Genomic DNA, 456,042 nt, shown 5'->3' on the forward strand with positions numbered 1-456,042 from the left:
AGCCGGAAGCTCCGGCTGAAAGCACCAAGGGCTTCACCCTGGCGCAGAAAATGGTCGGCAAGGCTTGCGGTCTGGCAGAAGGCCAGGGCGTGCGTCCTGGCACCTACTGCGAACCGAAGATGACCACCGTGGGTTCTCAGGACACCACCGGTCCAATGACCCGTGACGAACTGAAAGACCTGGCGTGCCTGGGCTTCTCCGCTGATCTGGTGATGCAGTCGTTCTGCCACACCGCGGCTTATCCAAAGCCGATCGACGTGACCACCCACCACACCCTGCCTGACTTCATCATGACCCGCGGCGGCGTTTCCCTGCGTCCGGGCGACGGCATCATCCACTCGTGGCTGAACCGCATGCTGCTGCCGGACACCGTCGGTACCGGTGGTGACTCGCACACCCGTTTCCCGATGGGCATCTCGTTCCCGGCCGGTTCCGGTCTGGTCGCGTTCGCCGCTGCTACTGGCGTCATGCCGCTGGACATGCCGGAATCGATCCTGGTGCGCTTCAAAGGCAAGATGAAACCTGGCATCACCCTGCGTGACCTGGTTCATGCCATTCCGTACTTCGCCATCCAGAACGGTCTGCTGACCGTGGAGAAGAAAGGCAAGAAAAACGCCTTCTCCGGCCGCATCCTGGAAATCGAAGGTCTGGAAGGTCTGACCCTGGAGCAGGCGTTCGAACTGTCCGACGCCTCGGCCGAACGTTCGGCTGCCGGTTGCACCATCAAGCTGTCGAAAGAGTCGATCACCGAGTACCTGCAGTCCAACATCACCCTGCTGCGCTGGATGATCGGCGAAGGCTACGGCGATGCGCGTACCCTGGAACGTCGTGCTCAAGCGATGGAAGCCTGGATCGCCAATCCTGAGCTGATGGAAGCCGATGCCGACGCCGAATATGCCGAAGTCATCGAAATCGATCTGGCCGAGATCAACGAGCCTGTGCTCTGCGCGCCGAACGATCCGGACGACGCCCGTCTGCTGTCCAGCGTTGCTGGCGAGAAGATCGACGAAGTGTTCATCGGTTCGTGCATGACCAACATCGGTCACTTCCGCGCTGCCGGTAAACTGCTGGATCAGGTCAAGGGTCAGCTGCCAACCCGTCTGTGGCTGTCGCCGCCGACCAAGATGGACGCTCACCAACTGACCGAAGAAGGCTACTACGGCATCTACGGCAAGGCCGGCGCACGCATGGAAATGCCAGGCTGCTCGCTGTGCATGGGTAACCAGGCACGCGTTGAGCCGAACAGCACCGTGGTCTCGACGTCGACCCGTAACTTCCCGAACCGTCTGGGCGACGGCGCGAACGTCTACCTGGCCTCGGCCGAGCTGGCGTCCGTTGCTTCGATCCTGGGTCGCCTGCCGACTGTCGAGGAGTACATGGAATACGCTGGCAAGATCGACAGCATGGCGGCCGATGTCTACCGCTACCTGTCCTTCGACCAGATCGCCGAGTTCCGTGAAGCTGCTGCGAACGCCAAGATCCCGGTCGTTCAAGCCTAACGCTGCAAGGCCATAAAAAACGCCGCCCATCGTGAGATGAGCGGCGTTTTTTTATGCTGATCGCCTATCGCCTGATCGTTCCCACGCTCTGCGTGGGAATGCCTCTTGTGACGCTCTGCGTCACGTTTGGGGACATAGAGCATCCGGGGCTGCATTCCCACGCAGAGCGTGGGAACGATCAGTCATCAATGACAGGTCAGACAGCCAGCTTGTAAACCAGCGCCGAAATCGCTACTAGCCCCACCGCCGTAACAAACACGTTCGACGCCTGACCGCGATAGCGCGCCATCGCTGGCACCTTGCGAATCGCGTACATCGGCATCAGGAACAGAATCGCCGCAATCACCGGCCCACCGACGGTTTCGATCATGCCCAGGATGCTCGGATCAAGCGTCGCGACGATCCAGCAGATCACCAGCATGAACGCCGCCACGATGCGATCCAGCGCTTTGGCGCCCGGACGTTTGCCGCTCTTGACGATCAGGCCCTTGAGGCCTTCGCTGGCCCCGATGTAATGACCGAGGAACGACTTGGAGATCGCCACAAACGCAATCAACGGCGCCGCAAACTCGATTGTCGGGTTGCTGAAGTGGTTGGCCAGGTACGACAGGATCGACAGATTCTGCTCTTTTGCCTCAGCCAGTTGCTCTGGCGACAGGGTCAGCACGCAACTGAATACGAAGAACAGCACCAAAATGACCATCAATGCATGAGCGCGCGCGAGGATCTGTGAGCTGCGCTCATCGGCGTGCACACCGTAACGACGCTTCTGGTCCATCGCGAACGCCGAGATGATCGGCGAATGGTTGAACGAGAACACCATCACCGTAATCGCCAGCCACAGCGTGTGCAGCAGCGCTGACGGCGCCGGCACTTGCGAGGCGGTGGCGAGGATGCCGCCGTTCCAGTGCGGAATCAGGTACACGGCGAGGAACAGCAGCGCAACGATGAACGGATAGACCATCAGGCTCATGGCCTTGACGATCGCCTGCTCACCGCAACGAACCACGGCCAGCAGGCCGAGAATCAGCACGAACGACAGCAATGCGCGCGGTGGCGGCGTGATGTGCAGTTGGTGTTCGAGGAAACTGGCGACCGTGTTGGTCAGGCCGACGCTGTAGATCAGCAGGATCGGGAAGATGGCAAAGAAGTACAGCAGCGTGATCAAGGCACCGGCCTTGATACCGAAATGCTGCTCGACCACTTCGGTGATATCGGCGCCTTCGCGACCGGACAGGACAAAACGGGTCAGGCCACGGTGCGCGTAAAACGTCATCGGAAATGCCAGCAGCGCGAGGATCACCAGCGGCCAGAAGCCACCCAATCCTGCGTTGATCGGCAAAAACAGGGTGCCGGCGCCAATGGCCGTCCCAAACAGTCCCAGCATCCAGGTGGTGTCCTGGCGATTCCAGCTCGAAAGTTCAGCGGGTGCTGCTGCGTCGAAGCGCTTTTCGAGGCTATTGGCCTGATCATTCATCCGGTCGGATCTCCGCATTCCGGTCACTTGCCACTCGGTCAGGACGCGTCGGAAAAAACCGACAGACATGCTCCGGCCGAAACAGGGGCGCGATTCTCCGTGATAAATCAATGCAAGCAAAGACTTAGCTGAGGAATGGTTGTGCGGAGCAGATCCAAGGATGGTCGTTTATAGAAAAAACAAGGTCGTTTATGGATACGTCGGATGCCGCAAACGGATACGTTTTGCACCCACCCATGCGTCATCGAATGCGCCTAGAGCGATATGCCGAGCATGAAACCCAATAAAACGCAGTACAGCCCGAAGCCGAAAAGCAACCAGAGCTTGCCATTTTCGCGCTTGTCTCTATTGCGCACCGCTTCGTCATATTCTGCGAACTCTCGCTCAATTTGCTCCAGTCGTGCCTTACGGTCATATGTGCTCATACTGATTAACCTTTGAATAATGCGCCTGACGGTCGTGAAGCATGAAGACTCACAACTTGAAGAAAAACCCTGCCACTGCGGTGATTGCAGTCAAGACTCCACCAAACACTGCAATTGGATAGAGCTTCGTCTCCCCTGATAACTTTTTCTCTTCAGCCTGAAGCTTTTTCCATTCAGCCACGAGTTCCCTTGATTCGTTTTCCAGCCTGTCTAGCTCCAGATTTTCGCGATCGTTATGGAACATTTGCCCTCCTTGGCTGCTGGCGGATCGGTGTCAGCATTTGCATGCACATCGACGGCTATCGTCATGCCCTTATCATCAAACTGTTCCATTCACGCTGACCAGCAGACGCATCTGCCATCCCCGTAGGCAAAATCCGCGATTCACGTAAGCCTCCTCATACGAGTGGTCCGCAATATTCCAGACCAACTACCTGCCAGAACTCCGCCATTGATCTAGCGTGAGAGAAGCCATAACCCAAGGAGCCTCCCATGCCACTGGTCCGCGTCGACATCCAGCAAAATCCCGATCCCACTTTCGCCAGGCGCATCGGCGAACAGATCTACGCCGCCCTGCGCACCTGTATCGATGTGCCCGAGCACGACAACTTCCAGATTCTCAACGAGCACGACGGCCAGCACTTCGTGTACGACCCGCAATACCTCGGCATCCAGCGCAGCGACGGCGTGGTGTTCATCCAGATCACCATCAGCGAAGGGCGCAGCGTGGAAAAGAAACAATTTCTGTTCAAAACCATTGCCGAGAGCCTGCATGCGCAACTGGGTATTCGCCTGGAGGATGTGTTCATCAATCTGCTGGAGGTAAAGAAAGAGAACTGGTCGTTTGGCAACGGCATTGCGCAATACGTCAGCTGATTCGCAGCGCCCATGCCTGCGTACTTGCTTGTTCCACGAACCCGTCCAGAATCAAAGCACCACTGCGTGAATGCAACGATTGCCAAGCCGCTGCGGATTCAGCACTCTGAGTCGACTTTCGCGACCCACCCGCCGCCAATCACAGGAGCCGCGCAATGCCCGCAACCGTTCTGGTACTGGTTGAAACGATCAATGACTATCTGCCGATTCTTGAGCATCAGGGATTCCACCTGATCCTCGCACCAACGCCAGCCGAACGTGCGCAAGCCATCGCCACCCATGGCAGTCGCATTGATGCCGTGCTCACTCGCGGCCCACTGGGCCTGACTGCGCAAGAGATCAGCGCCCTGCCCGCCCTGAAAATCATCACGGTGATCGGCGCCGGTTATGAACAGGTCGATCTGCAAGCGGCCAGTGACCGTGGGATCACCGTCACCAATGGCGCCGGAGTCAACGCCTCGTCAGTGGCCGATCATGCGATGGCGTTGCTGCTGGCATTGGTCCGCGATATCCCGCGCTGCGATGCAGCCGTGCGCCGCGGTGAATGGCCGAAAATCATGCGCCCGTCGCTGGCCGGCAAGCGTCTGGGCATCCTCGGGCTGGGCGCAGTGGGCATGGCGATTGCCAAACGTGCGGAGCTCGGGTTCGACATGCAGGTCAGCTACCACAGCCGCCAGGTGCGCAGCGATGTCGCTTATACATTCTGCTCGACACCCACCGATCTGGCGCGAGCCTCGGACTTCCTGGTCGTTGCCACGCCCGGCGGCATTGGTACGCAACATCTGGTGACGCGAGCAGTGCTCGATGCGCTCGGCCCCAAGGGTTTTATCGTCAACATCGCCCGCGCCAGCGTTATCGCAACGGCAGACCTGATCACCGCACTTGAGCAACGTCGTATCGCCGGCGCAGCGCTGGACGTGTTCGATCACGAACCGGAAGTGCCCGACGCCCTGAAACACCTCAGCAACGTTGTGCTAACCCCACACGTCGCCGGGTTGTCCCCTGAAGCCACGCAAGGCACCGTTGAACTGGTGGGGAAAAACCTGATGGCGTTTTTCTCCGGGCAACCGGTGCTGACTCCCGTCGCCTTGCCGCCCAAGTTGAACAACCAGCGCGTGCATTAACGCGCGTGGCATCGTCGAACCGCGCCGATCTTTGCCCCATTCTCAAAGTTGATTATCCAGCAACACGCTAACCTATAAGACCGACCCGCGCTTGTGAGCACCCGAGCGCGCTATTAGATTAGCCAATGATGTCTGGCCTCCAAAATAAGCAGAAGGGATAAGCATGGCGCTTACTGACCAGTCCACCCGGATCCGCGCGGGCGAAGAACTCGATGCCAGCCTGATCGATCCGTACCTCAAGGCGCACATTCCCGGCCTGACCGGCACGCCGCAGATCAGCCAGTTTCCCGGCGGCGCGTCGAACCTGACCTACCTGCTGGAATACCCCGAGCAAGAATTCGTTCTGCGCCGTCCGCCGTTTGGCCACAAAGCCAAATCCGCCCACGACATGGGCCGTGAGTTCCGCATTCTCAACCAATTGCGCGACGGCTTTCCGTATTGCCCGAAGGCCTACGTGCATTGCACCGACGAAGCCGTTATCGGCGCCGAGTTCTATGTGATGGAACGGGTCAAGGGCATCATCCTGCGCGCTGAGTTGCCGCCGGAGTTGGGCCTCGATTCGGCGAAAACCGAAGCGCTGTGCAAAAGCTTCATCGACCGTTTCGTCGAACTGCATCGGGTCGATTACAACGCCTGCGGCCTCGGCGATCTGGGCAAGCCTGAAGGCTACGTCGCCCGGCAGATCAAGGGCTGGAGCGAGCGTTACGAAAAAGCCCTGACCCCGGACGCGCCGCACTGGGAAGCGGTCAAAGCCTGGCTCAACGACAAGATGCCGGCCGACCACCCGATGTCGAGCATCGTCCACAACGACTACCGCTTCGACAACGTCATTCTCGACCCGGCCAATCCGATGCAAATTATCGGCGTGCTCGACTGGGAACTGACCACCCTCGGCGACCCGCTGATGGACCTGGGCAACACCCTCGCCTACTGGATCGAAGCCGGCGACCCGGCACCGGTGCAACTGATGCGCCGCCAGCCAAGCCACGCGCCGGGCATGCTGACCCGCCGCGAATTCGTCGACTACTACGCCGAGCGCTCGGGCATCCGCATCGACAATTTCGATTTCTACTACACCTACGGCCTGTTCCGCCTGGCCGGCATCGTGCAGCAGATCTACTACCGCTTCTACCATGGCCAGACACAGGACAAACGCTTCGCGCAGTTCATTCACATGAACAAACTGCTGGAGCAGATGAGCCTGCAGGTCATTCAGAAATCCAGCCTCTGATCCGGGCCAATAACAAGACTTTCAACAAGGGAAACCCATGTCCAAGACTCAGTTGTTCGACCTCGACGGCAAAATCGCTTTCGTCTCCGGCGCCAGCCGTGGCATCGGAGAAGCCATCGCCAAACTGCTGGCCCAGCAAGGCGCCCACGTGATCGTCTCGAGCCGCAAGCTCGAAGGCTGCCAACACGTCGCCGACGCCATCATCGCCGCCGGCGGCAAGGCAACAGCCGTGGCCTGCCACATCGGTGAGATGGAGCAGATCAGCCAGGTCTTCGCCGGGATCAAGGAACAATTCGGCCGCCTCGACATCCTGGTCAACAACGCCGCGACCAACCCGCAATTCTGCAACGTGCTCGACACCGATCTCGGTGCGTTCCAGAAGACCGTCGATGTGAACATTCGCGGCTACTTCTTCATGTCGGTCGAAGCCGGCAAGCTCATGCGCGAAAACGGTGGCGGCAGCATCATCAACGTCGCGTCGATCAACGGCATCTCGCCGGGCATCTTCCAGGGCATCTATTCGGTAACCAAAGCGGCGGTCATCAACATGACCAAAGTCTTCGCCAAGGAATGCGCGCAATTCGGCATCCGCTGCAACGCCCTGCTCCCCGGCCTGACCGACACCAAATTCGCCTCGGCGCTGGTCAAGAACGACGCGATTCTGAAACAGGCACTGACGCAGATCCCGCTCAAACGCGTAGCCGATCCAAGCGAAATGGCCGGCGCGGTGTTGTACCTGGCCAGCGATGCGTCGAGCTACACCACTGGTGTGGCGCTGAATGTGGATGGCGGATTCCTGTCCTGATTCCCAGGACAAATTGCTAACCCGTGTGGGAGCGAGCCTGCTCGCGAAAGCGTTGTCTCAGTCAGCTATGTTTTGACTGATACCACGCATTCGCGAGCAGGCTCGCTCCCACAGGGTTACTGCAGGGTTCCAGGCCTCATGCAATCGAGGAATCGCGAGTCTTATTGGGTTATGCAACGCGTAGTGGTGATGTGACGCGTCACCTGCCCATCCACATACACATCCCCGGCAACCTCAGTATTTTCCAGCACCTCACAACGACGTTCCGGCGGTGGCGCCGGCGCGACAGGCGCAGGGGGTGGAGGACTGGCACAACCGGCCAACAAAACTGCAAGAAAAGCCAACGGCAATACGCGTTTCCCAGGATTATTCATAGGACGACCCGCGGTAAAGAGAGACAAACTCCCGCAACCCAACCGGCCGCGGAAGACCTGACCACTCATTCTTTATAGCTGAGCGCCTTGTTAGCGCCAGTGGATTGGGGAGATTGGCTAGTTTGGGCTGTCGGTTTTGCGCAGATTTTCCAACAGAAGCCTGGATTGGGATTATGGTTGTCGGCGAGGGCCTCATCGCGAGCAGGCTCGCTCCCACAGAAAATCAAAATCAAAATCAAAAGATCGCAGCCTTCGGCAGCTCCTACAAACGATGAGCGTTAGCTCGAGTACCGCTTTTGATCTTGATCTTGGAGCCCGTCGGCAGGCTGAGTGGAGGGATTGATCCGGGCGTGGGAGCGCAGCGACCGTACGACGCAGTCGTACACAGCGAGTGTAGGTGCAGCGAAGCAAACCGGAGCCGCTGCGCCAGGATCGATCCCGGAGCGAAGGAACCCCGAGCCTCAGCGAGCGGGCCGAACGTCAGGGCGAAGACCTTTTGGTTACTTTTGGGGCGTTTGCCAAAAGTGACCCGCCGTAAGGGCGGAACCGTAACCAGCAGCACCCGCAGAAACGGATATACACCCACCCACCCCAAAGCATGGCCGGCCCAAAGGCCGCCAAGACCAAAGCGCGCTTAAGCCAAATCCGGATCCCGCGAAGAACGCAAGGAATTGCTCTCAAGCTCATACCGCAACTCATCCACCAACGCCTCGACCGCCCCAGGCGTACGCAGCGAAGCCAGATCCAGCCCGCTGATCACCAGATCCACCTGCCCCGAATCCCGGTGATACAACTTGACCGTCAGCGAATGATCACCATCCACCGAACACTCACAAGCCAGCGGCGCAAAACTGTGCTCGAGCCGAGCGCGCAACTGCGCAAGATTCATCATTGACGTTGTTCCTATGACTGTTTCAAAAGGGGCACGATCGCAGGCCCGAAATGGCCCACACCGCACCCCATCAGCCTAAGAACACAACGCCTTGGCCAATACATGAATTTGCACCCTTGTAACTAGTGCATTTGCACCCCTCAGCGCTGGCCCTTGGTGCCCCACTCTCCCGAAAACAAACCGCGCTCCCGAGCCCAGACGATCGCCTCGCTGCGGCTATGCACATCGATTTTCGAGTACACGGTGGCCACATGATTGCGCACGGTATTGGGCGCCAGCTTCAACCGCGCAGCGATCTCCTTGTCTGCCAGACCTTCACAGATCAAGCCCAGGACATCGCGCTCACGGGCCGTCAGGTCAGTGAATGAGGCACTGGGCAGCTGCGGCGAGTTGATCTTCTTCACGTTGGCCAGCTTCTCGATCAGCGTTCGGCTGAACCACGACGCATCCTTCATCACCTCTTCAATCGCCGCGACCAGCTCAAGCTCAGTGCGCTTGCGCTCGGTCATGTCCATCAACACCAGCAGATAGCAGGACGTGTCGTGAATGTTCACGGTGTCGGCCGAGACCGCACATTCCAACAACTCCTCGTCCTTCTTGCGCACCGGCACATCGACCCGATCCACCCGACCGTTCTTCGCCAGCGCCGACAGCAGGCGCGCGCGCGCGCTGTCATCGTGGATGAAGCTCAGCTGCGTCACGGTTTTACCGAGTACATCATCGCTGTCATAGGCCAGGGTATCGAGGAACGCCTGATTGACGTCGATGACCTCCTGCTTGTCAGCGGTGCAGATCAAAATTGGTACCGGCGTCAGACGAAAAGCCTTGGCAAAGCGCTCCTCGCTCTGACGCAAGGCCACTTCGACCCGGCGCCGAGGCTCCATGTCGACGAAGGAGAACAGCATGCAATTCTCGTCATTGAGCAGCAGCGGCTGACCGGCAACGATCACCTGTTTACTGCCACCGTCGGGGAGGCGCAACTCCGCCTGCATCTGCGGAATGGTCGCGACATCGCGCAAGCGCTGGACAGCCAGATCGCGCTGATCCGCCTGCTCGAAGATATCGATTTCGTAAGCCGAAGTGCCGATCACCTGATCGCGGGTATAGCCGGTCATTTCCAGAAAGCCCGGGTTGACCTTGATGTAGCGCAAATCGCTGAGTCGGCAGATCACTGCCGGTGCAGGGTTGGCATTGAAGGTTTTTTCGAAACGCAGCTCAGCGTTGGCCCAATCGGTGACGTCGCTCATGATCAGCACCAGCGACTCGGGCTGGCCGACGCGGTCGGTCAGGACCATGCTGCGCACACTGTGCACCCAGACCCGCTCCGGGTCGTCCACGGACGAAACTTCGATCAGCACATCATTGAACGCCTCGCAGCGGGCGACGCGGCTGATCGGGTAGTTGTCCGGCGGCAAGACATGATTATTGCGATAGCGCAGCGTGAAGCGTCTGGCGTACTCGTCGGCGTTACTGCCCAGATCACCGATGGTGCTGACACCGTGCATGGTCAGCGCCGCTTCGTTGGCCCAGAGAATACTTTTGTCGAGTTCCAGCAGAATCACCCCGTCCGACAGCCCGGCAATGATCTGCTGCAACTGGCGACGGTTGGTTTCGGTGGTCAGGACTTCCTGGCTCATTGGATCTCCACACTGTGATGCGGCTAGGTGAAGAGTACGACCGCGGCGGCTCGGGATCGTGCCACAACCCCAAAATCGCCAAAAAACCCCTGTGGGAGCGAGCCTGCTCGCGAAAGCGTTGGGTCAGACAGACCATTCGGTGACTGACCCGGCGCATTCGCGAGCACGCACGCTCCCACAGGTTTACTGGGTGTGTTTACCTTAGGCGGCACGCTCGCTGGCCGCCACCATCGCCGACGCCGCGAGCATCGCCCGCAACAACACCGCGCACCCCGCTGCCAGATCATCCGGCGCGGCATTCTCGATTTCGTTGTGGCTGATCCCGCCCTCGCATGGCACGAAAATCATTCCCGCCGGGCCGAGCTCGGCGAGGAAAATCGCGTCATGCCCGGCGCCACTGACGATGTCCATGTGCGACAGACCCAGCCCTTTCGCTGCGCCGCGCACCGCTTCCACGCAGCCCTTTTCGAAGTACAGCGGCGGGAAGTCGGCGGTCGGGGTCAATTCGTAAGAAAGGCCGTGCTCTTCGCAGGTCGCCTCGATCACTTGTTTCACTTCGGCAATCATCGAATCCAGCCGCGCCGGCTCCAGGTGGCGAAAATCCAGAGTCATGCGCACTTCGCCGGGAATCACGTTGCGCGAGCCGGGATAGGCTTGCAGGCAGCCGACCGTGCCACAGGCGTGGGGCTGATGGCCGAGGGCGGCGCGGTTGACGGCGCCGACGATCACCGAGGCACCGACTAAGGCGTCCTTGCGCAGGTGCATCGGCGTCGGGCCGGCGTGGGCTTCGACGCCGCGCAATTTCAGGTCGAACCACTTCTGCCCGAGCGCGCCGAGTACCACGCCGATGGTTTTCTCTTCGTCCTCGAGAATCGGGCCTTGTTCGATGTGCGCTTCGAAATACGCGCCAACCGCGTGCCCGCTGACCTTGCGCGGGCCGGCGTAGCCGATCGCATTCAGTGCTTCGCCGACGGTGACGCCGTCGGCATCGACCTTGGCGAGGGTTTCTTCGAGGGTGAATTTTTCGGCGAATACCCCGGAACCCATCATGCACGGGGCGAAGCGTGAGCCTTCTTCGTTGGTCCAGACCACCACTTCCAGCGGCGCTTCGGTTTCCACTCCGAGGTCGTTGAGGGTGCGCAGCACTTCGACGCCGGCGAGCACGCCGAAGCAGCCGTCGAACTTGCCGCCGGTGGGCTGGGTGTCGATGTGGCTGCCGGTCATGACTGGCGGCAGGCTCGGGTTGCGCCCGGCGCGGCGGGCGAAAATGTTGCCGACGGCATCGACCGTGACGCTGCAACCGGCGTCCTTGCACCACTGCACGAACAGGTCGCGGGCCTGGCGGTCGAGGTCGGTCAGGGCCAGGCGACAGACGCCGCCCTTGACCGTGGCGCCGAGTTTCGCCAGTTCCATGAGCGAGGCCCAGAGGCGATCGCGGTTGATGTGCTGATGGGTGGATTGCAGAACGTCTACGGCTGCGTTCATGGGGATCTCCTCAATGCTGATGCCGATAGTGCCCATGCTCTGCGTGGGCATTCATCCATGGACGCTCTGCGTCCGCTTTTGGGACGCGGAGCGTCCCGGGCTGCGTTCCCACGCAGAGCGTGGGAACGATCAGTTTCGGCGGTGTATGGAGCATCGCCTTCGCGAGCAGGCTCGCTCCCACAGTGAGAATGCATTTCCAATGTGGGAGCGAGCCTGCTCGCGAAAAGGCCCTTGCTCACACCGCTGTTTTCACGGCAGAAGGCTGCGCCCGCATCACGCACAACCCGTAATAAATCACCCCGCCCAACGCCGAGCCGGTGAACCAGCCATAGCTGTAGAACCAGCTGAACGCGTCGCTGCCCAGCGACAGCAGAGTCAGCGCCACCGGCACGCCAAAGGCGAGAAAACCGGCCCAGTTCCACGCCGGATACACGTCATCGCGGTACAGCCCGGCGAGGTCCAGTCGCTGTTTCTTGATCAGGAAATAATCCACCACCATGATCCCGGCGATCGGCCCGAGCAGGCTCGAGTAGCCCAGCAGCCAGTTTGAGTACACGGTTTCCAGGCTGATGTCGGAAACGATCAGGCCAAGCTTTTTCAGCAGTTCATGGCCCATCAGCACCAGCCCGACCAGACCGGTGAGCAACACCGCTTTGGTGCGGTTGATCACCTTCGGCGCGATGTTCTGAAAGTCATTGGTCGGCGAGACGATATTGGCGGCGGTGTTGGTCGACAGTGTGGCAACGATGATCAGCGCCATGGCCACAGCGACCCACACCGGGCTCTGGATATGCCCGATCAGCGTGACCGGGTCGGACACGGTGACGCCGACCAGTTTCACCGATGCGGCGGTCATCACCACGCCCAGCGCAGCGAAGAGGAACATGGTCAGCGGCAGGCCGAAAATCTGCCCGAGGATCTGATCCTTCTGGCTCTTGGCGTAGCGACTGAAGTCGGGAATGTTCAGCGACAGCGTGGCCCAGAAGCCGACCATCGCGGTCAGCCCTGCCGCGAAATAACTGACCACGCTGGCGCCTTCCGGGCGCTTGGGCGGGATCGCCAGCAACTCAGTCATCGACACATTGGGCATCGCCCACACCAGCAGGCCGATACCCACTGCAACCAGCAGCGGCGCGGACAGGGTCTCCAGCCATTTGATCGACTCGGCGCCGCGAATCACCACCCACAGATTCAGCGCCCAGAACACCATGAAACCGATCACCTCGCCGGTGCCGCCGAGGGATTTCCAGCCCTCGAACACCGAGCCGAGAAACAGGTGAATCGCCAGTCCGCCGAACATGGTCTGGATGCCGAACCAGCCACACGCCACCAATGCGCGAATCAGGCACGGCACGTTGGAGCCGAGAATGCCGAACGACGAGCGCAGCAGCACCGGAAACGGAATGCCGTATTTGGTGCCCGGGAAGGCGTTGAGGGTCAGCGGAATCAACACAATGACGTTGGCAAACAGAATCGCCAATAGCGCTTCGCCGACGCTCAAGCCGAAATAAGCGGTGAGCACGCCGCCGAGGGTGTAGGTCGGCACACAGATCGACATGCCGACCCACAGCGCGGTGATGTGCCATTTGTTCCAGGTGCGTTCGCGCACCTTGGTCGGTGCCATGTCGTGGTTGTAACGGGGGCTGTCGAGGACGTCGTTGCCGGCTTCGAGCTCGTACAAGCCGTCGCGCTCGGTCACTTGTGATCTGGTCTGTTGCATGGCCGCTCCACTGTTCTTCTGATTATTTTTTGCTCATCAGGCGGTTGGCGCGCACGACGCCAGCCGGACGATGGCCGGAGGAACTGACAACTTTCATGCACCGGCCATGGTGTCAGCGGCGGCATCAATAAACGTGCCGGGTCTGGCGCTGAACGCTAGGACGGTGCACTGCACGCTTTGCAACTTTCTGATATTCATCAGTTTTAATTGAATATTCGATGAGTCCTGGAAAACTTGTCTGAACGCTCAGGCTAAACGTCGGGCAAGTTGTCCGAAGTGTCAGGACTCAAACTGGTGCACTGCATTTATTTTTGTCGGGGAACTCGCAACCGCAGCACAACTTCAAGCGGCTGATTTCACATAGGAAATCTTGCTCATATTTCCATCCTGTCAAGTGCGTCAAAATGGTGAGCGCCCTACCCATTTTGGTGATTTCTCGTTTTTGTCTTTATTTATCAATAGCTTGAAACAGCTATAAGCTTATAAAAAATATTCTTGATCATTCTTGAAATCGCGACTAGTTTCTATTCCTGACAGCGATGACAGGAATACGAACTGCGCCGCTGTACTTCAATAAAACATTTAGAACCGGCACAAGTCGGTCATGCCTGCGAGGAATCCGGAATGTCTCTGTTGATCCGTGGCGCCACCGTTGTTACCCATGATGAAAGTTACCGCGCCGACGTCTATTGCGCTGACGGCGTGATCAAAGCCATTGGTGAAAACCTCGACATTCCCGCCGGCGCCGAAGTGCTCGACGGCAGTGGCCAATACCTGATGCCCGGCGGCATCGATCCGCATACGCATATGCAACTGCCGTTCATGGGCACCGTTGCCAGCGAAGATTTCTACAGCGGCACCGCTGCCGGCCTGGCCGGCGGCACTACCTCGATCATCGACTTCGTTATTCCCAATCCGCAGCAATCGCTGATGGAAGCGTTTCATCAGTGGCGCGGCTGGGCGCAAAAGTCTGCGTCGGACTATGGCTTCCACGTCGCGATCACTTGGTGGAGCGAGCAGGTGCGCGAGGAAATGGCCGAGTTGGTCAGCCACCACGGCATCAACAGCTTCAAGCATTTCATGGCCTACAAGAACGCGATCATGGCCGCCGACGATACCTTGGTGGCGAGTTTCGAGCGCTGTCTGGAACTCGGTGCGGTGCCGACTGTGCACGCAGAAAATGGCGAGCTGGTCTATCACCTGCAACGCAAGCTGATGGCCCAGGGCATTACCGGGCCGGAAGCGCATCCGCTGTCGCGACCTTCGCAGGTCGAAGGTGAAGCCGCGAGCCGGGCGATCCGCATTGCCGAAACCATCGGCACGCCGTTGTACCTGGTGCACGTTTCCACCAAGGAAGCTCTGGACGAAATCACCTACGCACGCAGCAAGGGCCAGCCGGTTTACGGCGAGGTCCTGGCCGGGCATCTGCTGCTCGACGACAGCGTCTATCAACACCCGGACTGGCAGACCGCTGCCGGCTACGTGATGAGCCCGCCGTTCCGTCCGCGCGGCCATCAGGAGGCGCTCTGGCACGGGCTGCAGAACGGCAATCTGCATACCACCGCCACCGACCACTGCTGTTTCTGCGCTGAGCAGAAAGCTGCCGGGCGCGACGACTTCAGCAAGATTCCCAACGGCACCGCCGGTATCGAAGACCGCATGGCAGTGTTGTGGGATGAAGGCGTCAACTCCGGACGATTGTCGATGCAGGATTTCGTCGCGCTGACCTCCACCAACACCGCGAAGATATTCAATCTCTATCCACGCAAAGGCGCGATCCGCGTGGGCGCCGATGCCGATCTGGTGCTGTGGGATCCGCAAGGCACACGGACCATTTCCGCCAAGACCCACCATCAGCAGGTGGACTTCAACATCTTCGAAGGCAAGACCGTGCGCGGTGTGCCGAGCCACACCGTCAGCCAGGGCCGCGTGGTCTGGGCCGACGGCGACCTGCGCGCCGAACGCGGCGCCGGACGCTACATCGAACGGCCGGCCTACCCGGCGGTGTTTGATTTGTTGAGCAAGCGGGCTGAGCAACATCGCCCGACTGCAGTGAAGCGCTAAAGCGAGGCCTTTGCGAGCAGGCTCGCTCGCACAGTTGAAATGCGTTCCCTGTAGGAGCTGCCGAAGGCTGCGATCTTTTGATCTTGATCGTCAAAAACCAAAATCAAAAGATCGCAGCCTTCGGCAGCTCCTACACAGGGAATTTGGCCAATGCCCGATAGAGGCAGTTACCGTGAGGCACAAAACCGTGATCGAGACCCTGAACCACCTCCCCCACCCGCACGAAAGCGCGGCCGCCCTCGCCGGTCATTTCACTGATCTGGCGCCGCCGCTCAATGCCCGGCAAGCGCATCTGGAAGCCTCGCGCTGCCTGTATTGCTACGACGCGCCTTGCGTCAATGCATGCCCCAGCGAAATCGACATCCCCTCATTCATCCGCAACATCCATCAAGACAACGTCCAAGGCGCGGCGCAGAAAATCCTGTCGGCAAACATCCTCGGCGGCAGTTGCGCGCGGGTCTGTCCAACGGAAATCCTCTGCCAGCAGGCCTGCGTGCGCAACAACGCGCAGGAATGCGCGCCGGTGCTGATTGGTCTGCTGCAACGTTACGCCGTGGACAATGCGCATTTCGCTGAACACCCGTTCCAGCGCGCCCCGGCCACGGGCAAACGGATCGCCGTGGTCGGCGCCGGGCCGGCCGGGTTGTCTTGCGCTCATCGCAGCGCAATGCACGGGCATGATGTGGTGATTTTCGAAGCACGGGAAAAGGCCGGCGGGCTTAACGAGTACGGCATTGCCAAGTACAAACTGGTCGACGATTACGCGCAGAAGGAGCTGGACTTCCTTCTGCAGATTGGCGGGATAGAAATCCGCCACGGCCAGAAACTCGGTGCAAATCTTACTCTCAGCGAACTGCATCAACAGTTTGACGCGGTATTCCTCGGCCTCGGCCTGAATGCCAGCAAGCAACTCGGTCTGGCCCACGAAGACGCGCCGGGCCTGCTCGCCGCCACCGACTACATCCGCGAACTGCGCCAGGCCGATGACCTCACGCAACTGCCCTTGGCTGAACGCTGCATCGTTCTCGGCGCTGGCAACACGGCGATCGACATGGCCGTGCAGATGGCCCGCCTCGGCGCGCGCGACGTCAATCTGGTGTATCGCCGTGGTGCGGCAGACATGGGCGCCACCCACCATGAGCAGGACATCGCCAAAGCCAATCAGGTGCGGTTGCTGACCTGGGCGCAGCCGGAGCAAGTGTTGCTCGATGATCAGGGCCGCGTGCGCGGCATGCGTTTCGCCCGCACCGATCTGGTTGAAGGGCGTCTGCAAACCACCGGAGAAACCTTTGAGCTGGCTGCCGATGCGATCTTCAAAGCGATCGGCCAGAGCTTCGATGACAACGCCCTCAGCGATCCGCTGGCGCGCGAACTCAAGCGTCAGGGCGAACGCATCGCGGTCGATGAACACCTGCGCACCAGCGTCCCCGGCGTGTATGCCGGCGGCGACTGCACCAGCCTCGATCAGGACCTCACCGTGCAAGCAGTGCAGCACGGCAAACGCGCCGCCGAGGCGATCAACGCTCAACTGATGCTCAACGTGGAGGCTGCGTAAATGGCCGATCTCTCGATAGTCTTCGCCGGTATCAAAGCGCCCAACCCGTTCTGGCTGGCTTCCGCGCCACCCACCGACAAGGCCTACAACGTGGTCCGCGCCTTCGAAGCGGGCTGGGGTGGCGTGGTCTGGAAAACCCTGGGTGAGGATCCGGCGGCGGTCAACGTTTCCTCGCGTTATTCGGCGCATTTCGGTGCCAATCGCGAAGTGCTGGGCATCAACAACATTGAACTGATCACCGACCGCTCGCTGGAAATCAACCTGCACGAAATCACTCAGGTGAAAAAGGATTGGCCGGATCGCGCGCTGATCGTGTCGCTGATGGTGCCGTGTGTCGAGGAGTCGTGGAAACACATTCTGCCGCTGGTCGAAGCCACCGGCGCCGACGGCATCGAACTCAACTTCGGTTGCCCCCACGGCATGCCCGAACGCGGCATGGGCGCGGCGGTCGGCCAGGTGCCGGAGTACGTCGAGCAGGTGACGCGCTGGTGCAAGACGTACTGCTCGCTGCCGGTGATCGTCAAACTCACCCCGAACATCACCGACATCCGCGTCGCTGCCCGGGCGGCGCATCGTGGAGGCGCGGATGCGGTGTCGCTGATCAACACGATCAACTCGATCACCAGCGTCGACCTGGACCATATGGTCGCCCTGCCCACCGTCGGCAGCAAAAGCACTCACGGCGGTTATTGCGGTTCGGCGGTCAAGCCGATTGCGCTGAACATGGTCGCGGAAATCGCCCGTGATCCGCAGACCCAGGGCTTGCCGATCTGCGGCATTGGCGGCATCGGCAGCTGGCGCGACGCGGCGGAGTTCATGGCGCTGGGCAGCGGCGCGGTGCAGGTGTGCACGGCGGCGATGCTGCATGGTTTCCGTATTGTCGAAGAGATGAAGGACGGCTTGTCGCGGTGGATGGACAGCCAGGGTTACGCCAATATCGCCGAGTTTTCCGGGCGCGCCGTGGGTAACACCACGGATTGGAAGTACCTCGATATCAACTACCAGGTGATCGCGAAGATCGACCAGGAGGCGTGCATCGGTTGCGGGCGTTGCCACATCGCTTGTGAAGACACGTCACACCAGGCGATCGGCAGTTTGAAACAGGCCGACGGGACGCATAAATATGAAGTGATCGATGAGGAATGTGTGGGCTGCAATCTGTGCCAGATCACCTGCCCCGTGGCCGACTGCATCGAGATGGTGCCGATGGAAACGGGCAAGCCGTTTCTGGACTGGAATCATGATCCGCGCAACCCCTACCACGTCAGTGTCTGAGGTCAGCAGCGTCTGATCCGGCGCCTTCGCGAGCAGGCTCGCTCCCACAGTTGGAATGCGTTTTCCTGTGGGAGCGAGCCTGCTCGCGAAGAGGCCAATCCGGCCAATCCGGCCACTACAGGGTTCAAGGCTCCAGCCCGATCCCGCGCAAAATCACACCTGTCACTGTCTGCACCGCCCGCTCGAACTGCATATCCGACAACGGCTGATGATCATTCAGAATATTCACCTGATGATCAAAGTCGGCGTAGTGCTGCGTTGACGCCCAGATCATGTACAGCAAACCCGACGGTTCCACCGGCAGGATCCGCTTGTCGTCGACCCACTGGCGAATCTTCGCTTCCTTCATCTTCGCCCAGTCATACAGGCTCGCATCCAGCGCTTCGCCCAGGGTCGGCGCGCCGTGGATGATCTCGTTGGCCCAGACTTTCGAGCCATAGGGCCGGCTGCGTGAATGATTCATCTTGGCGCGGATGTAACTGCTCAGCACCACGCGCGGGTCGTCGAACATCTCGAAGCACAGTGCGTCCTGCTTCCACACTTCCAGCAGATCAAACAGCACTGCGCTGTACAGCTCGCTCTTGGTGCTGAAGTAGTAATGCAGATTGGAACGCGGCAATTGCACTTCGGCAGCGATGTCCGCCATGGCGGTGCTGCCAAAGCCTTTTTCGGCGAAAACCTTTTCCGCCGCCAGCAGGATTTTCTCGACGTTACTGCGGCGAATTTCGATCTTGTGATTGCCCATGTGGGCTCCCTGACAACAGCGTTGCGCAAGACTAGCATCCGCTCTGATCCGGGCGCGACCGCCACCAACAAAACTTCACAGGTGCAGGCGCTATTGCACAGCGCTCACACCGATAGGCGTTGGTTCACTAACGCCCAAATTGCCTTCAACCTGCCCGGCCATGTGCAGTGTGCCGGCCATCACGCCCGTGGTCGGATTTTGCAGCAGCTTCTGCCAGGCCTTGTCGAAGGTGTTGCCCAGGCTGCTGCGAATCAGCGCTTCACTGTCAGGGCGGTCGTTGGCCTGGATGATTGCGCGTATGCCGGCCACGCCGACCGAAATCATCGCCCCGGCCAGTTTCCCGGCTGCTGCCGCCACCGCACTGGCGGCGCCGCGCGGGGCCATTTCGGCTTCGATGCGCTGGCTGGCGCGCTTGGCCACCGGGGCCATGGCTGCTTCGGTGGAGGAAATGCCCTTGGCGCCGCCGTCGGTGTGGATCTTGTCGATCAGTGCGGCGTACGCCGGGAGGGTGTTCAGCGGCTCGGTGCTGATGACTTTGAACAGCGAAGCATCCCGCGCCGGCGGCGGGCCGAGGGCGATGGCCGGGATCTTCCGCAAGCGGCCGTTGAGCTGCGCAATCGGCACACCGTGACGCTGGGCGATGAGCGGCATCTGCTGCGCCATCAACTGCGCGTAGAACGCCGTGGCCTGCGCCAGGATCGCATCCGGATCGATCTCCACTGCGACCGGCGCGAGGACTTTTTCCTGATATTGCTCAAGCAGATACGCCGCCAGCCGTTTCGCCGAAGCATCCTGCTCACCGCCGGCGCTGATCGTGTACCAACTGACCTTCATCGACAGCCATTCCTGGGTCCAGTAGCTGCTGAACCAGGGAATGAAATTTTCTTCAGTTTGCTGATAGACCCGAGTGCGCCAATGTTCCATCGAGCCACGGGCGAACAGCTTGACCTGCTCGGTGGCCTGTTGCGATGCGCTGAGGATCTCGCGGTCGATCTGCTGCCAGGTTTGCGCCGACACCACCACCGCCTGCGGCGCACTCACTGGCGCCCGGGCCGAAGTGGCGCAGCCGGCCAGCAGAAACAGTGCGGCAACGACCAGCGCGCGCGTGTTCACGGTGGCGGTGTCCTTTGGCTTGGGGAGGTGCTGGTTTGAGTATAGGCAGGTCAGTCGATTTCGATGCTGAAGGTTCCGGCCTCTTCGCGAGCAGGCTCGCTCCCACATTTGAAATGTGTTGCACCTGTGGGAGCGAGCCTGCTCGCGAAGGCGCCAACAGCAGCACCACAAACCTCAACCATCACCACCATCGATATCCACCATCGCCACGATTGCCTTCCGCCCTCCCATGATGAAAGGCACGATTGACTCATCCGAAACACAACGAGGCGTTCACATCATGATCCACACCCAAGTCACCCTCTCCGTGAGTTTCCCGGTGTTCGGCAGCAACTACTACCAACAGCACGTCGTGCCGCGCAAGGCGCAGACACTGGTGTTCAACGAAGATTTCGACGATCTGCTGATGCCCGCCGCCAGCAATCATTTCAGCAATGAAGTGGTCGGCCTCAACGATCAGTTCCGTTTTCTGAGCGACATACTCGCCACCCATCTGCTCGATCACGAGGCCTCGGTGCCTGCGCGATCCCGCGTCCAGGCGAACGCTCGTTTTTTCAACTGAAGGCTGATGCACAGAGGGCGTTCCTTTAACGGGAACGCCCTCTTCATTCAATCAGTCATCATCGCGATCACGGTGATAACGATGGCCATCGCGGCGGTCGTCATCGCGGTCGTCCCAACGCCGGTCATGGTCGTAATAGCGGCCGTGGTCGCGGTCGTAGTGCCGGCCATGGCGGTGGTCATCATCAAAATCCGCAATACAGCCGCTGAGCAATACGGCGGCGGTCACAGTGAGCAGCATCGTTGTCGCTTGCTTCATTCAACACTTCCCTAAAACCCAAGGTCTTGACGACGGAAATCGCCACGCTGCCCGCGTCTTCGGGACGCAGTGCGCGCAGCCGCAGATACGACCGGGCAAAAGCACGTTGATTCAGTGGCCACTATCGACCGTTGGTCGGCCCGTTCGCCATGCCCGAACGGCGGCGGAATGCCACCTATACTGCTTGCAACCAACCCCCATGCAATGGATCTGCGCCCTCAATAACAATAAGCAGAGGTGGACCATGGTCTGGCAGCAAATCTACGACCCGTTCGGCAACCCGGTGCTCTCCACGCTGATGGCCGCAGTGCCGGTGGTGGTGATGCTCGCGGCGCTGGCGTTCTTTCACGTCAAGGCACATCTGGCAGCCTTGCTGGCGCTCGCGTCCGCCCTGCTGATCTCGATCTTCGCCTTCGACATGCCAGCGGGCATGGCCGGCTCGGCCGCGCTGTTCGGCGCGGCGAATGGCTTGCTGCCGATCGGCTGGATCGTCCTCAACATCATCTTTCTGCATCGCCTGACCACCGAAAACGGTTCGTTCAAAGTGCTGCAGGATTCCCTCGCGCGCATCACCGATGACCGACGTTTGCAGTTGCTGCTGATCGCCTTCTGTTTCGGTGCGTTCTTCGAAGGCGCGGCAGGCTTTGGCACGCCGGTGGCGGTGACCGGTGCGATTCTGATCGGCCTGGGTTTTTCGCCATTGGCCGCATCGGGTCTGGCGCTCATCGCCAATACCGCGCCCGTCGCTTTCGGTGCACTGGGCACACCGATCATCACCTTGGCCAAAGTCACCGGGCTGGACGAGATGGAGCTGTCGATGATGGTCGGGCGGCAGTTGCCGTTCTTCTCGGTGCTGGTGCCGTTCTGGTTGATCTGGGCGTTTGCCGGGTGGCGCAAGATGCTCGAGGTGTGGCCGGCGATTCTGGTGGCCGGGGTGAGTTTCGCCATCCCGCAATTTCTCGTGTCCAACTACCACGGGCCGATGCTGGTGGACGTCATCGCTGCGCTGATTTCCATGGCCTGTCTGACGCTGTTCCTCAAGGTGTGGAAACCGGCGACCATCCACACCTCGGCAGCGTTGTCCGGTCGCGTCGACAACTCCAAGGTCGACGAAGAAACAGTCACCGCCAGCGCCGCGTTCAGCGATCAGGCGCGTCCGGCAGTGATGCGTGCGTGGATGCCGTGGATCATCCTCACGGTGTTCGTGTTTGCCTGGGGCACGCAGGGTTTCAAGAACATGTTCGATACGCGCCCGGTGATCGACCCGGTCACGCAGTCGGTCAAGCTCGACCCGCAAGGCAAACCGGTACGCGAGGCCAATCCGATCTTCGCCCCGGCGGTGACCTTCACCGGTCTGCATCTGCAAATAGAAAAAGTACCGCCGGTTGTCGCAGCGCCGAAAGCCGAGGAAGCGATTTACAAGTTCACCTGGCTGACCGCGACCGGCAGCGGGATCTTGCTGGCGGCGATCGTTGGCGGCTTGCTGATGGGTTATTCGATCCCGCAATTGATCAAGCAGTACCTGCGCACATTGTGGGTGGTGCGGTTTTCGCTGATCACGATTGCGGCGATGCTCGCGCTGGGCTTCCTCACCCGCTATTCGGGACTGGATGCGACCATGGGCCTGGCGTTTGCGGCGACGGGGATTTTCTACCCGATGTTCGGCACGCTGCTCGGCTGGCTGGGGGTGGCGCTGACTGGTTCCGATACCGCGTCAAACGTGCTGTTTGGCGGATTGCAACGGGTGACCTCGGAACAGCTGGGTATCAGTCCGGTGCTGATGGCGGCAGCGAACAGTTCCGGTGGGGTGATGGGCAAAATGGTCGACGCGCAGTCGATCGTCGTCGCCTCCACCGCGACCCGTTGGTACGGGCATGAGGGCGAGATCCTGCGTTACGTGTTTTTTCACTCGATCGTGCTGGCGATCCTGGTCGGCGGACTGGTGACGTTGCAGGCTTATGTCGCACCGTTTACCTCGATGGTGGTGGGTGGGCCATAACTGCAAAACACAACTCCACTGTGGGAGCGAGCCTGCTCGCGAAGAGGTCGGCACATCCAGCAGCGGCTGGGTCTGACCCGACGCTTTCGCGAGCAGGCTCGCTCCCACAGGCCAATTGATGAGTTCAGCACATAACTCTTTAGCGCAAATCCGACAAAACCTTTTCCCTCCCGCTGCGGTCACTCCTTTTACGAGACTGGCATGCATGCCGGCGCGCCCGTTTGGGCCTTTTGCAATCCTGCCGCCCGATGAGAGACAAGGAATCGAACCATGCCGATTTCCCGACGCAACTTCATGATCCTCGGCGCCGTAACCGCGACGGCGTTCGCTATGCCCCCCTTTATCAGCCTCAAGGCCTACGCGGCCAGTCTGGAGCAACCGGCCATGAGTCAAGTTACCCTGCAAGTCAACGGCAAACCGCAAACCCTCGAAGTCGACACCCGCACCACCCTGCTCGACGCCCTGCGCGAACACCTGCACCTGACCGGCACCAAGAAAGGCTGCGACCACGGCCAGTGCGGCGCCTGCACGGTGATCGCCGACGGTCGGCGGATCAATTCCTGCCTGACCCTGGCAGTGATGCACGACGGCAGTGAGGTGACCACCATCGAAGGCCTCGGCATGCCGGACAAGCTGCACCCGATGCAGGCCGCGTTCATCAAGCACGACGGTTATCAGTGCGGCTATTGCACGCCGGGGCAGATCTGCTCGGCGGTCGCTGTGCTCAAAGAGATCCGCGATGGCATTCCCAGCCACGTCAGCCCGAGCCTGACCGAGCCGCCGAAACTGATCGCCGCCGAACTGCAGGAGCGCATGAGCGGCAATATCTGCCGTTGCGGCGCTTACTCGAACATCATCGAAGCCATCACTGAAGTTGCGGAGGTGCCGGCATGAGAGCCTTCAATTACAGCCGCGCCGACTCACCTGCGGCAGCCGCTTCCCAGGCTGCGCAAGTCGAGGGCGCCAAGTTCATCGCCGGCGGCACCAACCTGCTCGACCTGATGAAACTCGACATCGAAACTCCAGTCCACCTGATCGACATCAACCACCTCGGCCTGGACCAGATCGAAGCCACACCCGAAGGCGGACTGCGCATCGGCGCGCTGGTGCGCAACACCGATCTGGCCGCCGACGCGCGCGTGCGCAAGGACTACGCCCTGCTCTCCCGCGCCTTGCTCGCCGGGGCTTCCGGACAGTTGCGCAACATGGCGACCACCGCCGGCAACCTGCTGCAACGCACCCGCTGCCCGTACTTCTACGACACCCACCAGGCCTGCAACAAACGCAATCCGGGCAGCGGCTGCGCGGCGATCGGCGGGGTCACCCGGCAGCTGGGGATCATCGGCGTCAGCGACGCTTGCATCGCCACCCACCCGAGCGACATGGCCATCGCCATGCGCGCGCTGGATGCGCAGATCGAAACGGTCAAGCCTGACGGCAGCACGCGCAGCATTCCCATGGCCGATTTCCATCAGTTGCCGGGCGGCACGCCGCACATCGAAACCAGTCTCACGCCCGGCGAATTCATTACCGCCGTGACCCTGCCGGCGCCGGTTGGCGGCACGCACATTTATCACAAGGTGCGGGATCGCTCGTCTTACGCGTTTGCCCTGGTCTCGGTCGGTCTGATCCTGCAAAAGGACGGCACCGGCCGCGTCGCCGTCGGCGGCATTGCGCCGAAACCGTGGCGGGTCGAAGCCGCTGAAGCGTTGCTGCCCAAGGGTGCCAAAGCAGTCAGTGAACGCCTGCTTGAAGGCGCGACGCCCACCGATGACAACCAATTCAAACTGACACTGGTCGAGCGCACGCTGGCCTCGGTGTTGGCGCAAGCGAGGGAAACCGCATGAAATTCGACACGCCCGCCACCACCAATCCCATCGACCGCCTGAAGGTCGTCGGCCAGCCCACCGAGCGCGTCGAAGGCCCGCTGAAAACCAGCGGCCAGGCCACTTACGCCTACGAACAACATGAAGCGGCGGCCAATCAGGCCTACGGCTTCATGGTCGATTCGGCGATCGCCAAAGGGCGGATCAAAGCCATTCATCTGGGCGAGGCCAAAGCGGCGCCCGGCGTGCTCGCGATCGTTACTGCCGAGAATGCCGGCAAGCTCGACAAGGGTGATTACAACGCTGCGCATCTGCTCGCTGGTCCCGAAGTGCAGCATTACCAGCAAGCCGTTGCATTGGTGGTTGCCGAGACCTTCGAACAGGCGCGCGCCGCCGCGCAATTGGTCAAGGTCGATTACGAAACCACCGAGGGCAAGTTCGATCTGGCCAGCGTCAAAGACCTCGGCGTCGAGCCGAAAGACGAGCTGCCCGACGTCAATCACGGCGACTTCGACAAGGCCTTCACCGCCGCACCGGTGCAGTTCGATCAGACCTACACCACGCCAGACCAGTCCCACGCGATGATGGAACCGCACGCCACACTGGCCGCGTGGAAAGGCGATCAACTGACCGTGTGGACATCGAACCAGATGGTCGCCTGGAGTGTCGGTGACATTGCGAAAACCCTCGGCCTGCCGAAGGAAAAAGTCCGCTTGATCTCGCCGTACATCGGCGGTGGTTTCGGCGGCAAACTGTTTATTCGCGCCGACGTGATCCTCGCCGCTCTCGGCGCGCGCATGGCGGGGCGGCCGGTGAAAGTCGCCCTCGCCCGCCCACAGATGGCCAACAACACCACCCATCGCCCGGCTACGATTCAGCGCATCCGCATGGCCGCCACGGCGGACGGCAAGCTGACCGCCATTGCCCATGAAGGCTGGTCGGGCAACCTCGCCGACGGCAAGGTCGAACTGGCCGCGCAACCGAGCCAGTTGCTCTACGCCGCAGAAAACCGCCGCGTCAGCATGCGCCTCGCGCCGCTCGACCTGCCTGAAGGCAACGCCATGCGCGCGCCGGGTGAAGCGCCGGGGCTGATGGTGCTGGAAATTGCCATGGACGAAATGGCCGAACAGCTGAAGATGGACCCGGTGCTGTTCCGCATCGCTAACGACACTCAAGTCGACCCGGTGAAAACCGAGCGGCCGTTCTCCCAGCGTCAACTGGTCAAATGCCTGCAGATCGGCGCGGAGAAATTCGGCTGGGATCAGCGCAAGGCGCAACCGGGCAGCCGTCGTGAAGGCCGTTGGCTGATCGGCATGGGTGTGGCGGCGGCGTTTCGCAACAACCTGCTGGTCAAGTCCGGCGCCCGTGTGCGCTTGGAGCGTGACGGCAAAGTCGTCGTCGAAACCGACATGACCGATATCGGCACCGGCAGCTACACGATCATCGCGCAGACCGCTGCCGAGATGATGGGCGTTGGTCTCGATGATGTGGTGGTGCGTCTGGGTGATTCGAACTTCCCGGTGTCGGCTGGTTCTGGCGGTCAGTTCGGCGGCAACTGCTCGACCTCCGGCGTCTATGCCGCCTGTGTGAAACTGCGTGAAGCGGTGGCGCAGAAGCTGGGACTCGCGGCGGATCAGGCGGAGTTTGCCGATGGTCAGGTGCGCGTCGGCAGCAAAAGCCTGCCGCTGCGCAACGCGGCTGAAGGCGGCGCACTGGTCGGCGAGGACAGCATCGAGTTCGGTGATCTGGCCGAGAAGTATCAGCAATCGACCTTCGGCGCGCACTTCGTCGAAGTCGCCGTCGATGCTGCCACTGGCGAAGTTCGCGTACGGCGCATGTTGGCGGTGTGCGCTGCGGGGCGGATCCTCAACCCGACGTCGGCGCGCAGTCAGGTCATCGGCGCGATGACCATGGGCGTCGGCGCCGCATTGATGGAAGAGCTGGCGGTGGACAAGCGCCTGGGCTTTTTCGTCAACCATGACCTCGCCGGGTATGAGGTGCCGGTGCACGCCGACATTCCGCATCAGGAAGTGATCTTCCTCGAAGAGACCGACCCGATTTCATCGCCGATGAAAGCCAAGGGCGTGGGTGAATTGGGGATTTGCGGCGTGAGTGCAGCGGTGGCGAATGCGATCTACAACGCCACCGGCGCGAGGGTGCGGGAGTATCCGATTACGCTGGACAAGATTCTTGATTCGTTGCCGGAGATGATCTGAAGAAACGTCGACGTAAAAACACCCCTGTAGGAGCTGCCGCAGGCTGCGATCTTTGATCTCCAAAGCAAGATCAAAAGATCGCAGCCTCGTTGCACTCGACAGCTCCTGCAGGGTGACTCGCTTAGCGCGGATATTGCTCATCACCGACCTGCTCCATCCAGTCCACCACCTTGCCATCCAGCAATTCGGCAATCGCGATATGACTCATCGCCGTCGTCGGCGCTGCCCCGTGCCAATGTTTGGCGCCCGGGGCAATCCACACGGTATCGCCCGGTCGGATTTCCCGCACTGGCTGCCCCCACTCCTGCACGAACCCTGCCCCCGAGGTGACGATCAATGTCTGCCCCAGCGGATGGGTATGCCACGCCGTTCGCGCGCCCGGCTCAAACGTTACGGTCGCACCACTGACCCGCGCCTCGTCGGTACCTTTGAACGGTGCATCCACCCGCACCGTGCCGGTAAACCAGTCAGCCGGGCCTTTGGCCGACGGTTGCGAGCCATTCGGTGTGACTGTGACACGCGGATTTTCAGTGGCATACACCTCGCCAGCCAGCAGCGAGAGCGTCAGCGCAGAAGCAGCAATCGGGTTCATGGCTTTTCCTCCAATAAATGATGCAACCACTGTAGCGATCCGCACTCTTTGGATAATCGACTAGAATCCGAAAAAACTTATGCAGGACGATCATCAATGCTCCGGGAAAACGCCACCGACCTGCTCGCCTTTCTCGCCGTCGCCCGTGAACGCAGTTTCACCAAGGCCGCAGCCAAACTCGGCGTGTCGCAATCGGCGCTCAGCCACACCATTCGCAGTCTCGAGGCGCGACTCGGCCTGCGCCTGCTGACCCGCACCACGCGCAGCGTTTCGCCGACCGAGGCCGGCGAACACTTGCTGCAAACCATCGGCCCGCGCTTCGACGAAATCGAAGTGGAACTGGCCGCCCTGAGCAACCTGCGCGAAACCCCGGCGGGAAAGATCCGCATCAGCGCCACCGACCATTCGCTGAACTGGATCCTGCGTCCGGTGTTGCAGGATTTCCTGCCGCAGTACCCGGATGTGTCCGTCGAGGTTTGCTGTGACTATGGCTTCGTCGACATCGCCGGCCAAGGCTTCGATGCCGGTGTGCGCCTGGGCGAAGACGTCGCCCAAGGCATGATCGCCACCCGTATCGGTCCGGACATGCGCATGGCGGTGGCCGGCTCACCCGCCTACTTCGCCCGGCGCCCTGCGCCGCAAACCCCGCGCGACCTGACCGACCACGCCTGTAACAACCTGCGCCTGCCAACCAATGGCGGACTGTATTCGTGGGAGTTCGAAAAGGACGGCGAAAGCCTGAAAGTGCGCGTCTCCGGCCAGGTCACCCTGAATGGCGTGTACCCATTGCTCGACGCCGCGCTGGACGGTTTCGGGCTGAGCTACATCCCGGAAAACGTCGTTGCGCCGTTTCTGGCGGACGGTCGCCTGGTCCAGGTGCTGGGAGACTGGTGCCCGGCATTTTCCGGTTATCACCTGTACTACCCGAGCCGACGCCAGGCAGCGCCGGCGTTTGCGTTGTTGCTGGAGGCGTTGCGCTATCGCGGTTGACCCGGCTCAGCCCAGCAACGCAATCAACTGATGCCGTTGCGCATCGGTCAACATCGGCCCAAAACCGGCTCCGGCATTGTCCGCCATGTAACGGGGATTGCTGGTCCCGGGAATCACACAGGTCACCGCCGGGTGCGCCAGGAGAAATTTCAGTGCCAGTTGCGGCCAGCTGTTGACCTGTACATCCGAGACCCAGGCCGGCAGCGACTTGCCCTTGAGCCGGGCGAGCAGATCGCCGCCGCCAAACGGCCGATTACAAATCACCGCCACCCCACGCTCACGGCACAGCGGCAGGATGCGTTTCTCGACCGCGCGATCATCCAGGGCGTAGTTGATCTGCAGAAAATCCAGCTTTTCGGCTTTCAGCACGGCCTCGACCTCGTCATAGGCCGACGAGGTGTAATGGGTGATGCCGATGTAGCGAATCCGCCCCTGCTCCTGCCATTCGCGCAGGGTCGGCAAGTGGGTTTGCCAGTCGAGCAGATTGTGAATCTGCATCAGGTCGATGCGTTCGGTTTGCAGCAGACTGAAGGACTGCTCCATCTGCGCGATACCCTCCTTGCGCCCGCGCGTCCACACCTTGGTGGCGAGAAAAGCCGGCGAACGTGGTTCGTGGATCGACAGCAGTTCACCGGTGGTCTGCTCGGCGCGGCCGTACATGGGCGAGCTGTCGATCAGCGTGCCGCCCTTTCTGAACAGCGCTTCGAGGACGGCGGGCAACTGCCGGTAAACCGGATCGCCCGGGGCGACGTCGAAACCGCGATAGGTGCCCAACCCGACCATGGGCAGTGCCTCGGAGCTGGAAGGGATGGCGCGGGTCTGCATGGTCTGGTCTCCTGCCGTGGGCGGCGCAGTGGCGGTCGGCGCTACGCTGCCGGCCAACGCCCGATCAATGGTGAGCAGCGCCGCAGCTTGGGCAGCCAGCGTGAGCAAGCGGCGACGTGAGTAACCCTCAGTGTGGCGCATGCGTGTCCTCCTGCTGCGCGGATCTGTTGCATGGTGTGTGCGCAGGCTGTCAGGCGCAGGCGCTGAACTACACTGCCACAGCCAACCTCTCTCCCCGTTAAAAGTAGCCGAATGTCCCGAACCCTGATGTCACTCGTCGTTTTCATCGTTGCCGTTTACCTGGTGCTGTGCGCCGCGCTGTTCGTGTTTCAGCGCTCGCTGATCTGGTTTCCCCAGCCTGCCGCCGTGGTTGCAGCGGATTCGCGCTTGAAACTGTCGATGCCGGATGCCGAGGTCTGGGTGACTGACCGAGAGCGCAGCGGAACGCGGGCGCTGATCTATTTCGGGGGCAATGCCGAGGACGTCTCGCGAAATCTGCCGGAATTCGCCGAGGCGTTTCCCGACTACGCGCTCTATTTCCTGCACTATCGGGGCTTTGGTGGCAGCACCGGCTCACCATCGGAAGCCGCGATTGCCGAAGATGCGCTGGCGCTGTTCGATCAGGTGTATGCCAGCCACCCGCAGATTGCAGTCATCGGACGCAGCCTCGGTTCGGGGGTGGCGGTGCGCCTGGCCAGTCAGCGGCCGGTGCAGAATCTGATCCTGGTGACGCCGTTCAACAGCCTCGAGGAAATCGCCGAACGGCAATACCCGTGGGTGCCGGTGAAGTGGTTGCTCAAGGATCGTTTCGAATCGGGCAAATACGCGACGCATATTCGCGCACCGACGTTGCTCTTGGCGGCCAGTGATGACGAAGTGATTGGACGCAGCAGCACGCAGCGCTTGTTCGAGAGTTTTCCCGCGGGCGTGGCGACGCTAAAGGTGGTGCCGGATTCGGGGCACAACTCGATATCCGAGCGGGGGGAGTATTTGCGGTGGATGGGGGATGTGTTGAATCGCTGAAGGATTTAGCGATCAGACGGACGCCATCGCGAGCAGGCTCACTCCTACAGGGGGAACGCATTTCAAATGTAGGAGTGAGCCTGCTCGCGATGACGCCGGTACAGACAACACCATTTCCAGCTACTGTCCAAAGCTAAGGCTGACTGCCGCTCCGGGCATTTTCATCGCCAGAGGTGGCCGAGCGCGGCGTGACGTGCTGATGCCCGGTCGGGTCGTTGAGCTGCACGGCGTTGCCCTTCTGCCACGCGTCAGCCCCCGTTGCGACAGGCGCCGGTTTGATCCCGGCGCGAGCGTTCTTCTTCTCGGCACTGTCGATGCCCAGGCGCTGATCGCGCTGGCGGACCATTTGTGCATCGGCCTGACCGTCAGCGGTAAAGCCCATCATCAACTGCGGCACGCCCAGCGGCAGTTGCTTGTCCTGATCGGTGTGCCAGGTGTGCCAAGTCTTGCCATAAGTATTGGCGAGTTTTTCCATCAGTCGCGTTTCCGCCACTTGCGGGATGCCCGGCGCGACCAACTGGCCGGAAGTCACTTCGTGGGCATGGCTGTGCCACAAGGCTTTTTCTTTTGCCGGCAATTGCGTAAACAGGCGCTGACTGATGATGTATTCCACGCCCATCAACTTCGCTTCAGCCGTGTTGCCGTCGTAGATCACGCACTGGAACACCTCCTCATTGAGCGCCGAGCAGTAATGGTGCGCTTCCATCTGCGCGCCGGGATGACCGTTGTAAAAATGAAAGCCATCAAGGTACATGTTCAACGCCCGGATCGGCGGTTTGTCCTGCAACCACTGCGCGCCGACTTCGAGCATTTCAGTATCGGAGGCCTTGGCCTGACCCGGTGTCTGCACCGGTGACTCGGTGTTGCTCATCGCGCAACCAGTCAGCGCGGCGACCATCAAACCAATGGGAACCCAACGTCCCTGCGAGGTTGTCGTACGCATGTTTCACTCCTCGAACTTCAGTAACGGGCGCATGCTGGCCCTGTTCTGCAACTGAAAGCAGGAGAAAGGCGGAGTTCGAAAAAATGTGCGCGGATCAGACTGGGGAGATCGTCGCCAGCACGCCGATCAGAATGGTCAAGGTCAGAAAACCGCCGAGAAAAATTGCCATCTTGTACATGTCGCGCTCCTTGATGCGGGTGTGCGGTGCACCGGACGCTTCGGAATGAGGTCGGAGGGTGATTGGCCGCACTGCCGGGGCATTCTGAGCCTGTGGCTGTACTGAATACAGAGGCAGATGAAACAGAAAAATACGGATCAGATGCGCATCTGATCCGCTTCGGGCATGAACAGATATTCAGCCTGAGCCTTGAGGATTCACTTTCGGCGCGGTTGATCTACAGTCATTGCCGACCGACAACAATAAAAAACCGGAGTGACCATGCCCGACCTCGCCTTGCAGCCCAACGTCGCCGCGTCCCTTGAGCGCTGGCACGAGATGATCCGCAGCGGCAATCTCAAAGCCCTGCCTGAACTGCTCGATCCGCAAGCTGTGTTCCGCTCGCCCATGGCGCACACGCCCTACCCCGGCGCGCCGGTGGTGGCGATGATCCTCAACACCGTGTTTGAAGTCTTCGAAGATTTCGCCTATCACCGCGAATTGGCGACGGCGGATGGCCTGAATGTGATTCTCGAATTCAGCGCCAGGGTCGGCAGCAAGGAACTCAAAGGCATCGACATGATTCGCTTCGATGAACACGGCAAGATTGTCGAGTTTGAAGTGATGGTGCGGCCGCTGAGCGGGTTGCAGGCACTGGGCGAAGAAATGGGTCGGCGCCTCGGTGCCTATCTCGCGTCCGCAAAAGCCTGAATTCACCCCGGACCGTAGGAGCGTAGGAGCTGACGAGTGCAACGAGGCTGCGATCTTTTGATCCTGATCTTGATCTTCAAACGTCAAAGTCAAAGTCAAAAGATCGCAGCCTCGTTGCACTCGTCAGCTCCTACAGGTCCGGCGTATAAAAAAACCCACTGACCGTCGCCGGTTCAGTGGGTTTTGTGTGTCAGGGTTCTGGTTACAGAGCCATGTCACGTGCAGCGTTTTCCTTCGGCGCTACGGCTTTGTCAGCCGCAGGTGCCGCCGGAGCAGCTACCTGACCGATCGCTGGAGGCGTCGGCAGTTCGAGGATTTTCGCGGTGTAAGCCCACTCAGCAGCCACTTTGGCCGGATCGCTGTTCAGCTGGGTGCCGTAGCTTGGCACGATCTGGTGCAGCTTGGTCTGCCACTCAGGGGTTGCGACTTTGTCTTTGAAGACTTTCTGCAGCACGCTCAGCATGATCGGTGCAGCAGTCGACGCGCCTGGCGATGCGCCCAGCAGGCCAGCGATCGAGCCGTCCTGCGAAGCAACGATCTCGGTGCCCAGCTTCAGCACGCCGCCAGCGGCTTCATCACGCTTGATGATTTGCACGCGCTGGCCGGCTTGCCACAGGCGCCAGTCTTCGGCCTTGGCGTTCGGGAAGTATTCCTTCAGCGCGTTCAGGCGGTCTTCATCCGACAGCATCAACTGCCCGGCAAGGTACTCGACCAGCGGGTATTCCTTGATGCCGACCTTGGTCATTGGCCAGATGTTGTGGGTGGTGGTGCTGGTCAGCAGGTCGAAGTACGAACCTTCCTTGAGGAACTTGGTGCTGAAGGTCGCGAACGGGCCAAACAGAATGACGCGCTTGCCGTCCAGGACACGGGTGTCCAGGTGCGGAACGGACATCGGTGGCGCGCCAACCGAAGCTTTACCGTAGGCCTTGGCCAGGTGCTGCTCGGCAATCGTCGGGTTCTCGGTCACCAGGAACGAGCCACCAACCGGGAAGCCTGCGTATTCCTTGGCTTCAGGAATGCCCGACTTCTGCAGCAGGTGCAGAGCACCGCCGCCAGCGCCAATGAACACGAACTTGGCGTCGGTTTCGGTCTTGGTACCGTCCTTGAGGTTTTTGTAGCTCACACGCCAGGTGCCATCGGCGTTCTTGGTGATGTCCTCAACTTCGCTCGACAGTTTCAGATCGAAGTTGGGTTTGGTTTGCAGGTGAGCGGCGAACTGGCGGGTGATTTCGCCGAAGTTCATGTCCGTACCCAGCGGGCTCCAGGTGGCCGCGATTTTCTGGTTCGGGTCACGCCCTTCCATCATCAGCGGTACCCACTTCTTGATCACAGCCGGATCTTCGGAATACTGCATGCCAGCGAACAGCGGGCTCGCCTGCAGCGCTTCGTAGCGCTTTTTCAGGAACTTGATGTTGTCATCGCCCCACACGAAGCTCATGTGCGGTGTGGTGTTGATGAACGAACGAGGGTTCTTCAGCACGCCCTGCTGAACCTGCCACGCCCAGAACTGACGCGACACCTGGAACGCTTCGTTGATCTCGACGGCTTTCGGGATCGTCACGTTGCCTTTATCGTCTTCCGGGGTGTAGTTCAGCTCGGCGAGGGCGGAGTGACCGGTACCGGCGTTGTTCCAGCCGTTGGAGCTTTCCAGGGCGACGCCATCGAGGCGCTCGACCATTTCCATCGACCAGGTCGGTTCCAGCTCATTGATCCACACACCCAGGGTGGTGCTCATGATGCCGCCGCCGATCAGCAGGACATCAACTTTCTTGGCTTCGGCAGCATTGGCAGACGACATCCCCATCGCCAAAGCCAGACCGAGCAAGGCTGTGTTCACTTTCTTAAACATCTGTTGCACCTATGATAAAACGCCTTCCGCCCGTCGTTGTTATCAGTCTGCGTTGCGCTTTGTTGACGCTCAGGCTGGCGTCGCGCAATCCGGCACACTTCAATATTGACGGGTGGGCACACAAGGCCGACATGTGGCATCGACCTCAGTTAATGTCCCTTCTGAACTGACTTCTTATCGTTATTGGCTTCAGCTGCTTGAGCGACAGGGATCCCGTCGGCCCGCCGAAAAGGCCAGCCAACCGAATTAAGTCAAAGCAAATTTGGCGCGGAGAATATCACGTCAGGGCGAACCCGCGCGTCTGTTCCCGACTTGAAAGTCTTTTTCCGCTCTGGGGCTTATCGGCCATGGGCCACCAAACATGACCGTGATCAGGCATTGGCCTGCAAAGTTTTTTGCGCGATACGCATCGCAACTTGATAAATCATTGCGAACGGCTCGTTGTTCAAGCAGAAAATAACCTGCTACGTTGTACGATGACTGACAAACTAAGCCAGTCATTCCGACCCAATAACAACAAGGAAACAACATGACCAAATCCCGCCTCCTCATCGGTTTGTTCTGCGCCTTCAGCGCCTGCGCCATGGCCGCCCCTGCCCCGGCGGAAAAGGAAGTGGCCCAAGCGGTGGATCACCTGACCCAGGCGATGCTGCACAAAGACATCGCCGAACTGAACGCTCTGACCGCGCCGAACCTGACCTACGGCCACTCCAGCGGCAAGATTCAGGACAAGCAGGAATTCATCGCCGACATCGAGACCGGCCGCAGCGCATTCAGGACCCTGGAGATGCAGAAGCAGACCATCACGATGTCCGGCGATACCGCATTGGTGCGCCACCACTTCTCCGCGCAGGCGTTGAAAGGGACGGAGGTGATTCCGACCGAGATCGAGAATTTCCAGATCTGGCAGAAACAGGGCGGGAAATGGTTGTTGGTGGGGCGGCAGGCGTTCAGGTTCTGATAAACGCAAAGGACTCTGCCGGAAAACGAGCAGAGTCCTTACCTCATAAAATGAAGGCTTGTCTGTACTCCTGGCATTTCCCCGCTCCCGTTTCCTCCCCGCCCTGATATGCTGCACCGCTATACCGCCTCAGTTCGTCTTTATGGAGTGATCAATGACCCGACTACGCGTCAAGCATTTTGGCCCTATCCGCAATGGTGTGAAGAACAATGGCTGGATAGAGTTCAAACGCGTGACCGTTTTTGTGGGCAATCAGGGCTCGGGGAAAAGCACACTCGCCAAGCTTTATTCGACTTTTTCATGGATTGAAAAGGCGTTGGTGCGAGGCGACTATGACTTCAAATGGTTCGAGCGAAAAAACAAATTTATCAAACCCTACCTGACATACCATCGGCTCGAAAATTATCTTTCCGCGGAAACTGAAATCGAATACGAAGGTGAAGCGTATGCCATCAAGTATCTGCGCGGGCAGCTTCATATCAGCGAATTGACGGGTAAAAAGTACCACCTGCCTCAAATCATGTACGTGCCTGCCGAGCGCAACTTTATTGCTTATGTCAGGCACCCTCGGGAATTGAAACTTTCTTCGGACTCTCTCAAAGAGTTCTTGACTGAATTCGACGCGGCGAAGGCCAATATAAAAGGCTCATTGCTGCTTCCGATCAATCAGGCAGAACTCGAATACGACAAACTGAATGACATACTCAACATTCGGGAATCGGATTACAAACTGAGATTGGCCGATGCTTCCAGCGGTTTTCAATCGGCAGTGCCTCTGCATCTCGTGAGCCACTACCTGGCCAATACTGTTGAAGAACGAAGCGAAGAACGCCCGGAAACCATGAGTACTGACGAGCTGGATCGTTTCAGGAAAGAAGTCATGGAAATTTTCTCCGTCGAGACGCTGACGGAGGAGCAGCGTCGCATTGCTCTGTCCGCATTATCATCGAGATTCAATAAAACTGCGTTCATAAACATCGTGGAAGAACCCGAACAGAATCTATACCCGCGTTCGCAATGGGGCGTATTGCAAAGTCTTCTGCAATTCAATAATCAGGGTAAGGAAAATCGGTTGGTATTGACGACTCACAGCCCTTATGTGGTGAGTTATCTCACAATCGCTGTCCAAGGTAAGCATCTGCATGACGCCATAATTGAGAGAAATGCGGAGGAACTGTTAGCCCGGCTCGCAAAGGTAGTTCCGCTTCACTCACTGGTCGACGCTGACGAGCTCGTGATTTATCAGGCTGATGAAATGACTGGAAGCATCGAGAAGCTGCCTATGTCGGGAGGAATTCCTTCGGACCATAATTACCTCAACGAATCGCTTCGCGAAGGCAACGATTTATTCGATCAACTTCTCGATATCGAGGAGGCATTGGAGGCGTGAATTTCCTCGATGCTCAATGTCAAAGCGGCCCGTTCGTACAAGAGCGGTTTGGACTTTGTGATAACACATCTCGTCCGATCGCTTACGCCGATTCAGAGTCAGAAGAAAACTGGATCGCTACGGTCAGCAATCCGGAGCGCAAAGCAGTTATTTTTACAGCCATCGACAAGTGCGTGATAAGCGACATGGAACAACCTGGTCGAGGGCGTTGTGACTGCATGCTCACCACCGAGAAGCAGCTTTATCTAGTAGAGCTGAAGGAAAGAAACGGTAGCGCATGGAAAAACCATGCGATAGAGCAACTCGAATCAACTATTCAGTTTCTCCGGGCAACACACGGCGAGGACTACCTCAATAGTTTCAGCCCCAAAAAAGCATTTGTCTGTAATCGGAAGAAAAAGCCATTCGTCACTATTGAAACGGATAGAAAACAATATTTCTTCAGAACTTATAAATTCAAACTGGACATACAAACAACGGTACTCATCGTATGAAAGCTCTTCCTTAGAGCTTTAACAATCGAGTGCCGCGCTCGGCCCCTCCTCAAGTTCACAACCGAAACCGATCCACCGACCGCGCCAGCTGCCCCGCCAGATTCGACAATTCATCGGTGGTCGTCGCGGTCTGCCCGATCACCCGACTGTTGCCTTCGCTCATCCCGGCAATCATCTCCACCTGATGGGCGATCTCGTTACTGGCCTGGCTCTGTTCGCCAATCGTGCGGGTGATGTCGTTGACCAGTTGCGTGGTGTTCAGCGTGGCGTCGAGGATTTCCCGAATCGCCCGCTCGACTTCCGCCGTCACCGCCATGCCCTTGTCGACCTGCGCCACGCCGGCCTCCATGCTGGTGACCGCCTCGCGCGTGCTGCTCTGGATGCGCGCGACCATTGCGGCAATTTCCTGGGTCGAGGCGCTGGTGCGTGCGGCCAGACTGCGCACTTCATCCGCGACCACGGCAAAACCACGGCCCTGCTCACCTGCCCGCGCCGCCTCGATCGCGGCGTTGAGGGCCAGCAGGTTGGTCTGGTCGGCGATGCTCTTGATCACCTGAATGATGTTGAAGATCGCCTCGGATTCCTGATCCAGCGTGCGGATCACCTGCGCCGACTGCTGTGCCGAGCGGGCGATGTCGTCCATGTCGCTGACCACTTGATGTATCACCCCGCCGCCCTCCTTCGCTAGAGTTTCCGCCTGATTGGCCATGCTCAGCGCACGTTCGGCGTGGCGGGTGATTTCCTCGATGCTGGCGGTCATCTGACTGGCGGCGGCCGCCATGGTCCCGGCGGCAACGCTTTGCTGCTGGCTGCTGTCGGCGACCTGATGGCAGCCCTGACTGAGCTGCTCGCTCATGCCGCTGACACCGTGGGCGTTGCGCCGGACCACGTCGATCATGTTGCGCAAGTCACGTTGCATGGTCGCCAATGTGCGGATCAGCACACTGGCTTCGTCCTTGCCGGCGGGTTCGACAATCGGTTCGCTGAGATTGCCATGGGCAATGCTTTCAGCGATGCGGCTGGCAGATTTCAGCGGCCCCATGATACTCAGGATCACCCAGCGCCCCTGAATCAGCAGCAGCAAAAGACTGGCGATCAGCACCACACCAAGGGCCAGATTGGCATTGCTAATGGCCGCTTCGGTGCCTTCGCTGGTTTGCCGAGTGTTGCTTTCAATCAATTCGCTGAGCGTCGCCATTTGCTCTTCGAGCTGGCTGAACGCGGCATTGAACGTGCCGAGCTGCTGCTGGGCGGCATCCGGATTGTCCAGCGCCACGCCGACGATCTGCTCGGCGGATTTGATATAGGTGTCGAGGCTCGGCTTGATCTGCTCCAGCGCCGTGCGCAACTGCGGGTTGATCGGCAGCTTCAGGTTGTCATCCAGCACTTCACGAAAATGCCCGGCGTGCTCGGTGAGCGAATCGCGCACTTCTGTGGCGGTGGCGGTGCTCTTGCCCAGGCCGACCAGCATCGCCGAATAGACATCGGCGCGCAGGGCGTCGTGCATCATGTCCGCTTCCATGTGATTGCGCAGCGCGCTCATGCTCACCGTGTTATCGCCGACCGCCGTGGCCATCCGCAGATTGCCGACGTAACTGACCAGACTCACGATCAGCGCCGTCAGCAGGCTGGTCGCAATCAGCAACACCAAACGCAGTTTGATCGACACCGTGGAATCTCCCGTGGGCACGCTGGATTGCGCTTGTCGGATTTCAGTTAAGCCTATGTGCAGGGAACTGCCGACACAGAGCGTATCGGCTGATGTCAGGTGCGACTTGAATCCGGCAAAACTTTTCAAGCGTGAACCCGGTCACACCTTGCAGCGCCGATGGATAACGCCTTCATCGCTGGTTAACCCCGGCAGGCTATCAATCCATGGCTACGAACATTCATGCAGCTGAAGGAAACGCTTATGAAACGCGCACTGTGGTTTGGTCTGCTCGGCACGTTGGCAATCGGCACCGCACAGGCAGCAACGGAGAAAGTCGCAATCAATCTGGTCAGCGCCGACGGTGCGCCGCAGGCGATCGGTTCGGTCACGGTCAGCGAGACGCCGTACGGCCTGCTGTTCACACCCGAGCTGAAATCATTGCCGGCCGGCATCCACGGTTTTCATGTCCATGAAAACGGCAGCTGCGAAGCGGGCACGAAGGATGGCGTGAAAGGCGCGGCACTGGCCGCTGGCGGACACTTCGATCCGGCGAAAACCGGCAAGCATCTCGGCCCTTACGCCGATGGGCATCTGGGTGATCTGCCAGCGGTGTATGTGACGGCTGACGGGGTCGCCAACTATCCGGTGCTGGCACCGCGCCTGAAGAAGATGTCCGAGATCAAGGGCCACGCCCTGATGATTCACGCCGGCGGCGATAACCATTCCGACATGCCCAAGCCACTGGGCGGTGGCGGCGATCGCATGGCCTGTGGGGTGATCTGAACCGACTGAGCGGTGAAAACTCTGACTCACGGCTTTTCACCGCTCACGGAACTCCCGCGCGCCGTTCACCTCTGACGTTATGTAGTCCCTTCCCTTTTTGCTTAGCGCTTGTGGAGGAACACGTCATGCGCAAGTTAGTCCTGATTTCTTCTTTAATGCTTTGCCTGCCGGTCGGTTCGGCGCTGGCCCGCGTTGACGCGGGTGACGTCGCCACCTCGGCAGGTGTCTCCGCGTCGCTGTACTCGACCTTCAAGGACGACAAAATGGTGATTCCGGCCCGTGACGACGTGTCTGCGTTCGTTGCAAGCGGCGGGGCCATTCGTGGGGTTTATCTTGAGTCGGTACTGCAACAGGTGCGCCAGGCCAACCCTGGCTTGAACGCCAGTGATGAAGACCTGGCCAACGCCATTCTGGTGCAATACGAAGGCGTGCAGCAGTAGTCACGAGGGAAGCAGCGGCCGATGGACGGCCGCTGAGTGCACATAGGCAAACATGTCCGACGGCCTCTATGATGGAGGCCATGACGACGACCGTGCCCTTGCGCTCACCCTGCCCTCCCGGCGCCTGCATCTGCGGGCGCGATCCGTTGCTGGAAACGCCAGGCGCCGATCTGCGCATCCTGCGCTTGACTCGCGCTGAAGAAAAAATTCTTCTGGCGCGCCTGGAACAACTCAAAGACCTCGCCGACCTCAAACGCCTGCAACAGCGTATGCACGAGCAACTCGGCATCCGTGTCGACGTCGCCCCCGGTTTCAATGAAGTGCGCACCATGCGCGGCATCGCCATTCAGATCGACGAGCTGCCAGGCTTGTGTCGCAAGACTCGCGCGGCAATCCCGGCGGCGATTCGCAAGGGCCTGGAAAACCACCCGCAAATCGCCTTCGAACTGCTCAACGCCCACGACTTGCTGCGCGACACCTGATCACTTTTTCATGCCGACGCGTTTGCGCATCTCGGCGGTTATGGTCTGACGGGTTTTCTTCATTTCCGCCCAAGGCTCATCGCCGACTTCGGTCAGACGCTCGTGAACGTTGTAGATGTTCCAGTGATTACCGCCCTTGATTTCAGCAACTTCCTCTCGATACAGCGGCACAGACACCGGCATGCCTTCCCGCGCGCGTGCGGCGTAGGCGCAAATGGTGGTGGCACCGAGGCCGTTGCGCAGGTAATCGATGAAGATCCGCCCGACGCGGTTTTTCGGCCCGGACACCGCTGAAATCCGGTCCGGCAGCAACTTGGCCATGTGGCTGACGATGGCGTGGCTGAAGTCTTTCACTTCGTCCCAGCCGTGCTTGCGCGTCAATGGCACCACCAGGTGAATGCCTTTGCCGCCGCTGGTTTTCAGGAAGGCTTTGAGGCCCAGCTCATCGAGCACAGTCAGGGTCAGCGCGGTGGCTTCAACCATGCTTTTCCATGGCAGCGCAGGATCCGGGTCGAGGTCGAGGACGAAGCGATCGGGCTTGTCCAGATCCACCTTCGTCGCGTTCCAAGTGTGCAGTTCGACGGTGCTCATCTGCACCGCGCCGACCAGCGCTTCGGGATTGTTGATCATCATCACTGGCTGGCCGGTGACGTCCTTGTCCAGAGCAGTGATACCGGGAATGGCCAGGCGTTCGGCGTTCTTCTGGAAAAACAGTTCGCCGGCGATGCCGTCCGGTGCACGCACTAAGGCCACGGGACGATCCTTGAGTTGCGGCAGGATGTGTTCGGCAACGCTGGCGTAATACTGCGCCAGTTGCATCTTGGTTGTGCCGCTGACCGCATCGATCACTCGATCGGGGTGAGTGATGCGTACCTTGCCGCCGGCCAGACCTGCTTGCGAAGGCGCGGTTTCGGCTTTTTTGCTGGCGGCGGTTTTCTTTGCCGGCTGCTTTTCGGCGGTTTTGGTCTTTTCGGTTTTTTCGGTTTTTTCGGTTTTTTCGGACTTGGCAGCTTTCACAGGCTTCGCTCGCTCCTCGGTAATGTCCTTGGCCGGTTTGTCATCGCGCAAACCATGGAACACGGCATGCCGCACCGAGCCGTCCTTGGTCATCTCGGCGAACGCCACTTCGGCCAGCAGTTTGGGTTTGAGCCAGTGCACGCCTTTGGCCTCAAAACCGCTGGGCGGATTGACCACTGCCGCGCTTTTGGTCTGCAACGGCTTGAGTTGGGCGAGGATGCTTTTCAACGTGGTTTCGTTGAACCCGGTGCCGACCTTGCCGGCGTAGCGCAACTCGCCACTGTCAGCGTCGTGCAGGCCGAGCAGCAAGGCACCGAAGGCACTGCGCGCGCCTTTCGGATCGGTGTAGCCGACGATGACGAATTCCTGGCGATGTTTGCACTTGAGCTTGATCCAGTCGCCGCTGCGCCGCGACACATAAGGCGAGCCGAGCCGCTTGCCGATCAGGCCCTCCATCTGCATTTGGCAGGCGCTGTTGAGCAGCGCATCGGGGGTTTCTTCGAAGGCTTCGGAGAAGCGCAGCGTTGACGATTCTTTCTGCGCGCCGAGGATGGTGCTCAGCGCGGCGCGGCGTTCTTCGACCGGCACGTCGCGCAGGTCGACGCCATTGAGATACGGCACGTCGAACAGGTAATAAACAATATTGCCGCTGCGCCCGGCATCGAAGGCATTCTGCAGCGCCTGAAAATCCGGCACGCCTTGCTCGTTGGCCACGACCATTTCGCCATCGAGCCAGGCCGATTCCAGACCCAGCGCCGCCAGCGCTTTGGCCTGCTGCGGCAGTTTGTGCGTCCAGTCATGGCCGTTGCGGGTGAACAGCTGCACCTCATCGTGATCGATCCGCGCCATGATCCGGTAGCCGTCAAACTTGATCTCGTAGCTCCACTGCCCTTCGGGCGCGCTGTCGACCAGCGTCGCCAGTTCCGGCTTGATCAGCGCTGGGAGCTTGGCCTTGCGTGCGCCGGTAAGCTGCCCGGACGCCTGCTTGCGCGGTTTGGCCGGGGCCTTCTTTACCGGTTTGGCCTTATCGGCGGCAGCCGCCGGTTTACCGACAATCGTGCGCTCGCTGAGCACGCTGTCGGGCTCGGCGACCAGCACGTCGAAATCATCCTGCGGTCGCGCGGCGTTGTCCTGATGCTTGATCAGGAACCATTGTTCCTTCTTGCCCGGCATGTGCGTGCGCACCAGATTCCACACGCCGCCGAGCTTCTCGCCTTGCAACTCAAACTTGAGCCGGCCCTTGGCATAGGCCTTGTGCGGATCTTCCAGCGGAATCCACACACCGCGATCCCAGACGATCACATCACCGGCACCGTAATGCCCCTCGGGAATGCTGCCTTCGAACGTCGCGTAATCGAGCGGATGATCCTCGACATGAATCGCCAGACGCTTGACCGACGGGTCCAGCGACGGCCCCTTCGGCACCGCCCAACTCTTCAGGGCGCCGTCGAGTTCCAGGCGAAAGTCGTAATGCAGGTGCGAAGCGTCGTGCTTCTGGATGCAGAACTGCAACGCATGATCCTTGGCCGACTTACGGCCCGAGCGCTTGATTGCGGCCGGTTCCGACGTCGCGGAAAAATCACGCATGCGGTTGTAATCGTCGAGGTTCCTGTTCATGAGCACACCGATGGCAGACGGGTTCTGTTATGCAGAAGAGCGACACGGCGGCGGAAAAATTCAATCGAGGTAAAAAAGCCCCGGACGGATGGAGCGGCCGGGGCTTGTAACGACACATCCAGTAATTGGCTGGGCTGGCTAAACAGAGTGCAGACGCTAAGGTTTTTTCAAGTTCTTGAAAGGGAGGCAATGGAATGCCTGCTGCTGCAAAAGCCTGTCGTCTGAGAACGGGCCGATACTCTGAAACCGGAAGAATTTATCTGCTGACCGCTGTGGTTAACCGACATGAGCGTGTTTTTAACGATTGGCACGATGGGAGATTGGTGGTCAACGAGTTGCGACGTTGCAGTGATGCCGGGTTAGTCACCTCTCTGGCTTGGGTCGTCATGCCAGACCACCTGCATTGGCTAGTTGAGCTCAACGAGGGCTCGCTTGCAGATTTGATGTGTCGCGTTAAATCCCGAAGTTGCCAGGCATACAATCGAAGACATGGTCGCCAGGGACAATTATGGCAGCGAGGCTATTACGACCGCGCCTTGAGGCGAGATGAGGATCTTAGAGCCGCTGCGCTCTATGTAGTCAAGAATCCTGTAAGAGCCGGTCTGGTGGCGCGCCTTGGGGACTACCCTTTGTGGGATGCTATCTGGCTCTGAAGATCAAAAGATCGCAGCCTTCGGCAGCTCCTACAGGTGCACCGTATTTCAAAGGTAGGAGATGCCGAAGGCTGCGATCTTTATGGTTCTCAAAGACTCTGCCTCCGAGCCGGCCTGGTGGCGCGCTTGGGAGATTATTCTTTGTGGGACGCTATCTGGCTCTGAAGATCAAAAGATCGCAGCCTTCGGCAGCTCCTACAGTTGCACCGTATTTCAAAGGTAGGAGCTGCCGAAGGCTGCGATCTTTATGGTTCTCAAAGACTCTGCCTCCGAGCCGGCCTGGTGGCGCGCTTGGGTGATTATTCTTTGCGGGACGCTATCTGGCTCTGAAGATCAAAAGATCGCAGCCTTCGGCAGCTCCTACAGGTGCACCGTATTTCAAAGGTAGGAGATGCCGAAGGCTGCGATCTTTATGGTTCTCAAAGACTCTGCCTCCGAGCCGGCCTGGTGGCGCGCTTGGGAGATTATTCTTTGCGGGACGCTATCTGGCTCTGAAGATCAAAAGATCGCAGCCTTCGGCAGCTCCTACAGGTGCACCGTATTTCAAAGGTAGGAGATGCCGAAGGCTGCGATCTTTATGGTTCTCAAAGACTCTGCCTCCGAGCCGGCCTGGTGGCGCGCTTGGGAGATTATTCTTTGTGGGACGCTATCTGGCTCTGAAGATCAAAAGATCGCAGCCTTCGGCAGCTCCTACGGGTGCACCGTATTTCAAAGGTAGGAGCTGCCGAAGGCTGCGATCTTTATGGTTCTCAAAAGCTATGCCTTGCGAGCCGGCCTGGTGGCGCTTGGGTGATTATTCTTTGCGGGACGCTATCTGGCTCTGAAAATCAAAAGATCGCAGCCTTCGGCAGCTCCTACAGGTGCACCGTATTTCAAAGGTAGGAGCTGCCGAAGGCTGCGATCTTTATGGTTCTCAAAGGCTATGCCTTGCGAGCCGGCCTGGTGGCGCGCTTGGGTGATTATTCTTTGCGGGACGCTATCTGGCTCTGAAGATCAAAAGATCGCAGCCTTCGGCAGCTCCTACAGGTGCACCGTATTTCAAAGGTAGGAGCTGCCGAAGGCTGCGATCTTTTGACGTTGCTTCAGGCTTGCCCTTTTGCCTGCTGTTCCAGATGCACCTGCAGATCCGGATCGATCTGTAAGGCTGCGGCCAGCTCATCGAGATAGCTGCGTTCGGCGTGCTGTTGATCGTCTACCAGCATGACGCTGGCCAGGTACATTTCGGCGGCTACGGCCGGGTCGCCGTCAGCGGATTGCGCCACTTCCCGGGGATCCAGCGGTTTGGCGACTTCGGCGTCGAGCCATTGCTGCAACTGCGGGTCGGCGGTGTGTTTGCCGATTTCGCTGCTGATGAGATGCTTTTCTGCGTCGTCGATGCGTCCGTCAGCCTTGGCGGCGGCGATCAGGGCGCGCAGTACCGCGTGGCTGTGGGTTTCGATTTGCGGGCCGGCGAGCAGGTCGGCGGTTTGTGGCAGCTCCTGCGGCGCGGTGCTGGCCTGGCTGCGTTGCCAGGCTTGATACGCTTGGTAAGCCATCATGCCCAGCGATGCGAGCGCCGCGTAACTGGTCCCGCCGGTACGGCTTCTGCTACCGCCACCGAGGGCGCTTCCCAAGCCACCGCCGCCGAGCAAGCCACCGAGCAAACCTCCCAGGCCGCCGAGGCCACCCGAAGCAGCCGCGCCACCCGCTCCGGACTGACTGCCGCCGCCCAACAGTCCACCAAGTAAACCGCCCAGGCCGTCACCGGCCGAAGCTCCGCGTTGTTGTCCCGCCGAGGCCTGGCCTCGCAGCAGTTGTTCAAGCAAATCGCTGGTGTTCATGACGTTATCCTCCGAGGCCACGGCCCGATTGCGTCAGGCAACGATAGACCGACGCAGCCATAGCGCCAGCACCGTTGAGCTGACGCCCGATCACCGTTGAATCGCCATGCGAGAAAATTTTCGCCAGCCAGCTAAGATTCAGGGGGTGGTGAACCTTATCCCGGCCAAACCGGTCGATAGCTGCAACCCGACCCGGTTTGCCGACGCCCTTTCTGATGATGGGCGATAACCGGCTTGCTTCACTTTCTGGAGAACGCCCTCGTGATATCAACCGTACACATCGCCAGGCTGAAAGCATGGGGCGCCCATGGTTTTACCGCGACCGGCGTGGTGACCGCCTTCCTTGCCACCCTCGCGCTGCTGGAAAACCAGCCGATTCATTGCCTGATGTGGCTGGGCGTAGCGCTGATCGTCGACGGCCTCGATGGCGCACTGGCGCGCAAGGTCAATGTGCAATCGGTGCTGCCGAGTTTCGACGGTTCGATCCTCGATCTGGTGATCGATTACCTGACTTATGTATTCATCCCGGCACTGTTTATCTACCGCTACATTCCCCTGCCCGATTACACCCTATTGCTGACGGTGTCGGTGATTCTGGTGTCGTCGCTGTTCTGTTTCTGCAACGTCAACATGAAGAGCAAGGACAACTATTTTGTCGGCTTCCCGGCGGCCTGGAACGTGGTCGCGCTGTGCCTGTACATCATTGGCCCGGGCCCGTGGATTACCTTTCTCATCGTGATCGGGCTGGCGCTGCTGACGGTGACGCGGATGAAGTTCCTGCACCCGTTTCGCGTGCGGCGTTTCATGCCGATCAATATCGCGGTGACGGCGATCTGGCTGTTGTGCAGCCTGTCACTGGTGCTCAATCACCCGGTGATCAACCCGCTGGTGATGGGCTTGTGGCTGCTGATGTCGGCTTATTTCCTGGGGATCTGCATCTGGCGCACGGCGCTGGAGTGGTTTGATCGCGGCCATTTGAAATAAGCACATTCCCTGTGGGAGCGAGCCTGCTCGCGAATGCGGTCGTTCCATCAACATCAAGGTTGGCTGGCACACCGCTTTCGCGAGCAGGCTCGCTCCCACAGAGATCTTCATCGATCAGGAGATCCGATGGGGACTAGCGCTTGGTAATCACCACCTCCAGATACTCACTCGGCACCACCAGCGATGCCTCCCCGGCGCGATTCGAGCGATTGAGCAGCTCCGTCAGATCATCCTCCAACGCCTGCCCCGCCTCCGCCGATAACACTGCAAAAGCCTTGTGCACCGGCCCATACCAGTGCCGAAAGATATCAATGAAATGCGCCGCCGAGCGGTAGCGGAAGTTGAAGTGGCTGCGGGTCACGCGCACGACAAAATCGCGGTCATCGAAATGCTTGTGCAGCCACGCATCCGAGCCCCAGTTCGATGGCGGCTGAGCAACCGCGGGCGGTGGCAGATGCTGGCCGAGAATCTTGAACATCTGGCCGACGAAGCCCTCCGGCGTCCAGTTCGCCATACCGATCCGCCCGCCCCGCCGACAGACCCGCCCCAGTTCAGCAGCGGCGGTGACCTGGTCAGGCGCGAACATCACGCCGAACGTCGACAACACGGCGTCGTAGCTTTCATCGGGAAAAGGCAAAGCCTCGGCATCGGCCACCTGAAAAATCACCTCCAGATGCTCGGCCCGGGCGCGATCCTGACCACGCTCCAGCAATGCCGCCACATAATCGGTCGAAGTCACTACACACCCGCGCCGCGCCGCTGCCAGGGTTGCATTGCCGTTGCCGGCAGCGACATCCAACACCTGTTCATCACAACGCAGATCGCAAGCCTCGGCGAGGTTTTCCCCAACAATTTGCAATGTGGTGCCGATCACGGCGTAGTCGCCACTGGCCCAAGCGACTTTCTGACGTTCCTTCAGGGCATTGAGATCAATCGGGGTACTCATGACAGCGAGCTCCGTGGCAGAGAGAATGCACAGGCTACGACGCGGACCGTGCTTGGTCACTATCGCGCCGAGGCTGCCCGGCGTCCCTGTCAATCGTCCGCCAGCCCCATAAACCCGGCACTTTGCCGATGAGTGGCGCAAATCTGTCAAGCACCTGATACACCTTGCGCATTGTCAGCGTTGCGGGATTGGTTTCTGATGCGGGCTCGCCCACGCAAAGGACTCGACCGATGTCACTGCACCTCGACTGGCTCGCCGCGCACATGCAACACAGCGATCGCTACGCGGCGTGGATTCACCAACAATTCCACTACGAATACGCCGACCAGCCCCTGGCTCAATGGCAGCGTGAATTTGCCGAGGGCCAAAGCAATGGTGAATGGTCGTGCCTGATTGCCATGGACGGTGAACGCCTGCTCGGTGGTGCCGCACTGGCCCGCAACGATTTGACTGAACGCGACGATCTCGGCCCATGGCTCGCCTGCGTATTCGTTGACCCCGAGGCGCGCGGGCGAGGCTTGGCGGAGCAGCTGATTGAAGGGATTTGCGAGGCAGCAAAGCAGCGTGGGGTGTCGCGGTTGTACTTGCACACGCAAGACAAACACGACTACTACAGTAAACGCGGCTGGCAGCTTTTGGAGCGTTTCCAGGCGTGGGAGAAAACACAATGGCTCATGGTCCGCGACCTGTGAGCCATTGGTTTTTTTGATCAGGCTGCCGGAGCTTTCGCCTCCTCCAGCAACTGCTTGATCATCTGCTCCTGCTCGGCATAACGACCTTCACCGAAGTGGCTGTAACGCATCTGGCCCTTGGCGTCGATCAGGTAATGCGCCGGCCAGTATTGATTGTCGAAGTTGCGCCAGATTGCGTAGTTGTTGTCGATCGCTACCGGGTAGGTGATGCCGAGTTTTTTCACCTGGTCCTTGACGTTGTTGATGATGCGCTCGTAGCCATACTCGGGTGTGTGCACGCCGATCACCACCAGGCCGTCCTTCTCGTATTTCTTCGCCCAGTCTTTGACGTACGGCAGGGTGTGCTGGCAGTTGATGCAGTCGTAGGTCCAGAAGTCCACCAGCACCACTTTGCCGCGCAGGGATTCGGCACTGAGCTCTGGTGAATTGAGCCATTGCACAGCGCCCGACAGCGACGGCATCGCGCCCCGCGCCTCGTCCGTCATCGAATCGGCGCGGACCTTGCTGACGAAGTAGTCGACCACTTTCGGCACGTTTTCCAGGACGTTTTTCTCGACGCTGGCCACGCCCTCCGAAGACGTATTGGCGAGCAGGGTTTTGTCGGCGCCCGTCGAGATCACCGCGACCGTCGCAAGTACCGCAACCCCGGCACCACGGCGCAACCAGCCGCTGAACGGGATCGACGGTTTCAGCCGATTGACCAGACCGCGCCCGGCGAAGATCAACGTTCCCAGCGACAAGGCACTGCCGACGCCGTAAGCCAGCAGCAACAGGCTGGTCTGGGCATTGGCGCCTTGCAACATTGCGCCGGTCAGAATCACCCCAAGGATCGGCCCGGCACAGGGCGCCCACAACAGGCCGGTGGCGACGCCGAGCATGATCGAGCCCATCGGTCCGGCTCTTTTACGGGTGTCCTGATCGAGACGATTGCCCAGGGCGACGAAGGGCCTGGTCAGCCAGTCACCGACGCGGGCCGAGATCAGCGACAGGGCGAACAGCGCCATGACCAACAAGGCGACGTGGCGGCCGGTATTGCTGGCCTGAATCACCCACTCGCTGCTGACCACCGCGAGGCTTGAGATCAGCGCAAAGGTCAGCGCCATGCCAGCGAGAGTCAGGAGGATCGAGGAGCGGGTACGGTTGGCGCCAGCGAACAGAAACGGCACCACCGGCAGGATGCACGGACTGAGGACGGTCAGCAGACCGCCGAGAAATGCAATGAGGTACATAAGGGGTCACCTTGGAATGGGGGCTGGGCACGCAACCGGGCAGCGAGGGAAACGCCCCTCGCTAGCCTGCTTTATTCACGCCGTGGCTCATGCAGTCTGGCCGTCGAGCAACTGCCCTTGAGGCGTGCGACTGGTACCGTTTTCCGCGACCAGTTGGCCTTGTGGTGTACGGCTGGAACCATCAGCGGCAACCATCTGGCCTTGCGGCGTGCGGCTGGAACCATCAGCGGCAACCATCTGGCCTTGCGGCGTGCGGCTGGAACCATCTGCGGCAACCATCTGCCCCTGCGGTGTGCGGCTGGAACCATCAGCGGCGACCATCTGCCCCTGCGGCGTGCGGCTGGAGCCGTCAGCGGCGATCAGTGCATCGCTGCCCTCCTTCGCGACCGTGGTCAGCTGGAAGCAGGTGCTGCTGGCGCAGCTGCTCTGCTCCAAGGCACTGTTGGCGTGGGCGGCGGCACCGGTGAAGGCGAAGGCTGCTGCGGTCAGAAAGCGCGAGACGTTGTTCATGGCAAAACTCCTTGCAGAAAAAGTAGGGATGACTCAGTTCTGGTTGTTGCAGCCGTCAGCGAATTTGCTGTAATCCAGCTCGCGGGTTTTGCCGGCGGAATCGAGGTAGGTCATGCGCGCCTCGGTGATGCCGCAGGTCACCGAGGTGTCTTCGGTCATCGACAGCACTTTCTGGATATCCAGATGGGTGCCGTAGGTGTAGGTTTGCCGGCTGACGTCAGCTTCGGCGTGGGCCGACAGGGTGCAGATGTTCAGAGCGGCGAACAGGCAGGCGGCGAATACGGATTTGTTGTTCATGGTGTAGTCCTCAAGGCTTCAGGGGGTTTGAGCCGAGGCGGTCTGTGTGTGCCTCGATGGAGCCTATTTGAGGCGCTTGAGGTATCGCGTCTGTGTCAGGAAAGGACGAGAATCACTCGTTGTGTATCCATGCAGTGTGTAGATACAGAGCGATACAAAACCCCGAAAAAATCGTGATTTTGCGTCGGTGTGTATCCGCCGTCGCGACAGATACACTGCAATACAAAGGCAGGCAGGCGTGCGGTCAGCGGCGCTATAGACTGCACGGCATTCCCCCTTTTGACAGAGGCTTGAACCGATGGAACATGTCGATCACATTCTCATCGTCGACGACGACCGCGAGATCCGTGAACTGGTAGGCAACTACCTGAAGAAGAACGGCCTGCGCACGACAGTGGTCGCTGATGGCCGGCAGATGCGCAGCTTCCTTGATGCCAACACCGTCGACCTGATCGTGCTCGACATCATGATGCCCGGTGACGATGGCCTGCAGTTGTGCCGCGAATTGCGCGTGGGCAAACACAAGGCGACGCCGGTGCTGATGCTCACCGCGCGCAACGATGAAACCGACCGCATCATCGGTCTGGAAATGGGCGCGGACGATTACCTGACCAAGCCCTTCGCCGCCCGCGAGCTGCTGGCGCGGATCAACGCCGTGTTGCGCCGCACACGCATGTTGCCGCCGAACCTGGTGGTCACCGAAGCCGGACGCCTGCTGGCCTTCGGTCGTTGGCAGCTGGACACCTCGGCCCGCCACCTGCTCGACAGCGACGGCACCATGGTTGCCCTCAGCGGCGCCGAATACCGCCTGCTGCGGGTGTTCCTCGACCATCCGCAACGGGTGCTCAGCCGTGATCAGTTACTCAATTTGACCCAAGGGCGCGAGGCCGATCTGTTCGACCGCTCCATCGATCTGCTGGTCAGTCGCCTGCGTCAACGCCTGCTGGACGATGCTCGCGAGCCGGCCTATATCAAGACCGTGCGCAGTGAAGGTTATGTGTTCTCGCTGCCGGTCGAACTGCTTGGGGCTTCGGCATGAAACTCAAGCTGCAATGGCCGCGCACTCTCGCCTCGCGCCTGTCGCTGATTTTCCTGATCGGACTGATTCTGGCGCAGGGCCTGTCGTTTGGCGCGCAGTATTACGAGCGTTACCAGAGCGCGAAAAGCACCATGCTCGGCAACCTCGAAACCGACGTCTCGACTTCGATGGCGATCCTCGATCGCCTGCCCGCCGCCGAACGCGAGGCCTGGCTGCCGCGACTGGCCCGGCGCAATTACGGCTACCTGCTCAACGAGGGCGAACCGGGCATGCCGGTGACCTCGGCTGAAAAGTCCGTCGCGATCGCCTCGATTACGGCGGCCATCGGCGACACTTATCCAATCGTGTTTACCGAAGTTCCGGGCGGTCCGAGACAACACTTCCAGGGCCACCTGCGCCTGAGCGACGGCAGCCCGGTGACCATCGATATCCGTCCGGCGATGGTGCCGCTGTCACCGTGGTTGCCGGTGGTGCTGCTGGGCCAACTGGCATTGCTGATCCTCTGCACCTGGCTCGCCGTGCGCATCGCCATTCGCCCCCTCACCCGCCTCGCCAATGCGGTGGAAACCCTCGACCCCAACGCCCATCCGATCAAACTCGACGAGCAAGGGCCGACCGAAGTGGTCCACGCCGCGCGGGCGTTCAACGCCATGCAAACGCGCATCGCCGCTTACCTGAAAGAACGCATGCAACTGCTCGCGGCGATTTCCCACGACCTGCAAACGCCGATCACCCGGATGAAATTGCGCGCAGAGTTCATGGACGACTCGGTCGAAAAAGACAAACTGAGCAGCGATCTCGGCGAAATCGAGCATCTGGTGCGCGAAGGCGTGGCCTACGCCCGCAGCGTTCACGGCGCCACCGAGGAAAGCCGGCGTACCGATCTCGACTCGTTCCTCGACAGCCTGGTCTTCGACTATCAGGACATGGGCAAGGACGTGCAACTCGGCGGCAAGAGCAAGGCGGTAATCGAAACCCGCCCGCAGGCCCTGCGCCGGGTCCTGGTGAACCTGACCGACAACGCCCTGAAATTCGCCGGCTCCGCGCAATTGCAGGTCGAAGCGCAGGGCAACAGCCTGTCGGTGAAAGTCCTCGATCGCGGCCCGGGCATCGCCGAGGCCGAACTGGCGCAAGTAATGGAACCGTTCTACCGCGTGGAAAACTCGCGCAATCGTGATACCGGCGGCACCGGGCTCGGACTGGCGATCGCCCAGCAATTGGCGATGGCGCTGGGTGGCTCGCTGCTGTTGAGCAATCGTGAAGGTGGCGGGTTGTGCGCTGAACTGAAGTTGCCGCTGCCACGTTGAGAAAAACACCGGCTAGACTCATTCATTACCCAGTCGAGGGGGCCGCAGGACGTCTGCTGTGCCCTGCCCCAATCCGTGACCACCGCCCGGTGGCGCCTGCCTCGACATTCAACGCCGCCGGACGGTGATCCTGTTTCAGGAGCACACGTGATGAATGAGGCGAAGCTCAACGAATTCATGGGCAAACTGGTCAACGACATGGGCGGCGCGGCGATGCTGGCCAATGTCATTGTCGGCGAAGAACTCGGTCTGTACCGGGCAATGGCCGACAGCCAACCGATCAGCCCCGAAGCCCTCGCAGCAAAAACCACCTGCAATCCGCGCCTGGTGCGCGAATGGCTCAGCGCCCATGCCGCGTCCGGTTACATGGAACACTCTGACGGTCAGTTTCGTTTGCCCGAAGAGCAAGCCTTGGCGCTGGCCGTGGAGGAATCCCCCGTGTACGTCGCCGGCGGTCTCGGCGTGGTGGCGTCGTTTTTCCATGACAAGGACAAACTGGTCAAGGCCATGCGCGGCAATGGCGCGCTGTCCTGGGGCGATCACCACCCGTGCATGTTCAGCGGCACCGAACGTTTCTTCCGCCCCGGCTACAAAGGTCACCTGATTGCCGAATGGCTTCCGGCCCTGGACGGTGTGGTGGCCAAACTCGAACGCGGCGCCAAGGTTGCCGACATCGGCTACGGTCACGGCGCCTCGACGGTGATCATGGCCCAGGCGTTTCCCAAATCGCAATTTGTCGGCTTCGACTTCCACGCGCCGTCAGTCACCGTGGCCACGCAACGGGCCGAAGAAGGCGGCGTGGGCAATCGCGCCAGATTCTTCGAGGGCACGGCGAAAAACTATCCCGGCGGCGACTACGATCTGATCTGCTTTTTCGACTGCCTGCACGACATGGGCGACCCGGTCGGCGCCGCTCGCCACGCTTATGAGTCGCTGAAAGACGACGGCACGGTGTTGCTGGTCGAACCGTTCGCCAACGACAAACTGGACGATAATCTCAACGCGGTCGGGCGCCTGTTCTACGCCGCCTCGACGTTTATCTGCACGCCCAATTCGCTGTCCCAGGAAGTCGGCCTCGGGCTCGGTGCGCAGGCTGGGGAAATGCGCCTGCGCAAAGTTTTTGTCGAGGCCGGGTTCAAGCAGTTCCGTCGCGCCACGCAGACACCGTTCAACCTGATACTGGAGGCGCGCAAGTAACCCGAGCGGATCGCATGCTAACCTGCGGGCACTGCCCATTCTGGAGTGCTGAGCATGCTCGATAGCCCGATCCGCGAACATCTCGATACGCTGTTGCAGGCCATGGCCGACGATAAATTCCTGATATTGACCGGCGCCGGCATCAGCACGCCATCGGGCATTCCGGACTATCGCGACAGTGACGGCGTGCGTCGTGGGCGGCAGCCGATGATGTATCAGGAATTTCTCGCCGCCCCGGAATCACGCCGGCGGTATTGGGCGCGGGCCATGCTCGGTTGGCCGAGCGTCCGTCAGGCCCGACCGAATGCCGCGCATGAGGCGCTGGCGACGTTGCAGCAGCGTGGCCGGATCAGCGCTTTGATCACGCAGAACGTCGATACCTTGCACGATCAGGCCGGCAGCCAGGATGTGATCGAGCTGCATGGCAGTCTGCATCGAGTGCTGTGCCTGGATTGCGGGCAACGCAGCAAGCGCGATGCGATCCAGCAGCAGATGGAGGCACAGAATCCCTACCTGAGTGGTGTTGATGCGGTGCAGGCGCCGGATGGCGATACCTTGCTGGATCCGGCGTTTGAAGCGCGGTTTCAAGTGCCCCGGTGCCCGCATTGCGCGGATGAGCGGATGAAACCGGATGTGGTGTTCTTCGGCGAGAACGTGGCGCAGCCGACGGCAGCGCGGGCGCTGGCCGCTGCCGAGAATGCGGCGGGTTTGCTGGTGGTGGGGTCGTCGTTGATGGCGTATTCGGCGTTTCGCTTGTGTCGGGTGATCGCCGAGCGTGGCAAGCCGTTGATGGCGATCAATCTGGGCAAGACCCGGGCGGATGATCTGCTCGATTTGAAGATTGAAGGCTCGTGTGAGGAGCTTTTGCCGTGGTTGTTGGAGGAGCTGGGTCGGTGAATTTTCGAGTATTGCGCTCGACTTGAGATTTGCCCCTCACCCTGGCCCTTTACCGAGGGAGAGGGCCAGGGTGAGGTGTTCTGGCTTAGTGCGCCCGATCCAGCCCCGCCAGCAATGCGCTGTCGTGGCTGTAGATATCCGGCGCATAACGCACCTGGCCGCTGCTGTCGACTTGCGCCGTCCAGTAAGTCATCAGGATCGGCACTGGCGCCGACAGGCGAAATTCATGGGTGGTACCGGTCGCCAGCAAAGTATCGGTACGGGCTTTTTCTGCCGGGGACAGCAGCAGATCGCGCAGTTGCAGCGGGTGCTCGACCCGCACGCAACCGGAGCTGAACGCCCGTGGGCCTTTGTCGAACAGCGCCTTGCTCGGCGTGTCGTGCAGGTACACCGAGAACGGGTTGGGGAAACGGATGACCATTTGCCCCAGCGGATTGCGCGGGCCGGCGTCCTGGCGCAGGAGGATGTTGCCGGGGTTGTCCCAGTCGATATCCGCCGCCGCCAGAGGCTGACCGTTGGCGTCGAGCACTTGCAGATTCTGGCGGCTGAGGAAGGTCTGGTCCTTGCGGATTTCCGGCAGTTTGTCTTCCTTCCAGATGGTCGGCGGTACGGTCCAGGTCGGATTCAGCGTCAGGCGGGTGACGCGGGATTTGAGCAGCGGCGTCTGGCGTTCGGCGCGGCCGACCTGGGTGCGGGTCTGCCACACCGGTTGACCGCCCTGATACAGCGTCAGCTCAGCGGCGGCGACATTGACCACCAGACCACTGGGCTCCATGTCCTGGGCCATCCAGCGGAAACGTTCGAGATTGACCCGCAACTGATCGCGGCGGGTCAGCGGGCTGATGTTCAGCTCGGCAATGGTGCCCGGCCCGACCACGCCGTCAGCCTGCAACGAATGGCTGGCCTGAAAGTGTTTCACTGCCTCCACCAGCACGTCATCGTAGGCGTTGTCCGGCGTCACCAGTGCATGTGCGAGATAGCCTTCGCTGTACAAGCGTCGGGCCAGTTCCGGCACGCGCGGGTCTTCCATCGCCGGGCGCAGCAACGGGCCGCTGCCGACCGGCTGCCATTGCGGCAAGGCTTGCAAGCGTTGCGCGGCATACAACTGCCGCAGGCTCTGATATTGCGGCAGATGCGGGCGCGCCAGGTTGAACGCCGCAGCAATATCGTTCATGCCCGGCACGGCAATGCTGAGCAATTGCGCCTGACGATCGGTTGGCGGGCCGTCGACACGCCACAGCGGTTCGAAATGCGATTGCAACAGACGGCCGTAATGCAGATCCTGCAAGGCCTGCAGATAGTTGCGGCTGATGTCGATATCGGCACACAACTCGCCATCCTGCGGCGGCGTTGTGGCCACGGCGTAGCGATTCGGATTCAACCCATCATCGGCCAACAGCTGCAATTGCGCGCGCAATGCCGGCAAGCGTGCCGACTCACTCGCCCACACCGGCATCCAGTCCTGCTGTTCATAAAACGCCTGCAATTGGCTCAACGCCGGGCCATTGAGGCGCGGAGCGATCGCCGGGCACGACTGCGCCAGGCTGATCAAAACTGCCTGCAACGGGCTGCGCGGCTCGACCGGCAATTGCGTTTCAGGCGTCGGCAGGGTTTCGAGCGGGGGCAGCGGCTCATCGGCGCAAGCGACAAACGGCGCAGCGAGCAAACAAATGCTCAAGTAGCATGCGTACTTTTTGAACAACTGCTTTACTCCAATCCATGGCCGTCCAGATGACGGTCAACCTTACATCAGGTGCGCTGAACAGTCAGGCTCGAACCGCGAGCCTGCGGGTATTGACTGGGAGTCAGGAGCCAAAGTGCCGTTTATGTAGCAAGTTGAGGACACTTTATAAAATGTTGACGTTTTTGCGCCGACTTCTGTTGAGCACCGCGACCCTTGTCGCCGTGACCAGCCCAGTATTTGCCGCCGGCAAGCCATCGCCGGTTCTCTACAACAGCCTCGCCCACGCCGCGCCGGAACTCAATCCCCAAGCGCTCAAAGGTGCATTGAGTGCCATGCAATGCGCGGTCAACAACGGCGCCAAACCCTCGCGACATCTGGCGATCATCGATTATTCGCAACCGTCCACCGAACGGCGTTTGTGGATCTTCGACCTGAGCAAACAGAAGCTGGTGCTGCGCGACCTGGTTGCCCACGGTTCCAATTCAGGGGAAAACTTCGCCACGCAATTTTCCAACCGCGAAGGCAGTTACCAGTCCAGTCTCGGCCTGTTCCGCACGCAGGAAAGCTACGAAGGCACCCACGGCTACTCGCTGCGCATGGATGGTCTGGAACCCGGTTTCAATGATCTGGCCCGCGATCGCGCGATCGTGATTCATGCTGCCAGTTACGTGAACCCGCTGTGGAGCAAGCGTCAGGGGCGTATCGGCCGCAGTCAGGGTTGCCCCGCCGTGCGGCCGCAGATCGCCAAACAGGTGATCGATCGCCTGAAGAACGGCCAGTTCATGTTTTCCTGGTATCCGGATCAACGCTGGTTGCAGAAGTCACCGTATCTGAACTGCCAGCCGCAGCAGGTGGCGAGCATTCTCAACACCCACGCCAGTTAACGCGCGTCGCCTCCGGCGGGTTTGTAGAAGAGGAACCTGCCGGTCTGCGCCGTGTTGCGATAGGCCTTGGCCCAACTCGGGTGCACGCCGCGATCATGAAAATACAGGGCACCGCGCGTGCGGTCCTTGAGCTGACGGTTCAACGCCTTGCCGGCGATTTCCTTGGCCAGCGCGTATTCGGCGTCTTCCTTGACCTGATCGGGCCTGCCATCGCACCACCAGGAAAACTGGCAGTTGCCGCTTTCCGAACCTTGCTTGACCACCGCGCATACCGTGTCGGGAAAGCCGTCATGGCCGAGGCGATTCATCACCACGCTGGCGACGGCTTCCATTTCCGGGGTGTCCTTGCCCTTGGCTTCCCAGTAAATACTGCGCGCCAGACAGGTCAGCGGATCGTCCAGCGGCGCGGCGCCGGCCGGGTCTACCGCCTGAGCTTCGGTGGGGGTGATGGCCTCGGATTTCGGCGCCGGAGCAGCGCTGACTTTATCCGCCGCTTTCTCTTCAAGCGCCTCGGCTTTCTGTTCGGCCTTGGCCTCGATCGGCGCCTGCGCCCCGGCCCATGCTGCACCGGTCAAAAAAATCCACAACAAACCGCCCGCCAAGCCTTTCGATCCCATGTCGATTCTTCCGTCAGCGCCCGCCCGGGGCAAGATGTTACGTCGGTGAGACGCCCGGTTTGCGGGGTCTTCGCAGAGTGTAGCGAGCAAATGCGCGGCCACACCAGCGCAGAAAAAATCCGCCGCAAAGAAAAACACATTCACTCACCGGGGGCCTTTCGCGCATCATGGGCGCATTCAGCTCAAGGGAGATTTCCATGCGCTTCATGCCGTCCGTTTTGCGTTGTGCCGCATTGTCGCTGGGCGTGGTGTTCGCCACCTCGGCGCTGGCCGCCGATGAACTGCAATTGATCGAGTCGATCAACAGCTATCGCAGCCAGCCCCAGCGTTGCGGCACGCAGGCGTCAAACGAGTTGCCACCGCTGTCGGCCGATCCACGGCTGCGCCTGCCGGCCAGCGGCGCGGTTGATCTGCAGCAGGCCATGACCAGCGCCCACTACCCGATGGTCAACGTGCAGGCGATCACCCTCAACGGCCCGCGCGATGCGGCGTCAGCAATGAAGGCGATTCAGGAAAGCTTCTGTCAGGTGGTGCTCGATCCGCAGTTCGTCGATATCGGTGTCAACCGCGTTGACCGCGACTGGCGCATCGTCCTCGCGCGGCCGTTGCTGACGGCGAAACTCGGCGATGCACAAAGCGAAGGGCAAAAGCTGCTGGCGCAACTCAATACCGCGCGCAGCCAGGCGCGCCAGTGCGGCGGCCAGTCCTTCGCGGCGGCAGCACCGCTGGCGTGGAACGCCACGCTGGGCACTGTCGCTCAGGATCACAGCCGCGACATGGCCAACAACAATTACCTCGACCACAAGGACCGCGACGGCCGCACGCCGGGCGACCGCGCCGAACTGTCCGGTTACAACGGGCAACTGGTCGGTGAAAACATCGCCGCCGGGCAAGACACCGTCGGCAAGGTCGTCGACGGCTGGCTCGCCAGCCCCGGGCATTGCGCCAATCTGATGAATCCGCAATATCAGGAACTGGGCGCCGCCTACGCGACCGACCCGAAAAGCAACGCCGGCATTTACTGGACGGCAATGTTTGGCGCACCGTAAGGCATCATCGACGCCGTCAATCACTCGGTCAGCCAGAGTGATTGGACGGCGTGGCGAGCGCAGCCTACCCTGCGCGATCTGCGCCCGCTGACGGCGCTCCACATCCACGAGGCGAGCCCATGACACAGCGTGAATTGATCGATGGTCACAACCGCCGCGTGGATTATCTGCGTCTGTCGGTGACCGACCGCTGCGATTTTCGCTGCGTCTATTGCATGGCCGAGGACATGCAGTTCCTGCCGCGCCAGCAGATCCTCACCCTCGAAGAGCTGTTCCAGGTGGCGCAAAGTTTCGTCGCCCTCGGCACGCGCAAGATCCGCCTCACGGGTGGCGAGCCGCTGATCCGCCCCGGCGTCGTGCAACTCTGCGAACAGATCGCCGCCCTGCCCGGCCTGCGCGAGCTGTGCCTGACCACCAACGGCTCGCAATTGGGTCGACTGGCCAGGCCGCTGTTCGACGCCGGGGTCAAGCGCCTGAACATCAGCCTCGACAGCCTCGATCCGCAGCGCTTCAAAGAGCTGACCCGCACCGGCGATCTGGCGCAGGTCATCGACGGCATCGATGCCGCACGTGCCGCCGGGTTCACCCGCACCAAGCTCAACTGCGTGGTGATGCAGGGCCGCAACGATCACGAGATCAACGATCTGGTCAGTTTCGCCATCGAGCGTGATCTGGATATTTCCTTCATCGAAGAGATGCCGCTGGGCGCGATCGCCGAACACAGCCGCGCCGAATCCTTCTACTCCAGCGCGCAAGTGCGCGAACGCATCGCCGAACGCTTCACCCTGATCGACTCGACCGAATCGACGCAAGGGCCGTCGCGCTACTGGCGCGTGGCCGAGGCGCCGAACATTCGTCTGGGCTTCATTTCGCCGCACAGCCACAACTTCTGCGGTACCTGCAACCGCGTGCGCCTGACCGTCGAAGGTCGCTTGCTGCTGTGTCTGGGCAACGAGCATTCGATGGACCTCAAAGCGGTGTTGCGCGCCCATCCCGGCCACCCGGAACGCCTGGAAAACGCGATCATCGAGGCGATGAAACTCAAGCCGTATCGACACAATTTCGAAGTCAACGACGACGTGCAAGTGGTGCGTTTCATGAACATGACCGGCGGTTGATTCGCCGCGCAACCGGGACCGCGAGATGATCGTCAGACCGAGACCCAATCAGTTCGCCGTGCTGTTCACCCTTAGAGGCTCGATCGCCAAACGCATCGCCGTGCGCACCTTGATGCTGACACTGCTGGCGGCAGCGATTGTGCTGATCGAACTACTGGTGCCGAGCTACTTCGCCCAGATCAATTCGACACCGTTCACCCTGCTCGGCCTGTCGCTGTCGATTTTCCTGAGCTTTCGCAACAACGCTTGTTACGACCGTTGGTACGAGGGGCGCAAGGCCTGGGGCGAGGTGCTGTTGCGGGTGCGCGCGGTGATGCGCGAAACCCAAGGCCTCGATGACACCCGCCTGCGTGCACAACTGTTGCGCAACCTGTGCGGTTTCGCCCATGCGTTGAATGCACGGCTGCGAGGAGACAGCGAGGAGCAGGCCAGTGCCGACTGGGTCAGCCCGCCGATCGATGGGGCGGCGCCGGATCACTGCGGACAGATCCTTCATCAGCTCGGGCGCCAGTGTTCCGAGCTGGAAACGGCCGGTGTGCTGTCGCCATGGCGTTATCAATTGCTGGCCAATCACCTGACCTGTCTGAGCCAGGCCCAAGCGGTGTGCGACCGGATCAAGAACACACCACTGCCCTTCCCTTACACCCTGCTGCTGCACCGCACCATCTACCTGTTCTGCCTGCTGCTGCCGTTCGCCATGGCGCAATCGCTGGGTTGGTTGACGCCGCTGTTCACGGCAATTGTCAGCTACACCTTTTTCGGCTTTGACGCGATTGCCGATGAACTCGAAGACCCGTTCGGGCGCGATGAAAACGATCTGCCGACCGATGCACTGGTGCGCACCCTGGAGCGCGATGTGCTGTACGAACTGGGCGTCTCGCCATTGCCCCCCGCGCCGGAGCCGGACGACTACGTGCTGCGCTGAATGGCTCAGCGGCAAACAACGAGATGGCCCGGCGCGTCCGCTCGGGACCGAGGTGCGGCCATTCGCGAGCAGGCTCGCTCCCACAGTTGAAATGCATTCTCCTGTGGGAGCGAGCCTGCTCGCGAAAAAGGCAACTCGGTCAATTAGCCCAAACGGTGGAAAGCGCCACCGACGAATCTTCCGTTTACACGCGCGCGAATTCCCCCTTACTATCCGGGCACACCGGTCGCCGGGCCTGCCCAGCCGCCGACGCTTTCCGCCAACGGAAACACGCGTTATGAGTACGTCACCACAACAACCCCAAAGGTTGCACGTCTCTGCTGTACGCGCCCTCTGCAACAGGGGCCGCGTATGAACCGCATCGTCAATCTGCCCATGGCCCTGCGCCGCTCCAAGCTGCGTCACTCCGCACGCCCGCCGGATATCGCCATTCCTGCCTGATCGCGTGAGCTGAAACCGCGACAGTCAATTTCCCGATTTTCCTGATATCCCTGCCGGGACACTTGCGCCTTCTTGTCGCGTCGTGTCCGGCCGAATCTGCGCGCCTGTGCGGCGCCATCGTGAGTGATTTGCCATGAAATTCGCAGCCATCGAAGACGCACGCCTGTTCCTCGAACAGAACCCCGATATCGACATGATCGAACTGTTCATCCTCGACGCCAACGGCGTGCCGCGCGGCAAGCTGTTGCACCGCGAAGAACTGCTCGCCGTATACGAAAGCGGTCGACCGCTACCGAGCACCATCCTCGGCCTGACCGTACAAGGCGAGGACGTGGAAAATTCCGGGCTGGTGTGGGACGTCGGCGACATCGACTGCCGCGCCTATCCGCTGCAAGGCAGTCTGGTGCGCCTGCCGTGGCGACAGATTCCGACCGCCGCCGTGCAGGTCAGCATGCACCCGAGCGAGGGCCTGCCGGCGAGCATCGCTGACCCTCGGCACCTGCTGATCAAGGTGATCGACGGACTCAAGGCCGAGGGTTTCCACCCGATCATGGCCTGCGAGCTGGAGTTCTATCTGCTCGATGCCAAACGCGACCACAACGGCCGCCCACAACCGGCGCTGGACGCCGACGGCGGGCGACCGCGACACACGCAAGTCTACGGTTTGCGCGAGCTGGAACAGATCGAGCCGTTCCTCGCCGACCTCTACAGCGCGTGCAAACTGCACGGCATTCCGGCGCGCACGGCGATCTCCGAATACGCGCCGGGTCAGGTCGAAATCACCCTCGAACACGGCGATGCGCTGGAGGCGATGGATCAGGCGGTACGCTACAAACGTCTGGTCAAAGGCGTGGCGCACAAGCACGGCATGCAGGCGACGTTCATGGCCAAGCCGTTCGATGATCTGGCCGGCACCGGCATGCACATGCACGTCAGCCTCGACGATGCCGAGGGGCGTAATCTGTTCGCCTCTGAAGACCCGGCCGGCACGCCACTGTTGCGCACGGCGATTGGCGGCATGCTCGCCTCCCTGCTTGATTCGCTGCTGCTGTTCTGCCCCAACGCCAACTCTTACCGGCGTTTCCAGGCCAACAGCTACGCGCCACTGGCGCCGACCTGGGGCGTCGACAACCGCACGGTCAGCCTGCGCGTACCCGGCGGCCCGGCGCCGACACGACACATCGAACACCGCATCTGCGGCGCCGACGCCAACCCGTATCTGGCAGCGGCGGCGATCCTCGCCGGCATTCATCGTGGCATTCGTGAAGAGCTGGATCCGGGGGCGCCGGTCGAGGGCAATGGTTATGCCCAGGCGAAAGAACTGCTGCCGACCGATTGGCTGACGTCGTTGCAGGCGCTGGAAAATTCCACGTGGGCACGAGAGGCATTGGGGCAGGAATTCCTTGGGGTGTATCTGGCGGTAAAGCGTGCCGAGTATCGGCAGTTCATGGCTGAAGTGGGTGAGCAGGATTGGCGGTGGTACCTGACCGAGGCTTAACGATCCGACACCGAACCTGTGGGAGCGAGCCTGCTCGCGAAGGCGTCATCACATTCAACATTTTGGGTGACTGACACACCGCTTTCGCGAGCAGGCTCGCTCCCACAGGGAATGCACTTCGAACCTGAATTTTTTGTGGACCCTGACATGACCATTCGCTGCAATTCCTACTACACCGCCACCCTCAACCAGGACACCGACTACCCGACCCTGCAAGGTCGGCACAAGGTCGATGTGGTGATCATCGGCGGCGGTTTCACTGGCGTCGCCACTGCCGTCGAGCTGGCGGAAAAAGGCCTGAAAGTCGCCATCGTCGAAAGCCACAAGATCGGCTGGGGCGCCACCGGACGCAATGGCGGGCAAGTCACCGGCAGCCTCTCCGGCGACGGCGCGATGCGCAAGCAGATGCGCGCGAAACTGGGCGATGACGTGGACGATTTCATCTGGCATCTGCGCTGGCGCGGGCATGAAATCATCCGCGAGCGCGTCGAGAAATATGGCATCGAGTGCGACCTCAAACACGGCCATCTGCACGCGGCGTACAAGCCGAGCCACATGGTCGATCTGCGCAAGGATTACGACGAAGCCGTGCGTCGCGGATTAGGCGATGAAGTGAGCCTGCTCGACCGCAGCCAGGTTCGCGACCTGCTGCAAAGCGAGCTCTACCACGGCGCAATCAAGAACACCCGCAACATGCACCTGCACCCACTCAACCTGTGCATTGGCGAAGCACGCGCAGCCGAAAGCCTGGGTGCGCTGATCTTCGAGAACAGCGAAGTGCTGGAGATCATTCACGGCGACACACCTGGCGTGCGCACCGCCCACGGCCAGATCGACGCCAGTCAGGTGATGCTCGCCGGCGATGTCTATCACAAGCTCGAACCGGGTCAGCTCAAGGGCAAGATTTTCCCGGCCATGGGCGGCATCGTCACCACCGCGCCGCTCGGTGCTCTGGCAAAACAGATCAACCCCGAAGACCTCGCCGTGTACGACTGCCGCTTCGTCCTCGATTACTACCGGCTGACCGCCGACGGCCGTTTGCTGTTCGGCGGCGGCGCCAACTACAGCGGCAAGGATTCGCGCGACATCGCTGCGGAACTGCGCCCGTGCATCGAGCGCACATTCCCGGCGCTCAAAGGCGTGCCGATCGATTACCAGTGGAGCTGCGCGATGGGCATCGTCATCAATCGCATCCCGCAACTGGGCAAGCTTTCGGACAACGTCTGGTATTGCCAGGGCTACTCGGGACATGGCATCGCCACCACGCACATCATGGGCGAGATCATGAGCCGGGCAATCACCGGGCAAATGGAGCAATTCGACACTTTCGCCGCGTGCCAGCACATTCGCGTGCCAATGGGCGACCTGCTAGGCAATCCGTTGCTGGCGGCGGGGATGTGGTATTACCAGATGCTCGAGCGGTTGCGCTGATCCATTACCTGTAGGAGCTGCCGAAGGCTGCGATCTTTTGATCCTGCTTTTAAAAATCAAAATCAGAAGATCGCAGCCTTCGGCAGCTCCTACACAGTCATTTATTCACTGCAGATCCCCTGTGGGAGCGAGCCTGCTCGCGAAGAGGCCCTCAAACCCCACACAAAATTCAATCCGGCAACTGCTCCACTACAATCCCCAGCCGCCGATAATCCTCGACATTCGCCCCCGGATGCCGCTCGGTAATCAACGTATGCAGGCGCGTACACGGCGCCACCACAAACGGCTCCACCGCGCCCAATTTGTCCGCCGTGGTCACCGCAATCACCCGCGTTGCGCTGTCGAGCATTGCCTGTTTGATCGGCACTTCATCGAAATGCAGCGAGGTGATCCCGACCTCGGGATGAATCGCACACACCCCGGTAATTGCCAGATCCGCCTTGATTCCCGCCAGCAGTCGCAGCGCTTCCTGACCACTGGCCGACATCGAATGCGGATTCAATTCACCGCCCGCCAGAATCACTTTCACGCCCTTGTATTCGGACAAGGCAATCGCCGTCAGTGGGGAAGCGGTCACGGCGGTGATGCGGATATCGGACGGTAACGCGCGCGCCACCTGCAAGGTGGTCGAGCCGGAATCGAACAGCACAATCTGCCCATCCTCGATGTGCTGCGCCGCCAGTTGCGCCAGGCGCACCTTGACCTCGTCGGTCTCATCCAGACGGGTGAAGTAATCCTTGCCTGAGTCCTTCGGTCGCGGCAACGCCCCGCCATGCACGCGCTGCACCAGCCCGGCGCTGTCCAGTTCGGCAAGGTCGCGGCGGATGGTGTCTTCGGAGACTGCGAAATGCTGGCTCAGCTCAGAAGCCATGACCTTGCCGTCACGTTCGAGAAGCAAAAGGATTTTCTGCCGACGCAGGGACGGCAATTCAGCGATGGAGTGATCGTGCATGGTTGTGCCTGTTTGTGCTTGTAGTTGCAGGTTTCAGCGACACTAGCGAAAGTCTCAGGCAAATACAAACGCAGCGGCTATCAATGCTTTCGACCATTGGAATCAACACGGCGAATTTTTTCTTTGCGTTGCGCCTGTTCACAATGGCCCCACTCTTAAAAGCTCAGGATGAACAGCCCATGAATCTCAATTTCGCCTTCGCCTGCATGATTGTCGTGTCGTTCGCGGTTGCCTTGGGCCACGCCTGAAAAAGCGTTAAACCGAGGCCAGCAATTGCTCACGAAGCCATTTATGCGCCGCAGCCCCCCTGGGGGAAAGGGCTGGGGTGAGGGAAATGGATCTGATTGAAACGCCGCAATCGCCAGGCAGCACTGGCTTGCTTCAAGTTTCCTGGCGCACCCGCCTGACCTGCACCAACAACGCCGGCGCAAAATGCAGCAACACCATCCGGCTCAAGTGATGCGTCAGGATAAACACCACATTCAGCCCGCCGCCAAAAGCGACAATCGCAATCGTCTCGATCGCGCCCGGCATGTACGCCAGCCACAGGGTCAGCGGATCAGTGCCCAGCCAGCGCGCAGCCACCTCGGCAAACACCGCTGCAACGACGATCATCAAACCCACCGAGACCAACGCCGTGCGCCCATGCCGCGCCAGCTCTGCGATGCCGAGTCCCTGAAAACGTGAGCCGATGCGCACGCCAAGAATCAGTGCGGCCAGGTTCAGGCTCCACTCCGGCATGTGAAAGCCGTGCAGCCATCCCGACTTCACAAATACAGCGGTGATGATGATCGCAGTGAGCATGAACGGCGCCGGGACGCCGATCAGCAACAACAGGCGGCCGAGCAATACGCTCAAAGCGATGACTGAGCACGCGGTCAGCGCCATGCCTGTGGTCAACGGATCGCTGGCGACTTCAGCCACCGCTGCTTGCCCGGGAATGAGCAAACTCACCAGCACGGTGATCAACAGCAGTCGCATCAGATGCACGATGATGACTTTGCTCGAAGCCTTTTCCGACTCAAGCAAATCGAACACTGCGGCCAATGCGCCGGGATACACCGCCAGCAGTGCATCGGTACGGTTCCAACCGGCGCCGCGTGTCAGCCACCATCCGGCGAGTGCGATTTGTACGCTCAGGCAGATCAGCAATACGCCAAGGCTGGGCAGCATCGTCGTCGCCGTTTCGCTGTCCCATGCTTCGAACATCAGCCCGGTGGCGATGCCCAGCGTGACCTGGATGTAGCCCAGTCCATAAGGAGTTGCCGGGGCGATGCCGGTTTTACTGGCAAACAACGCAGTAACGACAATCGAGCCCAACAGCAAGCCGTGAGGCACGCCTTCAAACTGCAACAACGCGCCGAAACCAGCCGCAAGCAACAAGCACACAATGGATTTCATAGTTCGCCTTCCTGGCTATTTATCTGACACACCACCAGTCCCTGGTAGGAGCTGCCGAAGGCTGCGATCTTTTGGGACGCAGAGCGTCCCCGGCTGCATTCCCACGCAGAGCGTGGGAACGATCAGATCGCAGCCTTCGGCAGCTCCTACAGGGGAATTTCATTCCTAAGCGCGAAGGCGTGCAATCGCCCGCCGATATTTCTCGATCCGCTCCAGATCCTCCCAACTCGGCGAGGCGATCCGCGAGATATCGCTGTTCTCTTCCAGATCCGCCAGCTTCACCACCCGGCCGATCGGGTTTTGCGCGGCACGATCGACAAAGTCCTCGTAGGACTCGCCGGGCACTTTGGTCACTGCCGCAATCGCAGCCAGCACCTCTTCGCTGAAGCCTTCCCCACGCAAATCATCCAGACTCAGCCCGCAATCCTCGACCACATCGTGCAGCACAGCGACGATGCGCTCCTCCAGCGTGTGCATGCGCAACATGACTTTCAGCGGATGCAGAATGTACGGCGCCCCGCCCTTGTCCACCTGCCCAGTGTGGGCCGTGGCGGCAATGGCGATAGCGCGTTCGAGGGTTTGGGCCATGGGAATCGAATCCTGCGCTGAATGTTTCTGATTGTTGCGCAGTGTACGCGAAGATCGCGCAGCGCAAAGCCGATTGAACCTTGCCCGCCCTCGCCGCCTCGAAACCAGACAAGCGCCAAATCACCGATCAGACGCGGCGCCATTGGAGAGGAATTGCCGATGAAAACCCGACTGCTGCTCCTGATCGCCACGTTCGCCATCATCCCCACCTGCGTCATGGCCGAAGGCTGCGACGTGCAGACCCGCTCCTCCAGCGCCTCGGTGCCGGCGGTGGAAACCCATAGCTGCTATGAATACGACGGCATGCCCGTGGACTCCATCAACTGGTCCTGCAGCAACGAAAGCAAGGACACCCTCAACGCCACCAAGAAAAAAGTCGATCGCTGCGACGACCACTACCAGGCCACCTGCACCGCCCGCCTCACCCAGGAATCCCTCGCCAACCCGCACTCGACCAGCAAAGACAAAAGCGCCAAACCGCTGAACATGCCCGACAACGCCAAAGTCACCACGTATTACTACAACGGTGAGCACCTGGCGCAGGCGAAGATTGATTGCGAAAACAGTGGCGGCAACTGGAAGGCTAAATAGCTTCGGTTATCGAGGAATGCCTGATAGCAAGCCCGGCTTGATGCCGGGCTTGCTACATCTGCAAACAGCTTCAACCTTGACCAGCACCGCTGCTGGTGCCGCTGTCGTTCGATTGCTTCGAACCACTGGGCTTGGAACCCGAGGGTGTAGAGCCGTCATTGTTGGTGGTGTTGCCCTGCGTGCCTTTGGGCACGGTGGCACCGTTGGAATGAATATCTTCCGGCGCACTCGGATTGGTTTGGCTATTGCCATCGTTAGCGGTGGGTGCCGGAGTTTCGCTGGCGGCTGTTGCGTAGAGCGAAGTGGCGGATAACAGCGTGGCCAGAGTCAGTGCTGCGAGGTTGGATTTGCGCATGTTTGCGGCTCCTTTGCGGGGGTGAGTTATGCATTGGAAGCGCGTGCGCGGGGAAAATGCGGGAGGGCTGACGAATGGCAGGAACAAGCAACCCGACACCTCGTAAAAGATATCGGGTCAAAAAAACAATGCGTAATCCGATCAGAAATTCGCCGGCGTATTCGCACTAATAATCTCAGCCTCATCCGCGCCGATATTGCGAAACTTATGCGGCAGCGTCGTCGGAAAGTAATACCCATCCCCCGCACTCAGCACACTCACCTGCCCGTCCACGGTCAATTCCACCGTGCCGCGCGTGACCAAGCCGCACTCTTCGCCTTCGGCATGCACGATCGGTTCTTCGCCGGAGCTGGCGCCGGGGGCGTATTGTTCGCGGAGCAGGCGCATCTGGCGGCTGGGCACGGAGGCGCCGATGAGCAGCAGGCGCAGGCCGTGGCGGCCGAGGTCGGGTTGTTCGTTGGCGCGGAATACGTATTGGTGTTCGCGCGGGGGCTGGTCGAAGGTGAAGAAGTCGGCCAGGGACATCGGTATGCCTTCGAGCAGCTTTTTCAGCGAGCTGACGGAGGGACTGACGCGGTTCTGTTCGATCAGCGAGATGGTCGCGTTGGTCACGCCGCTACGCCGGGCGAGCTCGCGCTGGGAGAGTTTGTAGCTTTCGCGTACTAGTTTGAGTCGAGAACCCGTATCCATGACAGCCTTATGTAAGAACGACTTAAGGGCGATGGGGGTGGGTGGCGGGTGACGCGCAGGTCGCGCGGATCACGTTGCTCCCGTGTCCCGGAACCGTGAAAGGCGGCTATTAAATCACGTTTGCCGGCGTTGCTCAGCAGGTTCGATGGATGGTGCGGCAAAAGTCCTGTTGGCCTTGGCAATACAGTCACTGTGGGAGCGAGCCTGCTCGCGAAAGCGTAGTGTCTGGCGAATCGATGTCGCCTGATATGGCCTCTTCGCGAGCAGGCTCGCTCCCACAGTGGACATCAGTGCTTTTGCATAAGTGAAAAACCGGCGAGGTCTTTCGGGCCGCCGCCGGGAGGTCAATCAGACGCCGAACCGGTCGCGCAGGGAGTAGTAGACCGCGCCCAGAGCGGTAAGCGGTGCGGAGAAGGTGCGGCCGCCGAGCATTGGCATGTGCGGCAGCGAGGCGAAGGCGTTGAAGCGTTCGGCGTCACCGCGGATCATTTCCGAGATCAGTTTGCCGGCCAGGTGCGAGCAGGTGACGCCGTGGCCGCTGTAGCCCTGCATGTAGTAGGCGTTCTTTTCGATACGGCCGAATTGCGGCATGCGCGACATGGTCAGCAGGAAATTGCCGGTCCAGCGATAGTCGATCTTTACGTCCTTGAGCTGCGGAAAGGTCTTGAGGATCTTCGGCCGGATCAATTGTTCGATATCGTCCGGTTCCCGCGCGCCGTAGACCACACCACCACCGTAAAGCAGACGGTTGTCAGCGGTGAGGCGGTAGTAATCCAGCAGATAGTTACAGTCCTCGACGCAGTAGTTGTTGGTGATCAGGCTGCGCGCCTGCTGCTCGGTCAACGGTTCGGTGACGACGATCTGCGAGCCGCACGGCATGCTTTTCGCGGTGACGCGATTGTCGAGACCTTGCGGCAGATAAGCGTTGCCGGCGATCAGCAGGTATTTGGCACGGACCAGACCTTTGGCAGTGCGCACGCTGATCGGCTCGCCGTAGGTGATTTCCACCGCCGCCGACTGTTCGTAGATCTTGCCGCCCAAACGCACGATGGCAGCGGCCTCTCCTAGCGCCAGATTCAACGGATGAACGTGGCCACCCTGCATGTCCAGCAAGCCGCCAACGTAGGCGTCGGAGCCGACTTCGCGACGAATATCCGCTGCATCCAGCATCTTCAGATTGCGGTTGCCGTAGCGCTCCCAATTGCGCTTCTGCTCGGCCAGACCGTTGAGCTGTTTCTTGTTCATCGCCGCGAAGATGCCGCCCGGGCGATAGTCGCACTTGATGTCGTAATCCTTGATGCGCGAACGGATGATGTCGGCGCCTTCAAAGATCATGCTGCCGAGAATTTCGGCAGTCTTGTCGCCGTAACGCTCTTCGATGACATCGACGTCGCGGCTATAGGAATTGACCAGTTGCCCGCCGTTGCGCCCGCTGGCGCCGTAGCCGACTTTCGCCGCTTCCAGCACCGTGACTTTGTAGCCGGCCTCGCTGAGGAACAGTGCCGAGGACAGGCCCGTGTAGCCGGCGCCGATGATGCAGACGTCGCAGTCCAGCGCTTCTTCGAGAATCGGGAAGTCGATGACTTCGTTGCGGGTGGCGGCGTAGTAGCTGTTGACGTGTTGCTGTTTCATACATTTCTCCGAGGGTCGCCAACCAGGGGCGACCGCCGCTGTAAAAGAATTAGAGCTTGATCCAGGTCGCTTTCAGTTCGGTGTACTTGTCGAACGCGTGCAGCGATTTGTCGCGGCCGTTGCCCGATTGCTTGAAGCCACCGAATGGCGCGGTCATGTCGCCACCGTCGTACTGGTTGACCCAGACGCTACCGGCGCGCAGGCCGCGGGCGAAGGTGTGTGCCTTGCTCAGGTTGCTGGTCCACACCCCGGCGGCGAGGCCGAAGATGCTGTCGTTGGCGATCTGCAGGGCTTCTTCGGCAGTGTCGAAGGTGATCAGCGACAGCACCGGGCCGAAGATTTCTTCCTGAGCGATGGTCATCGCATTGGTCACGCCGTCGAAAATCGCTGGCTGCACGTAGAGGCCGCCGGTTTCTTCGAGGGTGCGTTGACCGCCGGCAATCAACTCGGCGCCCTGCTCGCGGCCGATGCTGATGTAGCGCAGCACGTTATCGAGCTGACGCTGGTCGACCACGGCGCCGACGGTGGTCGCCGGATCCAGTGCATGCCCCGGTTTCCAGGCTTGCAGCGCCTCGACCAGCAACGGAATGAATTGCTCGCGAATCGAGCGCTCGACCAGCAGACGCGAGCCGGCAGTGCAGACTTCGCCCTGGTTGAAGGCGATGGCACTGGCCGCCGCTTGAGCAGCTGCGCGCAGATCCGGTGCGTCGGCGAACACCACGTTCGGGCTTTTGCCGCCGGCCTCAAGCCAGACGCGTTTCATGTTGCTTTGGCCCGCGTAGATCATCAGTTGTTTGGCGATCGCCGTGGAGCCGGTGAAGGCCAGCACGTCGACGTCCATGTGCAACGCCAGTGCCTTGCCGACGGTGTGGCCGTAGCCCGGCAGCACGTTGAACACGCCCTTTGGAATGCCCGCCTCCAGCGCCAGTTGCGCGATGCGGATGGCGGTCAGCGGTGATTTTTCCGAAGGCTTGAGGATGAACGAGTTACCCGCCGCCAGCGCCGGGGCGAACTTCCAGCTGGCCATGATCAGCGGGAAATTCCACGGCACGATCGCCGCGACCACACCCGAGGGCTCACGGGTGACGAGGCCAAGTTGGTCGTGCGGGGTGGCGGCGACTTCGTCGTAAATCTTGTCGATGGCCTCGGCGCTCCAGCGGATCGCGTTGGCGGTCGCCGGGATGTCGATGCTCATCGAATCGCTGATCGGCTTGCCCATGTCGAGGGTTTCCAGCAGTGCCAGTTCTTCCTGGTGCTGCAGGATCAGATCGGCGAAGCGGATCAGCACGCGCTTGCGCTCGGCCGGGGCTTTTTTCGCCCAGATGCCGGAGTTGAAGGACTGGCGCGCGGCTTCGACGGCCAGGTTGGCGTCGGCTTCATCGGTGCTGGCGACGGCAGCAAGAAAGCGGCCGTCGACCGGGCTCAGACATTCGAAAGTGTCGCCGCTGATCGCCGGGCGGTATTCGCCGTTGATGAAGGCGCGGGATTCGATGGACAGAGACTGGAAGCGTTGTTCCCAGTCGTTGCGGGTTGTGGTCATTGTTTTGAGCTCGACAAGGGGGAATTGGGAATGGTGGGCGATTGCCCACTTATCAAAATCTGGTAACCCGATCCCCTGTAGGAGCTGCCGAAGGCTCGGGCCGCGATCGGACGATCTTTTGACTTTGCTTTTCAAGATCAAGATCAAAAGATCGCAGCCTTCGGCAGCTCCTACAGGGTAAAGGTGGCGAATCAGTCAGCACAGGTGTCGCACAGCAGGTCTTTAAACCGTATGCAGATACCAGTTGTACTCAAGATCAGAAATCGAGTTCTCGAACTCGGCCAGCTCGCTTTCCTTGCACGCAACGAACACGTCGATGTACATCGGGTCGATGTAGCGCGCCATGACTTCGCTGTCGTCGAGTTCGCGCAGGGCGTCGCGCAGGTTGTTCGGCAGGCTCTGCTCGTTCTGCTCGTAGCTGTTGCCTTCGACCGGTGCGCCAGGCTCGATCTGGTTGGTAAGCCCGTGGTGGATACCGGCCAGCACCGACGCCATCAGCAGGTACGGGTTGGCATCAGCACCGGCGACGCGGTGCTCGATGCGCACGGCGTCCGCTGAACCGGTCGGCACGCGCACGGCCACGGTGCGGTTGTCGATGCCCCAGCTCGGCGAGTTCGGCACATAGAACTGCGCGCCGAAGCGGCGATAGGAGTTGACGTTCGGGCAGAGGAACGCCATTTGCGCCGGCAGGGTCTCGAGCACACCGCCGATCGCGTGACGCAGTGCGGCGTTCTGCTCGGGATCCTCGCTGGCGAAGATGTTGTTGCCTTCTTTGTCCAGAATCGAAATGTGCACGTGCAAACCATTGCCGGCCTGGCCCGGATAAGGCTTGGCCATGAAGGTCGTGTCCATCTCGTGGTCGTAGGCGATGTTCTTCACCAGACGCTTGAGCAGCACCGCGTAATCGCACGCCTTGATCGGGTCGGAGACGTGATGCAGGTTGACTTCGAACTGCGCCGGGGCGCTTTCCTTGACGATGGCATCCGCCGGGATGCCCTGCTCTTTCGCGCCTTCAAGGATGTCTTGCAGGCAATCGACGTATTCATCGAGGTCGTCGATCAGGTAGACCTGAGTCGACACCGGACGCTTACCGGATACCGGTGACCGCGGCGATTGCGGACGACCATTCACGTTGTCCTGGTCGATCAGGTAGAACTCGAGTTCGAACGCCGCGCAGATGGTCAGGCCGAGGTCGTCGAATTTGCGCACAACGTTGGCCAGTACCTCACGCGGGTCGGCGAAGAACGGCTGACCTTCGATCTCGTGCATGGTCATCAGCAGTTGAGCGGTCGGGCGTTTTTGCCACGGCTCGATGCTCAGGGTGCCGGGGATCGGGTAACAGATGCGATCGGCATCGCCGATATCCAGGCCCAGGCCGGTGCTTTCCACCGTCGAGCCGTTGATGTCCAGCGCAAACAGCGACGCCGGCAGGTTGATGCCTTTTTCGTACACCTTATGAAGACTGGTGCGTTCGATGCGCTTGCCGCGCACCACACCGTTCATATCCGCAATCAGAAGGTCGACGTACAAAACCTCAGGATATTTCTTAAGGAATGCGTTGGCTTCGTTGAGTTGAACGGTACGCAGAGGGACCGACATGATGCACCTATTTAGCTGTTAATTATTATGTTCACCACCGTGTTGCGCAGCCAGTCAATCCGAAAGGCAAAGTGAAGTCAATAGCGAACAGCTGGCCCCGCAGCCTTTATTTTTCGGGCTTTTATTAACACTCTCGTGCCATATCCGTCGCTAAACCCCGGTAAACCTGAGCAATTTGACGACCGGCGTTTAGAATTTTTTACATGGCAGTTGTTAATTAAAATCAACGAGGCTAAGCTCCGGAAAAGCTCGTTCAAGTGACAGACTTCGAGGTGAATAAAAATGGCATTCAAGCCATTGATCGGCGTTACTGCGTGCGTCAAACAGATTGGCCTGCACCCCTATCACATCAGCGGCGACAAGTACGTACGTGCTGTCAGCGTTGGCGCTGAAGGGTTGCCAGTGGTCATTCCTTCACTCGGCAATCTGACTGAAATCGATGACCTGCTCGGTCAGCTCGACGGTCTGTTGCTCACCGGCTCTCCCTCGAACGTGGAGCCCTTCCACTATCAAGGCCCGGCCAGCGCCCCCGGCACGGATCATGATCCGGCCCGCGACGCCACCACCCTTCCTTTATTACGTGCAGCCATCGCGGCGGGCGTTCCGGTGCTCGGCATCTGCCGTGGTTTCCAGGAGATGAATGTGGCGTTCGGCGGCAGCCTGCATCAGAAGGTGCATGAGCTGCCCGGCATGCTTGATCACCGTGAAGCCGACAGCCCGGATGTGGCCGTGCAATATGCACCGGCCCATGCGGTCAGTGTGATCGCTGGCGGTGTGTTCGAAGCGCTGGAGCTGCCCGACGAATTTCAGGTCAATTCGATTCACAGCCAAGGCATCGACCGCCTCGCTCCCGGCCTGCGTGCTGAAGCCGTGGCGCCGGACGGTTTGATCGAGGCGATCTCGGTCGAGCACAGCCCGACCTTCGCCCTCGGCGTGCAATGGCACCCGGAATGGCAAGTGCTGGACAACCCGAACTACCTGAAGATTTTCCAGGCGTTCGGCGCAGCGTGCCGGCAACGGGCGGCGAAGCGCAGTCAGCGCTGACGCAATCCCAGACTCGATAACAATTTACTGCCCCCACGGCTGGCGGATGTGCATCTGCACATCCGTCATTCGTGAACAGCGACACCCGTAATAACAACAAGTACGACCCAGGCAGCCAGGACGGCGGCGCCGAACAAGCCGGATCGGTACGGACAAAGGCCACTCAGGTCAACGCATATCCCCTGTGGGAGCGAGCCTGCTCGCGAAAGCGGTGTATCAGCAAACGATGATGTCGACTGACACTCCGTATTCGCGAGCAGGCTCGCTCCCACAGGTTCTGCGCCAGCTGACAGGCATTCCGTACCGCTCCGCAATCCACTTAAGCCCGGCCACATTGGCCAGGCACACGACACCTGTTGGGAGTTTCACATGGCAAACGCCTCCAGCACTTACCGCAAGGCACTCGAAGGTCATCAGCAACCGAAAAAGGTGTTGGTGAAAGTCGATCGTGTCACCAAGAAGTTCGACGAAACCGTGGCCGTGGACGATGTGTCCCTGGAGATCCATCAGGGCGAAATTTTCGCGCTGCTGGGCGGTTCCGGTTCTGGCAAATCGACGCTGCTGCGCATGCTCGCCGGTTTCGAGCGGCCGACCGAGGGGCGGATTCTGCTCGATGGCGTGGACATCACCGACATGCCGCCGTACGAGCGGCCGATCAACATGATGTTCCAGTCCTATGCGCTGTTCCCGCACATGACCGTGGCACAGAACATTGCCTTCGGCCTCAAACAGGACCGTTTGCCGGCCAGCGAAATCGATGCCCGCGTCGAAGAAATGCTGCGTCTGGTGCACATGACCCAATACGCCAAACGCCGCCCGCACCAGTTGTCTGGCGGCCAGCGGCAGCGCGTGGCCCTCGCCCGCTCGTTGGCCAAACGGCCAAAACTGTTGCTGCTCGACGAGCCGATGGGCGCGCTGGATAAAAAGCTGCGTTCGCAGATGCAACTGGAGCTGGTGGAAATCATCGAGCGCGTTGGCGTGACCTGCGTCATGGTCACCCACGACCAGGAAGAAGCCATGACCATGGCCCAGCGCATTGCGATCATGCACTTGGGCTGGATCGCGCAGATCGGCAGCCCGGTGGACATTTATGAAGCGCCGGTCAGCCGCATGGTCTGCGAATTCATCGGCAACGTGAACGCCTTCGACGGCACCGTGGTGGAAGATCTGGAAGGCCACGCGATCATTCACAGCCCCGACTTGCAGCAGAAGATCTATGTCGGTCACGGCGTCAGCACGTCGGTGCAGGACAAGTCGATCACTTACGCCATTCGCCCGGAAAAAATGCTCGTCAGCACCACCCAACCGGAGTTCCGCTACAACTGGTCCGAAGGCAAGGTCCACGACATCGCCTACCTCGGCGGCCATTCGGTGTTCTACGTCGAGCTGCCCGGCGGCAAGATCGTCCAGTCGTTCATGGCCAATGCCGAGCGGCGTGGCGCGCGGCCGACCTGGGACGACAAAGTCTACGTCTGGTGGGAAGACGACAGCGGCGTGGTGCTGCGCTCATGAGAACTTTCAATCAGCAATTCTTGCGCCTGGTGCCCAGCGGACGAAAACTGGTGATCGGCATTCCGTTCATCTGGCTGTTCCTGTTCTTCATGCTGCCGTTCTTTCTGGTGATGAAGATCAGCTTCTCGGAAGCCGCGCTGTCGATCCCGCCGTACTCGGAGATCTACACCTTCGCCGAACAGAAATTCCAGCTGCTGCTGAACATCGGCAACTACACCCTGCTCGGCGAAGACGAGCTGTACCTGTCGGCGTACCTCGGCTCGCTGAAGGTCGCGGCATTGAGCACGCTGATGTGCCTGGTGATCGGTTTCCCGATGGCGTACGCGATCACCAAGACCGGCAAGGAAACGCAAAATGTCCTGCTGCTGTTGATCATGATGCCGACCTGGACGGCGATCCTGATCCGCGTGTATGCGTGGATGGGCATCCTCAGCAACAACGGGTTGCTCAACGGGTTCCTGATGTGGACCGGGCTCACCGATCACCCGATCGAGATCCTCAACACCAACACTGCCGTCTATATCGGTGTGGTTTACGCCTATCTGCCGTTCATGGTTCTGCCGCTCTACGCCAACCTCGTCAAGCACGACAACAGCCTGCTGGAAGCCGCGCAGGATCTGGGTTCGAGTAACTTCAACAACTTCTGGAAGATCACCGTGCCGCTGGCCAAGAACGGCATCATTGCGGGCTGCATGCTGGTGTTCATTCCGGTGGTCGGCGAGTTCGTGATTCCGGAACTGCTGGGTGGCCCGGAGACGCTGATGATCGGTCGCGTGCTGTGGCAGGAGTTCTTCAATAACCGCGACTGGCCGGTGGCTTCCGCGCTGGCGGTGGTGATGCTGTTGATCCTGATTGTGCCGATTCTGCTGTTCAACCGCAGCCAGGCCAAAGAGATGGAGGCACGGGGATGAAACGCTTCAATTTTTCCAGGTTCATGCTGATCTTCGGCTTGATGTTCATTTATCTGCCGATGCTGATTCTGGTGATCTACTCGTTCAACGCCTCGAAGCTGGTGACGGTGTGGGGTGGCTGGTCGATCAAGTGGTATGTCGGCCTGCTCGACAACACGCAACTGATGGGCTCGGTGCTGCGCTCGCTGGAAATCGCCTGCTACACCGCGATTGCTGCTGTGGCACTGGGCACGCTGGCGGCGTTCGTGCTGACGCGGGTGACGCGCTTCAAGGGCCGCACGCTGTTTGGTGGTCTGGTGACCGCGCCGTTGGTGATGCCGGAAGTGATCACCGGTCTGTCGCTGTTGCTGCTGTTCGTGGCGATGGCGCAACTGATCGGCTGGCCGCAGGAGCGCGGCATCGTCACCATCTGGATCGCCCACACCACGTTTTGTGCAGCCTATGTCGCGGTGGTAGTCTCCGCGCGCCTTCGCGAGCTGGATCTGTCGATCGAAGAAGCGGCGATGGACCTCGGCGCCAAACCATTCAAAGTGTTTTTCCTGATCACCATTCCCATGATCGCGCCGTCGCTGGCCGCCGGCGGAATGATGTCGTTTGCCTTGTCGCTGGACGATCTGGTGCTGGCGAGTTTTGTCTCCGGGCCGGGCTCGACGACGCTGCCGATGGAAGTGTTCTCGGCGGTGCGCCTGGGTGTGAAACCCGAGATCAACGCCGTGGCCAGCCTGATTCTGCTGGCGGTGTCGCTGGTGACTTTCCTCGTCTGGTATTTCGGCCGCAAGGCCGAAGCCAATCGCAAACGGGCGATCCAGGAAGCGATGGAGCAGACGGCGAGCGAGTCGTGGCAGCAACCGCAACGCGCCGCCACCGCCTGACTGTGTAGGAGCTGCGGCACGCTGCGATCTTTTGATCTTGATGTGAAAGATCAAAAGATCGCAGCCTCGTTTCACTCGACAGCTCCTACATGAACGGGCGCAGTTGATCAGGTTTTGGCTTTGTGTTTTTTGAATAAAAAGAAGGGAGTTGTACCGATGAAAATGTTTGGCAGGACTCTGCTGACACTGTCCTTAATGGGCGCGATGGTCATGGGCGCCCAGGCCAACGACAAGGTGCTGCGTGTTTACAACTGGTCCGATTACATCGCGCCGGACACCGTGAAGAAATTCGAAGACGAGACCGGCATTCGCGTGACCTACGACGTCTTCGACAGCAACGAAACCCTTGAAGCGCGCCTGCTCGCAGGCAAATCCGGCTATGACATCGTCGTGCCGTCGAACAGTTTTCTAGCCAAGCAGATCAAAGCCGGCGTCTACCAGCCGCTGGACAAATCAAAGCTGCCGAACTGGAAGAATCTCAACCCGGTATTGCTGAAAAACGCTTCCGCCAGTGATCCGGACAACGCGCATGCGTTCCCGTACATGTGGGGCTCGATCGGCATCGGTTTCAATCCGGCGAAGGTCAAGGAAGTACTCGGTGCCAACGCTCCGACCAACTCCTGGGACTTGCTGTTCAAACCGGAGAACGCGGAAAAACTCAAAGCCTGTGGCATCAGTTTCCTCGATTCGCCGACCGAAATGCTCCCGGCCGCCCTGCACTATCTGGGCTATCCGGTGAACGACAAGGACAAGGCGCACATCGCCGAAGCCGAAGCGCTGTTCATGAAAATCCGCCCTTACGTGGCGTATTTCCATTCCTCGAAGTACATCTCCGATCTGGCCAACGGCAACATCTGCGTGGCGGTCGGTTACTCCGGCGATGTCCTGCAGGCCAAGGCCCGCGCGGTGGAATCGGGCAACAACGTGGTGATCGACTACAGCATTCCCAAGGAAGGCGCCGGCAGTTTCTACGACATGGTCGCCATCCCCCGTGATGCGGCGAACGTCGACAATGCCTACCTGTTCATGGATTTCCTGATGCGCCCGGACATCATCGCCGAAGTCACCAACAGCATCGGCTACAGCAACGCCAACGCAGCGGCCACGCCATTGGTGGACGAAGCGATCCGCAACGAACCGGGCTCGTATCCTTCGCAAGCGGTGATGGCGACTTTGTATGCAGTGCCGGATCAGCCGATTGCCACACAGCGGATCATGACGCGCGGCTGGACGCGGGTGAAGCTTGGTAAATAAGCACACCAGTCAACACTGATAAACCCTGTGGGAGCTGGCTTGCCAGCGATGGCGGTGGGTCAGACAACGATGACGCTAGATGCGCTGGCCCCATCGCTGGCAAGCCAGCTCCCACAGGTTTTCGATCGAATTCGGACATTGCCAGATTTCCGTTCACGCAGCGCCTTACCACCGCTGCACCCTGCTCTGAACGGCCTCACCCGGCTCCCTCGGCTCGGGTGAATTTGCAGGCGCCTTCGGGCGCCTTTTTTTGTCCGTTCAGATCAGCGGCCAGTCCTGCACAACCCGATAGCGGCCCTTGTGCGATTCGAACAAAGCGAAGCGTTCAGCGCGCAGAAAGAATTCCGGCGGCGTGCGCGCTTCCGGCTCCGGCGCGCGGTACTCGCGGGCCAGCGTCAAGTGCGGACGGAACTCGTGGGTGGGTTGTTCAAAACCGAACGGCAGCATCGCCTGCTCCAGCGCGTAGACCAGGCGCAACAGCGCCGGCGGTGCCTGTTCCGGTGCCAGCGATAGCACACCAGCGCGATGCCAGACCTGCAAGCGATCCAGCTCAATGCGCAACGTTTCGCCCGGAATACGCACACTGCCCGCTGCTTCGCAGACGCCGTGAATCTGCGCCAACGGCACCGCACCGAGGAAAAGCAGAGTCAGATGAAAGTTATCCGCCGGCACCGGTTTGCCGCTGCGCAGGCCCAGTTCCGCGCGCCACTGGGCGATTGCCTTGCGCTGCGCCGGCGGGCAATCCAAAGCGAAAAACAGCCGTTTCGACGGTTCCTGCCTGCGCACTTCATCCATCATCGCCCTGCCCCCATATCGTCATGATCGCGCCGATTCTACACAGCCTGTTCTGACGACTCGCGACAGGAAGCTATAGTTCAAGGATTGCCATCAACCGGAGGCTGCCATGCGCGAGATCCTCAGCAAAGAACCCTGGTGGGCCCGGCCACCGCATCCCGGACAGGACGAAAGCGAACTGGAATGGGGTTGGCTGGTGCATTACAGCGAAGGCGAACCGCGTTTCGAATTCGTTCGCGAGAGGCCCAGCGACGAGCAGATTCGCAACCGCAAAAGTTGCCGGGTCACCCCCTCGCCCGAATGAATAGAGCCCCGTGAGCACTAATCCTGTGGGAGCGAGCAGGCTCGCGAAAGCGGTGTGTCAGATAAAGAAATGTTACTGATACGACGCTTTCGCGAGCAGGCTCGCTCCCACAGGGTTATGCATTGATCAGTGGGGTTGGGTGTCGCCGGCGGCGGTGTCGATGCTGACAACAACTGACATCCCCGGCCGCAAGCGTTCTGCTTCCTGCTGATCGGGATCGATAGTGATGCGCACCGGCACCCGCTGGGCGATCTTGACGAAGTTGCCGGTGGCGTTGTCGGCCTGCAGCAAGGCAAATTCCGAGCCGGTGCCCGGCGAAATATGCTGCACATGGCCGGTGAATCTGCGGTGGTTCAAGGCGTCGACGGTGAAGCGCACCGGTTGCCCGACACGTACGTTGGCCATCTGGGTTTCCTTCATGTTGGCGATCACCCATTTCTGGTCCGGGACCAACGCCATCAATTGCGCGCCGGAGTTGACGTAGGCGCCCAAGCGCACACCGATCTGCCCGAGCTGGCCGTCGCGCGGGGCGACAATTCGCGTGTTCGACAGATCGATGCGCGCCAGTTGCACCGCTGCTTCGGCACTGGCCACGGCGGCTTCCAGCGAGCCGCGATTGACGATCACCGTTTGCAGATCCTGACGGGCGATTTCCAGATTGGCCTTGGCCTGCGCCACAGAAGCCGTGCTCTGCGCGTTGGCAGCAAGGGTCACGTCGAATTCGCGCTTGGACACCGAGCCGTCGCGCACCAGTTCCTGATTACGCCGCAGATCGGCCTCGCTCTTGCGCAACTGCGCCTGGCTGTCGGCCAACACTGCCTGGCGCAATTTGATCGTCGCTTCAGCGCTGTTGCGCTGCTGCACGACGTTGGCCAGCCCGGCCTTCTGCACCGCCAGTTGTGCCAGGGACTGGTCGAGGCGTTGCTGATAAATGCGGTCGTCCAGACGCACCAGCAGATCCCCGGCCTTGACGTACTGGAAGTCCTGCACCGGCACCTCGAACACATAGCCGCTGAGCTGCGGGCCGATGATCGTCACCTGCCCGCGCACCAAGGCGTTTTCGGTGGTTTCGACCGCACTGCTGAACGGCGGCAGTTGCCACGCATACAGCACGATCAGGACACCGACGATGGCGATTGCGGCAAAGCCCAGCGAAGATATGATCCGCACCCGCAGCGAACGCGGCGCAGTGTTCGGCGACGATGGCGGCGCTTCCCCTTCAGGCGTGGCGGCGATGGCATTGGTGGTTGTGGTGGTCGGTTCGGTCATGAAGAAGTGGCACCGCTGGGTGGTACGGAAGGTGTCGGCTCAATGGCTTTGGTGGTGCTCATCAGCCACAACGCGCGAATCGAAAGCCAGATCATGGTCAGGACGGCAATGACCGCGATCAGCATGAAGACATCGTTATAGGCCAGCACGTTCGCTTCGCGTGTCGCCGCATTGGCGAGACTGCGCATGCCGGCCAGATTGCGCAGGCTCGGGTCGGCGAGCAAACCGCCGTAGGCCGAACCGCCGCTCTGCACGCGCGCCGCCACCAACGGATCGGACATCACCAGATGATCGACGATGTGGCTGGAGTGGTACTTCTCCCGCACGATCTGAAAGGTGCCAAGCAACGCCGCGCCGAGCAGCCCGCCGAGGTTGTTGCAGATCCCGAACAGCACGGAAAAACTCACCAGGTTGCGCGGATTGGTCAGCACGTTACGCGTGCCGAAGACCATGGTCGGGCCGAGAAAAAACGTACTGCCGAACGCCAGCAGGAACTGACTGAAATACATGTTTTCGGGGCGGGTCAGGTTGTTCGAGAAGCTGTCCATCACCGAACCGGTGGCCATCAGCGCCAAGGAAATGATCAACGGCATCAGCAAATGTTTGGGGTCGATGGTCAACGCGCTGGTGGCAAGCCCGGCGATGCTGCCAATCAGCATCACCACGTACAGACTGTGCAACTGCTCATAGCCCATGTTGAGGTTCTGCATGAACCCCACGGCGCCGGTGGATTGCTCCGAGGTGACCATGCGAATCAGGGTCACCGCCAGCGCCAGGCGAATCATCGTTCCGCTGCCCAGCCACCGCGTCATCAGCATCGGGTTGCTGCGGTTGTGCTCGATGGCTAGGCCCATGATGATCAGCGCGATCGAACAGGCCAGCGCCACGCCGATCCAGTCCGCCTCCAGCCACCAGTCGATGCGCCCCAGCGACAGCACCGCGCACAACAACGCCACACCGGTGGCGAGGATGGCGAAGGTCAGGAAGTCGAGTTTTTCGAAGGTCTTGAAGCGGTCACCGGGCGGCAGCTTCAGCAGCAACACACAGCCGAGTGACAGCAGGGCCATGCCCAATTCGAACAGGTACAGACCGCGCCATTCGGCGATCTGCAACAGGTCTTCGGAAAACAGCCGCGCCAGCGGTAACGCCAGTTGCGACGTGCCGAGGCCGAGTACCAACGCTTTGAGCCGCCACTTCGCCGGGAACGCCTGCACCATGTAATACAGACCCAGCGAGCTCAGCGCCGCACCGACCATGCCGTGGGCAGCCCGCACCGCCACTGCCGAGTTGAGATCGTTGACGAACAAATGGCCGAAGGTCACCAGCGCATACAGCACCAGAAACACTTCGGTGAACGCGCGCAAGCCGAATTGCTGGCGAAACTTCACCAGCAGCAGGTTCATCGACACGTTGGTCATCACATACGCCGCCGGCAACCAGGCCATTTCCGCCGTGGTCGCGCCGAGCGAGCCTTGCAGGTAAGGCAGGTTGGCAACCACCAGCGAGTTGCCTAATCCACCGGTCACCGCCACCAGCACGCCAACCGCCGCGTACGCCAAACGCTTGGGCGTGGAATGCAACGGGGTCGATGGGGAACCGGGCAGGCTGGGCTTTTCGTGGGGTTGCCAGTTGCGCGGGGCGTATTTATCCATGGATCGGCCTGGTGCTGGGGGTGAGGGAAGTTTGCCGCAATTTCACGGGCAACACACACTCCATGGACAACACAAGTCCCTGTAGGAGCTGTCGAGTGAAACGAGGCTGCGATCTCTTGATTTTCAAAAGCAAGATCAAAAGATCGCAGCGTGCCGCAGCTCCTACCCCATGGACAACACAAGTCCCTGTAGGAGCTGTCGAGTGAAACGAGGCTGCGATCTTTTGATTATCAAAAGCAAGATCAAAAGATCGCAGCGTGCCGCAGCTCCTACCCATGGACAACACAAGTCCCTGTAGGAGCTGTCGAGTGAAACGAGGCTGCGATCTTTTGATTTTCAAAAGCAAGATCAAAAGATCGCAGCGTGCCGCAGCTCCTACCCCATGGACAACAAAAGTCCCTGTAGGAGCTGTCGAGTGAAACGAGGCTGCGATCTTTTGATTATCAAAAGCAAGATCAAAAGATCGCAGCGTGCCGCAGCTCCTACCCATGGACAACACAAGTCCCTGTAGGAGCTGTCGAGTGAAACGAGGCTGCGATCTTTTGATTTTCAAAAGCAGGATCAAAAGATCGCAGCGTGCCGCAGCTCCTACCCATGGACAACACAAGTCCCTGTAGGAGCTGTCGAGTGAAACGAGGCTGCGATCTTTTGATTTTCAAAAGCAAGATCAAAAGATCGCAGCGTGCCGCAGCTCCTACCCCATGGACAACAAAAAACCCTGTAGGAGCTGTCGAGTGAAACGAGGCTGCGATCTTTTGATTTTCAAAAGCAAGATCAAAAGATCGCAGCGTGCCGCAGCTCCTACCCCATGGACAACACAAGTCCCTGTAGGAGCTGTCGAGTGAAACGAGGCTGCGATCTTTTGATTTTCAAAAGCAGGATCAAAAGATCGCAGCGCGCCGCAGCTCCTACCCCATGGACAACAAAAGTCCCTGTAGGAGCTGTCGAGTGAAACGAGGCTGCGATCTTTTGATTTTCAAAAGCAAGATCAAAAGATCGCAGCGTGCCGCAGCTCCTACCCATGGACAACACAAGTCCCTGTAGGAGCTGTCGAGTGAAACGAGGCTGCGATCTTTTGATTTTCAAAAGCAAGATCAAAAGATCGCAGCGTGCCGCAGCTCCTACCCCATGGACAACAAAAAACCCTGTAGGAGCTGTCGAGTGAAACGAGGCTGCGATCTTTTGATTTTCAAAAGCAGGATCAAAAGATCGCAGCGTGCCGCAGCTCCTGCAAGGCGTGCGGCGTAGCACGGGGGGTCATCGTATAACTTCCAGTTGACAATCCCTGAGAATCTGGGAAATATCCGCATCGATGTTGTACGACGACGTATGACAAATAATAAAAACAACAAACGATCCAGGGAGCGTCACAGTGAGCCCACTCGCCCGCAATTCCGTCCGCCCTTCACGTTTTGCCCATTTCAAGCCGCGTTCGACCCTCAGCCTGATCGGTTGCAGCAGCCTAGCCCTGGCCCTGCCCATGAGCGCTGATGCCGAAGGCTTCCTCGACGACAGCAAAGCCACGCTGAACCTGCGCAACGCCTACTTCAACCGCAACTTCGTCAACCCGGCCTATCCGCAGGGCAAGGCTGAAGAGTGGACGCAGAGCTTCATTCTCGACGCCAAATCCGGCTTTACCCAAGGCACCGTCGGCTTCGGCATCGATGTGCTCGGGTTGTATTCGCAAAAGCTCGATGGCGGCAAAGGCACTGGCGGCACGCAACTGTTGCCGATTCATGATGACGGTCGCCCGGCCGACAATTTCGGTCGCCTCGGCGTGGCGCTGAAAGCCAAAGTCTCGAAAACCGAATTGAAGGTCGGTGAATGGATGCCTGTATTGCCGATCCTGCGCTCCGACGACGGCCGCTCCCTGCCGCAGACCTTTCGCGGCGGCCAGATCACGTCCACTGAAATCAACGGCCTGACCGTCTACGGCGGCCAGTTCCGTGGCAACAGCCCGCGCAACGACGCGAGCATGGAAGACATGTCGATGAACGGCCGCGGTGCGTTCACCTCCGATCGTTTCAACTTCGGCGGCGGCGAATACAGCTTCAACGAAAAACGCACGATGGTCGGCGTGTGGTACGCCGAGCTCACCGACATCTATCAGCAGCAGTATTTCAACCTCAGCCACAGCCAGCCGATGGGCGACTGGACGCTGGGCGCCAACCTCGGCTTCTTCACCGGCAAGGAAGACGGCAGCGCTCAGGCCGGCGACCTCGACAACAAGACCGCGTTCGCCCTGCTCTCGGCCAAGTACGGTGGCAACACCTTCTACGTCGGCCTGCAGAAACTCACCGGCGACGATGCCTGGATGCGCGTCAACGGCACCAGCGGCGGCACACTGGCCAACGACAGTTACAACGCCAGTTATGACAACGCCAAAGAGCGCTCCTGGCAGGTGCGTCACGACTACAACTTCGTTGCGCTGGGCGTGCCTGGCCTGACCCTGATGAACCGCTATATCAGCGGCGATAACGTACACACCGCCACCACCAACGACGGCAAGGAATGGGGCCGCGAATCGGAACTGGCCTACACCGTACAGAGCGGCCCGCTGAAGAACCTCAACGTGAAATGGCGCAACGCGACCATTCGCCGGGATTTCAGCACCAACGAATTTGACGAGAACCGGATCTTTATCAGCTATCCGATTTCGTTGTTGTAAGGGTTGGCGGTTTGCCCTCTGGGAGCGAGCCTGCTCGCGAAAGCGCCGGACCAGTCGACTTGTTCTGACTGGCACAACGCCTTCGCGAGCAGGCTCGCTCCCACAAGGGAATTGCATTGCAAGGCAGGTATAGGGTGTTGAGAAAATGAATCGCCCCTTCCGTCATCTACACCAAAAGTCGCGTTGACAAGATCCGGAAACCCTACCGATACTTCAGCGCAGTCATACGACAACCTACAACAAACCTAATAACAATGTGTTCAGGGATTGCCATGACGTCTATTTCTACCCCCCGCGCTCCTTTCAATCGCCTGCTGCTGACCGGTGCCGCCGGAGGCCTGGGCAAAGTCCTGCGCGAACGCCTGCGCCCTTACGCCAATGTGCTGCGCCTGTCCGACATCGCCGCCCTCGCCCCGGCTGTCGATGATCACGAAGAAGTCGTGCTCTGCGACCTCGCCGACAAGCAAGCCGTGCATCAACTGGTCGAAGGGGTCGATGCGATCTTGCATTTCGGCGGCGTCTCGGTCGAGCGGCCATTCGAAGAAATCCTCGGCGCCAACATCTGTGGCGTGTTCCACATTTACGAAGCGGCGCGCAAACACGGTGTGAAGCGGGTGATCTTCGCCAGTTCCAACCACGTCATCGGTTTCTACAAACAGGACCAACAGCTCGACGCCACTTCGGCGCGTCGTCCCGATGGTTACTACGGCTTGTCCAAGTCCTACGGCGAAGACATGGCCAGTTTCTACTTCGATCGCTACGGCATCGAAACCGTCAGCATCCGCATCGGTTCCTCGTTCCCCGAGCCGCAGAACCGCCGGATGATGCACACTTGGCTGAGCTTCGACGACCTCACGCAACTGCTCGAACGCTCGCTGTACACACCAAATGTCGGCCACACCGTGGTCTACGGCATGTCCGCCAACAAAGACGTCTGGTGGGACAACCGCTACGCCAGCCACCTCGGTTTCGAAGCCAAGGACACCTCGGAAGTATTCCGCGACAAGGTCGAAGCGCAACCGATGCCAGCCGACGATGACCCGGCGCGGATCTATCAGGGCGGCGCCTTCGTCGCAGCAGGCCCGTTCGGCGACTGATCGCTCGACTTGATCCCCCTCCAATAAAAACCATGGGAATGAGTATGCAAGCCGAATTGATCGTCGACGCCCGCAACGCGGTCGGTGAAAGCCCGGTCTGGGTGCCGCAGGAAAACGCTCTGTACTGGGTCGATATTCCCAACGGCGGGCTGCAACGCTGGAGCGCTGACAGCGGGCATGTTGCCTCGTGGAAGGCCCCGGAAATGCTCGCCTGCATCAGCCGCCACCGCAGTGGCGGCTGGGTTGCTGGCATGGAAAGCGGCTTCTTTCGCCTGCACCCGCACAGCGACGGCAGCCTCGACAGCGAATTGCTCGCGACTGTCGAGCACAGCCGCGCGGACATGCGCCTCAACGACGGTCGCTGCGATCGCCAAGGGCGTTTCTGGGCCGGCAGCATGGTGCTGAACATGGGCCTGAACGCGCCTGAAGGCCGGCTCTATCGCTACAGCGCCGGGCAGACGGGCGTGATCGAAGCGCAGCTGGATGGCTTCATCGTACCCAACGGCCTCGCTTTCAGCCCTGACGGCAAGACCATGTACCTGTCGGATTCGCACCCCAATGTGCAACTGATCTGGGCCTTCGATTACGACATCGAGACCGGCACGCCATCGAATCGCCGAATCTTCGTCGACATGAATCATTTCCCCGGCCGCCCCGATGGCGCTGCCGTGGATGCCGAAGGCTGTTACTGGATCTGCGCCAACGACGCCGGCCTGATTCACCGCTTCGCCCCGGATGGCCGACTGGATTTCTCGCTGGAAGTACCGGTGAAGAAACCGACCATGTGTGCCTTCGGCGGCAGCAATCTGGATACCTTGTTTGTCGCCTCGATTCGCCCCGGCGATGACCACGACCCGCAATCCCTGGCCGGCGGCGTGTTCGCCCTGAAGCCAGGCGTCAAGGGCCTCGCCGAACCGCAATTCAACGATTTGCTTTAGACCCTCTGCTGCACCGCTGCGCCTTGAACACAAAAATAACAAGACTGGAGACTCACCCCTCATGAACTTCAAACGCACCTTGCTCGCCGCTGCACTCCCGCTGATGTTCACCTTTGCAGGTGGCGCTCAGGCACTGGAATTTAAAGTCGCCGACATCCACCCCAAGGGTTATCCCACCGTGGAAGCCGAAGAAAGCATGGGCAAGACCCTGACCAAGGAAACCAACGGCGAGCTGACCTTCAAGTACTTCCCAGGCGGTGTACTCGGTTCGGAAAAGGAAGTTATCGAGCAGATGCAATTCGGCGCGATACAGATGTCTCGCGTCAGCCTGGGTATCGTCGGCCCTGTGGTGCCGGATGTGAACGTGTTCAACATGCCGTTCATTTTCCGCGACCAGCAGCACATGCGTAACGTCATCGATGGCCCGGTGGGCGATGAGATTCTCGACAAGATCACCAACTCCGAATTCAAATTGGTGGCCCTGGCGTGGATGGACGGCGGTACGCGCAACATCTACACCAAAAAACCGGTGCGCAAGCTCGAAGACCTCAAGGGCATGAAAATTCGCGTGCAAGGCAACCCGATGTTCATCGAAATGATGAACGCCATGGGTGCCAACGGTATTGCCATGGACACCGGCGAAATCTTCAGCTCCCTGCAGACCGGCGTGATCGACGGCGCGGAAAACAACCCGCCGACCCTGCTCGAACACAACCACTTCCAGAACGCCAAGTTCTACAGCCTGACCGGTCACCTGATCCTGCCGGAGCCGATCGTGATGTCGAAAATCACCTGGGAAAAACTCACTCCGGATCAACAGCAACTGGTGAAAAAAGCCGCCAAGGCTGCCCAGGCTGAAGAGCGCGTACTGTGGGACAAGAAGTCCGCTGCCAGTGAAGAAAAACTCAAGGCCGCCGGCGTCGAGTTCATCGAAGTCGACAAGAAACCCTTCTACGAAGCCACCGCCTCGGTTCGCGAGAAATACGGCGCGCCTTATGCCGACCTGATCAAAAAGATCGAAGCCGTTCAGTAACGCCCCCCGCTCCGTACTCATGAACAAGGCCCGGCGCGCCAGCAATTCCGGCGCGCCCGGTTACGGTGGAACCCGATGAAGAATCTGCTGCTGCGTATCAACGACAAGATCTACATGACGTGCATCTGGGTCGCCGGCCTTTCCGTCCTGGCGATTTCCCTGATGATTCCCTGGGGCGTCTTCGCCCGCTACGTGCTCGGCACCGGCTCCAGCTGGCCAGAGCCGACGGCGATCCTGCTGATGATGGTGTTCACCTTCATCGGCGCCGCCGCCAGTTACCGCGCCGGTGCCCACATGGCCGTGGCCATGCTCACCGACCGCATGCCACCGCAGCTGAAATCCGCAGCAGCGATTTTTTCGCAACTGCTGATGGCGGCAATCTGCATCTTCATGACCATCTGGGGCACCAAGCTGTGCATCTCCACCTGGAACCAGTTCATGGCCGCCCTGCCCGATCTGCGCGTTGGCGTGACCTATCTGCCGATCCCCGTGGGCGGTTTGCTGACGCTGATTTTTGTCGTGGAAAAACTCTTGCTCGGTGACCAGAGCAAACGTCGGGTCGTGCAGTTCGACCTGGTTGAAGAAAGTGAAGGTGCCGTTTAATGGACGCTCTGATCCTGCTGGGCAGTTTTATCGTATTGATCCTGATCGGCATGCCGGTCGCCTACGCGTTGGGCGCCGCTGCGCTGATCGGCGCATGGTGGATCGACATCCCGTTCCAGGCGGTGATGATCCAGGTCGCCTCGGGGGTGAACAAATTCTCGCTGCTGGCCATTCCGTTCTTCGTCCTGGCCGGTGCGATCATGGCCGAGGGCGGCATGTCACGGCGGTTGGTGGCGTGTGCCGGGGTGCTGGTGGGATTCGTCCGCGGTGGCCTGTCACTGGTCAACATCGTGGCATCGACCTTCTTCGGTGCGATCTCCGGTTCGTCAGTGGCCGACACGGCATCGGTGGGTTCGGTGCTGATTCCGGAGATGGAGCGCAAGGGTTATCCGCGCGACTTCTCCACCGCTGTGACCGTCAGCGGTTCGGTGCAAGCCCTGCTGACGCCGCCAAGCCATAACTCGGTGCTCTACTCGCTGGCCGCTGGCGGTACGGTGTCGATCGCTTCGCTGTTCATGGCCGGCATCGTCCCGGGCCTGCTGATGAGCGCCTGCCTGATGGTGCTGTGCCTGATCTTCGCGAAAAAGCGCAACTACCCCAAGGGCGAAGTGATCCCGATGCGCCAGGCGCTGAAGATCGTCGGCGAAGCCCTGTGGGGCATGATGGCGATGGTGATCATCCTCGGCGGCATTCTCTCGGGTATTTTCACCGCCACTGAATCGGCGGCCATCGCGGTGCTTTGGTCATTCTTCGTGACCATGTTCATCTACCGCGACTACAAATGGAGCGAGCTGCCCAAGCTGATGCACCGAACGGTGCGCACCATCTCGATTGTGATGATCCTGATCGGTTTCGCCGCCAGCTTCGGCTACATCATGACCCTGATGCAGATCCCGGCGAAGATCACCACGCTGTTCCTGACCCTGTCGGACAACCGTTACGTGATCCTGATGTGCATCAACGTGATGTTGCTGCTGTTGGGCACGGTGATGGACATGGCGCCGCTGATCCTGATCCTCACGCCGATCCTGATGCCAGTTATCATGGGTATTGGCGTCGATCCGGTGCAGTTCGGCATGATCATGCTGGTGAACCTGGGGATCGGATTGATAACACCGCCGGTAGGCGCCGTGCTCTTCGTCGGCTCGGCGGTGGGCAAGGTCAGTATCGAAAGCACCGTAAAAGCGCTGCTGCCTTTCTATGGCGTGCTGTTCCTGGTGCTGCTGCTGGTGACCTACGTGCCGGCGATTTCGCTGTGGCTGCCGCACCTGGTGTTGTAACCCTCTGAAAAGATCGCAGCTCCTGCAGGAATCGCATTCCCCTGTAGGAGCTGTCGAGTGCAACGAGGCTGCGATCTGTTGATCTTCACGCCCGCACCAACATGTACCCCGCGACCACCAGACAGACACTGGCAAACCCCACCTGCAACGCCCGCGCCGGCACCTGCGCGCACAGCCTGCGACCGATGAGCATGCCAACGATGCTGGCGACAATGAACGCCGCACCCTGGCTGTCAATGCGCACCCCCGCATGAAACGCGCCGATCACCCCGATCGCGGAAATCAGACTGATCACCATCAACGACGTCGCAACGATGCCGCGCATCTGCACATCGGTCAGTTGCTTGAACGCCGGCACAATCAGAAAGCCGCCGCCGACGCCAAGTAAACCCGAAACCACGCCAGTAACCGCTCCCAGTGCAGCAAGGGTGGCGGTGCATTTGGCGGTCCAGTCGAAGCGCCCGGTCTGCTCGTTGAGCATGCAGTTTTTCTGGCCCCAACTGGCGTGGCCGTGATCGCTCGGCCCCGCTTGCTGACGGTCCTTTCTGAACATTCGCCACGCGACCAGAACCATCAGCAGGCTGAACAGGATCATCAGAATCTTTTCCGGCAACTGATGCGCGAAGTAGATCCCCAGCGGCGAAAAAACCGCACCCAACGCGGCGATCAACAGCGCCGCGCGGTAACGTACCAGGCCATGGCGCAAACCATCGATCGCCCCGACCGCTGCCGCGCTGCCGACCGCAAACAAGGCCACCGGCGCCGCTTGCGTCATCGTCCAGCCGAGCCCGAGCACCAGCGCCGGCACCGCGAGAATCCCGCCGCCCGCGCCGGTCAGGCCGAGGACCAAACCCATCACCACGCCAAACAGACTTGCCAGCAACATAGGAGTTTTCTCAGTCGACCCTGGACAGACTCGTCAGCCACTCGCGGCCCTTGAGCATGCCGTGCCAGTAGAACCACGGCAGCAGCGTCGCCTTCAGCCACCATGCCGAACGGCGGGCCACGGTCGGGTCCAGCGGGAAGGTCGGCAGCAGTTTGCCGCCATAGCCGAACTCGGCGAGGATCACCTTGCCCTTCTCGACCGTCAGCGGGCAGGAACCGTAGCCGTCGTACTTGAGCGGCAGCGGCTGTTGTTTGCGCGCGGCCAGCAGGTTCTGCGCAACGACGACAACCTGCTTGCGCACCGCTGCGGCAGTTTTCGCATTGCTGGTGCCGCAGATATCGCCCAGTGCGAACACCTCGGGATAACGCGGATGCTGCAGGCTGTGCGGATCGACCTCGCACCAACCGCCGGCATCGGCCAGCGCACTCTGTGCGATGAAATCCGGCGCGACCTGTGGCGGCACGACGTGCAGCAGGTCGAAGGTTTTCGCGACCCGGCTGACAGTGCCGTCGGCGTCCTTGACTTCAAACCACGCGGTTTTCGCCGGGCCGTCGACCTTGACCAGATTCGAGTTGAACGCCAGTTGCGCGTCGTACTGTTCGATGTACTTCATCAACGGCGGCACGAAGGTCGGCACGCCAAACAGCGCAGCGCCAGCGAGATTGAATTCAACCTTGATGTCTTTCAGCACGGCGGATTTGCGCCAGTGATCGCAGGACAGGTACAGGGCTTTTTGCGGCGCGCCGGCGCATTTGATCGGCATCGCCGGCTGGGTGAACAGCGCCCGGCCATCGCGCAGTTTCTGCACTTGATCCCAGGTGTACTGGGCGTGTTGATAGCTGTAGTTGGAGGTGACGCCGTGCTGGCCGAGGCTTTGCTGCAAGCCTTCGATTTTCTCCCAGGCCAGGCGCAGGCCGGGGCAGACGATCAGGTTTCGATAGCTGACGGTGCGCTGGTCGTCGAGGGTGAGTTGGCGGCTTTGCGGGTCGATGGCGCTGACACTGGCCTGAATCCACGTCGCCTGACGCGGCATGACTTTGCTCATCGGCCTGACGGTGTCCTTCACGTCAAACGCACCACCGCCGACCAGCGTCCACGCCGGTTGATAGTAGTGCTGTGAACTCGGTTCGATCACGGTGACTTTGAGCTGCGGGTCACGCTTGAGCAGGCTGGCGACAAAACCGATGCCGGCCGTGCCGCCGCCGATGACCACGATGTCCGCACTGATGGATAGGCCCCAGTGTTGATCGTTCATTGCTTGTTCCTTTTGCTGCACGCAAGGATTTTTTGGCTCACCACAACAACCAATGTGGGAGCGAGCCTGCTCGCGAAAGCGGTGGCTCAGTCAACTATTCGTCGGCTGACACGCCGCCTTCGCGAGCAGGCTCGCTCCCACAGGAGATGTTTGTGAGGGCTGGCATTTATGGCTGTTCCCAGCTCTTGAGTACCGCTCCGCAATAGAGCCCCGAGAGGGTTTTCATCACCTGGATCACTTCGTGACTGGCCAGGCCATAGAAAATGTATTTGCCTTCGCGGCGGGTCGCGACCAGGCCTTCATCGCGCAAGATGCCCAGTTGCTGGGACAGCGTCGGCTGGCGTACGCCGGTCATTTTTTCCAGTTCGCCGACGTTGCGTTCGCCCTGGGTCAGTTGACAGAGGATCAACAGGCGATCCTCATTGGCCAGGGCTTTGAGCAACGCGCAGGCTTTGGACGCCGAGGCGCGCAGTTGGGCGACTTCACATTCGGTCAGACTGGATTGCATTTGCACGAGGCCTTGAACGTCACTTAAGCTGCGAACATTATGTTTTTACATAAACTGTTGCAACCCGAAATTCCTCAGCACAGGTTTCTGCCATGTCCGCCCAGATTGAAGCGTTCCTCGACCCCGCCTCCTCGACCTACAGCTACGTGGTCTACGAAGCCGACGGCGGCCAGTGCGCGATCGTCGACCCGGTGCTCGATTACGACGGCGCTGCCGGGCGCACCGGCACCGCGCAAGCGGACAAGATCATCGCCTTCGTCCGAGCGCACCGGCTGCAAGTGCAATGGCTGCTGGAAACCCACGCCCACGCCGATCACCTCTCCGCCGCGCCGTACCTGCGTCGAGAACTGGGCGGCAAGATCGCCATCGGTGAATCGATCAGCAAAGTGCAGAATGTGTTCAAGGCGCTGTTCAATCTGGAGCCGGAATTTTGCGTCGATGGCTCGCAGTTCGATCACCTGTTCGCGCCGAACGAGTCGTTCATGATCGGCAACCTCAAGGCCACCGCCCTGCACGTCCCCGGCCATACGCCGGCGGACATGGCCTACCTGATCGACGGCGAACAGATCCTCGTCGGCGACACGCTGTTCATGCCCGATGTCGGCACCGCGCGCTGTGATTTCCCCGGTGGCAATGCGCAGCACTTGTTCAAGTCGATCCAGAAGCTGTTGGCGTTTCCAGCCAGCGTGAAGCTTTACGTTTGCCACGATTACCCACCCGAAGGCCGCGCCTCGCAGTGCCAGACCACTGTCGGCGAACAGCGCAAAAGCAATATTCATGTGCATGACGGGATCGATGAAGCGGCGTTCGTGGAGATGCGCACGACACGTGACGCTGGGTTAGGCATGCCGACGTTGCTGCTGCCGGCGATTCAGGTGAACGTGCGGGCGGGGAATCTGCCGGCGCCTGAGGACAATGGCGTGGTTTACCTGAAGATTCCGCTTAACAAACTCTGACCCCTAGTCAGGCGCCCTAAGTCTGATCGTTCCCACGCTCTGCGTGGGAACGCATCCCGTGACGCTCTGCGTCACTTCTTGAGGCGGAACGCGGAGCGTCCCTGGCGGCATTCCCACGCGGAGCGTGGGAACGATCGGCGTCGGCGGGTCGGGTCGGGTCGGGTCGGGTCGGGTCGGGTCGGGTGCATCAGGTCAGGTTATGCGCCCAGGGTCAACCCATTCGCCGGCAATGGCAACGCCGTCTTGTAGCGCACCTGCTTGAGCGCAAAGCTGGAGCGGATGTTCGCCACCCCCGGCACCTTGGTCAGAAAATCCATCATGAAGCGTTCCAGCGACTGAATGCTCGGCACCAGCACACGGATCAGATAATCCGGATCACCCGCCATCAGATAGCACTCCATTACCTCCGGCCGATCGGAGATCGCTTCCTCGAAGTGCTGCAGCGCTTCCTCCACCTGCTTTTCCAGGCTGACGTGAATGAACACATTCACATGCAGCCCCAGCAGATCGGCATCCAGCAGCGTGACCTGCTCGCGAATCAAGCCCAATTCTTCCATGGCCTTGACCCGGTTGAAGCATGGCGTCGGCGACAGGTTCACCGAACGGGCGAGGTCGGCGTTGGTGATGCGCGCATTCTCCTGAAGGCTGTTGAGAATGCCGATGTCGGTACGGTCCAGTTTGCGCATGAGACAAAACCACCTGTTTTTTATGTTTATGCAGAATTTCTATCTGCAAATGGTCGCCAGCGCAACGAAACACAGAGAAATATTCTTCTTGGCCACGCCTATGATTGTTGTAGGACAAGATTTCCCCTACCCGGGAATGACTGCCAGCTCACTACAAGAAATTCACAAGATCGAGCGTAGAAGCCATGACCCAAGCGTATGAACCGCTGCGCCTGCACGTCCCTGAACCCTCGGGCCGTCCCGGCTGCAAAACCGATTTTTCCTACCTGCATCTGACCGATGCCGGTACGGTGCGCAAACCTCCTGTCGATGTAGAACCTGCCGATACCGCCGACCTCGCCCGTGGCCTGATTCGCGTGCTCGACGATCAGGGCAGCGCCCTCGGCCCGTGGGCCGAAAACGTGCCGGTCGAGATCCTGCGCAAAGGCATGCGCGCGATGCTCAAGACGCGGATCTACGACAACCGCATGGTTGTCGCCCAGCGGCAGAAAAAGATGTCGTTCTACATGCAGAGCCTTGGCGAAGAAGCCATCGGCAGCGCCCAGGCGTTGGCGCTGAACATCGACGACATGTGCTTCCCGACCTACCGCCAGCAAAGCATCCTGATGGCCCGTGATGTGCCGCTGGTGGACCTGATCTGCCAGTTGCTGTCCAACGAGCGCGATCCGCTCAAGGGCCGCCAGTTGCCGATCATGTACTCGGTCAAGGACGCTGGCTTCTTCACCATTTCCGGCAACCTCGCCACCCAATTCATTCAGGGCGTTGGCTGGGGCATGGCCTCGGCGATCAAGGGCGATACGAAAATCGCCTCGGCGTGGATCGGTGACGGCGCCACCGCCGAATCGGACTTCCATACCGCCCTCACCTTCGCCCACGTTTATCGCGCGCCGGTGATCCTCAATGTCGTGAATAACCAGTGGGCGATTTCCACCTTCCAGGCCATCGCCGGCGGTGAAGCCACGACTTTCGCCGGACGCGGCGTCGGTTGCGGCATCGCCTCGCTGCGTGTCGACGGCAACGATTTCTATGCGGTCTACGCTGCTTCCGCCTGGGCTGCCGAACGCGCCCGGCGCAACCTCGGCCCGACCATGATCGAATGGGTCACCTACCGCGCCGGCCCGCACTCGACCTCCGACGACCCATCGAAATACCGCCCTGCCGATGACTGGAGCCACTTCCCGCTCGGCGATCCGATCGCGCGTCTGAAACAGCACCTGATCAAGGTCGGCCACTGGTCGGAGGAAGAGCACAGCGCCGTCAGCGCTGAACTCGAAGCCGAAGTGATTGCTGCGCAGAAACAGGCCGAACAGTACGGCACCCTTGCCGGTGGCCAGATTCCAAGCGCCGCGACCATGTTCGAAGACGTCTACAAAGAGATGCCGGAGCACTTGAAGCGCCAGCGTCAGCAGTTGGGGATCTGACATGAACGATCACAACAACAATATTCAGTTGGAAACCGCCATGACCACGACCACCATGACCATGATCCAGGCCCTGCGCTCGGCCATGGATGTGATGCTTGAGCGCGATGACAACGTCGTCGTCTTCGGCCAGGACGTCGGTTACTTCGGCGGTGTGTTCCGCTGCACCGAAGGCCTGCAGACCAAGTACGGCACCTCGCGGGTGTTCGACGCGCCGATTTCGGAAAGCGGCATCGTCGGCGTGGCCGTCGGCATGGGCGCCTACGGACTGCGTCCGGTCGCCGAAATCCAGTTCGCCGACTACGTTTACCCCGCCTCCGACCAGATCATCTCCGAAGCAGCGCGTCTGCGTTATCGCTCGGCCGGCGAATTCACTGCACCGATGACCCTGCGCATGCCTTGCGGCGGCGGTATCTACGGCGGCCAGACCCACAGCCAGAGCATCGAGGCGATGTTCACTCAGGTCTGCGGTCTGCGCACGGTGATGCCGTCCAACCCGTACGACGCCAAAGGCCTGCTGATCGCCTCCATCGAAAACGATGACCCGGTGATCTTCCTCGAGCCGAAACGCCTGTACAACGGCCCGTTCGATGGCCATCACGACCGCCCGGTAACCCCGTGGTCGAAACATCCGCAAGCCCAGGTGCCGGACGGTTACTACACCGTGCCGCTGGACGTTGCCGCGATCACTCGCCCGGGCAAGGACGTGACCGTGCTGACTTACGGCACCACTGTGTATGTATCGCAAGTCGCTGCCGAAGAATCCGGCGTCGATGCCGAAGTCATCGACCTGCGCAGCCTGTGGCCGCTGGACCTGGAAACCATCGTCAAGTCGGTGAAGAAAACCGGCCGCTGCGTGGTGGTACACGAAGCCACCCGCACCTGCGGTTTCGGCGCCGAGCTGGTATCGCTGGTGCAAGAGCACTGCTTCCATCACCTGGAAGCGCCGATCGAACGCGTCACCGGTTGGGACACGCCCTACCCGCACGCGCAGGAGTGGGCGTATTTCCCAGGGCCGTCCCGCGTGGGCGCGGCGTTGAAACGGGTCATGGAGGTCTGAATGGGCACGCACGTTATCAAGATGCCGGACATCGGCGAAGGCATCGCAGAAGTAGAACTGTCGCAGTGGCACGTCAAGGTTGGCGATCTGGTGGTTGAAGACCAGGTACTGGCGGATGTGATGACCGACAAGGCGATGGTCGATATTCCGTCGCCGGTACACGGGAAAGTGATTGCCCTCGGTGGTCAGCCGGGTGAAGTGATGGCGGTCGGCAGTGTGCTGATCAGCATCGAGGTTGAAGGCGCCGGCAACCTTAAAGAGTCCGCCGCACCCGCGCCGGTCAAAGAAACACCGGTTGCGCCGAAAGTTGAAGCCGCTGTCGAAAGCAAACCCGCCGCAGCCGCCGCACCACGTCCGGCTGCCGTTTGCCAGGGTCCGATGGTCGCTCGCGAAGCGGATGAACGCCCGCTAGCCTCGCCAGCCGTGCGCAAACATGCGCTGGATCTGGGCATTCAATTGCGCTTGGTGCGCGGTTCCGGCCCGGCCGGTCGCGTGTTGCACGAAGACCTTGAAGCCTATCTGGCGCAAGGTCAGTCGAACGCTTCGGCGCCGGCCGCTGCCGCTTATGCCCAGCGCCACGACGAAGAACAGATTCAAGTGATCGGCATGCGCCGCAAGATCGCTCAGCGCATGCAGGATGCTACTCAGCGTGCCGCGCACTTCAGTTATGTCGAGGAAATCGACGTCACCGCGATCGAAGAACTGCGCGCGCATCTGAATGAAAAACATGGCGCCAGCCGTGGCAAGTTGACCTTGTTGCCGTTCCTCGTTCGCGCGCTGGTTGTCGCCCTGCGCGACTTCCCGCAGATGAACGCCCGTTACGACGACGAAGCGCAAGTCATCACTCGCCTCGGTGCGGTGCATGTCGGCGTCGCCACGCAAAGCGATGTCGGCCTGATGGTGCCCGTCGTGCGTCACGCCGAAGCGCGCAGCCTGTGGGACAGCGCCGCGGAAATTTCGCGTTTGGCCAACGCCGCGCGCAATGGCAAGGCCAGCCGCGATGAGCTGTCCGGTTCGACCATCACCCTGACCAGCCTCGGCGCATTGGGCGGCATTGTCAGCACGCCGGTGCTGAATCTGCCGGAAGTGGCCATTGTCGGCGTGAACAAAATCGTCGAACGGCCAATGGTGGTCAAAGGCCAAGTGGTGATCCGCAAAATGATGAACCTCTCCAGTTCCTTCGATCACCGCGTGGTCGACGGCATGGACGCGGCGCTTTTCATCCAGGCCATTCGTGGCTTGCTCGAACAACCCGCGACCTTGTTTGTGGAGTAAGCCCGAATGCAATCTCTGAACACCACGCTGCTGATTATCGGCGGCGGCCCCGGCGGTTACGTCACGGCGATCCGCGCCGGGCAACTGGGTATCCCGACCATCCTGGTCGAAGGCCAGTCGTTGGGCGGCACCTGCCTGAATATCGGCTGCATTCCGTCGAAAGCGCTGATTCATGTGGCTGAGCAGTTTCATCAGACGCAACATCACAGCCAGCATTCGGCGTTGGGCATCAGCGTTGCCGCGCCGACTCTGGATATCAGCAAAAGCGTCGAGTGGAAGGATGGCATCGTTGATCGCCTGACCACTGGCGTCGCCGCGCTGCTGAAGAAAAACAAGGTTCAGGTCATCAATGGCTGGGCGAAAGTCATCGACGGCAAAACCGTGGAAGTCGGCGATACCCGCATCCAGTGCGAGCACTTGGTACTGGCCACCGGTTCGACCAGCGTCAACCTGCCGATCCTGCCGATTGGCGGGCCGATCATCTCCTCCACCGAAGCGCTGGCGCCAACGGCTGTGCCGAAGCGTCTGGTGGTGGTCGGCGGTGGTTACATCGGCCTGGAGCTGGGCATCGCTTATCGCAAGCTCGGCGCCGAGGTCAGCGTGGTCGAAGCACAGGACCGCATCCTGCCGGCCTATGACGCGGAGCTGACACAACCGGTCCACGACGCGCTGAAGCAGTTGGGCGTGAAGCTGTACCTCAAGCACAGCGTGCTGGGCTTCGACGGCACGTTGCAGGTGCGCGATCCCGAAGGCGAAACCCTTAATCTGGAAACCGATCAGGTACTGGTTGCCGTCGGCCGCAAACCCAATACGCAGGGATTTAATCTCGAAGCGCTGAATCTGGACATGAACGGTTCGGCGATCAAGATCGACAGCCGTTGCCAGACCAGCATGCGCAACGTCTACGCCATTGGCGATGTGAGCGGCGAACCGATGCTGGCCCACCGCGCCATGGCCCAGGGCGAGATGGTTGCCGAGCTGATCAGTGGCAAGAGCCGTGAGTTCAACCCGACCGCCATCGCCGCCGTGTGCTTTACCGACCCGGAACTGGTGGTGGTCGGCACAACCCCGGACGAGGCCAAGGCTGCGGGGCTGGACTGCATCGTTTCCAGCTTCCCGTTCGCCGCCAACGGCCGGGCGATGACCCTGGAATCGAAAAGCGGCTTCGTTCGCGTGGTCGCACGTCGGGATAATCATGTGATTGTCGGTTGGCAAGCGGTGGGCGTTGGGGTTTCCGAACTGTCGACGGCTTTTGCGCAGAGCCTGGAAATGGGCGCGCGACTCGAAGACATCGGCGGCACCATCCATGCCCACCCGACCTTGGGTGAGGCGGTGCAGGAAGCGGCGTTGCGGGCGCTGGGGCATGCGCTGCATCTGTGACAGTTGCAGCTGAATGCCGCTGTGGCGAGGGGATTTATCCCCGCTGGGTTGCGCAGCAACCGCAAAATCTGCCACCGCCGGGCGTCAGATATTTGAGCCAAAGGGGCCGCTTCGCAGCCCAGCGGGGATAAATCCCCTCGCCACAAGCTGCGAAACCGCTCAAGAATGAAGTATTGTTGTGCCCATCCAAAAAAACGTCAGAAGCCTTGAACCGTTTCGGCGGTTGTTCAGTGATAGAGGGTGTCATGGGTAACGAAAGCATCAATTGGGACAAGCTGGGTTTTGACTACATCAAGACCGACAAGCGCTATCTGTCGTACTTTCGCGATGGCGAGTGGGACAAAGGCACCCTGACCGAAGATAACGTCCTGCACATCAGCGAAGGCTCCACCGCCCTTCACTATGGTCAGCAGTGCTTCGAAGGCATGAAGGCCTATCGCTGCAAGGACGGCTCGATCAACCTGTTCCGCCCGGACCAGAACGCCCTGCGCATGCAACGCAGCTGCGCGCGTCTGCTGATGCCGACGGTCGACACCGAGCAGTTCATCGAAGCCTGCAAAGCCGTGGTTCGCGCCAACGAGCGTTTCATCCCGCCGTACGGCACCGGCGGCGCGCTGTACCTGCGCCCGTTCGTGATCGGCGTTGGTGACAACATCGGCGTACGCACCGCGCCCGAATTCATTTTCTCGATTTTCTGCATCCCGGTCGGCGCCTACTTCAAGGGCGGCCTGACCCCGCACAACTTCCAGATCTCCAGCTACGACCGCGCGGCCCCGCAAGGCACCGGTGCGGCCAAGGTCGGTGGCAACTACGCCGCCAGCCTGATGCCGGGCTCGAAAGCCAAGAAAGCCAACTTCGCCGACGCGATCTACCTCGATCCGATGACCCACACCAAGATCGAGGAAGTCGGTTCGGCCAACTTCTTCGGGATCACCCACGACAACAAGTTCGTCACCCCGAACTCGCCATCGGTTCTGCCAGGCATCACCCGCCTGTCGCTGATCGAACTGGCCAAATCGCGTCTGGGCCTGGAAGTGGTTGAAGGCGACGTGCTGATCGACAAACTGGCGGACTTCAAGGAAGCCGGTGCCTGCGGTACCGCTGCGGTGATCACGCCGATTGGCGGCATCAGCTACAACGACCACCTGCATGTGTTCCACAGCGAAACCGAGGTAGGCCCGGTGACCCAGAAGCTCTACAAAGAGCTGACTGGCGTGCAGACCGGCGACATCGAAGCGCCAGCGGGCTGGATCGTCAAGGTTTGAATTGACCGTTGTTGATGTTTGAAAAGCCCTCCATTGAGTGATTGATGGAGGGCTTTTTTTGTTGGGCTACAAAAAATCAAAAGATCGCAGCCTTCGGCAGATCCCACACGGTCTCTGTAGGAGCTGCCGAAGGCTGCGATCCTTTGATCTTTATTTCAAAGCAATGCGTTTACCCGTCCGATCAGCAATCCCGCTCGCCTGCCCATTCTGTTGCTTGCCCATCCGCGCCTGGGTGATCAATCCCGGTATCAACTCACCCTCCGGCAGATTCTTCCAGAACCGCACCGGCAAATGCCCTTGCATGACCTTCGGGTTCAACCGCGCCGGGTTGAAGATGTGGCTGTAGTAGGTCAACCACAAATCGCCGTGGGGATCGTCGACGTTCTGCGCCAGTTGCTGCCACTCAATCGGGCACTGCCGCTCGTGAATCAATTGCTCACCATCGTAATAAACGCCGTCACGCGGTGTGGCGATCAACCAGCGATGCTGGCCCATGCGCCCGATAAAGTGCTCGCTGGCGCTGTGCAGAATGTCATGCGCCGGCTCATGCCACGCCACGTATTGTGGACCAGGCAGATCCTTGGGCCGCTCGATGAAACGCACAAACGCATGCAGATGATGGGCCTCGCGGCTGACCTGCTTGATGCGCCGCTGCAACTCGCTGCCGAGTTTGTCGCCTGCCATCATCGCCGTGCGGTCGCCGTGACTGACGCGCCATAGCACTTCATACAACAGGCTCCAGCGTTGCTCGCCGCGATAGCGCGCCGCTTGTTCGAGGGTGTCGAGCAGCGCGCGGGGAATACGCGCCTGAAACGGCCCCTGCCCTTCGGGCACGTGCTCATCACTGGCAAACAGATCGCCCACCCCTTCCGCCGCCCAGCTCACCAGACTCGGATCGATTTCATGGCTGAGCAACCAGCGCGCCTGCTGACGCCATGTGTCGAACAGGTCATCGCAATCAAGACTGATCATCCCCACAACCCCATCTGCTGCGGCATCGGTCGGTCGCGCAATTGCTGATAGAGCATGTGGCTGGTGACTTCCGCCTGTTGCGGGTGGTAATCGCTGGTGATGATGAAAGGCTTCGCCTTGGCCAGCACGCAGCGCATCCGCGCCACGTCTTCGTAACGGATTCGCCGCTGACGGCGCAACTCGACCAAGCGCTCGGTGGTGCGCAAGCCAATGCCCGGGATGCGTGCGATCAACGTCGCGTCGGCACGATTGAGGTCCAGCGGGAACACTTCGCGATTTTCCAGCGCCCAAGCCAGCTTCGGGTCGATATCGAGCGCCAGATTTCCCGGGCCTTTGAGCAGTTCGTCAGCGCTGTAGCCGTAGCTGCGCAGGAGGAAATCAGCCTGATACAAACGGTGCTCGCGCATCAGCGGAGGCGCGGCGAGCGGTACGCTTTTCGGGCTGTCGGGGATCGGGCTGAACGCCGAGTAATAGACCCGACGCAAACGGAAGTTGCCGTACAGCGACTGGGCGCTGTGGAGGATGGTGCTGTCATCGGTGTCATCGGCACCGACGATCAACTGCGTGCTTTGACCGGCCGGGGCGAATTTTGCCGAGCGCGGCTCGTTCAACACTGTTTGCACGCCGGTGTAGATGGTGTTCATCGCTTGCTTGATCGAGGTGATGTCCTTCTCCGGCGCCAGCGTCTGCAGGCTGGCGTCGGTGGGCAATTCAATGTTGACGCTGAGACGGTCGGCATAACGCCCGGCTTCTTCGATCAAAGCAGGATCGGCTTCGGGAATGGTCTTCAAATGGATGTAGCCGCGAAACTCATGCTCTTCTCGGAGCAACTTCGCCACCCGCACCAGTTGCTCCATGGTGTAGTCCGCCGAGCGAATGATCCCGGAGCTGAGAAACAGGCCGCTGACGCAGTTGCGCCGGTAGAAATCCATGGTCAGCGTCACGACTTCTTCCGGGGTGAAGCGCGCACGCGGCACATCGCTGGAACGGCGGTTGACGCAGTACTGGCAATCGTAAAGGCAGAAATTGGTCAGCAGGATTTTCAGCAACGACACACAGCGCCCGTCCGGCGTGTAGCTGTGGCAAATGCCCATGCCGTCCGTCGAACCGAGCCCGCTCTTGCCCTCGGAGCTGCGCTTGGGCGCACCACTGCTGGCGCAGGAGGCGTCGTACTTGGCGGCGTCGGCGAGGATGCTGAGCTTGTCGATGATTTGCATGGCACGGACTCTTTACTGTGTGCATATACAGTATAGGCTCGCCCGCCACGAAACAAGTTGATGGATGACCCCTCGTCGGCTGGCCAGCTGAATTGTGGCCGCCCGCGAAAACCTGTGGGAGCGAGCCTGCTAGCGAAGAGCCCCTGCCAGTCACTGCAACTCAGTGATCAAACCGCCCACTGCAATATCAACCAGCTGTTCGCCCCGCTGATCAACACAAACAGCCCCCAGGCCAGCACCCGCGTGGGCCAGCGATTGACGAACGGCCCCATCAACTGCCGGTCGTTGGTCATGCGAATCAGCGGGTACAAGGCGAACGGCAGTTGCAGGCTGAGCACCACCTGGCTCAACACCAGCAACTTGCCGATCGCGTTATCGCCCATGAGCCAGACGCCGATGAACGCCGGAATCAGCGCCAGCCCGCGAGTGATCAAACGCCGCTGCCAGCACGGGATGCGCAGGTTCAGATAGCCCTCCATGATGACCTGCCCGGCGATGGTCCCGGTGAAGGTCGAACTTTGCCCCGACGCGAGCAGCGCCACTCCGAACAGCACACTGGCCAGCGCACCGCCAACCAGCGGGTCGAGCAGGTGATACGCGTCCTGAATGTCGACCACATCGGTGTGTCCGGACTGGTGAAACGCCGCCGCCGCGAGAATCAGGATCGCCGCGTTGACCAGCAGCGCCAGGGCCAGCGAACCGATGGTGTCGATACGTGCCAGTTTCACCGCGTCCTGCTTGCTCGCCAGATCCTTGCCGATCATCCGCGTCTGCACGATCGAGGTGTGCAGGTAAAGGTTATGCGGCATTACTGTGGCGCCGAGGATGCCAATGGCCAGATACAGCGGCGCTGCATCGCTGATGGCGGACAGCGAGGGTTTGAAGCCCAGCGCCACGTCTGGCCAGTACGGTTTGATCAACAACAATTCGACGAAGAAACACACACCGATGGTCGCGACCAGCACCAGCATGATTGCTTCGAGACGGCGGAAGCCCCGGTTTTGCAGGGCCAGCACCAGCAACGTGTCGAACGCCGTCAGGGCGATGCCGAAGGTCAGCGAGCAACCGAGCAGCAAGTGAAACGCGAGAGCGCAGCCAAGCACTTCGGCGAGGTCGGTGGCGATGATCGAGATCTCCGCCAGTATCCATTGCAGGCGCGCTGTCGGGGTGCTGTAGCGCTCGCGGGACAACTGCGCCAGATCGCGCCCGGTGGCGATGCCCAACCGCGAGCACAGACATTGCACGACCATGCCGGCCAGACTCGCCAGCAACACGACGAATAAGAGACTGTAGCCAAAACGCGAACCGGCCTCGATCGCGGTCGCCCAGTTGCCCGGATCCATGTAGCCGATCGACACCAGCAAACCGGGACCGGCGAAACGCAGCACACGTTTGAAGAACGAGGCAGTCGGATCGACCGCAACACTGCCGGCCACTTCCGGCGGGCAAAACGGCGCGGTGGCGATTTTGGGCAGACTGAATTTCACGCACACATCCAGAAACAAAACGGGAGCCCGGCAGCTTAGTCGTTTCGCCTGGTGCCTTGAAGCGCAAAGATCACTGAACCTATGGGTTCACCCCCAACAACTGCTCGCGCAACTCGGGACTGCGTGTTCGCGGATCCAGCCAGATATCGAAAAACGCCTTGGCAAACTGTGGATCCTCAATCTCATGCTGGAGCTTCTGGCCGACAAAAAACCGCGCGCCCTGCCCCGGCAGATACACGCCGGTAATCCGCGTGCCGGCCTGAACGTCGACAAACGATTGCTGCATCTGCTTCTGCCAGCCGGCCAATTGCGCTGAAGTGACCCGGGGACCGGCCAGGCGTTTGATCTCATCGACGCTGGTGCTGACCAGATCGTCTCGCGAGATGTTGCGCCGGTAGATCAGCTCCAGGGCAAACGGCTGGCCGTCCGCCAGAGGCCGCGCGGCACTCCACAAGCGCGCGCTGTAAACATCGAAGCCGAACACGCTGAAATCGCCACTGCCGATGATTTGCGCCCCTGGCACTGCGTCCTGCCAATTGGCCCACGTCGGCGTCAGCAACAGCGCCCATAAACCGATGCCACAACAGCCACGTACGAGCTTGGGTGTTCTGTTCATCGCCGTATCGTCTCCGCTGCATTCTGATGATCAAAGCATAGCCGGATTCGCGCCTGAATTTTTGTATACAAAAATTGCGAACATAGGCAGCAATCTTCAATCGGCAGTGCTAACGTGGCTCATCCTGACCCGATGGAGACACCCGCGTGCTGATCCTCAAACTGCTGCTGATTCCCGGTTTTCTCCTGCTGATTTCCCTGGCGGGCAAACGCTGGGGGCCGAGCGTGGCCGGGTGGCTGTCGGGATTGCCGGTGGTGGTCGGGCCGATTCTGTTCTTTCTGGCGATCGAACAAGGGCCGCAGTTTGCCGCGCAATCAGCGGTCGCGGCGCTGTCGGCAATGTTCGCGATGATCGCTTTCTGCATCACTTATGCGCAGGTGGCGCAGCGGGCGAACTGGCCGTGGGCGTTGACCATTTCACTGGCGGTTTGGGCCGCGCTGGCGGCAGTCTTGTCGGTGATCCCGGCGTCCTTGCCGTTCTCGGTGATTGCGGCAGCGGTGGCACTGCTCGCTTCGCCTTATCTGTTCCCTGAGGTGCATCCAGTATTGAACGGGCCAGCACCGAAGTCGGACAAACTGATCTGGCGGATGATCGCCGGTGCGGCGCTGACGCTGGTGGTGACGATGCTGGCCAGCACCGTCGGCGAACGCTGGAGTGGCCTGCTCGCAGTGTTTCCGGTGCTTGGCAGCGTGATGGCGGTGTTCTCGCAACAAACCCGCGGCCCGGCGTTTACCGCTGCGTTATTGCGCGCAACGGCAACCGGCATGTATTCGTTCTCGGCGTTCTGCCTGGTGTCGGCCTTGACGCTGCCGACCATGGGCCTCAGCGGCTTCGCAGTGGGAGTGGCAGTGTCGGTGGCGATGCTCGGCGTGACCCGGCGTCTGCTGGCGCGGCCAGTGGCCAAGGCGCAAGCACAATAACCGCCTGGACGAATCGCGCTGGAACGCCCGGCACGCTCCGTGGGATGATCGCCCGCCTCGCGCGACCATTTCCCGGAGATTTCAGATGTCATTGTTGAGCAAAAAAGCCGTCGTCCTGATGCTGGCGGCCATCGCTGGTTTCGCCGCGATCAACGCGCACGCCGCCAAGGAAAAAGTCAAAACCGAGAAGGTCTCGCTGCTCGACGGCAAGTTTGCCTTTGTCCTGCCCAAAGGCTTTGTCGCCGACCCGCTGCCCGCCAGCCCGAGCGGGGCCAAGGGCACGATGTACACCAACCAGGCCACCAAGACCGTGGTCATCGCCGCCGAAAACCAGATCCCCGCAGGGCAGAACGTCAAGGACAACGACGGTGAGTTTCTCGACGGCAGCGTATCGAGTTTCATCGACGATCAGCGCAAGGCCCTGCCGGACTTCAACAAGCTCAGCGAAAAAAGCCTGACCCAGAAAGGCACCGGCCTGGGGCTGCGTCAGGTTGACAGCACCGCCACTCAGGGCGGCGGCCAAACCCTGAACACCACGCTGCTGGCCGGCTCGGGGACGAAGATGGCGCTGGTGCAGGTGATTTCCCGCGCCAGCGACAAGAAAGCTCACGATGCCTTGATCAAAGCCATCGTCAAGGATTGAGCCGCTGCAACCAGCCATTCAGATCGCGCAATTCGGCCGCACTGATGCTGTGGCCGACGCCCGGATAAGCGTGAAACTCGGGCTTGTAATCGAGTTTCTGCAATAGCGCGTTGGCCTCGGTGCCGTGACGGTAAGGCACCGGATCATCAGCGGTGCCGTGGCCGATAAAAATGCTCAGCGGCAGCGGCGCTTGCCCAGGCTTGAGTTCGGCTTTGAGCACCGGCAACAAGCGCCCGCTCAACGCGGCAAACCCGCCCACGACCGCTGGCGCGCGCAGGCCCACTTCGTAGCTCATCATCGCGCCCTGGCTGAAGCCGATCAGGTACACCTTGTCCGGCGCGGCGTGATATTTCTTCGCCGCCTGGGCGATAAAGTCGCGCAGCTTCTGGCCGCTGACCTTCAGATCATCGGTCTCGCCGTTGTAGGCGCCTTCGCCCTTCTTGCGAAACCATTGGAAACGTCCGTCACCCAACGTCATCGGCGCGCGCACGGAAAGGTAGTTGTACTGCGCCGGCAGCTGAAATTTCATACCGATCAGATCGGCCTCGTTACTGCCGTAACCGTGCAGGAAAATCACCAGCGGACGTGGTTCAGCGTCGGCGTGGACCTGTTCGAGGTATTTGAGCGGCAAGTCGGATTGCAGGGTGGTTTGCGCGTGAACGGCGGTGGATGCGAGCAGGGTCAGCAGGGCGAACAATTTCAGCATTGCAGCGTTCCTTCACAGAGTGTCGGGTTCGCGGGGGAGCCTAACATTCTCGGCTGAGGATCCAAATTTTGTGGAGTGGCTGATGCCGCTATCGCTGGCAAGCCAGCTCCCACAAGAATTACGGCGTCTACAAAATCTGGGATCAACCGCAACCCTGTGGGAGCTGGCTTGCCAGCGATGGGGTCAGCAAATTCAGCGAAGAGCCATCAGTCGTTGGTCAGCTTGCCCGTACGAAACGGCACCCGCCCCGCCACTTTCGCCTGCCAGATCCCCGGCTCGGTATAGCGCCCGCGATCAATCGCGAACAGCACACCGCTGGTGCCGGCGCGCACGGTGGTCACGCGATCCTGCAACGGGTCAACAACCTCGAACAGCGCATCGCCCTGCTCTACCCACTCGCCGGCATTGCGCAAGAAACTGACCACGCCATGGTGCGGGGCGAACAGGTATTCAGTGCCTTCGAACGGCAGACCTTCACAACATTCGCTCGGCGCCGCCGGCCATTCGCCGCTGATGAAACCCTGCTCAGCGAGAAAGCCCAGAATCGCTTCGCAATTGGCCTGAGCCTGATCGACGCGGGTGTCGCCCATGCTGCCCAGCTCCAGCGTGGTCGCCAGATTCGCCGCCGGAATCGCCGCGTTCGGGAATGCTTTGGCCAGACGCAACCATGGCGTCGAGCAGGACTCATCGAACGAACTGCCACCGGAGTCCTCGCAGAGCAATGCCACGCCCGCCTTCAGCCGCGCCGCCAGCGATTGCCACTGCGGCCAGTGTTGCGGCAGCGCATAGAGGTGAATCGCAGCGTCGAAGTCGCAATGCAGATCGAGGGTGATGTCGGCGTCGCAGGCGTGGCGCAGCAACAAGCGGTGCAAGGCCTCCAGTTGCGAGGCCGGCGCCGGCAATTCTTCGAAGACTTGAGCCATGGCCTGGCGAATCAGCGCGACGTTGGCCTCGGCATCCGCGCCCAGACACTCGCCAACCAGCGCCGCGACCGGGGCGCTGAGTTCGACGAATGCGCGATTGAAGTTCTTGCCGCTGCCCAATTCGAAGCGGCCCATGTGATTGCCTTGCAGATGTTGATCAAGGCCGATCGGATTGGCCACCGGCACCAGCTCGATAACGCCCTGCAAACGGCCCTGCTGTTCCAGTTCATTCAAGCGCAGCTTGAGTTCCCATGCGGTGCGCATGCCCGGCAATTCATCGGCGTGCAGGCTGGCCTGGATATACACCTTGCGGCTGCCAGCGCCGTAGCGAAAAACGCTGAGGGAGCGCTCGCTGCCCAAATGGCTCCAGGGCAGAACGTGGTCGATGCGTTGCATGAAAAACTCCTGAATAGCTGGGTTACATAAAACCCTGTGGGAGCGAGCCTGCTCGCGAATGCGTCAGGTCAGACGATGACGATGTCGAATGTCAGACCGCATTCGCGAGCAGGCTCGCTCCCACAGAGAATTTCCATCAATAAAAGAACATAAAAAAAGTGGCCACCGCGCAAACGGGGCCACTTTTTTTCACGGCGTATTAATGGCCGTACACGTCAAAGTCGAAGTACTTGTCCTGGACTTTCTTGTACTCGCCATTGGCGCGGATTTCGGTGATGGCTTTGTTGAATTGCTCAGCCAGTGCGGTATCGCCCTTGCGCACGGCAATGCCAGCGCCGCCGCCGAAGTACTTGGCGTCTTCGTAGGTCGGGCCGACGAATTCGAAGCCTTTGCCGGCGTCGGTTTTCAGGAAACCGTCGCTGAGGTTGACCGAGTCAGCGAGCATCGCGTCGATACGCCCGGACACCATGTCGAGGTTGGCTTCCTGCTGCGAGCCGTAGCGCACCAGTTCGATCCCGGCCGGAACCAGCACTTCGGTCGCGTAGCGGTCATGGGTACTGGCGCGCAGCACGCCGACTTTCTTGCCCTTGAGTTCGGTCAGCGGGTCTTTGACGCCGGAGCCTTCCTTCATCACGAAGCGTGCCGGGGTGTGGTAGTACTTGATGGTGAAGTCGACGTTTTTCTTGCGATCGTCAGTGATGGTCATCGACGACAGGATCGCGTCGATTTTTTTCACTTTGAGTGCCGGGATCAGGCCATCGAACTCTTGCTCGACCCACGTGCATTTGACTTTCATCTGCGTGCACAGTGCGTCACCGATGTCCACGTCAAAACCAGTGAGTTTGCCGTCAGGGGTTTTCATCGAGAATGGCGGGTACCCGGCTTCGATACCGATGCGGAACGGCTTGTCGTCTTTGGCCACAGCGGTCAGGGACAACATCGACAGTGCCAGGGCACCGAACATCACTAGCTTTTTCATTTATTACTCCCGTGCGGAGGCTTTTATTGGCAGCTTTCGAGTCAGCGTTCGGTCATGGCGTTCTAACGGCAAAAACCGAAGTGGCCGGCAGTCTATGGCGGCGCGCACGGAGGCAATTGTTTTTAAGCGACAAATACTTACAGAACATCGGCGATCACTTTGACGAGAGTAAACGCGTGCGCCGTGTTGGTGCGAAGGATGTAGGACAAGACTGTTTTCAGAGCAAGAAACGCCGATCCCCCGTAGAGCTGCCGGAGGCTGCGATCTTTTGATCTTGTTTTTTTTAGATCAAGATCAAAAGATCGCAGCCTCCGGCAGCTCCTACAGAAACGTCAGCATTCGCAGGCGACAGGAGTATTGGCGACTGACGCCGCGCTCAGTTCGAAACCTTCATCGAGCCATCCGGTGACGCCGCCGATCATCTCCTTGACTGGATAGCCCAATGCCGCCAGCTTCACCGCAGCCTTGTTCGCCCCATTGCAATGCGGCCCGGCGCAATAGACTACGAACAAAGTGTGTTTCGGGTAATCGGCCAAGCGCTCCGCCGTGAGCAAGCGTGTCGGGATATTGATCGCGCCGGGCACATGGCCGCGCTCGAACGCCAATGGGCCGCGCACATCCACCAGAACGAAGTCGACCTCCCCGGCCTCTTGGCTACTGAACACGTCGGAACAATCGGTTTCGAAGGTCAGACGATTGCTGAAATGCATCAGGGCAATCGCCGAAGGTGCGGCGGGGATTTCGCGAACCAGGCTGGTCATGTTGTGTTGCTCCTTTGTCTGTGGGGGATGAACAGACTTTATCGAGACGGCGCTTGCCGCTACAGTGGCGCGCAAGACACCGACCGGGAGTTTTCCGCCAAATGCTCACTCAGCCCAATCTGGTTGCCATTCTGGCCTACGATGGCCTCTGCACGTTCGAGTTCGGCATTGCCGTGGAGATCTTCGGCCTGGCCCGACCAGAGTTCGATTTCCCTTGGTACGAGCATGCGATTGCCGCAGTCGATCCAGGCCCGATGCGCGCCATGGGTGGCATTCAGGTGCTGGCCGATGGTGGCCTGGAATTGCTCGCCGAAGCGCGCACCATCGTCATTCCGGGCTGGCGCGACCGCAACGCCTCGGTACCGCCTGCGCTGATCGACGCGTTGCGTCAGGCCCATGACCGAGGCGCGCGGTTGCTGTCGATCTGCTCCGGGGTGTTCGTCCTCGCCGCCAGCGGCCTGCTCGACGGCCACCGCGCCACCACTCACTGGCGCTATACCAGCGAACTGGCGCAACGCTACCCGGCCATCGAGGTCGATCCGGACGTGCTCTACGTCGACGCCGGTCAACTGATCACCTCCGCCGGAAGCGCCGCCGGCATCGACGCCTGCCTGCATCTGGTGACACGTGACTTCGGCACGCAGGTCGCCAACGCCGTCGCGCGGCGACTGGTCATGTCGCCACAACGCACCGGCGGCCAGGCCCAGTTCATCCCCACCCCGGTCAGCCCGACACCCCGCAGCGACCTGTCGCGCGTCATGCAATGGGCCCGCGAACGCCTGCACGAACCACTGGAAGTCCGCGATCTGGCCAGCGAAGCGGCAATGAGCGAGCGCACGTTTCTGCGGCGCTTCACCGAAGCCAGCGGGCAATCGCCGAAAGCCTGGCTGCAACATGAACGCCTGGCGCGAGCGCGGGAGCTGCTCGAGAGCACCCACCAACACACTGAGCAGATCGCCCAGCGCTGCGGCTATCGATCGGTGGAGAGCTTTCGCGTGGCGTTTCGCAGCGTGGTGGGCGTACCGCCGTCGGTTTATCGGGAGCGGTTTGGGCGAAGCAACAAGCTTTCGCTCCATCCCGCAGCGTTTTAAGCGCTGACGTTGACGGCGAGACCGGCAGAAACGCTCGCGGTGAAAATTGTGAAACGGAAAATGCGGCTTGCTTTATATTGATTCTGATATAACCTGAAAATCAAACGGACACTGGCATTTCTTGCAATAAAACTCACCGTCGCCGCTTACGTTCAGCTATTACGCTTTTCCTTTTGACACAGGACAAGCCGATACCGAAACACAAGGATGTGGTGTTCGTGGGGAGCGCGTTGAAAGATCTCAAAGCGTTCCCGGTTGATGCCCGAAGAGCGGCGGGGTTTCAGCTGGACCTGTTGCAACAGGGTGATGCCCCACTCGATTGGCGCCCTATGAAAACCGTAGGACGCGGTGTCAACGAAATCAGGATCACCGAGGACTCAGGGGCGTTTCGCGTGTTTTATGTAGTCAATCGACCTGAAGCAATCTATGTGCTTCACGCCATGCACAAAACCACACGTAAAACGGAAATTAGAGACATCGAACTGGCCCGGGCCAGATATCAGGAAATAGGTTAAGCCATGAAGGAACATCAAGACTCATCCCAACGATTTTCCAGTGTATGGGATGCATTGGAGGACACGCCTCAGGAAGCTGCCAACATGCGTCTGCGAGCCAAGCTCATGCGTTCGCTTTGCGAGACCATTCGAGCGTGGGAGCTCCCTCAAAAGGACGCGGCACAGAGATTGGGAATCTCGCAGCCACGCCTCAATGATGTACTCAACGGGAAAATCGACAAATTCTCGCTCGATGCATTGGTCAACCTGTCAGCTGCTGCAAGGCTGGAGGTGGACATTTGCTTTCCGTCAGGCCCGTTGCAATGGGCCTGACGCTGGCTTTGCCTGACAATGTCCACCCTGCATCCGAGTGGGGAAATCGAGGGAGTTGAATAGCATTCAACTTCGCAGCTAACCATCGACATCATCCAGCTGCACAGACACTCCGCTGGATGATTCCCCCCTTCAATCCTCCCGCGTCAAAACCTCCAGCAACTCAATCTCAAACACCAGATTCGAATTCGGCGGGATCTTGCCCATGGTCCGCTCGCCGTACCCCAGATGCGCCGGCACTAGCAACTTGCGTTTGCCGCCGACCTGCATGCCCATCAGGCCCTGATCCCAGCCTTTGATCACGCGGCCAGTGCCGATCACGCACTGAAACGGTTTGCCTCGGCTCCAGGACGAGTCGAATTCAGTGCCGTCTTCCAGCCAGCCGGTGTATTGGGTGGTGATCAGCGCGCCTTTCACCGCGGCTTTGCCGTCGCCCGGTTGCAGGTCGATGATTTGCAGTTCGTCTGTCATGTCGTTGACTCTTGAGATGTTCGCAGGCGGCGTTTTTCGCAGAATCCGGCGTCGATGGCAATCCATGGAACCGAAAACACGCCTTGCCGCTCACATGTGTATCGACATCGTATGACGACAAGGATGCTTAGATGACCGACTCTCGATTGCTGCGCAGTTTCATCCCGCCCTACATCCTCAACCGCATCATCGCCCACGGTTCCGAGCCGCAGCGCAACGCCGCGATGCAGACGCTCAACCATGTGCGCAGTCTGCTGCCCAACCCCGGACGCCCTTCGCAGCCGCCGGCGCGGGCGATTCTGCCGGAGGCGACCAAGCCGGGCGTGGCGCGGCGCAGTGTGCATGATGCGCAGAACAAAATGCTCTTGCCGGGCATGCCGGTGCGCCTCGAGGGCCAGCCGGCGTCGGGGGATCCGGCGGTCGACGAGGCCTACGATGCGCTGGGCGCCAGCTATGATTTCTTTTGGAAGGTGCTTGGTCGCGACTCGATCGACAATCAGGGATTCGCGCTGATCGGCAGCGTGCATTATGGCCAAGGCTACGAGAACGCATTCTGGAACGGCGCGCAGATGGTCTTCGGTGACGGCGATGGCGAGATCTTCCAGCGCTTCACCCGCTCGCTAGACGTCATCGGCCATGAACTGGCCCACGGCGTCACCGAAAGTGAAGCCGGGCTGATTTATGCCAACCAGTCCGGCGCGCTGAACGAGTCGCTCTCGGATGTATTCGGCGTGTTGATCAAGCAATACATCCTCGGCCAAACCGCCGAGCAGGCAGACTGGCTGATCGGTGCCGACCTGCTGATGCCACAGATCCAAGGCAAGGGCCTGCGCTCGATGTCGCACCCCGGCACGGCATACGACGACCCGATGCTGGGCAAGGATCCGCAACCGGATCACATGCGCAAGTTCGTCATCACCAGCGAAGACAATGGCGGCGTGCACATCAACTCCGGCATTCCCAACCGCGCGTTTTACCTGGCAGCGCGAGCGTTTGGCGGCTTCGCTTGGGAAAAGGCCGGACACATCTGGTACGACACGCTGTGTGATGACCGTTTGAAACAGGACGCAACGTTCGACGCGTTCGCGAAACTGACGATCGACCATGCTGGCCAGCGCTTCGGCGCCGAAGCAGCCGACACGGTGCAGCAAGCCTGGGCACAGGTCGGTCTCGAATAATCTGAGGAGACCGTATGAAAACGCTACCCGAGCTGGATAAAGATTCCGTTTTGCGCGTATCTCGCCAGGGTGGCGTTGCAGCGATTCACAGCCTGAGCCGCCCACGGGAAATCGAATTCGCGCAATGCGACATCAGTCAGCGTTCGAGAATATGCTCGGTGCTTGAGGGTTGCCTGCCACTGGACAGCAGCGAATCCGGCCGTGGGGATCAGCGCTTCTACCAGATTGAGGTGCGCTACCCGTCAGGGGAAATGGTGTTGAAGGTGCCAGAGGATCGGGCGCCTGGGGAGCTGGTGCAGCTTTGGGACAAGGGGGAGCTGCTCTGATTCACGCTGGCGGCTCTTCTGCGTCGCCAACTGACGATGTGCGCGGGCCAAAGCCCGCGGTCTGGCCGAATACGACACCGTTGAACGTGTGCGTACAGCACTCGCAGCTCGGCGTCATGTCCTGCGCCTTCAGGTTCGGATTGACCATTTGCAGGAAATTTTGCTCGTCGACGTACAGCCCGTTGTAATAACTGGACTCACCCAGTCGCACGACTTCTTCGCGATCCTTCTCATGGATGGCAACCATCCAGAACACCGGCGCTGATTGATCCAGTCGCGCCACAGCTTCGCTGAAAATGGCATCCCAAGAACCGCCAACCCGAGAGAGCAGGAAGCGAAACAATGGCGTGTAATCTCGCCCGTATTGTTTGCCTGCGTGCATCGAACTTCGCATGCCTTCGTCACGGCTTGCAGCTTTGCTGTTGCGCTGATCGCGATAATGCGCAACTGATTCATGGCGACGAACACCCCACGTACGAGTGTTCACTCTGCGGTAGAGCGGTTTCTTGTCCAATCCCTTATTCCTCATCCAGACGTCCGCTGTTTTACCGGAACGGCGTTTGAATGCAATCAGCCATCCGTGGCCAATTGTAAAACCGGGCCTATCGCTCGACCGGCTGCATCTCGACAATCGTGCCGTTGGTGATCATCACCATCACGTACTTGTCATTGATCTGCACCCACTGCGCCTGCTCGATCGGCGCTTTCAGACCTTTGGCTTTCCAGTTTTTCAGCGCCTTGTCTTCGCGCTGGTACATTTCCGGCGCGCGGTCGTTGACCTTCAACTGGCGGTCGCTGGTCGGCGATTGCACGGCGGGTTCGCTGGAGGTTTGCGCCGCTTGAACAATGGGCGTGATCCCGGCAATGCCGGCAACGACGGCCAGGCTGGCGATTAGGGTTTTGCTGTTCATCGGTGAACCTCTTTCAGATGAGTAGTACCTGAACTCCGACTGCGTGGCGCGGGAAACATTCCTTGTTTTTTGCCGGAGGTGGCCGTTAGAAGGCTTTGCCCATCAGACCGCCATCGCTGGCAAGCCAGCTCCCGCAGAGTTTTGTATTACAGCGCAATTATTGACCTGAGCTCCGGTCCACTCCTACAAGACCAAGCAAAGCAAGATCAAAAGATCGCAGCCTTCGGCAGCTCCTACAGTTGAATCGCGTGAATTCGATGGAAACGGGTTCACCTGCAGGCCGTCGTCGCGATCAGGCTCGCCCCCACCAGAAAAGCAAAGCAGCGCAGCTGCCCGCGGCGAAGCCGCCCCTCTCAACAATGAGCGCAAGCTCGAGTGCTTTTGATCCTGCTTTTGATCCACCGGCGACGTCGGAAGGCTGAGTGGAGGGATTGATCCGGGGGTGGGAGCGCAGCGACCGTCTGGCGCAGCCAGACACAGCGGAAGGAGGTGCAGCGAAGCAAACCGTAGCCGCTGCGCCCGGATCGATCCCGCAGCGAAGGAACCCGAGCCTGCGAGGGCCGAACGCAGGAGCAAGCCTTTTCGGTTACCTTTTCGGCGTTTGGAAAAGGTGACTCGCCGTCAGGGCGAAACCCTAAGCGGCCATGACCGCAGCAACGGATATGTACCCGGTCAGCCAGACCAAATCATCGCCCGACACGACGCAGGCTCGCTCCCACAAATGCGCCAAGCACTGAATCCATTGATCCGCCCCACGCATCAATCCATGCCAACAATGCAATTAACAGATTGTTACATCTGCGCCACCATCCACCTCAATAAAAACCGTGCGCCGCTTCTCCGTAGCGCACGTCATAAAAGCGGTGGAGTACTTTTCAATGACAGCCTCAATCCCAACCAACGGCTCGCGGGCCGGTGCCATCTTCCGGGTGACCTCGGGCAACTTCCTCGAACAGTTCGACTTCTTTCTGTTCGGCTTCTACGCCACGCAGATCGCGGCGGTGTTCTTCCCGGCGAGCAGCGAGTTCGCCTCGCTGATGATGACTTTCGCGGTATTCGGCGCCGGTTTCCTGATGCGGCCGCTGGGCGCCATCGTGCTCGGCGCCTACATCGATGACGTCGGCCGGCGCAAAGGTCTGATCGTCACCCTGTCGATCATGGCCAGCGGCACGATATTGATTGTGCTGGTGCCCGGCTACGAAACCATTGGCCTGTTCGCCCCGGCACTGGTACTGATCGGGCGGCTGCTGCAAGGCTTCTCCGCCGGCGCGGAACTCGGTGGTGTCTCGGTGTACCTGTCCGAAATCGCTACGCCGGGCCGCAAAGGCTTTTTCACCGCTTGGCAGTCGGCCAGCCAGCAAGTGGCGATCATCGTCGCGGCTGCGCTGGGCTACGGTCTGAACCAGTGGATGGAGCCGCAAGCCGTGGCCGCCTGGGGCTGGCGCATTCCGTTTTTCGTCGGCTGCATGATCGTCCCGTTCATCTTCTTCCTGCGCCGCAACCTGGCGGAAACCGAAGAGTTCGCCGCGCGTAAACACCGTCCAAGCATGCGCGAAGTGTTCCGCACCCTCGGCCAGAACTGGGGCGTGGTACTCGGCGGAATGTTGATGGTCGCGCTGACCACTACCGCGTTCTACCTGATCACCGTGTACGCGCCGACTTTCGGCAAAACCGTGCTGCACCTGAGCACTTCCGATGCGTTGCTGGTAACGCTGTTGGTGGGCGTGTCGAACTTCTTCTGGCTGCCGATTGGCGGCGCGTTGTCCGACCGTATCGGCCGTCGCCCAGTGCTGATCGGCATGGCCGTGCTGGCACTGGCCACGACTTATCCGGCGCTGTCGTTCCTGGTGCAGGCGCCGAGCTTCACCAACATGCTGCTGTCGCTGCTGTGGTTGTCCTTCATTTACGGCTTGTACAACGGCGCGATGATTCCGGCGCTGACCGAAATCATGCCGGTGGAAGTGCGCGTCGCCGGTTTCTCCCTGGCTTACAGCCTGGCCACGGCGATCTTTGGCGGTTTCACCCCGGCGATGTCGACCTTCCTGATCCAGTACACCGGCGACAAAGCCGCGCCAGGCTACTGGATGAGCATCGGTGCCCTGTGCGCCCTGTGCGCCACTCTTTATCTGTACCGCCGTGCCGGTGGTCGTCTGCAACCTGTCGCGGCCTGAGGAATACTCGCCATGAAAAAACTCTTTACTGTCACCGCCCTGCTCGCCGGTCTCGCGTTCAACTTCGCGGCCCAAGCCGAAGAACTGAGCGTGATGACCTCCGGTGGCTTCACTGCCGCCTACAAGATCCTCGGGCCGAAATTCGCCGCCGCAACGGGCAACACGCTCACCACCAGCCTCGGCCCGTCGATGGGCAAGGCGCCGGAAGCGATCCCCAATCGTCTGGCGCGCGGTGAGCACGCCGACGTGGTGATCATGGTCGGTTACGCCCTCGATGAGCTGATCAAACAAGGCAAAGTCGACCCGGCCTCCCGCGTTGAACTGGCGGATTCGCGGATCGGCATGGTGGTGCGTGAAGGCGCGGCGAAACCGGACATCAGCAGCGTCGATGGCCTGAAGAAAACCCTGCTTGATGCGCGTTCGGTGGCCTACTCCGACAGCGCCAGCGGCGTGTACATCGAGCAGCAGCTGTTCAAGAAACTCGGCATCGAAGATCAGTTGAAACCGAAAGCCAAGATGATCGCCAGGATCCCGGTCGGCTCGGTGGTCGCCACTGGCGACTATCAGTTGGGCTTCCAGCAGGTCAGCGAATTGCTGCCGGTGCCGGGCGTAAGCTTCGTCGCGAAGATTCCGGAATCGGTGCAGTCGGTGACGCGTTTCGCCGCTGGGATTCCGGTAAAGGCCGAGCATCCGCAAGAAGCCAAAGCCCTGCTCGCCTACCTCGCTGCACCGGCCGCTCAGGCTGACGTGCAGGCCACCGGACTGGATTCGGTCAAGCGTTGATCGTTGGCGGCTGGACGCGCATCTCCACGACCAGCCGCTCCAGCTCCAGTGCCGCCGGGGTCAACGTGCGATCCCGGCGCTTGATGATGCCGACACTGCGCATCACCTGCGGCTCAATCAGCGGCACCCGCGTCAGGATCGGATGATCCGGCCCGGGCATCGCCATCAACGGCACCGCTGCCACGCCCAGACCCGCCTCTACCAGACCGATCATCGTCGTCACATGCCGCGTCTCGCAGATGCTCTGACGCTGCGGCACCACCCCGCCCAAGGCCTGATCGAGCAGAAAGCGATTACCCGAGGTCTTGTCCAGCGCGATGTAATCCTGCTGATAGAACTCGTCCCAACTGACGCTGCTGCGCCCGGCCAGCGGATGATCGCGACGACAGGCGACAACGTAGCACTCCTGCACAAGCGGTTCGAACTCGACTTTGGCATCCTGCGTGCCGAGAAAACTCAAACCGAAATCCGCCTCGCCATTGACCACCGCACTCAACACATCGTGAGCGCTGGAATCGAGGACTTTGACCTTGATCCGCGGAAACTGCTGGTGATAGCGCGCGACCACGCGGGGCATGAAGTAGTAGGCCGCCGAGGGCACGCAGGCGACGGTGACATGGCCCAGACGGGTCGAGGCGACTTCGCTGATGCCGAGCAAGGCAATGTCGAGATCATCCAGCAAGCGTTCGACGCTGGGCATGAAGCCGCGCCCGGCCTGGGTCAGGCTGACCTTGCGCGTGGTGCGCTCGAACAGTTTCACGCCGAGGGCATCTTCGAGCTTTTCGATGCGCCGACTCAGCGCCGGTTGCGACAGGCGCACGGTGTCGGCAGCCTTGCGAAAACTGCCCTGCTCGACCACCGCGCGAAAGGCTTGCAGGTCGTTTAGGTCGAAGTTGATGGCCATGGCGTTTCCGGAAATTGATGCGCAGGGGTTATAAATGTAACCAGTTGATGCAAATTATTACAGACCTGATGGAAGCTGCCCTTGTGGGAGCGAGCCTGCTCGCGAACGCGGGGCATCAGTCAATGGATAGGTGGCTGACCCAGCGCATTCGCGAGCAGGCTCGCTCCCACATTGGTTCTCGAATGGTCTGGAGACCGCGTAACCCTTATCCTTGTCACCCTCGCCGTAGCCGTAGTCAGGAGTCGTTCCATGCCCCATGAAGGCAATCTGTTGCAAGCCGCCGTCGTGTTTCTGTTCGCGGCCGTGCTCACCGTGCCTTTGGCCAAACGTCTGCAACTGGGCGCGGTGCTCGGTTATCTGTTTGCCGGGGTGATCATCGGCCCGTCGGTGCTCGGTCTGATCGGCAACCCGCAAAGCGTTGCGCATATTTCCGAGCTGGGCGTGGTGTTGCTGCTGTTCATCATCGGCCTGGAGCTGTCGCCGCGACGCTTGTGGGTGATGCGCAAATCGGTGTTCGGCGTCGGTCTGGCGCAGGTGCTGTTGACCGCTTCGGTGATCGGCGTGCTGGCACTGTCGGTGTTCGGCCAGCCGCTGAACAGCGCGATTGTGCTGGGCCTCGGTCTGGCGCTCTCCTCCACGGCGTTCGGCCTGCAAAGCCTCGCCGAACGCAAGGAACTGACCAGCCCCCACGGGCGTCTCGCGTTTGCGATTCTGCTGTTCCAGGACATCGCCGCGATTCCATTGATCGCCCTGGTGCCGATGCTCGCCGGCGTCGATCATCACACCAGCACCGCCGACGATATTCGTCACAGTCTGCAGGTGCTCGGCGGCATTGCCGTGGTGGTGATCGGCGGACGGTATCTGCTGCGTCCGGTGTTCCGCGTGGTGGCAAAAACCGGTCTGCCGGAAGTGTCCACCGCCACCGCGTTGCTGGTGGTGATCGGCACGGCATGGCTGATGGATCTGGTCGGTGTGTCGATGGCGCTGGGTGCGTTTCTCGCTGGTCTGCTGCTAGCGGATTCGGAATACCGGCATGAGCTGGAAGCGCAGATCGAACCGTTCAAGGGCCTGCTGCTCGGGCTGTTTTTCATCAGCGTCGGCATGGGCGCCAATCTCAGCCTGTTGTTGAGCGCGCCGATCACCGTATTGGGCCTGACCTTGTTGCTGATCGGTCTGAAATTGCCGCTGCTGTTCGTGGTTGGGCGCTTGGCAGGAGGATTGAACAAGATCAGCGCAATCCGCCTCGGCATCGTCCTTGCCGCCGGCGGTGAGTTTGCCTTCGTGGTGTTCAAGATCGGTCGCGATCAGGGCCTGTTCGAGCCGCGTCTGTACGACCTGCTGGTGCTGACCATCACTCTGTCGATGGCGCTGACGCCGTTGTTGCTGTTGATCTGCGCGCGTCTGGTCAGCCCGAAAGTGCAGCCGGTGGAAGTGCCGGAGAAATTCCGCGAAATCGACACCGAAGCGCCGCGCGTGGTGATTGCCGGCATGGGCCGGATGGGCCAGATCGTGGCGCGGATCCTGCGCGCGCAGAACATCAAGTTCGTTGCGCTGGACACTTCGGTGGAAACCATCGAACTGTCACGCAGCTTCGGCGGCGTACCGGTGTTCTACGGCGACCCGATGCGCCCGGAAATCCTTCACGCGGCGAAGGTCGGCGAGGCGGAATATTTCGTCATTGCCACGGACGATCCGGAGACCAACATCAAGACTGCCGAAGTGGTGCACAAGCTGTATCCGCACATGAAAATCATCGCCCGCGCGCGTAACCGTCAGCACGTGCATCGCCTGGTGGATGTCGGCGCGGAAGCGATTCGTAAGACCTATTACTCGAGCCTGGAAATGAGCCGGCGCACGCTGGTCGGCCTCGGTCTGACCCAAGCCCAGGCCGATGCGCGGATCAAGCGTTTCAAGCATCACGACGAACAGGTGCTGGAGGCGCAACACGCCGTCTACGACGATGCCGCCAAAGTCCTGCAGACCGCCCAGGAAGCCCGGGCGGAACTGGCCAAATTGTTTGAATCGGATCAGCTCGAAGAGGAAGCCCGAAAATCCTGATCGTGCCTTGCCCAGAACCAACTGTGGGAGCGAGCCTGCTCGCGAAAGCGTCGTGTCAGTCACCCAATACTTCACTGACAGATTGATTGTTCCCACGCTCCGCGTGGTAACACAGCCCGGGACGCTCCGCGTTCCAAATCTCGAGCTGGAACGCGGAGCGTCCCTTGAGGCATCCCCACGCAGAGCGTGGGAGCGATCATGTGCGAGGGGGTCAGGCCAGTTCCAGCGCGGGCGCAGGCTCGACGGCTGTGACTGCAAACCGATCCGCCAGGAACGGCGTGATATCCAGCGGCAAGGGCTCGTCATTCACCAGTTTATCCAGCAGCACACCGGTAATCGCCGAGGTCAGAATGCCGGTGCGGAAGTGCCCGCAAGCATTCAGATAACCCTCGACCCCACGCATCGGCCCGAGGATCGGCAACTCATCCGGAGAGCCCGGACGCAGTCCCGCCCAGGTGCGCTTGAGGTTGACGTCCGCCAGCTCCGGCAGACAGCGCACCGCGCCCTGCACCAGCCCGGCGATTTCCGGGTAGGTGGTGGTGACGTCGAAGCCTTTGTCTTCGGTGGTGCTGCCGATAAGAATTTCGCCGTTATCCTTTTGCGCCACGTAGCAATCGCTGGTGGTCAGGCAGCCGTTGAGGATTTTCGGCATGCGTTCGGTCAGCAATATCTGCCCTTTCACCGGTTTCACCGGAATGCGAATCCCCGTGGCCCACTCACTCAGATCCGCCGCCCAGGCACCGGCGGCGTTGATCAGCGTCTTGCAGTGGAACACCCCCGCCTCCGCCGTCTGCACGCCGGTCACGCGAGTGCCGTGATGCAGCACGCCGGTGACGTTGGTGTTGACGAAGATATCGACGCCGTTCTGCCGCGCGCCTTCCATGTAGGCATCCGCGAGGCGGAACGGGCTGACCTGATGGTCGCAGAGAAACTCCAGCGCCCCGCGTGCTTCATGGCTGACGCTCGGTTCCGCCGCGCGCAACGCCGCCTGATCGAGCCAGCGCACTTGATCAGCCAGATGCGGAATGCAGCCGACGATGTGCTCGGCGTAGAGCCGGTCTTCATCGTCATAGATCACGAATTTCAGCCCGGTCTTCTCGAACTTGCAATCCATGCCGTGATTGTCTTTCAGCTCGCGGTGCAGCGCCGGGTACAGCGCGTTGGACTGCAAGGCAAAATCGAAAAACGACGCTGGCAAGATATGCGGCGTACTGGCGTCGACCGCCACCGCTGCGCCCTGGGTTTCGCGCTTGCGGTTGGCCGACATCATGCGAAAGAAGATCACCCCGCAGCCGAGGCCGACCGACTCGCCGATCGCCCACAAACCGCCAGCCGAAGCGCGGGTCGCGTTGCCGGGGCGCTTGGCGTCGATCAGCGCAACTTTCAGATTTTTGCGCTTGGACAATTGGTAGGCGCAGGAGGCGCCGATCACTCCGCCACCGGCAATGACCACGTCGTAGAACTTACTCATGGCAAGCGCCCTCCTTGCCGAGGGACTGGAACGCGGAAAACGGCACCGGATCAATCGGGAAGCGCGGGCGCAACCAACCGACATCCTGACGTCCGGTAGCCTGGCGCAAACGATCGCTGCAATAGCCGACGCACATCCGCCCCTGACAATCGCCCATGCTCACACGGGTGCGCATTTTCAGGCTGGCGATGTCTTGCACACCCTGCTCCAGCGCCAGATCGATGTCGGCGCGGGTCGCATGTTCGCAGCGGCAAATCACCGTGTCGGCTGCGGGCAAAGCAGTCTGACCGACGCCGCGCTCGGTGTAGCGATCCACCGCCGCACGAAAGCGCACGATGGCTCTGAGCTTGCTCGCGTAACGATCGCGGCGCACCCGGGCCAGCTCGGCGTCGAGCACACCGCGTTGCAGGAGGATCGAAGTGGCGGCGATCTTGCCGGCCAGCATCGCCGCTTCACCGCCGCGGATCCCGCCCATGTCACCGGCCAGATGCACAGGCGCCACGCTGCTTTGCTGCCAGACATTGGCGTTGGCACGCAGGTAGCCATCGTCACTGAAACCGTGATCAAGGCCCATCTGCTGGCTCAATTGCGTGCGCGGAATAAAACCGTAACCCACCGCCAGGGTCTGCGCTTCGAAGCGCTCGACCCGCGACAGATCTGCCTCCCACGTCGACGAATACGGCGCGACGCTGACACTTTTCAGCTCGCCGTCGCCATGGGCTTCAACCACGCCCCAACCATAGTTCATCGGGATGCCGTGCAGCTTCAGATAAGCGAGCATGCTCAAGCCGTCGAGGAACAGCTGCGGTTTGTTCAGCAGCGCCAGACTCTCGCGGGCGATCTTGCCGAACGCACACGCCTCGTAGACGCCAGCGACACGCACGCCGGAGGCATGCAACTGGGTCGCAACCAGCGGCAGCAACGGCCCGGTGCCGGCGATGATCACCGGCCCCCGCGGCTTGACCACGCCACTCTTGATCTGCAATTGAAGACCACCGAGCAGAATCACTCCCGGCAACGTCCAGCCGGGGAACGGCACACTGCGTTCGTGACATCCAGCGGCTAACAGCAGTTGCGGATAAGCGATCTCGTGCAGTTGCTCATCACCGTCGAGCACCACCACTGCGCGGGTGCCTTCGGCGCCGACCACGCGATGGTTGAGGCGCACGTCAATCAGCCCCGATTGCTGCTGAAATTCGCCGTGCAGTTTGTCCAGTGCTTCGGAATAACGCGGGCCGAGATAATCCAGTTGCACACCATCACGCAGCGGCCCGCGATAGACCACGCCGCCGAGGCGCGAAGCCTCTTCGAGCAAGGTGCAGCGCACGCCGTGGCGCGCCAGTTCGATGGCCGCCGCCATTCCCGCCGGCCCGCCGCCGACAATCAACGGTTGCAGGCTCATACAACCTCCTGCCTGACGACGCGGTTGACTTGGGTTTCAATCAGCATGCCGTCGCGCACCACGGTCTGGCAGGCGCGTCGCTTGTGCCGACCGTTGATTTTCACCAGGCAGCACTGGCAAACGCCCATGCCGCAATAGGCGCCGCTGATCTGATTGTGATCGTTGCGTGCGATCTGGCGCACGCCGAGGGACTGGATGACGCTGAGAACGGTTTCGCCGATGGCGGCGCTGACCGCTTGGCCATTGATGTGCACGGTCATGTCCGCCTGCACCAAGGGCTGGATATCGAAGGTTCTTTCTAGGCAGTTCATTACGGTGTTCGTCCGTGAAGATTCAGTTGAGGTTGTGTCAGCTCCTTGCTGCACTACGCCTCGTCGACGCTTTTTATTGCTGTGTTTTCAACGTCGACGCGGATACTTCGTCAGCGCAACAAGGTGCGCGACAAGCACTGTAGCTCATACCTCAGCAAAGGCCTGGATCATTTACGGTAGGCGATATCGCCAGGCGAAATATTGATCCAGGCCAGTAAAAATGGCACAGCGAGAAGCGGCCGATCCGCCTGCGGCGCGGACGCTTGCCTTGTTGGCTGGCAGGAAGCAAAAAGCGCCTTCACCGAGGTGCAAGCGGCCAAAGCAGACATTCAGCTTTGCGCTCTGTCAAACCAGAAAGCGTATGACCCACCCACCGGTCACCAGCCCCCAACCGTATTCGAGCGCCTGATAACCGCACGCAATGATTCGTCCATCGTCCATCAAGCTCATGCTCTTGTAATAACACTGCTTTCCTTCAACTCCGAAAATGGCAAAGCCTACATTGTTGAATGCCTTGTCCAGAGATCCATCAGCCAGAAAACGCGCAGCCACGTACAAATCGCTGCCGTTGATGTATGCGCCACTGCCATGCCCGCCTACTACAATCGACCCGTCGGTCTGGACTACGCAATTTTTCCAATGAATGCCCGACTTCAGCAAAGGCGAATACAAAGGTTTCCCTTGGTTAAAGACCAGGTTATAGCTGCCATTGGCGTTCAAAACGACCAGTGCACCTTGCAGTGCGCCCTGCGGGGCGGCAGCGCCGGCGACGACGATGAGCCCATCGCTTTCCCTTACCGATACCGCGTTGAATTCCTCATAGCGAGTTTTCAACTTGAAAACCTCACCGCCATTGAACGTGGTATCGATACGCCCGAATGCATCGAAACGCACTAGATAACCGCCTTGAAGGCCCGGCGTCTGGTCATGGTATCGCCCGCAGACAAGGATCTTGCCGTCTGACTGAACGGCAACACCCAACGCATGATTGGAACTGTTGTCGAAGTCGATCAGGGCGAATCCGTGATCGTTGAACGTCTTGTCGCTACTCCCGTCCGCGTTCAGTCGCAGCACGATGCCACGCGACTTTTCGGACTCATCGTTATAGACGTGGAAGATCACGACCAACTTGCCGTCGGATTGCTCAACCATGGACATGCCGGAGCCCGCAGCCGCACCCGAAGAAAAGGCTCTTTGCACATGTCGCAAGGCTGGCTTCGCGTTGCCGGGTTCATATGGCTCAGGTTTGTCCATTTGATCGAAACGAAGGTAACGAACACCTTTCTCACCGAAAGACTGATCTTGCTGCCCGTCAGGGAGACAACGTACCAGCGCTATACCTTCTACATAGCCTTCCTGCTCGTAGGTGCCCTGCAACAACCAGGCACCATCGTTCAGCGCGCTGAGCGTCAGAACATGCGCCATGGTTGCGTTTTCCAAAGCGATCTCTACAACACCCTCCTTCCCGAAGTCAGTGTCCAGCGCTCCGTCCTCATGGAAACGTGCAACCGTTGCCGGTCCATAAATTACCGATGGATAAAATCCGACAAGGGTCTTTTTTCCAGACACTGCCAATACAGCTGCTGCGTCAAATCCAGGCAATCCGTTCACTGGAAAGCTCAAGAGCCCCGCATCAGCAAAAGCCGGATCAAGCGTTCCTGCGTTTTCAAATTTCAATCGCGTATTCACGTCCAGTCCCTCGAGGCAAATCCGAACAAACGTTGTGTTCATTCCTGCCCCGATTCCAGCACTTTAGGCCCGCGACGCCACCTGTCAAAAATACTAGTCGTGATTACCTTGCGAGCCATATTCATGACCCTGTGAGCCATAAATGAAAAAGCCGCTTTCACCCGAAGATGAAAGCGGCAGAGGCATCCTGCCTCAGAGGGATCAGTGTACGAACAGGGCGATCAGGATGATGATCGGGATCGGTACGCCGAGGAAAAACAGCAGTAATGAGCGCATGGTGACTCTCCTTTTTAACGGACCGGAGTGGTAGTGGTGTAGGTGTCGACTTCAACGTACTCGACTGCATCGCGACGACGACCGCCGAAGGTGGCTGCAAGGCTTGCGAAGAACGCACCGGCCAGCAGCGCGACGAACATCCACAGCGAGGTGTAGGCAGCGACTTTGGCGGCGGTGTCGGCAGCTTGCTGAGCTTTCAGTTTCGCGTCAGCGATGGCTTTCTGGGTGTTGGCGTAGATTTCGTCGACACGACGTTCAGCATCGGCCTGGCTCAGGTTGGTACGTTGCGATACCAGTTGTGCGAGGTAGGTGCGATCTTCGGCGCTGAGCTGACCGTTGGCCAGGCTTTGGGCGAAGATGCGGGTCACAGTGCCGCGTGCAGCGTCATCGCTGACGGCAGCAGGACGATCATCGCGGAACAGGCTGTCGACGAAGTAGCCGTACTGATCGCTGTCAGTATTGGCTGCGGCAGAGCCGGCGGCCTGGCTCATCGCACCGGCAGCACCGCCGACGACGTTGGCACCTGCCTGCACACCGCCACTGACGACGCTGCTGACCGAACCGACCACCAGCACAGCGGTCACCAAAGTAGCGACGCACCAAGCGAGGAAACCATGGGCGGTGTCGCGGAAGTAGACTTCGTCACCGTGCATGTTGGCCCACTTAACGCGCAGACGGCCGGCAATGTAGCCGCCCATGCCGGAAGCGATGATCTGCGTCACCGCCAGCCAGACGATCGTTGAAATGCCCAGGCCCTTGGCGCTCACGCCCTCTCCGGCCCACGGTGAAACAGCCGAAAAGCCCAGGCCAAACCCGAGCAGCACCAGAATCATCGACAGCGCGGCGGCAGCCGCAGCACCGGCGAAGATCGCGCCCCAGGACACGCCTGACACGCTGCTCGACTCTTCCAAGGCAGGATAATAGCCATCAGGGGATCTATTCATTGTTGTAGTGCTCCAGGCATGAAAAATGGTGTTACAAGTCGTCGTGTGAGGAATTGCAGTGACCGTGCCAGTCGCACACTTTTAATAACTTCTTTTCTTTCAATGAGTTACAAAACTTGAACTTCCTCGGACCGTGCAACTTGCAATAAAGCGCATCCGATTGCGGGTTTTCTGCATTAACCAAAGCGTGGCAAATCCGATCAGTTCTGATTCACCAGGCGACGAAGATGAAAGTTAATTTAAAGCGCCACGGCAAATTCTTGGCAAAATGCTGCCATTCCGTTTGAACCGATCAGCAGGCCTGCCTATGACTCGTATCTTGACCATCGAAGACGACGCCGTGACCGCGCGGGAAATCGTTGCCGAACTGAGCAGCCACGGGCTGGACGTCGACTGGGTCGACAATGGCCGCGAAGGCCTCGACCGCGCCGTGAGCGGCAACTACGACCTGATTACCCTCGACCGCATGCTGCCCGAGCTGGATGGTCTGGCCATCGTCACCACCCTGCGCACCATGGGCGTGGCGACGCCGGTTCTGATGATCAGCGCCCTCTCCGACGTCGATGAGCGCGTGCGCGGCTTGCGCGCGGGTGGCGATGACTACCTGACCAAGCCGTTCGCCACCGATGAAATGGCCGCGCGGGTTGAAGTGTTGCTGCGCCGACAGAACAGCGTCGCCACCCAGGCCACCACGCTGAAAGTCGCCGACCTCGAACTCGACCTGATCAGCCATGAAGCCCGCCGCGCCGAGCAGGTGCTGACGCTGTTGCCCACCGAATACAAACTGCTGGAGTTTCTGATGCGCAACAGCGGCCAGATTCTCTCGCGGATGATGATTTTCGAAGAGGTCTGGGGTTATCACTTCGACCCGGGCACCAACCTCATCGACGTGCATATCGGCCGGCTGCGCAAGAAAATCGACGCAGTCGGCAACGTTCCGCTGATCCGCACGGTACGGGGCTCCGGCTATGTCATTGCCGAACCCGTCTGACGGCTGGCGCTCCTCCAGCAGCCGCTTGCTGGCGCTGTACAGCTCGCTGTTCGTGGCCTGGAGCGCGATCCTCATGGGGGTCATGTATTACGAGGTGTCCGGCTACCTCGACAAACTGGCCAAACATTCGTTGATGCAACGTCAGCACCTGTTCTCGCATTTTCGCGGCGAGCAACTCGAAGACGCGCTCGCGGCCAGCATGACCTTCGATATTCGCGGTATCGACGCCTATGGTCTATTCAGCGCTGACGGTGTTTACCTGGGCGGCGCACTCCAGCAAATTCCCGAAGGACTGCCGCTCGACGGCAAGATCCATATGCTCGCCGAGTGCGCCGATTCCGATGACCCGACCCTGCCGAGCGACAGCTGCGATGCCGTGGCCACGCAAACCCGTGACGGGCGCTGGCTGGTGCTGCTGCGTGACAATGGCTCGCTGTTCGCGGTGACGCGGATCATTTTGCACGCGTTGTTCTGGGGGGTGTCGCTGACGATTATTCCCGGGGTCGCCGGTTGGCATCTGCTGCGGCGTAGACCGTTGCAGCGCATCCGCGCGATTCAGAACAGCGCCCAGGCCATCGTTGCCGGCGACCTGACGCACCGCTTGCCGCTGTCCAATCGCCGCGATGAACTGGACATGCTCGCCGCCATCGTCAACGCCATGCTCGAGCGCATCGAGCGCTTGATGAACGAGGTCAAGGGCGTCTGCGACAACATCGCCCACGATTTGCGCACGCCGCTGACTCGCCTGCGCGCTCAGTTGTATCGCATGCAGCAACAGGCCGGCGAAGGTTCGCAAGAAGCGGCGCAACTGGACTTGGTACTGGCTGAAGCGGATACGCTGATGGCGCGCTTTCGCGGATTGCTGCGGATTTCCGAACTGGAGGATCGCCAGCGTCGCTCAGGTTTCGTCGAACTTGATCCGGTGCGTTTGCTGGAGGAGTTGCACGAGTTCTATCTGCCGCTGGCCGAGGAAGGCGATCTGCGTTTCCAGTTGAACATGCCGGAGACGCTGCCGCCGCTCAATGGCGACCGCGCACTTCTGTTCGAAGCGTTGGCGAACCTGTTGAGCAACTCGATCAAATTCACCCCGCCCGGCGGCACGGTGATGTTGCGTGGGGTCAATGCCGGTGGGCAGACGCGGATCGAGGTGCACGATTCAGGCCCGGGGATTCCCGAGGCTGAACGTGAGGCGGTGTTCCAGCGGTTTTACCGCACCGAGGGTGGCCAGCCGCAGAGTGGTTTTGGTCTGGGGTTGTCGATCGTTGCGGCGATAGTCAGCCTGCACGGCTTCAGTCTTGAAGTCGGCAGCAGCGATCTGGGCGGGGCGAAACTGGTGCTGGATTGTCGGCAGAGTTTGATCAGTCAGGCCTGACGTCTCGCGCCGATCGTTCCCACGCTCCGCGTGGGAATGCCTCAAGGGACGCTCCGCGTTCCGGCTTTCGAAATGGGACGCAGAGCGTCCCGGGCTGCATTCCCACGCAGAGCGTGGGAACGATCTGCGTCTCAGGTCGGGTAATTGGCCCGCAAGGCTTCGAGCCCGCCCTGGTAGATGCCGTTGAACAGCGCCACCACTTCTTCATCGCTCACGCCGACCGCATTGAAGCGCCCCGACCACGTCACCCGCGCCCCCTGCCCCTGGGCTTCAACCTTGATCGTCGCCAGGTAATCGCTGGCCGGGAACGGTGCCTGTTCGATGGAATAGCTGTACGTTCTCGCAGCGTTATCGAAGGTCTGCAGACGTTCGATGACCACGCCGCCGTCAGCGGTTTGCAGGGTGCGCACTCGCCCGCCTTCGCTCAGTTCACTGTTGGTGATCAACGGCAGCCAGTCCGGCAGCGTGTTGAAGCCGCCGATCAATTGCCAGACCTGATCGGCCGAGGCCGGGATGTCGATGGTTGCGGATGCAGTTGGCATAAAACCTCTCATTTGGGAAATTCAGATAGTCAGGCTGTCGACCACGCCGCCATCGACGCGCAACGCCGCGCCTGTGGTGGCCGAGGACAGCGGCGAAGCGATGTAGGTGACCAGATGCGCCACCTCCGAAACATCCGCCACGCGCTGGATGATCGAGGTCGGACGGGCCTTGCGCACAAAGGCGTCGGCTTCGTCGCGCAGGTCGCGCCCGGACTCGGCGGCCGCGTCTCTGAGCATGTCCTGCAGGCCATCGGTGAAAGTCGGTCCCGGCAGGATCGCATTGACCGTGACACCGGTACCAGCCAGACGTTTGGCCAGGCCGTGGGACACCGCCAGGTTGGCGCTTTTGGTCACGCCGTAATTGAGCATGTCCGCCGGCGTCGCCACGCCGGATTCCGATGACAGAAAGATCACCCGGCCCCAGCCCTGCTCAACCATCGCCGGCACATAATGCCGCGCCAGGCGCACGCCGGAAATCACGTTGACCTCGTAGAAGCGCGTCCACTCGCTGTCGGGAGTCTCGAAGAAATCGACGTCGTTGAAGATGCCGAGGTTGTTCACCAGAATGTCCGCGCGCGGTTCGGCGGCGAACAGCTTTTCCGCGCCCTCGGCCGTGCCCAGATCGGCGGTCAGACCACGCAACTGCGCGCTTGGCACGGCTTGGCGAATGCTCGCCAGTGCCTGCTCGACCTTGGCCGTGTCACGACCGATCACCACCACCGTGGCGCCGGCTTCGGCCAGCGACTGGCTGATACCCAGACCGATGCCGGCAGTGCTGCCGCTAACGATGGCCAGTTTTCCACTCAGATCAATCTTCATGCGTTTACCTCATCGGTAGGCAAGGGATCTCGCCTGACGGTCGATGCCTGTCACGGGCTCGACCCTGGCGATTTCAGAAGCACGAATCAGCGTAGTCGCGATGTTGCATGCACGGTTGAGCGGCCGACCGGTGACGGGGGTGGCGCTTTTCGCAGCGGTTCAGTTTTGCATCAGGTAAAGAAAACCATCGCCATCGACCCTGACGCCGATCGCATCGTAACTGGCCAACGTCGCATGCGCCGTTTCGATCGGGTGCTGGTGCGTGGTGGTGATGATCATCAGTGCAGCGCCCGCCGCTTCCGCAGCCTGAATACCAACCGTGGCGTCTTCAAAAATGAGGCAATCCGCTGGCTCGACACCGAGCTTTTTCGCCGCCAGCAGATACCCCGCAGGATCAGGTTTGCCAGCCTTTACATCTTCCGCCGTGATCATGACCGCCGGCTCGGGGAGACCCGCCGCCGCCATCCGCCGCAACGCCAGATCGCGAGGCGCAGACGTCACCATTGCCCAGCGATCTTTCGGCAGAGCGTTGAGAAATGCCGCCGCCCCAGGAATCTCGACAATGCCTTCAACGTCATTGATTTCCGCTGCGGTGATGAACGCCGCTTGTTCCTCGGCATCCACGCCCGGTAGATTCAGCCGGGTGATGGTGTCGATCGCCCGTGCGCCATGGATGGTCGGCAAAAACGTCTCGACCTCCACGCCATGGCGCACCGCCCACGCTGACCAGATGCGCTCGGCGGCGGCGATGGAATTGAGGACGGTGCCGTCCATGTCGAACAGGAACGCGCCGAACGCGCGATCAAAAACCGATGCTTGTGCAGACAAGAGAGCAAATCCTCTGACAGTTGGCCGGGCAGCCTGGCCCGGCAATGTAGCACTTGTCAGTGCAACTGCGGGGCCTTGGATTTGAACGCACTTTCCACACAGTCGAGCAATTGCCCGATCGCCCACGGCTTCTTGATGAACGCCACCGAATGCTTGACCCCGGAGGTCTCGGGCGTCTCGTAGCCGGACATGACCATCACCGGTTTTTCCGGCCAGCGATCGCCGAACAGATTGGCCAGGTCCGCGCCGTTAAGCGTGCCGGGCATGGTGATATCGGTCAGCAACAACGCGACGTCCGCCGCGTGCTTTTCCAGATACAGCGACGCAGCGTCGGCGCTGGTTTGCGGTTCGACCTTGAACCCTTCCTCCTGAAGAATTTCGCAAAGAAACTCCAGAATCAACGGATCGTCCTCGACAACCAGAATCAACCCGCCAGGAAGGTGCGCGCTCGACGTAGGTGTAGGGCACATGAACAGCACTCCCCCGAATTACATTTTTGATAAGCGGTTTTGAATCCGCTGCTTATCTGGTATGAGCAGCGCGCCCTGTAGAAATTCATTTTTGATACAGAGGATTTCGCCAAGGTGTTGTTTTTCGAAGCGCAGCGCCCATCGAATCCCCTCATTTGTGGTTAAAATGCCGGCCCTTTGCCTGGCCGATCCTGATCCATGAACCCTGAAGCCCTCGCTACCCTCCACGCTCATTTGCTGCCCGCACTGGCGGTGGCGCCCAGCGAAACCCGTCGTTTGTTTCACGGGCGCGGACGCTGCTGGCCGGGGTTGGAGCAATTGACCGTGGACTGGTTGCAGGGCGTGGTGCTGGTGTCGTTGTTCAAGGAACCGGCGCCTGAGCAACTGCAGGATCTGCGGGATTCGCTGCTGCAACTCGCCGCCTCGCCCCAATGGCAGCAGTCCGGTGCACATACCCTGCTGATCCAGCACCGTTACCTGCCGCAAAGCACGGCCGAATGGCTGATCGGTGAGGAAATCGAAGAAATGACCATCGTCGAGGGCGGCTTGCAGTACCGCGTCGACCTGGGACGCAAGCAGAACACCGGACTGTTTCTCGACATGCGTTACGGCCGCAACTGGGTGCGCGAACAGGCAGCGGGCAAGCGGGTGTTGAACCTGTTCGCTTACACCTGCGGCTTTTCCGTAGCGGCAATCGAGGGTGGCGCCAGCCATGTGGTGAATCTCGACATGTCCCGTGCGGCCCTGAGCCGAGGGCGTGACAATCACCGCCTGAACGGCCACGACCTGAGCAAGGTCAGTTTTCTCGGCCACGACCTGTTCAAATCCTGGGGCAAAGTGATCAACAGCGGCCCGTACGATCTGGTGATCATCGACCCGCCGTCGTTTCAGAAAGGCAGCTTTTTGCTGACCAAGGACTATCAACGCGTATTGCGCCGCTTGCCGGAACTGCTCACCGCGCAAGGTACGGTGCTGGCGTGCATGAACGACCCGTCGTTCGGTTCCGACTTTCTCATTGATGGCGTGACCCAGGAAGCGCCGAGCCTGCGCTTCGATCATCGGCTGGACAACCCGCCGGAGTTTCCCGATATCGATCCAGAGAGCGGCCTGAAAGCCCTGGTCTTCCAGCGCAGCCACTAACACAGCGTAAGTTCACCTGTGGGAGCGAGCCTGCTCGCGAAAGCGCAGTGTCAGATAACAATTTTGTTGACTGATACACCGCTTTCGCGAGCAGGCTCGCTCCCACACAAATTCTGCGTTGGTCACAAAGACGTCGGCCGCAGCACCAGCGCAAACAACTCACCATGCCCGGTGACGTTGAGCTTGTGATAGAGATTGCGTCGATGCACTTTCACTGTCTCCGGCGAAATCCCCATCTGCTGGGCCATCGCCTTGCTGGAAAAGCCCTGCAGGATCAGACGCGCCGTGTCGATCTCGCGCGCGGTCAGCCGGGCATCGAAACGGTCCAGCAGCGTCGCCAGATCACCCACCACCGCGTCAGCCACCGGCCCTTGCGGCGGCAGCAACTGCATGTGGCGATGCATCGCCGCCAATACCCAATCACGAATGCACAACAGTCGGCCCTGCTCGGCCATGCCAAACGCGGTCGAGCGGCCCAGGGACAAGCCGAGTACCGCGCCTTCGACGTTGATCAGAAACTGCAACTCATCCTCGCCCACCACGGCACGAAAGTAGCTCTGGTAATACTCGCTGTGCAGAAACTGATCCGGCGCAACGGACGCCAGGCTGTGCAGGCCGTCGCTGATCCCGCTGACGGCGGCTTGATAAAACGGATCGAGCAGGTAAATGCCGGCGGTATAACCGGCCAGCTCTTGCTGATCGTCGACATAGCCCTTGCTGTCGAAGTCGATCAGCAAACGCGGCGGCTGGCCGGGCTGCATCAGGGCGACGAGGGCATTGTCCAGCGGCACCAGCAGGCGCAGGGTGTCGACCAGCGCGCGCCAGAAACCGTCCTGCCCGAGCTGGGTAAATACCCGCGCCAGACTCTGATGCACCGGCAATTCCTGCAACAACGCGTCCACGCACTACCCCTTTCGAGTAACCCATGATGGGAATGGGGCTGGTGTGACCGGCCCGCTAGCCTGACCACTCCAGTTCATCACCGGCCTGCGACAGGCCAGGAGTGCCGCATCATGCGTCGTCACCGTGGATCTATCAACCCGGGCCTGCTGGCCTGTTTTTGTCTCTCCTCGGTCGCCATGGCGGCAGACGTACCGAGCGTGCATGTCTACAACTGGTACGACTACATCGGGCCGAACACGCTGCACGATTTCCAGCGCGACAGCGGCATCCGGCCGGTGTACGACACCTTCGACAGCGCCGAAGTGCTCGAAGGCAAACTGATGACCAGCCGCAGCGGCTACGACGTTGTCGTGGCGAGCAACTTCAGCCTGCCGACCCTGATCAAGGCCGGCGCCCTCGCCCCCTTGCCTCGCGATCAACTGCCAGGCTGGCAAAACCTCGACCCCGATCTGCTGAAAAAACTCGCGGTCAACGATCCGGGTAATCAGTACGCCGTGCCTTACCTGTGGGGTACCAACGGCATCGGCTACAACGTCGAAAAAGTCCGCGCCGCGTTGGGTGACAAAGCGCCGGTGGATTCCTGGGAGTTGCTGTTCAACGAAGCCAATCTGGCCAAACTGGCCGAGTGCGGCGTGGTGATGCTCGATTCGCCGTCGGAAATGCTGCCGGTCGCCCTGCATTACCTGGGCTTGCCGCCGAACAGCACCGATCCCGAAGACTACAAAAAAGCCGAGGCACTGCTGCTCAGGCTGCGCCCGCACATCGCCTACTTCAACTCTTCGAAGTTCATCAGCGATCTGTCCAACGGCAATATCTGCGTGGCGGTTGGCTGGTCCGGGGCGATGCTCGAAGCCAAGACCAACGCCGAGCAGGCCAATAACGGCGTAAAGATCGCCTACAGCCTGCCAAAGGAAGGCGCGCCGGTGTGGTTCGAAACTCTGGTACTGCTCAAGGACGCGCCCAATCGCGCCCAGGGCCTGGCGTTTATCGATTACCTGCTGCGGCCGGAGGTGATCGCGCCGGTCAGTGATCACCTGTCGTACCCGAATGGCAATCGCGCCGCGACAACGCTGGTGGCAGCAGCAACTCGCGACAACCCGGCGGTCTACCCGTCCCCTGCCGCCATGGCCACTCTCTACACCCTCGAACCCTTGCCCAAAGCCGCCGAACGTGTGCGTACGCGGGTGTGGAGCAAGGTCAAGAACGGCCAGTAACCCGCGCAAGAAATCTGCCTGCCTCATCCGAGCGGTAAGCCGCCCGACCTTTTGAATCAAGAGACTGAATCTATGAATCCGCGTGCCCGTGATCTCGACATCCTCATTGGCCAGATGCAACCCGGCCCGCTCAATGCCATCACCGATGTGCCGGGCGTGCGCGTCGGTCACAGCAATGTACGCGGTCGCAGCAGCAGCGGCCGTGACATCTGCACCGGCGTCACGCTGATCGAGCCGCGCCTCGGCTCGACCAGCCAGCAACCGTGCTTTGCCGGCGTGCATGTACTCAATGGCAACGGTGATGCGACCGGCCTGGAATGGATTCGCGAGGCCGGCCTGCTGACCAGTCCGATTGCCTTTACCAACACCCACAGCCTCGGTGTGGTGCGGGATGCGCTGATTGTGCTGGACCGTGAGCAACAGCCGGATGACGGGCGGCTTTACTGGAATATGCCGGTGGTGCTGGAAACCTTCGATGGACTGCTCAATGACATCAACGGCTTTCACGTCAAGCCCGAGCATGTCGCCGAGGCACTGAACGGCGCCGTGGATGGGCCGGTAGTCGAAGGTGCGGTGGGTGGTGGCAGCGGCATGATCTGCCATGAATTCAAGGGTGGCATCGGCACCGCATCGCGCCGTTTGAGTGCTGCCCAGGGAGGCTGGACCGTTGGCGCGATCGTGCAGGCCAACCACGGCATTCGCAGTGAATTACGCGTCGATGGTTACCCGGTCGGACGTTATATGGAACAGAAGGATTCACCGTTCCTGCGGGCAGCGCTGCCGCACCCGGGCATGGGCTCGATCGTCGTTTGCCTGGCGACTGATGCGCCGCTGCTGCCCCATCAATGCACGCGCCTGGCACAGCGTGCCAGCCTGGGCCTGGCGCGTACCGGCGGCGGTAACGAAGACCACAGCGGCGACATCTTCATTGCCTTCGCCACCGGCAATGATCACGTCCCGCCCGCCGCTTATGAGGCTAAACGCGCAGCCACCTGCGACGGCTTGCGCATGGTCAACAACGACCACATCAGCGAGCTGTTTCTGGCCGCGACCGAAGCCGTTGAAGAAGCGATCATCAATGCCCTGCTCGCCAGCGACAGCAGCGAGGGCAACGGTCATTCGGTGCCGGGCCTGGATGCGCAGACGCTTCTGGCGGCGCTGAAAAAATCCGGTTGGCCGGGATCGCGTCCGGCATGAACCGGCATTGTGCAGGGACGACTGGCGGTACTTGAGTCGTCCGCTGCACGCTCCCGGTCAATGCAGAGTCAGGCGCTGACGGACGAATTCTTCTACGTGGCGGCTGGTCTGGTCCAGATGGCGGTCGCGTTGTTTTTCCGCATCGAGCATCGCGCGCTTGCCGTTCTTCTGCAGCAGATAGGTGTGAATCTGCTGCACTTCCAGCGAGCGATAGATCGGCGTGGTGTCGATGAACCCGCGCAGGCCGTTGCTGCGGTTATGCCGCGTGCTCATCAGCACCTGGGTTTCGCGCTGGCCGATCACTTCAAAACCCAGTGCCTCGAAATACGGTACCTTGCCAATGCTGCAGGCCAGTTCCGCATGCGGGTAGCGCCCGACCATGTCCGCGAGCATCGCCCGCGCCACACCCTGACGCCGATGACCTTCACGCACCGCCATGTACGCGACGCTGCACGCCTCCCAATCGCCCTGCACCGGCAGACAGATGAGAAATCCGATGACTTGCTCTGGATCCTCATCGTCAGTGGCCACCAGCAATTCCACCTCGGTGCCCTTCTGGCCGTTCAACGCCTCAAGGTACAGGTGCACCTCATAACCCACCGCGTACTGATAAACGTTGTACAGCAGATTGCTCGGGCCGAGGCCGACCGCACTGATGTCGGTCAGGTAGTCGACGACCATTTGCAGGATCTGGCTGTTGACGTTTTCCGGGCATGGGGAGATGTAGTGGGTGATGCGTGGCATGGGCAAACTCCGGCGATAAAAAACGTTGCCGATGATCAGAGCCGTCGACGAACCGCGACATCATACCGTGCCGCGATAGACCACCGTTTAAAGATCCGCTGTCGAAGGCCGATGTAACGAACACCCTCATTTCACTACCAAGGACCGGGCCATGTATTACCCGCGCGAAGCCGCAAAAGATCATCTTTACAACCGCGTCGTCATGCTCACTGTCGCCTGCTGCGTGGTCTTGCTCCTCGCCGGGATGGCGCGCCATCAAGGCATTCTGTATGCGCTGCTGAATTTCAATGGCGCGCAAACCAACGGCACTGTCACGCAGCTGGAAGAGATCCTGATGAACAAGAATGGCAAAATCATTCACTATCGTTATGCCGACGAGCTGGGCCAGCTCCATGAAAGTGATTTTGTCGACGAACGCTACGCCGAACACACCCAGTACGAAGTCAATGGCCCGATTGCGCTATTGGTCTCGCCCTGGATGCCGGAAAAAAGCGCCATCGCCAGCCAGCTGCAAAGCTATCGCGCAGGTTTTTACATCATGACCGGCGGCGTGACGCTCGCCCTGCTGTTCCTGCTGATTTCCGGCCGGACGTTCTGGCAGATTCAGGCGATGAAGGAACAGGACCGATATTACTGAACGGTCACTGTTGTGGCGCCACCACCCTGAATTTGATGTAGATGTCCTTCGACACCACGCTGTCTGCCCACTCCCCTGCGCCGAGGCCGAACTCCTCACGGTTGAGCACCAGCTCGCCGTCGAAAATGCCAATGGCGTTGCCCGGTTTCAGCTCCACCGGCACCTCGACATCGCGAGTGATGCCCTTGAGCGTAAGCTGACCGGCGACCTGGTACAGGTGCTCGCCCACCTGGGTGAAGCGGCGGGACTCGAATACCGCGAGCGGGAATTTTTCAGTATCGAACCAGGCGGGTTTCACCAGCTCGGTATTGGCGTCTTCGCTGCCGGCGTCAATGCTGCTCAGGTCGATATGCAAGGTGGTGCGGGCGTTGGCAAGGTTTTCGGTATCTAAATCCAGAGCCGCCTCGAACTTGCCGAAGGTGCCATACATTCGCGAGCCCATCTGGTTGTAGGTGAAACTGATCTGGCTGGCGCTGGTGTTGACCAGGTTATATTCAGCGGCCTGCGCACAGGCCATGACAAAGGATGTAAACGCGGCAACCAGCAGCAATCGCGACGTCATGACATTCTCCGGGCGGCGTGTGTCGTCGAGGGCCTTGGTTGACTTAAGCAAACAACCCGTTGTTATGCCAGCGCCTATATCAACCGCTCTATCTTCTGATGCTTCCACACCAATTTGTAATAGAGCGTCTGCAGTATCAGCATTCCCAGATAGGCAACCGGGAACGCCATCCACACACCCTGCAAACCGAACTGCCCGTCGAGCCAGTACGCCGCCGGCAACTGCACGCCGACCACGCAGACAATCGAAATGACCACCGGCACCAGGACGGTGCCGCTGGCGCGCATGATCCCGCCGATGATGGCCTGGAAGCCGAACACCAACAGGCTCCAGAGCATGATGTGCAGCAGATGCTCGGCCATCGCCCGGGTCGAGTCCTCGGTCAGGAACAGGCCCAGCAACCAGTGCGATAGCAGATAACCCAGCACAATCAGGCCACCGGTCAGGCACACATTGATCAACAGCCCGGTGCGCAGGATCGGCCCCATGCGTTGCAGATGCCCGGCGCCGATCGCCTGGGCACCGAGGATCGATGCGGTGATCGCAATCGACAGCGCCGGAAACTGCACGTAGTTGACGATCTGGGTGACTGCGCCATAGGCCGCCGTCGCTTGCGAGCCGTGCTGGTTGACGAGTGCGAGGATCACCAGCTCCGACAACGACAGCACGATCATCTGTACGCCGGTGGGCAGGCCGATGCGCAGGACCTTGCCGAGAATGGCCCGATCCAGTCGCAGCGCGGCAAAGAACTCTCGATCCGGCGCCAGCGGATGGCCCTTGCGGATCAGCCGCCAGGCCAGCCACGCCATTGCTGAGAGATTCCCCGCCAGCCCGGCATACGCCGCGCTCTGAATGCCCAACGGTGGCAAGCCCAGCCAGCCGCGAATCAACGCCGGCGTCAGCGCCAGTCCCACGGTGGTGGAGACAATCAGCGCGAGTAGTGGCGACAGCGTATCGCTGACACCACGCAGCAATTGGGTGAACAGCACGAATACCAGTAGCGATGGCAGAATCCACAACATGACGTGGGCATAGTCCACCGCGTCGTCGAGCACATCCGCCGGCGTGCCCAACCCCGTCAGTGCCTGTCGCGCAAACACCGTGCCCAGCACCGCCGCGACCAAACCGATCAACACACCCAGTAGCAACGTCGCTCCGGCAATCGCCTTGACCATGTGCGTTTCGCGCGCGCCCCACGCCTGACCGATCAACACGCCTGCGCCAGCTCCAAGGCCGATGACCAGGGCGATGAAAAAGAACACGACGGGAAACATGCCGGATACCGCCGCCAGCGCCTGTGTGCCGAGCATCTGGCCTATGTAGATGCTGTTGACCGTCCCGGACATCGATTGCAGGAAGTTCGACAGCACCATCGGCGCGAGAAACAGCAGATAGGTTTGCCAGAGCGGCTTGGCGAAGGTGGCGCTTTGCATTGAATGGAGGTCCATCTCGACGGCGGCAGGCCTGATTGACGATAGCTTCGGTGAGTTGCGTGCAGCGTGCAATCAACATTTCCCATCGGCGTTGATTGCCTGTTTTGCATTTGTGTAAATGCCAGGCATCGCTTTGTGTCAGTGTGCGGCTGTGGTAAATCAGCGCTTCTGTCGACACGTACTATTGAGGCTCGGTTCATGCGTAACGTTGCAAATTTTCTGCTTGGCTCCCTCCTCGCTCTGTCGGCCGCCTACGCTCAAGCGGCCGCACCCGCAGCGGCGCCTGCTTCATTGAAACCGCTACTGGCCACTTTGAATGAACGCCTGAGCATCGGCGATCTGGTTGCGTTGACCAAGTGGGACAGCGGCAAGCCGATCCAGGACAGCCCGAGAGAGGCGCAGGTCATCGCCAATGCCCGAACTCTGGCCGCCGAACATCAACTCGACGCAGACGATGTCGCGCAACTGATCGCCGCACAGATGGAAGCGAACAAACTGGTGCAATACGGTCTGCTCGCGCAATGGCAAGCAGCAGGTGCTGCACCGGACACACCGCGTCCGGATCTGGGCAAGCAGATCCGCCCGCGCCTGGATGAACTGCAAAAGCGCTTGTTGCAGCAGTACGCCGCCTTCGGGCCCTATCGCCAGGATCCGAATTGCCCGGCATGGCTGGCCAATGTTCGCAACGGTCTGGCCGCCGATTCGCTGCATGACATGGCGCTGATTCGTGCCAGCGGCGAGTTGTGCATTCGGGCAAAAGCCCTCTGAATCGCCGCTTATGGCAAACATCATCGGCGTCGATGTTCACCATCACGTCAATGAAGTTCTCATAAAAACTGCGCGGCGTAACATCGGCTCCAGACAAACAAACAACTTCCTGGAGCACACGATCATGAAACGCCAAACCCTTCTCGGCATCGCTTTCTCGGTTTTCGCAGTTAACGCTTTTGCAGTAACGCCTGCTCACACCCTGGTCGCTGAAGGCGGCTCGGACAAGCTGATCGAAAGCCGCGTCGCTGAGGGTGGCTCTGATCGTCTGCTCGAACGCCGTGTTGCCGAGGGTGGTTCGGATCGTCTGATTGAACGCCGTGTTGCCGAGGGTGGCTCCGATCGCTTGATCGATCGCCGCGTTGCTGAAGGTGGTTCTGATCGTCTGCTCGAACGCCGCGTTGCTGAAGGTGGTTCGGATCGCCTGCTCGAACGCCGCGTTGCTGAAGGTGGCTCTGATCGTCTGATCGAACGCCGTGTTGCCGAGGGTGGTTCTGATCGTCTGATCGAACGCCGCGTTGCCGAAGGTGGTTCGGATCGTCTGCTCGAACGCCGTGTTGCCGAAGGTGGTTCTGATCGTCTGATCGAACGCCGTGTCGCCTGAATCATCTGCATGACCGCAACACCCATGAAAAAGCCCGGCCTGATCAGCCGGGCTTTTTTGCATTCAGCCGTCGCTTATTGCGCGGTTTTCAGCTTGACCACGTCACCGGAGATGGTGGTGGTGTAGCCGGTCAGAACCCAGGCCCAGAACCAGTTTTCCTGAACCTGCGTGTTGATCATTGCATCGCCGCCCTTGGCTTGGATGGCCGCGTTTTGCGCGCGCACAAATCGGCTGTTCTGGCGGATAGGGATGATGCCAAACAGCAGCAGGCCGGTGGCCGATGCTTCGCTGTGGCCAACCACGGTGTATTGGTTGCTGTCGTAATGGGCGGTTTTCATCGGGGCGCCGGTGCAACCTGCCAGAACCACACCGAACAGTGCGGCGGCGACTACTTTGCTGAGGTATTTCACGGTAAAACTCCATGGGAAAACGCCCGGGATCCGTCTCTCGGGCGGCGCGCATTCTAACCAAAATGATGGCTCATTAACATCAATCTTCTTTGTATTTACATGAACCCGTTCGCTGGCCGCCCATCGGCGATGTCGCATACCATGGCGCCACTTCAATAAAGACAGACACCCGCCTCCATGTTCAAAGCCAGTCTGCGTAGCCATCTCACCCTGTGGTTCGGCGGTTTGTCCCTGCTGACGTTATTGAGCGTCGGCTTTTATGTCGGTCATATCGCCACCGAACAAATGAAGCAGGCCAGCGGCAACGCCTTGCTGAACACCGCGCGTGCAGCGGCGACGCTGTTGGGCGAACAACTGCGCGAACGGCAACTGGAGGTCTACCTGCTCAGTCGCGCACCGCATCTGGAGCGCGGAGATCTGGACAACCCAGCCATCCTCAAGTCGATGCAGTTGCGCACCCAGGCGCGCGCCGAATATGCGTGGATGGGCGTCACCGACGCCGAGGGCAACGTTCGCCAAGCGGTCAATGATCTGCTGGTCGGTCAATCTGTGCAGAAACGCCCGTGGTTCCAGATCGGCCTGCGCCGGCAATACACCGGCGATCCTCACGAAGCGGTGTTGCTGGCCAAGTTGTTGCCGGGCCTGCCCAATGGCGAGCCGTTGCGCTTCATCGATTTTGCCGCGCCGATCCACAATGCCGAAGGACAGGTGATTGGCGTGCTGGGCGCACATGCACACTGGAGTTGGGTAACGCGCATCGTCGAGTCGGCGGCGTTTTCCCACAAAAACTCGGCGCCGGATGTCCAGGCGCTGATCGTCGACCACGACGGCAAGGTGCTCTACCCCGAAGCGCTGATGGGCCAACAGCTGGCGACCAACGATCCGGTATTGTCGGGCTGGACGGCGGCCAACGGTTACCTGACCAGCATGGTCACTGTGCCGACGCCATCGGGCACGGCGCTGTCGTGGTCGATTGCCATCCGCCAGCCACTGGAAACCGCGCTGCAACCGGCGCGGACGCTGCAATATGAACTGTTGATACTCGGCGTTTTCGCCGCCATCGTTTTCGGTCTGGTGGCTTATTACCTGGCGCTGTACCTGAGCCGCCCGATCGAACAACTGGCACGCTCGGCCAAACAAGTGCAAAACAACCAGTCCGGCGCGCAGTTCCAGCTCCAGCATCCGGTACTGGAAATCGCCCAGCTCGGCCAGTCCATCGACGCAATGACGCAGTCACTGCTCGGCAAGGAACGCGAGCTGCAAGAAGCCAACGCGACCCTGGAAGCCACCGTGGCGCAACGCACCGCCGCACTCACCGAGGCCAACGCCGAACTGCTGAGCCTGGCCACACACGACGGCTTGACCGGCGTTTACAACCGTCGCCGCTTTGACGAAAAAATCACTGAATACTCGCTGCTGTCCCGACGCACCGGACGCCCTTTTGCCCTGCTGCTGATCGATGCCGACCACTTCAAACGCATCAATGACAGCCACGGCCACGCGGTCGGTGACGAGGTCCTGCAACAACTGGCGACCTTGATCCAGAACAGCGTACGCAGCACCGATTTCGTCGCCCGCTACGGCGGCGAAGAGTTCGCCGTACTGCTGCCGGAAGTCGCGCAACCCGACACCCCGGAAGTCGTCGCCGAAAAGATTCGCACGGCAGTCGCCGAAGCACAGTTTCCGGGCGTCGGCAACGTCACGGTGAGTATTGGCCTTGGCCTGGCAGATCCGGCAGACAACAACCACACGGCCCTGATCAAACGCGCCGATCAGCAGCTGTATCAGGCGAAAGCTGCGGGGCGCAATCAGGTTGCGTTTCATGCCCACTGACACGGGCGTATAACAACCAGAGACAGGCTGCCATCGCTGGCAAGCCAGCTCCCACAGGGATGAGGTAAAACCGGAAATATGAGTCGTTTGGAAACCGCTTTCGCGAGCAGGCTCGCTCCCACAGAAAGCAAGAGCAAGATCAAAAGATCGCAGCCTTCGGCAGCTCCTACAGTCTCCGCGTTCGTCTTAGGCCGAGTGTCAGCTCGCCTGCTTTTGATCTTGATCCACCGGCGACGTCGGAAGGCTGAGCGGAGGGATTGATCCGGGGGTGGGAGCGCAGCGACCGTCTGGCGCAGCCAGACACAGCGAGTGTAGGTGCAGCGAAGCAAACCGTAGCCGCTGCGCCCGGATCGATCCCGCAGCGAAGGAACCCGAGCCTGCGAGGGCCGAACGCAGGAGCAAGCCTTTTCGGTTACCTTTTCGGCGTTTGGAAAAGGTGACCCGCCGTAAGGGCGGAACCCTAAGCAGCCGTTACCGCAGCAATGGATATGTACTCCGCTCCTACCTTGATTCAGCACTGAACTTCTGAAGATAAGCCAACAAATTATTCAACTTCTCCTCATCACTCAGCCCCCAGAAAATCATCCGCGTCCCCGGCACCACCCCTTTCGGATCCTTGAGATAAGCCTTCAACGTCGCCCGATCCCAAGTAATCCCCGAGTTTTTCATCGCATCGGAATAAACATAATTGGCCGAAGTCCCCGCAGCCCGGCCAACGATGCCGTTCAACTGCGGACCAAACCCCGAACGAGCCGACTCGCCAACCTGATGGCAACCGCCGCACAGACGCGGAAAGATTTTCGCCCCGGCTTCAGGATCGCCCTCAGCCTGTGCGCTGGTGCTGAAGATCAAGGCGAGAAGCAGTGCTGTGGTGAATTTCATTAAACAGTCCAAACCTGGCTTTTCATGGCGTGAACGCAGTTTACAGATAAGCGCCGACAATCGTTCTGACAGTGATCAACGCCTGACGCAACACGTGCATGTCCACCGACCCGAGAGCCAGACGAATCGCATGGGGCGTATGGCCCGACAGCGAAAACGGCTCTGCACTGGTGACCGAAATCTGCTGCTGCATCAACTCGACCACGATCTGATCGGCACGCACATCTTCGGGCAACGGCAACCACAGAAAATACGAGGCCGGATGAGCAATGTAGCGCAGCCCCTTCAGCACCTCGGCCGCCAACGTCTGCCGGGCCATGGCATCACTACGCTTCTGCTCCTCAAGCACGGTGACGGTGCCGTCGTCGAGCCAGCCGCACGCAATGGCGGTCATCACCCCGGGCGTGTTCCACGTTGTCGCGCGAATGATTCGTTCCAGTGCGGGCACTTGAGGCAGCGGCGCCGCGATGAAGCCGACCCGCAATCCGGTGGCGATGTTTTTCGACAGGCCCGATACGTAAAACGTCCGTTCCGGTGCCAGATCGATCAAGGTTCGCGGCGGATTTTCCACCAGAAACGCGTAGGCCGCATCTTCGATAAGTGTCAGATCATAGCGCCGGGCAATCGCCACCAATTGCTCGCGCTGTTCCAGTGGCATGACCCAGCCCAGCGGATTGTGCAGCGTCGGCATGCTGTACACGGCGCGCACCGCACGCTGGCGGCAGAGCCTGTCCAGTGCCGGCAAATCCGGGCCGTGCTCTGTCATCGGGATCGCCAGCACTTCCAGATGCAACGCGTCGGCCAGCACCTTGAACCCGGAATACGTCAGCGCATCGGCGGCGATCACATCACCGGGTTTGAGCAGGGCCATCAGCGTCACCGCCAAACCTTGCTGAGCGCCATTGACGATCAGCACTTGGTCGGCTTCAACGGTCACGCCGCGTGTCGACAAATGTCGCGCCACCGAGGCGCGTTCGTGGGCACGTCCGGCGTGGGGTTGATAACGCAGCAACGCTTCGAGATCGCCGGACAACGCCAGTTGCCGCAACGCCGTGCGCAACAGCTCAGCCTGACCGGGCAACGACGGATAGTTGAAATTCAGGTCGATCATGCCGACCGCTACGTCTTTCTGATCGATGCCCTGCCCCGGCGCCAGCGACGTTTCCCGCACAAAAGTGCCGCGCCCGGCTTCGCCACTGACCAGGCCCATCGCCTCAAGCTCGGCATAAACCCGTGAAGCGGTAACCAGCGCCAGTCCTTCCTGCGCCGCCAGTTGCCGATGCGTAGGTAATCGCGTGCCCGGTGGCAGTCGTCCGCCACGAATATCCGCTGCATAGCGGTCAACCAAGGTCTTGTAACGGGATCGGGGCATGCCGGCTGTATCCATGACAATTTTTTGATTGTGCTGATTGTCCACCCTAGGATCACGGCGATACAAGCCACTCTTTGAGCGCGACCGACATGCACACAACATCGACTGCGGCCAACCCGGCGCTGGAAAAAACCAGCGGCTGGATCAACGGTTTTATCGGCGTGCTGATTTTCAGCGGTTCGCTGCCGGCCACACGTTTGGCGGTGCTGGAATTCGATCCGGTGTTTCTGACCGTGGTGCGAGCAGCGATTGCCGGCGCACTGGCCGTCGGACTTCTGCTGTTGTTCAAGCAACAGCGACCGTCGCGCCATCAGTGGCTGTCGCTGGTGATTGTTGCGCTGGGCGTGGTGTTGGGTTTTCCGCTGTTGACCGCGCTGGCATTGCAGCACGTAACTTCAGCGCATTCGATCGTGTTTGTAGGATTGCTGCCGCTGGCCACGGCAATGTTTGGTGTCTTGCGTGGCGGTGAGCGGCCACGGCCGGTGTTCTGGATCTTTTCGGTGCTGGGCAGCGCATTGGTGGTGGGCTTCGCTCTGTCCCAAGGCCTGAGCGCGTCGCCGACCGGGGACTTGCTGATGCTCGCGGCGATTCTGGCCTGCGGCCTCGGTTACGCCGAAGGCGCGAAACTGTCACGCAGCCTCGGCGGCTGGCAGGTGATCTGCTGGGCGCTGGTGTTGTCGTTACCGCTGATGGCAGTGCTCAGCCTGTGGCTGGCGCCCGCCTCGTTCGGCAACATCAGCTTGCCTGCGTGGATGTGCCTGGGTTACGTGTCGCTGTTCAGCATGCTGATCGGCTTTGTGTTCTGGTATCGCGGCCTGGCCCAGGGCGGGATTGCGGCGGTCGGGCAGTTGCAGTTGCTGCAGCCGTTTTTCGGTCTGGCGCTGGCGGCGACGTTGCTGCATGAGCAGGTCAGCGTCGGCATGCTCGGCGTAACGCTTGGGGTGATTCTTTGCGTGGCCGGAGCGAAGAAATTCGCCAGGTAATGTTCAGTGTCCGGCTTTCCATTGCCGAGGACTGAGACCGGTCTTGCGCCGAAACGCCCGGGCCAGCGCCGACGGACTTTCGTAACCGACCTCTTCGGCAATCAACGCAATCGGCCGGCCTTCGCGCAGGCGTTTCTGCGCAAGACTGACGCGCCAGCTCAGCAGATAATCGGCCGGCGTCTGCCCGACAACCCGGCGAAACTGCTCGGCAAAACCGGCGCGGGACTGGTTCGCCGCCGCCGCGAGATCGGCCACACTCCAAGGCTTGTGCGGCTGCTCGTGGATCAGGTTCAAGGCGCGAGACACGCGCGGATCAGCCAGTCCGGCCATCATGCCCGGTTGCTGATCTCGACTGCCGATGAGATGGCGCAGCAGCAGAATCACCAGCAATTCAAACAGGCGATCCATCACCGCCACGCGCCCGCAATGTCCTTCAAAGGCTTCGTTGAACAGCCAGTCAAGGGTGCTGCGCAATTCCGGGATGTCGGTGAGTTTCAATACCAGATAGTCCGGTAACGCGGCGGCCAGGGCATTGCCCGAGCCGCCGTCGAAGGTCAGCGAGGCACAGACAATCTGACTGGCCATGGCTTCGTCGGCAAACATCCGATGGGTAAACGGCCGGGGAAAGAAAATCAGTGACGGTTCGTCCAGACGGATCTCCCGCTCGTTGCCCGGTTTGAGCAGCAACGCCCCGGCTTGCAGAACATGCACGTGCCCGACCGGCTCGCCTTCGTGAACACTCACGCCGCAAAACGCGCCGCTATGGAAGGTGCCGGCGTTCACGCCGAAATGACTGAGTAATGTGGAAAGGCGATCCATGGCTGACTCCCGAAGGCATATCTGGACGATCTGCCGCATATCCTCGACGATTTGCCGCCAAAGCGCCATTGGCAGCCCCTAAGATTTCTCCATCGCCGCTGCACTTCGCCGCGCAATTTGGAGAATCACCATGAGCCGCATCCCCACCATCAGCCTCGACACCGCCACCGATGCCACCCGTCCTGCACTGGAAGGCGTGAAGAAAAAAATCGGCTTCCTGCCCAACGTCTTCACTACCCTGGCCCAAGCGCCGGTTGCATTCGACACTTACCTGCAAGCTTCGGCGATCCTCGGCAAGACTTCGCTCAGCGCCCAGGAAAAAGAAGCCGTCTACCTCGCCACTTCGCAAGTCAACGGCTGCGACTACTGCCTGTCCGCACACACAATGTTTGCCGGCAAGGCCGGGCTCTCGCCACAGGACATCGTCGCGGCCCGCCAAGGCGAACTGAATGCCTACGCCGCCCTCGCCCGCCAACTGACCGAAACCCGTGGCCACTTGAGCGATGAACAGTTGGCCGCTGCCCGCGCCGCCGGTATCGATGACCGCAAGATTATCGAAGTGATTGCCCTGGTGGCCGTGCAGACATTGACCAACTACCTGAACAACACGGCGCTGACCGACATTGATTTCCCCGCCGTCGAGGCCTGAGCAGTCGCTCACGAACTGAAGAAAAATCCGCTGGCGAAAAGATGCTCTTTTCGCCAGCGCTGTTTTTTGCTGCCATGATGTAGGTCAGAATAATTCGCAGCGCAAACAGTGTCTGGTGCGCTGAAACCAAACAGCCTGTGCGCAGGTCTTTGTTCTCAGACAAATGCCCCGGAAAGACACGAACCCCATGACAGACTGGTTGCAAGACAACGGCGAGATGGCCGGGCAGATCCGCCGTCACGACTGGGCGAATTCGCCCCTCGGCCCGTTGGAAAACTGGCCCGATGTACTCAAGACCACCGTCTCGCTCAGCCTCGCCTCGCATTTCCCTCAGGCGATCGTCTGGGGCCCGCAACTGATCACTCTCTATAATGACGCCTTCGTGCCGATTCTCGGCGACAAGCCCCATGCGCTGGGACGTCGTTTCAACGACATCTGGAAAGAAGCCTGGCGTGAGATCAGCCCGATAGCCGAGGCGGCCTATGCCGGCCAAGCCACCTACATCGAAAACTTTGCCCTGAAGATCGAACGCGGCAACGGTCCGGAGCAGGCGTTCTTCACTTTCTGCTACAGCCCGATTCGTGACTCGCTGGGCAATGTCGTCGGCATGCTCGACACGGTCACCGAGACCACCCAGACCGTTTATCTCAACCAACGCCTGGCCGTCCTCGATGCCATCGGCGAAGCGGTGACCAATGCCACCGATGCGCAAGCAATCCTGGCGGCGAGCACCCGGCTGATGGTCGAGCAGTTGCAATTGTCCAACTGCGCGTACGCCGACATGGATGCCGACGAGGATGGCTTCACCATTCGCGGCGACTATGCGGCACCGGGTTCGCCAAGCATCGTCGGCCACTACCGCCTGCGCGATTTCGGTGAGAAGGCAGTGACTCTGCTGCGCGCCGGGGAACCGCTGGTCATCCATGACAACCGCAGCGAGCTACCACCGGAAGAGTCGGCGACCTTTCAGGCCATCGGTATTACCGCGACCATTTGTGTACCACTGATCAAGCAGGGCCGTCTGACCGCATTGATGGCCGTCCACGACAAAGTGCCGCGGGTCTGGTCGCAATTTGAGCAGGCATTGATGAGCGAAGTGACCGAACGGTGCTGGGCGCACATCGAACGGGTGCGCGCCGATGCGAACGTGCGCGAGGGCTTGCTTGCATTGGCTGAACTCAATGCCACGCTGGAACAACGGGTCGAGGAACGCAGCCTGCGCCTGGCCCAGGCCGAGTCGGCGTTGCGCCAGTCGCAGAAGCTCGAAGCCATCGGCCAATTGACCGGCGGCGTCGCCCACGACTTCAACAATCTGCTGACGATCATTCGTTCGTCGGTGGATTTTCTGCGCCAGCCCAACCTGCCGGAAGAACGCCGTCAGCGCTACATGCGCGCGGTTTCCGACACCGTCGAGCGCGCCTCCAAGCTGACCAGCCAGTTGCTCGCCTTCGCCCGCCGCCAGCCGCTCAATCCGCAGGTAGTCGACGCTGGCGAACGTTTGGCAAACATCGGCGAGATGCTCGAATCGGTCACCGGCGCGCAGATTCATGTGTGCGTCGAACGCCCGGATCACCCCTGCTACATCCGTGTCGACCTCAGTCAGTTCGAAACCGCGTTGATCAACATTGCGCTTAACGCCCGCGACGCCATGAACGGTCAGGGTGAGCTGAAATTGCGCCTGGAATGCCACAAAGCGCTGCCGCCGATTCGCGGTCACGCCGGGTCCAGCAGCCATTTCGTGTCGATCGCCTTGGCCGATAACGGTGCCGGCATCGACGCACGCACCCTCGAACACATCTTCGAACCGTTCTTTACCACCAAGGCTGTCGGCAAAGGCACTGGGCTCGGGCTGTCGCAGGTGTTCGGCTTTGCCAAGCAGTCGGGCGGCAACGTCGACGTCTCCAGCGTCCTTGGCCAAGGCACCGAGTTCACCTTGTATTTGCCGCAAGTGCCGGCGGACGAGGCTGAACAGGACAGCACCGAGGACGATGGCGAGGTACAGCCGGCCTGCGAAAAACGCCGGGTACTGGTGGTCGAGGACAATCTCGATGTTGGTCGTTTTGCCAACCAGATCCTCCAGGATCTGGGCTATGAAACCGCATGGGCAACCAACGCTGAAGAAGCCCTGCAGTTGGCGGGCAGCGATGCCAGCGCGTTCGATGCGGTGTTTTCCGACGTGGTCATGCCGGGCATCACCGGCGTCGCGCTGGCCAGGGAGCTGCGCCAGCGCCGCCCCGATCTACCGGTGATTCTGACCTCCGGCTACAGCGAAGAACTGGCCCGCAGCGGTTACGAAGGTTTCGAGTTTCTCGCCAAGCCCTACTCCGCCGAACAGGTCTCACGGATTCTCGGCAAGACTTGGCTCAAGGACGCAAAACCAGCGGCGTCAGTCGTGATCGACGCCGGCGCGCTTGAGTAATTTCTTGCAGCGTTCCGACAGATGAAACACCTGTAAATGCTTGCCAGCCTTGGCGTAGCGTTCACGCAGGGTTTTCAACGCGGCAATCGCCGAGTAATCGACAAAGCTCAGGTGTCGGCAGTCGAGAGTGACTTTCGCCGGATCGTTGGCCGGATCGAACTGATTGAGAAACGGCGTGGTCGAGGCAAAGAACAGCGTGCCGTGCAGGCGATAGAGCTTGCTGCCGTCGGCCTCCAGGTGTTCATCGGCGTACAGTTCGCGCGCCTGCTGCCAGGCGAAGTTGAGCGCAGCGATGATGATCCCGCACAGCACGGCCGTGGCCAGATCGGTGAACACGGTGATGGTGGTCACGGCGATGATCACCAGCACATCGTGCAGCGGCACCTTGTTGATCACCCGCAACGACGCCCAGGCGAACGTCTGCTGCGATACCACAAACATCACCCCCACCAGTGCGGCCAGCGGAATACGCTCGATCAGCGGTGACAGAAACAGAATGAACAACAGAATCAGCACACCGGCCACAACGCCGGACAAGCGCCCGCGCCCGCCGGAGCTGAGGTTGATCACGGTCTGGCCGATCATCGCGCAACCGCCCATGCCACCGAAGGCCCCGGACACCATGTTCGCCGCGCCGAGCGCTACGCACTCACGATCCGGATAGCCACGGGTCTCGGTGATTTCGTCGGTCAGGTTCAGTGTCAGCAAGGTTTCCAGCAGGCCGACCATCGCCATCAGGATTGCGTACGGGGCGATGATGCGCAGCGTTTCCAGGCTCCACGGAATGTCTGGCATGGCGAAAGTCGGCAGACCGCCGGCAATGTGCGCCATGTCGCCGAGGGTACGGGTCGGCAGGCCAAACAGGTAGACCAGCAGGCCGACACCAAGGATCGCCACCAGCGCCGGGGGCACTGCTTTGGTCAGGCGCGGGAGGATGTAAACGATGGCCATGGTCAGCAGCACCAGCCCGGTCATCAGATACAGCGGCGTACCGCTGAGCCAGTGCTCGCCGCTTTTGAAGTGCTCCAGTTGCGCCAGGGCAATGATGATCGCCAGGCCGTTGACGAAACCGAGCATCACCGGATGCGGCACCATGCGCACCAGTTTGCCCAAGCGCAACAGCCCGAACGCCATCATGATCAGACCTCCGAGCAGCACCGTTGCCAGCAGATATTGCACGCCGTGTTGCACCACCAGCGCGACGATCACCACCGCCATCGAGCCCGCCGCACCGGAAACCATGCCCGGCCGGCCGCCAAACAACGCTGTCAGCGTGCAAATGATGAACGCGCCGTACAGGCCCATCAGCGGATTGAGATGCGCGACCAGCGCGAAAGCAATGCATTCGGGCAACAGGGCGAACGAGGTGGTGAGTCCGGCGAGGACATCGGCGCGCAGACGAATCGGTTTCATGGCTTACCTGACTGAGCGGCCGCTGGGCACGGCTGCTGTTTTCGCGAAAAAAGAGGGAGGCGAATGTTACGGAATTGTTCGGCCTCGGGCCAGTGAAACGCTGACATGGGGTGGCGCGGGCCTTATCCTTGCAGGCTTGTCCATCGAATCGAGTCGCAGCATGTCAGCGTTTTTGTCCGCCCGGGATGTGTGTCAGCGTCTGCGCGAAGCTGCGCTGGGCGTGCTTGCGTTCGAAGTCTGCGAGGTAATGTCCCAGTCCGGGCTGATTGCCGTTTACATCGAGGGCTGGCATCTGCTGTTGGACTTCGCCGAGGGACACTTGCATCACTGTGAATACGCGCGCAACTGCGCCGGGGATGAAGCGACGCTGGACACTTGGCAACGTTATGGCACGGACCCGGTGAGTCTGCTCAGCACATGGGAACTGGCGCAGATCGAGCGGTTGCTGTGTGAGGCGAATCGCGTCCAAACCTAGTGCATCGTTTCCGACTGCGGTGCTCTCTGATGTTGAGACCGACCAAACGCCTGTCGGAGCGAGCCTGCTCGCGAAGGCGGTATATCAGTCGGTTTGATGTTGACTGTCACAGCGCTTTCGCGAGCAGGCTCGCTCCCACAGAGTTTTATGTGCGTTTCAGAAGATCACTTCGGCTGCCGGTTTGACGTCGATCCGTGCCACGGAACTGGTCAGGGCGGCGAAATCCTTGTTGTGTTCGGCAATGATGTCCTCGGCGCTCATGTTGCCGTTATCGACCGTCGAATGCGCATCCCGCGCAACGACGATGTCGTAGCCCAGTGAATGCGCGCTGCGCACCGTGGCGTTGACGCAGTAATCGGTTTGCAGGCCGCAGATGATCAGGCGTTCGAAGTCCTCGCTGGGCAGCAGCTTGCCGAGATCGGTCTGGTAGAAAGAATCCCCGGTAGTCTTGCCTACACGCAGGTCTTTCGTCGAAGTCAGCAAACCTTCGGCCAGTTGCCAACCGTCCGCGCCATGCACGAACGGACCGTCCTTTTCTTCGTGCTGAATCAACACCACCGGAACGCCAGCTGTGCGGGCGCGTTGGCTGAGATCATTGATCGTGGCGATCACGCGGTCGATTTCAAAACACTGATATTCACCAGCACACAGCGCTTGCTGGACGTCGATGATCAGTAATGCGGTGGTCATGTCGAGCCTTCCTTGATCAGTCCTTGAGATGGGGCGGACCTGAGCCCGCCCCTTTTTACTCCGCTCAGTAACCCAGTGACAAGCCGGTATTACGCCGTGGATCATTGGCGCCGTAGAAGCGATTCTTGCCAACCGGTTTGCCGTCCAGTGACGGCGCGCCGACCAGAATCGCGGCGATGTGGTTGGGATCCTGCGGACCGGCAAACTTGTGGCCCCAGCTCTCGAGGAGCTTTTTCGTATCCGGGCTGGCGGCGAAGTCTTCGAGGTTGGTTTCCTCCGGCATCCACTGCTGATGGAAGCGCGGCGCGTCGACCGCTTCCTGCAGCCCCATGCCGTAATCGATCACATTGAGCATGGTCAGCAAGGTCGCGGTGATGATCCGGCTACCACCCGGCGTGCCGACCACCATCACCACTTTGCCATCCTTGGTGACGATGGTCGGACTCATTGACGACAGCGGCGCCTTGCCGGGCGCGATGGCATTGGCTTCCCCCTGAACCAGACCGTACATGTTCGGGACGCCGACCTTGGAGGTGAAGTCGTCCATTTCGTCGTTGAGGATCACCCCGGTCTTGCTCGCCATCACGCCGGCGCCGAACCAGTCATTAAGGGTGTAGGTGACCGAAACGGCATTGCCCCACTTGTCGACGATCGAATAGTGCGTGGTGTTGCTACCTTCATGCGGCGCTACACCGGGTTTGAGCTCAGCCGACACGCCGGCCTTTTGCGGCTGGATGGCGTTGCGCAGTTTGGTCGCATAGTTCTTGTCCAGCAGGTGCTCGATCGGATTCTTCACGAAGTCCGGATCGCCGAGGTAGCTGTTGCGATCAACGTACGCGTGGCGCATCGCTTCGATCTGGTAGTGCATGCCCTGAGCGGAATGGAAGCCCAGGTCCTTCATCGGATAGCCTTCGAGGATATTCATGATCTGGCAGATCACCACCCCGCCGGAGCTGGGCGGTGGCGCCGAGACCACGTGATAGCCGCGATAATCGCATTCCACCGGAGCCAGTTCGCGAGTCTTGTATTTGTCCAGGTCGGCCTGGCTGATGATGCCTTTGTTGGCTTGGCTGGACGTGACAATGGCATCGGCGACCCAACCTTTGTAGAAGCCGTCGGCGCCCTTCTCGGAAATCGTCCGCAGGGTTTTCGCCAGATCCTTCTGCACCAGTTTCTGCCCGACCTGCATCGGCTCGCCGTTGCTGAGGAAGATCGAGCCGGAATCGCGCATGTCCTTCTTGAACACATCCGTCGCGTATTCGAGCAGCTCGACATCGCCCTGCTGCAACTCGAAACCGTCTTCGGCCAGTTTGATCGCCGGGGCAATCATGTCCTTGCGCTGTTTGGTGCCGTATTTGCTCAGCGCCAGCTCCATGCCGGACACGGTGCCCGGCACGCCGACCGCCAGGTGCCCGCGGGTGCTCAGGTCCGGGATGACGTTACCGTCCTTGTCCAGATACATGTTGGCGGTCGCTGCCAGCGGGGCTTTCTCACGGAAATCGAGAAAGGTCTTGCGCCCGTCCGCCAGTTGTATGGTCATGAACCCGCCACCGCCAAGGTTGCCCGCAGCCGGGTAGACCACCGCCAGCGCATAGCCCACGGCCACTGCCGCATCCACGGCATTGCCGCCGTTTTTCAACACATCGACGCCGACATGGGTCGCCAGATGTTGCGCGGTGACCACCATGCCGTTTTCCGCCGCCACCGGCGCCACCGATGCCGCGTGAGCCATGAGACAGCTGAGCGCCAGGGAGGTTGCAATGAGCGATCTGGCCAAAGGTTCGTACTTCATGAGTCGATCTCTTTTTGTTTTTGGGGACTGCGCAAAACGCAGGGCAGCGCTTCAGGAGCAACAAGCAGTATGGCCGGCTTTGCGTATTGCGCCTCCCCGTTCAGCCAGTATGCTGAGCCATCGCAGCATTTGGCAGCTCCTGAAAAATGCGTCGAAGGCTGCGATCTTTCATCAAGCGAAGAGGTTGTTCATCGCTGCGTATTGCAACAGCATGATGGTCTTGGCGTCACAGATCTCGCCGCGTTGAAATGCTGCCAGTGCCTCATCGAAGCCCCACTCGAGCACTTCCAGTTCTTCGGTTTCCTCTTCCAGCCCACCACCGTCGCTGACTTTGGACGCGGCGTCGTATTCGGCGATAAAAAAGTGCAGCTTCTCCGTCACCGAGCCGGGGCTCATATACGCCTCGAATACTTTCTTCACGTCATGCACGCGATAACCGGTTTCCTCCTCGGCTTCGTCACGAATGCGTTGCTCAGGGGCGGCACCTTCCAGCAACCCCGCCGCCACCTCGATCAACAATCCATCGTGGCCGTTGACGAACACCGGCAAACGAAACTGGCGGGTCAGCACAACCGTGCGCTTTTCGCGGTTGAACAGCAGAATCGCCGCGCCGTTGCCCCGGTCGTAGACCTCGCGGGTCTGGCGCTGCCATTCACCGTTGTTGCGGTGGTAGTCGAAAGTGATTTTCTTCAGCAGATACCAGTCGTGGGACAACACCTGTGTGTCGACGATGTTGACCCGTTCGGCTGTGTTGGACATCGCGTCTGATCCTGTCTTCATGGGGGACTGCCATGGTCGGACAATTGCGCCGACAAAAAAAGCCCGGCAGCGCTACCGGGCTCGTTCAGCCTGGGTTGTTACTGGAAGTCGACGTCGAAGGCCTGGTAGAAGGCGTTGCCGGTGTTGGCGACGATCCACATCAGCACAATGACGTGATGACCCTTCTTGTTCGTCGGCAGTTGCACTTGGTGATCAACCTTGGCCTTCAATTCGCCGGCATGGCTGTAATACGGCACTTGCAGGTAGAAGTCTTCGAAGAACGGCTGGGTTTCGAGCTGCGCACGGCTGATGCGTTGCTGTGGATCCCAGCCGTCTTTGGTGATCAGCCAGCGATAACCACGGGTGGTGTGCGGCGCGGTGTACGCCCAGCTGACCTCGAGAATCTGCCCCGGATCGACATTAAGCAGCGGCCAGTTGAATGAACGGCCGAGCTTCTTGCTCATCTCGTCGTCGGTGTAATTGACGCAATCGCGGGCATCGGTCTTGCCGCCGCTGAGAATGTAGCCATCGGCCGGCGGCGCGACGCTGTCCGAGTCGGTCTCGAAGGGTTGCGGGAACGGCCCGGCATTCACGGCCGGAAAGTTTTTGCCGCCCTCCATTTCATTGACTTGCCAAGCGCCGAGCAAGCCGAGGTCAATGGCCACTGCGCCGCGACTTGCTGGCGAGATGACACGACCGTGTTTGAGTTGGGTTTGTGGGATTGCCTGATTCATCATGTTCACTCCGTTGATTTGAGAACTCTCCTTCCCGAGGAGAGGCCTTCAAGCTAACGGAGGTGAATTTTTTGTCCATCGGCGCTTTTGTCACAGTCCCACCGTGCAAGACGTAAAAAGCCCGGAAATACTGGATGCATAACCAGTGCTCGACGACGCATCGCACTCAACGTGTAGCTGAACACCTACACGCCGAGTCGCCTTTGGTCATTCAGACAGTTGCGCCTGATACTCCTTTTCGTACTGCCCGGCGAGTTGCGTTTTCTGTTTATCGTCGAGCAGTTTGCCGGCCATTTGGAAGAACTTGTGCTCTTCTTCCTCGAGGTGATGATGAACCTTGTCGGAGAGCTTCTTGGCCGTGGCCAGCCACGCCGGACTGGACATTTCGGTCTCGTCGAGTTCTTCCATCATTTCGTCCATTTCGTGGTGCTCGGCGATGGCGTGGCGGCTCAGGTCAACGCCTTCGTCGATTTCCATCAACGGAATGTAGAAGTGTCGCTCTTCAGCGGTTTCATGCGCTTGCAGTTCTGCTTTTAGCTGCTTGTAGGCCTCGACCCGCTCAGGGCTGTCACCGCTGGTCGCGATCAGAGCCTTGGCGTAAGTGCGCTGGCGCTCGTGGCTTTCGCGCAGGGCTTCAAAAATATTCACGGGAATTCCTCATCAATCGCGCTCAGGGAAAGACGCGATAAAAGCCTAGACCGCAACGCTGGTTTGACGGTTCCGCTTGTTCGATCGAAGGGCTTGGAGGCGTTTGCCCGGACGGGTTAGGCTGGGCGTTCAATCACACAAGGAAGTCATGCATGAATTTGCGTATCGAGTTGACGGACAATCCTACCGAGGAACAGCGTCAGGCCATTCTCCAACCGTTGATTGAATACAACGATGCGAAGACCGGCATATCGAAAACCGAACCGTTCGCCTTGATGGTAAAAGATGAGTATGGCGCGATACTGGGCGGGTTGTACGGGCGAGTGACTTTGCGCTGGATGTTCATCGATTTGCTGTCAGTACCGGAACAAAGTCGCGGACAGGGGATTGGTTCCAGGTTAATGGCACAGGCAGAAGCGTTGGCCGAAGACAGGAACTGCTACGGAATCTGGCTCGACACCTTCGATTTTCAGGCGCCGGAGTTCTACAAGAAGCTGGGCTTCAGCCAGTTCGGTGAGATCGTTGACTATCCACCGGGGCACAAGCGGCATTTTTTCCAAAAGCGGCTGATCAACTGACTGTGTCGCTCTTTGCGCAAGCAGGCTCGCTCCCACACTGGAAAGCATTCAATCGGTGGGAGCGAGCCTGCTCGCGAAAGCGCCAGCCGCCTCGACACACAATCAGAGGCAGGTCGCCATCGCCGCCATGCGCCGCATCGCGACAAAATCACTCTGCTGTGCGTAGTAATTCAAAGTCGTACCCGAGGCTTCGGTAATCACATCGACAAACGACTCCGCTGAACGCGTGTAGACCGTCGTGCCGCCAGACTCGCGCGGCTCCAGATAGGCCGCCGCGTCGACGCCGAACACGGCTTCGTCCTGCCAGGCGAATTGCACGCACCGGGCGACGTCTTTCTCCGGCTTGTCCGAGGTCAGGACCTTGTCCGGGCTCTTGCTGCGAGCATCGTTCATCACCGAACCGGCACACCCGGCCAACAGGGCCGCCGCCAGCACTACCATCAGCATTCGCATTGCATTCGCTCATCGAGAAAAAAGCGGACTGTAGCACTGCAACGCGGCAAATCGTTCTGCTTTACTGTTTTATGCGCGACACGCGCGAGCAGCTGCGGCACTCTGAGATCTTCAGCCACACAAGGACATTACATGGCGCCTAGCGACCAACGACATGAACACGCCCTGAAACTGTTTCTCGATGCGCGACCCGAACTGCGCGAGACCCTCGACCATCTCAACCCGCTGCTGGCTCAGGCCAAAGGTGAAACCCAGGCGCAGTACCGCGAAGAACGCTTGCATGAAGCATTCGAGGCTGAGGCAGAAAGCCAGGGGTTGTTTGCCTGGGAGCTGACATTGCAGCTGACCGCTGATTCACCGGAGGACTATCAGGCGCAACGCCTGGAAGTGCATCGGGAAGTGGCGGAAATGGCGGGGATGGACTGGATCGAGTATTGCGATCTTTACGGCATCACCCCGTAATCGATGTAGGAGCTGCCGAAGGCTGCGATCTTTTGATTTTGCTCTTCAAGATCAAAAGATCGCAGCCTTCGGCAGCTCCTACAAAGGTATCTGCGTAAAACTCGGGTTTCGCGGCACGAGCGATAAAGCTTTATCATGGCCGCAGTTTCGCTGATCGAGTCCATCATGAAGTTCGCCATCGCGCTGTTTTCCGCCGCCCATGCGCCCTCCTCGCGCCGTGCCCTGCTGTTTGCCCAGGCTGCGCTGGCCGGCGGCCATGAGATTGTCCGGCTGTTCTTCTATCAGGACGGCGTGTTCAACGCCTCCGATGCAGTGGTGACGCCGCAGGATGAACAGGATTTGCCCAAGCAATGGCGCGCCTTCATCAACGAAAAGCAACTGGATGGGGTGGTCTGCATCGCCGCCGCTCTGCGCCGTGGCGTGTTGAACGAAGAAGAAGCCAAGCGTTACCAGCGTGAAGCGATTTCGCTCAGCGCGCCGTGGGAATTGTCCGGTCTGGGTCAATTGCACGATGCCGTGCAGGACGCTGACCGTCTCATCTGTTTCGGAGGCGCTTGAACATGGCCAAATCGCTGTTGATCATCAGCCGCCAATCGCCATGGTCCGGCCCCGGTGCGCGGGAAGCACTGGATATCGTGCTGGCCGGTGGCGCCTTTGATCTGCCGATCGGTTTGCTGTTTCTCGATGACGGCGTGCTGCAACTGGCCGCCGGGCAGAACGCCAGAGCCTTGCAGCAGAAAGACCTCAGCGCCAATCTGCAGGCGCTGCCGATGTTTGGTGTCGAAGAGCTGTTCTATTGCGCCGAAAGTGCCAATGCTCGCGGTCTTGGCAAACTGTCTCTGGACGAGGCGCAGCCGCTTGCTGCTGAACACATCACCGCCCTTATTGACCGTTACGATCAGGTGATCACCCTCTGATGTCGACTTTGCATGTGTTGTCTCATTCCCCGTTCGCCGACGATCGTCTGAGCAGTTGCCTGCGCCTGCTCGGCAGCGCCGATGCGGTATTGTTGTCCGGCGATGCGGTGTATGCGCTGCAACCGGACACTGTGCCGTTCTCAACCCTTCAAGAGCGAGCAATCAGACTGTTTGTATTGATTGAGGACGCACAGGCGCGTGCGATCGAGATTCCAGACTGGGCCGAGGCCATCGACTACCCGGCGTTTGTCGAACTGTCGATCCATCACGCCAAGGTCAACAGCTGGCTATGAATTCAATGACCGTCGGCGCCCGCGCCATCGAACTGGACAAGGATGGCTTTCTCGTTGACCTCAGCGACTGGTCGCCTGAAGTCGCCAGCGCCCTCGCCGCCGCAGAAGACATCGAGTTGACGCCTGAACACTGGGAAGTCCTCGAGCTGCTGCGCAGCTTCTACGCCGAATTCCAGCTATCGCCGGCCACGCGGCCGCTGATCAAGTACACCGCGTTGAAACTCGGCGCCGACAAAGGCAACAGCCTGCACCTGAACCGACTGTTCAAAGGCACCCCTGCCAAACTCGCCGCGAAACTGGCGGGCCTGCCCAAACCGACGAATTGCCTATGAACGACTTTCCAGCATTGACCCTCGAAACGCCTGCCGAGCACCCGTTCGCGCAATTCGTGCGCATTCTCGGCAAGGGCAAGCGCGGCGCCCGCGACCTGACGCGCGAGGAAGCCCGCGAGGCCATGGGCATGGTGCTCGATGACAAGGTCGAAGATACGCAACTGGGTGCCTTCCTGATGTTGCTGCGCCACAAGGAAGAAAGTGCCGAGGAAATGGCCGGTTTCACCGAAGCCCTGCGCGAACGCTTGCAGGCGCCGTCGCTGAATGTCGACCTGGATTGGCCGACCTACGCCGGCAAAAAACGCCATCTGCCGTGGTATCTGCTGGCAGCCAAATGCCTGGCGCAAAACGGCGTGCGCATCTTCATGCATGGCGGCGGCGCACACACGGCCGGGCGTCTGTACAGCGAACAACTGCTGGGCGAACTGAACATTCCCCTGTGCCGCAATTGGCATCAGGTCGGCACGGCACTGGGCAACGGCGGCCTGGCCTTTATGCCGCTGGTGGACTGGGCGCCGCAACTGCAGAAGATGATCGACCTGCGCAATACCTTGGGCCTGCGGTCGCCGATCCACTCGCTGGCGCGGATTCTCAATCCGTTGGGCGCACGCTGCGGCCTGCAAAGCATTTTTCACCCGGGTTACCAGGCGGTGCATCGCGATGCCAGCGGCTTGCTCGGCGACACGGCAATCGTGGTCAAGGGCGATGGCGGTGAAATCGAGATCAACCCCGACGCCACCAGCCACCTTTATGGCACCAGCGGCGGTCAGAGCTGGGATGAAGAATGGCCGCAGCTGTCAGCGCAGCGCCACGTCAAACCCGCCTCGCTGGACATCGAGCACTTGAGAGCCGTGTGGCGTGGCGATGTGGTCGACAGTTACCCGCAAATGGCCTTGATTGCGACCATGGCCCTCGCCCTGCGCGGTCTCGGTCAGAATCGCGAACAGGCGTTCGCAACCGCCGAGCAGTATTGGGCGGCGCGCAACACATCGATCTAACCGATCATTAGCGCCCGATCTTTGCGCTTTTTGTTCGAACTCATCGGAATAGACTCGACTCCAACGAATATTGGTTTAGGGAGTCTTGATCATGGGTTTACTCGTCGACGGCCACTGGCAGGACAAGTGGTACGAAAGCAGCAAGGACGGCGCGTTCCAGCGCGAACAGGCGCAACGCCGCAACTGGGTGACCGCCGACGGTCAACCAGGCCCCAGCGGTGAAGGCGGTTTCACTGCTGAAGCCGGGCGCTATCACCTCTATGTTTCCCTCGCCTGTCCTTGGGCGCATCGCACGCTGATCCTGCGCAAACTCAAAGGGCTGGAAAGTCTCATCGACGTGTCGGTGGTCAGCTGGCTCATGCTGGAGAACGGCTGGACCTTCGACAAGGCGCTCGGTTCGACAGGCGACAAACTTGATGGCTTCGATTTCATGCACCAGCGGTATACGGCTGATACGCCTGACTACACCGGGCGCGTGACGGTGCCAGTGTTGTGGGACAAGAAACTCAAGCGCATTGTCAGCAATGAATCGGCGGAAATCATCCGCATGTTCAACAGCGCCTTCGACGGGATCACTGGTAACGATCTGGACTTTTATCCGGCGCCGCTACGCAACGAAATCGATGCGCTGAACGAGCGGATCTACCCGGCGGTGAACAACGGAGTCTATCGTGCCGGGTTCGCCACCTCGCAACAGGCATACGAACAGGCGTTCGATGAAGTATTCGCCGAACTGGATCATCTGGAGCAACTGCTGGGTGCCAATCGCTACCTGAGCGGGGAATACCTGACCGAAGCCGATGTGCGCCTGTTCACTACGATGATTCGCTTCGACGCGGTGTATCACGGGCACTTCAAGTGCAACCTGCGGCGGATTGTCGATTATCCGAATCTTTCGAACTGGTTGCGTGAGATGTATCAGTGGCCGGGGATTGCCGAAACGGTGGATTTCCAGCACATCAAGCATCATTACTACGGCAGCCACAAGACGATTAACCCGACGGGAGTTGTACCGAAAGGGCCGGAGCAGGATTTCACTGTGGCCCATGACCGGGCGCGGCTGAGCGGGAAAGGGGTTTGGCGCAGGGGCTAACCACAAAAGCAAAAGATCGCAGCCTTCGGCAGCTCCTACATGAGAATGCGTTCCTCTGTAGGAGCTGCCGAAGGCTGCGATCTTTTGATCTGACTCAGACCTGCGCTTGAGCCCCTTCAAACCACGCCAGTTTCTCGCGCAGTTGCACCACTTCGCCGACGATCACCAGAGTTGGCGCATGCACTTCATGCTCCGCCACCATTCGCGGCAGATCAGCTAGCGTTCCGGTGAAAACCCGCTGATTGACTGTAGTGCCCTGCTGAATCAACGCCGCCGGGGTATCCGCCGCGCGACCATGCTTGATCAACTGCTCGCAGATGATCGGCAGGCCCACCAGGCCCATGTAAAACACCAGCGTCTGCGCCGGGGCGACAAGATCGGCCCATGGCAGATCGGTGGAACCATCCTTCAAGTGGCCAGTGACAAACCGCACGGACTGCGCATGGTCACGGTGGGTCAGCGGGATCCCCGCATAAGCGGCGCAACCGCTGGCCGCCGTGATGCCTGGCACCACCTGGAATGGAATACCGTGGGCCGCCAGTTCTTCGATCTCTTCGCCACCGCGGCCGAAGATAAACGGATCGCCGCCCTTCAACCGCACCACACGCTTGCCAGCCTTGGCCAGATCGACCAGTTGCTGGTTGATCTGATCCTGCGGCACGGCGTGTTCGGAGCGCCGCTTGCCGACATACACCCGCTCGGCATCGCGACGGCACAACTCGAGAATCGCCGGCGCCACCAGGCGGTCATAGAGCACCACATCGGCTTGCTGCATCAGACGCAGTGCGCGGAAGGTCAACAGATCCGGATCACCCGGACCGGCACCGACCAGATAAACCTCGCCAGTGGTGACCATTGGCTCGCCATCGACCTTGGCCTGCAACAGGCGCTCGGCTTCAGCGCCCTGCCCGGCCAGTTGACGATCGGCGATCGGGCCCTGGAAAACGTCTTCCCAGAAGCCGCGACGCTGCTGCACATCCGGAAACAGGTTTTTCACCTGATTGCGAAAACGCGCAGCTAATCCAGCCAACTGGCCGTAAGTCGAAGGAATCCAGGTTTCGATTTTGGCGCGGATCAGGCGCGCCAGTACCGGCGCATCGCCACCGCTGGACACGGCGATGATCAACGGCGAGCGATCGACGATCGCCGGGAAGATCACGCTGCACAAGGCCGGCGCATCGACCACGTTGACCGGCACGCAACGGCGGTGGGCGTCGGTGGAGACTTGCGCGTTGAGCGTTTCGTCGTCGGTAGCGGCAATGATCAGCCCGCAACCGTCCAGATCCGTTTCGGCGTAACCGCGCAACAGGCATTCACCGCCGCTGGCAGCGACCAGTTCGGCCAGTTGCGTTTCGATTTCAGGTGCGACCACCCGCAGCAGCGCACCGGCATCGGCCAGCAGGCGGGATTTGCGCAAGGCAATTTCCCCCCCACCGACAACCAACACACGACTGCCGCGCAGGTTGTGAAACAGCGGCAGATATTTCATTTAGCCGATGACCTCAAGGCCACCCATGTACGGCTTGAGCACGTCCGGCACACGGATCGAACCGTCGGCCTGCTGGTAGTTTTCCAGTACCGCAACCAGAGTACGACCGACCGCCAGACCAGAGCCGTTCAAGGTGTGCACCAGCTCAGGCTTGCCGGTTTCCGGGTTACGGAAACGCGCCTGCATGCGACGCGCCTGGAAGTCACCGCAGTTGGAGCACGAGGAGATTTCGCGGTATTTGTCCTGGCTCGGAATCCACACTTCGAGGTCGTAGGTCTTGACCGCGCTGAAGCCCATGTCGCCAGTGCACAGCGCCAGGGTGCGGTAAGGCAGACCGAGCAGCTGCAGGACTTTTTCGGCGTTGGCAGTCAGGCTTTCCAGCGCTTCCATCGATTGCGACGGTTCGACGATCTGGACCATTTCGACTTTGTCGAACTGGTGCTGGCGGATCATGCCACGCGTGTCGCGACCCGACGCGCCGGCTTCGCTGCGGAAGCATGGGGTGTGGGCGACAAACTTGATCGGCAACAACTTCGAATCGACGATTTCGCCGGCAACGATGTTGGTCAGCGACACTTCGGCGGTTGGAATCAGGTACAGATCGGCTTCGCCTTCGCGGGCAATCTTGAACAGATCTTCTTCGAACTTCGGCAGCTGGCCGGTACCTTGCAGCGCCGGAGCCTGAACCAGATAAGGCGTGTAAGCCTCTTCGTAGCCATGTTCGGTGACATGCAGGTTGATCATGAACTGCGCCAGCGCACGATGCAGACGCGCGATCGGGCCACGCAACAAGGCGAAACGAGCACCGGACAGCTTGGCGGCGGTTTCGAAGTCCAGCCAGCCGAACTTCTCGCCGAGGGCGACGTGGTCTTTCACTTCGAAATCGAACTGGGTCGGGGTGCCCCAGCGGCGCACTTCGACGTTGTCGTCTTCGTCCTTGCCGACCGGAACCGATTCGTGCGGCAGGTTGGGGATACCGAGCAGGATCGAATCGAGTTCGGTCTGGATCGCGTCCAGCTCGACCTTGCCAGCGCTCAGCTCGCCTGCCATGCGCTCGACGTCCGCCATCAGCGGCGCGATGTCTTCGCCGCGCTGCTTGGCCTGCCCGATGGATTTGGAACGCGCGTTACGCTCAGCCTGCAGTGCTTCGGTGCGGGTCTGGACAGTCTTGCGCTGTTCTTCCAGCGCTTCGATGCGCGCGGTGTCCAGGGCAAAGCCACGGGAAGCCAGGCGGTCCGCTACGTCCTGAAGGTTGCTACGTAACAGTTTGGAATCGAGCATGTCGGTTTCTCGTTATCAAAGTTTGGTCAGGGACAGGCCGGCCCACGTTGCGAGCAGCCCGCCGAATACGCTGAGTGCCGCGTAGCCCAGGGCCAGCAACACTTGCCCGCTTTCCAGCAGGCGCACCGTATCCAGTGAAAAGGATGAAAAAGTCGTCAGCCCCCCGAGGAAGCCGACCATCAACCCGGCGCGCACCTCGATCGGCACCTCCGGGCGTATCAGAAACAGGCCGTACAACACGCCAATCACCAGGCAGCCCACGATATTAACGGCCAGCGTCGCGGTATAGAAGTGCCGCGGCCAATTGGCGCTGACCCAATTACCCGTGGCGAAGCGCAACAATGTGCCGGCAACACCGCCGACCGACACTGCAAGGATCAATGGAACCACTATTTTCTCCGCTGCCGAGGGCTCAGACGATCGAGTTGAGCGAGGTGATTGAGTTTTTCGCCGATCTTCAACTCCAAGCCGCGGGGTACGGGCTGATAGAACGGAATCGGCTCGAGTTCTTCCGGAAAATAGTCTTCACCGGCAGCATAAGCGTCCGGCTCGTCGTGGGCGTAACGGTATTCGTCGCCATAACCCAATTGCTTCATCAGCTTGGTCGGTGCATTGCGCAAATGCAGCGGCACTTCCAGCGAGCCGTTTTCGGCAGCCGCGCGCAGTGCAGTTTTGAAGCCCATGTACACCGCGTTGCTTTTCGGTGCACAGGCCAGATAAGTGATGGCCTGGGCGACCGCCAATTCGCCCTCGGGGCTGCCGAGACGCTCCTGCACCTCCCACGCGGCCAGGCACAGGCTCAGTGCACGCGGGTCGGCGTTGCCGATGTCTTCGCTCGCCATGCGCACCACGCGTCGCGCCAGGTACAGCGGATCGCAACCGCCGTCGATCATCCGCGCAAACCAGTAAAGCGCGCCGTCGGGATTGGAACCGCGCACGGATTTGTGCAGCGCCGAGATCTGGTCGTAGAACGCTTCACCGCCCTTGTCGAACCGCCGGCGCGTATCGCCGAGCAGACTTTGCAGCAGCTCGATGCCGATTTCGCTGTCGTCTTCAGCCAGATCGGAAGCGTTCTCCAGCAGATTGAGCAGGCGCCGGCCATCGCCATCAGCGGCGGACAGCAACATCTGGAAGCCTTCATCGCTCAGGGTCAGGTTGCGCTTGCCCAGGCCGCGCTCTTCGGTGAGTGCGCGGTGGACCAGTTTGCGCAAGGCCGCTTCGTCTAGGCTTTTCAGCACGTAGACGCGGGCCCGCGATAACAAAGCGTTGTTCAGTTCGAACGAAGGGTTTTCGGTGGTGGCGCCGATGAAGATCAGCGTGCCGTCTTCAACGTAGGGCAGAAACGCGTCCTGCTGCGACTTGTTGAAGCGGTGCACTTCATCGACAAACAGGATCGTGCGCTTGCCGTACTGGCCGGCCTGCTGCTTGGCAATTTCAACGGCCTGGCGGATTTCCTTGACCCCGGCGAGCACCGCCGAAACCGTTTCGAAGTGCGCATCGGAGACTTCTGCGAGCAAGCGCGCCAGGGTGGTCTTACCCACGCCCGGCGGCCCCCAGAAGATCATCGAATGCAGCGCGCCCTGCTCCAGCGCCTCACGCAGAGGCTTGCCGCGAGCGAGTACGTGTTCCTGACCGACGTACTCATCCAGATTGGCCGCACGCAGACGGGCGGCCAAGGGCTGGGCAATCGGTGCACTGCGAAACAGATCCATCACGTAGCGTTGAAACCTCTGATTTTCTGAAATCTGCTGAAGAACCTGTGGTGAGGGGATTTATCCCCTCACCACAATAGCCCCTCAATAGCAGGCCCTCACCACAAAGGCCCTGACACAAAGGGCCGGTGCTTATTCCTGGATAACGTCGGCACCCTTGGGAATGTCGAATTTGAATTTGGACGCTGGCACCGCTTCGTTGGCCTTGACCCCGGTAAACAGGATATTGGTGCGCTGGCCGACGCTGTCAATCAATTGCATGTCATTGAGCAGGCCGTTGCGGAACGACAGGCGCAGATTGTCGAACAGGGTGTCCTTGGTTTTCGGCTTGAGGGTGAAGTCGATGACACCGCCCGCCTCTTTTGCGCTGATATCGAAGCTCTGGCTGATCTTCGAGACATCGCCGGACAACAGCAAGGCCGGCGTCTGGGTCAGACGCTCATCGAGCTTCTTGATGGTTGCCTGCTCCAGATCCGGGTCCCACAGGGTGACTTTCTTGCCATCGGAGACCATGGTCTGCTCGGCCGGCGCATTGGTGTGCCAGTAGAACAGGCCCGGACGCTGCAGGGTCATGTTGCCGGTGGTTTCCTGCAACTGGGTGCCGGTGCCATCGAGGGTCAACTGCGAAAAGTTCGCCGACAGGGTTTTCGATGTTTCGAGCAATTGGGTCAGACGCGCCACGTCCTTTTCATCGGCGTGGGCCGTGAGTGTGGTCAGCGCCAGTACTGGCAACAGCATGCGGATAAGGCGCATGAGAGTCCTCTTGAATACTCGTGGGAGAGCGAGTGGCGCGTCATTGCGCCACTCGAGTCGTTGCGTTTCAGTCGCGTACCGGGCCTGGGGCCAGGACTTCACGCGAACCGTTGGTGTTCATTGAGGTAACGACGCCAGCCATTTCCATCGCCTCGATCATCCGCGCGGCACGGTTGTAGCCGATCTTCAGCTTGCGCTGCACAGCGGAAATCGACGCACGACGACTTTCGAGGACGAACTGCACCGCTTCGTCATACAGCGCGTCGGCTTCCGGATCATCACCGTCGCCACCACCGCTGCTGCCTTCAAAGCCGCTGCCCGCCTCTTCGACACCGTTGAGAATGTCGTCGTTGTACTCAGGCGCACCGCGCAATTTCCAGGCCTCGACCACGCGGTGAACCTCATCGTCGGAGACGAACGCGCCGTGAACCCGGATCGGCAAACTGGTGCCCGGCGGCATGTAGAGCATGTCACCGTGCCCGAGCAGTTGCTCGGCGCCACCCTGGTCGATGATGGTTCGCGAATCGATCTTGCTCGATACCTGAAACGCCATACGTGTCGGGATGTTGGCTTTGATCAGACCAGTGATCACGTCCACCGACGGGCGCTGGGTGGCAAGAATCAAGTGAATCCCCGCCGCACGCGCCTTTTGCGCAATACGCGCGATCAGTTCTTCAACCTTCTTGCCGACGATCATCATCATGTCGGCAAATTCGTCCACAACTACGACGATGGTCGGCAGTTTCTGCAGCAGCGGCGCTTCGTCGTGAATGCTTTCGCGCTTGTACAGCGGATCGCTCAACGGCTCGCCGGCATCCTGGGCTTCCTTGACCTTGGCGTTGAAGCCGGACAGGTTACGCACGCCCATTTTCGCCATCAGCTTGTAGCGACGCTCCATCTCGGCAACGCTCCAGCGTAAGGCGTTGGCGGCGTCCTTCATGTCGGTCACTACCGGGCAAAGCAGGTGCGGAATGCCTTCGTAGATCGACAGCTCAAGCATCTTCGGGTCGATCATGATCAGCTTGGCATCGTCCGGGCCGGACTTGAACAGGATCGACAGGATCATCGCGTTCACGCCCACGGACTTACCGGAACCGGTGGTACCGGCCACCAGCAAGTGCGGCATCTTCGCCAGGTCGGTGATGACCGGCTTGCCGCCGATATCGTGACCGAGCGCCAGGGTGACCGGGGATTTGAAGTTGTCGTACTCGGGGGTCGACAGCACCTCGGAGAAACGCACGATCTGGCGGTCTTCGTTGGGAATCTCGATACCCACAGTGGTCTTGCCCGGAATCACCTCGACCACCCGCACACTGGTCACCGCCAGCGAACGCGCCAGGTCTTTGGCCAGGTTGGCGATGCGGCTGACTTTTACCCCGGCGGCAGGCTGGATTTCATATCGGGTAATCACTGGACCCGGATGGATCGAATCAACGGTGACTTCGACGCCGAACTCCTTGAGCTTGATTTCCAGCAAGTGGCCGACCGCTGCCAAGGATTCAGGCGAATAGTTGAGCTGTTTCTTTTCCGCAGGATCAAGAATGGAGATCGGCGGCAAGGTGCCTTCGACCGCGCTGTCGACGAACAACGGCGCCTGCTTCTCTTTCTGCACGCGCTTGCTCGGCTCCGGCGCCTTGGCTGGTGCCGGCGCGATCACCGGTGGCACCTGTTTCTCGCGGTCTGACATGTGCTTGCTCAACGCTTGCTCGCGCTCGATCAGGCGTTCCTTGACCTTGGCCTGTTCACGCTTGTCGGTGACAGTCGGTGCGACCACATCGTGGACGCGGTCATCGACCTCACGCAGTTGCGCAACCAGTTGCTTGCGCTCAGTACGCGCCGACCACCAGCGGTTGAGCGCGCCCTGGAACAGCTCGAACAGATCGAGGGTGATCTTGCCGGTGACGTCCATCACCTTGAACCACGACAGGTCGGTGAATACGGTCAGGCCGAACAGGAACAGAGCGATGAACAGCAGCGTGCTGCCCTGAATGTTCAGCGCATTCTTCGCCAGATCGCCAAGGCTTTCGCCCAGGGCACCGCCAGCGCCAGCCGGCAGACCGGTCGCGGCATGGAAATGAATGTGCGCCAGCGCAGCACCGGAGAGCACGAGGAATACCAGACCGATCAGACGCCAGGAAAACAGCCAGCCGCTCCACTGCCATGGTTCGTGGCGTTGACGGAAGATCTGGTACGCCTTGACCGCCAGCAACAACGGAAAGATATAGGCGAAGTAACCGAGCACCATGAACAGGATATCGGCGCTGTATGAGCCGGCCGGGCCACCGAAGTTCTGCACATCGTCGATCTTGCTGTTATGGCTCCACCCCGGATCGTCCTTGCCGTAGGTCAGCAAAGCCATCATCAGGAACAGGCACAAAGCGCCAATGGCGATCAATGCACCTTCCTTGAGCCGGTAGTGCAGTTGCTGGCGCCAGAGCGGAACGACTGTTTTGGGTGCTTCGGTGGTCTTCTTCAAAACGCTTCTTTTCCTGCGCCCGAGGCGCGTCCATCTATTGAATGACGATAAAAAACTGCCCAATCCAGGCAGGTGAAAAAGGTGAAAAGCTCAACTGGGACTACTTTTAACACTGTGCCACTGGTTTTATAAACACAGCCATAAACACTGTGCGCAGCGTATAGCCTGTCACAACCCGGCATTGTACGGGTTTGTGCGTCCGATGCCATGTTTGAGACCCCAGCCTTGAGCATAGCCAAACGTACATGCACTGCGTTGCAATTGGAGCATGCATTGTCTTTTGTGACAAAGGCTTATGAGCTGTATTTGATGAACGTAGCGAACCTGGCCGGATCAGGCTCACAGGAATGCTCGACAGCATCGACACGGCGACGCTTACGACCACGGGCGACACATCAGTTTGCAGCTCAATGCTCACTGCAGCAGACATCTGTGCAGGACAGTGGCGCCGTTTCGCGGCAAACTCTTTCGCGGGGCCTGCACGCCCCTGACCGCCCTCCCCTTCTGCAAGCCTGGATGCCATGCTGACTTGGTTACAACGTAATTCTCTGACCTTTCCGCCACTGGAAAAAGCCATGCGCGAGCCGAACGGATTGCTCGCCGCCGGCGGCGATCTTTCCGCCGATCGACTGATCCAGGCCTATCGCCATGGCTGCTTTCCCTGGTTCTCCGAAGGCCAACCCATTCTCTGGTGGTCGCCAGACCCTCGCACCGTGCTGTTTCCCGACGAACTGCACGTCTCGCGCAGTCTCGGCAAGCTGCTGCGCAAGCAACGCTATCAAGTGACCTTCGATAAGGATTTCGACGCCGTCATCCGCGCCTGCGCTGCCCCGCGTGACTACGCCGACGGCACCTGGATCACCGAGGCCATGCAGGATGCTTACGTAGAATTGCATCGGCGCGGTTTCGCTCATTCGGTTGAGGTCTGGGACGAGGGACAGTTGGTCGGCGGCTTGTACGGCCTGGCGATGGGCCAACTGTTTTTTGGCGAGTCGATGTTCAGCCGCGCTGACAACGCGTCCAAATATGGCTTTGCCACGCTGATCCAGCATTTGAAAGCCGCCGAATTTGTGCTGATCGACTGCCAGATGCCGACCGATCACCTGCACAGCCTCGGTGCGCGGTCGATTCCGCGCGGCGAATTCGCCGACTATCTGCGGCGCCATCTAGATCAACCGAATTCAGCGACCTGGGTTTGCTGAGCGACTTTTGCGCAGGTGGCTTACACTTAATCCACCAGCTTATCCCGAGGGTTGATTCATGACCGAGTTGGCGCGTTTGAAGTTTTATGCCACTCAGCCCCACTCTTGCAGTTATCTGCCCGAGGAGCAGGCCACGACGCTGTTTCTCGACCCGAGTCAGCCCATGGATGTGCATGTCTACGCAGACCTGTCGGAAATGGGCTTTCGTCGCAGCGGCGATCATTTGTACCGGCCGCATTGCCAGAATTGCAATGCGTGCGTGCCTGCGCGCATTCCCTCCGCACAATTCATCACCAATCGCCAGCAAAAGCGCATCTACAAACGCAACGCGGATTTGCAGGTGCAGCCGGTCAAACCGCACTTCAGCGAAGAATATTTCGACCTGTACCAGCGCTACATAGAACAGCGCCATGCCGACGGCGACATGTACCCGCCAAGCCGCGATCAGTTCTCGACGTTCCTGGTGCGTGACCTGCCCTTCTCGCGCTTCTACGAGTTTCGACTCGACGGACGGTTGCTCGCGGTGGCGGTGACCGATCTGCTGCCCAACGGTTTGTCAGCGGTGTACACCTTCTACGAACCGAACGAAGAACGCCGCAGCCTCGGCCGTTACGCAATCCTCTGGCAAATCGCCGAGAGCCAGCGTCTGGGCCTTGAGGCCGTGTACTTGGGTTACTGGATCAAGAACTGCAAAAAGATGAACTACAAGACGCAATATCGGCCCATCGAATTGCTGATCAATCAGCGCTGGGTCATCCTGAACTGAACCTGCGGCCTAAACCCCTTGGCGTAAACACCATTTTTCGGGCACAATGCACGCCGCTTTTGCCTGGCGCAGTTGCACCGGGCCATTCATTGGATACCGAGGGCTTTACTGCATGTCGAAAGAAGACAGCTTCGAAATGGAAGGCACTGTCGTCGACACCCTGCCCAACACCATGTTTCGTGTGGAGTTGGAAAATGGGCACGTCGTAACCGCGCATATTTCCGGCAAGATGCGCAAGAACTACATTCGTATTCTTACCGGTGACAAAGTGCGCGTCGAGCTGACGCCCTATGACTTGAGCAAAGGGCGGATCACTTACCGCGCTCGTTAATCAAGTCAATACAGAACGCCCGGGTTATGCCGGGCGTTTTTGTATCTGCGTTTTGAGCTTTGGGAGCTGGGGACTTATCCGTTGCTACGGGTGTTGGCGCTGGCGGTTTCGCTCTACAGCAAGCAGATCAAAAGATCGCAGCCTTCGGCAGCTCCGGTTGGATCGCGTGAATTCGATAGAAACGGGTTGACCTGCAGGCCGCCTTCGCGAGCAGGCTCGCTCCCACAGAAAAGCAAAGGCAAAGGCAAAGGCAAAGGCAAAGGCAAAGGCAAAGGCAAAAGATCGCAGCCTTCGGCAGCTCCTACACAATGAGCTTTAGCTCGAGTACCGCTTTTGATCTTGATCCACCGGCGACGTCGGAAGGCTGAGCGGAGGGATTGATCCGGGCTTGGGAGCGCAGCGACCGTCTGGCGCAGCCAGACACAGCGGAAGGAGGTGCAGCGAAGCAAACCGGAACCGCTGCGCCCGTATCAGTCCCGGAGCGAAGGAACCCGAGCCTGCGAGGGCCGAACGCAGGAGCAAGCGTTTTTTTGCTTACTTTTTTTAGGCGTTTGTAAAAAAAGTGAGTCGCCGTAAGGGCGAAACCTTAATAAGCCATCACCGCAGCAACGGATATACGCCCAAAGCCCAAAAACACCAGACAACAAAAAGGCGCCCGAAGGCGCCTTTCCAATCCACATCAAGCCGTCAGGCCATTTCTGCAGTGGTCTCGAAGTCGAACGTCAACTCCCCATCCTTGATGTCGATGTGCACCACACCGCCATGCTCGGCCAGTTCGCCAAACAGAATCTCCTCCGCCAGCGGACGCTTGATCTTGTCCTGGATCAGACGCGCCATTGGACGTGCGCCCATCGCCGAGTCATAACCACCCGCCGCCAGCCAACTACGCGCAGCATCAGTAACCTCAAGCAACACACGCTTGTCTTCCAACTGCGCCTGAAGCTCGGTGAGGAACTTGTCCACCACACTTTTGATGACCTCATGGCTGAGGCGACCAAACTGGATAATGGTGTCCAGACGGTTACGGAATTCCGGCGTAAAGCTCTTCTTGATCACTTCCATCGCATCGGACGAGTGGTCCTGATGGGTGAAACCGATCGAAGCCCGCGCTGCCGTCTCGGCACCGGCGTTGGTGGTCATGATCACGATCACATTGCGGAAGTCCGCCTTGCGCCCGTTGTTGTCGGTCAGCGTGCCGTGGTCCATGACCTGCAACAGCAGGTTGAAGACTTCCGGATGCGCCTTCTCGATTTCATCGAGCAGCAATACGCAATGTGGCTGCTTGGTGATCGCTTCGGTCAGCAGACCGCCCTGATCGAAACCGACATAGCCTGGAGGCGCACCGATCAGACGCGATACGGTGTGCCGCTCCATGTACTCGGACATGTCGAAACGCACCAGCTCGATCCCCAGCGCCTTGGCCAGCTGTCGCGCGGCCTCGGTTTTACCGACGCCGGTAGGCCCGGCGAAGAGGAACGAACCGACCGGCTTGTCTGGCGACTTGAGCCCGGCACGCGACAGCTTGATCGCAGTGGACAGCGAATCGATCGCCGCGTCCTGACCAAACACCGTCAGCTTCAGGTCACGCTCCAGGTTACGCAGCAGCTCTTTGTCGGAACTGGTGACATGCTTCGGCGGAATCCGCGCGATTTTCGCGACGATGTCCTCGACCTGCGGCACTTCGATACGCTTGACGCGCATCTCCACCGGTTGCAGACGCTGGTAGGCGCCCGCCTCGTCGATCACGTCGATGGCCTTGTCCGGCATGTGCCGGTCATTGATGTAGCGCGACGCCAGTTCGGCAGCGGCACGCAACGACTCATCGCTGTATTCGATATTGTGATGCTGCTCGAAACGCCCTTTCAGGCCACGCAGGATACCGATGGTGTCTTCCACCGATGGCTCGACGACATCGACCTTCTGGAAGCGACGCGCCAATGCACGGTCCTTCTCGAAGATGCCGCGAAATTCCTGGAACGTGGTCGAACCGATGCAACGAATGTCGCCAGACGACAGCAGCGGCTTGAGCAGATTCGACGCATCCATCACGCCACCGGACGCAGCACCCGCACCGATGATGGTGTGGATCTCGTCGATGAACAGAATCGCCTGCGGACGCTTCTTCAGTTCATTGAGCAGCGCCTTGAAGCGCTTCTCGAAATCACCGCGATACTTGGTACCCGCAAGCAGAGCGCCGAGGTCGAGCGAATAAACAACCGCATTGGCCAGCAGATCCGGCACCTGATTGTCGACGATGCGCTTGGCCAGGCCTTCGGCAATCGCGGTCTTACCCACGCCTGCCTCGCCCACCAGCAGCGGATTGTTCTTGCGCCGGCGCGCAAGAATCTGCGCGACACGCTCGACTTCCGACTCACGACCAACCAACGGATCAATGCGACCCTGGCGCGCGAGTTCGTTGAGGTTGCTGGCATAAGCATCCAGAGGATTGCCTGAAGAAGAAGACTCACCGCCCTCGTCGTCCTGCATATCTTGTTCACCTTCAGAGTGATCGCCGTGCCCCGGTACTTTCGAAATGCCGTGGGCGATGTAGTTGACGACATCGATGCGCGCCACGCTCTGCTGTTTCAGCAGGAACACGGCCTGACTCTCTTGCTCACTGAAGATGGCGACCAGCACGTTGGCGCCGGTCACTTCGCGCTTGCCCGAGCTCTGTACGTGAAAAACAGCACGCTGCAGGACACGCTGGAAGCCCAGGGTTGGCTGGGTTTCACGATCCTCGTCATGGACGGGGATCAATGGCGTGGTGGAGTCGATGAACTCCTGCAGATCATGCTTGAGTTTGTCGAGGTTTGCGCCGCAGGCACGCAAAACGGTGGCGGCAGCCTCATTATCCAATAGGGCCAGCAGGAGATGTTCGACGGTCATGAACTCATGACGCTTCGAACGAGCCTCCTTGAAGGCAAGATTGAGGGTGACTTCGAGCTCGCGGTTTAACATAGCTTCACCTCATACCCAAGTGGTCGGCGATTAACCGTCCTTCTCGATTTCACAGAGTAGCGGATGCTGGCTTTCCCTGGCGTACTGGTTGACCTGCATGGCCTTTGTCTCGGCGATGTCGCGGGTAAACACTCCACATACTGCCCGTCCTTCTGTATGGACGGCCAGCATGACCTTGGTCGCCAGCTCGCGATTCAGGTTAAAAAACACCTCGAGCACTTCGACGACGAAATCCATCGGTGTGTAGTCATCGTTGAACAAAACCACCTTGTACATCGGCGGCGCCTGTAACGCGGGCTTTGCTTCCTGAACAGCAACGCCTGCCGAATCGTCGTCGTGCTCCTGTGGAAGATCCTTTTGGAGAAGCGGGCGATCCTGATTGAATGTTAGTCGAATCTGGCTGATTGCATGCATGGAAAAAAAGGTTCGTCAGTTGTGCGAATACAGTGGTGGGGGCGGTTGCACACGTTTTCAACTACGACTGCCCGGTCACCTTGACTATCGGGAAAACGGTGTTACAACCAATAGAGCCCACAGTGGGTAAAAAAGATCCGCGGAGTCAATTCTTTTATCGAATTCGATTGCGGATGTCGTGGATGATACTCCAGCGATGGAGTCTGTTGCAGAGGGATTTGAGCATGGCTGTCGGCAAGGTGAAATGGTTCAACAATGCCAAGGGATTCGGCTTTATCAATACCGACGCCCGGGAAGGTCGCGATGAGGATGGCAAGGACATTGATTTCTTTGCCCACTACTCGGCCATTGAAATGGATGGGTACAAGACCCTGAAAGCGGGTCAGGCGGTGAACTTCGAGATCGTTCAAGGCCCTAAAGGCTTGCATGCCGTGAAGATAACTTCGGTCGAAGTCGCTTCGGCGTCGAGCTCGATTGCCACGGAAAAACAAACGGCAACCAGTTGAAGCCTCAAAACATTCGGTCATAAAAAAACCGCCTGACTCAACCCATCGAGCCAGGCGGTTTTTGCGTGCCTGCAACTTTTACATATGCGAAATCAGCGCATCTCCGAACCCGGAGGACGAAACCAGCTTCGCGCCATCCATCAAACGCTCGAAATCATAAGTAACAGTCTTCGCGCCGATCGCACCGTTGGTGCCCTTGATGATCAGGTCCGCCGCTTCAGTCCAGCCCATATGACGCAACATCATCTCGGCCGAGAGAATCAGCGAGCCCGGGTTGACCTGGTCCTTGCCGGCATATTTCGGTGCGGTACCGTGGGTCGCCTCGAACATCGCTACGGTGTCGGACAGGTTGGCACCCGGCGCGATACCGATACCGCCCACTTCCGCCGCCAGGGCGTCAGACAGGTAGTCACCGTTGAGGTTAAGCGTAGCGATGACATCGTATTCGGCCGGGCGCAGCAGGATCTGCTGGAGCATGGCGTCGGCGATGGCGTCCTTGACCACAACGTTCTTGCCGGTTTTCGGGTTCTTGAACTGCATCCACGGACCGCCATCGAGCAGCGTCGCACCGAATTCTTCGGCCGCCACTTCGTAGGCCCATTCCTTGAAGGCACCTTCGGTGAACTTCATGATGTTGCCTTTGTGCACGATGGTCAGCGAGTCGCGATCATTGTCGACCACGTATTGCAGAGCCTTGCGCGCCAGACGCTTGGTGCCTTCGCGGGAGACCGGCTTGACGCCGATGCCGCAGTTTTCGTCGAAACGGATCTTGGTGACGCCCATTTCTTCTTTAAGGAATTTGATGACCTTGGTGGCTTCCGGCGAACCGGCCTTCCATTCGATACCGGCGTAAATGTCTTCGGAGTTTTCGCGAAAGATGGTCATGTCGACATCGCCGGGCTTTTTCACCGGGCTTGGCACGCCTTCGAACCAGCGCACCGGGCGCAGGCAGACGTACAGGTCGAGCTGCTGACGCAGGGCCACGTTCAGCGAGCGGATACCGCCACCGACCGGAGTGGTCAGCGGGCCTTTGATCGAGACCACGTAATCCTTGACCGCGTCGAGGGTTTCCTGCGGCAGCCAGGTGTCCTGGTCATAAACCTGAGTGGCCTTTTCGCCGGCGTAGACTTCCATCCAGGAAATCTTGCGCTTGCCGCCGTAGGCCTTTTCAACAGCAGCATCGACAACCTTGATCATCACCGGACTGATGTCGACACCAATACCGTCACCTTCGATGAAGGGGATGATCGGGTTATCAGGAACATTGAGAGAATGGTCTGCATTGACGGTGATTTTGTCGCCGACAGCTGGAACCTGAATCTTCTTGTAACCCATGCTGAACTCCATTGTTTGGATTGAACACCTGGCTTGCTTCGAGCGTAACCCAGTTGAATCAACACGCAAACCCTATGTTCCTGCGCCGCGCACATCTCGTTTCCTACAAGCCTGAAAGCAAAGGGAAAAGCGCCAAACTCCAGCATTCGTAACGAGTCTTTGCCCGGTCGCGCCCTGCGACCTTTAGACCAATGGACGAGAATCGTTGCATATGAACCATCGGCAGATTGCCAGCTACCTATGTATAATGCCGCCCGCTGACCACAGGGTCACGACGGCTGGCCTCTCTAGCACGAGACTTTCCGCCTGATTGGTCGGGTTGTTACCGCAGCCTGACTGCTTGACGCTCTACTGATGCACCCAACATCACCGCGAAGAATCTCGACATTCGGTTCATGGATGACTTTGAACGAACGCGCTTACCCGGCGCCCCTCGAGTTTCTGCGCACGCTTTAGCAAAGAAGAGAGAGTTAATCCGAATATGCCCACCCGCTCGAAGATCATCTATACCTTCACCGACGAAGCTCCTGCCCTCGCCACCTATTCCCTGCTGCCGATCATCGAGGCTTACACCGCCTCGGCCGATATCGCCGTGGAAACCCGCGATATCTCTCTTGCAGCGCGCATCCTGGCAAGCTTCCCCGAGCAACTGGGCGACAAAGCCGTAGCCGACCACCTCGCCGAACTGGGCGACCTGGCCGTTACGCCTGAAGCCAACATCATCAAGCTGCCGAACATCAGTGCTTCGGTGCCACAGCTGCAAGCCGCGATCAAAGAGCTGCAGGCGCAGGGCTACAACCTGCCGGACTACCCGGAAACCGTGACCAGCGACGCCGACAAAGACGCCAAGGCGCGTTACGACAAGGTCAAGGGCAGCGCCGTGAACCCGGTTCTGCGTGAAGGCAACTCCGACCGCCGCGCTCCGCTGTCGGTGAAGAACTATGCGCGCAAGCACCCACACAAAATGGGCGCCTGGGCCAAGGACTCCAAGTCCCACGTCGCTCACATGAGCACCGGCGATTTCTACGGCAGCGAAAAAGCTGTCCTGATCGACGCCGCTGACGCCGTGAAGATCGAACTGATCGCCAAGGACGGTGCCGCTACCGTTCTGAAAGAAAAGACCACCGTTCAGGCTGGCGAGATCCTCGACTGCGCCGTGATGAGCAAAAACGCCCTGCGTGCGTTCATCGCTGCCGAGATCGAAAACGCCAAGGCCCAGGGCGTGCTGCTCTCGGTGCATCTGAAAGCGACCATGATGAAGGTCTCCGACCCGATCATGTTCGGCCAGATCGTTGCCGAGTTCTATAAAGACGCACTGACCAAGCACGCCGAAGTGCTGAACCAGATCGGCTTCAACCTGAACAACGGCATCGGCGATCTGTACGCGCGCATCAAGGCCCTGCCGGCCGAGCAGCAAGCGCAGATCGAAGCCGATATCGCAGCGGTCTACGCCGTTCGTCCTTCGCTGGCGATGGTCAACTCCGACAAAGGCATCACCAACCTGCACGTGCCGAGCGACGTCATCGTTGACGCCTCGATGCCAGCGATGATCCGTGACTCCGGCAAGATGTGGGGCACCGACGGTCAGCTGCACGACACCAAGGCTGTGATCCCGGATCGTTGCTACGCGACCATCTACCAGGCTGTGATCGAAGATTGCAAAGCCAATGGTGCTTTCGACCCGACCACCATGGGCAGCGTGCCGAACGTCGGTCTGATGGCGAAGAAAGCCGAAGAGTACGGCTCCCACGACAAGACTTTCCAGATCAAGGCTGACGGCGTTGTTCGCGTCACCGACAGCAAGGGCAAGCTGCTGATGGAACAGGCTGTCGAAGCCGGCGACATCTTCCGCATGTGCCAGACCAAAGACGCGCCGATCCAGGACTGGGTCAAACTGGCCGTCAACCGTGCTCGCGCGAGCAGCACGCCGGCGATCTTCTGGCTCGACCCGATGCGCGCTCACGATGGCGTGGTGATCGAGAAGGTTCAGGCCTACCTGAAGGACCACGACACCAGCGGTCTGGACATCCAGATCATGGCGCCGGTCGACGCGATGAAGTACACCCTGCAGCGCACCCGCGAAGGCAAGGACACCATTTCGGTGACCGGCAACGTACTGCGCGACTACCTGACCGACCTGTTCCCGATCATGGAACTGGGCACCAGCGCCAAGATGCTGTCGATCGTGCCGCTGATGAACGGCGGTGGTCTGTTCGAAACCGGCGCCGGCGGTTCGGCTCCCAAGCACGTGCAGCAACTGGTTGAAGAAAACTTCCTGCGCTGGGATTCGCTGGGTGAGTTCCTTGCCCTCGCCGCTTCCCTTGAGCACCTGGGTGTGAACTACAACAACCCGAAAGCGCTGGTGCTGTCGAAGACCCTGGACCAGGCCACCGGCCAGTTCCTCGACAACAACAAGTCGCCATCGCGCAAGGTCGGCAACATCGACAACCGCGGCAGCCACTTCTACCTGGCGATGTACTGGGCTCAGGCCCTGGCCGCCCAGACTGAAGACGCTGCACTGCAAGCGCAGTTCGCGACTCTGGCCAAAACCCTGACCGAGAACGAGGCAACCATCGTTGCCGAGCTCAACGCCGTTCAGGGCAAGCCAGTCGACATCGGCGGTTACTACCACGCCGACGCCGAGCTGATCAGCAAGGCCATGCGTCCAAGCGCAACCTTCAACGCGGCGATTGCTGCGCTGGTTTAAGGTTGTAATGCGGTGAACAGACCCCGGCCTTGTGCCGGGGTTTGTGTTTCTACTGACAACATAAATCCCTTGTGGGAGCGAGCCTGCTCGCGAATGCGGTTTATCATTCAGCACCTTCATTGACTGACCCACCGCTTTCGCGAGCAGGCTCGCTCCCACAGGGGGTCGAGTTTTAACCTGGATATTGAGGAAGGTTTTATGGAATGGCTCCCCCACATCACCGTCGCCACCATCGTCGAGGACAACGGCCGCTTCCTGATGGTCGAAGAGCACAAAGGTGGGCGCAATGTGCTCAACCAGCCCGCCGGGCATCTCGATCCGGATGAAACCCTGATCGACGCGGCGATTCGCGAAACCCTCGAAGAGACCGGTTGGGACGTCGAACCCACCGGCGTGATCGGCATTTATCTGTATACAGCGCCGAGCAACGGTGTGACTTACCAGCGCATATGCTTCAGCGCCAAAGCCGTGCAGCATCATCCGGATTACCGGCTTGACGACGGCATCGTCGGCGCCAAGTGGCTGACCCGCGACGAATTAATCGCCCAGCGCGACAACTGGCGCAGTGAACTGATCATCCGTTGCATCGACGATTATCTGGCCGGTCATCACTTCAGCCTCGAACTGATCCGCCCTTCTCTTTAGCCTTGCGGCCGCGAGCCTGATAGAATCGCGCCCTTTTCCAAGACACTCATTGAATCCCTATGCGTGATCCAGCCCCTTCTGACACATCCAAGAAGCGCGTCATTGTCGGCATGTCCGGCGGCGTGGACTCTTCCGTTTCCGCCCTTCTGCTGATCGAGCAGGGTTATGAAGTGGAAGGCCTGTTCATGAAGAACTGGGAAGAAGACGACGGAACGGAATACTGCACCGCCATGGACGACCTGGCGGATGCGCAGGCTGTATGCGACAAGATCGGCATCAAGCTGCACACCGCCAACTTTGCCGCCGAGTACTGGGACAACGTGTTCGAGCACTTCCTCGCCGAATACAAGGCCGGGCGCACGCCGAACCCGGACATCCTGTGCAACCGCGAGATCAAGTTCAAAGCGTTCCTCGACTACGCGATGATGCTCGGCGCCGACCTGATCGCCACCGGCCACTACGTGCGCCGCCGTGATATCGATGGTCGCACCGAACTGCTCAAGGGCCTCGATCCGAACAAGGATCAGAGCTATTTCCTGCACGCCGTCGGCGGCGAACAGATCGCCAAGACCCTGTTCCCGGTCGGCGAACTGGAAAAGCCTGAAGTGCGCGCGATTGCCGAGAAATACGAACTGGCCACCGCCAAAAAGAAGGATTCCACCGGGATCTGCTTCATTGGCGAGCGCCGTTTCAGCGATTTCCTCAAGCAATACCTGCCGGCACAACCGGGCGAGATCAAGACCACCGAAGGCGAAGTCATCGGCCGTCACCACGGCTTGATGTACCACACCATCGGCCAGCGTCAGGGCCTCGGCATCGGCGGCTTGAAGGATGCCGGTGACGAGCCGTGGTACGTGCTGCGCAAGGATCTGCAGAGCAACGAGCTGATCGTCGGCCAGGGCAACAACCATCCGTGGCTGTTCTCCAGCGCCCTGCTCGCTTCGGAAATTTACTGGGTCAACCCGATCGACCTGAGCCAGCCGCTGCGCCTGACGGCGAAAGTGCGCTATCGCCAGAGCGATCAGGCCTGCACCCTGGAAAAAACCGCCAGCGGTTATCGCGCCGTGTTCGACGAACCGCAACGCGCGGTGACGCCGGGCCAATCGGTGGTGTTCTATGACGGTGAAATCTGCTTGGGTGGCGGCGTGATCGAAGTGGCCGAGCCGTGGAGCGGCCAGGCATGAGCCCGACTCAGGAGCAACTGACAGCGCTGGGCGGTGTGTTTCTCGCCGCCGTGCTGGTCGATCGCATCGCCAAGACCGGCCAGACCAACGAGGCCGGCCTGAGTTGCATGCTCGGCAGCCTGCTGGTCCGCGACCCGAAAGATACGCTGGACGTGTACGGCGGCGACGACATCAATCTGCGCGAGGGTTATCGCGCGCTGATTGGCGCCCTTGAGCGCGATCCGAGCACCTTGCAGCGCGAGCCGTTGCGCTACGCGCTGTCGATGCTCGGTCTGGAGCGGCAACTGGCCAAGCGTGACGACATGCTTGAGACGATTGCCAAACGCCTGCCGCAGATTCAGTCCCAGGTGGAGCATTTTGGCCCGGCCCACGAAAACGTCGTCGCCGCTTGCGGTGCGTTGTACCAGGACACGTTGAGCACCCTGCGCCAGCGCATTCAGGTGCATGGCGACATGCGCAACCTGCAGCAGCCGAGCAATGCCTCGAAGATCCGCGCCCTGCTCCTCGCCGGTATCCGCTCGGCGCGCCTGTGGCGTCAGCTCGGTGGTCATCGCTGGCAGTTGGTGATCAGCCGCCGCAAGTTGCTTAAAGAGCTTTATCCGTTGATGCGCAGCGAGTAAACGCCGCGTCACGAAGGCTTTGTAGTCTGTAACGCGTAATACGCCGGTCAGTTGGCGACGGACCGGCGGATTTTTTCATGTATGATACGCGCCCCATTTCGTTGCCCGACTGTCCGAGAACACCCCATGCAGCTCTCTTCGCTCACTGCGGTTTCCCCTGTTGACGGCCGCTACGCCGGCAAAACCCAGGCCCTGCGCCCGATTTTCAGCGAGTACGGCCTGATCCGTGCCCGCGTTCTGATTGAAGTGCGCTGGCTCCAGCGCCTGGCCGCCCATGCTGGCATCCCTGAAGTGCCAGCCTTCTCCGCCGAGGCCAACGCCGTTCTCAATGAACTGGCTGAAAACTTCTCGCTGGAGCACGCCGAGCGCGTCAAAGAGATCGAGCGCACCACCAACCACGACGTCAAAGCGATCGAATACCTGCTCAAAGAGCAGGCGGCCAAGCTGCCGGAGCTGGCCAAGGTCAGCGAATTCATCCACTTTGCCTGCACCAGCGAAGACATCAACAACCTGTCCCACGCCCTGATGCTGCGCGAAGGTCGTGACGACGTGATGCTGCCGCTGATGCGCCAGACCGCCAACGCCATCCGCGAACTGGCCATCCGTTTCGCCGACGTGCCGATGCTGTCGCGCACCCACGGCCAGCCGGCTTCGCCGACTACTCTGGGTAAAGAACTGGCCAACGTGGTTTACCGTCTCGAGCGTCAGATCGCTCAAGTCGCTGCCGTGCCGCTGCTGGGCAAGATCAACGGCGCTGTCGGCAACTACAACGCGCACCTGTCGGCCTATCCGCAGATCGACTGGGAAGCCAACGCCCGCGCCTTCATCGAAGACGAACTGGGCCTGGGCTTCAACCCGTACACCACGCAGATCGAACCGCACGACTACATCGCCGAGCTGTTCGACGCTATCGCACGCTTCAACACCATCCTGATCGACTTCGACCGCGACATCTGGGGCTATATCTCCTTGGGTTATTTCAAGCAGCGCACCATCGCTGGTGAAATCGGTTCGTCGACCATGCCGCACAAGGTCAACCCGATCGACTTCGAAAACTCCGAAGGCAACCTGGGTATCGCCAACGCATTGTTCCAGCACCTGGCGAGCAAGCTGCCGATCTCCCGCTGGCAGCGCGACCTGACCGACTCCACCGTCCTGCGCAACCTCGGTGTCGGCTTCGCCCACAGCGTGATCGCTTACGAAGCCAGCCTCAAAGGCATCAGCAAACTCGAGCTCAACGAGCAGAAGATTGCCGCTGACCTCGATGCTTGCTGGGAAGTATTGGCTGAGCCGATCCAGACCGTGATGCGTCGCTACAACATCGAAAACCCGTACGAAAAGCTGAAAGAACTGACCCGCGGCAAGGGCATCAGCCCTGAAGCGTTGCAGACTTTCATCGATGGTCTGGACATGCCAGCCGAAGCCAAAGCCGAGCTCAAGCAACTGACCCCGGCCAACTACATCGGCAACGCAGTGGCACAAGCCAAACGCATCTGATCGACCGTTTGCCCCGTTTGAGACGCCCGGCCGCGCCGGGCGTTTTTTATTCCCGTCTGAAAAGTGCTTTTTTTCAATAGGTTACATATGAATTCCGATATTCCTCTTCAACTTCTGGGCGGCCTCACAGCACGCGAATTCCTGCGTGACTACTGGCAGAAAAAACCGCTGCTGATCCGTCAGGCGATTCCTGACTTCGAAAGCCCGATCGACGCCGACGAACTGGCCGGCCTGGCCCTGGAAGAAGAAGTCGAATCGCGCCTGGTGATCGAACATGGCGAGCGTCCATGGGAACTGCGTCGCGGCCCGTTTGCCGAAGACGAGTTCAGCAAACTGCCGGAAAAAGAGTGGACACTGCTGGTGCAAGCGGTTGACCAGTTCGTGCCGGAAGTCAGCGAACTGCTGGAAAACTTCCGCTTCCTGCCGAGCTGGCGCGTCGATGACGTGATGATCAGCTTTGCCGCACCGGGTGGCAGCGTCGGCCCGCATTTCGACAACTACGATGTGTTCCTGCTGCAGGGCCATGGCAAGCGCAACTGGAAAATCGGCCAGATGTGCGATTCCGAGAGCCCGCTCCTGCAGCACGCTGACCTGCGCATCCTCGCTGAATTCCACGAGACCGAAGAATGGGTGCTGGAGCCAGGCGACATGCTCTACCTGCCGCCGCGCCTGGCCCATTGCGGCGTCGCAGTCGACAACTGCATGACCTACTCGGTCGGCTTCCGTGCGCCGAGCGCTGCTGAAGTGCTGACCCACTTCACCGACTTCCTCAGCCAGTTCCTGACCGACGAAGAGCGCTACACCGATGCCGACGCCAAACCGGCGGTTGATCCGCACCAGATTCAACATGACGCACTGGATCGCCTGAAAAGCCTGCTCGCCGAGCACATGAGCGATGAGCGCCTGCTGCTGACCTGGTTCGGCCAGTACATGACCGAGCCGCGCTACCCGGAACTGGTGGTCGGCCCGGAAGACGTCGAAGAAGAAGACTTCCTCGCCGCCCTGCAGGACGGCGCCGTGCTGATCCGCAACCCGAGCGCGCGCCTGGCCTGGTCGGAAGTCGATGACGATCTGCTGCTGTTCGCCAGCGGCCAGAGCCGTTACCTGCCGGGCAAGCTGCGCGAACTGTTGAAGCTGATCTGCGCCGCTGACGCCCTGCACGCCGACAACCTCGGCGAATGGCTGAGCGATGAAGACGGCCGCAGCCTGCTCTGCGAACTGGTCAAGCAAGGAAGCCTGGGGTTCGCCGATGAATAAAATTCGCGTTCGTGTCGCAGACTGGCAGAAGGATATCGCCGAGATCCGGCGCATTCGTGAAACGGTATTCATCGCCGAACAATCGGTGCCACCCGAGCTTGAGTGGGACGCCGATGACGCGACCGCCGTGCATTTTCTGGCGTTCGAAGGCGACTTCCCGATCGGCACGGCGCGACTGCTGCCCGATGGGCATATCGGTCGGGTTTCGGTACTCAAAGACTGGCGCGGAATGAAGGTCGGTGACGCGTTGATGCAAGCGGTCATCGCCGAAGCCGAAGCACGCGGCTTGAAGCAACAGAAGCTCAGCGCTCAGGTGCAGGCCACGGCGTTCTATGAGCGCCTGGGCTTCAGCCTGGTCAGCGAGGAGTTTCTTGAGGCCGGCATTCCGCATGTCGACATGGTTCGGCATTCGGCCTGATTCCGAGACCTCTAGATCCCTGTGGCGAGGGGATTTATCCCCGCTGGGCTGCGAAGCAGCCCCAAATCCAGAAAACTCGGTGAGTCAGTTAAATCGAGCGCGATGGGTCGGCGACTGCTGCGCAGCCGAGCGGGGATAAATCCCCTCGCCACAATGGCCGCAAGCACACCACAAAACGCCCCGCCATTTTCGGATGTCGGGGCGTTTTGCTGTCTACGATTCAACTTGCCCCACCCCGGGCCGACAAACTGGCAATATCAAGCCTTTCGAAAGCGGAGATAACGGACATGTCCCTACGCACCCTGCTCACCACCCTGCTGCTCGGCTGCAGTTTTTCGGTGCTGGCAGCTACAGAAATCGTCCCCCTCAAATACCACACCAGCGCTGACATGTTGCCAGTGGCGCAGGATTTCATCGGTCAGGACGGTCAGGTCAGCGCTTACGGCAATCAGCTGATCGTCAAAGCCGAGCCGGGCAAGATACAGGAACTGAAAGATCTGCTGGCGCAACTCGATACCGCACCGAAGCGCTTGCTGATCACCGTCGACACCAACGAAAACAATGGCCGTGGCGACGAAGGTTATTCGGTCAACGGCGCCCAGCCGAACCAGACCCGGATCATCAGCCGCAGCACCACCAGCCGCAATGGCGGCGTTCAGCAAGTGCAGACCAGTGAAGGCACTCCGGCGCTGATCCAGGTTGGCCAGAGCGTGCCAATCACCAACACCCAGAGCGATTCATACGGCGGTTACAGCAGCGAGACCCAATACCGCAACGTCACCCAGGGCTTCTACGTCACCGCCAGCGTCACCGGCGAGACCGTTCATCTGGCGATCAGTACCAACCGTGACCGCATGAGCCAGGAACGTCCCGATGTAGTGAACGTGCAAAGCACCGACACAACCGTCACCGGACGCCTCGGCGAATGGATCACCCTGGCGGGCGTCAACAGCCAGACTCAGGCCGACAAACAGGGGCTGACCCGCAGCTACTCGACTCAAGGCCGGGATGACATGACCTTGCGGGTGAAAGTCGACACACTGGACTAAAGCACCGAAAACTGACTGATTAGTCGTATTAGACGAAAGATGTAGTGCCCTGAAAAAAGCACTACAAAACGTTTGACGAGGCCAAAAAGCGAAGGCATGATGGCCTCGCTCCCGCTAATCAGAGGCCCTGGCAAGGGCCTTCGAAGCGCCGTTCGCACCTATCCCGCGAACCGTTTCGTGTCTGTACCGCCCACAAGGTGTGTTTGACGAGGTTGCCGACTGGAACGAAGTTGTCCCGAGGGACGGAAGCGTATTTAGGTAACCCGGCTTCACGCTGCAGACCGTATAAAGGCCCACGACGCCGGAATGCGCCCGCACCGCGCCACTACCTGCTCACTTCCCCTCGAGCCCATCGTTCATCCCGTCGCCTACCCCGCCGAATTCGACTTGACCACCTAAGCTTCTGGTCAGCGAGCGCAGGAATTTTCCACCGCAGAACAACTTTTCATAAAAGACGCGACGAGGTTTATCTCCATGGCACTGACACGCGAACAGCAAATTGCAGCCCTCGAAAAAGACTGGGCCGAGAACCCGCGCTGGAAAGGCGTGACTCGCACTTACTCCGCTGCTGACGTGGTCCGCCTGCGTGGCTCGGTTCAGCCTGAGCACACCTTCGCGAAGATGGGCGCCGAGAAGCTGTGGAACCTGGTTACCCAGGGTGCCAAGCCGTCCTTCCGTCCAGAGAAAGATTTCGTCAACTGCATGGGCGCCCTGACCGGCGGCCAGGCTGTTCAGCAGGTCAAGGCCGGTATCCAGGCGATCTACCTGTCCGGCTGGCAGGTTGCTGCGGACAACAACTCCGCAGAATCCATGTACCCGGATCAGTCGCTGTACCCGGTTGACTCGGTACCGACCGTGGTCAAGCGCATCAACAACTCGTTCCGTCGCGCTGACCAGATCCAGTGGAAGGCCGGCAAGAATCCGGGCGATGAAGGCTACATCGACTACTTCGCGCCAATCGTGGCCGACGCTGAAGCCGGCTTCGGCGGCGTACTCAACGCCTACGAGCTGATGAAAAGCATGATCGAAGCAGGCGCCGCTGGCGTTCACTTCGAAGACCAACTGGCTTCGGTGAAGAAATGTGGCCACATGGGCGGCAAGGTTCTGGTGCCAACCCAGGAAGCCGTGCAGAAGCTGACCGCGGCCCGTTTGGCCGCTGACGTCGCTGGCACGCCGACCATCATTCTGGCCCGCACCGACGCCAACGCGGCTGACCTGCTGACTTCCGACTGCGACCCGTACGATCAGCCATTCGTGACCGGCGAGCGTACTCAGGAAGGTTTCTACAAGGTACGTGCCGGCCTGGATCAAGCGATCGCCCGTGGCTTGGCTTACGCACCGTACGCCGACCTGATCTGGTGCGAAACCGCCAAGCCGGATCTGGAAGAAGCCCGTCGCTTCGCTGAAGCAATCAAGAAGGAATACCCGGACCAGTTGCTGTCGTACAACTGCTCGCCTTCCTTCAACTGGAAGAAGAACCTGGACGACGCGACCATCGCCAAGTTCCAGCGCGAACTGTCCGCCATGGGCTACAAGCACCAGTTCATCACCCTGGCCGGCATTCACAACATGTGGCACAGCATGTTCAACCTGGCGCACGACTACGCCCGCAACGACATGACCGCCTACGTGAAGCTGCAAGAGCAGGAATTCGCTGACGCCGCCAAGGGTTACACCTTCGTTGCGCACCAGCAGGAAGTGGGCACTGGCTACTTCGACGACATGACCACCGTGATCCAGGGCGGCTCGTCCTCGGTGACCGCGCTGACCGGTTCGACCGAAGAAGAACAGTTCCACTGATTCGGCTTCACCTGAGCAAACGGCCTTTGCGGATCGAATAAAAAGCTAACCGCAAAGCCGCAAGACTGACGCCCCGACTGGATCGGGGCGTTTTTTTGCCTGGGGAAATCGATTCGCGCAGGGTAGGAGCTGCCGAAGGCTGCGATCTTTTGATCTTGCCCCTCAAAAGCAAAATCTAAAGATCGCAGCCTTCGGCAGCTCCTACAGGGGATCTATGGCGTCAGCGCAAAACATTGATCTGAAGCGCTACAAGCGTCAGAAATTTCCGCTAAAAAGGTAGGCTTCGCTACTTGCAGTAACGCGCAAGTAAGACAACTTCCCAGCCACTCACTCGTTAAACAGTTACAAAACCACTCCAAACGATATCAATTATCATTTAGCGACAACTATGTTCGTTACAAAGCCTACAAAACATAATTGACGGAAACCCGGCTAATGCCCGCAACGCATGGGCCGCAGCGCCTTCAGGAGGCGCTATGTCCTTAATCCGGTAAATAATTTCGCCTTTGGAATTTTACTTGCCGGGTGTTTAGCCATAAAATCAGCCCGATTGATTGCTGCGACATATCGTCACTGCCTTATTTCTTTATCAAGCTCAGAGACCTTTGCTCTCTGTTAAGGATTACCAGCATGCCCGAAGCGACAGGACTCATGGCCCACAACTGGGGCTTTGCCATTTTCCTTCTGGGTGTCGTCGGCCTGTGTGCCTTCATGCTTGGCGTCTCCAGCCTCCTCGGGTCAAAAGCCTGGGGTCGCAGCAAAAATGAACCGTTCGAGTCGGGCATGCTACCTACCGGTGGCGCCCGCTTGCGGCTCTCAGCCAAATTCTATCTGGTCGCGATGCTCTTCGTGATCTTCGATATCGAAGCCCTCTTTCTCTTTGCATGGTCTGTGTCCGTCCGCGAAAGCGGCTGGACCGGATTCGTCGAAGCTCTCGTTTTCATAGCAATTCTGTTGGCAGGTCTTGTCTACCTGTTCCGAGTGGGCGCCCTTGACTGGGCTCCGGAAGCTCGTCGCAAGCGGCAAGCGAAGCTGAAACAATGAGGCTTTGGCAATGCAATACAATCTCACCAGGATCGACCCCGATGCTCCTAACGAGCAGTATCCGATTGGCCAGCGGGAAACCGTTGCCGATCCGTTAGAAGATCAAGTTCACAAAAACATTTTCATGGGCAAGCTGGAAGACGTGCTGAGTGGCGCGGTCAACTGGGGACGTAAGAACTCCCTGTGGCCGTACAACTTCGGCCTGTCGTGCTGCTACGTGGAAATGACCACCGCCTTCACGGCGCCCCACGACATCGCGCGCTTTGGCGCCGAAGTCATCCGGGCCTCGCCGCGTCAGGCCGACTTCATGGTTATCGCCGGTACCTGCTTCATCAAGATGGCGCCGATCATTCAGCGTCTCTACGAGCAAATGCTCGAACCGAAATGGGTTATCTCCATGGGTTCGTGTGCCAACTCCGGCGGCATGTACGACATCTACTCCGTGGTTCAAGGGGTGGACAAGTTCTTGCCCGTGGACGTCTACGTACCTGGCTGCCCGCCCCGTCCGGAAGCATTTCTGCAAGGCTTGATGCTGTTGCAGGAATCGATTGGACAGGAGCGTCGCCCGCTTTCCTGGGTCGTTGGTGATCAAGGCGTGTATCGCGCCGACATGCCATCGCAGAAGGAACAGCGCCGCGAACAGCGAATCGCAGTCACCAATCTGCGCAGCCCTGACGAAGTCTGATCCAGTTCTGTTCCAAGTAACGAGAAGCTGGCTTCATTCTTTACGTTGACCGAAAGCGAAAAAATAACCATGACTACAGGCAGTGCTCTGTACATCCCGCCTTACAAGGCAGACGACCAGGATGTGGTCGTCGAACTGAACAACCGTTTTGGCGCCGAAGCGTTCACCGCGCAGGCAACCCGCACCGGCATGCCGGTGCTGTGGGTGGCCCGTGCCAAACTGGTTGAAGTCCTGACTTTCCTGCGCAACCTGCCCAAGCCGTACGTCATGCTCTATGACCTGCACGGCGTGGACGAGCGTCTGCGCACCAAGCGTCAAGGGCTGCCAACCGGCGCCGATTTCACCGTGTTCTATCACCTCATGTCGCTGGAGCGTAATAGTGACGTGATGATCAAGGTGGCCTTGTCCGAAGGCGACCTCAGCATGCCTTCCGTCACCAGCATCTGGCCCAACGCCAACTGGTACGAGCGCGAAGTCTGGGACATGTTCGGCATCGACTTCAAAGGCCACCCGCACCTGTCGCGCATCATGATGCCGCCGACCTGGGAAGGTCACCCGCTGCGCAAGGACTTCCCGGCGCGCGCCACCGAATTCGATCCGTACAGCCTGAACCTCGCCAAGCAGCAGTTGGAAGAGGAAGCCGCGCGCTTCCGTCCGGAAGACTGGGGCATGAAGCGTTCCGGTGCCAACGAGGACTACATGTTCCTCAACCTCGGCCCGAACCACCCTTCGGCGCACGGTGCGTTCCGCATCATCCTGCAGCTGGACGGCGAAGAGATCGTCGATTGCGTCCCGGACATCGGTTACCACCACCGTGGCGCCGAGAAGATGGGCGAGCGCCAGTCCTGGCACAGCTACATTCCGTACACTGACCGCATCGACTACCTCGGCGGCGTGATGAACAACCTGCCGTACGTGCTCTCGGTCGAGAAGCTCGCCGGCATCAAGGTGCCGCAGAAGGTCGACGTCATCCGCATCATGATGGCAGAGTTCTTCCGGATCACCAGTCACCTGCTGTTCCTGGGTACCTACATCCAGGACGTCGGCGCCATGACCCCGGTGTTCTTCACCTTCACCGACCGCCAGAAGGCGTACACGGTGATCGAAGCCATCACCGGTTTCCGTCTGCACCCGGCCTGGTACCGCATCGGCGGCGTTGCCCACGACCTGCCGCGCGGCTGGGAAAAACTGGTCAAGGACTTCGTCGAGTGGATGCCCAAGCGTCTGGACGAATACACCAAAGCCGCCCTGCAGAACAGCATCCTCAAGGGTCGTACCGTCGGCGTCGCGGCCTACAACACCAAAGAGGCCCTGGAATGGGGCGTCACCGGTGCCGGCCTGCGTTCGACCGGTTGCGATTTCGACCTGCGCAAAGCGCGTCCGTACTCGGGCTACGAGAACTTCGAATTCGAAGTGCCACTGGCCGTCAACGGCGATGCCTACGACCGCTGCATGGTCCGCGTCGAAGAGATGCGCCAGAGCATCAAGATCATCGATCAATGCATGCGCAACATGCCGGAAGGCCCGTACAAGGCGGATCACCCGCTGACCACGCCGCCGCCGAAAGAACGCACGCTGCAGCACATCGAAACCCTGATCACGCACTTCCTGCAGGTTTCGTGGGGCCCGGTCATGCCGGCCAACGAATCCTTCCAGATGATCGAAGCGACCAAGGGCATCAACAGTTATTACCTGACGAGCGACGGCGGCACCATGAGCTACCGTACCCGGATCCGTACTCCGAGCTTCCCGCATCTGCAACAGATCCCTTCGGTGATCAAAGGCAGCATGGTCGCGGACTTGATTGCGTACCTGGGTAGTATCGACTTCGTTATGGCCGACGTGGACCGCTAAGCATGAACAGCACGCTTATCCAGACAGACCGTTTCACCTTGAGTGAAACCGAGCGCTCGGCCATCGAGCACGAGCTGCATCACTACGAAGACCCGCGCGCGGCGTCGATCGAAGCCCTGAAGATCGTCCAGAAGGAACGCGGCTGGGTGCCGGATGGCGCCCTCTACGCGATCGGCGAGATCCTCGGCATCCCGGCCAGCGACGTTGAAGGCGTGGCGACGTTCTACAGCCAGATCTTCCGTCAGCCGGTCGGCCGCCACATCATTCGCGTCTGCGACAGCATGGTCTGCTACATCGGCGGCCACGAGTCGGTGGTCAGCGAAATCCAGAACAATCTGGGCATCGGCCTGGGTCAGACCACCGCCGACGGTCGTTTCACCCTGCTGCCTGTTTGCTGCCTCGGCAACTGCGACAAGGCACCGGCGCTGATGATCGACGACGACACCTTCGGCGACGTGCAGCCTGCTGGCGTGGCCAAACTGCTCGAGGGCTACGTATGACCCTGACATCTTTTGGTCCAGCCAACCGCATCCAGCGCTCGGCCGAGACTCACCCGCTGACCTGGCGTCTGCGCGATGACGGCGAAGCCGTGTGGCTTGACGAGTACCAGGCCAAGAACGGTTACGCCGCTGCGCGCAAAGCCTTCGCCGAGATGGATCAGGACGCCATCGTCCAGACCGTCAAAGACGCTGGCCTCAAAGGTCGCGGCGGTGCCGGCTTCCCCACTGGCGTGAAGTGGGGCCTGATGCCCAAGGACGAATCCATCAACATCCGCTACCTGCTGTGCAACGCGGATGAAATGGAGCCGAACACCTGGAAAGACCGCATGCTGATGGAGCAACTGCCCCATCTGCTGATCGAAGGCATGCTGATCAGTGCCCGTGCGCTGAAAACCTACCGTGGCTACATCTTCCTGCGCGGCGAATACACCACCGCCGCCAAGCACCTCAACCGTGCCGTGGAAGAAGCCAAGGCGGCCGGCCTGCTGGGCAAGAACATTCTCGGTTCGGGTTTCGATTTCGAGCTGTTCGTCCACACCGGCGCCGGGCGTTACATCTGCGGTGAAGAAACCGCGCTGATCAACTCCCTCGAAGGCCGCCGCGCCAACCCGCGCTCCAAGCCGCCCTTCCCTGCCGCCGTCGGCGTGTGGGGCAAGCCGACCTGCGTGAACAACGTCGAAACCCTGTGCAACGTGCCGGCGATCATTGCCGACGGCGTTGACTGGTACAAATCGTTGGCCCGCGAAGGCTCCGAAGACATGGGCACCAAACTCATGGGCTTTTCCGGCAAGGTCAAGAACCCGGGCCTGTGGGAACTGCCATTCGGCGTCACCGGTCGTGAACTGTTCGAAGATTACGCCGGCGGCATGCGCGACGGCTTCAAGCTCAAGGCCTGGCAGCCAGGCGGCGCCGGTACCGGTTTCCTCCTGCCCGAGCACCTCGACGCACAAATGTATGCCGGCGGTATCGCCAAGGTCGGCACCCGGATGGGTACCGGTCTGGCGATGGCGGTGGATGACAGCGTCAACATGGTCTCGCTGCTGCGCAACATGGAGCAGTTCTTCGCTCGCGAATCCTGCGGTTTCTGCACCCCGTGCCGCGATGGTCTGCCATGGAGCGTCAAGCTCCTGATGGCCATCGAACAGGGCAAGGGCCAGCCGGGCGACATCGAGACCCTGCTGGGTCTGGTCGGTTTCCTCGGCCCGGGCAAGACCTTCTGTGCTCACGCACCGGGAGCCGTGGAGCCGCTGGGCAGCGCCATCAAATACTTCCGTCCAGAGTTCGAAGCCGGTATCGCGCCTGTCAGCGCCGCCGTCCCGCCTCTGGCAAGGCCGATCGTAGTCGGCGCGTAAACGCTTAAAAAGGCGAAGGGTCCGTGCCCTTCGCCTTTCGTCCGATGACGCCCTCCGGGGCTGTTTGGATTCGGACGCATAACAAGATTCCATTAGCCACGCCCGCTGACACCGGGCCAACGAAGACCTTTGAACCATGGCCACTATCCACGTAGACGGCAAAGCGCTCGAAGTCGACGGGGCAGACAACCTGTTACAGGCATGTCTGTCGCTGGGCCTCGACATTCCATATTTCTGCTGGCACCCCGCGCTTGGTAGCGTCGGGGCCTGCCGCCAGTGCGCGGTCAAGCAGTACACCGACGAGAACGACACCCGTGGTCGTATCGTCATGTCCTGCATGACCCCGGCCACCGACAACACCTGGATCTCCATCGACGATGAAGAATCCAAGGCGTTCCGCGCCAGTGTTGTCGAATGGCTGATGACCAACCACCCGCACGACTGCCCGGTGTGCGAGGAAGGCGGTCACTGCCACCTGCAAGACATGACAGTGATGACCGGCCACAACGAGCGCCGTTATCGCTTCAGCAAACGCACCCACCAGAACCAGCAACTCGGCCCGTTCATTTCCCACGAAATGAACCGCTGCATTGCTTGCTACCGCTGCGTGCGTTTCTACAAGGACTACGCCGGCGGTACCGACCTCGGTGTGTTCGGCGCCCACGACAACGTGTACTTCGGTCGCGTTGAAGACGGCACCCTCGAAAGCGAGTTCTCCGGCAACCTCACCGAGGTCTGCCCGACCGGCGTGTTCACCGACAAGACTCACTCCGAGCGCTACAACCGCAAGTGGGACATGCAGTTCGCCCCCGAGCATCTGCCATGGCTGCTCGAGCGGTTGCAACATTTCCCCGGGCGAGCGTTACGGTGAACTGCGTCGCATCGAAAACCGTTTCAACGGTTCGGTGAACCAATACTTCCTCTGCGACCGTGGCCGTTTCGGTTATGGCTACGTCAACCGCACTGACCGTCCACGTCAGCCGCTGCTGGCCGATGGCACCAAGCTCAGCCTCGACGCTGCGCTGGACAAAGCCGCCGACCTGCTGCGCGGACGCAACATCGTCGGCATCGGTTCGCCACGCGCCAGTCTTGAAAGCAACTACGCGTTGCGCGAACTGGTCGGTGCCGAGCACTTCTATTCGGGTATCGAAGCCTCCGAGCTGGAGCGCATTCGTCTGGTCCTGCAGGTGCTGAACGACAGCCCGCTGCCAGTGCCGAACATGCGCGACATCGAAGACCACGACGCGATCTTCGTCCTCGGTGAAGACCTGACCCAGACCGCTGCACGTATGGCGCTGGCTCTGCGTCAGTCGGTCAAGGGCAAGGCTGAAGACATGGCCGAAGCCATGCGCGTCCAGCCTTGGCTCGACGCGGCGGTGAAGAACATCGGTCAGCACGCGCTGAACCCGCTGTTCATCGCCAGCCTCGCCGAAACCAAGCTCGACGACGTCGCTGAAGAATGCGTACACGCCGCTCCCGACGACCTGGCACGCATCGGGTTCGCCGTGGCTCACGCGCTGGATGCCAGCGCTCCGGCCGTCGCAGGTCTGGACGCCGAAGCCCTGGAACTGGCGCAGCGCATCGCCGATGCCCTGCTCGCCGCCAAGCGCCCGCTGATCATCGCCGGTACTTCGCTGGGCTCGAAAGCCTTGATCGAAGCTGCCGCGAACATCGCCAAAGCCCTGAAGCTGCGCGAGAAGAACGGTTCGATCAGCCTGATCGTGCCGGAGGCCAACAGCCTCGGTCTGGCCATGCTCGGTGGCGAGTCGGTCGACGCCGCGCTGCAAGCGGTCATCGATGGCAAGGCCGACGCGATCGTCGTGCTGGAAAACGATCTGTACACCCGCACTGCCAACGCCAAGGTCGATGCTGCACTGAACGCCGCTAAAGTGGTGATCGTCGCTGACCATCAGAAAACCGCCACCACTGATCGCGCGCACCTGGTTCTGCCAGCGGCGAGCTTCGCCGAGGGCGACGGTACGCTGGTCAGCCAGGAAGGCCGCGCCCAGCGCTTCTTCCAGGTTTTCGATCCGCAATACCTGGACGCGAGCATTCTGGTGCACGAAGGCTGGCGCTGGCTGCACGCCCTGCGCGCGGCCCTGCTGAACCAGCCGATCGACTGGACGCAACTCGACCACGTCACTGCTGCCGTTGCCTCGAGCACCGCGCAACTGGCACGTATCGTCGATGCTGCACCTTCCGCTGCTTTCCGCATCAAGGGTCTGAAACTGGCCCGTGAGCCGCTGCGTTACTCCGGTCGCACCGCGATGCGCGCCGACATCAGCGTTCACGAACCACGCACCCCGCAAGACCAGGACACCGCGTTCGCCTTCTCCATGGAAGGTTACTCGGGCTCTGCCGAACCGCGTCAGCAGGTGCCATTTGCATGGTCGCCGGGCTGGAACTCGCCACAAGCGTGGAACAAGTTCCAGGACGAAGTCGGTGGTCATCTGCGCGCTGGCGACCCGGGCACACGCCTGATCGAAAGCACTGGCGACTCGCTGAACTGGTTCGCTGCTGCTCCGCGCGCATTCAATCCGGCGCCGGGCACCTGGCAGGCCGTGCCGTTCTACCACCTGTTCGGCAGCGAAGAAAACTCTTCGAAAGCCGCACCGGTACAGGAACGCATTCCGGCTCCGTACGTGGCTCTGGCGAAATCCGAAGCGGATCGCCTCGGCGTCAACGACGGTGCTCTGCTGAGCCTGAACGTTGCCGGTCAGACATTGCGTCTGCCGCTGCGCATCAATGAAGAACTGGGCGCCGGTCTGGTGGCATTGCCTGCGGGCATCGCCGGCATTCCACCGGCATTCGCCGGCGTATCCGTCGACGGTCTGCAGGAGGCAGCGCAATGACCTGGTTCACCCCTGAAGTGATCGATGTGATCCTGACGGTCATCAAAGCCATCGTGATCCTGCTGGCCGTGGTGGTCGCGGGCGCCTTGCTCAGCTTTGTCGAACGTCGCCTGCTGGGCTGGTGGCAGGACCGTTACGGTCCGAACCGCGTTGGTCCGTTCGGCATGTTCCAGATCGCCGCCGACATGCTGAAGATGTTCTTCAAGGAAGACTGGACCCCGCCGTTTGCCGACAAGGTGATCTTCACCTTGGCGCCGGTGGTGGCCATGTCCGCCCTGCTGATCGCCTTTGCGATTATCCCGATCACCCCGACCTGGGGCGTGGCGGATCTGAACATCGGCCTGCTGTTCTTCTTCGCCATGGCCGGTCTGTCCGTCTACGCGGTGCTGTTCGCCGGCTGGTCGAGCAACAACAAGTTCGCCCTGCTCGGCAGCTTGCGTGCCTCGGCGCAGACCGTGTCCTACGAAGTGTTCATGGGCCTGGCCCTGATGGGAATCGTGGTGCAGGTCGGCTCGTTCAACATGCGCGACATCGTCGAATACCAGGCGCAGAACCTGTGGTTCATCATTCCGCAGTTCTTCGGCTTCTGTACCTTCTTCATCGCTGGCGTCGCCGTGACTCACCGTCACCCGTTCGACCAGCCGGAAGCGGAACAGGAACTGGCCGACGGTTACCACATTGAATACGCCGGTATGAAATGGGGCATGTTCTTCGTCGGTGAATACATCGGCATCATCCTGATCTCGGCGCTGCTGGTCACCCTGTTCTTCGGTGGCTGGCACGGTCCGTTCGGCATCCTGCCGCAACTGTCCTTCGTCTGGTTCGCACTGAAGACCGCGTTCTTCATCATGCTGTTCATCCTGCTGCGCGCTTCCATCCCGCGTCCGCGTTATGACCAGGTGATGGATTTCAGCTGGAAATTCTGCCTGCCACTGACCCTGATCAATTTGCTGGTGACCGCTGCGGTTGTGTTGATGAACACGCCTGCGGTTGCGGTTCAGTGAGGATTTGACCCATGTTCAAATATATTGGCGACATCGTTAAGGGTACCGGTACCCAGTTGCGCAGCCTGGTCATGGTCTTCGGCCATGGCTTTCGCAAGCGCGACACCCTGCAATACCCCGAAGAGCAGGTCTATCTGCCGCCGCGCTACCGTGGCCGCATCGTCCTGACCCGCGACCCCGATGGCGAAGAACGCTGCGTAGCCTGCAACCTGTGCGCCGTGGCCTGCCCGGTGGGTTGCATCTCGCTGCAGAAAGCTGAAACCGAAGACGGTCGCTGGTACCCGGACTTCTTCCGGATCAACTTCTCGCGCTGCATTTTCTGCGGTCTCTGCGAGGAAGCCTGCCCGACCACCGCAATCCAGCTGACCCCGGATTTCGAGATGGCCGAGTTCAAACGTCAGGACCTGGTGTACGAGAAAGAAGATCTGCTGATCTCCGGCCCCGGCAAAAACCCTGATTACAACTTCTATCGTGTTGCAGGTATGGCAATCGCTGGCAAGCCGAAAGGCGCTGCGCAGAACGAAGCCGAACCGATCAACGTGAAGAGCTTGCTGCCTTAAGGAAGAACGATGGAATTCGCTTTCTATTTCGCATCGGGTATTGCTGTGGTGTCCACGCTGCGTGTGGTCACCAACACCAACCCTGTGCACGCCCTGCTCTACCTGATCATCTCGTTGATCGCCGTGGCCATGACCTTCTTCGCCCTCGGCGCGCCGTTCGCCGGTGTGCTGGAAGTGATCGCCTACGCCGGTGCCATCATGGTGCTGTTCGTGTTCGTGGTGATGATGCTCAACCTCGGTCCCGCCTCGGTGCAGCAGGAACGCACCTGGCTCAAGCCCGGCATCTGGGCAGGACCGGTGATTCTTGCCGCGCTGCTGCTGGCCGAACTGCTGTATGTGCTGTTCGCTCACCAGAGCGGCCAGGCCATCGGCCACACCACCGTAGACGCGAAAGCCGTGGGCATCAGCCTGTTCGGCCCGTACCTGCTGGTGGTCGAACTCGCCTCGATGCTGCTGCTCGCCGCAGCCGTCACGGCGTTCCATTTGGGCCGTAACGAGGCGAAGGAGTAAGACATGCCTGCTATCCCTCTCGAACATGGTTTAGCCGTTGCCGGCATCCTGTTCTGCCTTGGTCTGGTCGGCCTGATGGTCCGCCGCAACATTTTGTTCGTGTTGATGAGTCTGGAAGTGATGATGAACGCCTCTGCCCTGGCCTTCATCGTTGCGGGCGCCCGCTGGGCGCAGCCGGATGGACAGATCATGTTCATCCTGGTGATCAGCCTTGCAGCGGCCGAGGCCAGTATTGGCCTGGCGATCCTGCTGCAGCTGTATCGCCGCTTCCACACGCTCGATATCGACGCTGCCAGTGAGATGCGCGGATGAACCTACTCTTTCTGACTTTCGTATTCCCTCTGATCGGGTTCCTGTTGCTGTCGTTCTCGCGCGGCCGCTTCTCGGAAAACCTCTCGGCGCTGATCGGTGTCGGTTCGATCGGCCTGTCGGCCATCGTCACCGCTTACGTGATCTGGCAATTCAACGTCGCGCCGCCGGAAGGTGGCGTGTACACCCAGGTGCTGTGGCGCTGGATGTCGGTGGAAGGTTTCCAGCCGAACTTCGCGCTGTATCTGGATGGCCTCTCGGTGACCATGCTCGGCGTGGTCGTCGGCGTCGGCTTCCTGATCCACCTGTTCGCGTCCTGGTACATGCGTGGCGAAGACGGTTACTCGCGCTTCTTCTCGTACACCAACCTGTTCATCGCCAGCATGCTGTTCCTGATCCTCGGCGATAACCTGCTGTTCATCTACTTCGGTTGGGAAGGCGTGGGCCTGTGCTCGTACCTGTTGATCGGTTTCTACTACAGCAACCGCAACAACGGTAACGCGGCACTCAAGGCATTCATCGTCACCCGCATCGGCGACGTGTTCATGGCCATCGGCCTGTTCATCCTGTTCCAGCAACTGGGCACGTTGAACGTCCAGGAACTGCTGGTGCGTGCGCCTGAGCACTTCAAGGTCGGCGATTTCTGGATCGTTCTGGCAACCCTGATGCTGCTCGGCGGTGCTGTCGGCAAATCGGCGCAACTGCCGCTGCAAACCTGGCTCGCCGACGCAATGGCCGGCCCTACCCCGGTTTCGGCACTGATCCACGCCGCAACCATGGTGACCGCCGGTGTCTACCTGATTGCCCGTACCCATGGTCTGTTCGCCTTGGCGCCGGACATCCTGCACCTCGTCGGCATCGTCGGTGGCGTGACCCTGGTACTGGCCGGTTTCGCCGCGCTGGTACAGACCGACATCAAACGTATCCTCGCCTACTCGACCATGAGCCAGATCGGCTACATGTTCCTGGCGCTGGGCGTTGGCGCATGGGAAGGCGCGATCTTCCACCTGATGACCCACGCCTTCTTCAAGGCCCTGCTGTTCCTTGCTTCCGGTGCGGTGATCGTTGCCTGCCACCACGAGCAGAACATCTTCAAGATGGGCGGGCTGTGGAAGAAACTGCCACTGGCCTACGCCAGCTTCATCGTCGGTGGTGCTGCGCTGGCCGCTCTGCCACTGGTTACCGCAGGCTTCTACTCCAAGGACGAAATCCTCTGGGAAGCGTTCGCCAGCGGTAACCAGGGTCTGCTTTACGCAGGTCTGGTCGGTGCGTTCATGACGTCGCTGTACACCTTCCGCCTGATCTTCATCGCGTTCCACGGTGAAGCCAAGACCGAAGCCCACGCCGGCCACGGCATTGCCCACTGGCTGCCACTGTCGGTGCTGATCGTGCTGTCAACTTTCGTCGGCGCGATGATCGTGCCGCCGCTGCACGGCGTACTGCCGCAAAGCGTCGGGCATGCCGGTGGCGAAGCCAAGCACAGTCTGGAAATCGCCTCGGGCGCCATCGCCCTGGCCGGTATCCTGCTGGCAGCGCTGCTGTTCCTTGGCAAGCGTCGCTTCGTCACGGCGATCGCCAACAGCGGCATCGGCCGTTTCCTTTCGGCCTGGTGGTTCGCTGCCTGGGGCTTCGACTGGATCTACGACAAACTGTTCGTCAAGCCGTACCTTGCGATCAGCCATGTACTGCGCAAAGACCCGCTCGACCAGACCATCGGTCTGATCCCGCGTATGGCCAAGGGTGGTCATACTGCCCTGAGCCGCACCGAGACCGGTCAACTGCGTTGGTACGCCGCCTCGATGGCTGCTGGTGCCGTGCTGGTGATCGGCGCCATCGTGCTGGTAGCGGTCTGATATGAACCTTGCGAATTTGCGAAAGGAAACGAGCCCGTCATGATTCTGCCTTGGCTAATCCTGATCCCCTTCATCGGCGGCCTGCTGTGCTGGATGGGTGAGCGCTTCGGCGCTACCCTCCCGCGCTGGATTGCGCTGTTGACCATGACCCTGGAACTCGCGCTCGGCCTCTGGCTGTGGGCCCACGGTGACTATTCATTCGCACCGGCGCCGGGCGCCGATCCGACCTGGGCGCTTGAGTTCAAGCATGTCTGGATCCAGCGTTTCGGCATCAACGTGCACCTGGCCCTCGACGGCCTGTCGCTGTTGATGATCCTGCTGACCGGTCTGCTGGGTATCCTCTCGGTACTCTGCTCGTGGAAAGAGATTCAACGTCATGTTGGCTTCTTCCACCTGAACCTGATGTGGATCCTGGGCGGCGTCGTCGGCGTGTTCCTCGCCCTCGACCTGTTCATGTTCTTCTTCTTCTGGGAAATGATGCTGGTGCCGATGTACTTCCTCATCGCGCTCTGGGGTCACAGTTCTTCGGACGGCAAGAAAACCCGGATCTACGCAGCTACCAAGTTCTTCATCTTCACTCAGGCGTCCGGCCTGATCATGCTGGTGGCGATCCTCGGTCTGGTGCTGGTCAACTTCAACAACACCGGCGTGATCACCTTCAACTACGCCGACCTGTTGAAAACCAAGATGTCGATGACCACCGAGTACATTCTGATGCTCGGCTTCTTCATCGCTTTCGCGGTCAAGCTGCCCGTCGTACCGTTCCACTCCTGGCTGCCTGACGCTCACGCCCAGGCACCGACTGCCGGTTCCGTCGACCTCGCCGGTATCCTGCTGAAAACTGCGGCCTACGGTCTGCTGCGTTTCGCCCTGCCGCTGTTCCCGAACGCTTCGGCGGAGTTCGCGCCGATCGCCATGACCCTCGGTCTGATCGGGATCTTCTACGGCGCTTTCCTCGCGTTCGCACAAACCGACATCAAGCGTCTGATTGCCTTCTCTTCCGTTTCCCACATGGGCTTCGTGTTGATCGGCATCTACTCCGGCAGCCAACTGGCGCTGCAAGGTGCAGTGATCCAGATGCTGGCGCACGGTCTGTCGGCAGCGGCGCTGTTTATCCTCAGCGGTCAGTTGTACGAGCGTCTGCATACGCGTGACATGCGTGAGATGGGCGGTCTGTGGTCGCGTATCGCTTACCTGCCGGCGATCAGCCTGTTCTTCGCGGCGGCGTCGCTGGGCTTGCCGGGTACCGGTAACTTTGTCGGCGAGTTCCTGATCCTGATCGGTTCCTTCGCCAGCGCTCCATGGGTCACGGCGATTGCCACTTCCGGTCTGGTGTTCGGTTCGGTCTACTCGCTGATCATGATTCACCGTGCCTACTTCGGCCCGTCGAAATCCGACGCGGTGCTGCACGGCATGGACGCGCGCGAACTGATCATGGTGCTCGGTCTGGCGGTGTTGCTGATTTACCTCGGCGTCTACCCGCAACCGTTCCTCGACACCTCTGCCGCCACTATGCATGGCGTGCAGCAGTGGCTCGGCACCGCCTTCTCTCAACTCGCTTCGGCCCGGTAAGAGCGCTATGGAATTCACGATTCAACACTTTATTGCGCTTGCGCCACTGTTGATCACCAGCCTCACCATTATCGTGGTGATGCTGGCAATCGCCTGGCGCCGCAACCACTCGCAGACCTTCCTGATTTCGGTGGCGGGTCTGAACCTGGCCCTGCTGTCGATCCTGCCTGCGTTGAAAGTCGCGCCTCTGGCCGTGACCCCGTTGCTGCAGATCGACGCGTTTGCCTGTCTGTACATGGCGATGATCTTGGTCGCCACGCTCGCCTGCGTCACCCTCGCCCACGCCTATCTGGGTGATGGCGGTTCGGGTTACCCGGGCAATCGCGAAGAACTGTACCTGCTGATCCTGATGGCCGCCGCCGGTGGTCTGGTGTTGGTCAGCGCGCAGCACCTGGCCGGGTTGTTCATCGGTCTGGAACTGCTCTCGGTACCGGTCTACGGTCTGGTGGCTTACGCCTTCTTCAACAAGCGTTCGCTGGAAGCCGGCATCAAATACATGGTGCTGTCGGCTGCCGGTTCCGCGTTCCTGCTGTTCGGTATGGCGCTGCTCTACGCCGACGCCGGTTCGCTGAGCTTCGTCGGCATCGGTCAGGCCCTGGCTGCGACCGGCCTGCCAAGCCCGTTGGCGCAACTGGGCCTGGGCATGATGCTGATCGGTCTGGCGTTCAAGCTGTCGCTGGTACCGTTCCACCTGTGGACGCCGGACGTCTACGAAGGTGCTCCGGCACCAGTGGCGGCGTTCCTCGCCACCGCTTCGAAGGTCGCGGTGTTTGCGGTGATGGTGCGTCTGTTCCAGCTCTCCCCTGCTGCCAGCAGTGGTGTGCTGAGCGACGTGCTGAGCGTGATCGCGGTCGCCTCGATCCTGTTCGGTAACCTGCTGGCCCTGACCCAGAGCAACCTCAAGCGTCTGCTCGGTTACTCGTCCATCGCGCACTTCGGCTATCTGCTGATCGCACTGGTGGCGAGCAAGGGGCTGGCGGTAGAAGCCATCGGCGTCTATCTGGTGACTTATGTCATCACCAGCCTCGGCGCGTTCGGCGTGATCACCCTGATGTCCTCGCCGTACAACGGCCGCGACGCCGACGCGCTGTATGAGTACCGCGGCCTGTTCTGGCGCCGTCCGTACCTGACCGCCGTGCTCACCGTGATGATGCTGTCCCTGGCCGGCATTCCGCTGACCGCTGGTTTCATCGGCAAGTTCTACATCATCGCCAGCGGCGTCGAAACGCGTCAGTGGTGGCTGGTCGGCGCACTGGTACTGGGCAGCGCCATCGGCGTGTTCTACTACCTGCGCGTGATGGTCACCCTGTACCTGATCGAGCCAAACCTGCGTCGCCACGACGCCCAGCTGCACTGGGAACAGAAAGCAGGCGGCGTGATGCTGCTGGCCATCGCGCTGGTCGCATTCTTCCTGGGCGTGTACCCGCAGCCATTGCTGGTGCTGGTACAACAGGCGGGTCTGGCGGGCTGATTGCTCGGCTGATCTGGCTACACATGAAAACGGCACCTTCGCAGGTGCCGTTTTTTTTGGTCCGGGATTTTTTGCGCAGCAACAACCCGTGACAAGTACCGCGCCGCACTCTAGTTGCCGACGTTTGCCCAGCCATTACTTTCCATAGCGGTTACGAATGGACAAACTCGCAAACTCTCCGTCGTAGTAGCTGATAAATATCCAGCCATCGCGAGCAGTAAAATTCTCCACGGTTGGCTTGCCAGTCACCGCGACGGTCACCGGCACTCCCCCCGCCGGCAGCCCCGTGAAAGTGGAAACCGCGCGAATGCCATATCTCCAGAACGAGGCCGAACCTCCCATTTGCTGAGGGCCGAATCTTTCAGATACCTCAGCACTGTTATGCGCCAGCGACATGGGCAACTCCAGCGAACTGAATTCCAGCGCCGGCACCTTCAACCAGACTGCGAAATCGCCGGCACTGGTACTGTCGACGCAGTTCAGCAACCAGCTCACCCCGTCCTCGCCAAGCGTTTGCGGGATGCTCGGACTCAAGGTCACGCCTAGATCGGCCGCGCGCGCACTCAACTCCAGAACCACGTCCTGGCCGAGCAAAAAACTGCTGTCCTGGGGTCGCAAAGTCAATGTATGCGTGGCCCCAAGGCAGGGGTACGCCGGGGTACCACCGAACACCTGGGGGAACCCATCCAGATCAAACCTCACGGCGTCAGCCAAATCCCCCGCTTCCACTCGCCCGGGCAGCTCCCAGTCGGGCAGTATCGAACTGGCCAGACTCAAACCATAAAAACCACTGTTCGCCTCTTCGGTAGAAATATACCAATGGATTGACGATCCTTTGTTTATAGTCAGCGGCGTGCCCAGATCAGGGTTGAAAGTCAGGCCTCGTTCCTTCGCGCCCCAGAAGTTCTGCAAAGTGACGGTAGAGCCAATCAAAACACTGTCGTCGGCAATCTTCAGCTCCAGCTTATAGGGCAGGTTTTTTCTCAACAGCACGAGTTCGCTTGCAGGGTCGACGCGCTCACCGTCCAGATAAAGCTCTGCTGCCTGCGCCCAGACATCGTCCAGTACGGCATTCACTTCATAGAGTTCGGTCAAAATCACACCGGCGTTATCCTGAGTGACGTCCGCCAGAATTTCATGCTTGCCGACTGTCTCAGGTGTATAGCGATAACTGGTCCAGCCGTTGACGTCGGTCTGCGTTGTCGCCAGCAATTCCTCCTCGCCATTGACGCGCCACTTCACCTCCACGCCAGCCGCTACCTCCCCGCTGACACCGGAGATGACCTGGATTCGCAACAGCACGCTCTGCTCGGTGCCCACCACCGGTGTACCGATGGCGGGTGTAGCGTCGCCAATGGCATACCGCGATTCGCTGACCTTGAAGGAGCGAGCCTCAGTCCAGTCGGACCAGTCGCCGTCGAATGTCTGCCGGGCCTGCACGGCGTAGTCTCCGAGGGCCCACGCTTTTTCTGCGGTCCAATTCCACCGGGTTGAACCGTCGACGATGGCAAACTCTTCCTTGGGATCAAGCGCATGACGCAGGACAATCTCACCTCCCGTTGCTCCTGTGCCTCGAATCCTCGGATAGCGTGATGTTTCGGAGTTCGCCCGTGGCGCTTCGATCGATGGAGTTGACGGGGCAGCCTTGACCGTAAACCGATGCGGCGCGCTCCAATCCGAATCAGTCCCACCGCTGGCCTGTTTAGCCTCAAGGACAATGGTGCCTGGATCAAGCGGTTCCACCACTGTGAATGTCAGGATCCCGTCTGCACCCGCTGTCTCTTCGTGCAACGTCGCGCCGTTCTCAAAACGAACGGTTTGCAGCGCGCCTGGCAGGCCGGCGATCTTGAGGGAGGGATACCGTGAGGTTAAGCCCCCCGCCTGCGGTTGCTGGAATTGAGGGGCGTCGGGCCGGTCCTCCACCTCCACGGTGAACGTGCACAAGTCACTGGGGTCAGAGTCCACGCCGTCTACTGTCTGGATGACGTAGACGGTGTTTTCGCCGGGCGACCAGTCCCCCACCGGAGTGAAGAGGCGGTTGGCTCCGCTGGCAGTGAATTTGCCAGCCAACGGTCTGTTGGCCTCAGTGAACATTTGCAAGCTGACGGCGCCTGACGCTACACCGGTGATTTTCAGAGATTGCTTCAGCGCGACCGGGTGGCTTGGCGGCTCGATAGCAGGCGTCGCCGGCTTGATGGAGAACTCAAGAATCTCGGTAGCTTCAGACGTTTCCCCACCAATGCTCTGCTGTGCTTTGATCTGTTGCGGACCGGCCAGCCAGGCATACTCGAAATACCATGTCGTGCCACTGTAGGTCAGGTTGCCTTGCAGAAAGTTGCCAGCGGCATCTTGCACGGCGATCGTCGCTCCAGCCACGCAGGTTCCTTGCACCCTGAGATCGGCATGATGACTGGTGTGGGGTAAAGGCTGAGTGATTACGGGTGTGGGAGGCTTCTCTATTACCGAAACAGTGACCGGATCGCTTGGATGGGAAAGTACATCATCTACGATCTGTACCACATTGACTTTGGTGGTTCCTGTCCAGTCAATGGCCGGCGTGAAGGTGCGGAATTCGCCATCGCCGTTGAAATAACCCGGCACCGTTTCGCCGTCCTCGTAGAACATGTGCAGGGTCACGTCACCGGCATACACGCTGGAAATGCTCAGTTGGTGCTTCGAAGTGACAGGGTTGTATGGTGGTTGGATGAAGGGCTTTCCGGGAAGGATCTCTAATAAAACAGGATCGCTAAACTCGGAACCCACGCCGTTTATGTCCTGTTTTGTCATGACCTCGTTCCTCCCCGGTGTCCACCCGTATCTTGGCGTGAAGGTGGCGGGAGTACTGTAAGCGCTGAATTCGCCATCCAGCCTGATGCCCGCTGCCGTGTACATTCGCAGGATGACGGGACCGTATGAACGTCCCCTGTTGATGTTCAGCACTTGACCCAATGTTGCCGGGATGGGTGGTTGTTCTATTTCCGGCTTCGGCGGGGGCGCATACACAGTAACAACATTACTAGGCCGCGACGCGCCACCGTCGACGCTCTGCACGACCACGATTTTGCGCGTGCCTGCCCAGTCCGCAGCGGGTGTGAAGATACGAGACGTGTCGACTCCCGTGAAATCACCTTCAATCGCCGCCCCGTCCTCGGTAAGCATTTGCAAGGTAACGGCGCCGGGGTCGACCCCGATAATGTTCAGTCGCTGTCTCGGCAAGGCAGGTTTTGGTGGCGGCTCGATTTCCGGCTTGGCGGGTATGACCAAAAACCTGACAACGTTGCTTGGTGCGGATGGCACTCCGTCGACGAACTGCACGGCCATGACCGCATTTTAGCCCGCTGGCCATCGCGGCGAGGGTTTGAACTTGCGTGGGGTTCCAGTGGTGAATTCGCCCGTCACCGGTGCGCCTGCTTCGGTAAGCATCTGCAACACACTGCCCGACGAAGATGGAGGGGCCGACACAAGCGTCAGTTGTAGGTCCGAGCTCACGGAGCCTGGCGGATTGGCAAGCGACAGTTCAGAGGGTTGTACCGCAAGGGTAACCAGATTGCTCCAATTGACGACGCCACCCACGACCTGCTGAACGCTGACCGTGGTTTTTCCCTGCTTCCACTCCTCCTTCGGGGTGAAGTACCGGACGGAGCCGCTTTCCAGGAAGGTGCCTTCAACCAATCCGCCGCCCTGTATGTACATTCGCAAGTGGTCATCGCTGGCCAGGAAAAAACTGATGGCCAGCTTTTCTTTCGCGGCTGCCGGATCAGATGGCGGAGCAATGAAGAGTTTCACCACTATAGGCACCAGCGCGCTTGGATTGGAGCGGACACCGCCTACGGTCTGTACGATTTTGACCTGGCTGGATACAGACCAGTCCTGCGCCGGGGTGAAGGTACGGGACGTACCACTACCGGTAAATTCACCCGCCACGCTTTCGCCAACTTCGTTGAATATTTCCAGCAAGGTAGCATCGGGTGAAACGAATTTGATACTCAGCGTCTGCCGGGCTGCAATCGGGACGGCGGGAGGCTCGATGACCGGACTCGAGGGTCGAATCTTGACGGATACCGCACTGCTCGGGTCGGATGTCGCTCCGTCCACTGTCTGCACCGCCCTGAGGCTTGTGGTGCCTACCGCCCACTGTCCCGACGGTGTAAAAGTGCATGTGAAGCGATCGAAAGTGCCAACGACAATTTCGTCTTTGTCAGTGAATATTTGCACGGATGCCCTTTCGGGCCAGACATTCATAATCTTCAGCGCCTGTTTTACCGAGCTGGATGCGGGTGGAACTTCAATCCGTGGAGTTGGCGGTTTTACGTTGACGACGTAGGTATCTGACCAGTCAGAGCTCTGTCCGCTGACCGATGCCACCTGTTTTGCAGTGAGCAGATGCTTGCCAGGAAGCCACGCTTCAACACTGAGCGCCAACCAGGTGCCGTCCTGCCAGACAGTCGTGGCTAACTGAATTCCCTTGCTCTTGTCTTCAAGCCAGAGCTCAAGTTTCGCGCCCGCCAAGCCACCGCCGCCGTGGACGCTGAGTTTACGTTCCGGATAAACAGTTGTGCCAAGAATGTGGGGCGCAAAAAGAACCGCAAAAGAGGAATGGACTGCCCAGCGAGAGGGTACATCCTCATAGAGCTGCAAGGCTGTTATCGAAAAGCTCTCGGTCATGGACAAAGGCTTTGTCAGGGGAGTCGTCCATCTGCCATGGTTGTCTACAATTGCAGCTCCGATCACCAACTCAAGTTGATCAACCTCATACAGTTTAACCAAGGCGCCTGGATAACCTGTCCCACTTATTTGCGGCAGCGGCGAATGTACAACATGAGGATGCACGATAATGGGAGGACGAAAGTCAACTTCAAAACTCATGGTTACCGAGGTATCTTTCGACTTGTCAGCACTAAGCTCATGATCAAACACAAACTTGAAATTAATCTCCGCCGAATGCTTGTTACCTGTTACGGAGCCTCCACCACTGATAGCATGCCATCGACCATCCTGAATCGCATCATCGTTCGTTAGTTCCGTCTCAGGCCACCTCCCTGACGAGCTGAAACTCAAGTAGACATTGCCCTTTCGCCTGCCATTATTGGTGGCCGCGTACTGCTTCGCGTGACAAGTAAACAAAGTACCTGAAGGATTCCAAAAACTTTCAACTGTAAGAAATGCCTCCCACGGAAGGAATAAATCCGGATATTTCACATGCATTGTAATTGTTGAAACATGCCTGACATATCTTCCTTCGGCAGCCTCTCTCTGAATAATTGAACTGTCTTCTTTCTTAGTGACGTCATTTTCCATTATGGCTTCTCGGATGAATAGGTTCATATCAGACAAACGCACAACGCCAGACAACAATCAAAACAGAGCGAAGCGTGCCTTTATATGGAAAGGAAACTTCAGTTCACAGTAATTCACTACAGAGCTCATTCACACTGTCATTCCTGACAGGCTTTTATAATAAATCGCGATTGCCAGAACAAAACAAAATGGCTTCTCATTATAAAAACGGAAACATCAAAGACAAAACGGACGAAACCGAAAACCAAGACAACCGAAGCCGCCAACACATAAAGCCCTTAGATTATTCCGTTTTATTCGAATTAGTTCTAATCAATGCGGCAACACCTGTCAGGTCTGACAGGTTACGTCCCTGTTGTTTACCGTTAGTTTGCTCTAACCGCGCATTGCCTCAATGCCACTCTTGAAAGTAGGAGAATCACAATCATGGCTGACAACAACTCGTTGCTGCAGAGACTGGTAAAGCCACACGTTTCGGTACAGAAAGACCGCAGCGACTTCCCCACCGCCATGCAGCAAATGGGCTTCACGTCAGTTTTCGACATCGTCCGTTTATCCAAAGCAGCGTTCGCTCGCCAGCTCGCCCTTCACAGCGACGCCAACGCCGATGTGGCTTATGACAATGCGATGAAGTATGCGGCGCTCATTTCGCGCCTGTATCGGGAATACCAGACCTCTTCCGGCACGTTGCAGCAACTGGCTCAACGCAGTGGTGTGAGCTCGCTGGTTTCGCTGGGCGCTACCTATCAACGCATGTTCAATGAAAACTGGGACGAGTTCACCAAGGTCGGAGCCATTGCCGCCAACGATAGTCCGGTGGCCTACCTGACTGAACTGCGGAGATTTTCCCTGCAACTGGAAGCCACCAGTGAGGATCCCAAGCGACTGTTGATGGACCAACGCCGTCCTGACCTCAAGGACCTGTTGATCAGCCAGGAGAGCACCTTCACACCGAGGCCAATGCTGGAAATTGTCACGCAGGTATTGGAAAGTCATCTGCGCACCTATCTGGATGGCAATCTTCCCGACAAAAGCAAATCCACCTATCAGGTACTGGCCGAACGGAGCTACCCCTTCGAACTGCCCTACAACTTCTATCATCACCAATGCCAACTTGGGCTCGCTGATAATAAGCCGCGTCTGGGCGAGTTGAATTACCGGGCCAGTCTGTTGCTACCGATCAAACAGGTGGCAATCAATGACTATGGGCAATTGCAGCAACCGGCGCTACAGGCACAACGGTTGCTGTGCGGGTTGAGCCCACAACAACAGCAATTGCTGCTCGCCCCCCCGGTGTTCAGCCATTTTTATCTGACCCGCAGCAATCTCATCAAAGGCTGGCAAAACCCTCTCACTGCCTACCTGCGGCCACATACCACACCAAGCAGATGTTACTTGCTCCTGTCCGGGCAGCCCGACGACGTGGTCGCGACTCCGTTGGCGGACGCACCAACCAATCAAGGCGGCTCCAAAACCGTTGTCTCACTGACCTTTCGTAGAGACGACAAGACCGTGCCTGCCAGTATCGATCTGAGCTCTAACGTCCCGGACCTCACAGGGACTGGCTGGCTGGTAAATCGTCTGCACGCTGCGACAGATAAACCCATCGTTGTGCATTTCCAGGCTGCCACCCTTCCCACGCCGACCGAGCAGGAATACACAGCCAGATTCGATCTGATCACCGCCACCGGGACGGTGGAGCAACCGGTTCGTCTGGCCAGACAGCGCTTCGCCTTTACGCTCGATGACCAGTACCGCCTGACGACGACAGAAAAGAACTTTTTCAAAGGCGCCTACGGTGTCGAAGTCACCAGCGATGCGCCTGTGCAGCAATTGACCCTGTTGACCGACTTCATGCAGCACACTGGCCTCACCGCTGAACAGGTCGAGCAACTTGTGGCCCGCCGCAGCTTTGCAGTGCGATTGTCGCCCAATTGTCCATACCTGCAGCCGACCCCGAACAGGATTGACCTGCTGACCGGGTCATTTCCAAATCACTACGGTGCCTGCTACGTCAATGGCATCGGTCCCGGTGCTGAACTGTCCGACAACGCGCCGGAACCGGCCCCGGAAACAGACCTGAGCGATGAGTCAGACCACGCCATAGGACTGGAGCGGATAGCGTCGGGTGACAACACACAATGGCGTCTGACCAAAACCTCACTTGATCGTCTCGATCGTCTTCAGCGGATGATCCGCCTGCAACGCTGGAGCGGCATTCCTTTCGCCAGGCTCGACACGTTGATCTGCAGTGCCATGCGCGCCGAGGGCGAACCAAACCTGGGCATGGAACTCAACGAAAACACCCTGCGTGCGCTGGGCGTCTATCGCTACCTGAACCAGCGCTACAGCATCGAACCTGAAGAGTTCGCGGCGCTGCTGCACGACCTCAGCCCCTTTGCCAGCGGCAAGGACGCGGTGCCGTTGTTCGATCAAGTGTTCAACCATGTGCAACTGTTCGACACACCGCTGATTCTCGATCAAACACCCATCGATTTGACCACCCTCGATGCCGCGACGCAGAAAACCCTGCTGCAACTCTGTGCCGGGCTCGGTGTACAACCCACCGAAGACTCTTTGCTGTTGATTGCCCGTCAGACCGAAAAGCACGTGGGCGCGCTCAAGCGTGACTTGCCTACCGTTTCCTCGTTGTACCGCCAGGCGCGGATAGCCCGGTTGTTCGGTCACTCGGTCGAAGAACTGCTGGCGTTGGCGGGACTTCTCGGAGGCTCGTCTTACACAACCGCACTGGCCAGCGGCCGCTTGAGTGCAACGACTGCGGATGCGAATCCGGACATCCTCGATGTGCTGATGCAACTGGATTGGGCCTTCGCCTGGCTCAAAGACAGTCAGCAGACCGTGACGCAGGTATTGCAACGCCTGGGCATCGATGCCCCGCCAAATCCCGAAGAGCAGGAAAATGATCAGCAGATCAGATTGGCTGAGCAAGCTCCCCTGCCCGATGAGTTGCGGGCGCGTCTGACCACGCTGCAGAGCGATACGCGCCGCAGCCTGGCGACCGAGGCGCAGGTCAATGCGCTGGGTCTGCCACTGCAAGAGGATGGCAAACGCAAGCGAGGAGAAATCAACTGGTTTCAGTTGCTGATCGAACACCATCTGATCACTGCTGACGGCCTGCTGTCTGGCCTTGATCGCACACTGACCCTGACAGATGAACCCGTTGCCTGGTTACAGGCCGATGTCGCGCAAGCGCTCAAAGGTCTAGGGCTGGCCCAACCTGTCAAAGATGCTTGCGCAGACAGACTCGTCAAGTTCCTGCTCGATGTGCATGACCGTCAGGCCCAGTTGCTCGAAGGGCTTTTCCAGGAAACCGCGAAACTCGCGCCGGATTGCTGCCGGGCGGTCATTCACTGGGCGTGGGCCACGCCCTATAGCATTTTGCAGCAAGCACTCAAGACCCCGCTGCCCCAAGCGTTGATCGAGGATTATCAACGGGTGGCTCGCCACGCCGAGATCGTCAGAGAGCTGCGTTTGAGCAATAGCGCTCTGCGCCTGTTTGCAATCAATCCGATGTGGCTGGGTGGCGCGGCATACGAGGAAGGCAGTAACAGCATGCCTTCGCTTTCCGATCTCTATCTGCTTGAACGCTTCAGTCATTGGTTCCACAGCCAGAGCCAGTCCGAAGACCATGTCCTGAGTTATTTCAGCTGCGCCAATCCAGCCAAGGCCCAATTGAAAAACAAGGCCCTGCGCCAGCTCGCCAGCGAAACGGCCGATGCTGCCCTTGCTCGTTTGCTGAACTGGCCGCAGGCGCAAGTTGCCGAGCTGACCAGCTCGCTCCCCGATAAACGCGCCACCTCGATGGCTCAAGTCGACTGGGTCCGTCCTTGTCAGGCCAGCGGCTTGGCCGCCAAAACCCTATTGCAAGCCACCGCGCTGGGCGAACAAAGCGATCTGCTGGCCTGGAAAGCCGTCGGTGAGGGAGTCATGGCCGCCCACTCTAACGCCGCCCCATCACGTGACAATGGTTGAGGACCGATCATGACGACTGCCTTCGATGCGCCGCTTAACGAAGCACTGCGTGACGCGATGCTCGCCCTTTATCTGCACGAAGCCATACCCAGCGATCCCTACCTGATCGAGCAAGGGCTGGCTCAAACGATCAAGACCGCCAACGACCTTTATGAATTCTGGTTGCTGGATGTACTGGTCAGCCAGGATGTCCCGACCAGTCCGGTGGCCTGCGCCATTGCCAGCTACCAACAGCAAATCAACAGCATGATGCTGAACCTGGAGCCCGGTTACAGCGATGACAGCTTCACGTCTTTGCAAACCAGCACTTGGCGCGACGGCCTCAATCGCTACTCGATCTGGCCCGCCCTCCAGCAGTTGCGCACGTTCCCGGACATCTATCTGGACCCGACTTTGCGCCTGACCAAGAGCGCCAGTTTCGAGCAACTGGAGAATGACCTCAACCAGGCGCAGATTCAGCCCGAAACAGTACAAACCGCAGTGCTGGCTTACCTTGCCAGGTTCGAAGAAATTGCCAACCTGAAAATCTGCAATGGCTACATTGACGGGGAAGATTTTGCCAACAGTACTTATTATTTCATCGGCAAATCCCCTGCCGAGAATGCTTATTACTGGCGCTCACTGGACATGTCGCAGCGCGCGGTCAAAGCGCCCGCGAGTGCAGCAGGCGAAACCCCGGTCAAATATGACAAGCCGCTGCCCAATGCCTGGTCGGATTGGCAAAAAGCCAACGTGCCCATTTCGGAAAAGGCGCTGGAACACACCATTCGCCCCTGCTGGTTCAACAATCGTCTGTTCGTGATCTGGGCCGAGCTGGAGCTTCAGGATGCGGACGCCATGCAGGCCCCCGTTGACGGCAAGGCCGACCAGAGCGTCAAGGTCAATCCCAGGTTCCGCCTATATGCCAGCTACAAGAAATATGACGAGACCTGGAGTACGCCGCGGGTCTATATCGAGAGTTATTGCAAGACAGAGACACTGGTCGCGAAACCTCTGGAAGAAATTGCTGAGCAAACCCAGACCATCGCGGTGTATGACCACTCGACGTCGCCCGACTCCATGAAAGTCTTGATGTATTCGGGGTACAAGGGCGGCGATGATCACAACAACGACAGATACGATTTTCTGCGTACGATACAAATCGACAAGAACTTCAATGTGACGCCACTGTTTCCTTCATCCGGCGTAGTAGCAGCCGGCAATATGATCCCAGCGTCGTCCGCCGGGATCTTCGAAAAAAGCGAACAGCACGTACGACTCATAGGCCACATCTTCGCTAAACCGGAAGCTGCTGAACGTTTTCAATATTGGCTGCCCGCCACTAAACCCGTGTTCGGCGCTGTAGAACACGAAATACCGTACGCAGACAAACAAACCTGGAACTTCAATGGCTGGCAATCGCGCATCGCGACCATGCAGGAAGGTATCGACCTTTACTATCGACCAGGCCGGTCCAGTCTCGAGTTGGTTCTCAGACTTGATGAGCGATTTCCAGATGTCACAACGCTGAAATTCTCCATCGCCAGCGCTGACGACAAAGAACTCTTTCACTTGACGCTGGTGTTCAATCACACAGCTGAAAGTCGGTGGCGCACCTTGCTTGAGGGCTCTGAGATCACGTCTGTCGGTGAATTCATGAACATGCAGGACACAGCGTATTGCTTCAGAGGTTTTCCAGACAGCATCAGGAGCCTGATCTCGGATTCCGACAGCAACAACCGAACGGAATTTACCGTCCCGCGCATACCGCCGGGTGGCACTGCGTCACTGGCAGGCAAGGTCGCGGGCTCGGACATACTTGATTTGCTGCGGGATCACCCGAATACCATCCAGGTCGTCGACGTTTGGCGAAGCCCCAAAGGCGGTGAAAGCTCTACAACCCTACTGCTACCGAACATTCGTAACCACATTTTCGAGGCTTACGGATATCAGCTGTTCTTAGGGCACCCTCTGGACGTACAGGCGGCTGAATTTCCTGAATCACTTGAGCAGATACGCCCTTTATATACCTCGGGCGTCGTTGAAAGCTTGAACCAATACGACGGCGGCGGCGGATATGAGATGAGCCTGGACAAGGTCAGACATTTGCCCGACGGCTGGCCGGTCGAGTGGCCTGCGTCCGATGCAGCGCTGAAAATCCCTTTCGTATATGGCGTCTTGATCCATAGAGACAGTCCCATCGGCTATACACCCGTCGGCGGAGCTCTGAAAGCGCTATCGATTACCTGGGGGGAGGCGCTCGAAGTCGAACACCAGATCGCGCCGCGCATCAGCAACGATGACAACCCCTCGCTGGGCACAGCCCAATTCATTGACTTCAGAGGCTCCAGCATTGAGTTCAGCGATGGGGGCCGACCTGAACAGGCATTCCGTGTGCCTGTGCGCATGAACAGCACCTTTGCGCGACAACTGATCAACCTTGCCGAAAGCGGCATGGAACCTCTGCTGAGCTGGGAAACCCAGACCCAGCACACAGAACCACCTATCCCGGACGGTCAGGGGTCGCAAGCCATGGATTTCTCGGGCGCTTACTACCTGTATTTCCTGGAACTGTTCCTGTACCTGCCCTGGCTGGTGGCCTACCGCTTGAACGAAGAGCAGCAGTACGACGAAGCGAAACAGTGGCTTGCGTATCTGTTTGACCCGACACGACAAAGCGCTGACCCGGGACACCCCGGTTACTGGCAGGCCGTACCGTTGGAAGAGCCGGTATGGCCCGGTCCGGTAGACCCCAGCCTGGCCATTCTGTACCCGGACGATCCGCATCAGATTGCCTTGAGTTTTCCGGTGCACTTTCGCAAGGCGCTGTGGAAACTGTTTATCGAGATCGAAAGCCGCCAGGCTGATCTGGCGTATGCAGAGTTGACACCGGACGGCCTGGCTGAAGCCAAGATGCGCTACGTCCACATCATGGATCTGCTGGGACCGCGCCCGGATGTACGCCAGATCGACGAATGGTTGCCGCTCACGCTCGACGAATTGAGTTCGTCGAAGAATGTGCAACTGCGTCAATTCGAACAGCGCCTGATCAGCGCCCACCAGCAGCTGCAACAACAGCCACCTTTGCGTATCGGCAGGGCCCCGGCTTCGCAGCCTGCACCACTATTGTGTCTGCGGCCTGACGGCCATGACCCGCTACTGGCGAGCGCGGACACTGAGTATTTCCGTCGGCCCTTCAACCCCGAACTGATCATGCACTGGGATCGAGCCGAAAGCCGCTTGTTTAACCTGCGACATAACCTCGATATGGCCGGCGCTCCGCTGAACCTGCCGTTATTCGCCACGCCGCTGGATCCGCGCGCACTGCTCGCCGCGTGGGGCCAAGGCTTGTCCGGGGCAGCACTCAGCCGCTTGTTGAACCCGCAGATTCCCCATTGTCGCTTCAGTTTCATGTTCGCACTCGCGCAGAACGCGGTGGACAGCGTGATCGCGTTCGGCGCCACGCTACTGTCGCTGATCGAACGCAAGGAGCAGGCGCAGTACCTGGAACTGCAACAGCAGCAGGCGTGGAACCTCGCGGAGATGGCGGTGCAAATACAGGTTCAGGCCGAGAAGATTGATGAAAAAAACAAGGAGGCGTTGCTGGCGAGTCAGGACACCATTCTGGACCGAGTGAGTTATTACGAGAAATTGCTGAAAGACGGTGTCAGCACCTTGGAAATCGGCGCGGGAGCTTCTTACCTGCTGGGAAGTCTCGGCCAGACCGGAGCGACGATTGCCCACGGAATCGGCCAGGCAATGACTGTAGCACCGAACATATTTGGCATGGCGGCCGGTGGCGCACGCCTGGAAGGTGCTGCCAACGGCTTCGCGGCCCATATGCAAGCTTTTTCACACGTTGCGTATGGCGCAAGCCAAACCATGGATCGCATCGAACAATACCGGCGCCGCGCCCAGGAATGGACCCAGGCCCGCGACCAGGCAAAACTCGAAGCCGAGCAAATCAAGGCCCAGCTTGCCGTCTCCGACGAACAACATAAAGCCACGCAACTGCAACTGCGCCAGGCGCGAGCAGCACTCAACCAGGCCAAGGCCACCCACGATTTCCTACTGAGCAGCAATCGTTTCAGCCGATCGCAGACCTACGACTGGCTCAACAGCAAATTCGCCGGTTTCTACCATACCGCCTTCACCAACGCACAATCGCTATGCCAGGCCGCTGAGGCCTGCTGGCAATACGAAATGGGCGATTTCACCCGAACCTTTGTCCATCCCGGCGCGTGGAATGCCACGTACCGCGGCCTCGGTGCCGGGGAAGAGTTGAAGATGAGCCTGCAACAGATGTACAGCCAGTACGTGCAGCACAACCGCCGCGATCTGGAAATCAGGAAAACCGTGTCACTGAAGGATTTGACCGGCAAGGACCCGAGTTCAACCATCAATAAACCGTGGGCACAGATCAAGCAATCGCTGGTGGACAACGGCACGTGTGAATTGGAACTGACTCAGCAAATGTTCGACGATGATTACGCCGGGCAAAATCATTACCTGCGCCGGATCAAGACTATAAGCGTGACGCTACCGGCCGTGCTCGGGCCTTATCAAGATATTCGGGCGGTGCTGAAACAGACCTACAGCAAAGTTGAAATGGCCCCCACGGTCGGCAGCAGCGTCAAAGAAAACCTGCGATCCAGTCAACAGATCGCCCTGTCGAGTTCGCTGGAAGACAACGGCATGTTTCAGCTCAACTTCCAGGACGAACGCTATCTGCCATTCGAATACACCGGCGCGATTTCACGCTGGATCCTGACGTTTCCCAAGGGTCAGGAGCACATACTCCAGCGCTTGCCCGACATCATCCTGCATGTGTGCTACACCGCGAGATGCGAAGGCGGTTCGCTATGAACGAACAGCCGCCGCCGCAACAGTCGACAATGCAGATCAACACACCGAGCCTGCCCAAGGGCGGCGGCGCCATCCAGAGTATTGGCAAGGGATCGGCCGGCGTGGGTACCAAAGGCACTGCGTCGCTGGAACTGTCGTTGCCGATTTCCACCGGACGCGGTTTTGCCCCGCCATTGGGTCTGGGCTATAGCAGTGGCACGGGCAACAGTTCCTGCGGGATTGGCTGGCAGTTGACGGTTGACGCGGTGACCCTGCGCACGGTCAATGGCGTGCCGACTTATGACGGCACTGACCAGGTCGTGGGGCCTGACGGTGATGTATGGCTGCCCGAGCGCAATGAAAGCACCGGTGAATTGATCTTCCGCACCACTGAGCAATACAACGGCTTGCCCCTGACGACAGCGTATGACGTCGTTCGCCACTGGCCACGGGTCGAGGGTGCATTCGCCTTGATCGAACATTGGTCGAACGAGACCGACAAAGCCGGTTTCTGGCTGATTCACGGTGCCGACGGCAGCCTGCATATCTATGGCACCACCGCCAATTCACGCCGGGCCGACCCTGCCGACCCGCAGCGCGTCGGCGTCTGGATGATCGACGAAAGCCTCAATACCCGCGGCGAACACATCATCTACGAATACAAGGCGGAAACCGAGCTGCCAGTCGCTCCGCAGTATCGCGACTATCGCGCTCAGCGCTATCTCAAACGCGTGTGTTATGGCAACGAAAAAGCCTCAGCGCACCTGTATGCCTGGGAAAGCGGTAGCCGGGAAAAACAGTTGTGGCACTTTCAACTGGTGTTCGACTATGGCGAACGCAGCAGCGATCTGGAACAAGTGCCAACGTTTGAAGAACAACAGCCATGGGCCGAGCGCAGCGACCCTTACTGGATCTACGCCTACGGTTTCGAGCTGGGCAACCGACGCCTGTGTCGACAAGTGCTGATGTTTCATCACTTCCCCGAAGAGTTGGGTGACCATCCGGTTCTGGTGCAGCGCCTGCTCCTGCAATATCGCCTCAGCCCACTGGGTTACAGCCATCTGAGCGCGGCGCATCAGCAGGCCTATGACGGCCTCGGCCAGATCGAAAGCCGACCGCCAATGGAGTTCAGCTACAACACGTTCGACCTCGCCCCGCAGCCACAGGGCTGGAAAGAATTCACGGCCATGCCCGGCCTCGACGATGGTCATCAATATCAGTTGGTTGACCTGTACGGTGAGGGCCTGGCGGGTGTGCTCTGCCGTTATGACCACGGCTGGTATTACCGCGAGCCGTTGCGCGCAGAGACCGGCAGCGACCAGGTCGAGTACAGCGAGTGGAAACTTCTTGAAGGCGTGCCGATGTCCGACGCCGGCAAACCCGTGCATCAGTCGCTTACCGATCTGACCGGCGACGGCAAGCTCGACTGGGTGCTCGCCGCGCCGGGCATGTGCGGATTTTTCACCCTCGACCCAGACCGCAACTGGTCAGGGTTCGTGCCCTTCGATGCATTTCCCGGCGAATTTTCCCACCCGATGGCGCAGATCGCCGACTTGCTGGGTGACGGCCTGAGCGACCTGACGCTGGTCGGCCCGCGCAGCGTGCGTTTGTATGCCAATCGTCGCGCGGCCGGTTTCGCCGAGAGCGTCGACGTGCCGCATGCGGAAAAAACCGCCGCAGGCGATGATGATGAGCTGCCTGTGCTGAGCAATACACCGAGCGAAATCGTTGCATTCGCCGATCTCATCGGCAGCGGTCAGCAACATCTGGTGCGGATCCGTCATAACGAAGTCAAGTGCTGGCCGAATTTGGGACATGGTCGTTTCGGCAAAGGCTTTGTGCTGTGCACCCTGCCCTTCGCCTACGATGAATTCAACGCCTCACGGGTCTTGCTGGCTGATCTCGACGGCTCGGGTGCGGCTGACCTGATCTATATGGAAGCCGAGCGCCTGCGTATTTTCATGAACCACGCCGGCAGCGGTTTCGCCCAGACCTCCATTGATCTTCCCTGGCCTGATGGCCTCGCCCATGACCCGCTCTGGCAGGTCACCAGCGCAGATCTGCAAGGCCTTGGCTGCTCGAGCCTGGTGGTGACATTGCCGCACATGTCGCCCAGGCACTGGCGTTACGATTTCGTCGACGCCAAACCCTATCTGCTCAACAGAAGCTGCAACAACATGGGTTGCAGCGCCAGCGTGAATTACCGCAGTTCGGCGCAGGAATGGCTGGATGAAAAACGTGAGCAACAGGCAGCCGGTGTTGAAAATCCGGTGTCCGGTCTACCAATGGCCATGCACCTGGTACACGAACAAATCCAAAATGATGAGATCACCGGCAACTCACTGACACAGCTCTTCAGCTATCGCGGCGGTTATTACGACCGTTTCGAGCGCGAATTCCGTGGTTTTCGCCTGCTGCTGCAAAGCGACACCGAAGCGTCAGCAACCGAGTTCACCGCGCCGATTCTCAGCAAGACCTGGTTTCACACAGGCGAAACCATCGACCCGTCAAGAACCGGTTATTACAGCCGTGACGATGATGCGGTCGATCTCAAACCCACACTGCTGCAGCTCTATCACTTCAATGATCGCATCGCGCAACCTTTCACCGAAGCCGATGAGGAGACTGCGCGAGAGATCGCCCGCACCCTGAGCGGCCGAGTGATGCGCTCGGAAGTGTTCGCCGCCGGTGACGACGCGGCGACCGCAGTCCCCTATGTGGTCCAGGAACATCGCTATGGCGCACGGGTGCTGCGCCCCAAAGGCAAGTACCAGCCTTATGCAGTGATCTTGCCCCTGGACGCGGAATCCATCAGTTATCAGTACGAACCGGCAATTGCCGACGATCCGATGTGCCAGCACCAGTTGAATCTGGAATGGGACCCCTACGGCCGTGTGGTGCATGCTTTCACGGTGAACTACGCGCGACGCAAAACCAGCAGCGATGCGCCGCCGTTCACTGAAGAGCATCAGCAGAACTGGTGGAAGGATGCTCATGACGATGCGCAACAAAAATGGTACCTGACGCAGCTCCGGTCAGAATCGATTCATTTGCCCAATGACGAGGCCTGGCGCCTTGGATTGCCCTGCCGCTTGCGCAGCAATTCGCTGGTGCTGGAAAAAGCGGCGCTGAGTGCTGCAACGATCCACCATGAACATATTTTGCTAATGGCCCGCGAGGATGGCGAATGGGCGCAGCAAGCAGTGTTGTCTGCATTGACGCTGCAGCGCTACATCGACCCTCGCAGCGGTGCAACGCTGGATCCGGGCGCCGCGACTTTCGAGGGTTTGCCCGCCTACATGGAGACGGCCGAACTGGACGCCGTCGCCCTCAGCGCATATGACAAACTCGAGGTGGATGGCCAATTACCCTTCAACCTGAAAGAAAAACTCGAATCGCAGGAGGTCGGTTACCACATCATGCCGCTGTTCCTGCCCGAGCAAGATCACGGTCCGATTGACGACCCTGACGACGCGAAGAATTATCTGTGGTCAGTGCACAGAGGTTTCTCCACCTACCACGCACTCGACGGCTTTCATAACGTGCAGAAATATCGTGAAACCCGCAGTCACGGCGAAACCCTGATTACCTATGACGCGTATTGGTGTGTGACAACCGCTGTGACCTTACCGGACGGCTGCACTACCCGCAGCCTCGACGTGGACTACCGCACCTTCCTCCCTGCGGCCATTGAAGATGCCAACCGCAACCTGCAGGAAGCGCGCTACAACGCTTTCGGCGAGCCGCTGGTGAGCAGTTTCCACGGCACCGAACTTGGAGAACCGGTGGGTTTTGACCCGCTGCAAACCTACGTCCCGCCGGCAGACCGCGACCCGGCCATTGCCATCGCCGATCCGAAACAAGCCATTGGCAACTTCGCCCGTGCCGCTTTCTGGGATACGTTCAGTTGGATGGGTTGCATCTCCCGCACGTCCTCACGCTCCCAAGAGTGGTGGGACTGGGCGAAAAGCCAAGGCTACATTCTGCCCGAAGGACACATTTGCGATCGCGCCCGACAGTACCTTGCCGCTGTGGAAAATCCCGATCTGAATGAAACCGAACTCCAGCAGCAAATCGATAATGCACAGCGTGAGCCCGTGTATGCCGTCTCTCTGGTGGCCGACCGCTATCCGCTTGATCCCGATCTGCAAGTGCGAGTCAGCATTGCTTGCCTGGACGGTTTCGGCCGCACTCTGCAAACCAAACATGAGGTCCCCCCGGGCGTGGCCTGGCAGGTCGATGACAACGGTGAGTTGGTCCTCGACGACAATGGCAAACCAATAGACGCCCAGGCCCAGCGACGCTGGCGTGTCAGCGAGCCAGTGGAATACAACAACAAAGGCCAGACTGTGCGGATTTACAGGCCCTACTTCGCCGATCAACCGCGCTACATCAATGATCGCTCGATGCGCAAGCATGCTTTTCACGACCAGCAGTTCTACGACGCGGTGGGCCGACCGACCGCAACCGTGCTGGCGAAGCAAATGCTGCAAGGCAATCCGCCGACGCTCAAACCCCTGCGCCGGGAAGTCTGGTACTGGATCTGGTGTAACGTCGCCTTCGACGAAAATGACCTGTTCGACCCGCCGCCGGAACAACGGCGACGCAACTGGTGGACAGGACGGTGAGCAAGCATGCGCAGACACCGCATCTTAGCGTCACTGATGCCCGAGGCTTACCGGTGCGGCAGGTTGCCTACTGGCGCGAAGATGGCAGCGAATCTGAAGCGCGCATCACCGCGGTTCAGCATGACGTTGCTGGGCGACGGGTGGCGCAGCGCGATCCACGATTGTTCGCCGACGCATCAGCCCCCGCCAATCTCAGGACGGTTTACTCACTGACCGGTCAGGTGCTGATCACGCTCAGCGTCGATGCCGGATGGCGCGTCAGTCTGTGGGGCGAGGCGCGTCAACCGCTGCACGGTTGGGATGGCCGGGGTAGCGTGCGCAGCATCGAGTATGACGAACAGCTGCGACCACTGGCTGTGTTCGAACACGCCGATGACGGAGAACCTTTGTGCACGGAGCGATATGGTTATGCCGGCAGCAATCCGACATTTGCCACGCGGAATCAGTGCGGACAGATCATCCGCCTCGATGATCCGGCCGGCACGCAGTCGTTCGAACAGTTCGGATTGACCGGTGGAATCATCGCGCAGTCTCGACGCTTTCTGCGCTCACTCGACCCTCCTGACTGGCCGGTATCGCTCAGCGAGCGTGACAAATTGCTCGAAGACGCACCTGCCGCCACGAGCTACTCGCGTTTCAACCCGCTCTCGGAAACCATCGAACAAATCGACGCCAGAGGACACCGACAGCTTTTCAGCCAGACCCTGGACGGCCAGTTGCGAGACGTTCGACTGCAATTGATGGGCTCCGCGCCGAAAACCCTGGTCGGCGCCATCCAGTACGATGCCCAAGGACATACCCTTCGGGAAACCGCTGACAACGGAGTGATCACCACATTGGACTACGCCGCCGAGGATGGCAGGCTGATCAGTCTGCAAAGCCAGCGCGGCAATGACATCCTGCAAGACCTGCGTTATGTCTACGACCCGGTAGGCAACGTGTTGAGTATTGAAGACGCCGCCCTCCCGATTCGATACTTTGCCAACCAGCGCATCGAACCGGTCAACCGCTACCGTTATGACAGTCTCGATCAGTTGATCGAGGCCACGGGTTGGGAGGCCGGTCAGACATCGAAGTTTTCACTGGCAGATCCTGCAGCGATCGCCAATTACACCCAGACCTATCACTATGACTGCGGTGGCAATTTGCTCGAATTGATCCACGACGGCCCACAAGGCCACGGTCACCGCCTGGTCGCCGCCAAGCACAGTAACCGCTGCTTGCCGGTGCGCGATGGCATGGACCCGGGCGAGGAAGATTTGCGCAACGGCTTCGATGCCAATGGCAATCTGCTTGGCCTGCAACCAGGACAGACTTTCAACTGGGACTTGCGTAACCGATTGCGTGAAGTCCGGCTGGTTTTGCGTGAAGACCGTTCGGCTGATAACGAGCAATACCGATACGCCGCAGACGGCATGCGCGTGCGCAAAGTGCGGCTGATGCAGACCAACGCTAAAACGCTGATGAACGAAGTGCGTTATCTGCCGAATCTGCAAATCCGTACCCACAGTGGTACGGGAGAAATACTGCAGGTGATCAGTGTCCAGGCCGGGCGCAGCAGCGTGCAGGTGTTGCACTGGGAATCCGAACCGCCCCAAGGCATCGACAACGATCAAGCGCGTTACAGCCTCAACGACCATTTGGGTTCCTGCACCCTGGAACTCGACGCCACGGGCAAGCTCATCAGTCAGGAGCGATACCACCCTTTCGGCACCACCGCGTGGTTTGCCGGGCGTAGCGAAATCGAGACAAGCTATAAAACGCTGCGCTATTCGGGCAAAGAGCGGGATGCGACCGGGCTTTATTATTACGGGTTCAGGTATTACGTGGCGGGTTGGCAGCGATGGTTGAATCCGGATCCGTCCGGGGCGATTGATGGTCTGAATCTGTTCAGCATGGTGAAAGGCAATCCGTTGGCCTACTTCGATACTGATGGGCGAATTCGTGAAGGCGTCAATGAGGAGTACCCGACTCAAGCGACCATCGGATCTTCGCCTTCGCCGCAATCATCAACGCCATTTTCAGCAAACTCTGTCATTAACGAAAGCACGAGATTTGGATTTCCTGATACACCACCATTGTCTCCAGAAGTAAAGAGCGCAAGCCACTCCATCGAAATGTTGATGGAGAAAGTGCAATTGACCGATTCTTCGCTGAAGAACAAGCCAACGTCGATTGCCGATGATATTGGTGGTCGCCCTGCTATAGGCGGCGGGGGCGAAGGAGAAATATACGAAAGCGCCGACGGAAAACATGTCTATAAAAAGTTCAGAGGAGCCGACAAGCGAAACAGTATTCCGGGGTATGTAAAAACCGAAGCCGAGGGTTTCAATGCTTACTATGGAGCAGGCTCGGCGACGGCACTTATTGAAGACAATCAGAGTTACCTCAAGATGATAAAACTCGATGGCATCCCCCTCGGCGACATCAAGAAAGGTTCCATTCCGGCAAGCGGCGCCAATGCACTTTTGGAGATGTTTAATGAAATGGAAGCAAAGGACCTATATCACCAGGATGTACAGGACCATAATTTCCTCTGGTCGGAGAGAGATACTAAAGTTTACCCCGTCGACATGCAGCCGTTCCCCTTTGAGCTTGCCCAGTACACGATAGACTCATACGAGCGAAGTAAAAAACAGTTGCTGACTCAATTTGCTCGCAACGTGAAACGCTGACTTCCATCCCCCCTCAAGCCCTTGAAGGGACATCGAGGTGTATGCGAATGCGTGCATTACAGTACATATGGGAGCCAGGCCGCTGTCGATTCAAGTAAAGGGGGAGAAAAGCAAACGGCACCTTCCGGTGCCGTTTGCTTCTTACATTTCCAACATCACTTGCGCGCATCCGCCCAGGATTTCAGCAGTTCGCTATAGCTCACCGTTTCACCCTTCGGCTTCTCGTTGGCCAGTTTCGGCTTCGGTGCGCCCGGCTGATCAAACCAGTATTGCGCATCGCGTTCCGGGTTCATCTTCGGCGCGCAAGTGGCCTGGGCCTTGGAGCGTTCGAGGCGTTCCATGATGCGGTCCTGATCCTTGGCCAGGCCATCAAGCGCCTGTTGTGGGGTCTTCTCGCCGCTGGCGGCTTCGGCGATATGGCTCCACCACAGCTGAGCGAGACGTGGATAGTCGGGCACGTTGGTGCCAGTCGGCGACCATTGCACGCGGGCCGGGCTGCGATAGAACTCGACCAGACCACCGAGTTTCGGCGCCAGATCGGTCATGGCCTGCGAGTTGATGTCCGACTCGCGAATAGGTGTCAGACCGACGATGGTTTTCTTCAGCGAAACAGTTTTCGAGGTGACGAACTGCGCGTACAGCCACGCCGCGAGTTTCTGTTTCTCAGGCGTGGATTTCATGAACGTCCACGACCCCACATCCTGATAGCCGAGCTTCATGCCCTCTTCCCAATACGGGCCTTTAGGCGACGGTGCCATGCGCCATTTCGGCGTGCCGTCGGCGTTGACCACCGGCAGGCCGGGTTTGGTCATGTCGGCGGTGAACGCGGTGTACCAGAAAATCTGCTGGGCGATGTTGCCCTGCGACGGCACCGGGCCGGACTCGGAGAAAGTCATGCCGGCCGCTTCCGGTGGCGCGTATTTCTTCAGCCAGTCGACGTATTTGGTGGTGGCAAACACCGCCGCCGGGCCGTTGGTGTCGCCGCCACGGGTCACGCTGGAGCCGACCGGGTGGCAGTCCTCGACGCGGATTCCCCACTCGTCCACCGGCAAGCCGTTGGGCAGTCCTTTGTCGCCGCCACCGGCCATGGAGAACCAGGCATCGGTGAAACGCCAGCCCAGCGACGGGTCTTTCTTGCCGTAATCCATGTGGCCGTAGACGCGTTTGCCGTCGATTTCCTTGACGTCTTCACTGAAGAATTTGGCGATGTCTTCATAGGCCGACCAGTTCACCGGCACGCCTAATTCGTAGCCGTACTTTTCCTTGAACTTGGCTTTCAGATCGGCGCGCTCGAACCAGTCGGCGCGGAACCAGTACAGGTTGGCGAACTGCTGGTCGGGCAGTTGATAGATCTTGCCGTCCGGCGCAGTGGTGAAGGAGATGCCGATGAAGTCCTTGATGTCGAGGGTCGGCGAGGTGAAGTTCTTGCCTTCGTTGGCCATCAGGTCGGTGATCGATTCGGTCTTGCCGTAGCGAAAGTGCGTGCCGATCAGGTCGGAGTCGTTGACCCAGCCGTCGTAGATGTTCTTGTCCGACTGCATCACCGTCTGCATTTTCTCGACCACGTCGCCTTCCTGCAGCAGGTCGTGGGTGAGTTTGATCCCGGTGATTTCGCTGAAGGCCTTGGCCAGCACCTTGGACTCGTATTCGTGAGTGGTCAGGGTTTCGGAAACGACCTTGATGTCCATGCCGCGAAACGGCTCGGCGGCCTTGATGAACCACTTCAATTCTTCAAGCTGCTGTTCGGCCGTCAGGGTCGAGGGCTTGAACTCGCTGCCGATCCATTTTTTCGCAGCATCTTCGTAGGCGTCGGCCCAGGCAGATGCGCTCAAACCGCTGAGTGCCAGCATGGCTGCCAATGAAATGCTATGTCGCAGCTTATTGTTTTTATCGAACATAGAGACCTCCTGTTTAAGTTGTGGAGCCGCGTTGCCGAACGATTCGACTAGCCCCAACGCATCACAGCCAACAGCCACACCAGGGACAACGCGGACGCCACCCAGATGCTCCAGTCGGTGACGCCGATTACCAGCAAATGCAGGTAGGCGCTGCCGAGAAGACCGATAAACAAGCGATCGCCACGGGTGGTGGCAATCGGCAGAAACCCGCGCCGCAAGATGCTCGGCGAGCGCAATTCCCAGGTGGTCATGCCCACCAGAATCAGACCGATGCCGATGAAGAACGCGGCGGTCGGTGTCGTCCAGCTCATCCATTCCATCATCAGCTCCTCAGACTCGACCGAGGGCAAAGCCCTTGGCCACGTGGTTGCGCACAAACCAGATCACCAGCATGCCCGGCAGGATGGTCAACACCCCCGCTGCTGCCAGCACGCCCCAATCGATCCCCGATGCCGACACCGTGCGCGTCATCACTGCCGCAATCGGCTTGGCGTTGACCGAGGTCAGCGTGCGCGCCAGCAGCAGTTCGACCCAGGAAAACATGAAGCAGAAAAACGCCGTGACGCCGATACCGGAGCCGATCAACGGGATGAAAATCTTCACGAAGAACTTAGGGAAACTGTAGCCGTCGATGTAGGCCGTTTCGTCGATCTCCTTGGGCACGCCAGACATGAAACCTTCGAGAATCCACACCGCCAGCGGCACGTTGAACAGGCAGTGCGCCAAGGCTACGGCGATGTGCGTGTCGAACAGGCCGATCGACGAATACAACTGAAAGAACGGCAGCAAAAACACCGCCGGCGGCGCCATGCGGTTGGTCAGCAGCCAGAAGAACAGGTGTTTGTCGCCGAGGAAACGATAGCGTGAAAACGCGTAAGCCGCCGGTAACGCCACGCTCAGGGAAATCACCGTGTTGAGGCTGACGTAATACAGCGAGTTCAGATAACCGGTGTACCAACTCGGATCAGTGAAGATCACCTTGTAGTTCGCCAGCGTGAATTCCTGAGGGAAAAGCGTCAGGCCGCCGAGGATTTCGGTGTTGCTCTTGAACGACATGTTCAACAGCCAGTAGATCGGCACCAGCAGGAACAGGATGTACACCAGCAATGGAATAAGCTTTCTCTTGCTCATGGCCGGGCCTCAGCGGTTGGCGTCGGAGTGCGTCATGGCGGTATAGAACAGCCAGGACACCAACAGGATGATCAGGAAGTACACCAGCGAAAACGCCGCTGCCGGACCGAGGTCGAATTGCCCTACCGCCATCTGCGTCAACGTCTGACTGAGGAAGGTTGTGGCATTGCCCGGCCCGCCGCCGGTGAGCACGAACGGCTCGGTGTAGATCATGAAACTGTCCATGAAGCGCAGCATCACCGCGATCAGCAGCACGCTCTTCAGCTTGGGCAACTGAATGTGGCGGAACACCGCCCAGGCCGAGGCGCGATCGATCCGCGCCGCCTGGTAATAGACGTCGGGAATCGCCCGCAAACCGGAGAAACACAGCAGCGCGACCAGCGAAGTCCAGTGCCAGACGTCCATCACCAGCACCGTCACCCAGGCGTCCATGGTGTTGGCCGCGTAGTTGTAGCTGATGCCCATCGCGTTGAGGCTGGAACCGAGCAGGCCGATGTCGGCGCGGCCGAAGATCTGCCAGATGGTGCCGACCACGTTCCACGGAATCAGCAGTGGTATCGCCAGAATGATCAGCACCACCGAGGACCAGCGACCCTTGGTCGGCATGGTCAGCGCGACGGCGATGCCCAGCGGGATTTCAATCAGCAGCACGCAGGCTGAATAGATGAACTGGCGCAGCAACGAGTCGTGCAAACGCGGGTCGAGCAGCACTTGCTTGTACCAGTCAGCGCCAACGAAGTAGCGGCTGGACTGGTCAAAGATGTCCTGCACCGAATAGTTGACCACGGTCATCATCGGGATCACCGCACTGAACGCCACCAGCAGGAACACCGGCAACACCAGCCACCAGGCCTTGTTGTTCTGCACCTTGTTCATGGCTGCACCTCCTCGTCGCTGACTTCCAGGAGAAATTCATCGGCATAGACCATCAGCCATTGCGCCGGAAAACTGATGTACGCGGTGCCCTGGGGTACCGGCTTGTCTTCGGCCAGACGCACCTTCAACGGCGCGCCGTCGAGGTTGAGAGTCATGATCTTGTAGGTGCCGAGGTCTTCGACGTGTACGACTTTGGCCTGCATCGCGTCGTCAAACGGCTCGTCCCACACATGAATGAACTCCGGGCGGATGCCGACCTTGAGGTTTTTCCACTGGCCGTGCTCGATATGGCGCTGCAAGGCGTCGGACAACGGCAGGTGCGTCGAAGCGAAACCGACGCCACCGGGCTGCGGCTGCACCTCAATCAGATTCATACCCGGGCTGCCGATGAAATAGCCGACAAAGGTGTGGCTCGGCCGCTCGAACAATTCCCGTGGCGTGCCGAACTGAACGATCTGACCGCCGTACATGACCGCGATCTTGTCGGCGAACGTCGAGGCTTCCAGTTGATCGTGGGTGACGTAGACCATGGTGATGTTGAACTGCTCGTGGATCTGCTTGAGCTTGCGCCGCAGCTTCCACTTCAGGTGCGGGTCGATCACCGTCAGCGGCTCATCGAAGAGGATTGCCGAGACGTCATCGCGCACCAGTCCACGACCCATGGAGACTTTCTGCTTTTCGTCGGCGGTGAGATTGCGCGCCTTCTTGCTCAGCAGATTCTGCAGGTCGAGCACCTCGGCAATTTCCTGCACCTTGCTGTGCACTTTCGCCTCGGCCATGCCCTGATTGCGCAGCGGGAAAGCGAGGTTGTCGAACACCGTCATGGTGTCGTAGACCACCGGAAACTGGAAAACCTGGGCGATGTTGCGCTTCTCCGGCGTGAGGTCGTTGACCGCTTTGCCGTCAAACAACACGTGGCCCTGGGACGGGCTGAGCAGGCCGGAAATGATGTTGAGCAAGGTCGACTTGCCGCACCCGGACGGGCCGAGCAAGGCGTAGGCGCCACCCTGCTCCCAGACGTGATCCATCTCGCGGATCGCATAATCCTCGGCGCCACTGGGGGTTTTGCTGTAGCTGTGGGCGAGGTGCTGCAAACGGATTTCGGCCATCAGGCAACCCTCGCGACACGCCGGCCCGGTGCTTGCACCAGACGGCCCTGCGCATCGAAAACGAACAGTTTGTGGGTCGGGATATAGATGCGGATCGGCGCATCGACGTCGTATTCGTGAACCCCCGGCAAGTGCAGCACCAACAGAAAGTGCTCGTTGCGCACGTGCAGAAAGGTTTCCGAACCGCTGATTTCGGCGACCTCGACGGTCACGGCCAATTCGAGATCGTCATCGTTGCTCGGCACCAGCGAGATATGACTCGGGCGTACGCCGAAGCGGAACTCACCCTCGCCCACCGGGCGCAGATCGACGTTCAACGGAAAGTGGACGAAGTTGGCGAAGCTGACTTCGTTGCCGGCAATGCGTCCCGGCATGAGGTTGATCGGCGGTTCGGAGAACAATTCAGCGGCGAGCACCGACTGCGGCTGGTGATAGACCTCGGTCGACGGGCCGCTCTGAATCACCCGGCCTTCGTGCAGGATGGTCGTGGTGCCGCCGAGGGCCAGCGCTTCGTTAGGCTCGGTGGTGGCGTAGATGGCGATGGTGTGGCGCGCCTTGAACAGCTCGCGCATTTCCTGTCGCAGCTCTTCGCGCAGCTTGTAGTCGAGGTTGACCAACGGCTCGTCGAAGAGGATCAGTTCAGCATCCTTGACCAGCGCGCGGGCCATGGCCGTGCGCTGTTGCTGCCCACCGGAGAGCTCCAGCGGATAGCGCTGCAAGAACTTCTCGATGCGCAGCATGCGTGCGGTTTCCTGCACCTTGCTGTGGATGATCTCTTTCGAGATGCCGGCCTGACGCAGTGGCGAGGCGATGTTCTCGAACACCGTCATGGTCGGGTAATTGATGAACTGCTGATAGACCATCGACACGTTGCGCAGCCGCACCGGGCGCTGGGTGACGTCGACGCCGTTCATCAGCACGCGGCCGCTGTCGGGCTTGTCGAGGCCGGCCATCAGGCGCATGAGGCTGGTCTTGCCGGACAGGGTGCGCCCGAGCAGAACGTTGAAGGATCCGGGTTCGAATTTCAGGCACGCATCGTCGATCCAGATCTGGCCCTCGACGGTACGGCTGACGTGCTCCAGGGTGAGTGACATGGCTCGGCCTTTTTTATTTTTGGAGTCAAGCGACCGGAGCAACAGAGCGACATTCGTGCCAGAAATGGCAAGTGGTTGATTTGCCGTGAAAATCGTTGATTGCACGGGGAAATTGCGTTCACAGCTGAACACTTTTGAACAGTCGGAGTGATTGACAATGAACAATAGTGAACAACACTCTATGCACTGTTCACCCCCATGCAGGAGCTGCCGAAGACTGCGATCTTTTGACTTTGACTTTGCTTTTTCAAGATCAAAATCAAAAGATCGCAGCCTTCGGCAGCTCCTACAGGGGATGGTGGACCTCATAACAATAATAAAATCGCTGCACTCAGAGGCTCGCCCCCATGGCCGCACCTGCTTCGCCGCTGTCCCACGACGCGATCGTCCAGACCTCCTGGCAACGTTGCCGCGCGTTCGGCCTCGACCACCAGAGCGCCCCGGCCTTCGATCAATTGCCCGCCGCCGGCATTGCACGGTTGCTCGACAGCCATCATTCGCTGGTGCAGACCACGCATCAGGAAGTCCTGCCCTACTACGAAAACATCCTCAGCAACTCCAACTGCCTGATCATGCTCGCCGACAATCAGGGCCAGGTGCTGACCTCATGGGGCACGCAGCGCTTTATCGAACCGAATCTGGCCCGGGGCTTTCAGGCCGGGGCGAGCTGGATGGAGCGCAGCAGCGGCACCAATGCAATCGGCACCGCACTGGCCTGTGAGCAGGCGGTGCACATCGAGCACGACGAACACTTCCTCAAGGCCAACCGCTTCATGACCGGCTCTGCCGCGCCGATTTTCGACGCCGAGCGCAAGGTCATCGCCGTGCTCGATGTCTCCAGCGACAGCTATCTGCCGCCCTCGCACACCCTCGGTATGGTCAAGATGATGAGCCAGACCGTGGAGAACCGGCTGATCCTCAACCTGTTCCATGGCCAGCATTTTCAACTGACCTTCAACACCGGGTTGAACAACCTCGACAGTCAATGGGCGGGGCTGCTGATCTTCGATGAGAGCGGACAGGTGCTGTCGGCGAATCGCCGCGCCGACAATTTGCTCGGTGTGCGTTTGTCCCGCGTCAGCGTTGAAAGCCTGTTCAAGGTGTCGCTGCTGGAGTTGATCAATCAGCCCGAGGGCTTGCCGTTTGCTTTGCAGACCTCCGGGCGCAACCGTTTCCAGTGCTTGCTGAAACGGCCGAAGCAGGCACCGGTGCAAGCGCGGGTGTTTGCCGCAGAGGACAAGCCTGCGCCAGCCAGTGCGATCAGCCTCAACACGCTGCATTTCGGCGACAGCCGTGTGGAAAAAGCCGTGCGCCAGGCCGAGCGTTTGCTGGAGAAAGACATTCCGCTACTGATTCACGGTGAAACCGGCGTCGGCAAGGAAGTGTTCGTCAAAGCCTTGCACCAAGCCAGCTCCCGGCAAAAACAGGCATTCATCGCGGTGAACTGTGCAGCGATCCCCGCTGAACTGGTCGAGTCCGAGTTGTTCGGTTACGAGAAAGGCGCGTTCACCGGGGCCAACCAGAAAGGCAGCATCGGCCTGATCCGCAAGGCCGACAAAGGCACGCTGTTTCTCGATGAGATCGGTGACATGCCGCTGCCGACCCAGGCGCGTTTGTTGCGCGTGTTGCAGGAGCGCTGCGTGCAGCCGGTGGGTAGCAGCGAGTTGTTCCCGGTTGATTTGCGGATCATTTCCGCGACCAACCGTTCGTTGCGCGAGCAGGTGCAACTGGGCCGATTCCGCGAAGATTTGTACTACCGCATCGGCGGCCTGACCCTGGAGCTGCCGCCGTTACGTGAGCGCAGTGACAAGCAGGCGCTGTTCAAACGACTGTGGGAGCAGCATCGCGAGCCGACGCAATGGGCCGGGCTGAGCCCGGAGGTGTTGGAGCTGTTTGAAAAGCATCCGTGGCCGGGGAATTTGCGTCAGGTCAGCAGCGTGATGCAGGTGGCGCTGGCAATGGCCGAGGAACAACCAGTGCGGCCGGAGCATTTGCCGGATGATTTTTTTGTCGATCTGGAGATGGAGCCGGTTGAGACGGCTGCGCCGCTGGGGCTGGATTTGAATGATGTTGAGGCGTTGAACAGGGAGTTGAAGGCGGCCGGGGGGAATATTTCGCATCTGGCGCGGCGGCTGGGGGTTAGCCGGAATACGCTGTACAAGCGGTTGCGGCAGATTGGCAATTAAAAGCCAGATCAAAAGATCGCAGCCTTCGGCAGCTCCTACAGGGATCGCGTTTCCATCGATCGTTCCCACGCTTCGCGTGGGAATGCAGCCCGGGACGCTCCGCGTCCCTAAAGAGCCGAACGCGGCGCGTCCGTTGAGGCATTCCCACGCAGAGCGTGGGAACGATCATGGTAGGGGCTTTGGGCCTCAGTCAGCCAGACGCCAGGTAGTCCCACCCTTGCCGTCTTCCAGCACGACACCCATCGCCGTCAGCTGATCACGGATACGATCGGACTCAGCCCAATCCTTGCCCGCCCGAGCTGCCAGGCGCGCCGCAATCAGTGCATCCACTTGCGCCGCATCGACCCGCCCTTCAGCGCCCGCCTGCAGGAAGTCATCGGCCTCAAGTTGCAACACCCCCAGCACACTCGCCAGTTCTTTCAGACGTGCCGCCAGCCCCGCCGCTGCATCAAGATCGCTCTCGCGCAGACGGTTGATCTCGCGCACCATCTCGAACAGCACAGCGCACGCTTCAGGGGTGCCGAAGTCGTCGTTCATCACCGTGGTGAAACGCTCGACGAACGCCTCGCCACCGGCCGGCGCCACGCTCGGCAGGCCTTTCAGCGCATGGTAGAAACGCTCCAGTGCGCCCTTGGCGTCCTTGAGGCTGTCTTCCGAATAGTTGATCGCGCTGCGGTAGTGGCTCGAGACCAACAGGTAACGCACCACTTCCGGGTGGTACTTGTCGAGCACGTCGCGGATGGTGAAGAAGTTGTTCAAGGACTTGGACATCTTCTCGCCATTGATGCGAATCATCCCGCAATGCATCCACGCGTTGGCGTAGGTCTTGCCGGTGGCCGCTTCGCTCTGGGCGATTTCGTTTTCGTGGTGCGGGAACTCCAGGTCGCTGCCGCCGCCATGAATATCGAAAGTCTCACCGAGGCAGCAGGTCGACATCACCGAGCACTCGATGTGCCAGCCCGGACGTCCGGCGCCCCATGGCGATTCCCAGCTCGGCTCGCCCGGCTTGGCGGCTTTCCACAGGACGAAGTCGAGCGGGTCTTGTTTCGACTCGTCGACCTCGATGCGCGCACCGATGCGCAAATCTTCGATCTTCTTGCGCGACAGCTTGCCGTAGCCCATGAACTTGGCGACGCGATAGTACACGTCGCCATTGCCCGGCGCGTAGGCGTAGCCCTTGTCGATCAGGGTCTGGATCATCGCGTGCATGCCGGCGATGTGATCGGTGGCGCGCGGTTCCATGTCCGGCTTCTGGATGTTCAGGCGCGCTTCGTCTTCGTGCATCGCGGCGATCATGCGCTCGGTCAGCGCTTCGAACGATTCACCGTTCTCGCGCGCACGATTGATGATCTTGTCGTCGATGTCGGTGATGTTGCGCACGTAGGTCAGGTCATAACCGCTGAAGCGCAGCCAGCGTGTCACCAGGTCGAACGCGACCATGCTGCGGCCGTGGCCGAGGTGGCAGTAGTCGTACACGGTCATCCCGCAGACGTACATGCGCACCTTGTTGCCATCCAGCGGCTTGAAGACTTCTTTGCTCTTGGTGAGCGTGTTGTAGATCGTTAGCACGTTAGTTCCTTGACTCACTCACTGGCCCCACGAATCACGCAGGGTCACGGTACGGTTGAATACCGGCTGACCGGGTTTCGAGTCCTTCAGATCCGCGACGAAGTAGCCTTCGCGCTCGAACTGGAAACGGTCTTCCGGCTGTGCGTTGCCGAGCGATGGCTCAGCGCGACAACCGGTCAGCACTTGCAGCGAGTCAGGGTTGATGTTGTCGAGGAAGCTGGCGCCGTCTTCGGCCTTTTCCGGGTTCGGCGAACGGAACAGGCGATCGTACAGACGTACTTCGCATTCGACGCTGGCGGCGGCCGGCACCCAGTGGATCACGCCTTTGACCTTGCGCCCTTCCGGGTTCTTGCCGAGGGTGTCCGGATCGTACGAGCAACGCAGTTCGACGATATTGCCGTCGGCGTCCTTGATCGCTTCGTCGGCACGGATCACGTAGCTGCCGCGCAGACGCACTTCACCGGCCGGTTCCAGGCGTTTGTAGCCCTTAGGCGGCTCTTCCATGAAGTCTTCGCGGTCGATGTAGATTTCCCGGGCGAACGGCAGCGCGCGCACGCCCATGTCTTCTTTCGGGTGGCGTGGCAGTTCGAGGTTTTCGACCTGGCCTTCCGGGTAGTTGGTGATGACCACTTTCAGCGGACGCAGCACGCACATGGCGCGCGGGGCGCTGTGGTCGAGGTCGTCGCGGATGCTGAATTCGAGCATGCCGAAATCGACCACGCCGTCGGACCGGTTGGTGCCGATCATTTCGCAGAAGTTGCGGATCGATTTCGGCGTGTAGCCACGGCGGCGGAAGCCCGACAGCGTGGACATGCGCGGATCGTCCCAGCCGTTGACGTGCTTCTCGTCAACCAGTTGCTTGAGCTTGCGCTTGCTGGTGATCGTGTAGTTCAGGTTCAGGCGGCTGAACTCGTACTGGCGCGGGTTCGCCGGCACCGGCAGGTTCTCCAGGAACCACTCGTACAGTGGACGATGGCTTTCGAACTCGAGGGTGCAGATCGAATGGGTGATGCCTTCGATGGCGTCCGACTGACCGTGGGTGAAGTCGTAGTTCGGGTAGATGCACCACTTGTCGCCGGTCTGGTGGTGATGCGCGTGGCGGATGCGATACATGATCGGGTCGCGCAGGTTCATGTTCGGCGAGGCCATGTCGATCTTCGCCCGCAGCACGCGCGCGCCGTCCGGGAATTCACCGGCCTTCATGCGCGCGAACAGGTCGAGGTTTTCCTCAACCGAACGGTCACGGAACGGGCTGTTCTTGCCCGGCTCGGTGAGGCTGCCACGGTATTCCTTGGCCTGCTCCGGGGTCAGGTCGTCGACGTAGGCCTTGCCGGCCTTGATCAGCTCGACGGCCCAGTCGTGCAACTGGTCGAAATACTGCGAGGCGTAGCGCACTTCACCGGACCATTCGAAGCCCAGCCATTTGACGTCGCTTTCGATGGCGTCGATGTATTCCTGGTCTTCCTTGGCCGGGTTGGTGTCGTCGAAACGCAGGTGCGTGACGCCACCGAACTCCTGGGCCAGGCCGAAGTTGACGCAGATCGACTTGGCGTGGCCGATGTGCAGGTAGCCGTTGGGCTCCGGCGGAAAGCGAGTCACGATCTGGGTGTGCTTGCCCGAGTCCAGGTCTGCCTGGATGATCGGCCGCAGGAAGTTGACCGGCACGGCAGGGCCGGACTTGGCATTCGAGGTAGGGTCGACAGTGGGCTTGCTCATAGGATCCTTGACGTACAGGTGCGCGGCCGCAAAGAGGGGCCAGACAAAACAAAGCCGCTATCATAGCCGATGCTGTCAAGGGCCTGACAGAGCAGCTCTTATAAAGGCACGCATTTAATCGCCGGGAAATGAAAAACCGCCTCGAAATTCGCGCCTGTCACGCTAAACTGCGCACCTTGGCCGAAGCAGGCTGAACCGGTTGTGGGGCTAAAGGTCCCAGAACCACGAATTCCCTATGAAGAGTAATGACCATGACTCAAGTCAAACTGACCACCAACCATGGCGACATCGTCATCGAACTGAACGCTGAAAAGGCGCCGATCACCGTTGCCAACTTCATCGAGTACGTCAACGCCGGTCACTACACCAACACCGTATTCCACCGCGTCATCGGCAACTTCATGATCCAGGGCGGCGGTTTCGAGCCTGGCATGAAAGAAAAGAAAGACAAGCGTCCAAGCATCCAGAACGAAGCGGACAACGGTCTTTCCAACGAAAAGTACACCGTCGCCATGGCCCGCACCATGGAGCCGCATTCGGCTTCGGCGCAGTTCTTCATCAACGTCGCCGACAACACCTTCCTCAACCACAGCGGCAAGACCACTCAGGGCTGGGGCTACGCGGTATTCGGTAAAGTGACCGCCGGCACCGACGTTGTCGACAAGATCAAAGGCGTGTCGACCACTTCCAAGTCCGGCCACCAGGACGTACCCGCAGACGACGTGATCATCGAGAAAGCCGAGATCATCGCAGCGTGATATTGCTGATTTCAGACTTGCATCTGGAAGAGGAGCGCCCGGACATTACCCGGGCGTTTCTGGATTTGCTCGCCGGACGCGCCCGCTCGGCGAGTGCGTTGTACATCCTCGGCGACTTCTTTGAGGCGTGGATTGGCGACGACGCCATGACGCCCTTTCAGCGTTCCATCTGCCAGGCCCTGCGCGATTTGAGCGACAGCGGCACGGCCATATTCCTGATGCACGGCAATCGCGACTTCATGCTCGGCAAGGCCTTCTGCAAACAGGCCGGCTGCACATTGCTGAAGGACCCGAGTGTCGTGCAGTTCTACGGCGAGCCAGTGCTGCTGATGCACGGCGACAGCCTGTGCACCCGCGACGTCGGCTATATGAAGCTGCGGCGTTATCTGCGTAATCCGATCACCCTGTTCATCCTCCGTCACCTGCCACTGCGCAGCCGCCATAAACTGGCGCGCAAGCTACGCAGCGAAAGCCGCGCACAGACGCGGATGAAGGCCAATGACATCGTCGATGTCACCCCGGAAGAGATTCCGCGAGTGATGCAGGAGTTCGGCGTGAAAACCCTGATCCACGGCCACACCCACCGCCCGGCAATTCACAAGTTGCAGCTGGGTGAACAAGCGGCGAAGCGGATTGTGCTGGGGGATTGGGATCGTCAGGGTTGGGCGTTGCAGGTGGATGAGAGCGGGTATGCCTTGGCGCCATTCGATTTCGCCCCGCCACCCGCCCTGCCCGCCCCTACGATTTAAAGCCAAACACAAAACCCTGTGGGAGCGAGCCTGCTCGCGAATGCAGTGTGTCACTCAGCAGTCGAGTGTCTGACACACCGCTTTCGCGAGCAGGCTCGCTCCCACAGGTGCTGCGTTTCAGGTTAATGCCCGCTGGCAGCCGGCCCGGCCTTGGCGGCAAACGGCGGCTTCGCCAGCCACACGATCAGAATCAACCCCATGAACCCCCAGCCCAGCAACGTGAAGTAATCCACGGTGGAGAGCATGTACGCCTGGCTCGTGAGGATCTGATCCATCTGCGCATACGCCGACTGGCTCGCCCCACCCAACTGATTCAGGGTCTCGCGGGTGGCAGGCTCAAACGTGCTGATGCTTTCGCTCATATACGCATGATGCTGATCGGCCCGGCGAATCCAGATCCAGGTGGTCAACGACGCCGCAAAGCTGCCGCCCAGTGTCCGCAGGAAAGTCGCCAGGCCTGCGCCATCAGCGATCTGGCTCGGCGGCAAGTCCGACATCAGAATACTCAGGGTCGGCATGAAGAACAGCGCCACGCCGATGCCCATGAACAACTGCACCAGAGCGATGTGCTGGAAGTCGACCTCGTTGGTGAACTCGGCGCGCATGAAACAGCTCAGGCCAATCGCCAGAAACGCAATGCCGGCGAGCAGACGCAGGTCGAACTTGTGCGCGTATTTGCCGACAAATGGCGACAGCAGCACCGGCAGAATCCCGATCGGCGCCACCGCCAGTCCCGCCCAGGTCGCGGTGTAACCCATTTGCGTTTGCAGCCACTGCGGCAGGATCAGGTTGATGCCGAAGAACCCGGCGTACCCCAGGACCAGCACCAGCGTGCCGATGCGGAAGTTGCGATAGGCGAACAGGCGCAGGTTGACCACCGGATGGCGGTCGGTCATTTCCCAGATCACGAACACCGCCAGCGCGACCACGGAAATCGCCGCGCCGACGATGATGAAGTTCGATTCGAACCAGTCCAGGTCATTGCCCTTGTCGAGGATCACCTGCAACGCGCCGACGCCAATGATCAGGGTGATCAGGCCGACGTAATCCATCGGCTGGCGACTGGTCACCACCGGCCGTTTCGCCAGTTGCGAACGCACCACCATCACCGCAAAGATGCCGATCGGTACGTTGATGAAGAAGATCCACGGCCAGCTGTAACTGTCGGTGATCCAGCCGCCGAGAATCGGCCCGGCAATCGGCGCGACCACCGTGACCATCGCCAGCAATGCCAGGGCCATCCCGCGTTTCGCCGGCGGATACACCGCGATCAACAGGGTCTGCGTCATCGGATACAACGGCCCGGCCACCAGGCCTTGCAGCACACGAAAGCCGATCAGCTCAGGCATCGAAGTGGAGATACCGCAGAGAAACGACGCCAGTACAAACAGCATCGTCGCCCACAGAAACAGCTTCACCTCGCCGAAGCGGCGGCTCAGCCAACCGGTCAGCGGCAGCGCAATCGCATTGCTCACGGCAAACGAAGTGATGACCCAAGTGCCCTGCTCCGAACTCACCCCGAGGTTGCCGGAAATCGTCGGCAACGCCACGTTGGCGATGGTCGTGTCGAGCACTTGCATGAACGTCGCCAGCGACAGGCCGATGGTGCTGAGCAACAGGCTGGGCGGCGTGAAAGAAGCGTTATTGCTCATTGTGAATCCTATGAAACCTGATGGTCGCTGCGGCCTGATGAACACAGCCGGCCCTGTGGGAACAGGCCCTTGTGGCGAGGGGATTTATCCCCGCTGGGTCGCGAAGCGGCCCCTCTTTTGGCTCAGGAAAAACGGGCCTGCTGCGCAGTCCGGCGGGGATAAATCCCCTCGCCACAGATAAATCCCCTCACCACAGATAACCGCTCACCACAGAGCCTACTTCTGATCCGGTGTGCTCTCAGCGCTGCGCGGTCTTGCCTGCTGCTGCGCTGTTGTCGTGAATCAACTGGGCAATCATCGCGTCCGCTTCGGCCAGTTGGCGCTCGTAGACGTTGGTGCTGAACGAGGCCTTTTGCGGCGGTTGCTGGGCCAGCACCGGGCCGCTCTGGTCGTGCAGATTGACCTCGACATTGGTCGACAGACCGACACGCAGCGGGTGCTTGGCCAGCTCTTCGGCGTTGATGTGGATACGCACCGGCACACGCTGAACAATCTTGATCCAGTTACCGGTGGCGTTCTGTGCCGGCAGCAGAGCAAACGCGCTACCCGTACCGGCACCGAGGCTGTCGACGGTGCCGCTGTATTTCACATCGCTGCCGTAAATATCGGCCTCGATATCGACAGGCTGGCCGATGCGCATGTCGCGCAGTTGGGTTTCCTTGAAGTTGGCGTCGATCCACAGCTGATCCAGCGGAATCACCGCCATCAACGCGGTGCCCGGCTGCACGCGCTGACCGAGTTGCACGGTGCGCTTGGCGACGTAACCGGTGACCGGCGCGATCAAGGTGCTGCGCGCATTGGTCAGATAGGCCTGACGCAGATCGGCAGCAGCCGACATCACGTCCGGGTGCGACGAGACCACGGTGTCGTCGACCAGTGCGCTGGTGGTTTTCAGTTGCTGTTTGGCGTTGGCCAGAGCGTTCTGCGCCGAGGTCAGGTCGTCGCGGGCGTGGGACAGCTCTTCCTGGGAAATCGCCCCGCCCTGAGCCAGGTTTTTGCGGCGGTTGTAGTTGTCCTGGGCCTTCTGCACTTCGGCCTGCTGCGCATTGACCTGAGCTTTCATGCCGTCGACGTTGCTGTACAAGCCGCGCACCTGACGCACGGTGCGGGCCAGTTTGGCCTTGGCACTTTGCAGGCCGACTTCGGCATCGTTGGGGTCGAAGTTGACCAGCACCTGGCCTTCCTGGACCAGATCACCGTCGTCAGCGCCGATGCTGACCACGGTGCCGGTGACCAGCGGTGTGATTTCCACGACGTTGCCATTGACGTAGGCATCGTCGGTGCTTTCGTTAAAGCGCCCGATGAACTCGTGATAGGCCCAGACGCCGGCAATGGCGAGCAGGACGACCACGGCGAGGGCCAGCAGCATCACCTTGCGTTTGCGCGGGTTGCCGGTGTCCGGGGTGTTGTCTTGAGCTTGGGTGTTTTCGGCAGTGGCCATGACAAATACCTTGAATTAATGGTGCGACGAGGCGGGGCTGGCGTTGGCTGCGTTCAGGTTTTCACCCTGAAAGCCGCCGCCCAGCGCTTGCATCAGTTGAATCGACAGGTCGATCTGCTCGGCATTGAGGGTCGCCAGCTGACGCTGGGCCTGGAGCAATTGCTGCTCGATGCTGAGCACGTCCAGGTAGTTGCCGATGCCGGAACCGTAACGCTGGACGACGGTGTTGTAAGAATCCTGAGCAATGTCGGTGGCATGTTGCTGCGCGCCAATCTGCCGGCCGATATCACGCAGCTGGTTGATGGTGTCGCCAACATCACCCAGGGCTTTCACCAGGCTTTTGTTGTACTGCGCCACCGCCAGATCGTAATCGGCGTCGCGCGCATCAAGGTTGGCGCGCAGGCGTCCGCCATCGAAAATCGGCAGCGATACGGTCGGCGCGATGTTGAAGAAGCGGCTGGCCGAACCGAACATCGCATCACCCAGCAACGACTCGGCGCCGGCCGAGGCCGACAGGTTGAGGTTGGGATAGAAGCGGGTTTTCGCCGCATCGATGTCTTTGCTCGCCGCCTCGACACGCCAGCGCGCCGCGACCAGATCCGGGCGGCGGCCGAGCAGTTCCGCCGGCAACACCGACGGCACCGCCACGGCGCTGGCTTGCAGAACTTTCGGTCGAGCGATTTCGTTGCCACGATCCGGGCCTTTACCGAGCAATACCGCCAAGGCGATTTTCGCGCTGTTCAGGCGTTTTTCCGCGTCGATCAGGCTGGCCTGGGAACTGGCTTCCAGACTCTGGGTTTGCTGGAACTGGTACTGGCTGTCGATCCCCGAACTCAAGCGGCGCTGACTGAGGTCGAGCATTTGCCGGGTGCGCTTGAGGTCTTCGCTGGCAAGGTCGTAAACGATGTGCGCCTGACCGAGATCGCTGTAAGCACGAGCGACGTCAGCGGCAAGTGTCAGCTGCGCGGCCTGACGGTCGACTTCAGCAGCGCGGGCCTCGCCGAGCGCGGCTTCCCAGGCAGCGCGCTGGCCGCCCCACAAATCGAAGTTGTAATTGAAGCCGGCGCTGACATTGCGCACCGTCGCGTAAGCCCCGCCCTGCCCCCGCGGATCCTGATCACGAGCCAGCCGCGAACGGCTGATGCCGGCGCTGGCGTCGAGGGTCGGATAACGTTCGGCATCGGCGGCATAGGCGGCGGCACTGGCCTGATGGGCGCGGGCTGCGGCGATCTGCATGTCCGGGCTGTCGTGCAGGGCTTCGCGGATCAGGCCGTCGAGTTGCGGATCGCCGAGGCTGCTCCACCAATCGCTTTTCGGCCACGCCGCCGGCGACAGAGTGACGCCTTCGAGAGACTGCGCTGTCTTCAGGCTCTTCGCGTCGAGGCGCTGGCCTTCGGTGTCGAGGCCGCTGTAATTGGCGCAACCGGCGAGGATCATCGCCGACAACAGCAGCGTCAGACTGCTGCGCAAAGTGTTAGCGCTCATTGTGATCACCTAGACGCTGGATGGTGATCGGGTCACCGGCGGCCAGCAGGATTTTCTTGAGGATGTATTCCAGGGTTTTCAGCTCTTCGCGGGAGATCGCGCCGGCCAGTTCATTCATCGCATCGGCACCGATGTGCGGCAGGCGATCAGCCAGTTGCTGGCCCTGCTCGGTCAGCTTCAACTGCACCTGACGCCGGTCGCCTTCGCTGCGCTGACGAAGCAGAAAAGCCTTCTGCTCGAGGCGATCGAGCATGCGCGTCATCGACCCGCTGTCCAGCGACAGATGGCGGCACAGCTCGGCCGGGGTGTCGACGCCGAACTGGGCCATGATGATCAACACCTTGAACTGCGCGGCGGTGATGCCGTGGGGTTCCATGTGGGTATCGATGATCCGGTCCTTGAGCAACGCGGCACGACCGAGCAACAGGCCGAGGTGGCAATGTTTGAATTCTTCCGGGGTGAAATGCTTCATGGGTCGACCTGATAACTGCCTAGGCAGTGAATGTATGTCGAGATGTTACTGCTTAGGCAGCGAATGTCAACGCAATAGTTAGGGGGCTTTGTAATTAATCACTGACCGGCCACGCGGGATCGTTCCCACGCTCCGCGTGGTAATGCAGCCGGGGACGCTCTGCGTCCGTTTTTTTGAGAGCCGGGACGCAGAGCGTCCCTTGAGGCATTCCCACGCAGAGCGTGGGAACGATCATTGAAGGGAGCGAGAGCTAGAAATCCCGCTTGTAGAAAATATCCAGCGAACTCGCCACGCCGCTCGCCGCTTCGACGTAGACCTTCTTGCTCAGCTTGTAGCGCAAGGCGATGGTGCTGGCCGGTTCGAAGACGCCGACGCCGTAGCGCAGGCTGAGTTTTTCGGAGATGTTGCCGCTGGCGACGACGCTGGTGTCGTTGCCGCTGCCCTGGGTGTCGAGCTGGAAATCCTCGATGCCCAGATCCTTGGCCAGACCACTGGTGACCCCGGCGCTGCCCATCAGGCCCAGGCCCAGCGCGGCTTGCGCGAGCATGTTGTTGTCTTCGCCATTGGTGCTCAGCGGGCGGCCCAGCACCAGGTACGACAGCGCCTGTTCCTGACTCATCGCCGGTTCGGAGAAGATCTGCGTGGTCGGCTGTTCGGCGCTGCCGCTCAGGCGAATACCGGCGATGACGTCGTCGGTCTGGCGGATCGCTTCGATGTCCAGATACGGCTGGTCGATGGGACCGGCGAACAACAGACGCGCGCGACGCACCGTCAGGCGCTGGCCATAGGCGCGATAGCGGCCGTCGTTGAGCCAGAGTTCGCCACGGGTGTCCATGTTGTCGCCGATGTGCACCTGACCTTGCAGATTGGCGGTCAGGCCGAAACCGGCAAAGCTCAGCTTGTCCTGGCCGACGATCACGTCGATGTCCATTTTCATCGCGATCGGTGGTTTGCCCTCTTCGGTCTGTGCGCCGACGATGATCGTGTCGTCGGAGACTTTTACCGTCGATGGCGGCAGCTCGCGCACGGTGATTTCGCCTTTCGGCACCAGCACCTTGCCAGCAACTTTCAGCTCATCGCCGGCCATGGAAATCTTCAGATCCGGAGCCATTTCCAGTTTGGCGTAGGGCTCGACGCTGACCGGCAATTGCGTGCCCTTGAGCGCCAGATCGACCACCAGCGCCTGCCCCCAGGCGACGTTGCCGTTGAGGCTGCCCTGACCGGTCTTGCCGCTTTGCCAGCCGCCGTCCAGGCGTACCGATTCACCGGCAATCGCCGCAGTCAGTTGCAGGTTCTGCAGCTCCATCGGCAGTTCGGCGCCGGACACTTCGCCATCGCTGAGCTGCACAGTGCCGTTGACCAGCGGCGCGAGCAAACCACCGGAGATCGTGCCACTGCCGTTGAGGCGGCCGGTGAGTTTCTCGACCATCGGTACAAACGGCCGCGCCACCGACAGGTCGAGGCCAGAGAGGCGGAACGAGCCGCTCAGCGGTTTGTTCTTCGGCAGCGGATTGAGCTGCGCCTGGACCATCAATTCGCCGAGTTTGCCGCCGACAAAATTGAGCTCGGTGTCGACCCGCTTGGGCGTGAGCTTGCTGCTGAGTTTGAGGGTCTGGTAGGGGAAATCCAGCCAGCGATCCTTGTCGCGCACGCGCAGGGTGCCGCCGCTGGCGTCGACACTGACCACGCCGTTCGGGCCGCTCGCCGGCAAGTCCAGTTGCAGATCGGCGTTGAGTCGGCCCTGCCAGGCGAAGTCTTTGGGCAACCATTGCGCGAGGCTTTCGATCGGGAATTGCTTGAGGTGATAACGCAGCTTCGGCTCGGGCATCAGGCGCTGGTCTTCGCCACACAGGCTGGCGTTGCCGGACAGCCAGCAATGCGCGCCGAAATTGATCTGGCCGTCCGCCAGGCGCTCCAGTCTGGCCGGGCTTTGCAGCTTCCAGTCCTGGCCACCGGCCTGAATGTCGCCACTGGCCAAGCGTCCGCGCCAGTTGCCCTTGTCCAGATTGCCGTCCAGCCCCAGCGCCAGTTTCAGCTTCGGTCCGATCAGGTCGAGGTTGAGTTTCTGGCTTTTGATATCGCCTTGAGCACTGGCGGTCAGGGTGCCGAGCGAAGTATCGCCGGTCTGAATGCCGCTGCCTTTGAGATTGATCTTCGCCCGCTGCGCACTGTCGAGCGTGGCGTCGAGGTTGAGGCTTTGCAGGCGGTTGTCCTGGAAGGCCAGTTGCGAACCTTGCAGATCGAGCTTGCCCTGCGGCGCCTTCAGCGTGCCGGCGACGTTGACCTGACCGTTGACCTGACCGCGCAATTGCGGCCACAGCTGGGCCAGACGCGGCAGTTTGATGTCGATCTGTCCGCCGAGTTTGTCCTGCAGGCTGCCCTTGCCATTGATGCTGTTGTCGCCGAGGCGGATCTGCAGGGCATTGAGGTTCCAGCGCTCGCCCGCGCCGTCAGCCTTGGCCTGCAGAATCGCCGGTTGGCCGCGCAATTTGCCTTTGAGGTCGAGGTCGGCGCTGAGGCTGAGCTGATCATTCTTCATCTCGCCCTTACTCTTCAACGGCCCGGCCAGAGTACCCGGCAGTTCGGCGACCCAGTACGCCGGGTTGAGCGCCGACAGATCCAGCGCAGTATCCCAGGCGATGCCATCGGCGAAGCGCACATTCACGTGTCCTTCGGCCTTGCCCTGCCCGGCCTGCATGACCAGTTGCGGCAAGGCGATCTGTTCCAGACTGCCGCTGAACGGACTGCTCAGGGTGAACGCCCCGGCAGGGCCATCCAGCGCGGCGTCGAAGTTGCCGAGGTACTGACCGTCGGTGTAGGACACTTCGCCGGTGAAGGTACGCAATGCGACTTGCGGCTCGTCGATTTCCGGATAGAGCCGGTGCCACGGGAAGTCTTGCCAGTTGATATTGGCCTGGGCGCTGAGACCCTTGCTCCAGTCGACATTGCCGGTGAGCTTGAGGCTTTGCGCGTCGTTGGCGTTGAGGTCGAGGCCGGCGATCTGCGCGCCGTTGGCGTCAACCTTGCCCTTGAGCAGCAGCGCCACCGGTGATTTCTCGGCGGGCAGAGTGGCGTTGCCGAGCAGTTGATAACCGTTTTTCAGGTCGCCTTCGCCGGTGAGCACGAGCTGATTGAATTGCAGGGTGTCCGGCAGATCGGCGCTCGGCTTGAACGCATCGCTGGTGATGCGCAGCTTGGCCGGCAGGTTTTCCGCCAGCGCTTGCAGCTCGCCGCTCAACTGGCCGTCGAGGTAGCCGCGGCTGTCGGCGTGCAGGTTGAGGGTTTTCAGCAGATCACCTTCAACTTTCAGCGCCAGCGTCCACGGCTCGCTGCCGGGAGACGGCAAAGTCAAATCGCCCTGAATCGTCAGCGGCCAGTTGCCGCTCGGTTGCAGCAGGCCGGACAGGTTCAGGCTGAGCTCGTCGCGCTGCAATTTCACGCTGTCGATCTGCAGGCCTTGTGCGGTCCAGTGCGCCGCCAGTTGCAAACCCTTGAGCTGTTCGCTGCCGTTGAACAACAGGCTGCCGACTTCGACATCGCCCAGTTCAATGGCCAACGGCAATTGCAGGTCCGGCAGTTTGATCGGGCCGCTCTCGGTGGTTTCTTCGCTCGGCGGGAATTGCAGGACGACCTGATCGGCCTTGAGCTGATCGATGCACAAGGTCATGCGCGTCAGGCACAGCGGCGACCAGGCGAAGATTGCCTTGTTCAGCTCGACACGGCTGGTGTCCTGCTGCCACACCAGGTGATCGGCACTCCACTGCCCAGCGAGGCGACCGTGGAAATTCTCCACGCTCAGGCCAGGTACAAGGCCCAGCGCCCAACGGCTGCCGGCCTGCGTGCCAAGCAGTGCGGCCAGGCTCAAGACAATCAACACGACCAGCGCCAACAGCGTCAGCGCCGTTATTTTCACACCACGCTTCACAGCTCAGGCCCCATGGAAAAGTGCAGCCGGATGCCGCCGTCGTCGTCCAGCGCATGGGCCAGGTCAAGGCGGATCGGCCCGACCGGAGAGACCCAGCGCACACCTACACCGACCCCGGTCTTGAGGTCGGGCAGTTCGAGTTTGTTGAAAGAGTTGCCTTGGTCGACGAAGGTCGCGACCCGCCATTTCTCGGCGATCGAATACTGATACTCGACGCTGCCGGCAATCATGTAGCGGCCACCGATGCGGTCGCCGTCAGAGTTTTTCGGCGACAGGCTCTGATAGTCGTAACCGCGCACGCTCTGATCGCCACCGGCAAAGAAGCGCAGCGACGGCGGAATCAAGTTGTAGCCGTTGGTGGCGCTGCCGCCGACCTGCACGCGGCCGAGCAGGCGGTGCTTGTCGAACACCGTGGTCAGGCCCTTGACCAGCGCGGTGCCGTATAAAAGGTTGTTGTCCGAACCGAGGCCTTCCTTGGCCACTTTGCTTTCGAAGCTCAGGCGATAGCCGTTGCGCGGGTCGATGCGGTTGTCGCTTTTCAGATAGGAATAACTGATGCCGGGCATCAGCAACGTGCTCAGGCCGGAGTCGTCGCCGAGTTCGTATTCTTCACGTTGCCATTTCAGCGAGATCACCCGCTGCCAGCCGCTGGGCAACTTGCTGTGCCATTCCGGGCCGAAAGTCAGCAGCTTGCTGAGGGTGTCGGAGCCTTCGATGTCTTCGAACTGATAGCCGCCGGCCCAGCGCAGTTTGTCGGTCAGTGGTGGGTCGAGCGGGATGTCGTAGAACAGCCCGACGTTCTGCCGGGGCGCCGAAAGTTCGGCCTCCCAGCCATAGCTGTCGCCCTGCGGGTTGACCCAGTGACGCGTCCAGTTGGCCTTGATCCGTGGCCCGACGTCGGTCGAATAACCGAGGCCCAGGCCCATGGTGCGCGGCTTGCGCGTGTCGAGTTTGACGGCGACCGGAATCACATCGTTCTGCGCTGCCGTCGGTGCCGCGTCGACACGCACGCCTTCGAAATAGCCGCTCGATTGCAGGTCGCGATTGAGTTCGGCGATCAGTTCCGAATCGTAAGGCTCGCCTGCCTTGAACGGCACCATGCGTTGCAGCAGGTCTTCGTCGAAGGGCGTGTCGCCCTCGAAACTGACTTTGCCCAGCGTATAGCGCGGGCCGCTGTCGTAGATCAATTCGATGTCGGCCACGCCCGCGCGCGGATCGACCATGAGCTTCTGGCTGGTGAAATGACCGCTGAAGTAACCGAAGCGCGAGGCCTGGTTCTGGATCACCCGTTTGGCGTCTTCGTAACGGCCATGGTTGAGCACGGCGCCGGACTTGAGCAGGTCGCTTTTCGGCACGCGAAAGGATTTCAGCGAGGCTGCCGGGCCGTCGACGCGCACGGTGACGTTGCGCAGGCGAATCGGTTCGCCGGGATCGATGTTCAGCACCAGACGCGGTTTTTCCCCGCCCTTGACGTCACTGTCGATCTGCGGCTGGTAGTAGCCCAACGCCTGCGCCGCTTTGCGCGCCTGCTCTTCGGCGCCGCGACTGAAACGCAGCAAGGCTTCTTCGTCGCGATCGCCGAGGCTGCCGATATAGCCTTCTATATTGGCCTTGAGTTCATCGTTGGACGGCTTGATCCGTACATCCAATTCACTTTGCGCCAGCGCCGCGCAGCTGGATAACAGCATCAGCACGCCGCTGGTAAATCTTCGTGGAAACTTCATAGGCGCGGATGCTATCACGGGCTCGGGAGCCTGATAGAACAGGTAATTTGTGAAGAAGTTCGATCATTATCCCGTTGCTGTTTGTAACACCTGCGGATTGGCGTGGAAAAATACGTGTTCGCGCACCGGCCCGACGGCAACCTCGCCGATCTCCTGATAACCCTGCCTTTTATAGAATTCCAGGTAGCGCGGGTTGCCGGTGTCGAGCACCACGCCTTGCGATGTTTCATCAACGGCGCACCAGTTGTGCACGGCAGTGAGCAATTGTTCGCCGTAGTGCTTGCCCTGAAACTGCGGATGCACACCGAGCAACGGCAGCATGTGCACCGAGTCACCCGGCACGCATGCAGCAACGGCATCGTGATACTCCAGATAACGCCGGGTGCAGCGAAAACCGGTGCTGAGCACCATGCGCAGGCGCCATGCCCAGCTTTCAGTAACGCCCAGGCGCCGTTGCGGCGGTGCGATCAGGGCGATGCCGATCAAGCGATCGTTGACCAACAGGCCGATCGCCGGCAGGTCCTGGAGAAAATGCTGTTTGACCAGCTCGCGCACCGTGGCGCGCACGCGCTGTTCGTAGCCGGGACGCTCGGCTTCGAAAAGGTAGCCGAAGGTCGGCTCGTGGCGATAGGCCTGATACAGCAACGAGCGGGCTTCGCGCGAATAGCCGCGGTCGAGCATGTGGATGTCGGCAACGGCGGTCTGGGTTTCAGGCATTGCAGTGATTCTCCCCGGGGGCGCGCTCGGAGGCTGGCGCGCTTGTTGGTACGAACCTTGGGCGGATGTGGTGGTTCCCCTGACAGGTTAGACCAGCCTCGGATCTTCATCGACTGGGGCGGGCCTCATCGCTGGCAAGCCAGCTCCCACAGTGTCTGCGTCGTTCACAACATTTACATACACCACAGAAACCTGTGGGAGCTGGCTTGCCAGCGATGGGGCCGGGACAAGCGCTACAAATCCCACAGGTGAAATTGATTTCTCCCACACTGGCCCATCTCCCCCATGTCAGCTAGCATCGCCCTTTTGCCAGGACTGCCGACCATGAAGATTGTTTCCTTCAACATCAACGGACTGCGTGCCCGTCCGCATCAGCTGGCAGCGCTGATCGAAAAACATCAGCCCGACGTGATCGGCCTGCAGGAAACCAAGGTCCACGACGACCAGTTCCCCCTCGAAGACATCCGCGCCCTCGGCTACCACGTGCACTTCCATGGCCAGAAAGGTCATTACGGGGTCGCCCTGCTCTCGCGCAACGAACCGATCGCCATCCATAAAGGCTTCGCCACCGATGAAGAAGACGCGCAGCGGCGCTTTATCTGGGGCACTTTTGCCGATGCCAACGGCGTGCCGGTGACGATCATGAACGGCTATTTCCCACAAGGTGAAAGCCGCGACCACCCAACCAAATTCCCTGCCAAGGAGCGTTTCTACAGCGACCTGCAAGCGCTGCTGGAAAGCCAGTTCCACAATGAACAGCCACTGGTGGTGATGGGCGATGTGAACATTTCCCCGGAAGACTGCGACATCGGCATCGGCCCGGACAACATGAAGCGCTGGCTGAAAACCGGCAAATGCAGCTTCCTGCCGGAAGAACGCGAGTGGATGGCGCGCCTGAAAAACTGGGGCCTGACCGACAGCTACCGTCACCTCAATCCCGACGTGAGCGACATGTTCAGCTGGTTCGACTACCGCAGCCGTGGCTTTGAAGATGAGCCCAAACGCGGCCTGCGCATCGATGTAATTCTGGCTTCCCATGGCCTGCTGCCACGGGTCAAGGATGCCGGCGTGGACTACGAACTGCGCGGCATGGAAAAGCCATCGGACCATGCGCCGATCTGGCTTGAGCTGGCCTGATCCAGACTGAGGGAATTTTCATTGTGGGAGCGAGCCTGCTCGCGAATGCGGTGGATCAGTGACAAATTTTTCGACTGACACGCCGCCTTCGCGAGCAGGCTCGCTCCCACAGGTAATCCCCTGTCATATTTCGGTCACGCGTCTGACTTAATCTCCCCGGCAATCCCCTTGGCTTGATTCGGTGCCGGCATGACCCTGCGTGTTCTCTGCGTTTTCCTGTTGAGTGGCTGGCTGTCGATCTACGCCGCCGCCCTGCCGATCCCCGAAAACGGCCCGGCTTTACGCATTCAGGGTTCCAACACCATCGGTGCCGATCTTGGTCCGGCGCTGGTCGAAGGCCTGTTGCAGGAACAAGGCCTGCTGAAAATCCACCGCGAAACCCCGGACACCGCCAACGAACAACGCATCGTCGGCCAGACCGCACAAGGGCAACGCGTGATCATCGAAGTTGCCGCTCACGGTTCCAGCACCGGTTTCGCTGCGTTGAAAAACGCCAGCGCCGATCTGGCCGCCTCTTCCCGTGAGATCAAGGACAGCGAGCTGCTTGCCCTGCAAGCCCTCGGCGATCTGAAAAGCCCGGCGGCCGAGCAAGTCATTGCCATCGATGGCCTGGCGATTATCCTCAACCCGGCCAACCCGCTTGAGCAGTTGAACACCGAGCAACTGGCGCGGATTTTTGCCGGCGAAGTGAAAACCTGGGAAGAACTCGGTGGCCGTGGCGGCGCCATTCATTTATATGCGCGGGATGATCAATCGGGGACGTACGACACGTTCAAGGAACTGGTTCTGAGCCGGCGTGGGAAAAGTCTGAGCAGCGCGGCGAAACGTTTCGAATCCAGCGAGCAATTGTCCGATGCAGTCAGCAACGATCCGCAAGGTATCGGCTTCATCGGCTTGCCCTATGTGCGTCAAGCCAAAGCCGTAGCGATTGCCGACGGCGCGTCGCAAGCGATGCTGCCGCTGAACAGCCTGATCGCCACCGAAGACTATCCGCTGTCGCGGCGCCTGTTCTTTTATCTGCCGCCCGACACACAGAATCAGTGGGTGCAGGCGTTGGCCAGCTTTGCCCAGAGCCCAGAGGGTCAGGCGATCGTCGCGGCCAGCGGTTTTGTCAGCCAGACCGTACAAGCCATGAGCGTGGCGCCGAATGCGCTGATGCCCGAGGGTTACCAATCCCTCAGCCGGCATGCCCAGCGTCTGACAGTGAATTTCCGTTTTGCCGAGGGCAGCGCCAGTCTGGACAACAAGGCGCGGCAGGATCTGGCGCGGGTGCTCGACTATATAAAGCGCCATGGCAAGACCGAACGGGCGGTGACGCTGGTGGGGTTTGGTGATTTGAAGGATGACCCGGCGCGGGCCGATCTGCTGTCGAAGCTGCGAGCGATGGCGGTGCGGCGCGAGCTGGTCAGAAACGGTGTGGTCATGCGCGAAGTACGCGGCTTTGGTGCACTGATGCCGGTGGCGACCAACAGTGCGGATGAGGGGCGGATCAAGAACCGGCGGGTTGAGGTTTGGGTGTATTGATCCTGATGTCGATGTGCTGAGTGTACAGGCCCTTTCGCGAGCAGGCTCGCTCCCACATTGGATCTGTGGCGTGCACAAATCTTGTGGGAGCGAGCCTGCTCGCGAATGAGGCGACGCGGTATTACTGGCCGCTACGCATCATCTCCTTCGGCACATACTTGCCGATCTCGAACTTGCCAATCGCCGCGCGGTGCACTTCGTCCGGGCCGTCGGCCAGACGCAGGGTGCGTTGCATCGCATACATATAAGCCAGCGGGAAATCGTTCGACACCCCTGCCCCACCGTGCATCTGGATAGCGCGGTCGATCACCCGCAGGGCCACGTTCGGTGCGACGACTTTGATCTGCGCAATCTCGCTTTTCGCCACTTTGTTGCCGACGGTGTCCATCATGTACGCCGCTTTCAACGTCAGCAGACGCGCCATGTCGATCTCCATCCGCGAGTCGGCGATCTTGTCGATGTTGCCACCCAGACGCGCCAGCGGTTTGCCGAACGCGGTGCGGCTCACCGAACGTTTGCACATCAGTTCCAGCGCACGCTCGGCCATGCCGATCGAACGCATGCAGTGGTGAATGCGGCCTGGGCCAAGGCGACCCTGGGCGATTTCGAAGCCGCGTCCTTCACCGAGCAGGACGTTTTCGTACGGCACGCGAACGTTGTCGAACAGCACTTCGGCGTGACCGTGCGGTGCATCGTCGTAGCCGAACACCGGCAGCGGACGGACGATTTTCACCCCGGGGGTGTCGACCGGCACGAGAATCATCGAGTGCTGGGCGTGACGCGGCGCGTCGGGGTTGCTCAGGCCCATGAAAATCAGGATCTTGCAGCGCGGATCGCAGGCGCCGGAAGTCCACCATTTCTTGCCGTTGATCACCCACTGATCGCCATCACGCACAGCACGGGCGGCCATGTTGGTCGCGTCGGAAGACGCCACGTCAGGCTCGGTCATGGCGAACGCCGAACGGATCTCGCCGCGCAGCAGCGGCTCGAGCCAGCGCTGTTTCTGCTCTTCGTTGGCGTAGCGCACCAATACTTCCATGTTGCCGGTGTCCGGCGCCGAGCAGTTGAACGGCTCCGGCCCCAGCAGGGAACGGCCCATGATTTCCGCCAATGGCGCATATTCGAGGTTGCTCAGGCCGGCGCCCAGCTCGGACTCAGGCAGAAACAAATTCCACAGACCCTCAGCCTTGGCCTTGGCCTTGAGCTCTTCCATGATCGCAGTCGGCTGCCAGCGATCACCCTCGGCGACCTGGCGTTCGAACACCGCTTCGGCCGGGTAAACGTAAGTGTCCATGAACGCAGTCACGCGCTCACGCAGTTCCTGAACCTTGGGCGAATAAGCGAAATCCATGGGTAATTACCTTCTCGGGCAGAGGTTGTTCAAGTCATGCAATCGATGCTAGAACAGCGCTGATCATTTACCTAGCCTATTCTCGGCGTGTATAAACATTCATCACCAATATATGATCCGCTGATCGTCAGCCCCAAAACACTTGCACTTAATAACAAGAGAAGCCGCGTTATGAATCTGAGCAAGGTCGACCTGAACCTTTTCATCGTCTTCGACGCGATCTACACCGAAGCCAACCTGACCCGCGCCGGGCAGATTGTCGGTATCACCCAGCCGGCGGTGTCCAATGCCCTGGCGCGGTTGCGCGAAACCTTCAACGACCCGCTCTTCGTGCGTACCGCTCAGGGCATGGTGCCCACGCCGATGGCGCAGAACATCATCGGCCCGGTGCGCAACGCCCTGTCGCTGCTGCGCGTGTCGGTGCAGGAAAGCCGCATCTTCAACCCGGCGCAGGCGGCCAAGACTTACCGCATCAGCATGACCGACCTGACGGAGGCAATCATTCTGCCGCCCCTGTTCCAGCGCCTGCGCCGCCTGGCGCCGACGGTGATCATCGAAAGCTTTCTGTCCAAACGCCGGGAAACCACCAAGGAACTGGCCGCCGGGCGTCTGGATTTCGCCGTGGATGCGCCGCTCAACACCGACCCGCAGGTACGCCACGTCAAGCTGATGGACGACCGTTACGTCTGCGCCATGCGCAAGGGCCATCCAATGGCGGGCAAGGAAAAACTCAGCCTCGATGACTATTTGTCGCTGACTCACATCCATATTTCCAGCCGCCGCAGTGGTCTGGGTTATGTCGATCTGGCGCTGGGCAAAATGGGCATCCAGCGCAAGATCGCCCTGCGCTCGCAGCACTATCTGATGGCCTCGCAAGTGATGCAGCAGACCGACATGGTCATGACCGTGCCGGAACGCTTCGCCCGCCGCCATGATCTGCAATCGTTCAATTTGCCGGTGAATGATGTGCCCTCGGTGGAAACGCACCTGTATTGGCATGAGAGCACCGACCAGGACCCGGCCAACCGCTGGATGCGCGAGCAGATGATCGAGTTGTGCCAACAGGTGACGGCGCAGGAGAAGAAGCTGGATAAGCAGGCGGTTTGAGGAAAATCAGAAGATCGCAGCCTTCAGCAGCTCCTACATTTGGAATGCATTCCCCTGTAGGAGCTGCCGAAGGTTGCGATCTTTTTCTTGCTTGACGTAAACGTAAACCACCGATTAGCTTAGCGCCATGCCCCTTTTCCGAGCGCTTTCATGAGCAGTCAGACCTATAGCATTTCCGACCTCGCCCGCGAGCTGGACATCACCACCCGGGCGATCCGCTTTTATGAAGAGCAAGGCCTGCTCAGCCCCGAGCGTCGTGGCCAGGAACGTATCTATTCGCCGCGCGACAAGGTCACCCTGAAGCTGATCCTGCGTGGCAAGCGCATCGGTTTTTCCCTGGCCGAATGCCGCGAGCTGATCGAACTCTATGATCCGTCCGGCGGTAACACCAAACAGCTCAACAGCATGCTGGCAAAAATCAGCGAACGCCGCGAACAGCTCGAACAGCAGTTGCTCGATATCGAACAGATGAAGCTTGAGCTGGACACTGCCGAAGAGCGCTGCGTACAGGCGTTGGAGCAGACGCTCAAAAGCCAGCAGATAGCCCAGTAGTCTGGCACTACACCTTTCCCTGTGGGAGCGGGCTTGCCCGCGATGGCGTCGGGTCAGTCAACATCATTGCAGGATGTTCCGGCCTCATCGCGGGCAAGCCCGCTCCCACAGGGATCACCACGAATCCACGAAGCAGGTCCCACCCATGTCCCTCCCCTCCCAAGTACGCCTGATCGAAGTCGGCCCGCGCGATGGCCTGCAGAACGAAGCCCAACCGATCAGCGTCGCTGACAAGGTGCAACTGGTCGATGCCCTGAGTGCCGCCGGGCTCGGCTACATCGAAGTCGGCAGTTTCGTTTCGCCGAAATGGGTGCCGCAGATGGCCGGGTCCGCCGAGGTGTTCGCGCAAATTCAGCGCAAGCCCGGCGTGACCTACGGCGCGCTGGCGCCGAACCTGCGCGGTTTTGAAGACGCGCTCGCCGCCGGGGTCAAGGAAGTCGCGGTGTTCGCCGCCGCCTCCGAGGCGTTCTCGCAGCGCAACATCAATTGCTCGATCAGCGAAAGCCTGGCGCGGTTTGCGCCGATCATGGAAGCCGCGAAACAACACGGCGTTACCGTGCGCGGTTACGTTTCCTGTGTGCTGGGCTGCCCGTATGAAGGCACGGTCGCGCCGGAACAAGTGGCGATGGTCGCCCGTGAGCTGTACGCGATGGGCTGCTATGAAGTGTCGCTGGGCGACACCATCGGCACCGGCACGGCGGGCGCGACCCGGCGCCTGTTCGAGGTGGTCTCGGCGCAGGTACCACGGGACAGACTCGCCGGGCATTTCCACGACACCTATGGCCAGGCCATGGCCAACATCTACGCCAGCCTGCTCGAAGGCATTGCGGTGTTCGACAGCTCTATCGCCGGCCTCGGCGGCTGCCCTTACGCCAAAGGCGCGAGCGGTAACGTCGCGACCGAAGACGTGGTGTACCTGCTCAATGGCCTGGGCATCGAGACCGGTATCGACCTGGACGCCTTGATTGCCGCGGGCCAGCAGATCAGCGCAGTGCTCGGCCGTCCAAGCGGTTCGCGAGTGGCCAAGGCACGCAGCGCGCAGTGAGGTGTTACCGCTGGATCAGTGAAGTGGGCAAAAGCGAGTAACACGGAAACAAATTGTCTGGCTTTGCCCTGGGGTGAAAAAGCCCTAAAAACTTAAATCACTGATTTATAAGACTTTTTAAAAGTTGGCACGACACCTGCTATCTCTATGGCATAACAAGAATAAAAAGCCGCAAACCAATAAAAACAAGACGAAACGACTCTGACATAACAAGAACAACACGGCAGAGACGCAGCTAACAGATTTTTTTGGAGAAGGTGTGCTTTTCAGGGTGCTCTCAGGAGTGACCCGCAACCGGGCAGAGAACAATAAAACTACCTTCAGGTAGCTCCCGAATCGGTTGGATCGTTAACGAAAAAGCAGATCAGCGCTCAAAAAAATACGTTTGCTCTTGACCCCGGATGGGGGTCGCCAAAAGCTGTACAGGGCCACGGTTGCCAAAAACAACAACAGACCGACCCTCAATAATAAAAAGAGCACGCAACGACAAATTAAAGGGGAGCTTCGGCTCCCCTTTGTGCTTTCTGTGATTCGTCTCTCTATCACTGCATCCCTGTGGGAGCGAGCCTGCTCGCGAAAACGGTGTGCCAGACACATTTGCGCTGAATGACACACCGCATTCGCGAGCAGGCTCGCTCCCACAGAAGTTTTGTTATTATCCCTCGATTGTTTTCAGCTCCTCGATACTGATCTCACGCATCCTGAATTTCTGGATCTTGCCCGTCACCGTCATCGGAAACGCGTCGACGAATTTGAAGTAACGCGGTGTCTTGAAATGGGCGATGCGTTCCTTGCACCAGGCTTGCAGCTCCAGCTCCGAGGCGCTGTGGCCGGGGTGGAATTTGATCCAGGCGACGATTTCCTCACCGTAGCGCGAGCACGGAATACCGATCACCTGCACGTCCGCCACCGCCGGATGGGTGAAGAAGAACTCCTCCAGCTCACGGGGATAAACGTTCTCCCCGCCACGAATGATCATGTCTTTGTTACGCCCGGCGATGTTGACGTAACCCTCATCGTTCATGCTCGCCAGGTCGCCGGTGTGCATCCACCCTGCCTCATCGATGGCTTCGGCAGTAGCCTGCGGGTTGTTCCAGTAGCCGAGCATCACGCTGTAACCGCGCGTGCACAATTCGCCAATGGTGCCGCGCGGCACAAGATTGCCGGCGGTATCGATGATCTTGCTTTCCAGTTGCGGCTGGGTGCGGCCGACGGTGGTGACGCGCAACTCCAGCTCATCCGCTGGCCCGGTCTGCAGCGACACCGGACTGGTTTCGGTCATGCCGTAGGCGATCTGCACTTCGCTCATGTGCATTTTGTTGATGACCCGGCGCATGACCTCAATCGGACAGGTCGCGCCGGCCATGATCCCGGTGCGCAGGCTCGACAGGTCGAAGGTCTGCCGCTGCGGCTGATCGAGCATGGCGATAAACATGGTCGGCACACCGTACAGCGCCGTGGCTTTTTCTTCGGCGACCGCTTGCAGGGTCAGCGCCGGATCGAAAGCGTCGTTGGGGTAGATCATCGTGCTGCCATGGGTGACGCAACCGAGGTTGCCCATGACCATGCCGAAGCAGTGATACAGCGGCACCGGAATCACCAGACGATCGGCAGTCGTCAGGCCGAGGCTTTCGCCGACCATGTAGCCGTTGTTGAGAATGTTGTAGTGACTGAGGGTCGCGCCCTTGGGGAAACCGGTGGTGCCGGAGGTGTACTGGATGTTCACCGGTTGATCGAAATGCAGACTGGCGCTGCGTTCGCGCAATTGATCGGGCGAGACGCTGACGGCCAGATCGCTGAGCTGCGACCACGGCAGAAAACCGGGCGGCGGATTTGCATCGAGGCTGATCACCCCGCACAGGTCCGGCAGACGTTCGCTGCGCAGCTGACCGATGGCGTGCTCGGCCAGCTCTGGCGCCAGGCCCTGGAGCATTTCGTGGTAATTCGAGGTCTTGAACGCTCCGGCACAGACCAGCCACTGGCAGCCGGATTGCTTGAGCACGTACTCGAGTTCGGAGCTGCGGTAGGCGGGATTGATATTGACCAGGATCACGCCGATCTTCGCCGTGGCGAACTGAGTGATGCACCACTGCGCGCAATTCGGTGCCCAGATGCCGAGGCGATCACCGGTCTGCAAGCCCAGTGCGAGCAAGGCCCTGGCCTGCTCATCCACCGCGTCGGCCAGTTGCCGCCAGGAGTAACGCAACTGTTGATGGCGCACCACCAAAGCCTCGCCGTCCGGGTATTGCGCGACAGTCTGATCGAAGCGCTGACCGATGGTCATCGCCAGCAGGGCTTTGTCCTGAGAGCCACGGGTGTAGCTGCGCTGCGGGTTTGCACTGGGTAGATCCATGACGACCCCTATTGTCTTTATTAGTGGGTTTTCCCGGTTTTGAATCCCTGTGGGAGCGAGCCTGCTCGCGAATACGCTGCGTCATTCAGCCTTGAGGGCGACTGATACAGCGCTTTCGCGAGCAGGCTCGCTCCCACCAGAAACAAACCGATATCTGATCCTGAACTGTCCCTACTCTCGCCCAAGTTGACGCTTACGTAAAGCCGATTGACAGTCGAACTCCGGAAGCTTTACGTTAACGTAAAGCTGAACGCCGATTCGTCGTGCGCTCCACCCGATAAAAAAGCCAAAAGGTGCCTCATGAGCTATCCATCCCTGAATTTCGCCCTCGGTGAAACCATCGACATGCTGCGCGATCAGGTGCAGTCCTTCGTCGCCGATCAGATCGCCCCGCGTGCCGCGCAGATCGACCACGACAACCTGTTCCCCGCCGACATGTGGCGCAAATTCGGTGACATGGGCCTGCTCGGCATCACCGTGCCGGAGGAGTACGGCGGCGCAGGTCTGGGTTACCTCGCGCATGTGGTGGCGATGGAAGAAATCAGCCGTGGCTCGGCGTCGGTGGCGTTGTCCTATGGCGCGCACTCCAACCTTTGCGTCAACCAGATCAACCGCAACGGCAACCACGAACAGAAAACCAAATACCTGCCGAAGCTGATCAGCGGCGAGCACGTCGGCGCCCTGGCGATGAGCGAGCCCAACGCCGGTTCCGACGTGGTCTCGATGAAGCTGCGCGCCGACAAACGCGGCGATCGCTTCGTCCTCAACGGCAGCAAAACCTGGATCACCAACGGCCCTGACGCCAATACCTACGTGATCTACGCCAAGACCGATCTGGAAAAAGGCCCGCACGGCATTACTGCATTCATCGTCGAGCGTGACTGGAAAGGCTTCAGCCGCAGCAACAAGTTCGACAAGCTCGGCATGCGTGGCTCCAACACCTGCGAGTTGTTTTTCGATGACGTCGAAGTGCCGGAGGAGAACATCCTCGGCGTGCTCAACGGTGGCGTGAAAGTACTGATGAGCGGCCTCGATTACGAACGCGTGGTGCTCTCGGGCGGCCCGACCGGGATCATGCAGTCGTGCATGGACCTGATCGTGCCGTACATCCACGACCGCAAGCAGTTCGGCCAGAGCATCGGCGAATTCCAGCTGATCCAGGGCAAAGTCGCCGACATGTACACCCAGCTCAATGCCAGCCGCGCCTATCTGTACGCGGTGGCCCAGGCTTGCGAGCGCGGCGAAACCACCCGCAAGGACGCTGCCGGGGTGATCCTCTACACCGCCGAACGCGCCACGCAAATGGCCCTCGACGCGATCCAGATTCTCGGCGGTAACGGCTACATCAACGAATTCCCCGCCGGCCGCCTGCTGCGCGACGCCAAGCTCTACGAAATCGGCGCAGGCACCAGCGAAATCCGCCGCATGCTGATCGGCCGCGAATTGTTCAACGAGACGAAATGAATTTCGTCAGCTGCAAGCCGCAAGCGACAAGCTGCAAGAGAACCACGCTCTTGCCCCAACTTGCAGCTTGCCGCTTGTAGCTAGAAGCTGCTTACGGAGTAAGCCCCATGATTCTGCACACTCAGCTCAACCCGCGTTCAGCGGAGTTCGCCGCCAACAGTGCGGCGATGCTCAAACAGGTCGACGCGCTGCACACCCTCCTCGCCCAAGTGGCGCAGGGTGGCGGTGTCAAAGCGCAGGAACGCCACACCTCGCGGGGTAAATTACTGCCGCGCGAGCGCATCAATCGCTTGCTCGACCCCGGCTCGCCGTTTCTCGAAATCAGCCAACTCGCCGCCCATGCGGTTTACGGCGAAGACGTGCCGGCTGCCGGGGTGATCGCCGGGATCGGTCGCATTGAAGGCGTCGAGTGCATGATCGTCGCCAACGATGCGACGGTGAAAGGTGGCTCGTATTACCCGCTAACCGTGAAAAAACATCTGCGCGCGCAGACCATCGCCCAGCAGAATCGCCTGCCGTGCATTTATCTGGTGGATTCCGGTGGCGCCAACCTGCCGCGTCAGGACGAAGTGTTTCCGGATCGCGAGCATTTCGGGCGGATCTTTTTCAATCAGGCCAACATGAGCGCCATGGGCATCCCGCAGATCGCTGTGGTCATGGGCTCGTGCACCGCTGGCGGCGCGTATGTGCCGGCGATGGCGGACGAGGCGATCATGGTGCGCAACCAGGCGACGATTTTCCTCGCCGGCCCGCCGCTGGTGAAAGCCGCGACCGGCGAAGTGGTCAGTGCCGAAGATCTGGGCGGCGCCGATGTGCACTGCAAGACCTCCGGCGTGGCCGACCATTACGCCGAGAACGACGAACACGCCCTCGCCCTCGCCCGCCGCAGCGTCGCCAACCTCAACTGGCGCAAGCTCGGCGAGGTGCAGCAACGCACGCCGATCGCGCCGCTGTACGCCAGCGACGAGTTGTACGGCGTGGTTCCGGCTGACGCCAAGCAGCCATTCGATGTGCGCGAAGTGATTGCGCGGCTGGTCGACGGCTCGGTGTTCGATGAATTCAAAGCCCTCTTCGGCACCACGCTGGTCTGCGGTTTCGCTCACTTGCACGGCTATCCGATCGCGATTCTGGCGAACAACGGCATCCTCTTCGCCGAAGCTGCGCAGAAAGGCGCGCACTTCATCGAACTGGCCTGCCAGCGCGGCATTCCGCTGCTGTTTCTGCAGAACATCACCGGTTTCATGGTCGGCCAGAAATACGAGGCCGGCGGCATCGCCAAACACGGCGCGAAACTGGTGACCGCAGTGGCCTGCGCCAAGGTGCCGAAATTCACCGTGATCATCGGCGGCAGCTTCGGTGCCGGCAACTACGGCATGTGCGGGCGCGCTTACGATCCGCGTTTCTTGTGGATGTGGCCGAACGCGCGGATTGGCGTGATGGGCGCCGAACAGGCCGCCGGTGTGCTGGTGCAGGTCAAGCGCGAACAGGCCGAACGCAGCGGTCAGGCGTTCAGCGCCGAGCAGGAGACCGAGATCAAGCAGCCGATTCTCGATCAGTACGAAGAACAGGGTCATCCCTACTACTCCAGCGCGCGGCTGTGGGACGACGGCGTCATCGACCCGGCGCAGACCCGCGATGTACTGGCCCTGGCCCTGTCCGCGTCGCTGAACGCGCCAATCGAACCGAGCCGCTTCGGCGTGTTCCGGATGTGATGTTTTTTTGTGGGAGCGAGCCTGCTCGCGAATGCGCTCTGTCAGGCAGCGGATAGATCGACTGATACCCCGCTTTCGCGAGCAGGCTCGCTCCCACAAGAACCGTGGAGACGGATGAATATGAGCGACTTCAATACCCTCGAACTGCAAAACGACCCACGCGGTTTCGCGACGCTGTGGCTCAACCGCGCCGAGAAAAACAACGCGTTCAACGCCGAGATGATCCGCGAACTGATCCTCGCCCTCGACAAGGTGGCCAGCGATTCGAGCCTGCGTTTCCTGCTGCTGCGCGGGCGTGGCAAGCATTTCAGTGCCGGTGCCGACCTGGCCTGGATGCAGCAATCGGCGGAACTCGATTACCACACCAACCTCGATGACGCCCGCGAGCTGGCCGAGCTGATGTACAACCTCGCCAAACTGAAAATCCCCACTCTGGCTGTGGTTCAGGGCGCGGCGTTTGGTGGCGCGCTGGGCTTGATCAGTTGCTGTGACATGGCGATCGGCGCCGATGACGCGCAGTTCTGCCTGTCGGAAGTACGCATCGGCCTGGCCCCAGCGGTAATCAGCCCGTTCGTGGTGCAGGCGATCGGTGAGCGTGCGGCGCGGCGCTATGCGCTGACGGCCGAGCGCTTCAGCGGGCAGCGGGCGCGGGAGATCGGCTTGCTCGCCGAAAGCTATCCTGCGGCTGAACTGGAGCAACAGGTCGAACAGTGGATCGACAACCTGTTGCTCAACAGCCCGGCCGCGATGCGCGCCAGCAAGGACTTGCTGCGCGAAGTCGGCAACGGCGCGCTGACCCCGGCCCTGCGCCGCTACACGGAAAATGCCATCGCGCGGATTCGCGTCAGCGCCGAAGGCCAGGAAGGCTTGCGCGCCTTCCTGCAAAAACGCCCACCGAACTGGCAAGCCGCATCCACCAAGGAGTCGCGTTGATGAGCGCACCTGTGATTACCACCCTGCTGGTGGCCAACCGCGGCGAAATCGCCTGCCGCGTGATGCGCACCGCCAAGGCCTTGGGCCTGACTACCGTCGCTGTGCACAGCGCCACCGACCGCGATGCGCGCCACAGCCGTGAAGCCGATATCCGCGTCGATCTGGGCGGCAGCAAGGCTGCCGAGAGTTATCTGCAAATCGATAAATTGATCGCCGCCGCCAAGGCCAGCGGTGCCCAGGCGATTCATCCCGGCTACGGTTTTCTCTCGGAGAATGCTGGATTCGCCCGCGCCATCGAAGCCGCCGGGCTGATCTTCCTCGGCCCGCCCGCCTCGGCCATCGACGCGATGGGCAGCAAATCCGCCGCCAAAGCCTTGATGGAAAAGGCCGGTGTGCCTTTGGTGCCGGGCTATCACGGCGAGGCGCAGGACCTCGACACCTTCCGCGAAGCCTGCGAACGCATCGGTTATCCGGTGCTGCTCAAGGCTACGGCCGGCGGCGGTGGTAAAGGCATGAAAGTCGTCGAGGATGTCAGCCAACTGGCTGAAGCCCTCGCCTCGGCGCAGCGCGAAGCGCAATCGTCGTTTGGCGATTCGCGGATGCTGGTGGAAAAGTATTTGCTCAAGCCACGTCACGTGGAGATTCAGGTGTTCGCCGATCAGCACGGCAACTGCCTGTATCTCAACGAGCGCGATTGTTCGATCCAGCGTCGTCACCAGAAAGTCGTCGAAGAAGCCCCGGCGCCGGGTCTGACGCCCGAATTGCGCCGGGCAATGGGCGAAGCGGCTGTGCGTTCGGCGCAGGCGATCGGTTATGTCGGCGCCGGTACCGTGGAGTTTTTGCTGGATGCGCGCGGCGAGTTTTTCTTCATGGAGATGAACACGCGGCTGCAGGTCGAGCACCCGGTGACCGAAGCAATCACCGGGCTGGATCTGGTCGCCTGGCAGATTCGCGTCGCCCGTGGGGAAACGCTGCCGATCACTCAGGCGCAGGTGCCGCTCAATGGTCATGCGATCGAAGTGCGTTTGTATGCCGAGGATCCGGCGAATGACTTCCTGCCGGCCACCGGGCATCTGGACTTGTATCGCGAATCGGCACAGGGCGCGGGGCGGCGGGTGGACAGCGGCGTTGAGGAAGGTGACGAGATTTCGCCGTTCTACGACCCGATGCTCGGCAAGCTGATTGCCTGGGGTGAAGATCGCGAACAGGCACGCTTGCGTCTGTTGAGCATGCTCGACGAGTTTGCGATTGGCGGGCTGAAGACCAACATCAATTTCCTGCGCCGGATCATCGCGCATCCGGCGTTTGCGGCGGCAGAGCTGGATACCGGGTTCATTCCGCGCTATCAGGAGCAATTGCTGCCAGCACCAGGCACGTTGAGCGATGAGTTCTGGCAGGCGGCGGCGCAGGCGTTTGCGCAGAGTCTGCCGCAGCGTGCTCGGGCGGATGATCCCGCCTCGCCCTGGTCTTGCGGTAGTGGTTTGCGCGCAGGTTTGCCGGCGCAAATCACCTTGCATTTGAGTTGCGAGGGACAGGATCGCGCGCTGACTTTGGGCTCTGCGGCCTCTGCGACACTGCTGGGCGAAGCGCTGACCGTCGAGCATGACGGCGTGCGCCGCACATTGCGGGCGATTCGTCAGGGTGGCGCGTTGTATCTGGAATGGGACGGCGAATTGCGGCGCATCGAGGCGTTCGATCCGATCAGCGCCGTCGAGGCCAGCCACAGCCATCAGGGCGGTCTGACCGCGCCAATGAACGGCAGCATCGTACGCGTGCTGGTCGAAACGGGACAGTCGGTTGAGGCCGGGGCGCAACTGGTGGTGCTTGAAGCCATGAAGATGGAACACAGCATCCGCGCGCCGCAGGCCGGTGTGATCAAAGCGCTGTACTGCCATGAAGGCGATATGGTCAGTGAAGGCAGCGCGTTGGTTGAACTGGAAGAGGGATGAAATAAAAGGGTCGATCCTGGCCTTGCGCGAGGATCGATCCGTTCAGTAACGCGCCGTTGCCTGAACCACCACGCCGATGATCCGGCATTCATCGGTGAGCAGGGTTTTCGGCCAGGTCGGATTGAGCGGCACCAGGTAACGCTGGCCGGCCTGTTCGTCGAGCTTGCGGAAAATTGCTTCTTCGCTGTCCGGCCACTGGGCGATCACCAGTTTGCCAGGCACTGCCTCCAACTCCGGATCGACCAGAATCAGCATGCCCTCGGCAACGCTCTGCCCGCTCGGCGCGGTCATCGAATCCCCCGTCACCGTCAGCCAGAACGCCGCACCGCCGCGAGCGTGGTAATCCGTCAGTTCGAAGCGCTGCTTCGCTGATGCTCCGGGATAGCTCGCCGCAGTGTCACGCACTTCGCACGGTGCACGCCAATCGCAGACCGGATAACGGAAGTACGGGTTGTACTTCTGCGCCAGCGGCATCTCCTCTTCCGGCGTCGGCTGCGGTTCGCGGATCACCAGAACGACTTCAAGGAAGTCCATTCCCAGCGCCTTGAGCACGCGGTTCATTTCGGTAACACCGGGTTCGCGACGCTTGTTCAGCCAATGACCGATCCCGCCCTGGGACATGCCGACGCGCTCTCCGAGCTCTGTTTGAGTGACTTTGAGTTCACTCATCTTGGCCTTGACCAACTCAATCCATTTATCCATGTGCCGCACCTTACGCGGACGTCTTCGACCGGCAAAACACATATTGTAGTATTTAAATCCTAGTCACAAATACAGGCAGTACTATCCTAGGGGAACGGACTTTCAATCGAACATGGAGTGACGTTTCATGATGAACATCAGCAGCAAAGACCTGCCCGATCTGCAAATCGACACCAGCTTCACCTCCCCTCAAGGCAATGCCGCCGCACAGCGCGCACTGGACTATTACTTGAAACCGACTGTTTCGAAATCCGAGACGGACGAACGTTTTTTCAATGTCAAAAACCATCTCAGCGGCGAGGAAGCACTGGTGCACGCCTCGGACTTGTTGCGATGTGCAGCCGCCACCGCGTTCAAGGCCGCAGAAAACCTGCAAGGCACCAGTCGCGATCTGGCCTTTTCGGTGGTGCACATGGTGGATATGGCGCGGGCGATGGTCGACCATTCGATCGACAACGACGAAGTCACGGCGGACAAGGTACGGGCGGACAGGAAAGAATTTTCCCATCGCGCAGATAAAAACATTTGACTTGCAAATGATAATGATTATTATTGCAAGCAGCTGGTCGCGAGATCAGTCGATGGACCAGAGACCTTAGGTCGGTCTTCTGGACTATCTCCTCATCAGGCTAATCACGGTTTTTGACCCGGCTTTTTGCCGGGTCTTTTTTTGCCCGTTTTTCGGGCTTGTGTCTTCAGGCTAATGAAGTCTTTGGGTGCTGCAAATTCGATGGCGCGGATAATATCAAAAGAATATTGATTGGCAAGCCGAGCCCAGCCACATTGGGCGAAACTAATGGCAATCAGCACTTGAGAATCAATCGCATAGCCTCTAAGCTGCTGGCGCGTCACGGAAGACGCCCCCCGCTACACCCGCAATTCCCCTCGGTTTCAGCCCTGCCTGCGTGTAGAGTACCGGTCATAAAAATCCTGCTCAGGAACCGACCATGACCGTGGCCAAATCTTCGTTCGACATCAGCGCCAATTTCGACAGCGGCAATATCCAAGTCATCGATATCAGCAACCCGCTCAGTCCCGTCCTGGCCATCCGCCCGGACACCCGCAGCGCTCATTTTCAGTGGTTCCACTTCAAGGCCAGCGGCCTGCATGTGCATCAGGAACACTGGTTCCGCCTGGTCAACGCCAGCCAATCGACCTACAGCAAAGGCTGGCCGGGCTATCAAGCGGTGGCTTCGTATGATCACGTCAACTGGTTCCGCATCCCCACCAGCTTCGAAGGCGACAGCCTGCGCTTCTGCCTCGAAGCCGAACAGACCCACGCCTGGTTCGCCTACTTCGAACCCTACAGCCGCGGCCGCCACGATTGGTTGATCGAGCAAGCGCTGAGCAAGGCTGGCACCGAATTGCTGGCGACCGGCAAAAGTGTCGAGGGCCGCGACATTCAGCTGCTGCGCAAAGGCAGTGGCGCCGAAGGCCAGCGCAAGATCTGGATCATCGCCCAGCAGCATCCGGGCGAGCACATGGCTGAATGGTTCATGGAAGGTGTGATCGAGCGTCTGGAACGACAGGACGATCCGGTATTGAACAAACTGTTGGCCAGCGCCGATCTTTATCTGGTGCCGAACATGAACCCGGACGGCGCGTTCCACGGCCACCTGCGCACCAACGCCATGGGGCAGGACTTGAACCGGGCCTGGCAGAACGCCAGCCAGGACATCAGCCCGGAAGTGCTATTCGTTCAGCAGCAGATGCAAAAGTATGGCGTCGATGCGTTTATCGACGTACACGGCGACGAAACCATACCTCACGTTTTCACCGCCGGCTGTGAAGGCAATCCTGGTTTTACGCCGCGCATCGAAAAGCTTGAAGAGCATTTCCGCAGCCACTTGAAGCACACCACCAAAGACTTCCAGACCACCTATGGCTATACCCGCGACGAACCGGGACAGGCCAACATGACGCTGGCCTGCAACAGCGTCGGGCAGAAATATGACTGCCTGTCGCTGACCCTGGAGATGCCATTCAAGGACCACGACGACCACCCGGACAAGATCACCGGCTGGTCGGGCAAACGTTCCAAGCAATTGGGCAAGGATGTGCTGACCACCTTCGCCGACATGGTCGACACCCTGCGCTGATCCCCTCCCCTGCAACAACAAAAGATCGCAGCCGGCCTGCGATCTTTTGCTTTAACCGGTCAGCCGCGATCGCGCCCGCGCAACATGCTGTCGAGCACTTCGTCACGCCGCACCCAGCCATGGAACAGCGCCGCCGCCAGGTGCAGCAACACCGTCAGAAACAGCAGATACGCCAGATAGCCATGGGACTTGCGCAGCAATGCAAACAGTTGCGCATCGGCCGGCACAATCGACGGCAGATGCAGCGACGACGTCAGCATCACTGGCTCGCCCGAGGCACTGATCATCGCCCAGCCGAGCAACGGCAACACCAGCATCAACGCATACAACAAGACGTGGGAAGCCTTGGCTGCGAGCACCTGCCAGCCCGGCAGATCATCCGGCAGCGGCGGTTGACGCGTGGTGAAGCGCACCAGCAGGCGCACGATCACCAGCGCCAGAATCGCGATGCCCAGTGGCTTGTGCAGATGTATCAGCCATTCATGGCGAGACGACACCGAAGTGACCATGCCCGCGCCGATAAACAGCATGGCGATGATCATCAGCGCCATCAGCCAGTGCAGCAGGCGCGCCAGCAAAACGAAATGCGTCGGTTGCTTGTTCATGGACGAGCCTCCTGTTTGGCGGCGGGCAACTGGCTGACTTCGCTGGTGCGACGCAGGTAGGAATCGGCATAGCCGGCAGAACGCGCGGCCAGCAGTGGATCTTCCGAGCCTTGAATCCCGGCCGGCAGCACCAGCGGGTCGTAGTTGATGTCACGGCACTCGCCACTGAGTTGCGGCTGGGTCTTCACCAGCACCAGGGTTCCGGCGTTCAACACTTTGCGATCTGCGGGCCAGGTCTTGCTGGCATCGTTCACCGGGTCACCGGCGTTGGCCAGGGTGATGTTCAACTGAAAGCGCAAGGGTGCGGCGGCCAGGCGTTGCACCAGATCCTTCTCGAGAAAGTCCGCGCCTTCAGGAGCCGTGGCACCCGCCGCGTCCTGCGCCAGCGGCGTCATGCTCCAGCGTACGGCCTGTTTTTTACCGTTGCCATCGACCAGATAGAACGCATTGATGCTGTTATAGGTTTCGGTGGCGTAGCTGGCCGAAGGCTTGGCGGTCTTCACCCACGTCAGAAACGGCACGGCTTCCGGATGTGCGGCAAAAAACGCCGGCACCTTCGTCGGGTCTGGCTTGCCGGTGGCTGGATCCGGCGACTGCGCCTGCTGCAATTGGTAGAACGCTTCGGGCGTGCCCACCGGGAACACCGGCATGCTGTTCATCCCGGTGCGCCATTGCTGGCCATTCGCCTGGGTGAAACGCAGCGCCAGGCTGCGGATCGGTACGGCGCTGTCCGGCGCATAAGGATTGCCTGCCGGCAAGGCGAAACGCCCCTCCACCGGCGTCTGCGGCTGGTTGAACACTTGCGCGGTGGAGAACGCGCGCGCCTCGCCGCTGCTTTCGAAATGGCCGATCACGCAGACACCCTTGGCGTGATTGCGACGAAAGCCGGGATGCACGCCGTTGTTCTTTTCCAGCACATCGACCAACGCTTTTGGCGTCAATCGTTGTGGGTCAAGGTTGCCATGCACGTAGGCAAACGCCCCGGCCACGGCAGCGACAATCACGGCAATGCCGCCCAGACGTAAAACCAGGCTCGCGGCGCTCAGTGGCTGGCGCGGCGGCCTGCCGGGCGGTGCAGCGTTTGGGGACGAGCGATCAACCATGAATATCTCCAGGCCATCGGCCACAAGTGGAAAGAGTCAGCAAGACGCACCCCGTCCGGGTTTATTCCACGGTGCGGTATTTATTTTTGCGCGCGGGGAATAACCTGCGCTGACGGGCGTCTTCCTAGTCCACAGCGTAGCGACCAGCAGACATTCATGAGCGAATTCGACGAACAGTTGAGAGAAATCATTCCCAGATTGCGCCGCTTCGCCGTGTCGTTGACGCGCAACAGCAGCAGCGCTGACGATCTGGTCCAGGCCAGCCTCGAGCGGGCGCTGTCGGCGTGGGGCGAAAAACGCGCCGATGGCGACTTGCGCGCCTGGCTGTTTGCAATCCTCTATCGGCAATTTCTCGATGCGCACCGTCGTTCGCGGCGCTATGCGCGGATGCTGGAATTTTTCACCGGTCGCGACGATGCCGAGCCGTCGGTGGAACGCACGGTGATTGCCCAATCGACCCTGCAAGCCTTCGAACGCCTGCCCACCGAACAGCGCGCTTTGCTGCTGATGGTCTCGGTGGAAGGCCTGTCCTATAAAGAGGTCGCCGAGATCCTCGGCGCCCCGATCGGCACCGTGATGTCGCGCCTGTCCCGCGCCCGCCAGGCCTTGCGCCAACTCAGCGACGGCGAAATCAGCAGCCCTTCCTTGCGGATACTCAAATGATCAGCCTGCCTCCCAGCGAACGTGATTTGCACGCCTACATCGACCACCAGCTCAGCGACGCCGATCGGCGCGTGCTCGAAACCTGGCTGGCCAGCCACCCTGAAGAAGCGGCGCAGGTTCGCGCCTGGCAACGCGACGCCCAGCAGCTGCGCGCAGCGCTGAGTGGCGCGTTGCAGCAATCGGCCAATCCGGCGCTTGACCCGATGATGATTCGCCAGCGCCGCCGCCAGCAGTCCCGTCGGCACCTGGCCAGCGCGGCGGTGCTGCTGATTGCCGTGAGCATTGGTGGTTTCAGTGGCTGGCAGGCACGGGAAATGACCTTGGTGCGCCCTGCGCAATTGCCGATGACTGACGCGTTGCAAGCCTATCGCCTGATCGCCCAGCAAGGCGTACTGCCCGCCGATTACAAGGTCGACAGCGACGGCGACATGCAGCGTTGGCTCGACCGCTACTTCAGCGGCGCCGGGCGCTTGCCGGACTTGAAAGCTGCCGGATTCGAGCCGGTCAGCGGGCGTTTGCTCAGCACCGATGAAGGCGCGGCGGCAATGGTGATGTATGAGGATGGCAGCGGTCACAAGGTCAGTTTCTACCTGCGTCCACCGGGGCCGAAAAACACCCTGCTGCCGCGCGGTTCGCGCAGCGATGGCGATCTGCAGGCCGATTACTGGTCAGGGCCGGGTTACAACTATGCGGTGGTCAGCCCGACCGACTCGCCGGCAGCAGAGTTGCTCAAGCAATCGCCACCGTTCTGAAATCCGCCCCTTGTAGGAGCTGACGAGTGCAACGAGGCTGCGATCTGTTCGCGGCAACCCAGGATCAAAAGATCGCAGCCTCGTTGCACTCGTCAGCTCCTACAGGGGACCGTGCACATATTTCATGGAGCCAGCCCCTGAGCTCTGGTTACACTTGGGCCACCGCGCTCCCGGTGGAGCCCGCCCGATCAACCAGGAGCCTTTCCCGCGTGCCCGCCCGAACGCCGAAACGATCACGACTGAGCCAACGCTGGCCGTTGTTGCGCCGCCTGTTCGGCAAAAGCCTGCCCGTCAGCGCCGGGCACGATGCTCATGCCGCGACCATCCGCGATTACTTCCGCGACAAGGCCAAAAGCCAGGGCTACACCCTCAGCCACAGCCAGCAGCACGTCATCGACTGCATGGCGCAGCAGGCCAGCGTACTGCTGGGCGACAGCGGCCACACACCGCCGAGTCTGTACCTGTACGGAGCCGTCGGGCGCGGCAAGAGCTGGTTGCTCGACGGTTTTTTCCAGGCGCTGCCGATCACGCGCAAACGTCGCCTGCACTTCCATCAGTTTTTTGCCCGGCTGCACGACGGCATGTTCCGTCACCGCCTGCAGGAAGACGCGCTGGAAATCACCCTGGATGAGTTGCTGGAAGATTGCCAGGTGCTGTGTTTCGACGAATTTCATGTGCACGACATCGGCGACGCGATGCTGATCACGCGGCTGTTCAAGGCCCTGTTCAAACGGCGGATCATGTTGCTGGTAACCTCCAACTACGCGCCGGAAGGCCTGCTGCCCAACCCGCTGTATCACGCACGCTTCAAACCGGTGATCGAGCTGATCAACACGCGCATGCAGGTGATGGAAGTCGGCGGCGACCACGACTACCGCACGCTGAACCGCCAGCATTCGCATCAAGTGTTTACCCAAGGGCATTACGTCTGGCCGGCTACAACAGCCCAGCGCCAGGCCCTGGACCTGCCACCAGCCGACGCGCCTGCCCTTGCCCTCGAGGTTGGCAAGCGCCAGCTTCAGGCCCGTTTTTGCCAAGGCCGGCGAGTCGCGTTCACCTTCAACGATCTGTGTGAACAGCCAACGGCAGTGATGGATTATCTGCAACTGTGCCAGCGTTTCGACCAGTGGATCATCGATGACCTGCCGCCGCTCGGCGAGTGTCCGATCGCCGTGCAACAGCGCTTCATCAATCTGATCGACGTGCTCTACGATCAGGACAAGCACCTGACCCTGCTCGGCCAACTGCCGCTGGGCCAGAGCCTGGAAGGTCACGCCATTGACCTGGCGCGCACGCGCAGCCGGTTGGGTCAGTTGCAGGAAATTCACGAACCCAACTGACACCCCACCCTGTGAGAGCGAGCCCTGTGGGAGCGAGCCTGCTCGCGAAAGCGGTATGTCAGTCAGGGTTCATTTAACTGATACACCGCTTTCGCGAGCAGGCTCGCTCCCACAAGGTCCCGGGACAACTCAAAATCCGTTCAGCATCCGCTTTACCGCTATCATGTCGCCCATTCCAGCGCCCCCGCGTCGCTCCACCGATCAATAGCGAAACCAGACATGCACACCCTTGCTCAACTGCGCGCCGGCGAGCTGTCAGGCATTACCCGCCTCGACCTGTCCTGCGGGCTGACCGAATTCCCCCGCGAAATATTCCAACTGGCCGACACGCTGGAAGTGCTCAACCTCAGCGGCAACGCGCTGAGCAGCCTGCCCGATGACCTGCATCGCCTGACCCGCCTGCGCGTGCTGTTCTGCTCCGACAACCAGTTCACCGAGCTGCCGGCCTGCCTCGGCCAGTGCACCGCGCTGACCATGGTCGGCTTCAAGGCCAACCGCATCGTCAATGTCCCTGGTGACGCTCTGCCGCCGCAGCTGCGCTGGCTGATCCTCACCGATAACCGCATCGAGAGCCTGCCGAAGGAACTGGGCGAACGCCGCGCTTTGCAGAAGCTCATGCTCGCCGGCAATCGCCTGCAATCGCTGCCAGACTCCCTGCGCCACTGCCATCGGCTGGAATTGCTCCGCATCGCTGCCAATCAACTCAGCGAACTGCCGCAGTGGTTGCTGACCTTGCCGAGCCTGACCTGGCTGGCCTACGCCGGCAATCCGCTGGAGACCGAAGCCGATGCCGCTGCACTTGAGGCCACGCCGCTGATCGACTGGTCGGCGCTGCGCCTTGAACAGCAACTGGGCGAAGGCGCTTCCGGGGTGATTTCCCGGGCGGTCTGGCAGCGTGACGACGGCACGGCGCACGCGGTTGCGGTGAAGCTGTACAAAGGCGAGATGACCAGCGACGGTTCGCCGTTGCATGAGATGAACGCCTGCATCACCGCAGGCCTGCACCCGAACCTGATCCGCGTCGAAGGGCGCATCAGCGGCCATCCCGATCAACAGCAGGGGCTGGTGATGCAACTGATTGATCCGAGCTTCGGCAATCTCGCCGGTTTGCCCAGCCTGGACTCGTGCTCGCGGGATGTTTATGCCGAAGGTTGCCGGTTCTCCGCCGAGGTTGCCCTGCGCGTCGCCAAAGGCATCGCCTCAGCGGCCGAGCACCTGCACCACCAAGGCATTACCCACGGCGATCTGTATGGCCACAACATTCTGTTGAACGATCAGGGCGATTGTCTGCTGGGGGATTTCGGCGCGGCGTCGTTTCATGCCACCCGCGATGATGTGCAGACGCGCGCATTGCAGCGCCTGGAAGTCCGTGCGTTCGGTGTGTTGTTGGGGGAGTTGCTGGAGCGTGTCGACTCAGGATTGAGTACGGAGCGGCGCGCGCACCTGGAGGCGCTGGAACGACGCTGCTGTCAGGCCGATGTGCTGGGGCGGCCGGGTTTCAGTGAAGTAATCGAGGTGCTGGAGAATCTGTGACCGCTGCGCGGTCATTCGCCAGCCGGCTCGCTCCCACATTGGAATGCATTGCAAATGTGGGAGCCAGCCTGCTCGCGAAGAGGTCATTCCTGGCGCGACAGATCAGCCAGCCAGACCAACAAACATGTCCTGCACGTCATCATGGTTGTCGAGGCCTTCGAGGAACGCTTCGACTTCAGCCATCTGCTCGTCGCTCAAGCCGCTGACCGGGTTCTTCGGCTGGTAACCGAGCTTGGCCGAGAGCACGGTGAAACCTTGTTCGGGCAGGGCTTTCTGCACAGCGTCGAGGTCGGTCGGGTCGGTGAGGAACAGCGTCGCGCCCTCTTCACCCGGCTCGAAATCCTGGGCACCGGCTTCGATCGCAGCCATTTCCGGATCGGCTTCCGGGCTGTCCGGCGAGGCTTCGATCATGCCGACGTGGTTGAACATCCACGCCACCGAACCGGAAGCGCCCAACTGGCCCTTGCGGAACGCCACACGAATTTCCGCGACGGTGCGGTTGATGTTGTCGGTGACGCATTCAACGATCAGCGGTACCTGATGCGGGGCGAAGCCTTCGTAGGTCACGCGATGGTATTGCACGGTTTCACCCAGCAGACCGGCGCCCTTTTTGATCGCGCGATCGAGGGTTTCTTTTGGCATCGAGGCTTTTTTCGCCTGTTCGACCACCAGACGCAGGTGTGCGTTGGTGGCGGTATCGGCACCGTTGCGTGCAGCAATGGTGATTTCCTTCACCAGTTTGCCGAAGATCTTCCCTTTGGCGTTGGCTGCCGCTTCTTTGTGTTTAACCTTCCACTGTGCGCCCATTACTCACTCTCTTGATCTGTGGCGCCGAGACATCTATTGGCCGACGCGTGGCGGCAAGTTTATACGGCCTAAAGTCGGCAATCGACCAAAAAAACAGCCGACGGAATCGACATCTTCACCAAAGCATGTAGGGGGATTCTGAAAAGCGCCTTTGACATGACCATTCAGCCCGACGGTTTCGTACCCTTGAAACCCCGTATCGCCTGACAGGGCCTGCTCGAATGCTCAATGACAAGGAAAGTCCCTTCACCCTTACGCTGACCGACAGCGGATTGCGCCTGCCGGTGGTGCGTTTTCGCGGCGAGGAAGCGCTGAACCAGCCTTACCGTTTCGACATCGAACTGCTCGGACTGGCCCCGGCCATCGTCCCGGGATCCTTCCTGCACAGGCCAGCCTTTTTGCGGCTCAGTGAGCAGCACGGATTCCACGGCGTCATTTCCAGCGCCAGCTGCGAACATCGCGGGACGCATCGGGTCGGCTATCGACTGATTCTGGTGCCGCATCTGCAACAACTGGCGCAAACGCATAAGCGCCGCGTGTTTACTCACCTGAGTGTGCCGCAGATCATTCAACAACTGCTCGAAGAACATGCCCTGCCAGCGCACAGCTACCGCATTGAAATGAGCGTCGGTCACTACCCTGCAAGGGCGTTTTGCATTCAGTACGAAGAAAGCGATCTGGCACTGGTGCAGCGGCTATGCGAAGAAGAAGGCATCCACTATCACTTCGAACATGGGCCGGACGGACACGTCGTGGTGTTCGCTGACGACAGCCTGAGCCTGCCGCAGGAACCGGTTGAAATCCCTTTCAATGCTGATGAGCAACCACCGTCGCCCTGCGTCAGCGCGCTCTATCAACAGCATCGCGCGGCGCCTGTACCGATGCTGCATGCGGTGCGCAATCGCGGTCAGCCAACCGGCAATGCCGAAGCCGCCAACGAGGTCTCGACCGAGTTGCCGATGCCCGCGCGATCGCCGGAACGTCTGCACGCCGAACAACGCAGTCGACGTCATCTGCAACGCCAACGCTGCCAGTTGCGCTCCATTCACGGGCGCAGTGATTGCAGCGATTTGCTCAGTGGCCGACTGCTGCTTGTGGCCGACCACCCGATTCATCATTTCAATGAACAATGGCTGATCAGCGCGGTGCGCCACCACGGGCAGCACCCTTCGATCCTTGATCCGGCGCCAAGCGTTCAGCGTTATCACAACGACTTCACTGCGCAGCCCTGGTCGACCGATTTCCGTCCGCCACTCAAACAAACTCGCCCGAATATTGCCGGTTATCACTTGGCAAAAGTGGCGGGTTCGCCTGGGCAACCTGCGCAAGTGGACGAAAACGGCTGCCTCGCTGTAAGCCTGTGGCCGGCTGAGGATAAATCCGCCAGCGACGCCCTGTGGCTGCCGATCGCCATGAGCCGGTTCAGCGGCCCTGTCGCGGTCGATCAATTACCGCGCGCCGGCAGTGAAGTGTGGGTGAGTTTCCTCGACAGCGATCCGGACCGACCGATCCTGTGCCTCAGCCACGCACGCCAGCCGCCGGAGCGCGAATCAGAGCCCGTGCGCGACAGCCTGTTGCTCGACTGGCTGAGCCACCGCGCCGAGCATTGATCGGCGCCTCAGCCTTTGTCCGCCTTGCCCGCCGCCGCCGCGAACCTGGCCAGGCGCACGTCCAGATGCCGAGGCCGGTGCCCGTGATCTTCGGCGCGCTCCTTGCGGCGAATGGCGTTGCGCACCATCAGCGAGCCGAGGTAGCGGATCGGTTCCGGCGGGAAATAACCCAGCGGCCCGTTGACCAGCGGCGAACGGGTCCACGGGTTATCCAGGCCCTGCACCAGCGCGGCGAGAATCTGCCCGCCCATGTGACACGGGCCGACGCCGCTGCCGGAATAACCGAAGCCGTAAAACACGTTGCCCGCCGAGCTCATCTGGCCGAAGAACGGCAAACCGGTCACCGAACGATCCGACGGGCCGTTCCACGTCGCGTCGATTTTGACCTCGGCGAACGCCGGGAAAAAATCCGCGAGACTGCGCTTGAGCAATCCGGCATAAGGCGACGGCTGATCGAACACCGGCAGCATCCGCCCGCCATAGGCGAAGGTGTTGCCGCCCTTGCCGAGCATGATCCGGCCGTCCGGGGTGTTGTGGTAGTAATGCACGAAAATCCGCGAATCGAGGACGCTGACGCCGCTGGTCAAACCGATTTGCTGCAGCAGGTCCGGGCGCGGTTCGGTGATCAGCATGTCACTGGAAACAATCGCCACACTGCGCTCGAACTGAGGAAACGCGCGGGCCATCCATGCATTCATCGCCAGTACCACGCGGTCGGCGATGACCTTGCCGCCGGGCGTATGGATGCGTGCCGGGCGGCCCTCTTCCAGCCCAGTCATCGCCGTGCCTTCATGGACTTTCACGCCCAATTGCAGCGCCACCCGGCGCAGACCGCGCACCAGTTTGCCCGGTTGCACGCTGGCAGCCGCCGGGGAAAACCAGCCCTCCAGGTGTTTTGCTGAACCAGCCATGCGCTGCACATCGGCGAGCGGTCGCTGGCTGAACGAGTTGATGCCGTTACGCTCCAGCGCCGCGATCACCGCGTCAGTTGCGCCGACCTGGGCGCGATTGGTCGCGGTGTACAGCGTGCCGTCGAGGCGGTAGTCGGCATCGACGCCGTACTGCTCGCAGAACTCGCCGATCGCATGGATGCTGCGCTCGGATTCCTTGACCAGACGCACCGCCTCGTCGACGCCGAACAAGCGTTCCAGGGTGAAATATTTCGCCGACCACGACAGCGCACAGCCGCCATTGCGGCCACTGGCGCCGGCACCGCAGATGTCTGCTTCGATCAGCAGCACCTCCAGCTCCGGTTTTTGCTGCTTGAGCATGATCGCCGTCCACAATCCGGTGTAGCCGCCGCCAACGATGCACACATCCGTGCGCACCTCGCCTTGCAGCGGTGGACACTGCTCGGATGGGTCGGCCTGCAAGGCTTGCTCGAGCCAGAACGGTCGCATGGGAAATCTCCAGTCAGAAAGCCACGACGCAGCCTGCCGCGCACCGCGCAGCAGGCCACGGGGCGAAGGGTTTCAGGAACGCAGCGGTTTGACGCTCAGCGGGCAGTTGGGGATCGCCGCGCGCGGCTCCATCACGCCGACCGGCCGACTGTTCCAGTGCGGAATCAGCACCAGCGCCGAGAACAGCGCGCATCCGGCGAAGACGATAAACACCGTCACCGAGTCGAAGTAGCCCGGCAGCAAACCGCCGAGCACCGCGCCAACGGAGCCGCAGCCGTTGACGAAACCGGCGGCGGTGGCGCCGGCCTTGGCCTTGCCGAAATCGATGGCGGCCGCACCGCTGATCATCGAGTCCGGGCCGTACAACGTCAGGCCCATGACGAACAGCAACGCGACGACCAACAACACGCTGCCGGTGTTCAGCGCAGCCATGAACAGCGCCAGCGTTACGGTCAGCGCCAACAGACTCAGCACGCAGGCCGGCATGCGTCGGGCGCCGAAGAGTTTGTCCGAGGCCAGGCCGATCATGATCGGCCCGAGCAATCCGGCCAGTTCAAACGCGGTTGGAATGATCGCCGCGCCGACCTTGCCGACACTGGGCATCTGCTCGAAAACAATCACCGGACCCCACAACAGAATCGCGTAGCGCGCCGGTTTCAGCAGGAAATACGCCAGGCCCAGCACCAGCACCGTGCGGTTGCGCAGGATTTCCTTCAACGGCTCCCACATGCTGAGTTTGCTGTTGGCTGCGGTTTCTTCGGCGGTCAGTTCCGGCTCGGGCTCCACCGCCGGCAAGCCGACGTCTTCCGGTTTGTTGCGCTGGAAGATAAAGAACAGCACGGCGACCACCGCGACCACCGCCGCGCTGGAAATGAATGCCGCGTGCCAGGTGCCGACCAGCGTGTAGGCCCACCAGCCGGCGAACGGCGAGGCGACCAGGCCACCAAACGCGTAACAGGAACTCCACAAGCCGAGCACGCGCCCGCGCTGCTCTGACGGGAAGAAGCTGCCAAGGTTTTTACACAGCCCGGACCAGCCAGTGGACTGCGCCAGACCTTGAATCAACATGCACGTGGCGAAGATCGGCAATGTAGCGAAACTGCCCATCACCAGCGCCGCAGCGGCGGATATCAGCAAACCGCCAAGCACTACAACTCGCGGGCCAAAGCGATCGGCGAGCATGCCCCAGGTGAACTGTCCGAGGGCATACGCCGCCAGATAGATCGCGTCGAGGTTGGCCATGGCCATTTTGTCGAGGGTGAAATCAGGGTCTTCGGCGATGCCCAGTTTGGCCACCGAAAATGCTTTGCGGGTGAAGTAGAACGCGGCGTACGCGAGCCAGGTAATAGCGAAGATCTGCACGCGCCAACGCGCCAGGGTGCCGATGTGCTTGTTCATGGTGGTTCTGACCTCAGGGTGTGAGTGTGCCGGCAGAATCGTTAAGAAAAACGCCTGTGTTTTTTATTGTTGAGCACTGCGATACCGCCCCTTCCCTTCGGCGATAACGGTCAGATGAGTCTGCTGTTGCACGCACAGGCTCATGGGCCGGCGCCGCTGCTCGACCGAGCAGTCAGCGATGGCGTGAGCCGATCAAAGCAATTACTGTTTAATAAATAAAATCGATTTATCGTATTTCACAAATAAGCTGAGCTTGTTACTGGAGCCACCATGTCTGTCTCTCACGCCCAACTCAAAGCGTTCCACGCGGTGGCCGTCCATGGCAGCTTCACCCGCGCCGCCGAGCGGCTTTATCTGACGCAACCGGCGATTTCCGACCAGGTACGCAAACTCGAAGAACGCTTCGGCGTGCTGCTGTTTCACCGCAATAAACGTTCCGTACGCCTGACCGATCTCGGCGAGCGCCTGCTGGCGATCACCCAGCGCCTGTTCGTGATCGAAGCCGAAGCGCAGGAATTGCTGCAGGAATCCCAGGCCCTGCAGACCGGCAGCCTGATTCTCGCGGTGGACGCGCCGATCCACGTGTTGCCGCAGATCGCGCGGTTCTGCGAGCGCTACCCGGGCATCAGCGTGAAAATCGAGACCGGCAATACCGATGAATCGCTGTTTCGCCTGTTCAACTATCAGGCCGATCTGGCGCTGCTCGGCCGCGACGTAACCGATGAACGCTTGCTGTGTGTGCCGTTGCGCAACGATCCGATGGTGGCGTTCGTTTCGCGCAATCATCCGTGGGCCGCGCGCGAATCGATCTGTCTGGCCGATCTGGATGACACGCCACTGGTGCTGCGTGAGATCGGTTCAGTAACCCGGCAGACCCTGGAAGAGGAAATGGCCCGCGCAGGTTTGCGCATCCGCCCGGCGATTCAGGTTGAAGGCCGGGAAGCGGCGCGCGAAGCCGTGGTGGTGGGGATCGGGGTTGGTGTGGTTTCAGCGGCGGAGTTCGGCGCCGACTCACGGGTCTGCGCGTTGCCGATCACCGATTGCACGAGGCGCCTGACCGAAACCCTGGTGTGTTTGCGCGAACAGAGTTCGCGGCGGGTGGTGGCGACGTTTCTCGATATGGTTCGCGAGAGCCTTGTGTAAGCAGCACTGGCCCCTTCGCGAGCAGTCCTGATCGTTCCCACGCTCTGCGTGGGAATGCCTCAACGGACGCTCCGCGTTCGGCTGTTGGATGGGACGCAGAGCGTCCCGGGCTGCGTTCCCACGCAGAGCGTGGGAACGATCACGGTGCGGCTGGCGCCAGATCAAAAAACGCCTGAATCAAGCGCAACTCGCGCCGGCGCTCCATGCAGCCAATCATGTGCCGGTTCATCAGCCCTTCCCCGGCAATCGGGATCGCCACCACGCGCGGGTCATGACTGACCTCCACCGATGACACCACACCGACCCCCAACTCGGCCGCGACCGCTTCGGTCACCGCCTCGCGACTGTCCAGCTCCAGCAACACCCGCGGCTGAATCGACGCCTGCATACACGCCTGGTCAAACGTGCGCCGGGTAATCGAACTTGGCTCGCGCAGGACCATGATCACTTGGTCCAGCTCCTTGAGTTTCACGTCAGCGGAGCGATTCACCCAGCGATGCCCCGCCGGTACCAACGCGCAGATCCGCGATTCGCTCAGCGCTTGCAGATGCAGACCCTTGCGCGGCTCGACCTCGGTCAGCACCGCGACATCGGCGTGCTCCGACAACAGCGCCGCCAGGGTTTCCTGCGCGTTGCCCAGACGCAGGTTCACGGTGATCCCCGGATAGCGCGCGCGCAGGTTTGCCAGCATCGGCATGACCATGTGCGGCCCATCCGCCGCCACCTCCAGACGCCCGGTCAACAATTGCCGATTGGCCTCGAGCAGCGTCTGCGCTTCTTCCGCCAGACCGAACATGGCGCGGGTGATCGCCGCCAGTTTGGTGCCCTCCTCGGTCAGTTCCACCCGTCGCGCGGTGCGCCGCAGCAAGGTGATCTGGTAGCGCTCTTCCAGTGCCTTGATGTGTCCGGTGACCGCCGGCTGGCTGATGAACAACCGCGCAGCCGCGCGGGTGAAGCTGCCTTCGCGGGCCACGGCATCGAAGGCGCGCAGCTGAAACAGATTCATGGATAACCCTCACTGATGGCTGGCATAACAACAAACAATTTGATTGATGCAGCGGCGAATTGCAACGTAGGCCCCGTAGCTTCATCCCACAGCGTTTTCGCGAGGACACACGAATGAGTACCGCCGCACCGATTCTGCTCACTCCCGGCCCGTTGACCACTTCGGCCCGCACCCGCCAGGCCATGATGGTCGACTGGGGTTCGTGGGATGACCGCTTCAACCAGCTGACCGCCAGCCTGTGCGAGCAATTGCTGGCCATCCTCAACGGCGCCGCCAGCCACCATTGCGTACCGTTACAGGGCAGCGGCACGTTCGCCGTCGAAGCGGCGATCGGCACGTTGGTACCGCGTGATGGCAAAATCCTCGTGCTGATCAACGGCGCTTACGGCAAACGGCTGGCGAAGATCTGCGAAGTGCTCGGCCGCTCGTTCAGCACCTTCGAAACCGCCGAAGACGAACCGACCACCGCCGCCGACGTCGACCGTTTGCTGCGCGCCGACGCTGACATCACCCACGTGGCGCTGATCCACTGCGAAACCAGCACCGGCATTCTCAATCCGCTGGCAGAAATCGCCGAGGTCGTCGCGCAACACGGCAAACGTCTGATCATCGACGCCATGAGCTCATTCGGCGCGTTGCCGGTGGATGCGCAAAAAGTACCGTTCGACGCGCTGATCGCCGCCTCCGGCAAATGCCTGGAAGGCGTACCGGGTATGGGTTTTGTCTTCGCCCGCAAGGAATCGCTGGCCGCCGCGGCTGGCAACTCGCACTCGCTGGCGATGGACCTGTACGACCAGCACGCCTACATGATGAAAACCGGGCAATGGCGCTTCACCCCGCCCACCCATGTGGTCGCGGCGCTGCACGAAGCGTTGCTGCAATACCGCGAAGAAGGCGGTCTGCCGGCGCGGCATGCGCGTTATGCCGCCAACTGTCAGGCGCTGATGGAAGAGATGAACAAGCTCGGCTTGCGCAGCTTCCTGCCGGCGGCGATTCAGGCGCCGATCATCGCCACTTTCCATGCCCCGCAGGATCCGCGTTACCAGTTCAAGGACTTCTATGAGCGGGTCAAGGCCAAGGGTTACATCCTCTACCCCGGCAAGCTGACCCAGGTCGAAACTTTCCGCGTCGGCTGCATCGGCCACGTCACCCCGGACGAAATGCGCCAGGCCGTGGCAGCAGTGGGTGAAGTGCTGCGCGAGATGGAAGTGCTCGACATCTGAGCCTCACCAAAAATCCCCTGTGGGAGCGAGCCTCCTCGCGAAAGCGTCGTCCCAGGCGACACATACGCTGATGTCAGACCGCTTTCGCGAGCAGGCTCGCTCCCACATTTTGATCTCATTTTCAAATCAGGAATTGATTGCCATGAACTACACCAATCCAAGCAAGCTGCAAGCCGCGATCCTCGACTGGGCCGGTACCGTGGTCGATTTCGGCTCGTTCGCGCCGACGCAGATCTTCGTCGAAGCCTTCGCCGAGTTCGATGTGCAGGTGTCGATTGAAGAGGCCCGTGGGCCGATGGGCATGGGCAAGTGGGATCACATCCGCACCCTCTGCGATCAGCCGCAAGTGGCCGAGCGTTATCGCAAGGTATTCGGTCGCACGCCGACCGACGATGACGTCACCGCTATCTACAACCGCTTCATGCCGTTGCAGATCGAGAAAATCGCCGAGCACTCGGCACTGATTCCCGGCGCGCTGGACGCCATCGCCCAACTGCGCGCGCAAGGGATCAAGATCGGTTCCTGCTCCGGCTACCCGAAAGCGGTGATGGACAAAGTTGTCGAACTCGCCGCCAGCAACGGCTACGTCGCCGACCACGTGGTCGCCACCGACGAAGTGCCAAACGGTCGTCCATGGCCGGCGCAAGCGTTGGCCAACGTGATCGCTCTGGGTATCGACGATGTTGCAGCGTGCGTGAAGATCGACGACACCGTGCCGGGCATTCTCGAAGGTCGCCGGGCCGGCATGTGGACGGTTGCGCTGATTTGCTCGGGCAACGCGCTGGGTCTGGATTATGAGGGTTTCCGCGCGCTGGGCAGCGACGAACTGGCCAGCGAGCGCAAGCGCATCCACGCGCTGTTTGAAAGCTCGCGCCCGCATTACATGATCGACACCATCAGCGATCTGCCGGAAGTGATCGCCGACATCAACAAGCGTCTGGCCAACGGTGAGATGCCGCAAAACGCCTGAGGCCAATAACCGGAACACCGCTGATCCATGACAATCAGCGGTGTTTTTTTTGCACTGTCTTAAATAAATATATTGCCCGGTTATTACTTACTCTGAAACAAGATTGCCCTCTGCGTCGTACGCACTACCATCGGGATGTTTAACACTTCCGTCAGGCAACTGTTCAGTTCCATCTTCCCAGACAATACGGCCATCCGGATATTCAACGGTATTATCAGACCACACGATTCGCCCGTCCGGATACTCTACCCGGCCGTCGTCATATTGAATGATGCCGTCGGGACGCTTGATCGAAGTCTTATCAACGTCAACTACGCTACCGTCAGGCAGTGTGGTCGAACCATCGACATTGACGGTCGCACCGAGTGTTTGAATCAGCGTAATCAAGGCCACCGGATCGATGTTGATGTTAAGGGTCGGCCATGGCATTGGCGGACGCTTGGTATCGACCGGCGCTACTGGTTTGGTTGGCGCTACTGGTTTGGTTGGCGCTACCGGTTTGGTCGGCGCCACTGGTTTGGTCGGTGCTACTGGCTTGGTTGGCGCCACTGGCTTGGTCGGCGCTACCGGTTTGGTTGGTGCTACTGGTTTGGTCGGTGCTACTGGTTTGGTCGGCGCTACCGGTTTGGTCGGTGCTACTGGTTTGGTCGGTGCTACTGGTTTGGTCGGTGCCACTGGTTTGGTCGGTGCTACGGGTTTGGTCGGCGCCACTGGCTTTGGTGTAGTGGTAGTGGTAGTGGGGCGAGGCTTGGAGATCGGACTTTTCATATTCACACTCAAATTTACAAATATAATTATGATCTTTAATAACAAACTAAAGAGCCGAACCAACAATAATCACGCACAACAAACTATTCAAATCAAAAGAACCTACAAGATATAAGCAACATAGAGTTACGCCCACAGATCAACGCACACCAACAACTTTAAATAAGCAGAAATAATAAACCGTACAAACAAGACTTTTGTGTGTTGCAAATATCATTACGCCGAAACGCTGGCATGTACTGATCGCGTCCATCGGCTATGTCATTGCAAATCCGCGTCGCCCCTGCAAGCCCCCCGTGTGGATAAAGATCAGACGCGTGCCGATGGCAAATTCGCCTGCTTCGACATGCTGCTTGAGCGCCAGCAAGGCCTTGCCGGTGTACAGCGGTTCCAAAGGGATGCCGCTGGTTTGCTCGGTCTGATCGATGAAGGTCAGCAACGCCTCGTCAACTTTGGCGAAACCACCACGGCTGGCGTCGATCAGTTGATAGTCCGCCGCAGGCTCGGTGGCGTGCGCGAGGATTGACTCGATGTTCGGCGCTACGCCGTGATCATCCGGTACCGCCAGAGCACCGTACACCGCGCGCTTGCCTTTCTCGGCGAGCGCCAGCCCGGCCAGTGTCGTGCCGGTGCCACAGGCCAGCCACCAGGCGTCGAAATCATCCCAGCCCAGCTTGGCCAATTGCTCTTCGGCTTGCTGCCTGATCGCTGCGCAACCCAGTGCGCCGGCCAGTCCACCACCGCCCTCGGGCACTGCACGCAGCGTCGGATATTGCGCTTGCCATGGCGTCCAGAATCCCGCTTCGTGCCGCGCGCGATAGCCGGCGTAACCCAGCCAATGCAACTGCATGTCAAACGCTTGCAGATCCCGCACTGTCGGCGTGTCCTGCGGGTGCCCGCGCAGAAGTCCCACGGTTTTGAAACCCAGCCGCTTGCCCGCCGCCGCCAGCGCATGCAGGTGATTGGAATGCGCACCGCCGAGGCTGATGATGCCCTCGGCGCCGGCACGCTCGGCGGCTTTGAGGTGTTCGACGAGTTTGAACCACTTGTTGCCGCTGATCAGCGGGTCGATGCGATCGAGGCGCAGGATCGCGACCTCGATGCCGGCAACTGCAAGCCAGTCCAGATGGAGCGGTTCGAGAGGGGCCGGGGGTAGCCAGTTGGGGGGAGGCAAAAGCATGGGCACTGCACAATCTGGAAAAGACCACATACTAGTAGGAGCTGCCGCAGGCTGCGATCTTTTGATCTTGCTTTTGAAATCAGGATCAACAGATCGCAGCCTTCGGCAGCCCCTACAGAATGTGTTTACAACTCAGCCGCCAGCCGCGAACCCTGATTGATCGCGCGCTTGGCGTCCAGCTCCGCCGCCACATCCGCGCCGCCGATCAAGTGCACGTTCTGCCCGGCTTCAACCAGCCCATCGTGCAACTCACGCAACGGATCCTGCCCCGCACAGATCACGATGTTGTCCACCGCCAGCAGTTGCGGCTCACCACTTTCGCCGATGCGAATGTGCAAGCCTTGGTCATCGATGCTCAGGTATTCGACGCTGTTGAGCATCTGCACCTGCTTGTTCTTCAGGCCGGTGCGATGAATCCAGCCGGTGGTTTTGCCCAGACCGTCGCCGACCTTGGTTTTCTTGCGCTGCAACAGGAACACCTCACGGGCCGGCGCATGCGGTGCCGCTTTGATTCCCGCCACACCACCACGGGCCTCCAGTTGCGTGTCGATGCCCCACTCTTTCCAGAACGCCGCGCGATCCAGACTGGTGGCTACGCCTTGATGAACGAGAAATTCCGAGACATCGAAACCGATCCCGCCAGCACCGATTACCGCGACACGCTTGCCGACCGGTTTGCGCTCGAGGATCACATCCAGATAACTCAGCACCTTGGCATTTTCGATGCCCGGAATCGCCGGCACGCGCGGGGCGATACCGGTGGCGAGAATGATTTCGTCGTAGCCGCCCTCAACCAACTTGGCCACGTCGACGCGGGTGTTCAGGCACACCTCGACATTCGTCGTTTGCAGCTTGCGGTTGAAGTAGCGCAGGGTTTCGAAAAACTCTTCCTTGCCCGGCACGCGCTTGGCAATGTTGAACTGGCCACCGATCTCACTGGCCGAATCGAATAACGTCACCTGATGACCGCGCTCGGCGGCCACGGTGGCGGCAGACAAGCCGGCAGGGCCGGCACCGACCACGGCGATTTTCTTGATCTGCTGCACCGGCAGGTAATTGAGTTCGGTTTCGTGGCAGGCGCGCGGGTTGACCAGGCAACTGGTGAGCTTGCCGCCAAAGGTGTGGTCGAGGCACGCCTGGTTGCAGCCGATGCAGGTGTTGATTTCGTCGGCGCGGCCTGCGGCGGCTTTGTTGACGAAGTCCGGATCGGCGAGGAATGGTCGGGCCATGGAGACCATGTCGGCATCGCCCTCGGCAAGAATCTGCTCGGCAATTTCCGGGGTATTGATGCGGTTGGTGGTGATCAGCGGGATGCTCACCGAGCCGCGCAACTTGGCCGTGACCTTGCTGAACGCTGCACGCGGAACCTTGGTGGCGATGGTCGGAATCCGTGCTTCGTGCCAGCCGATACCGGTGTTGATGATGGTCGCACCAGCCTGCTCGATGGCTTTGGCCAGCATGACGATTTCATCCCAGGTGCTGCCACCTTCGACCAGATCGAGCATCGACAGGCGGAAGATGATGATGAAATTCGGCCCGACCGCTTCGCGCACACGACGGACAATTTCTACCGGCAGGCGCATGCGGTTTTCGTAGCTGCCACCCCAGCGGTCGGTGCGGTGGTTGGTGTGCGCGGCGAGGAACTGGTTAATGAAGTAACCTTCCGAGCCCATGATCTCGACGCCGTCGTATTCGGCGGTTTGCGCCAATACCGAGCAGGTGACGAAATCACTGATCTGCTTTTCGATGCCCTCTTCGTCCAGCTCTTTGGGCTTGAACGGGTTGATCGGCGCCTGAATCGCGCTCGGTGCTACCTGTTTCGGGCTGTAGGCGTAACGCCCGGCGTGAAGAATCTGCATGCAGATCTTGCCACCCGCCTCGTGCACCGCGCGGGTGACGATGCGGTGCTTGAGCGCCTCTTCCTCAGTAGTGAGCTTGGCCGCGCCGGAATATACGCCGCCCTCGTCATTCGGGCCGATACCGCCAGTGACCATCAGGCCGACACCGCCACGGGCACGTTCGGCGAAGTACGCCGCCATGCGCTCGAAGCCACCCGGCTTTTCTTCAAGGCCAGTGTGCATCGAGCCCATCAGGGTACGGTTGCGCAGCGTGGTGAATCCCAGGTCCAGCGGGGCCAGCAGATGCGGGTAATGAGCGGCGGTCATCGGTAACTCCACAACGAGCGATCACGGAAAAATTGCGGGAGCTCTGCGTCCCCCGTCAGTCATGTTCGACAGACTAAGAGTCGCACCGCTGTCACTCAATGACCGTAACTGACAAGTTATTGATCCAAATGCGCAGCGCCCCTTGGCAACCCGGGCCATGGGCCCTACCCTAGTCGGCACATCCTGTACCCGGCTGTTGTTGGTTTTCATGCGCAAACTTCTGTATCTGTTTTTCTCCATGGCCCTCGTTGCCGCCCTGACCACCTACGCCATGTGGGCGGCAGACCGGCCGGCGGGACATTACCTGTCGGACCTGCGCATCAAGCTCGCCGTCAATCAGGGCACGCCCGGCGATCGTGGCAATCTGCTCGGCATCCAGCCCGAACTGTTCCCCACCGATTACCAAAGCTCCGCACGCCTGCACCGCAAACTCGCGGCGTATCTGCAGCAGGCGCGCGATCAGGGCTTGCTCAACGAAAAAACCGTGGTGGTGTTGCCCGAGCACGTCGGCACCTGGCTGATGGTCAGCGGCGAGAAAGACGAGTTGTATCAGGCGCCAACGCTGGCGGAGGCAATGAACTGGCTGGCGGCGAGCAATCCACTGCTGTTTGCCCGTGCCTGGCTGCGGGCCAAGGGCGAGCAACGCCTGGATGACGCTTATCTGCGGATGAAAGCGAAAGCCATGGCCAAGGATTACCAGGCGCTGTTCGGCGGTCTGGCCAAGGAGTTCCAGGTCACCCTGGTGGCCGGCTCCATCGTGCTGCCTGAGCCAAGCATCCGCGACGGCCGGCTCAAGCCCGGCAGCGGCGCCCTGTTCAACAGCAGCGTGGTGTTTGGTCGCGACGGCGTACCGTTGGGCCAGCCGCAACGGCAGATGCATCCGATCTTTGATCAGCAAGGTGTGATTCAGGCCGAAGACAAACACGCCATACAGGTCGTCGATACCCCGGCCGGACGCTTGGGCATCCTGATCGGCAGTGACAGCTGGTACCCCGGCAACTACCGCACCCTTGATGAGCAAGGCGCGCAACTGGTGGCCGTGCCGGCGCAGGTTATCGGCCAAGGCGCCTGGGACAAGCCATGGCGTGGCTACAAGGGTTCGAGCACGCCGGGCTCGGTCAGCCTCAAGCCCGGCGACCTCAGTGAAGGTCAGGCCTGGCACCGACTGACCCTCACCGCGCAACCGCCAAGCAGCCACGCGATTGCCGGCGTCAGTGTGTTCATGCGCGGGCAGTTCTGGGACAAGTCGAGTACCGGCACAAGCTTCCTCAGCAGCAACGGCCAGCAGTTCGCCGATGGCGAGGCCCGTGGTGCGCGCTTGCTGAACGTCTGGCTGTAAACCATGAAGCCGCAGCCGATGCGCCTCGGGGATCTGTCGGTGGGCTTCGTCCATAGTCTGGCCGACGCCGTGCGCAGCCACGACGTCGATCCGCTGCCTCTGCTTGAACAATATGGCCTTGATGCCGCGCGACTGGCCGAGGCCGGGGCGCGCTTGTCGATCCCGCGTTACATGCGCCTCGGCCATGCGGCGATTCAACTCACCGGCGACCCGGCCCTGGGCCTGCGCATGGGCCGAATGATCCGCTTGAATCAGGCCGGTCTGGCCGGCATCACTGCGGCGCAAGCGCCCACCGTGCGCGAGGCGGCCCGTTGCCTGACGCGCTTCGAGCCGCTTTACGGCTCGAACTATCGCGGGCAGTCCAGTTTTCATGAAGATGCCAACGGTGCCTGGTTGCGCTTCTATTCGATCAGCCCGTACAACGCCTATAACCGCTTCGTGGTCGACTCAATCCTCGCCGGCTGGCTGCATCAGTTGTCGAGCCTGTGCGGCGAAACGTTGCGCGCCGAGCGAATCGAAATCGAATTCGAAGCGCCGGATTACCGCGAAGCCTACACAATGCTCGGTGACTGCCCGATCCAGTTCAACGCCGAGCGCAACCAACTGCGCCTGAGCCTGAGCAGCCTCGCCCTGCGCAACCCTGAACATTGCCCGAGCACCTGGCGACATCTGCTGCAATTGTGCGAGCGGGAGCTGGAACAACTGACCCGCACCCGCAGCCTGCGCGAGCGCATCACTCAGTTGCTCGGCCCGCTGCTCAATGGCGGCCGCGAGCCGGATCTTGAAGAAGTCGCGGCACGCCTGAAACTGCCGACCTGGACCTTGCGGCGCAAGCTCACTGAGGAAGGCACGCAATTTCGCGCGATCCTCAATGACACACGCCGCGATTTGGCGATGACCTACATACGCGACACCGAACTGGCGTTCGGCGAAATCGCCTACCTGCTGGGCTTCGCCTCAGCTGAAGCCTTCCAACGCGCATTCAAGCGCTGGAGCGGGCAGACGCCCGGCGAATCCCGACGAAATTACCGCTCGGGAGTCTGAAGCTCAGAGTTCCGTCGCGTCGTCAGCCGGTTCTGGTTGATCCAGTTCAAAGGCCTGGTATTCAAGCAGTTCTTCCTGATACTCATCCATCGTATGAATCCCCCAACTGCTCGCTATGAAAATGGCCTGATCAATCGACCTGTGCCCCGAGCATAAAGTGCCCGTGTGAAGGAAAAGTGAAACGCGGCCTTCATGAATAAAACGTAGCAGGTGGTTGGGGATTTATCGCGGCGATGATGCCGCAGGTGTGTAACCAGATTTTAAGCCAACCCGAAAACCACTGTGGGAGCGAGCCTGCTCGCGAAGCGGTGTGTCAGTCTAATCATCTGTCGACTGATACACCGCTTCGCGAGCAGGCTCGCTCCCACAGGGTTTCGCTTGGTTTCTTATTGGCCCGAAGCCGGCATCGCCGGAATCGGCTCGGACGGTGGCGGAATATCCGGGTTGGTCGGCGGGGTGATGGTTTCGCTGGCCGGCGCTGGCTCTTCCACGGGCGCTGGCGCAGGCGTAATCGGTGTCGACTCCGCTGGCGGTACCACCGGCTCGGAGCTCACTGGCGCGGCTTCAACCGGGGCCGGTGCAGGTTCCGCAGCCGGCGCGGGGGCAGGTTCCGCTGCAGGTGTCGGCGCCAGAGGCGCAGGTGCAGGTGCCGCTTTTGGTTCTGGCACACCAAGATCGGCTTTCGGCTTTTCTTCGATGTGTGCAGCTTTCTTCGCATCGGCGGGCAGGAACTGCTCCACCAGCGTGAAGAAACGCTCGTAGAACTTCTGCGCAATGACCGTCTCACTGGCGACCTTGACCATCGAGTCGTCCGAGGAGCCGATCGGCATCGACACCGAGCCCAACACACCAACCCCGAGGCTGGCCGAGTTGTTGGTCTTCTTCAACGCATAACGGTCCTGCAAGGCGTTGGCGAACACCGTCGCATGATGCCCGGCGCTGCCATCTTCGGCGCAGACCACGTTGAAGCTGATCTCGAGGTGCGTCTCGCCGGTCTGCTGGAAGCTCTTGTGCCCGCTGACCAGTTTGGGATCACTGCTGGTAATGATGTAGCCCTGACTGAGCAACGCGCGCCGGGCCGCTTCGCAACTGGCGGTGTCGGTTACCGGGTAATTACGCGAAAAGGTGCCGGAGTCATCGAAGTTCTCATGCTCATAGATCGGCTTGTCCTTCGAACAACCGGCCACCGCAGTCAACAACAGCGCCAGCCCGACAACACGCATGGGAGTGGAAATCAACATTGAACATCCTGAGGGAAAACAGTCCGGGGCGTATTGTGCAACAGATCGTTGCCCCATGGCGCATGGAATAGTGTCAAGAATCGGTTACAACTTTACCGGTCATGGCCGTCAGGAAAAAGCCGCGTGGACAAATGATCGATCAACGCGCGCAATTTCGCTGTCGCCTGTCGGCTCGACGGCCATAACACCCTAACCGCCCGACCTGTTCTAAACCGCCAAGGGACGTTGTACATCCAAGAATCAGGTCGGCTGTCAGGCCGCCTTCGCGAGCAGGCTCGCTCCCACAGAAAGGCAAAAGCAAAAGATCGCAGCCTTCGGCAGCTCCTACACAATGAGCGCAAGCTCGAGTGCTTTTGATCTTGCTTTTGATCCACCGGCGACGTCGGAAGGCTGAGCGGATCGATCCCGCAGCGAAGGAACCCGAGCCTGCGAGGGCCGAACGTAGGAGCAAGCCTTTTCGGCGTTTGGAAAAGGTGACCCGCCGTAAGGGCGGAACCGTAATCAGCAACCCCGCAGCAACGGATATTCACCCAAACCACCCAGAGCATGGCCGGCCCAAAGGCCGCCACGCCCAAAAAACAAAAAAGCCCCGACCAACCAGGCCGGGGCTCGCTCCCACAGAAAAGCAAAAGCAAAAGATCGCAGCCTTCGGCAGCTCCTACACAATGAGCGCAAGCTCGAGTGCTTTTGATCCACCGGCGACGTCGGAAGGCTGAGCGGAGGGATTGATCCGGGCGTGGGAGCGCAGCGACCGTCTGGCGCAGCCAGACACAGCGGAAGGAGGTGCAGCGAAGCAAACCGGAGCCGCTGCGCCCGGATCGATCCCGCAGCGAAGGAACCCGAGCCTGCGAGGGCCGAACGTAGGAGCAAGCCTTTTTGGGTACTTTTTCGGCGTCTGGAAAAAGTGCCTCGCCGTAAGGGCGAAACCGCCAGCCGCCGCACCCGAAGAAACGGATATTCACCCAAACCACCCAGAGCATGGCCGGCCCAAAGACCGCCAAGCCACCAAAGGCCGCCAAGCCACCAAAAACAAAAAAGCCCCGACCATCAGGCCGGGGCTCCTTCAAACGTCAGTCAAAAGATCAGAACCGCTCGATCTTCGCCTCAGCTTCCAACTGCTTGCGATACGCCGCAAAGTCCTGCTGGCCCTCACGGGAAGCGAGGAAACGACGATATTGCGCTTTCTCTTCTTCCGTCGGTGCAGCTGCTTCATTGACGCCATTCAGACGCACAATCATCAGGCTGCCATCCGGCAAGGTAACGCTGGAGAACGTCGGCTTGTCCTTGGCAGCCGGCTTCGGCATACGGAACAGTGCCTGCAGCACAGCCGGATCAACCCCTTCCTGACCACGGGTGGCCGCTTCGGTGATCTTCCAGTTCTGACCGTCAATGGCCTTGTCCAGCGGCGCCTTGCCATCGCGCAGATCAGCGATCAGCTTCTCGGCACGGGTCTTGGCCTCGGCACTGGCGTGCTCCTTGGTCAACTGAGTGCGGATCGCCGCGCTCACGCTTTCCAGTGGCAATTGCGCAGGCTTGAGATGCTCCTTGGCCCGCAGCACGATCACGGTTTCCGGGTCCAGCTCGATGGCGGTGCTGTTGGCACCTTCATCAATCACTTCCGGACTGAACGCGGCAGTGACCACGGCACGGTTGGCGGCAACACCTTCGCCACCTTCACGGCCGAACGGTTTGGAAGTGCGCACGGTCAGTTTCAGATCCGCTGCTGGCTGCGCCAGGTCAGAGGCTTCGAACGCCGAGTCTTCCAGTTGCTTGGTCGCCTCAACAAAACGCTGCTCGACCTGAGCGGCTTTCAGCTCGCGGGTCAGCTTGTCTTTCAGGCTGGCCAGGGTCGGAACTTCAGGCGCTTCCACGCCCAACAGCTTGATCAGGTGATAACCGAAGTCGGTACGAATCGGCTCGGAAACCTGGTCTTTCGACAAGGAGTACAGCGCTTTTTCGAAAGCCGGGTCGTAAACGCCAGGACCGGCATAACCAAGGTCACCACCATTGTTGGCGGAACCCGGATCCTGCGAGAATTCCTTGGCCAACGCTTCGAACTTCTCGCCCTTGGCCAGACGCGCCTGGACTTCGTCGATCTTCGCCTTTGCCTGCGCTTCGGTAGTCTTGTCGTTCACTTCGATGAGGATGTGCGCGGCACGACGCTGTTCCGACAGGTTGGCGATCTCTTTCTGGTAAGCCGCCTCAAGATCTTCATCCTTGACCGCAACCTGATCGAAGAACGACGATTTCTTCAGCTCGACGTAATCGATGATCACCTGATCCGGCGTCATGAATTCCTTGGCGTGCTCGTCGTAGTAAGCCTTGACCTCGTCATCGGTCAGCTTGACCGCAGCCGGGTCGGCCTTGACGTTAAGAGTAGCGAAATCACGGGTCTGTTTTTCCAGACGGGCAAAAGCCAGCACTTCGGCGTCGGTGACGAAACCGCTGCCGGCAACACCAGCGCGCAACTGGCCGATAAGCATTTCCTGAGCCAGCATCTGACGGAACTGCATGCGGCTGTAGCCCAGTTGACGGATCACCTGGTCGAAGCGCTCGGAGCTGAACTTGCCGTCGACCTGGAATTCAGGCGTCTGCAGGATCACTTGATCCAGCGCGGCTTCGGAGAACGAGAACTTCGCCTGTTCGGCGCCTTGCAGCAGCAACTTGCGGTCGATCAGGCCTTTGAGCGCCGATTCGCGCAGCATTTTTTCGTCGAGCAAGGACGCATCGAAGTCCTTGCCCAGCTGTTGCATCAGCTGACGGCGTTGCATATCAACGGCCTGGCTCAGCTCGTTCTGGCTGATTTCGTCACCGTTGACCTTGGCCGCCTCGTTCTTGTGAGTCGTGGCCTGGAAAATGGCATCGAAACCGGTCAGGGCCATCAGTGCAACGATGACCCCGATAATGGTCTTGGCAATCCAGCCTTGTGAATTGTCCCTGATATTTTGCAGCATGCGTCCCCCAGAAACGGTTGAACTTCAATTTAGGCAACCGTGGAGCGTGGGTAGAATCCGGATAGAAGAAAGGCGCATCCGAGGATGCGCCTTCTCGTAACTGGCGGAGCGGACAGGGCTCGAACCCTCGATCCCGGCGTTACAGGTGATTTTTTCAGCCACCTGCTCTACCGCTCCGCTGCCAAGTCAGGCTTGACCCCGACCCGGATGGGTAAAAACCTGGAAACTCAGTTAACAGCTTCTTTCAGCGCTTTACCGGCTTTGAAACCTGGCTTCTTGGCAGCCGGGATTTCCAGAGACTTGCCAGTTTGCGGGTTGCGACCGGTACGAGCCGGACGGTCAGTCACGGAGAAAGTACCGAAACCAACCAGAACAACGGAGTCGCCAGCCTTCAGAGCGCCAGTGACGGATTCGATTACAGCGTCCAGCGCACGGCCAGCAGCAGCTTTCGGGATATCAGCGGATGCAGCGATAGCATCAATCAGTTCCGACTTGTTCACTCTAAGTCCCCTTATATCTATTTTGAGATGTTTCTAAGTTTTTTGGTGAAAGCAAAAACGAGTGCTGAATGGCCTACAGACACTTAAGAGCCGCTTTATAACAAGGGCTCTAAAATGCTGTCAAGGAAAGCCCCCCAGGCTAAAACGTATTAATGCGTGCTAATTCTTTCCTTGGCATCAGACTCGCGTTTTTCGTCCTTGGCAACTATCTCCGGAGCCACATCCGGCAAGGGCTCCGGCGCGTATTGCAGCGCAATTTGCAGGACCTCGTCAATCCATTTAACCGGCTTGATCTGCAGATCCTGCTTGATATTGTCAGGAATCTCCTTCAGATCGCGGACGTTTTCTTCCGGAATAATCACAATCTTGATTCCGCCGCGGTGAGCCGCCAGCAGTTTTTCTTTCAAACCGCCAATTGCCAGCACTTGCCCACGCAGAGTGATCTCACCGGTCATGGCGACATCGGCGCGCACCGGAATACCGGTCAATGCCGAAACCAACGCCGTGCACATACCGACGCCAGCACTTGGGCCGTCTTTCGGCGTAGCACCTTCCGGCATGTGAATGTGCGTGTCGCGCTTCTCGTGGAAGTCCAGCGGGATGCCCAGGCTCTTGGCGCGGCTGCGCACAACGGTCTGTGCGGCAGTGATCGATTCGACCATCACATCACCCAGCGAACCGGTCTTGATCAGTTGACCTTTACCCGGAATCACTGCGGCTTCGATAGTCAGCAATTCGCCGCCAACCTGAGTCCACGCCAGGCCAGTCACCTGCCCCACCTGATCCTGCTGCTCGGCCAGGCCGTAGCGGAACTTGCGCACGCCGAGGAAATGCTCGAGCAGGTCAGCTGTCACTTTTACCGAGAAGCGTTTTTCCAGCGCATGCTCTTTGACTGCCTTGCGGCAGACCTTGGCGATCTGTCGCTCGAGGCCCCGCACGCCCGCTTCACGGGTGTAATAACGGATGATGTCGCGAATCGCTTCCTCATCGAACTCCAGCTCGCCCTTCTTCAGACCATTGGCGGCGATCTGTTTCGGCGAGAGGTATTTCACAGCGATGTTGATCTTCTCGTCTTCGGTGTAACCCGGCAGACGGATGACTTCCATCCGGTCCAGCAGCGCTGGCGGGATGTTCATCGAGTTCGAGGTGCACAGGAACATCACATCGGACAGGTCGTAATCGACTTCAAGATAGTGATCGTTGAAGTTGTGGTTTTGCTCGGGATCGAGCACTTCCAGCAACGCCGACGCCGGGTCGCCACGCATGTCGCTGCCCATCTTGTCGATTTCATCGAGCAGGAACAGCGGGTTGCGTACGCCCACTTTTGTCATCTTTTGAATCAATCTTCCCGGCATCGAACCAATGTAGGTCCGGCGGTGACCACGAATTTCCGCTTCGTCACGCACGCCGCCCAAGGCCATACGTACGAATTTGCGATTGGTGGCGTGGGCAATCGATTCCGCCAGCGAGGTCTTACCCACACCTGGAGGACCGACCAGGCACAACACCGGGCCACGGATTTTCTTCACGCGCTTCTGCACGGCGAGGTATTCAAGGATGCGCTCCTTGACCTCTTCGAGGCCGTAGTGATCGGCGTCGAGAATGTCTTCTGCACGGGCCAGGTCGAGGCGTACTTTGCTCTGCGCCTTCCACGGCACTTGCACCAGCCAGTCGATGTAGGAACGCACCACGGTGGCTTCAGCCGACATCGGCGACATCTGCTTGAGCTTGTTCAGCTCAGCAGTGGCCTTGGCCAGCGCGTCTTTCGGCAGGCCGGCAGCATCGATGCGCTTTTTCAGCTCTTCGATTTCATTGTGGCCTTCGTCGCCGTCACCGAGTTCTTTCTGAATGGCCTTCATCTGCTCATTCAGGTAGTACTCGCGCTGGCTGCGCTCCATTTGCTTTTTGACGCGACCGCGAATGCGTTTTTCAACCTGGAGCAGGTCGATTTCGGCATCCAGCAGCGCCAGCACGTGCTCGACACGCGCCGACAGATCGATGATCTCGAGGATTTCCTGCTTCTGCTCGATTTTCAGCGCCATGTGCGCGGCCATGGTGTCGACCAGACGACCCGGCTCATCGATGCTGTTGAGTGACGACAGGACTTCAGCCGGAACCTTCTTGCCCAGCTGGACGTATTGTTCGAACTGCGACAGCAGCGTGCGCACAAAGACTTCCGACTCGCGCTCGGCGGCGTCGACTTCTTCGATCAACGAGACTTCGGCGCGGCAATGGCCATCGACTTCGCTGAAGCGTTCGACGGTGCCACGCTGCTCGCCTTCGACCAGAACCTTGACAGTGCCATCAGGCAGCTTCAGCAGTTGCAGTACCGTGGCAATCGTACCTACGCGATAGAGAGCGTCTTCACCGGGATCATCGTCAGCCGGGTTTCTCTGGGCCAGCAGCAGAATCTGCTTGTCACCCGTCATCGCGGCCTCGAGGGCTTCGATGGATTTCTCGCGCCCCACGAACAGCGGGATAACCATGTGCGGATAAACCACGACATCACGCAATGGCAGGAGAGGCAATTCGATGGTTGTCTTCATGATTTCGCCTCTACGGCGGCCGTATGGCCGTAATCAGATGGAATTAAGCTTGAAACCAAGATGGGGGCTGCCTCGAAAAAAAACAAGCGCAAAGCGGGTGTAAAAATCGACATAAAAAAAAGAGGCCCGAAGGCCCCTTCCTTGTTGCGGCGCGGTGGACGCTTACGCGTCCGGCGCTGCCTTGGCCGTCGGCTCACTGTTTTCGTAGATATACAGTGGCTTGGACTTGCCTTCGATCACGCTTTCATCGATCACGACTTTGCTCACCTCGGACTGCGAGGGGATCTCATACATCGTGTCGAGCAGCACACCTTCGAGAATCGAACGCAGGCCACGGGCACCGGTTTTACGTTCCAGGGCACGCTTGGCGACCGATTTCAGCGCGTCGGAACGGAATTCCAGATCCACGCCTTCCATCTCGAACAGCTTGGCATACTGTTTGGTCAGAGCATTTTTCGGCTCGGTGAGGATTTGCATCAGCGCAGCCTCGTCGAGCTCGTCCAGTGTCGCCAGGACCGGCAGACGACCGACGAATTCCGGGATCAGACCGAACTTGACCAGATCGTCAGGCTCGACTTCACGCAGGGATTCACCGACTTTCTTGCCTTCTTCCTTGCTGCGCACTTCGGCGTTGAAGCCGATGCCGCCTTTGGTGGAACGGTTCTGAATGACCTTTTCCAGGCCGGAGAACGCACCACCGCAGATGAACAGGATGTTACGGGTGTCGACCTGCAGGAATTCCTGCTGCGGATGCTTGCGGCCACCTTGCGGCGGTACCGAAGCGACCGTGCCTTCGATCAACTTGAGCAAGGCCTGCTGCACGCCTTCACCGGAAACATCGCGCGTGATCGACGGGTTGTCGGACTTGCGGGAAATCTTGTCGATTTCGTCGATGTAGACAATGCCCATCTGGGCTTTCTCTACGTCGTAATCGCACTTCTGCAGCAGCTTCTGAATGATGTTCTCGACATCTTCACCCACGTAACCGGCCTCGGTGAGGGTAGTTGCGTCAGCGATGGTGAACGGAACGTTCAGCAAGCGGGCCAGTGTTTCGGCCAGCAGGGTTTTACCGGAGCCTGTCGGGCCGATCAGCAGGATGTTGCTCTTGCCGAGTTCGACATCGTCAGCCTTTTTGTCACGCTGGTTCAGGCGCTTGTAGTGGTTGTACACCGCTACGGCCAAAACCTTTTTCGCACGCTCCTGACCAATGACGTACTGGTCAAGGATGCCGCTGATTTCTTTAGGCGAAGGCAATTTATGCGCGCTGCTTTCGGCCTGTGCTTCCTGCACCTCCTCGCGGATGATGTCATTGCACAGGTCGACGCACTCGTCGCAGATAAAGACCGAGGGGCCGGCAATCAATTTGCGCACTTCATGCTGGCTTTTGCCACAGAAGGAGCAATAGAGCAGCTTGCCGTTGTCCTCGCCGTTGCGGGTGTCAGTCATTCGTTCGATCCAAATCCGATAGGCTTGCAACACAAGATGAAGGCTATTGCGGGCTTTTTCAAGCCCGCCGCTGATCGGACATGCCGATCAGGCCTGTTTTGCGCTGCTTATATTAAGCTGGACGCTGGTTGATCACTTCGTCGATCAGGCCGTATTCCTTCGCAGCTTCGGCACTCATGAAGTTGTCGCGATTGGTATCGCGCTCGATTTCTTCCAGAGTACGGCCGCTGTGCTTGGCCATCAGCATGTTCAGACGCTCGCGGATGAAGAGGATTTCCTTGGCGTGGATTTCGATGTCCGACGCCTGGCCCTGAAAACCGCCCAGTGGCTGGTGAATCATCACGCGCGAGTTCGGCAGGCAGAAACGCTTGCCCGGAGCACCTGCGGTGAGCAGGAATGCGCCCATGCTGCAGGCCTGACCGATGCAGGTGGTCGATACGTTCGGCTTGATGAACTGCATGGTGTCGTAGATCGACATGCCGGCAGTCACCGAACCGCCCGGCGAGTTGATGTACAGATGGATGTCCTTGTCCGGGTTTTCCGCTTCAAGGAACAGCAGTTGCGCACAGATCAGGTTGGCCATGTAGTCCTCTACCGGGCCCACCAGAAAGATCACTCGCTCCTTGAGCAGGCGCGAGTAGATGTCGTAGGCGCGTTCGCCACGAGCGGACTGCTCGACAACCATCGGGACCAGGCCGCCGGCGGCCTGGATATCAGAGTTCTGCTGAATATAAGAATTACGGAACATGCTCTGCAGTCGCTCCCAAATAGTTATGTCTTGAATACGCATAAGCCAGCTCGAGAGCTGGCTTATGGTGTGCACTTCTAACGCAAAATCAATCAGTCGGCTGCTGGAGCTTCTACCGGCTTGACTGCTTCTTCGTAGGAGACCGATTTGTCGGTCACACTAGCTTTCTGCAGAACAGTATCCACAACTTGTTCTTCCAGCACAACCGAACGCACTTCGTTCAGCTGCTGCTCGTTTTTGTAGTACCACGACACGACCTGCTCTGGCTCCTGGTAAGCGGAAGCCATTTCCTGAATCATTTCGCGAACGCGAGCTTCATCAGGCTTCAGATCGAACTGCTTGACCACTTCAGCAACGATCAGGCCCAGCACGACGCGGCGCTTGGCTTGCTCTTCGAACAGCTCGGCCGGCAGTTGGTCTGGCTTGATGTTGCCGCCGAACTGCTGAACAGCCTGCACGCGCAGACGGTCAACTTCGTTGGACAGCAGAGCCTTTGGCACTTCGATCGGGTTGGTGGCCAGCAGACCGTCCATTACCTGATTCTTGACCTTGGATTTGATCGCCTGACGCAGTTCACGCTCCATGTTCTTGCGAACTTCGGTGCGGAAGCCGTCGATGCCGCTTTCCTTGATGCCGAATTGAGCGAAGAACTCTTCGTTCAGCTCAGGCAGCTTAGGCTCGGACACAGTGTTGACGGTCACGGTGAACTCGGCGGTTTTGCCAGCCAGGTCCAGGTTCTGATAGTCCTCAGGGAAGGTCAGGTTCAGAACGCGTTCTTCGCCGGCTTTAGCGCCAACCAGGCCTTCTTCGAAGCCCGGGATCATGCGGCCGGAACCCAGCACCAGCTGAGTGCCCTTGGCGGAGCCGCCAGCGAACACTTCGCCGTCAACCTTGCCAACGAAATCGATGTTCAGCTGATCTTCGTTCTGGGCAGCACGGTCGGCCACTTCGAAACGGGTGTTCTGCTTGCGCAGGATGTCGAGCATCTTGTCCAGGTCAGCGTCAGCCACTTCAGCGCTCAGACGCTCAACGGTGATGCCTTCGAAGCCAGCAACGGTGAACTCAGGGAAGACTTCGAATACAGCAACGTATTCCAGATCCTTGCCCGCTTCGAGCGACTTTGGCTCGATCGAAGGCGAACCGGCAGGGTTGAGCTTCTGCTCGACCACAGCTTCGTAGAAGGAAGACTGAATGACGTCGCCTACCGCTTCCTGACGCGCATCAGCACCGAAACGGCGCTTGATTTCGCTCATTGGCACTTTGCCTGGACGGAAGCCAGCAATTTTGGCCTTTTGGGCAGTCTGCTGCAGACGCTTGTTGACCTGAGTCTCGATGCGCTCTGCCGGCACGGTGACGCTCATGCGGCGCTCGAGAGCAGTAGTATTTTCAACAGAAACTTGCATGGATATTCCTCGTTGCACAGACGTTAGCCGGCCGTTTCCGACCCCAGAATCAAGGGCATGCATTCTAGTGGGTCAAACTCAAGAAGTCACCCTACTGGAAACGGGTAAAAAAACAGCAGGCAATTTATAGGGAGCGCCGCACGAATGCCGTGCACTCCACTGGCGAATACAAGCGATCACGTCAGGGCTCTGCAGCAACGCTTCTATATATAGAAGCAACTACCAGATAGGCCCGACAGGCGTTCCGGCAAAACCGGAACGACGAGCAGTTCAGCGTCATCCGATCCTTTAAAAGCGATGAAGTGCCCTGCCCTGCGCCTCGAAATCGGCCGTGGCCGGATTTCGAAACCGCTAAAACAAAAAAGGCGCCAGACTGTTAAATCTGGCGCCTTTCGAAATATGGGGTGGACGATGGGGATCGAACCCACGACAACGGGAGTCACAATCCCGTGCTCTACCAACTGAGCTACGCCCACCATATTGCGTAACAAAAAAGCCAAACAACTTCTTTGTCGAAACTTCATCAGGCCATAGGCACAGATGAAGCTTTATTTGGTGCGGATGAAGAGACTCGAACTCTTACGCCTCGCGGCGCTGGAACCTAAATCCAGTGTGTCTACCAATTCCACCACATCCGCGGATGAAGCTTTTAAAGCAAAGGCGCCAGACCGTTAAATCTGGCGCCTTTCGAAATATGGGGTGGACGATGGGGATCGAACCCACGACAACGGGAGTCACAATCCCGTGCTCTACCAACTGAGCTACGCCCACCATATCGCGTTACTTGTGCCAAAGCTGCCTAATGGCGCACCCGGCAGGACTCGAACCTGCGACCATCCGCTTAGAAGGCGGATGCTCTATCCAGCTGAGCTACGGGCGCCTTGTTAATCTGTACTCTTAAAGGACTACAAACTAAGTGCTTTCCAGTGTCGCAGAACCTTGATTCTGCTTCACCTTCTTAACCAGTGCTAGGCTGTGCCCGACAAGTGCGACGAATAGTATAGAGGGCTCCAAAGGTCGTCAAATCCTTTTTGAAAAAAATTCATTTAATTAAAGGAGTTAGAGGAATTTGCTGACCAAGCGCCTTTGCCCTCACCGCTCGACATGCGAGAATGCGTTCTCATTTTTTCCCCTCTCGATGGTTAATCACGCGCAATGACTGCACAACTAATCGACGGCAAATCGATCGCCGCCAGCCTGCGCCAGCAGATCGCCCAACGAGTTGCCGAGCGTCGCCAGCAAGGCCTGCGCACCCCCGGCCTCGCGGTGATCCTGGTCGGCAGCGATCCTGCCTCTCAGGTTTATGTCTCGCACAAGCGTAAAGACTGTGAAGAGGTTGGCTTCCTCTCTCAAGCCTACGACCTGCCCTCCGACACCACTCAGGACGCCCTGACCGATCTGATCGATCGCCTCAACGACGATCCGGCTATCGACGGCGTTCTCCTGCAGTTGCCTCTGCCCGAACACCTCGACGCGTCCAAGCTGCTGGAACGCATCCGCCCGGACAAAGACGTCGACGGTTTCCATCCGTACAACGTCGGCCGCCTGGCCCAGCGCATCCCGCTGCTGCGCCCCTGCACCCCGAAAGGCATCATGACCTTGCTGGAAAGCACTGGCGCTGATCTTTACGGTATGGATGCGGTAGTCGTTGGCGCCTCCAATATCGTCGGTCGCCCGATGGCCATGGAATTGCTGCTGGCCGGCTGCACCGTCACCGTGACTCACCGCTTCACCAAGGATCTGGCCGGCCACGTCGGCCGCGCTGATCTGGTGGTCGTTGCCGCCGGCAAGCCGGGCCTGGTCAAGGGCGAGTGGATCAAGGAAGGCGCGATCGTGATCGACGTCGGCATCAACCGTCAGGACGACGGCAAACTGGTCGGTGACGTTGTCTACGAAACCGCCCTGCCCCGCGCCGGCTGGATCACCCCGGTACCGGGCGGCGTTGGCCCGATGACCCGCGCCTGCCTGCTGGAAAACACCCTCTACGCCGCAGAAACACTGCACGTCTGATCGAATTTTTCCGCTGCACCAGAACCCCGCCTCGTGCGGGGTTTTTCGTGCCTGAGAAAAAACTTCAACCGTTCGCCGGAAACCGCTCTTTTTACAGGCCTTTTCACGAGATTTTCAGGTCTTTCAAACAACCATCGACAGTTCTTCAGCCATACTCCTAAAATGCGCCGGTTTTGAGAAATAACCCGTTACAAACTAACGGTATATCCAACCTTTTAGAGTTCGCCCGCGTGAAAATTCGTCTCTCGATTCTGAGCCTGTTGTTTGCTGTTACAGGCACACTCATCACGCCAACGATCAACGCTGCGGAAACCACCGCTGCTCCACGTGACGCTTCGACATTGAAGATCGCGTCCGGCAGCGCCCTGCTCATGGATATGCAGACCAACAAAGTCATCTATTCCAGCAACCCTGACGTGATCGTACCGATCGCTTCCGTCAGCAAGCTGATGACTGGCCTTGTCGTGGTGGAAGCTCGACAGAACATGGACGAATGGATCGATGTCGACATCAGGAACACTCCGGAAATGAAGGGTGTGTTCTCCCGAGTCAAACTCAAGAGTGAGCTGCCGCGCCGCGAGATGCTGCTGATCGCCTTGATGTCTTCGGAAAACCGTGCCGCCGCCAGCCTCGCGCACCACTATCCAGGTGGCTACGCTGCTTTTATCGCGGCAATGAACGCCAAGGCCAAGGCGCTGGGCATGACCAGCACGCACTTTGTCGAGCCGACCGGGCTGTCAGAGCGCAACGTTTCCACCGCCCGCGACCTGAGCAAATTGCTGGTGGCCGCGCACAAGCAACCGCTTCTGGTGCAACTGACCACCACCAAGGAAAAGACCGTGGCGTTCCGCAAGCCCAACTACACTTTGGGCTTCCGCAATACCGACCACTTGGTCAATAAGGCCGATTGGGACATCAAGATTACCAAGACCGGTTTTACCAACCCGGCCGGCCATTGCCTGGTGCTGGTGACGAAGATGGGCAACCGTCCGGTCGCTTTGGTGATTCTCGATGCGTTTGGCAAATACACGCATTTTGCCGACGCCAGCCGTATCCGCAGCTGGGTGGAAACCGGGCGCAGCGCCAGTGTTCCAGCGGTGGCACAGCAGTACAAAGCCGACAAGAACCTCAAGAGCCGTCAGAGCGGCGTGGTCGAGGCGGCGAAGTAGACCCAGCAATCATGAAAAAGCCCCGAATGTTCGGGGCTTTTTTTGTCTGCGCATCAGTCGTTGGGCAGCGGCATCTTGTCGTCATCGGGGATGCCATCGCCCGAGCTCGGCTCAGGCGAAACGTCCGGCGTCAGCACATTTGGCCGCGCCATCGGGTCGCGCATCGGGCTGTCCGGGTCCAGCACCGGATCAACCTCCGGCTCCGGCGTGGTCGGCACGCTGTCAGGTTTGTGGTCATCGAAGCTTGAATCGGTACTCATACGCACCTCACATCAAGGTTTCAGATCGGCTAACGGATCATAGGGCTTGGCCGGTTTCTTCGGATCTTCACCGGGCTCGACATCCAGCGGGGCTTTCGCCGGACCGACTGGATCAACTTGCGGATCGTCGAGGTCCGGCGAATCCGGATCGAAGCCCAGATCATCGCCCGAGGAATGTTCGGACGAGTGTGGGCCTTTCGGGGTTTGGGAATCTGCCATGTTGCCTCCTTGATTCACCCGCGAAGCACGGGCATTAATCTTCAGAGGCCGGCCGGGCGCAGTCGTGCCCGGCAGATGACGAACGGAGGTTTATTGCGCCGCCAGAGCCTTTCGCGCCTGCGCCGCAGCGTTTTCTTCACCGGCCTGCGCCAGTTCATCGGCGGCTTTCAGCCAACGGGAGCGGTCGACGGCTGCCGGGATCTGCGACGGTTTCTGAATCAGGATCGCCCAGCCACCGGCCTTTTCGAGCGCTGATTCAAAGCTGCCGAAATCCATCAACTGCCGACGATTAATGCCGGCGCGCAGCAGGACCTTCTGTTTGTTGCGGTCGTAGCCGGACAGGATCGCGTAACGCGGCTCGGCCCAGAATGCCGAACCTTCGCTGAAACGCACCATGACCGGATAGCCCGCTGCGACTTGGGTCAGCAAGGCTGGCAGCTTGCTGTCGAGCGGATAAACCACCAGGCCATATTCGCGGGCAAGGTTCTGCATGTTTTGCTGCAGCTTGTCCTCAGCCCCCGGCAAGTGCAGCGGTTTTTCCAGAAGGCCCGGGGTGATGACGATGCCTTGTTGCGACAGCAGACTGGCCAGCACCTGCGGCCCACTCTGGTTGGCTTCGCCACGATAGAAGGTGCCGCTGAGTTCAACTCGCTCCGGCAAGCGTTTGACTTCTGGCGCTACGTTGCCCGCACATCCGCTCAGCAACACCGCGCAAGCGCCGACAAGCAACGCTCCGCGCACTCGAGAAAATACCTGCACCATCAATCACTCTCTTCCAGACGCCGGTCATCGTGTTCCGGCAACGCCAGCGATCATAGAGCCGCACCCGCCCGCGGTATAGCCTTAAACCGCAGACTCTGCGATTGCATAGAGCAAACTGATTGGTGACTAACGACCTTTGGTCAATAGCTTGAAACACCCCATTGACTAGACTGTCACTGAAATAGAGCGAATTGCGAAAAGCAGGCGCCCGATGCAGGGCGAAGAGGAGGCACCAATGAGCCTGACCATGACCATCGTGATGTTGATAGCCGGCTGGCTGGCCGTGGCGACTGCCATGTTGTGGGGTGTGCTGCGGATTTCGCGGCGGCATCATCATCCGGTGCAGACGATGCCGGTTGAGAAGACAGAGAAGCACCCAGTGCGGCACGCTGCTGCGCATTGAAGATCAACAAGGTGCTTCCCTCATGAGAGCGCTCAGGAGCAGCGCGCTCTCGATAACTCAGCAAAAGGTGAATAAAAAAACCGCCTGAGCTCAACCAGCCCAGGCGGTTTTTTGTGTTCTCAGCAATTAAGCCTGCTGAGCAACCTTCTTCTGCTTCGCCCGGCGCGACAGCATGTTCAACACTTCGATACCGGCCGAGAACGCCATGGCCGCGTACACATAACCTTTCGGTACGTGGGCGCCGAAGCCCTCAGCGATCAGCGTCATGCCGATCATGATCAGGAAGCCCAGCGCCAACATGACCACCGTCGGGTTATCGTTGATGAACTTGGCCAGCGGATCAGCCGCGAGCAGCATCACCAGCACCGACACCACCACCGCGATGATCATGATCGGCAAGTGTTCAGTCATGCCGACAGCGGTAATGATGCTGTCGATCGAGAACACCATGTCGAGCATCAGGATCTGACCGATGGCCGCGGCAAAACCCAGGGTTACGGTCGAAGTCGCGGTCTTCGGGTCTTCCGGCGACGGGTCCATGCTGTGATGGATCTCGGTCGTGGCTTTCCACACCAGGAACAGGCCACCGGCGATCAGGATCATGTCCTTCCAGGAGAACGCCTGGCCAAGGATTTCGATCACAGGCTCGGTCAACTGCACGATGAACGCGATGGTGCTCAACAGGGCCAGACGCAGAATCAGGGCCATGCCGATACCGATACGACGCGCCTTCTGCCGATGTTGTTCGGGCAATTTGTTGGTCAGGATCGAAATAAAGATCAGGTTATCGATGCCAAGCACGATTTCCATTACCACCAGTGTGGCCAAAGCAACCCAAGCGGTGGGGCTGGCGGCGAGTTCTAACAGATATTCCATGGGTCAGTCCTGACTCTGTGTAAGACGGTTTAGATGGTCTTGGAGGAAGATTCGGATTCTTCCGCTTGTTTTTCCGGTGTTTCTTTTTTCTCGATCAAACCACCAGTGGCATCGCTGAGCGCTTGCTCAGCGGCTTTATGGGTGTCGTCGATTGCTTGTTTGGCGGTTTCAGCCGCCGCGCCCATCAGTTGCTGGGCGCTTTTTTCCGCCTGATCACAACCGGCCAGAACCAGTAAAGACGCAAACATCACTGCGGGAAATGTGTATTTCATAAGGTTTCCTTCGAATGAACAGACAGGCGCACACACCGGCCGTCGATGGTGGGCATTCTAGGGAGATGAACACTTCAGGAAAATTCGTATTTTTAGCGGCTATACTTCGGTTTTCACGAAGTGGCCATCACTATGCTCAATTACCGACAACTGCATTACTTCTGGGTTGTAGCCAAAACCGGCAGCATCGTCCGGGCGTGCGAGCAGCTGAACCTGACGCCACAGACGATCAGCGGACAGATTTCACTGCTCGAACAAACCTATGGCGTGGAATTATTTCGCCGGGTTGGCCGCCAGTTGGAGCTCACCGAAGCCGGGCGCCAGGCCCTGCCCTACGCCGAGCAAATGTTTCAACTGGGCGGCGAGCTGGAGCTGATGCTGCGTGCGCAGCCCAACGAGCAGCAGATCCTCTTTCGCGTCGGCGTGGCCGACGTGGTGCCCAAATCCATTGTATATCGCCTGATCGCGCCGACCATGGAATTGAGCGAGCCGCTGCGCATCACCTGTCGCGAAGACAAACTCGAACGCCTGCTCGCTGATCTGGCCATCCAGCGTCTGGATCTGGTGATTTCCGACAGCCCGATGCCTTCGCATCTGGACATCAAAGGCTACAGCCAGAAGCTCGGTGAGTGCGGGATCAGCTTCTTCGCCACCGCCGAACTTGCCGCGCAGTATGGCCAGGATTTCCCGCGCAGCCTGCACGGCGCACCGTTGCTGATTCCCGGCGCGGAAACCGTGGTGCGCAGCCGTTTGCAGCGCTGGTTCGCCGAACAGCAGATCCAGCCGCAGATTGTCGGCGAGTTCGATGACAGTGCTTTGATGCAGGCCTTCGGCCAATCCGGCAGCGGGATCTTTATTGGCCCGAGCGTGATTGCCGAGGAAGTGAAGCGCCAGTACGGCGTCGAGTTGATCGGCCAGACCGACGCGGTGAGCGAGTCGTTCTATGCCATTTCCGTGGAACGCAAGGTCAAGCACCCTGGCATCGTAGCGATTACCGAAGGTGCCCGACGCGAGTTGTTTACCGGGTTATGAAGCGCAGACTTCCCGTGGTTTGAGCGTCATCAGCACCATGGCGAGGAACACCGACAGCAGGATGAAGCCGGCAGCGGCAAAGCCGAGAAAGCCCAGCCCGGCACAGTCGATCACCCGGCCGCCGACCATCGCCCCCAAGCCGATACCGAGATTGGCTCCGGCGATGTTCAGCGACGCGGCGAAGGCCGGCGCTTCCGGCGCGGCTTTCATCAGGCGCACATGGCTAACCAGGAACAACGCCGCCTGGGTCACGCCCCAAATGCCCATCGCCACCGCCAGGCCGACTGGCGAATGAATGTTCGGCACCAGCGAGACCATACCGGCGATCATGAACGCGCAGAACAACACCGACGCCCCCAGCGGATGCCGATCCACCGCGCGCCCACCGAGCGAGTTGCCGATCAGCCCGACGGCGCCAAACGCCATCAGGCACCAACCGACTACGGTGCCATTGAAACCGGCCAGACGTTCGAGGATGTCGGCAAGGTAGGTGTAAGCGGTAAACATGCCGCTGAACACCAGAATCGACAACAAGATATGGCCGAGCATCAGTGGGCTGCGCAGGATCTTGAATTGCGAACGGAAGCTGACCTGATGTTGGTGCAGACTGGTTTTCGGCAGATAGACAAACAGCAGCAAGGCTTTGGCAAACGCGATCAACGCCAGAATGCCAAACGCGCTGCGCCAGCCGAACGCATCGGAAATCAACGTACCGACCGGAATGCCGAACACCGTGGCGCAGACAATACCGAAGCCGATCTTGGCGATGGCGCGGCCGGCGAAATCCGGGCCGACGATGTCGACGGCGGTTTCACTGGCCAATGCCCAGAACACTGGCAAACCCAACGCCGGAATCAACCGTGCGATGGCCATCACCCAGATATTCGGCGCCAACGCTGCAACGGTGTTGGCCAGGCCGAACATGATCAGAATGCTGATAAACAGTTTGCGCCGTTCGAATCGGGCGAAATACGCGGTCAGGAATGGGCCGAACAGCGCCACGGTAAAGGCAAACAAGGTCACCAGCAGCCCGGCTTGCGGGATGCTGACTTCGAGGTCTCGGGCGATCGCCGGCAACAGGCCGACAATGACGAATTCCGTGGTCAGCACCGTGAACCCGGCGGCGGACAACAGAAGAATAGGCAACAGCATGCGCAACTCCAGCAAAACGACGACACCAGCGATGACCCGGAGGCCCGCTGGCAGAACTTGAAAATGAGGATGGCGAAGCTTAACAGACTGCGTCCGCACTGAGTTGCCCAAAACTGCCGATCTGCCGGGCCGATCCGGTGGCAGATCGTCACAGGCCTGAAGGTTCACGCCTACGCTGTGATAAAGTCCGCGCCCTGAAAATCGTACAGCTGTTCAACGTGCCGTTTGGCGGCGTTGATGTCACTTCGACAGGCGTTTCGTGACTGCCCACGACGCTTCGCACCCTATAAAAAACAGAGATGCCGCTATGACCGCTTCATCCCCTTCGTTACTGCAACGCCTGAAACGCCTGAGTCTGGTCAGCCAGATCGTCATTGGTCTGATCTCCGGTATTGCCCTGGCCCTGATTGCACCGGAGCTGGCGAAGTCCACTGCGTTCATCGGCAAAGTGTTTGTCTCGGCGTTGAAAGCCGTGGCGCCGATTCTGGTGTTCGTGCTGGTGATGGCCTCGATCGCCAACCACAAGCACGGCCAGGAAACCCACATCCGGCCGATCCTGTTCCTTTACCTGCTGGGGACATTCAGCGCTGCGGTGGTGGCCGTGGTCGCCAGCATGGCGTTCCCGTCGAATCTGGTGTTGTCCACCGAAAACGTTGCCGTGACTGCGCCCGGCGGCATCGGCGAAGTCCTGCAAAGCCTGTTGCTGAGCGTCGTTGACAACCCGGTCAGCGCACTGATGAATGCCAACTTCATCGGCATTCTGGCCTGGGCGATCGGCATGGGCATTGCCATCCGGCATGCCGGCGACACCACCCGCGAGGTACTGGGTGACTTGTCCAACGGCGTCACCGTGATCGTCCGTGTGGTCATTCGCTTCGCGCCGCTGGGCATCTTCGGCCTGGTCGCGTCGACACTGGCCACCTCCGGTTTCGGCGCGCTGCTCGGCTACGCGCACCTGCTGGCGGTGCTGCTGGGCTGCATGCTGTTCGTCGCGCTGGTGATGAACCCGCTGATCGTGTTCTGGAAGCTGCGCCGCAATCCCTACCCGCTGACCCTGATGTGCCTGCGCGAAAGCGGCATCACCGCGTTCTTCACCCGCAGCTCGGCGGCGAACATTCCGGTCAACCTGGAATTGAGCAAGCGCCTGGGCCTGCACGAAGACACCTACTCGGTATCGATCCCGCTGGGTGCGACCATCAACATGGCCGGTGCAGCGATCACCATTACCGTGCTGACCCTGGCGGCGGTGCACACTTTAGGCATCGCAGTGGACATTCCGACCGCGATCCTGCTCAGCGTCGTCGCAGCCATTTGCGCCTGTGGTGCTTCGGGTGTGGCCGGTGGTTCGCTGCTGCTGATTCCGCTGGCGTGCAGCCTGTTCGGCATCCCGAGCGAGATCGCCATGCAGGTCGTGGCGGTGGGCTTCATTATTGGCGTGCTGCAGGATTCGGCGGAGACCGCGCTGAACTCGTCGACTGACGTGCTGTTTACCGCGGCGGCTTGCCTGGGCGAGGAAGAGAAGGCTCAGCGTACGGCGTGACCGCCTTATCTTGTGGGAGCGAGCCTGCTCGCGAAAGGGGCGAGACATTCAGCATTAATATCGCCTGATACGCCGCATTCGCGAGCAGGCTCGCTCCCACAGAAAAACAAAAGCCCGCCAAGGCGCGAACCTTGGCGGGCTTTTTCGTATCCGGGTGTTTAGAACGCGCCCATGTAATCGCGCTTGCCCACTTCAACGCCGTTATGACGCAGCAGCGCGTAGGTGGTGGTGACGTGGAAGAAGAACTGCGGCAAGCCGTAAGTCAGCAGATACGCCTGACCACTGAAGCGCTTCTCTTTCGGCGTGCCCGGACGGGTCACGATTTCGATGCCTTCCTTGCCGTCGATCTGCTCTGGCTTGATCTCGCCAATGAAGGCCAGAACCTTGGTGATCAGCGCTTGCAGTTCGGCAAAGGTAGTTTCAGTGTCGTCGTACTTCGGCAGTTCGACTTCGGCCAGACGCGCCGACACGCCTTTGGCGAAATCCACGGCGATCTGCACCTGACGTACCAGTGGGAACATGTCCGGGTACAGACGCGCTTGCAGGAAAACGCTCTGGTCGATGTTTTTCGCGCTGGCGTGGGCTTCGGCCTTTTTCAGCACATCGCTCAGGGCGTTGAGCATTTGTTGAAAAACCGGGACGGATGCGGCGTACAGTGAAATGGTCATGGCAGTCTCATGTGATGGCTGGGTAATACGTGGTGGCGATTATAGCCATGCTTGATGAGCACACGGCTTGCCTTTTGTTTGGCAAGGATTAGGCTAGGCGGCTTCGACTGCAGAGGGAACGCGCGATGAGCAACGAACAAGAATCCACCTCCGAACAGCCACGGCTCAATGCCACGGAAATCCGCATTCTCGGTGCGCTGATCGAAAAACAGGCCACCAGCCCGGAAACCTATCCGCTCACCCTCAACGCGCTGGTGCTGGCCTGCAATCAGAAAACCAGTCGCGAGCCGGTGATGAACCTCAATCAGGGCCAGGTTGGGCAAAGCCTGCGCGCTCTCGAGGGTCGTGGTTTCACCCGGCTGGTGATGGGCAGCCGTGCCGACCGCTGGGAGCACAAGGTCGACAAGGCGCTGGAGCTGGTGCCGGCACAGGTGATTCTGACGGGTTTGATGTTTCTGCGCGGTCCGCAGACCGTCAACGAACTGCTGACCCGCAGCGGGCGCATGCACGAGTTCGAGGACGCCGAGCAGGTGGTTCATCAGCTTGAACGGCTGATCGCACGCGGTCTGGCGGTATTGATTCCGCGTCAGGCCGGGCAGCGTGAGGATCGCTACACCCACGCCTTGGGCGATCCGGCGGATATCGAGGCGATATTGGCGGCGCGGCAAAATCCTGGGGAGCGCTCGAGCGCTGGCGTTTCACTGGAGCGTATCGAAGAACTCGAGGCCCGCATCGCGGCGCTGGAAGAACGCCTGGCCCGCCTCGAATAATCACAACAGAACCTCTGTGGGAGCGAGCCTGCTCGCGAAAGCGTAGTGTCAGTCACCACGACCTCGAATGACCTGCCGCCTTCGCGAGCAGGCTCGCTCCCACAGGGTCTGCGCGATATTCAGCAGCCCGCGTCACTCCCCATCCCAATAATCCACCCCATCCACCTGCCGCGCGACAGCGACAAAGCCCGAGGCCTTGCCCTCGGCATCCACCGTGAAATTATCCATCACCGCATACTTGTTCGAATCCGGATACTCGCAGATCTCCGGCTGCTGCTGAGTGCTGATCGCCAGATAACGCAGCTCATCCGCGCTGGTATTGATGATCTGGTGAGCCTTTTCCGGTCCGCCGGGTGGGCAGGCGATCACATCACCGGCGCGGATCGGAAAACGCTCGCCTCCCAACCGCACCTCGCCCTCCCCGGCCACCACGTAGAACATCTCCTCATTGACCCGATGGCTGTGGAATGGACTGCCGCGCATGCCTGCTGGCAGCGCGTACAGACGGTAACCGAGTTTCTGCGCACCGAGTTGCTGGCCGATCCGCGCGAAACGCTGCTGATAACGCCCGGCGGTGTCGCCTTCAGGGGCCAGGGCTTCGGGAAGGGCTTCGAGTTCGACCTCGTTGAGGTTGAGGATGGGCGGATGCATGGGCGGCCTCAGTTAAGGTTTTAGTGGTGGGCACGTCTGTGCGTGCTGGCGAGGATTATAGATAGTGATCCAGAACCGCAGCGCCGCCTTCGCGAGCAGGCTCGCTCCCACATTCAATCGCATTCCAGCTCAACCTGTGGGAGCGAGCCTGCTCGCGAATAGGCCAGCCCAGCCACTAAAAGATCAATCAGCTACGCGCAAAATCCACCGCCGCCGCAAACTGAGCCTCATTCGGCCGCACCCCGGTGTAGAGGACAAACTGCTCCAGCGCCTGAATCGCAATCACCTCAAGCCCGGTAATCACTCGCTTGCCCTCGGCCCGCGCCCGCACGATCAGCGGCGTCTCCGAAGGGATCGCCACCACGTCGAATACAGTCTCAGCCGCTTTGATCACTTCAGGCTCGAACGCCAGTTGCCCCGCCTCCGGCCCGCCGTCCATGCCTACCGGGGTGACATTGATCAGCATCTGCGGGCGCTCGTCACCCAGATCGGCCTGCCAGCGATAACCCAGCGAATCCGCCAGGGCGCGCCCGGCCCGCTCGTTACGGGCGACAATCAAACCGTTCTTGTAGCCACCATCGCGCAGGGCGCTGGCCACCGCTTTGGCCATGCCGCCGCTGCCGCGCAGGGCGAAGGTGGAATCCTTCGGCACCGCGTGGCTTTCCAGCAATTGCGCGACGGCGATGTAATCGGTGTTGTAGGCCTTGAGGTGGCCGCCAGTGTTGACGATGGTGTTGATCGACTGGATCGCCGCCGCCGACGCATCCAGCTCATCGACCAGCGCAATGCAGGCTTCCTTGAACGGCATCGACACGCCGCAGCCACGAATGCCCAGTGCCCGGATGCCGCCGACCGCGCCGGTCAGGTCCTGGCTGCTGAACGCCTTGTAGTAGAAGTTCAGGCCCAGCTGTTCATACAAATGGTTGTGAAAACGCAGACCGAAATTCCCCGGCCGCCCCGACAGGGACATGCACAATTGGGTGTCTTTGTTCGGGTTCATCTGCATGAAACTTCTCCTTCAAACGCACTTTCGGATGGACGGGATTGGCCAGCCCATCAGGTTCTGAATCATCATCTGGGCTTGTTTGTGGCGCCGCGTAGCCGGGTAAAGAAGCCGGTACAGACCTTACACAAAATTTACCCAGCGGCTGTGCTGAATTTCGCAAATTTGCTGTCTTAGCTGTATCCCCGCGACAACTGTGGGCCTGATTCAGGCCGCGGCGCCGGGTCGAAGAACCGAGGACTTATCATGATTCGTAAACTTCCCATCATGGCTTTGTTGATTGGCGCACTTGCCGTCACCGGCCAGGCTGAAGCGGGTGGTGGCCATGGCTGGCAGGGCCCTGCAGTGTTTGGCGCGATCGTCGGCTCGGCCATCATCGGCTCGGCACTGATCAACCAGGATCGGCCGGTGTACGTGCAGCAGCAGCCGGTTTATGTACAGCCGCAACCGGTCTACGTGCAGCAACCGCCACCGCCGGTCTATTACCAGCCGGCGCCAGTGTATGTGCAGCAACCGGTCTACGTGCAGCCGGCCCCCGTCTATTACGGCCCGCCTCGTGGTTATTACGGTCGCCCCCACGGCTACTACGGCGGCCCGCATGGCTACTACGGCGGTCCACGCTGGTAAGCGCAACACAGAGCCCCGTTTTCAAGCGGGGCTTTTTTATGACCACTGGTCGGCCAACGTCTGAAAAAATCTCGCCAAGGTCGCTGTGAGAACAGTTTGAGCAGCTAAAGTCGGCATGATGGAATCGACCGTAGAGATTTTTTTCATCAAACGGTCACCGCTTTGTCATGACGGAACCGCAATCTGAATCCGTCCGTAAACAACAGATCGATAACAACAAGGACGACTGTATGCCCACACAAAACCCGCACCGCATCGTCGGTCTGTGCACCTCGAGCAAGGTGTACAGCGCGCTCACCGAGCTCAAGCACCTGGAAGGCCATCGCTGCGCCAAGCTGCTGTCCCTGCTCGCCGAAAACCTCGTGCACAAGGGCCTGCTCAATGAGCGCGAAGTCATGCACATGCTCGATCAAGTGGTCGAATGACGCCAGACCTCACTGGCATCAATGACCACTATCGAAAGCGTTGATTGTCCGTCGCGCCGGCAAATCCCTAAGGTAGCCCCATCAGTTTGATGGAGGTTTTCCCATGGCACAGGTTCAAATCATGTCGGTCATCGGCAGCGCAGTTCCCGCTTCGCTGCGTGCATCCGGTTTGCTCGCTTGCTGGTATCTGGTGCGCGATGGCGAGCCGATCAGCGGCCCGCTCACCTCGTTACCAGCGGCGCAGGCCTTGTCGCAACAGGTCGCCAGCAGCACGTTTCACGCTTAGGGCAGTTGCACCTTGGGCTTGGTCTCGACGAACAGCGCCCAACTCGACAGGAACAATGCGGCAATCAGCGGCCCGATCACAAAGCCGTTGAGGCCGAATACCGCGAGGCCGCCGAGGGTCGAGACCAGAATCAGGTAATCGGGCATCTTGGTATCTTTGCCCACCAGAATCGGACGCAGCACGTTGTCGACCAGGCCGATCACGAATACGCCGAACAAGCCCAGCACCACGCCCTGCCAGATCATGCCGCTGAGCAGGAAGTACACCGCCACCGGCGCCCAGACAATCCCCGCGCCCACCGCTGGCAACAGCGACAGAAACGCCATCAGTACCGCCCAGAGCAACGCGCTGGGAATGTCGAGAAACCAGAAAATCAGCCCGCCCAGCGCGCCTTGGGTCACGGCCACCACCACGTTGCCTTTGACCGTCGCGCGCACCACGCGGTTGAACTTCAGTTGCAGGCGGCGCTTGTGGTTTTCTTCCAGCGGCACGGCAGTGCGCATCTTGCGCGCCAGCTCGGGGCCGTCACGCAGAAAGAAAAACAGCAGATAGAGCATGATGAAAAAGCTCACCACGAATTCGAACGTGCCCTGACCGAAACTGAACGCCTGAGTCGCCAGCGCCTGGCTGCCCTGCATCGCCGCTTTGACGATCTTCTCGCGCAAGCTGTCGAGTTCGCCCATGCCAAAGCGGTCGAGCAAGTGCTGAAAGTAAGGCGGCAGGCTGTGCTTGAACTGCGCCAGATACGCAGCGATGTCCAGCTCGCCACTTTCGATGTTCTTGTAGACAGTCGCGCCTTCCTGCACCAGCAGGATGCTGACGATGATCACCGGCAGAATCGCGACCACCAGGCACAGGCTCAAGGTGCACAGCGACGTCACGTTGCGTTGCCAGCCGAACTTCTGCTGCAACCTGCGCTGTACCGGCGCAAACAGAATGCCGAGGATGACAGCCCAGAATACCGCGCCGTAGAACGGCAACAGAATCCAGATAAAGGCCACCGTGACCAGCACCAGCAGCACTGTCAGGGATTTGAATTGCAGACTCTTTTCGTTCATATCCGGTCCATGTCAGTCAGGCGTCACGCACGCCCGCCCCACTTAGTCAGCCGCCGAGCGCGCGAGTGCCATGTTTATTCAGGGAGCATAGATCCAGATCAATGAACCCTCGCAACAGCTGCCCTACCCTGCGCGGCTTTTGCGACCGACATCCAAATGCAGACTCTCATCGCCCCCGAGCTTCTCGCCCCCGCCGGCACCCTGAAAAACATGCGCTACGCCTTCGCCTACGGCGCCGATGCGGTCTACGCTGGCCAGCCGCGCTACAGCCTGCGGGTGCGCAACAACGAGTTCGATCATGCCAACCTGGCGCTGGGCATCCGTGAGGCGCAGGCGCAGGGCAAGCGTTTCTACGTCGTGGTCAACATCGCCCCGCACAACGCCAAGCTGAAGACCTTTCTCAAAGATCTGGCGCCAGTGATCGAGATGGCCCCGGATGCGCTGATCATGTCCGACCCGGGCCTGATCATGCTGGTGCGCCGGCATTTTCCGCTGATGCCGATTCATCTTTCGGTGCAGGCCAACACGGTGAATTGGGCGAGCGTCGAGTTCTGGCAGCAACAGGGGCTGAGCCGGATCATTCTGTCGCGCGAACTGTCCCTCGAAGAAATCGGCGAAATCCGCGAGCAGGTGCCGGGCATGGAGCTGGAAGTGTTCGTGCACGGCGCGCTGTGCATGGCCTATTCCGGGCGCTGCCTGCTTTCCGGTTACATGAACAAGCGCGATGCCAATCAGGGCACCTGCACCAACGCCTGCCGCTGGAAGTACACGGCGCAAGAAGCCACGGAAAACCAGCTCGGCGAGATCGTCCAGACCTTTGAACCCGAGCCGACGCTGGGTCTCGGCGCACCGACCGATCAAGTCTTCCTGCTCCAGGAAGCCAATCGCCCCGACGAATTGATGCCGGCGTTCGAAGACGAACACGGCACCTACATCATGAACGCCAAGGATCTGCGCGCGGTGCAGCATGTCGAGCGGCTGACGCGCATGGGCGTGCACTCATTGAAGATCGAAGGCCGGACTAAATCGCACTTTTACTGCGCGCGCACCACCCAGGTATATCGCCGGGCGATCGATGATGCCGTGGCCGGGCGCGAGTTTGATCGCAGCCTGATGCTGGATCTGGAATCGCTGGCCCAGCGCGGCTACACCGAAGGTTTTCTGCGCCGGCATGTGCACGACGAATATCAGAATTATCAGCACGGCAGTTCGGTGTCGGAGCGGCAGCAGTTCGTTGGCGAGCTGACCGGCGAGCGCCGGGATCGCCTGGCCGAAGTGAAAGTGAAGAATCGTTTTGCCGTGGGCGATCATCTGGAACTGATGACGCCCAAGGGCAATTTCCATTTTGATCTGCATGAGTTGCAGAGTGTCAGCGGGCAAGCGATCGAAGTGGCGCCGGGGGACGGGCATACGGTGTATCTGCCGATTCCGGATGCGGTGGATTTGCGCTTTGGGTTGTTGATGCGGGATTTGCGAGTTGGTTGACTGGCGATATTGTCTGGCACTCGCCGCATGGCCGTAATTTGCTGCGAAGCCGATGCCGTCTTCGCGAGCAGGCTCGCTCCCACAGTGGAGCTGTGTCGTACATACATCCATTGTGGGAGCGAGCCTGCTCGCGAAGAGGCCGGCGAACTCAGCAAAGAACACCAGACCTCAGCACCTATCATCCGACAACGATCACTGTCGCAACCTTGCTTCGGCAAACTCCTCCCGCAACATTCCCACAAACGCCTCCCGCGCCGGGTGCACGCCGGCATTCTCATGCCAGTAAAACAAATTCTCGATCGCCGTCAGTTCGGCAAATTCATGACCCACGCAGCCCGCGCCTTTGGCGTACTGCTCGAACACGCCCCTGGGCACCAGCGCCACCCCGGCACCGGCACTGACGCAGCCGACGATCGCTCCGTAACTGGCCAGACTGACAATCGGCAGCGCCTGCCCCTGGCGAAGCAACCAATGCTCAAGTGCCGCGCGGTACGGGCAACCCGGCGGCCACATGAACACGGTTTTGTCTTGCAAATCGCCGATGTCGCGCACCGGGCCGAATGAAGTCGAGGCGATCAGTAACAATTGCTCGCGATACATCGGCGTGCGTTTGAGCTGAGCACGTTCGACATCTACCGCCACGATCGCGCCATCCAGACGATGGTTGACGGTGTCGTCGAGCAATTGGCTCCAGGTGCCGGTGGTCAGTTCCAGTGCTACTTGCGGATAACGCTTGTGGAATTTCGCCAGCAGGCGCGGCAAGCGCCCGGTCGCCGAAGACTCGATGGCGCCGATGCGCAGCGGTCCGGACGGCTCGGCGGCAGGGTCTAGCGCGCGTTTGGCTTCAACGGTCAGCGCCAGAATCTTTTCCGCATAAACCAGAAAGGTCTGTCCCGCCGGGCTGATGCGCAATCCGCGCCCCTCGCGCAAGAACAGCGCCACGCCCAATTCGGCCTCCAGCGCTTTGATCCGCGCGGTGATGTTCGACGGCACGCAGAACAGTTTTTCGGCGGCCCGGGCAATGCTGCCGACCTCGACCACAGTCTTGAACATGCGGATTTGCGCCAGCTCCATAATCATCACTCTGAGTGAACAATCAGCGCAGTATAAGTCAGTTGTGGCGAATGTTCGGGCGCCCGGATACTCGGCGCATCCACTGCCCTGGTGCCTCGATCATGACTTCCACTTCTACCTGCAAAATTATCCTGTCCATGGCATTTGTCATCGCCTGCTGGGGCTATTCGCCCACTGGCATTCACATCGGCTTACAAGGGTATGAGCCCGGACATCTGGCCTTGCTGCGTTTTCTGCTGGCGTCGCTGTTGATGGCGCTGATCGCAATTTTCAAAGGCATTCGCCTGCCGCAGTGGCGCGATGTGCCGTTACTGTTTGCCTTGGGCTTATTCGCCGTCAGCCTGCATCACGTCGCCCTGAACATCGGCCAGCAAGGCATCAGTGCCGGGGCTTCCAGCGTGCTGGCGCAGTCGAGCCCGTTATTCAGCACGCTGCTGGCGCGGTTTGTGTTCAAGGACCGCGTCAGCGCCTGGCGTTGGGGCTGTGTGCTGCTTGGATTTGTCGGCGTGGTGATCGTAGTCAGCGGCGACAAGGGCCTGGGCTCTATCGACGCCCATGGCTTGCTGATTTTGTTGGCGGCGCTTTCCTGGAGCATCTATTTCGCCCTGCAAAAGCATCATGCGCGGCGCTACGACGGTTTCAGCCTGGGCTGCTACGCGGTGTGGTCGGGGACGTTGCTGTTGCTGATTTATCTGCCGGGGCTGGCTGACGCGGTGATGCAGGCGCCGCCGCAAGCGCAGTGGGCGGTGCTGATGTTGGGGGTGTTTCCCAGCGCACTGGCGTATCTGGCCTGGGGTTTCGTGCTCAAGCATGTGGACTTGAGTCGGGCGACGATGACCTTGTATCTGATACCGCCGACGGCCATGGGAATTGCGTCTTGGGGACTGGGTGAACGGCCGACGTTGATGGTACTGATGGGGGCGATGGTGGTGTTGATCAGTGTGTTGGCATTGAATCTGGAGCGTGGGGTTGGCGTCGTTCGGGCAGTTGAGAGCAAGGCTTGAGTCTGCTGTGAAGCCGATGCCGTCTTCGCGAGCAGGCTCGCTCCCACACTGGATGACACAAATTCCCTGTGGGAGCGAGCCTGCTCGCCAAGAGGCCGGCGAACTCAGCGGATCATCCGGACTTCAGCGCAAATCATCCGACAACGGCGTCGGCTCGTCCGCCGGCGGTACATTGTCGTCATCCGGCGGATCCTTCCAGTCATCCGGGCGGTCGGCATCGCTCAATGGGTCGCGGCCCGGCTCCATGCCCGGCGGGGCGTCGTGATCGCTCAGGGTCGGCTCGTCAGTGCCGGATACGGGGCGGGTCTGGTCGGTGGGCGCCATGCCACCGGGAACAAGCGAGTCATCAGCCATGCTGCACCTCACAATACTGGCCCGGATTATCCGGGGCGTATTACTTGGAAGCGCGGATGCTGAGGGCGTGCGGTAGATCAGACCAGCGGCATCAGCCTTGGGCGATAAAGCGATCACGACTGTTGGTCAGGTGCAGCCACATCGCGGCGCGGGCGGCATCGGCGTCCTGACGCTTGATCGCATTCAGAATCGCCTCGTGTTCCAGATTGGCCAAGTGCCCGAGCTTGCTCAGATCCGCCGCGCCGCGCTCGGCAGCATTCAGGCGATTGCGCGGGATCATCGCACTGCCCAGGTGCTGCATGATCTCGCTGAAACAAGCGTTGCCGGTGGCCTCGGCAATCAGCAGATGGAAACGCCGATCGGCCTCCACGCAGCTGTCATTGTTTGCCAGCAGCCGTTGATAGTCATCCAGCGCCTGACGCATCTGCTGCAACTGCTGCTCACTGCGCCGCTGCGCCGCCAGTGCGGCCGCTTGCGTCTCCAGGCCCATGCGCAACTCGAGAATGCTGCGCACGCCGAGCGCCGTGTCGACATTCAGGCGCAGGCCCTGCTCCGCTGCGCGCTCGATGACGAAAGTACCTATGCCATGGCGCGTCTCGACCAGCCCCGAGGCCTGCAACTTGGAAATTGCCTCGCGCACCACCGTGCGGCTGACGCCGTGCTCCTGAACGATGGAGTTCTCCGACGGTAGCTTGTCACCGGGCGACAGTTGTCCGAGCAGGATGCTCTGGGTGAGCTTTTCCACCAGGTCATGAGCGAGGTTATGCGTGCGTTTGCGTGCGGGCGCGTCGAGGTCTTCTTGCATGGTCGGTTCCGGTGATCAGGGCTTACCGATCGTAGCATTGCGGGATGACGGTTGAGATGGATTTTAGCGGTCGACAGGCCATCTACTTGTATGACAACACTCAATTACGTCGAATATTTTCGATAGCCAGCCATCACGCATCACCATTCACATCTCAAAAAGGCGCTCCGCTCGACTGGCGCAACAATCAATAAATACGAGCTTAAATCCTGTTTTCGCATAAAAAACCGAACAATCAGAAGAATTTGATCGCCCTCCCCACTTGTAGGACAAAAAATTACAGTTGTATGATGTCTAGCAACAACGCAGCACCCAGCCCTACCCGCATAAAAATAATCAGTGGGAGAAACATCAGTGAAAACCTCCGTCTCCGGGATGCAGGACGGCGTCGACCCGACGCTCGCCTCAGCCATCTCCAAAGTCAAACGCCACGTCCTGCCGCTCTTCGTGATCATGTTCATCGTCAATTACATTGACCGGGTGAACATCGGCTTCGTCCGCACCCACATGGAAACCGATCTGGGCATTGGTGCTGCCGCCTATGGCTTCGGCGCCGGGCTGTTCTTCATCGGCTACGCGCTGTTCGAAGTGCCGTCCAACATGCTTCTGCAAAAAGTCGGCGCGCGGATCTGGCTGACCCGCATCATGTTCACCTGGGGCATAGTCGCGGCCTGCATGGCGTTCATCCAGAACGAAACCCACTTCTATATTCTGCGTTTCCTGCTCGGTGTCGCCGAGGCCGGGTTCTTTCCCGGGGTGATCTACTACTTCACTCGTTGGCTGCCAGGCGTTGAGCGCGGCAAGGCGATCGCGATTTTCCTCAGCGGCTCGGCCGTGGCCTCGCTGATCTCCGGTCCGCTGTCCGGTTTGCTCCTGCAGATCAATGGGCTGGGCATGCACGGCTGGCAATGGATGTACTTCATCGAGGGGATGTTCTCGGTGTGCCTGTGCGTGTTTGTCTGGTTCTGGCTGGACGCCAAACCCCACGACGCGAAATGGCTGAGCCGCGCCGAACAGGATGCGCTGGTCAGCGCCATCGACGACGAGCAAAAGGCCCGCGAAGCGGCGACGCCGATCCGGCCGTCGCTGGGCAAACTGCTCAAGGACCGGCAGATCATTCTGTTCTGCCTGATCTACTTCTTCATTCAACTGACCATCTACGCCGCGACTTTCTGGCTGCCGAGCATCATCAAGAAGATGGGCGAACTCAGCGACGTGCAGGTCGGCCTGTTCAACTCGATTCCATGGTTGCTGTCGATCGTCGGCATGTACGCCTTCGCCTCGCTGTCGGCGAAGTGGAAACATCAGCAAGCGTGGGTCGCCACTGCCCTGCTGATCGCCGCAGCGGGGATGTTCATGTCCACCACTGGCGGGCCGATCTTCGCCTTCGTCGCGATCTGCTTTGCGGCGCTGGGCTTCAAATCCGCCTCGTCACTGTTCTGGCCGATCCCCCAGGCTTATCTGGATGCACGCATCGCGGCGGCAGTGATCGCGCTGATTAACTCGGTCGGCAACCTCGGCGGCTTCGTCGCACCGACCACTTTTGGCCTGCTGGAGCAACACACCGGCTCGATTCAGGGCGGCCTCTATGGTCTGGCCGCGACCTCGATCATCGCCGCAATCATCGTCTTCGCTGCGCGCACCACGCCGAAACCCGCTGCTGAAAAAGCCGTGGCCGACGCCGCGCCGAAACACGCCTGACTTCGTCTCGACAAGGAAAACAATAATGACTGTTCACGACACCGCCAAAGCTCCGATCATCACCGACATGCAAGTGATTCCGGTGGCCGGTCACGACGGCATGCTGCTCAACCTGAGCGGCGCCCACGGGCCGTTTTTCACCCGCAACATCGTCATCCTCAAGGACAACGCCGGCCATACCGGCGTCGGCGAAGTGCCCGGTGGCGAGCGCATTCGCCAGACACTGGAAGACGCGCGCAATCTGGTGGTCGGCAGCCCGATCGGCACCTACCAGAAGATCCTCAACCAAGTGCGCCAGACCTTCGCCGACCGCGATGCCGGCGGCCGTGGTCTGCAGACATTCGACCTGCGTATCACCATTCACGCGGTCACCGGCCTGGAAGCCGCCCTCCTCGACCTGCTCGGCCAACATCTGGACGTGCCGGTGGCGGCACTGCTCGGTGAAGGTCAGCAACGCGACGAAGTGAAAATGCTCGGTTATCTGTTTTACGTTGGCGATCAGCACGAAACCGATCTCGCCTACCGCAGCGAACCGGACGCCGACAACGACTGGTTCCGCGTGCGCCACGAGAAAGCCATGACCGCCGAAGCGGTCGTGCGTCTGGCGGAGGCGGCGCATGCCAAATACGGCTTCAAGGATTTCAAACTCAAGGGCGGCGTGCTCAGCGGCGATGCCGAAATCGAAGCGGTCACAGCACTGGCCGAGCGCTTCCCCGACGCGCGGATTACCCTCGACCCGAACGGTGCATGGTCGCTGAAAGAAGCGATCCGTTTGTGCCGCGATCAGCATCACGTACTCGCCTACGCCGAAGACCCTTGCGGTGCGGAAAACGGTTATTCCGGTCGCGAAGTCATGGCTGAATTCCGCCGCGCCACCGGGCTGAAAACCGCGACCAACATGATCGCCACCGACTGGCGCGAAATGGGTCACGCGATTCAGTTGCAGTCAGTGGACATCCCGCTGGCCGACCCGCATTTCTGGACCATGCAGGGTTCGGTGCGCGTCGCGCAGATGTGCCACGAATGGGGCCTGACCTGGGGTTCGCATTCCAACAACCACTTCGATATCTCTCTGGCGATGTTTACCCACGTCGCCGCTGCGGCACCGGGCGACATCACGGCCATCGACACCCATTGGATCTGGCAGGACGGCCAGCGCCTGACCAAGGCACCGCTGCAGATTGTCGACGGCTGCGTGCAAGTGCCGCAGAAACCGGGACTGGGCGTGGAGCTGGATCTGGATCAAGTGGCCAAGGCTCACGAACTGTACAAAGGCATGGGCCTCGGCGCGCGGGATGACAGCGTGGCGATGCAGTTCCTGATTCCGGGGTGGAAATTCGATAACAAGCGGCCGTGTCTGGTGCGGTAATCCAGCAGGCGCCGCTGATTTCAATTGTGGGAGTAGGAGCTGCCGAAGGCTGCGATCTTTTGATTCTGTTTTGAAGATCAAAAGATCGCAGCCTTCGGCAGCTCCTACAAATCGGTTTTCAGCTTGAGATTTGCAGCAACCAGGTTCTGAACGCTTTCATCGCCACCGTTTCCGCTCGCGACTGCAACCGCGTCAGCCAGTAACTGCCGGTGGTGATCTCGATCGCGAACGGCTGGCAAATCGCATCAGCCGCCAGTTGCCGGGCGAACATCAGTGGCGGCGCCAACGCCACGCCGCCGCCCTGCAATGCCGCTTCCATCATCGCCAGCGACGAATCGAAGACGATGCTTTGCGGTGGCGCAGCCTGGGTCGCCAGGCCCGCCGCCTGAAACCACTGCGGCCATTCATCAGTGCGATAGGAACGCAGCAAGGTCTGCTGCAACAGGTCCGCCGGCGCGTGCAGTTGCCGGGCAATCTCCGGCACGCATAACACCGACAACGGCGCATCGAGCAAGCGTGTCGCCTCGATGCCATGCCAGGCGCCAGCGCCGAACCGAATCGCGTAATCCAGCCCTTCCGCCGCCACATCGACCCGGTTGTTGTGGGTCGACAGGCGTAAATCTATCAGCGGATATTTCGCCCGAAAGTCCGCCAGCCTCGGCAACAGCCAGCCCACGGCAAAGGTGCCCACTGCGCCGACCGTCAACATGTCGCGATACTGCCCACCGGCCAGACGCTCGAGCATCTGCGCAATGTGGTCGAATGAGCTAGTGAGCACCGGTAGCAAAGTCTCGCCTTCACTGGTCAGCATCAGCCCACGGGGCAGGCGTTTGAAAAGGGTCAGGTTGAGCTGCGCTTCCAGGCTTTTGACCTGATGGCTGACCGCTGCCTGCGTTACGCACAGTTCGACGGCGGCGCGGGTGAAGCTCAGGTGGCGTGCCGAAGCTTCAAACGCGCGCAGAGCGTTAAGCGGCAGTTGCGGTCGAATCATGGGTTGTCCCAAATTTTTCTAAGGGTTCGTGCGAGTTTTCATCGTTTGTCGAAGGTCGGCAAAGTGCCTAAATTAACCGCGCTGATCAGCCGCCCGATGAAAAAATCACCCGCAGTGTAGCGGGATACAACAAACGACACTCATGGAGAGTGATTCACTCATGTGTTCCTTCAACCCGAGCAAGGTCTTTTCCCACAGCGCTTTCGCACTGTTCTTCGGCAGCGTTGCCTGTCATGCCGCAACGCCGACCGATGCGCAATTGCAGGCACTGGTCAGCCAAGCCGTCACCCCGGTGATGCAGCAAAACAACATCCCGGGGCTGACCGTAGCGATCACGCTGAATGGCCAGGCGCATTACTTTAATTACGGAGTCGCTGCCAAAGACACCGGGCAAAAAGTCAGTGAAAACACCCTGTTCGAAGTCGGCTCGGTGAGCAAAACCTTCACCGCCACCCTCGCCGGTTACGCCCAGGCCACCGGCAAACTTGACCTGTCGAGCAAGGCCAGCCAACTCTGGCCGGAGCTCAAGGGCAGCGCCTTCAACAACATCAGCGTGCTGCAACTGGGCACCTACAGTGCTGGCGGTCTGCCGCTGCAATTTCCTGCTGAGGCGGATTCTTCCGACAAGATGCTCGGCTATTACCAACAGTGGAAACCGCAATTTCCCGCCGGCAGCCATCGCCTGTATTCCAACCCGAGCCTGGGCCTGTTCGGCTACCTGACGGCGAAAAGCCTCGGCCAGCCGTTCGAGCAGGCAATGACGCAAACCCTGCTGCCGAAACTCGGTTTGCAGCACACCTTCCTCAGCGTGCCGCCAGCGCAGTCGAAGCTTTACGCCCAAGGCTACGACAGCGCCGACCAACCAGTGCGCGTCAGCCCCGGCGCCCTTGACGCCGAGGCCTACGGCATCAAAACCAGCGCCGCCGACCTGCTGCGTTACGTCCAGGCACAACTGAAACCGGCCAGCCTTGCGCCTGATCTGCACCAAGCCATCGCCAACACCCACATCGGTTATTACCGCGTCGGCGACATGACCCAAGGCCTGGGCTGGGAGCGCTACGCCTACCCGATCACCCTGGAAAAACTGCAAAACGGCAACTCGACCCCCATGGCCATGGAACCTCACAAAGTCGAGTGGCTGACCCCGCCGCAAGCTGAACCGGCCAATGTGCTGTTCAACAAAAGCGGATCTACGCGGGGCTTTGGCGCGTATGTGGCGTTCGTGCCGTCGCGGGACATGGGCATCGTGATTCTTGCCAACAAGAATTACCCGAATGCCGAACGGGTGAAGATTGCGCACACGGTTTTCGCGGCGTTGGCGGATTAAGAGCAAAAGATCGCAGCCTGCGGCGGCTCCTACAGGATCGGGTTTTCACTCGGTTGATGGTGGAGCTGCCGCAGGCTGCGATCTTTTTGTTTCAGCGCTTAAAGCTGCGCCTGCAAGCGCCAGCCAATGACATCCATCAAGTCACAGCTATCGCGCAACGGAATCGCCAGCACCCGGGCGAAATCCTGCAACAGCAATGCATCGTGTCCCTTGCCCTCGTCCAGCGAAAGGCTCTCCATCAGCTGCGTCACACAGCGCAAGCGGTAAGCCGCGGTGCCGTGCAACACGTCGATGGGGGCTTCGCTGTCGATCAGCACACAGGGAATTTTGCAGTCAATCCCGGTGATCGGTATGTAGCGCGCCATGATAGAACCTCCCTGTTCAATGTTGAGTCGCCGTTGCGGGTGAATCGAGATTGTCCAGCGCGCGGTTGACCAGCAGTTCACCGACTACCGCCAACTGCTGGATCGACAACGTCAGGCTGCGCTGCGCACCGCTCAATTCACAGGCAAGGTCGGTGGTCAGTACGTTCAGTGAGGCAAGGGTTTCGCAGGCATGGCTCAGCAGTGTCGCCGTGTCGATGTCGGGGAGAATGGTGAAGACGTGGCTGATGGGATCGGGTTGGCCGGGGTGGCGCAAACGCGGATTATTGGAGTCGAAGGAGCTTGAATCCATGGGGGATTCGGGGGGATTTGGAGTGTGTTTTTTCATTAATAAATCCTCGGGACATTTAAAGAAAAAACTGCCGAACTCACTTCCACGAGAGGGTGGCAGCTTTGCGCAGGTGTGGAAGTCCGGGGAAGCCCGAGGAACCCGGTGCACTCGAGAGTGCTCCTGCGCATAGCTGCCATAAGCAAACAATGTTGGCATAAAAACCACCAACATGTGTCTACAGGCGCAATGCGCGCTCGGGAATCACCGGACTTCCACATCCGACCACTGTGTTTTTCAGCGGCCAAAAGAGGTTATCCCCCTGCGTCACAACGCACCAGTTCACCACGGCCGCCGCGTCTTGCAGGAAAAATCCACAGAGATTGAAGGCGATTTGTGTCAGACATTTCGGCAGGCACATGCTGCAACGACTTTCGATCAGCAGATGACTTGTGGGAGCGAGCCTGCTCGCGAATGCGCTCGATCAGTCACCTTTCAGCGCCTGAAAAACCGCTATCGCGAGCAGGCTCGCTGCCACATTTGAACTGTGCACTTCACAAAAAAATGTGGGAGCTGGTTTGCCAGCTCCCACAGGGATTTTGCTTCACTCACGCAACGCGCAATCAATCATCCGGCATCTGCGGCGGTTTGCTCGGTTTGGCCGGTTTGCTGCCCTTAGCGCCTTTGGCCGGTTCCGGCTCGGTGGCGGCAGGTGTTTGTGCGGCGGCGGCCGCAGCGGCGGCTTCTTTTTCGGCCATGGGCATGGCGTCGATGGTTTCGAAGATTTTTGCCAGGCTCAATGCCTTGGCTTCATCACCCGAGGCGGAGAGCTTGGTTTCGCCGTCCTTGCCCACCAGGAACACTTTCGGATATGCCCCGGCGCCGAGCTTCAGCGAGCGCAGCAGGGCCATGGTGTCCTGCTGGCCCATGTCCTTGCCGTCGAGCTGGCCGGACATGCTGAGGATGGTGTAGACCTTGATGTTGCGGTCGGTGACGCCCTTTTTGTTGGCCGGGTCTTCCAGTGACTTTTTCAGGCTCAGCCACACCGGATCAACGGTGCTTTGCGCAATCACGATCAGCGGACGGGCGCGGCCCACGTCCCCGGCCAGGGGTGAATCGCTGTCGGCGGCGAACAAGGGGCCGGCGATTGCCAGCAAGAGGGTCAGGGTCAGGGACCTGATGAGCATGCGCATCTCCTTTTGATATCCACGCACTACTGATTGCGCATCGTGGCGATTGTTCCGGCGGCGTCTGGCAAAAAGGCATTGCCCTGTCAGAAGCTTAGGTCAGGGAGAACTTTGCGCAACATGACGTAAGCGATCATCGGCACCTCCCTACGGCCGCTGCACAGGAAGTGTTTTCTCCAGGCTGAGTCAGAACGCCAACTTGTAACCAATCAACACCAGCATCGTCGCCAGGCACGGGCGCAGGACTTCGTCGGAGATACGTCCGGTCAGGTGGCTGCCGAGCCAGATGCCGGGCAGCGAGCCCATCAGCAGGAAGCCCAGCACGCCCCAATCCATGTTGCCCATGCTTGCGTGGCCGAGGCCGGCGACGAGGGTCAGTGGAACGGCGTGGGCGATTTCGGTGCCAACCAGGCGCCGGGTTGGCAGCAGTGGGTAGAGGATGAACAAGGCGACGGTGCCCAGTGCGCCGGCGCCAATCGAGGTCAGGGCGACCATGGTGCCGAGGATCAGACCGGTGATCACCGTCATCACGTTAAGCCGCGAACCGCTCGGGTTGTAGTTGCCGCCGGCGCGTTTGTGGGCGAATTCGAGCAAGCGTTTTTTGAAGAAAATCGCCAGCGCCGTGGCGAAGAGGACGAAGCCGAGCGCCTGCTTGATAATGGCGTTCATCGCGTCCGGCGCGGTGTGCAGGGTGCTGAGGAACCACAGGGTCATGGCCACGGCCGGCACGCTGCCGAGGGTCAGCCAGCCGGTGATCGCCCAGTCGATGTTCTTGTTCTTCTTGTGAACGAGGACGCCGCTGGATTTGGTGATCGCGGCGTACAGCAGGTCCGTACCCACCGCCGTCGCCGGGTTGATGCCGAACCACAGCAGGATCGGCGTCATCAACGAACCGCCGCCCACACCGGTCATGCCGACGATAAACCCCACCACCAGCCCGGCAATCACCAGGCCGAAATTTGCCAATTCCATTCAAACGTCCAGAAAACGACAGGAAAATCTGGCCCGCAGCATAGCGATTTTTCTTATAACCACATATATCGATGCGGTCTATGGTTATGCCATATCGAATTTACCGCAGATCCCTGTGGGAGCGAGCCTGCTCGCGAAGGGGGTGTCAGCCGACCGATGAGTTGAATGACGCAACGCATTCGCGAGCAGGCTCGCTCCCACAGTGGATCTTTGCGCTACAGAAAACCTGCCGTGCTCACTGCACCGGGAGGAAATTCAGAAACAACAGACTCTGCGCGTAATTCAGGCCGATCCTGCGATAGCGCTCATCGAGCATCTGCGTGAGCAGATCCAGGCGCGCGACGATTTTGCTGAATTCGGTGGCGAAGCTGAGGTTGCTGCCCTCCTCCGAGATTTCGTTGGAGAACAGCAACGGCTGGCCTTCCTTGTTCTGCCGTTGCGACAAAATCCACATGGCTTTTTCGATGTTACGCGCGGCGTTGTGCACGAACGTCGGGTTGATCGCGTCGGTCATGTAAAACTCGGTGCGATTGCCGTGGGCGGTAACCAGCATGCTGCCGATCGCATAGATGAACGCGCCGACGCGGTCGCCGAGGAATTCCGGACTCATCGCATAGCTCAGCGCCGCCAGGTCCTTGCGCCCGCCCAGCACGGGCAACGGCTGCTGTTGCTCGACAGCGAGACGCACCTGTTTCACGGCGGCGTTGACGGTGAGGAAACCGGATTTGCGCAGTTCTTCCGGGTTGCGCAGGTAAAGCTTGCCCATCAATCGATAGAGGCTGTCGAGGTTGTCGCGCATCGCCAGGGTGGCCATGCGGTCGACGCTGGTCTGCAGAAATTCCTGCGGCTGCCCTTCACGTATCTGATTGAAAAATCCATTGCCGTTCTGGTGGCTGCAGCCGCTGAGCAACAGCGACAACAGGCAGGCCAGCAGCAGGCACGGGCGGCGGTGAGCGGCGGTGATCAGGGCAAAAACACTCGGCATGAAGTCTCGGACAGGCACATTCCTGTGCGGCGGGAGTCACCGCATCCTGGCCATGCATAGAGCCGCCGATTGCGAAAAAGTGCAGTGCCCGGGCGGTTAGCCGACCTTCGGCGCTTTTCGCCATATTAATTAGTCGGACTTTATATTTGCCAACAGCGGTAAATCCGCTATAAATCTTCTCTCTCGACTCAAATAGCATGACTAGTGACATGTAGGAGCTGCCGAAGGCTGCGATCTTTTGATCTTGTTTCTAAAAATCAAGATCAAGATCAAGATGAAGATCAAAAGATCGCAGCCTTCGGCAGCTCCTACGGTCAATACGAAAACAACAACAAAAAGGAAGGTCAACCATGCTTCAATCCCGTCACCTGCTCTCCGGCCTCGGACTGTCCCTGATGATCGCTACCCTTTCCGCCAACGCGGCGGGCCTGACTGCCGAACACAAAGCCTTCGGCAAAACCAATGACGGCACGCCTGTCGAACAGTACATCCTGCGCAACAGCCACGGCATGCAGGCCACCGTCATCACCTACGGCGCAACCCTGCAAGCGCTGAAAGTCGCCGACAAGCACGGCAAGTTCGACGACGTCGTCTTGGGCTTTGACGATGTGCAGGGCTATCAGAAAGGCACCGCGTACTTCGGCGCGACCATCGGCCGCTTCGGCAATCGCCTGGCCGAAGGTGCTTTCGAACTCGACGGCAAGCGTTATCAAGTGCCGCAGAACGACAAATCCAACGCCCTGCACGGCGGCCCTGAAGGTTTCGACAAGAAAGTCTGGAAGGCCAAAGAGACCAAGGACAAGGATTCGGTGGGCGTAACCCTGACCTACCTGTCGGCAGACGGCGAGATGGGCTTCCCGGGCAATCTGACCACCGAAGTCACCTATCGCCTGACCGACAACAACGAGCTGCGCATCGACTACAAGGCCAGCACCGACAAGCCGACCGTGCTCAACCTGACCAACCATAGCTACTTCAACCTGGCCGGCGCCGGTAATGGCGATATTCTCAAGCAAGTCGTCATGATCAACTCCAGCCATTACACGCCGGTCACCGCGAAACTGATCCCGACCGGGGAGCTGGCGCCTGTCACCGGTACGCCGATGGACTTCAGCAAACCGACGGCAATCGGCACGCACATCAAGGCTGATCATCCGCAGCTGAAGTTCGCCGAGCCGAAACAGGGCGGCTTCGATTTCAACTGGGCGCTGGACACCAAGGGCGATGTCAGCAAGCTCGCCACCGAAGTCAGCGACCCGCAATCCGGACGGGTCCTGCAACTGTTCACCAGCGAGCCGGGCGTGCAGTTCTACACCAGCAACTTCCTCGACGGTACGGTCAAGGGCAAGGGCGGCAAGGTCTATCCACACTGGGGCGCGTTCACCCTCGAGACCCAGCACTACCCGGATTCGCCGAACCAGCCAGACTTCCCGAGCACGCGGCTTGATCCGGGGCAGACTTACGCCCACAGCGTGATCCTCAAGTTCTCCACCAAGTAAGGCCCACGCCGCATGATAGTTCCCACGCTCTGCGTGGGAATGCAGCCCGGGACGCTCCGCGTCCCTTTCAGAGCTGGAACGCGGAGCGTCCCTTGATGCATTCCCACGCGGAGCGTGGGAACGATCTTGTAGGAGCTGCGGACCGCTGCGATCTTTTTTGCTTTTTGAACCCCAACGCTATTCTGCTGCCCACTAAAGATATCGACTCTTTAAGGCAGGAGGTTTGGATGCGTACTCTTGAATTGGCCGGCGTACAGGTTCCCGTGATTGGTCAGGGCACCTGGCGCATGGGCGAGGATCGTTCGGCGCACAGCCGTGAAGTGGCGGCCCTGCGCGCGGGCATCGAGCTCGGCATGAGCCTGATCGACACCGCCGAGATGTACGCCGAGGGCGGTGCCGAAACGGTGGTCGGCGAAGCCATCGCCGGTCTGCGCGATCAAGTCTTTCTGGTCAGCAAGGTCTACCCGCACAACGCCAGCCGCCAGGGCATCCCGCAAGCCTGCGAGCGCAGTTTGCGTCGGCTCGGCACCGACTACATCGATCTGTATCTGCTGCACTGGCGCGGTCAGTATCCGCTGGAGGAAACCGTCGAAGCCTTCGAACGCCTGCGCGAGGACGGCAAGATCGGCCGTTGGGGCGTGTCGAATTTCGATGTCGATGACCTCGATGAACTGTCCAGCTCGGCCTGCGCCACCAATCAGGTGCTGTACAACCTCGAGGAGCGCGGCATCGAATTCGATCTGCTCCCGTGGTGCCAGCATCAGCGCCTGCCGTTGATGGCTTACTGCCCGATCGGCCAGGGCGGCGCGATGCTCGCCGAGCCGGTTCTGCAGGACATTGCCAGTCGTTACAACGCCACCCCGGCGCAGATTTCACTGGCGTGGCTCCTGCGCCAGGACGGCGTGATTGCGATTCCCAAGGCTGTGCGCCCGGAGCATGTGCAACTCAATGCCGAGGCGGCGCAGTTGCAACTGGACGCCGGGGATCTGGCGGCGCTGGACAAGGTGTTTCCGGCGCCACAACGCAAGCAGCGACTGGCCATGGTCTGAGCTGCCGACTGTGAGGGCTTCGCCATGAGAAGCACAGATCTGCACGACCCGTACAACCTGCAACGTTTTGTTCAGGCACAGGACCCGGTGTTCGACCGGGTCCAGCGTGAACTCGAAACGGGCCGCAAGCGCAGCCACTGGATGTGGTTCGTCTTCCCGCAATTCGCCGGGTTGGGCGGCAGCGAGATGGCCCGGCGCTTTGCCATTGGTTCAGCCGAGGAAGCCCAGGCCTATCTGGCCGACGAGCTGCTCGGGGCGCGGCTGCGCACTTGCACGCAACTGGTGCTGAATGTGCCGCAGCGCTCGATTGCAGACATTTTCGGCCATCCCGATGACCTGAAATTTCATTCTTCGATGACCCTGTTCGCCCAGTTCAGCGCCGAGGACAGTCTGTTCAACCAGGCGCTGGAGCGTTACTTCCACGGCATTCTCGATGAATGGACGCTGCAATTGCTCGACTCAAAACAGGCCCAGTTGCCCACCGATCAGGGTTGAGAAGTCGTCGTCGACAAACGGCAGAATCGCATCCGCTACCGGTTGCAATTGGCGGGTGATGTAGTGGTCGTAGTCGATGGCGGCGCGGCGCACCTCCAGCGGCTCCGGGCCGGCCAGGGTGATGACGTAGCTGATCCAGCCGCCGTTCTGATACTGCCGGGGCCGCCCCTGCTCGGCGTTGTAGTCATCGGCGAGCCGCGCCGCGCGGACGTGCGGCGGTACGTTGCGTTCGTAGTCGTCGAGGGTGCGGCGCAGGCGTTTGCGGTAGATCAGCCGATCGTCGAACTCGCCAGCGAGCGTCTTGCGCACGTAGTCGCGCACGTAATCCTGATACGGCTTGCGCTGAAAAATCCGCTCATACAGCTCTTGCTGAAATTGCCGGGCCAGCAGCGACCAGTCGGTGCGCACGGTTTCCAAGCCCTTGTAGACCATTTCCTCGCTGCCATCGGCGCGGGTGACCAGACCGGCGTAGCGCTTCTTGCTGCCCTCCTCGGCGCCGCGAATGGTCGGCATCAGGAAGCGCTTGTAGTGAATCTCGAACTGCAATTCCAGCGCGCTTTCCAGCCCGTATTCCTCGCGCACATGCGCGCGCCACCAATCGTTGACGTGCTTGACCAGCGCATGGCCGATCTGCGCTGCTTCTTCCTGGCCGTGCAGACTGCGCAGCCAGACGAAGGTTGAATCGGTGTCGCCGTAAATCACCGCGTGGCCTTGCTCTTCGATCAACTGGCGGGTGCGCAGCATGATTTCGTGGCCGCGCAAAGTGATCGACGAGGCCAGCCGGGTATCGAAAAAACGGCAACCACTGGAGCCGAGCACGCCGTAGAAGGCGTTCATGATGATTTTCAGCGCCTGGGACAGCGGCGCGTTGTGCTCGCGTTTGGCGGTCTCGCGCCCTTCGGCCACCCGCGCCACGATGGACGGCAGGCAATGGCGGCTGCGCGAGAAACGGGCGCCACGGAAGCCCGGCACCGAGTCGGCGTCATCCGGGTGTTGCAGGCCCTCGATCAAGCCCACCGGGTCGATCAGAAAGGTGCGGATGATCGACGGGTAAAGGCTTTTGTAATCGAGGACCAACACCGATTCGTAAAGCCCCGGGCGTGAATCCATGACAAACCCGCCGGGGCTGGCCTGCGGTGGATTGGTGCCCAGATTGGGTGCAACGAAGCCCTGGCGATGCATCAACGGCATGTACAAATGGGTGAACGCGGCGACCGAACCGCCGCTGCGGTCGGCCGGCAAACCGGTGACGCTGGCGCGTTCAAGCAAAAACGTCAGCAGTTCGGTCTTGGCGAAGATCCGCGTGACCAGTTCGCAGTCCTTGAGGTTGTACTTGGCCAGCGCCGGTTTGTCCTCGGCGAACATGCGGTTGATCTCGTCCATGCGCTGGTATGGGTTGTTGATCGCCTTGCCTTCGCCGAGCAGGGTCTGCGCGACGTTTTCCAGGCTGAACGAAGGAAAACTCCAGGTCGCCGAACGCAACGACTCGATGCCATCGATGATCAGCCGCCCCGCTGCCGAGGCGAAATAATGATTGCGGCTGCCGTGCTCGCGCCACTGCATTTCCTCGCCGCCACGACCGATCTTCAGCGGCACGCCAAGACGCCGTGCGTGTTCATGGAGAATGCGCAAATCGAACTGCACGACGTTCCAGCCAATGATCGCGTCGGGGTCGTGGCGGGCGAACCAGTCGTTGAGCTTCTTGAGAATGAGCGTGCGCGAATCGCAGTATTCGAGGTCGAAATCGACAATGCTGGCATCGCCATTCGGCGCGCCGAGCATGTACACCTGGCGCTCGCCACAGCCTTCCAGCGCGATGGAATACAGCTCGCCGTTTTCGGTGGTCTCGATGTCGAGTGAGACCAAGCGCAGTTTCGGCCGGTAAATGGGGTCGGGTTTCAGTTGGGCGTTGATCAGCACGCCGTCAGCATCAGGCGTGCCGCCGAACAGCACCGGCGCGGTGATGAAGCGCTCCATCAGATAGCGTTCCGGCGGGCGCACGTCGGCTTCAAAGACGTCGACGCCGGCGCGGTTGAGCGCGGTTTCGAGGCGCATCAACTGGCCGTGCTGCTGGCAATACAGACCGAGCACCGGACGATGCTGAAAATCCAGCAGCGCCAACGGTCGCAGTTCCACATTCTTTTCATCGTGCAGCAGACGCTCGGCCGCTTCCCGCTGGGCGGCGGGAATAAACGCCACCGATGGCTGATGCGCCAGACGCACACGGCGCGGCCCGGCGTCGGTCGCCAGCCAGAACTCGACTTCGGTGCCGGCCGGCGTATCGCGCCAATGCCGGGTCAGGACGAAGCCCTGCTGTAAATCCACCACTGCGACCTCAACGTTTCAATCAGAACGCCATTCTACGCAGCATTTGTGGCGAGGGGATTTATCCCCGCTGGCCGCGAAGCGGCCCCGCTTTTAATGAAAGGGCCTGCTGCGCAGGCCAGCGGGGATAAATCCCCTCGCCACAGATAAATCCCATCACCACAGATAAATCCCATCGCCACAGATAAATCCTCTGCCACAGATAATCCCCCCTTGTTACAGATAAATCCCCTCGCCACAGATGCTTCATTCACCGATACAAAGAAGTTTTTTCCGGCAAGTGGCGTTTTTTGCACGCTAACTGCCGCTTTGCCACCTTGCTCTGCGCGGCTGCGTCTACGATGCTTGATGAACAACGACAACACCTGAGTAACCGCCATGAAGACCGTCGCCCAACTGCTCAAGCTCAAAGATCAGAAAAATCAGGAAGTGCACCAGATCAAACCCGATCACATGGTGCTCGAAGCGCTGATGAAGATGGCCGAGAAAAACGTCGGCGCCTTGCTGGTGGTCGAAGACGACAAAGTGGTCGGCATCATCAGCGAGCGCGATTACGCACGCAAACTGGTACTGCACGGACGCTCTTCGGTGGGCACGCCAGTGCGCGACATCATGGTCAAGGACGTGATCACCGTGGATACCCGACAAACCGTCGACACCTGCCTGGGCATCATGTCGGACAAACGCCTGCGCCACCTGCCGGTGGTCGAGGACGGGCAACTGATCGGTTTGCTGTCGATCGGCGATCTGGTGAAAGAGGCAATTGCCGAACAGGCCGAGCTGATCAAACAGCTGGAGCAGTACATTCGCGGCGACTGAGCCCACCGCCGTGATCCCCTTGTGGGAGCGAGCCTGCTCGCGAATGCGCCAGGTCAGTGATGATCGTTCCCACGCTCTGCGTGGGAATGCAGCCTGGGACGCTCCGCGTCCCTCTAAAGCCGAACGCGGAGCGTCCGTTGAGGCATTCCCACGCAGAGCGTAGGAACGATCGCGCCTGTCAGGCCGGCCAGTGCCGCTCAAACACCGGTGCCAGCACCGGGTGCCGGTCGATCCTTTGCAACCACGCATAAAAGCCCGGGCGGGTCTGGCGCAGGTGTTCGCGGCTGCCGGCCCAGCGGCTCACCACGGCCGCCAGCACATCCAGTGCGCCGGGCGTTTCATCATCCAGATACAGCTCCCCGGAAAACTGATCGGCAAACACCTCCCAACTGAAGTGCAGGCGCTGGCGGGTGCCGGCGATCAGGTTTTGCCGTGCGCTCTCATCAGGCGTGATCAACCAGCGCTCGGGGTAATCGATGATGCCGACCGCTGCGTAGCAATTGCTGACGATGTAGGCGAGACCGCGAATCGCCTGATCACGATCGGCAGCCTTGCTCGGCAGCAGGCCGGATTTGGGAAACGTCAGGCCCAGGTGAATCAGGATCGCCGCGCTTTCAGTCATGGCGCTGCCGTCCGGCAGTTGCAGGGTCGGTATCTGTTTCAGCGGATTGAGTTTGCCCAGCGCCTCGTCGGCCTCGGCGCTGGCTTCGGTATCAATGAAACGATAGGCGATCTGGCACAACTCCAGTGCCGCCTCGATAGCAGCCGCGCCGGAATTCTTGTGACCGTAGAGCTGGTACATGTCCGTTCCCCCGATAAGGCCTTTGCACAGGGTAGATGGCTGGCTGGCCTGACGTAGAAAATTCTGCAAATGTGTCGTGATTGGCACGTTTTTCCCATGCACTGCCGACTTGCGAAATCAACCTTCGCCAATCAGCGCTGGCGGTGCCCATCCCGCACCAAGAGCATTCATCGAACGCTATCCGCGTTCTTGTAAGGTGCGACAGCGAACCAAAAGTTCGCCTGTCCGAGCTGGCAATAAGGAGTTCCTCCGTGAATCTTCAAATGCTCCGCCGTACGACATACCCGACTCACTCGCAAATCCAGCCGCAAGTTCAGCCGAACCTATTCAGCCTGGCGCGCTTCTCCTTTATTACCTGAAACCCAATGCACACTTTGCGTGCCTGGCGATCGAGCGATCGCCGGGCGCCGAGTGTTATTTATTTTTTAAATACGGCAATTAATAAAGGCACAACAACAAGATTGTCGAACAATGACTACCCGTCATTGAAGCTGCACCAAAAGCGCACGCCCGAATGTGATGTAGTTACCAATACTCCAGAATCAAAATAAGGAACTTGTCCCGTGAGCCGCTGAATGACTGACCTGCACCAAATCGATTCGCTACGCACCGATAGGTGCTAAGCCTGATCACCGAGCAGCCGCTCTATCCCGCCGATCGGCGTGATACAGCGTTCCCTCTGACTCGCTCTGGAAAAAGCCCTTCTGCGAGGACTTGAGGACCACTTCGCGCCGAATAAACAGCGGGCGAACTTGAAACTTATATAAATGCGACATGAGCAATGCCGAAGATATGCGCTCAACCGGTTTCAGCAACATCTGGCACACCTGTTGCAAACTGTAACAAACCTGAGACAGCTCACGTCTCCGCACAACAACAAGCCACGGAATGGATAATGAACAATCGATATAGATGCTACTAAGCCATTAAGTTTGTTCGAGGCCGTTTAAACAGATAGTCCAACTATCGGCTCGCGTACACCTTGAAGAAAGTTGCACCCACTCACTCGAACATCAGCCATATGTTCGGACGGCACCTTATTGCCCTTCATCTGACCCGAGGGAGCTTTAATGAACGATGCGGTAAAGCACAAAACCCTGCCGGGGCCGTTGCGGCAAGCGCCGGTCCCGCCGCCCCCGGGCAGGCCGGCGTTTACAGCCAACACGTCACGACCCGGCGGGTTGAACAAACCACAGTTGCTCTTGCTGATCGCCGTGTCGGCGCTGATACACGGCGGCGCGTGGTGGTTCTTCCATCAGGCGCGGCCGGAGCCACTGCCGACGCCGCCGGAAATTCCGGAAATGACCGTCGAGCTGACCAGCCCGACGCCTCCGGCCCCACCGACACCGGAACCACCACCGCCGCCCCCGCCTCCACCGCCGCCGGAACCCGAGCAGCCGGTGGAGGACGAGGACGCGGTGAAGCCGCCGCCCAAACCGGTGGAGAAGCCCAAGCCAATCGAAAAACCAAAACCGGTCGAGAAACCCAAACCGGTGAAGAAAGTCGAGCCACCGAAAGCGCCGCCAGCCCCGGCGCAACCTGCCGCACCTGCGGCGCCGACGACACCGAGCGCACCACCGGCACCCCCTGCTGCGCCCGCTCCGGTCAAGGAGTCGGCGGCGATTTCCGGCCTGGCCAGCCTTGGCAACCCGCCGCCGGAATACCCGTCGCTGGCGCTGCGCCGCAACTGGGAAGGCAGCGTGGTGCTGCGCATTCAGGTGCTGGCTAACGGCCGTGCCGGTGCGGTGACTGTGACCAAGTCCAGCGGCAAGGCGCAACTGGATGAAGCTGCGGTCGCCGCCGTGAAGAACTGGAAGTTCATTCCGGCCAAGCGCGGTGACACGCCGATCGACGGCTTCGCCACCCAGACCATCGATTTCAAATTGCCGCAATGACGGCGCAACCGACTCATTACTGATTAACGCAAGCGAGGTGTAGCCATGAACGATTCACTGTCTTCGATGATTGTCCCCGGTGTGCTCTGGGGTCTGGTGCTGTTTTCCGTGGTCAGTTGGGCGATCCTGCTGGTCAAGTCGGCCCAGTACCTGCGTCAGAAAGCGCAGAACAAGCAGTTTGCCAAAGCCTTCTGGAGCGCGCCGGACCTGCTCACCGCCGCCGAACACGCCAGCCAGTATCCGGGCTCGCTGGCGCGCATCGCCAGCAGCGGTTTCGAAGCCCTGCTGGTGGAAGATTCGCCGCGCACCACGCAGCAACTGGCGCACACCATCAACCGTTCCGATCGCTTGGAACGCAACCTGCGCCAGCAGATCCAGAAGGAACGTCGCTCGCTGGAAAACGGCCAGGCGATCCTCGCCAGTATCGGCAGCACCGCGCCGTTCATTGGTTTGTTCGGCACCGTGTGGGGAATCATGGAAGCCCTGCAAAGCATCGGCGAAACCGGCTCGGCCAGCCTTGAGGCGGTCGCCGGGCCTATCGGCCACGCGCTGATCGCCACTGGCGTGGGCATCGCCGTCGCGGTGCCGGCGGTGCTGATCTACAACTTCTTCCTGCGTCGGCTGAAACTGGCCTCAGCGGACATGGACGACTTTGCCCACGACTTCGACGCCCTCGCCTCGCGCAGTGCCTTTTCCATCAGCCGCCAGGCCATTGCCAGCAAAAGCACCACCGCCGTGCGGGAGGCCAGCTGATGTCGTTTTCCACTCAAGACAGCGATGAAGTGCTCAGCGAAATGAACGTCACGCCGCTGGTCGACGTGATGCTCGTGCTGCTGGTGGTGTTCATTGTCACCGCGCCGCTAATGACCAACGCGATCAAGGTCAACCTGCCGAAAACCGACGCCGTCGCCCCTGCCGAAAAGAAAGACCCGGTGGTGGTCAGCGTCGATCAGGACGGCAAGTTCTATCTGGCCAAGACCGAACTGGCCCCGGAATCCCTCGAGGCCAGTCTCAAGGAGGTCAAGGCCAAGGACGCCGACGTGCGCGTGCAGTTGCAGGCCGATGCCGCCGTCAATTACGGCCAGGTGGCCAAGGCCATGGCATCGATCGAGCGCTCTGGCATCAGCAAGATTTCGGTGATGACCACCCACTGAGTGCGGTGCCGGATGGGTGTTGAAACACCCGCCCGGCGCCGCTGAAAAAAGAAATCCCGTCGCACCCGGCCGACCGAAAAAACGCCACGCGTCTTCGGAGGGGATCGGCTTGCTTGAAGAAAGTGGTTTTCCGCGCGCGGTATCACCGGAAGCGGAGCAATGAGCGGCTCACAAGGCCAATTCGATAACGTCTGAAAATCGGAAACAACCATGCTGATGAACACTCCACGCTTCACGCTCAAACCTTTGGTGGCAACGATGTCTCGCCACCGTTTCGTTCCGCTGTATCTGGTGGCCATGGGGATGGGCGCCGGGACCGTGCAAGCGGCCGAGGACGACAACAATGCCACGCCGGCAGCCGCTGTCGTGGCGGCGCCGACCACGCAACTGCAACGGGTCGAAGTGACCGGTTCGGCGATTCGCCGGGTCGATGCGGAAACGGCGGTGCCGATCACCATCCTCAAGGCTGACGAGCTGCGCAAACAGGGCGTGACCACCACCGCCGAACTGGTGCAGCGCATCACCGGCAGTCAGTCGATCAACAACAGCGCCGGCTCCGTCGGCGCGGCAACGGGCGGTGCGTCGTTTGCCGACATGCGCGGCATCGGCGCGAACAAGACGCTGGTGCTGCTCAATGGTCGACGCCTGGCCAATAACGCCCTGTCGGGGACCAACTCCGCCGGCGGCGCGGTGGATCTGAACATGATCCCGTTTGCCGCCATCGAACGCGTGGAAGTGCTGCGCGACGGCGCCTCGGCCCTGTACGGCACCGACGCCATCGGCGGTGTGATCAACTTCATCACCAAAAAATCTCTCACCGATGGCGCCCTGACCCTGGGCGGCGAAACGCCGACCCACAGCGGTGGCGGCGCGACCAAGGACATGAGCGCCAGTTGGGGCTACGGCGATCTGGAAGAAGACCGCTTCAACGTCCTCGGCGTGTTCAACTACAACAAGCAGCAGAACCTCGACGCCAACGACCGCTCCTTCGCCACCGACTATGCGCCCGGTCGCGGTCTCGATCAGACTTCCGGCACCGCGTTCCCCGGCAACTACAGCCAGAACGGCAACGCCACCAACCCGTTGGCCAACAGCAATTGCAACGGCCCCAACCTGATTGCCCGCGACGGCTTGTGCCGCTTCAGCACCCGTGAATACATCGATCTGGTGCCACAGACCGAGAAGACCTCGTTCTTCGGCAAGACCACTGCCAAGCTCGGCGATGATCACAACGCCAACCTTGAATATTTCTGGTCGCGCAACAACAACGCCGTCGCCGTCGGCCCGGCGCCACTGACTGGTCTGAGCCTGGATTCTTCCTCGCCCTACTACCCCGGCAACGGCATCACCCCGGCGCCGACCGATTTCGCCCTCGACCCGACGCAGCCGGTGGACGTCAACTGGCGCGAGACTGCCGCCGGCCCGCGTGAATCGAAAGACCAGAACACCAGCCAACGCTTTCTGCTGAGCTTCGATGGTCTGGTTGGCGGCTGGGATTACAACGTCGGCGCCTCGTACAACCAGAACAAAATCGTCTCCAGCGTCACCAGTGGCTATGTCAGCGATCAGGCGATGATTGACGGCCTGGCCAGCGGTTTGCTCAACCCGTTCGGCCCGCAGACCGCTGCCGGCCAGCAGTACATCGATGCCGCCGCGTACCACGGCGCCTACTCCACAGCCGTGGGTCGCGTCGCCGGGTTCGATGGTCGCGTCAGCCGTGAAATCGGCGACTGGTTCGGCGCAGGTCCGTCCGGTCTGGCGCTGGGCGGCGAGTACCGCAAGGAGAAATTCCATCAGGACTTCGAGTCGTTCGCCGGCGACATCCAGAGCCTCGGCATCGACCCGGCCGGCAGCGTCGAGGGCGACCGCAGCGTCAAGGCCGCCTATGCCGAACTCAACGTGCCGGTGCTCGACAGCCTTGAATTGTCCGCCGCTGTGCGCCACGACAAATACAGCGACTTCGGCAGCACCACCAACCCGAAATATTCGTTCCGTTATCAGCCGATCAAAGAGCTGGTGGTGCGTGGTGCCTACAGCGAAGGTTTCCGCGCACCATCGCTGTACGAGCTGTATTCGCCGCGCAGCATCACGTTCACTCAGGGTTACTACAACGATCCGGTGCTGTGTACCGGCGGCGTGGTGCAACCGGGCGGCAACGGCGGCCGCGATTGCGGTCAGCAGTTCCTCAACCAGATCGGTGGCAACGAAGATCTGGCCCCGGAGAAGGCGCGCAACGTGACGTTGGGCTTCGTCTACCAGCCGATCAGCAATCTGTCAGTGGGTCTGGATTTCTGGTGGATTCACATCTCCAACCAGATCCAGCCGTTCCCGGAATCCACCGTGTTCGATCAGGCTGGCTCCTACCCGGACCGCTTCGTGCGCAACGCCGACGGCACGCTCAACTACATCGTTACCGGCAACGCCAACCTCGGCATCGTCGAGACCAACGGTGTCGATGTGTCGCTCGACTATCGCTTCCCGAACACGCCGTACGGTCAGTTCGGCCTCGGCCTGCAAGGCACCTATGTCGACGAGTACGACTTCCAGAGCACCATCAAAGGCCCGTTCACCGACAAGGTCGGCGACTTTCAGGGTGACGGCGTGATCGCGCGCTGGAAGCACAACCTCACCGGCAGCTGGAGCCTGGGGGCGGCGCGGGCAGCGCTGACCAACCGCTTCACCACCGGTTACAACGATTACGACCGCGAGACGCACGCGCGGGTGGCGTCGTATTCGGTGTGGGATCTGTCGGCCGGTTACACCTTCAACAAAGTGCTCGACGTTGATGCCGGGATGAAGAACGTTTTCGACCGCAACCCGCCGTTCTCCAACCAGGCCTACAACTTCCAGAGCGGCTATGACCCGCGCTACACCGACCCGCTGGGCCGGACATTGTTTGCGCGCATGACTTACCACTTCTAACCGGAAACAGAACACATCTCCCCCTGTGGGAGCGAGCCTTTGTGGTGAGGGGATTTATCCCCGATGGGGTGCGAAGCGCCCCCAAGACCTGCCGACGCGGAGAATCAGAAGTACCGCATGCATTGATCTTGCGACTGCTGCGCAGCCGATCGGGGATAAATCCCCTCGCCACAAAAGCTCGCCTCACATCGGGTCCGGGTTCCTTCAGGGATTTCAAGGGTGACTTCATGAGTTTTTTGCGCAACATGGCTGGCCTGCTGCTCGGCAGTGCGCTGCTGTGCTTCGGGGCGTCGGCGTTGGCCGCTGGCAGTCACGCGCTGACGGTGTACGGCGAGGCGCCGAAGTATCCGGCCGGCTTCAAGCATTTCGATTTTTTTGTTAACCCCGACGCGCCCAAGGGCGGTTCGCTCAGCCGTGCGTCGATGGAGATCGGTCAGTACAACTACATCACGCCGTATGCCGATCAGGGCATTTCGGTGGTGCAGGTCAACGATTGGGTCTACGCGCCGCTGGCGTTCCGATCGCTGGACGAGCCCTACACGGTTTACGCTCTGGTCGCGCAGCAGATCGAGCGCGATCCCGAAGGTTTGTGGGTGCGCTTCACCCTCAACCCCAAGGCACGCTTTGCCGATGGCACGCCGATCACCGCCGAAGACGTGCGCTACACCTTCAACCTGCTGATGACCAAGGGCAGCCTGAGTTACCGCCAGCAATACGCCGACGTGCAGGACGTGCTGGTCGAAAGTCCACGGCAGGTCCGTTTCACCTTCAAGAACAACCTCAATCGCACCCTCGCGCTGGATCTGGCGACGCTGCGCGTGCTGCCCGAGCACTGGTGGAAAACCCGCGACTTCGCCAACGGCGGCGGCTTCGAGCCACCGCTGGGCAGCGGCCCGTACCGGGTGAGCAAGGTCGACGCCGGACGCAGCATCAGTTTCCAGCGCGACCCGGACTGGTGGGGCAAGGACCTGCCAGTCAGTCGCGGCATGTACAACTTCGACAGCCTGACGGTGAATTTCTACGGCGACACCGACGTCGCCCGCCAGCTGTTGCAGGCCGGCGCGTTCGACTACAACCGTGAGTTCTCCTCCTCTGGTTACGTGGTCGGCTATGACAGCCCGGCACTGCGTGACGGCCGCTTGCAGCAGTCGATCCTCGCCCCGGACAAACCCACCGCCGCTCAGGGCTTCGTGTTCAACCTGCAGAACCCGTTCTTCCAGGATCGCCGCGTGCGTCGGGCGATCAGCCTGCTCTGGGATTTCGAGTGGACCAACAAACAGATGATGCGCGGCTTCTACGTGCGTCAGAACAGCTTCTGGCCCAAGAGTGAAATGGCCGCCAGCGCCCTGCCCGATGCCGAGGAATTGAAGATCCTCGAACCGTTGCGCGGCAAGGTCCCTGACGAGGTGTTCACCACGGTCTATGAGGCGCCGAAAACCGATGGCAGCGGCTACATCCGCGACAAACAACTGCAAGCCTTGAAGCTGCTCGCCGAAGCCGGTTGGACGGCGAAAAACAATCGTCTGGTCAACGCCGCCGGCGAGCCGCTGGAATTCACCTTTCTCGATGGCCAGGGCGGCTTCGATCGCATGCTGCTGCCGTTCAAACGCACCCTCGCGCAGATCGGCATCACGCTCAATCTGCGCCGCATCGATTCAGCGCAATACATCAACCGCCTCAACGCCCGCGATTACGACATGATCGTCTGCGCTTTCCCGCGCAGTGGCGATCCGATCGTTTCCCCGGGCCGCGAGTTGTACAGCCTGTACGGCTCGCAAAGTGCCACGCAAGTCGGCAGCTCGAACGCGATGGTGCTGGCCGATCCGGCAATCGATCAACTGATTGACGGGCTGGTCCAGGCCAACAACCGCGAAGCCATGGTGCATTACGCCCGCGCCCTCGACCGGGTGCTGCAATGGGGTTACTACATGATTCCCAACTACTACTCCAAAGGCACGCCGACGGTGTATCAGAACCGCTTCGGCATGCCCGCCGTGCAACCTTCGTATGACGAAGGTCTCAACACCTGGTGGGAAGTCTCGGTCAAGCCGCTGACGACTCAGCAAATGAGCGCTCAACTTGCGGGAGACCAGTGACATGCTGCGTTATCTGAGTCGCCGTTTGCTGCTGATCATCCCCACGCTGTTGTGCATTCTGGTGGTGAATTTTCTTATCGTGCAGGCCGCGCCCGGCGGCCCGGTGGAACAAGCCATCGCCCGCCTGCAAGGCTTTGGCGGGCACAGCATGGGCGGCGGTGGCGAAGTCGCGGCGGTCGGCGGTGCCGGGCGCAGCAGCCGTGGGCTGGGCCCGGCGCTGATCGAGGAAATCAAACACCATTACGGCTTCGACAAACCGCTGCACGAACGCCTGTGGCTGCTGCTGAAAAACTACGCACAACTGGATCTGGGCAACAGCTTCTTTCGCGGCGCCAAGGTCACCGACCTGATCGTGCAGAAGCTGCCAGTGTCGCTGTCGCTGGGCTTGTGGGCGACGCTGATCACCTACCTGATTTCAATCCCGCTGGGCATTCGCAAGGCAATCAGGAACGGCAGCGCCTTCGATGTCTGGAGCAGCACCGCGATCATCGTCGGCTATGCGATGCCGGCGTTTCTCTTCGCCATTCTGTTGATCGTGGTGTTCGCCGGGGGCAGTTACGTCAACTGGTTTCCGGTGCAAGGACTGGTCTCGGACGACTTCGCCACACTGAGCACATTGGGCAAGGTCGGCGACTACCTCTGGCACCTCGTACTGCCGGTCACGGCGCTGGTGATCGGCGGCTTCGCCACGCTGACGATCCTGACCAAGAACAGCTTTCTCAACGAGATCAGCCGGCAGTACGTGATCACCGCACGAGCCAAGGGTCTGACCGAGCGGCGCGTGCTCTACGGCCACGTGTTTCGCAACGCCATGCTGCTGGTGGTGGCCGGCGTGCCGTCGGCGCTGATCGAAGTGTTTTTCGCCGGCTCCCTGCTGATCGAAACCATCTTCAACCTCGACGGCCTCGGGCGCATGAGCTACGAAGCGGCGGTGTCGCGTGACTATCCGGTGGTGTTCGGCGCGCTGTTTCTGTTCACCCTGTTCGGCCTGCTGATCAAGCTGATCGGCGACCTCTGCTACACCCTGCTCGACCCGCGCATCGATTTCTCGGCGAGGACTGCCTGATGTTCACACTGTCGCCTCTGGGCCAGCGCCGCGTCGCGCAATTCAAGGCCAACCGCCGTGGGCGCTGGTCGCTGTGGCTGTTTATCGGCCTGTGCCTGATCTGCCTCGGTGGCGAGCTGATCGCCAATGACAAGCCGCTGGTGATCCGCTACCACGACGCCTTCTACTTTCCGATCCTCAGCGATTATCTGGAAACCGATTTCGGCGGCGAGTTGCCGTTCCAGCCGGATTACGCCAGCAGCTATGTGCACAAACTGATCGAGGGTCAGGGCGGCTGGATGTTGTTTCCGCCGATCCCGTTCAGTTACGACACGGTCAACTACGACCTCACCGAACCGGCGCCCAGCCCGCCGTCATCAAGCAATTGGCTGGGCACCGATGATCAGGCTCGCGATGTTCTGGCGCGGGTGATTTTCGGCACGCGGATCTCGATTCTGTTCGCGCTGATCCTCACCGCCATCAGCGCGTTGATCGGCATTCTCGCCGGGGCTTTACAGGGTTATTACGGCGGCTGGGTCGACTTGCTCGGGCAGCGCGTACTGGAAATCTGGTCGGGGCTGCCGGTGCTGTATCTGCTGATCATTCTCTCCGGCTTCGTCTCGCCGAGTTTCTGGTGGTTGCTGGGGATCATGGCGCTGTTTTCCTGGCTGGCGCTGGTCGACGTGGTGCGCGCCGAGTTCCTGCGGGGGCGCAATCTCGAATACGTGAAAGCCGCGCGCGCGCTGGGCCTGACCGACAGCGAACTGATGCGTCGGCACATTCTGCCCAACGCCATGACCTCCACCCTCACCTACCTGCCGTTCATTCTCACCGGCGCCATCGCCACCCTGACCGCGCTGGATTTCCTCGGCTTCGGCATGCCCGCCGGCACCGCATCGCTGGGTGAACTGATCGGCCAGGCCAAACGCAATCTGCAAGCGCCGTGGCTGGGGCTGACGGCGTTTTTTGCCTTGGCGCTGATCCTGTCTTTGTTGGTTTTCATCGGTGAAGCGTGCCGAGATGCCTTTGATCCGAGGAGCTGACATGCAAGACCATTTAATCGAGATCCGCGACCTGCGCGTCGCCTTCGCAGGGCAAGAAGTGGTGCACGGTGTGAACCTCGATATTCGCCGTGGCGAGTGTCTGGCGCTGGTCGGCGAGTCCGGCTCGGGCAAGTCAGTGACGGCGCATTCAATCCTGCGCCTGCTGCCTGGCAAGAGCGTCAGCAGCAGCGGCGCGATTCGCTATAACGGCGTGGATTTGCTGCACGCCAGCGAACAACAGATGCGCGGTTTGCGCGGCAATCGCATTGCGATGATTTTCCAGGAGCCGATGACCTCGCTGAACCCGTTGCACACGGTGGAAAAACAGATCAGCGAAGTGTTGGAAATCCACAAGGGCCTCAAAGGCCGCGCCGCCCGCGCGCGGACGCTGGAGCTGCTCGAGCTGGTGGGTATTCGCCAGCCGTTGCAGCGACTCAAAGCCTATCCGCACCAACTCTCTGGCGGGCAGCGGCAACGGGTGATGATCGCCATGGCATTGGCCAACGAGCCGGAACTGTTGATTGCCGATGAACCGACCACGGCGCTGGACGTGACCGTACAGCAGAAGATTCTTGAGCTGCTGATCGAGTTGCAGCAGCGCCTCGGCATGTCGCTGTTGCTGATCAGCCATGACCTCAATCTGGTGCGCCGGATCGCTCAGCGTGTGTGCGTAATGCGTCAAGGCGAGATCGTTGAACAGGCCGATTGCGAGACGCTGTTCCAAGCGCCGCAACACCCCTATAGCCGGTTGTTGATCGAAGCGGAACCGAGCGGCGCGCCAGTGCCCAGTGAGTACGAGCACAACCTGCTGGAAGTCGATGATTTGAAGGTGTGGTTTGCCCTGCCGAAAAAACTCTTCAGCCGCCAGCAGGATTACATCAAAGCGGTGGACGGCGTCAGTTTCACCCTGCAACGCGGCAAGACCCTGGGCATCGTCGGCGAGTCGGGGTCGGGCAAGTCGACGCTGGGCCAGGCGATCCTGCGCCTGGTCGAATCAGAGGGCAATATCCGATTCGGCAACAAGCAGTTGAGCCTGCTCAATCAGCGTCTGATGCGCCCGTTGCGCCGGCAGATTCAGGTAGTGTTTCAGGACCCGTTCGGCAGCCTCAGCCCGCGCATGTCGGTGCAGCAGATCATTGCCGAAGGCTTGCTGACCCACGGCATCGGCAGCGAGGCCGAGCGCGAGGCAGCGGTGATTCGCGTGCTCGAGGAAGTCGGCCTCGACCCGCAAAGCCGCCATCGTTACCCCCACGAGTTTTCCGGCGGCCAGCGCCAGCGCATCTCCATCGCCCGCGCACTGGTGCTGGAACCGGCGCTGATCCTGCTCGACGAACCGACGTCGGCGCTGGATCGCACGGTGCAGAAGCAAGTGGTGGAGTTGTTGCGCCAGTTGCAGATCAGGCATGGGCTGACGTACCTGTTCATCAGCCATGATCTGGCGGTGGTGCATGCGCTGGCGCATGACTTGATGGTGATCAAGGACGGCAAGGTGGTTGAACAAGGATCGTCGCGGGAGATCTTCGCTGCGCCGCAACATCCGTATACCCAAGAGTTACTGAAAGCCTCGGGCCTCAAGCCGTACAGAGAACCCTGTGGGAGCGAGCCTGCTCGCGAATGCGGTGCATCAGTCACATAAGTGCTGGCTGACCCGACGCTTTCGCGAGCAGGCTCGCTCCCACAGGTTTGATCGGTGGTGTTTGAAATTTATTTTTCCGGCACTGCATCCAATCGCCTCCGCCACGGGTAGTCCCTGTAACAGCCCACTCTGGTGCTGTCAGCGCACTACCTTTTCGGAGAATCATCGGATGAACATCACCCAGCTGATTGGCTTCACCGGTTTGCTCGCCTTCACCGCGACCACCTTCGCCCAGAGCAGTTATCCCGACGCGATCAAGGTGCCGGACGGGCACAAGATTGCCCTGGAAACCACCGGGGTTGGCGAGATCACCTACGAATGCCGCGACAAACCCAATATGGCCGGGCAGACCGAATGGACCTTTGTCGGCCCGAAAGCGGTGCTCAATGATCGCAGCGGCAAACAGGTCGGTACCTATTTCGGCCCGCCAGCGACGTGGCAAGCCAAGGACGGTTCGAAAGTCACCGGCACGCAACTCGCCGTGGCCCCGTCGAGCCCGGGCAACCTGCCCTATCAACTGGTCAAGGCCAATCCGGCCGAGGGCAAAGGCGCGATGACCGGGGTCAGCTATATCCAGCGTGTCGCGCTCAAGGGCGGCGTCGCGCCGGGCAGTGAGTGCACCATGGCGAACAAGGGCAAGCAGGAAGTGGTGAAGTACCAGGCGGATTATATTTTCTGGGCGGCGAACTGATATCCGGAAGCAATGCACAATCCTGTGGGAGCGAGCCTGCTCGCGAAGACGGAGTGTCAGTCGCCTTATTACTTTCTGACCCACCGCATTCGCGAGCAAGCTCGCTCCCACAGGGAACCATGCCTCTGGATGTTTGGGAAATGTGAGCTAGATTGCACCCCATGCTTTTACCCGAATCCGTTTTCGATTACGAAGCCCGCCTCGCCGCCTGTGCCCGGGGCGAGCGCGCGGCTTTGCGCGATTTGTATGTGCAGGAAGGCCCGCGCCTGCTCGGTGTGGCCAAGCGGCTGGTGCGCGATACGGCGCTGGCGGAGGACATTGTGCATGAGGCATTCATCAAGATCTGGCACGGCGCGGCCGGGTTCGACCCGGCGCGCGGCTCGGCGCGGGGCTGGATGTTCAGCGTGACCCGGCACCTGGCCTTGAATCAGTTGCGCAAGCAAAGTCGGGAAACGCCGTTCAGCGAAGAACATGAGGCAGCGGCGCCTGATGAGCTGGCCGATATTCACTCGGCGCGCATTCATCGCTGCCTCGAACAACTGGAACCGCAGCGGCGCAGCTGCATCCTCCATGCCTACGTCGACGGTTATAGCCACGCGCAGATTTCCGCGCGCCTCGACACGCCGCTGGGCACGGTCAAGGCGTGGATCAAGCGCAGCCTCAATGCTTTGCGGGAGTGCATGGGATGACTGGCGAGTCAGCGCAGGAACGGGATGAACTGGCCGGCGAATACGTGCTCGGCACCTTGTCGTTCGAGCAGCGCATCGAGGTGCAACGGCGCCTGCCGAACGATCCTGAGTTGCGCGCGGCAGTCGACGCATGGGAGCGACGTCTGCTGGAGCTGACCGATCTGGCCGAACCTCAGCAACCGTCGGTGCAGCTGTGGCCTCGCATCGAGCGCAGTCTCGAACGGCTGACGGTGAAGAAACCACTGACCTCGTGGTGGAATCTGCTGCCACTGTGGCGCGGTTTGAGTGCGGCGGGCCTGGCTGCAACGCTGATTCTGGGTACGATGGTGCTGACGCAGACTGCGCCGAAACCGAGTTATCTGGTGGTGCTGGTGGCGCCGCAGGACAAGGCGCCGGGCTGGGTGATTCAGGCCAGCAATGCGCGGGAGATTCAGTTGATCCCGCTGGGCGTGGTCGAGGTGCCGGCGGACAAGGCGCTGGAGTTCTGGACCAAGGCTGACGGCTGGTCGGGACCGGTTTCATTGGGACTGGTCAAACCGGGGCAAGCGTTGTCGGTGCCGCTGGACAAGTTGCCGCCGCTGCAAGCCAACCAGCTGTTTGAGCTGACCCTGGAAGGCGCCAATGGCTCACCGATCGGCAAACCGACCGGGCCGATTCAGGCGATCGGGCGTGCGGTGAAGGTGCTCTGAGGCTCTGCTACGCGGTTGTCCGCAACCATCATCGACGTCGATGTTCACCATCACGGCAATGAAGTTCTCATAAAAAATTCCGGGCGTAACATCAGCTCCATACCAACCAACAACACCCCGGAGCACACCATCATGAAACGCCAGACTCTTCTCAGCATTGCCTTCTCGGTTTTCGCAGTTAACGCTTTCGCCGCCACCCCGGCGTACACCATGATCGCCGAAGGCGGCTCGGACAAACTGATCGAAAGCCGTCTGGCTGAAGGCGGTTCGGATCGTCTGATCGAACGCCGCGTTGCCGAAGGTGGTTCCGATCGTCTGATAGAACGCCGCGTTGCTGAAGGTGGTTCGGATCGTCTGATCGAACGCCGCGTTGCCGAAGGTGGTTCGGATCGTCTGATCGAACGCCGCGTTGCCGAAGGCGGCTCGGATCGTCTGATCGAACGCCGCGTTGCTGAAGGCGGCTCGGATCGTCTGATCGAACGCCGCGTTGCTGAAGGTGGCTCGGATCGTCTGATCGAACGCCGCGTTGCTGAAGGTGGTTCGGATCGTCTGATCGAACGCCGTGTTGCCTGATGCATGACTGCAAGCGCAACACCGCAGAGAAACCCGGCTCCCGCAGCCGGGTTTTTTATGTCTGCGTGTTTTATCCGGCCTTGGCCATGCAGCGCTTGTAGCGCTCGTCCACGCGCTTGGCGAACCAGGCTGTGGTGAGTTTGCGGGTGATCTTCGGACTCTGCAGCACAATCCCCGGCAATACCGCGCGCGGTAACGCCTTGCCTTCGGCCCGCTCCGCCAGTTCGAACACGCGCTGATAGAGTCTGGTCTCTTCGAATTCCAGGGTTTTGCCTTTCTCCAATTGATCGCGAATCGTCGGGTTGCGCATGCCCAGCGACTTGCCAAGGGTGCGCACCGCCAGTTCGGTACTGCCGGGCATGATCGAGTCGTAGCGAATCAGGTCGCCGTCCAGGGTCAGCGGAATGCCGGACGCGCGGCTGACCGCATTCTGAAACGCGGCATTGCGACTGGCGTACCAGCCGGCGTTGAAATCGGCGAAACGATACAACGGCTCGCGGTAATTCACCGGATAGCCGAGCAAATGGGCGATGCCGAAATACATGCCGCCGCGCCGGCTGAACACTTCACGACGAATCGTGCCGTCCAGCGGGTACGGGTAATCCTTGGCGTGCTCCTCGGCGAATTCGATGCTGACCTGCATCGGCCCGCCGGTGTGCACCGGGTTGAAGCCGCCGAACAGCGTACGGCCCATCGGCACCATGCCGATGAAGTCGTCGAAAATCGCGCTCAGTTCCTTTTCACTGCGCGCCGCATTCAGACGCTCGCTGTAGCTCTTGCCGTTGGGCGAGCGCACTTGTAAAGCGCCGCTGACCAGCAGGCTGGGGATGTGCACCTTGGCGGCGCGGCGGTCGATTTCGTCGCGGGCAATCTTGCCCAGGCCGGGCACCGTCGGGTCGGCCTGGAAAGTCGATTCCTGCTCGGCCACAGCCAGTACCGAACACAGATTCTGCGTGGTGGTGCTGATGCCTTGCGCGGCGAACGCGGCATATATGTCCGTGGCCCAGCCCTGACGGTCGGCAGTTTTCGCCGGCAACAGCCGAACGATTTCAGCCTTCACTTCGGCCGGCGGACGCGGCGCCGGTTCGTTGCTGCGCTGGCTGGCGCAACCGGCGAGCAGCAGCATGGCGCCGAGAGTAATGAGTAATCGCATATTGCTCCATCCAATCAAATTCGCCAGACCACCATACACAACCCCCGTAGGAGCTGCCGCAGGCTGCGATCTTTTGATCTTGCTTTTTGCAGATCAGATCAAGATCAAGATCAAGATCAAGATCAAAAGATCGCAGCCTGCGGCAGCTCCTACGCGCTGATGACAAACTGATTGCAAAACGTTACTGCGAAACCCTATCATTCGCGCCTGGAGTCGCATTAGCGCAAGGAGTTCCGCGCCGCCCTTATTTTTCTTTGGCCGCTCGCCTCCAGGATCCGACATGCCCGCTTCAGCTCGACTCGGCGCTCCATTTCGCCCGACTTTGCTTGCCCTGCTGTGCTCCCTGACCGTTACCGCTCACGCTGCTGAAGACAACAGCAAAGAACTGGTGCTCGACGACGTCAACGTCAATGCCCAGGCCCCTGCGCCCAACGCCCTGCCCCCGGTCTACGCTGGCGGTCAGGTGGCTCGCGGCGGCCAGTTGGGCGTGCTCGGCAATCAGGACATGATGGACGTGCCCTTCAGTGCGGCGTCCTACACCGAGCAGTTGATCCAGGATCAGCAGGCGGAAAACGTCGCCGATGTACTGCTCAACGATTCTTCCGTGCGCCAGGCCTCGGGCTTCTCCAACCAGGCGCAGGTCTTCATGATTCGCGGCCTGCCGCTCAATGGCGACGACATTTCCTATAACGGCCTGTACGGCGTGTTGCCCCGGCAGATCATTTCCACCGATGCGCTGGAGCGCGTGGAAGTGTTCAAAGGCCCCAACGCTTTCATCAACGGCGTAACGCCGACCGGTTCCGGCATCGGCGGCGGCGTCAACCTGCAACCCAAGCGTGCCGGCGACGTGCCGCTGCGCCGTTACACCACCGACATCAACAGCGAAGGCCGCATCGGTCATCACTTCGATATCGGCCAGCGTTTCGGTGAAGACAACCGCTTCGGCGCGCGGGTCAACCTGTCGCAACGCGAGGGCGACACCGGCATCGATCACGAGAACCAGCGCTCGAAACTGTTCGCCATCGGCCTGGATTATCGCGGCGATGCGCTGCGGGTGTCCGGCGACTTTGCCTATCAGAAGGAACGCGTCAACGGCGGCCGCAGCTCGGTCAACCTCGGCACCGCCACGCACATCCCGGACGCGCCATCGGCGGACACCAACTACGCGCCGAAATGGGGCTACACCGACATCGAAGACACCTTCGGCATGCTCCGCGCCGAGTACGACCTCAACGACAACTGGACCGCCTACGCCGCCGGTGGCGCCAAGCACACCCGTGAAGTCGGGCGCTATAACTCGACCACGCTGGTCGGCAACAGCGGCGCCTCGTTCACCACCGGCTCGTTCGTCCCGCATGACGAGGACAACACCAGCGTCATGGCCGGCCTCAACGGCAAATTCAACACCGGCCCGGTCAGCCACAAGCTGAATTTCGGCCTGACCGGGATCTGGGCCGAGCAGCGCAGTGCCTATGACTTCGACCTGACCCGCTACTCCAACAACATCTATCACCCGATCACTACCCCAGCGCCGGTAGGCAACTTCTCTGGCGGCGATCTCAACGATCCGGGCATCGTCGGCAAGACCTTCAACCGCAGCGTGGCGATTTCCGACACCCTCGGGTTCTTCGACGATCGCCTGCTGGTCACCGCCGGTCTGCGTCGTCAGCAACTGGTGGTGCAGGGTTACAGCTACGCCAGCTACGGCAGCGGCCCGCGTTCGTCGAGCTACGACGAATCGATCACCACTCCGGTGTACGGCATCGTGTTCAAGCCGTGGGAGCATGTGTCGTTCTACGCCAACCATATCGAAGGCCTGGCCCAAGGGCCGACTTCGCCGACCAGCTCCGGCGGTTTCCGCGTCACCAACGGCAACGAAGTCTACGCACCGAAACGCTCCAAGCAGACCGAACTGGGCGTGAAAGTCGACATGGGCACCTATGGCGCGAGCCTCGGTGTTTATCGCATCGAACAGCCAAGCGACGGCTACTGCGAAATCAACAGCGCCACCACTTGCACCTACGTGCGCGAGGGCGAGCAGATCAACAAAGGCGTGGAGATGAACGTGTTCGGCGAGCCGATCGACGGCCTGCGCCTGATCAGCGGCCTGACCCTGATGGACACTGAACTGAAAAACACCCTCAATGGCGCCAACGACGGTAACCACGCCATCGGCGTACCGACCTTCCAGTTCAACGCTGGCGTGGATTGGGACGTGCCGGGCCTGCAAGGCGTTGCGCTGAACGCGCGGATGCTGCGCACCGGCGGGCAATACGCCGACGCGGCGAACAACCTCAGCCTGCCGACGTGGAACCGCTTCGACGCGGGCGCACGCTATGCGTTCAAGGTGTCGGAGAAGGACGTGACCGTGCGGTTCGGCGTCGAGAACGTGGCGAACAAGAAGTACTGGGAATCGGCTCAGGGCGGCTACCTGACCCAGGGCGAACCGCGAGTGGCGAAGTTGTCGGGGACGATCGACTTCTAAGCGTCATTGCGTCGCAGAAAAGGCCCCGCAGCTTCACGGTTGCGGGGCCTTTCTGGTTTTTGTGGTGCTTGACCGGACGCTTCGCGAGCAGGCTCGCTCCCACACTGGAATGCGTTCCCTGTGGGAGCGAGCCTGCTCGCGAAGAGGCCGGAACTGGCGACCTGAGCCATACTTGCTGCACAGCCACAGGAGGACAGCCCCATGAACCGCAGCGACGTGCTGATCATCGGCGCCGGCCCGACCGGTCTGGTCCTGGCGCTGTGGCTGAGCAAACTCGGCGTGCGCGTGCGCATCATCGACAAGACCTCGGCGCCAGGCACCACTTCCCGCGCTCTGGCCGTGCAGGCACGCACCCTTGAGCTGTATCGCCAACTCGACCTCGCCGACACCATCGTGCGTCGCGGCCATCAGGTCGCTGCGGCGAATTTCTGGGTCAACGGCAAACCGGTCGCGCAGTTGCCCCTCAAGCGCATCGGCGAAGGCCTGACGCCCTACGCGTTTGTCGAGATTTTCCCGCAGGACGAGCACGAACGGCTGTTGCTCGAGCGCCTCGAAGATTACGGCGTCAGTGTGGAGCGCAATACCGCACTGGACAGCTTCGAGGAAACCGGCGACACCCTCACCGCCCACCTGCGCCTGCCCGATGGCCGGCAGGAAGTTTGTCAGGCCTGCTATCTGGCCGGTTGCGACGGCGCCCGTTCGGTGGTGCGCAAAGCCCTCGACACCGACTTCCCCGGCGGCACCTATCAGCAGATTTTCTACGTCGCCGATATCACGGCCAGCGGCCCGGCGCTCAATGGCGAGTTGCATCTGGACCTGGACCAAGCGGATTTTCTCGCGGTGTTTCCACTGGCCGGCGAAGGCCGCGCGCGACTGATCGGCACGGTGCGTGACGAACGCGCCGAGCGTGCCGAAACCCTGCAATTTGCCGACGTCAGCAGCCGCGCCATCGAACACCTGAAAATGCATATCGAAGACGTGCACTGGTTCTCCACCTACCGCGTGCATCACCGCGTGGCCGAGCACTTTCGCAACGACCGGGCGTTTCTGCTCGGCGATGCCGCCCATGTACACAGTCCGGCCGGTGGCCAGGGCATGAACACGGGCATTGGCGATGCAATCAATCTGGCCTGGAAGCTCGCCGCCGTGCTCAGCGGTGGTGCCGAACCGAAACTGCTCGACACCTACGAAACCGAGCGCATCGCCTTCGCTCGCCGAATGGTCTCCACCACCGACAAGGTCTTCAGTTTCGTCACCGCGCAGGGTCGCATGGCCGATCTGCTACGGATGCGTGCGGCGCCGTTTCTGCTGCCGAAAATGGCCGGGTTCGAAGCCAGCCGCGAATTCCTGTTTCGCACGGTCTCGCAAGTCACCCTCAACTATCGCGGCATGCCACTGAGCCAGGGTGAAGCCGGCCACGTGCACGGCGGCGACCGCTTGCCGTGGGCGCATGATGGCGAAGGAGATAATTTCGAGCCGCTACGGCAGCCGTGCTGGCAGGTGCATGTGTACGGCGACACCAGCGACGAGATGATCGCCTGGTGCGCCGAACACCACTTGCCGCTGCACGTCTTCGACTGGCGCCCGGCGTTTGAAACGGCGGGATTGGGGCGCAACGGATTTTATCTGTTGCGGCCGGATACCTATGTGGCGATTGCCGATAGCAGTGCCGATCCGAAGGTGATCGAACGCTACTTCCGCGATCACGGGATCCGGCCGTTCTTCAACTGATACACCACCGCCCCCCTGTAGGAGTGAGCCTGCTCGCGATAGCGGTGTGTCAGACATGAATTTTTCGATTGAAACACCGCTATCGCGAGCAGGCTCACTCCTACAGTTTGGATTTGCGTTGGGGTTTAGATCCCCGCCAACGCCAGATCCATCGCAAAGTAAGTGAAGATCAGATCCGCCCCCGCACGCTTGATTGCGCCAAGGCTTTCGCGGACCACGCGATCCTCATCGATCGCCCCAGCCTGGGCGCCGAACTTGATCATCGCGTATTCACCGCTGACCTGATACGCCGCCAATGGCAGGTTCGAGGCCTGGCGAATGTCGCGGATGATGTCGAGGTAGGCGCCGGCCGGTTTGACCATCAGCGCATCGGCACCTTCCTGCTCATCGAGCAGCGATTCGCGCAGGGCTTCGCGGCGGTTCATCGGGTTCATCTGATAGCTTTTGCGATCGCCCTTGAGCGCGCTGCCGCCGGCCTCGCGGAACGGGCCGTAGAGTGCCGAAGCGAATTTGGTCGAGTAGGCCATGATCGGAATCTGCGTGAAGCCGGCAGCGTCGAGCGCCTGGCGAATCGCGCGCACCTGGCCGTCCATCGCCGCCGAGGGCGCAATCACGTCAGCACCGGCGCGGGCGGCCGCTACGGCTTGCTTGCCGAGGTTGATCAGAGTCTGGTCGTTGTCGACTTCGTGGTTGTGCATCACGCCGCAATGGCCGTGATCGGTGTATTCGCAGAAGCAGGTGTCGGACATCACGATCATTTCCGGCACGGCGTCCTTGGCAATGCGCGACATGCGCGACACCAGACCGTCTTCGCGCCAGGTGTCACTGCCGTTGGCATCGAGATGATGGGACACGCCAAAGGTCATCACCGACTTGATCCCGGCGCGGGCGTAGCGCTCGATTTCACTGGCCAGTTTACGCTCGGGGATGCGCTGCACGCCGGGCATGCTGGTGATCGGCACGAAGTCGTCGATGTCTTCCTCGACGAAGATCGGCAGGACCAGATCGTTCAGGCTGAACTCGGTTTCCTGGAACAGACTGCGCAGGCTCGCATTGCGGCGCAGACGGCGGGGACGTGCTTCGGGGAACTGACTGGACATGGGGCCTTTCCTGAAAACAGCGGATGAGACGAAAGTCGTAGGGGGCGAAGCTTATGCCTTGCGGCGGGTGCGGGACAAACCTGGATCAATCAAGAGAGCGTTACCGCAGGTGCAATAATCCTTGTAGGAGCTGCCGAAGGCTGCGATCTCTTGATCTTGTTTTTTGGGATCAAAGTCAAAAGATCGCAGCCTTCGGCAGCTCCTACAGGGGGAACGCGGTGAGTCAGGATGGGATGGTCAGGCCACGAATGACGGCCGGGCGAGCTAGAAACCGCTCCAGCACCCGGGTGACGTTGGGGAAATTCTCAATCCCGACCAGATCCCCCGCCTCATAAAACCCGAGCAGATTGCGCACCCACGGGAACGTGGCGATGTCGGCGATGGTGTAGCGCTCGCCCATGATCCAGTCGCGGCCTTCGAGGCGAGTGTTGAGCACATTCAGCAGGCGTTTGCTCTCCTCGACATACCGATCGCGTGGACGCTTGTCCTCGTAATCCTTGCCGGCAAATTTGTTGAAGAAACCGAGTTGGCCGAACATCGGGCCGATGCCGCCCATCTGCCACATCAGCCATTGGATGGTCTCGTAGCGCAGCGCGCCTTCCTGAGCGAGCAACTGGCCGCTCTTGTCGGCCAGATAAATCAGGATCGCGCCGGATTCGAACAGCGGCAGCGGTTTATCTTCAGGGCCATGTGGGTCAAGGATCGCCGGGATCTTGTTGTTCGGGTTCAGCGAGAGAAATTCCGCCGAGGTCTGGTCGTTGGTGTCGAAACCGACGCGGTGCGGCTCGTACGGCAGGCCGATCTCTTCGAGCATGATCGACACTTTGACGCCGTTGGGGGTCGGCAGGGAGTAGAGCTGAATCCAGTCCGGGTACTGCGCCGGCCATTTCTGAGTAATCGGGAATGCAGACAGATCGGTCATTGGAAGCATCCAGTCACAAATTGAAAACCGATCATAAAGTAGGCCTGCTGCCGCGCCTACACGAACCGTAACATCCTGTCGCTAACCTGCCTGCATGCCCGCAAAGGTTGCCGTTAGAGTGCTGCGCACTGGCCCGGATCGAACCAAACGGGCATTACAGGACTCTGAGTTATGCCTTTCTCGCAGAGGAAGCTGTTTATGACAGGGAAACACCCGGTGCTGGGAGCCCGCGGTGCCAAGGTTTGTCAGCCTTAACCGATTTTGCTGAAGAACCCTCGAATTGATGACGAACCTGATGAGTTTCGCCAAACGTTTCAAACATCGCGCGTACGTGGCCCTGCCCTCCCTGCTGGCAGTCAGCGCGCTTTTTCTGTCCCTCGAATCCAGCGAAAGCCGCGCCCAACCGGCGGACGGCACACAGACGCTGGTGTTCCTGCGCCACGCGGAAAAGCCCGAAGGCGGCCTCGGCCAGCTCAACTGCCAGGGCCTGAACCGCGCCATCGACCTGTCGACGCTGCTGCCGGAAAAATTCGGCAAGGCCGATTACGTATTCGCCGCCAACCCGACGCGCAACGTCGAGGAAGGCGAGCTGGACAATTCCTACAGCTACATTCGTCCGCTGATGACCATCAGCCCGGCCGCGATCAAGCTCGGCCTGCCGGTGAACATCGAATTCTCTGCCAACGACACCAGCGATCTGGCCCGCGAGCTGCTGGATGAGAAGTACCACAACTCGACGATCTACACCGCCTGGTCCCACGGTTATCTGCCGGATCTGATCAACAAGGTCGCCGGCAACGCAGTGGGCGAGCGACAGAAGATCACCGATGACTGGGCCGGCGATGACTTCGATTCGCTGTATGTGCTGACCCTGAAGTGGCACAACGGCAAGGCCAGTTTGCAGAGCCACATCTACAAACAGGGACTGGATAACGGCAAGGACACTTGCCCGACCTGATTTTTGTAGCGCCTGACCTTGCGTCTTCGCGAGCAGGCTCGCCCCCACAGGGGAACGCATTTCAACTGTGGGAGCGAGCCTGCTCGCGAAGAGGCCAGTCGCTTGCGCCTCAAGCCTTCTGACTCACCCTCGCGCGCAAATACTCGATCACCGCCTGACGCTCCCCGGCAAACTCGATCCGCCCGCCCTTCTTCTCGCGCTGGAACACATACATCGGGTCGTAGTACTCGCGCAGCAAACCCTCGATCCAGCCGCGATGCAGCTCCACCGCGCCGCTGCGGCCCTGCTCGGCCAGCGCCTGTTCCATCAATGCCAGCATCCGCGAATGGCGCTCACCGCCGAGGCGTTTCTGTACGTTGTTGAGGCTCTCCAGCAGACGTTCGGAAAACAGCGCAAAACCGTTTTCGCCGTGCAGCGAGGCAAATTCCGCCGACAGATCGATGACGTAATCACGCAGGATCCGCTCGACACGATCCTCGAAACGATCCTCCAGCCAGACCATCGGGTACTGCTGCATGCCCTGATACAGCGGCAGCGGCAAGGCACAACTGCCGACCACACGGCTCTCGTCTTCGAGCACAAACTGCTCGATCCCGGCATCGCGTTTCTTCAGAAAGTCGATGGCCAGGCGATTCTCGAAATCGATGTTCGACGGCTGCCCGGTGGCGCGTTTGCCGAAACTGGAGCCGCGATGGTTGGCGTGGCCTTCCAGATCCACACCGTTGCGCAACTGCACCAGCACTTCGGTCTTGCCGGTGCCGGTCATGCCGCCGAGCAAAACGAAATCACACTGCGCGACGGCCTGCTCAAGGGTATCGATCAAAAAACTGCGCATCGCCTTGTAGCCGCCGCCGACGCGCGGATAGTCGATGCCGGCCTCGTCGCGCAACCATTGCTGGGTGATCTGCGAGCGCAAGCCACCGCGAAAACAATACAGATAACCATCGGGATGAGCCCGGGCGAACTCGGCCCAGGCCTGGATGCGCTCGGCCTTGACTGCGCCGGACACCAGTTGGTGGCCCAGCTCGATTGCCGCCTGCTGGCCATGCTGCTTGTAGCAGGTGCCGATCTTCTGCCGCTCCAGATCATTCATCAGCGGCAGATTGACCACGCCGGGGAACGCGCCTTTGTGAAACTCGACCGGCGCGCGGGCATCCATCATTGGCCGGTCGTTGAGGAAAATGTCGCGGTAGTCGGTGCAGTCGCGGAGCATCAAATCACCTCGACCGCGTTCGTCTGTCGCTCAACCAGTTCGCCGATCGGCGCAAGGTTCAGGCCCAGTTCGGCGGCAACGCCGAGGAACTCGTCATTGCCTTCAGGCGTGACCGCAATCAGCAGACCACCGCTGGTCTGCGGATCGCACAGCACGCGTTTGTGCAACTCCTGCACGCGGCCAACCTTGCTCGAATAGCTGTCAAAGTTGCGCAGCGTACCGCCCGGCACGCAGCCCTGATCGAGGTAGTACTCGACGCTGTCCAGACGCGGCACGCGGTCATAGGCGATGCGCGCGGTCAACTGGCTGCCATCGGCCATTTCCACCAGATGCCCGAGCAGGCCGAAACCGGTGACGTCGGTCATCGCGGTGACGCCGGCGAGTTTGCCGAAACGGCTGCCAGGCTTGTTCAGGGTGCACATCCAGTCACGGGCGACACCGACGTCGGCGGCGCGCAACTTGCCCTTCTTTTCGGCGGTAGTGAGGATGCCGATGCCCAACGGTTTGGTCAGATACAACAGGCAACCGGCGGTGGCGGTGTCGTTGCGCTTCATGTGGCGCTTTTCCACAAGCCCGGTGACGGCGAGGCCGAAGATCGGCTCCGGCGCATCGATCGAATGCCCCCCCGCCAACGGAATGCCCGCCGCGTCGCACACCGAGCGACCGCCACGAATCACTTCCCGCGCCACTTCCGGCGCCAGCACATTCACCGGCCAGCCGAGGATCGCGATCGCCATCAACGGATCGCCGCCCATCGCGTAGATGTCGCTGATCGCGTTGGTTGCGGCGATGCGGCCGAAGTCGAACGGGTCATCGACAATCGGCATGAAAAAATCGGTGGTCGACACCACCCCGCGCTCGGCATCGATCGCATACACCGCCGCGTCATCGCGCGAGGCGTTGCCGACCCAGAGTTTTGGATCAAGGTTCTGTGCGCCGCTGCCGGCGAGGATCACTTCCAGCACCTGCGGGGAAATCTTGCAGCCACAACCGGCGCCATGGCTGTATTGGGTCAGACGAATCGGCTCGCTCATGGGAGAGTCTCTGGTAATGAATGGGGCGGATTCTAGCAGAGCGCGAGAGCGCAGATTTTTGTGCTGACCGAGCGGCCCCTTCGCGAGCAGGCTCGCTCCCACATTTGTAGCGTGGTCTCCTGTGGGAACGAGCCCGCTCGCGAAAGCAATCGAACCTGCCTGCACCGTCCAGTCAGCCCCGCCTGCAAACCTCAGCGAAAATCTGCGTAATCGGCCGATGCGGCTGGCGCTTGTGCATACGCCGCACTTGTTCACTCAGTCGCAACAACTCTTCACTGGGCTTGGCCCATTGCTCTTTCGGCAGCGGCTCGGACCAGGCACGCATGACTTCCGGCAGCGCCTGCTTGCCGATTCTTTCCAGACGGCGCACTTCCCATTCGACCAAACGGTTTGGAATCGTCCATAAAGTCATGACGTGATACAGGTACCAAAAGAACCCCGACAGCCGCGACCGCCTGCCTTCACGGATCTGCTGATGCATCCGCGCGCGGGCGTTACGAAAAGTGTGCAGGCCTTCGTGGGGTGGGTCGTCCGGGCCTTGCAGGTCTTGCAAATCCTGAATGGATTTGAGGTCGTTGACTTCGTACTCCATGTAACCGCGAATCGCTTCCCAATGGCTGATCGCGAGCTCCAGGCCGGCGCATTGGAATTCAAGGCTGGTGAGGGTATCGCCGTGATGAAAACCGATGCCCATGCCATATTGACGATGGATGCCGAATTGGGTGGTGCCTTTGGCTTCGATGATCCACGCGGACAGCGATTCCCACGGGACAAAGACCGGCTCGATGGCGCCTTCGGGCATGAAGCAGACTTCGCGGCGTTGGCGGTTGAAGCGGGTTGGGATGAGGGAGAGGCGTTTTTTGTGGAAGTGATGCCAGACGCCCAGGCCGATCAGTAGAATCAAAGGCTCGGTCAGTAAAGCGCTTTCATATCCTGCTTGGAATATACCCACTATTGATTCCCAAATGAGTGTTGGACCATAGCCGAATACGACACCCAGCATTCCCGTAATCAAGGGGAATATGAAAATGACCATAACCGCTAAACTGACCGGCCCCCCCAACGTCATTTGCCACATAAAACTTGCGGCTGGCCTAATCCGAAGTCCATGTAAACATCATTGAGCTCACCGATATGTGGACCATAAGGGGGCATCGGTGTGGGCAGTGGCAACGGTGCGAGATAGGTGATCTTTCCGCTTGGAAACGGCTCTACATCGCCCGCTTTTCTGATCACCTCACATTGCGCATCAACAAGAGGCTCATTGTGATTATTCAGCATGGTCAGCCCTTCCGAGGTATTGAGTTTCAACCAGCAGAACCATCGGGTTTTGCTTGACCGACCCGGTAGCAACAACTGAGAAATGGCCGCCACCCCGAGGGTCTCCCACCTCGGCCAAGATCAACCGAAACATCCGCATCCAGCGCGGTCCCCTGTGGGAGCGAGCCTGCTCGCGAAGGCGCTCAAACAGGCAAAAAACCTCCCTCCCTCTGGTCACAAAACTGCTCAACATCAGCACTCAGCCCGCCTGCAAACCTCAGCAAAAATCTGCGTAATCGGCCGATGCGGCTGGCGCTTGTGCATCCGCCGCACTTGTTCGCTCAGCCGCAGCAACTCTTCACTGGGCTTGGCCCATTGCTCTTTCGGCAATGGCTCGGACCATGCACGCATGACTTCCGGCAGCGCCTGCTTGCCGATTCTTTCCAGACGGCGCACTTCCCATTCAACCAGGCGATTGGGAATCGTCCATAAGGTCATGACGTGATACAGGTACCAAAAGAACCCCGACAGCCGCGAGCGCCGGCCTTCACGGATCTGCTGATGCATTCGCGCGCGGGCATTGCGAAAGGTGTGCAGGCCTTCGTGGGGTGGGTCGTCTGGGCCTTGAAGGTCTTGCAAATCCTGAATGGATTTGAGGTCGTTGACTTCGTACTCCATGTAACCGCGAATCGCTTCCCAATGGCTGATCGCGAGCTCCAGGCCGGCGCATTGGAATTCCTGGCTTATGAGGGTTTCACCTTGGTAGAAACCGATGCCCATGCCGTATTGGCGGTGGATGCCGAACTGGGTGGCGCCTTTGGCTTCGATGATCCAGGCAGACAGCGATTCCCACGGGACGAAGACTGGCTCGATGGCGCCTTCGGGCATGAAGCAGACTTCGCGGCGTTGGCGGTTGAAGCGGGTTGGGATGAGGGAGAGACGTTTTTTGTGGACGTGGAGCCAGACGCTTAGACAGATAAGCAAGATCAAGGGGCTGCTGATTAATTCATTTTCCAATGCCACTTCGAATAAACCAACCATTGACTCCCAAATCGCCTCGTTTCCATAGCCAAATAGAATTCCTAGCAAGCCCGTGAACAAAGGAAATAAAACGAGCACCATAAAAGTGCCTGCGGTCGTTCCGCCGATAATTAGCTGCCATGGGAATACCTCCAGTGAGCCGAGACCAAAGTCCATGTATCCGTCATTGAACGCTCCAATATGAGGTCCGTAAGGCGGCATCGCTGTAGGTAAGGGCAATGGTGCGAGATAGGTAATCTTCCCGGTTGGGAACGGCTCAATATCGCCCGCTTTTTTTACCCTCTCATATTCCGAACTGGAAAGAGGATTACTACGATTATTCAGCATGGTCAGCCCATTCGAGGTATTGAGTTTCTACCAGCAAAACCGGAGGGTTTTCTTTAACCGAGCCGGGAGTTACTACAGCAAAATGACCGCTATCCCGAGGGTCAATATGAATTACGCGCGTTCTTGACTCCGCCCCGCCTTTGCCATTGACGGTCTGTATACATATGGCAAGTTCGAGCGTTTCCTTTGCAGGCGTGTAGTCAGAATCAGGACGGATGGGGTAGTGAAGACAAAGCACCAAACCATCTGGCGATGACTTCACGATTCGCAGACTGCTCAATATCTCCTCACTGATGACTTCCTTGCGCACTTGCGGCACACCGCGACCATGCAGCGGTGCAACAAGTCGATGGGCACCGATTCCCAAGCGTTGACTCGGTTTACCGTTTAACGGCGGCAGAAGATCATTTAGCGTCAGCCTCGGCAGAACCAAATGAATATCACTGGGTTTGGCGCCAAATAATAAAGTCTTCAGCCAGGTATCACTGGGATCAGGTCCTGATTGGGCGTAAGGAGCGTGTATCAAAAACGCCAGATAATTTTGATAGTCATCCAGGGAGTGGTCACCGCGCATCTCTTCATCACGGCTCCAAGGCGTAATTTTCAACCACTTATCGTGGGCAGAGAGGTTGTAACGATTGAACATCCAAGTACCGACGAACTCCAGCACGGTGAACAACGCACCGGCGAGATTAAAGCGAAAAAATACAGTAGAAAGACGTGTGCCAGCGGCAGCCCACGCCGCTGCGCGTGCCGAACTGTTCAGTGCAGTCAACACTTTAAAAGAAGCGTGAAAGGTGTTGCTCGCTCCATATCCGTTAGCTGCAACCATTCCTGCAGCGCCCAACGTTGCCAGCGCAGCCGCGCTTTGCTCAGATGGAGTGCCACTGCGGATCGCGTCTTGCCATTTTCGATCTTGGTTTCCGAGGCTGGTGATAGACGTTCTGAAACCAAAAATATAAGTAAAGAAGCCCAAACCAACATGCAACTTACCTATTTGCACACGAACCTGTTGCAGCGCTTCCAGCTGCAAACTGGCAATAAGGCTGGATCTTCGAGCCCTTAACGCTGTATCAGCAAGCCCCTGTGCAGCGGTAAAACCCGCCGCGCCTGTCGCGGCAAGGGCCGCGGAAAACTCCGCTCGTTTCTTCCTGTCCCTCGTCTGCTTCATCACCTCCCGATACGCCCCCACCAAATTCACCACCTGCACCAACACCACCAACAATCCCATCCCCTCCGTCCGCACCAGACTCGCCTTCGAAACCCCCGCCACCCCCGCGCAAATATTCTCCAGCAACCCGCGCAATTCCCCGTGCTGCGCCGGCGGAAACACCACCGTCACGCCCGCTTTCGCCGGGGTGGCGCCATACAGCCGTGCCGAGCGATCCGGCAGTTCGTCAATCGGGCTTAGCGCTGCCGCAAGGCGGCCTTCGAACAAGGCCAGTTGCGTGCGCACGCGGACGATTTCTTCCTGCAATTCCATCGCCCGGGCGGTTTTGTGGCCTTGGCGGTTTTTATTGTGGGTGAGCTGGTTGCGTTCGCGGTTGAGGGTTTTCAGGTAGTCGCGTTCGCGCAGCACTTCCTTGATCGTGGCTTGCAGCGCCGCTTGTTCCGCCGGGGTGGATACGGTGAAGGTCACGCCGCTGGTTCGCGCGGCGTCGAAGACGCGCAGGCGCAGGGCTTTGGGCAAGCGCTGGAACAGTTCGTCGAGGTCGGGGATTTTCTCGCCGGCAAGATCAAAGCCTTCCAGCGCCCGGCTCAGGCCCAGATTCAGCGCCGGGCTGTAGGTGTCTTGAACGGCATCGGCGAGGACTCGGCTGTGTGCGGGCAGGTCGTCCAGTGCTGGCAGCTGTGGCTGCTCGATGCTCTGCAATTTGGCCAGCCAGTCCGGCAGGTTGTTGAACATCGCCATGCCGGCGTTGAACAGCGTTGAATATTGCCCGGCCTGCTCGGTCTGCAAGCGCAGCGGCAAGGTGTAGAACAGCGGGCGGGTCAGTTGCGGGTGTTGTTCGAGGTAATCGAGCATTTGTTTGTTGGCCGCGTCGCTGCGGCCGATGTCCTTGAGGCAGGCGTATTCGCTGGCGAGCGCCTGATCGATCTGCACTTGCCCGTCGAAATACCACGCCGAGCGATGGAAACGCCCGGCGCACAGCAATTGCGCGCGATCGGCGGTGATGCGTTCGAGCAGGCGATTCCAGCGTCCGAGGTTGTCGCGATGATTGTTCAGCACCTCGTCCATGGCCGGGCGGTCGATCAGGTCATTGATGCCGCGCTTGCCGCTGAGCAGCGGGCCGTCGAGCACGTCTTTCATGCGCCGGCTCTGATCTTTGCCGAGGTCAACCAGTGTGCTCAGATGACGCTCGACGAAATCGGCCGGGGCGACTTCAGCAAAATATTCGCGGGTATAAAAGCGTCGATCCGCCTCGGCGGTGACGCGAGCGTGCGCGGTGAAATCCGGGGCGACGCCGTCGAAACGGTTCAGCGCCAATGACTCATCCAATGCCTTTTCGCGAAGCTGTTGCAACTCAGGCGTGGCTTCGACTGCAGCTGGCTCGACCTCACCACCTTTGTTCAGATAATCGAGCAGCGCCTGCCGGGTATTTTCCCGATCCGGTTCGGGCAATTGCTCCAGTTCAGCAAACAATGCCTGGGCGCGCGGATCATCGCTGGCCTTGGCCAAGGAGTCGAAATCCTGAGCGCCCAACTGGCTCAGCGACTCGATGTAACTGGCCAGCAGATAGTCGCGCTCGTTGTTGTCAGTGTTGCTCCACTGCTCGATCCAGCCGACCACCAGATCCTGATAATCAGCCAGATCGCGCATCACCCCGAGGTCGTCGTTGACCAACAGAAACAGCGTGTCGTCCTCATATGGCCCGCGCACCCGCCCGAGAAATTCGCCGATATGCGCCTCGCGAAAACGTCGTGGGTTTTCCCACAGATAGGGTTCGCGCTCGTGCTCCGGCGCATCGCTGACCTGCACCGCCGGCATGCGCGTGGCGTCCGCCTCGGCCAGCGGTTTCGCTGTGCAGGCGACTTCCGCCAGCCACTGTTTCGCCTGGGCCACGGTGAGCAGATGCTCGCCGCCGATCAGACAATGCACCGGGCCGAGATCGACCGCCTGCATGAAGTGCTCGCGCTCCTGCGCGCTGTCCAGCACCTGTCGGCATTTCGCCGCGCTCAACTGCACATCGGCAAAGGTCACGTAAAGGGTGCTTTTGCGCGAGAAGATCAACGCCGGACGTTCTTCGATGGCGCTGCGCTGATCCTCGCTGACGCTTTTGCCGCGATGCAGCAATGCGCTGATGACGCCTTCAAGCACGCGATATTCGTACAGCTCACCGTTGAGACTGTCGACGATGTACAGCCAGCCATCGCGCAGGCGGCGGATGCCCATGGGGCGCGTGGTCAGGGTGTACGGCAGCGTGAGTTCGCTGCTGGGGTCGAAGGTTTTTTCCACCAGGCCGTACGCGAGGGGCAGCAGTTGCACGTGGGTGTTGCGCAAGGGGCAGGCGGCGGGGCCGATGATCGGGGCTTTGGACGCGGCGGCTGCCGCAAGGTCGGCGGGATGGTTCATGGTCGGACTCTTTCAGACGCCCATTGGCGGGCCATTGAAACGGCCAGCGTCAAGCGCTCACCGATCGGTTGCAGGGAGGGCTCGTGTAGCAAGTGCTGGATCTGCGGATGCTGATCCGGATCAGCGCCGTTGAGAGAGGCGACAAGGTTGGCGAAGTAAAGCCATTCCGATTGGCTGCTCAGGCCGAGCGCGCTGGCTTTTGCCTCGATTTGTTCCAGAAGTATCCAACGTTCAGCGATGGTTTCCCCGGTATGAAACCGGGGAAAATATTCAAGCAAATACGCATCGACTTGTAGCAACACCCGCCGCCGATCCACCCGATCCAGCGCGGCATCCTGCTCCGCACTCAACCGATACGGCGCCACCAGCGCCCCACCCTGCCCTTGGCGAGATCGCTGACAGTGCCAGACTTGCCGCGCACCATCCGCCGTGACCACACAACCCAGCGGCCCGAACAGACTCGCATCGCCGCTGGCAAACAGCGCCTGCGCTACGGCGGCATCCGCCAGCCGCAACAACACCGGCGAGCCGACCGGCAACTCGACGATCAGCAACTGACGCAAGTGCGCGACGATTTCATGCGCCGGCGCGGCGCTGAACAACAGCACGCCCCATTCCTGTTGGGCGTACTGGCGATAAAACCGCGCCACCGGATTGTCAGCGTCAGCGAGCGCCACCAGCAGCGGCGAGACATCGCGCAGGGCCGAAAACGGTGGCTGGTCGTACAGCGCGAAAGCGTTGGCGGCGGGGTCGAGCCTTCGCAGTTGCGCCGGCAGATCCGCGATCGTCGCACCGTCGAGCAGCACAAACGCCTGCTGTTCAGCCCACGGCAAACCTTCGGGCCAATCCGTCAAAAGGCTCATGCCTGGGCTGCCTCGCAGATCAGGCAACGCGAGGTCCGCGTGGTCAGCAGCGCATGCCGTTGCTGCACGGCATCGAACGTCGCCTTTAGCAACGGCGCAGCCCCCGGTAGCAACGGTTCCGCTGGCAGACACACCGTTGGCGCCCCGCCCTGCACCACCGGCACACTGCTGAAAATGCCGGCGGCGCCGACCGTCAGCCAATGCCCGCCAGCAGCCAGAGTGATCTGCAGGCCGCTGTTGAAAACCACCTGCTCGCCCGCGCCGAAATGCAGCTGCTGCGCGGCACTGACGCGCTGGCTGGCGACCCGCACATGCTGCTCGCCCTGCACCCACAGATGATCGTCCTGCTTGAGTTCAGTCAGGCGATTGCCGTGGGTCAGGTGATGTTCCTCGTCGCGCAACTCAAGGCTGGAGACGCCGCCAATCACTTGGCTGTGCAGGTTGTCGATCTGCACACGCAAGTCGTTGAGCACGTGCTGCACCAAGTCGCGCTGCGCCCTGATGGAGATTTCTTCCGCGCCTTGCCGGTCCTCGATGCGCAGTTCGTTGTAACCACCGCCGCCGGGGCTGCTCTGGCTGCGCCAGATACTGCGCGTCTGTTGCGCCGGCAGGTCCAGCGGCACCGGCGTTTCGACGTTGGGCAGGCAGGCCAGCACATGCGGTTTGTCCGGATCGCCATCGGTGAACCCCACCAGCACTTCCATGCCGACCCGTGGAATCTGCACGCTGCCGTAACGGTCATGCGCCCAGGCGGTGGCCACGCGTAGCCAGCAACTGGACTGTTCATCACGCTGGCCGTCGCGATCCCAGAGCATTTGCACTTTCACGCGGCCGTAGGCATCGCTGTAGATTTCTTCGCCGGGCGGGCCGGTCACCACCGCCAGCTGACTGCCGCTGACGCGCGGTTTGACGTGCCTGAGCTGCGGGCGAAACACCACGTCCCACGGCGTCGCGACGAAATGGTTGCGATAGCCCTGACTGAAACCATCTGCGTCAGCCTGCTCGGTGAACGCTTCCTCGAGCACTTGCGGCTGTTTGCCGATGTGCTCGACCTCGGTCAGCAACCATAAATCGTTGCAGTCGGCGCGCGAGTAATCCGCCATGGTCATGAAACTGCCGCCGCGCATCAGCGCCTGATTGCTGCGCCCGTTAGCCAGACGATAGTCGGCACCATGGCGCTCCAGCGCACGCTGGCTGAGGTGCTTGCCGCGCTCGCGATGGGTGAACTGCCCGGGAAACTCATAATCTTCCAGCAGCGGAACTCGCGCTGCACTGACCTTGGCGTCCAACTGCACTGCGGGCTTTTCGAAGTGATAGTCGCGGCGCTCGACGAGGTTGGAGCGTGGCTCCAGGCGCACAGTGAACTGGTCGATAACCGGCGCATCGGCAACCAGGCCGTTGCCCTGCACATAGCGCGTCGTCACGTCGTGTTTGAGGAACGCCGTTTGATCGTCGCCGAACACCAACAGGTGCGCCTCACGGCGGTGACGGAAGTGAAAGTGCAGGCCCTCCTCTTCGCACAGCCTCTGGATGAAGTGCAGATCGGATTCCTGGTATTGCACGCAATACACCCGCGCCGGGTACTCGGCGCTGAGCTGAAAATGCCAGGCATCGGCCTGCATGCCGTGATCGCTCAACACATTGGCGATGATCTGCGGCACGCTCAGGTTCTGGAAAATCCGCTGATTGCGCCGATGCGCGAGGTAGGCAAGGTGTGGCGCCAGGGTGATCTGGTAACGGCTCAGCCGAACACCGCAATCACCCTGACCGACCCGATAGACCAGCCCGTGCATGCCGCTACCGTCGGCACCGAAACAGAGAAAGGCCGGCCGATGCAGCAAGCCTTCCAGATCCACATCGGGCCGCTCGCTGACCAGCTCGAGATCCAGTTCATAGGTCTGGTTGAGCACTTCCCGGGTGCGAAAACCGAACACTTGAAGATCGTGGGCAACGCCTTCTATCTCGAGAGTGAAAACAACGGGCCTGCCAGCGATGCGCATCCACCTGTCCCTGTGTCTGATTGAAAGACGGGACTGTGCAACGGTGCACTGCAATGGGTGAAATCAGAGGTTTCCCTGTTTTGCCGGTCTGCGAGCGAAAAGGACGTGGCCCACAGAGAAACGCCCGGGATCCTACGGAAATGATCCCGAATCCTATGCCTTTCCCCTGTGGGAGCGAGCCTGCTCGCGAAAGCGGTGTGTCAGTCGCCGACCGTTTAACTGATCTACCGTCATCGCGAGCAGGCTCGCTCCCACAGGGATTTGTGTGAGTCAGGGCAGCAAGATGATCTTGTCGCCACCACCTTGATTGACCTCTTCATAGCGCGCCAGCCCTTCTGCCAGCGGCACTTGCATCAGGCCCTGCGGCAGTGGCAAGCGATCCTCATCGAAGAAGCGCCCGAACTGCTCGAGCATCGCCGCGCACGCCTCAACGCCGTACAACAACGAGTTGATCCCGACCACCGAGCCGCCCTTGCGATACAGCGCCAGCGCCGGCAATTGCACGTGGCCGTCGACCGGCGCGGCGATGATGGCGATGCGGCCGAAGGTCGCCAGTGCCGCCACCGAGGCGGGCAGCCAGAAACCGGTGGTGTCGAAGATCACATCGGCGCCACCGCGATACACCGCGTTGACCTGGGCACCGAGGTCTTCTGGCTTATCCAGTTGAATCGTCTGATAGCCCTGCTGCTGCAGATCCGCGACCTGCTCGGGCCGGCGCGCCGCCGCCAGCAATTGCGCGCCGCGCACTTTTGCCAGGGCCAAAGCCGCAGTTGCCACTGCCCCGCCGCCGATCACCAGCAAGCGCGTGTCGGCGCTGACCAGGCTGCGTTCCAGCGCATCCCACGCCGTGGTGTACGGCACGCCAAGGCTAGCCGCCTGAGCAAAACTCAAATGCGCCGGTTTGTGCGCCACGCCACTGGCCGGCAGTTTGACGAATTGCGCATGGGCGCCGTCGGCGAAGAAGCCCAACTCGCGCCCGGTACCCCAGACTTCCTGACCGATCAGTGCTTGTGGCCCCTCGACCACCACCCCGGCAAAATCCCGCCCCGGAACCCGTGGCAGTGTGGTGTAGGGAAAACGCCCGAGGACGTTTTTCACATCGCTGGGGTTGAGGCCGGCAGCCTTGATCTGCACCAGCACTTCATCGGCGCCGGGCACCGGGGTCGGAACGTCGACGAAGCGCAGGGAAGACAGGTCGCCGGTCTGATCGAATTGCAACGCTTTCATGGGCACATCCACCGAAAGGAAAAAGGGAAATTCAGGACACCCAGCCAGCGACCAGTTGCCGGCCCAGCGGCCACAACTGCTCACCGGCCAACATGCCAAGCAGACCGACCAGCGCGATGGCCGGTGGGGCGGGAGAACGGAAATCGAGCGCGCCGTAGAGCAGGCCGACGCCCAGGCCGATGGCCAGAGAAATGAGGTAGTTCATGAAAGGAACTCCGCCGCGATAAGTGATGGGCAGAGTCTAGGGAAACGGGCGGAGCGGTATCGGCCAAGGACTTCTGAATTTCGGACAAACCTTCTGCAGCCGCCATAGAACCGTGTGGGAGCGAGCCTGCTCGCGAATGCGGTCTTCCAGTCAGCACTTCATTGCCTGGTGCAAAGCTTTCGCGAGCAGGCTCGCTCCCACATGGATCTGTTCAAGTTGCCGAGAATTGCGAAGGCGCCACCCCCAGCTCCCGGCGAAACATGTCGCTGAAACTGCTCGGTGAATAACCCAGTTCGCGAGCAATGACGCTCACTGCCACGCCCTGAATCAACGCCGCCACCGCCGTCGCCAACTGCACCTGGCGCCGCCATTCGGCGAAGCCCATGCCGAGGCTGTCCTTGAACAAGCGCGCCAGGGTACGCACGCTGGCCCCGGCGTTGTGCGCATGCTGCTCGAACGGGATCTCCAGCGACGGCGCGGCCATCACCGCCTGACACAGATTCATCAGACGCCGGTCGGACTCGTCCGGCAGTGGAATCTTCAGTTGCGAACGCCTGGCCCGGCGCAGTTCCAGCAATGCCAGCCCGACCAGCGCATCGTAATACTCAGCCTCGCCGTCATCGCCCTGCGCCACCAGCCCGACGATCAACTCGCGCAGCAAACCACCGACTTCGATCACCTGCACCGTCGCATCCAGCGTCGCCGCCAGCGCCGGGCGCAGGTAGATATTGCGCATCTGCAAATCCGACACCACACGAATCCCGTGCGGCACTCCCGGCGGCAACCACACCGCCCGCTGCGGTGGCACCACCAGCGCTTCGTGCGGGGTTTCGACCCACATCACCCCGCTCATCGCATACAGCAACTGCCCCCAGACATGCTCGTGCGGCTCGATGAATAAACCACGCGGATAGGTCCGCGCCAGCGGTTGCACGGGCACATCGGTGTCGGTCAGATCAGGGGGCGCGGCGAGGGCCATGGCGAGCGTTCACAGGGGGTTGGCGAAGCCGCCATGGTAACCAGCACGCCGCGCCCTCGCCAACGATAGATACCGTCGGACAATCCGAATGAATTTTCCCGGCACAGCGCGATCCGTTTAATACCACAGGGAGGAATTCGGGCTTTATGAACAACGCAAAACTTTACGTCATCGACTACACACTGCATGGCACCCCCAAGTCGTTCATTATCCGCTCGGACAAAATGGACAACGCCGAAGCCTGGCATTGGGCAAGCTGCGACGCGGGCGTGGGTCGCATCCCGCGCTTCGGCCGCGAGAAAGTGCAAAAAACCAGCAAACCGATGGCAGAAAAATTCGGTCTGGAAAACGTCACCTGGCGCCAGACCAACTGACCCCACCGCCTCCACCGCAGGCTTGGCAATCGACAGGGGGAATCGACCGATGACCGACACTTATCACCCGGCCCGACTGGACTACGGCCTGACCACCTTCTTCGGCCAGATCACCAAAACGGTGAATTGCCAAGTCGCACTGGAAACGGTCGCGGATGACCCTTACCGCTTCACCTTGTGCGTCCAGGCACCGGTACCGGAAGACCTCCACCAAGCCAAGGTTGTGGTGGTCAAGGTCGAAGGGCGAACACTGCAAGGCACGGTGAGGCACTTTGAACGACAGGAAGACGACAGTCTGAAAATGGAAGTGGAGCCTGATTAGGCTCCACTTTTTTTGCCCCGCTTATTTCGGATGAGCGCAACCGCAGCCCTTCATCGCACATTCTTCACCGTGTTTGTGGTGATGAGCGCAAGCCTCGCAGCAATAGTGTTTACCGTGTACAGCGCAGGAATGTTCGCCTTCTTTGATCGTGCAGTTGCAGCCCGGGCAGTCGCATTTTTTATCGGACATGGGACAGACTCCTTGCGTAGTGGTTGTCTGAGGCTTGAGCGGTAAGCCGTAAGGGACAGTGTAGAAGGTGGTGTTGCAGGCTGGGCCATTGATGAGAGATTGAGCGACCGGAAGATGGCTTTCGCGAGCAGGCTCGCTCCAACAGAACAGCAAAAGCAAAAGCAAAAGATCGCAGCCTTCGGCAGCTCCTACACACAATGAGCGCAAGCTCGCGTACCGCCCTTGATCTTGCCGTGCCGGCCCCATCGGCAGGCTGAGCGAAGGGATCGATCCGGGCGTGGGAGCGCAGCGACCGTTTGGCGCAGCCAAACACAGCGAGTGTAGGTGCAGCGAAGCAAACCGGAGCCGCTGCGCCAGGATCGATCCCGCAGCGAAGGAACCCCGAGCCCCAGCGAGCGGGCCGAACGCCGGGGCCAAGCCTTTTGGTTACTTTTTGGCGTCTGAAAAAGTGACCCGCTGTAAGAGCGGAACCGTAATCAGCAACACCCGCAGCAACGGATATGTACACAGTCAAACAAATAAAATCACTGCGCCTGCCGCGAACTCCGATACATAAACACCAAAGCCACCGCCAGACACACCATCGCCAACATCCGACTCGGAGACAAGCCGATCGCCGGATTCCCCAACCAGCCAAAATTGTCGATCAACATCCCCATCCCCAACTGCCCGACAATCACCGCCACCGTCGCCACAGCCGTCCCGACCACCGGCACCGCACCCACCATCACCATCATGTACACCACACCAAACAGCGCCCCGGTCAACTGCCACTTCGGCACCTCAAGCAGACTCACCGCCTGCGCCGGCTCGAAAAACAGAATCAACAACCCGGTCACCACCGCGCCCACCGCAAAGGTCAGCAGACTGCTACGCAGCACCCCCACCGTCTCACCCAGACGACCATTGATCGCGGCCTGCACACTCAACACCGCACCGGCCAATACCACCACCACCAACAAAATCACCAGCCCCATCACTCACCCCCGCGCAATCAGAACCAAAGCCACCACAATCAAGCCCAACGCCAGCCAGCGCTCGCCGTTGACCTTCTTGCGCGTCGCGCCGAACCAGCCGAAATGGTCGATCAGCACACTCTTGCCGACCTGACCGGACAAAATCGCGATCATCGTCATGGCAATGCCGATGTGCGGCGTCGCCAGCGTCAGCACCACCACGTAGATCGGCCCGAGAAACCCGCCGATCAACTGCCAGCGCGGCAGTTCGGTCAGCGCCGGCCCTTTTTGCGGACCGGCAAACAGCAAGAGCAAAAACAGAATTGCCGAACCCACGCCGAAGATGCTCAACGTCGCCCACAGATGCCCGACCTGCTCACCCAGCGGCCCGAGCAATCCGGCTTCTACCGACAAGCCCATGCCAGCGAGGATCACCAGCGGCAGCAACAGCAGACGCAACACCGATCTTTTCACCGGTGCAGCAACCACCCCTTCATCCAACGTCTGCATACATAACCTTCCACGCTCAAAAACAATGGCGCGGATTATCGGCTGGCGCCGCTGTGCGATAAATGGGAGCATCCGGACAACACTTTTGCGCAACACGCACAGCGAGACACTGCATGCACAGGCTCAACGAACTCGGATTCAAAGCGTTAAGGCTGTTTGTGGCGGTCCTCGACCACGGCAGTTTTTCCGAAGTCGCCCGCCGCGAAGGGGTCGCGCCCTCCTCGATTTCGCGGCAGATCCAGTTGATGGAACAGGCGCTGAACCAGCAATTGCTCTACCGCCACACCCGCGCCGTCACGCCGACTGAAGCCGGGCGCACGCTCGGCCACCATGCGCGGTTACTGCTGGTGCAATTGGAAGAAGCCGAGCAGGCGTTGCAGGAACAGCAAAGCGAACCCACCGGACTGGTGCGCATCAACGCCCCGGTGGTGTTCGGCCAGCGCCATCTGACGCCTTGGCTCGGCCAGCTCTGCGCGCGCTATCCGAAGCTGCAACTGGATATCCAGCAAACCGACCATTACATCGACCCGCTACAGGAAGGCGCCGACCTGCTGTTTCGCATCGGCGCGCTGCACGATTCGAGCATGCAGGCACGCATTCTGGCGCCGCACCGTTTTCAGGTCGCCGCCAGCCCGGCCTACCTCAAACGCCACGGCACGCCGCAGCACCCGGACGAACTCGCGCAGCATCAGTGCCTGGCCTATAAAGGCGCGGCCGGTCAGCAGCGTTGGTTTTTCCGCCGTGATGGCGAGGACTGGACGCCGTACACGGTCAGAGGCCCGATCACCGGCAACCACGCCGACACCCTGACCCAGGCCGCTCAGCAGGGGCTGGGGCTGGTGATGTTTCCGTCGTGGCTGATTGGCGAAGCGGTGCGCGAAGGCACGCTGGTGCCGGTGCTGAGGGAGTATCAGGTGTCGAACAGCCTGGAACCGCAGCAGATCGCCGTGCTGTGGCCGGGGAGCCGACGGCTGTCGGTGAAGGTGAGGACGGTGATTGATTTTTTTGTCGAGTGCTTTGGCGAGATTCCCTACTGGGACAAACCTTAAACCCACGCGATCCCAATGTAGGAGCTGACGAAGGCTGCGATCTTTTGATCTTGGTCTGTTGATCTTTCACAAGCAGATCAAAAGATCGCAGCCTTCGGCAGCTCCTACAGGGATTGCGGACGCGTCAGATACGGAACTGCCCGACCAGCTTGCCCAACCGCTGCCCCAGCTCCGCCAGACTGCGCGACGTTTGCGCGCCCAGTTGCGTTTCATCGGCGACGCTGTCCACCGCCACGGCAATCTGATGCACGCTGCGGTTGATCTCTTCGGCCACCGCCGTCTGCTCTTCCGCTGCGCTGGCGATCTGCGCGTTCATCGAGTTGATCGTCGCGATCAACTGCGCCATCGCGTCCAGCGATGCACCGGCCTGATTGGCTTGCTGCGAAGTGCCGTCGCCGGCCTCGCTGGAACGGCGCATCGCTTCGACCGCCTGCTGCGTGCCGGCCTGCAAGCGGTCGATCATGCCCTGGATTTCCTGGGTGCTGATCTGCGTGCGGCTGGCCAGCGCGCGTACTTCGTCCGCAACCACCGCAAACCCGCGACCGGCCTCACCGGCGCGCGCCGCTTCGATCGCGGCGTTGAGCGCCAGCAGGTTGGTCTGCTCGGCAATCGAACGGATCACCCCAAGCACGCCGACAATCGAACTGACGTCCTGCTGCAGGCTGTCCAGCGACACGCCGCTGTTGCGGATGTCGTCGACCAGTGCATGAATCTGTTTGATGCTGCCCGCGACCACGCGCTTGGCGCTCTGGCCTTCTTCGTCGGTCTGCTGAGCGGCGACGGCGGCGTTCTGTGCGCTCTTGGCGACTTCCTGGGCGGCGGCGGACATTTCGTTGATCGCCGTGGCGACCTGATCGGTTTCGTGGCGCTGACGCTCCATGGCCTGATCGGAACGCTGCGCCTGTTCCGAGACCTGGGTGACCAGACCGGTCAGTTGCGTGGTCATCTCGGTGATCTGCCGCACCAGGCCGTGGATCTTGTCGACGAAACGATTGAACGAGCCGGCCAGTTCGCCGAGTTCGTCCTGACTGGTGATGTTCAGGCGTCGGGTCAGGTCGCCCTCGCCCGCCGCGATGTCGTCGAGGTTGGCTTTCATCAGGGTCAGCGGGCGCAGAATGGTGTTGGCCAGCAGCATGCCCGCTGCCGCGATCACCAGCAGCACCAGCCCCGCAACGCCGACAATGCTCAGCACCACGCCTTGCACGCGCTCCTGCACTTGCGCCTCGACCTGCGCCACTTGCGCTTCGATGCCGTCGAGGTTGACCGAAGTACCGACCGCCATGTCCCACTTCGGCAGGTATTCGGTGTAGCCGAGTTTCGGCACCAGCACCTTGGCGTTACCCGGCAGCGGCGAGCTGTATTGCAGATAGTGGGTGCCGTCCTTGGCCACTTTGACCAGGCCGAGGTTGACGTAGACGCCGTTCGGATCGCGGTTGTCCTTGAAGCTTTTGCCCACGCCGTCGGGGTCGTTGGCCTTGAACAGGCGCACGGTTTCGGAGTCGTAGCCGAAGAAGTAGCCATCCTTGCCGTAGCGGATGCCCGAGAGCAATTTGATCGCCTGCGCCCGCGCCGCGTCGTCGCCCGGTGCGGCGGCGTCGTACAGCGGTTTGATCGTGGTCATGGCCACGGCGACGTAACTTTGCAGGGTGGCCTTGGCGTCGCTGAGCAGCCGCTCGCGGGTCTGTTCGACCTCCTTGCGCGCCTGTTCCTGGAGGATGAACAGCGTGGTCACGCTGATGACCAGCGCAAAGAGCAGCACCGGCAGAACGGCAAGGGACAGGACTTTAGCCTTGAGACTCAGGCGCATCGGGGGACTCACTCTTTTGATTTTGTTGGCGTGGTTAAAGGCTTTAACGGCACGCCGGGGCAAAAGTTGAGTCTTGAAACATCGCCGCCCCCCTGTGGGAGCGAGCCTGCTCGCGAAAGCGTTGGCTCAGCAACCTGTGTGTCGACTGACACGACGCCTTCGCGAGCAGGCTCGCTCCCACATGGGGCAATTGTGGATTTTTTAGAGAACCATCGCCGCCACCCAGCCAAACACCAGCAGCGGCAGGTTGTAGTGCAGGAAAGTCGGTACGACGGTGTCCCAGATGTGGTGATGCTGGCCGTCGATGTTCAGGCCGGAGGTCGGGCCGAGGGTCGAGTCCGAGGCCGGCGAACCGGCATCGCCCAGCGCACCGGCAGTGCCAACGATGCAGACGATGGCGATCGGGCTGAAGCCCAGTTGCACGCACAACGGCACGAAAATCGCCGCCAGAATCGGCACGGTGGAGAACGACGAACCGATGCCCATGGTCACCAGCAAGCCCACCAGCAGCATCAACAAAGCCCCGACGCCTTTGCTGTGATTGATCCAGGCCGCCGACGATTCGACCAGCGTCTGCACCTGCCCGGTGGCCTTCATCACTTCGGCAAAGCCTGAGGCGGCGATCATGATGAAGCCGATCATCGCCATCATTTTCATGCCTTCGGTGAACAGGTCATCGGTCTCGCGCCATTTGACGATGCCCGACACCGAGAAAATCAGGAACCCGACCAGTGCGCCGATAATCATCGAGTCCAGCAGCAACTGCACCACGAATGCCGAAGCAATGGCCACACCGGCGATCATCAGGCTCAGCGGGTTGTAGTGCACCGCCGTCTGCTCGACCTGTTCGATCTTCGCCAGGTCATACACGCGCTTCTTGCGATAGCTGATAAACGCCATCGCCAGCCCGAAAACCATGCCCAGCGCCGGAATGCCCATGGCGTGGGTGACATTGATGCCGCTGATGTCGACGCCGCTGCGGGCGACGTTGGCCAGCAGGATTTCGTTAAGGAAGATGTTGCCGAAACCCACCGGCAGAAACATGTACGGGGTGATCAGGCCAAAGGTCATGACGCAGGCGATCAGACGGCGATCGAGTTGCAGCTTGGTCAGTACATATAGAAGTGGCGGCACCAGCAGCGGAATGAACGCGATATGGATCGGCAGGATGTTCTGCGAGGCAATCGCCACCACCCACAGCAGCCCGATCAGCAGCCATTTGACGTTACCGCCGCCGGTTGCGTGCTGCCGATCCACCATCGCCAAAGCCTTGTCGGCCAGCGCATGGGCCAGGCCGGATTTGGCAATCGCCACGGCGAAAGCGCCGAGCAAGGCGTAGGACAACGCCACCGTCGCGCCGCCGCCCAGACCGCTGTTGAACGCCTTGAGTGTTGCGTCGATGCCCAGACCGCCGGTCAGGCCACCGACCAGCGCCCCGACGATCAGCGCGATCACCACATGCACGCGCGACAGGCTGAGGATCAGCATGACGCCGACGGCTGCTATGACTGCATTCATTTCACTACCTCAAAAAACACTGCGGGTGGAAACACACCGCCAGACAGGATGAGTCCGCCCGGGGTTGGCCGGCGGAGGTGTACAGAGGGTCTTATTAGAGGGCGCGCACTGTGCCGCAGAGTGGCGGCGCTGTCAAAGCCCTGTGGCGAGGGGATTTATCCCCGTTGGGTGGCGAAGCCGCCCCCGGCAAACTTTAAATCAACCCTGTACGCAGGTGTCACGACTGCTTCGCAGCCGAACGGGGATAAATCCCCTCGCCACAGGACTACAGGACTACCGGACCACAGGCCCCCGCATGCGGCAATCGGTCATATTGCGCTCACGGCATAAAGAAAGCCGAAACGCGGCCGCTACAGTGCAAAGTCTCAGATATTTATCGGATAAGGATGTTTTCCATGTCGCTCAGACAACTTTCCATCCAGTGGAAAATCACCCTGCTCGCCGGCCTCTGCCTGGCCGGTATCGTGACCCTGTTGGTCGGTCTTTCGCTGTATCGCATGGAACACAGCTCGGCGCTGGTCAAGGCCTCGAGCATGGAGATGCTCACCGAGTCGGCGCAGGCGCGGATCGAATCGCAAGGTGAAGTGCAGGCCGCCGGCATTCGTCAGCAATTCATGGACGCCTATCAGTACGGCCACGGTTTCTCGCGGCAGGTACTGTTTTTGCGTGAGCAGGCCGAGAAGCGCTTTCTCGATGCCTTCGACCTGCGCGAGGACATGACCCGTCAGGTCAAATCCGCGCTGCAAGCCAACCCGGACCTGCTCGGCCTGTCGCTGGTGTTCGAAGCCAATGCGCTGGACGGCAAGGACGAACTGTTCGCCGATCAGGCTGAGCTGGGCAGCAACGACAAGGGCCGTTTTGCCCTGTACTGGTCGCAGCCGACCCCGGGCAAAGTCACTTCGATGGCGCTGCCGGAAAGCGACATGAGCGACACCAGCACCGGCCCCAGCGGTCAGGCCGCCAACGCTTGGTTCACCTGCCCGCGCACCACGCTCAAACCGTGTGTGATCGAGCCGTACTTCTATGTCATCGACGGCCACAAAGTGCTGATGACCAGCATCGTCTTCCCGCTGCAGGTCAACGGCAAAGTCATCGCCTCGCTGTCGGTCGACATCAACCTCAACAGCCTGCAAGCGATCAGCCAGAACGCCAGCCGCAAGCTTTACGACGGTCAGACCGCCGTCAGTATTGTCAGCCCCGCCGGCCTGCTCGCCGGTTACAGCCCGGATGCCGGCAAACTCAGCCAGCGTCTGGATGCGGTGGATCAGGCCAGCGGCAGCGAGTTGCTGCGCCTGCTCGCCTCGAGCACTGGCGTGAGCAGCCTGCACAGCAACGGCCAGTTGAAAGTGCTGTCGCCGTTCCAGCCGATTCCCGATGGGCCGGCGTGGGGCGTGTTGCTCGATGTGCCGGAGCAAGTCCTGGTCAGCCGTGCCGAAGCGCTCAAGCAGCAACTGGATGCGAGCAATACCTCAGGCACGCTGATCGAACTGAGCCTCGGCCTGTTCGCCGCCCTGATCGGTCTGCTGCTGGTGTGGCTGATGGCGCGCAGCGTGACCAAGCCGATCCTCGGTGTGGCGCACATGCTTGAAGACATCGCCAGCGGCGAAGGCGACCTGACCCGGCGTCTGGCCTACGACAAGCAGGACGAGCTCGGCCAGTTGGCCGGTTGGTTCAACAAGTTCCTCGACAAGTTGCAGCCGATCATTGCCGAGGTGAAGCGCTCGGTGCAGGACGCGCGCAACACTGCCGACCAGTCCTCAGCCATCGCCACCCAGACCAGCGCCGGCATGGAGCAGCAATACCGTCAGGTCGATCAGGTCGCCACCGCTTCCCACGAAATGAGCGCCACCGCCCAGGACGTCGCGCGCAGTGCCGCCCAGGCCGCCGAAGCCGCCAAGGACGCCGACCGCGCCACCCGCCAGGGTCTGACCGTGATCGACCACACCACCGCGAGCATCGACACCCTCGCCGCCGACATGAGCGCAGCGATGGTCCAGGTCGAAGGCCTGGCCGCCAACAGTGAGAAGATCGGCACGGTGCTGGAAACCATCCGCGCCATCGCCGAGCAGACCAACCTGCTCGCACTCAACGCCGCCATCGAAGCCGCCCGCGCCGGTGAAGCCGGACGCGGTTTTGCCGTGGTCGCCGATGAAGTGCGCAACCTCGCGCGCCGCACTCAGGAGTCGGTGGAGGAAACCCGCCAGGTCATCGAGCAACTGCAGAACGGCACGCAGGAAGTGGTCGGTGCGATGGGCAACAGCCATCGTCAGGCCCAGGGCAGCGTTGAGCAGGTGGGCCAGGCTGTCACGGCGTTGCGGCAGATCGGCGATGCGGTGACGGTGATCAGCGACATGAACCTGCAAATCGCCAGTGCCGCCGAAGAGCAGAGCGCAGTGGCTGAGGAGATCAACAACAACGTGGCGACGATTCGCGATGTGACGGAATCGCTGTCCGGACAGGCGAATGAATCGGCTCGGGTGAGTCAGTCGCTCAACAGCCTGGCGAATCAGCAGCAGCGGTTGATGGATCAGTTCCGGGTCTGACTTTGACGACATGTAGGAGCTGTCGAGTGAAACGAGGCTGCGATCTTTTGATGTTGCTATACCAGATCAAAAGATCGCAGCCTCGTTTCACTCGACAGCTCCTACAAGATTTGCGCAAGGCGCCGGGTCAGCGCTTAGGCAGTTCAATCACCACTTTCAACCCGCCCCACTCGCTTTCTCCCAGCACCAGTAACCCGCCCCACGTTTCGACAATATCCCGCACGATCCCAAGGCCGAGCCCATGCCCGTGGGTCTGCTCATCCAGCCGCGTGCCACGGCTGAACACCTGAGTGCGCTGCTCTTCGGGAATCCCCGGGCCGTCATCTTCCACGCTCAGGGCAAAGCCGTCAGACCGGTCGATCACACTCAAGCGCACTTCGGCATCCGCCCATTTGCAGGCGTTGTCAAGCAGGTTGCCGAGCAGTTCGAGCAAATCCTCGCGGTCCCACGGCAGCTGCAAACCCGGCGGTGCGACGTAGCTCAGGGCCAGATGCTCGCCGTGAATCATGTTCAGCGTCGCCAGCAACCCTGGCAGCTCGGCATCACAATCGAACAACGCGCCGGGCAGCGCATCCCCCGACAACCGCGCGCGATTGAGTTCGCGATTGAGGCGCTGCTGCACCTGCTCCAGTTGTTCCTTGAGGATCCTGCGCAGCTCGGGATGGTCATCGAGCTTGTCGCTGGAGGCCAGGCTGAGCAGCACCGCCAACGGGGTTTTCAGCGCGTGGCCGAGGTTGCCCAAGGCATTGCGCGAGCGCTTGAGGCTGTCTTCGGTGTGGGCGAGCAAATGGTTGATCTGCGCCACCAGCGGTTCCAGCTCCACCGGCACCTGATCGTCGAGTTGCGAGCGCTGGCCCTGCTGCAACTGAGCGATCTGCTCGCGCGCGCGTTCCAGCGGTTTAAGGGCGCGGCGTACGGTCAGGCGTTGCAGGAACAGGATCAGCAGCAACGCCGCCAACCCCAGGCCGAGGCCGATCTGACGCATGCGCTGAAAGCTGTCGCTGACCGGCGTGTAATCCTGGGCGACACTGATCGAGATCGACTGACCGAGGCGCCGGTAGTCTGAGCGCAGTATCAGCAGGCGTTGCCCGTCCGGGCCAAGTTGCAGATTGCTGTGCAGCCCCGGGTGTTGCAGCAGCGGCAGTTCCTGATCCCACAGCGAGCGCGAACGCCAGTGGCTGTCGGAGAAATCGATGCGAAAGTAGTGCCCGGAAAACGGCCGCTGATAGGCCGGCGACAGATGCCGCTCATCCAATTGCAAACCTTGCGGGCCGCGCACCAGCGCCACCAGCAGGCTTTCGCTGTCGTTGCGCAGGCCGGCTTCGAGGTAGCGCTGCAAACCGACTTCGAACAACCACAGGCTGGTTTGCGCCAGCACCAGACCGACCACCACCATCACGCTGATCAGACCCAGGCTCAAACGGCGCTGGATTGATCTCATGAAGCTTGTCCGCCGAACAGGTATCCCTGACCGCGACGGGTTTCGATCACGCTTTTGCCGAGCTTGCGCCGCAGGTGATTGACGTGGACTTCGAGGACGTTGGAGTCACGCTCAGTCTCACCGTCGTAGAGGTGTTCGGCGAGGTGGCTTTTCGAGAGGATCTGCTCGGGGTGCAGCATGAAATAGCGCAGCAGGCGGAATTCAGCGGCGGTCAGCTGGATGTCGGCGCCATCGCGAACCACGCACTGGCGGCCTTCGTCCAGATGCAGGCCGGCGGCTTGCAGGGTCGGCTGGTTGGCCTGGCCCTTGGAGCGGCGCAGCAGTGACTGAATGCGCAGGTACAGTTCTTCCGGGTGGAACGGTTTGGTCAGGTAATCGTCAGCGCCGGCCTTCAGCCCTTCGATGCGCTCGGCCCAGGAATCGCGCGCGGTAAGGATCAGCACCGGAATCGCCAGACCGGCCGCGCGCCACTGCGCCAGCACGTCCAGCCCCGGTACGCCGGGCAGGCCGAGATCGAGGATGATCAGGTCATAGGGCTCGCTGCTGCCCTGATACACCGCGTCACGACCATCGGCCAGCCAATCCACCGCGTAGCCTTGGCGCTGCAGGCCGGCGAGCAATTCGTCGGCCAGCGGTACATGGTCTTCCACCAGAAGCAAACGCATCGATCAATCTTCCTTGTCTTTGACTAACTCGCCGGTATCGGCCTTCAGGTGCAGCTCGCGCGCCACGCCCTCGACCGTCAGCAATTCGACTTCGTAAATGTACACGTCGTGTTTTTCTTCCAGCTCGACTTCCAGCAGTTTGGCGCCGGGGTAGCGATCCATGGCCTGCTGCAGCACTTGCTCCAGCGGCAGGATCACGCCATCGCGACGCAGGGCCAGCGCCTCGTCCTGATCGAGGTCGCGAGCCATGGCCGTACTGCACAACAACACCAGCGCCAGCGCCGTCAGGCGGGTGGCGCGACTATTCAGCTTCATTACGTATCCTGATGATCCCTGAGCACTTCACCATCGACCGCGTTCAACTCCAGATCCCACTTCAGCCCTTTCGGGTCGCGCAGTTCGATCTGGTAAATGAACTTGCCGTACTCTTCCTCCAGCTCGGTTTCGGTGATTTCCGAACCGGGGTGTTTTTCCAGGGCGATGGCGTTGAGCTTCTCGAAGGAGACGATAGTACCAGCGTCGCGCAAACGAAGCGCTTCGTCAGGTCCGAGATCGCGCGCCAGCGCAGTGTTGGCGCCAAGGCCGAGGATCGAGGCAGTGGTCAGGGCAGTCAGGGTTTTCATGGGTGTCTCCGAATTCTTATATGTTGCTTACGGTGGGCACCATAGCGAGGTCAACTTAACTGAAACTGAATGGCCATCATTGTGCCCCACTGTTGGCAAGATTCCCTGTGGGAGCGAGCCTGCTCGCGAAGACGGAGTGTCAGCTGCAGCGATGTTTCTGACCCGCCGCTTTCGCGAGCAGGCTCGCTCCCACACTGGTTTTGCGTCTGCCCCGTTTGTGGGACAGGCTCACTCCTACATGGGCCTGCAACATGTGCTTATAATCGCCAGCTTGCTAACGATCGAGACCGGTATGACCGCCATCCACATCAAGTTTCCCGCCCTCACCCTCAAGGCCGGCCCACGGGCCATGGCGCGGATTCGTGCGCAGGGATTGCTCGCCGCAGACGTCGGCACCCTGCCCGGTGCGGCCGGTGGGCCGAAGGCGTTGGGGATTCAGGGGCTGGATCTGGCGTTGTTCGGCGAGTGGCTGCCGGGTGCGCCGCGTGAGCGTTCGCTGATCGGCGCCTCGGTGGGTTCCTGGCGCTTCGCCAGCGCCTGCCTGCCGGACGCCGCCGAAGGCATTCGCCGCCTCGGTGAGCTGTACGCCGAGCAGAATTTCAACAAGGGCGTGACCATGGCCGAGATCAGTAAGAGCTCGCAGCGCATGCTCGATGACCTGCTCGACGGCCGCGATGCGAGCATTCTTGAAAACGCCGATTACCGCTTGAACATCATGGTTGTGAAGAGCCAGGGCCGCCTCGCCGAGGACCATCGCGGGCGCCTCGGTCTGGCACTGGGTTCAGTGATCGCCGACAACCTGCGCGGCCGTGCACGGCTGTCGCGACACTTTGAGCGGCTGATCATCCACGATCCACGCCTGGCGCCACCGCTTGATGCCTTGACCGATTTCCCCTCGCGTTTCGTTGCGCTCAATACCGGCAACCTGCGCCAGGCCCTGCTCGCTTCCGGGTCGATTCCGATGGTGATGGAAGGCGTGCGCGACCTGCCCGGCGCCGGCGCGGGTACGTTCCGTGACGGCGGTTTGCTCGACTACCACCTCGACCTGCCCTACAGCGGCGACGGCATCGTGCTCTATCCGCACTTCACCGATCGGGTGATTCCCGGCTGGTTCGACAAGACCCTGCCATGGCGCCGCGCTTCGGTGCAGCGTCTGCAGGATGTGCTGCTGGTCGCGCCATCGAAGGAATATCTGGCGCGCCTGCCCTACGGCAAACTGCCCGATCGCAACGACTTCAAACGCTTTATGGGCGATGCGCCGAGCCGGCAGAAATACTGGCACACGGCGATGGACGAGAGCCGTCGACTGGGTGACGAATTCCTCGAGCTGACGGCCAACGGTCGCCTCGCCGAGCGCCTGCTGACCCTTTAGTCAGCACGGCCAAAGACAAGCTGATAAACTCGCCGCCTGCCCGAATCGCTGCGGCGAACGCCATCTGAACAGAGCCGAAAATACCGTGGAAATCTTCAAAGATTCCACGGTAGCCTCCCGCCTAAAACCCCTCCGTTTCATAAACCCCCACGTAACCGCTGATACATAAGCCGATCAAGTACCAAGCTGTACCGTGCGATACCTTCCCAGTGACAAAGACTTAGTACATCATCCAGTACATTGAGATCAGAAAGCAGAGGATGTACTAGTGGCGATCTCGGACACAGCGGCCAGGCAGGCCAAGCCGAAGGACAAGGCATACACGATCGCCGACTCCCTTGGACTTTCCCTCTATATAGCCACCAGCGGCATAAAAAGCTGGCACTTTCGATTCACTTGGCTTGGTAAACAGGCGCGGATTTCATTCGGGACTTACCCGGATACAGGCCTTAAGGAAGCGCGCGCGCGTCGAGACGCGGCACGGGAAGACATTGCCAGCGGGATCGACCCGCGCAATTCGAGAAGGGAGAAAAAGGCCGAGATGATCGAGGCCGGGGGCCGGACCTTTCGTCGTGTTTACGACGAGTGGCTGGCATTCAGGAAGGGGAGCATTTCGCCTGGGACATACCGAATCATCAGTAACTTGATGGAGCTGGATGTACTGCCGGTGTTCGGCACACGGCAGATCGACTCCATCAAGCGCGCTGACGTCATCAGCTTGATACGCAAGATTGAGAAACGCGGCTCGGTGGCCACCGCCGTCAAGGTTCGTCAGCGAACAGGCCAGGTTTTCAGCTATGCCATTGCAATTGGCTTGATCGACGTCAACCCTACCGCAGAGATGCACGCAGTGACTGAGCGCATGGGTCAGCACAAGCCTCACCCCTTCCTGCCTTTCAGCGAAATGCCGAAAACGATAGCGGCCGTTCAAGAATCATCATCAGGTCAGCAGCTTCGAGCGGCATTCATGCTGATGATCTACACTGCGTCACGCCCGGGAGAGGTACGTAGAGCCGAATGGTCGGATATCGATCTCGATGCCGCCGTATGGACGACCCCCGCCGCCAAAATGAAAATGCGCAGAGACCACTCGGTGCCTCTGCCCACTCAAGCGGTCGATCTTTTGAAAGAAATGCTGCCGATCACAGGCCACCTTCGTTACGTTTTCGTCAATCGAAGTGACTCAACGATGCCTATCGGCACCAACTATGCCAACAACGTTCTGGATGCCTGCGGCCTGACCGGAAAGCAGTCTCCTCACGGTTTCCGCCATCTCTTTTCAACCGAGATGAACGGGAGAGGCTATAACCGAGACTGGATCGAGCGTCAGCTTGCGCACGCAGACAGCAGTTTCATTCGCGACGTTTACAACCACGCTTCCTATCTCGAACAGCGACGGGCAATGATGCAGGAGTGGGCTGATCTGGTAACGCCCGAGCGAACTTAAGCGGATTGCCCGTGATCACGAATACTGTGAGTGACCACGCCCCACACTTCAAACGTGTCGCCTTCGAGAATGTGCCGATCCGGGTAGCCACTGTTGGCGGACCTCAGGACAGGCCGACCGTGCACGTAGCTGAGGAACTTCACTGCTGGCTCCTGGTTGATTACGCCGATGACTATGTTGCCGGCAACTGCGTCTCGCCCCTTGTCCACAACCAGCAAATCGCCGCTGAAAACGCCGGCGCCTTTCATGCTGTCGCCCTCGCACATCACCAGGTACGTACCGGGGTCTCGAATGTTAAGTAGCTGGTCTAGAGATATTTCGAGATGGTCAGGGGCGTTCATAGGCGACTCAGAGCTGTATGGGCAGACAGTATTCTATGCTGTTACGCCCTCTATGTAAGAGCTGTTCGTCCGCAGCTGGTCAAGGAACATCCTTGAAGAAGACGTGGTGACCGAGCTTCAGCGTCTGCTTGGCCTTCGCTGCCCAGGCCGGCGCCTTGATGCTGGTGGCGTAGTAGTGCGTGGCCCCGCCGGTGGGATCCGGCACCTTGCCGTCGATCACTTGGTCAGCCGCTACCCGGCACTGCGCCAGCTCGCGGAAAGGGATCTCCTTCACGCCGATCAGGAACTGATAGTTCGGGTCGGTCTTGTTCCAGCAGCTGAACTGCCATGGCTTTTGGCAGACGCCGGCGTAGCCTTCACCCCACCACGACTTCTCCTTGCCGTCGAACACGCGGTTGCGAATAGTCCAGGCTACGGCCACCTGGCCGGCGGCGCCTTCACCGCGCGCCTCGCCCCAAATAGTGCGAGCAAGGATGTCTCGATCTTTCTCGGTTACTGGCATCACTTTTCTCCAGGCAAAAAAATACCCGCTCGATGGCGGGTTGCGGTGTTCAGTTTGACTCAGGCCGCGCCGGGTTCACTCAGCAGTGGCGCGGCGATGATTTCCGGGATGGGTGGCTCAACGGGCCATACCGGCGCCTGATACCACGTTGGCTGCACAGTGACTTTGCCAAGCGCGAACTTGTACGTTTTCCACGCCTTCAACGTGAGCAGCAATTCGGCCTGCTCAGCCTCTTCCTCTGCTGTTGCCTCGCCGATATCGATGCCGAAACCGATGGTATCGATGCGGTCTTGAATACGTGCGATCTGGGTAACCGATCTCGTATTTCGTGACGCGAGTTCGGACTTGGCCGCGCTCAGTTGAGCAGCCTGAATCGCTGCGTCTTTCATCGCCTTGGTGATGAGTTGGGTCCAGTCGATATTCATCCCTGCACCTCGCTCACGGTTTCACTCGAAACTTCTGGTAACGGTGCCGGAAACTCAATCAGGCCGTCCGGTACGTCATGCAATGGCACCGGAAATGCCTGCTCGGGGCTATAGTTCAATGGGTTTGGCAGTATCAAGGTCAGCGTCAGCTCCCCCTCTTCTTTGTTCACATCACCGACGAACCATTCGGATTTGATCGCGCTGGATGGCAAGGTGTCGCCATCACTCATGCGGGAAAAATCAAAAGTCTCGCCGTTGATAACCAGAGAGTTTCCTGCACGCACAACCTCTAGTGAGTCGTCGCGCCGCTGGGGTGAAAGATTGATAATCATTGGAACCATCTCCCGATAGCGATCACCGACAAATAAAAACCGATTGAATTTGATGTGTTTCTGTTTTTTCCAGACCAGCGAAAGCTAGTGGTCGTTGTGCCCGTTTCCGCCGAACCAGTTATGTCGTACGGAAAGTCAGAGCTGGTGCTGAAAGAAAGTGTTGGTATCGAGGAAAATGCAGACGCAAAGGATTGGGCGCCCAAGTTTATAGTTCCGTTCGCCGCTACCGTCTGAAGCGCGAAAGATCTCGTGCAGATCATCGTCCCGTCTGCCCATTTTACAAAGTTTCCATTGGCGCCCGAGCCTCTCTCTATGATCGCGCCGGTAGGTACGCCATTGCTCTGTGAAACTGTGCCGACGACGTTGGATTTCCCGTAGGCTCCTTCTGCCTGTAGTGCTGTCAGCAGTGCGGACGTCGTAGTCACGCCAGTACCGCCCTGGTTCACCGCTAACGCAGTGGTCAACCCGATGATCGATGTAATGTCGTTGTTCGCACCTTTCCCTGCTTTTGCAGCTTGAAGCTTCCCTATCGCCGCCAGAATACTGTCAGCTGCGACTACCGCGCCTGCCGCTGATGCATCCAGCCCTGTAAGGACTGAAGAAAGAACCCTTGCATTGGTTAGGTATTTGTTTGCTTCCCCCTCCGGAAGACCGTCTGTATCGGTGAGATTCAGTTCCTCACGAACCCCGACGGTCGTAGGCGTGGTGCCAAGTACCGCCAGCACGCCTCCGTAATCATTGAGAATGTCCCGCACCTGATCGGCCAAGTCTTTCTGATAGCCCTGCACTGGCATGATCGCGTAGAAGCCGCCAGCAACTGTCGAGCCTTCGTAATTCGGCGAGATCGAAAGAGCGGTATTGCTCGCGATGTTGGTCACCTCGTACCAGCGACCGTCCGGCCCGCGAAAGCCATCGCCGACCCGGCTGTTGGCAATAAACGCGGTGCCTGTGCCGATCACTGCGTTGGAATTTTGGGTGACAGAAACCGTTCCTGATTTGTACCAGGGCATGCTGTGCATCCTATAAATGGGGTTATGCGGCTTGTTTTGCGAACACTGCCGGCAGGAAGAAAGCGAAGGGGTTCGATGCCGCAATGGTGATGGCGTAGAGCGTGTTGTTGGGGAAATCCCACCAGCAATAAAGATCGCGGGGGATGCCGCTTCCCGAGGTCATCGGCATGCCGAACGTGTTCAGCAACATGAACTCGTTCTCAGGGAAGTTGAACGGAACGCTGTAGAAGATCCGCGTTAGGCCCTGAGGGGTGGTGTCATAGCGGACATACGTCCAGTTCTGGAAAGCACGAGTAAACGTTGCGTTCGGCGTGCCTGAGTCAAAAAGCAGTTTCCCGGCGCCATCCCACAAGCGCATCCCATATTGAGCAACAGGCTGAGCCCCAAACGCCGCAACGAAATAACGCCCATTCAGACCGGCAACGCTGACGTCGTACGCCCTGACATAAAAGCCTGTCCAGTTACCCGCAGAGCCCAAAAGGCTCATCCGGCAAAGCCCCGCCACCCCGTTGATAGTGTCCGGTCGCACGAATACGAGCGGAGGCTCTTGCGAGGTAACAGGGCGCGCAAACGTGGTAACCGAGCCAAGCCCAGACTCTTGGTTTGGTGCGTATCGCCCTGAAGCAATGACCATCAGCCGTGCAAACTCTGAATCCAAAGTCACGACGTTATTGTTGTTTGTGAACTGAACGCCGTAGCTCATCAGCTCCACCTCATTACTATCAAGCGCATGGTTCCGGAAGACGTGGTACTCGCCGCGTACGTCCGGGTGTAGTTGTAGACGCGGACGACTCCGTCGAGCATCTCGGTTTCGAACTGCATTTGGTTCTGCGAATAGGTACCGATCGGGATCACGATTGCGGTTCCGTTGCCAGGGCCTACACCGGGAACGGCGAAGTCCTGCGTTCCTTTGCTGGCCCCCAGTGCAAACGTGACTTGCACCGAGAGCACGACGCGAATCGTGAATGAGTTCTCATCCAGCTGGAGCGCCCCATCGGCGCCCCATATCCTTATGCCGAAGCTCATGCGTTCAGATTCCCCCACTGGTAGCGCTTCACGCCGTTCTCATCGAACACCTTGCCGCCGTTGTTGTTGATGACCTGGCGAGCGCCACCGCCCAGCGGGCTGTTCAGCTCGAAGTTGCCAGCCTTGTCGATGCGCCAGCCCTGAACACCTGCGATGTAGTTGTCTGACTGGATGAAGAAACCGATCTTGGCGTTTCCGATCGAGGCGTCTTTCACAAAAAGGGTATTCAGGAAGACCTGCCCACCCTCTACCGCAAACGGCACCGAAATGGCGCCGCCGGCAATGGTGTTGACGATGGCGAAGCGGTCAGCGCTGACGAGGAACTGGCTCTGCAATCCTGCCCCGGTGTTCTCAATGCCAAGCCCAATGCCCGCCGCGACGTACTGCCCATTGGCTGTGACCTGCATCTTCACCGACCACATCGTGTTCAGCTTACCCGCCGTGTCCGCATAGGCTGTGGACGTCTGCTGAATCGCTGCCGAGTTCTCCCCAACGGAAACATTCAACTGGTCGATCTTCGTCGCGGTCGCCGATTCGTTCGTGGCCACCACCTGCTCAAGCTCGGTGATGTTCGCCGCGTTCTCGCCGATTTTCGCGTCGAAGTTCGTTACACGGCTCGACATTGCCTCGTTTTGGGAGGCGCGAACCTTCGATTCGGACGCAATCGCCGCCGTGTTGGTATAGCTTTTGATCGCGTCCGCGAGATCGCCAGCACCGTCATCGTCTCGATAGGAGGCGCGAAGGGCTTCGAAGGCCGTGGCTTGAGCAGTGACGACGCCGTCGAGTTCGTCGATCTCGACTGTATGGGTTGCCACCTGCTGGGCAAGTCCGTTCGCAGTCTCAACGGTCTGCCCAACGTCGAGCCAGTAGAGCGGGTTTGGCGGTGGCATGTTGAGCGGTACCGGGCCGGTAGCCTGATAGATCCGCTTGCCCTGCACCACCAGGTCGTACTCTTCGTAGGTGGCTTCCGGGTCGTAACCTTTCAGTCCGTCGAGCGCGTCGATTTGCTCCTGGAGCCCCGGGATTTTGTCGATCTCGTCGGCAAGCTCCTGACCCAGCTCTGTCTTTGTGATTTTCCCGGCAAGTGCCGCCAGATACGCCGAGACATCGTTCGAGGTCTGCGCGGGCACGTAAAGGAAAGAGCTCTTGCCGTAGGCGTTCGACGATCGGACGAAATAGTAGTAGTTCGTCCAGAAGCCCAGCCCCGTGTGAGTGAAGGATAGTCCCTGCCCCAGATACTCGGCATCAGCAGAGGTGGCTGTCGGTGACGTGCTGAAGAAGTATTCATAAGTACCGCCGTTCAGCCCGTTTTGCGCGTTTCCCGGTATCAGGACGATGTTATCGATCGACGACTGCACCACGCAGCTTTCCGGGATTGGCGGGCCGTTGATGCTGACGGTGATCGTCACCTCCCCCGATCGCGCCATGGGGCCAGCGGCCGCCACGCTCATTGTGTAGTTACCGGACGGCAACCCGTTGATGGCGCACTCAGTGGATGTCGCGGGAACGTTGTGCGACTGAATCGCGGCCGTGCCCTGCCGAACGATGACGATGTACTCCTTGACCACGCCAGCAGGAGGAGCCCACGACAGAACGCCCTGCGTTACCTCGGCCGTGGTGTCCTGCGTCCACGTCAGATTAGTTGGCGTGCCAAGCCCACCAGAAGGCAGGATGATGAAGCCAATCGGGTTGTAGGGCTGACCGACGGCGTCATCGAAGATAGCTGGCTCGTATTGCTTGACCTGCACCGTGCAGCCCTCGCGATCGCCCATCGACCAGTCGGAGACGATGAACTCGCCAAGGATGTTCAGGGACGGGAGATTTACCCGCACCACGCGACCCGGACGGCAGTTGTAGCCGGCGAAGTTCATCGGGATGCTGATAGCCCCGCCAGCGCGCCGCCGGCGCAGCTCCATGTTCGCCAGGCGCTGGGCCTGATAGGGATCGGTGACATAGGAATAGGTCAGCGTCTCCGCCGCCTCGCCGCCGTCCTCGACAATCCACTCCGAAACACTAACTTCCGGGTAGTCCGTTTCAGTCCATGACTGATCCGGATCGATAAAGGTGCCGCGCACTGTGTTGATCGCCGTGTCATTGGTCGGCTCGGTGCTACCGGTGACGGTGCCGATCACCATGTCCTCGGTGATTTCGAAGTCGTACGGGCCGTAATAGGCGCCGGCCTGGAACATCCAACGACCGCCAACACGGATCAGATGTCCGCCGGAAGCTGCTTCCAGTTTCTGGAGAACACCGGTGCGCTGCTCGTCCGCGCCGATTACACAGCCGGTGCGATACCGCTGGCTCGTCGAGCCGTCGGCATTGATTACGCCCTCATCGCAGACGTTTGCAGCACTGGCGAAGGTCTCGAAGACGATTTCATCGTCCGGAACATTGCAGCGATTGCGCAGGAACCAGAGCAAGTGAAGCGCGGTGTTCGCGCTGTACCCCGAAGCCCCGCTGCGCGGATCGTAGATATCATTCCGGCCACGAACCACAAAACGTGTGTCAGGGATGCCCGATGGAAACTTCTCTGCGCTGTAACGCAGGGAAACCCGCACGTACGATAATCCGCGACCGATCTGTGAGTCTTTCCAGTCGGGGCAATTGGCTTTCAGGAAAGCGTTCACTTGAGTCGGATTGACGACCAGCTCGTAGCTGGCCAGCGGGCCGAACGCGCCAATTTCTTCCTCGCCGAGGTAGATGTTTTCGAGCGCATCAATCGCGCCCTCACACAGCACGTACACCAGGTGCAACCATTCACCTTCCACCTGAGCACCTGCCTGTTCCTGCGCCCACACCAGCACGCCGCCAGTAGAGACTCGGCCGAGGATGAAACGAACCGGCGCCTTCGAGGAGCGCACGGTCTGGGCGGATGGCTCGTTGTCGCGCAGTGGCGACTTGGTATTGAGCTTTTCCTGTTGCTCCGCCGCGTAAAAGGCAAGCGCTGCGCCAGCAACAGCACCCCATGGGCCGCCCTGAGCAAAGCCAACTACCGCGCCGATGACGACTGAAGCGAGTTTCTTGACGCCGCCGCTCATTCAATTCTCCACGCGGCCAATGGCTCGCACTCAACCCGAGCCGCACCGTCGTCGGTCGCTGCCCAGTAATCCCCCGCCCAGAAAACGGCCATGCTTCGGCCGCCGGGTGCGTCGTACAGAACGACGTCGCCACGCTGGATGAAGCCCAGTGGCACCCGAGCAAAGTGGACATCCCACGCCGCCTCAAGGCTGCCGTGCTGTTTCTTCAGTTGCCGTTTCGCACCGGTTTCCGTCGTGTACTTGCCGCGGTAGTTCTCCGCAGGATCGACACCACACACCGAGGCCGTGCAGTCGGCAGCGAACAGGCAGCAGTCAAATTCGCCCCATGAAAAAGGCCGCTCTTGGGCGGCCTTGATCGTTTCGTTCAGACGGGTTGTCCAGTCTCGGTAGCGCATGGCTAGCTTCCATATGTGAATGTCGGTGCGTCCTTCTTCGAGCCCCAATAAATGGGCCACTCGGACATCTGGGCGATGGCGTAGAAGAACCGGTCGCCCTGATGGCGCGCTCGGTGATTTTCATCGGTGAATCGTTCGGTACCGGTGCGGCTCCACTCGGCCATGCGATCGATGACCGGGACAGTGATGCTGTTGCCATCCTCGCCATTGCCGGCAAAGGAGAACTTCGCCGCGTCCATGCGACCAGAGAACAGAATGTCCGCCGCGTAGTTGCCGACCTCGTCGAACACCACGAATATGACTTTGGCCATTCGCCCGCGACAGCCCCGGACGTTCGTCTCGGAAAGGATGTAGGCATCCAACCCGCTGAGCGTCAGCTCGACGGACATTGGCGACCCAGAGTTGTCGCTTTCCTGCGATTGGCTCACCTGGCCGAAGTTGCCCACGCCCAGGTAGGTGATGCCATCGACCACCAGATCACCGGTACCGGTGTGCGCGAAGACCAGCCCGTCGACGAAGTCGAGCTGCACCGCGTAGACAGGCATGAAGCGGCCAGTGGCGATGATGTTCACAACGCTCTGGCTGAACGGAAATGCTGATGGCATCAGAAGGCCTCCCTGAATGGGTAACTGCCGTTCGCGATCACCGGTTTAATGGACATCGCCCAGGTATCGGTGGTCATGCGCATTTCCGAGTAGGGGTTGAGGTACTCGACGGCGGTACCGGCTGTGAGCGTCTTGCGGATGCGCTTGTTGACTGACACCGTCACCCTGCCCTGCGCGTTCGCCGATGCCGCATCGGTAACCTCAAACATCTCGCCCGCAATGGTGATGTAGTCGCCTTCAGCGAACACAGCGGCATTCGCCTGTGCGCCGCCGATTACCATTGATCGCGCCTGAGCGTTTCCGGTGACGACCGTGAGAGCTCCGACGCTGTTGGTGCGCTGGCGGGTGAACGCCGGCAGGTTGAAGGTACCCATCATGCCGTCGAGCTTCCCGAGGAAAGAGGTCAGCTGTCGTTCCTGCTCTCTGGTCAGCAATCCGAAGGTCAAGGTGCACTGCCAGTAAGCGCCCGGGTAGCCGACGATCTGCTGGGCATTCGAGAGCGTCGAGGTAAACGCCCTGCTGTTGTTGACGATGCCCCACGTCATTTCTGACGGACGCAGCGAAGCCGGCCACGTGTGAGCCATGCAGTACTCCTTAGATTGCTTAGCGCCGCGCGATCAGCTGGCGGATGGTTCCGTTCATTTTCAGGTCGCGCACGACCAGCTCGTAGCCGCCCTTGGCCCCCTGCATTGCCGCCTCGCGCACCATGTTGACGGTGGCGTCATCTGGTGTGCCTTGGAAGCTGAAGCTCTGCTTGATGACCGGAGCAGTGGACGAGCCCGAAGAGATCGGTACGACATTGGAGGTCGATGCAGCAGCGGTAGCGCCAACGTAACCGCCATCCGCGTACCCTTTGGCGTTCGCGTTCATGCGTTCGAGGAACTCCCGAGCACCTGGCTGGCTCACCGCCTCCTTGCGGACAACGAACTCGCCGCCGTGCACAACGCCCTTCGGCTCGAACTTGCCGCCGTCACCGGTATAGCCGCCGTCGGAGAAGCCGAACTTCGAGCTGTATCCGGCGGCAGATGCGCCGAGCGCGGAAGACGTCGCGCCAGCCGAGCCGGCTGCGAGGCCGTTGCCGGCTGAAGCGCCGGCAGTCAGTCCGCTGAAGATCGTGCCGAAGATGCCCACCGCCGCCTGGCGCACCTGAATGCGGATCAGGTCGGCGATGATGCCGTCCGCCAAATCCTTGAATGACAACTTGCCGGTTTTCACGAAATTTACGATCGAGTCTTCCATGTTGCTGAAGGCATTGGTGAATAGCGATTTGCTTTGGCCGGCCACATCAGCAGCTTGCTCGGCATAGTTCTGAAATGCCGACCTTGCACCGTTCGACCAGTCGGCCTGAGCCTTATCCACTTTGGCCCAGCCATTCACCATGATTGCGACCTGCTGCGGGAATAGCTCTTCGGTGATATTGATCTGATCCTGTAAATCCTTGCGCTGCTGGTCAGTTGACGCCCTGGCAAGCTTGGTACGCAGATCAAGGATTCGGTCGTTGTGATCGCTTTCAAGCTTCAATCGCTCCGAGGCTCGTTGTGCCTCCTCGGTACCCTGCCCAATAGCAGCAGCTGCCTGATTGGCAGCTTCCTGCTGGGTTTGGAGTTGCTTCTGGATCTGCAGTCGATACTGCTCGGCCTGGCTCAGCTCGCCACTTTTTTCAATAACTGCGGCGTAATCCTTTGATGCCTGGCCCAGCGCCACGCCGTATTGCTCCTGCGTGATCTTCCCCTTTGAAAGCGCGAGCTGCAGCTTCTCCTGCGCCTCGGTTAGGTCTCGAACAGCCTGCGCCGCCGGGTCTGCTTTTTTGTAGAGAGCATCGAATGCGCTCAGCGCGGCGTTAAGCTCGCCTTTTTCGCTTGGGCCTTTCGGGGTTTTAGTCGGCTTGTTCGGCGTGGTGCCGGCAACAATTTGCGCCATCCGCTCTTCTGCCAGCTGCCGAGGCGTTTTGCGCGGAGTGACAGGCGCGGCTGGTGCGGTACCGCCATTTGTCAGCAGCCCGTAGCCGCTGAGCCCTTGCTTTTGCTGATCAACCAGCAGCAGATTGCGACCTGCAGTCAGGTTAATCGACTTGTCGATGATCCGCTGCATCGCGCTGACTTGCCGGGCCGAACTTTCTTCGGCCGCTTTGGCGGTATCGCTCAGGGCTTTCTTTTGCGCGGCAGCCGTATCCTCAGCGGCCTGCATGGCGGTGTAGCTCGCCACCAGCAGAACCTTCAGTCGCTCCTGCTCGACTTTGTTGTTCTCCTTGACCGCGTCCTGATACTTATTGAGCAGGTCGGTCTGCGCTGCGATGGCCTTGGCTTGCTCTTGCTGCGACGAATTGGCACCCATCTTGATAGCGGTGTATGCCGCCTCAGCTGCCGCGTTTGCGCCAACCAGATCGCGGGTCTTGGTCAGTTGCTCAATGTACTTGTCCCACGCCTGTGCGCTAGCGCCATTAGCCTTGCTGGTAGCATCTTGCGATGCGGCCATTTTGCCATTGTTGGCTGACACGTCCTGCGTGAGCTTGTTTACGGTTTGCAGTCGCTCGGCATAACCATTTGCCGATTGAATGTTGGTGTCGTAGCTGGCTGCGATCCCTTCCAGGGAAGACTTAAATCCTCCTGAGATGCCCTGCGTCGCCTGAAGCCATACGGTCACGTCGTCCAGGGTTTTCTGCCCAGACTTCACTTGCGCAATCATGCTCGACAAGGTTGCCAGGTCGGACACTCGCGCCGAGCCGACGGAGGTGATCGCGTTCTCGGCGATATTCGCGTACTTGCTGGCAGCAGCCGAAGCATCATCCAATGCTGCCTGCTGTGCCTCTGCCCACTTTGAAACCTGATTTCGCTGCTGGGCAGCGGTCAGGCTGTCGAACTTCTTGACCGTCTCGTCAATCGCAAGATGCTGATCAATAAGTGACTCGGTCGCCTTATCTGTTCCTGACGCTAGATAAATCATTCCGCCAGCTACTGCGGCCAATCCAAGCGTAACCGCCCCAATTGGCCCACCCAGCGCCGACAAAGCAAGCGATCCTGCGGTGCGAGCTACAACACCCCGCTGCTCTGCCGCATTCAGCGCATTCTGCGCGCTAGCTTGGGCAGTCAGAATCGCTGCGCCCTCAGTCCGCGCAGCATTGAGCGCCACAGTTTGCTGACCAACAACAGCGCCAGTCGCAAGCTCTGCCTGTCGAGCTACCGACAGCCGCGCCTCTGCAGCTGTTAGCTGAGTGGTAATCGCGGCTTCGGCGGTACGTATCTCGGCGAGACGGGTATGTGATGCGGCAAGCCCTGTGTTGTTAATTTGTGCCTGCATCCGCTGGACTTCAAGCTGTCGATCAGCCGCTAGCTGCGCTGCTACCGCCCTCAGCCGCTTAACGCTTGAAATTTCAGATTGCGTAGCCGCCATTGCCTCGCTTCGGGCGTAGATGGCTCTAGCCAGCCCGGCCTCAGTAGAGGCCACAACTACGCTTTGAATGGCAACAGCTTCGGAGGCAGCCGCCATCTCTGAGCGTTTCGCCGTGACAATCTGCTGATTGGCTGCCGACACGTCGCTATACCGAGCCTTAACCGCCAGATAAAGCGAGCTGACAAGGCCTGCACCTACCTTCGCTGCATATGCGCCAGTGATGACCATTAGCGCATCGGTATTGGAAACCACCGTTTTCAGGCCATCACCGCCGACAGCAACGACATTGCCGAGGCCGGTCGCGATGGACTGAATGCCATCGATGACTTCTGGTTTCGACAGAGAGTCGGCCAACGCATCAACCGAACGGATAAGCGGATTTATGTCGATCTGCCCGACAGCAGCAAGGAAGTTGTTTTTCAGTGCGGTCGATGCCTGCTCAAACCGGCGCGGCATGCGATCAAGCTCTGAGTTCAGCGAAGTCAGAGACTTGAGAAGCGCATTGGTAACAACCTCGGCAGTGATCTTGCCGTCGGCAGCCATCTGGCGAATCTGGCCGCTGGTGACGCCCAGGTACTCGGCCAGCGCACGGGTGATGCGTGGCCCCTGCTCCATTACGGAGTTCAGCTCTTCGCCGCGCAGCGTGCCGGACGCCAAGCCCTGGGATAGCTGAATCGCGGCGTTCGAAGCCTCCTGCATGGTGGCGCCGGAAATTACGAACGCCTTGTTGATGGCATCGGTTACCCCAAGCAACTGCTCGGTGGTGTAGCCGGCGCCTCGGGTGGCGTTGGCCAGCCGGGTATACAGCGAAACAGTCGACTCCAGCGAGCTGCCGGTGTTATTCGCCATCGTCAGCAGCTTCTGGAAAGAATCGGTAGCTACCGAAGTCGACGAACTGACGAGCGCTAGAGAGCCCTGCATGGATTTGAAGGCATCCGTAAGTCGGATGATCTCGCTGGCTACTCGACCAGCACCGAGAGCCGCGAATGCCACGCCGGCTGCGCGAGCCGCCGAGCCAGCTCCAGACATGGAGTTGGCAGCCTGATCGCCAACCACAACAAGGTTGTTCAGGGTAATACGAAGCTGCTCACCATTACGCTGCGCCTGCCGCGAATCGATGATGATATCCAGGCGGCTAGATTGCTGAGTCATGGCTTTTCTCCGGGCGAAAAAAAACCCGCTCATGGCGGGCCTTGAAATATCTGGCTGTTACTTGAATATCACGATCATCATGATGGATAGAAACACTAAGCCTATTATCCAGCTATACACCTGCGAACTGGTAAATTCGTTTTGAAGGGCTTGCTGGTTGATTTCTGCAGTTTTCCTAATAGTTTCTGCGGTATTTCTGTTGATTTCAGCCACGCTGTCCATGGTTTTTTGAATGCATGCGTTGACCTCCTCGGCATGCATCGAGAGGAATCTATTCTGACTCTCAATATCCCAGCTGGAGATCATATTGCTTATGGCGTCCTTCTGATCAATTTCAAGCTGATATCCATTCGCACCGTCTCTCACGGCATTGCCAATTTCCTCGTAATTCCGCTCCGCCAGCTGCCTAACATCGGATCGAGTAAAGTCAACCGTTAAAAACTCCGTTCTCATCTTGCCGGCGCTCCCTGAATTTTTTATCAGATTACCAACACGCCAACTCTGAGTCCAAAACTCTTGAAGCACCAAAACCCCGCTGATGCAGGGTGATGGGTGAAAGTTTTGTCAGGCTGCTCTGTGCTTAGACCTCAGGCGCAGGTTGCTCAGCGCCGCGAGGGCGAACTCGAAAAGGTCGTCAGTAGAAATCGGGATGTCGCCAGGGATGTGCGCGATGCCCTTCAAAAATTCCTGGCTCGACAACACATAAGCGTTATCAGGAATCCGCGTGATCTGCTGCTCACCTTTGTGATTGAAGCTGAGCATATAGCGGCCATCCTGGCCGACATCGAAATACGGCTCTACTGGTTTTTGCAGATACTGGCCTTCGATGGCATATGCAGCAACGAAATTCATCGCTGATTCAAGCTTTTCAGCGGGAATGTCTTCCCCGCGCACGACGCTGAAAGCTTTGTGTACCTGCGACCAGATGTGCATGCGCGCGCTTTGTTTGGCGCGCTTATCGAGGCGGCTGATTTTCCCGTCGATTACCGCAGACAGACAGTGAAATCCGTCGGAGCCGATGGTGGTGCCGATCAAGGTGAAATTCGTGCTCACAGGCAGCGCAACAGGAGCGTGGGTTTTGTTCCAGTGCGACCACAGAACATCGTCGCATTCGTTTTGAAATGCGATCACAACATCACGCAGCTCTCTCCGAACCTTGCTGGCATGAATGGACATCAGCCAGCCGGCGAGTTTGCGCAGAGGAAGGCAAGCCATTTCGCGGCTTTTCCCATCATCCGCAACTATCACCATAATGGTGACAGTTGAAGCAAACCGCCCATCCATCAACTTGCGATGCTGGGTCTGCCATGCCAGCCCCATACCTTCAACAACCGGCTTCATTGGTACGAATGGCTCGCCACCCTTCTCAACCAGCAACAGATTGGCTGAGCGGAACGGGATGACATTCGATACCGCTGTGCTAATATTCGACATGACGTTGTTTTCCTGATCGTTAACTGCGTTGGATTCATAAGCCCTGGTCGTTGGCGCGACTGGGGCTTTTTTATGTCCGTGCATTTTTCTCTCCCGTCCTAGCCTGCTTGAGAATTTCTACAAGCTGGGCATTCATTGAGCGGTTTTGTTCTTTCGCCTGCTGCTTGAGCCAATCCATCAGCTCACCGGGGAAACGAACTTGGGTTCTTGATAGCGATTGCATAACTCATCCTTTAGTGACTCCGTGTCACTATACAAGCGATTATTCGAAGTGACAAGATAGTGACATGGAAGAAATCTATAGATCCCAGTTTCGCCTGCCCTATGCCCTATATGAGCAACTGAAGGCATCCGCAGATAAGAACCGCCGCTCGGTGAATGCGGAGCTAGTCGCACGCCTTGAGGAAAGCCTTTGGTCTCAGCCAGACGAACCAAAGGACAAGCCTCAGTTCGAGACGGAGGTAGTGATCAGCCAAAGCAACGCGGACTCCGAAAAGTACGACGCAGCGTCAACGCCCATTAAGCGCGGCATCTCAAAAGAAAAGCTGCTGGCGTCACTGGATCAAGACAGCCCAGTCACCAAGAAGGACCTCAACGAAGTGGTGATGGAAGCCATGCTGGCGGTGATGAGCGCGTTGAAAGATGGCCCGCCGGGCTCTAACGAAACAGCCAAAGGACCAAAACCTAGGAAAAAATTTCCGAAGGAGTAGGCCTTCACGCTATGAAGGGTGTAGCGTTTCGCTACAGCCTTATAGTGCGCTCCTCAAGAACGCCCTATGTTGAACATAGGGTGTGCAACCATTGCGCACTCTCGGTTATCACCATGATGGTGATAACTGGCCCTCTTAAAGAGGGTCAGTTGTCCGGTAATGGTGATCATCACCACAACTACATCACTCACTGTGAGATAGTCCAAGGGCCTGCCCAATCGTCAGACCCTTTCCCATCTGCGCGACTACATGACTGATTGTCAGTTAGCTCAAGGGGTACTCACAATCTGAGTACCCTTCCCCGCCTGTACGAATCCCCAGTAACGCCCCGCCGATCACCGATAGTAGCCTCTCGCCTTCACGCAACGGATAACCCCAGTCCTTTGCCTGCAAGCCCAAGGACTGGGATAGCGCCAATCTCGGCGCGTTTATGACCTGGAGGTCGGTATGAGCAGCTTTGAGGGAGCCCTGATTAACCATAGGGGCGTCACGTTTGCAGTCGTTATCGTAAAGCACCACTACACGTCGTCATCTAGCGCAGCGCAGCCGGTCCGCGAATCGTTCCAGCCGCACTTTCCAGGAGAGCCCGTTGTTCTGGCGTCACAAGATTCGCGGGGAACCTTCCGGTATCACGGTCGGCAAGATCTGGCCAAACTCCTTGCAGGACTTCAGCCTTCGCAGATTCCGTGGCGCAAATACCACACGTAACTGAGACCATTTCGAACTCGACTCCCGCTGGTGTGAATGTGTTCATTTTTGCTCCTGCGGGATTTCCCGCTCTATGGTTAATCTTCATCACAAGCCGAGCACCCGAGATCACTTGGTCATTGAGCTTTCCTGCTGCTCTGCCCATCTTTTGCGGAAATCGTCATCAAGGGCGAATATCACTGCATCAAACTCTTCGCGGGAATATCGCTCACCGTAGGCTGCCAGGTAATCACTCAGATCCCGAACAGAGAGAGGTGCCGGAACACCGTTCATGCCGACATACTGCCGCCCCCGACTGATGACGTAGTAGGCTTCCAGCATATCGGTGGTTGGACCGTCCAGCTCTGGCGGCTCAGGGATGTAAACCCTCAGCTTTTCGTGGACTTCTCTTTTGCGCTCGTTTTCCGGGCCCGCCCACTCGGCTGCCCAGCGGTAGGCGGCAAGGGCTTTTCCACTGTTTCGGCCACCTGCTCCTTGTGACGTAGGGCGATGTCATTGGCAGCATTCAGGGCGAGGAAGTAAACCTCTGGCATCTGCTCGATCAAAACAACGCCGCGCTCCGGGGTATACGGCGCAGGTGCGTCTGGATCTTCTGCCTCTGCAACACCCTCCCAGTCGAGGATCAGGTGCTTGCATGCCAGCTCAACGAAAAGAATATCTGGATCTGGTATTTCAACCGATGACTTCTTGAGGATGTCGAACTCTTCAGTCCCTACGCCCATCTGGCGCGAGGCGAATTCAAGGTGTCGCTGAATCTGGCGGTAGTCGCTGGTGTAGCCTGGTCGAGCGGACGATCCGATCTGCAGGCGCAGGCCGGGGGCCGGCTCGATCCATCGCGTAGACACCGCATCGAGCGGATCTTTCTTTTTCAAAATAAAGGTCATTCTGTACCCCAGCAACGAGGCCCTTTCAGGCCTCTGCATTATTAGCGGTTAAGGCGTAACAGCAGGCACGCGAGTAATCGTTGGCGGGATGCGTCGGGCCGAAACAGCCAGCTCCACCTCAATGATGTCGGTCGCACCACCGTCCGGCCAACTGCCTACCGCTTCCATTTCTGGCAGCAGCACCGTGTAAGCACCGTCAGCATTCTCGAGCGTGAAGCTCATGGCTACCGATTCGCCGGTACGCTGTTTGCGGTACAGGGCGTAGGAAGCGGCAGACCAGGCCACGGTGACGCTACCGGAGGCGCTGAAGGTTGTCGGGATAATGCTGCCGGCGAACGCATCACCCGAGCCCAAGCAGCGCTGCGTCTGGACTGCATTATCGAAGGTCAGCGACATTGCGCTGATGCAGGTGCCGTTAGCTGCCGAGGCGGCCACACCATCCAGGGTCAATGCGGTGAAGTTCTTGAAGTTGAATCGAGGGCCGTCCGGCTCCGCAGCGGCAGCACTGAAGAAGCTGGTGCCATCGGCCTTGTCTTCCCAGTCAGTCGCCGAAAACGTGGTGTCAATGGTGACATCGTTGTCGGTGCCGAAGGTGAAGGCCATCGATGCCACTTGTGCGCCGCGAGCAACTGACGCAACGGTCACATCGCTCGCGTAGGAGGCGATCGAGTAGCTGATGCGCTGATTGCCCATGGTCAGTGAGTCAGCCGTCCAGCGCGCGCCGAAGCACGACTCCAGGAAATCATCGACTGCGCCGCCGTAGCGCCACTTCATACCGATCGCGCCAGCCACATCAACCGTGGTCGGCGTGGTGCCCTGACTCATTCGAGTCGAGCCAATTTCGTTGTTTTCTGCGGTGTTCTGGGTTGGGCCGATACCGAACGAGGTACGGATCAGCTCTTTCCAGCCAGTTGCGGGCGTGACGCCCTGGGTTACTTCTTCAACATAGGCCGTGGCGACCTTTGCTCCTGACGACATGGGTATGTCTCCTTTCTGCGGGCATAAAAAAACCCGCGCTTGGCGGGATTGGCTGGATCGAAGGGGAGTTTATTTCTTGCCGAACCCGACAGGTCCGCCGCCGCACATGCAATTGATGCTGAATCTGTCAGCGCTTACCAAAAACTGCGAACCGATACCCAGTCCGACACCGGCGGCAACGTATTGCCCCTGCTCATTGACCTGCATCTTCAAAGACCACTGCGGGGCGAGCTTGGCCTTGATCGTGGAATCCTTGATTGACGCCTCGCTCACGAAAACAACGCCATCAACTACCACGAAGGGCTCTGGCTTCTCTGGCTTTTCCAGATTGCCGATGCGGCAGCGAACTGCGCCATCGGTAGTGATAGTCAGGACGCCATTCACCATCGAGACTCGCGTACCGGAAGACTTAGCCTTCTCTGCACGGGCCAGCGCCTCCTCCGGGGCTTCCTGCCGAACATAGGTCAGCGTGGTGCGGTAGTCCGATCCGTCGCGGTCAAATGAGAAGTCCTCGGTCGTGAACTCTGCGCTTTCGCGGAACTCGACCGGGATCTTCGCCAGCTCAGTACCGATGAACGCGTAGCGCTCCATCGCATTGGCTGCAAGTTCGCAATCCGGCCATTGTCCGGCAGTTATCGTGACCAACTTGGGGCCGGATGGCTTGATGTCGTCGACAGCGGCGCCATTCAGCTCAAACGACCCGTCATCGCTATACTTCCAGCCGGAGACGCCCGGCACGTAATCTTTGCTTTGCATTGATGCTCTCCGACGGCCTCAGTAGGCCCTGTAGGGAATTTGCACGTTGACCTGATACCAACCGTTGCCGTCATCGCCAAGGGTTGCGGCCGAGGCAGCGAAACAGTCGAAACCGCTCTCGCTGAAGAATTCGAAGTGCTGCACCAGCGTATCGGCAGCCCGAGTGATGGCGAGCGTACCCTTGTAGCTGGGTACAAACAGTTGAATGATGATGATCCCGGTTCGCTGCACGCATGGCGACAGGCCGACTTCTGGCGTAGAGGACAGGCCAGGAACGTCGGCCAGCCTTGCCCAAATCGGCTTCCCGGACGGGTCGAATATCGCGTTGTTCGGGAAGTCGACACTCGCCGCCGGGATACCGGTCCATTGCGTCATGCGCGTGGTGACGATGTTTCGGATCTGCTCGAAGGTCATTGGTTGGCCCTCGCCACGCTGTTGAATGCCGCGCCGAACATGCCGACTGGCGCCTGTTTCGAGTGGCCGTCTTCCAGCCTCTCGATGTAGGGCAGGTTGTTCTGCAGGTAAACGACCGTGTACGGCTCCAGGCCGCTCAGCCGTGAGGCACCATTCATGATCGTGTTGCCGCCCGACTTGTCGTAGCTTTCCAGCACCTGGTAGACCGGAGCCCCGATACTCACGATGGTGTTTGCCCGTGCGCGCCCGGTATCAACCGGCATTCGCATGGTTATCTCGTTGAGCAGCTGGATAGCAATCGTCCTGATCTTCTTCGAAAGGTCTTGCTCGACAACCCCTATAAACAGGCTCGGCGGCACTCTCCATCCTCGGGCCATGGGTCACTTCCTCAGCTGTATCTGGTAGCTGGCTGACGCAGGATCAACCTGTACGCCCTTTACTAGGTAGCTGACGCTCTTGGTTCGGTCGGCCAAGTCAGGCGCCGCGATCGTGTGACCCTCGGCTGGCCGGTCGGTCACTTCGTTGGTCAGCGCGATCAGCTGCAGGTCGCCAGACAGGATGTTGATATTGTCGATGCGCCTGGTTTCGTACCTGGCCAGCACGCCGCGCCCGGTGTAGATCACGGGAACCGCCGTTGTCTCTTCGGTGACCGGGTCATAGACACCCAGGCCCTGATACGAGCCGATGAAAGCCGACACAGCATCGGCCAGCTTCCCGTCGAATGCCTTAGCCAGCTTGGTCTGAAGCTTGTCCTGTAGGCCCATGCTCAGCCCCTCACCATCGGGATGGAATTCGTGCCAGTGACCCAGGGATAGATCAGCGCTAAGGCGAAGCTCTCCCCAGAGGACAGCGCCACAGAGCCCTGAACGTAGGTTTCACTGACTGACGTGCCAGAGGTGGCTGACACCGTCTCGCTGATAGTCTCGCGCTCGACGGCCCTGTACAGACCGCCCGTAGAAGCGACCTTTGCAACTTGGGCGCCGGCCTGCTTGATCTGGGCCGGTACTTCGGCGGGAACATGACGCTTAATCTTGCTGGTCAGCCAGGCATTGGCCTGCATCACAGACAGAACCGGATCACCGGCACCCGCCCAGCCCGACCCCAGCAATGTGTCAACGTCTGCAACAGTGATGAAGTCGGTCATGGGTTATTCCTGGACGGCCTTGTCGAGCAGTCCAGCAAGAGACTGCTTGTTGGCCGTGGCTTCGAACTCAATGCCATTTTCGGTCAGCGCAGCTTTGATCTGGTCGACGTTCAAGCCTTTTGAAGGGCGGTCGACCTTTTTGATCGGCTCGGGATGTTCGTACTCATCCGGTGCGAACTTGGCGTCGATGATCTTGTAGCCCTTCTGGCGCAGCTCAGCCTTGCGCTCAGCGGTGACCGGGTGTTTCTCGTAAATGACTTTCTCGTCCATGGTGGACTCCTGACTGATGGATCAGGCGACCCGAAGGCCGCCGTCTCGATTACTGAGCGGCATCGCCGATGGTGATAACTCCAGCCGAGGCCTTGATGCTGTTCGCAACCAGATCCCAGTTGGTGCCAGTGGCCAGTTCGGCGCTGGTTGGCGACTTGCCGCCATTGGCTGTGTCCCAGGTGTAGCCCTTGAGGCCCATGCCGAAGGTGTAATCCGCCTGCATGGTGGTCTCGATGCGCTCCTTGCCGTTGGAGGTCTCGATGTTGGTGATCAGGTCAGAGCCATCCATCACCATCGCAGCGCCATCAGCCAGGCTCAGCACCTTTTGCTTGTTCGGGGTGCCCGCCTCGTACAGAGCTGCGGCGTCGGTAATGATCACCGCCTTACCCAGGATGTCGACCACCTGCACGCCGCTGAAGGTGAACAGCTTCTCGGCGTTAACCAGGTTCTTTCCGATCAGCTTGTGGTACATGGCGCCGGTCATTACCTGGGCAATGAGACGCTGCGAAGCATCACCGAACAGCGCATGGGCGTTGTTGATGGCGATGTAGTCCACGCCGGCAGTGGCCGACACGTCATTGGTGGCGGATGGCTGGTTGCCGATGGCTGCGACCAGGGCAGCGATGGCGGTGTTCAGCTGGTCCGACATGATGGCTTCGGACAGGTTGCGGCTGATCACTTCTAGGGCTTCTTCGGGGTTCTTCTGAACCCACGACAGCTGCGAAGGCTCCCACAGGATTGGGCCGAAGCCGCCTGCGATCTTCACCGAGTCGTACTGCTTCTGGGTCAGCGGGGTTGCCGCTTGAGTGCCGTTGGCTGCGTAACGGTCAACACGACGCTGGGCGCTGTGCAGGCCAGCCCAGAACGACTCTTGCAGGAAGTCGCCGTCGATGCCTTGAGTGGTCAGTCGGATGGAACCGGCAGAAGCGGCGTTGAACTTCTCAACGTCCTGAGCCAGGGTTTCGATGGTGGTTTTCTTGAGGTACTCATTGAATACCTTCATGTTCGACAGGGACATAGTTGCTCCTTAACTTGTTGCGGTCATGGCCTTAATGGCTGCTACGCGATCTGCTTTGCTGCCGCCAAAGTTGCCCTTGGCGCCGGGATTACCGCCGCCACCGCCCTGAGCGCCGCCGCCATTGGCATCGGAACTCTTCAGGATGTGGTCGCGGTGCGGGTACTGCGAGACGAGGGTTTCAAGCGACTCGTTGAAGTCGGCCAGCTCTCCCGGGCGGGAGCGACTGAAAATCTTCTGGCCTTGAGCGTCATAGGCGACGACCTTGCCTTCTTCGATTTTGAAATTGCTGCCGAAAGTGGCCTGAACCATGTCAGCCGGAACTGCCATCTTCTCGGCGATGAACTGCGAGCGGGCGAAGCTGCCACCGATTTTCTCGGCGTACAGTTGCTGCTCGAAGCCGCTTGCCTTGGCCGTCAGTTCGTCCAGTTGTAGCTGATAAGCCTTGCTGATCTCGCCCTTCACCTTCTCGATCTCTCCGGCATCCACCAGAGTTTTAGCGTCGAGATTTGCCACTGTAGCCAGAGCTTTTTTGGCCGCTGCTGGGTCGTCGATGCCTTCGAAGGCCTTCACGGTCTTCTCGGCAGTCTCGGCCCGCTGGCGATTGTCCTTGGCTTCAGCGTTCAGGCGAGTGATGGTGCTTCGAGTGCCAGGGGCATCAAACGCCACCTCCTTACCGTCGTCTTCGACATAAACCGGCTTGTCGTCCTGGATTTCAGCGTATTGCTTGCCATTCACTTCAACTGTTTTCAGCTTCATTTCGTCTCTCTAGGCCATCCGGCCAGTTGTCGGGCCATCCGGCCCAGTGCGCCCCGCTCATCCGAACAGACAGGCAATAAAAAACCCCGGCGTTTGCCAGGGCTGAATGATTTTGTTTGTGGTTACAGGCCGGCGCGATCAAAGGCCTCAGGCACCATCTTCCGAAGCTGATCCAGCGTGCGCGGCTTGAAGTTATTGCCGATCTGCAGGTCAGAGAACTGCTCAGGCGTCATCCCGCCATCGCGGAACAGCTTCGCCCGGGCCTTGCCGATGACCGTGTCCTGAAAGGCTGCTGGCTGCGTCTTGATCCACTCGTAGTAGCTGGTATCCGCCTGGACCTGGCCGTTCATGCTCGATCGGTCAGCCAGCGCACCCATTGACGGCGCATCCTTGAGGATCAGAATGAAGCCGGTCCGGCAGCGGATGTGAAAAGGTGGCCGAGGCCCCTCATCAATCGCGTACTCGCTTCCGTCTGCGGCTCGACAGTAAGCAGTCGTTCGGCCGTCCAGCGTGGCGATGATCTTCACGCCCTGCAGGATGTCGCTGTTCTGCTTTGCGAACTGATTGCGCGCTTGGCTGGCAACGTGCTGCACAGCCGTGCGAGTGACTGCATCGGCGTTGCGGCTTGTGATAGCGAGCATGCCGTCCGCGTACTTCATGTCCTTGGTGCCGCGCAGGGTGCGGATGATCTCGGAGCTGGTCTTGCCCTCGAACCACCCTTGCCGTATCGCACCGGTTACCCTAGATCGCTCGGCTTTGCTCCAGTCCTCGATGAAAGGTGTCAGCAGCTTCCCGCCATCAGCGCCCTTGATGCCGAGGGGCGACCTGAAGGCTGCTGTCTTGAGCGTTGCGAGCGCAGGGATGGTCGCGGTATAGCTCGGCACCGCAGCGCCGATCAAGACCGCCTCGGCAGTTGCTTGCCAGACTGCAATATCCATCAAATCCAGCTGCATCTGATCGGTGTATTGAGTGAGGATGCCGGCCAGCGCTCCATCCACCTGCTTGAGCATGGCATCGAGTCGAGCGCGCTTGAACTCAGTCAGCTCCGACTTTCCCAGCTGCTCGCGCAACGACCGGTCGATCTGCCGCAGGAACGGCGCGAACTTCTCGACCTCGCTGGACTTGAGACTTTCCAGCAGCACCGCGTTGCGGATCGTTTCGCTGATCTGATCGATGCCCATGGGTTAATCGTCCAGGCTCACGCCTTTGCTGGGTTGAGTTTGTATGCGGGCAAACTCCTTCGACCAGTCGAGCTCGTCACTGATTACGCCTCGACGCTGCATCTCGGAGTAGAGCGTTTCGTCGCTGAGCTTGCCGGAGTTGGCCATGCTGATCAGGTTTGGCAGAGAGACTTCAGGAGCGAAGTCGCTGTCGAAGTTGCCGCGCATCTCGACGTGGCCACCGTCGCCCAGTTCGCCGTAATCGGCCAGGATCTGGAGCAACTGAGCGATGCAGTCAGCGAACTGACCGGCCAAGCGAGCTAACGGGGACAATTCCTGCGCCGCTTCCTCGTTGGCCTGAGCCGCCGTCTTCACAGCCTGCTTATCCTTCTGGAGCAGCTTGGCACCAGCCATACGCATGTCATCGACCAGATCGTTCAGCGAGTCTCGCCCGGCAGTGATCGCGGCACCGGTATGCTCGACGTACTTGGCGTTGCCGTCCTTCGGCATGCGGGTTGCACTGGCCGAACTGATGGTCAGCTGGAATTCTTCGTTGTCGGTGAACACGAAAAGCAGCGGGACGCGGGCAACGTGCAGCAAGTTGTCCTGATCACTCTGTGACTGCCAGTGCTTGACGTTCAGGTGAGCCAGCTCAAGCAGTGGCGGCTTAGCCGTCATCGGCCCGGTGCGGCCCGTATAGAACGTCACCCAAGGGATGTATTTGAGGCTGGTTGAGCCTTGATCGAACAACTCCCATGCGCCACCACCATCAGGCTTGCGGTAAGTCTTCCAGACTCCAGGCTCCAGCACGCGGACTTGATCCACGCACTTGACGCCGAAGTCACCGTCAGCGACCTCAACCGACTCCATGTAGCGAACCTGCGCCAGTCTGCCGCCATCGAGACGCCAGCCGAGGACCTGCCCAGGCTTGATGATGACAGCGTAAGGGCGAACCCCAGCCGCTTGTTCCTCGGCTACGGTCTTGTACAGCTTGTTGCCTTCAGCGTCTCGGGTTGGCTGATGCTCAATCATCGCGTGACACAAGCCTTTGGCCAGCGCCTCGCGGAACCACTCGACCGACCACGAATTGAGGTCATTGCCGCCAAGGTCGATGTCGGCGGAAAGCAGCTTGATCGGCTCAGGAACGTCCTCACCCAACTGAAGAGGCTCAGCGAACACCCGTGAAGTGCTGCTGCTTACCGTCTCGGCATACGCGGGGAGAAGCGTGGACAGGGCCAGGCGCTCCTTGTAAGTGTCATCAGCCTCAGCCGGGTATTGCGGCAGGAGCTTGTTGCCGGCCTTGCGCATAGCCTGAGTTCCGCCCATCAGCGGATCAACAATGGCCCAGTGCTCGCGCATGCGCTCAACCGCCGGCAAGGCGATGCTTGGGTCATTACTCATGGGCTAGATTCTCAGGGATGTGGTGGTGGTTGGTGTCGGCTTGCGCTTGGTCATGGCGACAGCGAAGTAGCGCCAAGCATCAGCACCGTGCGACGTGCTGTCGTGCAGCGGTTTGTCTTTCCAGCAGCCATGCTTGTCGTCCCACTCCTTGCGGTATGCCTCAAGATGGGTGATGCCTTCGCTGCATTTGGATTCATCGAAAACGCAGCGCGGCAGGATCTCCCGAGCCGCTTCAATACCAGTATCTACGCCAGTCTTCGGGACAACCTGAAACTTCAGGGTGTATTTCACGCCGTCGATCTCGTAGCCCTCTTTGGCGATGTCCTTGCGACTCTTGGCATCACTGCCGAACTCACGGTTTTCGATGTCATGCGGCCCCCAGTGCTCGGAATAGGTGTAACCCTTATCCTTAAGCACCTTCATGTAATGCCTCAGGCCTTCGCCGGAATTCTCGTAGTAATCGATGACGTGATACTCGGTGCCGACCTGACGCACGAACCAGATGGCCGTGGAGTCGCCGACGCCGATGTCCCAGAAGGTCATCACTGGCAGGTGGCTGTTGTCTGGCAGCGTGCCGATGCGCTGAGCGGCATACAGCTTGGTGAACTGCTGGGCGTAGTAAGCGCCCTCGATCGACTGCTGGAAGGCTTCGGCCGGGATCGACGGGTATTCCCGCTTCATGTCGTCGCCGAGGGTCTTCTCCTTGGCGGCGTACCAGGAGCGCTGGCCGGGGTTGGTGTCAATGCCGTGCTTGGCGAACAGTTCGTTGAAGTAGTCGGTCAGCCGCTGCGGGATGATCGCTTCGGCCGGGTCGAGCCAGTAGGCCTTGTTCTTCCACCAGCTGAAGAAGAAGAACTTCCAATCCAGCTTGCCGAGCGGCGCGCCTGACAGAAGTTGCTTCTCCGCGCTCTGCGAGTACTCGAAGAAGTAGCCCGCCCGCCCCTCCGCCGTCGATTCAATCGTGACGAAGCAATCGGTGGCCACGGCCTCAAACGCGCCGGTGACGATCTCGCGCGCCTTGTGCGGAAACTTGGCGCAGATCTTCCCGAACTCGGATACGTGCAGGTAACGCAGCGTGCCGCCTCGGAACGAGGTGCTGACATAGAGCGAACCGCCCTTGCTGAATACCAGCTCACCGGCAGCATCGTTGCTCGCAGGGTTCGCGGCGCGAATCTCTTTCGGCAGGTTGTCGTAGGCGTACTTCACCTTCTCCCGGAACAGGCGCTTAGCGTCGTTCAGGGTATGGGCGATCAACGCGCACTTCGCCGACTCGAACAGAGCAGCGTCGAGCTGGATGATGCAGCACTCAGTAGTGAAGCCGAGCTGCCGAGCCTTCAGGATGATGTTGCGGGTGTGCATCCCATCGAAGTATTCAATCTGCTCGTCCGTCATCCGGAAGCGGGTTTTCTTCCCCTGCTTGTCGGTGATGAAGTAGAGATTGTTGAGCCTCCAACGCTTGTCCCGGAGCAGCTTCATGTGCTCGGGCTTCATGTCAGGCGTCCTTCGATAGATCGTCCATCAGCTTGGATAGCTCGTCGGCGTCTTTGCCGCCAGATTTTGTGTCGAGGTCGTAGGCTTGGCGCTCAAGCGAGATCAAGGTCTTCAGCGTCTCAGCCATTTCCTTCATCGTCTTGGAGCGACCGGGCAGATCGATGATCTTCTGATACAGATCGTTCCGCTTGTCCTGTCCGTTGTCGTCTTCGGAGCGCATCAGCTCTCCCAGCTCTTCGAACAGGTGTCGGTTGTCGGTTAAGCCTTCCAGTTCGTCCAGCAGCTTGTTGGTCAGTCGCCGGCCCCGCGAGATGTCGCCACGATGAGCCATGCGGATGTTCGCAATGACCTCAGCGTTGACCTCGATGATCTCCCTTTCGGTATCCGCCTGTTTGCTGGATACCTCAGTGGATACCGTGCGTTTGGATACCAGCGCATCAGCCTTGGCTTGGATCTTTGCCTTGAGGTTTCGCTCCCATCCATCACGCTTGGCGCGCTTGTTGATGGCGCCGTGGGTAATGCCTTGGGTTGATGCGATCTCGCGGATGGAAAGCAATCCAGCCCGGTAGGCTCGTTCGATCGCCTCCCAGTCGGGTTGCTTGGTTGTCATGGGGATCCTTATTTTTGCTTGATGGTCATCGTGCGGATGGTGCCGCCGGTGTAGATGTCTCGCTTCATGGCAGCACGAACCGCATCCACTGCGCTTGCACCCATGTCCATCGCTGCTAAGGCATAGGCGGAGCCACTGCCAATGGCGTCAGGGTTGGACGGGTCGAGATCCTGCTTCCAAACGCCTGTCTTATCGTCGTGGCCGACCATCATCAGCTTGCCGCCGTCGACTACATAGCCCGAGCACTCCACAGGTACACGTGAGGGGGTTCCGAAGTAGGCGGCAATCAAAGCCATCTCGTCGCATACCGCTCCAGCCAGGAAGAAACTTACGCCATCCACGGTCGCGCACTTCAAGCAATCATCTGAGACGATCGCGCCTGACCTGGTCTGCCGCGAGTCATAGGCAATAACGCCGTCTTTGTAGGCAATGGTGGTCATTCTCTCTCCAGTGTCGCGACACAATTTGCACTCTCTCGAAACGTGTCGCGACATTCAGCCGGCAGCCGCAATTGGGCGATGCTCGACGTGCGGGTATTGCACTCGGAAGGTCTTTACGCAATCGCACTTGTTGCAGCGATGCGGGTACTGGGGCGGGCTGGACAACAGCACATCGCCAGTCGGACGCATGAACCCTTCCCCACACGAATCGCAAACGTAGTCGACGCGGAACCACTCAACCGCGGTCTGGTGCTCTGCCATAAATTCTCCTACTTGCTCTGACTGCGCTTGATCTGCGCGTCCACCTGGTCTGCACAGGTGTCGAGCAGGTTGATGGCTTGGTTCTTCAGTTCCCACAGCTGGCCGTTGTCGGCGAGGTCTTCATCAGCAACCCGCTCACAAGGCACCAGCTCAGGGGGCTCGACTCTTACTGCCGCTGTCTTTGTTACCACTGGCGGCTTTACTGCGCAGGCCGTCAGGCAGAGGCTGAGCAGCCCAATCACGAACAGGCTTGCTGTTGCGCTTGAGTTCTTCAAAGTTCTTCTCCGCCTTTCTGGCTTTGGCCTGACTGGCCTGTAAGCGCTTGTTCAGGTCTTTCTGGTAGTCGGCGTTGCGCTGGACCTCGGCGCGAAGCGTGGTGATCGTGGCCTGGCTTTCGAGGTTGGCGTCGACCGCTTTCTTCTTCTCGCTGGCTTCGAATGCCACCTCCCCGCGAAGGGCGATGACGCGCGACTGCTGAATCCCAATGAGGAGCAGGCCGACCAAAGCAATGATGATTGCAGCAGCGAAGGCCTTCATGCGGCATCCGCCTTGCGACCGAGGAAGCGGGTCACCAGCTCGCGAATGGCTGTCACGCCGAGGAACCCAATAGTCCCTCCAGCAGCAACCGACAGACTGGGCGGCCAGGTCATCCACTCGATCACGCTGGACGCAACAAGGCTCAGCGATCCACAGATCAGCGATTCGAAAAGGATCCGACGCTTACTGGTTTCCTTCGCGTCGTACATCACGCGAAGCAACGATACGGTGATGGCCATGATTGCGCCCTGCCAGAGCGGATTGCTCAACGCCAGCCAGATCTTGGCCCAGGTGTCTGGCTTATCAGGCATGGTAGGCATCCGGGTTGCCTCCCCCATGGGGAGATTGATAAATCCGGCGTCCGCTGCACTCCCAGCTCGGAGCTATGGGTGTGGGGAGCCGAAAACGAAAGGCCCCGATCTTGGGGCCGAAATTAGTGAGCGTTTACTGGGTTGAGCGCAGCCAAGAGCAGCGCCTGCCCTTTGTGCAATTCAACATGCGCGAGGCTGGTCAGCTTTGAATCCGCGAACGAGTGCCGCTTAAGCAAGTCTTCCATTTCTTCGAGAGCAGCCTTCAGGCCTAGCGCCTTCTTGAGCACCTTCTCGTCGTGTTCGCCGCGAGCCTTCAGGACTGCGTCGCGAACCTGTTCGAACGGCAGGCCTTCGCCAGATGGATTGGCTTTTTTGCACATGAAATCGGATGGCGTGTACACAGCTCCGAACACATGGCCGTCACGGTAGTAGAACGGACTTTCGTAGCCGATCACGAACAGCGAAAACTCTTCACGCTGGTCGGTGTTCATCAGCTGCCCAGTAACCGTGGAGAACTCGTAGCCTGGTAACTCCGAAAGCCGAGCCAGACCCGATTTCAGTCGACCGAGATCGCCACCGACCACTGCATCAACTACACACTGAACCGCCTGCTTCTCTGCCTCGGACATTTTCCTGCTCCTCAAACGAAAAAGCCCCTGCAAATGCAGAGGCCCTGAATAGGTGCGCTCGTCTTTCCTAGCTGTCGGCCAAAGGCTTTCTCAACGTCGACGCCCCTTTGCATCGATCTCGCTGATCCAGTCTCGCACCACTCTGCAAGCATGTAAGGCAGAGTGCGGGGCTGCCGGTGTTGATTCCGTACGTCGCACTATCCGGCTATCGACGTCCAGGCCTTCCCGAAGGCTGTCCTGGCTACAGGTGTAACTACAGATTCTTTTTGTGGATGCGCCAACCCATGGCGACACCGGGGTGCAGATACTCGCCGGTGCGCGGGTTGCGCGAGAAGTCGGTCTCGCCAACTTGGCGTGCGACCGCTTCCCAAGCCTTTCTGGCGCGCTCCAGCAGATTGCTTTTGGCTTTCAGCTTCATGCGCAGCTCCAGAAGGTTGAATTCGAGGCAATAAAAAACCCGGCGCGGTGGCCGGGTTTCGTTCGTCAGTCCTACACACGCAGGAATGACAGGATGGGTGAATAATGCGACATGGCGACATGACATTGCAAGCCCTTTTGAGGGACTATTTTATGCCGCTTCGCCTTCCAGCACTCCGACTGCTTCAAGCATGTGTTGCGCCTCGACCAGAGCCTCGTTCACAAGTGACTCCAAGCCGTCCTTGATGGCCTTGTTCCACCGCTGGTAAGTGCGCTCTGTAAGTCCTTGGGAATCCCAGCTCGTCATGTCGTAGTTCGAGTCGGCCAGGACGATCATCTCACCGGGCTTGTCCTCTGCTACTGCGCGCGCATGCCTGTTGGCCCGGGCGACGTCAGCATCTGCTGCCGCGTTGCGCCAATCCCACTGCCCCTTTTCCTTGTTCTCCCGGTGTTTCGGCGCCTTGATCTGGGTTACCGCTCGCTGAATGCCCTTCACCTGCTGCGGTACCGCCCACACCAAGACAGCCTGCTGCGTGAAGCGCTGAGGTGCTGGGGTTTTCACCACGGCGACCAGCCGGCCGATGGAATCGATCTTGCGGCCACGGTGCGTGCTGTACTTCGCCACCAGGGCGTTCCAGTGCCGCTGGGAAAGCTGGGCGTGCAGGAGCTTGTGCACGATACAGTCAGCCAACAGCGCGGCATCCTTCCCGGATATCTCGCCCTTGAGCTTACTGGCCTGCACCCGGGGCTCGACGTTGCATCCGCCGGAACTGTTGATCGTCTCGGCAGCCAAGGCCCGGACTACTGCTGAAATCACGTTGTGGTAATTCATGCTGCCTGCCCCTTCTTCAGTTCGCGGGTCTTGGCCCGGTATTCGGCCTTGATGGTTTTGATTTCTTCGACGGTGTACTTGCGGGGCTCATGAGGCCCTTCCAGCCAAGTAACGGTTTCGGCGCCGATGCGCTGCACCAACCGGATGCGGTACTCGACCGCGTTGCCGGACAGATTGCGGTTGCACTTCACGCACTGGCGGTGGATGTTCAGCGGCTCAAAGCGCAGCTCCGGACAGGCGCCGACAGATCGGTAGTGGCCAGCGTCCCAGCGGCTGCCCGTCATCAAGTCGTTGTCGTTCGGCATCGAGTCGCAGCTGATGCAAGGCAGGTGCGCGTCACGCAGGCGGACGTATTCGTTCACTGCGGCCTGGGCCTCGCGCAGGTGATCCGCCCTGCTCTTCAGCTTCTCCTTCCGCACCTGAATCTCACGGCGATCGCGCTGGTTGATCGCCTTGCGGGCTTTCTCGGTGTTTGCCGGCGCGTGAGCCAGCGCGCATTTCGGGCTACACACCACCTGCGTGGTGTTGAACATCGGCGCGAATTTCTCGCCGCAGGCCTTGCAGGTTTTCTGCTTCACATCCTTGAGGGCAGTGCGCATCAATACCGCCCTCCCCACTTGTCCTGCTCAGTCCAGCGCACGTCATGCTCGGCGCCGAAGGCGTGCATCAGCTCGAACAGATCGCTGAACCACTTCTGGGATTGCTTGCGGGTCGAGACGGCCATCACCACGAAGCCACCGTCGAGGCCTGGCTCCGCGCGCTGCTTCTCCAGCGAGGCACTGAAAAGGCACTTCCAGTCTTCGCTGGTCAGCTTCTTGCCGTGCCATACCACTTGCTCGGATACGTCCTTGAGCATTGCCCACATCTTGCGGTTGCAGACGTCCGGTCGTTTCTCGTCCTTGATGACCACGATCTTCGGCTTGGTGAAGTCGGTTGCATGCAGAACGCCCATGAGACGGCTGATGTCGCGCTGGCTGCGGATTGCAAACTCGTTCATGACTGCACCCCTGTCTTTTTGCTGACCTTCCCATCTTCCTCAAGCTGCCGCATGGTCGCGCGCAGAGTCTTCAGGTCGTATATCCGGATCAGCGCTCGCAAATTCTTATTCGCGAGCGCGGCAAGTGCGCAACCGACCACAAAGAGCATTGCCGCGATCAGCAACACGCCGCCGACGATCATTGAGCCGTAACCGAGCCACAGAGCGATTGTGTCCAGTGTCATGGCTGCACCGCCTTGCTCATGGCTGTGTCGATTGCCAGATCAATGGATGGTTTGCCATCAGCCACATACAGATCGCCAGAAAGGATTCGCTCAAGCGCGCACGGGAGCTTTGTCTCGCCGAATTTTTCGCAAAGGAACCGATACCGCTCGGCGTCATGGCGATACGCTTCAATTGTCGTGTATTGCCTGTCGGCTTCTCTGGTGAGCGAATCAACCTCTGCCTTGAGCTGGTCACGCTCGATCTCCACGGACAGCATCAACCGAAAGCGAGCCTCCAAAAGCTCGGTGAGGTGGTCGTTGTGACCCTGCAAGTCCTTGGCATCACGCGCTTTGAGCGGATAGCCACTGCGCACCAGTTCGCGGATTTGTTGGATGTTTTCTGCCGAGAGATTCATTGCGCCACCTCGAATGCAGCACACGGGCCTTCATGACCGGACACGCGACTGCACTCCCAGCCCTCTGGCGGAACGTCACACATTGGGGCGACGTGCAGCCCCGCATCGCTGATAGCCATCGCCAGATCCTTGTTGTAAACGGTGAACCGCTTGCCTTTGGCGTCGACTACCCGCCATGCAGTTGCTGAAACGACACCGGCAGGAAGGCGCGCGGCCTGCCATGCAAGCCAGCAGTACTGAATCGTGGTGCTGTGGTACTCACCATCGGCAAATTTGCCCATGTGCTGGTTTGGGTATTCGCTCAGAACCCATGCCTCGTACTCTTCACGCATCTTCAAATCACTCATCGCCCCACTCCCCGCTCAATATGATTGCCACGACGTTGGCTGCCGTCAGTACGGACCAGTCGGTGATCTGCTCCTGAACTCATGAGCACCATGTCTTTTTGGTGACGTGTGACCTTGAATCCTTCGGCCTGTAGGGTTTGTACGGTGCTGCGTTGGAGTGGGGTCATTTGCAGAGCCTCCCCATCCAGATACACAGAGCTGTACCCAGCAAATTCCAAGCGACCAGTGCGTAACCAACGGCATCCTCTGCGAACACCGCAATCACCATTGCAGAGCCAAAACTGGCCAAGGCGAAGAAGAGATTTGAGGCTTTAAAAGCTAGGCTCATTCGTCGCCCTCCTGTTCTGCTGCAGCCTGCTCGGCGTCCACTTCCATCAGGATTTTCGAAAGGCCCATGGTGGTTGCCATAGCGGCCTCTTCGCTGACCTGGATCTTGGTGCAGGTCACGGCAGCGCCGTTCGATGCGTCGCGGCTGCACCACTCCAGCTGGTAGCCATCGTTTTCAGTGCGGGACACGGTGAAAGACCGGTCATCACCAATCGCAACAGTGGTGGTGTGAGTTACCTTTACGAACTTGAGGTGGTTGCTCATCAGAAGCCCTCCTTGCCGCGTTGCGATTCCCAGTCGAACGGGACCACGATCATTCCGCCCTCGCGCAAACGGTCGACGCAGCGGTCACCCATTGCGGCCGGCAACTGGCTGGCTTCGAGATTGGAGATCACCACAGTGGGACGCTCCTGCTCGTACCGGCCATTGATGATTGCGAACAGTGTCGTCAGCTCGAAGTCGCTCGGCTGCTCCTTGCTCACACCGACCTCGTCCAGCACCAGCAGATCGGGATCGATCAGGCTCGACAGAATCTCGGCCTCGCTGCGTTCGCTGTGCTTGTCGTACGTTGAGCGGATTGCCTGAAGGATTGCGCCGACAGTGCGGTACACGGCCGTGCGAGACGTGTTGTGCAGCAGCTCGTTGGCCATGCCTGCGCCGAGGTGCGTTTTCCCGGTACCGGGCTTGCCGATCAGAACCATGCAGCGACCGGTCTTCAGGATCTCGTCAAAGATCTGCACGTAGTGCTGGCAGAACCGGAGGGCTTTTCGCTGGCCTTCGTTCTCGGCCTGGTAGTTGCCCAGGGCGCGAGTAGCGAAACGCTTCGGGATCAGCGCATCGCCCAGCTTGCGAGCGAGGGACATGCGCAGCTCGATCGCCTTGTTGGCCTGCTCAGCGGCTTCGGACTTCTCGCGGGCAATACGGCTGCATTCGGGGCAGTTGCTTCTGAGCTCCCGGCCGAGCACGGCATAGACCTTCTGCTCGTACGCGCCGTGGGTTTCGCACTCGGCAGGCTGGATGCGAGTACCCGGCGGCAGTTCCGGGGTTGATTGGACTGGCTCAGAGCGCATAGCTGCCGTCCTCCCGCATTTTCAGTCCCGACGTGTAATCGCGATCGGCGAAGCCGGTGTGGCGGGATTGCGGGAACGGGTGCACGTTGCTGGCGACCTTGTCCGGGAAGATGCCGGTCCAGCCGTTGGAGATCGAGGTGGCGAGCACCTGATCCGGCGCGGCATGGCCCAGTAAGGCCTTGGCTTGCTGCTCACAGCTCTTAGCGGTCAGCGGCTTGCGGATTTCCTTGCGGTGCTGGCACCAGTCGGCCCACGCCTTTTCGGACACGTTCTCGGGCTTGGCTGTGAGGGGATCGAATTTGCCAGACTTCGCGGGTGCGCCAGCACCATGCTTTTGATCTTGCTCTTTCTTCTCTTCTCTTCTCTTCTCTTCTCTGGTCCGCGTTTTGTCCGCATCGCTTGCGGACACATTGCGGACAGAGTTGTTTTTGCGGTCGTTACGCTTGCGCTCGCTGTCGTTGGCTCGGCGCTTTGCACTGGCGCCGTTGTGCTCGTCAAAGCGAGGCATTACAAGGCTTCCATCGTCCTGCACGGACGCCCACTCCACTTCGATCATGGCCTGAGTGAAACCTGGCCAGCCCACCACGGCATCCATCGCATCGACACTGTAACCGTGCAGTACGCCGTCGTCGGAATGGGTGTCGAAGATGCTCCACGCAATGTGCAGTCCGCCAATGATCCGAAGTCTGTCCGCTTTCAATGCGGACACCATGCGGAAAACTTTCGGATGTGTCTGAAGGTCGATTCGCATTTTGATCCAGTCCCCGGCCATTACGCGGCCCTCAGTGCTTTGTCGTGGGTGAACAGCCCGTCCCAGGTCTTCTTCATTGGCAGCTCGCCGGCCAGGTACAGGTCGTACAGGCGCACGGCGCCCTTCTTGAGCAGGACTGGCGTGAAGGAAACGAACGGCTCTTTGCCGTGGGGAGTGACTTCGTGCTGATGCTCGGTCATGTACTTGTCGCGGGCGTAGGACGCCACACGGAAGCGCAGGCCGGATTTGCTCTCGTTGTAGAGCCAGTTCCGGCCCTCGAGGAATTTGCCCACCTGCATGACGTTGACCCCATTGAGGCCCTTGCAGAATTGAGTGTGGGTCATCCCTTCCTTGAACAGGTTCTCCATGGAGTGGATTTTCGAGGCCTGCGCTTCGACCTGGATGGTCAGCAGCAGACGCTGCTGCTCTGCCTCGAAGGCGAGCTGGATAAGATCCATGCGGGAGAGTTCGCGAGGCTGCGAGACCTTCGACTCAAGCTCCATCCAGCGGTCGATAATCCGGGCGCGCAGCGTGGCGTCGTAACCTGACACCAAAACGAGCGAGTCACGCTCATCTAAGAGGAATTCCGGATACCTCTGACCGTTCTGAGGATGGATGTAGGGGGTCTCCTCAGTTTTGAGGACACCCCCTGCAACCAAAAGACGTGCATCCCGCAGGACGTTGTCATGCGATTTACCAGTCAGTTCTGCAATCTCGCGAGAAGACATAACAGTACGCGACACGTTTTCAGAACTACCAAAACGTGTCGCGACATTCGAAGGGGTATTGATGTTTGTGAGGGTTTGCATATAATCGGTCCCACATAGATGTTTAAGAGAGCCAGGCCACGAACCTGGCTTTTTTTCGTCTCGGATTTGGCAGAGGCCCTCTGGGTTACCCCGAAGAGTCCCTGCTAGAGGCCCTCATTGGGGTCACCAGATGAAGCACCTGTGCTTTCCTTCGTCCCACTACCGATAGCGCGCCGCTGGCAACCGCAGCCTCGAACATTTCGTTCATGGCCTGGTTGAAGCTCCAGCCGTTGACGCGCATCAATTCCTCCACCCTCTTCCGCGTCTGCGGAGGCAGCCTTTCAAGCTCTACGGTCATTTGGCCCTCCAAAGGGGCTTCAGCCCGCGATATCTTCTTGTTTGTCCTGCATGAGTTCCTCGATCACGCCATTGGCCACTGCCCACTCGATGATTTCGTAGAGGTAGGTGGCGTGCTGCATACGGGTTTTGGTCGCGGCTTTACGCAGAATCCGATCAAGCACTGGTTCGAAACGAACCTTCACCGGAATGGCGCGCTTTTGATTGGGGTCCATGTACATGCTTCGATGCTCCTGGCTGATGAATTGGGTTTAAGCGGCAGATTGAGTTGGCTCGGAACTGCGTAGATATGCCCAGTCGATATCCGGGCGCATTTCCTCGCAGATCACCGAGCGGGAGGATTCGCGCTCAATGCTGATGGCGAGCGCAGCACCCGGACGCCGGTAGCCGTAGGCAACCTGCTTGAGCTGCCCGACAGTCGTGCCGCAGCTCGCTGCAAAGTTCTCAAGGGACTGCTTGTCAAATGGCTTTATGTAGTCGTGCAGATTCATGGGTGCGCCTCCGTATTGCCGTCAGATTAGCAACTGCTAATCCAGCATTCAATAGCAGAACGTAATTTACTGAGTGCTAAACGGAAGCGATCATCTGCAGATGGATATAAATCAACTACGAGTGCGGGCTCTGAAGGCAGTAATGGCTGGGGCTTCGCAGAAAGATTTCGCCAATCAGCACGGCTTGGATGCGTCGTATCTGTCCCAAATACTTAATGGGCACAGAAACCTCGGGGAGAAGGCTGCGGCTACATTGGAAGACAAGATCGGCTTGACTGCTGGAAGTTTGGTCAGCCCTGCTGCGCCAGACTCGGCGCCGGCATCGGCGAAGCCTGGGCTCTCTGCAATTGACCAGCTGAAGGCATCGCTCGCTAAGGTGAAAGGCTTCTCCAGTGAAGCGCGTGAACGCATAGTCGCGGCCGCCGAAGAAGCGGACAGCCAGCCAGAAAATTTTCTGCCCGCGAATCTTTCCAATCTTCGACCTACGAACGACGAGATCCTGATCCCTCAATACGACATCCGTGCCGCAATGGGCCACGGCCAGGTTCCGCCTGAGTACAACGAGGCGGTCCGCAACCTTGTGGTGCGTGAGGCGATCTTGCGCGAGAAGGGAGTGACGTACACCTCAGCCGGTGCGCTAGCCATGATCACCGGCTGGGGCCAATCGATGGAAGGCACGATCAATGACAAGGATCTGGTGATCGTAGATCGCGGGATAAAGGAGTTCGTTGGCGAGGGAATTTATGTGATGACCTGGCACCAGGAGCTATACATCAAGCGTGTCATGCGCCTCGACGAAGACAATTACCGCCTGATCTCGGACAACCAGCATTACGAAAACCAGACCGCCCGGATCGAAGACGTGACGATCCACGCCAAGGTCCTGTTCATTTGGAATGGGCGCAAGGCCTGACACCTGGCAGTTTTTAGCGTGCGGTGTGCTCGCGCCGCGAAAACCGAGCCATCACCTGAGATAAGGAAGTCATATGAAGAAGCCATTTGTCGCACCGCGACTCGTCGGCGCAAGATTTGATGACCACACGATCCCACTTGAGCTGCTAAAAGACTTGGCAGCGCTGGAAGAGTTCGTGGTGGCCGTAGCTAAATGGAAATTTGTTCAGCAGCATGGCCGGGTTCGGACGCCGAAGGGATTTACGGATCACTTGTCGATAAACCTGTCCTCGGTCGGAGAGGGAAGCGCTGTCCCCAACATCGTGATTGAATACAATGATCCTACTGCGGGCCTTTTTGCTGCCGCCAATGAGGATTATTTTTTCCAGGCGGTGCAGTCGATTGGTAATGCGATAGACGCCGCCGAGCGTGGCACTCCGATCACCGAACATATACCCGCAACGCTGCTTGGATATTTCGACAGATTCGGCAGAGGCTTGCGTGATGGGGAGGTATTGGAGTTTCGACCGGGAACTGATAGACCTGCTAGGCTCTCAAAACTAACCCGGCGAAGACTTCTGCTAGCGTCACAGAACCAGGTTCTCACGGATGAAGTCACCGTCCGCGGCTTGGTGCCTGAAATAGACCAAGCGAAAATGAGTTTTGAGCTGCTCCTGCCTGATGGCAAAAAGATTACCGCGAAGATGGATGCAATACACCTCGACACTATCCTTGAAGCTACGCGCGGGTTTCGTGAGGGGCTTAAAATTTCAGTATCTGGTGTTGGTCGATTCGACCGCACGGAAAAGCTTCACTCCCTGGACCTTATAGAGGACGCTGTGATCATCGAATCGAATGATCCGCTCGCACGACTGGATGAGCTCAGACTTTTACGAGTCGGCTGGCTTGACGGTCGCGGCGTGGTCCCAAGCCCTGAAGAGTTTGACTGGATAGAGTCATTTTTTAGAGATCAGTACCCAGCCACTCTGCCCACGCCATTTATTTATCCCACTGCCGAAGGTGGCTTCCAGTTTGAATGGAGAACCGGCAATCAGGATCTCAGCCTCGAAATTATTCCGCAGAACAAAACGGCTGAGCTGCACGGCCTCAATATCAAGGATGGTGCAGACACATACATGGAGCTGAATCTCGAAGCCAGGGCTGACGTCGATTCGCTGATAGATTTCATTTCCAAAGCAGCAAAGGGTGAAGTGTAATGGACGATCAAACTCAGTTGCTGCGACAGGTTCACCCAAGCTTTGTGCAAGACGGAAAAATTACATCTCAAGTTTTCCGTCCGACTCCGAAGGATGACAAGAAGCTCTCTTCTTATGATGGTGGATTGATCACTCCAGAGGCTTCATACGCTCACTTCACTGCCAGGGAAGATTGCCGATCGGCGGGCGTAGTTTCTATAACTACAGCCGAATGCCAAGCGCTGGGGTTGCCGGCGTTATCCGATCCGGAAGAGTTTCCGGAGCACGTTCTGATCGATTTCAGTGAGTTCGAAAAGAAGGAAATCGAGAAGAAAGCGAAAATCCTAAGGGCGAATGCGGAATCGCGCGACTGGCTCTTTAAGCCATAACTGCGAGTCAGCAACGCACAATCATCGCCTGAATCACAAAGCCCGCCATACAAGCGGGCTTTTTAATGCTCGTCAGAATGGCGCGACCTCCTCCACCTTCATGAACTCGTCAGGCACTTCGGCCTCATGATCATTTTCGGATGACGCCTCCCACTTCAGCGTCACCGACTCGTCGTCGTTGAAAGTCATGTCTATGCCGTCCGTTTCGGCCAGCAAGCCCATCACCTCGTCCCACTCCCTATCACCGTCGCTGTCCAGTCGATGAATCGTCACGCAACGCAGATCCTGCGCGAACGGATGATTGATCATTGACGACACCCTAAGGCCCAGCCGCTCGATCCCGCTCATCTCCTGGCGTACTGCTGGTTTCGCCTGCTTCTTTGCCATTCAAAATTCTCCTTTTTTGTGACTGTATATTCATACAGTGGTCTGACGATCATAGCCGGACATTTAGCGAAATGTAACCACCTTTAGGTTGAGACCTACCGATAGGGGAGATTGCCATCCGCAAATAATTTAGCATTTGCTATTGACGCATGAATTAGCGATTGCTAATTTACACCCATCGCAGCGACACACAGCCACTGCGAAGGGCCTCGAAAGGGCCTTCTGCTTCAACCGCTCTTTAAAAACCTGATGGACGCCGAGCTGGCCGATGCATAGCCAGCGGACGTACCGCGCAACGGTACGCAGCGATTCGACCTAATGTCGGCGCTGGGCATAGGAGACCTCATTCGGAGGGCGTAGCTGGAGAGGCTGCGTGGTGGTGAGTAAGCGTTTGGCCTTGGGACCTTGATCCCCTGTCGCGCTGAAAGTCATCAACGGGAAAGCGACCGTTGGCCTATGCAAGAGAGCGATACAAACAGATTTCCTCGATACCCTTCTTGCGAGGGGTATCAGGGAAATCAAACCGGAGAAAGGAAATGAACGAAGAGCAGATTGAGCGGTTTCGCCAGATCGTTCAGGAGATCGCGACGGATGAAAGCGTCACTTTTGATGAGGCTTTCGCCATCGCTTCGAACCACCTGGCCTACTGGGTGAGCGAAATGCCTAAAGGCAGAGCGTTCGCTGGGGGCGGTAGCTCGTCTCAGGCTGGTCGAAGCCAGCCAGACCAGTCGCTTGACTCTGAAACAAACACTGAAGGATCTGCTGGGTAGGAGAAAGGGGCGGCAAGAGCCTTAACTTTCTCCCTCAGCTCAAAGGTGCTCAGCGAGTTTGCTCCGTAATAGGTGCCAGGCGGCATCCTGAGAACCCCATTATCCCCTTGGACTGTTCTCTTGAGCCCAAGCGCTTCCAGAGCCTTATGTAAGTCTGCGTATTCCTCACTGTCAGCTTTGAAAATCTCAACCCGCACCATGTAATTCGCCATCACTACATTCCTTGTTTCGACTGTGGAAGTCGAAGCATATGGGTTTCCCTCGACTGTGGAAAGCGAGGAAACAGGGAGCCTGCCCCTGTAAAAACAGGTCACTAAATCAGATTCAAGCCAGTGACGGCCGCCAGCAGCGGGTCACGGTGAGCAGATTTACTGATGCCGCTTCGATGAGGCGGCATTGGAAATCGAACATGCAATACTGATCACATCGAAAACAGATTGGAGGTCAAAGTGGAAGCCAGCGAATTCATGGAGCGGTTAATCGCCAAAGCAGGCGAGTTCGGCGAGTGGAACGTCGTAAGGATTGTCGAAGAACATCGCGGCGTTGAGATTGAGCCGGGTTTCTGTTGGAACGAAGCCCGCAGCTCAGAGGACGATCCGGAGCTCAAGCGTGGCTGGCTCTATTTCGCCATGGGTGGCGGCAAATATGTACTCGTTCGTTATATGGATCTGCCTAGCGGCAGGCGATAGAAATAACTGAACAAATCAAGCCCGATAACTTCGGGCTTTTTTGTGCCCGATCCTCTCTATGAGAGCGCATCGGTCTGCACTCAGCGTTACTGCCATAACGTGGCTGGCAGGCCGCCCATAAGTAGCTTGGGTTGAGTGCAGATCGATGCGGACGAAACTGCGGCCTATAACCGCCCACCTGCATCACCGCAAAACGCAGATGAATGCCCGGGCTGACGGGCAAGTGTAAGACCTGAGGGATCGCGGGAATCGTGGCCGGTAGAGTGAGTAAGCGCCCAGATGGCCACGGCGAGTCCAAGAATAAGCGGTTGAAACCTTCGCCCCGGTGAAACTCCGGTGTCACTAAGGCCGCTAATAGTAATGCCGGGATCAGCTCCGGCCATCTGCACCCACCCTACCCCGACAAACCCCGAATGCACTCCCCTCCGCGCCCAACGGCAACCAGCGGAGCGGATGAGTGCATCCGAGTTTTGTTGGATCAACACCCCGCCACTCTGGAGACGACCATGTCAGCTCTACGCAAGCCCATCCCGGAAGACGACTTTCTCGACACGGAGGCAGGTCAGGAATGGTTGACCGAGTCGATCGACGATCTGCTTTATCGGCGCCACGTCGAGGCACCAAATCCAGTAGGCCGAAGTAAGGTTCTGGTCAACGCAGACCACCTGCCGGAGGCGCTGGCGGATTACATGGCTGCGAACCCAGACCCAGATCGGTACATCGAGAAAATCCTGATCGAACTGATCAGGCGGCAAGACGGCGGGGTTCTGCACACTTGGGCCATTGAAGCCGTCGGCGGTGACCCGCAAATCGTTCGGTCGCTCGCCGCCGACTTGGTTGCCGTGCACGCCAACGAATACCGCGACACCAAGCGCGAAAGCGATCTCGTCGAGCAGGAGTGTGGGTTTTGAGTCCCCACGTCCTTATTGGCGAAGAGTTGGAGATCTTGCAGCACCCAGAAACGCCGATCAGTTGGTCGCTGATGATTCAGAAGACCATCAGCGAAATGATGACCGACGAGCGCATCACCATCGAAGAATTCAACCACTACTGCGGGCGCCTCAACAAGATTGTTGCCAGGCGCAAGGAGTCGTCATGTCTACCCCAATCGTGAAATCACTGGTCGATGAGCAGCTCGACGAAATCGGACGCCGCATCGCGATACTCGGCTTCGGCCTGCCCTTCAACGAGGTTATCGGCCGCAAGCGCGAGGATCTGGTCGACAGCCTCCCGCAGCGCCTGTCGGTGACCATGAAAGGCGGACGCATCGCTGTGAGGACTCGGCCATGAAAATCATGTTCTGGTGTCTTGCCGCTGGCCTGCTGGTGGTTATGGCTGCTTACAGCGCGGCTCGCGATTCCTCCGGCGTGTGCCAGGTGCCGCGCTCCACCACCTACCAAGTATTCCGATGACCGGCCGGCAGATGGCCCGCCGGGTTCTCATCTGGCGCGGATCGTTTCCGGTCCTCGCGATCTACACCTTCTTGATGCTGCTCAGCGCCCTCGCCGACCGCATCACCTCCTGACTTTCAACTTCAAGCGCTGCGCACGTCGCGGCAAGGATTTTGTCATGCCTGAATCAAGCCACACACCCGGGCCGTGGAAAGTGGTCGATGGGCATTACCCCGGCTTTATCAAGATCATTGGCGCCTCTTTTGAGCCATCGATAGTCCTGTCAGCAACTGATTTGGACCTTGCAGACTATTGCCGCCGTACAGCTGATGCGCGGATTATGGCTGCCGCGCCTGACCTTCTGGTCGCAGCACAAAAAACGGTAGATGCCTGGGCGAAATTCATTGCCTCTTTTGACTACGTTCCGGGCATTGGCGATCGAGCCGAGGACATGGAGTTCCGAGAGATCCTTGAGCTCCGCGCCGCCATCAGCAAAGCCACAGAATAACCCTCCCACAGCGCCCCTCTCCGGTGGCGCGGAGAACAGTCATGTCCGATAAAAACATGCAGATCTGGAACCGGGTTGAAAAAACCGATACCAGGTTCACCAAAGACGCCAAGGTCGGCGGCCAGCAAATCACCAGCCTGAACGGCACGGCCATGATCATGAAGGCCACCGAGGTGTTCGGCCCGGTAGGCATTGGCTTCGGCTGGAAGGTCACCGAAGAGCGTTTCGACAAGGGCGCCGAGATGTTTGTTGGCGAAGGGGACAAGCGCGCAAGCCTGGGATTCGAGCTGAACCACACGGTCAAAATCCTGTTCTGGTTCAAGATCGACGGCGAGCGCGGTGAGCTGGAGCAGTACGGCTGTACGCCCTACCTCTACAAATCGAAGTTCGGCACCACCACGGATGGCGAGGCGCCGAAGAAGTCCCTCACTGACGCCATCAAAAAATCCCTTTCGATGCTCGGTTTCAGCGCCGACGTATTCCTGGGCATGTTCGACGATCGCGATTACGTCCAGCAGCGCCAAGAAGAGGAAGCGATTGAGCAGGCTGTCGACAAGGATGCCGAGATTGCACGGCAGGCGCAGGACCGGCTCGACTATATCAAGTCGGTCATCGACACCATGCAAGGCGCCAAAACCCCGCACGAACTCAAGAAGATCCACGACACCGCGGTCCGCCAGCTCACGCTGCGCAAGGACGAGAAAGGCGCAGCCCGGATTTCCCTTGAATGGAAAAAGCTCTCTGAGCCAAAACAGGAGACTGCAGCATGACCCAGCTCTACGCGCTGACCGGCAAGCTCGCCGAACTTCAAGGGATGGCGGACACCGACGACGAGGGCCTGAAAGAGGCCCTTCAGCACGCAATGGACGAGATCCAAGGTGAGTTCGAGGTAAAGGCCGACAACATCGTCATGCTGCGCCGCAACATTGAAAGCGACGTGACCGCCATCGACACCGAGATTGAGCGGCTGACCGAGCTCAAGCGCATCAAGTCCAACAGCGTTGCGCAGATCAGCGATTACCTGCGCCGGAACATGGAAGCCGCCAACCTCAAGTCGATCAAACGCCCGCTGTTCACCATCACCTTGGCCCTGGGCAAGGAGAAGGTAATCGTCGACAACGAGGACGCGGTGCCAGACGAACTGACATCCGTGAAAACCAGCATTGCCCCGGACAAGAACGCGATCGCCGCCAAGCTCAAGGAAATTCGCGAGCACAACGAAGCCGTGCGCAAGCGCATGGCCGCCGGCGAAGACGCAGAACACGAACTGATCGAAGAGCCCGCCTATGCGCATTTGGAACGCGGCGACAGTTCGATCCGGATCAAGTGAGGCCAGCATGATCAGCAACCACCTCAACCTCGTCGAGCAGCACCGACCTGACTCCGAGTCGATCGCTGAGCGAATCGCGCAATACCTGGCCGCTGGCGGGCGGATCGATCAACTGAAAAGTCCGCCGCGCAATCCACTCCCACCGCCCCGCTCGAAGAAAATAGACCCTGAAACGGTCCTCAAGCGGCGGCCGAAGCTGACATCGGCCGCCGAACGCAAAGCACTGCGCAAAATGGCGGACTCGCTATGAAGTCGAAACGCAAACCGAACAACGGTTTCGCCCGGGCTGAACGCAGCTGCCGGGCGCTGCTGCGCACCAACCACGTCGCTGTGGTGAACATCGACCCCAGCGGCAGCCAGATCATGGCGAACTGGAAGAGCTGCAAGCAGATCCGCAGTCTGGCGATCGCCAACGCGATATTCGACTTCTCCTACCGCTGGACGATCTACATCGCCGCCATGTGTCGAGACGAGCGCGGCGCCGAGTACATCAAGTCGGTGGAGATCTCGCCGGAGGGTATTTACAAGGTCGAGCGCCTGACCGATGCCATCGAGCATTACTACCTGGAGCTGCGCAACAGCGCGAACCCGAACCATCTGGTTGCGTCAGGCTGGATTGCCATTCCCGACGAGATATCGATGGATGAAGCACAAGCCGCGAAGCTGTTCTACGCCGCCGGCGCCTGGCATCAGGTGAAGGTTGCAGCGTGAGACGTTTTCGCACCCAGCAACGCAAACGACAGAATTGGCTGAACTTGCCGGCCAGCGGAATTGAAGAGGTAGGCCATGGCCAAGAGCAACGCGCAATTGCAGAAGGACAAGCGAGCCAAGGAGAAGGCGCTGCTCGACCGGATCGGCGCAGAGAAGCGATCGCTGATTGTTTCGAAAGCGCTTGATGATGCGCTTCGGGTTCTCGCCGAGCGCCACGGCTTCGAGGAATGGCAGGAGACGGTGTCGACGTTCATCATCAATCTGGCCGCAGCGCCGGCTAGTGATTCGGAACGTTTCGTGACTATGTCGCGACCGGAATTATTGATTAAGGAAAAGTGGTCGCGGCAACTAGAGGCATTCGCCGCGACGGGCATCGAGACGTAGCCGCAGACGATGAAATCACATCACGCTGCTTTGTCGCAAAGGGCGATCAGCATCGACATTAGGTCTGCCAAACTTATGCCAGCTTTCAACCAAGCTGCAATACCAGACCCATCGATCAATTCCCTTTTCCGCTCCACTGGTTCATCGCGAATCGCGACAAGGCCAGATACGAGACTCTCAAGGTTTTCGCGAGGAACATCTGGTTTCAAGCCAAGATCTTCGGGATTACTTCTGCTGTAAAAATCAAAAACATTCTCTACTTCGAAGAGCTTGTTTCCAGATCCAGAAAAATCCAGTGGCATGTCGTCCGGGGCTTTGATTAACGATTTACTACCGATAACAACATTGTTATTGAACTGAATCTTCATTACTCCGCCCTGTTTTTTCCGGCTACATGGCCAGCTTCTGTAATAACCCAATTCGATCAATCAAGCCAACCAAATTGCCACCACCGGTCACGGAAGGCGGCGCATACCCGGAGAAAACCATGACTCAACATGCACAGCAATCCGTAGTCGACGCCGAACTGCCAGAACGCGGTCAACCGCTCGCCGGTGGCACCTTCGTAACCCGCTACTGGCTGAACGGCGAAGAGCGCGCCTTGGTGCTGCTTGACAACGAACTGATCGGCACGTGGGGGAAGTACGGCGAGGACGTTGCCGGCGCCAAGAGCCTCAGTGACGGCGCCGCCAATACAAGCGCCATGGCCGAAGCTGGCAGTGATATCGCCATCAAGGCACTGGAGCTGGATGCGCACATCCCGTCCTACCTCGAAGGCGCTCTGTTGATGGCAGCGAAGGCCGAAGGCTTGGTCGACCTGCGCGAAGATCGCTGGCACTGGCTGAGTTCGCAGTTCTCCGCCTACAACGCCTCCAGCCTGGGCTTTGGAGTTGGCTGGCTCAACTCCGACGCCAAGCACTACGAGCGCGTTGCGCGCCCGGTCCGCAGCCTTCCTATTCAGTAATTCATTCCTTCATTGCTTTTATGCAGGCGATTCCCGGGAGTGTCAGGACGACGCTCAGACCAGAAGCTTGCCGGGTAGCGCCGGCAGCCTGCGCCCAATTCGTTCACAGGAGCATCCAATGCAAACGAATCAACTGACCACCTACACCCGTGGCGATCTGATGATCAGCAGCCCAGATGAATCGGTGGTGCTCAAGCTGGCTTCTCTGGCGATTGGCGTCACGCCGACCGCTGCCGCAAGCGACATCCCTGCTGTAGGTGAAATCTGGCCCGGCGAAGGTGGTGTGAATGGCGGTTTGTTCCCGGGCGACGGCAAACCCTATTACCTGATCGTGCCGACCGGTGCGGATGCTGAAGGCGTTTTTGAATGGGGTGGCTACGGCAACGAACTCAACGGCGCCAAAAGTGCCTGGGATGGTCGAGCCAACACGGACGACCTGATCGGCGCCGATGACTCCTACCCCGCCGCTCAGTTCTGCGCCGCCTTCGAGCGCGAAGGACACAAAGACTTTCATCTGATGTCCCGTCGTGAGGCTTCGTTTCTGGAAATCACGCTGGGCGACAGGGACGTGTTCAGTAAGCGCTATCACTGGACCAGCTCGCAGTTCTCCGCCCACAGCGCCTACCTCATGGACTTTGAAGATGGCTGGCTCAACGGCTACGTCAAGCTCAACGAGCGCGTTGCGCGCCCGGTCCGCAGACGCTTTATTTGATCCTTCAATCCTTCATTCATGGGCGCGATAGCGCCCTCGCTTTTCAAGGAGGCCAGGATGGCAAAGAAGGTTTCTTCGAGCCTGTATGACCGACTGTATGACCGAGCAATCGTTGATGGTGACTGCCTGCTTTGGCAAGGCGCTACATCCGGAAAGTCGAAATACGGCCAAATCCGAATTGATGGGCAGAAGCAAAGGTGCCACCGCGTTTCCTACCAGCTACACAAGGGCGATATCCCCGAGGGAATGATTGTGATGCACTCCTGCGATACGCCTCTGTGCATAAACCCGAGCCATCTTTCGCTTGGCACGCAGGTCGAAAACATGGCGGATATGCGCTCCAGGGGCCGCGAGCATCAAAATCAAGGCGAAGGCAACGGGCACTCTTCACTGTGCGCTGCCGACGCTGCGGAAATCCGAGCAAGCTACCAGCGGTACAGCAGGGATTTTGGATCGACAGCTATGGCAAAGAAATACGGCGTTAGCGATCAGGCAATTCTGGACGTCGTAAGCGGCAAGACCTGGTCAACCTGATCACTTAGGCCGAACACAAATACCCCACTTCTACGAATCACGCCAGCCGGCGAGGATCCCCTATGGAAATCACTTACGGCTCGGTCTGCTCAGGCATCGAGGCGGCAACGCTTGCATGGAAGCCGCTCGGCATGCGGGCGACCTGGTTCGCAGAGATCGAAGCGTTCCCCAGCGCGGTGCTGGCTCACCACTACCCGAACACGCCGAACCTCGGCGACATGACCAAGCTCGGGGCCCTGGTGCTGGCCGGCAAGATCGCCGCACCGGACGTACTCGTCGGCGGAACACCGTGCCAGGCTTTCAGCGTGGCCGGGATGCGCGAAGGCCTCACGGACCCGCGCGGCGCCCTCACCATCAAATACGTGGAGCTCGCAGATGCAGTTGACTATGTTCGAGCAGGCCAGCGAAAGCCGGCCTGCGTCATCGTCTGGGAAAACGTCCCCGGCGTCCTCAGCGACAAAGGCAACGCCTTCGGATGCTTTCTTGGCGCGCTTGCTGGGGAAGACTGCGAACTGCAGCCTTCAGGGAAGAAATGGCCGGACGCTGGTTGTGTGTATGGACCCAAAAGAACAATCGCGTGGCGGATCCTGGACGCCCAATATTTCGGCTTGGCCCAACGACGCCGCCGTGTGTTCGTTGTCGCAAGTGCTCGAGACGGGTTCGATCCCACAACAGTACTTTTTGAGCGAGAAGGCGTGCGCCGGGATACTGCGCCGAGCCGAAACCAGGGGGAAGAAGTTGCCGGAACCATTGCAAGTCGCACTGGCGCAGGTGGCTTTCCAGGAACAGACGAAGCCTGTAGCGGATACCTTCAGGCAGTCGACTTAAGGAACGGATCGATCACTGGCGATGTGACTCACACCGTTCAGGCCGGCCATCACGCACCGGACCCAGGCGGAACCCCGCATGTAATTGCCATTCACGGCACGCAAGACCCTTGCGTAGCGATCGAGCAGGCGCACACGCTCGGAAGGAATAGCGGCCAAGAAAACGCAATCTTCTGTCGAGAGGTCGCGCAGACCATAACAAGCAACTACGGCAAGCAGCTGGACAACACCAACTCAGCTCTTGGGCCGAACGTCGTCACTCACGCCATTCAGGCAGGAGCCATTCGGGTGAATCCACAAAGCGGGCCGGATGGCGTAGGGGTACAGGCAGATCACGCCTATACGCTTGAGGCTAGGGCAGAAGTTCAAGCCGTTCAAATTGGGCTCTCTGTTCGCAGGCTGATGCCGAAGGAGTGCGAGCGCCTTCAGGGTTTTCCCGACGACTACACGCAGATCCCGTGGCGAAACAAGCCCGCCGACGAATGCCCGGACGGGCCGCGCTACAAGGCGATCGGCAACAGCAAGGCGGTTACCGTCGTTCGCTGGATAGGCCGGCGCCTTCTGCAACAACTCTGAACTCCCCCACTCCACCGCCCGGGCATGGCCCGGCATAGGACGCCACATGCCCGCAGAAAAAATTGAAACATTCCCATATGCGCGCCGAAAGATCGTTGGCGAAACATGGATTGAGGTCGATAGGGTCGTGAAGTCGACAAAGACCAAGAACACAGAGAAATCTGTCATACACCGAGAGCGCCATCGCGCCATCGTCCTTGAATGCGGGCACGCCATCGAGGTGACTCGATTCCGCAAGGTTCCGGCCAGCAACACCATTTGTCATGAGTGTGACAGGCCGAGAGCCGAGGCGGAACGAGAAAAGCTCATTGCAGCCCACCGAGCTTCAGTCGCTCCGCAGTAACCCCCTCCCCCAACTCAACAGCCTGCCGGTGTACGGCGGGCGAGGAATTCGCATGCCCGAAATCACTTGTGAGCATGGACATAAGCAGAGCATCGGCACGGACGCATGGGTAGCCACGCTGACACTGGACCAGATGCGCTACGCCCGCGACCAGATGGCCGAGAAGATCAAAGCGGCCGAGGCGCTGCCTAGACGCACGATCTGGCGCGTGTGCAATGGCAGTAGTTGCGTGGGCAACTACCGAGAGGAGGACTTCGAGAAAGCCGCCAATCACCTGCTCCGCATCTTCAAAGAACCATTCATGGCAGAGGCAGCGGAATACGTTGCCAAGCCCTACGGCACCGAAACATTCAGGCGCCAGCTCCCGAGCATCGAAATCGAGCGGGTCACTCAGCACGAATACGACACCGAGTGGTTCCCAGCCAACCCCGAATAACCACCTTCTGCCGCCACGCGCGGCATAAATTCAAGCCAAGCCGAAATCGGCGAGGAGTTTCAAATGGCAGCGACAGAAAACATCGATCGTTTCCTGCGCCTCGACGAGGTGCTTCACACAACCGGTCTTGGCCGTAACACGGTTTATCGCCGGATCAGGGAGGGCACCTTTCCGAAACAGGTTAGAATAGGACCCAACTCGGTCGCCTGGCGTCAGTCTGCTATCTCGCAGTGGATGCTCGATTTGAACCCCAGCAACGACCAATCAGTACATTGATCAGTACACCAGCAACTGACAATTCAACAGATCCCGCTAAATTCAAGCCCTACAGGTCATACCGTGGAAATCTTCAAAGAGTTTACTTTCGAATCCGCCCACCGCCTGCCGCACGTCCCGGACGGCCACAAGTGCGGCCGCCTGCACGGCCACTCATTCAAGGTCGCGCTGCACCTGAGCGGCGACCTCGACCCGCACACTGGCTGGATTCGCGATTTCTCCGAGATCAAAGCGATTTTCAAGCCGCTGTATGAGCGCCTCGACCACAACTACCTGAACGACATTCCTGGCCTGGAAAACCCGACCAGCGAAGTGCTGGCCAAATTCATCTGGAATGAGATGAAGCCGTTGCTGCCGGAACTCAGCGCGATCCGCATTCATGAGACGTGCACCAGCGGCTGCATCTATCGCGGCGAATAAGCAACAGATCTCCCCGCCCCTGTGGGAGCGAGCCTGCTCGCGAAAGCGTCGTTCCAGTCAATTTATTCGGTGACTGACACTCCGTATTCGCGAGCAGGCTCGCTCCCACATTGGGCTCCTGGTGCTTTCAGTGCACTGCTTTTGCGCTGAAAACCCCAGTCGCGTCTCCACATTCGGTCACTTGCGCCGCTTGGCACGACCGCTGCAACCCTTCTGCGTCTTCCCCTTCCAGCAAGGACTGCCCCATGACGCAGAACGCCTCCGGCAACGATTACCCGCTCAGTGAAGTCCCCATGCACGCGCGCAAAGGCCTGGCCTCGACGGCGATGGTGTTACTGGGCTTCACGTTTTTCACTGCGACCATGTTTGCCGGCGGCAAGCTCGGGGTCGCGTTCGGTTTCGCCGAGATGATGGCGGTGATCATTGTTGGCAATCTGCTGCTGGGCCTTTACGCGGCAGGGCTGGGTTACATCGCCTTCAAGAGCGGCCTCAATTCTGTGCTGATGGGGCGTTTCTGTTTTGGCGAGGTCGGCAGCAAGCTCAGCGATCTGATTCTCGGCTTCACCCAGATTGGTTGGTACGCGTGGGGCACGGCGACGGCGGCGGTGGTGATCGGCAAGTATTTCAATCTCGATGAAAGCACCGTGCTGGTCCTGATGGTGCTGTTCGGTCTGGGTTTCTGCGCTACGGCGTACATCGGTTATCGCGGACTGGAAATTCTCTCGTACATCGCGGTGCCAGCGATGATGTTGCTGCTGATGCTGTCGATGTGGGCAGCGACCGTGAAAGTCGGTGGCTTCGAAGGCTTGCTCAGCGTGGTGCCGACCGGTTCGCTGGACTGGTCGACAGCGATCACCCTGGTGTTCGGTACCTTCGTCAGCGGCGCAACGCAAGCCACCAACTGGACGCGATTTTCGCGCTCGGCAAAAGTGGCAGTGCTGGCCAGCCTGATCGGTTTTTTCATCGGCAACGGCCTGATGGTGCTGATCGGCGCGTACGGCGCGATCGTCTATCAACAGCCGGATGTGGTTGAAGTGCTGCTGTTGCAGGGCTTCGCCATGGCCGCGATGGCCATGCTGTTGCTGAACATCTGGAGTACGCAGGACAACACCATCTACAACTTCGCCGTGGCCGGCTGCAACCTGCTGCGGACCGGGCGGCGCAAGACCGTGACCCTCGGTGGCGCGGTGATCGGCACTCTGCTCGCCCTGCTGGGCATGTACGACATGCTGGTGCCGTATCTCATCCTGCTCGGCACGGTGATTCCGCCGATTGGCGGGGTGATCATGGCTGACTTCTTCTACCGCTGGCGCGGGCACTATCCGCGTCTGGCCGACGCACGGTTGCCAGCGTTCAACTGGCCGGGCCTCGGGGCCTACGGGGTCGGAACCGTCGCTGCGTTCAGCTCGCCCTGGGTCGCGCCGCTGGTAGGGATCGCCGCTGCCGCGCTAACGTATGTCATCGTCACCGGTGTGCTGGGCGCGCGTCGCGTCAGCGCACCACTACAAGACCTATAAAAAGGATTTGCCTGATGCACATCATCAACGCCCGCCTGCGCAACCAGGAAGGCCTGCACGAATTGCACCTCGAAGACGGCCTGATCCACAGCATCGCCCGTCAGACCGAAGCGCCGACCCTCGGCCCGGATGACCTCGATGCCGGCGGCAATCTGGTGGTGCCGCCCTTCGTCGAGCCGCACATCCACCTCGACGCCACCCTCACCGCCGGCGAGCCGCGCTGGAACATGAGCGGCACGCTGTTCGAAGGCATTGAATGCTGGGGCGAGCGCAAGGTCACCATCACCGAAGAAGACACCAAGGTCCGCGCCAAGAAAACCATTCAGGCCCTGGCCGCCCACGGCATTCAGCACGTGCGCACCCACGTTGACGTCACCGACCCGCAACTCACCGCGCTCAAAGCCATGCTCGAAGTGCGCGAGGAAAGCCGTCACCTGATCGATCTGCAAATCGTCGCGTTCCCGCAGGAAGGCATCGAGTCGTTCCGCAACGGGCGCGAGCTGATGGAAGAGGCGATCCGCATGGGCGCTGACGTGGTCGGCGGCATTCCGCATTTCGAGTACACCCGCGATCAGGGCGTCAGCTCGGTGAAGTTCCTCATGGACCTGGCCGAGCGCACGGGCTGCCTGGTCGACGTGCATTGCGACGAGACTGACGATCCGCATTCACGTTTCCTCGAAGTGCTTGCCGAAGAAGCGCGCAGCCGCGACATGGGCGCCCGCGTCACCGCCAGCCACACCACGGCGATGGGTTCTTATGACAATGCCTACTGCGCCAAACTGTTCCGCCTGCTCGGCCATTCCGGGATCAGTTTTGTTTCCTGCCCGACCGAAAGCATTCATCTGCAAGGACGTTTCGACAACTTCCCGAAACGCCGGGGCGTGACCCGCGTCAACGAACTGCTCGAAGCCGGCATGAACGTGTGTTTCGGTCAGGATTCGATCGTCGACCCGTGGTATCCGCTGGGTAACGGCAACATTTTGCGCGTGCTTGAAGCCGGTCTGCATATCTGCCACATGCTCGGTTATCGCAACCTGCAAAGCGCGCTGGATCTGGTCACCGACAACAGCGCCAAAGCCATGCACCTGGGCGAGCGCTACGGACTGGAACAGGGCCGGCCGGCGAACCTGCTGATTCTCTCGGCGGACAGCGACTACGAAGTGATCCGCAGCCAGGGCCTGCCGCTGTATTCGATTCGCGGCGGCAAGGTGTTGATGAAGCGGCAGATGCCGGTGGCGGAGTTCAGCTGAGATTGCGCTGGGGCTGATGGCCTCATCGCTGGCAAGCCAGGCTCCCACAGGTTTTGTGTTGAGCACATGATTGGGCCCTCATGCAAAACCCTGTGGGAGCCTGGCTTGCCAGCGATAGCGTCGGCCGAATCAATCCATCAACCGCGCCGTGCCAAACAATCTGACGCGCAGCAACTCCCCTTCCGAAACCTCAAGCAAAACCGGTGCGGTGCCACCCGGCATGACCACCCGCACTTCTCCCGCCTCGACCCAACCCACCCGCCACGCGGCACACGCGACCGCACTGGCGCTGGTGCCGGATGACGCGGTCGGTCCCTCACCACGTTCGAATACCCGGGCGATAATTTGCTGCGGCGACGCCAGCGCGGCCCATTGCAGATTGACGCCCGCCGGGCAGGGATTGCCGGCACCGGTAGGCATGGCATAGGCAATTGCCGTCAGCCTTTCGTTCAGCGGTGATTCAAGCATCTGCTCGTTACTCGGCAACATGGCCGGATCGCTTAGCAGCGTCACGCAATGCGGATTGCCGATGCGTACGAACTGGCTGTGCTCCCAGTCAGGATCGAGTTGTGCCAGGAGCTGGACATGGCTGACGTCGCGATTGTTGAACTGAACGCTTTCAACCGTATGCGCACCCACAACCTCCGGGCCAAATTTGGGCCGGCCGAGGTCGAGCCAGAAACCGCGCACGCCTTCGACCTCGGCGGGTCTCACCGAGGTTTCCAGCGCCTCGCCTTTGTCATGATGAACGCGCAGCATGGCGCGCTGCTCCGGCATCAAGCCTTGCTCGGTCAATGCCTGAGAAAAAATCGTCAGACCGTTACCGCTGCGCTCGGCGAGGCTGCCGTCGGTGTTGACGATCAGCACATCGAACGGCGCAGATGCCTGGAACGGGCCGATCAGCAGGCCGTCACTGCGGTGAGGCTTGCTGTTGGCCGGGCGCTGGCCGTCGGGCCAATCGCAGCACAGGGCGATAGCGGCTTCGCTCCAGTGCTGCCGAGATGCGGCGCAGGCGTCGGCGCTTGTCGGCAACGCGATTCCGGCCTCGCGCAAGGCTTGGGGAGAGACCACGGCGTAGATATTGCCGCGTGCGTCGTAGAAGCTCGTCATGCCTTGTTCCCATATTCCATGCTGGCGAAAATCCGACTGTAAACCGCAAACCAGTGTGGGAGCGAGCCTGCTCGCGAAGGCGGTGCGTCAGTCCACAATTCCTTATTTGACCCACCGCTTTCGCGAGCAGGCTCGCTCCCACAGGGTAGGATGTTCACCGTTATGCCCCGAAAGGCCTGAGATCGAACCTCAACGCCGTCAGAATGTCACTCGGGATGCAGTTGTTTTTTTGCCAAGGATCGATATGACCAGCCTCAACCCCCAAGACACGTTCGTCCCCGGACGTCTGCAACAGATGTCCACCCGCGTCGCTTTTTTCATTGCTGGCCTCGGCATCGCCGCCTGGGCGCCGCTGGTGCCGTATGCCAAGGCGCGGGCCGGGCTGGATGAGGGCACGCTGGGGTTATTGCTGCTGTGCCTGGGCGTAGGCTCGATTCTGGCGATGCCGCTGGCGGGGATTCTTGCCACACGTTTTGGTTGCCGACGTGTGGCCACCGCCGGCACCTTGCTGATCTGCGCGGCACTGCCGTTGCTGGCGACGGTGTCGTCGATCCCGGCGCTGATCGCCACATTGTTCATGTTCGGCGCCGGTCTCGGCACGGTGGATTCGACGGTGAACCTGCAAGCAGTGATCGTCGAGCGCGCCAGCGGCAAGCACATGATGTCGGGGTTCCACGGCCTGTTCAGCCTCGGCGGCATCGTCGGTGCGGCGGGTGTCAGCGCCCTGCTCGGCCTCGGGCTGACACCGCTGGCAGCGATGCTGGTCGTCGTCGTGTTGCTGATCGGCGCCTTGCTCAAGTGCGTGCCGCACATGTTGCCCTACGGCAGCGAAAGCTCCGGCCCGGCGTTCGCCATTCCCCATGGCATCGTGCTGTTTATCGGCGGCATGTGCTTCATCGTTTTCCTTACCGAAGGCGCGGCGCTGGACTGGAGCGCAGTGTTCCTCGCTCAGGAACGGGGGATCGACACGGCTTATGCGGGAATGGGTTACGCAGCGTTTGCCCTGACCATGACAGTTGGTCGTCTGCTGGGTGACCGCATCGTGCGCAAGCTGGGGGCTACGCGGATCATTCTGTTCGGCGGTCTGTTGGCGGCGGCGGGACTGTTTCTCGCCACCTTCGCGCCGAGCTGGCAAGCGGCGCTGGTCGGGTATGCGCTGGTCGGCGCCGGTTGCTCGAACATCGTGCCGGTGCTGTACACGGCGGTGGGCAAGCAGACGGTGATGCCGGAGAGCATCGCGGTGCCGGCGATTACCACGCTGGGTTATGCAGGGATTCTCGCCGGGCCGGCAGTGATCGGTTTTGTCGCCCATGCCAGCAGCCTGAGTTTTGCCTTTGGACTGATGGCGGTATTGCTGGTGGCTGTGGCGATCGGCGGCAAAGTCCTGAAGGTCTGAAAGCTTCGCGAGCAGGCTCGCTCCCACAGGGTTTCAGTGGTCCATGTGGGAGCGAGCCTGCTCGCGAAGAAGGCACCGCGCTCTATCAGAAGCCTACGCTGGCCTGCACGAAGAACGTGCGCGGTGCGCCGACATACATCCCCGAGTTGTTGTCGCTGGAGCGGGTGAAGTATTGCTTGTCGAAGACGTTCTTCACCCCGGCACCGAGCTTGAGGTTCGACACCTGCGGACCAAAGTCATAGCCGCCGCGCACGTTCCAGGTCACGTACCCTGGAATGTCACCGTACTGCCCGTCTGCTGTGCCTTCGGTGATGTAGTTGCCGTTGAAGCTGCCATCCGCATTCACACCGGTGCCCGGCGAGCGCTGTTTCGATTGGGCGAAGCCATCGATGTTGTACGTCCAGCGATTGATGTCGTAACGCAAACCGACCGTCGCAACCTGCCGCGAATAGAACGGCAGATCGCGGCCCTTGAAGCCGGGGATCTCGCCTTCATAGGTGGCGCGGGTGTAGGTGAAACCGGCGTTGGCGGTCAAACCATCGAGGCGCGGATCGAGGGCGGCCATGTCGTAGTGCGCCGAGGCTTCGATGCCCTGGTGCTTGGTCGCGCCGAGGTTGGTCCAGCCGACGTCGTTGCTGATGTATTGCAGTTCGTCATCGAAGTCGATGTAGAACAGCGTCACCTCGCCGCCCCAGACATCATCGTTGTAACGCGTGCCGATCTCGTAGGTCTTGGCCTTTTCCGGCTCCAGACCGTTGGCGGTGCTGTCACCCGAACCGCCCTGGCCGAGCTGGAAATATTGCAGGCTGCCGAACGAGGTTTCGTAATTGGCGAACAGCTTCCAGGCATCGGACAGGTGATACATCACGCTCAGCGCCGGCAGCGGCTCATTGCTTTCGATGCTGCGGTTTTTCTCCGGTACCGGGCGGCCAGCGGTGTCGAGCACGGCGCGGTCATGCCAGTCGGTGCTGATGTGTTCGAAGCGAATGCCCGGGGTGATGGTCCAGTTGCCGACGTCGATCTTGTTGTCGACATACACCGAATTGGCCTCGGTGCCACCGGTGCGATCCTGGAACACATGGCCGTCGGAAGTCGGCGTGACCACTGGCTGATTGTTGACCAGCGCCAGACGACTCGATTCTTCGTGCATGGCCTCTTTCAGATAGCGATAACCGACGCTGACTTCCTGAGTGGTCGGGCCGACATCGAACACCCGCGACACGCGCGGTTCGATGCCCAAGGTGTAGTAGGAACGCGGGTACGAGCTGAGGGTGCGCTGATCGCGCGCGGCGATGGTACTGCCGCGAAAGCTGTCGGTGTAATAGGTGAGAATTTCTGCCTGGGTGCGCTCGTCGATCTGGCGGATCCACTTGAACGACACGTCTTTGCGCCGGCCTGTGAACTGGTCGTAATCACGCACCGACTCGTACGGTTTGTCGTCGTACTGACGCTGCGTCAGGCCACCCGGCATGTCGGCACTGGCGTCGTAGTAGTGGAAGTTGAGGCTGAAATCGTCCTGATCGGTCGGCGCCCAATGCGTCTTGAGCAGCACGTCGTCGATGTCGTTGCCGTTGTTGCGCTCGCGATAGCCGTGGCCGTTGACGCCGGAGTACAGCAGCGCGACGCCCATGCCGTTGTCGGCGGTGCCGCCAAGGAATGCGGTGTCGATGTGTTTCCAGCCGCCGTACTGCGTGGTTTCCAGAGTGGTGCCGATTTCGCCGGTGGTTTTCTCCGGAATCGCGCGGGTCACGAAGTTGATCACGCCGCCGACGTTCTGCGGCCCGTAGCGCACGGAACCGGCGCCACGCACGACGTCGATGCTGTCGAGGTTGCCCGAGGAAATCGGCGCCATCGACAGTTGCGGCTGGCCGTACGGAGCAAACGCGGCAGGTACGCCGTCGATCAGCACGGTCGAGCGTGGAGACAGGCGCGAAGTCAAACCGCGTACGCCGACGTTGAGGGAAATATCACTGCCGCCGGTGCCATTGGAGTCCTGCACCTGTACACCGGGCACGCGTTTGAGCACGTCGCTGACGTTCATCGCGCCCTGCTCGACCATCGCTTCGCGGCGAATCACCGTACGTGCGCCGGGGTGGTCCTGCACCACCGCAGCGTCCGCGTCACCGAGCCAGTCGCCGACCACTTTGATGTCGGTCACACCCAGTTCCAGCGGGCCGTTGCTGGCTGCGGAAGTGGCGGCCGGGGCGAGCGTCACCGAGCCTTCATTGATCTGATAATCGAGACCGCTGCCTTGCAGCAACTGCCGCAGCGCCTGCTCTGGCGAAAGGTCGCCGTCTACCGCTGGAGCTTGTTTGCCGGCCACCAGCTCGGGGCTGAAAAACACCTGCAGCGAGGTTTGCTGGCCCAGTTCGCTCAACGCCTGGCCCAGCGGTTGCGCGCGGATATGAATGGCTTCAGCGGCAAACGCCAACGGCATCGCGGCGCTGACTGCCAGCGCGAGAGCCAGTGGCAACCAAGGGGATTTTTTATTGTGGGTTGTGGTGATGTTCACGTCGTACGGAGTCCTGTGGATCGCAAGAGTGTGCGGCTGTTAATGCAAACCAGTTGCAGTTGAACAGGAAGACGATGAACGGGGAAAAAACCTGAATGCTATCTGGAAATTATTTCCTGACTGCCATCGGCAAGGGTGCGCACCGTCACCGGCAGGATGCTCGGCAAGGCTTTGAGCAAGGCGTCGGTGTCGTCGGATTTGAACACGCTGGTCAGGCGCAGGCTGGCCACGTTCGGCTGGGTTACGGTCAGGGGTTTGTCGCGATAGCGCGATACTTCCGCCGCTACTTCGCCGAGGCTGGCGTTGTTGAACACCAGTTTGCCGTTGCGCCATGCGGTCAGCTGCGCCGGGTTGACCGCGTAAGCCGGCAGCACTTGGCCTTGGGCATCGACCGCAGTGCCGAGGCCTGCGGTGAGGTTGATGAACTCGTTGTCCGGGGCAGCACTTCCCTGCACCTTCACCGTGCCCTGCTCCACCGCCACGCGGGTTTGCGTGGCATCGCGGCGCACATCGAAACGCGTACCGGTGACTGTGACCTTGCCGCTGCCGGCTTCGACAATAAACGGACGCGAGGCGTCGTGTTCAACGCTGAACATCGCCTCGCCCGCGCTCAATTCGATAACCCGTCGATCCTGCTCATAACGCACCTGCAAGCGGCTGCGACTGTTCAGATCGATCAGCGAACCGTCCGGCAACGCCACATGTTTGCGCTCGCCCGGCGCCGTGGCGAATTCAGCGCGGTAACCGCCCGGATGATTCAGCCCGCTGAACAGGCCAAGCCCCAGCGCAACGGCCAGAACACTCGCGGCCACGGCATAACGCAACAACGGCCGGCGTTGGCGGCGAGCTGGCGGAGTTTCGGCAAGCGCCTGCAGACGCGACGTCGGCAGCAGATCAGCAGCCGCCCACAAGTCCTGGAGCAGGCGGAATTCTGCACGGTGCTGCGGATGCGCGTTCAGCCAGGCGTCGAAGCGCTGCTGTTGCTCGACGCTGACATTCGGTTCCTGCAAACGCACGAACCATGCCGCCGCCTCGTCACGCACCGCCGCTTGCCCACAGGCGCAATCTCTCGTCTCCATCATGGAATATTCTGTCCGGCTGAGGTTGAGACCAGGCACGCCCCCCTGTAGGAGCTGCCGAAGGCTGCGATCTTTTCGACGTCACTCGTCATCATGACTGCAAGCCATCCAGCCGCTCACGCAGATGGCGCAGGGTGCGGATCATATACTTTTCGACCATGTTCTTGGACAGCCCCAGGCGTTCGGCGATTTCTGCCTGCGTCAGGCCTTCGATCTTCTGCCAGACAAAGATCTTGCGGCAGTTGAGCGGCAGCTCGGTGAGCGCGCGTTCGATGGAGTCGGCCAACTGGATCGCGTGCATGTAATGCTCCGGATCGCCCGCCGACGATGCACTGTCATCGACCGCCTCCGACTCCATGACGCCCCGCCGGTCCTCACGCCGATAACCATCAACGGCGATATTGCGCGCGGTCTGGTGCAAATACGCACGCGGCTGCTGCACCGCCGCCGAATCCGCCTCGAGCACCCGCACAAAGGTGTCGTGCGCCAGATCCTCGGCCTGCGCGCGATTGCGCAGGCGACGAGTCCAGGTGCCGATCAACTCTTCGTAATGCTCGAAAAAGCCGGGTCTGCGGGGACGCATGGGGGTTGGCGACGCGCTGAGGAAAGAGGCGCGAATAGTAATGCTTCCTATTAAGGCGAGGCAATCGATTCCTCGAACAGAGCGCTCAGGGCGCGTACCTGGTCAGCCGGGTTCGCTCAACCAGTTGCAGGTAGTTTGCCAACATCGCCAGACCTTGCGGCGTCATCAATGACTCCGGGTGAAACTGCACGCCATAGATCGGCAGGTCTCGGTGCCGAAGCGCCATGATCTCACCCGGCATGCCGTCGTCATCCAGCACGTGCGCAGTAGCCACCAATTCGCCGGGCAAGACACCCGCCACCAGAGAGTGGTACCGCGCGACTTGCAAGCCGTCAGGCAAGCCGTCGAACAGGTCACGACTGTCGTGACTGATACGGGAAACCTTGCCGTGCAGCACCTGCCTCGCCCTGCGCACCTCGCCGCCGAAAGCAGCGGTAACGCATTGATGCCCCAGACAGATGCCCAATATCGGCAAACGGCTTGCGAAATGATGGATGGCCGCAAGGGAAATGCCCGCTTCTGTTGGAGAGCACGGCCCAGGCGAGACAATCAAAGACTCTGGCGCCAGCGCTTCGATGTCAGCCAAGGTCATTTCGTCATTACGACGCACTTCAACCTCAGCCCCGAGCATGCCCAGGTACTGCACGATGTTGTAGGTGAAGGAGTCGTAGTTATCGATCATTAAGTGCATATGGCAATTCCTGGCGTTGGGCGATCGATTGACAGCGGCCGGCGGCGACCCGCACCAACTGGCTTTTCTCCAGCGTTTCCTGCCACTCACGATCGGCTACCGAATCCTGCACCACGCCGGCGCCGGCCTGAACGTAGAGACGGGCGTCTTGCAGCAGTGCGGTTCGAATGGCGATCGCCAGGTCGGCACGGCCGCTCCAGTCGAGATAACCGATCGCGCCGCCGTACACCCCGCGAGAATGCGGTTCCAGTTCGGCAATGATCTCCAGCGCCCGCACCTTCGAGGCCCCGCTAAGCGTGCCTGCGGGGAAAATGCTTTTGAGCAGGTCCAGCCCGGTCACGTGGTCCGGCACCTGCCCGGTCACGGTTGAGACGATGTGCATGACATGGGAGAAATATTCCACGTTCAGCAACTGCGTCACCTGCACACTACCGACGCGAGCCAATCGGCCGAGGTCATTCCCTGGATCGGCTTTCAACAATGATATTGCTGATGTTCATCTGCGAAAGCAGTTGCCCCAACATTAATCCAGCCGGCCCTGCTCCAACGATTGCAACCTTTGTCCGCATGGGGTTGTCCCTCTGAGTAATAAGGCTTAAAGCAAAAACAATTCAAATGGCCGGGACGCTGCCTTCGCCATCCATGTCGAAATCAGTTCTTCCTGAAAATCACACTACTCATGTACTGATGCAAATCACGAAGGTCGTTAATACTCCACGCATGTGGCGGTATCTTTACGCCGTTTTCTCGCAATGTTTTCGGGATCAAATTCCCGCTGGGCCGAAGTATCACCGACGAAACGATAACCCCCGGATATTCATCAAGTCTTTTTCTGAAACCTGGCAGAGTAAGATCAGGAGTCGCCGGATTGCTTTTGTTCGCCAAGGGACCTGTCCCTCTGATGTCTGCTCCGTGGCAAACTGCGCATCGCTGCAGATAAAGTTTTTTCCCGTTAGCGTTATCCGCGATGGACACGGATGTTTGCGCAGCCACTACCAAACTCAGCAACACAGTGACTTTCTTACTCATATTTTTGATGCTGCCTATTTGTACCGGTGGATATGAACGACCTTGTTCCAGCGTAATCAAGGCTTGTCAAAAACCAGACGAAAGACTTCATCCGACATGCAGGCGGCCCACGATAACTTGTTGGTCGCTTCTTTTATTCCGGTTACCAAAACGTATCGCGCGCTTCCAAAAAGAAACGAACGAGTTCCAGGATCTGGTTATTTTCCGGAATTACCGGTCGGTAAGAAATTTTCCCGCGCCGAGGGTTGAAGAATAACTATTGCTACAGCGCAGAAGAAAAACAGAGCAACGATTGACTGCCTTGACGGTAAAGGCATGCGGAGGCGAACAGATAAGTAATGCGATGAGATGAAACATGCCAATCCCTTGAGCCGTTCATAGTCTGATCTATAGCGATGAGTACATCCTTACTCACGGCGACTAATCTCACACTTGTTTCAGAATATGTCAACACCTGATAATCAAATTGACAACACTGAAAATCTCCTGAAGCAATCAAAGTTCTCTGGTCTGAATGGTCAGCGCCAACGCCCAAGCGCTACAGACCATCAGTGTTTCTCGCAAACCCTGAAACCGGCCGGCGTCCATCAGACCCGTGCCTATCAACCAGGCATACATCAAGCCCAGCAACGCGCCTGCCGCACCCAAGCGATCGCCAAAGCGCAGCCGTGATGACTGAGCGGTTCCAGGGCACCGGCGCCATGCTGGCCGGTGATGATCACGGTCTGCTTCATCATCGCCACAGCGATGGCGCCCTTGATGCGCAAGAGCGCCGAGCGTACGGGCATTGATACCCCGCCTGCGGGAGCTGCCGCAGGCTGCGAGCTTTTGACTTTGCTTTTTAAAGACAAGATCAAATTATCGCAGCCTTCCGCAGCTCCTTCAGAGGATTGTGGGCAGCTTAGGCCTGCGGCAGTTTGCGGAAGCCCACTGCCAGGCGATTCCAGCCGTTGATGGTGTTGATCGCCACCGTCAGGTCAACCAGTTCCTTCGGCGAAAACTGTGCAGCGACGACTTCATAGTCTTTGTCCGGCGCGTGGGTCAGGCTCAGTTGTGTCAGCGACTCGGTCCACAGCAGTGCGGCACGTTCACGCTCGCTGAAGAACGGCGCTTCCCGCCATGCTGTCACGGCGAACAGACGACGCGGGGTTTCGCCGTCCTTGATCGCGTCGGCGGTGTGCATGTCGATGCAGAATGCGCAGCCGTTGATCTGTGAAGAGCGCAGCTTGACCAGTTCGAGCAGGCTCTTTTCCAGCGACAGTTTCGAGACGGCATTTTCCAGCGCCATCATCGCTTTCATGGCATCAGGGGACGCGGTGTAGAAATCGGCACGAGGTTGCATGGTGGGCTCCGGGGTAGCGATTGAATGTGTGGCTACGTTAGTCCCCGGGGGTGGTTCGGCAAATAGCCAATATTGCAGAAGAACGGTAGGCCACTTGGCGCGGCGACTGACCGCTCGTCACTCGACGGGCACCAAGGTTTCGATGCGCAAGACCAATATCAGGTAATCCCCTTTATCAGGAGACGTACCATGATGACGCGCAAATTCACTTCGTTATTGTTGGCCGGCCTGCTCGCCACGGCGTCCGCCGCCAGCTTCGCTGCCAATGACAGCACCGATGCGACGGGCACCAAGTCCGGCGGCGCCAGCAGCTCGACCATGCCGCCAGACAGCACCCCGGGCTCGCCTTCCGTTGACAGCAATTCGGGTGGAACCAATAACGGAACTGGCACAGGAACCGGGACAGGGACAGGAACTGGTTCGGGCATGGGCACTGGCACGGGCACCAATGGCGGCGCCAGTGGTTCTGGTTCCGGCGCGGGTGGCGGCACCGGCTCGGCCGGCGGCGGCACGGGTGGTGCGGGCGGTGGCACGGGCAGCTGAACGAACAAGAGCCATCCCAGATAGTCCTGCTTACATCAGGACCCAATGTGGGAGCGAGCCTGCTCGCGAAAGCGGTCTGTCAGCCAACCTTGATGCAAGCTGACACACCGATTCGCGAGCAGGCTCGCTCCCACTTCTGATGTCTGTTGATTGAAAGAATCAGCGATCCGAACGCATCAGCTCGACAAAACCCTCTTCAGCTGTAAACACCGCCGCGCGATTGCGCCCGGCATTTTTCGCCTCATACAACGCCGCGTCCGCGCGCTGGATAAACACCTGCGGGCTGTCGTTGCCGTGCGGAATAAACGCATAACAGCCCAGGCTCACGGTGAGATAACCGGTCGGCGAGCCGCTGTGGATGATGTGCTTGTCGATCACGCTGCGGCGAATCTGCCCGGCAATCGCCAGCGCACCGTTGATGTCGGTGTCCGGCAGCAGCACGGCAAATTCTTCGCCGCCGTAACGCACCGCCAGATCCGACTTGCGCTGGCAGCAGGCCTTCACCACTTGCGCAACCTGCGCCAGACACTGATCGCCGGCGACATGGCCGTAAGCATCGTTGTAGCGCTTGAAGAAATCGATATCGAGCATGATCAGGCTGACCGGGCTGACCTGGCGCGCGCCACGGGCAAATTCAATGTCCAGCGAGCTCTCGAACAAGCGCCGATTGGCCAACCCGGTCAGGCTGTCGTGGGTGGCGATCTGCTCCAGCGCCAGTTGCGCCTTGCGCAGGTTTTTCTCGATACGCTCGCCGTCGCGCACCTGATGAATGAACACCCAGCCGAACAGGCCAACCCCGAGAATCACCAGCGCGACAATTACGCTGGACTGAAAGGCGCGGTCATACCAGCCCTGCAGAATCGTGTCTTGCGACGTCGCCGCAGAGACCACCAGCGGATACGAGGCGAGCTGTCGATAGCCATACAAGCGGGTCACGCCGTCGACCACGGAGTTGAGCATCGCGGTGCCAGCGTTAGCGTTCGGCAGCAGGGTTTGGTAGATCTCGCCGTGGGCCACCGAGGTGTTGATCAACGACTCATCAAAGGGCCGTCGCGCCAGCAAGGTGCCGTCGGTCAGCGCCAGAAACATGATGCCGCTGTCATCGAGGCTGAAGCTTTTGAAGAACTGATCGAAGTAGGACATGCGGATGCCGGCCATCAGCACGCCCTGAAAGTTGCCGAGCTGGTCGTTGACGCGTCTGGAAATCGGAATGATCCACTCGCCGTTTTCGCGGCTGCGAATCGCCGGGCCGATGTGCGCAACCGTCGAAGCATTCTGCTGATGGAACTTGAAATATTCGCGATCGGCCACGCCATTGCCACGAGGCAGATCGGCGAACGAAGTAATGACCCACTGCCCTTCGCGATCGAAGAGAAAGATGCCATGCAACTGATCCAGTTGCTGCGCGGCGGGCAAAGATCCGCTGCAACCGAGGGCGCTGCACCGCCCCGTAACCATCGTCCTGAATCCAGTCGACGAGGCTGGTCATCACCAGATCCGCTGCACGCACAGTGTCTTCGGCCTGCTGCGCCATGGCCCGGGTCAGGTTGCCCGAAGCCATCTTCGCCACCGCCAGATCCTGACGGCGCGACTGCTCCAGTTGCAGGTACAGAAGACCGCACAGGCACAGGCTCACCGCAACGATAAACAGCACCGCCGCTTTGCGAAGCGGCAACCGTTTGAGCGTGCCGGGGGCCTGATGCGGATCGTGATTGGGGATTGGCAAAAGCATGTCCTGGGCAGGTACGACAGGGGCGCGAGCCCGAAACCCTTGTATGTGTGAGCGTAGCCCACCGGGATGTACCGGGCAAACGCCCGCCTCCCGCCCAGTTATCGGCGCGTCGCGAGTTTGGATGATCGCTTTTCGTCGATTTATTTACGATTGCTTCTTTACGGTTAATCAGTTGTGCAGGGCCAGCCGCCGCATCGCGCTGGTCAGGTGCGCGCGGGCACTTTGCGCATCGCCTTCACGCATTTGTTCATAGGCGCGCTGCGCAATCGCATGAGGCACCGGTTTCAATTCACGCTGGGTGGCCAGCGCCAGCAGCTGCACCTGCGCGGCGCGTTCCAGGTAATACAGATCGTCCCAGGCTTCGGCAATGCTCGGCGCAGCGACAATCACCCCGTGGTTTTTCAGAAAGAGAATGTCGGCATCGCCCATGACGCTGGCGATGCGGTCACCTTCGGATGCGTCCAGTGCGAGACCGTTGTAATCCTCGTCCACCGCTGTGCGCCCGTAAAACTTCAGCGCAGTCTGCCCCAGCCACAGCAGCGGCGGGCCTTGCAACAGGCACAACGCGGTGGCGTGCGGCATGTGCGTGTGGAAGGCGACTTTTACCCGTGGCAGTTGTTTGTGCAGGCGCGCGTGGATGTAGAACGCCGTCGCTTCGGGCTCGCCTTCGCCATCGACCACGTTGCCAGCGAAGTCGCAGACCAGCAGATTCTGCGCGGTCACTTCCGAAAAAGCGTAGCCGTATGGATTGACCAGAAACAGATCATCATGCCCCGGCAGCATCGCCGAAAAGTGATTGCAGATGCCCTCCTCCAGACCATGCAATGCGGCCAGTTGAAAGCACGCAGCGAGTTCGTTGCGGGCGGTGATGATCGCCTCGGTGTCCAGGTGCAGCGTTGCGCTTGGTCTGGCTTTGCCAGTGCCGCTCAAGATATGAGCCATGGCAATCCTCCTTAGGTCCAGCCGAGGGATTTGAACAGCGGCAGCACTTGATCGAGGCTGGACAGGATCGCGTCGGGGCGATAGTCGGGCAACAACTGGCGCCCGGTGCCGCGATCGATCCACACGCAACGAAAACCCATGTCCCGCGCCGCCGTGTGATCGAGCATGGGGCTGGCGCAGATGTGCACCACTTCATCCCGGGTCACGCCCAATTGCTCATGAGCGTAGTCGAACAGGCGCGGCGCCGGTTTGTAGGCACCGGCCTGTTGCGCGGTGATCACCCGGTCGATATGGCCGCCGAGTTGCGCGACGTTACCGGCGATGATGTCGTCGTCGGTGTTGGAGACGATGCACAGCTTGAAGCCCAAGGCTTTGAGCTGCGCGAGGGTGTCGACCACTTCGGCAAATGGCGGCATGTTCGGGATGGCCGCCGCCAGACGCTGACTGTCCTCGGACTGGCTCGGCAAGCCCAGTTCTGCCAGCGCCAGTTGCAGGCCGAGGGTGCTGAGTTCGCGAAAGGAACGGTGCGGCGGCGTTTGTTCCAGACGATGCTCGTGACGGTCGTAGACTTCGATCAACTTAGTGGCGTCGACGGCGTGCACGCCCTTGTCGCTGAGCATTTTTTCGACCACGGCTTTCAGGCCTTCATCCCACTGAATCAGCGTGCCGTAGCAATCGAAGGTCAGCCAGTGCGGGCGCGGCGTGTTGTTCAAGGTCATTGGTCGATTCCTCCAGAGTGAGGACTTCAGCTTATGAGCGCGCGGTGATAGTGTGAAATTAAATAAACACGCCATCGTCATTCGCAAATCCACTATCAGGAACGCCGCCATGCTGGATCTGGAATTGCTGAAAACCTTTGTCTGCGTGGTCGATGAAGGCAGCTTCACCCGTGCTGCCGAACGTGTGCATCGCACCCAATCGACGGTCAGCCAGCAGGTGCGCAAACTCGAAGATCTGGTCGGCCACCCGCTACTCCTGCGCGACCGCACCGGAGTGAACGTCGCGGTCACCGAACACGGCGAACTGCTGATCCACTACGCGCGCCGATTGCTGGCGCTGTCCGCCGAAGCCACGCAAGCGCTGGCCAGCGACGTCGACCTGGAAGTGCTGCGCATCGGCATGCCGGAAGACTTCGACGCCCGGCGCATGGCACTGATCCTCGCCGGCTTCACCCGCAACCATCCGCAGGCGCGCCTGGAAACCATCAGTGGCATGAGCCTCGACCTGCGCCAACGCCTCGACGCCGGCGACATCGACATTGCCCTGATCAAACGCGAACCCGACAGCGGCCCGGCATGGGCTACCTGGCCGGAACGACTGGTATGGGTCAAAGGCACCGAATTCGACACCTCCAGCTGTGTGCTGCCGCTGGCACTGTTTCCGCAGGGCTGCCTGTACCGACAGCGGGCTATTCGCCTGCTCGATGTGGCGCAGCGACCATGGCGAGTGGCGTTCGGCAGCCACAGCCTGACCGGAATTCAAGCGGCGGTGGCGTCTGGGTTAGGGATTTCGGTGTTACCGGTTTCGGCGGTATTGCCAGAGCACGAGGTGTGTAGGGATCTGCCGGAGTTGGCGCCGACGGAACTGGCGCTGGTCAGCCGCGAGGGAGTGCTGAGCGGGTTGCAGCGGGGGCTGGTGGAGTTTTTGCGTGGAGAATTGGGGGTGGATGCGGGGGGATTTGCCTGACCCCCCGGGGATCCTTATTCGGGTTTGTTGATTTCCCGGAGCAGGTCGGCGGTGGGGATGTTCATGGTGTTTGAGTAGTAGGTTTTGTAGCCGTAGGCGGTGATGACGACTTTGCAGGGTATGCTTTTTTTGCGGGATAGCAGATCGTTGAGTTCCGGTACTGAAAGATTGTCCTTGGGCGATGGGCGACAAGAACATCGCTGAAGCATTAGCGTGGATCGTATTCATATTCACATTTCCAAATCCTCAGGCCAAAAAAACAGGCGCTCACGGGAGCGCCTGTTTTTCCTGGCTCATTACGGATGGCTTACCGTACCGGCGGCACCCGAATATCCCCCGCCCGGCACTGAGTCTTCACCCCTTTGCCACACGCGCCGAACTGCAGATCCTTGTCCATGCACACTCGCACTTCCGACAGCTGCGGGCCGCTGCAAATCACCGCAATTCCATCCTCGGGAATACCCGGATTGGCCTTGCG

General features: G+C 59.9%; 435 protein-coding genes, 4 tRNA genes and 6 pseudogenes (2 of these 445 cut by a window edge). 208 read left to right on the plus strand and 237 right to left on the minus strand.

What is annotated here, in order from left to right:
- Positions 1–1,499 carry the 3' portion of a bifunctional aconitate hydratase 2/2-methylisocitrate dehydratase gene (gene acnB / locus FEE99_RS20490; RefSeq protein WP_039763151.1) on the plus strand. It extends 1,111 nt beyond the left edge of the window, so the window shows 1,499 of its 2,610 coding nt (coding positions 1,112–2,610); its start codon lies beyond the left edge, outside the window; its stop codon occupies positions 1,497–1,499.
- A gap of 196 nt (positions 1,500–1,695) precedes the next feature.
- Here the strand turns inward: acnB and FEE99_RS20495 are convergent, their stop codons facing one another.
- The 3 genes from FEE99_RS20495 to FEE99_RS20505 form a co-directional block, all read right to left on the minus strand.
- Positions 1,696–2,976 (minus strand): HAAAP family serine/threonine permease, encoded by a 1,281-nt coding sequence (locus FEE99_RS20495; RefSeq protein ID WP_041480843.1) that lies wholly within the window; start codon positions 2,974–2,976, stop codon positions 1,696–1,698.
- Between the two features lie 254 nt (positions 2,977–3,230).
- The gene (locus FEE99_RS20500; RefSeq protein WP_163032915.1) at positions 3,231–3,401 is read right to left on the minus strand and encodes a hypothetical protein; all 171 of its coding nucleotides are present in this window, start codon (positions 3,399–3,401) and stop codon (positions 3,231–3,233) included.
- A 49-nt stretch (positions 3,402–3,450) separates the two neighbouring features.
- A complete protein-coding gene (locus tag FEE99_RS20505) occupies positions 3,451–3,645 on the minus strand; it encodes a hypothetical protein (RefSeq protein ID WP_041480844.1) in 195 nt (64 codons plus the stop codon).
- Positions 3,646–3,893: 248 nt separating this feature from the next.
- On the opposite strand from FEE99_RS20505, the gene FEE99_RS20510 reads away from it, so the two are divergent.
- The 4 genes from FEE99_RS20510 to FEE99_RS20525 all read left to right on the plus strand — a co-directional run bounded on the left by FEE99_RS20510 (position 3,894) and on the right by FEE99_RS20525 (position 7,437).
- Positions 3,894–4,277: a tautomerase family protein gene (locus FEE99_RS20510; RefSeq protein WP_041480845.1), complete on the plus strand. Its 384-nt coding sequence runs from the start codon at positions 3,894–3,896 to the stop codon at positions 4,275–4,277.
- A 155-nt stretch (positions 4,278–4,432) separates the two neighbouring features.
- Positions 4,433–5,401, plus strand: coding sequence for a 2-hydroxyacid dehydrogenase (locus FEE99_RS20515; protein ID WP_041480846.1), 969 nt, complete (start codon positions 4,433–4,435; stop codon positions 5,399–5,401).
- Positions 5,402–5,564: 163 nt separating this feature from the next.
- Positions 5,565–6,632, plus strand: a complete 1,068-nt coding sequence (locus FEE99_RS20520; RefSeq protein ID WP_041480847.1) for a phosphotransferase family protein — start codon at positions 5,565–5,567, stop codon at positions 6,630–6,632.
- 37 nt (positions 6,633–6,669) lie between these two features.
- A complete protein-coding gene (locus FEE99_RS20525) occupies positions 6,670–7,437 on the plus strand; it encodes an SDR family oxidoreductase (RefSeq protein ID WP_041480848.1) in 768 nt (255 codons plus the stop codon).
- Between the two features lie 1,008 nt (positions 7,438–8,445).
- Here the strand turns inward: FEE99_RS20525 and FEE99_RS20530 are convergent.
- The 4 genes from FEE99_RS20530 to FEE99_RS20545 form a co-directional block, all read right to left on the minus strand.
- Complete coding sequence (locus tag FEE99_RS20530; RefSeq protein ID WP_024013284.1) at positions 8,446–8,703, minus strand: DUF1652 domain-containing protein; 258 nt, start codon at positions 8,701–8,703, stop codon at positions 8,446–8,448.
- Positions 8,704–8,843: 140 nt separating this feature from the next.
- The gene (locus FEE99_RS20535; RefSeq protein ID WP_041480851.1) at positions 8,844–10,340 is read right to left on the minus strand and encodes a helix-turn-helix transcriptional regulator; all 1,497 of its coding nucleotides are present in this window, start codon (positions 10,338–10,340) and stop codon (positions 8,844–8,846) included.
- A 201-nt stretch (positions 10,341–10,541) separates the two neighbouring features.
- Positions 10,542–11,825, minus strand: coding sequence for a Zn-dependent hydrolase (locus FEE99_RS20540; RefSeq protein WP_041480945.1), 1,284 nt, complete (start codon positions 11,823–11,825; stop codon positions 10,542–10,544).
- 235 nt (positions 11,826–12,060) lie between these two features.
- Positions 12,061–13,545, minus strand: a complete 1,485-nt coding sequence (locus tag FEE99_RS20545) for an NCS1 family nucleobase:cation symporter-1 (RefSeq protein ID WP_041480853.1) — start codon at positions 13,543–13,545, stop codon at positions 12,061–12,063.
- Positions 13,546–14,169: 624 nt separating this feature from the next.
- Here FEE99_RS20545 and hydA point away from each other — a divergent pair.
- From hydA to preA, 3 genes are all read left to right on the plus strand, one after another.
- Positions 14,170–15,609, plus strand: a complete 1,440-nt coding sequence (hydA, locus tag FEE99_RS20550; protein WP_041480855.1) for a dihydropyrimidinase — start codon at positions 14,170–14,172, stop codon at positions 15,607–15,609.
- 187 nt (positions 15,610–15,796) lie between these two features.
- On the plus strand, positions 15,797–17,164 hold the full coding sequence (locus tag FEE99_RS20555) for an NAD(P)-dependent oxidoreductase (RefSeq protein ID WP_041480947.1): 1,368 nt from the start codon (positions 15,797–15,799) through the stop codon (positions 17,162–17,164).
- Complete coding sequence (preA, locus tag FEE99_RS20560) at positions 17,165–18,439, plus strand: NAD-dependent dihydropyrimidine dehydrogenase subunit PreA (protein WP_041480856.1); 1,275 nt, start codon at positions 17,165–17,167, stop codon at positions 18,437–18,439.
- Between the two features lie 124 nt (positions 18,440–18,563).
- Here preA and FEE99_RS20565 read toward each other — a convergent pair whose 3' ends face one another.
- Both FEE99_RS20565 and FEE99_RS20570 read right to left on the minus strand, forming a co-directional pair.
- On the minus strand, positions 18,564–19,184 hold the full coding sequence (locus tag FEE99_RS20565) for a TetR/AcrR family transcriptional regulator (protein ID WP_041480858.1): 621 nt from the start codon (positions 19,182–19,184) through the stop codon (positions 18,564–18,566).
- Between the two features lie 90 nt (positions 19,185–19,274).
- Positions 19,275–20,297, minus strand: coding sequence for a hypothetical protein (locus FEE99_RS20570; RefSeq protein WP_052392232.1), 1,023 nt, complete (start codon positions 20,295–20,297; stop codon positions 19,275–19,277).
- 280 nt (positions 20,298–20,577) lie between these two features.
- On the opposite strand from FEE99_RS20570, the gene FEE99_RS20575 reads away from it, so the two are divergent.
- The gene (locus FEE99_RS20575; protein ID WP_041480860.1) at positions 20,578–20,859 is read left to right on the plus strand and encodes a hypothetical protein; all 282 of its coding nucleotides are present in this window, start codon (positions 20,578–20,580) and stop codon (positions 20,857–20,859) included.
- Positions 20,860–20,910: 51 nt separating this feature from the next.
- Here FEE99_RS20575 and FEE99_RS20580 read toward each other — a convergent pair whose 3' ends face one another.
- Positions 20,911–21,117 (minus strand): hypothetical protein, encoded by a 207-nt coding sequence (locus FEE99_RS20580; RefSeq protein ID WP_041480862.1) that lies wholly within the window; start codon positions 21,115–21,117, stop codon positions 20,911–20,913.
- Between the two features lie 244 nt (positions 21,118–21,361).
- On the opposite strand from FEE99_RS20580, the gene FEE99_RS20585 reads away from it, so the two are divergent.
- From FEE99_RS20585 to paoC, 4 genes are all read left to right on the plus strand, one after another.
- A complete protein-coding gene (locus FEE99_RS20585; RefSeq protein WP_041480863.1) occupies positions 21,362–23,116 on the plus strand; it encodes an L-lactate permease in 1,755 nt (584 codons plus the stop codon).
- 270 nt (positions 23,117–23,386) lie between these two features.
- A complete protein-coding gene (gene paoA / locus FEE99_RS20590; RefSeq protein WP_041480864.1) occupies positions 23,387–24,010 on the plus strand; it encodes an aldehyde dehydrogenase iron-sulfur subunit PaoA in 624 nt (207 codons plus the stop codon).
- Positions 24,007–24,963 carry an FAD binding domain-containing protein gene (locus FEE99_RS20595; protein ID WP_041480865.1) on the plus strand — a complete coding sequence of 319 codons (957 nt, stop codon included), beginning with the start codon at positions 24,007–24,009 and terminating at the stop codon, positions 24,961–24,963. The genes paoA and FEE99_RS20595 overlap by 4 nt, the downstream gene beginning before the upstream one ends.
- The gene (gene paoC, locus FEE99_RS20600) at positions 24,960–27,158 is read left to right on the plus strand and encodes an aldehyde oxidoreductase molybdenum-binding subunit PaoC (RefSeq protein ID WP_041480867.1); all 2,199 of its coding nucleotides are present in this window, start codon (positions 24,960–24,962) and stop codon (positions 27,156–27,158) included. The genes FEE99_RS20595 and paoC overlap by 4 nt, the downstream gene beginning before the upstream one ends.
- A gap of 121 nt (positions 27,159–27,279) precedes the next feature.
- On the opposite strand, the gene FEE99_RS20605 is transcribed toward paoC, so the two are convergent.
- Entirely contained in the window at positions 27,280–27,750 is a 471-nt protein-coding gene (locus FEE99_RS20605) for a (R)-mandelonitrile lyase (RefSeq protein WP_041480868.1), read from the minus strand.
- A gap of 96 nt (positions 27,751–27,846) precedes the next feature.
- Between FEE99_RS20605 and FEE99_RS20610 the strand changes: the two genes are divergently transcribed.
- Positions 27,847–28,740, plus strand: coding sequence for a LysR family transcriptional regulator (locus FEE99_RS20610; RefSeq protein WP_041480870.1), 894 nt, complete (start codon positions 27,847–27,849; stop codon positions 28,738–28,740).
- A 6-nt stretch (positions 28,741–28,746) separates the two neighbouring features.
- On the opposite strand, the gene FEE99_RS20615 is transcribed toward FEE99_RS20610, so the two are convergent.
- Positions 28,747–29,706, minus strand: a complete 960-nt coding sequence (locus FEE99_RS20615; RefSeq protein ID WP_177327034.1) for an aldo/keto reductase — start codon at positions 29,704–29,706, stop codon at positions 28,747–28,749.
- A gap of 111 nt (positions 29,707–29,817) precedes the next feature.
- On the opposite strand from FEE99_RS20615, the gene FEE99_RS20620 reads away from it, so the two are divergent.
- On the plus strand, positions 29,818–30,588 hold the full coding sequence (locus FEE99_RS20620; RefSeq protein WP_041480871.1) for an alpha/beta hydrolase: 771 nt from the start codon (positions 29,818–29,820) through the stop codon (positions 30,586–30,588).
- A 133-nt stretch (positions 30,589–30,721) separates the two neighbouring features.
- Here the strand turns inward: FEE99_RS20620 and FEE99_RS20625 are convergent, their stop codons facing one another.
- A complete protein-coding gene (locus tag FEE99_RS20625; RefSeq protein WP_052392233.1) occupies positions 30,722–31,531 on the minus strand; it encodes an OBAP family protein in 810 nt (269 codons plus the stop codon).
- 94 nt (positions 31,532–31,625) lie between these two features.
- Positions 31,626–31,781 carry a hypothetical protein gene (locus FEE99_RS20630; protein WP_172833990.1) on the minus strand — a complete coding sequence of 52 codons (156 nt, stop codon included), beginning with the start codon at positions 31,779–31,781 and terminating at the stop codon, positions 31,626–31,628.
- A 189-nt stretch (positions 31,782–31,970) separates the two neighbouring features.
- On the opposite strand from FEE99_RS20630, the gene FEE99_RS20635 reads away from it, so the two are divergent.
- On the plus strand, positions 31,971–32,399 hold the full coding sequence (locus FEE99_RS20635; RefSeq protein ID WP_041480873.1) for a nuclear transport factor 2 family protein: 429 nt from the start codon (positions 31,971–31,973) through the stop codon (positions 32,397–32,399).
- A gap of 202 nt (positions 32,400–32,601) precedes the next feature.
- Here FEE99_RS20635 and mqo read toward each other — a convergent pair whose 3' ends face one another.
- A complete protein-coding gene (gene mqo, locus FEE99_RS20640; RefSeq protein ID WP_041480875.1) occupies positions 32,602–34,248 on the minus strand; it encodes a malate dehydrogenase (quinone) in 1,647 nt (548 codons plus the stop codon).
- A gap of 529 nt (positions 34,249–34,777) precedes the next feature.
- Between mqo and FEE99_RS20645 the strand changes: the two genes are divergently transcribed.
- From FEE99_RS20645 to FEE99_RS20655, 3 genes are all read left to right on the plus strand, one after another.
- The gene (locus tag FEE99_RS20645; RefSeq protein ID WP_041480876.1) at positions 34,778–35,209 is read left to right on the plus strand and encodes a nuclear transport factor 2 family protein; all 432 of its coding nucleotides are present in this window, start codon (positions 34,778–34,780) and stop codon (positions 35,207–35,209) included.
- 154 nt (positions 35,210–35,363) lie between these two features.
- Positions 35,364–36,599 (plus strand): ATP-binding protein, encoded by a 1,236-nt coding sequence (locus FEE99_RS20650; RefSeq protein ID WP_041480877.1) that lies wholly within the window; start codon positions 35,364–35,366, stop codon positions 36,597–36,599.
- Positions 36,596–37,093, plus strand: coding sequence for a hypothetical protein (locus FEE99_RS20655; protein WP_041480879.1), 498 nt, complete (start codon positions 36,596–36,598; stop codon positions 37,091–37,093). Before FEE99_RS20650 ends, FEE99_RS20655 begins: the two co-directional genes overlap by 4 nt.
- Positions 37,094–37,148: 55 nt before the next feature.
- Here FEE99_RS20655 and FEE99_RS20660 read toward each other — a convergent pair whose 3' ends face one another.
- Positions 37,149–38,012, minus strand: coding sequence for a methyl-accepting chemotaxis protein (locus FEE99_RS20660; RefSeq protein WP_370593542.1), 864 nt, complete (start codon positions 38,010–38,012; stop codon positions 37,149–37,151).
- 42 nt (positions 38,013–38,054) lie between these two features.
- Positions 38,055–38,783 (minus strand): annotated as a pseudogene (locus FEE99_RS20665) (MCP four helix bundle domain-containing protein); the annotation flags it as partial.
- A 222-nt stretch (positions 38,784–39,005) separates the two neighbouring features.
- Here FEE99_RS20665 and sodC point away from each other — a divergent pair.
- From sodC to FEE99_RS20680, 3 genes are all read left to right on the plus strand, one after another.
- Positions 39,006–39,527 carry a superoxide dismutase family protein gene (gene sodC, locus FEE99_RS20670; protein WP_041480882.1) on the plus strand — a complete coding sequence of 174 codons (522 nt, stop codon included), beginning with the start codon at positions 39,006–39,008 and terminating at the stop codon, positions 39,525–39,527.
- Positions 39,528–39,652: 125 nt separating this feature from the next.
- On the plus strand, positions 39,653–39,967 hold the full coding sequence (locus FEE99_RS20675; protein WP_016775151.1) for a DUF2388 domain-containing protein: 315 nt from the start codon (positions 39,653–39,655) through the stop codon (positions 39,965–39,967).
- A gap of 80 nt (positions 39,968–40,047) precedes the next feature.
- Positions 40,048–40,449 carry a hypothetical protein gene (locus FEE99_RS20680; RefSeq protein WP_177327035.1) on the plus strand — a complete coding sequence of 134 codons (402 nt, stop codon included), beginning with the start codon at positions 40,048–40,050 and terminating at the stop codon, positions 40,447–40,449.
- On the opposite strand, the gene ligD is transcribed toward FEE99_RS20680, so the two are convergent.
- The gene (gene ligD / locus FEE99_RS20685; protein ID WP_041480886.1) at positions 40,450–43,083 is read right to left on the minus strand and encodes a DNA ligase D; all 2,634 of its coding nucleotides are present in this window, start codon (positions 43,081–43,083) and stop codon (positions 40,450–40,452) included.
- Between the two features lie 194 nt (positions 43,084–43,277).
- Between ligD and FEE99_RS20690 the strand changes: the two genes are divergently transcribed.
- A complete protein-coding gene (locus tag FEE99_RS20690; RefSeq protein WP_081932659.1) occupies positions 43,278–43,736 on the plus strand; it encodes an REP-associated tyrosine transposase in 459 nt (152 codons plus the stop codon).
- 1,082 nt (positions 43,737–44,818) lie between these two features.
- On the opposite strand, the gene FEE99_RS20695 is transcribed toward FEE99_RS20690, so the two are convergent.
- Positions 44,819–45,556: a tellurite resistance TerB family protein gene (locus tag FEE99_RS20695; protein WP_041480887.1), complete on the minus strand. Its 738-nt coding sequence runs from the start codon at positions 45,554–45,556 to the stop codon at positions 44,819–44,821.
- 261 nt (positions 45,557–45,817) lie between these two features.
- On the opposite strand from FEE99_RS20695, the gene pcsA reads away from it, so the two are divergent.
- Positions 45,818–46,540, plus strand: coding sequence for a phosphatidylcholine synthase (gene pcsA, locus FEE99_RS20700; protein ID WP_041480889.1), 723 nt, complete (start codon positions 45,818–45,820; stop codon positions 46,538–46,540).
- A 133-nt stretch (positions 46,541–46,673) separates the two neighbouring features.
- Here the strand turns inward: pcsA and FEE99_RS20705 are convergent, their stop codons facing one another.
- Positions 46,674–47,486, minus strand: a complete 813-nt coding sequence (locus FEE99_RS20705; protein ID WP_041480891.1) for a class I SAM-dependent methyltransferase — start codon at positions 47,484–47,486, stop codon at positions 46,674–46,676.
- A 230-nt stretch (positions 47,487–47,716) separates the two neighbouring features.
- On the opposite strand from FEE99_RS20705, the gene FEE99_RS20710 reads away from it, so the two are divergent.
- Positions 47,717–48,178, plus strand: coding sequence for a GNAT family N-acetyltransferase (locus FEE99_RS20710; RefSeq protein ID WP_041480892.1), 462 nt, complete (start codon positions 47,717–47,719; stop codon positions 48,176–48,178).
- A gap of 17 nt (positions 48,179–48,195) precedes the next feature.
- Here the strand turns inward: FEE99_RS20710 and FEE99_RS20715 are convergent, their stop codons facing one another.
- The 3 genes from FEE99_RS20715 to FEE99_RS20725 all read right to left on the minus strand — a co-directional run bounded on the left by FEE99_RS20715 (position 48,196) and on the right by FEE99_RS20725 (position 50,214).
- Positions 48,196–49,407, minus strand: a complete 1,212-nt coding sequence (locus FEE99_RS20715) for a cytochrome c biogenesis protein DipZ (RefSeq protein WP_041480894.1) — start codon at positions 49,405–49,407, stop codon at positions 48,196–48,198.
- 87 nt (positions 49,408–49,494) lie between these two features.
- Positions 49,495–49,917: a hypothetical protein gene (locus tag FEE99_RS20720; RefSeq protein ID WP_041480896.1), complete on the minus strand. Its 423-nt coding sequence runs from the start codon at positions 49,915–49,917 to the stop codon at positions 49,495–49,497.
- A 33-nt stretch (positions 49,918–49,950) separates the two neighbouring features.
- Positions 49,951–50,214: a DUF2790 domain-containing protein gene (locus FEE99_RS20725; RefSeq protein ID WP_016775158.1), complete on the minus strand. Its 264-nt coding sequence runs from the start codon at positions 50,212–50,214 to the stop codon at positions 49,951–49,953.
- 298 nt (positions 50,215–50,512) lie between these two features.
- Between FEE99_RS20725 and FEE99_RS20730 the strand changes: the two genes are divergently transcribed.
- The 4 genes from FEE99_RS20730 to FEE99_RS20745 all read left to right on the plus strand — a co-directional run bounded on the left by FEE99_RS20730 (position 50,513) and on the right by FEE99_RS20745 (position 54,654).
- Positions 50,513–51,253 (plus strand): response regulator, encoded by a 741-nt coding sequence (locus tag FEE99_RS20730; protein ID WP_039762337.1) that lies wholly within the window; start codon positions 50,513–50,515, stop codon positions 51,251–51,253.
- Entirely contained in the window at positions 51,250–52,560 is a 1,311-nt protein-coding gene (locus FEE99_RS20735; RefSeq protein ID WP_041480898.1) for an ATP-binding protein, read from the plus strand. Before FEE99_RS20730 ends, FEE99_RS20735 begins: the two co-directional genes overlap by 4 nt.
- A gap of 150 nt (positions 52,561–52,710) precedes the next feature.
- Positions 52,711–53,757 carry a class I SAM-dependent methyltransferase gene (locus tag FEE99_RS20740; protein WP_041480900.1) on the plus strand — a complete coding sequence of 349 codons (1,047 nt, stop codon included), beginning with the start codon at positions 52,711–52,713 and terminating at the stop codon, positions 53,755–53,757.
- Positions 53,758–53,811: 54 nt separating this feature from the next.
- Positions 53,812–54,654, plus strand: a complete 843-nt coding sequence (locus tag FEE99_RS20745; RefSeq protein WP_143979119.1) for an NAD-dependent protein deacetylase — start codon at positions 53,812–53,814, stop codon at positions 54,652–54,654.
- A gap of 85 nt (positions 54,655–54,739) precedes the next feature.
- Here FEE99_RS20745 and FEE99_RS20750 read toward each other — a convergent pair whose 3' ends face one another.
- Positions 54,740–56,356: a L,D-transpeptidase family protein gene (locus FEE99_RS20750; protein WP_041480904.1), complete on the minus strand. Its 1,617-nt coding sequence runs from the start codon at positions 56,354–56,356 to the stop codon at positions 54,740–54,742.
- 152 nt (positions 56,357–56,508) lie between these two features.
- On the opposite strand from FEE99_RS20750, the gene FEE99_RS20755 reads away from it, so the two are divergent.
- On the plus strand, positions 56,509–57,222 hold the full coding sequence (locus tag FEE99_RS20755) for a murein L,D-transpeptidase catalytic domain family protein (protein ID WP_041480906.1): 714 nt from the start codon (positions 56,509–56,511) through the stop codon (positions 57,220–57,222).
- On the opposite strand, the gene FEE99_RS20760 is transcribed toward FEE99_RS20755, so the two are convergent.
- Positions 57,219–57,839, minus strand: coding sequence for a cell wall hydrolase (locus FEE99_RS20760; protein WP_041480907.1), 621 nt, complete (start codon positions 57,837–57,839; stop codon positions 57,219–57,221). The two genes, FEE99_RS20755 and FEE99_RS20760, sit on opposite strands and share 4 nt — an antisense overlap.
- A 197-nt stretch (positions 57,840–58,036) precedes the next feature.
- On the opposite strand from FEE99_RS20760, the gene FEE99_RS20765 reads away from it, so the two are divergent.
- The 5 genes from FEE99_RS20765 (at position 58,037) to FEE99_RS20785 (ending at position 64,301) form a co-directional block, all read left to right on the plus strand.
- Entirely contained in the window at positions 58,037–58,888 is an 852-nt protein-coding gene (locus tag FEE99_RS20765; protein WP_041480909.1) for a CAP domain-containing protein, read from the plus strand.
- Between the two features lie 119 nt (positions 58,889–59,007).
- Positions 59,008–60,006: a GTP 3',8-cyclase MoaA gene (gene moaA, locus FEE99_RS20770; protein ID WP_041480911.1), complete on the plus strand. Its 999-nt coding sequence runs from the start codon at positions 59,008–59,010 to the stop codon at positions 60,004–60,006.
- Positions 60,007–60,031: 25 nt separating this feature from the next.
- Positions 60,032–60,931 carry a bestrophin family protein gene (locus FEE99_RS20775; RefSeq protein ID WP_041480913.1) on the plus strand — a complete coding sequence of 300 codons (900 nt, stop codon included), beginning with the start codon at positions 60,032–60,034 and terminating at the stop codon, positions 60,929–60,931.
- Between the two features lie 574 nt (positions 60,932–61,505).
- Entirely contained in the window at positions 61,506–62,870 is a 1,365-nt protein-coding gene (locus tag FEE99_RS20780) for a glutamine synthetase family protein (RefSeq protein ID WP_041480914.1), read from the plus strand.
- A 147-nt stretch (positions 62,871–63,017) separates the two neighbouring features.
- On the plus strand, positions 63,018–64,301 hold the full coding sequence (locus FEE99_RS20785) for an NAD(P)/FAD-dependent oxidoreductase (protein ID WP_041480955.1): 1,284 nt from the start codon (positions 63,018–63,020) through the stop codon (positions 64,299–64,301).
- Between the two features lie 169 nt (positions 64,302–64,470).
- On the opposite strand, the gene FEE99_RS20790 is transcribed toward FEE99_RS20785, so the two are convergent.
- The 3 genes from FEE99_RS20790 to FEE99_RS20800 form a co-directional block, all read right to left on the minus strand.
- Complete coding sequence (locus FEE99_RS20790; RefSeq protein ID WP_041480916.1) at positions 64,471–65,253, minus strand: DeoR/GlpR family DNA-binding transcription regulator; 783 nt, start codon at positions 65,251–65,253, stop codon at positions 64,471–64,473.
- A 381-nt stretch (positions 65,254–65,634) separates the two neighbouring features.
- A complete protein-coding gene (locus FEE99_RS20795) occupies positions 65,635–66,654 on the minus strand; it encodes an AbrB family transcriptional regulator (protein ID WP_041480920.1) in 1,020 nt (339 codons plus the stop codon).
- Between the two features lie 165 nt (positions 66,655–66,819).
- A complete protein-coding gene (locus tag FEE99_RS20800; protein ID WP_041480922.1) occupies positions 66,820–67,242 on the minus strand; it encodes an HD domain-containing protein in 423 nt (140 codons plus the stop codon).
- 159 nt (positions 67,243–67,401) lie between these two features.
- On the opposite strand from FEE99_RS20800, the gene FEE99_RS20805 reads away from it, so the two are divergent.
- Positions 67,402–67,833, plus strand: coding sequence for a hypothetical protein (locus FEE99_RS20805; RefSeq protein WP_041480924.1), 432 nt, complete (start codon positions 67,402–67,404; stop codon positions 67,831–67,833).
- 70 nt (positions 67,834–67,903) lie between these two features.
- On the opposite strand, the gene FEE99_RS20810 is transcribed toward FEE99_RS20805, so the two are convergent.
- From FEE99_RS20810 to FEE99_RS20830, 5 genes are all read right to left on the minus strand, one after another.
- Positions 67,904–68,188 (minus strand): hypothetical protein, encoded by a 285-nt coding sequence (locus FEE99_RS20810; protein ID WP_041480926.1) that lies wholly within the window; start codon positions 68,186–68,188, stop codon positions 67,904–67,906.
- A gap of 141 nt (positions 68,189–68,329) precedes the next feature.
- Positions 68,330–68,878 carry a cupin domain-containing protein gene (locus FEE99_RS20815; RefSeq protein ID WP_011333561.1) on the minus strand — a complete coding sequence of 183 codons (549 nt, stop codon included), beginning with the start codon at positions 68,876–68,878 and terminating at the stop codon, positions 68,330–68,332.
- A 348-nt stretch (positions 68,879–69,226) separates the two neighbouring features.
- A complete protein-coding gene (locus FEE99_RS20820) occupies positions 69,227–70,510 on the minus strand; it encodes an NAD(P)/FAD-dependent oxidoreductase (RefSeq protein ID WP_041480928.1) in 1,284 nt (427 codons plus the stop codon).
- 49 nt (positions 70,511–70,559) lie between these two features.
- Positions 70,560–72,050 carry an aldehyde dehydrogenase gene (locus FEE99_RS20825; RefSeq protein WP_041480929.1) on the minus strand — a complete coding sequence of 497 codons (1,491 nt, stop codon included), beginning with the start codon at positions 72,048–72,050 and terminating at the stop codon, positions 70,560–70,562.
- Positions 72,051–72,272: 222 nt separating this feature from the next.
- Positions 72,273–73,649 carry a glutamine synthetase family protein gene (locus tag FEE99_RS20830; RefSeq protein WP_007918694.1) on the minus strand — a complete coding sequence of 459 codons (1,377 nt, stop codon included), beginning with the start codon at positions 73,647–73,649 and terminating at the stop codon, positions 72,273–72,275.
- A 282-nt stretch (positions 73,650–73,931) separates the two neighbouring features.
- Between FEE99_RS20830 and FEE99_RS20835 the strand changes: the two genes are divergently transcribed.
- From FEE99_RS20835 to FEE99_RS20855, 5 genes are all read left to right on the plus strand, one after another.
- A complete protein-coding gene (locus FEE99_RS20835; RefSeq protein ID WP_041480931.1) occupies positions 73,932–74,693 on the plus strand; it encodes a gamma-glutamyl-gamma-aminobutyrate hydrolase family protein in 762 nt (253 codons plus the stop codon).
- 369 nt (positions 74,694–75,062) lie between these two features.
- The gene (locus tag FEE99_RS20840) at positions 75,063–76,205 is read left to right on the plus strand and encodes an ABC transporter ATP-binding protein (RefSeq protein WP_039763289.1); all 1,143 of its coding nucleotides are present in this window, start codon (positions 75,063–75,065) and stop codon (positions 76,203–76,205) included.
- Positions 76,202–77,116, plus strand: coding sequence for an ABC transporter permease subunit (locus tag FEE99_RS20845; RefSeq protein ID WP_024013334.1), 915 nt, complete (start codon positions 76,202–76,204; stop codon positions 77,114–77,116). Before FEE99_RS20840 ends, FEE99_RS20845 begins: the two co-directional genes overlap by 4 nt.
- A complete protein-coding gene (locus FEE99_RS20850) occupies positions 77,113–77,988 on the plus strand; it encodes an ABC transporter permease subunit (RefSeq protein WP_041480933.1) in 876 nt (291 codons plus the stop codon). The genes FEE99_RS20845 and FEE99_RS20850 overlap by 4 nt, the downstream gene beginning before the upstream one ends.
- Before the next feature lie 156 nt (positions 77,989–78,144).
- The gene (locus tag FEE99_RS20855; protein ID WP_024013335.1) at positions 78,145–79,242 is read left to right on the plus strand and encodes a polyamine ABC transporter substrate-binding protein; all 1,098 of its coding nucleotides are present in this window, start codon (positions 78,145–78,147) and stop codon (positions 79,240–79,242) included.
- A gap of 258 nt (positions 79,243–79,500) precedes the next feature.
- Here FEE99_RS20855 and thpR read toward each other — a convergent pair whose 3' ends face one another.
- A complete protein-coding gene (thpR, locus tag FEE99_RS20860) occupies positions 79,501–80,040 on the minus strand; it encodes an RNA 2',3'-cyclic phosphodiesterase (RefSeq protein WP_041480935.1) in 540 nt (179 codons plus the stop codon).
- 106 nt (positions 80,041–80,146) lie between these two features.
- On the opposite strand from thpR, the gene FEE99_RS20865 reads away from it, so the two are divergent.
- Positions 80,147–80,341, plus strand: a complete 195-nt coding sequence (locus FEE99_RS20865) for a hypothetical protein (RefSeq protein WP_024013337.1) — start codon at positions 80,147–80,149, stop codon at positions 80,339–80,341.
- A gap of 126 nt (positions 80,342–80,467) precedes the next feature.
- Here FEE99_RS20865 and FEE99_RS20870 read toward each other — a convergent pair whose 3' ends face one another.
- Both FEE99_RS20870 and FEE99_RS20875 read right to left on the minus strand, forming a co-directional pair.
- On the minus strand, positions 80,468–81,610 hold the full coding sequence (locus tag FEE99_RS20870; protein ID WP_041480937.1) for an HlyD family secretion protein: 1,143 nt from the start codon (positions 81,608–81,610) through the stop codon (positions 80,468–80,470).
- A complete protein-coding gene (locus tag FEE99_RS20875) occupies positions 81,607–83,262 on the minus strand; it encodes an MFS transporter (RefSeq protein ID WP_039763161.1) in 1,656 nt (551 codons plus the stop codon). Before FEE99_RS20875 ends, FEE99_RS20870 begins: the two co-directional genes overlap by 4 nt.
- 1,372 nt (positions 83,263–84,634) lie before the next feature.
- On the opposite strand from FEE99_RS20875, the gene FEE99_RS20880 reads away from it, so the two are divergent.
- The 6 genes from FEE99_RS20880 (at position 84,635) to FEE99_RS20905 (ending at position 90,881) form a co-directional block, all read left to right on the plus strand.
- Complete coding sequence (locus FEE99_RS20880) at positions 84,635–85,930, plus strand: OprD family porin (protein ID WP_041476976.1); 1,296 nt, start codon at positions 84,635–84,637, stop codon at positions 85,928–85,930.
- Between the two features lie 272 nt (positions 85,931–86,202).
- The gene (locus tag FEE99_RS20885) at positions 86,203–87,027 is read left to right on the plus strand and encodes an NAD-dependent epimerase/dehydratase family protein (RefSeq protein WP_041476977.1); all 825 of its coding nucleotides are present in this window, start codon (positions 86,203–86,205) and stop codon (positions 87,025–87,027) included.
- Positions 87,028–87,071: 44 nt separating this feature from the next.
- Positions 87,072–87,965, plus strand: coding sequence for an SMP-30/gluconolactonase/LRE family protein (locus tag FEE99_RS20890; protein ID WP_041476979.1), 894 nt, complete (start codon positions 87,072–87,074; stop codon positions 87,963–87,965).
- Positions 87,966–88,026: 61 nt separating this feature from the next.
- Positions 88,027–88,998, plus strand: coding sequence for a TRAP transporter substrate-binding protein (locus FEE99_RS20895; RefSeq protein ID WP_041476980.1), 972 nt, complete (start codon positions 88,027–88,029; stop codon positions 88,996–88,998).
- Between the two features lie 75 nt (positions 88,999–89,073).
- Complete coding sequence (locus tag FEE99_RS20900; RefSeq protein WP_041476982.1) at positions 89,074–89,601, plus strand: TRAP transporter small permease; 528 nt, start codon at positions 89,074–89,076, stop codon at positions 89,599–89,601.
- On the plus strand, positions 89,601–90,881 hold the full coding sequence (locus FEE99_RS20905) for a TRAP transporter large permease (protein WP_016775191.1): 1,281 nt from the start codon (positions 89,601–89,603) through the stop codon (positions 90,879–90,881). The genes FEE99_RS20900 and FEE99_RS20905 overlap by 1 nt, the downstream gene beginning before the upstream one ends.
- An 85-nt stretch (positions 90,882–90,966) precedes the next feature.
- On the opposite strand, the gene FEE99_RS20910 is transcribed toward FEE99_RS20905, so the two are convergent.
- The 3 genes from FEE99_RS20910 to FEE99_RS20920 all read right to left on the minus strand — a co-directional run bounded on the left by FEE99_RS20910 (position 90,967) and on the right by FEE99_RS20920 (position 93,530).
- Entirely contained in the window at positions 90,967–91,767 is an 801-nt protein-coding gene (locus FEE99_RS20910) for a sulfite exporter TauE/SafE family protein (protein WP_041476983.1), read from the minus strand.
- A gap of 10 nt (positions 91,768–91,777) precedes the next feature.
- Positions 91,778–93,022 (minus strand): NAD(P)/FAD-dependent oxidoreductase, encoded by a 1,245-nt coding sequence (locus tag FEE99_RS20915; RefSeq protein WP_041476984.1) that lies wholly within the window; start codon positions 93,020–93,022, stop codon positions 91,778–91,780.
- 166 nt (positions 93,023–93,188) lie between these two features.
- A complete protein-coding gene (locus tag FEE99_RS20920) occupies positions 93,189–93,530 on the minus strand; it encodes an ArsR/SmtB family transcription factor (RefSeq protein ID WP_016775194.1) in 342 nt (113 codons plus the stop codon).
- Positions 93,531–93,622: 92 nt separating this feature from the next.
- Between FEE99_RS20920 and FEE99_RS20925 the strand changes: the two genes are divergently transcribed.
- On the plus strand, positions 93,623–94,486 hold the full coding sequence (locus FEE99_RS20925; protein WP_041476985.1) for an MBL fold metallo-hydrolase: 864 nt from the start codon (positions 93,623–93,625) through the stop codon (positions 94,484–94,486).
- Positions 94,487–94,683: 197 nt separating this feature from the next.
- Here the strand turns inward: FEE99_RS20925 and bkdR are convergent, their stop codons facing one another.
- Positions 94,684–95,172, minus strand: coding sequence for a Bkd operon transcriptional regulator BkdR (gene bkdR / locus FEE99_RS20930; protein WP_041476986.1), 489 nt, complete (start codon positions 95,170–95,172; stop codon positions 94,684–94,686).
- Positions 95,173–95,357: 185 nt separating this feature from the next.
- On the opposite strand from bkdR, the gene FEE99_RS20935 reads away from it, so the two are divergent.
- From FEE99_RS20935 to FEE99_RS20955, 5 genes are all read left to right on the plus strand, one after another.
- Positions 95,358–96,593 carry a 3-methyl-2-oxobutanoate dehydrogenase (2-methylpropanoyl-transferring) subunit alpha gene (locus FEE99_RS20935; protein WP_041476989.1) on the plus strand — a complete coding sequence of 412 codons (1,236 nt, stop codon included), beginning with the start codon at positions 95,358–95,360 and terminating at the stop codon, positions 96,591–96,593.
- 1 nt (position 96,594) lies between these two features.
- On the plus strand, positions 96,595–97,653 hold the full coding sequence (locus FEE99_RS20940; protein ID WP_003224000.1) for an alpha-ketoacid dehydrogenase subunit beta: 1,059 nt from the start codon (positions 96,595–96,597) through the stop codon (positions 97,651–97,653).
- The gene (locus FEE99_RS20945) at positions 97,654–98,928 is read left to right on the plus strand and encodes a dihydrolipoamide acetyltransferase family protein (protein ID WP_041476990.1); all 1,275 of its coding nucleotides are present in this window, start codon (positions 97,654–97,656) and stop codon (positions 98,926–98,928) included.
- 6 nt (positions 98,929–98,934) lie between these two features.
- Entirely contained in the window at positions 98,935–100,308 is a 1,374-nt protein-coding gene (gene lpdA / locus FEE99_RS20950; protein ID WP_041476991.1) for a dihydrolipoyl dehydrogenase, read from the plus strand.
- 245 nt (positions 100,309–100,553) lie between these two features.
- Entirely contained in the window at positions 100,554–101,573 is a 1,020-nt protein-coding gene (locus tag FEE99_RS20955; protein WP_041476992.1) for a branched-chain amino acid aminotransferase, read from the plus strand.
- Between the two features lie 150 nt (positions 101,574–101,723).
- Here FEE99_RS20955 and FEE99_RS20960 read toward each other — a convergent pair whose 3' ends face one another.
- The 4 genes from FEE99_RS20960 to FEE99_RS20975 all read right to left on the minus strand — a co-directional run bounded on the left by FEE99_RS20960 (position 101,724) and on the right by FEE99_RS20975 (position 105,865).
- Complete coding sequence (locus FEE99_RS20960) at positions 101,724–102,545, minus strand: TIGR03915 family putative DNA repair protein (protein WP_041476994.1); 822 nt, start codon at positions 102,543–102,545, stop codon at positions 101,724–101,726.
- Positions 102,542–103,762 carry a putative DNA modification/repair radical SAM protein gene (locus tag FEE99_RS20965; protein WP_024013352.1) on the minus strand — a complete coding sequence of 407 codons (1,221 nt, stop codon included), beginning with the start codon at positions 103,760–103,762 and terminating at the stop codon, positions 102,542–102,544. Before FEE99_RS20965 ends, FEE99_RS20960 begins: the two co-directional genes overlap by 4 nt.
- A gap of 167 nt (positions 103,763–103,929) precedes the next feature.
- A complete protein-coding gene (locus FEE99_RS20970) occupies positions 103,930–105,249 on the minus strand; it encodes an Nramp family divalent metal transporter (RefSeq protein WP_041476995.1) in 1,320 nt (439 codons plus the stop codon).
- 79 nt (positions 105,250–105,328) lie between these two features.
- The gene (locus FEE99_RS20975; protein ID WP_041476996.1) at positions 105,329–105,865 is read right to left on the minus strand and encodes a chalcone isomerase family protein; all 537 of its coding nucleotides are present in this window, start codon (positions 105,863–105,865) and stop codon (positions 105,329–105,331) included.
- A gap of 146 nt (positions 105,866–106,011) precedes the next feature.
- Here FEE99_RS20975 and FEE99_RS20980 point away from each other — a divergent pair, with 146 nt between their 5' ends.
- Positions 106,012–106,785: a hypothetical protein gene (locus FEE99_RS20980; protein ID WP_041476998.1), complete on the plus strand. Its 774-nt coding sequence runs from the start codon at positions 106,012–106,014 to the stop codon at positions 106,783–106,785.
- A gap of 85 nt (positions 106,786–106,870) precedes the next feature.
- Positions 106,871–107,428 carry a hypothetical protein gene (locus tag FEE99_RS20985; RefSeq protein WP_041476999.1) on the plus strand — a complete coding sequence of 186 codons (558 nt, stop codon included), beginning with the start codon at positions 106,871–106,873 and terminating at the stop codon, positions 107,426–107,428.
- Here the strand turns inward: FEE99_RS20985 and FEE99_RS20990 are convergent.
- The 4 genes from FEE99_RS20990 to FEE99_RS21005 form a co-directional block, all read right to left on the minus strand.
- Entirely contained in the window at positions 107,418–108,134 is a 717-nt protein-coding gene (locus tag FEE99_RS20990; RefSeq protein ID WP_041477001.1) for an alpha/beta hydrolase, read from the minus strand. The genes FEE99_RS20985 and FEE99_RS20990 overlap by 11 nt on opposite strands.
- Positions 108,135–108,340: 206 nt before the next feature.
- The gene (locus tag FEE99_RS20995) at positions 108,341–109,453 is read right to left on the minus strand and encodes a succinylglutamate desuccinylase/aspartoacylase family protein (RefSeq protein ID WP_041477002.1); all 1,113 of its coding nucleotides are present in this window, start codon (positions 109,451–109,453) and stop codon (positions 108,341–108,343) included.
- A 199-nt stretch (positions 109,454–109,652) separates the two neighbouring features.
- Positions 109,653–110,432, minus strand: coding sequence for an ABC transporter substrate-binding protein (locus FEE99_RS21000; protein ID WP_041477003.1), 780 nt, complete (start codon positions 110,430–110,432; stop codon positions 109,653–109,655).
- Positions 110,433–110,764: 332 nt separating this feature from the next.
- Positions 110,765–111,193 (minus strand): rhodanese-like domain-containing protein, encoded by a 429-nt coding sequence (locus FEE99_RS21005; protein ID WP_041477005.1) that lies wholly within the window; start codon positions 111,191–111,193, stop codon positions 110,765–110,767.
- Positions 111,194–111,294: 101 nt separating this feature from the next.
- On the opposite strand from FEE99_RS21005, the gene ftrA reads away from it, so the two are divergent.
- The 3 genes from ftrA (at position 111,295) to FEE99_RS21020 (ending at position 113,111) form a co-directional block, all read left to right on the plus strand.
- Complete coding sequence (gene ftrA, locus FEE99_RS21010) at positions 111,295–112,284, plus strand: transcriptional regulator FtrA (protein ID WP_041477006.1); 990 nt, start codon at positions 111,295–111,297, stop codon at positions 112,282–112,284.
- 191 nt (positions 112,285–112,475) lie between these two features.
- The gene (locus FEE99_RS21015) at positions 112,476–112,799 is read left to right on the plus strand and encodes a type II toxin-antitoxin system RelE/ParE family toxin (RefSeq protein WP_024013362.1); all 324 of its coding nucleotides are present in this window, start codon (positions 112,476–112,478) and stop codon (positions 112,797–112,799) included.
- 3 nt (positions 112,800–112,802) lie between these two features.
- Positions 112,803–113,111, plus strand: a complete 309-nt coding sequence (locus tag FEE99_RS21020) for a helix-turn-helix domain-containing protein (RefSeq protein ID WP_016775213.1) — start codon at positions 112,803–112,805, stop codon at positions 113,109–113,111.
- A 132-nt stretch (positions 113,112–113,243) separates the two neighbouring features.
- Here the strand turns inward: FEE99_RS21020 and FEE99_RS21025 are convergent, their stop codons facing one another.
- Positions 113,244–113,582 (minus strand): FKBP-type peptidyl-prolyl cis-trans isomerase, encoded by a 339-nt coding sequence (locus tag FEE99_RS21025; RefSeq protein ID WP_041477007.1) that lies wholly within the window; start codon positions 113,580–113,582, stop codon positions 113,244–113,246.
- Between the two features lie 131 nt (positions 113,583–113,713).
- Here FEE99_RS21025 and FEE99_RS21030 point away from each other — a divergent pair, with 131 nt between their 5' ends.
- Both FEE99_RS21030 and FEE99_RS21035 read left to right on the plus strand, forming a co-directional pair.
- Complete coding sequence (locus FEE99_RS21030) at positions 113,714–114,760, plus strand: M4 family metallopeptidase (RefSeq protein ID WP_041477009.1); 1,047 nt, start codon at positions 113,714–113,716, stop codon at positions 114,758–114,760.
- Between the two features lie 14 nt (positions 114,761–114,774).
- Entirely contained in the window at positions 114,775–115,086 is a 312-nt protein-coding gene (locus tag FEE99_RS21035; RefSeq protein ID WP_041477010.1) for a protealysin inhibitor emfourin, read from the plus strand.
- A 1-nt stretch (position 115,087) separates the two neighbouring features.
- On the opposite strand, the gene FEE99_RS21040 is transcribed toward FEE99_RS21035, so the two are convergent.
- On the minus strand, positions 115,088–115,600 hold the full coding sequence (locus FEE99_RS21040; RefSeq protein ID WP_052392135.1) for a hypothetical protein: 513 nt from the start codon (positions 115,598–115,600) through the stop codon (positions 115,088–115,090).
- 88 nt (positions 115,601–115,688) lie between these two features.
- Positions 115,689–115,997 (minus strand): RcnB family protein, encoded by a 309-nt coding sequence (locus FEE99_RS21045; RefSeq protein ID WP_041477011.1) that lies wholly within the window; start codon positions 115,995–115,997, stop codon positions 115,689–115,691.
- An 878-nt stretch (positions 115,998–116,875) separates the two neighbouring features.
- On the opposite strand from FEE99_RS21045, the gene tcuC reads away from it, so the two are divergent.
- Both tcuC and FEE99_RS21055 read left to right on the plus strand, forming a co-directional pair.
- Entirely contained in the window at positions 116,876–118,168 is a 1,293-nt protein-coding gene (gene tcuC / locus FEE99_RS21050; protein WP_041477012.1) for an MFS transporter, read from the plus strand.
- A 12-nt stretch (positions 118,169–118,180) separates the two neighbouring features.
- Positions 118,181–118,951, plus strand: coding sequence for a substrate-binding domain-containing protein (locus tag FEE99_RS21055; protein ID WP_041477014.1), 771 nt, complete (start codon positions 118,181–118,183; stop codon positions 118,949–118,951).
- Here FEE99_RS21055 and FEE99_RS21060 read toward each other — a convergent pair.
- Positions 118,941–119,855 (minus strand): LysR family transcriptional regulator, encoded by a 915-nt coding sequence (locus FEE99_RS21060; protein ID WP_016775221.1) that lies wholly within the window; start codon positions 119,853–119,855, stop codon positions 118,941–118,943. The genes FEE99_RS21055 and FEE99_RS21060 overlap by 11 nt on opposite strands.
- A 249-nt stretch (positions 119,856–120,104) precedes the next feature.
- On the opposite strand from FEE99_RS21060, the gene FEE99_RS21065 reads away from it, so the two are divergent.
- A complete protein-coding gene (locus tag FEE99_RS21065; RefSeq protein WP_041477017.1) occupies positions 120,105–121,913 on the plus strand; it encodes a monovalent cation:proton antiporter-2 (CPA2) family protein in 1,809 nt (602 codons plus the stop codon).
- A 211-nt stretch (positions 121,914–122,124) separates the two neighbouring features.
- Here the strand turns inward: FEE99_RS21065 and hcnC are convergent, their stop codons facing one another.
- From hcnC to FEE99_RS21090, 5 genes are all read right to left on the minus strand, one after another.
- The gene (gene hcnC, locus FEE99_RS21070; RefSeq protein ID WP_041477018.1) at positions 122,125–123,384 is read right to left on the minus strand and encodes a cyanide-forming glycine dehydrogenase subunit HcnC; all 1,260 of its coding nucleotides are present in this window, start codon (positions 123,382–123,384) and stop codon (positions 122,125–122,127) included.
- Entirely contained in the window at positions 123,377–124,786 is a 1,410-nt protein-coding gene (gene hcnB / locus FEE99_RS21075; protein ID WP_041477019.1) for a cyanide-forming glycine dehydrogenase subunit HcnB, read from the minus strand. Before hcnB ends, hcnC begins: the two co-directional genes overlap by 8 nt.
- Positions 124,783–125,097, minus strand: a complete 315-nt coding sequence (locus FEE99_RS21080; RefSeq protein ID WP_041477020.1) for a (2Fe-2S)-binding protein — start codon at positions 125,095–125,097, stop codon at positions 124,783–124,785. The genes hcnB and FEE99_RS21080 overlap by 4 nt, the downstream gene beginning before the upstream one ends.
- 345 nt (positions 125,098–125,442) lie before the next feature.
- Complete coding sequence (locus FEE99_RS21085) at positions 125,443–126,828, minus strand: hypothetical protein (protein ID WP_081932375.1); 1,386 nt, start codon at positions 126,826–126,828, stop codon at positions 125,443–125,445.
- A gap of 248 nt (positions 126,829–127,076) precedes the next feature.
- Positions 127,077–128,006, minus strand: coding sequence for a hypothetical protein (locus FEE99_RS21090; RefSeq protein ID WP_041477022.1), 930 nt, complete (start codon positions 128,004–128,006; stop codon positions 127,077–127,079).
- Positions 128,007–128,313: 307 nt separating this feature from the next.
- Here FEE99_RS21090 and FEE99_RS21095 point away from each other — a divergent pair, with 307 nt between their 5' ends.
- The gene (locus FEE99_RS21095; protein WP_041477023.1) at positions 128,314–128,997 is read left to right on the plus strand and encodes a response regulator transcription factor; all 684 of its coding nucleotides are present in this window, start codon (positions 128,314–128,316) and stop codon (positions 128,995–128,997) included.
- Positions 128,975–130,369 carry a sensor histidine kinase gene (locus FEE99_RS21100; protein ID WP_041477024.1) on the plus strand — a complete coding sequence of 465 codons (1,395 nt, stop codon included), beginning with the start codon at positions 128,975–128,977 and terminating at the stop codon, positions 130,367–130,369. Before FEE99_RS21095 ends, FEE99_RS21100 begins: the two co-directional genes overlap by 23 nt.
- A gap of 131 nt (positions 130,370–130,500) precedes the next feature.
- Here FEE99_RS21100 and FEE99_RS21105 read toward each other — a convergent pair whose 3' ends face one another.
- From FEE99_RS21105 to FEE99_RS21120, 4 genes are all read right to left on the minus strand, one after another.
- The gene (locus FEE99_RS21105; protein ID WP_041477025.1) at positions 130,501–130,911 is read right to left on the minus strand and encodes an SRPBCC family protein; all 411 of its coding nucleotides are present in this window, start codon (positions 130,909–130,911) and stop codon (positions 130,501–130,503) included.
- A gap of 21 nt (positions 130,912–130,932) precedes the next feature.
- On the minus strand, positions 130,933–131,730 hold the full coding sequence (locus FEE99_RS21110; protein WP_041477026.1) for an SDR family NAD(P)-dependent oxidoreductase: 798 nt from the start codon (positions 131,728–131,730) through the stop codon (positions 130,933–130,935).
- A 159-nt stretch (positions 131,731–131,889) separates the two neighbouring features.
- Positions 131,890–132,558, minus strand: a complete 669-nt coding sequence (locus tag FEE99_RS21115; protein WP_041477028.1) for an HAD-IA family hydrolase — start codon at positions 132,556–132,558, stop codon at positions 131,890–131,892.
- A gap of 56 nt (positions 132,559–132,614) precedes the next feature.
- The gene (locus FEE99_RS21120; RefSeq protein ID WP_016775233.1) at positions 132,615–133,028 is read right to left on the minus strand and encodes a response regulator; all 414 of its coding nucleotides are present in this window, start codon (positions 133,026–133,028) and stop codon (positions 132,615–132,617) included.
- A 198-nt stretch (positions 133,029–133,226) separates the two neighbouring features.
- On the opposite strand from FEE99_RS21120, the gene FEE99_RS21125 reads away from it, so the two are divergent.
- Positions 133,227–134,168, plus strand: a complete 942-nt coding sequence (locus FEE99_RS21125; protein WP_041477029.1) for a class I SAM-dependent methyltransferase — start codon at positions 133,227–133,229, stop codon at positions 134,166–134,168.
- 122 nt (positions 134,169–134,290) lie between these two features.
- Here FEE99_RS21125 and FEE99_RS21130 read toward each other — a convergent pair whose 3' ends face one another.
- Entirely contained in the window at positions 134,291–135,070 is a 780-nt protein-coding gene (locus FEE99_RS21130) for a helix-turn-helix transcriptional regulator (protein WP_041477031.1), read from the minus strand.
- A 111-nt stretch (positions 135,071–135,181) separates the two neighbouring features.
- On the opposite strand from FEE99_RS21130, the gene FEE99_RS21135 reads away from it, so the two are divergent.
- On the plus strand, positions 135,182–136,285 hold the full coding sequence (locus FEE99_RS21135; RefSeq protein WP_041477032.1) for a polyamine ABC transporter substrate-binding protein: 1,104 nt from the start codon (positions 135,182–135,184) through the stop codon (positions 136,283–136,285).
- 72 nt (positions 136,286–136,357) lie between these two features.
- On the plus strand, positions 136,358–137,482 hold the full coding sequence (locus FEE99_RS21140; RefSeq protein WP_041477033.1) for a DmpA family aminopeptidase: 1,125 nt from the start codon (positions 136,358–136,360) through the stop codon (positions 137,480–137,482).
- Between the two features lie 57 nt (positions 137,483–137,539).
- Here the strand turns inward: FEE99_RS21140 and FEE99_RS21145 are convergent, their stop codons facing one another.
- Complete coding sequence (locus FEE99_RS21145) at positions 137,540–138,226, minus strand: GNAT family N-acetyltransferase (protein WP_041477034.1); 687 nt, start codon at positions 138,224–138,226, stop codon at positions 137,540–137,542.
- Between the two features lie 151 nt (positions 138,227–138,377).
- Between FEE99_RS21145 and FEE99_RS21150 the strand changes: the two genes are divergently transcribed.
- Positions 138,378–138,863, plus strand: a complete 486-nt coding sequence (locus tag FEE99_RS21150; RefSeq protein WP_041477036.1) for a DUF3592 domain-containing protein — start codon at positions 138,378–138,380, stop codon at positions 138,861–138,863.
- A gap of 4 nt (positions 138,864–138,867) precedes the next feature.
- On the opposite strand, the gene FEE99_RS21155 is transcribed toward FEE99_RS21150, so the two are convergent.
- The gene (locus FEE99_RS21155; RefSeq protein WP_041477037.1) at positions 138,868–139,425 is read right to left on the minus strand and encodes a YceI family protein; all 558 of its coding nucleotides are present in this window, start codon (positions 139,423–139,425) and stop codon (positions 138,868–138,870) included.
- Positions 139,426–139,499: 74 nt separating this feature from the next.
- Complete coding sequence (locus tag FEE99_RS21160; RefSeq protein WP_041477039.1) at positions 139,500–140,858, minus strand: MATE family efflux transporter; 1,359 nt, start codon at positions 140,856–140,858, stop codon at positions 139,500–139,502.
- A 198-nt stretch (positions 140,859–141,056) separates the two neighbouring features.
- On the opposite strand from FEE99_RS21160, the gene FEE99_RS21165 reads away from it, so the two are divergent.
- Together FEE99_RS21165 and FEE99_RS21170 are read left to right on the plus strand one after the other, a co-directional pair.
- Complete coding sequence (locus FEE99_RS21165) at positions 141,057–141,626, plus strand: chorismate mutase (RefSeq protein WP_041477040.1); 570 nt, start codon at positions 141,057–141,059, stop codon at positions 141,624–141,626.
- A 124-nt stretch (positions 141,627–141,750) separates the two neighbouring features.
- Positions 141,751–142,230 (plus strand): hypothetical protein, encoded by a 480-nt coding sequence (locus FEE99_RS21170; RefSeq protein WP_041477372.1) that lies wholly within the window; start codon positions 141,751–141,753, stop codon positions 142,228–142,230.
- A 74-nt stretch (positions 142,231–142,304) separates the two neighbouring features.
- On the opposite strand, the gene FEE99_RS21175 is transcribed toward FEE99_RS21170, so the two are convergent.
- On the minus strand, positions 142,305–142,640 hold the full coding sequence (locus tag FEE99_RS21175; RefSeq protein ID WP_024013386.1) for a hypothetical protein: 336 nt from the start codon (positions 142,638–142,640) through the stop codon (positions 142,305–142,307).
- A gap of 177 nt (positions 142,641–142,817) precedes the next feature.
- On the opposite strand from FEE99_RS21175, the gene FEE99_RS21180 reads away from it, so the two are divergent.
- Positions 142,818–144,473 (plus strand): sensor domain-containing diguanylate cyclase, encoded by a 1,656-nt coding sequence (locus tag FEE99_RS21180; protein WP_041477041.1) that lies wholly within the window; start codon positions 142,818–142,820, stop codon positions 144,471–144,473.
- 501 nt (positions 144,474–144,974) lie between these two features.
- Here FEE99_RS21180 and FEE99_RS21185 read toward each other — a convergent pair.
- Entirely contained in the window at positions 144,975–145,355 is a 381-nt protein-coding gene (locus tag FEE99_RS21185) for a c-type cytochrome (RefSeq protein WP_041477042.1), read from the minus strand.
- A gap of 40 nt (positions 145,356–145,395) precedes the next feature.
- The gene (locus FEE99_RS21190; protein WP_041477373.1) at positions 145,396–146,727 is read right to left on the minus strand and encodes an aminotransferase-like domain-containing protein; all 1,332 of its coding nucleotides are present in this window, start codon (positions 146,725–146,727) and stop codon (positions 145,396–145,398) included.
- 89 nt (positions 146,728–146,816) lie between these two features.
- Between FEE99_RS21190 and FEE99_RS21195 the strand changes: the two genes are divergently transcribed.
- The gene (locus tag FEE99_RS21195; RefSeq protein ID WP_041477043.1) at positions 146,817–147,710 is read left to right on the plus strand and encodes a DMT family transporter; all 894 of its coding nucleotides are present in this window, start codon (positions 146,817–146,819) and stop codon (positions 147,708–147,710) included.
- Positions 147,711–147,713: 3 nt separating this feature from the next.
- Here the strand turns inward: FEE99_RS21195 and FEE99_RS21200 are convergent, their stop codons facing one another.
- Positions 147,714–148,529: an AraC family transcriptional regulator gene (locus FEE99_RS21200; protein WP_041477045.1), complete on the minus strand. Its 816-nt coding sequence runs from the start codon at positions 148,527–148,529 to the stop codon at positions 147,714–147,716.
- 130 nt (positions 148,530–148,659) lie between these two features.
- Here FEE99_RS21200 and FEE99_RS21205 point away from each other — a divergent pair, with 130 nt between their 5' ends.
- Both FEE99_RS21205 and FEE99_RS21210 read left to right on the plus strand, forming a co-directional pair.
- Positions 148,660–149,178, plus strand: a complete 519-nt coding sequence (locus tag FEE99_RS21205; protein ID WP_041477046.1) for a carboxymuconolactone decarboxylase family protein — start codon at positions 148,660–148,662, stop codon at positions 149,176–149,178.
- A gap of 187 nt (positions 149,179–149,365) precedes the next feature.
- Positions 149,366–151,597: a response regulator gene (locus FEE99_RS21210; RefSeq protein ID WP_041477047.1), complete on the plus strand. Its 2,232-nt coding sequence runs from the start codon at positions 149,366–149,368 to the stop codon at positions 151,595–151,597.
- Here FEE99_RS21210 and FEE99_RS21215 read toward each other — a convergent pair.
- Positions 151,565–153,010 carry a SulP family inorganic anion transporter gene (locus FEE99_RS21215; RefSeq protein WP_041477048.1) on the minus strand — a complete coding sequence of 482 codons (1,446 nt, stop codon included), beginning with the start codon at positions 153,008–153,010 and terminating at the stop codon, positions 151,565–151,567. The genes FEE99_RS21210 and FEE99_RS21215 overlap by 33 nt on opposite strands.
- 160 nt (positions 153,011–153,170) lie before the next feature.
- On the opposite strand from FEE99_RS21215, the gene FEE99_RS21220 reads away from it, so the two are divergent.
- Entirely contained in the window at positions 153,171–153,485 is a 315-nt protein-coding gene (locus tag FEE99_RS21220) for a DUF7693 family protein (protein WP_041477049.1), read from the plus strand.
- A gap of 156 nt (positions 153,486–153,641) precedes the next feature.
- Here the strand turns inward: FEE99_RS21220 and FEE99_RS21225 are convergent, their stop codons facing one another.
- From FEE99_RS21225 to FEE99_RS21245, 5 genes are all read right to left on the minus strand, one after another.
- Complete coding sequence (locus tag FEE99_RS21225) at positions 153,642–154,175, minus strand: cysteine hydrolase family protein (protein WP_041477050.1); 534 nt, start codon at positions 154,173–154,175, stop codon at positions 153,642–153,644.
- A gap of 64 nt (positions 154,176–154,239) precedes the next feature.
- Complete coding sequence (gene ggt, locus FEE99_RS21230) at positions 154,240–155,967, minus strand: gamma-glutamyltransferase (protein ID WP_041477051.1); 1,728 nt, start codon at positions 155,965–155,967, stop codon at positions 154,240–154,242.
- Between the two features lie 171 nt (positions 155,968–156,138).
- On the minus strand, positions 156,139–156,726 hold the full coding sequence (locus tag FEE99_RS21235; RefSeq protein WP_024013397.1) for an NUDIX domain-containing protein: 588 nt from the start codon (positions 156,724–156,726) through the stop codon (positions 156,139–156,141).
- A gap of 98 nt (positions 156,727–156,824) precedes the next feature.
- On the minus strand, positions 156,825–157,460 hold the full coding sequence (locus tag FEE99_RS21240; protein ID WP_041477375.1) for a lytic polysaccharide monooxygenase auxiliary activity family 9 protein: 636 nt from the start codon (positions 157,458–157,460) through the stop codon (positions 156,825–156,827).
- A gap of 207 nt (positions 157,461–157,667) precedes the next feature.
- Positions 157,668–158,108, minus strand: a complete 441-nt coding sequence (locus tag FEE99_RS21245) for a hemerythrin domain-containing protein (protein WP_016775257.1) — start codon at positions 158,106–158,108, stop codon at positions 157,668–157,670.
- A 152-nt stretch (positions 158,109–158,260) separates the two neighbouring features.
- Here FEE99_RS21245 and FEE99_RS21250 point away from each other — a divergent pair, with 152 nt between their 5' ends.
- On the plus strand, positions 158,261–158,686 hold the full coding sequence (locus tag FEE99_RS21250) for a GNAT family N-acetyltransferase (RefSeq protein WP_041477053.1): 426 nt from the start codon (positions 158,261–158,263) through the stop codon (positions 158,684–158,686).
- 102 nt (positions 158,687–158,788) lie between these two features.
- Here the strand turns inward: FEE99_RS21250 and FEE99_RS21255 are convergent, their stop codons facing one another.
- Positions 158,789–159,139, minus strand: a complete 351-nt coding sequence (locus tag FEE99_RS21255) for a hypothetical protein (protein WP_041477055.1) — start codon at positions 159,137–159,139, stop codon at positions 158,789–158,791.
- Positions 159,140–159,271: 132 nt separating this feature from the next.
- Here FEE99_RS21255 and FEE99_RS21260 point away from each other — a divergent pair, with 132 nt between their 5' ends.
- The 7 genes from FEE99_RS21260 (at position 159,272) to FEE99_RS21290 (ending at position 163,234) form a co-directional block, all read left to right on the plus strand.
- Positions 159,272–159,601 carry a DUF6388 family protein gene (locus tag FEE99_RS21260; RefSeq protein ID WP_041477057.1) on the plus strand — a complete coding sequence of 110 codons (330 nt, stop codon included), beginning with the start codon at positions 159,272–159,274 and terminating at the stop codon, positions 159,599–159,601.
- A gap of 165 nt (positions 159,602–159,766) precedes the next feature.
- A complete protein-coding gene (gene tusD, locus FEE99_RS21265) occupies positions 159,767–160,159 on the plus strand; it encodes a sulfurtransferase complex subunit TusD (RefSeq protein ID WP_041477377.1) in 393 nt (130 codons plus the stop codon).
- Between the two features lie 2 nt (positions 160,160–160,161).
- The gene (gene tusC, locus FEE99_RS21270) at positions 160,162–160,518 is read left to right on the plus strand and encodes a sulfurtransferase complex subunit TusC (protein WP_041477058.1); all 357 of its coding nucleotides are present in this window, start codon (positions 160,162–160,164) and stop codon (positions 160,516–160,518) included.
- Entirely contained in the window at positions 160,518–160,811 is a 294-nt protein-coding gene (gene tusB, locus FEE99_RS21275; RefSeq protein ID WP_041477059.1) for a sulfurtransferase complex subunit TusB, read from the plus strand. Before tusC ends, tusB begins: the two co-directional genes overlap by 1 nt.
- A complete protein-coding gene (locus tag FEE99_RS21280) occupies positions 160,808–161,143 on the plus strand; it encodes a TusE/DsrC/DsvC family sulfur relay protein (protein WP_041477060.1) in 336 nt (111 codons plus the stop codon). The genes tusB and FEE99_RS21280 overlap by 4 nt, the downstream gene beginning before the upstream one ends.
- Positions 161,140–162,141, plus strand: a complete 1,002-nt coding sequence (locus FEE99_RS21285) for a glycosyl transferase family protein (RefSeq protein ID WP_041477061.1) — start codon at positions 161,140–161,142, stop codon at positions 162,139–162,141. Before FEE99_RS21280 ends, FEE99_RS21285 begins: the two co-directional genes overlap by 4 nt.
- Before the next feature lie 91 nt (positions 162,142–162,232).
- Positions 162,233–163,234: a glutathione S-transferase family protein gene (locus tag FEE99_RS21290; RefSeq protein ID WP_041477063.1), complete on the plus strand. Its 1,002-nt coding sequence runs from the start codon at positions 162,233–162,235 to the stop codon at positions 163,232–163,234.
- A gap of 94 nt (positions 163,235–163,328) precedes the next feature.
- Here FEE99_RS21290 and cysG read toward each other — a convergent pair whose 3' ends face one another.
- From cysG to ftsK, 6 genes are all read right to left on the minus strand, one after another.
- A complete protein-coding gene (cysG, locus tag FEE99_RS21295; RefSeq protein ID WP_041477064.1) occupies positions 163,329–164,723 on the minus strand; it encodes a siroheme synthase CysG in 1,395 nt (464 codons plus the stop codon).
- A complete protein-coding gene (gene serS, locus FEE99_RS21300; RefSeq protein WP_041477066.1) occupies positions 164,724–166,004 on the minus strand; it encodes a serine--tRNA ligase in 1,281 nt (426 codons plus the stop codon).
- A gap of 15 nt (positions 166,005–166,019) precedes the next feature.
- Positions 166,020–166,394, minus strand: a complete 375-nt coding sequence (gene crcB, locus FEE99_RS21305) for a fluoride efflux transporter CrcB (protein WP_041477067.1) — start codon at positions 166,392–166,394, stop codon at positions 166,020–166,022.
- The gene (locus tag FEE99_RS21310; RefSeq protein ID WP_041477068.1) at positions 166,394–167,716 is read right to left on the minus strand and encodes a replication-associated recombination protein A; all 1,323 of its coding nucleotides are present in this window, start codon (positions 167,714–167,716) and stop codon (positions 166,394–166,396) included. Before FEE99_RS21310 ends, crcB begins: the two co-directional genes overlap by 1 nt.
- Before the next feature lie 132 nt (positions 167,717–167,848).
- Entirely contained in the window at positions 167,849–168,469 is a 621-nt protein-coding gene (lolA, locus tag FEE99_RS21315) for an outer membrane lipoprotein chaperone LolA (protein WP_016775262.1), read from the minus strand.
- A 67-nt stretch (positions 168,470–168,536) separates the two neighbouring features.
- Positions 168,537–170,945 carry a DNA translocase FtsK gene (ftsK, locus tag FEE99_RS21320; RefSeq protein WP_041477069.1) on the minus strand — a complete coding sequence of 803 codons (2,409 nt, stop codon included), beginning with the start codon at positions 170,943–170,945 and terminating at the stop codon, positions 168,537–168,539.
- Positions 170,946–171,466: 521 nt separating this feature from the next.
- Here ftsK and aat point away from each other — a divergent pair.
- From aat to infA, 3 genes are all read left to right on the plus strand, one after another.
- Positions 171,467–172,147 carry a leucyl/phenylalanyl-tRNA--protein transferase gene (gene aat / locus FEE99_RS21325; RefSeq protein ID WP_041477070.1) on the plus strand — a complete coding sequence of 227 codons (681 nt, stop codon included), beginning with the start codon at positions 171,467–171,469 and terminating at the stop codon, positions 172,145–172,147.
- A gap of 58 nt (positions 172,148–172,205) precedes the next feature.
- Positions 172,206–172,913: an arginyltransferase gene (locus FEE99_RS21330; RefSeq protein WP_041477071.1), complete on the plus strand. Its 708-nt coding sequence runs from the start codon at positions 172,206–172,208 to the stop codon at positions 172,911–172,913.
- Positions 172,914–173,025: 112 nt separating this feature from the next.
- Positions 173,026–173,244 carry a translation initiation factor IF-1 gene (gene infA, locus FEE99_RS21335; RefSeq protein WP_002553999.1) on the plus strand — a complete coding sequence of 73 codons (219 nt, stop codon included), beginning with the start codon at positions 173,026–173,028 and terminating at the stop codon, positions 173,242–173,244.
- Between the two features lie 687 nt (positions 173,245–173,931).
- Here the strand turns inward: infA and clpA are convergent.
- Positions 173,932–176,202, minus strand: a complete 2,271-nt coding sequence (gene clpA / locus FEE99_RS21340) for an ATP-dependent Clp protease ATP-binding subunit ClpA (protein ID WP_016775266.1) — start codon at positions 176,200–176,202, stop codon at positions 173,932–173,934.
- A gap of 30 nt (positions 176,203–176,232) precedes the next feature.
- Positions 176,233–176,616, minus strand: a complete 384-nt coding sequence (gene clpS / locus FEE99_RS21345; protein ID WP_011334948.1) for an ATP-dependent Clp protease adapter ClpS — start codon at positions 176,614–176,616, stop codon at positions 176,233–176,235.
- A gap of 224 nt (positions 176,617–176,840) precedes the next feature.
- Here clpS and FEE99_RS21350 point away from each other — a divergent pair, with 224 nt between their 5' ends.
- Positions 176,841–177,122 carry a cold shock domain-containing protein gene (locus FEE99_RS21350; protein WP_041477073.1) on the plus strand — a complete coding sequence of 94 codons (282 nt, stop codon included), beginning with the start codon at positions 176,841–176,843 and terminating at the stop codon, positions 177,120–177,122.
- A 78-nt stretch (positions 177,123–177,200) separates the two neighbouring features.
- Here FEE99_RS21350 and icd read toward each other — a convergent pair whose 3' ends face one another.
- Positions 177,201–178,457: an NADP-dependent isocitrate dehydrogenase gene (gene icd / locus FEE99_RS21355; RefSeq protein WP_024013414.1), complete on the minus strand. Its 1,257-nt coding sequence runs from the start codon at positions 178,455–178,457 to the stop codon at positions 177,201–177,203.
- A gap of 481 nt (positions 178,458–178,938) precedes the next feature.
- Here icd and FEE99_RS21360 point away from each other — a divergent pair, with 481 nt between their 5' ends.
- The 22 genes and pseudogenes from FEE99_RS21360 (at position 178,939) to nuoN (ending at position 205,200) form a co-directional block, all read left to right on the plus strand.
- Positions 178,939–181,164 (plus strand): NADP-dependent isocitrate dehydrogenase, encoded by a 2,226-nt coding sequence (locus FEE99_RS21360; protein WP_041477074.1) that lies wholly within the window; start codon positions 178,939–178,941, stop codon positions 181,162–181,164.
- A gap of 198 nt (positions 181,165–181,362) precedes the next feature.
- Positions 181,363–181,809 carry an NUDIX hydrolase gene (locus FEE99_RS21365; protein ID WP_041477075.1) on the plus strand — a complete coding sequence of 149 codons (447 nt, stop codon included), beginning with the start codon at positions 181,363–181,365 and terminating at the stop codon, positions 181,807–181,809.
- Positions 181,810–181,868: 59 nt separating this feature from the next.
- On the plus strand, positions 181,869–182,993 hold the full coding sequence (mnmA, locus tag FEE99_RS21370; protein ID WP_041477077.1) for a tRNA 2-thiouridine(34) synthase MnmA: 1,125 nt from the start codon (positions 181,869–181,871) through the stop codon (positions 182,991–182,993).
- Positions 182,990–183,613 (plus strand): high frequency lysogenization protein HflD, encoded by a 624-nt coding sequence (gene hflD / locus FEE99_RS21375; RefSeq protein ID WP_039763308.1) that lies wholly within the window; start codon positions 182,990–182,992, stop codon positions 183,611–183,613. Before mnmA ends, hflD begins: the two co-directional genes overlap by 4 nt.
- A gap of 126 nt (positions 183,614–183,739) precedes the next feature.
- Complete coding sequence (purB, locus tag FEE99_RS21380; RefSeq protein WP_041477078.1) at positions 183,740–185,110, plus strand: adenylosuccinate lyase; 1,371 nt, start codon at positions 183,740–183,742, stop codon at positions 185,108–185,110.
- An 87-nt stretch (positions 185,111–185,197) separates the two neighbouring features.
- A complete protein-coding gene (locus tag FEE99_RS21385) occupies positions 185,198–186,367 on the plus strand; it encodes a ribosomal protein uL16 3-hydroxylase (RefSeq protein ID WP_016775274.1) in 1,170 nt (389 codons plus the stop codon).
- Complete coding sequence (locus FEE99_RS21390) at positions 186,360–186,785, plus strand: GNAT family N-acetyltransferase (RefSeq protein ID WP_016775275.1); 426 nt, start codon at positions 186,360–186,362, stop codon at positions 186,783–186,785. The genes FEE99_RS21385 and FEE99_RS21390 overlap by 8 nt, the downstream gene beginning before the upstream one ends.
- A 287-nt stretch (positions 186,786–187,072) precedes the next feature.
- Entirely contained in the window at positions 187,073–187,834 is a 762-nt protein-coding gene (locus tag FEE99_RS21395) for a secretin N-terminal domain-containing protein (protein ID WP_024013416.1), read from the plus strand.
- Between the two features lie 474 nt (positions 187,835–188,308).
- Positions 188,309–189,634: an isocitrate lyase gene (aceA, locus tag FEE99_RS21400; protein ID WP_003223815.1), complete on the plus strand. Its 1,326-nt coding sequence runs from the start codon at positions 188,309–188,311 to the stop codon at positions 189,632–189,634.
- A gap of 630 nt (positions 189,635–190,264) precedes the next feature.
- Positions 190,265–190,678 carry an NADH-quinone oxidoreductase subunit A gene (locus tag FEE99_RS21405; RefSeq protein WP_003223812.1) on the plus strand — a complete coding sequence of 138 codons (414 nt, stop codon included), beginning with the start codon at positions 190,265–190,267 and terminating at the stop codon, positions 190,676–190,678.
- Between the two features lie 10 nt (positions 190,679–190,688).
- Positions 190,689–191,363: a NuoB/complex I 20 kDa subunit family protein gene (locus FEE99_RS21410; RefSeq protein WP_016775278.1), complete on the plus strand. Its 675-nt coding sequence runs from the start codon at positions 190,689–190,691 to the stop codon at positions 191,361–191,363.
- A 69-nt stretch (positions 191,364–191,432) separates the two neighbouring features.
- A complete protein-coding gene (nuoC, locus tag FEE99_RS21415) occupies positions 191,433–193,217 on the plus strand; it encodes an NADH-quinone oxidoreductase subunit C/D (protein ID WP_041477079.1) in 1,785 nt (594 codons plus the stop codon).
- A 2-nt stretch (positions 193,218–193,219) separates the two neighbouring features.
- The gene (nuoE, locus tag FEE99_RS21420) at positions 193,220–193,717 is read left to right on the plus strand and encodes an NADH-quinone oxidoreductase subunit NuoE (protein WP_003223804.1); all 498 of its coding nucleotides are present in this window, start codon (positions 193,220–193,222) and stop codon (positions 193,715–193,717) included.
- On the plus strand, positions 193,714–195,069 hold the full coding sequence (nuoF, locus tag FEE99_RS21425) for an NADH-quinone oxidoreductase subunit NuoF (RefSeq protein WP_024013417.1): 1,356 nt from the start codon (positions 193,714–193,716) through the stop codon (positions 195,067–195,069). Before nuoE ends, nuoF begins: the two co-directional genes overlap by 4 nt.
- 136 nt (positions 195,070–195,205) lie before the next feature.
- Positions 195,206–197,921 (plus strand): annotated as a pseudogene (gene nuoG / locus FEE99_RS21430) (NADH-quinone oxidoreductase subunit NuoG).
- A complete protein-coding gene (gene nuoH / locus FEE99_RS21435) occupies positions 197,918–198,925 on the plus strand; it encodes an NADH-quinone oxidoreductase subunit NuoH (protein ID WP_016775282.1) in 1,008 nt (335 codons plus the stop codon). Before nuoG ends, nuoH begins: the two are co-directional and overlap by 4 nt.
- 11 nt (positions 198,926–198,936) lie before the next feature.
- A complete protein-coding gene (nuoI, locus tag FEE99_RS21440) occupies positions 198,937–199,485 on the plus strand; it encodes an NADH-quinone oxidoreductase subunit NuoI (RefSeq protein ID WP_016775283.1) in 549 nt (182 codons plus the stop codon).
- Between the two features lie 9 nt (positions 199,486–199,494).
- Positions 199,495–199,995, plus strand: a complete 501-nt coding sequence (gene nuoJ, locus FEE99_RS21445; protein WP_007951462.1) for an NADH-quinone oxidoreductase subunit J — start codon at positions 199,495–199,497, stop codon at positions 199,993–199,995.
- A gap of 3 nt (positions 199,996–199,998) precedes the next feature.
- On the plus strand, positions 199,999–200,307 hold the full coding sequence (gene nuoK / locus FEE99_RS21450) for an NADH-quinone oxidoreductase subunit NuoK (protein ID WP_003180046.1): 309 nt from the start codon (positions 199,999–200,001) through the stop codon (positions 200,305–200,307).
- The gene (gene nuoL, locus FEE99_RS21455; RefSeq protein WP_024013419.1) at positions 200,304–202,157 is read left to right on the plus strand and encodes an NADH-quinone oxidoreductase subunit L; all 1,854 of its coding nucleotides are present in this window, start codon (positions 200,304–200,306) and stop codon (positions 202,155–202,157) included. The genes nuoK and nuoL overlap by 4 nt, the downstream gene beginning before the upstream one ends.
- 39 nt (positions 202,158–202,196) lie before the next feature.
- Entirely contained in the window at positions 202,197–203,729 is a 1,533-nt protein-coding gene (gene nuoM, locus FEE99_RS21460; RefSeq protein ID WP_016775285.1) for an NADH-quinone oxidoreductase subunit M, read from the plus strand.
- A gap of 7 nt (positions 203,730–203,736) precedes the next feature.
- Positions 203,737–205,200 (plus strand): NADH-quinone oxidoreductase subunit NuoN, encoded by a 1,464-nt coding sequence (gene nuoN, locus FEE99_RS21465; RefSeq protein WP_024013420.1) that lies wholly within the window; start codon positions 203,737–203,739, stop codon positions 205,198–205,200.
- Positions 205,201–205,335: 135 nt separating this feature from the next.
- On the opposite strand, the gene FEE99_RS21470 is transcribed toward nuoN, so the two are convergent.
- On the minus strand, positions 205,336–208,521 hold the full coding sequence (locus tag FEE99_RS21470) for a hypothetical protein (RefSeq protein ID WP_041477081.1): 3,186 nt from the start codon (positions 208,519–208,521) through the stop codon (positions 205,336–205,338).
- A gap of 9 nt (positions 208,522–208,530) precedes the next feature.
- Positions 208,531–210,498, minus strand: a complete 1,968-nt coding sequence (locus FEE99_RS21475) for a hypothetical protein (RefSeq protein WP_143979051.1) — start codon at positions 210,496–210,498, stop codon at positions 208,531–208,533.
- A gap of 426 nt (positions 210,499–210,924) precedes the next feature.
- Here FEE99_RS21475 and FEE99_RS21480 point away from each other — a divergent pair, with 426 nt between their 5' ends.
- From FEE99_RS21480 to FEE99_RS21495, 4 genes are read left to right on the plus strand one after another with little or no spacing between them, the layout of a single operon-like run.
- Positions 210,925–214,491, plus strand: a complete 3,567-nt coding sequence (locus tag FEE99_RS21480) for a Tc toxin subunit A (protein ID WP_178089431.1) — start codon at positions 210,925–210,927, stop codon at positions 214,489–214,491.
- Positions 214,492–214,500: 9 nt separating this feature from the next.
- Positions 214,501–219,336: a Tc toxin subunit A-related protein gene (locus FEE99_RS21485; RefSeq protein WP_041477084.1), complete on the plus strand. Its 4,836-nt coding sequence runs from the start codon at positions 214,501–214,503 to the stop codon at positions 219,334–219,336.
- On the plus strand, positions 219,333–223,943 hold the full coding sequence (locus tag FEE99_RS21490; protein ID WP_064361175.1) for a SpvB/TcaC N-terminal domain-containing protein: 4,611 nt from the start codon (positions 219,333–219,335) through the stop codon (positions 223,941–223,943). Before FEE99_RS21485 ends, FEE99_RS21490 begins: the two co-directional genes overlap by 4 nt.
- Positions 223,940–226,618 (plus strand): RHS repeat domain-containing protein, encoded by a 2,679-nt coding sequence (locus FEE99_RS21495; RefSeq protein WP_081932377.1) that lies wholly within the window; start codon positions 223,940–223,942, stop codon positions 226,616–226,618. Before FEE99_RS21490 ends, FEE99_RS21495 begins: the two co-directional genes overlap by 4 nt.
- Before the next feature lie 155 nt (positions 226,619–226,773).
- Here FEE99_RS21495 and FEE99_RS21500 read toward each other — a convergent pair whose 3' ends face one another.
- Genes FEE99_RS21500 through FEE99_RS21525 form a run of 6 tightly spaced genes read right to left on the minus strand, consistent with a single transcriptional unit; the run spans position 226,774 to position 232,726 of the window.
- On the minus strand, positions 226,774–228,516 hold the full coding sequence (locus FEE99_RS21500) for an ABC transporter substrate-binding protein (RefSeq protein WP_016775286.1): 1,743 nt from the start codon (positions 228,514–228,516) through the stop codon (positions 226,774–226,776).
- Between the two features lie 47 nt (positions 228,517–228,563).
- Positions 228,564–228,836, minus strand: a complete 273-nt coding sequence (locus FEE99_RS21505) for a DUF2160 domain-containing protein (RefSeq protein WP_038861868.1) — start codon at positions 228,834–228,836, stop codon at positions 228,564–228,566.
- Positions 228,837–228,846: 10 nt separating this feature from the next.
- Positions 228,847–229,647: a carbohydrate ABC transporter permease gene (locus tag FEE99_RS21510; protein ID WP_041477086.1), complete on the minus strand. Its 801-nt coding sequence runs from the start codon at positions 229,645–229,647 to the stop codon at positions 228,847–228,849.
- Between the two features lie 9 nt (positions 229,648–229,656).
- A complete protein-coding gene (locus tag FEE99_RS21515) occupies positions 229,657–230,523 on the minus strand; it encodes a carbohydrate ABC transporter permease (RefSeq protein WP_007912484.1) in 867 nt (288 codons plus the stop codon).
- Positions 230,520–231,632, minus strand: coding sequence for an ABC transporter ATP-binding protein (locus tag FEE99_RS21520; RefSeq protein ID WP_041477087.1), 1,113 nt, complete (start codon positions 231,630–231,632; stop codon positions 230,520–230,522). Before FEE99_RS21520 ends, FEE99_RS21515 begins: the two co-directional genes overlap by 4 nt.
- A complete protein-coding gene (locus FEE99_RS21525) occupies positions 231,632–232,726 on the minus strand; it encodes an ABC transporter ATP-binding protein (protein WP_016775291.1) in 1,095 nt (364 codons plus the stop codon). Before FEE99_RS21525 ends, FEE99_RS21520 begins: the two co-directional genes overlap by 1 nt.
- A gap of 347 nt (positions 232,727–233,073) precedes the next feature.
- Here FEE99_RS21525 and FEE99_RS21530 point away from each other — a divergent pair, with 347 nt between their 5' ends.
- Positions 233,074–234,912, plus strand: coding sequence for a sigma-54-dependent Fis family transcriptional regulator (locus FEE99_RS21530; RefSeq protein ID WP_041477088.1), 1,839 nt, complete (start codon positions 233,074–233,076; stop codon positions 234,910–234,912).
- A 186-nt stretch (positions 234,913–235,098) separates the two neighbouring features.
- Here the strand turns inward: FEE99_RS21530 and cysS are convergent, their stop codons facing one another.
- Both cysS and FEE99_RS21540 read right to left on the minus strand, forming a co-directional pair.
- Entirely contained in the window at positions 235,099–236,481 is a 1,383-nt protein-coding gene (gene cysS / locus FEE99_RS21535) for a cysteine--tRNA ligase (RefSeq protein WP_041477091.1), read from the minus strand.
- Positions 236,482–236,499: 18 nt separating this feature from the next.
- Positions 236,500–238,197, minus strand: a complete 1,698-nt coding sequence (locus FEE99_RS21540) for a glutamine--tRNA ligase/YqeY domain fusion protein (protein ID WP_041477092.1) — start codon at positions 238,195–238,197, stop codon at positions 236,500–236,502.
- Between the two features lie 251 nt (positions 238,198–238,448).
- Here FEE99_RS21540 and FEE99_RS21545 point away from each other — a divergent pair, with 251 nt between their 5' ends.
- On the plus strand, positions 238,449–238,955 hold the full coding sequence (locus FEE99_RS21545) for a peptidylprolyl isomerase (RefSeq protein ID WP_039763494.1): 507 nt from the start codon (positions 238,449–238,451) through the stop codon (positions 238,953–238,955).
- Complete coding sequence (lpxH, locus tag FEE99_RS21550) at positions 238,952–239,704, plus strand: UDP-2,3-diacylglucosamine diphosphatase (protein WP_041477093.1); 753 nt, start codon at positions 238,952–238,954, stop codon at positions 239,702–239,704. Before FEE99_RS21545 ends, lpxH begins: the two co-directional genes overlap by 4 nt.
- A gap of 122 nt (positions 239,705–239,826) precedes the next feature.
- Here lpxH and FEE99_RS21555 read toward each other — a convergent pair whose 3' ends face one another.
- From FEE99_RS21555 to FEE99_RS21585, 7 genes are all read right to left on the minus strand, one after another.
- On the minus strand, positions 239,827–241,356 hold the full coding sequence (locus FEE99_RS21555; RefSeq protein ID WP_039763332.1) for a DHA2 family efflux MFS transporter permease subunit: 1,530 nt from the start codon (positions 241,354–241,356) through the stop codon (positions 239,827–239,829).
- A 238-nt stretch (positions 241,357–241,594) separates the two neighbouring features.
- Positions 241,595–242,797, minus strand: coding sequence for an HlyD family secretion protein (locus FEE99_RS21560; RefSeq protein ID WP_016775298.1), 1,203 nt, complete (start codon positions 242,795–242,797; stop codon positions 241,595–241,597).
- A 15-nt stretch (positions 242,798–242,812) separates the two neighbouring features.
- On the minus strand, positions 242,813–244,282 hold the full coding sequence (locus tag FEE99_RS21565; RefSeq protein WP_041477095.1) for an efflux transporter outer membrane subunit: 1,470 nt from the start codon (positions 244,280–244,282) through the stop codon (positions 242,813–242,815).
- Positions 244,272–244,754 carry a MarR family winged helix-turn-helix transcriptional regulator gene (locus tag FEE99_RS21570; protein WP_016775300.1) on the minus strand — a complete coding sequence of 161 codons (483 nt, stop codon included), beginning with the start codon at positions 244,752–244,754 and terminating at the stop codon, positions 244,272–244,274. Before FEE99_RS21570 ends, FEE99_RS21565 begins: the two co-directional genes overlap by 11 nt.
- 250 nt (positions 244,755–245,004) lie before the next feature.
- Entirely contained in the window at positions 245,005–248,679 is a 3,675-nt protein-coding gene (locus tag FEE99_RS21575; RefSeq protein WP_041477096.1) for a translocation/assembly module TamB domain-containing protein, read from the minus strand.
- Positions 248,676–250,403: an autotransporter assembly complex protein TamA gene (locus FEE99_RS21580; RefSeq protein ID WP_041477098.1), complete on the minus strand. Its 1,728-nt coding sequence runs from the start codon at positions 250,401–250,403 to the stop codon at positions 248,676–248,678. Before FEE99_RS21580 ends, FEE99_RS21575 begins: the two co-directional genes overlap by 4 nt.
- A 66-nt stretch (positions 250,404–250,469) precedes the next feature.
- Positions 250,470–251,120: a GNAT family N-acetyltransferase gene (locus tag FEE99_RS21585; protein WP_041477100.1), complete on the minus strand. Its 651-nt coding sequence runs from the start codon at positions 251,118–251,120 to the stop codon at positions 250,470–250,472.
- A gap of 324 nt (positions 251,121–251,444) precedes the next feature.
- Between FEE99_RS21585 and xthA the strand changes: the two genes are divergently transcribed.
- Complete coding sequence (gene xthA / locus FEE99_RS21590) at positions 251,445–252,257, plus strand: exodeoxyribonuclease III (RefSeq protein ID WP_041477104.1); 813 nt, start codon at positions 251,445–251,447, stop codon at positions 252,255–252,257.
- A 189-nt stretch (positions 252,258–252,446) separates the two neighbouring features.
- Positions 252,447–253,781: a substrate-binding domain-containing protein gene (locus FEE99_RS21595; RefSeq protein ID WP_041477106.1), complete on the plus strand. Its 1,335-nt coding sequence runs from the start codon at positions 252,447–252,449 to the stop codon at positions 253,779–253,781.
- Positions 253,782–253,902: 121 nt separating this feature from the next.
- Here the strand turns inward: FEE99_RS21595 and FEE99_RS21600 are convergent, their stop codons facing one another.
- The gene (locus tag FEE99_RS21600) at positions 253,903–255,132 is read right to left on the minus strand and encodes an acyl-CoA dehydrogenase (RefSeq protein ID WP_024013435.1); all 1,230 of its coding nucleotides are present in this window, start codon (positions 255,130–255,132) and stop codon (positions 253,903–253,905) included.
- Between the two features lie 171 nt (positions 255,133–255,303).
- Here FEE99_RS21600 and FEE99_RS21605 point away from each other — a divergent pair, with 171 nt between their 5' ends.
- From FEE99_RS21605 to FEE99_RS21615, 3 genes are all read left to right on the plus strand, one after another.
- Positions 255,304–256,239: a LysR family transcriptional regulator gene (locus FEE99_RS21605; protein ID WP_041477107.1), complete on the plus strand. Its 936-nt coding sequence runs from the start codon at positions 255,304–255,306 to the stop codon at positions 256,237–256,239.
- Between the two features lie 150 nt (positions 256,240–256,389).
- Positions 256,390–256,791 carry a MerR family transcriptional regulator gene (locus FEE99_RS21610; protein ID WP_041477108.1) on the plus strand — a complete coding sequence of 134 codons (402 nt, stop codon included), beginning with the start codon at positions 256,390–256,392 and terminating at the stop codon, positions 256,789–256,791.
- A 145-nt stretch (positions 256,792–256,936) separates the two neighbouring features.
- A complete protein-coding gene (locus FEE99_RS21615; protein ID WP_041477111.1) occupies positions 256,937–257,836 on the plus strand; it encodes a hydroxymethylglutaryl-CoA lyase in 900 nt (299 codons plus the stop codon).
- Between the two features lie 655 nt (positions 257,837–258,491).
- Here the strand turns inward: FEE99_RS21615 and FEE99_RS21620 are convergent.
- Positions 258,492–260,189: an AMP-binding protein gene (locus FEE99_RS21620; protein WP_041477113.1), complete on the minus strand. Its 1,698-nt coding sequence runs from the start codon at positions 260,187–260,189 to the stop codon at positions 258,492–258,494.
- Positions 260,190–260,489: 300 nt separating this feature from the next.
- Here FEE99_RS21620 and FEE99_RS21625 point away from each other — a divergent pair, with 300 nt between their 5' ends.
- The 4 genes from FEE99_RS21625 (at position 260,490) to FEE99_RS21640 (ending at position 266,247) form a co-directional block, all read left to right on the plus strand.
- Positions 260,490–261,653, plus strand: a complete 1,164-nt coding sequence (locus FEE99_RS21625) for an isovaleryl-CoA dehydrogenase (protein ID WP_024013438.1) — start codon at positions 260,490–260,492, stop codon at positions 261,651–261,653.
- Positions 261,654–261,760: 107 nt separating this feature from the next.
- Positions 261,761–263,365, plus strand: a complete 1,605-nt coding sequence (locus FEE99_RS21630) for a carboxyl transferase domain-containing protein (RefSeq protein ID WP_041477115.1) — start codon at positions 261,761–261,763, stop codon at positions 263,363–263,365.
- Positions 263,366–263,485: 120 nt separating this feature from the next.
- On the plus strand, positions 263,486–264,298 hold the full coding sequence (locus FEE99_RS21635; protein ID WP_041477116.1) for a gamma-carboxygeranoyl-CoA hydratase: 813 nt from the start codon (positions 263,486–263,488) through the stop codon (positions 264,296–264,298).
- Positions 264,298–266,247 carry an acetyl/propionyl/methylcrotonyl-CoA carboxylase subunit alpha gene (locus tag FEE99_RS21640; protein ID WP_041477117.1) on the plus strand — a complete coding sequence of 650 codons (1,950 nt, stop codon included), beginning with the start codon at positions 264,298–264,300 and terminating at the stop codon, positions 266,245–266,247. Before FEE99_RS21635 ends, FEE99_RS21640 begins: the two co-directional genes overlap by 1 nt.
- A 42-nt stretch (positions 266,248–266,289) precedes the next feature.
- Here the strand turns inward: FEE99_RS21640 and FEE99_RS21645 are convergent, their stop codons facing one another.
- On the minus strand, positions 266,290–266,949 hold the full coding sequence (locus FEE99_RS21645; protein WP_041477119.1) for a LexA family protein: 660 nt from the start codon (positions 266,947–266,949) through the stop codon (positions 266,290–266,292).
- Between the two features lie 130 nt (positions 266,950–267,079).
- On the opposite strand from FEE99_RS21645, the gene FEE99_RS21650 reads away from it, so the two are divergent.
- The gene (locus tag FEE99_RS21650) at positions 267,080–267,478 is read left to right on the plus strand and encodes a DUF6124 family protein (protein ID WP_041477380.1); all 399 of its coding nucleotides are present in this window, start codon (positions 267,080–267,082) and stop codon (positions 267,476–267,478) included.
- Between the two features lie 104 nt (positions 267,479–267,582).
- Here FEE99_RS21650 and FEE99_RS21655 read toward each other — a convergent pair whose 3' ends face one another.
- Positions 267,583–267,801 (minus strand): hypothetical protein, encoded by a 219-nt coding sequence (locus FEE99_RS21655; RefSeq protein WP_143979101.1) that lies wholly within the window; start codon positions 267,799–267,801, stop codon positions 267,583–267,585.
- 95 nt (positions 267,802–267,896) lie between these two features.
- Here FEE99_RS21655 and FEE99_RS21660 point away from each other — a divergent pair, with 95 nt between their 5' ends.
- Positions 267,897–269,048, plus strand: a complete 1,152-nt coding sequence (locus FEE99_RS21660; protein WP_041477120.1) for a M14 family metallopeptidase — start codon at positions 267,897–267,899, stop codon at positions 269,046–269,048.
- 59 nt (positions 269,049–269,107) lie between these two features.
- On the opposite strand, the gene FEE99_RS21665 is transcribed toward FEE99_RS21660, so the two are convergent.
- Together FEE99_RS21665 and FEE99_RS21670 are read right to left on the minus strand one after the other, a co-directional pair.
- Positions 269,108–269,653 carry a cytochrome b gene (locus FEE99_RS21665; protein WP_041477122.1) on the minus strand — a complete coding sequence of 182 codons (546 nt, stop codon included), beginning with the start codon at positions 269,651–269,653 and terminating at the stop codon, positions 269,108–269,110.
- Positions 269,650–270,756 (minus strand): catalase family peroxidase, encoded by a 1,107-nt coding sequence (locus FEE99_RS21670; RefSeq protein ID WP_041477124.1) that lies wholly within the window; start codon positions 270,754–270,756, stop codon positions 269,650–269,652. The genes FEE99_RS21665 and FEE99_RS21670 overlap by 4 nt, the downstream gene beginning before the upstream one ends.
- 156 nt (positions 270,757–270,912) lie before the next feature.
- On the opposite strand from FEE99_RS21670, the gene FEE99_RS21675 reads away from it, so the two are divergent.
- The 4 genes from FEE99_RS21675 (at position 270,913) to FEE99_RS21690 (ending at position 275,044) form a co-directional block, all read left to right on the plus strand.
- Positions 270,913–271,419 (plus strand): sigma-70 family RNA polymerase sigma factor, encoded by a 507-nt coding sequence (locus tag FEE99_RS21675; RefSeq protein ID WP_041477125.1) that lies wholly within the window; start codon positions 270,913–270,915, stop codon positions 271,417–271,419.
- On the plus strand, positions 271,416–272,171 hold the full coding sequence (locus tag FEE99_RS21680; RefSeq protein WP_041477126.1) for an anti-sigma factor: 756 nt from the start codon (positions 271,416–271,418) through the stop codon (positions 272,169–272,171). The genes FEE99_RS21675 and FEE99_RS21680 overlap by 4 nt, the downstream gene beginning before the upstream one ends.
- 209 nt (positions 272,172–272,380) lie before the next feature.
- Positions 272,381–273,511 carry a cell division protein ZapE gene (zapE, locus tag FEE99_RS21685; RefSeq protein ID WP_041477127.1) on the plus strand — a complete coding sequence of 377 codons (1,131 nt, stop codon included), beginning with the start codon at positions 272,381–272,383 and terminating at the stop codon, positions 273,509–273,511.
- A gap of 219 nt (positions 273,512–273,730) precedes the next feature.
- Positions 273,731–275,044, plus strand: a complete 1,314-nt coding sequence (locus FEE99_RS21690; protein ID WP_041477128.1) for a leucine-rich repeat-containing protein kinase family protein — start codon at positions 273,731–273,733, stop codon at positions 275,042–275,044.
- Between the two features lie 102 nt (positions 275,045–275,146).
- Here the strand turns inward: FEE99_RS21690 and FEE99_RS21695 are convergent, their stop codons facing one another.
- Positions 275,147–275,851, minus strand: a complete 705-nt coding sequence (locus FEE99_RS21695; protein WP_041477129.1) for a YebC/PmpR family DNA-binding transcriptional regulator — start codon at positions 275,849–275,851, stop codon at positions 275,147–275,149.
- 221 nt (positions 275,852–276,072) lie between these two features.
- Between FEE99_RS21695 and FEE99_RS21700 the strand changes: the two genes are divergently transcribed.
- Complete coding sequence (locus FEE99_RS21700; protein ID WP_041477130.1) at positions 276,073–277,461, plus strand: type VI secretion system Vgr family protein; 1,389 nt, start codon at positions 276,073–276,075, stop codon at positions 277,459–277,461.
- A gap of 8 nt (positions 277,462–277,469) precedes the next feature.
- Here the strand turns inward: FEE99_RS21700 and FEE99_RS21705 are convergent, their stop codons facing one another.
- Both FEE99_RS21705 and FEE99_RS21710 read right to left on the minus strand, forming a co-directional pair.
- Entirely contained in the window at positions 277,470–278,861 is a 1,392-nt protein-coding gene (locus FEE99_RS21705; protein WP_041477132.1) for an FAD-dependent oxidoreductase, read from the minus strand.
- Between the two features lie 72 nt (positions 278,862–278,933).
- Positions 278,934–280,259: an MFS transporter gene (locus FEE99_RS21710; RefSeq protein WP_041477133.1), complete on the minus strand. Its 1,326-nt coding sequence runs from the start codon at positions 280,257–280,259 to the stop codon at positions 278,934–278,936.
- 270 nt (positions 280,260–280,529) lie between these two features.
- Here FEE99_RS21710 and FEE99_RS21715 point away from each other — a divergent pair, with 270 nt between their 5' ends.
- Entirely contained in the window at positions 280,530–281,402 is an 873-nt protein-coding gene (locus FEE99_RS21715; RefSeq protein WP_041477135.1) for a LysR family transcriptional regulator, read from the plus strand.
- Between the two features lie 139 nt (positions 281,403–281,541).
- On the opposite strand, the gene FEE99_RS21720 is transcribed toward FEE99_RS21715, so the two are convergent.
- Entirely contained in the window at positions 281,542–282,408 is an 867-nt protein-coding gene (locus tag FEE99_RS21720) for a LysR substrate-binding domain-containing protein (RefSeq protein WP_041477136.1), read from the minus strand.
- Positions 282,409–282,521: 113 nt separating this feature from the next.
- Between FEE99_RS21720 and FEE99_RS21725 the strand changes: the two genes are divergently transcribed.
- Positions 282,522–283,631 carry a 2-aminoethylphosphonate--pyruvate transaminase gene (locus FEE99_RS21725; RefSeq protein ID WP_041477138.1) on the plus strand — a complete coding sequence of 370 codons (1,110 nt, stop codon included), beginning with the start codon at positions 282,522–282,524 and terminating at the stop codon, positions 283,629–283,631.
- Between the two features lie 142 nt (positions 283,632–283,773).
- A complete protein-coding gene (phnX, locus tag FEE99_RS21730) occupies positions 283,774–284,601 on the plus strand; it encodes a phosphonoacetaldehyde hydrolase (protein ID WP_041477139.1) in 828 nt (275 codons plus the stop codon).
- 87 nt (positions 284,602–284,688) lie between these two features.
- On the opposite strand, the gene FEE99_RS21735 is transcribed toward phnX, so the two are convergent.
- A complete protein-coding gene (locus tag FEE99_RS21735) occupies positions 284,689–285,030 on the minus strand; it encodes a hypothetical protein (protein WP_143498023.1) in 342 nt (113 codons plus the stop codon).
- Positions 285,031–285,040: 10 nt separating this feature from the next.
- On the opposite strand from FEE99_RS21735, the gene FEE99_RS21740 reads away from it, so the two are divergent.
- Positions 285,041–285,484, plus strand: a complete 444-nt coding sequence (locus FEE99_RS21740; protein ID WP_218186496.1) for a collagen-like protein — start codon at positions 285,041–285,043, stop codon at positions 285,482–285,484.
- 141 nt (positions 285,485–285,625) lie between these two features.
- On the opposite strand, the gene FEE99_RS21745 is transcribed toward FEE99_RS21740, so the two are convergent.
- Positions 285,626–286,549 (minus strand): 1-aminocyclopropane-1-carboxylate deaminase/D-cysteine desulfhydrase, encoded by a 924-nt coding sequence (locus FEE99_RS21745; RefSeq protein ID WP_041477141.1) that lies wholly within the window; start codon positions 286,547–286,549, stop codon positions 285,626–285,628.
- Positions 286,550–286,674: 125 nt separating this feature from the next.
- Positions 286,675–288,714: an NADPH-dependent 2,4-dienoyl-CoA reductase gene (locus FEE99_RS21750; RefSeq protein WP_041477143.1), complete on the minus strand. Its 2,040-nt coding sequence runs from the start codon at positions 288,712–288,714 to the stop codon at positions 286,675–286,677.
- Positions 288,715–288,922: 208 nt separating this feature from the next.
- On the opposite strand from FEE99_RS21750, the gene FEE99_RS21755 reads away from it, so the two are divergent.
- Positions 288,923–290,053: a nitrilase-related carbon-nitrogen hydrolase gene (locus tag FEE99_RS21755; RefSeq protein WP_041477148.1), complete on the plus strand. Its 1,131-nt coding sequence runs from the start codon at positions 288,923–288,925 to the stop codon at positions 290,051–290,053.
- Positions 290,054–290,056: 3 nt separating this feature from the next.
- A complete protein-coding gene (locus tag FEE99_RS21760; RefSeq protein ID WP_041477150.1) occupies positions 290,057–291,097 on the plus strand; it encodes an AraC family transcriptional regulator in 1,041 nt (346 codons plus the stop codon).
- Positions 291,098–291,483: 386 nt separating this feature from the next.
- On the opposite strand, the gene FEE99_RS21765 is transcribed toward FEE99_RS21760, so the two are convergent.
- The 11 genes from FEE99_RS21765 to FEE99_RS21815 all read right to left on the minus strand — a co-directional run bounded on the left by FEE99_RS21765 (position 291,484) and on the right by FEE99_RS21815 (position 302,815).
- Entirely contained in the window at positions 291,484–292,338 is an 855-nt protein-coding gene (locus tag FEE99_RS21765; RefSeq protein WP_041477151.1) for a DUF2242 domain-containing protein, read from the minus strand.
- 1,082 nt (positions 292,339–293,420) lie between these two features.
- Positions 293,421–295,292, minus strand: a complete 1,872-nt coding sequence (locus FEE99_RS21770; protein ID WP_041477153.1) for a SurA N-terminal domain-containing protein — start codon at positions 295,290–295,292, stop codon at positions 293,421–293,423.
- A 227-nt stretch (positions 295,293–295,519) separates the two neighbouring features.
- Positions 295,520–295,792: an HU family DNA-binding protein gene (locus FEE99_RS21775; RefSeq protein ID WP_016775333.1), complete on the minus strand. Its 273-nt coding sequence runs from the start codon at positions 295,790–295,792 to the stop codon at positions 295,520–295,522.
- Positions 295,793–295,941: 149 nt separating this feature from the next.
- Complete coding sequence (gene lon, locus FEE99_RS21780) at positions 295,942–298,338, minus strand: endopeptidase La (RefSeq protein WP_016775334.1); 2,397 nt, start codon at positions 298,336–298,338, stop codon at positions 295,942–295,944.
- Positions 298,339–298,500: 162 nt separating this feature from the next.
- Positions 298,501–299,784, minus strand: coding sequence for an ATP-dependent Clp protease ATP-binding subunit ClpX (clpX, locus tag FEE99_RS21785; protein ID WP_016775335.1), 1,284 nt, complete (start codon positions 299,782–299,784; stop codon positions 298,501–298,503).
- Between the two features lie 112 nt (positions 299,785–299,896).
- The gene (clpP, locus tag FEE99_RS21790; protein ID WP_016775336.1) at positions 299,897–300,532 is read right to left on the minus strand and encodes an ATP-dependent Clp endopeptidase proteolytic subunit ClpP; all 636 of its coding nucleotides are present in this window, start codon (positions 300,530–300,532) and stop codon (positions 299,897–299,899) included.
- Positions 300,533–300,624: 92 nt separating this feature from the next.
- Positions 300,625–301,935, minus strand: a complete 1,311-nt coding sequence (gene tig / locus FEE99_RS21795) for a trigger factor (RefSeq protein ID WP_016775337.1) — start codon at positions 301,933–301,935, stop codon at positions 300,625–300,627.
- A 400-nt stretch (positions 301,936–302,335) separates the two neighbouring features.
- Positions 302,336–302,411 (minus strand) — tRNA-His (locus FEE99_RS21800).
- A 77-nt stretch (positions 302,412–302,488) separates the two neighbouring features.
- Positions 302,489–302,573, minus strand: a tRNA-Leu gene (locus FEE99_RS21805).
- A gap of 57 nt (positions 302,574–302,630) precedes the next feature.
- Positions 302,631–302,706 (minus strand) — tRNA-His (locus FEE99_RS21810).
- A 32-nt stretch (positions 302,707–302,738) separates the two neighbouring features.
- A tRNA-Arg gene (locus FEE99_RS21815) sits at positions 302,739–302,815 on the minus strand.
- Between the two features lie 275 nt (positions 302,816–303,090).
- On the opposite strand from FEE99_RS21815, the gene folD reads away from it, so the two are divergent.
- Both folD and pbpG read left to right on the plus strand, forming a co-directional pair.
- On the plus strand, positions 303,091–303,945 hold the full coding sequence (gene folD / locus FEE99_RS21820) for a bifunctional methylenetetrahydrofolate dehydrogenase/methenyltetrahydrofolate cyclohydrolase FolD (protein WP_016775338.1): 855 nt from the start codon (positions 303,091–303,093) through the stop codon (positions 303,943–303,945).
- A 230-nt stretch (positions 303,946–304,175) separates the two neighbouring features.
- Positions 304,176–305,114, plus strand: coding sequence for a D-alanyl-D-alanine endopeptidase (pbpG, locus tag FEE99_RS21825; protein ID WP_041477155.1), 939 nt, complete (start codon positions 304,176–304,178; stop codon positions 305,112–305,114).
- Positions 305,115–305,167: 53 nt separating this feature from the next.
- On the opposite strand, the gene FEE99_RS21830 is transcribed toward pbpG, so the two are convergent.
- From FEE99_RS21830 to FEE99_RS21840, 3 genes are all read right to left on the minus strand, one after another.
- Positions 305,168–305,374 carry a hypothetical protein gene (locus FEE99_RS21830; protein ID WP_041477156.1) on the minus strand — a complete coding sequence of 69 codons (207 nt, stop codon included), beginning with the start codon at positions 305,372–305,374 and terminating at the stop codon, positions 305,168–305,170.
- A 12-nt stretch (positions 305,375–305,386) separates the two neighbouring features.
- A complete protein-coding gene (locus FEE99_RS21835; RefSeq protein WP_041477158.1) occupies positions 305,387–305,593 on the minus strand; it encodes a DUF6021 family protein in 207 nt (68 codons plus the stop codon).
- 90 nt (positions 305,594–305,683) lie between these two features.
- Entirely contained in the window at positions 305,684–306,355 is a 672-nt protein-coding gene (locus tag FEE99_RS21840; protein WP_041477160.1) for a lipoprotein, read from the minus strand.
- A 235-nt stretch (positions 306,356–306,590) separates the two neighbouring features.
- Here FEE99_RS21840 and FEE99_RS21845 point away from each other — a divergent pair, with 235 nt between their 5' ends.
- Positions 306,591–306,758, plus strand: coding sequence for a hypothetical protein (locus tag FEE99_RS21845; RefSeq protein ID WP_016775342.1), 168 nt, complete (start codon positions 306,591–306,593; stop codon positions 306,756–306,758).
- Between the two features lie 126 nt (positions 306,759–306,884).
- Here the strand turns inward: FEE99_RS21845 and FEE99_RS21850 are convergent, their stop codons facing one another.
- Both FEE99_RS21850 and FEE99_RS21855 read right to left on the minus strand, forming a co-directional pair.
- Positions 306,885–307,634, minus strand: coding sequence for a TerC family protein (locus FEE99_RS21850; protein WP_016775343.1), 750 nt, complete (start codon positions 307,632–307,634; stop codon positions 306,885–306,887).
- Positions 307,635–307,663: 29 nt separating this feature from the next.
- Entirely contained in the window at positions 307,664–307,906 is a 243-nt protein-coding gene (locus FEE99_RS21855) for a hypothetical protein (RefSeq protein WP_024013465.1), read from the minus strand.
- A gap of 132 nt (positions 307,907–308,038) precedes the next feature.
- Between FEE99_RS21855 and nhaR the strand changes: the two genes are divergently transcribed.
- Positions 308,039–308,938, plus strand: coding sequence for a transcriptional activator NhaR (gene nhaR / locus FEE99_RS21860; protein ID WP_016775345.1), 900 nt, complete (start codon positions 308,039–308,041; stop codon positions 308,936–308,938).
- Here nhaR and FEE99_RS21865 read toward each other — a convergent pair.
- Positions 308,933–310,090: an MFS transporter gene (locus FEE99_RS21865; protein WP_041477162.1), complete on the minus strand. Its 1,158-nt coding sequence runs from the start codon at positions 310,088–310,090 to the stop codon at positions 308,933–308,935. The genes nhaR and FEE99_RS21865 overlap by 6 nt on opposite strands.
- A gap of 307 nt (positions 310,091–310,397) precedes the next feature.
- Here FEE99_RS21865 and sstT point away from each other — a divergent pair, with 307 nt between their 5' ends.
- Positions 310,398–311,630 carry a serine/threonine transporter SstT gene (sstT, locus tag FEE99_RS21870; protein ID WP_041477163.1) on the plus strand — a complete coding sequence of 411 codons (1,233 nt, stop codon included), beginning with the start codon at positions 310,398–310,400 and terminating at the stop codon, positions 311,628–311,630.
- Between the two features lie 158 nt (positions 311,631–311,788).
- Here sstT and FEE99_RS21875 read toward each other — a convergent pair whose 3' ends face one another.
- On the minus strand, positions 311,789–312,298 hold the full coding sequence (locus FEE99_RS21875) for a DUF1993 domain-containing protein (RefSeq protein ID WP_041477165.1): 510 nt from the start codon (positions 312,296–312,298) through the stop codon (positions 311,789–311,791).
- A gap of 125 nt (positions 312,299–312,423) precedes the next feature.
- Here FEE99_RS21875 and FEE99_RS21880 point away from each other — a divergent pair, with 125 nt between their 5' ends.
- Positions 312,424–313,068 carry a YceH family protein gene (locus FEE99_RS21880; protein ID WP_041477166.1) on the plus strand — a complete coding sequence of 215 codons (645 nt, stop codon included), beginning with the start codon at positions 312,424–312,426 and terminating at the stop codon, positions 313,066–313,068.
- Between the two features lie 132 nt (positions 313,069–313,200).
- Here FEE99_RS21880 and FEE99_RS21885 read toward each other — a convergent pair whose 3' ends face one another.
- Together FEE99_RS21885 and FEE99_RS21890 are read right to left on the minus strand one after the other, a co-directional pair.
- Positions 313,201–313,719 (minus strand): cupin domain-containing protein, encoded by a 519-nt coding sequence (locus tag FEE99_RS21885; RefSeq protein WP_041477167.1) that lies wholly within the window; start codon positions 313,717–313,719, stop codon positions 313,201–313,203.
- Between the two features lie 187 nt (positions 313,720–313,906).
- Positions 313,907–314,725: a shikimate 5-dehydrogenase gene (locus tag FEE99_RS21890; RefSeq protein WP_041477169.1), complete on the minus strand. Its 819-nt coding sequence runs from the start codon at positions 314,723–314,725 to the stop codon at positions 313,907–313,909.
- Between the two features lie 243 nt (positions 314,726–314,968).
- Between FEE99_RS21890 and FEE99_RS21895 the strand changes: the two genes are divergently transcribed.
- The 3 genes from FEE99_RS21895 to FEE99_RS21905 all read left to right on the plus strand — a co-directional run bounded on the left by FEE99_RS21895 (position 314,969) and on the right by FEE99_RS21905 (position 316,060).
- Complete coding sequence (locus FEE99_RS21895) at positions 314,969–315,349, plus strand: hypothetical protein (RefSeq protein WP_024013471.1); 381 nt, start codon at positions 314,969–314,971, stop codon at positions 315,347–315,349.
- A gap of 230 nt (positions 315,350–315,579) precedes the next feature.
- A complete protein-coding gene (locus tag FEE99_RS21900; RefSeq protein ID WP_016770691.1) occupies positions 315,580–315,774 on the plus strand; it encodes a hypothetical protein in 195 nt (64 codons plus the stop codon).
- Between the two features lie 103 nt (positions 315,775–315,877).
- Positions 315,878–316,060, plus strand: a complete 183-nt coding sequence (locus tag FEE99_RS21905; RefSeq protein WP_041477171.1) for a hypothetical protein — start codon at positions 315,878–315,880, stop codon at positions 316,058–316,060.
- Here FEE99_RS21905 and FEE99_RS21910 read toward each other — a convergent pair.
- Positions 316,057–317,118 carry an AI-2E family transporter gene (locus FEE99_RS21910; protein WP_041477173.1) on the minus strand — a complete coding sequence of 354 codons (1,062 nt, stop codon included), beginning with the start codon at positions 317,116–317,118 and terminating at the stop codon, positions 316,057–316,059. The genes FEE99_RS21905 and FEE99_RS21910 overlap by 4 nt on opposite strands.
- Before the next feature lie 156 nt (positions 317,119–317,274).
- Between FEE99_RS21910 and trhP the strand changes: the two genes are divergently transcribed.
- Positions 317,275–318,603: a prephenate-dependent tRNA uridine(34) hydroxylase TrhP gene (gene trhP, locus FEE99_RS21915; protein WP_041477174.1), complete on the plus strand. Its 1,329-nt coding sequence runs from the start codon at positions 317,275–317,277 to the stop codon at positions 318,601–318,603.
- A gap of 192 nt (positions 318,604–318,795) precedes the next feature.
- Here trhP and FEE99_RS21920 read toward each other — a convergent pair whose 3' ends face one another.
- A complete protein-coding gene (locus FEE99_RS21920; RefSeq protein WP_041477175.1) occupies positions 318,796–319,677 on the minus strand; it encodes a LysR family transcriptional regulator in 882 nt (293 codons plus the stop codon).
- Between the two features lie 101 nt (positions 319,678–319,778).
- Between FEE99_RS21920 and FEE99_RS21925 the strand changes: the two genes are divergently transcribed.
- Entirely contained in the window at positions 319,779–320,681 is a 903-nt protein-coding gene (locus tag FEE99_RS21925) for a DMT family transporter (protein ID WP_237143781.1), read from the plus strand.
- Between the two features lie 123 nt (positions 320,682–320,804).
- On the opposite strand, the gene FEE99_RS21930 is transcribed toward FEE99_RS21925, so the two are convergent.
- Both FEE99_RS21930 and FEE99_RS21935 read right to left on the minus strand, forming a co-directional pair.
- Positions 320,805–321,035, minus strand: a complete 231-nt coding sequence (locus FEE99_RS21930; RefSeq protein ID WP_041477178.1) for a hypothetical protein — start codon at positions 321,033–321,035, stop codon at positions 320,805–320,807.
- A gap of 91 nt (positions 321,036–321,126) precedes the next feature.
- Positions 321,127–321,840 (minus strand): FadR/GntR family transcriptional regulator, encoded by a 714-nt coding sequence (locus FEE99_RS21935; RefSeq protein WP_041477180.1) that lies wholly within the window; start codon positions 321,838–321,840, stop codon positions 321,127–321,129.
- Positions 321,841–322,194: 354 nt separating this feature from the next.
- Between FEE99_RS21935 and FEE99_RS21940 the strand changes: the two genes are divergently transcribed.
- Complete coding sequence (locus tag FEE99_RS21940) at positions 322,195–323,541, plus strand: MFS transporter (protein ID WP_041477182.1); 1,347 nt, start codon at positions 322,195–322,197, stop codon at positions 323,539–323,541.
- Positions 323,542–323,566: 25 nt separating this feature from the next.
- On the plus strand, positions 323,567–324,910 hold the full coding sequence (gene gudD / locus FEE99_RS21945; RefSeq protein WP_041477183.1) for a glucarate dehydratase: 1,344 nt from the start codon (positions 323,567–323,569) through the stop codon (positions 324,908–324,910).
- Positions 324,911–325,028: 118 nt separating this feature from the next.
- Here gudD and FEE99_RS21950 read toward each other — a convergent pair whose 3' ends face one another.
- Positions 325,029–325,901: a LysR family transcriptional regulator gene (locus FEE99_RS21950; protein ID WP_041477184.1), complete on the minus strand. Its 873-nt coding sequence runs from the start codon at positions 325,899–325,901 to the stop codon at positions 325,029–325,031.
- Between the two features lie 160 nt (positions 325,902–326,061).
- On the opposite strand from FEE99_RS21950, the gene ampC reads away from it, so the two are divergent.
- On the plus strand, positions 326,062–327,228 hold the full coding sequence (gene ampC, locus FEE99_RS21955; protein WP_041477186.1) for a class C beta-lactamase: 1,167 nt from the start codon (positions 326,062–326,064) through the stop codon (positions 327,226–327,228).
- A 98-nt stretch (positions 327,229–327,326) separates the two neighbouring features.
- On the opposite strand, the gene FEE99_RS21960 is transcribed toward ampC, so the two are convergent.
- The 5 genes from FEE99_RS21960 to FEE99_RS21980 all read right to left on the minus strand — a co-directional run bounded on the left by FEE99_RS21960 (position 327,327) and on the right by FEE99_RS21980 (position 331,023).
- Positions 327,327–327,593 carry a hypothetical protein gene (locus FEE99_RS21960; RefSeq protein ID WP_016775363.1) on the minus strand — a complete coding sequence of 89 codons (267 nt, stop codon included), beginning with the start codon at positions 327,591–327,593 and terminating at the stop codon, positions 327,327–327,329.
- 16 nt (positions 327,594–327,609) lie between these two features.
- Positions 327,610–327,939: a DUF6124 family protein gene (locus FEE99_RS21965; protein WP_039763404.1), complete on the minus strand. Its 330-nt coding sequence runs from the start codon at positions 327,937–327,939 to the stop codon at positions 327,610–327,612.
- A 563-nt stretch (positions 327,940–328,502) separates the two neighbouring features.
- On the minus strand, positions 328,503–329,066 hold the full coding sequence (locus FEE99_RS21970) for a DUF4174 domain-containing protein (protein WP_016775365.1): 564 nt from the start codon (positions 329,064–329,066) through the stop codon (positions 328,503–328,505).
- Positions 329,067–329,252: 186 nt separating this feature from the next.
- Entirely contained in the window at positions 329,253–330,038 is a 786-nt protein-coding gene (locus tag FEE99_RS21975) for a sulfite exporter TauE/SafE family protein (protein ID WP_041477188.1), read from the minus strand.
- Positions 330,039–330,273: 235 nt separating this feature from the next.
- Positions 330,274–331,023 (minus strand): hypothetical protein, encoded by a 750-nt coding sequence (locus tag FEE99_RS21980; protein WP_016775367.1) that lies wholly within the window; start codon positions 331,021–331,023, stop codon positions 330,274–330,276.
- Positions 331,024–331,373: 350 nt separating this feature from the next.
- Between FEE99_RS21980 and FEE99_RS21985 the strand changes: the two genes are divergently transcribed.
- The 3 genes from FEE99_RS21985 (at position 331,374) to FEE99_RS21995 (ending at position 334,066) form a co-directional block, all read left to right on the plus strand.
- Complete coding sequence (locus FEE99_RS21985; RefSeq protein ID WP_041477190.1) at positions 331,374–332,522, plus strand: aldose epimerase family protein; 1,149 nt, start codon at positions 331,374–331,376, stop codon at positions 332,520–332,522.
- A 227-nt stretch (positions 332,523–332,749) separates the two neighbouring features.
- Complete coding sequence (locus FEE99_RS21990; protein WP_041477191.1) at positions 332,750–333,571, plus strand: aldo/keto reductase; 822 nt, start codon at positions 332,750–332,752, stop codon at positions 333,569–333,571.
- 24 nt (positions 333,572–333,595) lie between these two features.
- Positions 333,596–334,066 (plus strand): DUF1810 domain-containing protein, encoded by a 471-nt coding sequence (locus tag FEE99_RS21995; protein WP_041477192.1) that lies wholly within the window; start codon positions 333,596–333,598, stop codon positions 334,064–334,066.
- On the opposite strand, the gene FEE99_RS22000 is transcribed toward FEE99_RS21995, so the two are convergent.
- Both FEE99_RS22000 and FEE99_RS22005 read right to left on the minus strand, forming a co-directional pair.
- Positions 334,031–336,391 (minus strand): DNA polymerase II, encoded by a 2,361-nt coding sequence (locus FEE99_RS22000; protein ID WP_167351303.1) that lies wholly within the window; start codon positions 336,389–336,391, stop codon positions 334,031–334,033. The two genes, FEE99_RS21995 and FEE99_RS22000, sit on opposite strands and share 36 nt — an antisense overlap.
- Positions 336,392–336,426: 35 nt before the next feature.
- Positions 336,427–336,747 carry a hypothetical protein gene (locus tag FEE99_RS22005; RefSeq protein ID WP_143979099.1) on the minus strand — a complete coding sequence of 107 codons (321 nt, stop codon included), beginning with the start codon at positions 336,745–336,747 and terminating at the stop codon, positions 336,427–336,429.
- Positions 336,748–336,769: 22 nt separating this feature from the next.
- Here FEE99_RS22005 and FEE99_RS22010 point away from each other — a divergent pair, with 22 nt between their 5' ends.
- Positions 336,770–337,210: a CBS domain-containing protein gene (locus FEE99_RS22010; protein WP_041477195.1), complete on the plus strand. Its 441-nt coding sequence runs from the start codon at positions 336,770–336,772 to the stop codon at positions 337,208–337,210.
- Positions 337,211–337,388: 178 nt separating this feature from the next.
- On the opposite strand, the gene FEE99_RS22015 is transcribed toward FEE99_RS22010, so the two are convergent.
- Positions 337,389–338,012, minus strand: a complete 624-nt coding sequence (locus FEE99_RS22015; RefSeq protein ID WP_041477196.1) for a glutathione S-transferase N-terminal domain-containing protein — start codon at positions 338,010–338,012, stop codon at positions 337,389–337,391.
- A 1,070-nt stretch (positions 338,013–339,082) separates the two neighbouring features.
- On the opposite strand from FEE99_RS22015, the gene FEE99_RS22020 reads away from it, so the two are divergent.
- The 12 genes from FEE99_RS22020 (at position 339,083) to FEE99_RS22075 (ending at position 352,445) form a co-directional block, all read left to right on the plus strand.
- Positions 339,083–339,907 (plus strand): TonB family protein, encoded by an 825-nt coding sequence (locus FEE99_RS22020; RefSeq protein WP_041477198.1) that lies wholly within the window; start codon positions 339,083–339,085, stop codon positions 339,905–339,907.
- Between the two features lie 45 nt (positions 339,908–339,952).
- Complete coding sequence (locus FEE99_RS22025) at positions 339,953–340,660, plus strand: MotA/TolQ/ExbB proton channel family protein (RefSeq protein ID WP_041477200.1); 708 nt, start codon at positions 339,953–339,955, stop codon at positions 340,658–340,660.
- Positions 340,660–341,061: an ExbD/TolR family protein gene (locus FEE99_RS22030; protein WP_041477201.1), complete on the plus strand. Its 402-nt coding sequence runs from the start codon at positions 340,660–340,662 to the stop codon at positions 341,059–341,061. Before FEE99_RS22025 ends, FEE99_RS22030 begins: the two co-directional genes overlap by 1 nt.
- A 210-nt stretch (positions 341,062–341,271) precedes the next feature.
- Positions 341,272–343,983, plus strand: a complete 2,712-nt coding sequence (locus tag FEE99_RS22035) for a TonB-dependent receptor (RefSeq protein ID WP_041477203.1) — start codon at positions 341,272–341,274, stop codon at positions 343,981–343,983.
- A 227-nt stretch (positions 343,984–344,210) separates the two neighbouring features.
- Positions 344,211–346,079 (plus strand): extracellular solute-binding protein, encoded by a 1,869-nt coding sequence (locus FEE99_RS22040; protein WP_041477204.1) that lies wholly within the window; start codon positions 344,211–344,213, stop codon positions 346,077–346,079.
- 1 nt (position 346,080) lies between these two features.
- Positions 346,081–347,145 (plus strand): microcin C ABC transporter permease YejB, encoded by a 1,065-nt coding sequence (locus FEE99_RS22045; protein ID WP_041477205.1) that lies wholly within the window; start codon positions 346,081–346,083, stop codon positions 347,143–347,145.
- A complete protein-coding gene (locus FEE99_RS22050; protein ID WP_041477206.1) occupies positions 347,145–348,167 on the plus strand; it encodes an ABC transporter permease in 1,023 nt (340 codons plus the stop codon). Before FEE99_RS22045 ends, FEE99_RS22050 begins: the two co-directional genes overlap by 1 nt.
- A gap of 1 nt (position 348,168) precedes the next feature.
- Positions 348,169–349,803 carry an ABC transporter ATP-binding protein gene (locus tag FEE99_RS22055; RefSeq protein WP_041477207.1) on the plus strand — a complete coding sequence of 545 codons (1,635 nt, stop codon included), beginning with the start codon at positions 348,169–348,171 and terminating at the stop codon, positions 349,801–349,803.
- A 169-nt stretch (positions 349,804–349,972) separates the two neighbouring features.
- A complete protein-coding gene (locus tag FEE99_RS22060) occupies positions 349,973–350,494 on the plus strand; it encodes a DUF3455 domain-containing protein (protein WP_016775383.1) in 522 nt (173 codons plus the stop codon).
- Positions 350,495–350,655: 161 nt separating this feature from the next.
- Entirely contained in the window at positions 350,656–351,183 is a 528-nt protein-coding gene (locus tag FEE99_RS22065; protein ID WP_041477208.1) for a sigma-70 family RNA polymerase sigma factor, read from the plus strand.
- Entirely contained in the window at positions 351,180–351,872 is a 693-nt protein-coding gene (locus tag FEE99_RS22070; protein WP_041477209.1) for an anti-sigma factor, read from the plus strand. The genes FEE99_RS22065 and FEE99_RS22070 overlap by 4 nt, the downstream gene beginning before the upstream one ends.
- 132 nt (positions 351,873–352,004) lie before the next feature.
- Entirely contained in the window at positions 352,005–352,445 is a 441-nt protein-coding gene (locus FEE99_RS22075; RefSeq protein ID WP_041477211.1) for a hypothetical protein, read from the plus strand.
- A 70-nt stretch (positions 352,446–352,515) separates the two neighbouring features.
- On the opposite strand, the gene FEE99_RS22080 is transcribed toward FEE99_RS22075, so the two are convergent.
- A complete protein-coding gene (locus tag FEE99_RS22080; RefSeq protein WP_041477212.1) occupies positions 352,516–353,598 on the minus strand; it encodes a DUF1615 domain-containing protein in 1,083 nt (360 codons plus the stop codon).
- Between the two features lie 280 nt (positions 353,599–353,878).
- Here FEE99_RS22080 and FEE99_RS22085 point away from each other — a divergent pair, with 280 nt between their 5' ends.
- Entirely contained in the window at positions 353,879–356,083 is a 2,205-nt protein-coding gene (locus FEE99_RS22085; protein WP_041477214.1) for a TonB-dependent receptor, read from the plus strand.
- Between the two features lie 201 nt (positions 356,084–356,284).
- On the plus strand, positions 356,285–357,814 hold the full coding sequence (locus tag FEE99_RS22090; RefSeq protein WP_041477215.1) for an FAD-dependent oxidoreductase: 1,530 nt from the start codon (positions 356,285–356,287) through the stop codon (positions 357,812–357,814).
- Positions 357,815–357,939: 125 nt separating this feature from the next.
- Here FEE99_RS22090 and hemB read toward each other — a convergent pair whose 3' ends face one another.
- Positions 357,940–358,914, minus strand: coding sequence for a porphobilinogen synthase (gene hemB, locus FEE99_RS22095; RefSeq protein ID WP_016775388.1), 975 nt, complete (start codon positions 358,912–358,914; stop codon positions 357,940–357,942).
- 223 nt (positions 358,915–359,137) lie between these two features.
- Positions 359,138–359,836 (minus strand): glutathione binding-like protein, encoded by a 699-nt coding sequence (locus FEE99_RS22100; protein WP_041477217.1) that lies wholly within the window; start codon positions 359,834–359,836, stop codon positions 359,138–359,140.
- Positions 359,837–360,119: 283 nt separating this feature from the next.
- Here FEE99_RS22100 and FEE99_RS22105 point away from each other — a divergent pair, with 283 nt between their 5' ends.
- Positions 360,120–360,794: a hypothetical protein gene (locus FEE99_RS22105; protein WP_041477219.1), complete on the plus strand. Its 675-nt coding sequence runs from the start codon at positions 360,120–360,122 to the stop codon at positions 360,792–360,794.
- A 109-nt stretch (positions 360,795–360,903) separates the two neighbouring features.
- Here the strand turns inward: FEE99_RS22105 and mnmH are convergent, their stop codons facing one another.
- From mnmH to FEE99_RS22160, 11 genes are all read right to left on the minus strand, one after another.
- Positions 360,904–362,007 (minus strand): tRNA 2-selenouridine(34) synthase MnmH, encoded by a 1,104-nt coding sequence (mnmH, locus tag FEE99_RS22110; RefSeq protein ID WP_041477221.1) that lies wholly within the window; start codon positions 362,005–362,007, stop codon positions 360,904–360,906.
- Positions 362,007–363,041: a selenide, water dikinase SelD gene (gene selD / locus FEE99_RS22115; RefSeq protein WP_024013506.1), complete on the minus strand. Its 1,035-nt coding sequence runs from the start codon at positions 363,039–363,041 to the stop codon at positions 362,007–362,009. Before selD ends, mnmH begins: the two co-directional genes overlap by 1 nt.
- 172 nt (positions 363,042–363,213) lie before the next feature.
- Positions 363,214–364,119: a hypothetical protein gene (locus FEE99_RS22120; RefSeq protein ID WP_260312135.1), complete on the minus strand. Its 906-nt coding sequence runs from the start codon at positions 364,117–364,119 to the stop codon at positions 363,214–363,216.
- Positions 364,107–364,352 carry a hypothetical protein gene (locus tag FEE99_RS22125; RefSeq protein WP_143979125.1) on the minus strand — a complete coding sequence of 82 codons (246 nt, stop codon included), beginning with the start codon at positions 364,350–364,352 and terminating at the stop codon, positions 364,107–364,109. The genes FEE99_RS22120 and FEE99_RS22125 overlap by 13 nt, the downstream gene beginning before the upstream one ends.
- A gap of 201 nt (positions 364,353–364,553) precedes the next feature.
- Positions 364,554–365,669 carry a hypothetical protein gene (locus FEE99_RS22130; RefSeq protein WP_143979124.1) on the minus strand — a complete coding sequence of 372 codons (1,116 nt, stop codon included), beginning with the start codon at positions 365,667–365,669 and terminating at the stop codon, positions 364,554–364,556.
- Entirely contained in the window at positions 365,659–369,243 is a 3,585-nt protein-coding gene (locus FEE99_RS22135; protein ID WP_447121732.1) for a toxin VasX, read from the minus strand. Before FEE99_RS22135 ends, FEE99_RS22130 begins: the two co-directional genes overlap by 11 nt.
- Positions 369,240–370,106 carry a DUF4123 domain-containing protein gene (locus tag FEE99_RS22140; RefSeq protein WP_041477225.1) on the minus strand — a complete coding sequence of 289 codons (867 nt, stop codon included), beginning with the start codon at positions 370,104–370,106 and terminating at the stop codon, positions 369,240–369,242. Before FEE99_RS22140 ends, FEE99_RS22135 begins: the two co-directional genes overlap by 4 nt.
- Positions 370,103–372,106 carry a type VI secretion system tip protein TssI/VgrG gene (gene tssI / locus FEE99_RS22145; RefSeq protein ID WP_041477226.1) on the minus strand — a complete coding sequence of 668 codons (2,004 nt, stop codon included), beginning with the start codon at positions 372,104–372,106 and terminating at the stop codon, positions 370,103–370,105. Before tssI ends, FEE99_RS22140 begins: the two co-directional genes overlap by 4 nt.
- 270 nt (positions 372,107–372,376) lie before the next feature.
- Positions 372,377–373,333, minus strand: a complete 957-nt coding sequence (locus tag FEE99_RS22150; RefSeq protein WP_041477227.1) for a quinone oxidoreductase family protein — start codon at positions 373,331–373,333, stop codon at positions 372,377–372,379.
- Between the two features lie 31 nt (positions 373,334–373,364).
- Positions 373,365–373,538, minus strand: a complete 174-nt coding sequence (locus FEE99_RS22155; protein ID WP_081932387.1) for a DUF1427 family protein — start codon at positions 373,536–373,538, stop codon at positions 373,365–373,367.
- Between the two features lie 211 nt (positions 373,539–373,749).
- The gene (locus FEE99_RS22160) at positions 373,750–374,517 is read right to left on the minus strand and encodes an AraC family transcriptional regulator (protein WP_041477228.1); all 768 of its coding nucleotides are present in this window, start codon (positions 374,515–374,517) and stop codon (positions 373,750–373,752) included.
- Positions 374,518–374,663: 146 nt separating this feature from the next.
- Here FEE99_RS22160 and FEE99_RS22165 point away from each other — a divergent pair, with 146 nt between their 5' ends.
- Positions 374,664–374,891, plus strand: coding sequence for a DUF6555 family protein (locus tag FEE99_RS22165; protein ID WP_016775403.1), 228 nt, complete (start codon positions 374,664–374,666; stop codon positions 374,889–374,891).
- A 49-nt stretch (positions 374,892–374,940) separates the two neighbouring features.
- On the plus strand, positions 374,941–375,213 hold the full coding sequence (locus FEE99_RS22170) for a hypothetical protein (protein ID WP_041477230.1): 273 nt from the start codon (positions 374,941–374,943) through the stop codon (positions 375,211–375,213).
- Between the two features lie 21 nt (positions 375,214–375,234).
- On the opposite strand, the gene FEE99_RS22175 is transcribed toward FEE99_RS22170, so the two are convergent.
- The 3 genes from FEE99_RS22175 to FEE99_RS22185 form a co-directional block, all read right to left on the minus strand.
- Positions 375,235–375,402, minus strand: a complete 168-nt coding sequence (locus FEE99_RS22175) for a metallothionein (RefSeq protein WP_081932389.1) — start codon at positions 375,400–375,402, stop codon at positions 375,235–375,237.
- Between the two features lie 524 nt (positions 375,403–375,926).
- Entirely contained in the window at positions 375,927–376,379 is a 453-nt protein-coding gene (locus FEE99_RS22180) for a DMT family transporter (RefSeq protein WP_041477232.1), read from the minus strand.
- A gap of 3 nt (positions 376,380–376,382) precedes the next feature.
- A complete protein-coding gene (locus FEE99_RS22185; protein ID WP_016775407.1) occupies positions 376,383–376,868 on the minus strand; it encodes a DMT family transporter in 486 nt (161 codons plus the stop codon).
- A gap of 113 nt (positions 376,869–376,981) precedes the next feature.
- Between FEE99_RS22185 and FEE99_RS22190 the strand changes: the two genes are divergently transcribed.
- On the plus strand, positions 376,982–377,917 hold the full coding sequence (locus tag FEE99_RS22190; RefSeq protein WP_041477234.1) for a LysR family transcriptional regulator: 936 nt from the start codon (positions 376,982–376,984) through the stop codon (positions 377,915–377,917).
- A 124-nt stretch (positions 377,918–378,041) separates the two neighbouring features.
- On the opposite strand, the gene FEE99_RS22195 is transcribed toward FEE99_RS22190, so the two are convergent.
- The 3 genes and pseudogenes from FEE99_RS22195 to FEE99_RS22205 form a co-directional block, all read right to left on the minus strand.
- Positions 378,042–378,863, minus strand: coding sequence for a methyl-accepting chemotaxis protein (locus FEE99_RS22195; RefSeq protein WP_370695145.1), 822 nt, complete (start codon positions 378,861–378,863; stop codon positions 378,042–378,044).
- Between the two features lie 84 nt (positions 378,864–378,947).
- A pseudogene (locus tag FEE99_RS22200) lies at positions 378,948–379,724 on the minus strand (cache domain-containing protein); the annotation flags it as partial.
- A 201-nt stretch (positions 379,725–379,925) separates the two neighbouring features.
- Positions 379,926–381,242: a Na+/H+ antiporter family protein gene (locus FEE99_RS22205; RefSeq protein WP_024013513.1), complete on the minus strand. Its 1,317-nt coding sequence runs from the start codon at positions 381,240–381,242 to the stop codon at positions 379,926–379,928.
- Between the two features lie 1,580 nt (positions 381,243–382,822).
- Between FEE99_RS22205 and FEE99_RS22210 the strand changes: the two are divergent.
- Together FEE99_RS22210 and FEE99_RS22215 are read left to right on the plus strand one after the other, a co-directional pair.
- Positions 382,823–382,879: pseudogene (locus tag FEE99_RS22210) on the plus strand (hypothetical protein); the annotation flags it as partial.
- A gap of 201 nt (positions 382,880–383,080) precedes the next feature.
- Positions 383,081–383,785, plus strand: coding sequence for a methyl-accepting chemotaxis protein (locus FEE99_RS22215; RefSeq protein WP_370695146.1), 705 nt, complete (start codon positions 383,081–383,083; stop codon positions 383,783–383,785).
- Between the two features lie 127 nt (positions 383,786–383,912).
- On the opposite strand, the gene FEE99_RS22220 is transcribed toward FEE99_RS22215, so the two are convergent.
- From FEE99_RS22220 to FEE99_RS22235, 4 genes are read right to left on the minus strand one after another with little or no spacing between them, the layout of a single operon-like run.
- Entirely contained in the window at positions 383,913–385,226 is a 1,314-nt protein-coding gene (locus FEE99_RS22220) for a sensor histidine kinase (protein WP_143978945.1), read from the minus strand.
- Positions 385,223–385,891, minus strand: coding sequence for a response regulator transcription factor (locus FEE99_RS22225; RefSeq protein ID WP_016775412.1), 669 nt, complete (start codon positions 385,889–385,891; stop codon positions 385,223–385,225). Before FEE99_RS22225 ends, FEE99_RS22220 begins: the two co-directional genes overlap by 4 nt.
- Positions 385,892–385,894: 3 nt before the next feature.
- A complete protein-coding gene (locus FEE99_RS22230) occupies positions 385,895–386,206 on the minus strand; it encodes a PepSY domain-containing protein (RefSeq protein ID WP_016775413.1) in 312 nt (103 codons plus the stop codon).
- Positions 386,206–386,514, minus strand: coding sequence for a PepSY domain-containing protein (locus tag FEE99_RS22235; RefSeq protein ID WP_016775414.1), 309 nt, complete (start codon positions 386,512–386,514; stop codon positions 386,206–386,208). The genes FEE99_RS22230 and FEE99_RS22235 overlap by 1 nt, the downstream gene beginning before the upstream one ends.
- Positions 386,515–386,806: 292 nt before the next feature.
- Here FEE99_RS22235 and FEE99_RS22240 point away from each other — a divergent pair, with 292 nt between their 5' ends.
- Both FEE99_RS22240 and FEE99_RS22245 read left to right on the plus strand, forming a co-directional pair.
- Complete coding sequence (locus FEE99_RS22240) at positions 386,807–387,886, plus strand: patatin-like phospholipase family protein (protein WP_041477239.1); 1,080 nt, start codon at positions 386,807–386,809, stop codon at positions 387,884–387,886.
- A gap of 268 nt (positions 387,887–388,154) precedes the next feature.
- The gene (locus FEE99_RS22245) at positions 388,155–389,333 is read left to right on the plus strand and encodes a tyrosine-type recombinase/integrase (RefSeq protein ID WP_143978946.1); all 1,179 of its coding nucleotides are present in this window, start codon (positions 388,155–388,157) and stop codon (positions 389,331–389,333) included.
- Here the strand turns inward: FEE99_RS22245 and FEE99_RS22250 are convergent.
- The 15 genes from FEE99_RS22250 to FEE99_RS22320 form a co-directional block, all read right to left on the minus strand.
- The gene (locus FEE99_RS22250; RefSeq protein WP_143978947.1) at positions 389,330–389,674 is read right to left on the minus strand and encodes a LexA family protein; all 345 of its coding nucleotides are present in this window, start codon (positions 389,672–389,674) and stop codon (positions 389,330–389,332) included. The genes FEE99_RS22245 and FEE99_RS22250 overlap by 4 nt on opposite strands.
- 79 nt (positions 389,675–389,753) lie before the next feature.
- Positions 389,754–390,176, minus strand: coding sequence for a cell wall hydrolase (locus FEE99_RS22255; protein ID WP_064361180.1), 423 nt, complete (start codon positions 390,174–390,176; stop codon positions 389,754–389,756).
- A gap of 59 nt (positions 390,177–390,235) precedes the next feature.
- Positions 390,236–390,601, minus strand: coding sequence for a hypothetical protein (locus FEE99_RS22260; RefSeq protein ID WP_064361181.1), 366 nt, complete (start codon positions 390,599–390,601; stop codon positions 390,236–390,238).
- A complete protein-coding gene (locus tag FEE99_RS22265) occupies positions 390,598–390,933 on the minus strand; it encodes a hypothetical protein (protein WP_143978948.1) in 336 nt (111 codons plus the stop codon). The genes FEE99_RS22260 and FEE99_RS22265 overlap by 4 nt, the downstream gene beginning before the upstream one ends.
- Entirely contained in the window at positions 390,930–391,943 is a 1,014-nt protein-coding gene (locus FEE99_RS22270; protein WP_143978949.1) for a phage tail protein, read from the minus strand. The genes FEE99_RS22265 and FEE99_RS22270 overlap by 4 nt, the downstream gene beginning before the upstream one ends.
- Before the next feature lie 22 nt (positions 391,944–391,965).
- Positions 391,966–392,646 (minus strand): hypothetical protein, encoded by a 681-nt coding sequence (locus FEE99_RS22275; RefSeq protein ID WP_064361147.1) that lies wholly within the window; start codon positions 392,644–392,646, stop codon positions 391,966–391,968.
- Positions 392,646–392,957 carry a hypothetical protein gene (locus tag FEE99_RS22280; protein WP_056786843.1) on the minus strand — a complete coding sequence of 104 codons (312 nt, stop codon included), beginning with the start codon at positions 392,955–392,957 and terminating at the stop codon, positions 392,646–392,648. Before FEE99_RS22280 ends, FEE99_RS22275 begins: the two co-directional genes overlap by 1 nt.
- Before the next feature lie 8 nt (positions 392,958–392,965).
- Positions 392,966–396,007 carry a phage tail tip fiber protein gene (locus FEE99_RS22285; RefSeq protein WP_143978950.1) on the minus strand — a complete coding sequence of 1,014 codons (3,042 nt, stop codon included), beginning with the start codon at positions 396,005–396,007 and terminating at the stop codon, positions 392,966–392,968.
- Positions 396,004–396,402, minus strand: a complete 399-nt coding sequence (locus FEE99_RS22290) for a DUF6950 family protein (protein ID WP_042559958.1) — start codon at positions 396,400–396,402, stop codon at positions 396,004–396,006. Before FEE99_RS22290 ends, FEE99_RS22285 begins: the two co-directional genes overlap by 4 nt.
- Before the next feature lie 2 nt (positions 396,403–396,404).
- On the minus strand, positions 396,405–397,007 hold the full coding sequence (locus FEE99_RS22295; RefSeq protein ID WP_178089426.1) for a hypothetical protein: 603 nt from the start codon (positions 397,005–397,007) through the stop codon (positions 396,405–396,407).
- A complete protein-coding gene (locus tag FEE99_RS22300; RefSeq protein ID WP_143978951.1) occupies positions 397,007–397,591 on the minus strand; it encodes a hypothetical protein in 585 nt (194 codons plus the stop codon). Before FEE99_RS22300 ends, FEE99_RS22295 begins: the two co-directional genes overlap by 1 nt.
- 19 nt (positions 397,592–397,610) lie before the next feature.
- Positions 397,611–401,549: a phage tail tape measure protein gene (locus FEE99_RS22305; protein WP_178089427.1), complete on the minus strand. Its 3,939-nt coding sequence runs from the start codon at positions 401,547–401,549 to the stop codon at positions 397,611–397,613.
- Positions 401,550–401,606: 57 nt separating this feature from the next.
- On the minus strand, positions 401,607–402,002 hold the full coding sequence (locus FEE99_RS22310; protein WP_143978953.1) for a hypothetical protein: 396 nt from the start codon (positions 402,000–402,002) through the stop codon (positions 401,607–401,609).
- 111 nt (positions 402,003–402,113) lie between these two features.
- Positions 402,114–403,067, minus strand: coding sequence for a phage antirepressor N-terminal domain-containing protein (locus FEE99_RS22315; RefSeq protein ID WP_256675346.1), 954 nt, complete (start codon positions 403,065–403,067; stop codon positions 402,114–402,116).
- Positions 403,054–403,206: an Arc family DNA-binding protein gene (locus FEE99_RS22320; RefSeq protein WP_143978954.1), complete on the minus strand. Its 153-nt coding sequence runs from the start codon at positions 403,204–403,206 to the stop codon at positions 403,054–403,056. The genes FEE99_RS22315 and FEE99_RS22320 overlap by 14 nt, the downstream gene beginning before the upstream one ends.
- A gap of 64 nt (positions 403,207–403,270) precedes the next feature.
- On the opposite strand from FEE99_RS22320, the gene FEE99_RS22325 reads away from it, so the two are divergent.
- The gene (locus FEE99_RS22325; RefSeq protein WP_143978955.1) at positions 403,271–403,693 is read left to right on the plus strand and encodes an Arc family DNA-binding protein; all 423 of its coding nucleotides are present in this window, start codon (positions 403,271–403,273) and stop codon (positions 403,691–403,693) included.
- An 816-nt stretch (positions 403,694–404,509) separates the two neighbouring features.
- Here the strand turns inward: FEE99_RS22325 and FEE99_RS22330 are convergent.
- From FEE99_RS22330 to FEE99_RS22495, 34 genes are all read right to left on the minus strand, one after another.
- Positions 404,510–404,722 carry a hypothetical protein gene (locus FEE99_RS22330; protein ID WP_042559967.1) on the minus strand — a complete coding sequence of 71 codons (213 nt, stop codon included), beginning with the start codon at positions 404,720–404,722 and terminating at the stop codon, positions 404,510–404,512.
- Positions 404,723–404,769: 47 nt separating this feature from the next.
- Positions 404,770–405,285: a hypothetical protein gene (locus tag FEE99_RS22335; protein WP_052906174.1), complete on the minus strand. Its 516-nt coding sequence runs from the start codon at positions 405,283–405,285 to the stop codon at positions 404,770–404,772.
- A 48-nt stretch (positions 405,286–405,333) separates the two neighbouring features.
- The gene (locus tag FEE99_RS22340) at positions 405,334–406,263 is read right to left on the minus strand and encodes a phage tail tube protein (RefSeq protein WP_143978957.1); all 930 of its coding nucleotides are present in this window, start codon (positions 406,261–406,263) and stop codon (positions 405,334–405,336) included.
- A gap of 69 nt (positions 406,264–406,332) precedes the next feature.
- Complete coding sequence (locus tag FEE99_RS22345) at positions 406,333–407,019, minus strand: phage tail tip fiber protein (protein WP_143978958.1); 687 nt, start codon at positions 407,017–407,019, stop codon at positions 406,333–406,335.
- 18 nt (positions 407,020–407,037) lie between these two features.
- Complete coding sequence (locus tag FEE99_RS22350) at positions 407,038–407,433, minus strand: phage tail terminator-like protein (RefSeq protein ID WP_143978959.1); 396 nt, start codon at positions 407,431–407,433, stop codon at positions 407,038–407,040.
- Entirely contained in the window at positions 407,430–407,702 is a 273-nt protein-coding gene (locus FEE99_RS22355; RefSeq protein ID WP_305965243.1) for a hypothetical protein, read from the minus strand. Before FEE99_RS22355 ends, FEE99_RS22350 begins: the two co-directional genes overlap by 4 nt.
- Positions 407,703–407,813: 111 nt before the next feature.
- A complete protein-coding gene (locus FEE99_RS22360; protein WP_042559972.1) occupies positions 407,814–408,197 on the minus strand; it encodes a hypothetical protein in 384 nt (127 codons plus the stop codon).
- 2 nt (positions 408,198–408,199) lie between these two features.
- A complete protein-coding gene (locus tag FEE99_RS22365; RefSeq protein WP_042559973.1) occupies positions 408,200–408,577 on the minus strand; it encodes a hypothetical protein in 378 nt (125 codons plus the stop codon).
- A gap of 3 nt (positions 408,578–408,580) precedes the next feature.
- On the minus strand, positions 408,581–408,847 hold the full coding sequence (locus FEE99_RS22370) for a hypothetical protein (RefSeq protein ID WP_143978960.1): 267 nt from the start codon (positions 408,845–408,847) through the stop codon (positions 408,581–408,583).
- Positions 408,848–408,896: 49 nt separating this feature from the next.
- Positions 408,897–409,865: a major capsid protein gene (locus tag FEE99_RS22375; RefSeq protein ID WP_143978961.1), complete on the minus strand. Its 969-nt coding sequence runs from the start codon at positions 409,863–409,865 to the stop codon at positions 408,897–408,899.
- 9 nt (positions 409,866–409,874) lie between these two features.
- The gene (locus FEE99_RS22380; protein ID WP_042559975.1) at positions 409,875–410,621 is read right to left on the minus strand and encodes a DUF6651 domain-containing protein; all 747 of its coding nucleotides are present in this window, start codon (positions 410,619–410,621) and stop codon (positions 409,875–409,877) included.
- A gap of 122 nt (positions 410,622–410,743) precedes the next feature.
- Entirely contained in the window at positions 410,744–411,802 is a 1,059-nt protein-coding gene (locus FEE99_RS22385; protein ID WP_143978962.1) for a phage minor head protein, read from the minus strand.
- A 3-nt stretch (positions 411,803–411,805) separates the two neighbouring features.
- Positions 411,806–413,182 (minus strand): DUF4055 domain-containing protein, encoded by a 1,377-nt coding sequence (locus FEE99_RS22390; RefSeq protein ID WP_042559977.1) that lies wholly within the window; start codon positions 413,180–413,182, stop codon positions 411,806–411,808.
- Positions 413,183–413,185: 3 nt separating this feature from the next.
- Positions 413,186–414,673 (minus strand): terminase, encoded by a 1,488-nt coding sequence (locus FEE99_RS22395; protein ID WP_143978963.1) that lies wholly within the window; start codon positions 414,671–414,673, stop codon positions 413,186–413,188.
- A 1-nt stretch (position 414,674) separates the two neighbouring features.
- Positions 414,675–415,283: a hypothetical protein gene (locus FEE99_RS22400; protein WP_143978964.1), complete on the minus strand. Its 609-nt coding sequence runs from the start codon at positions 415,281–415,283 to the stop codon at positions 414,675–414,677.
- An 8-nt stretch (positions 415,284–415,291) separates the two neighbouring features.
- A complete protein-coding gene (locus tag FEE99_RS22405) occupies positions 415,292–415,723 on the minus strand; it encodes a proteasome subunit beta (protein WP_143978965.1) in 432 nt (143 codons plus the stop codon).
- A gap of 269 nt (positions 415,724–415,992) precedes the next feature.
- Positions 415,993–416,175 (minus strand): hypothetical protein, encoded by a 183-nt coding sequence (locus FEE99_RS22410; RefSeq protein ID WP_047297581.1) that lies wholly within the window; start codon positions 416,173–416,175, stop codon positions 415,993–415,995.
- The gene (locus FEE99_RS22415; RefSeq protein WP_143978966.1) at positions 416,135–416,521 is read right to left on the minus strand and encodes a hypothetical protein; all 387 of its coding nucleotides are present in this window, start codon (positions 416,519–416,521) and stop codon (positions 416,135–416,137) included. The genes FEE99_RS22410 and FEE99_RS22415 overlap by 41 nt, the downstream gene beginning before the upstream one ends.
- Positions 416,518–416,841, minus strand: coding sequence for a phage holin, lambda family (locus FEE99_RS22420; protein ID WP_122597479.1), 324 nt, complete (start codon positions 416,839–416,841; stop codon positions 416,518–416,520). Before FEE99_RS22420 ends, FEE99_RS22415 begins: the two co-directional genes overlap by 4 nt.
- A 113-nt stretch (positions 416,842–416,954) precedes the next feature.
- Complete coding sequence (locus tag FEE99_RS22425; protein ID WP_143978967.1) at positions 416,955–417,461, minus strand: hypothetical protein; 507 nt, start codon at positions 417,459–417,461, stop codon at positions 416,955–416,957.
- A gap of 253 nt (positions 417,462–417,714) precedes the next feature.
- Positions 417,715–417,879, minus strand: a complete 165-nt coding sequence (locus FEE99_RS22430; RefSeq protein ID WP_178089428.1) for a hypothetical protein — start codon at positions 417,877–417,879, stop codon at positions 417,715–417,717.
- Between the two features lie 150 nt (positions 417,880–418,029).
- Positions 418,030–418,710: a hypothetical protein gene (locus FEE99_RS22435; RefSeq protein WP_143978968.1), complete on the minus strand. Its 681-nt coding sequence runs from the start codon at positions 418,708–418,710 to the stop codon at positions 418,030–418,032.
- Positions 418,707–419,309 carry a recombination protein NinG gene (locus FEE99_RS22440; RefSeq protein ID WP_143978969.1) on the minus strand — a complete coding sequence of 201 codons (603 nt, stop codon included), beginning with the start codon at positions 419,307–419,309 and terminating at the stop codon, positions 418,707–418,709. The genes FEE99_RS22435 and FEE99_RS22440 overlap by 4 nt, the downstream gene beginning before the upstream one ends.
- Positions 419,309–419,707, minus strand: a complete 399-nt coding sequence (locus FEE99_RS22445) for a recombination protein NinB (RefSeq protein WP_064361207.1) — start codon at positions 419,705–419,707, stop codon at positions 419,309–419,311. Before FEE99_RS22445 ends, FEE99_RS22440 begins: the two co-directional genes overlap by 1 nt.
- Complete coding sequence (locus FEE99_RS22450; protein WP_064361119.1) at positions 419,704–419,931, minus strand: hypothetical protein; 228 nt, start codon at positions 419,929–419,931, stop codon at positions 419,704–419,706. The genes FEE99_RS22445 and FEE99_RS22450 overlap by 4 nt, the downstream gene beginning before the upstream one ends.
- On the minus strand, positions 419,928–420,326 hold the full coding sequence (locus tag FEE99_RS22455; RefSeq protein WP_064361118.1) for a hypothetical protein: 399 nt from the start codon (positions 420,324–420,326) through the stop codon (positions 419,928–419,930). Before FEE99_RS22455 ends, FEE99_RS22450 begins: the two co-directional genes overlap by 4 nt.
- Positions 420,323–420,673: a hypothetical protein gene (locus FEE99_RS22460; protein WP_064361117.1), complete on the minus strand. Its 351-nt coding sequence runs from the start codon at positions 420,671–420,673 to the stop codon at positions 420,323–420,325. The genes FEE99_RS22455 and FEE99_RS22460 overlap by 4 nt, the downstream gene beginning before the upstream one ends.
- A 163-nt stretch (positions 420,674–420,836) precedes the next feature.
- Positions 420,837–421,001 (minus strand): hypothetical protein, encoded by a 165-nt coding sequence (locus FEE99_RS22465; RefSeq protein WP_156497534.1) that lies wholly within the window; start codon positions 420,999–421,001, stop codon positions 420,837–420,839.
- Complete coding sequence (locus FEE99_RS22470; RefSeq protein ID WP_064361116.1) at positions 420,998–421,264, minus strand: hypothetical protein; 267 nt, start codon at positions 421,262–421,264, stop codon at positions 420,998–421,000. Before FEE99_RS22470 ends, FEE99_RS22465 begins: the two co-directional genes overlap by 4 nt.
- Positions 421,264–422,070, minus strand: coding sequence for an ATP-binding protein (locus FEE99_RS22475; protein ID WP_143978970.1), 807 nt, complete (start codon positions 422,068–422,070; stop codon positions 421,264–421,266). The genes FEE99_RS22470 and FEE99_RS22475 overlap by 1 nt, the downstream gene beginning before the upstream one ends.
- The gene (locus FEE99_RS22480; protein ID WP_083352052.1) at positions 422,060–422,842 is read right to left on the minus strand and encodes a hypothetical protein; all 783 of its coding nucleotides are present in this window, start codon (positions 422,840–422,842) and stop codon (positions 422,060–422,062) included. The genes FEE99_RS22475 and FEE99_RS22480 overlap by 11 nt, the downstream gene beginning before the upstream one ends.
- On the minus strand, positions 422,842–423,630 hold the full coding sequence (locus tag FEE99_RS22485) for a Rha family transcriptional regulator (protein ID WP_143978971.1): 789 nt from the start codon (positions 423,628–423,630) through the stop codon (positions 422,842–422,844). Before FEE99_RS22485 ends, FEE99_RS22480 begins: the two co-directional genes overlap by 1 nt.
- A gap of 317 nt (positions 423,631–423,947) precedes the next feature.
- Positions 423,948–424,148 carry a hypothetical protein gene (locus tag FEE99_RS22490; RefSeq protein WP_039012569.1) on the minus strand — a complete coding sequence of 67 codons (201 nt, stop codon included), beginning with the start codon at positions 424,146–424,148 and terminating at the stop codon, positions 423,948–423,950.
- A gap of 30 nt (positions 424,149–424,178) precedes the next feature.
- The gene (locus FEE99_RS22495; protein WP_064361111.1) at positions 424,179–424,418 is read right to left on the minus strand and encodes a transcriptional regulator; all 240 of its coding nucleotides are present in this window, start codon (positions 424,416–424,418) and stop codon (positions 424,179–424,181) included.
- A gap of 142 nt (positions 424,419–424,560) precedes the next feature.
- Here FEE99_RS22495 and FEE99_RS22500 point away from each other — a divergent pair, with 142 nt between their 5' ends.
- From FEE99_RS22500 to FEE99_RS22510, 3 genes are all read left to right on the plus strand, one after another.
- A complete protein-coding gene (locus FEE99_RS22500; RefSeq protein ID WP_237143816.1) occupies positions 424,561–425,331 on the plus strand; it encodes a S24 family peptidase in 771 nt (256 codons plus the stop codon).
- A 73-nt stretch (positions 425,332–425,404) separates the two neighbouring features.
- Positions 425,405–426,526, plus strand: coding sequence for a hypothetical protein (locus tag FEE99_RS22505; RefSeq protein ID WP_064361110.1), 1,122 nt, complete (start codon positions 425,405–425,407; stop codon positions 426,524–426,526).
- Positions 426,526–426,894, plus strand: coding sequence for a hypothetical protein (locus FEE99_RS22510; protein ID WP_064361109.1), 369 nt, complete (start codon positions 426,526–426,528; stop codon positions 426,892–426,894). The genes FEE99_RS22505 and FEE99_RS22510 overlap by 1 nt, the downstream gene beginning before the upstream one ends.
- Before the next feature lie 72 nt (positions 426,895–426,966).
- On the opposite strand, the gene FEE99_RS22515 is transcribed toward FEE99_RS22510, so the two are convergent.
- On the minus strand, positions 426,967–427,281 hold the full coding sequence (locus tag FEE99_RS22515; protein WP_064361108.1) for a DUF1654 domain-containing protein: 315 nt from the start codon (positions 427,279–427,281) through the stop codon (positions 426,967–426,969).
- A 536-nt stretch (positions 427,282–427,817) separates the two neighbouring features.
- Between FEE99_RS22515 and FEE99_RS22520 the strand changes: the two genes are divergently transcribed.
- The 12 genes from FEE99_RS22520 (at position 427,818) to FEE99_RS22575 (ending at position 433,064) form a co-directional block, all read left to right on the plus strand.
- Positions 427,818–428,051, plus strand: a complete 234-nt coding sequence (locus FEE99_RS22520; RefSeq protein ID WP_143978972.1) for a hypothetical protein — start codon at positions 427,818–427,820, stop codon at positions 428,049–428,051.
- 449 nt (positions 428,052–428,500) lie between these two features.
- Complete coding sequence (locus FEE99_RS22525) at positions 428,501–428,740, plus strand: hypothetical protein (protein WP_143978973.1); 240 nt, start codon at positions 428,501–428,503, stop codon at positions 428,738–428,740.
- A gap of 506 nt (positions 428,741–429,246) precedes the next feature.
- Positions 429,247–429,651 (plus strand): hypothetical protein, encoded by a 405-nt coding sequence (locus FEE99_RS22530; RefSeq protein ID WP_064361106.1) that lies wholly within the window; start codon positions 429,247–429,249, stop codon positions 429,649–429,651.
- The gene (locus tag FEE99_RS22535; RefSeq protein WP_064361105.1) at positions 429,648–429,854 is read left to right on the plus strand and encodes a hypothetical protein; all 207 of its coding nucleotides are present in this window, start codon (positions 429,648–429,650) and stop codon (positions 429,852–429,854) included. Before FEE99_RS22530 ends, FEE99_RS22535 begins: the two co-directional genes overlap by 4 nt.
- Positions 429,836–430,030, plus strand: coding sequence for a hypothetical protein (locus tag FEE99_RS22540; protein ID WP_143978974.1), 195 nt, complete (start codon positions 429,836–429,838; stop codon positions 430,028–430,030). The genes FEE99_RS22535 and FEE99_RS22540 overlap by 19 nt, the downstream gene beginning before the upstream one ends.
- Positions 430,027–430,152 (plus strand): hypothetical protein, encoded by a 126-nt coding sequence (locus FEE99_RS22545; RefSeq protein ID WP_256675347.1) that lies wholly within the window; start codon positions 430,027–430,029, stop codon positions 430,150–430,152. The genes FEE99_RS22540 and FEE99_RS22545 overlap by 4 nt, the downstream gene beginning before the upstream one ends.
- Positions 430,153–430,309: 157 nt before the next feature.
- On the plus strand, positions 430,310–430,639 hold the full coding sequence (locus FEE99_RS22550; protein ID WP_064361103.1) for a hypothetical protein: 330 nt from the start codon (positions 430,310–430,312) through the stop codon (positions 430,637–430,639).
- Between the two features lie 41 nt (positions 430,640–430,680).
- Positions 430,681–431,409 (plus strand): hypothetical protein, encoded by a 729-nt coding sequence (locus FEE99_RS22555; protein WP_064361102.1) that lies wholly within the window; start codon positions 430,681–430,683, stop codon positions 431,407–431,409.
- Positions 431,406–431,969 (plus strand): siphovirus Gp157 family protein, encoded by a 564-nt coding sequence (locus tag FEE99_RS22560; RefSeq protein WP_064361101.1) that lies wholly within the window; start codon positions 431,406–431,408, stop codon positions 431,967–431,969. The genes FEE99_RS22555 and FEE99_RS22560 overlap by 4 nt, the downstream gene beginning before the upstream one ends.
- A gap of 7 nt (positions 431,970–431,976) precedes the next feature.
- Positions 431,977–432,219 carry a hypothetical protein gene (locus tag FEE99_RS22565; protein WP_064361100.1) on the plus strand — a complete coding sequence of 81 codons (243 nt, stop codon included), beginning with the start codon at positions 431,977–431,979 and terminating at the stop codon, positions 432,217–432,219.
- Positions 432,216–432,680: a hypothetical protein gene (locus FEE99_RS22570; RefSeq protein ID WP_047301322.1), complete on the plus strand. Its 465-nt coding sequence runs from the start codon at positions 432,216–432,218 to the stop codon at positions 432,678–432,680. The genes FEE99_RS22565 and FEE99_RS22570 overlap by 4 nt, the downstream gene beginning before the upstream one ends.
- 75 nt (positions 432,681–432,755) lie before the next feature.
- Entirely contained in the window at positions 432,756–433,064 is a 309-nt protein-coding gene (locus tag FEE99_RS22575) for a hypothetical protein (protein ID WP_064361099.1), read from the plus strand.
- A 20-nt stretch (positions 433,065–433,084) separates the two neighbouring features.
- Here the strand turns inward: FEE99_RS22575 and FEE99_RS22580 are convergent, their stop codons facing one another.
- Complete coding sequence (locus FEE99_RS22580; protein ID WP_143978975.1) at positions 433,085–433,432, minus strand: hypothetical protein; 348 nt, start codon at positions 433,430–433,432, stop codon at positions 433,085–433,087.
- 119 nt (positions 433,433–433,551) lie between these two features.
- Here FEE99_RS22580 and FEE99_RS22585 point away from each other — a divergent pair, with 119 nt between their 5' ends.
- The 9 genes from FEE99_RS22585 (at position 433,552) to codA (ending at position 440,919) form a co-directional block, all read left to right on the plus strand.
- The gene (locus tag FEE99_RS22585) at positions 433,552–434,028 is read left to right on the plus strand and encodes a hypothetical protein (RefSeq protein ID WP_064361218.1); all 477 of its coding nucleotides are present in this window, start codon (positions 433,552–433,554) and stop codon (positions 434,026–434,028) included.
- A gap of 118 nt (positions 434,029–434,146) precedes the next feature.
- Positions 434,147–434,740 (plus strand): DUF1566 domain-containing protein, encoded by a 594-nt coding sequence (locus FEE99_RS22590; protein WP_064361096.1) that lies wholly within the window; start codon positions 434,147–434,149, stop codon positions 434,738–434,740.
- A 57-nt stretch (positions 434,741–434,797) separates the two neighbouring features.
- Complete coding sequence (locus FEE99_RS22595; RefSeq protein WP_143978976.1) at positions 434,798–435,274, plus strand: HNH endonuclease signature motif containing protein; 477 nt, start codon at positions 434,798–434,800, stop codon at positions 435,272–435,274.
- A gap of 62 nt (positions 435,275–435,336) precedes the next feature.
- Entirely contained in the window at positions 435,337–436,677 is a 1,341-nt protein-coding gene (locus FEE99_RS22600; RefSeq protein WP_143978977.1) for a DNA cytosine methyltransferase, read from the plus strand.
- A 395-nt stretch (positions 436,678–437,072) separates the two neighbouring features.
- On the plus strand, positions 437,073–437,456 hold the full coding sequence (locus FEE99_RS22605; protein ID WP_143978978.1) for a hypothetical protein: 384 nt from the start codon (positions 437,073–437,075) through the stop codon (positions 437,454–437,456).
- A gap of 63 nt (positions 437,457–437,519) precedes the next feature.
- A complete protein-coding gene (locus tag FEE99_RS22610) occupies positions 437,520–437,732 on the plus strand; it encodes a helix-turn-helix transcriptional regulator (RefSeq protein WP_024013576.1) in 213 nt (70 codons plus the stop codon).
- Positions 437,733–437,795: 63 nt separating this feature from the next.
- Positions 437,796–438,152: a 6-carboxytetrahydropterin synthase QueD gene (gene queD / locus FEE99_RS22615; RefSeq protein ID WP_007915588.1), complete on the plus strand. Its 357-nt coding sequence runs from the start codon at positions 437,796–437,798 to the stop codon at positions 438,150–438,152.
- Positions 438,153–438,397: 245 nt separating this feature from the next.
- A complete protein-coding gene (codB, locus tag FEE99_RS22620) occupies positions 438,398–439,669 on the plus strand; it encodes a cytosine permease (protein WP_041477240.1) in 1,272 nt (423 codons plus the stop codon).
- Between the two features lie 14 nt (positions 439,670–439,683).
- On the plus strand, positions 439,684–440,919 hold the full coding sequence (gene codA, locus FEE99_RS22625; RefSeq protein ID WP_143978979.1) for a cytosine deaminase: 1,236 nt from the start codon (positions 439,684–439,686) through the stop codon (positions 440,917–440,919).
- A 129-nt stretch (positions 440,920–441,048) separates the two neighbouring features.
- Here codA and FEE99_RS22630 read toward each other — a convergent pair whose 3' ends face one another.
- Entirely contained in the window at positions 441,049–442,029 is a 981-nt protein-coding gene (locus tag FEE99_RS22630; protein WP_041477243.1) for a DeoR family transcriptional regulator, read from the minus strand.
- A gap of 244 nt (positions 442,030–442,273) precedes the next feature.
- On the opposite strand from FEE99_RS22630, the gene FEE99_RS22635 reads away from it, so the two are divergent.
- On the plus strand, positions 442,274–443,425 hold the full coding sequence (locus tag FEE99_RS22635) for an MFS transporter (RefSeq protein ID WP_041477246.1): 1,152 nt from the start codon (positions 442,274–442,276) through the stop codon (positions 443,423–443,425).
- 85 nt (positions 443,426–443,510) lie between these two features.
- Here FEE99_RS22635 and FEE99_RS22640 read toward each other — a convergent pair whose 3' ends face one another.
- The 9 genes and pseudogenes from FEE99_RS22640 to FEE99_RS22680 form a co-directional block, all read right to left on the minus strand.
- A complete protein-coding gene (locus FEE99_RS22640; protein ID WP_041477247.1) occupies positions 443,511–445,937 on the minus strand; it encodes a TonB-dependent siderophore receptor in 2,427 nt (808 codons plus the stop codon).
- 98 nt (positions 445,938–446,035) lie between these two features.
- Positions 446,036–447,019, minus strand: coding sequence for a FecR family protein (locus FEE99_RS22645; RefSeq protein ID WP_041477248.1), 984 nt, complete (start codon positions 447,017–447,019; stop codon positions 446,036–446,038).
- An 88-nt stretch (positions 447,020–447,107) separates the two neighbouring features.
- Entirely contained in the window at positions 447,108–447,599 is a 492-nt protein-coding gene (locus tag FEE99_RS22650) for a sigma-70 family RNA polymerase sigma factor (protein ID WP_041477249.1), read from the minus strand.
- Positions 447,600–447,684: 85 nt separating this feature from the next.
- A complete protein-coding gene (locus FEE99_RS22655; RefSeq protein WP_041477251.1) occupies positions 447,685–448,290 on the minus strand; it encodes an anthranilate synthase component II in 606 nt (201 codons plus the stop codon).
- A complete protein-coding gene (locus FEE99_RS22660; protein WP_041477253.1) occupies positions 448,271–448,717 on the minus strand; it encodes a chorismate-binding protein in 447 nt (148 codons plus the stop codon). The genes FEE99_RS22655 and FEE99_RS22660 overlap by 20 nt, the downstream gene beginning before the upstream one ends.
- A gap of 31 nt (positions 448,718–448,748) precedes the next feature.
- Positions 448,749–448,859, minus strand: a pseudogene (locus tag FEE99_RS22665) (FAD-dependent monooxygenase); the annotation flags it as partial.
- Between the two features lie 82 nt (positions 448,860–448,941).
- Positions 448,942–449,319, minus strand: coding sequence for a c-type cytochrome (locus tag FEE99_RS22670; protein ID WP_081932391.1), 378 nt, complete (start codon positions 449,317–449,319; stop codon positions 448,942–448,944).
- A 617-nt stretch (positions 449,320–449,936) separates the two neighbouring features.
- Positions 449,937–450,107, minus strand: coding sequence for a hypothetical protein (locus FEE99_RS22675; protein ID WP_156115288.1), 171 nt, complete (start codon positions 450,105–450,107; stop codon positions 449,937–449,939).
- Positions 450,108–450,220: 113 nt separating this feature from the next.
- Positions 450,221–450,661, minus strand: a complete 441-nt coding sequence (locus FEE99_RS22680; RefSeq protein WP_041477255.1) for a carboxymuconolactone decarboxylase family protein — start codon at positions 450,659–450,661, stop codon at positions 450,221–450,223.
- A 189-nt stretch (positions 450,662–450,850) separates the two neighbouring features.
- On the opposite strand from FEE99_RS22680, the gene FEE99_RS22685 reads away from it, so the two are divergent.
- Complete coding sequence (locus FEE99_RS22685) at positions 450,851–451,204, plus strand: hypothetical protein (RefSeq protein ID WP_041477257.1); 354 nt, start codon at positions 450,851–450,853, stop codon at positions 451,202–451,204.
- A 159-nt stretch (positions 451,205–451,363) separates the two neighbouring features.
- Here FEE99_RS22685 and FEE99_RS22690 read toward each other — a convergent pair.
- The 3 genes and pseudogenes from FEE99_RS22690 to FEE99_RS22700 form a co-directional block, all read right to left on the minus strand.
- Positions 451,364–452,930: pseudogene (locus FEE99_RS22690) on the minus strand (sensor domain-containing diguanylate cyclase).
- A 174-nt stretch (positions 452,931–453,104) separates the two neighbouring features.
- Positions 453,105–453,878, minus strand: a complete 774-nt coding sequence (locus FEE99_RS22695; RefSeq protein ID WP_041477259.1) for an aldolase — start codon at positions 453,876–453,878, stop codon at positions 453,105–453,107.
- A gap of 11 nt (positions 453,879–453,889) precedes the next feature.
- A complete protein-coding gene (locus tag FEE99_RS22700) occupies positions 453,890–454,597 on the minus strand; it encodes a haloacid dehalogenase type II (protein ID WP_041477261.1) in 708 nt (235 codons plus the stop codon).
- Between the two features lie 109 nt (positions 454,598–454,706).
- On the opposite strand from FEE99_RS22700, the gene FEE99_RS22705 reads away from it, so the two are divergent.
- Positions 454,707–455,564 carry a LysR family transcriptional regulator gene (locus FEE99_RS22705; RefSeq protein ID WP_041477263.1) on the plus strand — a complete coding sequence of 286 codons (858 nt, stop codon included), beginning with the start codon at positions 454,707–454,709 and terminating at the stop codon, positions 455,562–455,564.
- A gap of 307 nt (positions 455,565–455,871) precedes the next feature.
- Here FEE99_RS22705 and FEE99_RS22710 read toward each other — a convergent pair whose 3' ends face one another.
- Positions 455,872–456,042, minus strand: the 3' portion of a protein-coding gene (locus FEE99_RS22710) for a ribonuclease T2 family protein (protein WP_041477266.1). 498 nt of this gene lie beyond the right edge of the window; only the last 171 of its 669 coding nucleotides appear in the window; its start codon lies off the right edge, out of view — the gene reads right to left on this strand; the stop codon is at positions 455,872–455,874.

The organism is Pseudomonas sp. ef1, assembly GCF_007293365.2.
GTDB lineage: Bacteria > Pseudomonadota > Gammaproteobacteria > Pseudomonadales > Pseudomonadaceae > Aquipseudomonas > Aquipseudomonas siliginis.

Coding starts and splice junctions, on each gene's coding strand:
- FEE99_RS22610 (WP_024013576.1), top strand. CDS start 437,520: ATGGCAGCGACAGAAAACATCGATCGTTTCCTGCGCCTCGACGAGGTG.
- FEE99_RS22365 (WP_042559973.1), bottom strand. CDS start 408,577: ATGACCGACTTCATCACTGTTGCAGACGTTGACACATTGCTGGGGTCG.
- FEE99_RS22645 (WP_041477248.1), bottom strand. CDS start 447,019: ATGATGGAGACGAGAGATTGCGCCTGTGGGCAAGCGGCGGTGCGTGAC.
- aceA (WP_003223815.1), top strand. CDS start 188,309: ATGGCACTGACACGCGAACAGCAAATTGCAGCCCTCGAAAAAGACTGG.
- FEE99_RS21030 (WP_041477009.1), top strand. CDS start 113,714: ATGACCGACTCTCGATTGCTGCGCAGTTTCATCCCGCCCTACATCCTC.
- moaA (WP_041480911.1), top strand. CDS start 59,008: ATGACACAGCGTGAATTGATCGATGGTCACAACCGCCGCGTGGATTAT.
- FEE99_RS20545 (WP_041480853.1), bottom strand. CDS start 13,545: ATGCAACAGACCAGATCACAAGTGACCGAGCGCGACGGCTTGTACGAG.
- tusD (WP_041477377.1), top strand. CDS start 159,767: ATGAAGTTCGCCATCGCGCTGTTTTCCGCCGCCCATGCGCCCTCCTCG.
- FEE99_RS21255 (WP_041477055.1), bottom strand. CDS start 159,139: ATGCGAATGCTGATGGTAGTGCTGGCGGCGGCCCTGTTGGCCGGGTGT.
- FEE99_RS20990 (WP_041477001.1), bottom strand. CDS start 108,134: ATGCTGAAATTGTTCGCCCTGCTGACCCTGCTCGCATCCACCGCCGTT.
- FEE99_RS21110 (WP_041477026.1), bottom strand. CDS start 131,730: ATGAAGATTGATCTGAGTGGAAAACTGGCCATCGTTAGCGGCAGCACT.
- FEE99_RS20920 (WP_016775194.1), bottom strand. CDS start 93,530: ATGCAATCCAGTCTGACCGAATGTGAAGTCGCCCAACTGCGCGCCTCG.
- FEE99_RS21920 (WP_041477175.1), bottom strand. CDS start 319,677: ATGGAGCTGGCGCAAATCCGCATGTTCAAGACTGTGGTCGAGGTCGGC.
- FEE99_RS20565 (WP_041480858.1), bottom strand. CDS start 19,184: ATGGGCAATCACAAGATCGAAATTCGCCGCAGTAACGTCGAGAAAATC.
- FEE99_RS21645 (WP_041477119.1), bottom strand. CDS start 266,949: ATGGATAAATGGATTGAGTTGGTCAAGGCCAAGATGAGTGAACTCAAA.
- FEE99_RS21960 (WP_016775363.1), bottom strand. CDS start 327,593: ATGGCGCGCTACATACCGATCACCGGGATTGACTGCAAAATTCCCTGT.
- FEE99_RS21125 (WP_041477029.1), top strand. CDS start 133,227: ATGAACCCTGAAGCCCTCGCTACCCTCCACGCTCATTTGCTGCCCGCA.
- FEE99_RS20760 (WP_041480907.1), bottom strand. CDS start 57,839: ATGGGATCGAAAGGCTTGGCGGGCGGTTTGTTGTGGATTTTTTTGACC.
- FEE99_RS20790 (WP_041480916.1), bottom strand. CDS start 65,253: ATGCACGATCACTCCATCGCTGAATTGCCGTCCCTGCGTCGGCAGAAA.
- FEE99_RS22010 (WP_041477195.1), top strand. CDS start 336,770: ATGAAGACCGTCGCCCAACTGCTCAAGCTCAAAGATCAGAAAAATCAG.
- FEE99_RS20900 (WP_041476982.1), top strand. CDS start 89,074: ATGAAGAATCTGCTGCTGCGTATCAACGACAAGATCTACATGACGTGC.
- FEE99_RS21675 (WP_041477125.1), top strand. CDS start 270,913: ATGAGCGAATTCGACGAACAGTTGAGAGAAATCATTCCCAGATTGCGC.
- FEE99_RS22260 (WP_064361181.1), bottom strand. CDS start 390,601: ATGAATATCGACTGGACCCAACTCATCACCAAGGCGATGAAAGACGCA.
- ftrA (WP_041477006.1), top strand. CDS start 111,295: ATGCTCACTCAGCCCAATCTGGTTGCCATTCTGGCCTACGATGGCCTC.
- hcnB (WP_041477019.1), bottom strand. CDS start 124,786: ATGAGCCTGCAACCGTTGATTGTCGGCGGCGGGCCGGCGGGAATGGCG.
- FEE99_RS20975 (WP_041476996.1), bottom strand. CDS start 105,865: ATGAACAGAACACCCAAGCTCGTACGTGGCTGTTGTGGCATCGGTTTA.
- nuoK (WP_003180046.1), top strand. CDS start 199,999: ATGCCTGCTATCCCTCTCGAACATGGTTTAGCCGTTGCCGGCATCCTG.
- FEE99_RS20830 (WP_007918694.1), bottom strand. CDS start 73,649: ATGTCGGTCCCTCTGCGTACCGTTCAACTCAACGAAGCCAACGCATTC.
- FEE99_RS22555 (WP_064361102.1), top strand. CDS start 430,681: ATGTCCGATAAAAACATGCAGATCTGGAACCGGGTTGAAAAAACCGAT.
- FEE99_RS22675 (WP_156115288.1), bottom strand. CDS start 450,107: ATGCCCGTACGCTCGGCGCTCTTGCGCATCAAGGGCGCCATCGCTGTG.
- tcuC (WP_041477012.1), top strand. CDS start 116,876: ATGACAGCCTCAATCCCAACCAACGGCTCGCGGGCCGGTGCCATCTTC.
- FEE99_RS22070 (WP_041477209.1), top strand. CDS start 351,180: ATGACTGGCGAGTCAGCGCAGGAACGGGATGAACTGGCCGGCGAATAC.
- FEE99_RS21620 (WP_041477113.1), bottom strand. CDS start 260,189: ATGGATCTACCCAGTGCAAACCCGCAGCGCAGCTACACCCGTGGCTCT.
- infA (WP_002553999.1), top strand. CDS start 173,026: ATGTCGAAAGAAGACAGCTTCGAAATGGAAGGCACTGTCGTCGACACC.
- FEE99_RS22635 (WP_041477246.1), top strand. CDS start 442,274: ATGACCAGCCTCAACCCCCAAGACACGTTCGTCCCCGGACGTCTGCAA.
- lpdA (WP_041476991.1), top strand. CDS start 98,935: ATGCAATCTCTGAACACCACGCTGCTGATTATCGGCGGCGGCCCCGGC.
- nuoI (WP_016775283.1), top strand. CDS start 198,937: ATGTTCAAATATATTGGCGACATCGTTAAGGGTACCGGTACCCAGTTG.
- FEE99_RS20715 (WP_041480894.1), bottom strand. CDS start 49,407: ATGTACCTCATTGCATTTCTCGGCGGTCTGCTGACCGTCCTCAGTCCG.
- FEE99_RS21950 (WP_041477184.1), bottom strand. CDS start 325,901: ATGATTCGACCGCAACTGCCGCTTAACGCTCTGCGCGCGTTTGAAGCT.
- FEE99_RS22030 (WP_041477201.1), top strand. CDS start 340,660: ATGTCGTTTTCCACTCAAGACAGCGATGAAGTGCTCAGCGAAATGAAC.
- FEE99_RS21680 (WP_041477126.1), top strand. CDS start 271,416: ATGATCAGCCTGCCTCCCAGCGAACGTGATTTGCACGCCTACATCGAC.
- FEE99_RS21930 (WP_041477178.1), bottom strand. CDS start 321,035: ATGGCTGATGACTCGCTTGTTCCCGGTGGCATGGCGCCCACCGACCAG.
- tusB (WP_041477059.1), top strand. CDS start 160,518: ATGTCGACTTTGCATGTGTTGTCTCATTCCCCGTTCGCCGACGATCGT.
- FEE99_RS21290 (WP_041477063.1), top strand. CDS start 162,233: ATGGGTTTACTCGTCGACGGCCACTGGCAGGACAAGTGGTACGAAAGC.
- FEE99_RS22100 (WP_041477217.1), bottom strand. CDS start 359,836: ATGACCGATCTGTCTGCATTCCCGATTACTCAGAAATGGCCGGCGCAG.
- lolA (WP_016775262.1), bottom strand. CDS start 168,469: ATGCGCCTTATCCGCATGCTGTTGCCAGTACTGGCGCTGACCACACTC.
- FEE99_RS20780 (WP_041480914.1), top strand. CDS start 61,506: ATGAAATTCGCAGCCATCGAAGACGCACGCCTGTTCCTCGAACAGAAC.
- FEE99_RS22375 (WP_143978961.1), bottom strand. CDS start 409,865: ATGTCCCTGTCGAACATGAAGGTATTCAATGAGTACCTCAAGAAAACC.
- FEE99_RS21980 (WP_016775367.1), bottom strand. CDS start 331,023: ATGCCGAGTGTTTTTGCCCTGATCACCGCCGCTCACCGCCGCCCGTGC.
- FEE99_RS21350 (WP_041477073.1), top strand. CDS start 176,841: ATGGCTGTCGGCAAGGTGAAATGGTTCAACAATGCCAAGGGATTCGGC.
- FEE99_RS21240 (WP_041477375.1), bottom strand. CDS start 157,460: ATGAATCAGGCAATCCCACAAACCCAACTCAAACACGGTCGTGTCATC.
- ggt (WP_041477051.1), bottom strand. CDS start 155,967: ATGAAGTACGAACCTTTGGCCAGATCGCTCATTGCAACCTCCCTGGCG.
- FEE99_RS22390 (WP_042559977.1), bottom strand. CDS start 413,182: ATGAGTAATGACCCAAGCATCGCCTTGCCGGCGGTTGAGCGCATGCGC.
- FEE99_RS20865 (WP_024013337.1), top strand. CDS start 80,147: ATGCGCGAGATCCTCAGCAAAGAACCCTGGTGGGCCCGGCCACCGCAT.
- FEE99_RS22655 (WP_041477251.1), bottom strand. CDS start 448,290: ATGCACTTAATGATCGATAACTACGACTCCTTCACCTACAACATCGTG.
- FEE99_RS21910 (WP_041477173.1), bottom strand. CDS start 317,118: ATGAACGAAAAGAGTCTGCAATTCAAATCCCTGACAGTGCTGCTGGTG.
- FEE99_RS21120 (WP_016775233.1), bottom strand. CDS start 133,028: ATGTGCCCTACACCTACGTCGAGCGCGCACCTTCCTGGCGGGTTGATT.
- FEE99_RS21160 (WP_041477039.1), bottom strand. CDS start 140,858: ATGCAAAGCGCCACCTTCGCCAAGCCGCTCTGGCAAACCTATCTGCTG.
- FEE99_RS21610 (WP_041477108.1), top strand. CDS start 256,390: ATGAGCAGTCAGACCTATAGCATTTCCGACCTCGCCCGCGAGCTGGAC.
- FEE99_RS21170 (WP_041477372.1), top strand. CDS start 141,751: ATGAAACGCCAAACCCTTCTCGGCATCGCTTTCTCGGTTTTCGCAGTT.
- FEE99_RS20495 (WP_041480843.1), bottom strand. CDS start 2,976: ATGAATGATCAGGCCAATAGCCTCGAAAAGCGCTTCGACGCAGCAGCA.
- FEE99_RS21700 (WP_041477130.1), top strand. CDS start 276,073: ATGCTCAATGACAAGGAAAGTCCCTTCACCCTTACGCTGACCGACAGC.
- FEE99_RS21150 (WP_041477036.1), top strand. CDS start 138,378: ATGTATTACCCGCGCGAAGCCGCAAAAGATCATCTTTACAACCGCGTC.
- FEE99_RS22240 (WP_041477239.1), top strand. CDS start 386,807: ATGACCGCCATCCACATCAAGTTTCCCGCCCTCACCCTCAAGGCCGGC.
- FEE99_RS20825 (WP_041480929.1), bottom strand. CDS start 72,050: ATGACCACAACCCGCAACGACTGGGAACAACGCTTCCAGTCTCTGTCC.
- FEE99_RS21135 (WP_041477032.1), top strand. CDS start 135,182: ATGCGTCGTCACCGTGGATCTATCAACCCGGGCCTGCTGGCCTGTTTT.
- aat (WP_041477070.1), top strand. CDS start 171,467: ATGCTGACTTGGTTACAACGTAATTCTCTGACCTTTCCGCCACTGGAA.
- FEE99_RS21735 (WP_143498023.1), bottom strand. CDS start 285,030: ATGCCATGGCCGACCCTTAACATCAACATCGATCCGGTGGCCTTGATT.
- FEE99_RS22040 (WP_041477204.1), top strand. CDS start 344,211: ATGAGTTTTTTGCGCAACATGGCTGGCCTGCTGCTCGGCAGTGCGCTG.
- FEE99_RS22575 (WP_064361099.1), top strand. CDS start 432,756: ATGGCCAAGAGCAACGCGCAATTGCAGAAGGACAAGCGAGCCAAGGAG.
- FEE99_RS22215 (WP_370695146.1), top strand. CDS start 383,081: ATGAGCGCCACCGCCCAGGACGTCGCGCGCAGTGCCGCCCAGGCCGCC.
- FEE99_RS20935 (WP_041476989.1), top strand. CDS start 95,358: ATGACCCAAGCGTATGAACCGCTGCGCCTGCACGTCCCTGAACCCTCG.
- FEE99_RS21035 (WP_041477010.1), top strand. CDS start 114,775: ATGAAAACGCTACCCGAGCTGGATAAAGATTCCGTTTTGCGCGTATCT.
- FEE99_RS22195 (WP_370695145.1), bottom strand. CDS start 378,863: ATGACCACGCAACTGACCGGTCTGGTCACCCAGGTCTCGGAACAGGCG.
- codA (WP_143978979.1), top strand. CDS start 439,684: ATGCACATCATCAACGCCCGCCTGCGCAACCAGGAAGGCCTGCACGAA.
- FEE99_RS21875 (WP_041477165.1), bottom strand. CDS start 312,298: ATGACCATTTCACTGTACGCCGCATCCGTCCCGGTTTTTCAACAAATG.
- FEE99_RS22425 (WP_143978967.1), bottom strand. CDS start 417,461: ATGTCCGAGGCAGAGAAGCAGGCGGTTCAGTGTGTAGTTGATGCAGTG.
- FEE99_RS22235 (WP_016775414.1), bottom strand. CDS start 386,514: ATGAAAACCCTGACTGCCCTGACCACTGCCTCGATCCTCGGCCTTGGC.
- FEE99_RS21670 (WP_041477124.1), bottom strand. CDS start 270,756: ATGGTTGATCGCTCGTCCCCAAACGCTGCACCGCCCGGCAGGCCGCCG.
- FEE99_RS21880 (WP_041477166.1), top strand. CDS start 312,424: ATGAGCAACGAACAAGAATCCACCTCCGAACAGCCACGGCTCAATGCC.
- FEE99_RS22185 (WP_016775407.1), bottom strand. CDS start 376,868: ATGCAGACGTTGGATGAAGGGGTGGTTGCTGCACCGGTGAAAAGATCG.
- paoC (WP_041480867.1), top strand. CDS start 24,960: ATGAAATTCGACACGCCCGCCACCACCAATCCCATCGACCGCCTGAAG.
- FEE99_RS20955 (WP_041476992.1), top strand. CDS start 100,554: ATGGGTAACGAAAGCATCAATTGGGACAAGCTGGGTTTTGACTACATC.
- FEE99_RS22590 (WP_064361096.1), top strand. CDS start 434,147: ATGCAAACGAATCAACTGACCACCTACACCCGTGGCGATCTGATGATC.
- FEE99_RS21665 (WP_041477122.1), bottom strand. CDS start 269,653: ATGAACAAGCAACCGACGCATTTCGTTTTGCTGGCGCGCCTGCTGCAC.
- FEE99_RS22530 (WP_064361106.1), top strand. CDS start 429,247: ATGTCAGCTCTACGCAAGCCCATCCCGGAAGACGACTTTCTCGACACG.
- FEE99_RS22495 (WP_064361111.1), bottom strand. CDS start 424,418: ATGAATCTGCACGACTACATAAAGCCATTTGACAAGCAGTCCCTTGAG.
- FEE99_RS20540 (WP_041480945.1), bottom strand. CDS start 11,825: ATGAACGCAGCCGTAGACGTTCTGCAATCCACCCATCAGCACATCAAC.
- FEE99_RS21985 (WP_041477190.1), top strand. CDS start 331,374: ATGCTTCAATCCCGTCACCTGCTCTCCGGCCTCGGACTGTCCCTGATG.
- FEE99_RS20835 (WP_041480931.1), top strand. CDS start 73,932: ATGGCATTCAAGCCATTGATCGGCGTTACTGCGTGCGTCAAACAGATT.
- FEE99_RS22580 (WP_143978975.1), bottom strand. CDS start 433,432: ATGAAGATTCAGTTCAATAACAATGTTGTTATCGGTAGTAAATCGTTA.
- FEE99_RS20605 (WP_041480868.1), bottom strand. CDS start 27,750: ATGAACCCGATTGCTGCTTCTGCGCTGACGCTCTCGCTGCTGGCTGGC.
- FEE99_RS21720 (WP_041477136.1), bottom strand. CDS start 282,408: ATGAATCTGTTTCAGCTGCGCGCCTTCGATGCCGTGGCCCGCGAAGGC.
- FEE99_RS20505 (WP_041480844.1), bottom strand. CDS start 3,645: ATGTTCCATAACGATCGCGAAAATCTGGAGCTAGACAGGCTGGAAAAC.
- FEE99_RS20940 (WP_003224000.1), top strand. CDS start 96,595: ATGAACGATCACAACAACAATATTCAGTTGGAAACCGCCATGACCACG.
- FEE99_RS21190 (WP_041477373.1), bottom strand. CDS start 146,727: ATGCCCCGATCCCGTTACAAGACCTTGGTTGACCGCTATGCAGCGGAT.
- FEE99_RS21470 (WP_041477081.1), bottom strand. CDS start 208,521: ATGGCCGTGCAGTTCGTCGACGGAGTGCCATCCGCACCAAGCAACGTT.
- FEE99_RS22300 (WP_143978951.1), bottom strand. CDS start 397,591: ATGGCTCACACGTGGCCGGCTTCGCTGCGTCCGTCAGAAATGACGTGG.
- FEE99_RS21965 (WP_039763404.1), bottom strand. CDS start 327,939: ATGAAAAAACACACTCCAAATCCCCCCGAATCCCCCATGGATTCAAGC.
- FEE99_RS20870 (WP_041480937.1), bottom strand. CDS start 81,610: ATGACCGAACCGACCACCACAACCACCAATGCCATCGCCGCCACGCCT.
- FEE99_RS22560 (WP_064361101.1), top strand. CDS start 431,406: ATGACCCAGCTCTACGCGCTGACCGGCAAGCTCGCCGAACTTCAAGGG.
- FEE99_RS21185 (WP_041477042.1), bottom strand. CDS start 145,355: ATGAAATTCACCACAGCACTGCTTCTCGCCTTGATCTTCAGCACCAGC.
- FEE99_RS22295 (WP_178089426.1), bottom strand. CDS start 397,007: ATGCCATCAGCATTTCCGTTCAGCCAGAGCGTTGTGAACATCATCGCC.
- FEE99_RS21105 (WP_041477025.1), bottom strand. CDS start 130,911: ATGCCAACTGCATCCGCAACCATCGACATCCCGGCCTCGGCCGATCAG.
- FEE99_RS22505 (WP_064361110.1), top strand. CDS start 425,405: ATGAAGAAGCCATTTGTCGCACCGCGACTCGTCGGCGCAAGATTTGAT.
- FEE99_RS22220 (WP_143978945.1), bottom strand. CDS start 385,226: ATGAGATCAATCCAGCGCCGTTTGAGCCTGGGTCTGATCAGCGTGATG.
- FEE99_RS22075 (WP_041477211.1), top strand. CDS start 352,005: ATGAAACGCCAGACTCTTCTCAGCATTGCCTTCTCGGTTTTCGCAGTT.
- FEE99_RS21475 (WP_143979051.1), bottom strand. CDS start 210,498: ATGGAAAATGACGTCACTAAGAAAGAAGACAGTTCAATTATTCAGAGA.
- hflD (WP_039763308.1), top strand. CDS start 182,990: ATGAGCCCGACTCAGGAGCAACTGACAGCGCTGGGCGGTGTGTTTCTC.
- FEE99_RS21585 (WP_041477100.1), bottom strand. CDS start 251,120: ATGCCTGAAACCCAGACCGCCGTTGCCGACATCCACATGCTCGACCGC.
- FEE99_RS20960 (WP_041476994.1), bottom strand. CDS start 102,545: ATGATCAGTCTTGATTGCGATGACCTGTTCGACACATGGCGTCAGCAG.
- FEE99_RS20905 (WP_016775191.1), top strand. CDS start 89,601: ATGGACGCTCTGATCCTGCTGGGCAGTTTTATCGTATTGATCCTGATC.
- FEE99_RS20910 (WP_041476983.1), bottom strand. CDS start 91,767: ATGTTGCTGGCAAGTCTGTTTGGCGTGGTGATGGGTTTGGTCCTCGGC.
- FEE99_RS21405 (WP_003223812.1), top strand. CDS start 190,265: ATGCCCGAAGCGACAGGACTCATGGCCCACAACTGGGGCTTTGCCATT.
- icd (WP_024013414.1), bottom strand. CDS start 178,457: ATGGGTTACAAGAAGATTCAGGTTCCAGCTGTCGGCGACAAAATCACC.
- FEE99_RS22520 (WP_143978972.1), top strand. CDS start 427,818: ATGAACGAAGAGCAGATTGAGCGGTTTCGCCAGATCGTTCAGGAGATC.
- phnX (WP_041477139.1), top strand. CDS start 283,774: ATGAACTACACCAATCCAAGCAAGCTGCAAGCCGCGATCCTCGACTGG.
- FEE99_RS21760 (WP_041477150.1), top strand. CDS start 290,057: ATGAAGCCGCAGCCGATGCGCCTCGGGGATCTGTCGGTGGGCTTCGTC.
- FEE99_RS22480 (WP_083352052.1), bottom strand. CDS start 422,842: ATGGCCGGGGACTGGATCAAAATGCGAATCGACCTTCAGACACATCCG.
- FEE99_RS20650 (WP_041480877.1), top strand. CDS start 35,364: ATGACCCGACTACGCGTCAAGCATTTTGGCCCTATCCGCAATGGTGTG.
- paoA (WP_041480864.1), top strand. CDS start 23,387: ATGCCGATTTCCCGACGCAACTTCATGATCCTCGGCGCCGTAACCGCG.
- FEE99_RS21925 (WP_237143781.1), top strand. CDS start 319,779: ATGACTTCCACTTCTACCTGCAAAATTATCCTGTCCATGGCATTTGTC.
- clpP (WP_016775336.1), bottom strand. CDS start 300,532: ATGTTCCGTAATTCTTATATTCAGCAGAACTCTGATATCCAGGCCGCC.
- FEE99_RS22435 (WP_143978968.1), bottom strand. CDS start 418,710: ATGAATTACCACAACGTGATTTCAGCAGTAGTCCGGGCCTTGGCTGCC.
- FEE99_RS21365 (WP_041477075.1), top strand. CDS start 181,363: ATGGAATGGCTCCCCCACATCACCGTCGCCACCATCGTCGAGGACAAC.
- nuoF (WP_024013417.1), top strand. CDS start 193,714: ATGACCCTGACATCTTTTGGTCCAGCCAACCGCATCCAGCGCTCGGCC.
- FEE99_RS21625 (WP_024013438.1), top strand. CDS start 260,490: ATGAGCTATCCATCCCTGAATTTCGCCCTCGGTGAAACCATCGACATG.
- FEE99_RS21555 (WP_039763332.1), bottom strand. CDS start 241,356: ATGAGCAATAACGCTTCTTTCACGCCGCCCAGCCTGTTGCTCAGCACC.
- FEE99_RS20925 (WP_041476985.1), top strand. CDS start 93,623: ATGTCCGCCCAGATTGAAGCGTTCCTCGACCCCGCCTCCTCGACCTAC.
- FEE99_RS21530 (WP_041477088.1), top strand. CDS start 233,074: ATGGCCGCACCTGCTTCGCCGCTGTCCCACGACGCGATCGTCCAGACC.
- FEE99_RS21505 (WP_038861868.1), bottom strand. CDS start 228,836: ATGGAATGGATGAGCTGGACGACACCGACCGCCGCGTTCTTCATCGGC.
- nuoN (WP_024013420.1), top strand. CDS start 203,737: ATGGAATTCACGATTCAACACTTTATTGCGCTTGCGCCACTGTTGATC.
- FEE99_RS22360 (WP_042559972.1), bottom strand. CDS start 408,197: ATGGGCCTACAGGACAAGCTTCAGACCAAGCTGGCTAAGGCATTCGAC.
- FEE99_RS21865 (WP_041477162.1), bottom strand. CDS start 310,090: ATGCTGTTGCCTATTCTTCTGTTGTCCGCCGCCGGGTTCACGGTGCTG.
- FEE99_RS22270 (WP_143978949.1), bottom strand. CDS start 391,943: ATGCCCTGGTACAAATCAGGAACGGTTTCTGTCACCCAAAATTCCAAC.
- ligD (WP_041480886.1), bottom strand. CDS start 43,083: ATGAACAGGAACCTCGACGATTACAACCGCATGCGTGATTTTTCCGCG.
- FEE99_RS21205 (WP_041477046.1), top strand. CDS start 148,660: ATGAGCCGCATCCCCACCATCAGCCTCGACACCGCCACCGATGCCACC.
- FEE99_RS21630 (WP_041477115.1), top strand. CDS start 261,761: ATGATTCTGCACACTCAGCTCAACCCGCGTTCAGCGGAGTTCGCCGCC.
- mnmA (WP_041477077.1), top strand. CDS start 181,869: ATGCGTGATCCAGCCCCTTCTGACACATCCAAGAAGCGCGTCATTGTC.
- FEE99_RS20805 (WP_041480924.1), top strand. CDS start 67,402: ATGAAAACCCGACTGCTGCTCCTGATCGCCACGTTCGCCATCATCCCC.
- FEE99_RS22190 (WP_041477234.1), top strand. CDS start 376,982: ATGCACAGGCTCAACGAACTCGGATTCAAAGCGTTAAGGCTGTTTGTG.
- FEE99_RS20810 (WP_041480926.1), bottom strand. CDS start 68,188: ATGCGCAAATCCAACCTCGCAGCACTGACTCTGGCCACGCTGTTATCC.
- FEE99_RS22570 (WP_047301322.1), top strand. CDS start 432,216: ATGAAGTCGAAACGCAAACCGAACAACGGTTTCGCCCGGGCTGAACGC.
- FEE99_RS22060 (WP_016775383.1), top strand. CDS start 349,973: ATGAACATCACCCAGCTGATTGGCTTCACCGGTTTGCTCGCCTTCACC.
- FEE99_RS22445 (WP_064361207.1), bottom strand. CDS start 419,707: ATGAACGAGTTTGCAATCCGCAGCCAGCGCGACATCAGCCGTCTCATG.
- FEE99_RS22130 (WP_143979124.1), bottom strand. CDS start 365,669: ATGCTGAATAATCGTAGTAATCCTCTTTCCAGTTCGGAATATGAGAGG.
- FEE99_RS20690 (WP_081932659.1), top strand. CDS start 43,278: ATGCCTGCTGCTGCAAAAGCCTGTCGTCTGAGAACGGGCCGATACTCT.
- FEE99_RS22650 (WP_041477249.1), bottom strand. CDS start 447,599: ATGCGTCCCCGCAGACCCGGCTTTTTCGAGCATTACGAAGAGTTGATC.
- FEE99_RS21840 (WP_041477160.1), bottom strand. CDS start 306,355: ATGGTGCAGGTATTTTCTCGAGTGCGCGGAGCGTTGCTTGTCGGCGCT.
- FEE99_RS22515 (WP_064361108.1), bottom strand. CDS start 427,281: ATGGCAAAGAAGCAGGCGAAACCAGCAGTACGCCAGGAGATGAGCGGG.
- FEE99_RS20875 (WP_039763161.1), bottom strand. CDS start 83,262: ATGGATAAATACGCCCCGCGCAACTGGCAACCCCACGAAAAGCCCAGC.
- FEE99_RS20705 (WP_041480891.1), bottom strand. CDS start 47,486: ATGAGTACCCCGATTGATCTCAATGCCCTGAAGGAACGTCAGAAAGTC.
- FEE99_RS20740 (WP_041480900.1), top strand. CDS start 52,711: ATGAATGAGGCGAAGCTCAACGAATTCATGGGCAAACTGGTCAACGAC.
- FEE99_RS22550 (WP_064361103.1), top strand. CDS start 430,310: ATGCCTGAATCAAGCCACACACCCGGGCCGTGGAAAGTGGTCGATGGG.
- FEE99_RS21000 (WP_041477003.1), bottom strand. CDS start 110,432: ATGAAAAAGCTAGTGATGTTCGGTGCCCTGGCACTGTCGATGTTGTCC.
- FEE99_RS22540 (WP_143978974.1), top strand. CDS start 429,836: ATGTCTACCCCAATCGTGAAATCACTGGTCGATGAGCAGCTCGACGAA.
- FEE99_RS21765 (WP_041477151.1), bottom strand. CDS start 292,338: ATGTTGATTTCCACTCCCATGCGTGTTGTCGGGCTGGCGCTGTTGTTG.
- FEE99_RS21330 (WP_041477071.1), top strand. CDS start 172,206: ATGACCGAGTTGGCGCGTTTGAAGTTTTATGCCACTCAGCCCCACTCT.
- FEE99_RS22370 (WP_143978960.1), bottom strand. CDS start 408,847: ATGGACGAGAAAGTCATTTACGAGAAACACCCGGTCACCGCTGAGCGC.
- FEE99_RS22230 (WP_016775413.1), bottom strand. CDS start 386,206: ATGAAGCTGAATAGTCGCGCCACCCGCCTGACGGCGCTGGCGCTGGTG.
- FEE99_RS21885 (WP_041477167.1), bottom strand. CDS start 313,719: ATGCATCCGCCCATCCTCAACCTCAACGAGGTCGAACTCGAAGCCCTT.
- FEE99_RS20695 (WP_041480887.1), bottom strand. CDS start 45,556: ATGAACACCAGCGATTTGCTTGAACAACTGCTGCGAGGCCAGGCCTCG.
- FEE99_RS21090 (WP_041477022.1), bottom strand. CDS start 128,006: ATGAATAGATCCCCTGATGGCTATTATCCTGCCTTGGAAGAGTCGAGC.
- nuoM (WP_016775285.1), top strand. CDS start 202,197: ATGATTCTGCCTTGGCTAATCCTGATCCCCTTCATCGGCGGCCTGCTG.
- FEE99_RS21565 (WP_041477095.1), bottom strand. CDS start 244,282: ATGAGCGCTAACACTTTGCGCAGCAGTCTGACGCTGCTGTTGTCGGCG.
- FEE99_RS21480 (WP_178089431.1), top strand. CDS start 210,925: ATGGCTGACAACAACTCGTTGCTGCAGAGACTGGTAAAGCCACACGTT.
- FEE99_RS21025 (WP_041477007.1), bottom strand. CDS start 113,582: ATGACAGACGAACTGCAAATCATCGACCTGCAACCGGGCGACGGCAAA.
- tig (WP_016775337.1), bottom strand. CDS start 301,935: ATGCAAGTTTCTGTTGAAAATACTACTGCTCTCGAGCGCCGCATGAGC.
- FEE99_RS22205 (WP_024013513.1), bottom strand. CDS start 381,242: ATGAATGCAGTCATAGCAGCCGTCGGCGTCATGCTGATCCTCAGCCTG.
- FEE99_RS22500 (WP_237143816.1), top strand. CDS start 424,561: ATGGCTGGGGCTTCGCAGAAAGATTTCGCCAATCAGCACGGCTTGGAT.
- FEE99_RS22025 (WP_041477200.1), top strand. CDS start 339,953: ATGAACGATTCACTGTCTTCGATGATTGTCCCCGGTGTGCTCTGGGGT.
- FEE99_RS22155 (WP_081932387.1), bottom strand. CDS start 373,538: ATGAACTACCTCATTTCTCTGGCCATCGGCCTGGGCGTCGGCCTGCTC.
- FEE99_RS22440 (WP_143978969.1), bottom strand. CDS start 419,309: ATGCGCACTGCCCTCAAGGATGTGAAGCAGAAAACCTGCAAGGCCTGC.
- FEE99_RS21180 (WP_041477041.1), top strand. CDS start 142,818: ATGTTCAAAGCCAGTCTGCGTAGCCATCTCACCCTGTGGTTCGGCGGT.
- FEE99_RS22340 (WP_143978957.1), bottom strand. CDS start 406,263: ATGTCGTCAGGAGCAAAGGTCGCCACGGCCTATGTTGAAGAAGTAACC.
- FEE99_RS20585 (WP_041480863.1), top strand. CDS start 21,362: ATGGTCTGGCAGCAAATCTACGACCCGTTCGGCAACCCGGTGCTCTCC.
- FEE99_RS21970 (WP_016775365.1), bottom strand. CDS start 329,066: ATGCTCATCAGGTCCCTGACCCTGACCCTCTTGCTGGCAATCGCCGGC.
- FEE99_RS21650 (WP_041477380.1), top strand. CDS start 267,080: ATGAACATCAGCAGCAAAGACCTGCCCGATCTGCAAATCGACACCAGC.
- FEE99_RS22055 (WP_041477207.1), top strand. CDS start 348,169: ATGCAAGACCATTTAATCGAGATCCGCGACCTGCGCGTCGCCTTCGCA.
- FEE99_RS20855 (WP_024013335.1), top strand. CDS start 78,145: ATGAAAATGTTTGGCAGGACTCTGCTGACACTGTCCTTAATGGGCGCG.
- FEE99_RS21385 (WP_016775274.1), top strand. CDS start 185,198: ATGAATTCCGATATTCCTCTTCAACTTCTGGGCGGCCTCACAGCACGC.
- FEE99_RS20965 (WP_024013352.1), bottom strand. CDS start 103,762: ATGCAAATCATCGACAAGCTCAGCATCCTCGCCGACGCCGCCAAGTAC.
- FEE99_RS21570 (WP_016775300.1), bottom strand. CDS start 244,754: ATGAAGCATTTCACCCCGGAAGAATTCAAACATTGCCACCTCGGCCTG.
- FEE99_RS21390 (WP_016775275.1), top strand. CDS start 186,360: ATGAATAAAATTCGCGTTCGTGTCGCAGACTGGCAGAAGGATATCGCC.
- FEE99_RS21065 (WP_041477017.1), top strand. CDS start 120,105: ATGCCCCATGAAGGCAATCTGTTGCAAGCCGCCGTCGTGTTTCTGTTC.
- sodC (WP_041480882.1), top strand. CDS start 39,006: ATGAAACGCGCACTGTGGTTTGGTCTGCTCGGCACGTTGGCAATCGGC.
- FEE99_RS21995 (WP_041477192.1), top strand. CDS start 333,596: ATGAGAAGCACAGATCTGCACGACCCGTACAACCTGCAACGTTTTGTT.
- FEE99_RS20625 (WP_052392233.1), bottom strand. CDS start 31,531: ATGCGTACGACAACCTCGCAGGGACGTTGGGTTCCCATTGGTTTGATG.
- FEE99_RS20710 (WP_041480892.1), top strand. CDS start 47,717: ATGTCACTGCACCTCGACTGGCTCGCCGCGCACATGCAACACAGCGAT.
- FEE99_RS20595 (WP_041480865.1), top strand. CDS start 24,007: ATGAGAGCCTTCAATTACAGCCGCGCCGACTCACCTGCGGCAGCCGCT.
- FEE99_RS21210 (WP_041477047.1), top strand. CDS start 149,366: ATGACAGACTGGTTGCAAGACAACGGCGAGATGGCCGGGCAGATCCGC.
- FEE99_RS22225 (WP_016775412.1), bottom strand. CDS start 385,891: ATGCGTTTGCTTCTGGTGGAAGACCATGTACCGCTGGCCGACGAATTG.
- FEE99_RS20675 (WP_016775151.1), top strand. CDS start 39,653: ATGCGCAAGTTAGTCCTGATTTCTTCTTTAATGCTTTGCCTGCCGGTC.
- FEE99_RS22695 (WP_041477259.1), bottom strand. CDS start 453,878: ATGGCTCATATCTTGAGCGGCACTGGCAAAGCCAGACCAAGCGCAACG.
- gudD (WP_041477183.1), top strand. CDS start 323,567: ATGACTGTTCACGACACCGCCAAAGCTCCGATCATCACCGACATGCAA.
- FEE99_RS20510 (WP_041480845.1), top strand. CDS start 3,894: ATGCCACTGGTCCGCGTCGACATCCAGCAAAATCCCGATCCCACTTTC.
- FEE99_RS22180 (WP_041477232.1), bottom strand. CDS start 376,379: ATGGGGCTGGTGATTTTGTTGGTGGTGGTGGTATTGGCCGGTGCGGTG.
- FEE99_RS21080 (WP_041477020.1), bottom strand. CDS start 125,097: ATGAACTGCCTAGAAAGAACCTTCGATATCCAGCCCTTGGTGCAGGCG.
- FEE99_RS21525 (WP_016775291.1), bottom strand. CDS start 232,726: ATGTCACTCACCCTGGAGCACGTCAGCCGTACCGTCGAGGGCCAGATC.
- FEE99_RS20525 (WP_041480848.1), top strand. CDS start 6,670: ATGTCCAAGACTCAGTTGTTCGACCTCGACGGCAAAATCGCTTTCGTC.
- FEE99_RS22510 (WP_064361109.1), top strand. CDS start 426,526: ATGGACGATCAAACTCAGTTGCTGCGACAGGTTCACCCAAGCTTTGTG.
- FEE99_RS22420 (WP_122597479.1), bottom strand. CDS start 416,841: ATGCCTACCATGCCTGATAAGCCAGACACCTGGGCCAAGATCTGGCTG.
- FEE99_RS21845 (WP_016775342.1), top strand. CDS start 306,591: ATGAGCCTGACCATGACCATCGTGATGTTGATAGCCGGCTGGCTGGCC.
- nuoL (WP_024013419.1), top strand. CDS start 200,304: ATGAACCTACTCTTTCTGACTTTCGTATTCCCTCTGATCGGGTTCCTG.
- FEE99_RS22400 (WP_143978964.1), bottom strand. CDS start 415,283: ATGACAACCAAGCAACCCGACTGGGAGGCGATCGAACGAGCCTACCGG.
- FEE99_RS20615 (WP_177327034.1), bottom strand. CDS start 29,706: ATGCGCCACACTGAGGGTTACTCACGTCGCCGCTTGCTCACGCTGGCT.
- FEE99_RS22020 (WP_041477198.1), top strand. CDS start 339,083: ATGAACGATGCGGTAAAGCACAAAACCCTGCCGGGGCCGTTGCGGCAA.
- FEE99_RS22465 (WP_156497534.1), bottom strand. CDS start 421,001: ATGAGCCTAGCTTTTAAAGCCTCAAATCTCTTCTTCGCCTTGGCCAGT.
- FEE99_RS21100 (WP_041477024.1), top strand. CDS start 128,975: ATGTCATTGCCGAACCCGTCTGACGGCTGGCGCTCCTCCAGCAGCCGC.
- FEE99_RS20800 (WP_041480922.1), bottom strand. CDS start 67,242: ATGGCCCAAACCCTCGAACGCGCTATCGCCATTGCCGCCACGGCCCAC.
- FEE99_RS21640 (WP_041477117.1), top strand. CDS start 264,298: ATGAGCGCACCTGTGATTACCACCCTGCTGGTGGCCAACCGCGGCGAA.
- FEE99_RS22380 (WP_042559975.1), bottom strand. CDS start 410,621: ATGAAGCTGAAAACAGTTGAAGTGAATGGCAAGCAATACGCTGAAATC.
- nuoC (WP_041477079.1), top strand. CDS start 191,433: ATGACTACAGGCAGTGCTCTGTACATCCCGCCTTACAAGGCAGACGAC.
- FEE99_RS22325 (WP_143978955.1), top strand. CDS start 403,271: ATGGAAGAAATCTATAGATCCCAGTTTCGCCTGCCCTATGCCCTATAT.
- FEE99_RS21560 (WP_016775298.1), bottom strand. CDS start 242,797: ATGGCCACTGCCGAAAACACCCAAGCTCAAGACAACACCCCGGACACC.
- lon (WP_016775334.1), bottom strand. CDS start 298,338: ATGAAGACAACCATCGAATTGCCTCTCCTGCCATTGCGTGATGTCGTG.
- FEE99_RS21755 (WP_041477148.1), top strand. CDS start 288,923: ATGCGCAAACTTCTGTATCTGTTTTTCTCCATGGCCCTCGTTGCCGCC.
- FEE99_RS20995 (WP_041477002.1), bottom strand. CDS start 109,453: ATGCAACGCATCGACCACGTTCTGCCCTGGAGCCATTTGGGCAGCGAG.
- selD (WP_024013506.1), bottom strand. CDS start 363,041: ATGAGCGAGCCGATTCGTCTGACCCAATACAGCCATGGCGCCGGTTGT.
- FEE99_RS21060 (WP_016775221.1), bottom strand. CDS start 119,855: ATGGCCATCAACTTCGACCTAAACGACCTGCAAGCCTTTCGCGCGGTG.
- FEE99_RS21695 (WP_041477129.1), bottom strand. CDS start 275,851: ATGGGCGCACAGTGGAAGGTTAAACACAAAGAAGCGGCAGCCAACGCC.
- FEE99_RS21895 (WP_024013471.1), top strand. CDS start 314,969: ATGATTCGTAAACTTCCCATCATGGCTTTGTTGATTGGCGCACTTGCC.
- FEE99_RS20820 (WP_041480928.1), bottom strand. CDS start 70,510: ATGAAACAGCAACACGTCAACAGCTACTACGCCGCCACCCGCAACGAA.
- FEE99_RS21580 (WP_041477098.1), bottom strand. CDS start 250,403: ATGAAGTTTCCACGAAGATTTACCAGCGGCGTGCTGATGCTGTTATCC.
- FEE99_RS21520 (WP_041477087.1), bottom strand. CDS start 231,632: ATGGCCGAAATCCGTTTGCAGCACCTCGCCCACAGCTACAGCAAAACC.
- FEE99_RS22705 (WP_041477263.1), top strand. CDS start 454,707: ATGCTGGATCTGGAATTGCTGAAAACCTTTGTCTGCGTGGTCGATGAA.
- FEE99_RS21770 (WP_041477153.1), bottom strand. CDS start 295,292: ATGCTGCAAAATATCAGGGACAATTCACAAGGCTGGATTGCCAAGACC.
- FEE99_RS22405 (WP_143978965.1), bottom strand. CDS start 415,723: ATGACCACCATTGCCTACAAAGACGGCGTTATTGCCTATGACTCGCGG.
- FEE99_RS22565 (WP_064361100.1), top strand. CDS start 431,977: ATGATCAGCAACCACCTCAACCTCGTCGAGCAGCACCGACCTGACTCC.
- FEE99_RS21660 (WP_041477120.1), top strand. CDS start 267,897: ATGACCGTGGCCAAATCTTCGTTCGACATCAGCGCCAATTTCGACAGC.
- FEE99_RS21975 (WP_041477188.1), bottom strand. CDS start 330,038: ATGGAATTGGCAAATTTCGGCCTGGTGATTGCCGGGCTGGTGGTGGGG.
- FEE99_RS22140 (WP_041477225.1), bottom strand. CDS start 370,106: ATGAGCCTTTTGACGGATTGGCCCGAAGGTTTGCCGTGGGCTGAACAG.
- FEE99_RS21020 (WP_016775213.1), top strand. CDS start 112,803: ATGAAGGAACATCAAGACTCATCCCAACGATTTTCCAGTGTATGGGAT.
- FEE99_RS22175 (WP_081932389.1), bottom strand. CDS start 375,402: ATGTCCGATAAAAAATGCGACTGCCCGGGCTGCAACTGCACGATCAAA.
- nuoJ (WP_007951462.1), top strand. CDS start 199,495: ATGGAATTCGCTTTCTATTTCGCATCGGGTATTGCTGTGGTGTCCACG.
- FEE99_RS21905 (WP_041477171.1), top strand. CDS start 315,878: ATGGCACAGGTTCAAATCATGTCGGTCATCGGCAGCGCAGTTCCCGCT.
- purB (WP_041477078.1), top strand. CDS start 183,740: ATGCAGCTCTCTTCGCTCACTGCGGTTTCCCCTGTTGACGGCCGCTAC.
- FEE99_RS20850 (WP_041480933.1), top strand. CDS start 77,113: ATGAAACGCTTCAATTTTTCCAGGTTCATGCTGATCTTCGGCTTGATG.
- FEE99_RS22310 (WP_143978953.1), bottom strand. CDS start 402,002: ATGAGAACGGAGTTTTTAACGGTTGACTTTACTCGATCCGATGTTAGG.
- FEE99_RS22080 (WP_041477212.1), bottom strand. CDS start 353,598: ATGCGATTACTCATTACTCTCGGCGCCATGCTGCTGCTCGCCGGTTGC.
- FEE99_RS22685 (WP_041477257.1), top strand. CDS start 450,851: ATGATGACGCGCAAATTCACTTCGTTATTGTTGGCCGGCCTGCTCGCC.
- FEE99_RS22015 (WP_041477196.1), bottom strand. CDS start 338,012: ATGTACCAGCTCTACGGTCACAAGAATTCCGGCGCGGCTGCTATCGAG.
- FEE99_RS20815 (WP_011333561.1), bottom strand. CDS start 68,878: ATGGATACGGGTTCTCGACTCAAACTAGTACGCGAAAGCTACAAACTC.
- FEE99_RS21095 (WP_041477023.1), top strand. CDS start 128,314: ATGACTCGTATCTTGACCATCGAAGACGACGCCGTGACCGCGCGGGAA.
- FEE99_RS20620 (WP_041480871.1), top strand. CDS start 29,818: ATGTCCCGAACCCTGATGTCACTCGTCGTTTTCATCGTTGCCGTTTAC.
- FEE99_RS22490 (WP_039012569.1), bottom strand. CDS start 424,148: ATGTACATGGACCCCAATCAAAAGCGCGCCATTCCGGTGAAGGTTCGT.
- FEE99_RS22045 (WP_041477205.1), top strand. CDS start 346,081: ATGCTGCGTTATCTGAGTCGCCGTTTGCTGCTGATCATCCCCACGCTG.
- FEE99_RS21155 (WP_041477037.1), bottom strand. CDS start 139,425: ATGACGTCGCGATTGCTGCTGGTTGCCGCGTTTACATCCTTTGTCATG.
- FEE99_RS20845 (WP_024013334.1), top strand. CDS start 76,202: ATGAGAACTTTCAATCAGCAATTCTTGCGCCTGGTGCCCAGCGGACGA.
- FEE99_RS20610 (WP_041480870.1), top strand. CDS start 27,847: ATGCTCCGGGAAAACGCCACCGACCTGCTCGCCTTTCTCGCCGTCGCC.
- FEE99_RS21690 (WP_041477128.1), top strand. CDS start 273,731: ATGCACACCCTTGCTCAACTGCGCGCCGGCGAGCTGTCAGGCATTACC.
- FEE99_RS21725 (WP_041477138.1), top strand. CDS start 282,522: ATGAGTACCGCCGCACCGATTCTGCTCACTCCCGGCCCGTTGACCACT.
- FEE99_RS20985 (WP_041476999.1), top strand. CDS start 106,871: ATGTCATTGTTGAGCAAAAAAGCCGTCGTCCTGATGCTGGCGGCCATC.
- tusC (WP_041477058.1), top strand. CDS start 160,162: ATGGCCAAATCGCTGTTGATCATCAGCCGCCAATCGCCATGGTCCGGC.
- FEE99_RS21195 (WP_041477043.1), top strand. CDS start 146,817: ATGCACACAACATCGACTGCGGCCAACCCGGCGCTGGAAAAAACCAGC.
- FEE99_RS21085 (WP_081932375.1), bottom strand. CDS start 126,828: ATGAACACAACGTTTGTTCGGATTTGCCTCGAGGGACTGGACGTGAAT.
- FEE99_RS22255 (WP_064361180.1), bottom strand. CDS start 390,176: ATGCCAGTAACCGAGAAAGATCGAGACATCCTTGCTCGCACTATTTGG.
- tssI (WP_041477226.1), bottom strand. CDS start 372,106: ATGCGCATCGCTGGCAGGCCCGTTGTTTTCACTCTCGAGATAGAAGGC.
- FEE99_RS20765 (WP_041480909.1), top strand. CDS start 58,037: ATGCGCTTCATGCCGTCCGTTTTGCGTTGTGCCGCATTGTCGCTGGGC.
- FEE99_RS22160 (WP_041477228.1), bottom strand. CDS start 374,517: ATGGCCCTCGCCGCGCCCCCTGATCTGACCGACACCGATGTGCCCGTG.
- FEE99_RS21710 (WP_041477133.1), bottom strand. CDS start 280,259: ATGAACAAGCACATCGGCACCCTGGCGCGTTGGCGCGTGCAGATCTTC.
- FEE99_RS22035 (WP_041477203.1), top strand. CDS start 341,272: ATGCTGATGAACACTCCACGCTTCACGCTCAAACCTTTGGTGGCAACG.
- FEE99_RS22345 (WP_143978958.1), bottom strand. CDS start 407,019: ATGCAAAGCAAAGATTACGTGCCGGGCGTCTCCGGCTGGAAGTATAGC.
- FEE99_RS21510 (WP_041477086.1), bottom strand. CDS start 229,647: ATGAGCAAGAGAAAGCTTATTCCATTGCTGGTGTACATCCTGTTCCTG.
- clpS (WP_011334948.1), bottom strand. CDS start 176,616: ATGCATGCAATCAGCCAGATTCGACTAACATTCAATCAGGATCGCCCG.
- FEE99_RS22085 (WP_041477214.1), top strand. CDS start 353,879: ATGCCCGCTTCAGCTCGACTCGGCGCTCCATTTCGCCCGACTTTGCTT.
- clpX (WP_016775335.1), bottom strand. CDS start 299,784: ATGACTGACACCCGCAACGGCGAGGACAACGGCAAGCTGCTCTATTGC.
- folD (WP_016775338.1), top strand. CDS start 303,091: ATGACTGCACAACTAATCGACGGCAAATCGATCGCCGCCAGCCTGCGC.
- FEE99_RS22150 (WP_041477227.1), bottom strand. CDS start 373,333: ATGAAAGCGTTGCAATTCGATCAGACCGGCGACCTGTCTTCCCTGCGC.
- cysG (WP_041477064.1), bottom strand. CDS start 164,723: ATGAAATATCTGCCGCTGTTTCACAACCTGCGCGGCAGTCGTGTGTTG.
- FEE99_RS20680 (WP_177327035.1), top strand. CDS start 40,048: ATGACGACGACCGTGCCCTTGCGCTCACCCTGCCCTCCCGGCGCCTGC.
- FEE99_RS21835 (WP_041477158.1), bottom strand. CDS start 305,593: ATGGCAGATTCCCAAACCCCGAAAGGCCCACACTCGTCCGAACATTCC.
- FEE99_RS20945 (WP_041476990.1), top strand. CDS start 97,654: ATGGGCACGCACGTTATCAAGATGCCGGACATCGGCGAAGGCATCGCA.
- FEE99_RS21140 (WP_041477033.1), top strand. CDS start 136,358: ATGAATCCGCGTGCCCGTGATCTCGACATCCTCATTGGCCAGATGCAA.
- FEE99_RS20575 (WP_041480860.1), top strand. CDS start 20,578: ATGATCCACACCCAAGTCACCCTCTCCGTGAGTTTCCCGGTGTTCGGC.
- FEE99_RS21145 (WP_041477034.1), bottom strand. CDS start 138,226: ATGCCACGCATCACCCACTACATCTCCCCATGCCCGGAAAACGTCAAC.
- FEE99_RS21260 (WP_041477057.1), top strand. CDS start 159,272: ATGGCGCCTAGCGACCAACGACATGAACACGCCCTGAAACTGTTTCTC.
- FEE99_RS21500 (WP_016775286.1), bottom strand. CDS start 228,516: ATGTTCGATAAAAACAATAAGCTGCGACATAGCATTTCATTGGCAGCC.
- FEE99_RS22545 (WP_256675347.1), top strand. CDS start 430,027: ATGAAAATCATGTTCTGGTGTCTTGCCGCTGGCCTGCTGGTGGTTATG.
- FEE99_RS20895 (WP_041476980.1), top strand. CDS start 88,027: ATGAACTTCAAACGCACCTTGCTCGCCGCTGCACTCCCGCTGATGTTC.
- FEE99_RS20635 (WP_041480873.1), top strand. CDS start 31,971: ATGCCCGACCTCGCCTTGCAGCCCAACGTCGCCGCGTCCCTTGAGCGC.
- FEE99_RS22355 (WP_305965243.1), bottom strand. CDS start 407,702: ATGCGAATGCCGGTTGATACCGGGCGCGCACGGGCAAACACCATCGTG.
- FEE99_RS21595 (WP_041477106.1), top strand. CDS start 252,447: ATGACCCTGCGTGTTCTCTGCGTTTTCCTGTTGAGTGGCTGGCTGTCG.
- ampC (WP_041477186.1), top strand. CDS start 326,062: ATGTGTTCCTTCAACCCGAGCAAGGTCTTTTCCCACAGCGCTTTCGCA.
- FEE99_RS21055 (WP_041477014.1), top strand. CDS start 118,181: ATGAAAAAACTCTTTACTGTCACCGCCCTGCTCGCCGGTCTCGCGTTC.
- FEE99_RS22170 (WP_041477230.1), top strand. CDS start 374,941: ATGACCGACACTTATCACCCGGCCCGACTGGACTACGGCCTGACCACC.
- FEE99_RS20725 (WP_016775158.1), bottom strand. CDS start 50,214: ATGAACAACAAATCCGTATTCGCCGCCTGCCTGTTCGCCGCTCTGAAC.
- mqo (WP_041480875.1), bottom strand. CDS start 34,248: ATGTTTAAGAAAGTGAACACAGCCTTGCTCGGTCTGGCTTTGGCGATG.
- FEE99_RS20785 (WP_041480955.1), top strand. CDS start 63,018: ATGACCATTCGCTGCAATTCCTACTACACCGCCACCCTCAACCAGGAC.
- FEE99_RS21830 (WP_041477156.1), bottom strand. CDS start 305,374: ATGAGTACCGATTCAAGCTTCGATGACCACAAACCTGACAGCGTGCCG.
- FEE99_RS21220 (WP_041477049.1), top strand. CDS start 153,171: ATGTCAGCGTTTTTGTCCGCCCGGGATGTGTGTCAGCGTCTGCGCGAA.
- FEE99_RS21515 (WP_007912484.1), bottom strand. CDS start 230,523: ATGAACAAGGTGCAGAACAACAAGGCCTGGTGGCTGGTGTTGCCGGTG.
- FEE99_RS21200 (WP_041477045.1), bottom strand. CDS start 148,529: ATGGATCGCCTTTCCACATTACTCAGTCATTTCGGCGTGAACGCCGGC.
- FEE99_RS20520 (WP_041480847.1), top strand. CDS start 5,565: ATGGCGCTTACTGACCAGTCCACCCGGATCCGCGCGGGCGAAGAACTC.
- hemB (WP_016775388.1), bottom strand. CDS start 358,914: ATGTCCAGTCAGTTCCCCGAAGCACGTCCCCGCCGTCTGCGCCGCAAT.
- FEE99_RS22335 (WP_052906174.1), bottom strand. CDS start 405,285: ATGACCTTTATTTTGAAAAAGAAAGATCCGCTCGATGCGGTGTCTACG.
- FEE99_RS20645 (WP_041480876.1), top strand. CDS start 34,778: ATGACCAAATCCCGCCTCCTCATCGGTTTGTTCTGCGCCTTCAGCGCC.
- mnmH (WP_041477221.1), bottom strand. CDS start 362,007: ATGCTCCGCGACTGCACCGACTACCGCGACATTTTCCTCAACGACCGG.
- FEE99_RS22470 (WP_064361116.1), bottom strand. CDS start 421,264: ATGAGCAACCACCTCAAGTTCGTAAAGGTAACTCACACCACCACTGTT.
- FEE99_RS22700 (WP_041477261.1), bottom strand. CDS start 454,597: ATGACCTTGAACAACACGCCGCGCCCGCACTGGCTGACCTTCGATTGC.
- FEE99_RS22430 (WP_178089428.1), bottom strand. CDS start 417,879: ATGAAGCTGAAAGCCAAAAGCAATCTGCTGGAGCGCGCCAGAAAGGCT.
- FEE99_RS21005 (WP_041477005.1), bottom strand. CDS start 111,193: ATGACCAGCCTGGTTCGCGAAATCCCCGCCGCACCTTCGGCGATTGCC.
- FEE99_RS21745 (WP_041477141.1), bottom strand. CDS start 286,549: ATGCTTTTGCCTCCCCCCAACTGGCTACCCCCGGCCCCTCTCGAACCG.
- FEE99_RS20580 (WP_041480862.1), bottom strand. CDS start 21,117: ATGAAGCAAGCGACAACGATGCTGCTCACTGTGACCGCCGCCGTATTG.
- FEE99_RS22290 (WP_042559958.1), bottom strand. CDS start 396,402: ATGCGCTACCGAGACTGGACAACCCGTCTGAACGAAACGATCAAGGCC.
- FEE99_RS20535 (WP_041480851.1), bottom strand. CDS start 10,340: ATGAGCCAGGAAGTCCTGACCACCGAAACCAACCGTCGCCAGTTGCAG.
- FEE99_RS21705 (WP_041477132.1), bottom strand. CDS start 278,861: ATGCGACCGTTCTGGCTCGAGCAAGCCTTGCAGGCCGACCCATCCGAG.
- FEE99_RS22090 (WP_041477215.1), top strand. CDS start 356,285: ATGAACCGCAGCGACGTGCTGATCATCGGCGCCGGCCCGACCGGTCTG.
- trhP (WP_041477174.1), top strand. CDS start 317,275: ATGCAGACTCTCATCGCCCCCGAGCTTCTCGCCCCCGCCGGCACCCTG.
- FEE99_RS22485 (WP_143978971.1), bottom strand. CDS start 423,630: ATGCAAACCCTCACAAACATCAATACCCCTTCGAATGTCGCGACACGT.
- FEE99_RS21600 (WP_024013435.1), bottom strand. CDS start 255,132: ATGGATTTCGCTTATTCGCCCAAGGTTCAGGAACTGCGTGAGCGCGTG.
- serS (WP_041477066.1), bottom strand. CDS start 166,004: ATGCTCGATTCCAAACTGTTACGTAGCAACCTTCAGGACGTAGCGGAC.
- hcnC (WP_041477018.1), bottom strand. CDS start 123,384: ATGAGTAAGTTCTACGACGTGGTCATTGCCGGTGGCGGAGTGATCGGC.
- nuoE (WP_003223804.1), top strand. CDS start 193,220: ATGAACAGCACGCTTATCCAGACAGACCGTTTCACCTTGAGTGAAACC.
- FEE99_RS21045 (WP_041477011.1), bottom strand. CDS start 115,997: ATGAACAGCAAAACCCTAATCGCCAGCCTGGCCGTCGTTGCCGGCATT.
- FEE99_RS21215 (WP_041477048.1), bottom strand. CDS start 153,010: ATGAAACCGATTCGTCTGCGCGCCGATGTCCTCGCCGGACTCACCACC.
- FEE99_RS22395 (WP_143978963.1), bottom strand. CDS start 414,673: ATGAAGCCCGAGCACATGAAGCTGCTCCGGGACAAGCGTTGGAGGCTC.
- FEE99_RS21490 (WP_064361175.1), top strand. CDS start 219,333: ATGAACGAACAGCCGCCGCCGCAACAGTCGACAATGCAGATCAACACA.
- FEE99_RS21855 (WP_024013465.1), bottom strand. CDS start 307,906: ATGAAATACACATTTCCCGCAGTGATGTTTGCGTCTTTACTGGTTCTG.
- FEE99_RS20885 (WP_041476977.1), top strand. CDS start 86,203: ATGACGTCTATTTCTACCCCCCGCGCTCCTTTCAATCGCCTGCTGCTG.
- FEE99_RS21990 (WP_041477191.1), top strand. CDS start 332,750: ATGCGTACTCTTGAATTGGCCGGCGTACAGGTTCCCGTGATTGGTCAG.
- preA (WP_041480856.1), top strand. CDS start 17,165: ATGGCCGATCTCTCGATAGTCTTCGCCGGTATCAAAGCGCCCAACCCG.
- FEE99_RS22105 (WP_041477219.1), top strand. CDS start 360,120: ATGACGAACCTGATGAGTTTCGCCAAACGTTTCAAACATCGCGCGTAC.
- FEE99_RS21850 (WP_016775343.1), bottom strand. CDS start 307,634: ATGGAATATCTGTTAGAACTCGCCGCCAGCCCCACCGCTTGGGTTGCT.
- FEE99_RS22275 (WP_064361147.1), bottom strand. CDS start 392,646: ATGAGCTACGGCGTTCAGTTCACAAACAACAATAACGTCGTGACTTTG.
- FEE99_RS22595 (WP_143978976.1), top strand. CDS start 434,798: ATGGCAAAGAAGGTTTCTTCGAGCCTGTATGACCGACTGTATGACCGA.
- FEE99_RS20755 (WP_041480906.1), top strand. CDS start 56,509: ATGTTGACGTTTTTGCGCCGACTTCTGTTGAGCACCGCGACCCTTGTC.
- FEE99_RS21935 (WP_041477180.1), bottom strand. CDS start 321,840: ATGCAAGAAGACCTCGACGCGCCCGCACGCAAACGCACGCATAACCTC.
- FEE99_RS21715 (WP_041477135.1), top strand. CDS start 280,530: ATGTCTGTCTCTCACGCCCAACTCAAAGCGTTCCACGCGGTGGCCGTC.
- FEE99_RS22315 (WP_256675346.1), bottom strand. CDS start 403,067: ATGCACGGACATAAAAAAGCCCCAGTCGCGCCAACGACCAGGGCTTAT.
- FEE99_RS21310 (WP_041477068.1), bottom strand. CDS start 167,716: ATGGATCTGTTTCGCAGTGCACCGATTGCCCAGCCCTTGGCCGCCCGT.
- FEE99_RS20735 (WP_041480898.1), top strand. CDS start 51,250: ATGAAACTCAAGCTGCAATGGCCGCGCACTCTCGCCTCGCGCCTGTCG.
- codB (WP_041477240.1), top strand. CDS start 438,398: ATGACGCAGAACGCCTCCGGCAACGATTACCCGCTCAGTGAAGTCCCC.
- FEE99_RS21225 (WP_041477050.1), bottom strand. CDS start 154,175: ATGACCACCGCATTACTGATCATCGACGTCCAGCAAGCGCTGTGTGCT.
- FEE99_RS20890 (WP_041476979.1), top strand. CDS start 87,072: ATGCAAGCCGAATTGATCGTCGACGCCCGCAACGCGGTCGGTGAAAGC.
- FEE99_RS22250 (WP_143978947.1), bottom strand. CDS start 389,674: ATGAACGCCCCTGACCATCTCGAAATATCTCTAGACCAGCTACTTAAC.
- FEE99_RS22415 (WP_143978966.1), bottom strand. CDS start 416,521: ATGAAGGCCTTCGCTGCTGCAATCATCATTGCTTTGGTCGGCCTGCTC.
- FEE99_RS20795 (WP_041480920.1), bottom strand. CDS start 66,654: ATGAAATCCATTGTGTGCTTGTTGCTTGCGGCTGGTTTCGGCGCGTTG.
- FEE99_RS21485 (WP_041477084.1), top strand. CDS start 214,501: ATGACGACTGCCTTCGATGCGCCGCTTAACGAAGCACTGCGTGACGCG.
- FEE99_RS20530 (WP_024013284.1), bottom strand. CDS start 8,703: ATGATGAATCTTGCGCAGTTGCGCGCTCGGCTCGAGCACAGTTTTGCG.
- FEE99_RS22600 (WP_143978977.1), top strand. CDS start 435,337: ATGGAAATCACTTACGGCTCGGTCTGCTCAGGCATCGAGGCGGCAACG.
- FEE99_RS21545 (WP_039763494.1), top strand. CDS start 238,449: ATGACTCAAGTCAAACTGACCACCAACCATGGCGACATCGTCATCGAA.
- xthA (WP_041477104.1), top strand. CDS start 251,445: ATGAAGATTGTTTCCTTCAACATCAACGGACTGCGTGCCCGTCCGCAT.
- hydA (WP_041480855.1), top strand. CDS start 14,170: ATGTCTCTGTTGATCCGTGGCGCCACCGTTGTTACCCATGATGAAAGT.
- bkdR (WP_041476986.1), bottom strand. CDS start 95,172: ATGCGCAAACTGGACCGTACCGACATCGGCATTCTCAACAGCCTTCAG.
- FEE99_RS22330 (WP_042559967.1), bottom strand. CDS start 404,722: ATGCTGGAAGCCTACTACGTCATCAGTCGGGGGCGGCAGTATGTCGGC.
- FEE99_RS22385 (WP_143978962.1), bottom strand. CDS start 411,802: ATGGGCATCGATCAGATCAGCGAAACGATCCGCAACGCGGTGCTGCTG.
- FEE99_RS22165 (WP_016775403.1), top strand. CDS start 374,664: ATGAACAACGCAAAACTTTACGTCATCGACTACACACTGCATGGCACC.
- FEE99_RS21250 (WP_041477053.1), top strand. CDS start 158,261: ATGAATTTGCGTATCGAGTTGACGGACAATCCTACCGAGGAACAGCGT.
- FEE99_RS22450 (WP_064361119.1), bottom strand. CDS start 419,931: ATGACACTGGACACAATCGCTCTGTGGCTCGGTTACGGCTCAATGATC.
- FEE99_RS22350 (WP_143978959.1), bottom strand. CDS start 407,433: ATGACCTTCGAGCAGATCCGAAACATCGTCACCACGCGCATGACGCAA.
- FEE99_RS21615 (WP_041477111.1), top strand. CDS start 256,937: ATGTCCCTCCCCTCCCAAGTACGCCTGATCGAAGTCGGCCCGCGCGAT.
- FEE99_RS21635 (WP_041477116.1), top strand. CDS start 263,486: ATGAGCGACTTCAATACCCTCGAACTGCAAAACGACCCACGCGGTTTC.
- FEE99_RS21165 (WP_041477040.1), top strand. CDS start 141,057: ATGCGTAACGTTGCAAATTTTCTGCTTGGCTCCCTCCTCGCTCTGTCG.
- FEE99_RS22605 (WP_143978978.1), top strand. CDS start 437,073: ATGCCCGAAATCACTTGTGAGCATGGACATAAGCAGAGCATCGGCACG.
- nhaR (WP_016775345.1), top strand. CDS start 308,039: ATGCTCAATTACCGACAACTGCATTACTTCTGGGTTGTAGCCAAAACC.
- FEE99_RS21360 (WP_041477074.1), top strand. CDS start 178,939: ATGCCCACCCGCTCGAAGATCATCTATACCTTCACCGACGAAGCTCCT.
- thpR (WP_041480935.1), bottom strand. CDS start 80,040: ATGATGGATGAAGTGCGCAGGCAGGAACCGTCGAAACGGCTGTTTTTC.
- FEE99_RS20720 (WP_041480896.1), bottom strand. CDS start 49,917: ATGAACAACGTCTCGCGCTTTCTGACCGCAGCAGCCTTCGCCTTCACC.
- FEE99_RS20730 (WP_039762337.1), top strand. CDS start 50,513: ATGGAACATGTCGATCACATTCTCATCGTCGACGACGACCGCGAGATC.
- FEE99_RS21605 (WP_041477107.1), top strand. CDS start 255,304: ATGAATCTGAGCAAGGTCGACCTGAACCTTTTCATCGTCTTCGACGCG.
- FEE99_RS20840 (WP_039763289.1), top strand. CDS start 75,063: ATGGCAAACGCCTCCAGCACTTACCGCAAGGCACTCGAAGGTCATCAG.
- FEE99_RS21540 (WP_041477092.1), bottom strand. CDS start 238,197: ATGAGCAAGCCCACTGTCGACCCTACCTCGAATGCCAAGTCCGGCCCT.
- FEE99_RS22455 (WP_064361118.1), bottom strand. CDS start 420,326: ATGAATCTCTCGGCAGAAAACATCCAACAAATCCGCGAACTGGTGCGC.
- FEE99_RS22305 (WP_178089427.1), bottom strand. CDS start 401,549: ATGACTCAGCAATCTAGCCGCCTGGATATCATCATCGATTCGCGGCAG.
- FEE99_RS22135 (WP_447121732.1), bottom strand. CDS start 369,243: ATGAACCATCCCGCCGACCTTGCGGCAGCCGCCGCGTCCAAAGCCCCG.
- FEE99_RS20775 (WP_041480913.1), top strand. CDS start 60,032: ATGATCGTCAGACCGAGACCCAATCAGTTCGCCGTGCTGTTCACCCTT.
- FEE99_RS21285 (WP_041477061.1), top strand. CDS start 161,140: ATGAACGACTTTCCAGCATTGACCCTCGAAACGCCTGCCGAGCACCCG.
- clpA (WP_016775266.1), bottom strand. CDS start 176,202: ATGTTAAACCGCGAGCTCGAAGTCACCCTCAATCTTGCCTTCAAGGAG.
- nuoH (WP_016775282.1), top strand. CDS start 197,918: ATGACCTGGTTCACCCCTGAAGTGATCGATGTGATCCTGACGGTCATC.
- FEE99_RS22460 (WP_064361117.1), bottom strand. CDS start 420,673: ATGAGTGATTTGAAGATGCGTGAAGAGTACGAGGCATGGGTTCTGAGC.
- FEE99_RS22680 (WP_041477255.1), bottom strand. CDS start 450,661: ATGCAACCTCGTGCCGATTTCTACACCGCGTCCCCTGATGCCATGAAA.
- FEE99_RS20745 (WP_143979119.1), top strand. CDS start 53,812: ATGCTCGATAGCCCGATCCGCGAACATCTCGATACGCTGTTGCAGGCC.
- FEE99_RS21890 (WP_041477169.1), bottom strand. CDS start 314,725: ATGCAGATGAACCCGAACAAAGACACCCAATTGTGCATGTCCCTGTCG.
- FEE99_RS22120 (WP_260312135.1), bottom strand. CDS start 364,119: ATGTGGCAAATGACGTTGGGGGGGCCGGTCAGTTTAGCGGTTATGGTC.
- FEE99_RS22320 (WP_143978954.1), bottom strand. CDS start 403,206: ATGCAATCGCTATCAAGAACCCAAGTTCGTTTCCCCGGTGAGCTGATG.
- FEE99_RS21280 (WP_041477060.1), top strand. CDS start 160,808: ATGAATTCAATGACCGTCGGCGCCCGCGCCATCGAACTGGACAAGGAT.
- FEE99_RS20515 (WP_041480846.1), top strand. CDS start 4,433: ATGCCCGCAACCGTTCTGGTACTGGTTGAAACGATCAATGACTATCTG.
- FEE99_RS21235 (WP_024013397.1), bottom strand. CDS start 156,726: ATGTCCAACACAGCCGAACGGGTCAACATCGTCGACACACAGGTGTTG.
- FEE99_RS21750 (WP_041477143.1), bottom strand. CDS start 288,714: ATGACCGCCGCTCATTACCCGCATCTGCTGGCCCCGCTGGACCTGGGA.
- FEE99_RS20660 (WP_370593542.1), bottom strand. CDS start 38,012: ATGCAACGTGACTTGCGCAACATGATCGACGTGGTCCGGCGCAACGCC.
- FEE99_RS22065 (WP_041477208.1), top strand. CDS start 350,656: ATGCTTTTACCCGAATCCGTTTTCGATTACGAAGCCCGCCTCGCCGCC.
- FEE99_RS22285 (WP_143978950.1), bottom strand. CDS start 396,007: ATGAGCGGCGGCGTCAAGAAACTCGCTTCAGTCGTCATCGGCGCGGTA.
- FEE99_RS22630 (WP_041477243.1), bottom strand. CDS start 442,029: ATGACGAGCTTCTACGACGCACGCGGCAATATCTACGCCGTGGTCTCT.
- FEE99_RS20500 (WP_163032915.1), bottom strand. CDS start 3,401: ATGAGCACATATGACCGTAAGGCACGACTGGAGCAAATTGAGCGAGAG.
- FEE99_RS21900 (WP_016770691.1), top strand. CDS start 315,580: ATGCCCACACAAAACCCGCACCGCATCGTCGGTCTGTGCACCTCGAGC.
- FEE99_RS22050 (WP_041477206.1), top strand. CDS start 347,145: ATGTTCACACTGTCGCCTCTGGGCCAGCGCCGCGTCGCGCAATTCAAG.
- FEE99_RS22265 (WP_143978948.1), bottom strand. CDS start 390,933: ATGATTATCAATCTTTCACCCCAGCGGCGCGACGACTCACTAGAGGTT.
- FEE99_RS22670 (WP_081932391.1), bottom strand. CDS start 449,319: ATGAGTAAGAAAGTCACTGTGTTGCTGAGTTTGGTAGTGGCTGCGCAA.
- FEE99_RS20915 (WP_041476984.1), bottom strand. CDS start 93,022: ATGAACGATCAACACTGGGGCCTATCCATCAGTGCGGACATCGTGGTC.
- FEE99_RS22475 (WP_143978970.1), bottom strand. CDS start 422,070: ATGCGCTCTGAGCCAGTCCAATCAACCCCGGAACTGCCGCCGGGTACT.
- sstT (WP_041477163.1), top strand. CDS start 310,398: ATGACCGCTTCATCCCCTTCGTTACTGCAACGCCTGAAACGCCTGAGT.
- FEE99_RS22585 (WP_064361218.1), top strand. CDS start 433,552: ATGACTCAACATGCACAGCAATCCGTAGTCGACGCCGAACTGCCAGAA.
- FEE99_RS21410 (WP_016775278.1), top strand. CDS start 190,689: ATGCAATACAATCTCACCAGGATCGACCCCGATGCTCCTAACGAGCAG.
- FEE99_RS21395 (WP_024013416.1), top strand. CDS start 187,073: ATGTCCCTACGCACCCTGCTCACCACCCTGCTGCTCGGCTGCAGTTTT.